General features: G+C 62.5%; 413 protein-coding genes, 8 tRNA genes, 3 rRNA genes and 5 pseudogenes (2 of these 429 cut by a window edge). 204 read left to right on the plus strand and 225 right to left on the minus strand.

The features are described 5' to 3' along the window. The 5 genes and pseudogenes from LJX93_RS19780 to LJX93_RS19800 form a co-directional block, all read right to left on the minus strand. Positions 1-1,898, minus strand: the 5' portion of a protein-coding gene (locus LJX93_RS19780) for a non-ribosomal peptide synthase/polyketide synthase (RefSeq protein WP_227696303.1). 15,751 nt of this gene lie to the left of the window's left edge; 1,898 of the gene's 17,649 nt are visible here — the first part of the coding sequence; it begins with the start codon at positions 1,896-1,898; its stop codon lies beyond the left edge, outside the window. Positions 1,899-1,920: 22 nt separating this feature from the next. Beyond that, a pseudogene (locus LJX93_RS19785) lies at positions 1,921-5,157 on the minus strand (amino acid adenylation domain-containing protein); the annotation flags it as partial. Positions 5,158-5,533: 376 nt separating this feature from the next. Then, complete coding sequence (locus LJX93_RS19790; protein WP_227696304.1) at positions 5,534-13,387, minus strand: non-ribosomal peptide synthetase; 7,854 nt, start codon at positions 13,385-13,387, stop codon at positions 5,534-5,536. Between the two features lies 1 nt (position 13,388). Beyond that, positions 13,389-19,865: a non-ribosomal peptide synthetase gene (locus tag LJX93_RS19795; RefSeq protein ID WP_227696305.1), complete on the minus strand. Its 6,477-nt coding sequence runs from the start codon at positions 19,863-19,865 to the stop codon at positions 13,389-13,391. A gap of 396 nt (positions 19,866-20,261) precedes the next feature. Then, a complete protein-coding gene (locus LJX93_RS19800; protein WP_033699720.1) occupies positions 20,262-21,245 on the minus strand; it encodes a TauD/TfdA family dioxygenase in 984 nt (327 codons plus the stop codon). Between the two features lie 181 nt (positions 21,246-21,426). Here LJX93_RS19800 and azu point away from each other — a divergent pair, with 181 nt between their 5' ends. Next, positions 21,427-21,879 carry an azurin gene (gene azu / locus LJX93_RS19805; protein WP_095063769.1) on the plus strand — a complete coding sequence of 151 codons (453 nt, stop codon included), beginning with the start codon at positions 21,427-21,429 and terminating at the stop codon, positions 21,877-21,879. Positions 21,880-21,925: 46 nt separating this feature from the next. Beyond that, entirely contained in the window at positions 21,926-23,578 is a 1,653-nt protein-coding gene (locus tag LJX93_RS19810; RefSeq protein ID WP_227696306.1) for a cyclic peptide export ABC transporter, read from the plus strand. A 359-nt stretch (positions 23,579-23,937) separates the two neighbouring features. Here LJX93_RS19810 and LJX93_RS19815 read toward each other — a convergent pair whose 3' ends face one another. Both LJX93_RS19815 and cysK read right to left on the minus strand, forming a co-directional pair. Further along, positions 23,938-24,873 (minus strand): aspartyl/asparaginyl beta-hydroxylase domain-containing protein, encoded by a 936-nt coding sequence (locus LJX93_RS19815; RefSeq protein ID WP_047583953.1) that lies wholly within the window; start codon positions 24,871-24,873, stop codon positions 23,938-23,940. A gap of 172 nt (positions 24,874-25,045) precedes the next feature. Beyond that, on the minus strand, positions 25,046-26,020 hold the full coding sequence (gene cysK / locus LJX93_RS19820; RefSeq protein WP_033699727.1) for a cysteine synthase A: 975 nt from the start codon (positions 26,018-26,020) through the stop codon (positions 25,046-25,048). A 133-nt stretch (positions 26,021-26,153) separates the two neighbouring features. Here cysK and LJX93_RS19825 point away from each other — a divergent pair, with 133 nt between their 5' ends. The 3 genes from LJX93_RS19825 (at position 26,154) to LJX93_RS19835 (ending at position 29,460) form a co-directional block, all read left to right on the plus strand. Beyond that, the gene (locus LJX93_RS19825) at positions 26,154-27,227 is read left to right on the plus strand and encodes a DUF748 domain-containing protein (RefSeq protein ID WP_227696307.1); all 1,074 of its coding nucleotides are present in this window, start codon (positions 26,154-26,156) and stop codon (positions 27,225-27,227) included. Positions 27,228-27,423: 196 nt separating this feature from the next. Then, complete coding sequence (locus LJX93_RS19830; RefSeq protein ID WP_227696308.1) at positions 27,424-28,269, plus strand: AAA family ATPase; 846 nt, start codon at positions 27,424-27,426, stop codon at positions 28,267-28,269. A 12-nt stretch (positions 28,270-28,281) separates the two neighbouring features. After that, positions 28,282-29,460: a vWA domain-containing protein gene (locus tag LJX93_RS19835; protein WP_227696309.1), complete on the plus strand. Its 1,179-nt coding sequence runs from the start codon at positions 28,282-28,284 to the stop codon at positions 29,458-29,460. Positions 29,461-29,505: 45 nt separating this feature from the next. Here the strand turns inward: LJX93_RS19835 and LJX93_RS19840 are convergent, their stop codons facing one another. The 5 genes from LJX93_RS19840 to LJX93_RS19860 all read right to left on the minus strand — a co-directional run bounded on the left by LJX93_RS19840 (position 29,506) and on the right by LJX93_RS19860 (position 34,112). Continuing rightward, a complete protein-coding gene (locus LJX93_RS19840) occupies positions 29,506-30,285 on the minus strand; it encodes an RHS repeat-associated core domain-containing protein (RefSeq protein WP_227696310.1) in 780 nt (259 codons plus the stop codon). A 145-nt stretch (positions 30,286-30,430) separates the two neighbouring features. After that, positions 30,431-31,348: a biotin-dependent carboxyltransferase family protein gene (locus LJX93_RS19845; RefSeq protein ID WP_227696311.1), complete on the minus strand. Its 918-nt coding sequence runs from the start codon at positions 31,346-31,348 to the stop codon at positions 30,431-30,433. After that, positions 31,345-32,040, minus strand: coding sequence for a 5-oxoprolinase subunit PxpB (pxpB, locus tag LJX93_RS19850; RefSeq protein WP_033699738.1), 696 nt, complete (start codon positions 32,038-32,040; stop codon positions 31,345-31,347). Before pxpB ends, LJX93_RS19845 begins: the two co-directional genes overlap by 4 nt. Continuing rightward, positions 32,037-32,816 (minus strand): 5-oxoprolinase subunit PxpA, encoded by a 780-nt coding sequence (locus LJX93_RS19855; protein ID WP_033699740.1) that lies wholly within the window; start codon positions 32,814-32,816, stop codon positions 32,037-32,039. Before LJX93_RS19855 ends, pxpB begins: the two co-directional genes overlap by 4 nt. Before the next feature lie 9 nt (positions 32,817-32,825). Further along, the gene (locus tag LJX93_RS19860) at positions 32,826-34,112 is read right to left on the minus strand and encodes an MFS transporter (RefSeq protein ID WP_033699742.1); all 1,287 of its coding nucleotides are present in this window, start codon (positions 34,110-34,112) and stop codon (positions 32,826-32,828) included. A gap of 131 nt (positions 34,113-34,243) precedes the next feature. Here LJX93_RS19860 and LJX93_RS19865 point away from each other — a divergent pair, with 131 nt between their 5' ends. Further along, positions 34,244-35,161: a LysR family transcriptional regulator gene (locus tag LJX93_RS19865; RefSeq protein WP_033699744.1), complete on the plus strand. Its 918-nt coding sequence runs from the start codon at positions 34,244-34,246 to the stop codon at positions 35,159-35,161. 64 nt (positions 35,162-35,225) lie between these two features. On the opposite strand, the gene LJX93_RS19870 is transcribed toward LJX93_RS19865, so the two are convergent. The 3 genes from LJX93_RS19870 to LJX93_RS19880 are packed head-to-tail and all read right to left on the minus strand — an operon-like array spanning position 35,226 to position 37,039. Further along, positions 35,226-35,747 carry a DUF2937 family protein gene (locus LJX93_RS19870; RefSeq protein WP_033699746.1) on the minus strand — a complete coding sequence of 174 codons (522 nt, stop codon included), beginning with the start codon at positions 35,745-35,747 and terminating at the stop codon, positions 35,226-35,228. Positions 35,748-35,756: 9 nt separating this feature from the next. Then, the gene (locus LJX93_RS19875; RefSeq protein WP_033699748.1) at positions 35,757-36,530 is read right to left on the minus strand and encodes a class II glutamine amidotransferase; all 774 of its coding nucleotides are present in this window, start codon (positions 36,528-36,530) and stop codon (positions 35,757-35,759) included. Positions 36,531-36,544: 14 nt separating this feature from the next. Beyond that, positions 36,545-37,039, minus strand: coding sequence for a hypothetical protein (locus tag LJX93_RS19880; RefSeq protein WP_033699750.1), 495 nt, complete (start codon positions 37,037-37,039; stop codon positions 36,545-36,547). A 111-nt stretch (positions 37,040-37,150) separates the two neighbouring features. On the opposite strand from LJX93_RS19880, the gene LJX93_RS19885 reads away from it, so the two are divergent. Further along, complete coding sequence (locus LJX93_RS19885; RefSeq protein ID WP_047583949.1) at positions 37,151-39,193, plus strand: S9 family peptidase; 2,043 nt, start codon at positions 37,151-37,153, stop codon at positions 39,191-39,193. Positions 39,194-39,231: 38 nt separating this feature from the next. Here the strand turns inward: LJX93_RS19885 and LJX93_RS19890 are convergent, their stop codons facing one another. Further along, entirely contained in the window at positions 39,232-39,510 is a 279-nt protein-coding gene (locus LJX93_RS19890) for a hypothetical protein (RefSeq protein WP_033699755.1), read from the minus strand. Between the two features lie 132 nt (positions 39,511-39,642). Between LJX93_RS19890 and LJX93_RS19895 the strand changes: the two genes are divergently transcribed. After that, the gene (locus tag LJX93_RS19895; protein WP_027594605.1) at positions 39,643-40,014 is read left to right on the plus strand and encodes a YajD family HNH nuclease; all 372 of its coding nucleotides are present in this window, start codon (positions 39,643-39,645) and stop codon (positions 40,012-40,014) included. Positions 40,015-40,085: 71 nt separating this feature from the next. Then, on the plus strand, positions 40,086-40,556 hold the full coding sequence (locus LJX93_RS19900) for an RNA methyltransferase (RefSeq protein WP_033699757.1): 471 nt from the start codon (positions 40,086-40,088) through the stop codon (positions 40,554-40,556). A gap of 110 nt (positions 40,557-40,666) precedes the next feature. Here LJX93_RS19900 and LJX93_RS19905 read toward each other — a convergent pair whose 3' ends face one another. The 5 genes from LJX93_RS19905 to LJX93_RS19925 form a co-directional block, all read right to left on the minus strand. Continuing rightward, positions 40,667-42,157 (minus strand): aldehyde dehydrogenase, encoded by a 1,491-nt coding sequence (locus LJX93_RS19905; RefSeq protein WP_227696312.1) that lies wholly within the window; start codon positions 42,155-42,157, stop codon positions 40,667-40,669. A gap of 2 nt (positions 42,158-42,159) precedes the next feature. Next, positions 42,160-43,062 (minus strand): dihydrodipicolinate synthase family protein, encoded by a 903-nt coding sequence (locus tag LJX93_RS19910; RefSeq protein ID WP_227696313.1) that lies wholly within the window; start codon positions 43,060-43,062, stop codon positions 42,160-42,162. Positions 43,063-43,136: 74 nt separating this feature from the next. Then, a complete protein-coding gene (locus LJX93_RS19915) occupies positions 43,137-44,465 on the minus strand; it encodes an MFS transporter (protein ID WP_033699764.1) in 1,329 nt (442 codons plus the stop codon). Positions 44,466-44,649: 184 nt separating this feature from the next. Beyond that, the gene (locus LJX93_RS19920) at positions 44,650-45,969 is read right to left on the minus strand and encodes an NAD(P)/FAD-dependent oxidoreductase (protein ID WP_033699766.1); all 1,320 of its coding nucleotides are present in this window, start codon (positions 45,967-45,969) and stop codon (positions 44,650-44,652) included. Between the two features lie 61 nt (positions 45,970-46,030). After that, positions 46,031-46,759, minus strand: a complete 729-nt coding sequence (locus LJX93_RS19925) for a GntR family transcriptional regulator (protein ID WP_033699768.1) — start codon at positions 46,757-46,759, stop codon at positions 46,031-46,033. Between the two features lie 339 nt (positions 46,760-47,098). On the opposite strand from LJX93_RS19925, the gene LJX93_RS19930 reads away from it, so the two are divergent. Continuing rightward, positions 47,099-47,440 (plus strand): DUF2892 domain-containing protein, encoded by a 342-nt coding sequence (locus LJX93_RS19930; protein WP_033699769.1) that lies wholly within the window; start codon positions 47,099-47,101, stop codon positions 47,438-47,440. Between the two features lie 50 nt (positions 47,441-47,490). Here the strand turns inward: LJX93_RS19930 and LJX93_RS19935 are convergent, their stop codons facing one another. Both LJX93_RS19935 and LJX93_RS19940 read right to left on the minus strand, forming a co-directional pair. Further along, complete coding sequence (locus tag LJX93_RS19935) at positions 47,491-48,705, minus strand: hypothetical protein (protein WP_047583230.1); 1,215 nt, start codon at positions 48,703-48,705, stop codon at positions 47,491-47,493. Between the two features lie 41 nt (positions 48,706-48,746). After that, entirely contained in the window at positions 48,747-49,196 is a 450-nt protein-coding gene (locus tag LJX93_RS19940) for a YcgN family cysteine cluster protein (RefSeq protein WP_033700206.1), read from the minus strand. Between the two features lie 145 nt (positions 49,197-49,341). Here LJX93_RS19940 and LJX93_RS19945 point away from each other — a divergent pair, with 145 nt between their 5' ends. After that, positions 49,342-49,935, plus strand: a complete 594-nt coding sequence (locus LJX93_RS19945; protein WP_033699771.1) for a nitroreductase family protein — start codon at positions 49,342-49,344, stop codon at positions 49,933-49,935. A gap of 125 nt (positions 49,936-50,060) precedes the next feature. Here the strand turns inward: LJX93_RS19945 and LJX93_RS19950 are convergent, their stop codons facing one another. From LJX93_RS19950 to LJX93_RS19965, 4 genes are all read right to left on the minus strand, one after another. After that, positions 50,061-50,993: a D-2-hydroxyacid dehydrogenase gene (locus LJX93_RS19950; RefSeq protein WP_033699772.1), complete on the minus strand. Its 933-nt coding sequence runs from the start codon at positions 50,991-50,993 to the stop codon at positions 50,061-50,063. Between the two features lie 79 nt (positions 50,994-51,072). Beyond that, positions 51,073-51,366, minus strand: a complete 294-nt coding sequence (locus LJX93_RS19955; protein WP_033699773.1) for a YcgL domain-containing protein — start codon at positions 51,364-51,366, stop codon at positions 51,073-51,075. Further along, positions 51,363-52,496 carry a ribonuclease D gene (gene rnd / locus LJX93_RS19960; protein WP_033699775.1) on the minus strand — a complete coding sequence of 378 codons (1,134 nt, stop codon included), beginning with the start codon at positions 52,494-52,496 and terminating at the stop codon, positions 51,363-51,365. Before rnd ends, LJX93_RS19955 begins: the two co-directional genes overlap by 4 nt. Positions 52,497-52,604: 108 nt before the next feature. Continuing rightward, entirely contained in the window at positions 52,605-54,242 is a 1,638-nt protein-coding gene (locus LJX93_RS19965) for a phosphoethanolamine transferase (protein WP_047583232.1), read from the minus strand. A gap of 298 nt (positions 54,243-54,540) precedes the next feature. Between LJX93_RS19965 and LJX93_RS19970 the strand changes: the two genes are divergently transcribed. Next, on the plus strand, positions 54,541-54,777 hold the full coding sequence (locus tag LJX93_RS19970) for a YdcH family protein (protein WP_033699777.1): 237 nt from the start codon (positions 54,541-54,543) through the stop codon (positions 54,775-54,777). A 68-nt stretch (positions 54,778-54,845) separates the two neighbouring features. On the opposite strand, the gene LJX93_RS19975 is transcribed toward LJX93_RS19970, so the two are convergent. Further along, positions 54,846-56,030 carry a trans-sulfuration enzyme family protein gene (locus LJX93_RS19975; protein ID WP_033699778.1) on the minus strand — a complete coding sequence of 395 codons (1,185 nt, stop codon included), beginning with the start codon at positions 56,028-56,030 and terminating at the stop codon, positions 54,846-54,848. 128 nt (positions 56,031-56,158) lie between these two features. Between LJX93_RS19975 and LJX93_RS19980 the strand changes: the two genes are divergently transcribed. Continuing rightward, positions 56,159-56,620 carry an Lrp/AsnC family transcriptional regulator gene (locus LJX93_RS19980; protein ID WP_033699780.1) on the plus strand — a complete coding sequence of 154 codons (462 nt, stop codon included), beginning with the start codon at positions 56,159-56,161 and terminating at the stop codon, positions 56,618-56,620. 31 nt (positions 56,621-56,651) lie between these two features. Here LJX93_RS19980 and LJX93_RS19985 read toward each other — a convergent pair whose 3' ends face one another. After that, positions 56,652-58,982, minus strand: coding sequence for an FdhF/YdeP family oxidoreductase (locus LJX93_RS19985; protein ID WP_047583234.1), 2,331 nt, complete (start codon positions 58,980-58,982; stop codon positions 56,652-56,654). Between the two features lie 221 nt (positions 58,983-59,203). On the opposite strand from LJX93_RS19985, the gene moaA reads away from it, so the two are divergent. After that, on the plus strand, positions 59,204-60,208 hold the full coding sequence (moaA, locus tag LJX93_RS19990; RefSeq protein ID WP_186658379.1) for a GTP 3',8-cyclase MoaA: 1,005 nt from the start codon (positions 59,204-59,206) through the stop codon (positions 60,206-60,208). Between the two features lie 20 nt (positions 60,209-60,228). After that, the gene (locus LJX93_RS19995) at positions 60,229-61,128 is read left to right on the plus strand and encodes a bestrophin family protein (protein WP_033699784.1); all 900 of its coding nucleotides are present in this window, start codon (positions 60,229-60,231) and stop codon (positions 61,126-61,128) included. Between the two features lie 25 nt (positions 61,129-61,153). Here the strand turns inward: LJX93_RS19995 and moaB are convergent, their stop codons facing one another. Continuing rightward, positions 61,154-61,693 (minus strand): molybdenum cofactor biosynthesis protein B, encoded by a 540-nt coding sequence (moaB, locus tag LJX93_RS20000; protein WP_186658373.1) that lies wholly within the window; start codon positions 61,691-61,693, stop codon positions 61,154-61,156. Positions 61,694-61,833: 140 nt separating this feature from the next. Between moaB and LJX93_RS20005 the strand changes: the two genes are divergently transcribed. Beyond that, on the plus strand, positions 61,834-62,721 hold the full coding sequence (locus tag LJX93_RS20005) for a LysR family transcriptional regulator (RefSeq protein ID WP_033699786.1): 888 nt from the start codon (positions 61,834-61,836) through the stop codon (positions 62,719-62,721). On the opposite strand, the gene LJX93_RS20010 is transcribed toward LJX93_RS20005, so the two are convergent. Further along, the gene (locus tag LJX93_RS20010; RefSeq protein WP_033699787.1) at positions 62,709-63,491 is read right to left on the minus strand and encodes an AraC family transcriptional regulator; all 783 of its coding nucleotides are present in this window, start codon (positions 63,489-63,491) and stop codon (positions 62,709-62,711) included. The genes LJX93_RS20005 and LJX93_RS20010 overlap by 13 nt on opposite strands. Positions 63,492-63,810: 319 nt before the next feature. Between LJX93_RS20010 and LJX93_RS20015 the strand changes: the two genes are divergently transcribed. The 5 genes from LJX93_RS20015 to LJX93_RS20035 all read left to right on the plus strand — a co-directional run bounded on the left by LJX93_RS20015 (position 63,811) and on the right by LJX93_RS20035 (position 70,441). Continuing rightward, positions 63,811-65,427: an APC family permease gene (locus tag LJX93_RS20015; RefSeq protein WP_047583235.1), complete on the plus strand. Its 1,617-nt coding sequence runs from the start codon at positions 63,811-63,813 to the stop codon at positions 65,425-65,427. 28 nt (positions 65,428-65,455) lie between these two features. Next, a complete protein-coding gene (locus LJX93_RS20020; RefSeq protein ID WP_227696314.1) occupies positions 65,456-66,382 on the plus strand; it encodes a 4-hydroxyproline epimerase in 927 nt (308 codons plus the stop codon). A 55-nt stretch (positions 66,383-66,437) separates the two neighbouring features. Further along, a complete protein-coding gene (locus LJX93_RS20025) occupies positions 66,438-67,385 on the plus strand; it encodes a dihydrodipicolinate synthase family protein (protein WP_033699792.1) in 948 nt (315 codons plus the stop codon). Positions 67,386-67,603: 218 nt separating this feature from the next. Further along, positions 67,604-69,181, plus strand: coding sequence for an aldehyde dehydrogenase (NADP(+)) (locus LJX93_RS20030; RefSeq protein WP_227696315.1), 1,578 nt, complete (start codon positions 67,604-67,606; stop codon positions 69,179-69,181). 3 nt (positions 69,182-69,184) lie between these two features. Beyond that, the gene (locus LJX93_RS20035) at positions 69,185-70,441 is read left to right on the plus strand and encodes an NAD(P)/FAD-dependent oxidoreductase (protein ID WP_227696316.1); all 1,257 of its coding nucleotides are present in this window, start codon (positions 69,185-69,187) and stop codon (positions 70,439-70,441) included. A gap of 130 nt (positions 70,442-70,571) precedes the next feature. Here the strand turns inward: LJX93_RS20035 and xenA are convergent, their stop codons facing one another. Continuing rightward, positions 70,572-71,663 carry a xenobiotic reductase XenA gene (xenA, locus tag LJX93_RS20040; protein WP_033699795.1) on the minus strand — a complete coding sequence of 364 codons (1,092 nt, stop codon included), beginning with the start codon at positions 71,661-71,663 and terminating at the stop codon, positions 70,572-70,574. Positions 71,664-71,713: 50 nt separating this feature from the next. On the opposite strand from xenA, the gene LJX93_RS20045 reads away from it, so the two are divergent. Then, positions 71,714-72,049, plus strand: coding sequence for an ArsR/SmtB family transcription factor (locus LJX93_RS20045; RefSeq protein WP_033699797.1), 336 nt, complete (start codon positions 71,714-71,716; stop codon positions 72,047-72,049). A gap of 426 nt (positions 72,050-72,475) precedes the next feature. Here LJX93_RS20045 and mqo read toward each other — a convergent pair whose 3' ends face one another. Both mqo and LJX93_RS20055 read right to left on the minus strand, forming a co-directional pair. Further along, positions 72,476-74,113 (minus strand): malate dehydrogenase (quinone), encoded by a 1,638-nt coding sequence (gene mqo, locus LJX93_RS20050; RefSeq protein WP_033699799.1) that lies wholly within the window; start codon positions 74,111-74,113, stop codon positions 72,476-72,478. Between the two features lie 316 nt (positions 74,114-74,429). Further along, positions 74,430-74,621, minus strand: a complete 192-nt coding sequence (locus LJX93_RS20055; RefSeq protein ID WP_027594641.1) for a DUF4223 family protein — start codon at positions 74,619-74,621, stop codon at positions 74,430-74,432. A 204-nt stretch (positions 74,622-74,825) separates the two neighbouring features. Here LJX93_RS20055 and LJX93_RS20060 point away from each other — a divergent pair, with 204 nt between their 5' ends. The 3 genes from LJX93_RS20060 to LJX93_RS20070 all read left to right on the plus strand — a co-directional run bounded on the left by LJX93_RS20060 (position 74,826) and on the right by LJX93_RS20070 (position 76,539). Then, positions 74,826-75,443 carry a LysE family transporter gene (locus tag LJX93_RS20060; protein WP_227696317.1) on the plus strand — a complete coding sequence of 206 codons (618 nt, stop codon included), beginning with the start codon at positions 74,826-74,828 and terminating at the stop codon, positions 75,441-75,443. Positions 75,444-75,907: 464 nt separating this feature from the next. Next, positions 75,908-76,171: a hypothetical protein gene (locus LJX93_RS20065; RefSeq protein WP_033699806.1), complete on the plus strand. Its 264-nt coding sequence runs from the start codon at positions 75,908-75,910 to the stop codon at positions 76,169-76,171. Between the two features lie 95 nt (positions 76,172-76,266). Then, the gene (locus LJX93_RS20070; RefSeq protein ID WP_033699807.1) at positions 76,267-76,539 is read left to right on the plus strand and encodes a DUF3077 domain-containing protein; all 273 of its coding nucleotides are present in this window, start codon (positions 76,267-76,269) and stop codon (positions 76,537-76,539) included. A gap of 224 nt (positions 76,540-76,763) precedes the next feature. Here LJX93_RS20070 and LJX93_RS20080 read toward each other — a convergent pair whose 3' ends face one another. Then, positions 76,764-80,393 carry an ATP-binding protein gene (locus LJX93_RS20080; protein ID WP_227696318.1) on the minus strand — a complete coding sequence of 1,210 codons (3,630 nt, stop codon included), beginning with the start codon at positions 80,391-80,393 and terminating at the stop codon, positions 76,764-76,766. 95 nt (positions 80,394-80,488) lie between these two features. Beyond that, positions 80,489-81,673 carry an EAL domain-containing protein gene (locus tag LJX93_RS20085; protein WP_227696319.1) on the minus strand — a complete coding sequence of 395 codons (1,185 nt, stop codon included), beginning with the start codon at positions 81,671-81,673 and terminating at the stop codon, positions 80,489-80,491. A gap of 199 nt (positions 81,674-81,872) precedes the next feature. Between LJX93_RS20085 and LJX93_RS20090 the strand changes: the two genes are divergently transcribed. The 9 genes from LJX93_RS20090 (at position 81,873) to LJX93_RS20130 (ending at position 89,296) form a co-directional block, all read left to right on the plus strand. Continuing rightward, positions 81,873-82,499 carry a response regulator transcription factor gene (locus LJX93_RS20090; RefSeq protein WP_227696320.1) on the plus strand — a complete coding sequence of 209 codons (627 nt, stop codon included), beginning with the start codon at positions 81,873-81,875 and terminating at the stop codon, positions 82,497-82,499. Positions 82,500-82,672: 173 nt separating this feature from the next. Further along, positions 82,673-83,215, plus strand: coding sequence for a fimbrial protein (locus LJX93_RS20095; protein WP_227696321.1), 543 nt, complete (start codon positions 82,673-82,675; stop codon positions 83,213-83,215). Between the two features lie 70 nt (positions 83,216-83,285). Next, positions 83,286-83,840, plus strand: coding sequence for a fimbrial protein (locus LJX93_RS20100; protein ID WP_227696322.1), 555 nt, complete (start codon positions 83,286-83,288; stop codon positions 83,838-83,840). A 42-nt stretch (positions 83,841-83,882) separates the two neighbouring features. Beyond that, entirely contained in the window at positions 83,883-86,372 is a 2,490-nt protein-coding gene (locus LJX93_RS20105; RefSeq protein WP_227696323.1) for an outer membrane usher protein, read from the plus strand. A gap of 22 nt (positions 86,373-86,394) precedes the next feature. Beyond that, positions 86,395-87,153 carry a fimbria/pilus periplasmic chaperone gene (locus LJX93_RS20110; RefSeq protein WP_227696324.1) on the plus strand — a complete coding sequence of 253 codons (759 nt, stop codon included), beginning with the start codon at positions 86,395-86,397 and terminating at the stop codon, positions 87,151-87,153. Between the two features lie 32 nt (positions 87,154-87,185). Next, positions 87,186-87,764, plus strand: coding sequence for a fimbrial protein (locus LJX93_RS20115; protein WP_227696325.1), 579 nt, complete (start codon positions 87,186-87,188; stop codon positions 87,762-87,764). Further along, positions 87,757-88,257, plus strand: a complete 501-nt coding sequence (locus LJX93_RS20120) for a fimbrial protein (protein WP_227696326.1) — start codon at positions 87,757-87,759, stop codon at positions 88,255-88,257. The genes LJX93_RS20115 and LJX93_RS20120 overlap by 8 nt, the downstream gene beginning before the upstream one ends. After that, complete coding sequence (locus tag LJX93_RS20125; RefSeq protein WP_227696327.1) at positions 88,254-88,757, plus strand: fimbrial protein; 504 nt, start codon at positions 88,254-88,256, stop codon at positions 88,755-88,757. Before LJX93_RS20120 ends, LJX93_RS20125 begins: the two co-directional genes overlap by 4 nt. Before the next feature lie 8 nt (positions 88,758-88,765). Further along, positions 88,766-89,296, plus strand: coding sequence for a fimbrial protein (locus tag LJX93_RS20130; protein WP_227696328.1), 531 nt, complete (start codon positions 88,766-88,768; stop codon positions 89,294-89,296). Positions 89,297-90,579: 1,283 nt separating this feature from the next. Here LJX93_RS20130 and LJX93_RS20135 read toward each other — a convergent pair. From LJX93_RS20135 to LJX93_RS27380, 43 genes are all read right to left on the minus strand, one after another. Continuing rightward, positions 90,580-91,374 (minus strand): DNA adenine methylase, encoded by a 795-nt coding sequence (locus LJX93_RS20135; RefSeq protein WP_227696329.1) that lies wholly within the window; start codon positions 91,372-91,374, stop codon positions 90,580-90,582. Between the two features lie 165 nt (positions 91,375-91,539). Continuing rightward, positions 91,540-92,064, minus strand: coding sequence for a DUF2514 domain-containing protein (locus LJX93_RS20140; protein ID WP_227696330.1), 525 nt, complete (start codon positions 92,062-92,064; stop codon positions 91,540-91,542). Continuing rightward, positions 92,061-92,507: a structural protein P5 gene (locus LJX93_RS20145; protein ID WP_227696331.1), complete on the minus strand. Its 447-nt coding sequence runs from the start codon at positions 92,505-92,507 to the stop codon at positions 92,061-92,063. The genes LJX93_RS20140 and LJX93_RS20145 overlap by 4 nt, the downstream gene beginning before the upstream one ends. Before the next feature lie 58 nt (positions 92,508-92,565). Further along, positions 92,566-95,286 (minus strand): hypothetical protein, encoded by a 2,721-nt coding sequence (locus tag LJX93_RS20150; protein WP_227696332.1) that lies wholly within the window; start codon positions 95,284-95,286, stop codon positions 92,566-92,568. A gap of 43 nt (positions 95,287-95,329) precedes the next feature. Further along, entirely contained in the window at positions 95,330-95,812 is a 483-nt protein-coding gene (locus LJX93_RS20155) for a hypothetical protein (protein ID WP_227696333.1), read from the minus strand. An 18-nt stretch (positions 95,813-95,830) separates the two neighbouring features. Then, positions 95,831-98,893 carry a host specificity factor TipJ family phage tail protein gene (locus LJX93_RS20160; protein WP_227696334.1) on the minus strand — a complete coding sequence of 1,021 codons (3,063 nt, stop codon included), beginning with the start codon at positions 98,891-98,893 and terminating at the stop codon, positions 95,831-95,833. Beyond that, the gene (locus LJX93_RS20165) at positions 98,829-99,269 is read right to left on the minus strand and encodes a hypothetical protein (protein WP_227696335.1); all 441 of its coding nucleotides are present in this window, start codon (positions 99,267-99,269) and stop codon (positions 98,829-98,831) included. Before LJX93_RS20165 ends, LJX93_RS20160 begins: the two co-directional genes overlap by 65 nt. Continuing rightward, positions 99,266-99,745, minus strand: a complete 480-nt coding sequence (locus tag LJX93_RS20170; protein WP_227696336.1) for a DUF1833 family protein — start codon at positions 99,743-99,745, stop codon at positions 99,266-99,268. Before LJX93_RS20170 ends, LJX93_RS20165 begins: the two co-directional genes overlap by 4 nt. Positions 99,746-99,754: 9 nt before the next feature. Beyond that, complete coding sequence (locus tag LJX93_RS20175; protein WP_227696337.1) at positions 99,755-102,190, minus strand: phage tail tape measure protein; 2,436 nt, start codon at positions 102,188-102,190, stop codon at positions 99,755-99,757. Between the two features lie 54 nt (positions 102,191-102,244). Further along, positions 102,245-102,595 carry a superinfection immunity protein gene (locus LJX93_RS20180; RefSeq protein ID WP_227696338.1) on the minus strand — a complete coding sequence of 117 codons (351 nt, stop codon included), beginning with the start codon at positions 102,593-102,595 and terminating at the stop codon, positions 102,245-102,247. Positions 102,596-102,678: 83 nt separating this feature from the next. Next, on the minus strand, positions 102,679-102,822 hold the full coding sequence (locus tag LJX93_RS20185) for a hypothetical protein (protein WP_227696339.1): 144 nt from the start codon (positions 102,820-102,822) through the stop codon (positions 102,679-102,681). A gap of 80 nt (positions 102,823-102,902) precedes the next feature. Beyond that, the gene (locus LJX93_RS20190) at positions 102,903-103,373 is read right to left on the minus strand and encodes a phage tail assembly chaperone family protein, TAC (protein WP_227696340.1); all 471 of its coding nucleotides are present in this window, start codon (positions 103,371-103,373) and stop codon (positions 102,903-102,905) included. 8 nt (positions 103,374-103,381) lie between these two features. Then, entirely contained in the window at positions 103,382-104,116 is a 735-nt protein-coding gene (locus LJX93_RS27525; RefSeq protein ID WP_414004129.1) for a phage tail tube protein, read from the minus strand. Positions 104,117-104,181: 65 nt separating this feature from the next. Continuing rightward, on the minus strand, positions 104,182-104,550 hold the full coding sequence (locus tag LJX93_RS20205) for a DUF3168 domain-containing protein (RefSeq protein WP_227696341.1): 369 nt from the start codon (positions 104,548-104,550) through the stop codon (positions 104,182-104,184). After that, complete coding sequence (locus LJX93_RS20210; protein WP_227696342.1) at positions 104,547-105,065, minus strand: HK97-gp10 family putative phage morphogenesis protein; 519 nt, start codon at positions 105,063-105,065, stop codon at positions 104,547-104,549. Before LJX93_RS20210 ends, LJX93_RS20205 begins: the two co-directional genes overlap by 4 nt. Positions 105,066-105,095: 30 nt before the next feature. Continuing rightward, complete coding sequence (locus LJX93_RS20215; protein WP_227696343.1) at positions 105,096-105,434, minus strand: phage head closure protein; 339 nt, start codon at positions 105,432-105,434, stop codon at positions 105,096-105,098. Continuing rightward, positions 105,431-106,003, minus strand: coding sequence for a head-tail connector protein (locus LJX93_RS20220; RefSeq protein WP_227696344.1), 573 nt, complete (start codon positions 106,001-106,003; stop codon positions 105,431-105,433). Before LJX93_RS20220 ends, LJX93_RS20215 begins: the two co-directional genes overlap by 4 nt. A gap of 4 nt (positions 106,004-106,007) precedes the next feature. After that, on the minus strand, positions 106,008-106,241 hold the full coding sequence (locus tag LJX93_RS20225) for a hypothetical protein (protein WP_227696345.1): 234 nt from the start codon (positions 106,239-106,241) through the stop codon (positions 106,008-106,010). A gap of 51 nt (positions 106,242-106,292) precedes the next feature. Continuing rightward, positions 106,293-107,519, minus strand: a complete 1,227-nt coding sequence (locus LJX93_RS20230) for a phage major capsid protein (RefSeq protein ID WP_227696346.1) — start codon at positions 107,517-107,519, stop codon at positions 106,293-106,295. Positions 107,520-107,583: 64 nt separating this feature from the next. Beyond that, complete coding sequence (locus LJX93_RS20235; protein WP_227696347.1) at positions 107,584-108,288, minus strand: head maturation protease, ClpP-related; 705 nt, start codon at positions 108,286-108,288, stop codon at positions 107,584-107,586. Further along, entirely contained in the window at positions 108,260-109,558 is a 1,299-nt protein-coding gene (locus tag LJX93_RS20240; protein ID WP_227696348.1) for a phage portal protein, read from the minus strand. The genes LJX93_RS20235 and LJX93_RS20240 overlap by 29 nt, the downstream gene beginning before the upstream one ends. Beyond that, positions 109,558-111,300 (minus strand): terminase large subunit, encoded by a 1,743-nt coding sequence (locus tag LJX93_RS20245; protein WP_227696349.1) that lies wholly within the window; start codon positions 111,298-111,300, stop codon positions 109,558-109,560. Before LJX93_RS20245 ends, LJX93_RS20240 begins: the two co-directional genes overlap by 1 nt. Further along, positions 111,293-111,709, minus strand: a complete 417-nt coding sequence (locus LJX93_RS20250) for a hypothetical protein (RefSeq protein WP_186703024.1) — start codon at positions 111,707-111,709, stop codon at positions 111,293-111,295. The genes LJX93_RS20245 and LJX93_RS20250 overlap by 8 nt, the downstream gene beginning before the upstream one ends. Positions 111,710-111,881: 172 nt before the next feature. Continuing rightward, positions 111,882-112,211, minus strand: a complete 330-nt coding sequence (locus LJX93_RS20255; protein ID WP_227696350.1) for an HNH endonuclease signature motif containing protein — start codon at positions 112,209-112,211, stop codon at positions 111,882-111,884. Then, positions 112,202-112,546, minus strand: coding sequence for a hypothetical protein (locus tag LJX93_RS27375; protein WP_320442641.1), 345 nt, complete (start codon positions 112,544-112,546; stop codon positions 112,202-112,204). The genes LJX93_RS20255 and LJX93_RS27375 overlap by 10 nt, the downstream gene beginning before the upstream one ends. Further along, positions 112,543-112,836 carry a hypothetical protein gene (locus tag LJX93_RS20265; protein ID WP_227696351.1) on the minus strand — a complete coding sequence of 98 codons (294 nt, stop codon included), beginning with the start codon at positions 112,834-112,836 and terminating at the stop codon, positions 112,543-112,545. Before LJX93_RS20265 ends, LJX93_RS27375 begins: the two co-directional genes overlap by 4 nt. A 65-nt stretch (positions 112,837-112,901) precedes the next feature. Then, positions 112,902-113,228, minus strand: a complete 327-nt coding sequence (locus LJX93_RS20270) for a hypothetical protein (RefSeq protein WP_227696352.1) — start codon at positions 113,226-113,228, stop codon at positions 112,902-112,904. A gap of 60 nt (positions 113,229-113,288) precedes the next feature. Then, positions 113,289-113,501, minus strand: a complete 213-nt coding sequence (locus tag LJX93_RS20275) for a hypothetical protein (protein ID WP_227696353.1) — start codon at positions 113,499-113,501, stop codon at positions 113,289-113,291. 48 nt (positions 113,502-113,549) lie between these two features. After that, positions 113,550-113,867, minus strand: coding sequence for a hypothetical protein (locus LJX93_RS20280; protein ID WP_227696354.1), 318 nt, complete (start codon positions 113,865-113,867; stop codon positions 113,550-113,552). Continuing rightward, complete coding sequence (locus LJX93_RS20285; RefSeq protein WP_227696355.1) at positions 113,867-114,238, minus strand: chemotaxis protein; 372 nt, start codon at positions 114,236-114,238, stop codon at positions 113,867-113,869. The genes LJX93_RS20280 and LJX93_RS20285 overlap by 1 nt, the downstream gene beginning before the upstream one ends. 417 nt (positions 114,239-114,655) lie before the next feature. Continuing rightward, complete coding sequence (locus LJX93_RS20290) at positions 114,656-114,949, minus strand: DUF2513 domain-containing protein (protein ID WP_227696356.1); 294 nt, start codon at positions 114,947-114,949, stop codon at positions 114,656-114,658. A 159-nt stretch (positions 114,950-115,108) separates the two neighbouring features. Beyond that, the gene (locus LJX93_RS20295; RefSeq protein ID WP_227696357.1) at positions 115,109-115,654 is read right to left on the minus strand and encodes a hypothetical protein; all 546 of its coding nucleotides are present in this window, start codon (positions 115,652-115,654) and stop codon (positions 115,109-115,111) included. Next, the gene (locus LJX93_RS20300) at positions 115,651-115,947 is read right to left on the minus strand and encodes a hypothetical protein (protein ID WP_227696358.1); all 297 of its coding nucleotides are present in this window, start codon (positions 115,945-115,947) and stop codon (positions 115,651-115,653) included. Before LJX93_RS20300 ends, LJX93_RS20295 begins: the two co-directional genes overlap by 4 nt. After that, positions 115,940-117,274 carry a tyrosine-type recombinase/integrase gene (locus tag LJX93_RS20305; RefSeq protein ID WP_227696359.1) on the minus strand — a complete coding sequence of 445 codons (1,335 nt, stop codon included), beginning with the start codon at positions 117,272-117,274 and terminating at the stop codon, positions 115,940-115,942. Before LJX93_RS20305 ends, LJX93_RS20300 begins: the two co-directional genes overlap by 8 nt. After that, positions 117,261-118,652 carry a replicative DNA helicase gene (locus LJX93_RS20310; RefSeq protein WP_227696360.1) on the minus strand — a complete coding sequence of 464 codons (1,392 nt, stop codon included), beginning with the start codon at positions 118,650-118,652 and terminating at the stop codon, positions 117,261-117,263. The genes LJX93_RS20305 and LJX93_RS20310 overlap by 14 nt, the downstream gene beginning before the upstream one ends. After that, positions 118,649-119,449 carry an ATP-binding protein gene (locus LJX93_RS20315; RefSeq protein WP_227696361.1) on the minus strand — a complete coding sequence of 267 codons (801 nt, stop codon included), beginning with the start codon at positions 119,447-119,449 and terminating at the stop codon, positions 118,649-118,651. The genes LJX93_RS20310 and LJX93_RS20315 overlap by 4 nt, the downstream gene beginning before the upstream one ends. Further along, positions 119,430-120,227 (minus strand): helix-turn-helix domain-containing protein, encoded by a 798-nt coding sequence (locus LJX93_RS20320; protein WP_227696362.1) that lies wholly within the window; start codon positions 120,225-120,227, stop codon positions 119,430-119,432. The genes LJX93_RS20315 and LJX93_RS20320 overlap by 20 nt, the downstream gene beginning before the upstream one ends. 4 nt (positions 120,228-120,231) lie before the next feature. Next, positions 120,232-120,462, minus strand: a complete 231-nt coding sequence (locus tag LJX93_RS20325; protein WP_227696363.1) for a hypothetical protein — start codon at positions 120,460-120,462, stop codon at positions 120,232-120,234. Continuing rightward, positions 120,459-121,055 carry a hypothetical protein gene (locus LJX93_RS20330; protein WP_227696364.1) on the minus strand — a complete coding sequence of 199 codons (597 nt, stop codon included), beginning with the start codon at positions 121,053-121,055 and terminating at the stop codon, positions 120,459-120,461. Before LJX93_RS20330 ends, LJX93_RS20325 begins: the two co-directional genes overlap by 4 nt. Continuing rightward, entirely contained in the window at positions 121,052-121,348 is a 297-nt protein-coding gene (locus LJX93_RS20335) for a hypothetical protein (protein ID WP_227696365.1), read from the minus strand. The genes LJX93_RS20330 and LJX93_RS20335 overlap by 4 nt, the downstream gene beginning before the upstream one ends. Continuing rightward, positions 121,342-121,635 carry a hypothetical protein gene (locus LJX93_RS20340; RefSeq protein WP_227696366.1) on the minus strand — a complete coding sequence of 98 codons (294 nt, stop codon included), beginning with the start codon at positions 121,633-121,635 and terminating at the stop codon, positions 121,342-121,344. Before LJX93_RS20340 ends, LJX93_RS20335 begins: the two co-directional genes overlap by 7 nt. Further along, complete coding sequence (locus tag LJX93_RS20345; RefSeq protein WP_227696367.1) at positions 121,632-121,967, minus strand: hypothetical protein; 336 nt, start codon at positions 121,965-121,967, stop codon at positions 121,632-121,634. The genes LJX93_RS20340 and LJX93_RS20345 overlap by 4 nt, the downstream gene beginning before the upstream one ends. Positions 121,968-122,103: 136 nt before the next feature. Then, positions 122,104-122,409, minus strand: a complete 306-nt coding sequence (locus LJX93_RS27380; RefSeq protein WP_320442642.1) for a transcriptional regulator — start codon at positions 122,407-122,409, stop codon at positions 122,104-122,106. 86 nt (positions 122,410-122,495) lie between these two features. Between LJX93_RS27380 and LJX93_RS20355 the strand changes: the two genes are divergently transcribed. From LJX93_RS20355 to LJX93_RS20405, 11 genes are all read left to right on the plus strand, one after another. Next, a complete protein-coding gene (locus tag LJX93_RS20355; protein WP_227696368.1) occupies positions 122,496-123,281 on the plus strand; it encodes an XRE family transcriptional regulator in 786 nt (261 codons plus the stop codon). 155 nt (positions 123,282-123,436) lie between these two features. Beyond that, a complete protein-coding gene (locus LJX93_RS20360) occupies positions 123,437-123,817 on the plus strand; it encodes a response regulator transcription factor (RefSeq protein ID WP_227696369.1) in 381 nt (126 codons plus the stop codon). Between the two features lie 112 nt (positions 123,818-123,929). Then, positions 123,930-124,367 (plus strand): tellurite resistance TerB family protein, encoded by a 438-nt coding sequence (locus LJX93_RS20365; protein WP_016489238.1) that lies wholly within the window; start codon positions 123,930-123,932, stop codon positions 124,365-124,367. Further along, on the plus strand, positions 124,364-124,567 hold the full coding sequence (locus LJX93_RS20370; RefSeq protein ID WP_227696370.1) for a hypothetical protein: 204 nt from the start codon (positions 124,364-124,366) through the stop codon (positions 124,565-124,567). Before LJX93_RS20365 ends, LJX93_RS20370 begins: the two co-directional genes overlap by 4 nt. A 45-nt stretch (positions 124,568-124,612) precedes the next feature. Continuing rightward, entirely contained in the window at positions 124,613-124,804 is a 192-nt protein-coding gene (gene csrA / locus LJX93_RS20375) for a carbon storage regulator CsrA (protein ID WP_227696371.1), read from the plus strand. Continuing rightward, positions 124,794-125,030, plus strand: a complete 237-nt coding sequence (locus tag LJX93_RS20380) for an Arc family DNA-binding protein (protein ID WP_227696372.1) — start codon at positions 124,794-124,796, stop codon at positions 125,028-125,030. The genes csrA and LJX93_RS20380 overlap by 11 nt, the downstream gene beginning before the upstream one ends. Then, positions 125,027-125,170, plus strand: coding sequence for a hypothetical protein (locus LJX93_RS20385; protein WP_227696373.1), 144 nt, complete (start codon positions 125,027-125,029; stop codon positions 125,168-125,170). Before LJX93_RS20380 ends, LJX93_RS20385 begins: the two co-directional genes overlap by 4 nt. Next, positions 125,167-125,952 (plus strand): hypothetical protein, encoded by a 786-nt coding sequence (locus LJX93_RS20390; RefSeq protein ID WP_227696374.1) that lies wholly within the window; start codon positions 125,167-125,169, stop codon positions 125,950-125,952. Before LJX93_RS20385 ends, LJX93_RS20390 begins: the two co-directional genes overlap by 4 nt. A gap of 2 nt (positions 125,953-125,954) precedes the next feature. Then, positions 125,955-126,308, plus strand: coding sequence for a hypothetical protein (locus LJX93_RS20395; RefSeq protein ID WP_227696375.1), 354 nt, complete (start codon positions 125,955-125,957; stop codon positions 126,306-126,308). Next, positions 126,305-126,922 (plus strand): hypothetical protein, encoded by a 618-nt coding sequence (locus tag LJX93_RS20400; protein ID WP_227696376.1) that lies wholly within the window; start codon positions 126,305-126,307, stop codon positions 126,920-126,922. The genes LJX93_RS20395 and LJX93_RS20400 overlap by 4 nt, the downstream gene beginning before the upstream one ends. Next, positions 126,919-127,170 carry a helix-turn-helix transcriptional regulator gene (locus LJX93_RS20405; RefSeq protein ID WP_227696377.1) on the plus strand — a complete coding sequence of 84 codons (252 nt, stop codon included), beginning with the start codon at positions 126,919-126,921 and terminating at the stop codon, positions 127,168-127,170. The genes LJX93_RS20400 and LJX93_RS20405 overlap by 4 nt, the downstream gene beginning before the upstream one ends. Before the next feature lie 19 nt (positions 127,171-127,189). On the opposite strand, the gene LJX93_RS20410 is transcribed toward LJX93_RS20405, so the two are convergent. From LJX93_RS20410 to dapA, 7 genes are all read right to left on the minus strand, one after another. Next, entirely contained in the window at positions 127,190-127,417 is a 228-nt protein-coding gene (locus tag LJX93_RS20410) for a hypothetical protein (protein ID WP_227696378.1), read from the minus strand. A 38-nt stretch (positions 127,418-127,455) separates the two neighbouring features. Continuing rightward, entirely contained in the window at positions 127,456-128,433 is a 978-nt protein-coding gene (locus LJX93_RS20415) for an integrase (protein ID WP_054913478.1), read from the minus strand. 110 nt (positions 128,434-128,543) lie between these two features. Then, positions 128,544-128,633 (minus strand) — tRNA-Ser (locus LJX93_RS20420). Between the two features lie 91 nt (positions 128,634-128,724). Beyond that, the gene (purC, locus tag LJX93_RS20425) at positions 128,725-129,435 is read right to left on the minus strand and encodes a phosphoribosylaminoimidazolesuccinocarboxamide synthase (protein WP_012315794.1); all 711 of its coding nucleotides are present in this window, start codon (positions 129,433-129,435) and stop codon (positions 128,725-128,727) included. 29 nt (positions 129,436-129,464) lie between these two features. Beyond that, positions 129,465-130,223 carry an MBL fold metallo-hydrolase gene (locus tag LJX93_RS20430; RefSeq protein ID WP_033699821.1) on the minus strand — a complete coding sequence of 253 codons (759 nt, stop codon included), beginning with the start codon at positions 130,221-130,223 and terminating at the stop codon, positions 129,465-129,467. Then, positions 130,224-131,342, minus strand: coding sequence for an outer membrane protein assembly factor BamC (gene bamC, locus LJX93_RS20435; protein ID WP_047583250.1), 1,119 nt, complete (start codon positions 131,340-131,342; stop codon positions 130,224-130,226). It abuts the gene before it with no gap. 17 nt (positions 131,343-131,359) lie between these two features. Next, positions 131,360-132,238, minus strand: a complete 879-nt coding sequence (gene dapA / locus LJX93_RS20440; RefSeq protein ID WP_033699825.1) for a 4-hydroxy-tetrahydrodipicolinate synthase — start codon at positions 132,236-132,238, stop codon at positions 131,360-131,362. 259 nt (positions 132,239-132,497) lie between these two features. Here dapA and LJX93_RS20445 point away from each other — a divergent pair, with 259 nt between their 5' ends. Then, on the plus strand, positions 132,498-133,058 hold the full coding sequence (locus LJX93_RS20445; protein WP_033699827.1) for a glycine cleavage system protein R: 561 nt from the start codon (positions 132,498-132,500) through the stop codon (positions 133,056-133,058). 10 nt (positions 133,059-133,068) lie between these two features. Next, positions 133,069-133,542, plus strand: a complete 474-nt coding sequence (locus LJX93_RS20450) for a peroxiredoxin (protein WP_156311203.1) — start codon at positions 133,069-133,071, stop codon at positions 133,540-133,542. A gap of 30 nt (positions 133,543-133,572) precedes the next feature. Here the strand turns inward: LJX93_RS20450 and LJX93_RS20455 are convergent, their stop codons facing one another. Next, positions 133,573-134,643 carry an AI-2E family transporter gene (locus tag LJX93_RS20455; protein WP_033699830.1) on the minus strand — a complete coding sequence of 357 codons (1,071 nt, stop codon included), beginning with the start codon at positions 134,641-134,643 and terminating at the stop codon, positions 133,573-133,575. A 20-nt stretch (positions 134,644-134,663) separates the two neighbouring features. Further along, on the minus strand, positions 134,664-134,903 hold the full coding sequence (locus LJX93_RS20460; protein WP_027594652.1) for a sulfurtransferase TusA family protein: 240 nt from the start codon (positions 134,901-134,903) through the stop codon (positions 134,664-134,666). A gap of 120 nt (positions 134,904-135,023) precedes the next feature. On the opposite strand from LJX93_RS20460, the gene LJX93_RS20465 reads away from it, so the two are divergent. After that, on the plus strand, positions 135,024-136,460 hold the full coding sequence (locus LJX93_RS20465) for a M48 family metalloprotease (protein WP_033699831.1): 1,437 nt from the start codon (positions 135,024-135,026) through the stop codon (positions 136,458-136,460). Between the two features lie 127 nt (positions 136,461-136,587). On the opposite strand, the gene nadA is transcribed toward LJX93_RS20465, so the two are convergent. Together nadA and LJX93_RS20475 are read right to left on the minus strand one after the other, a co-directional pair. Beyond that, positions 136,588-137,646, minus strand: a complete 1,059-nt coding sequence (nadA, locus tag LJX93_RS20470) for a quinolinate synthase NadA (protein WP_186658350.1) — start codon at positions 137,644-137,646, stop codon at positions 136,588-136,590. Positions 137,647-137,876: 230 nt separating this feature from the next. Next, entirely contained in the window at positions 137,877-139,385 is a 1,509-nt protein-coding gene (locus tag LJX93_RS20475; protein ID WP_227696380.1) for a YdgA family protein, read from the minus strand. A 472-nt stretch (positions 139,386-139,857) separates the two neighbouring features. Between LJX93_RS20475 and LJX93_RS20480 the strand changes: the two genes are divergently transcribed. From LJX93_RS20480 to LJX93_RS20490, 4 genes and pseudogenes are all read left to right on the plus strand, one after another. Then, positions 139,858-141,210: an APC family permease gene (locus LJX93_RS20480; RefSeq protein WP_033699834.1), complete on the plus strand. Its 1,353-nt coding sequence runs from the start codon at positions 139,858-139,860 to the stop codon at positions 141,208-141,210. 285 nt (positions 141,211-141,495) lie between these two features. After that, positions 141,496-142,437, plus strand: a pseudogene (locus LJX93_RS27530) (chemotaxis protein); the annotation flags it as partial. A 393-nt stretch (positions 142,438-142,830) separates the two neighbouring features. Next, a pseudogene (locus LJX93_RS27535) lies at positions 142,831-143,343 on the plus strand (methyl-accepting chemotaxis protein); the annotation flags it as partial. A 139-nt stretch (positions 143,344-143,482) separates the two neighbouring features. Beyond that, a complete protein-coding gene (locus LJX93_RS20490; RefSeq protein WP_033699836.1) occupies positions 143,483-144,442 on the plus strand; it encodes a cation diffusion facilitator family transporter in 960 nt (319 codons plus the stop codon). A gap of 117 nt (positions 144,443-144,559) precedes the next feature. Here LJX93_RS20490 and LJX93_RS20495 read toward each other — a convergent pair. The 18 genes from LJX93_RS20495 to LJX93_RS20580 form a co-directional block, all read right to left on the minus strand. Then, a tRNA-Lys gene (locus tag LJX93_RS20495) sits at positions 144,560-144,635 on the minus strand. Positions 144,636-144,695: 60 nt separating this feature from the next. After that, positions 144,696-145,370, minus strand: coding sequence for a 7-cyano-7-deazaguanine synthase QueC (gene queC / locus LJX93_RS20500; RefSeq protein ID WP_033699837.1), 675 nt, complete (start codon positions 145,368-145,370; stop codon positions 144,696-144,698). A 17-nt stretch (positions 145,371-145,387) separates the two neighbouring features. Then, complete coding sequence (gene queE / locus LJX93_RS20505) at positions 145,388-146,035, minus strand: 7-carboxy-7-deazaguanine synthase QueE (protein ID WP_033700214.1); 648 nt, start codon at positions 146,033-146,035, stop codon at positions 145,388-145,390. A 159-nt stretch (positions 146,036-146,194) separates the two neighbouring features. Continuing rightward, positions 146,195-147,010 carry a tol-pal system protein YbgF gene (gene ybgF, locus LJX93_RS20510; protein ID WP_033699838.1) on the minus strand — a complete coding sequence of 272 codons (816 nt, stop codon included), beginning with the start codon at positions 147,008-147,010 and terminating at the stop codon, positions 146,195-146,197. Positions 147,011-147,016: 6 nt separating this feature from the next. Beyond that, the gene (pal, locus tag LJX93_RS20515; RefSeq protein WP_008090230.1) at positions 147,017-147,514 is read right to left on the minus strand and encodes a peptidoglycan-associated lipoprotein Pal; all 498 of its coding nucleotides are present in this window, start codon (positions 147,512-147,514) and stop codon (positions 147,017-147,019) included. A gap of 54 nt (positions 147,515-147,568) precedes the next feature. After that, on the minus strand, positions 147,569-148,840 hold the full coding sequence (gene tolB / locus LJX93_RS20520) for a Tol-Pal system beta propeller repeat protein TolB (RefSeq protein WP_033699839.1): 1,272 nt from the start codon (positions 148,838-148,840) through the stop codon (positions 147,569-147,571). A 26-nt stretch (positions 148,841-148,866) separates the two neighbouring features. Further along, on the minus strand, positions 148,867-149,985 hold the full coding sequence (gene tolA, locus LJX93_RS20525) for a cell envelope integrity protein TolA (protein ID WP_033699841.1): 1,119 nt from the start codon (positions 149,983-149,985) through the stop codon (positions 148,867-148,869). Further along, complete coding sequence (gene tolR, locus LJX93_RS20530; protein ID WP_012273765.1) at positions 149,985-150,437, minus strand: protein TolR; 453 nt, start codon at positions 150,435-150,437, stop codon at positions 149,985-149,987. Before tolR ends, tolA begins: the two co-directional genes overlap by 1 nt. A 14-nt stretch (positions 150,438-150,451) precedes the next feature. Next, positions 150,452-151,147, minus strand: coding sequence for a protein TolQ (gene tolQ, locus LJX93_RS20535; RefSeq protein ID WP_008090219.1), 696 nt, complete (start codon positions 151,145-151,147; stop codon positions 150,452-150,454). 2 nt (positions 151,148-151,149) lie between these two features. Beyond that, positions 151,150-151,602: a tol-pal system-associated acyl-CoA thioesterase gene (gene ybgC / locus LJX93_RS20540; RefSeq protein ID WP_033699843.1), complete on the minus strand. Its 453-nt coding sequence runs from the start codon at positions 151,600-151,602 to the stop codon at positions 151,150-151,152. A gap of 125 nt (positions 151,603-151,727) precedes the next feature. Continuing rightward, entirely contained in the window at positions 151,728-152,774 is a 1,047-nt protein-coding gene (ruvB, locus tag LJX93_RS20545) for a Holliday junction branch migration DNA helicase RuvB (protein ID WP_033699844.1), read from the minus strand. Continuing rightward, complete coding sequence (gene ruvA / locus LJX93_RS20550; RefSeq protein ID WP_033699845.1) at positions 152,771-153,388, minus strand: Holliday junction branch migration protein RuvA; 618 nt, start codon at positions 153,386-153,388, stop codon at positions 152,771-152,773. The genes ruvB and ruvA overlap by 4 nt, the downstream gene beginning before the upstream one ends. Before the next feature lie 109 nt (positions 153,389-153,497). Further along, positions 153,498-154,022, minus strand: coding sequence for a crossover junction endodeoxyribonuclease RuvC (ruvC, locus tag LJX93_RS20555; RefSeq protein WP_033699846.1), 525 nt, complete (start codon positions 154,020-154,022; stop codon positions 153,498-153,500). A 187-nt stretch (positions 154,023-154,209) separates the two neighbouring features. Further along, positions 154,210-154,956 carry a YebC/PmpR family DNA-binding transcriptional regulator gene (locus LJX93_RS20560; protein WP_033699847.1) on the minus strand — a complete coding sequence of 249 codons (747 nt, stop codon included), beginning with the start codon at positions 154,954-154,956 and terminating at the stop codon, positions 154,210-154,212. A gap of 114 nt (positions 154,957-155,070) precedes the next feature. Beyond that, complete coding sequence (gene aspS / locus LJX93_RS20565) at positions 155,071-156,846, minus strand: aspartate--tRNA ligase (RefSeq protein ID WP_033699848.1); 1,776 nt, start codon at positions 156,844-156,846, stop codon at positions 155,071-155,073. Between the two features lie 93 nt (positions 156,847-156,939). Beyond that, a complete protein-coding gene (locus tag LJX93_RS20570) occupies positions 156,940-157,161 on the minus strand; it encodes an FmdB family zinc ribbon protein (RefSeq protein WP_033699849.1) in 222 nt (73 codons plus the stop codon). A 92-nt stretch (positions 157,162-157,253) separates the two neighbouring features. After that, positions 157,254-157,583, minus strand: coding sequence for a ribbon-helix-helix domain-containing protein (locus LJX93_RS20575; RefSeq protein ID WP_033700215.1), 330 nt, complete (start codon positions 157,581-157,583; stop codon positions 157,254-157,256). A gap of 178 nt (positions 157,584-157,761) precedes the next feature. Continuing rightward, positions 157,762-158,235: a Dps family protein gene (locus LJX93_RS20580; RefSeq protein ID WP_033699851.1), complete on the minus strand. Its 474-nt coding sequence runs from the start codon at positions 158,233-158,235 to the stop codon at positions 157,762-157,764. Between the two features lie 278 nt (positions 158,236-158,513). Between LJX93_RS20580 and LJX93_RS27385 the strand changes: the two genes are divergently transcribed. Next, complete coding sequence (locus LJX93_RS27385; protein WP_033699853.1) at positions 158,514-159,107, plus strand: cold-shock protein; 594 nt, start codon at positions 158,514-158,516, stop codon at positions 159,105-159,107. 38 nt (positions 159,108-159,145) lie between these two features. Here the strand turns inward: LJX93_RS27385 and LJX93_RS20590 are convergent, their stop codons facing one another. Together LJX93_RS20590 and LJX93_RS20595 are read right to left on the minus strand one after the other, a co-directional pair. Continuing rightward, a complete protein-coding gene (locus LJX93_RS20590) occupies positions 159,146-159,352 on the minus strand; it encodes a SlyX family protein (protein ID WP_033699854.1) in 207 nt (68 codons plus the stop codon). 1 nt (position 159,353) lies between these two features. Next, positions 159,354-159,773 (minus strand): HIT family protein, encoded by a 420-nt coding sequence (locus LJX93_RS20595; RefSeq protein WP_033699855.1) that lies wholly within the window; start codon positions 159,771-159,773, stop codon positions 159,354-159,356. Positions 159,774-160,537: 764 nt separating this feature from the next. Between LJX93_RS20595 and LJX93_RS20600 the strand changes: the two genes are divergently transcribed. From LJX93_RS20600 to LJX93_RS20610, 3 genes are all read left to right on the plus strand, one after another. Further along, the gene (locus tag LJX93_RS20600; RefSeq protein ID WP_033699857.1) at positions 160,538-161,821 is read left to right on the plus strand and encodes an OprD family porin; all 1,284 of its coding nucleotides are present in this window, start codon (positions 160,538-160,540) and stop codon (positions 161,819-161,821) included. 160 nt (positions 161,822-161,981) lie between these two features. After that, complete coding sequence (locus LJX93_RS20605) at positions 161,982-163,697, plus strand: proline--tRNA ligase (RefSeq protein ID WP_033699858.1); 1,716 nt, start codon at positions 161,982-161,984, stop codon at positions 163,695-163,697. Positions 163,698-163,717: 20 nt separating this feature from the next. Next, positions 163,718-164,671, plus strand: a complete 954-nt coding sequence (locus LJX93_RS20610; RefSeq protein ID WP_033699859.1) for a lipoprotein — start codon at positions 163,718-163,720, stop codon at positions 164,669-164,671. A 30-nt stretch (positions 164,672-164,701) separates the two neighbouring features. Here the strand turns inward: LJX93_RS20610 and dinB are convergent, their stop codons facing one another. Beyond that, positions 164,702-165,760, minus strand: a complete 1,059-nt coding sequence (gene dinB, locus LJX93_RS20615) for a DNA polymerase IV (protein ID WP_162181149.1) — start codon at positions 165,758-165,760, stop codon at positions 164,702-164,704. A gap of 220 nt (positions 165,761-165,980) precedes the next feature. Here dinB and LJX93_RS20620 point away from each other — a divergent pair. The 5 genes from LJX93_RS20620 (at position 165,981) to LJX93_RS20640 (ending at position 170,677) form a co-directional block, all read left to right on the plus strand. After that, a tRNA-Met gene (locus tag LJX93_RS20620) sits at positions 165,981-166,057 on the plus strand. A 134-nt stretch (positions 166,058-166,191) separates the two neighbouring features. Next, a tRNA-Met gene (locus tag LJX93_RS20625) sits at positions 166,192-166,268 on the plus strand. Between the two features lie 134 nt (positions 166,269-166,402). Then, positions 166,403-166,479: transfer RNA gene (locus tag LJX93_RS20630), tRNA-Met, on the plus strand. 263 nt (positions 166,480-166,742) lie between these two features. Continuing rightward, entirely contained in the window at positions 166,743-169,385 is a 2,643-nt protein-coding gene (mprF, locus tag LJX93_RS20635; protein ID WP_227696382.1) for a bifunctional lysylphosphatidylglycerol flippase/synthetase MprF, read from the plus strand. After that, the gene (locus LJX93_RS20640; protein ID WP_033699864.1) at positions 169,385-170,677 is read left to right on the plus strand and encodes a virulence factor family protein; all 1,293 of its coding nucleotides are present in this window, start codon (positions 169,385-169,387) and stop codon (positions 170,675-170,677) included. The genes mprF and LJX93_RS20640 overlap by 1 nt, the downstream gene beginning before the upstream one ends. Positions 170,678-170,713: 36 nt before the next feature. Here LJX93_RS20640 and LJX93_RS20645 read toward each other — a convergent pair whose 3' ends face one another. Further along, positions 170,714-172,624 carry a potassium transporter Kup gene (locus LJX93_RS20645; protein WP_033699865.1) on the minus strand — a complete coding sequence of 637 codons (1,911 nt, stop codon included), beginning with the start codon at positions 172,622-172,624 and terminating at the stop codon, positions 170,714-170,716. Between the two features lie 236 nt (positions 172,625-172,860). Here LJX93_RS20645 and rimO point away from each other — a divergent pair, with 236 nt between their 5' ends. The 5 genes from rimO (at position 172,861) to tsaA (ending at position 176,797) form a co-directional block, all read left to right on the plus strand. Beyond that, on the plus strand, positions 172,861-174,192 hold the full coding sequence (gene rimO / locus LJX93_RS20650; protein ID WP_156311211.1) for a 30S ribosomal protein S12 methylthiotransferase RimO: 1,332 nt from the start codon (positions 172,861-172,863) through the stop codon (positions 174,190-174,192). Between the two features lie 110 nt (positions 174,193-174,302). Continuing rightward, positions 174,303-174,761: a GNAT family N-acetyltransferase gene (locus tag LJX93_RS20655; RefSeq protein ID WP_033699869.1), complete on the plus strand. Its 459-nt coding sequence runs from the start codon at positions 174,303-174,305 to the stop codon at positions 174,759-174,761. Between the two features lie 112 nt (positions 174,762-174,873). Further along, complete coding sequence (locus LJX93_RS20660) at positions 174,874-175,584, plus strand: rRNA pseudouridine synthase (protein WP_033699870.1); 711 nt, start codon at positions 174,874-174,876, stop codon at positions 175,582-175,584. Between the two features lie 49 nt (positions 175,585-175,633). Then, positions 175,634-176,095 (plus strand): DUF1456 family protein, encoded by a 462-nt coding sequence (locus tag LJX93_RS20665; RefSeq protein WP_033699871.1) that lies wholly within the window; start codon positions 175,634-175,636, stop codon positions 176,093-176,095. Between the two features lie 6 nt (positions 176,096-176,101). Next, entirely contained in the window at positions 176,102-176,797 is a 696-nt protein-coding gene (gene tsaA / locus LJX93_RS20670; RefSeq protein WP_047583258.1) for a tRNA (N6-threonylcarbamoyladenosine(37)-N6)-methyltransferase TrmO, read from the plus strand. Positions 176,798-176,854: 57 nt separating this feature from the next. On the opposite strand, the gene LJX93_RS20675 is transcribed toward tsaA, so the two are convergent. The 4 genes from LJX93_RS20675 to LJX93_RS20690 form a co-directional block, all read right to left on the minus strand. Further along, the gene (locus LJX93_RS20675; protein WP_033699874.1) at positions 176,855-178,177 is read right to left on the minus strand and encodes a dicarboxylate/amino acid:cation symporter; all 1,323 of its coding nucleotides are present in this window, start codon (positions 178,175-178,177) and stop codon (positions 176,855-176,857) included. A gap of 324 nt (positions 178,178-178,501) precedes the next feature. Continuing rightward, entirely contained in the window at positions 178,502-179,848 is a 1,347-nt protein-coding gene (locus tag LJX93_RS20680) for an ATP-binding protein (protein WP_033699876.1), read from the minus strand. Next, entirely contained in the window at positions 179,845-180,522 is a 678-nt protein-coding gene (locus LJX93_RS20685) for a response regulator (RefSeq protein ID WP_033699878.1), read from the minus strand. The genes LJX93_RS20680 and LJX93_RS20685 overlap by 4 nt, the downstream gene beginning before the upstream one ends. A gap of 80 nt (positions 180,523-180,602) precedes the next feature. Continuing rightward, a complete protein-coding gene (locus LJX93_RS20690; RefSeq protein ID WP_033699880.1) occupies positions 180,603-181,208 on the minus strand; it encodes an outer membrane protein in 606 nt (201 codons plus the stop codon). Positions 181,209-181,339: 131 nt separating this feature from the next. Here LJX93_RS20690 and LJX93_RS20695 point away from each other — a divergent pair, with 131 nt between their 5' ends. Beyond that, positions 181,340-182,131, plus strand: a complete 792-nt coding sequence (locus tag LJX93_RS20695) for a dienelactone hydrolase family protein (RefSeq protein WP_227696383.1) — start codon at positions 181,340-181,342, stop codon at positions 182,129-182,131. Positions 182,132-182,205: 74 nt separating this feature from the next. Then, positions 182,206-182,907 (plus strand): 4'-phosphopantetheinyl transferase family protein, encoded by a 702-nt coding sequence (locus LJX93_RS20700; RefSeq protein ID WP_033699882.1) that lies wholly within the window; start codon positions 182,206-182,208, stop codon positions 182,905-182,907. A 3-nt stretch (positions 182,908-182,910) separates the two neighbouring features. Here LJX93_RS20700 and LJX93_RS20705 read toward each other — a convergent pair whose 3' ends face one another. Together LJX93_RS20705 and LJX93_RS20710 are read right to left on the minus strand one after the other, a co-directional pair. Continuing rightward, entirely contained in the window at positions 182,911-184,518 is a 1,608-nt protein-coding gene (locus LJX93_RS20705; protein ID WP_033699883.1) for an ATP-binding protein, read from the minus strand. Continuing rightward, the gene (locus LJX93_RS20710; RefSeq protein ID WP_033699884.1) at positions 184,515-185,213 is read right to left on the minus strand and encodes a response regulator transcription factor; all 699 of its coding nucleotides are present in this window, start codon (positions 185,211-185,213) and stop codon (positions 184,515-184,517) included. The genes LJX93_RS20705 and LJX93_RS20710 overlap by 4 nt, the downstream gene beginning before the upstream one ends. Before the next feature lie 624 nt (positions 185,214-185,837). Here LJX93_RS20710 and LJX93_RS20715 point away from each other — a divergent pair. Next, entirely contained in the window at positions 185,838-188,717 is a 2,880-nt protein-coding gene (locus tag LJX93_RS20715) for a ribonucleoside-diphosphate reductase subunit alpha (RefSeq protein WP_033699885.1), read from the plus strand. Positions 188,718-189,303: 586 nt separating this feature from the next. Next, positions 189,304-190,554, plus strand: a complete 1,251-nt coding sequence (locus LJX93_RS20720) for a ribonucleotide-diphosphate reductase subunit beta (RefSeq protein WP_033699886.1) — start codon at positions 189,304-189,306, stop codon at positions 190,552-190,554. Positions 190,555-190,760: 206 nt separating this feature from the next. On the opposite strand, the gene LJX93_RS20725 is transcribed toward LJX93_RS20720, so the two are convergent. Continuing rightward, positions 190,761-191,222 carry a GNAT family N-acetyltransferase gene (locus LJX93_RS20725; RefSeq protein WP_033699887.1) on the minus strand — a complete coding sequence of 154 codons (462 nt, stop codon included), beginning with the start codon at positions 191,220-191,222 and terminating at the stop codon, positions 190,761-190,763. 101 nt (positions 191,223-191,323) lie between these two features. Between LJX93_RS20725 and LJX93_RS20730 the strand changes: the two genes are divergently transcribed. From LJX93_RS20730 to LJX93_RS20770, 9 genes are all read left to right on the plus strand, one after another. Next, positions 191,324-192,802, plus strand: coding sequence for a PLP-dependent aminotransferase family protein (locus LJX93_RS20730; RefSeq protein WP_227696384.1), 1,479 nt, complete (start codon positions 191,324-191,326; stop codon positions 192,800-192,802). A 461-nt stretch (positions 192,803-193,263) separates the two neighbouring features. Continuing rightward, positions 193,264-194,502, plus strand: coding sequence for an OprD family porin (locus LJX93_RS20735; protein ID WP_227696385.1), 1,239 nt, complete (start codon positions 193,264-193,266; stop codon positions 194,500-194,502). A 239-nt stretch (positions 194,503-194,741) separates the two neighbouring features. Further along, the gene (locus tag LJX93_RS20740) at positions 194,742-195,548 is read left to right on the plus strand and encodes an NAD-dependent epimerase/dehydratase family protein (RefSeq protein WP_033699892.1); all 807 of its coding nucleotides are present in this window, start codon (positions 194,742-194,744) and stop codon (positions 195,546-195,548) included. 25 nt (positions 195,549-195,573) lie between these two features. After that, on the plus strand, positions 195,574-196,452 hold the full coding sequence (locus tag LJX93_RS20745) for a glucurono-1,5-lactonase (protein WP_033699893.1): 879 nt from the start codon (positions 195,574-195,576) through the stop codon (positions 196,450-196,452). Positions 196,453-196,517: 65 nt separating this feature from the next. Next, positions 196,518-197,489 (plus strand): TRAP transporter substrate-binding protein, encoded by a 972-nt coding sequence (locus tag LJX93_RS20750; RefSeq protein ID WP_033699894.1) that lies wholly within the window; start codon positions 196,518-196,520, stop codon positions 197,487-197,489. A gap of 66 nt (positions 197,490-197,555) precedes the next feature. Then, positions 197,556-198,083: a TRAP transporter small permease gene (locus LJX93_RS20755; RefSeq protein WP_033699895.1), complete on the plus strand. Its 528-nt coding sequence runs from the start codon at positions 197,556-197,558 to the stop codon at positions 198,081-198,083. Continuing rightward, positions 198,084-199,364 (plus strand): TRAP transporter large permease, encoded by a 1,281-nt coding sequence (locus tag LJX93_RS20760; RefSeq protein WP_033699896.1) that lies wholly within the window; start codon positions 198,084-198,086, stop codon positions 199,362-199,364. Positions 199,365-199,415: 51 nt separating this feature from the next. After that, complete coding sequence (locus LJX93_RS20765) at positions 199,416-200,339, plus strand: EamA family transporter (protein WP_033699898.1); 924 nt, start codon at positions 199,416-199,418, stop codon at positions 200,337-200,339. 25 nt (positions 200,340-200,364) lie between these two features. Next, positions 200,365-201,234, plus strand: coding sequence for an aldose 1-epimerase (locus LJX93_RS20770; protein ID WP_033699900.1), 870 nt, complete (start codon positions 200,365-200,367; stop codon positions 201,232-201,234). A gap of 48 nt (positions 201,235-201,282) precedes the next feature. Here the strand turns inward: LJX93_RS20770 and LJX93_RS20775 are convergent, their stop codons facing one another. The 11 genes from LJX93_RS20775 to LJX93_RS20825 form a co-directional block, all read right to left on the minus strand. Then, entirely contained in the window at positions 201,283-202,578 is a 1,296-nt protein-coding gene (locus tag LJX93_RS20775; RefSeq protein WP_033699902.1) for an MFS transporter, read from the minus strand. 192 nt (positions 202,579-202,770) lie between these two features. After that, positions 202,771-203,667 carry a LysR family transcriptional regulator gene (locus tag LJX93_RS20780; RefSeq protein WP_033699904.1) on the minus strand — a complete coding sequence of 299 codons (897 nt, stop codon included), beginning with the start codon at positions 203,665-203,667 and terminating at the stop codon, positions 202,771-202,773. Between the two features lie 81 nt (positions 203,668-203,748). Continuing rightward, on the minus strand, positions 203,749-205,779 hold the full coding sequence (locus tag LJX93_RS20785; protein ID WP_033699906.1) for a pyridoxamine 5'-phosphate oxidase family protein: 2,031 nt from the start codon (positions 205,777-205,779) through the stop codon (positions 203,749-203,751). 27 nt (positions 205,780-205,806) lie between these two features. Then, on the minus strand, positions 205,807-206,436 hold the full coding sequence (locus tag LJX93_RS20790) for a glutathione S-transferase family protein (protein WP_227696386.1): 630 nt from the start codon (positions 206,434-206,436) through the stop codon (positions 205,807-205,809). 161 nt (positions 206,437-206,597) lie between these two features. After that, positions 206,598-207,140, minus strand: coding sequence for a UPF0149 family protein (locus tag LJX93_RS20795; RefSeq protein ID WP_227696387.1), 543 nt, complete (start codon positions 207,138-207,140; stop codon positions 206,598-206,600). 178 nt (positions 207,141-207,318) lie between these two features. After that, positions 207,319-208,962 carry an acetolactate synthase large subunit gene (locus LJX93_RS20800; protein ID WP_033699916.1) on the minus strand — a complete coding sequence of 548 codons (1,644 nt, stop codon included), beginning with the start codon at positions 208,960-208,962 and terminating at the stop codon, positions 207,319-207,321. A 289-nt stretch (positions 208,963-209,251) separates the two neighbouring features. Then, positions 209,252-209,367: ribosomal RNA gene (gene rrf, locus LJX93_RS20805) — 5S ribosomal RNA — on the minus strand. A gap of 133 nt (positions 209,368-209,500) precedes the next feature. Then, a 23S ribosomal RNA gene (locus tag LJX93_RS20810) occupies positions 209,501-212,393 on the minus strand. Positions 212,394-212,637: 244 nt separating this feature from the next. Continuing rightward, positions 212,638-212,713 (minus strand) — tRNA-Ala (locus tag LJX93_RS20815). Positions 212,714-212,739: 26 nt separating this feature from the next. After that, positions 212,740-212,816: transfer RNA gene (locus LJX93_RS20820), tRNA-Ile, on the minus strand. A gap of 86 nt (positions 212,817-212,902) precedes the next feature. Continuing rightward, positions 212,903-214,439: ribosomal RNA gene (locus LJX93_RS20825) — 16S ribosomal RNA — on the minus strand. The 16S, 23S and 5S rRNA genes sit together here with 2 tRNA genes alongside, the layout of an rRNA operon. 456 nt (positions 214,440-214,895) lie before the next feature. On the opposite strand from LJX93_RS20825, the gene LJX93_RS20830 reads away from it, so the two are divergent. Then, positions 214,896-215,792: a formate/nitrite transporter family protein gene (locus LJX93_RS20830; RefSeq protein WP_047583684.1), complete on the plus strand. Its 897-nt coding sequence runs from the start codon at positions 214,896-214,898 to the stop codon at positions 215,790-215,792. 3 nt (positions 215,793-215,795) lie between these two features. On the opposite strand, the gene LJX93_RS20835 is transcribed toward LJX93_RS20830, so the two are convergent. Continuing rightward, the gene (locus tag LJX93_RS20835; protein ID WP_095064246.1) at positions 215,796-216,890 is read right to left on the minus strand and encodes an MBL fold metallo-hydrolase; all 1,095 of its coding nucleotides are present in this window, start codon (positions 216,888-216,890) and stop codon (positions 215,796-215,798) included. 130 nt (positions 216,891-217,020) lie between these two features. Between LJX93_RS20835 and LJX93_RS20840 the strand changes: the two genes are divergently transcribed. Next, positions 217,021-218,094 carry a diguanylate cyclase gene (locus tag LJX93_RS20840; protein ID WP_033702611.1) on the plus strand — a complete coding sequence of 358 codons (1,074 nt, stop codon included), beginning with the start codon at positions 217,021-217,023 and terminating at the stop codon, positions 218,092-218,094. Positions 218,095-218,150: 56 nt separating this feature from the next. Further along, positions 218,151-220,739, plus strand: a complete 2,589-nt coding sequence (locus LJX93_RS20845; RefSeq protein WP_227696388.1) for an EAL domain-containing protein — start codon at positions 218,151-218,153, stop codon at positions 220,737-220,739. A gap of 45 nt (positions 220,740-220,784) precedes the next feature. Here the strand turns inward: LJX93_RS20845 and LJX93_RS20850 are convergent, their stop codons facing one another. Continuing rightward, the gene (locus tag LJX93_RS20850; RefSeq protein WP_227696389.1) at positions 220,785-221,105 is read right to left on the minus strand and encodes a DUF2025 family protein; all 321 of its coding nucleotides are present in this window, start codon (positions 221,103-221,105) and stop codon (positions 220,785-220,787) included. Between the two features lie 183 nt (positions 221,106-221,288). Between LJX93_RS20850 and LJX93_RS20855 the strand changes: the two genes are divergently transcribed. After that, positions 221,289-222,503: a GAF domain-containing sensor histidine kinase gene (locus LJX93_RS20855; protein WP_033702614.1), complete on the plus strand. Its 1,215-nt coding sequence runs from the start codon at positions 221,289-221,291 to the stop codon at positions 222,501-222,503. A 34-nt stretch (positions 222,504-222,537) separates the two neighbouring features. On the opposite strand, the gene LJX93_RS20860 is transcribed toward LJX93_RS20855, so the two are convergent. From LJX93_RS20860 to LJX93_RS20885, 7 genes are all read right to left on the minus strand, one after another. After that, on the minus strand, positions 222,538-223,407 hold the full coding sequence (locus LJX93_RS20860) for an HlyD family secretion protein (RefSeq protein WP_047583682.1): 870 nt from the start codon (positions 223,405-223,407) through the stop codon (positions 222,538-222,540). 35 nt (positions 223,408-223,442) lie between these two features. Further along, positions 223,443-223,649, minus strand: a complete 207-nt coding sequence (locus tag LJX93_RS20865) for a DUF1656 domain-containing protein (RefSeq protein WP_047583681.1) — start codon at positions 223,647-223,649, stop codon at positions 223,443-223,445. After that, a complete protein-coding gene (locus LJX93_RS20870; RefSeq protein WP_227696390.1) occupies positions 223,636-225,624 on the minus strand; it encodes an FUSC family protein in 1,989 nt (662 codons plus the stop codon). Before LJX93_RS20870 ends, LJX93_RS20865 begins: the two co-directional genes overlap by 14 nt. A 179-nt stretch (positions 225,625-225,803) precedes the next feature. Further along, positions 225,804-225,920: a cytochrome c oxidase subunit CcoM gene (gene ccoM / locus LJX93_RS27390; RefSeq protein WP_003254862.1), complete on the minus strand. Its 117-nt coding sequence runs from the start codon at positions 225,918-225,920 to the stop codon at positions 225,804-225,806. A gap of 135 nt (positions 225,921-226,055) precedes the next feature. Next, on the minus strand, positions 226,056-226,217 hold the full coding sequence (locus tag LJX93_RS20875; RefSeq protein ID WP_077068735.1) for a hypothetical protein: 162 nt from the start codon (positions 226,215-226,217) through the stop codon (positions 226,056-226,058). Between the two features lie 66 nt (positions 226,218-226,283). After that, entirely contained in the window at positions 226,284-226,613 is a 330-nt protein-coding gene (locus LJX93_RS20880) for a hypothetical protein (RefSeq protein ID WP_033702619.1), read from the minus strand. Between the two features lie 61 nt (positions 226,614-226,674). After that, complete coding sequence (locus tag LJX93_RS20885) at positions 226,675-227,370, minus strand: M949_RS01915 family surface polysaccharide biosynthesis protein (protein WP_033702620.1); 696 nt, start codon at positions 227,368-227,370, stop codon at positions 226,675-226,677. Between the two features lie 151 nt (positions 227,371-227,521). Between LJX93_RS20885 and rapA the strand changes: the two genes are divergently transcribed. Beyond that, on the plus strand, positions 227,522-230,368 hold the full coding sequence (gene rapA / locus LJX93_RS20890; RefSeq protein ID WP_033702621.1) for an RNA polymerase-associated protein RapA: 2,847 nt from the start codon (positions 227,522-227,524) through the stop codon (positions 230,366-230,368). A gap of 224 nt (positions 230,369-230,592) precedes the next feature. After that, on the plus strand, positions 230,593-232,857 hold the full coding sequence (locus LJX93_RS20895) for a putative bifunctional diguanylate cyclase/phosphodiesterase (protein WP_047583679.1): 2,265 nt from the start codon (positions 230,593-230,595) through the stop codon (positions 232,855-232,857). Here LJX93_RS20895 and LJX93_RS20900 read toward each other — a convergent pair. Both LJX93_RS20900 and LJX93_RS20905 read right to left on the minus strand, forming a co-directional pair. Next, positions 232,757-233,644 (minus strand): NAD(P)-dependent oxidoreductase, encoded by an 888-nt coding sequence (locus LJX93_RS20900; RefSeq protein ID WP_227696391.1) that lies wholly within the window; start codon positions 233,642-233,644, stop codon positions 232,757-232,759. The genes LJX93_RS20895 and LJX93_RS20900 overlap by 101 nt on opposite strands. Positions 233,645-233,813: 169 nt before the next feature. Next, a complete protein-coding gene (locus LJX93_RS20905) occupies positions 233,814-234,119 on the minus strand; it encodes a DUF2288 domain-containing protein (RefSeq protein WP_033702624.1) in 306 nt (101 codons plus the stop codon). A gap of 360 nt (positions 234,120-234,479) precedes the next feature. On the opposite strand from LJX93_RS20905, the gene LJX93_RS20910 reads away from it, so the two are divergent. The 8 genes from LJX93_RS20910 to nhaA all read left to right on the plus strand — a co-directional run bounded on the left by LJX93_RS20910 (position 234,480) and on the right by nhaA (position 243,371). Further along, on the plus strand, positions 234,480-235,595 hold the full coding sequence (locus tag LJX93_RS20910; RefSeq protein WP_033702626.1) for a branched-chain amino acid ABC transporter substrate-binding protein: 1,116 nt from the start codon (positions 234,480-234,482) through the stop codon (positions 235,593-235,595). 185 nt (positions 235,596-235,780) lie between these two features. Next, positions 235,781-236,704, plus strand: coding sequence for a high-affinity branched-chain amino acid ABC transporter permease LivH (gene livH, locus LJX93_RS20915; protein ID WP_008097482.1), 924 nt, complete (start codon positions 235,781-235,783; stop codon positions 236,702-236,704). After that, entirely contained in the window at positions 236,701-237,957 is a 1,257-nt protein-coding gene (locus tag LJX93_RS20920; RefSeq protein WP_033702627.1) for a high-affinity branched-chain amino acid ABC transporter permease LivM, read from the plus strand. The genes livH and LJX93_RS20920 overlap by 4 nt, the downstream gene beginning before the upstream one ends. Continuing rightward, on the plus strand, positions 237,954-238,721 hold the full coding sequence (livG, locus tag LJX93_RS20925) for a high-affinity branched-chain amino acid ABC transporter ATP-binding protein LivG (protein WP_033702628.1): 768 nt from the start codon (positions 237,954-237,956) through the stop codon (positions 238,719-238,721). Before LJX93_RS20920 ends, livG begins: the two co-directional genes overlap by 4 nt. Next, the gene (locus LJX93_RS20930) at positions 238,722-239,423 is read left to right on the plus strand and encodes an ABC transporter ATP-binding protein (RefSeq protein WP_033702629.1); all 702 of its coding nucleotides are present in this window, start codon (positions 238,722-238,724) and stop codon (positions 239,421-239,423) included. A 136-nt stretch (positions 239,424-239,559) separates the two neighbouring features. Beyond that, on the plus strand, positions 239,560-240,234 hold the full coding sequence (locus tag LJX93_RS20935; protein ID WP_033702630.1) for a COG3650 family protein: 675 nt from the start codon (positions 239,560-239,562) through the stop codon (positions 240,232-240,234). A 103-nt stretch (positions 240,235-240,337) separates the two neighbouring features. Further along, entirely contained in the window at positions 240,338-241,945 is a 1,608-nt protein-coding gene (locus LJX93_RS20940; RefSeq protein WP_033702631.1) for an NAD(P)/FAD-dependent oxidoreductase, read from the plus strand. Positions 241,946-242,195: 250 nt separating this feature from the next. Then, a complete protein-coding gene (gene nhaA, locus LJX93_RS20945; RefSeq protein WP_033702632.1) occupies positions 242,196-243,371 on the plus strand; it encodes a Na+/H+ antiporter NhaA in 1,176 nt (391 codons plus the stop codon). Between the two features lie 80 nt (positions 243,372-243,451). Here nhaA and LJX93_RS20950 read toward each other — a convergent pair whose 3' ends face one another. Continuing rightward, complete coding sequence (locus LJX93_RS20950; RefSeq protein ID WP_033702633.1) at positions 243,452-243,916, minus strand: glycine zipper 2TM domain-containing protein; 465 nt, start codon at positions 243,914-243,916, stop codon at positions 243,452-243,454. A 150-nt stretch (positions 243,917-244,066) separates the two neighbouring features. Here LJX93_RS20950 and LJX93_RS20955 point away from each other — a divergent pair, with 150 nt between their 5' ends. Continuing rightward, the gene (locus tag LJX93_RS20955) at positions 244,067-244,300 is read left to right on the plus strand and encodes a hypothetical protein (protein WP_033702634.1); all 234 of its coding nucleotides are present in this window, start codon (positions 244,067-244,069) and stop codon (positions 244,298-244,300) included. A 38-nt stretch (positions 244,301-244,338) separates the two neighbouring features. Here LJX93_RS20955 and pdxH read toward each other — a convergent pair whose 3' ends face one another. From pdxH to dinG, 5 genes are all read right to left on the minus strand, one after another. Then, positions 244,339-244,986 (minus strand): pyridoxamine 5'-phosphate oxidase, encoded by a 648-nt coding sequence (gene pdxH, locus LJX93_RS20960; protein WP_033702635.1) that lies wholly within the window; start codon positions 244,984-244,986, stop codon positions 244,339-244,341. A 19-nt stretch (positions 244,987-245,005) separates the two neighbouring features. Next, positions 245,006-245,995: an OmpA family protein gene (locus LJX93_RS20965; RefSeq protein ID WP_047583677.1), complete on the minus strand. Its 990-nt coding sequence runs from the start codon at positions 245,993-245,995 to the stop codon at positions 245,006-245,008. A gap of 98 nt (positions 245,996-246,093) precedes the next feature. Further along, positions 246,094-247,239 (minus strand): EstA family serine hydrolase, encoded by a 1,146-nt coding sequence (locus tag LJX93_RS20970; protein WP_033702637.1) that lies wholly within the window; start codon positions 247,237-247,239, stop codon positions 246,094-246,096. Positions 247,240-247,359: 120 nt separating this feature from the next. Then, entirely contained in the window at positions 247,360-249,597 is a 2,238-nt protein-coding gene (locus LJX93_RS20975) for a beta-galactosidase (protein ID WP_033702638.1), read from the minus strand. Positions 249,598-249,678: 81 nt separating this feature from the next. Further along, positions 249,679-251,823: an ATP-dependent DNA helicase DinG gene (gene dinG, locus LJX93_RS20980; protein WP_033702639.1), complete on the minus strand. Its 2,145-nt coding sequence runs from the start codon at positions 251,821-251,823 to the stop codon at positions 249,679-249,681. A 98-nt stretch (positions 251,824-251,921) separates the two neighbouring features. On the opposite strand from dinG, the gene LJX93_RS20985 reads away from it, so the two are divergent. Then, positions 251,922-252,386, plus strand: a complete 465-nt coding sequence (locus tag LJX93_RS20985) for a CopD family protein (protein ID WP_033702640.1) — start codon at positions 251,922-251,924, stop codon at positions 252,384-252,386. 36 nt (positions 252,387-252,422) lie between these two features. Here LJX93_RS20985 and LJX93_RS20990 read toward each other — a convergent pair whose 3' ends face one another. The 3 genes from LJX93_RS20990 to LJX93_RS21000 all read right to left on the minus strand — a co-directional run bounded on the left by LJX93_RS20990 (position 252,423) and on the right by LJX93_RS21000 (position 254,299). After that, on the minus strand, positions 252,423-253,181 hold the full coding sequence (locus tag LJX93_RS20990; RefSeq protein ID WP_033702641.1) for a hypothetical protein: 759 nt from the start codon (positions 253,179-253,181) through the stop codon (positions 252,423-252,425). Continuing rightward, positions 253,174-253,449, minus strand: a complete 276-nt coding sequence (locus tag LJX93_RS20995; RefSeq protein ID WP_033702642.1) for a DUF1145 domain-containing protein — start codon at positions 253,447-253,449, stop codon at positions 253,174-253,176. The genes LJX93_RS20990 and LJX93_RS20995 overlap by 8 nt, the downstream gene beginning before the upstream one ends. Positions 253,450-253,606: 157 nt before the next feature. After that, positions 253,607-254,299, minus strand: a complete 693-nt coding sequence (locus tag LJX93_RS21000) for an OmpA family protein (RefSeq protein ID WP_227696392.1) — start codon at positions 254,297-254,299, stop codon at positions 253,607-253,609. A gap of 160 nt (positions 254,300-254,459) precedes the next feature. Here LJX93_RS21000 and LJX93_RS21005 point away from each other — a divergent pair, with 160 nt between their 5' ends. The 11 genes from LJX93_RS21005 to pdeM all read left to right on the plus strand — a co-directional run bounded on the left by LJX93_RS21005 (position 254,460) and on the right by pdeM (position 266,363). Next, positions 254,460-254,954 carry a DUF6231 family protein gene (locus LJX93_RS21005; protein WP_033702644.1) on the plus strand — a complete coding sequence of 165 codons (495 nt, stop codon included), beginning with the start codon at positions 254,460-254,462 and terminating at the stop codon, positions 254,952-254,954. Between the two features lie 2 nt (positions 254,955-254,956). After that, on the plus strand, positions 254,957-255,433 hold the full coding sequence (locus LJX93_RS21010; protein ID WP_033702645.1) for a YchJ family protein: 477 nt from the start codon (positions 254,957-254,959) through the stop codon (positions 255,431-255,433). 2 nt (positions 255,434-255,435) lie between these two features. Next, complete coding sequence (locus LJX93_RS21015; protein WP_156311291.1) at positions 255,436-255,912, plus strand: LEA type 2 family protein; 477 nt, start codon at positions 255,436-255,438, stop codon at positions 255,910-255,912. 7 nt (positions 255,913-255,919) lie between these two features. Further along, positions 255,920-256,123, plus strand: a complete 204-nt coding sequence (locus LJX93_RS21020) for an SEC-C metal-binding domain-containing protein (protein ID WP_033702646.1) — start codon at positions 255,920-255,922, stop codon at positions 256,121-256,123. A 210-nt stretch (positions 256,124-256,333) separates the two neighbouring features. Next, positions 256,334-258,775, plus strand: a complete 2,442-nt coding sequence (locus LJX93_RS21025) for a penicillin acylase family protein (RefSeq protein WP_033702647.1) — start codon at positions 256,334-256,336, stop codon at positions 258,773-258,775. A gap of 104 nt (positions 258,776-258,879) precedes the next feature. Further along, complete coding sequence (locus LJX93_RS21030) at positions 258,880-259,221, plus strand: hypothetical protein (RefSeq protein WP_033702648.1); 342 nt, start codon at positions 258,880-258,882, stop codon at positions 259,219-259,221. A 99-nt stretch (positions 259,222-259,320) separates the two neighbouring features. Beyond that, positions 259,321-260,337, plus strand: a complete 1,017-nt coding sequence (locus tag LJX93_RS21035) for a ligase-associated DNA damage response exonuclease (protein WP_156311283.1) — start codon at positions 259,321-259,323, stop codon at positions 260,335-260,337. Further along, on the plus strand, positions 260,334-261,992 hold the full coding sequence (locus tag LJX93_RS21040; protein WP_227696393.1) for an ATP-dependent DNA ligase: 1,659 nt from the start codon (positions 260,334-260,336) through the stop codon (positions 261,990-261,992). Before LJX93_RS21035 ends, LJX93_RS21040 begins: the two co-directional genes overlap by 4 nt. An 83-nt stretch (positions 261,993-262,075) precedes the next feature. Then, positions 262,076-263,191 (plus strand): succinylglutamate desuccinylase/aspartoacylase family protein, encoded by a 1,116-nt coding sequence (locus LJX93_RS21045; RefSeq protein ID WP_033702651.1) that lies wholly within the window; start codon positions 262,076-262,078, stop codon positions 263,189-263,191. Between the two features lie 68 nt (positions 263,192-263,259). Further along, positions 263,260-265,713, plus strand: a complete 2,454-nt coding sequence (locus tag LJX93_RS21050) for a ligase-associated DNA damage response DEXH box helicase (RefSeq protein ID WP_227696394.1) — start codon at positions 263,260-263,262, stop codon at positions 265,711-265,713. Next, positions 265,710-266,363, plus strand: coding sequence for a ligase-associated DNA damage response endonuclease PdeM (gene pdeM, locus LJX93_RS21055; RefSeq protein ID WP_033702653.1), 654 nt, complete (start codon positions 265,710-265,712; stop codon positions 266,361-266,363). The genes LJX93_RS21050 and pdeM overlap by 4 nt, the downstream gene beginning before the upstream one ends. Positions 266,364-266,373: 10 nt before the next feature. Here pdeM and LJX93_RS21060 read toward each other — a convergent pair whose 3' ends face one another. Together LJX93_RS21060 and dcd are read right to left on the minus strand one after the other, a co-directional pair. Continuing rightward, positions 266,374-266,598, minus strand: a complete 225-nt coding sequence (locus LJX93_RS21060) for a hypothetical protein (protein ID WP_033702655.1) — start codon at positions 266,596-266,598, stop codon at positions 266,374-266,376. Between the two features lie 94 nt (positions 266,599-266,692). Then, complete coding sequence (gene dcd / locus LJX93_RS21065; protein WP_012313046.1) at positions 266,693-267,259, minus strand: dCTP deaminase; 567 nt, start codon at positions 267,257-267,259, stop codon at positions 266,693-266,695. A gap of 337 nt (positions 267,260-267,596) precedes the next feature. Between dcd and LJX93_RS21070 the strand changes: the two genes are divergently transcribed. Further along, positions 267,597-267,806 carry a cold-shock protein gene (locus LJX93_RS21070; protein ID WP_012273869.1) on the plus strand — a complete coding sequence of 70 codons (210 nt, stop codon included), beginning with the start codon at positions 267,597-267,599 and terminating at the stop codon, positions 267,804-267,806. A 132-nt stretch (positions 267,807-267,938) separates the two neighbouring features. Here the strand turns inward: LJX93_RS21070 and apbC are convergent, their stop codons facing one another. Continuing rightward, positions 267,939-269,033: an iron-sulfur cluster carrier protein ApbC gene (apbC, locus tag LJX93_RS21075; protein ID WP_033702656.1), complete on the minus strand. Its 1,095-nt coding sequence runs from the start codon at positions 269,031-269,033 to the stop codon at positions 267,939-267,941. 158 nt (positions 269,034-269,191) lie between these two features. On the opposite strand from apbC, the gene metG reads away from it, so the two are divergent. The 7 genes from metG to LJX93_RS21110 all read left to right on the plus strand — a co-directional run bounded on the left by metG (position 269,192) and on the right by LJX93_RS21110 (position 274,878). Then, positions 269,192-271,237: a methionine--tRNA ligase gene (gene metG / locus LJX93_RS21080; protein WP_033702657.1), complete on the plus strand. Its 2,046-nt coding sequence runs from the start codon at positions 269,192-269,194 to the stop codon at positions 271,235-271,237. A gap of 87 nt (positions 271,238-271,324) precedes the next feature. Continuing rightward, positions 271,325-271,873, plus strand: a complete 549-nt coding sequence (locus tag LJX93_RS21085) for an Rnf-Nqr domain containing protein (RefSeq protein WP_033702989.1) — start codon at positions 271,325-271,327, stop codon at positions 271,871-271,873. Continuing rightward, complete coding sequence (locus LJX93_RS21090) at positions 271,870-272,838, plus strand: RnfABCDGE type electron transport complex subunit D (RefSeq protein WP_227696395.1); 969 nt, start codon at positions 271,870-271,872, stop codon at positions 272,836-272,838. Before LJX93_RS21085 ends, LJX93_RS21090 begins: the two co-directional genes overlap by 4 nt. 8 nt (positions 272,839-272,846) lie before the next feature. After that, a complete protein-coding gene (locus tag LJX93_RS21095; protein WP_413787251.1) occupies positions 272,847-273,437 on the plus strand; it encodes an RnfABCDGE type electron transport complex subunit G in 591 nt (196 codons plus the stop codon). After that, the gene (locus LJX93_RS21100) at positions 273,430-273,954 is read left to right on the plus strand and encodes an Rnf-Nqr domain containing protein (RefSeq protein WP_033702660.1); all 525 of its coding nucleotides are present in this window, start codon (positions 273,430-273,432) and stop codon (positions 273,952-273,954) included. The genes LJX93_RS21095 and LJX93_RS21100 overlap by 8 nt, the downstream gene beginning before the upstream one ends. Before the next feature lie 4 nt (positions 273,955-273,958). Continuing rightward, on the plus strand, positions 273,959-274,597 hold the full coding sequence (gene nth / locus LJX93_RS21105) for an endonuclease III (protein ID WP_033702661.1): 639 nt from the start codon (positions 273,959-273,961) through the stop codon (positions 274,595-274,597). Between the two features lie 104 nt (positions 274,598-274,701). Continuing rightward, complete coding sequence (locus tag LJX93_RS21110; protein WP_033702662.1) at positions 274,702-274,878, plus strand: PA3496 family putative envelope integrity protein; 177 nt, start codon at positions 274,702-274,704, stop codon at positions 274,876-274,878. Positions 274,879-274,923: 45 nt separating this feature from the next. Here the strand turns inward: LJX93_RS21110 and LJX93_RS21115 are convergent, their stop codons facing one another. After that, a complete protein-coding gene (locus tag LJX93_RS21115) occupies positions 274,924-275,550 on the minus strand; it encodes a response regulator transcription factor (RefSeq protein ID WP_033702663.1) in 627 nt (208 codons plus the stop codon). Positions 275,551-275,919: 369 nt separating this feature from the next. Here LJX93_RS21115 and LJX93_RS21120 point away from each other — a divergent pair, with 369 nt between their 5' ends. Further along, positions 275,920-276,363 (plus strand): hypothetical protein, encoded by a 444-nt coding sequence (locus LJX93_RS21120; RefSeq protein ID WP_033702664.1) that lies wholly within the window; start codon positions 275,920-275,922, stop codon positions 276,361-276,363. Between the two features lie 70 nt (positions 276,364-276,433). On the opposite strand, the gene LJX93_RS21125 is transcribed toward LJX93_RS21120, so the two are convergent. Both LJX93_RS21125 and LJX93_RS21130 read right to left on the minus strand, forming a co-directional pair. Beyond that, positions 276,434-277,651, minus strand: coding sequence for an argininosuccinate synthase (locus LJX93_RS21125; protein WP_033702665.1), 1,218 nt, complete (start codon positions 277,649-277,651; stop codon positions 276,434-276,436). 169 nt (positions 277,652-277,820) lie between these two features. Then, entirely contained in the window at positions 277,821-278,786 is a 966-nt protein-coding gene (locus LJX93_RS21130; protein WP_033702666.1) for a flagellar protein MotY, read from the minus strand. Positions 278,787-278,916: 130 nt separating this feature from the next. On the opposite strand from LJX93_RS21130, the gene pyrC reads away from it, so the two are divergent. Together pyrC and rnt are read left to right on the plus strand one after the other, a co-directional pair. Beyond that, entirely contained in the window at positions 278,917-279,963 is a 1,047-nt protein-coding gene (gene pyrC, locus LJX93_RS21135; RefSeq protein WP_033702667.1) for a dihydroorotase, read from the plus strand. A 59-nt stretch (positions 279,964-280,022) separates the two neighbouring features. Beyond that, positions 280,023-280,634 (plus strand): ribonuclease T, encoded by a 612-nt coding sequence (gene rnt, locus LJX93_RS21140; protein WP_371097688.1) that lies wholly within the window; start codon positions 280,023-280,025, stop codon positions 280,632-280,634. A 149-nt stretch (positions 280,635-280,783) separates the two neighbouring features. Here the strand turns inward: rnt and LJX93_RS21145 are convergent, their stop codons facing one another. Continuing rightward, positions 280,784-281,386, minus strand: a complete 603-nt coding sequence (locus LJX93_RS21145; protein ID WP_033702669.1) for a peroxiredoxin — start codon at positions 281,384-281,386, stop codon at positions 280,784-280,786. Positions 281,387-281,599: 213 nt separating this feature from the next. On the opposite strand from LJX93_RS21145, the gene LJX93_RS21150 reads away from it, so the two are divergent. Beyond that, positions 281,600-281,818, plus strand: coding sequence for a bacterioferritin-associated ferredoxin (locus tag LJX93_RS21150; protein ID WP_095064234.1), 219 nt, complete (start codon positions 281,600-281,602; stop codon positions 281,816-281,818). Between the two features lie 201 nt (positions 281,819-282,019). Next, on the plus strand, positions 282,020-282,493 hold the full coding sequence (gene bfr, locus LJX93_RS21155; RefSeq protein WP_027594191.1) for a bacterioferritin: 474 nt from the start codon (positions 282,020-282,022) through the stop codon (positions 282,491-282,493). A gap of 57 nt (positions 282,494-282,550) precedes the next feature. On the opposite strand, the gene grxD is transcribed toward bfr, so the two are convergent. Both grxD and LJX93_RS21165 read right to left on the minus strand, forming a co-directional pair. Beyond that, on the minus strand, positions 282,551-282,886 hold the full coding sequence (gene grxD, locus LJX93_RS21160) for a Grx4 family monothiol glutaredoxin (RefSeq protein ID WP_033702671.1): 336 nt from the start codon (positions 282,884-282,886) through the stop codon (positions 282,551-282,553). Positions 282,887-282,977: 91 nt separating this feature from the next. Next, complete coding sequence (locus LJX93_RS21165) at positions 282,978-285,086, minus strand: molybdopterin oxidoreductase family protein (RefSeq protein ID WP_227696397.1); 2,109 nt, start codon at positions 285,084-285,086, stop codon at positions 282,978-282,980. Positions 285,087-285,450: 364 nt separating this feature from the next. On the opposite strand from LJX93_RS21165, the gene argF reads away from it, so the two are divergent. Together argF and LJX93_RS21175 are read left to right on the plus strand one after the other, a co-directional pair. Further along, positions 285,451-286,371 (plus strand): ornithine carbamoyltransferase, encoded by a 921-nt coding sequence (gene argF, locus LJX93_RS21170; RefSeq protein ID WP_033702673.1) that lies wholly within the window; start codon positions 285,451-285,453, stop codon positions 286,369-286,371. Then, entirely contained in the window at positions 286,368-287,477 is a 1,110-nt protein-coding gene (locus LJX93_RS21175; protein ID WP_033702674.1) for an ABC transporter ATP-binding protein, read from the plus strand. Before argF ends, LJX93_RS21175 begins: the two co-directional genes overlap by 4 nt. A gap of 41 nt (positions 287,478-287,518) precedes the next feature. On the opposite strand, the gene ybaK is transcribed toward LJX93_RS21175, so the two are convergent. Further along, the gene (gene ybaK, locus LJX93_RS21180) at positions 287,519-287,989 is read right to left on the minus strand and encodes a Cys-tRNA(Pro) deacylase (RefSeq protein ID WP_033702675.1); all 471 of its coding nucleotides are present in this window, start codon (positions 287,987-287,989) and stop codon (positions 287,519-287,521) included. A 302-nt stretch (positions 287,990-288,291) separates the two neighbouring features. Between ybaK and LJX93_RS21185 the strand changes: the two genes are divergently transcribed. The 4 genes from LJX93_RS21185 to glpD all read left to right on the plus strand — a co-directional run bounded on the left by LJX93_RS21185 (position 288,292) and on the right by glpD (position 293,629). After that, complete coding sequence (locus tag LJX93_RS21185) at positions 288,292-289,143, plus strand: MIP/aquaporin family protein (RefSeq protein WP_033702676.1); 852 nt, start codon at positions 288,292-288,294, stop codon at positions 289,141-289,143. A 51-nt stretch (positions 289,144-289,194) separates the two neighbouring features. Beyond that, positions 289,195-290,694, plus strand: coding sequence for a glycerol kinase GlpK (gene glpK, locus LJX93_RS21190; protein WP_033702677.1), 1,500 nt, complete (start codon positions 289,195-289,197; stop codon positions 290,692-290,694). Between the two features lie 129 nt (positions 290,695-290,823). Continuing rightward, on the plus strand, positions 290,824-291,579 hold the full coding sequence (gene glpR / locus LJX93_RS21195; protein WP_033702678.1) for a DNA-binding transcriptional repressor GlpR: 756 nt from the start codon (positions 290,824-290,826) through the stop codon (positions 291,577-291,579). A gap of 520 nt (positions 291,580-292,099) precedes the next feature. Beyond that, positions 292,100-293,629, plus strand: coding sequence for a glycerol-3-phosphate dehydrogenase (gene glpD / locus LJX93_RS21200; RefSeq protein WP_047583643.1), 1,530 nt, complete (start codon positions 292,100-292,102; stop codon positions 293,627-293,629). 35 nt (positions 293,630-293,664) lie between these two features. Here glpD and LJX93_RS21205 read toward each other — a convergent pair whose 3' ends face one another. After that, entirely contained in the window at positions 293,665-297,792 is a 4,128-nt protein-coding gene (locus LJX93_RS21205) for an NEL-type E3 ubiquitin ligase domain-containing protein (RefSeq protein WP_227696398.1), read from the minus strand. A gap of 319 nt (positions 297,793-298,111) precedes the next feature. On the opposite strand from LJX93_RS21205, the gene LJX93_RS21210 reads away from it, so the two are divergent. From LJX93_RS21210 to LJX93_RS21235, 6 genes are all read left to right on the plus strand, one after another. Further along, a complete protein-coding gene (locus LJX93_RS21210; protein ID WP_033702990.1) occupies positions 298,112-299,029 on the plus strand; it encodes a glutamate/aspartate ABC transporter substrate-binding protein in 918 nt (305 codons plus the stop codon). A 142-nt stretch (positions 299,030-299,171) separates the two neighbouring features. Then, positions 299,172-299,918 (plus strand): amino acid ABC transporter permease, encoded by a 747-nt coding sequence (locus tag LJX93_RS21215; protein WP_033702681.1) that lies wholly within the window; start codon positions 299,172-299,174, stop codon positions 299,916-299,918. Further along, complete coding sequence (locus LJX93_RS21220; protein WP_033702682.1) at positions 299,919-300,590, plus strand: amino acid ABC transporter permease; 672 nt, start codon at positions 299,919-299,921, stop codon at positions 300,588-300,590. Further along, on the plus strand, positions 300,587-301,321 hold the full coding sequence (locus LJX93_RS21225; protein WP_047583640.1) for an amino acid ABC transporter ATP-binding protein: 735 nt from the start codon (positions 300,587-300,589) through the stop codon (positions 301,319-301,321). The genes LJX93_RS21220 and LJX93_RS21225 overlap by 4 nt, the downstream gene beginning before the upstream one ends. A gap of 67 nt (positions 301,322-301,388) precedes the next feature. Beyond that, complete coding sequence (locus tag LJX93_RS21230) at positions 301,389-303,293, plus strand: sensor histidine kinase (protein ID WP_156310215.1); 1,905 nt, start codon at positions 301,389-301,391, stop codon at positions 303,291-303,293. Between the two features lie 47 nt (positions 303,294-303,340). Next, positions 303,341-304,618: a sigma-54-dependent transcriptional regulator gene (locus LJX93_RS21235; protein ID WP_236643922.1), complete on the plus strand. Its 1,278-nt coding sequence runs from the start codon at positions 303,341-303,343 to the stop codon at positions 304,616-304,618. Between the two features lie 37 nt (positions 304,619-304,655). Here the strand turns inward: LJX93_RS21235 and LJX93_RS21240 are convergent, their stop codons facing one another. After that, entirely contained in the window at positions 304,656-305,651 is a 996-nt protein-coding gene (locus LJX93_RS21240; RefSeq protein WP_033702686.1) for an alpha/beta fold hydrolase, read from the minus strand. A gap of 207 nt (positions 305,652-305,858) precedes the next feature. Between LJX93_RS21240 and metR the strand changes: the two genes are divergently transcribed. After that, positions 305,859-306,776 carry a transcriptional regulator MetR gene (gene metR / locus LJX93_RS21245; RefSeq protein ID WP_033702687.1) on the plus strand — a complete coding sequence of 306 codons (918 nt, stop codon included), beginning with the start codon at positions 305,859-305,861 and terminating at the stop codon, positions 306,774-306,776. Here metR and LJX93_RS21250 read toward each other — a convergent pair. Further along, on the minus strand, positions 306,760-307,173 hold the full coding sequence (locus tag LJX93_RS21250; RefSeq protein WP_033702688.1) for an NUDIX hydrolase: 414 nt from the start codon (positions 307,171-307,173) through the stop codon (positions 306,760-306,762). The two genes, metR and LJX93_RS21250, sit on opposite strands and share 17 nt — an antisense overlap. 129 nt (positions 307,174-307,302) lie before the next feature. Between LJX93_RS21250 and LJX93_RS21255 the strand changes: the two genes are divergently transcribed. Continuing rightward, complete coding sequence (locus LJX93_RS21255; protein WP_227696399.1) at positions 307,303-311,586, plus strand: DEAD/DEAH box helicase; 4,284 nt, start codon at positions 307,303-307,305, stop codon at positions 311,584-311,586. Between the two features lie 126 nt (positions 311,587-311,712). Continuing rightward, on the plus strand, positions 311,713-313,323 hold the full coding sequence (locus tag LJX93_RS21260; protein WP_033702690.1) for an FMN-binding glutamate synthase family protein: 1,611 nt from the start codon (positions 311,713-311,715) through the stop codon (positions 313,321-313,323). A 13-nt stretch (positions 313,324-313,336) separates the two neighbouring features. On the opposite strand, the gene LJX93_RS21265 is transcribed toward LJX93_RS21260, so the two are convergent. The 4 genes from LJX93_RS21265 to LJX93_RS21280 form a co-directional block, all read right to left on the minus strand. Continuing rightward, positions 313,337-314,848 carry a glycosyltransferase family 39 protein gene (locus tag LJX93_RS21265; RefSeq protein WP_052040687.1) on the minus strand — a complete coding sequence of 504 codons (1,512 nt, stop codon included), beginning with the start codon at positions 314,846-314,848 and terminating at the stop codon, positions 313,337-313,339. After that, entirely contained in the window at positions 314,848-315,810 is a 963-nt protein-coding gene (locus LJX93_RS21270) for a glycosyltransferase family 2 protein (RefSeq protein WP_033702691.1), read from the minus strand. Before LJX93_RS21270 ends, LJX93_RS21265 begins: the two co-directional genes overlap by 1 nt. Further along, on the minus strand, positions 315,795-316,178 hold the full coding sequence (locus LJX93_RS21275) for a GtrA family protein (RefSeq protein WP_033702993.1): 384 nt from the start codon (positions 316,176-316,178) through the stop codon (positions 315,795-315,797). The genes LJX93_RS21270 and LJX93_RS21275 overlap by 16 nt, the downstream gene beginning before the upstream one ends. Positions 316,179-316,323: 145 nt before the next feature. Continuing rightward, entirely contained in the window at positions 316,324-317,742 is a 1,419-nt protein-coding gene (locus tag LJX93_RS21280; protein WP_033702692.1) for an amino acid permease, read from the minus strand. A 424-nt stretch (positions 317,743-318,166) separates the two neighbouring features. Between LJX93_RS21280 and LJX93_RS21285 the strand changes: the two genes are divergently transcribed. The 3 genes from LJX93_RS21285 to LJX93_RS21295 all read left to right on the plus strand — a co-directional run bounded on the left by LJX93_RS21285 (position 318,167) and on the right by LJX93_RS21295 (position 322,692). Further along, positions 318,167-321,304, plus strand: coding sequence for a biosynthetic peptidoglycan transglycosylase (locus tag LJX93_RS21285; RefSeq protein WP_033702693.1), 3,138 nt, complete (start codon positions 318,167-318,169; stop codon positions 321,302-321,304). A gap of 87 nt (positions 321,305-321,391) precedes the next feature. Next, a complete protein-coding gene (locus tag LJX93_RS21290; protein ID WP_095064248.1) occupies positions 321,392-321,934 on the plus strand; it encodes a PadR family transcriptional regulator in 543 nt (180 codons plus the stop codon). Then, positions 321,931-322,692, plus strand: a complete 762-nt coding sequence (locus tag LJX93_RS21295; RefSeq protein ID WP_227696400.1) for a siderophore-interacting protein — start codon at positions 321,931-321,933, stop codon at positions 322,690-322,692. The genes LJX93_RS21290 and LJX93_RS21295 overlap by 4 nt, the downstream gene beginning before the upstream one ends. A 46-nt stretch (positions 322,693-322,738) precedes the next feature. Here the strand turns inward: LJX93_RS21295 and LJX93_RS21300 are convergent, their stop codons facing one another. Continuing rightward, the gene (locus tag LJX93_RS21300) at positions 322,739-323,389 is read right to left on the minus strand and encodes a Pr6Pr family membrane protein (RefSeq protein ID WP_033702695.1); all 651 of its coding nucleotides are present in this window, start codon (positions 323,387-323,389) and stop codon (positions 322,739-322,741) included. Position 323,390: 1 nt separating this feature from the next. Next, the gene (locus LJX93_RS21305; protein WP_033702696.1) at positions 323,391-323,612 is read right to left on the minus strand and encodes a VF530 family DNA-binding protein; all 222 of its coding nucleotides are present in this window, start codon (positions 323,610-323,612) and stop codon (positions 323,391-323,393) included. A 165-nt stretch (positions 323,613-323,777) separates the two neighbouring features. Here LJX93_RS21305 and LJX93_RS21310 point away from each other — a divergent pair, with 165 nt between their 5' ends. The 5 genes from LJX93_RS21310 to LJX93_RS21330 all read left to right on the plus strand — a co-directional run bounded on the left by LJX93_RS21310 (position 323,778) and on the right by LJX93_RS21330 (position 332,946). After that, the gene (locus LJX93_RS21310; RefSeq protein ID WP_227696401.1) at positions 323,778-325,829 is read left to right on the plus strand and encodes a TonB-dependent receptor; all 2,052 of its coding nucleotides are present in this window, start codon (positions 323,778-323,780) and stop codon (positions 325,827-325,829) included. A 265-nt stretch (positions 325,830-326,094) separates the two neighbouring features. Next, complete coding sequence (locus LJX93_RS21315; protein ID WP_047583634.1) at positions 326,095-327,429, plus strand: carbohydrate porin; 1,335 nt, start codon at positions 326,095-326,097, stop codon at positions 327,427-327,429. Positions 327,430-327,460: 31 nt separating this feature from the next. Beyond that, on the plus strand, positions 327,461-329,872 hold the full coding sequence (locus tag LJX93_RS21320) for a glucose/quinate/shikimate family membrane-bound PQQ-dependent dehydrogenase (protein ID WP_033702699.1): 2,412 nt from the start codon (positions 327,461-327,463) through the stop codon (positions 329,870-329,872). Between the two features lie 147 nt (positions 329,873-330,019). Beyond that, on the plus strand, positions 330,020-332,440 hold the full coding sequence (lon, locus tag LJX93_RS21325) for an endopeptidase La (protein WP_095064223.1): 2,421 nt from the start codon (positions 330,020-330,022) through the stop codon (positions 332,438-332,440). Between the two features lie 113 nt (positions 332,441-332,553). Continuing rightward, positions 332,554-332,946, plus strand: a complete 393-nt coding sequence (locus LJX93_RS21330; protein ID WP_033702701.1) for a protease inhibitor I42 family protein — start codon at positions 332,554-332,556, stop codon at positions 332,944-332,946. Between the two features lie 5 nt (positions 332,947-332,951). Here the strand turns inward: LJX93_RS21330 and LJX93_RS21335 are convergent, their stop codons facing one another. Both LJX93_RS21335 and LJX93_RS21340 read right to left on the minus strand, forming a co-directional pair. Next, positions 332,952-333,893, minus strand: a complete 942-nt coding sequence (locus tag LJX93_RS21335) for an alpha-xenorhabdolysin family binary toxin subunit B (RefSeq protein WP_033702702.1) — start codon at positions 333,891-333,893, stop codon at positions 332,952-332,954. Position 333,894: 1 nt separating this feature from the next. Next, a complete protein-coding gene (locus tag LJX93_RS21340; RefSeq protein WP_050506157.1) occupies positions 333,895-335,091 on the minus strand; it encodes an alpha-xenorhabdolysin family binary toxin subunit A in 1,197 nt (398 codons plus the stop codon). Between the two features lie 190 nt (positions 335,092-335,281). Between LJX93_RS21340 and cmoA the strand changes: the two genes are divergently transcribed. Beyond that, entirely contained in the window at positions 335,282-336,025 is a 744-nt protein-coding gene (gene cmoA, locus LJX93_RS21345; RefSeq protein ID WP_033702703.1) for a carboxy-S-adenosyl-L-methionine synthase CmoA, read from the plus strand. After that, the gene (gene cmoB / locus LJX93_RS21350; RefSeq protein ID WP_033702704.1) at positions 336,022-336,978 is read left to right on the plus strand and encodes a tRNA 5-methoxyuridine(34)/uridine 5-oxyacetic acid(34) synthase CmoB; all 957 of its coding nucleotides are present in this window, start codon (positions 336,022-336,024) and stop codon (positions 336,976-336,978) included. The genes cmoA and cmoB overlap by 4 nt, the downstream gene beginning before the upstream one ends. Positions 336,979-337,045: 67 nt before the next feature. Here cmoB and LJX93_RS21355 read toward each other — a convergent pair whose 3' ends face one another. Next, positions 337,046-337,249 carry a hypothetical protein gene (locus LJX93_RS21355; RefSeq protein WP_033702705.1) on the minus strand — a complete coding sequence of 68 codons (204 nt, stop codon included), beginning with the start codon at positions 337,247-337,249 and terminating at the stop codon, positions 337,046-337,048. A 250-nt stretch (positions 337,250-337,499) separates the two neighbouring features. On the opposite strand from LJX93_RS21355, the gene LJX93_RS21360 reads away from it, so the two are divergent. Both LJX93_RS21360 and LJX93_RS21365 read left to right on the plus strand, forming a co-directional pair. After that, positions 337,500-338,174, plus strand: a complete 675-nt coding sequence (locus LJX93_RS21360) for a heavy metal response regulator transcription factor (RefSeq protein WP_033702706.1) — start codon at positions 337,500-337,502, stop codon at positions 338,172-338,174. Beyond that, positions 338,171-339,550: a heavy metal sensor histidine kinase gene (locus LJX93_RS21365; RefSeq protein ID WP_227696402.1), complete on the plus strand. Its 1,380-nt coding sequence runs from the start codon at positions 338,171-338,173 to the stop codon at positions 339,548-339,550. The genes LJX93_RS21360 and LJX93_RS21365 overlap by 4 nt, the downstream gene beginning before the upstream one ends. Positions 339,551-339,635: 85 nt before the next feature. Here LJX93_RS21365 and pdxJ read toward each other — a convergent pair whose 3' ends face one another. From pdxJ to rpoE, 10 genes are all read right to left on the minus strand, one after another. Next, on the minus strand, positions 339,636-340,358 hold the full coding sequence (pdxJ, locus tag LJX93_RS21370; RefSeq protein WP_156310258.1) for a pyridoxine 5'-phosphate synthase: 723 nt from the start codon (positions 340,356-340,358) through the stop codon (positions 339,636-339,638). A 61-nt stretch (positions 340,359-340,419) separates the two neighbouring features. Beyond that, entirely contained in the window at positions 340,420-341,103 is a 684-nt protein-coding gene (gene recO / locus LJX93_RS21375) for a DNA repair protein RecO (RefSeq protein ID WP_033702709.1), read from the minus strand. A gap of 53 nt (positions 341,104-341,156) precedes the next feature. After that, positions 341,157-342,059: a GTPase Era gene (gene era, locus LJX93_RS21380; protein ID WP_095064220.1), complete on the minus strand. Its 903-nt coding sequence runs from the start codon at positions 342,057-342,059 to the stop codon at positions 341,157-341,159. Further along, on the minus strand, positions 342,052-342,741 hold the full coding sequence (gene rnc, locus LJX93_RS21385) for a ribonuclease III (RefSeq protein ID WP_033702710.1): 690 nt from the start codon (positions 342,739-342,741) through the stop codon (positions 342,052-342,054). Before rnc ends, era begins: the two co-directional genes overlap by 8 nt. A 161-nt stretch (positions 342,742-342,902) precedes the next feature. Beyond that, positions 342,903-343,757 (minus strand): signal peptidase I, encoded by an 855-nt coding sequence (gene lepB, locus LJX93_RS21390; RefSeq protein WP_033702711.1) that lies wholly within the window; start codon positions 343,755-343,757, stop codon positions 342,903-342,905. A gap of 5 nt (positions 343,758-343,762) precedes the next feature. After that, positions 343,763-345,562, minus strand: coding sequence for a translation elongation factor 4 (gene lepA / locus LJX93_RS21395; RefSeq protein ID WP_033702712.1), 1,800 nt, complete (start codon positions 345,560-345,562; stop codon positions 343,763-343,765). Positions 345,563-345,835: 273 nt separating this feature from the next. Further along, complete coding sequence (locus LJX93_RS21400; RefSeq protein WP_371856416.1) at positions 345,836-347,236, minus strand: DegQ family serine endoprotease; 1,401 nt, start codon at positions 347,234-347,236, stop codon at positions 345,836-345,838. 208 nt (positions 347,237-347,444) lie between these two features. Further along, positions 347,445-348,410 (minus strand): MucB/RseB C-terminal domain-containing protein, encoded by a 966-nt coding sequence (locus tag LJX93_RS21405; RefSeq protein WP_156310219.1) that lies wholly within the window; start codon positions 348,408-348,410, stop codon positions 347,445-347,447. Positions 348,411-348,418: 8 nt separating this feature from the next. Continuing rightward, positions 348,419-349,015, minus strand: a complete 597-nt coding sequence (locus LJX93_RS21410) for a sigma-E factor negative regulatory protein (RefSeq protein WP_047583623.1) — start codon at positions 349,013-349,015, stop codon at positions 348,419-348,421. A 31-nt stretch (positions 349,016-349,046) separates the two neighbouring features. Beyond that, positions 349,047-349,628, minus strand: a complete 582-nt coding sequence (gene rpoE, locus LJX93_RS21415; protein ID WP_003252049.1) for an RNA polymerase sigma factor RpoE — start codon at positions 349,626-349,628, stop codon at positions 349,047-349,049. A 435-nt stretch (positions 349,629-350,063) separates the two neighbouring features. Between rpoE and nadB the strand changes: the two genes are divergently transcribed. Further along, a complete protein-coding gene (gene nadB, locus LJX93_RS21420) occupies positions 350,064-351,668 on the plus strand; it encodes an L-aspartate oxidase (protein WP_227696403.1) in 1,605 nt (534 codons plus the stop codon). Between the two features lie 56 nt (positions 351,669-351,724). Here nadB and LJX93_RS21425 read toward each other — a convergent pair whose 3' ends face one another. Next, positions 351,725-352,183, minus strand: a complete 459-nt coding sequence (locus LJX93_RS21425) for a protein YgfX (RefSeq protein ID WP_047583622.1) — start codon at positions 352,181-352,183, stop codon at positions 351,725-351,727. Continuing rightward, positions 352,167-352,421 carry a succinate dehydrogenase assembly factor 2 gene (locus LJX93_RS21430; RefSeq protein WP_027594141.1) on the minus strand — a complete coding sequence of 85 codons (255 nt, stop codon included), beginning with the start codon at positions 352,419-352,421 and terminating at the stop codon, positions 352,167-352,169. The genes LJX93_RS21425 and LJX93_RS21430 overlap by 17 nt, the downstream gene beginning before the upstream one ends. A 134-nt stretch (positions 352,422-352,555) precedes the next feature. Between LJX93_RS21430 and LJX93_RS21435 the strand changes: the two genes are divergently transcribed. Both LJX93_RS21435 and LJX93_RS21440 read left to right on the plus strand, forming a co-directional pair. Further along, complete coding sequence (locus tag LJX93_RS21435; protein WP_033702718.1) at positions 352,556-353,497, plus strand: YgfZ/GcvT domain-containing protein; 942 nt, start codon at positions 352,556-352,558, stop codon at positions 353,495-353,497. 55 nt (positions 353,498-353,552) lie between these two features. Next, positions 353,553-354,359, plus strand: coding sequence for an HDOD domain-containing protein (locus tag LJX93_RS21440; protein ID WP_047583620.1), 807 nt, complete (start codon positions 353,553-353,555; stop codon positions 354,357-354,359). Positions 354,360-354,397: 38 nt separating this feature from the next. Here the strand turns inward: LJX93_RS21440 and LJX93_RS21445 are convergent, their stop codons facing one another. Both LJX93_RS21445 and LJX93_RS21450 read right to left on the minus strand, forming a co-directional pair. After that, positions 354,398-355,777, minus strand: coding sequence for a sensor histidine kinase (locus tag LJX93_RS21445; protein WP_033702720.1), 1,380 nt, complete (start codon positions 355,775-355,777; stop codon positions 354,398-354,400). Beyond that, the gene (locus LJX93_RS21450; RefSeq protein WP_027594137.1) at positions 355,770-356,441 is read right to left on the minus strand and encodes a response regulator; all 672 of its coding nucleotides are present in this window, start codon (positions 356,439-356,441) and stop codon (positions 355,770-355,772) included. Before LJX93_RS21450 ends, LJX93_RS21445 begins: the two co-directional genes overlap by 8 nt. Positions 356,442-356,640: 199 nt before the next feature. Here LJX93_RS21450 and LJX93_RS21455 point away from each other — a divergent pair, with 199 nt between their 5' ends. The 5 genes from LJX93_RS21455 to LJX93_RS21475 all read left to right on the plus strand — a co-directional run bounded on the left by LJX93_RS21455 (position 356,641) and on the right by LJX93_RS21475 (position 362,077). Continuing rightward, positions 356,641-357,930 (plus strand): OprD family porin, encoded by a 1,290-nt coding sequence (locus tag LJX93_RS21455; RefSeq protein WP_047583619.1) that lies wholly within the window; start codon positions 356,641-356,643, stop codon positions 357,928-357,930. A 32-nt stretch (positions 357,931-357,962) separates the two neighbouring features. Beyond that, positions 357,963-358,943 (plus strand): Bug family tripartite tricarboxylate transporter substrate binding protein, encoded by a 981-nt coding sequence (locus tag LJX93_RS21460; protein ID WP_033702722.1) that lies wholly within the window; start codon positions 357,963-357,965, stop codon positions 358,941-358,943. Between the two features lie 133 nt (positions 358,944-359,076). After that, complete coding sequence (locus LJX93_RS21465; protein ID WP_033702723.1) at positions 359,077-359,535, plus strand: tripartite tricarboxylate transporter TctB family protein; 459 nt, start codon at positions 359,077-359,079, stop codon at positions 359,533-359,535. Positions 359,536-359,538: 3 nt separating this feature from the next. Beyond that, positions 359,539-361,053, plus strand: a complete 1,515-nt coding sequence (locus LJX93_RS21470) for a tripartite tricarboxylate transporter permease (protein WP_047583618.1) — start codon at positions 359,539-359,541, stop codon at positions 361,051-361,053. After that, positions 361,046-362,077 (plus strand): AbrB family transcriptional regulator, encoded by a 1,032-nt coding sequence (locus tag LJX93_RS21475; RefSeq protein ID WP_033702725.1) that lies wholly within the window; start codon positions 361,046-361,048, stop codon positions 362,075-362,077. Before LJX93_RS21470 ends, LJX93_RS21475 begins: the two co-directional genes overlap by 8 nt. Positions 362,078-362,114: 37 nt before the next feature. Here the strand turns inward: LJX93_RS21475 and ung are convergent, their stop codons facing one another. After that, complete coding sequence (gene ung / locus LJX93_RS21480) at positions 362,115-362,807, minus strand: uracil-DNA glycosylase (protein WP_033702726.1); 693 nt, start codon at positions 362,805-362,807, stop codon at positions 362,115-362,117. Between the two features lie 126 nt (positions 362,808-362,933). On the opposite strand from ung, the gene LJX93_RS21485 reads away from it, so the two are divergent. Continuing rightward, positions 362,934-364,049: an enoyl-CoA hydratase/isomerase family protein gene (locus tag LJX93_RS21485; protein WP_227696404.1), complete on the plus strand. Its 1,116-nt coding sequence runs from the start codon at positions 362,934-362,936 to the stop codon at positions 364,047-364,049. Between the two features lie 39 nt (positions 364,050-364,088). Here LJX93_RS21485 and LJX93_RS21490 read toward each other — a convergent pair whose 3' ends face one another. Then, positions 364,089-364,529 (minus strand): hypothetical protein, encoded by a 441-nt coding sequence (locus LJX93_RS21490; protein WP_033702728.1) that lies wholly within the window; start codon positions 364,527-364,529, stop codon positions 364,089-364,091. Positions 364,530-364,741: 212 nt separating this feature from the next. On the opposite strand from LJX93_RS21490, the gene LJX93_RS21495 reads away from it, so the two are divergent. The 7 genes from LJX93_RS21495 (at position 364,742) to LJX93_RS21525 (ending at position 371,666) form a co-directional block, all read left to right on the plus strand. Continuing rightward, complete coding sequence (locus LJX93_RS21495; RefSeq protein WP_033702729.1) at positions 364,742-366,232, plus strand: sensor domain-containing diguanylate cyclase; 1,491 nt, start codon at positions 364,742-364,744, stop codon at positions 366,230-366,232. After that, positions 366,225-366,446, plus strand: coding sequence for a cysteine-rich CWC family protein (locus LJX93_RS21500; protein WP_033702730.1), 222 nt, complete (start codon positions 366,225-366,227; stop codon positions 366,444-366,446). The genes LJX93_RS21495 and LJX93_RS21500 overlap by 8 nt, the downstream gene beginning before the upstream one ends. A gap of 32 nt (positions 366,447-366,478) precedes the next feature. After that, entirely contained in the window at positions 366,479-367,171 is a 693-nt protein-coding gene (locus tag LJX93_RS21505; RefSeq protein ID WP_033702731.1) for a pseudouridine synthase, read from the plus strand. Between the two features lie 335 nt (positions 367,172-367,506). Then, positions 367,507-368,391, plus strand: a complete 885-nt coding sequence (locus LJX93_RS21510; protein ID WP_033702732.1) for an alpha/beta fold hydrolase — start codon at positions 367,507-367,509, stop codon at positions 368,389-368,391. Positions 368,392-368,502: 111 nt separating this feature from the next. After that, positions 368,503-368,576, plus strand: a tRNA-Gly gene (locus tag LJX93_RS21515). 233 nt (positions 368,577-368,809) lie between these two features. Continuing rightward, a complete protein-coding gene (locus LJX93_RS21520; protein WP_227696405.1) occupies positions 368,810-370,507 on the plus strand; it encodes a SulP family inorganic anion transporter in 1,698 nt (565 codons plus the stop codon). 148 nt (positions 370,508-370,655) lie between these two features. Beyond that, positions 370,656-371,666: a DUF4917 family protein gene (locus tag LJX93_RS21525; RefSeq protein ID WP_227696406.1), complete on the plus strand. Its 1,011-nt coding sequence runs from the start codon at positions 370,656-370,658 to the stop codon at positions 371,664-371,666. A 20-nt stretch (positions 371,667-371,686) separates the two neighbouring features. On the opposite strand, the gene LJX93_RS21530 is transcribed toward LJX93_RS21525, so the two are convergent. The 4 genes from LJX93_RS21530 to LJX93_RS21545 form a co-directional block, all read right to left on the minus strand. After that, entirely contained in the window at positions 371,687-372,196 is a 510-nt protein-coding gene (locus tag LJX93_RS21530; RefSeq protein WP_047583615.1) for a helix-turn-helix transcriptional regulator, read from the minus strand. A 2-nt stretch (positions 372,197-372,198) separates the two neighbouring features. Beyond that, positions 372,199-372,477, minus strand: a complete 279-nt coding sequence (locus tag LJX93_RS21535; RefSeq protein ID WP_047583614.1) for a hypothetical protein — start codon at positions 372,475-372,477, stop codon at positions 372,199-372,201. Between the two features lie 200 nt (positions 372,478-372,677). Further along, positions 372,678-373,892 carry a class I SAM-dependent methyltransferase gene (locus tag LJX93_RS21540; protein WP_047583613.1) on the minus strand — a complete coding sequence of 405 codons (1,215 nt, stop codon included), beginning with the start codon at positions 373,890-373,892 and terminating at the stop codon, positions 372,678-372,680. Between the two features lie 99 nt (positions 373,893-373,991). Beyond that, positions 373,992-374,609 carry a TPM domain-containing protein gene (locus tag LJX93_RS21545; RefSeq protein ID WP_033702995.1) on the minus strand — a complete coding sequence of 206 codons (618 nt, stop codon included), beginning with the start codon at positions 374,607-374,609 and terminating at the stop codon, positions 373,992-373,994. A 186-nt stretch (positions 374,610-374,795) separates the two neighbouring features. Between LJX93_RS21545 and bglX the strand changes: the two genes are divergently transcribed. The 7 genes from bglX to LJX93_RS21580 all read left to right on the plus strand — a co-directional run bounded on the left by bglX (position 374,796) and on the right by LJX93_RS21580 (position 384,454). Continuing rightward, positions 374,796-377,087: a beta-glucosidase BglX gene (bglX, locus tag LJX93_RS21550; RefSeq protein ID WP_047583611.1), complete on the plus strand. Its 2,292-nt coding sequence runs from the start codon at positions 374,796-374,798 to the stop codon at positions 377,085-377,087. An 83-nt stretch (positions 377,088-377,170) separates the two neighbouring features. Next, complete coding sequence (locus LJX93_RS21555; protein ID WP_047583610.1) at positions 377,171-378,928, plus strand: sensor histidine kinase; 1,758 nt, start codon at positions 377,171-377,173, stop codon at positions 378,926-378,928. Beyond that, positions 378,922-380,253 (plus strand): sigma-54-dependent transcriptional regulator, encoded by a 1,332-nt coding sequence (locus LJX93_RS21560; protein ID WP_047583609.1) that lies wholly within the window; start codon positions 378,922-378,924, stop codon positions 380,251-380,253. The genes LJX93_RS21555 and LJX93_RS21560 overlap by 7 nt, the downstream gene beginning before the upstream one ends. Before the next feature lie 252 nt (positions 380,254-380,505). Next, the gene (locus LJX93_RS21565) at positions 380,506-381,825 is read left to right on the plus strand and encodes an MFS transporter (protein WP_033702996.1); all 1,320 of its coding nucleotides are present in this window, start codon (positions 380,506-380,508) and stop codon (positions 381,823-381,825) included. Between the two features lie 155 nt (positions 381,826-381,980). Continuing rightward, positions 381,981-383,120: a Fic family protein gene (locus LJX93_RS21570; RefSeq protein WP_033702739.1), complete on the plus strand. Its 1,140-nt coding sequence runs from the start codon at positions 381,981-381,983 to the stop codon at positions 383,118-383,120. 277 nt (positions 383,121-383,397) lie between these two features. After that, positions 383,398-383,724, plus strand: a complete 327-nt coding sequence (locus tag LJX93_RS21575) for a hypothetical protein (protein ID WP_047583608.1) — start codon at positions 383,398-383,400, stop codon at positions 383,722-383,724. Positions 383,725-383,842: 118 nt separating this feature from the next. Continuing rightward, positions 383,843-384,454, plus strand: coding sequence for a flavin reductase family protein (locus LJX93_RS21580; protein ID WP_156310238.1), 612 nt, complete (start codon positions 383,843-383,845; stop codon positions 384,452-384,454). On the opposite strand, the gene LJX93_RS21585 is transcribed toward LJX93_RS21580, so the two are convergent. Continuing rightward, on the minus strand, positions 384,455-384,721 hold the full coding sequence (locus LJX93_RS21585; protein ID WP_033702742.1) for a hypothetical protein: 267 nt from the start codon (positions 384,719-384,721) through the stop codon (positions 384,455-384,457). A 22-nt stretch (positions 384,722-384,743) separates the two neighbouring features. Beyond that, positions 384,744-385,037: a putative quinol monooxygenase gene (locus LJX93_RS21590; protein ID WP_033702743.1), complete on the minus strand. Its 294-nt coding sequence runs from the start codon at positions 385,035-385,037 to the stop codon at positions 384,744-384,746. 200 nt (positions 385,038-385,237) lie between these two features. On the opposite strand from LJX93_RS21590, the gene LJX93_RS21595 reads away from it, so the two are divergent. After that, on the plus strand, positions 385,238-386,158 hold the full coding sequence (locus LJX93_RS21595; RefSeq protein WP_033702744.1) for an AraC family transcriptional regulator: 921 nt from the start codon (positions 385,238-385,240) through the stop codon (positions 386,156-386,158). A 50-nt stretch (positions 386,159-386,208) separates the two neighbouring features. Here LJX93_RS21595 and LJX93_RS21600 read toward each other — a convergent pair whose 3' ends face one another. Beyond that, complete coding sequence (locus LJX93_RS21600; protein ID WP_033702745.1) at positions 386,209-387,846, minus strand: 5-guanidino-2-oxopentanoate decarboxylase; 1,638 nt, start codon at positions 387,844-387,846, stop codon at positions 386,209-386,211. A 114-nt stretch (positions 387,847-387,960) separates the two neighbouring features. Between LJX93_RS21600 and LJX93_RS21605 the strand changes: the two genes are divergently transcribed. Then, positions 387,961-388,845 (plus strand): LysR substrate-binding domain-containing protein, encoded by an 885-nt coding sequence (locus tag LJX93_RS21605; protein ID WP_033702746.1) that lies wholly within the window; start codon positions 387,961-387,963, stop codon positions 388,843-388,845. 128 nt (positions 388,846-388,973) lie between these two features. Here LJX93_RS21605 and LJX93_RS21610 read toward each other — a convergent pair whose 3' ends face one another. Both LJX93_RS21610 and LJX93_RS21615 read right to left on the minus strand, forming a co-directional pair. Continuing rightward, positions 388,974-389,588, minus strand: coding sequence for an NAD(P)-dependent oxidoreductase (locus LJX93_RS21610; RefSeq protein WP_033702747.1), 615 nt, complete (start codon positions 389,586-389,588; stop codon positions 388,974-388,976). Between the two features lie 27 nt (positions 389,589-389,615). After that, positions 389,616-390,491 carry an MBL fold metallo-hydrolase gene (locus tag LJX93_RS21615; protein WP_227696407.1) on the minus strand — a complete coding sequence of 292 codons (876 nt, stop codon included), beginning with the start codon at positions 390,489-390,491 and terminating at the stop codon, positions 389,616-389,618. A 103-nt stretch (positions 390,492-390,594) separates the two neighbouring features. Here LJX93_RS21615 and LJX93_RS21620 point away from each other — a divergent pair, with 103 nt between their 5' ends. Then, positions 390,595-391,503 (plus strand): LysR family transcriptional regulator, encoded by a 909-nt coding sequence (locus tag LJX93_RS21620; protein ID WP_033702749.1) that lies wholly within the window; start codon positions 390,595-390,597, stop codon positions 391,501-391,503. Positions 391,504-391,571: 68 nt separating this feature from the next. After that, positions 391,572-391,745 carry a hypothetical protein gene (locus tag LJX93_RS21625; protein ID WP_167334470.1) on the plus strand — a complete coding sequence of 58 codons (174 nt, stop codon included), beginning with the start codon at positions 391,572-391,574 and terminating at the stop codon, positions 391,743-391,745. 19 nt (positions 391,746-391,764) lie between these two features. Here the strand turns inward: LJX93_RS21625 and LJX93_RS21630 are convergent, their stop codons facing one another. Then, positions 391,765-392,634, minus strand: coding sequence for an isocitrate lyase/PEP mutase family protein (locus LJX93_RS21630; protein WP_033702750.1), 870 nt, complete (start codon positions 392,632-392,634; stop codon positions 391,765-391,767). Between the two features lie 347 nt (positions 392,635-392,981). On the opposite strand from LJX93_RS21630, the gene LJX93_RS21635 reads away from it, so the two are divergent. Then, positions 392,982-394,433: an MDR family MFS transporter gene (locus LJX93_RS21635; RefSeq protein WP_033702751.1), complete on the plus strand. Its 1,452-nt coding sequence runs from the start codon at positions 392,982-392,984 to the stop codon at positions 394,431-394,433. 83 nt (positions 394,434-394,516) lie between these two features. Here the strand turns inward: LJX93_RS21635 and ttgR are convergent, their stop codons facing one another. Continuing rightward, the gene (gene ttgR / locus LJX93_RS21640; protein ID WP_033702752.1) at positions 394,517-395,149 is read right to left on the minus strand and encodes an efflux transport transcriptional regulator TtgR; all 633 of its coding nucleotides are present in this window, start codon (positions 395,147-395,149) and stop codon (positions 394,517-394,519) included. A 255-nt stretch (positions 395,150-395,404) separates the two neighbouring features. Here ttgR and ttgA point away from each other — a divergent pair, with 255 nt between their 5' ends. The 6 genes from ttgA (at position 395,405) to LJX93_RS21670 (ending at position 404,327) form a co-directional block, all read left to right on the plus strand. Continuing rightward, positions 395,405-396,559: a toluene efflux RND transporter periplasmic adaptor subunit TtgA gene (gene ttgA, locus LJX93_RS21645; RefSeq protein WP_033702753.1), complete on the plus strand. Its 1,155-nt coding sequence runs from the start codon at positions 395,405-395,407 to the stop codon at positions 396,557-396,559. A 3-nt stretch (positions 396,560-396,562) separates the two neighbouring features. Next, positions 396,563-399,715 carry a multidrug efflux RND transporter permease subunit TtgB gene (gene ttgB, locus LJX93_RS21650; RefSeq protein ID WP_033702754.1) on the plus strand — a complete coding sequence of 1,051 codons (3,153 nt, stop codon included), beginning with the start codon at positions 396,563-396,565 and terminating at the stop codon, positions 399,713-399,715. After that, positions 399,712-401,166, plus strand: a complete 1,455-nt coding sequence (locus LJX93_RS21655) for an AdeC/AdeK/OprM family multidrug efflux complex outer membrane factor (protein ID WP_033702755.1) — start codon at positions 399,712-399,714, stop codon at positions 401,164-401,166. The genes ttgB and LJX93_RS21655 overlap by 4 nt, the downstream gene beginning before the upstream one ends. Positions 401,167-401,422: 256 nt before the next feature. Then, entirely contained in the window at positions 401,423-402,676 is a 1,254-nt protein-coding gene (locus tag LJX93_RS21660; protein WP_033702756.1) for an OprD family porin, read from the plus strand. A 139-nt stretch (positions 402,677-402,815) separates the two neighbouring features. Next, a complete protein-coding gene (locus tag LJX93_RS21665; RefSeq protein WP_227696408.1) occupies positions 402,816-403,739 on the plus strand; it encodes a LysR family transcriptional regulator in 924 nt (307 codons plus the stop codon). Between the two features lie 75 nt (positions 403,740-403,814). Beyond that, a complete protein-coding gene (locus LJX93_RS21670; RefSeq protein ID WP_227696409.1) occupies positions 403,815-404,327 on the plus strand; it encodes a DUF962 domain-containing protein in 513 nt (170 codons plus the stop codon). A 125-nt stretch (positions 404,328-404,452) separates the two neighbouring features. Here the strand turns inward: LJX93_RS21670 and pcaC are convergent, their stop codons facing one another. The 7 genes from pcaC to pcaR all read right to left on the minus strand — a co-directional run bounded on the left by pcaC (position 404,453) and on the right by pcaR (position 412,429). Continuing rightward, complete coding sequence (gene pcaC / locus LJX93_RS21675; RefSeq protein ID WP_047583944.1) at positions 404,453-404,845, minus strand: 4-carboxymuconolactone decarboxylase; 393 nt, start codon at positions 404,843-404,845, stop codon at positions 404,453-404,455. Positions 404,846-404,849: 4 nt separating this feature from the next. Next, complete coding sequence (gene pcaD, locus LJX93_RS21680) at positions 404,850-405,647, minus strand: 3-oxoadipate enol-lactonase (protein ID WP_227696410.1); 798 nt, start codon at positions 405,645-405,647, stop codon at positions 404,850-404,852. Between the two features lie 11 nt (positions 405,648-405,658). Continuing rightward, positions 405,659-407,023 carry a 3-carboxy-cis,cis-muconate cycloisomerase gene (locus LJX93_RS21685; RefSeq protein ID WP_033702761.1) on the minus strand — a complete coding sequence of 455 codons (1,365 nt, stop codon included), beginning with the start codon at positions 407,021-407,023 and terminating at the stop codon, positions 405,659-405,661. Between the two features lie 9 nt (positions 407,024-407,032). Then, complete coding sequence (locus LJX93_RS21690; RefSeq protein WP_033702762.1) at positions 407,033-408,322, minus strand: MFS family transporter; 1,290 nt, start codon at positions 408,320-408,322, stop codon at positions 407,033-407,035. Positions 408,323-408,540: 218 nt separating this feature from the next. Continuing rightward, the gene (gene pcaF, locus LJX93_RS21695; protein ID WP_177326516.1) at positions 408,541-409,746 is read right to left on the minus strand and encodes a 3-oxoadipyl-CoA thiolase; all 1,206 of its coding nucleotides are present in this window, start codon (positions 409,744-409,746) and stop codon (positions 408,541-408,543) included. Positions 409,747-409,881: 135 nt separating this feature from the next. Then, entirely contained in the window at positions 409,882-411,228 is a 1,347-nt protein-coding gene (locus LJX93_RS21700) for an MFS transporter (protein ID WP_033702764.1), read from the minus strand. Between the two features lie 325 nt (positions 411,229-411,553). After that, positions 411,554-412,429, minus strand: coding sequence for a pca regulon transcriptional regulator PcaR (gene pcaR / locus LJX93_RS21705; protein WP_050506164.1), 876 nt, complete (start codon positions 412,427-412,429; stop codon positions 411,554-411,556). Positions 412,430-412,962: 533 nt separating this feature from the next. Between pcaR and LJX93_RS21710 the strand changes: the two genes are divergently transcribed. Continuing rightward, positions 412,963-413,163 (plus strand): hypothetical protein, encoded by a 201-nt coding sequence (locus LJX93_RS21710; RefSeq protein ID WP_033702765.1) that lies wholly within the window; start codon positions 412,963-412,965, stop codon positions 413,161-413,163. A 314-nt stretch (positions 413,164-413,477) separates the two neighbouring features. Beyond that, positions 413,478-414,950 (plus strand): inorganic phosphate transporter, encoded by a 1,473-nt coding sequence (locus LJX93_RS21715; RefSeq protein ID WP_033702766.1) that lies wholly within the window; start codon positions 413,478-413,480, stop codon positions 414,948-414,950. Between the two features lie 52 nt (positions 414,951-415,002). On the opposite strand, the gene LJX93_RS21720 is transcribed toward LJX93_RS21715, so the two are convergent. Then, entirely contained in the window at positions 415,003-416,478 is a 1,476-nt protein-coding gene (locus LJX93_RS21720; protein WP_033702767.1) for a helicase HerA-like domain-containing protein, read from the minus strand. Between the two features lie 311 nt (positions 416,479-416,789). On the opposite strand from LJX93_RS21720, the pseudogene LJX93_RS27540 reads away from it, so the two are divergent. From LJX93_RS27540 to LJX93_RS21740, 5 genes and pseudogenes are all read left to right on the plus strand, one after another. Next, positions 416,790-417,614, plus strand: a pseudogene (locus LJX93_RS27540) (cache domain-containing protein); the annotation flags it as partial. A gap of 309 nt (positions 417,615-417,923) precedes the next feature. Next, positions 417,924-418,520: pseudogene (locus tag LJX93_RS27545) on the plus strand (methyl-accepting chemotaxis protein); the annotation flags it as partial. Between the two features lie 167 nt (positions 418,521-418,687). Next, positions 418,688-419,809, plus strand: a complete 1,122-nt coding sequence (locus LJX93_RS21730; RefSeq protein WP_033702769.1) for a glycosyltransferase family 4 protein — start codon at positions 418,688-418,690, stop codon at positions 419,807-419,809. Beyond that, a complete protein-coding gene (locus LJX93_RS21735) occupies positions 419,802-420,566 on the plus strand; it encodes a DUF2334 domain-containing protein (RefSeq protein WP_033702770.1) in 765 nt (254 codons plus the stop codon). The genes LJX93_RS21730 and LJX93_RS21735 overlap by 8 nt, the downstream gene beginning before the upstream one ends. Further along, entirely contained in the window at positions 420,563-421,555 is a 993-nt protein-coding gene (locus LJX93_RS21740; RefSeq protein WP_033702771.1) for a lysylphosphatidylglycerol synthase transmembrane domain-containing protein, read from the plus strand. The genes LJX93_RS21735 and LJX93_RS21740 overlap by 4 nt, the downstream gene beginning before the upstream one ends. On the opposite strand, the gene LJX93_RS21745 is transcribed toward LJX93_RS21740, so the two are convergent. Both LJX93_RS21745 and purU read right to left on the minus strand, forming a co-directional pair. Next, positions 421,461-421,694 carry a hypothetical protein gene (locus tag LJX93_RS21745; protein WP_077068743.1) on the minus strand — a complete coding sequence of 78 codons (234 nt, stop codon included), beginning with the start codon at positions 421,692-421,694 and terminating at the stop codon, positions 421,461-421,463. The two genes, LJX93_RS21740 and LJX93_RS21745, sit on opposite strands and share 95 nt — an antisense overlap. A 50-nt stretch (positions 421,695-421,744) precedes the next feature. Beyond that, positions 421,745-422,596 carry a formyltetrahydrofolate deformylase gene (purU, locus tag LJX93_RS21750; RefSeq protein ID WP_033702772.1) on the minus strand — a complete coding sequence of 284 codons (852 nt, stop codon included), beginning with the start codon at positions 422,594-422,596 and terminating at the stop codon, positions 421,745-421,747. A 284-nt stretch (positions 422,597-422,880) separates the two neighbouring features. Here purU and mvaT point away from each other — a divergent pair, with 284 nt between their 5' ends. After that, on the plus strand, positions 422,881-423,258 hold the full coding sequence (gene mvaT / locus LJX93_RS21755; RefSeq protein WP_033702773.1) for a histone-like nucleoid-structuring protein MvaT: 378 nt from the start codon (positions 422,881-422,883) through the stop codon (positions 423,256-423,258). Positions 423,259-423,328: 70 nt separating this feature from the next. On the opposite strand, the gene sbcB is transcribed toward mvaT, so the two are convergent. The 3 genes from sbcB to LJX93_RS21770 form a co-directional block, all read right to left on the minus strand. Continuing rightward, positions 423,329-424,765, minus strand: coding sequence for an exodeoxyribonuclease I (sbcB, locus tag LJX93_RS21760; protein WP_162525070.1), 1,437 nt, complete (start codon positions 424,763-424,765; stop codon positions 423,329-423,331). Positions 424,766-424,832: 67 nt separating this feature from the next. After that, on the minus strand, positions 424,833-425,192 hold the full coding sequence (locus LJX93_RS21765) for a PilZ domain-containing protein (RefSeq protein WP_033702999.1): 360 nt from the start codon (positions 425,190-425,192) through the stop codon (positions 424,833-424,835). A 123-nt stretch (positions 425,193-425,315) separates the two neighbouring features. Beyond that, complete coding sequence (locus tag LJX93_RS21770; protein ID WP_033702775.1) at positions 425,316-425,702, minus strand: hypothetical protein; 387 nt, start codon at positions 425,700-425,702, stop codon at positions 425,316-425,318. Positions 425,703-425,882: 180 nt separating this feature from the next. Between LJX93_RS21770 and pyk the strand changes: the two genes are divergently transcribed. After that, positions 425,883-427,337 carry a pyruvate kinase gene (pyk, locus tag LJX93_RS21775; protein ID WP_033702776.1) on the plus strand — a complete coding sequence of 485 codons (1,455 nt, stop codon included), beginning with the start codon at positions 425,883-425,885 and terminating at the stop codon, positions 427,335-427,337. A gap of 143 nt (positions 427,338-427,480) precedes the next feature. Here the strand turns inward: pyk and LJX93_RS21780 are convergent, their stop codons facing one another. Next, on the minus strand, positions 427,481-428,401 hold the full coding sequence (locus LJX93_RS21780; protein WP_227696411.1) for an iron-sulfur-binding ferredoxin reductase: 921 nt from the start codon (positions 428,399-428,401) through the stop codon (positions 427,481-427,483). Positions 428,402-428,650: 249 nt separating this feature from the next. On the opposite strand from LJX93_RS21780, the gene LJX93_RS21785 reads away from it, so the two are divergent. Then, positions 428,651-430,174, plus strand: coding sequence for a fumarate hydratase (locus LJX93_RS21785; RefSeq protein ID WP_033702778.1), 1,524 nt, complete (start codon positions 428,651-428,653; stop codon positions 430,172-430,174). Between the two features lie 51 nt (positions 430,175-430,225). Here LJX93_RS21785 and LJX93_RS21790 read toward each other — a convergent pair whose 3' ends face one another. Together LJX93_RS21790 and LJX93_RS21795 are read right to left on the minus strand one after the other, a co-directional pair. Next, positions 430,226-431,098, minus strand: a complete 873-nt coding sequence (locus LJX93_RS21790; protein WP_047582711.1) for a carbon-nitrogen hydrolase family protein — start codon at positions 431,096-431,098, stop codon at positions 430,226-430,228. After that, positions 431,095-431,685 (minus strand): GNAT family N-acetyltransferase, encoded by a 591-nt coding sequence (locus LJX93_RS21795; protein WP_033702780.1) that lies wholly within the window; start codon positions 431,683-431,685, stop codon positions 431,095-431,097. The genes LJX93_RS21790 and LJX93_RS21795 overlap by 4 nt, the downstream gene beginning before the upstream one ends. 115 nt (positions 431,686-431,800) lie before the next feature. On the opposite strand from LJX93_RS21795, the gene LJX93_RS21800 reads away from it, so the two are divergent. Beyond that, entirely contained in the window at positions 431,801-432,199 is a 399-nt protein-coding gene (locus tag LJX93_RS21800) for a nuclear transport factor 2 family protein (RefSeq protein ID WP_033702781.1), read from the plus strand. Between the two features lie 35 nt (positions 432,200-432,234). On the opposite strand, the gene LJX93_RS21805 is transcribed toward LJX93_RS21800, so the two are convergent. From LJX93_RS21805 to LJX93_RS21830, 6 genes are all read right to left on the minus strand, one after another. Further along, the gene (locus LJX93_RS21805; RefSeq protein ID WP_033702782.1) at positions 432,235-432,813 is read right to left on the minus strand and encodes a DJ-1/PfpI family protein; all 579 of its coding nucleotides are present in this window, start codon (positions 432,811-432,813) and stop codon (positions 432,235-432,237) included. Positions 432,814-432,864: 51 nt separating this feature from the next. Then, entirely contained in the window at positions 432,865-434,022 is a 1,158-nt protein-coding gene (locus LJX93_RS21810) for a phospholipase D-like domain-containing protein (protein ID WP_033702783.1), read from the minus strand. A 1-nt stretch (position 434,023) separates the two neighbouring features. Beyond that, entirely contained in the window at positions 434,024-434,605 is a 582-nt protein-coding gene (locus tag LJX93_RS21815; RefSeq protein WP_033702784.1) for a YceI family protein, read from the minus strand. Between the two features lie 43 nt (positions 434,606-434,648). Beyond that, entirely contained in the window at positions 434,649-434,957 is a 309-nt protein-coding gene (locus LJX93_RS21820; RefSeq protein WP_227696412.1) for an amidase, read from the minus strand. After that, positions 434,954-436,018 (minus strand): serine hydrolase domain-containing protein, encoded by a 1,065-nt coding sequence (locus LJX93_RS21825; protein WP_033703001.1) that lies wholly within the window; start codon positions 436,016-436,018, stop codon positions 434,954-434,956. Before LJX93_RS21825 ends, LJX93_RS21820 begins: the two co-directional genes overlap by 4 nt. 81 nt (positions 436,019-436,099) lie before the next feature. Then, positions 436,100-436,987: an acyl-CoA dehydrogenase gene (locus LJX93_RS21830; RefSeq protein WP_186659641.1), complete on the minus strand. Its 888-nt coding sequence runs from the start codon at positions 436,985-436,987 to the stop codon at positions 436,100-436,102. A gap of 150 nt (positions 436,988-437,137) precedes the next feature. Here LJX93_RS21830 and olsB point away from each other — a divergent pair, with 150 nt between their 5' ends. Both olsB and LJX93_RS21840 read left to right on the plus strand, forming a co-directional pair. Continuing rightward, positions 437,138-437,893: an L-ornithine N(alpha)-acyltransferase gene (gene olsB, locus LJX93_RS21835; protein WP_033702787.1), complete on the plus strand. Its 756-nt coding sequence runs from the start codon at positions 437,138-437,140 to the stop codon at positions 437,891-437,893. After that, on the plus strand, positions 437,893-438,681 hold the full coding sequence (locus tag LJX93_RS21840) for a lysophospholipid acyltransferase family protein (RefSeq protein ID WP_227696413.1): 789 nt from the start codon (positions 437,893-437,895) through the stop codon (positions 438,679-438,681). Before olsB ends, LJX93_RS21840 begins: the two co-directional genes overlap by 1 nt. A gap of 51 nt (positions 438,682-438,732) precedes the next feature. On the opposite strand, the gene LJX93_RS21845 is transcribed toward LJX93_RS21840, so the two are convergent. Then, positions 438,733-439,317 (minus strand): ACP phosphodiesterase, encoded by a 585-nt coding sequence (locus LJX93_RS21845; RefSeq protein ID WP_033702789.1) that lies wholly within the window; start codon positions 439,315-439,317, stop codon positions 438,733-438,735. A gap of 152 nt (positions 439,318-439,469) precedes the next feature. Between LJX93_RS21845 and LJX93_RS21850 the strand changes: the two genes are divergently transcribed. Next, positions 439,470-439,772 (plus strand): ArsR/SmtB family transcription factor, encoded by a 303-nt coding sequence (locus LJX93_RS21850; RefSeq protein ID WP_033702790.1) that lies wholly within the window; start codon positions 439,470-439,472, stop codon positions 439,770-439,772. 12 nt (positions 439,773-439,784) lie between these two features. Continuing rightward, the gene (locus LJX93_RS21855) at positions 439,785-440,834 is read left to right on the plus strand and encodes an alkene reductase (protein ID WP_033702791.1); all 1,050 of its coding nucleotides are present in this window, start codon (positions 439,785-439,787) and stop codon (positions 440,832-440,834) included. Positions 440,835-440,874: 40 nt separating this feature from the next. Here the strand turns inward: LJX93_RS21855 and LJX93_RS21860 are convergent, their stop codons facing one another. The 3 genes from LJX93_RS21860 to LJX93_RS21870 form a co-directional block, all read right to left on the minus strand. Then, the gene (locus LJX93_RS21860; protein ID WP_033702792.1) at positions 440,875-441,747 is read right to left on the minus strand and encodes a hypothetical protein; all 873 of its coding nucleotides are present in this window, start codon (positions 441,745-441,747) and stop codon (positions 440,875-440,877) included. Between the two features lie 79 nt (positions 441,748-441,826). Further along, entirely contained in the window at positions 441,827-442,831 is a 1,005-nt protein-coding gene (locus LJX93_RS21865; RefSeq protein ID WP_033702793.1) for an NAD-dependent epimerase/dehydratase family protein, read from the minus strand. Between the two features lie 49 nt (positions 442,832-442,880). Then, the gene (locus tag LJX93_RS21870; RefSeq protein ID WP_033702794.1) at positions 442,881-443,771 is read right to left on the minus strand and encodes a LysR family transcriptional regulator ArgP; all 891 of its coding nucleotides are present in this window, start codon (positions 443,769-443,771) and stop codon (positions 442,881-442,883) included. Positions 443,772-443,895: 124 nt separating this feature from the next. Here LJX93_RS21870 and LJX93_RS21875 point away from each other — a divergent pair, with 124 nt between their 5' ends. From LJX93_RS21875 to LJX93_RS21915, 9 genes are all read left to right on the plus strand, one after another. Beyond that, positions 443,896-444,495: a LysE/ArgO family amino acid transporter gene (locus LJX93_RS21875; protein ID WP_047582705.1), complete on the plus strand. Its 600-nt coding sequence runs from the start codon at positions 443,896-443,898 to the stop codon at positions 444,493-444,495. Positions 444,496-444,968: 473 nt separating this feature from the next. Beyond that, positions 444,969-445,565 (plus strand): superoxide dismutase, encoded by a 597-nt coding sequence (locus tag LJX93_RS21880; RefSeq protein WP_033702796.1) that lies wholly within the window; start codon positions 444,969-444,971, stop codon positions 445,563-445,565. Between the two features lie 266 nt (positions 445,566-445,831). Further along, the gene (locus LJX93_RS21885) at positions 445,832-447,883 is read left to right on the plus strand and encodes a putative bifunctional diguanylate cyclase/phosphodiesterase (protein ID WP_033702797.1); all 2,052 of its coding nucleotides are present in this window, start codon (positions 445,832-445,834) and stop codon (positions 447,881-447,883) included. Between the two features lie 148 nt (positions 447,884-448,031). Continuing rightward, on the plus strand, positions 448,032-449,366 hold the full coding sequence (locus LJX93_RS21890; RefSeq protein ID WP_227696414.1) for an imelysin family protein: 1,335 nt from the start codon (positions 448,032-448,034) through the stop codon (positions 449,364-449,366). Positions 449,367-449,528: 162 nt separating this feature from the next. Next, positions 449,529-450,956 (plus strand): di-heme oxidoredictase family protein, encoded by a 1,428-nt coding sequence (locus LJX93_RS21895; RefSeq protein WP_033702799.1) that lies wholly within the window; start codon positions 449,529-449,531, stop codon positions 450,954-450,956. 18 nt (positions 450,957-450,974) lie between these two features. Continuing rightward, positions 450,975-452,039: an imelysin family protein gene (locus tag LJX93_RS21900; RefSeq protein WP_033702800.1), complete on the plus strand. Its 1,065-nt coding sequence runs from the start codon at positions 450,975-450,977 to the stop codon at positions 452,037-452,039. A 2-nt stretch (positions 452,040-452,041) separates the two neighbouring features. Next, a complete protein-coding gene (locus tag LJX93_RS21905; protein WP_033702801.1) occupies positions 452,042-453,139 on the plus strand; it encodes a DUF1513 domain-containing protein in 1,098 nt (365 codons plus the stop codon). 283 nt (positions 453,140-453,422) lie between these two features. Continuing rightward, positions 453,423-454,571 (plus strand): efflux RND transporter periplasmic adaptor subunit, encoded by a 1,149-nt coding sequence (locus LJX93_RS21910; protein WP_227696415.1) that lies wholly within the window; start codon positions 453,423-453,425, stop codon positions 454,569-454,571. Between the two features lie 12 nt (positions 454,572-454,583). Further along, positions 454,584-456,259 carry the 5' portion of a multidrug efflux RND transporter permease subunit gene (locus tag LJX93_RS21915; RefSeq protein ID WP_047582693.1) on the plus strand. Its footprint extends 1,369 nt past the window's final position, so 1,676 of the gene's 3,045 nt are visible here — the first part of the coding sequence; it begins with the start codon at positions 454,584-454,586; the stop codon falls past the right edge of the window.

The raw sequence follows: 456,259 nt of genomic DNA on the forward strand, positions 1-456,259 counted from the left end.
GTTACCGGGTAGCCCTCCAGCGACAACTGATCGAGCAACAAGGTCCGGGCATGAAACGCTTCAGGCATGCGCGCAAGCAGGTGCGACTGGGACAGCAGCAAGATCGACTGGCTGTCCTCAAGCATGTACTCGATACGGTCCTGCGGGTACTCAGGGTCGAGCGGCAGATAGGCGCCACCCGCCTTCAGGATCGCCAGCAGGCCAACCACCATTTCGGGGCTGCGCTCCATGGCGATGCCCACCAGCACATCCGGCCCCACCCCCTGCTCGCGAAGTCTGTGTGCCAACTGGTTGGCCCGTTGATTCAACGTCGTATAGCTCAGCACCTGCTCGCCGAACAGCAATGCCGGCGCATCGGGTGACACCTTGACCTGGGCCTCGAACAACTGGTGCAGGCTGCGTTCGGCAGGGTAATCGGCTTGGGTACTGTTCCAGTCTTTGATGACCAACTGCTGTTCGTGCGGGCTCAGCATTGCCAAGCCAGCAACAGGCTGGTGCGGCTGCCCTGCGATGCTGACGAGCAAGTTCAACCAGTGCCCTGCCATGCGCTCGACGGTGGCCGTATCGAACAGATCGGTCGCATACGTCAACGCCGCGCTGATACCGGCTTCGTGCTCGAACGTGTCCAGTGCCAGGTCGAACTTGGCCACGTGGCTGTCCGAGGCGATCTCTTCCATCACCAGGCCAGGCAGGTTGCGCCCTGCGCCCTTTTTGGTCTCGGTCTGGTGGTTGTACATCACCTGGAACAATGGGCTGTGGCTGAGGCTGCGCTCTGGCTGCAAGGCCTCGACCAGTTGTTCGAACGGCAAGTCCTGGTGCGCCTGTGCGCCCAATGCACGTTTCCTGACCTGCTCCAGCAGCTCGGTAAAGGTGGTGCTCAGTTCGAATTCGGCACGCAGTACCTGGGTATTGACGAAGAAGCCCGCCAGGCGCTCCGTCTCGGCACGGTTGCGGTTGGCGATCGGCACACCCACGCGGATATCCGCCTGCCCGGAGTAACGGTGCAACAGCGTTTGAAAGCTGGCGAGCAACAGCATGAAGGGTGTCACGCCCTGCTGCTGTGCCAATTGCTTGAGCGAACCGACCAGTTCCCCGCCCAACGGGATTTCCAGCCGTGCGCCTTGCTGGGTGTAGACCGCCGGGCGCGGGCGATCAGTCGGCAGCTCCAGCACCGGCTGCTGGTCCCCCAACTGCTCTTTCCAGTAGGCCAGTTGCCGGTCCTGTTCACCGGCCTGCATCCAGGCCCGCTGCCAGATGGCATAGTCGGCGTACTGGATCGCCAGCGTCGGCAACAGCACGTCGCGGCCTTGGCTGTAGCCCTCATAGAGCCTGACCAGGTCATCCACCATCACCGGCAAGGACCATCCGTCCGCCACGATGTGGTGCAACGTCAGTGTGAGCACGTGCTCTTGCGCACCCAACTGCAGCAGCCTCGCCCGCATCAGCGGCCCATGCTCCAGATCGAAGGGTTGCTGGGCCTCATCTTCCAGGCTGGCACAAACACCGCTCGGCGCTGTGGCCTCGACAGCCTCCACAACCAGCTCGAACGGCATGTGCGGATGAATGACCTGTACGGTCTGCTCACCCTCCAACCGGAAGGTAGTGCGCAACGTTTCGTGGCGGGCGATCAACGACTCGAAGCTGCGCTGCAAAGCGGCGATATCCAGCGCACCGGTGAACTTCAAGGCAGCGGGAATGTTGTAGGCAGAACTTTGCGGCTCAAGCTGCCACAGAAACCACTGCCGCTGCTGAGCGAAGGAAAGCGGAACTTGGTCGAAATCACCACGGCTTTGTGGGATCGGCAACTGCGCAAGGCTCATGCCTTTCGATGCGAGCTTTTCAAGAAACAGCTTGCGCTGCGGCAGGGGCAGGCCAATGAAGCGTTTTACCAGTTCCATGTTTCTGTTATCCGTTTGCATCTCAAACTGCCTCAAGCTCGCTCATGAAGTCCTGGAGGTCGTCCAGGTCCGCATCGGTATTGGTATTCAAGCCACTGATCATGGCTGCGTATGCCTGCAGGTTTTCCGCCTGGAACAGCAAGGCGAGCGGCAGGTTGATGCCCAGCTCAACCTGCAGGCGAGCCATCACCTGGGTCGCCAGCAAGGAGTGGCCACCCAACTCAAAGAAGTTGTCGTAAAGGCCCACGTTGTCCAGCTTCAGCACATCGGCCCAGATCGCCGCAATCCGCTGCTCCAATGCACTTTGCGGCGCAGTGAACTGGCCCTGCAGCAGGCTGGCATCCGGTTGCGGCAGCGCCTTGCGATCCAACTTGCCGTTGCCGGTCAGCGGCAAGCTGGCCAGGAACAGCACATGAGCCGGCACCATGTAGTCCGGCAGGCTTGCCTTGAGCGCTTCGCGCAGGGAACCCCGCAGAAGAACCTGGCTTTCGAGGCTGTCCAGGACCGAGCTGTCACCCGGCACCACATACCCCACCAACTGCTTGCCCTGCGGGCCATCCTGAGCCAGCACCACGCCCTGACGCACAGCGCCCTGCTCCTGCAGGCGTGCTTCGATCTCACCCAGCTCGATACGGAAACCACGAATCTTCACCTGGTGATCAATTCGCCCCAGGTAGTCGATTACGCCATCACCGCCATAGCGGGCCAAATCGCCCGAGCGGTACAGGCGACCGCCCTGGCTATCGAAAGGGTTCGGCACGAAACGCTCAGCCGTCAACGCCGGACGACCGTGATAGCCACGCGCAAGGCCATCCTGGCCAATCATCAGTTCACCGTGGCTGCCTGGCACGATCGTGTTCAAGGTGCCGTCGAGCAAGTAGCAACTCAGGTCTGGAATGACCTCGCCAATGGGGCTGCTGCCAACATTCTTGAGATCATCCAGGCTGATCGGCCGGTAGGTCACATGCACCGTCGTCTCGGTGATGCCATACATGTTGATCAGGCGTGGCTGACGGTCGCCGAATACGTCGAGCCATGGCTTGAGGCTGCTCAGATCCAGCGCCTCACCGCCAAACACCACATACCGCAATGCCAGCTGGCTGCCGCCTCGCGCGGCTTCGCAGGCAAGCGGAATCAGTTGCTGGAATGCCGATGGCGTCTGGTTCAGCACCGTTACCTGCTCGCTGAGCAACAACGCATGGAAATCCTGCGAAGAACGCGCCACGTCTCGCGGCACGATGACCGCCTTGCCGCCATACAGCAGCGCGCCGTACAGCTCCCACACGGAAAAATCGAACGCGTAGGAGTGGAACACCGTCCACACGTCACTGGCGTCGAAGCGGAACCACTCCTGGGTGGCCGCGAACAAACGCACCACGTTATGGTGCGTCAACAGTGCACCTTTGGGCTTGCCAGTGGACCCGGAGGTGTAGATCACGTATGCCAGGTTCTGCGGCGATACCACGCAAGCCAGGTTGGCTTCGCTGTAGTCGGCCAGTGCCGTTTCGTCCAGATTCAGGCTTTGGATGCCTGCCGGAATGGGCAAGGCGTCACGCAAGTGGCTTTGGGTCAGCAACAAGCCGATGCCACTGTCCTCGAACAGGTAAGCGAGGCGATCCTGGGGGGACTCCGGGTCCAGCGGCACATAGGCGCCGCCCGCCTTGAGGATGCCGAGCAGGCCCACGACCATGTCCAGACTGCGCTCTACGGCAAGCCCCACCAGCACGTCGGGCCCCACGCCCAGTTCGCGCAGCTTGTGCGCCAGGCGGTTGGCGCGGCGGTTCAATTCGCCGTAGCTCAGTGTCTGAGCGCCAAAACTCACGGCGGGTGAACCAGGCGATAACTCGACCTGGGCTTCGATCAACTGATGGAGCGTGTGCTCGCTGGGGAATTTAGTCGGGTTGCGGTTCCAGTCCTGAACGATCCGAGCCTGCTCATGCTCTGCCAACAGAGGCAGGTCGGTAATGCGCTGCTCTGGTTCGCGGACGATTCCCTGCAGTAGATTCAGCCAATGATTGGCCATGTGCTCGACGGTCTTGGCCTCGAACAGGTCGGTGGCATAGGTCAGCGCAGCACTGATGCCTTGCTCATGCTCGAAGGTATCCAGGGTCAGGTCGAACTTGGCCGTGTGGCTGTCCCAGGCCAGCTCTTCCATTTCCAGGCCTGGCAAACTGCGGCGCTCGCCTTTGGCCTGGGTCTGGTGGTTGTACATCACTTGGAACAGAGGGCTGTGGCTGAGGTTGCGTTCGGTCTGCAGGGCCTCCACCAGCTGTTCGAACGGCAGGTCCTGATGCGCCTGAGCGCCTAGCGCACGCTGCTTGACCTGTTGCAGCAGCTGATTGAAGGTCATCTGCAGGTCGAATTCGGCGCGCAGCACCTGGGTGTTGACGAAGAAGCCGATCAGCCGCTCGGTCTCGACCCGGTTACGGTTGGCGACCGGCACACCGACGCGGATGTCGGACTGCCCGCTGTAGCGGTGCAGCAATGCCTGGAAGCTGGCCAGCAACACCATGAAGGGCGTGGCGCCCTGTTGCTGGGCCAATTGCTTCAGCGCGCCAGCCAACGTGTTGTCGATGGCCACGGTAATTCGGGCGCCCTGATAGCTGCTTATCGCTGGCCGCGGCCGATCGGCAGGCAACGCCAGCACGGGTTGCTCGTCACCGAGTTGCGCCGTCCAGTAGGCCAGCTGTCGCGCCTGCTCGCCGGCCTCCATCCAGTTACGCTGCCAGGTGGCGTAGTCGGCGTACTGCACCGGCAGCACAGGCAGGTCCACCTTCTGCCCTTGGCTGTAGCCGTGGTAGAGCTGCACCAGCTCATTGATCATCACGGGCATCGACCAACCGTCGGACACGATGTGGTGCAGGGTCAGCACCAGCACATGTTCGTCCTGTGCCAGGCCCAGCAACTTCACCCGCAGCAGCGGGCCGGTTTGCAGGTCGAAAGGCAGATGAGCTTCGTGCTCGACATGACCACGCACGCTGGCGTCATCGGTCTGCTCCAACTGCTCGAACATCAACTTGAAGGGACTGTGCGGATGGACCACCTGCACGGCCTGCTCCGCTTCCAGGCGGAACGTGGTGCGCAGGGTCTCATGACGGGCGATCAAAGCCTCGAAGCTACGCTGCAGGGCACCCGTGTCCAAATGCCCTTTGAAGCGCAGGACGGACGAGAGGTTGTACGCGGTACCCACCTCGCCCAGCTGTGACAGAATCCATAGCCGCTGCTGGGCATAGGAAAGCAGTACCGGCGCTTCTGGATCCCTCGGGAAGATCGGCGTGACCCCATACAGGTTGACGCCTTGTTTCTTGAGCAAGGCTGCCAACGCCTTACGTTTTTGGGTGGACAACGATACGACTGTATCGAGCAGCTCTTGCACAGGGAATCTCCTAAGAAATCAGCTCTTCAATTTCCTCCGTAGTTAGACGATTGAGCACTGCCAAGGATTTAGGCCCCCCTCGTGCACGATTCCCGTAGGAGCGGCCTTGCGTCGCGAAAGGGCTGCGTAGCGGACCCTGGGTCTCAGCTTCGCCGCCTAAATTGCTGGGGCCACTACGCAGCCCTTTCGCGACGCAAGGCCGCTCCTACACCGTTTGCGCCATGGGTGAGAGACGCGTTTAGTCTGCCGCGCGCAAAGACTAGGAAATCAGCTCATCGAGCTCCTCCGTGCTCAAGCTTTCGAGTAATGCCAGCGACTTGGCCAATTGGTCCTGGGTGGTGTCGACGACTGGCGCCTTACCTTCGAGCTGACGACTGAAGTCGGCCAGTACAGGGAACTCGAAGAGTTCTTTCAGTTCGGCCGAAACACCAGCTTGCTCCTGTATGCGAACGATCACCGAGGTGGCCAGCAGGGAGTGACCGCCCAGCGCGAAGAAATTGTCGGTCAACCCGACCCTCTCCAGCTTCAGCACATCCGCCCAGATCGCCGCGATCTGCTGTTCCAGCTCGCTCTGCGGCGCTACGTACTCGCCTTGCAGTTGGCTGGCATCCGGCTGCGGCAGGGCCTTGCGGTCCAGCTTGCCGTTCGGTGTTACCGGCAGCTTGCCGAGCAGCAGCAGGTGCGCAGGCACCATGTAATCCGGCAGGCCGACCTTCAGCGCCTCCCGCAGGCTGTCGCGCAGTGCGCCCTCGTCTTGCGTGCTGTCGGCAGGTACCACATAACCCACCAACTGCTTGCCGCTCAGGCCATCCAGGGCCAGTACCACCGCCTCCTGCACACTCGGCAGCTCCAGCAGGCGCGCTTCGATTTCACCCAGTTCGATACGCAAACCGCGGATCTTCACCTGGTGGTCAATACGCCCGGCGTAATCGATCACGCCGTCGGCGTCGTAACGTGCCAGGTCACCGGTGCGGTACAGACGCCCGCCGTTGTCGCTGAACGGGTCTGGCACGAAGCGTTCGGCAGTCAGCGCTGGGCGCTGGTGGTAACCACGGGCCAGGCCTACGCCCCCCAGGTACAGCTCGCCGGCACTGCCGCGTACCGCAGGTTGCAGGCTGCCTTCGAGGATGTGGGCCTTGAGGTTGTCGATCGGCTGGCCGATCGGCACGCTGATGCTTTCGTCCGGCTGGCAGGTCCAGTGGGTGACGTCGATGGCGGCTTCGGTCGGGCCGTACAGGTTGTACAGGCCGGCCGCTGGCAGGCGCTGCAGGGTCTGGCGGGCCAGCTCGGCGGGCAGCGCTTCACCGCTGCACACCACGCGTTTGAGGCTGACGCAGCTTTCCACTGCTTCGTGGGTCATGAACGCCTGCAGCATCGACGGCACGAAGTGCAAAGTGCTGATGGCGTACTGGTTGATGGTGTCGACCAGCAGTTGCGGGTCGCGGTGGGCACCTGGCTGGGCCATGACCAGACGGGCGCCGGTCATCAGCGGCCAGAAGAATTCCCACACCGACACGTCGAAGCTGAACGGGGTCTTCTGCAGCACGCTGTCGCTGGTATCCAGGCCGTAGGCTTTCTGCATCCACCACAGGCGGTTGACCAACGCCTGATGGCTGTTGCCGGCGCCTTTCGGGCGGCCGGTGGAGCCGGAGGTGTAGATCACGTAAGCGAGGTTCAGCGGCGCCACGTCGATGTTCGGGTTGGTGTCGCTGTAAGCACCGAGCTGCTCGGTGTCCAGGTCCAGGCTGCGCAGGCCGGCCGGGATCGGCAAGGCATCGCGCAGGTGCGACTGGGTCAGCAGCAAGGCGATGCCACTGTCGGCGAACATGTAGCTCAGGCGGTCTTGCGGGTATTCCGGGTCCAGCGGCACGTAGGCGCCACCGGCTTTGACGATGCCCAGCAGGCCGATGACCATCTCCAGGCTGCGCTCCATGGCGATGCCCACCAGCACGTCCGGGCCAACGCCCAGTTCACGCAGCTTGTGCGCCAGCTGGTTGGCTTGGCCATTGAGCTCGGCATAGCTCAGGGACTGCTCGCCAAACACCAGTGCCGGGGCGTGCGGGGTGGCAAACACCTGGGCTTCGATCAGCGAATGGATGCTGCGCTGATCCGGGTACGCCGCTTGGGTGTCGTTCCAGCGCTCGACCATCAGTTGCTCTTCTTGCAGGCCCAGCATCGGCAGCTCGCCGACCACTGCCTGCGCATTGGCAACCAGCGCCTGCAGTACGTTGGCGAAGCAACCCGCCAGTCGGCCAATGGCCTCGTCGCTCCACAGCGCACGGTCGTGGCTGTAGTGCATCGACAGGGTCGCGCCCAGTTCCACCACCAGGGTCAGCGGGTAGTTGGTCTGCTCCTGCACGGCCACGTCGCCAAAGCGCAACCCGCCAGGCGCGCCTTGCTGCAAGGCCTCGGACACCGGGTAGTTCTCGAACACCAGGATGCTGTCGAACAGCGCATCACCGCCCTGCCCTGCCCAGCGCTGCACGTCATACAGCGGGGTGTGCTCGAACTCGCGCACGGCCAGGTTGCTGGCCTGCACCTGGCCAATCCATTCGGCCACGGTCTGTTCGGCACGGGGTGCGCCGATCACCGGCAGGGTGTTGATGAACAGGCCGATCTGCTCTTCGACCCCAGCCAGGTCTGCCGGGCGACCCGCTACCGTGGCGCCGAAGCACACGCTGGCCTGGCCAGTGCAGCGCTGCAACAGCAGCAGCCAGGCCGATTGCACCAGGGTATTGACGGTGACCCGGTTGGCGCGGGCAAAGGCTTCGATGCGCGCCGTCTGCTCCGCATCGAAGGCCAGGCGATGATCACCGTAGCCGGTGCCTGCAACCCCCGCGCTACCGGCAATGGCCTGGGCCAGCCGGGTCGGCTCGTCGAGCCCGGCCAGCTGGGCCTTCCAGAAGCTTTCGGCAACCGCTGTGTCCTGGCCTTGCAGCCAGGCGATATAGTCGCGGTAATGCGTGGCTTGGGCCTGTGGCGCCAGCCCCGCGTAACGTTGCAGCACTTCGCCCAGCAAACGCGAGGTGCTCCAGCCATCCATCAGGATATGGTGGTTGGTGTAAATCAGGTGGTGGCGCGCCTCGCCCGTGCGCACCAAGGCCAGCCGCAGCAGCGGCGCCTCGGCCAGTTCGAAGCCGCGCTGGCGCTCGCCCTCGGCCAAGGCCTGCAAGGCGGCTTCCAGCGCCGGCTGGCCACGCCAGTCATGCTCGCTGCACGGCAACGCTACCGACTTGCGCACCACTTGCACGGCCTGCTCCAGCTCGCCCTGCAGCACGAACCCGCTGCGCAGGATGTCATGGGCATCGAGTGCGGCCTGCCAAGCCTGCTTGAAGCGCTGCACATCCAGCCCTTCGACATCGACCCGCAACTGGTTGATGTAGTTGCCGGCCTGCTGGTCGTAGAGGGTGTGGAACAGCATGCCCTGCTGCATCGGCGACAGCGGGTAGACATCGGCGATCTGCCCCGGGGCCAGCGGCAAGCTGTCTAGCTGGGCCTGGGTGAGTGCCGCCAGCGGGAAGTCCGACGGCGTCACGCCCTGGTGCTGAGGCTGGCAGCAATGCTCGACCAGCTCGGCCAACGCTTGCTCGTAGGCCTGGGCCAGGTGCTGGATGGTTTCCGGGCGGTAGACGTCTTCGCTGTAGGTCCACTCCAGGAACAGCTCGCCGCCGTACACCTGGCCGGTGATGCTCAGCCAGTTGCCCAACTGCGCACCGGCGCATTGGGTGCGGCCGGCGCTTTCGCCGCTAGGGCTGAACGATGCCGCGTCGGCGGCGGTGAAACTGCCGTCGAACTGGCCCAGGTAGTTGAAGGTGACGCGTGCCTGCGCGGCGCCGCTGAGCCGCTCGCGGGTCTGGGCATCGCCCAGGTAGCGCAGCAGGCCATAGCCGATGCCTTTGTCCGGCACGGCGCGCAGTTGCTCCTTGATCGCCTTGATCGACTCGCCAACGGCCTGGCCAGGGGCCAGACGTACCGGGAACAGGCTGGTGAACCAGCCGACCGTGCGGCTGAGGTCAAGGTCGTCGAACAGGTCTTCGCGGCCATGGCCTTCCAGTTGCACCAGCACCTCATCCTGCGCGCTCCACTGGCACAGCGTGCGCGCCAGCGCGGTCAGCAGCAGGTCGTTGATCTGCGTGCGATAGGCAGCGGGGGCCTGCTTCAGCAACTGCGCGGTACGCGCGGCATCCAGGCGCGACGCAGCAGTGCGGGCGTGCTGGTTGCCCAGGCTGCCCTGCGGGTTGTCACGCGGCAGTTCTGCCGGGCTGCCTTGCAGCACCTGCAGCCAGTAGTCGCCCTGTGCCTGCAGCGCCGAGCTGCTGGCATGCGCAACCAGCCGCTCGGCCCAGGTTTTCACCGAGCAGGTCTTGGCTGGCAGGCTTACCGGCTGACCTTTCAGGCGTTGCTGATAAGCCTCTTGCAGGTCCTCGAGCAGCACCCGCCAGGACACGCCGTCCACCACCAGGTGGTGAATGACCAACAGCAAGCGCTGCTGGCCATCGGCGAGGTCGAACAGTTCGGCACGCAGCAGCGGGCCTTGCTCAAGGTTCAAGCTGGCCTGCACCTCGGTGCCAGCGGCGTCCAGTTCGCCCAGCGCTGCGAGGCTGCGCTGGCGCACCAGCGGCGCACTGTCCAGGGCCTGGAAGCGGGCCTGCCACTGGCCGTTCTGGCGGCTGAAGCGCAGGCGCAAGGCATCGTGCTGCTCCAGCACCGCACGCAGGGCCGACTCCAGGTGTTCCACCTGCACGCGCTGGGCCGGTTTCAACAGCATCGACTGGTTCCAGTGCCCTGGCTGGGCGATGTCCATCTCGAAGAAGCGCGCCTGCGCGGGCAGCAGCACCACTTCACCGCTGACAGCGGTGTCCACCGGGGCAGCGGCTGCCGGTTGCTTGGCTTCGATGCGCTTGGCGACCTGGGCCAGTTGGCCGACGGTCTGCTGTTCGAACAGCTGCTTGGGGGTGATCTTGATGCCCTGGCGCTTGGCCCGGGCGATGATCTGCAGGCTGAGGATCGAATCGCCGCCCAGCTCGAAGAAGTTGTCGCTGCTGCCCACGCGTTCCAGCTTGAGCACGTCGGCCCATACCGCGGCCAGCTTCTCCTCGATGTCGCCTTCAGGCGCCACGTAACCACGGCTTACCGCGCCCGGCGCCGGCAAGGCGCGCTTGTCGAGCTTGCCGTTGGCGGTCAGCGGCAGACGCTCGAGCAACAGCACCTGCGCAGGCACCATGTAGTCGGGCAAGCGGGCCTGCAGTTGCGCCTGCAACTGCGGCACGGTCACGCCCGCTTCGGCCACCACGTAGGCCACCAGTTGCAGGCGCTCGGCATCGCCTTCCAGCGGCAATGCCAGGACCACGGCGTCGCTGACATCGGGCAGCCCGGCGAGCACGCGACCGATTTCACCCGGTTCGACGCGATAGCCACGGATTTTCACCTGGTCATCGGCACGCCCGATAAATTCCACCAGGCCTTCAGCGCTCAACCGCGCCCGGTCGCCGGTGCGGTACAGGCGGGCGCCATCGGCCGCCGGCACGAAGCGTTCGGCCGTCAGCGCGGGCTGGCCCAGGTAACCCTGGGCAACGCCCTGGCCACCCAGGTAGAGCTCGCCGACCACCTGCGGCGCCAGCGGGTTGAGGTAGCCATCGAGCACTTCGGCGCAGGCATTGCCCAGCGGGCGACCGACCGGCACCGTGCGGCAGTTGGCCAGGCGCTGGTCGGGTTCGAAGGTGAGCACGCCGACCGTGGTCTCGGTCGGGCCGTAGTGGTTGATGACGCGGCATTCGGGGCGCAATGCGCGGATTTTTTCCAGCAGGCTCCAAGGGCATGCTTCACCGCCCAGAATCAGTGCTTCAGCAGGCAGCACATCGGCGGCGCAGGCAGCCTGCAGCAGGCCCTGCAGGTGGCTTGGCACCAGCTTCACCACGCCCACCTGATGCTGCGCCATGTAGCTGGCGAAACCATCCGGGTCGAAGGCCAGCTCCTGCGGTAGCAAATGCAGCAAGCGGCCCGAGGCCAGGGCGCCGAACAGTACGGTGTGGCCGAGGTCGGCGGCGGTGGTGGACACCATGGCCATGCTCGCCCCGACCGGCAGTTGCAGGCGTTCGAGCACAGCCTGGATATAGCTGGCCAATGCCCCGTGGCTGACCACCACGCCCTTGGGCTGGCCGGTCGAACCCGAGGTGTAGATCAGATAAGCCGGCTGCTCTGGGCTGACCGCGACCGCCACCGGGCTGTCGCTGCAGGCCGCCCACGTCGGGGGCTCGCAGGCAACCGCCTGCAAGCCGTCGAGGCCAGCGAAGCGGGTATCGCCAGGCTCATGCAACAGCACGGCGGCGCCGCTGTCGACGATCAACTGCTGCAGGCGCTCTTGCGGCTGCTGGGTATCCAGCGGCAGGTAGGCGGCGCCGGTCTTGAGCACCGCCAGCATGGCCGTGACCCAATCGATGGAGCGTGGCAGGCACAGGGCAACGATGCTGCCGGCACCGACGCCACGCTGGCGCAGGTAGTCGGCTACGCGGTTGGACGCAGCGTCCAGCCCGCCCTGGGTCATGAAGCGCTCACCAGCGCGCACGCCGCCCTGGGCCTGCCCTTGCGCCATCGCCTGGTGCCACAGGGCGAGGAAGTCGCGGTGCGGGTAGGTTTCTGCTGCGGTCGGCTGCTGCGCCGCTACCTCCAGGTGGTCGACGATCGGCTGCTGTTGGGCATGGCTCAGCACGTCCAGCACGCGCCGCAGCGAATCGGCGAGGCGCTGGATGGTGGCGGGTTCGAACAGGTCGGTGGCGTAGGTGAAGTACCCCTCGATGCCATCGGGTTTATCCGAGAAGTCGAACGCCAGGTCGAAGCGCGCATCGCCACCTTCACGGGCGAAGCCTTCCACCTCCAGCGTGCCCAGGCGCTTGCGCGACGCGTCGCCCGCCGCCACGTGCTGGTTGATCTTGAACTGGAACAGCGGGTTGTGGGCCAGGTTGCGCTCTGGCAGCAAGGCATCGACCAGGTGCTCGAACGGCAGCTCCTGGTGCGACTGAGCGCCGCCGATCACGTCCTTGACCTGCTCTAGCAGCTCGGCGAAGGTCGCGCGTTCGTCTACCTGCACGCGCAGCACCTGGGTGTTGATGAAGAAGCCGATCAGGCCTTCCAGCTCCTTGCGGTTACGCCCCGCATTCGGCGCGCCGATGCGGATGTCCGACTGCCCGCTGTAGCGCGACAGCACCACCGCCATGGCCGCCAGCATCAGCACGAACAGCGTGTGCCCGCCCTTGCGCGCCTGGCTGCGCAGCGCTTCGGCCTGCTCGGCGCCAATCTGCAGTTTGAGCACTGCGCCGCGGTAGCTCGGCGTGGCGGGCCGTTCGAAGTCCAGCGGCAGGCTCAGCAGCGGCTGCTCGTCACCCAGTTGCGCCTGCCAATACGCCAGCTGGCGCTGGGCCTCACCGGCCTCGAGCCAGGCGCGCTGCCAGATCGCATAGTCGGCGTACTGGATCGGCAGGGCCGGCAATTGCGCCTCGCGGCCTTCAGCCAGGGCGGTGTACAGCTGGATGAACTCCTGCACCAGCAAGTCGCTCGACCAACCGTCGGAGATGATGTGGTGCATGCTCAGGGCCAATACGTGGTGCTCGGCGCTCAGGCGCAGCAGGGTGACCCGCATCAGCGGCCCGGTCAGCAGGTCGAACGGTTGCTTGAGCGCGGCATCGACGGCTTCGCTCAAGGCGGCTTCATCGTCGCCCGCCTGGAACTCGACCACGTCCAGCACCAGCGGGCAGGCGTCGAGAATCTCCTGGTGGAACTCGCCTTCATCCGATACGAAGCGCGTACGCAGCGACTCGTGACGGCTGACCAGCGCATCCAGCGCCTGCTGCAGCACCGTTAGCTCCAGAGCGCCCTTGAGGCGCACGGCCATCGGCACGTTGTAGGCCGGGCTGTCGGGTTCCAACTGCCAGAGAAACAGCAGGCGCTGCTGGGCAAACGACAAGGGAATGCGCGCCAGGCCCTGGCGTGCAGGCACGATGGGCAGCAGGCGGAAGCTCTGCCCGGTGGCCTGCATTTTCGCCAGGATCTGCTGACGCTGCTCCACAGGCAGGCTGACGAAGCGTTGGGCAATGCGTTGTGCGGGGGTGAGTTGCATGTCAGGCCTCGGTGAATTCGTTCATCATTTTTTCGATATCGCTCAGGCCGTCGTCGCTCAGCGACAGGCCTTGTTCATCCAGTGCCTGGGCGAACGCGCGCAGCTCGGGGTGGGCGAAGATCAGCCGCAGCGGTATGTCCAGGCCCAGTTCCACGTTGATGCGCGATACCGCTTGCGCCGCCAGCAGGGAGTGGCCGCCGAGTTCGAAGAAGTTGTCGTTCAGGCCGACCTGGCCGAGGTTGAGCAACTGCGCCCAGATCTGCGCCAGTTGCTGTTGCAGTTCGGTCTGCGGCGCTTCGTAGTCGTGCTGTGGCTGGCTGGGGTCGGGCAATGGCAGCGCCTTGCGGTCGAGCTTGCCGCTGGGGGTCAGCGGCATGCTCGGCAGGGTCACCAGGTAGGACGGGATCATGTAGTCCGGCAGGCTGGCCTTGAGGTACTGCTTGAGGGCCTGGCGCAGATCGCCGCTGGCGCCTTGAGCAGGTACCGCGTAGGCGCACAGCTGCTTGCCGCTGGGCAGGTCGATGGCCAGTACCGTCGCCTCGCGAACGTCCGGGTGTGCGCGCAGGTACTGCTCGATCTCGCCCAGTTCAATGCGAAAGCCACGCACCTTCACCTGGTGGTCAGCCCGCCCGCGATAGGCCAGTTGCCCATGTGGGTCGTAGTAGCCCAGGTCGCCGGTACGATACAGGCGGCCACCGCCCACGCTGTCGAACGGGTCGGGGATGAAGCGCTCGGCCGTCAGCGACGGGCGCTGGTGGTAACCCCGCGCCAGGCACCCTGCCCCGCCAATGAACAGCTCGCCAGAGACGCCCACTGGGGTCGGCGCCAGGCCATCGTCCAGCGCGTGCAGGGTACGGCCCGGCAGCGCTCGGCCAATCGGTACACCGCCCTGGCTGATCTGCGCGGGTGTCATCTGCGAGCAGTCGAAGGTGGTGGCCACCACGGTCGCTTCGGTCGGCCCGTAGGTGTTCAGCAGACGCACCGCCGGCGGCCCATCGGCCAGCCAGGCGCGCAGGGCGTCTTCCGGCACCGCTTCACCGCCAACGTGGATCTGTTTCAGCCGGCCATAGGCCTCTGGCCCGCGACGCTCCAGGGCCAGCAGGCGCCAGTAGGCGGCGGGCAAGTCGGCCACGGTCACACCGTGGCGGTTGATTTCGTCCAGCAGGGTGGCGGTGTCCCACAGCCGCAGGTCGCGCAGCACCACGCAAGCGCCTTGCGCCAGCGGCGGGAAGAACTGCTCGATAAAGCCGTCGAAGCTGAAGGTGGCGAACTGCAGCACGCGATCACTCGGGCTCAGGCGTGAGTAGCCGGCGGCCACCTGGCAGAACACCGACAGCGCATGGTGGTCGATGGCCACGCCCTTGGGCACGCCGGTGGAACCCGAGGTGTAGATGACGTAGGCCAGGTTGTGCAGCGCCACCAGGTTAGGCAGCGGCTCGGCCGGCCAGGCGTGCAGCCACTGGGTGCCGGGTTCGAGCACCAGGCAAGGCAGCTGCGGGTCCAATTGCAAACGCGCCAACGACGGCGCATCGGCCAGCAGCAGGCCGATGCCGCTGTCTTCGACCATATACGCCAGGCGCTCTTGCGGGTAGTCCGGGTCCAGCGGCACATAGGCACCGCCGGCCTTGTGGATGGCGATCAGCGCCAGCGCCATGCCCAGGCCACGCTCGACGGCCACACCCACCAGGCAGTCAGGGCCTACGCCCATTGCACGCAGGCGGTGGGCCAACTGGTTGCTGCAGCGGTCCAGCTCGGCATAGCTCAGTTGCTGATCATCGAAGATCAGCGCCACGGCGTCTGGCTGCGCACGCGCCTGGCGCTCCAGCAACTGGTGGGCGCACAGGCCGCTGCTGGCTGCTGGCGCTGGGTTCCAGCCATGGGTCAGCTGGCGACGCTCATCGTCGCCCAGGAAGTCCAGCTCGGCGATGCAGCGCTGTGGCTCGGCGCAGATGGCTTCGAGCAGCGCTTGCCAATGCCCGGCCATGCGCTCGATGCGCGGCGCATCGAACAGGTCGGTGGAGTAGTTGAACGAGGCGGTCACACCGTCGGAGCGCTCCAGGGTATTGAGCGAGATGTCGTACTGCGCGCCCGGCTCCAGCAAGTCCACTTCGCGGACCTTGAGGCCCTGCAGGGCATCGCTGGACACCTGCTCGCCCAGGTCGCGCAAATGGTTGTAGAGCACCTGGAAGAACGGGTTCACGCCCTGGTCGCGCTCTGGGTACAGGGCCTCGGCAACCTCCAGGAACGGCACGTCCTTGTTGGCCTGCGCCTGCAGGGTGGTTTCCTTGATCGCCGCCAGCAACTGCAGGAACGGCAGGCTGCCATCGACGCCGACCCGCGCCACCACCACGTTGATGAAGAAGCCGATCAGCCCTTCGAGCTCCAGGCGGTTGCGGTTGGTCACTGGGACACCGATATTGATCGTGTCCTTGCGGCTGTAGCGCGACAGCACGATGGCGTAGGCCGCCAGAAACACATGGAACAGCGTGGCATTGGACGCCACCGCCAGGGCCCTCAGGCGCTCGGTGAGGGCCAACGGCAGGCGCAGGTCGAAGCGGCTGCCCTGGTAACTTTTGGCCGGCGGGCGAATACGGTCGGCGGGCAGTTCGAGCACTTCGAAATCGTCCTCCAGGCGCGCCTTCCAATAGTCGATCTGTGCCTGCATCTGCCCCTCGGCCAGCCATTTGCGCTGCCAGGCGGCGAAGTCGGCGTACTGCACCGGCAGCGGCTCGATGGCCCTTGCCTGGCCGCTGGCAGCCTCGTTGTAGGCAGCAGCGAACTCGCGTACCAGCAGGCTCATCGACCAACCGTCAGAGACGATGTGGTGCAAGGTCAGCGACAGCAGGTGCTCGTGCGCATGCACCTTGAACAGGCGCGCACGCAGCAGCGGGCCGTGCTCCAGGTCGAACGTGGTAAAGGCTTCGGCTTCGAGCTTGCGCATCTGCGCGGCCTCGTCTTGGCCGCTGAGGTCTTCGAAGCCGATCGGTACCGAAGCGGCGGGCAGAATGCGCTGCCACGGCAAGCCGTTGGCTTCGACGAACACCGTGCGCAGTGATTCGTGGCGTGCCACCAGTGCATCCAGCGCGGCCTGCACGGCTGCGCGGTCGAGGGCGCCTTGCATGCGCACGGCCATCGGTGTGTTGTAGGCCAGGCTTTGCGGGTTGAGTTTCCAGAACAGCCACTGGCGGTTTTGCGAGCGGGACACCGGCAGCGGCTGCTGGCGGTCGAGGATCTCGATCTCCAGCCCCGCGCCCTGCTCGCCCTCGGCCACGGCCTGGGCAAAGGCCTGCAGGTCGAGCGTGTCGAACAGCGTGCGCAGCGGGATGTCCAGGCCCAGGTGCTTGCGCACCCGCGACACGGCCTGGGTGGCCAGCAGCGAATGCCCACCCAGGGCAAAGAAGTTGTCGCCCAGGCCCACCTGCGGCACCTGCAGCACCTCGGCCCAGATCTGCGCCAGCTGCACCTGCAACGGGGTTACCGGTGCCTGGTAGGCCACCTGGGTGGCGACCGGCGCGGGCAGCGCCTTGATGTCGACCTTGCCGTTGACCGTCACCGGCAGGCGCTCCAGTACCATCAGGTGGGTGGGTACCATGTGCTCGGGCAGCAGCCCTTTGAGCGTGGCGCGAATCGCCTCCTGCCAGGCCTGGCTGTCTGCCGGCATCTGGCTGGGCACCAGCCAGGCCGCCAGTTGCAGCTCCGGCGCCTGGCCCTGGACCCGCACCAGGGCATTGGCGACGCCCTCCAGCCCACGCAGCTGGTTCTCGATTTCGGCCAGCTCCACGCGGTAGCCACGGATTTTCACCTGGCCGTCCATGCGCCCGGCGAACTGCAGCTCGCCCGTAGCGCTCTGCCGTACCCAGTCGCCGCTGCGGTACAAGCGCTCGCCATTACCGTTCGGGTCGGGCACAAAACGCTCAGCAGTCAACGCCGGGCGGGCGAGGTAGCCACGGGCAAGGCCTGCCCCGCCGATGTACAGCTCGCCTTTGGCCTTGGCCGGCAAGGGCTGCAGGCAGCAGTCGAGCACGCTGACGCGTGCATTGGCCAGCGGTTGGCCGAGCGAAGCCTGGTTGTCCAGTTCGGCCACCAGCACGCCGACCGTGGTCTCGGTCGGGCCGTAGTGGTTGAACACCTTGAGTGCTGGGGCCAGCGCGCGGATCTTGCCGAGCAGGCCCGGGCTGATGGCTTCGCCGCCCAGTACCAGGCACTGCCCCGGCAGTGCCGAGCGGCCGGCGACCAGCATGGCCTCCAGGTGCGAGGGCACGATTTTCAGTGCATCCACCTGGTGCTGCGCCAGGTAGGCCGCGAAGCCTTCGGCATCCAGTACCTGATCGCGCAGCAGCAGGTGCAAGGTCTGGCCGCCACACAGGGCGCCGAATAGCATGGTGTGGCCGAGGTCCGCAGCCGGGGTCGAGACCTGCGCCATGCTGTGGATCTGGCTCATCGGCAGGCGCGCGGCGATGCCCTCGACATAGTTGCCCAACGCGCCATGGCTGATTGCTACGCCCTTGGGCTGGCCGGTGGTGCCGGAGGTGTAGATCACGTAGGCGAGGTTGGCCGCTGCAACGGCACGCCGTGGGGCGCTTTCACGAGCGGCCTGGGTGTGTTCCCAGGCCAGCCGATGGACGCCACCTGGCAGCGCTGCCTGCCAATTGCCGGGCGCCAGCACCAGGCGGGTGCCGCTGTCGGCGAGCATGTAGGCCAGGCGTTCGGCCGGTTGCTCGGGCTCCAGTGGCAGGTAGGCGCCGCCCGCCTTGAGCACGCCGAGGATGCTGGCGAGCATGCCGACACTGCGGTCGGCCAGCACGCCGACCAGAGTGTCCGGCTGCACGCCAGCTTCGACCAGCCTGTCGGCGATGGCCTCGGCACGGGCATCAAGCCCGGCAAAGCTGGCCGCCTCGCCTGCTGCCATCACGGCGGTGCGCTCGGGGTGGCGCTGGGTAGCCTCGGCAAAGCGCTGGTGGACCAACAACGGCTCGGCGGCCTGCCCATGCGCATTCAGGGTGGCGGCCAGGCCTGGCAACGGCAACTCGCCCACCGCACCGGGGGCCTCGTCGGCCAGCGCCTGCACCAGCGCCAGCCATTGTTCGCCAAGGGCCTCGACAGTGGCCGCATCGAACACATCGAGGGCATAGGTGAAGGCAGCATGCAGCTGGCCGGCCCGCTCGTGGGTATCCAGTGCCAGGTCGAAACGGGCGCTGTGCTTTTGCAGGGTGATCGGTGCCAGGCTCAGCCCGGAGCGGGTCTTGATGGCTTCGACATCCGCCACCTGGGCCTGGTGGTTGAACAGCACCCGGAACAGCGGGCTCTCGGTGCTGCGCGGCAGCTCCAGGGCCTCGACCAGTTGTTCGAACGGCAGGTCCTGGTGGCTTTGCGCGCCCACGGCGGTTTCGCGTACGCGCTGCAGCAGGCCGGCGATATCCAGCAGTGGGTCGATTTCGGTGTGCAGCACCTGGGTATTGATGAAGCAGCCGATCAGGCCCTGGCTTTCGGCACGGTTGCGGTTGGCAATGGGCACCCCGACGCGGACGGCGCTCTGCCCGCCATAGCGCTGCAGCAGCAGCTTGAAGGCTGCCAGCAGGACCATGAACAGGGTGACGTTGTGCCGACGCGCCAGGCCGCGCAGGCGTTCAGCGACATCGGCGGCAATCGGGAATTCGTGACGCGCGCCGCGGTAGTTCGGCCGACCGCTGCGGGCGCGGTCCAGTGGCAGCTCCAGCGGCGAGTGATCGTCGCCCAGGCGCGCCTGCCAGTACGCCAACTGGCGGTCCTGCTCGCCAGCCTCAAGCCAGCTGCGCTGCCACAGGGCGTAGTCGCGGTACTGGATCGGCAAGGGTTCGAGTGTGGCTTCGGTGCCGGCCACGGCGGCATCGTAGAGGTGCAGGAACTCGTCGATCAGCACGTTCATCGACCAGCCATCGGCGACGATATGGTGCAGGGTCAGCAGCAGCACATGGTCCTGTTCTGCCAGTTGCAGCAGACGCACGCGCAGCAGCGGGCCGGCGGCCAGGTCGAAGGGGGCCAGGGCCTCTTCTTCGGCGATGGATTCGAGGGCGTGTTGGCGGGCCTCTTCGGCCAGCTCGCTCAAGCCGTCCTGGCGCAACTGCAGCGGGGCGGCGGCTGCATCGACTTGCTGACGCACATCATCGCCGTCGGCGACGAAGCGGGTGCGCAGGGTTTCGTGGCGGGCCACCAGGGCATCGAAGGCGTGCTGCAGGGCCACCCGGCTCAGCGGGCCATGCAGGCGCACGGCCATGGGCAGATTGTAGGCTGCGCCTTGGGGGTCGAGCTGCCAGAGGAACCACATGCGCCGCTGCGCGTAGGACAGCTGGTCACGCTCGTCGACCTCGACACCTGGCGCGATCGGCAGCACGGAGAAGTCCATGCCCTCGCCCTGCAGCGCCTTGAGGAACAGGCGGCGCTTGTCGGGGCTGAGTTCGATGAAGCGGCGAGCGAGTTTGAGCGTCTGTTCAGCATTCATGTCGAGCGATGTCCTGGCAGTCGAGCGGTAACTGTCAGACGAAGGCATGGGGGGCTGATTTAGGGGCGCAGGAATTTGGGGGGGGCGGTGGGTGCATGCCTTGAGGTTTGCAGCGCCTGGGAGATCGAGCGCCGCCCGCGCGGCGCTTCGCGGGGCAAGCCCGCTCCCACATCTGTTTCGGGCCAGTGAGTCCTGTTATATAGGCGCGCGACCCCTTGTCTGTACGACGCTATATCGAGGCGGGCGCCAAGGGGCCGCGCGCCAATGCTTCAGGAATAATTGGCCCGAAACAAATGTGGGAGCGGGCTTGCCCCGCGAAGCGCCGCGCGGGCGGCGCTCGATCTCCAGGGCGCTGCAAACCTCAAGGCATGCACCCCTGCCCCCGAAAAAAACCAATCAACGCAAAACCTGCGAATACCCCTCCGCCATCGCCACCACCACCTTGCGCTTCCCGGTAAACGGCGACCGCGCATGGGCCGCAAGCATGTTGTCGAGCATCAGCACGTCATTCTCCAGCCAAGGAAAACTGACCGTGCACTCATCCAGCACCCCACGCACTTCATCGAGCAGCGAATCCTCAATGGTCGAACCATCGCCGTAATACACATTCCGCGGCAGGTCCTCCTCCTCGACAATGTCCATCAGCGACTCACGCACCTCCGGCTGCAAGTTCGAGACATGGAACAGGTGCGCCTGGTTGAACCAAACGTCCTCCCCCGTCACCGGATGGCGCGCCACCACCTGGCAGCGCTGCCGGGTGCGCAGTTCGCCATCTTCCTTCCAGATGCATTCAATGGCATGCGCCCGGCAGTACGCCTCGACCTGGCGTGGGTCTTCGGTGTTGAACACCTGCGACCACTCCACATCCAGCCCATTACCGTAGTTGCGCACATACATCAGCCCCTTCTCGACCAGCCGCTCGCGAATACGCGCCGGCATCCGCCGGTAGACCTCGCGGCTGTCGGCAATCGGCGTCTCGCCCCCGGTCTCGGCAGGGATCACGCTGTAAAACCAGATCTTCATCGGCCACTCGAGGGTATAGGCCTGTTCGTTGTGCAAGGGGATGCTCTGGTGCGCCGGGTATTCGGTCGAGGTGTACACCCCTTTGGTCACGTTGCTGCGCGGCGTGGAGCCGAACTCGTAGTTGAGCAGCGGGTGGCCGAAGGCGGCAGCGAACTGGCGGAAAGCCTCGGCCCCACCCACCTGGAAGCCCCTGAACAGGATGCCGCCCGCATGCAGCAGGTGGCGTTCCACCAGCGGCTTCAGTTCTTCGAATGCGTCGAGCAGGTCGATGCCGGGCTCTGGCGCGCGCACCAGCAGCGGCAGGTCGCCGCGGGCGGCGTCCAGGGGTTCGATCGCAAAGCTCAGCAATTCACTCATGTACCGTCACCTCAAGCCAGGGCCGCCATGGCGGCGAAATCGGATGCTGCGCCATCAGGGCGCCTGACTAGATGAACGAGCGTGCCCGGCAGAAATTCACCCGCCCCCACTCACAAGGTAAAGCGAGCGCGCGCCGGTTCGTCTGAACGATGTGCACCCTTTTATCGTCCAGGAACCTTACATGACACGCCAGCTTCTGCTCCTCGCCCTGCTTGCCGCGGCCCCTGCCGTGGCCTGGTCGGCCGTGGACTGCGCCGTAGAGATCCACGGCACCGACCAGATGACCTTCGACAAGGCCGAAATCACCGTACCCAAGGCCTGCACGTCGTTCACCGTCACCCTCGCCCACCCCGGCCAGATGCCCAAGAACGTCATGGGCCACAACTGGGTACTGAGCACCCAGGCAGACATGCAAGGCGTGCTGGACGATGGCCTGAAGGCCGGTGAGGCACAGGATTACGTGATGCCAGGCGACACCCGGGTGCTTGCCCACACCCGCCTGATCGGCGGCGGTGAAACAGACAGCGTCACCCTCGACACCCGGTCGTTGAAGGCAAGGACCGCCTACAGCTTCTACTGCTCGTTCCCGTTCCACAGCACCTTGATGAAGGGCACCCTGGCCCTCGGGAGCTGACCCCGCTGCGCCGCCCACCCCCACTCCATCACCGAGATCGCGCTTCATGAAAACGTCTTCCCCCGGGGCCATCCGCGAATTGCTGGGCCTGCTGAAACCCTACCGCCCGGCGGTCATCGTCTCGGTGCTGCTGGGCATGGTCGGCGGCTTGGCCGTGACCGCGCTGCTGGCCACCGTCAACCAGGGCCTGCATGCCGCCGACGGCATGAGCCAGGGTGTGATCCTGGCCTTCGCCGGCCTGTGCGTGCTGGCACTGGTGAGCAGCGTGGCCGCCGACAGCGGCACCAACTACGTCGGCCAGAAGGTCATTGCCCGGCTGCGCAAAGACCTGGGCGCCAAGGTGCTGTCTGCGCCCATCGAGCAGATCGAGCGCTACCGCACCCACCGCCTGATCCCGGTGCTGACCCGCGACGTCGACACCATCAGCGACTTCGCCTTCGCCTTCGCGCCGCTGGCGATCTCACTCACCACCGTGATCGGCTGCATGGCCTACCTGGCCTGGCTGTCGTGGCCGATCTTCCTCATCACCCTGGTGGCGATCGGCATTGGCAGCGCGATTCAGTATGTCGCCCGGCAAAAAGGCGTGGCCGGCTTCAACGCCGCCCGCGACGCCGAGGACAACCTGCAGAAGCACTACTCGGCGATCGCCGAAGGCGCCAAGGAGCTGCGCATCGACCGCCGCCGCCGCCACGCCATGCTGACCCGCAATATTCAGGGCACGGCGGACTTCATCGCCAACACCCACATCCGCTCCATCAACATTTTCGTGGCAGCCAAGAGCCTGGGTTCGATGCTGTTCTTCGTGGTCATCGGCTTGACCCTGGCCCTGCAATCGCTGTGGCCGAGCAACGACCCAGCGGTGATGAGCGGCTTCGTGCTGGTGCTGCTGTACATGAAAGGCCCGCTGGAGACGCTGATCGGCAACCTGCCGATTCTCGGCCGCGCCCAGGTGGCGTTCCGCCGCATCGCCGACCTGTCCGAGCGCTTCTCCTCGCCCGAACCGCACCTGCTGCTGGACCAGCCGGTCAAACGCAGCGCCCCGGGCAGCGCCCACCTGGAGCTGCACAATGTCGAATACGCCTACCCACCGGTGGACGGCAAAGAGCCGTTTCGCGTGGGGCCGGTGAACCTGAGCATCGAGCCGGGCGAGATCCTGTTCATCGTCGGTGAGAACGGCTGCGGCAAGACCTCGCTGATCAAGCTGCTGCTGGGCCTGTATACCCCGCAGCGCGGCGAAGTGCGCCTGAACGGCGTGGCAGTCGGGCCGGAAGGGCTGGACGATTATCGCCAGCTGTTCACCACCGTGTTCGCCGATTACTACCTGTTCGAAGACCTGCCCGAGCACGAGCACAGCCTGCCGAGTGATGCCACGCGCTACCTGGAGCGGCTGGAGATTGCGCACAAGGTCAGCGTGCGCGATGGCGCGTTTACCACCACCGACCTCTCGACCGGGCAGCGCAAGCGCCTGGCCCTGGTCAATGCATGGCTGGATGGCCGGCCGGTGCTGGTGTTCGACGAGTGGGCGGCCGACCAGGACCCGACCTTCCGCCGGGTGTTCTATACCGAGCTGCTGCCGGACCTGAAGCGGCTGGGCAAGACCATCATCGTGATTTCGCATGATGACCGGTACTTCGATACGGCGGACAAGGTGGTGCACCTTAGCCGCGGGCAGGTGGTTGAGGCGCTGGAGCCGGCGTGAGATAGCGTTATGAGGGCTTGAGGGGCGGTCAGGGTAATGACCGCCCTTTTTTGTGCGCGCTGAGAATGCATGGGCGCAGCAAGGGACTTGTCTTGGTATTTATAGCGCCCGGGAGATCGAGCGCCGCGCGGGCGGCGCTCGATATAGGCACCCCTGCAAAACTAAAGACAGGCACATAGTTGCCTTCACCCTAGCGCCCGACGAACACATCGCAGCCATCCGCCCACAACATTTCGCGAAAGGCCCGTCAGTCCGCCAACTGGTCAACCCTCTATATCCGCACTGATGGTGCATTACAAGGGCTGGCTGAACACGCCCCGCAAGCGCAAGCCCCGCCTGGCGCTGCAGGCGAGTAGAAGTCAGAACAACCAGCGATACAACAGATACGCCACCACCACCGCCAACACCGGCCGCAGAATGCGGTAAGCCTTCGGATTGGCGCGCTTGAACTGCTTCACATGGCCGCTGATCTTGTTGCTGAAGCGCTTGCTCCAGGCATACGCCTGGTTGATCCCGCCAACGCGCTCGTCGTCGGTGTTCTGCGGCGCAGTGGCGCGGCCGAGGAAGGCGCTGACCTGGCGGTTGATGCGGGTCATCAGCGGGCTGCTCAGCGGGCGCTCGATGTCGCAGAACAGGATCACGCGGGTGACGTCGGTTTCGTTCTTGACCCAGTGCACGTAGGTTTCGTCGAACATCACATCCTCACCGTCACGCCAGGCGTATTCCTCACCGTCGACGTAGATGCGGCAAGCATCGGAGTTAGGTGTGGCCAAGCCCAGGTGATAGCGCAAGGAGCCGGCGAACGGATCGCGGTGCGGGTTCAGGTGGCTGCCGCCTGGCAGCAGGGCGAACATTGCGCCCTTGACGTTGGGGATGCTGCTGACCAGCTCGACGGTGCGCGGGCACAGGGCTTCGGCCGATGGCAGCGGTTTGTCGTACCACTTCAGGTAGAAGCGCTTCCAGCCCTTCTTGAAGAACGAGCCGAAGCCTGCGTCGTTGTCTTTTTCAGCCGCGCGGATATAGCCCTCGTCGAACAGGCGCATGGCCTCTTCGCGGATGTCCTGCCAGTTGTCCTTCAGCACATCCAGCTCGGGGAAGCGTTGGCGGTCCAGGTAGGGCTTGGACGGCACGCCGGAGAACAGGTACATCAGGGCGTTATACGGGGCGAACAGCGCCGAATGGTTGACGAACTGGCGCAGCACCGGCAGGCGCGCCTTGCCGCGCAGGTGCACGAAAAGCACGCTGCCGAAAAACACCAGCAGGACACCCGCCTTGGCTGCAAAGGAAAAGGTCATGCAACACTCCTTGGAAAGGAAACAGGCCTGCGCTGCCTGCTCCCAAAAAAATCATCCGGCCATCATAAACCCATCCCGCCCCGGTACAAACAACCTGGGCGGGATCTGAGTCATGAAGATTTTGCAATAAACCGGATCACCGAGTGTTGCGCCTGGTCAGCGGACGGGGCGTTTACTGCTGGTTTTCCTGCTCGCTGAACAGGTCGCTGAACAGCATGCTCGACAGGTAACGCTCGCCCGAGTCGGGCAAAATTACGACGATGGTCTTACCCTGCATCTCCGGTTTTTCAGCCAGGCGCACCGCTGCCGCCATTGCTGCGCCACAGGAAATACCGCACAGAATGCCCTCCTCCTGCATCAGGCGGATGGCCATGGCCTTGGACTCTTCGTCGGTCACCGTCTCGACCTGGTCGACGATGGAGAGGTCGAGGTTTTTCGGCACGAAGCCTGCGCCAATGCCCTGGATCTTGTGCGGGCTGGGCTTGAGTTCTTCACCGGCCAGGGTCTGGCTGATCAGCGGCGAGGCCAGCGGCTCCACCGCCACCGACAAAATCGACTTGCCTTGGGTGTGCTTGATGTAGCGCGACACGCCAGTGATGGTACCGCCCGTACCCACACCCGCCACCAGCACATCGACTGCGCCGTCGGTGTCGTTCCAGATCTCGGGGCCGGTGGTTTTTTCATGGATCGCCGGGTTGGCCGGGTTTTCGAACTGGCCTGGCAGGAAGTACTGGGCCGGGTCGGAGGCGACGATTTCGTTGGCCTTCTCGATCGCGCCCTTCATGCCCTTGGCCGGCTCGGTCAGCACCAGCTCGGCGCCCAGCGCCTTGAGCACCTTGCGCCGCTCCAAGCTCATTGAGGCCGGCATGGTCAGGATCAGCTTGTAGCCTCGGGCGGCGGCGACGAATGCCAGGCCAATGCCGGTGTTGCCCGAGGTGGGCTCGACGATGGTCATGCCGGGCTTGAGCTTGCCGCTGCTCTCGGCGTCCCAGACCATGTTCGCGCCGATCCGGCATTTGACCGAGTAGCCTGGGTTGCGCCCTTCGATCTTGGCCAGGATGGTCACCCCACGCGGGGCGATGCGGTTGATCTGTACCAGCGGCGTGTTGCCGATGGAGTGGGCGTTGTCTGCGTAGATACGGCTCATGGCAGGGGTCCTTGAACGTGAAGAAGCAGGGAAAGACTTCAAGGGTAAGCCTGCCCCGTTGGCCCGTAAAGCCTGTTCGAACTCCCGAGCGGCGCCTGCGGTCAACCACACATCCTGCCTTGGAGAGCCGACAATGAAAGGTCGCTATCGCTGGCCGCTGGTCGGCCTGGCCAGCCTGGTCGTGCTGCTGGTCGCCCTGCACCTGGCCCTGCCCTACCTGGTGCGCGACTACCTCAACGACAAACTGGCCGACATGGGCGACTACCGCGGCCAGGTCGTTGACGTGGACCTGGCCTGGTGGCGCGGCGCGTACCAGATCAACGGCCTGAAAATCGTCAAGACCACCGGCAAGGTCCCGGTGCCGCTGCTCGACGCGCCGTTGATCGACCTCTCGGTCAGCTGGCATGCACTGTGGTACGACCGCGCCGTGGTGGCCGAGGTGACCTTCGTGCGGCCCGAGCTGAACTTCGTCGATGGCGGCAGCAAGCAGTCTTCGCAGACTGGCCAGGGCACCGACTGGCGCCAGCAGCTGGAAAAACTGCTGCCCATCACCCTCAACGAAGTACGCATTCAAGATGGCGTGCTGACCTTTCGCAACTTCACCTCCAAGCCGCCGGTCGACCTCAAGGCCACCCAGCTCGACGCGCGCATTCGCAACCTGACCAACGTGCGCAATGAGAAAGGCCGGCGCGACGCCAGTTTCGACGCCCATGCCCTGTTATTTGGCGATGCCAAGGTCGAGAGCCGCGCCACGTTCGACCCCTTCAGCGACTTCGACGACTTCGAGTTCCGCCTGCGTGCCACCGGCATACAGCTGCGCCAACTCAATGACTTCGCCAGTGCCTATGGCAAGTTCGATTTCAATGCCGGGCACGGCGACCTGGTGATCGAAGCGCAGGCCGAGAACGGGCGGCTCAATGGCTATATCAAGCCGCTGCTGCGCGATGTCGATGTGTTCAACTGGCAGCAGGATGTGCAGGACAAAGACAAGGGCTTCTTCCGCTCGGTGTGGGAGGCGTTGGTGGGGGCGACTGAAACCGTGCTGAAGAACCAGCCGAAAAACCAGTTCGCCACCCGCGTAGAGCTTAGTGGCAGCGTGCACAAGCAGGATGTCAGCGCTTTCGAGGCTGTCTTGCAGATACTGCGTAACGGCTTTGTCCAGGCATTCAATGCGCGCTATGAGCAGCCTGCGCCCAAGCCTGACTGAAAGCGCGTGACGGGGCATTCAGGGACTGAATACCCGGTCTGCGTTTGCAGGCGTCTGGGGCCGGGGTATAGTCGCTGACAAACGATAAACATGTGTTGCCTGGGCCGGCCCTTTCGCGGGGCAAGCCCGCTCCCACAGGGGTTATGCAGTCTCTGTGCGTAGAGAACGGCCCAGGCACCCCGCAGAGGACACTCCCATGAAGTTCGAAGGCACCCGCGACTACGTCGCCACAGACGACCTGAAACTGGCGGTAAACGCGGCCATCACCCTCGAACGCCCGCTGCTGGTCAAAGGCGAACCGGGCACCGGCAAGACCATGCTCGCCGAGCAGCTCGCCGCCTCCTTCGGCGCCCGCCTGATCACCTGGCACATCAAATCCACCACCAAGGCCCACCAGGGCCTCTACGAATACGATGCGGTCAGCCGCCTGCGCGATTCGCAGCTGGGTACCGAGAAAGTCCACGATGTACGCAACTACCTGAAAAAGGGCAAGCTCTGGGAGGCTTTCGAGGCTGATGAGCGGGTGATTCTGCTGATCGACGAAATCGACAAGGCCGACATCGAGTTCCCCAACGACCTGTTGCAAGAGCTCGACAAGATGGAGTTCTACGTCTACGAAACAGACGAGACCATCAAGGCCAAGCAACGCCCGATCATCATCATCACCTCGAACAACGAAAAAGAACTGCCGGACGCCTTCCTGCGCCGCTGCTTCTTCCACTACATCGCCTTCCCCGACCGCACTACGCTGCAACAGATCGTCGACGTGCACTACCCGAACATCAAGCAATCGCTGGTCAGCGAGGCGCTGGACGTGTTCTTCGACGTGCGCAAGGTGCCGGGCCTGAAGAAAAAGCCCTCCACCTCCGAGCTGGTCGACTGGCTCAAGCTGCTGATGGCCGACAACATCGGCGAAGCGGTACTGCGCGAGCGTGACCCAACCAAAGCCATCCCGCCGCTGGCAGGCGCCCTGGTAAAGAACGAGCAGGACGTGCAGCTGCTCGAGCGCCTGGCCTTCATGAGCCGGCGCGGCAACCGCTGACAGGAGCCGGTCATGCTGCTCAACCTGTTCAACGAAATGCGTGCGGCCAAGGTGCCGGTGTCGGTACGCGAACTGCTCGACCTGCTGAACGCCCTGCAGCAACGCGTGGTGTTCGCCGACATGGACGAGTTCTACTACCTGGCGCGGGCCATCCTGGTGAAGGACGAGCGCCATTTCGACAAGTTCGACCGGGCCTTTTCCGCCTACTTCAAGGGCCTGGAAAACCTCGACCGCCACCTCGAAGCGCTGATCCCCGAAGACTGGCTACGCAAGGAATTCGAGCGCTCGCTGACGGATGAGGAGCGTGCGCAGATCCAGTCCCTGGGCGGGCTGGACAAGCTGATCGAGGAATTCAAGAAGCGCCTTGAAGAGCAAAAGGAACGCCACGCCGGCGGCAACAAGTGGATCGGCACCGGCGGCACCAGCCCGTTCGGTTCGGGCGGTTTCAACCCCGAAGGCATCCGCGTGGGCGAAGCCGGCCAGCGCCAGGGCAAGGCGGTCAAAGTGTGGGACCGGCGCGAGTACAAGAACCTCGACGACCAGGTCGAGCTGGGCACGCGCAACATCAAGCTGGCCCTGCGCCGGCTGCGCAAGTTCGCCCGTGAAGGCGCGGCCGAAGAGCTGGATATCGACGGCACCATCGACCACACCGCCCGCGACGCCGGGCTGCTGAACATCCAGATGCGCCCGGAGCGGCGCAACACCGTGAAGCTGCTGTTGCTGTTCGACATCGGCGGCTCGATGGATGCCCACGTCAAAGTCTGCGAAGAGCTGTTTTCTGCCTGCAAGACCGAGTTCAAGCACCTGGAGTATTACTACTTCCATAACTTCGTGTATGAGTCGGTGTGGAAGAACAACCTGCGGCGTACGTCGGAGCGCTTCTCCACCTTCGACCTGCTGCACAAGTACGGCGATGACTACAAAGTGGTGTTCGTCGGCGACGCGGCCATGGCGCCCTACGAGATCACCCAGCCCGGTGGCAGCGTCGAGCACTGGAACGAAGAAGCCGGGTATGTGTGGATGCAGCGCTTCATGGAGAAATTCAAGAAGATCATCTGGATCAATCCCTACCCGAAACAGGCGTGGGACTACACCGCGTCCACGCATTTGGTGCGGGATTTGATCGAGGACAAGATGTATCCGCTGACCTTGCAGGGGTTGGAGGATGGGATGCGGTATCTGTCGAAATAGAAAAAACCCACCCCTGCGGTGGGTTTTCGCAGCCCCGTGCACCTATTAGGCTCGACGCAAATACTGTAGGTTTTTATTAAGCAACTTGTTAGTCTCACCTGCCAGCCTTCCATAGGCCATCTGCAAAGCAACCAGGGATATCCGCGCCCTCTCACTTGTGCCTGGCTCTTGAGACTTCCAAGCAGCCTGAAGATAATGATTCAGTCTCTCAACATCGGACGGCAAGATACCTTCAGGTATTGGCTGACTAAGCATTGTACCGCTCGCAATAAATTCTGCTGTTTCCAACAAAGAAATAGTTTCTCTGACCAACTTTAAACGTGCCTTACTACGCTCGAATAAATTATCCGGAAGGGCCTTCAAGTAGGCAATCTTCCTAAGACGCTTGGACTTTGGATCCTCCAGTTCTAACAGGCGTTCAAACTCAGAAAAATTAACGGCTGCCTGACGTTTCTCTTCTTGCAAGCGTTGACTTGACCAAAACTTCGTTTGTTCCTGTCGCTGCGCGTTTGAAAGTCTACCGAAAAATACTTCACCAAACACTTTAGCGAAACGGGGCATACGACCGGTGGGATCATCACCGTTTATGGGGTCGCCCAGACAGTATCCATAGGCGTTGCGACCACCTTGGGCAAAGGGGCTGAGGGCATCCGGCGACAAAAAGCGCATCAATAGAGGGCTGAAATTTCTATGGCCATTGCCCAGTGGATAACACCCGATCATGAAATCATACCGCTGACCATTGAAACTCACCCACGGTGCATGCTGCTTGCTGAAACCATAAGCCGTGTAAATCACAGGTCTCGCATCGTTTGCTAGTTTCATCGCCCCCCCATGCGCTTCACACACTGACCGAGGATTGAATTATCCCCCTCGTCATAAGGTTAAGTTCAACCCTATGAATCGCTACGCCCCAGTATTGAGTTAGTGCCAGCACTGGGCAACTGGTAAAAATGCCAGTCAGCCCATCTCATTGCCAGCGTTTGCCCCACGCCTGATGCTCTTGCCACGCCATTTCCTGAACCACTGCCCTAAGCCGCACAGCCGCCCCCGGCATACACTGCGCCAGTTGCGCCAACGCCAACGGCGTCAACGCCCCCAACCGCGGGTACCCACCAATGGTCTGCCTGTCATTGAGCAGCACAATCGGCTGCCCATCTGGCGGCACCTGCACCGCCCCGAGCGGGATCCCTTCGGAGATCATCGCCGCACCCTGATAGACCAGCTGTGGCCCAAGCAATCGGATACCCATGCGGTCTGCTCGGCTGTCTAAAGTCCAATCACTGTTGAAGGCTTCAAACAGGCTCATACCGCTGAAGTCACCAATCTGCGCGCCCATCACCAGGTCGAGCACAGGCTTTGCCGAATACACGGGTCGCAACGCTTCGGGCACTTCACGCAGGGCCGGTGCTGAACCCGCAAACGCGAGCACCTGCCCTTTGCCCAGCGCTTCCCCGTGCCCATCAATGCCGCCCAGCGCTTCACGGACAACCGTGGCGCAACTGCCCAGCACAGCCTCTGCCTCGAACCCGCCCGGGGCTGCAAGATAGGCCCGCACGCCCTGCTTGGGCTGCTTCAGGGTCAGGCGCTGACCTTTGGCCAGGGCAAAACTGCGCCACGGTGCCAGGGGCTGTTCATCGACCCGCGCATCCAGATCGGCGCCAGCCAAGGCCAGTACGCAATCCTGCTCAGCCACCACGCTGAATCCGCCCAGCGCTACCTCGATCACCGGCGCCCCCAGCGGATTGCCCAGCAGCCAGTTGGCCCAGTGCATCGCCACCCAGTCCAGCGCCCCACCTTGGGTCACGCCCAGGTGACGCACGCCAAAGCGCCCGGCATCCTGCAACTGGCACAGCGCGGTGCTGGCTTCGATCTTCAACTGCGTCATGCCTGTGCCTCCAGCGGGCTGTCATCTCCGCCCAACGCCATGAACTCGGCGTGGGATACAGCCACGAAGCGCACCCGGTCGCCCGGTTGCAACAGGCTGTAGCCCTCGCGCTCACGGTCGAACAGGCGCACCGGGGTGCGCCCGATCAGGTTCCAGCCGCCTGGCGATACCGCCGGGTAAGCGGCGGTCTGGCGCTCGGCAATGCCCACGCTGCCAGCCGCCACGCGCTTGCGAGGGGTGCTCAGGCGCGGCGTGGCCAGGCGTTCGTCCACCAGCCCCATGAAGCCGAAGCCCGGCGCAAAGCCCAGGGCGAAAACCGGGTACTCGCGCCCGGTGTGCAAGCGAACCACTTCGGCCTCGGTCAGCCCGCTTCGGCTGGCCAAGGCAGGCAGCTCGGGGCCGACACTGGCGTGGTACCACACCGCAATCTCATGGCGCCGACCACTGTTGCCTGCATCAGGCTGCAAGCCCTCCAGCGCCTGGGCGATCAACGCCCTCGCCGTGCTCGGCGCACTGTCGTACTGCACCATCAAGGTGGTGTAGGACGGCACCAGCTCAATCAACCGCTCGCCGAAGGCTGCATGCAAGCGCTGGCAGGCCGCGAGGATCCACGGCATGTTGGCTTCGTCGATGGTGTCGAACAGGCGCACCATCAGGCTGTCGATGGCGACCACTTCAATGCGCAGCTTCATGCCCGCTCCAGCGCATCGAGGGCTTGGCGGATCTGCCGCACCGCCGCCACTGAACTGTCGTTGTCGCCGTGCACGCACAGGGTGCTGGCCTGCAGGTGCAGCGCACTGCCATCGTCCGCCACCAGCGCTTCGCCACGGGCCAGGCGCAGCGCCTGCTCGACCACCAGCGCCGGGTCGTGATGCACGGCGCCAGGCAGGCGCCGCGACACCAGGTGGCCGCTGGCGGTGTAAGCCCGGTCGGCAAAGGCCTCAAACCACAGCGGCACGCCAATTTCGTCGCCCAGGGCCTGGGCTGCACGGTTATCGGCGGTGGCCATGAGCATCAGCGGCAGGCTGCTGTCGTAGGCCGCCACGGCTTCGAGCACCGCGCGCAACTTGAGCGGGTCGGCCATCATGTCGTTGTACAGCGCACCATGGGGTTTGACGTAGGCCACTCGGCCGCCGAGCACCTTGCAGATGCCGTCCAGCGCACCGATCTGGTAGTGCAACAGGTCGCGGATTTCGTCCTGGCTGCAGGCCATGGCGCGGCGGCCGAAGCCAACCAGGTCCGGGTAGGCCGGATGCGCGCCGATGGTCACCCCATGCGCCAGGGCCATTTCCACGGTGCGGCGCATGATGCCGGGGTCACCGGCATGGTAGCCGCAGGCGATGTTGGCGCAATCGATATACGGCATCACCTCGGCGTCCAGGCCCATGCGCCAACTGCCGAAACTTTCGCCCATGTCGCAATTGAGAAGCAGGCGTTCCACCACACGGACTCCCTTGTCGATGTTCATAGGCCTACCTTACCGTGACTGGAGTTGTTTGCCGCGTGTTTCCGGCAGGCTGAGCGCCGCCAGAATGACCACGCCATACGACACCGCAGAGAACACGCCAATACCCAGCCCCAGCGGCACCTTCTCGCCGAGCATGCCGATCAGCAACGGGAACAGCGCAGCGATGACCTTGCCGATGTTGTAGCAAAACCCCTGCCCCGAGCCGCGGATGCGCGTGGGGAACAATTCGGTCAGGAAGGCCCCCATGCCGCTGAAAATGCCCGAGGCAAAGAAACCCAGCGGGAAGCCCAGCCACAGCATCACGCCATCGCTGACCGGCATCTGCGTGTACAGCAGCACGATGACGAACGAGCCCACGGCGAACAGGATGAAGTTTTTCTTGCGCCCCAGCAGGTCAGACAAATAAGCGCTGACCACATAGCCGATGTAAGACCCCACGATCACCATCGCCAGGTAGCCACCAGTGCCCAGCACGCTCAGGCCACGTTCGCTCTTGAGAAAGGTCGGCAGCCACGAGGTGATCGCGTAGTAGCCGCCCAGCGCACCGGTGGTCAGCAAAGAAGCGCGTACGGTGGTCCAGAGCATGCCAGGGGCGAAAATCTCGTAGAAGTGCGACGGCGCCTCGGCCTTTGCAGCGGCCTTGGCCTCGCGGTACACCTCAGGGTCCTTGACCAGACGGCGCACGAAGATCACGAACACGGCCGGCACGATACCCAGCAGGAACAACGCACGCCAGGCCTGCTCGGGTGGCAGGTAGGAGAACAGCAAGGCATAGAGGATCGCCGTCAGGCCCCAGCCGAGCGCCCAGCCCGACTGCACCATGCCCACGGCCTTGCCGCGGTGCTCGGCGCGGATCACTTCACCGATCAGTACCGCACCCGCCGTCCATTCGCCGCCAAAGCCAAAGCCCATCAGGGTACGGGCGATCAACAGTTGCTCGTAGCTTTGCGCAAAGCCGCAAAGGAAGGTGAAGAACGCGAACCACAGCACCGTCAGTTGCAGAGTGCGAACACGGCCGATGCGGTCGGAGAGGATGCCGGCGACCCAGCCACCGACAGCCGAGGCGATCAGGGTGCTGGTGTGGATCAGCCCGGCCTCGGCGGTGCTGATGCCCCAAATCAGGATCAGCGTGGGGATGACGAAGCTGAGCATCTGCGTGTCCATGCCGTCCAGGCCATAGCCGATCTTGCAGCTCCAGAAAGTACGCCGTTGCTGTTTGTCGATGTCGCGATACCAGGCGAAGGGCCCGGTCGAAGGAGGTGTAGCGACCTGCTGCTGCACGCCGGTGGGGTTCATGCTTGCCTCGGCTTGTTGGTATTGTTTTATGGGGCGACCAGATGCGTCGCGGCCTGGGCATCATTGTTCAGAGGCCGCGCGGCTTGCGTCCAACGAGAAAAACCCCCGGTCTGGAACAAGAAAAACTGATCATGAACCTTCGCTTCCTCGAAACCTTCGTCTGGGTCGCCCGGCTCAAGAGCTTCCGTCTGACGGCAGAAAAGCTGTTCACCACCCAGGCCTCGGTCTCCAGCCGCATCGCCGCGCTGGAGGCTGACCTGGGCGTCAAGCTGCTGCTGCGCGATTCACGCGGCGTCAGCCTGACCCCAGAGGGCAGCAAGGTGCTGGAGTACGCCGAGCGTATGCTCGACACCGCCAAGGCCATGAAGCAGTCGTTGGACAGCGACCGGGCCAAGGTCGGGCGCATCCGCATCGGCGTGATGGACACGGTGATCCACACCTGGATGAGCGCGCTGGTGGCCGCGTTGACCGAACGCTACCCGCAGGTTGAGATCGAGCTGGTGGCCGATACCGCGCTGAACCTGCGCGAGCAGCTGCAAAAAGGCTTTCTCGATGTGATCCTGCAGACCGACCTGTTGCGCGAACAGTCGATCCGCAGCCTGGACCTGGCGCGCTACCCGATGGGTTGGATCGTCGCTGCAGGCTCGCTCCAGCAGCGCGATTATGCCTCGCTGGCCGAGCTTGGCCGCGAGCGCATCGTGACCTTTTCGAAGAACTCGCGGCCGCATCAGGAGGTACTCAGCCTGCTGCAGGGCGCAGGGGTGCAAACACCGCGCTTGAATTGCGTGAACTCGGTGGCGGCGATTACCCGGCTACTGCGTGACGGCTTCGCGATCGGTGCGCTGCCACCGGCGCTGGTGGATGCGGAGCTGGGCCTTGGTGAGTTGGTGCTGCTGGAGGGCTTGCAACCACCCCCGAGCCTGGAACTGGTGGTAGCCTGGCAGACCGGCGTGGCATTGGTGGATGAGGTGGTAGGGGTTTGCCGGCAGGTGCTGGAACAGTATGCGCGGGATGTGGGGGCTCAGAGAATTGTGCTGGTTGCACAGTAGGTGCTTGCCATTGGATATGCTGTGTCCATGAGGCCCCAAGCAACCGCTAGAGCCCGGTGCAACCTCAGCGCCAGCTTTCCTTCACCACCCTGCGCCGCCCGCCCATGATTACCCAGCCAATGGCAAGCAACAGGCTCTCGACCATGAAGGCCAGCACAAACCCGGCACCAATGCCCCAGCCAATCGCTTCCGGCACCAGCAGTATCTGGTAGCTGTAGCCCTTCAGCGTTTCTTCACGCATTTGCGGGTCTGGCTGCACCAGCACATGCCAGGTGCGGCTGGCCCACGAACCCTGCAACGCCTGCCATTCGTTTTCCAGCAGTTCATTGCGGATCATCAGGCTTTCGATGCTGTTGGCATCACTGTTGAACACCGGGTCGTCACTGCTGCGGTAATGCCGCAGCAATGCCTGCAGGTCGCCATTGAAGAAGCGTTCGGCAGTCTGCTTGAAGCCATCAAGCGCCTGGCGCGACTCGAACAGGTGCGCCTCGACCCGCTGGCTGTAGTCGTTGATCAGCCCCGGAACCTGGATACCGGCCAGCAGGCCGAACGTGAACAGCAACAACCGCAGGTAACTTCTGAACATGCAGCGTCCTTAGCTCTGGCCTTGCGCAACGCACTCTCCGTGCCGCCACAGTGCCCATTGACCCGGCGCGTAACGCTGCCAGGTCTCGTTCTCGGTCAGGGCCTCGGTGGCAATCACCGTGACCACGTCATTGGGGGTCGTTTCGGTGTGAAAATCGACGATCAGGTCGACATCCTTCAACCTTGCAGCGCCAAAGGGTGCGCGACGGGTGATGTGCACCAGCTTGGTCGAGCAGAAGCAGAACAGCCAGTCGCCATCGCTGAGCATGCAGTTGAACACGCCCTTGCCACGGTAGCCGGCACAGGCTTCGACCAGCACCGGCAGCAGCTGTTCCACGGCGACCGGCTCTGGGAACGCCGCACGAATGCGGTTGAGCAGGTCGCAGAAGGCCGCTTCGCTGTCGGTGTCACCCACAGGCCGGTAGAAGGTGGCTTCACCCTTGAACTCGCCCAATTGGCCGTTATGCGCAAAGCACCAGTTGCGGCCCCACATTTCGCGCACGAACGGGTGGGTGTTGGACAGGCAAACCCTGCCGACATTGGCCTGGCGGATATGGCCGATGACCACTTCGCTCTTGATCGGGTAACGCTGCACCAGGTTGGCCACTTCCGACTCGCTGCTCGCCGCCGGGTCCTGGAACAGGCGCAGGCCGCGCCCCTCATAGAAGCCGATGCCCCAGCCATCACGGTGCGGGCCGGTGCGGCCACCGCGCTGCATCAGGCCGGTGAAACTGAAAACGATGTCGGTGGGGACGTTGGCACTCATGCCCAGCAATTCGCACATGCGCGTGTCTCCGGTTACAGACGAGGCTCGACCCGGCCGCCGCCAGCAGGTGCGGCAGGGGGATCGTTGCGGTAACGGTCGCGGCGTTCGGCCGACAAGGGGGCCTGGGCCGTGACGTCGGCATCCTCGACGGCCTGGCGCTTGGCCGCTGCCTCGGCTTGCTCGCGACGCTCACGGGCGCGCTTTTCCAGCGGCCAGCGCAACAGCACGAAGAGCAGGTAGAGGGCAAAGGCGATCATGCCGTACATGGCAAAGTCGGAAACCGCGCGCCAGGCGTTGTTGCCCACCTTGAAGGCAACGTCCAGGGCGGTGATGGCAATCGCCGGGGCAAAGCTGTCCTTGACCGGGTCGACGACGGTCGGGGTCAGCAGCAGCACCGCCAGGATCACCCGCAGCGGTTCGCGCAGCCAGCGCCACATCCATCCGGTGAGCTTGAAGCCCACCAGCAGGCAGCCCAGGGCGGCAAGGGCGTACAGGCCCCAGGCGAGGGTATAGTCGTTCTCGGTCATGGTGTTCGTGCAAGCCAGGCAAAGAGTTGCCTATGATAAACACTTTTCAGGGCGCAGGCGCCCCTCCGCTGTTCGGAGGCCCGCGCCGACCTCCCAGCCAAGAGAATGCAGATGCCCACCCAGCCCCAGCCCCCCATTGCCCGCGCAGACCAGTCCAGTGACCCGTATGCCTGGCTGCAGCAGCGTGACACCCCCGAGGTGCTCGACTACCTGCAGGCCGAAAACAGCTACCAGGAGGCCTGCCTGGCCCATCAGGCGCCATTGCGCGAACAACTGTTCGAGGAAATCAAGGGCCGCATCCTCGAGACCGACCTGTCACTGCCCTCGCCCTGGGGCCCGTACCTGTACTACACCCGCACCACCGCCGGCGACGAGTACCCACGCCATTACCGCTGCCCGCGCCCGGCCGACGACTCCAACACGGTGGATGAAAGCCGCGAGCAACTGCTGCTCGACCCTAACGCCCTGGCCAACGGCGGCTTCCTGTCGCTGGGTGCCTTCAACGTCAGCCCCGACCATCGCCTGCTGGCCTACAGCCTCGACACCAGCGGCGATGAGGTCTACACCCTGTACGTCAAGGACCTGGGCAACGACCGTGTCACCGCCCTGCCCTTCGAGGACTGCGACGGTAGCCTGACCTGGGCCAATGACAGCCGGACGCTGTTTTTCGCCGAACTCGATGACACCCACCGCCCCTGGCGCCTGCGCCGCCACACCTTGGGCGGCAGCGACGCGCCGACCGTGTTCGAAGAGCCGGACGGCCGCTTCTTCCTGCATTGCTACCGCACAAGCTCCGAACGCCAGCTGGTGCTGTTGCTCAACAGCAAGACCACCAGCGAGGCCTGGGTACTCGATGCCCAAACCCCGCAGTTGCCGTTCACCTGCCTGGCGCCGCGGGTGGAGGGCCATGAGTACTTCCTCGACCACGGCCAGCTCGATGGCCAGTGGCAGTGGTTCGTGCGCAGCAACCAGGACGGCATCAACTTCGCCCTTTACCACGCCCCGGCCGACCAGGTCCCGACCCGTGATCGCTGGCAACTGCTGGTGCCGCACAACGACAAGGTCATGCTCGAGGGCCTGAGCCTCAACGCGGGGGCGCTGACCCTGAGCCTGCGCGAAGGTGGCCTGCCGATCATCGAAGTGCGCCCGCAGGGCCTGCCTGCCTATCGCGTCGAATTGCCGGATGCGGCCTACAGCCTTTACGTGCAAGACAGCCTGGAATTCGCCAGCAGCCGCGTGCGCCTGCGTTACGAAGCGCTCAACCGCCCGGCCCAGGTGCGCCAGCTGGAGCTGGCCAGCGGTGCGCAGGTGGTGCTCAAGCAAACCCCGGTGCTGGGCGTGTTCGATGCCGACGACTATGTCAGCCAGCGCCTGTGGGCCACCGCCCAGGACGGCACCCAGGTACCGATCAGCCTGGTGCGTCGCCGCGAAGACCTGGGCAAGACCGTGCCGCTGTACCTGTATGGATACGGCGCCTATGGCGAAAGCCTCGACCCGTGGTTCTCGCATGCGCGCCTGAGCCTGCTGCAGCGCGGCGTGGCCTTCGCCATTGCCCATGTGCGCGGTGGCGGCGAACTGGGTGAGGCCTGGTACCGGGCCGGCAAACAGGAACACAAGCAGAACAGCTTCACCGACTTCATCGCCTGTGCCGAGCACCTGATCGCCGAAGGCGTGACCTCGCCCGAGCGCCTGGCGATCAGTGGTGGTAGCGCCGGCGGGCTGCTGATGGGGGCGGTGCTCAACCTGCGCCCTGAGCTGTTCCGCTGCGCGATCGCCGAAGTGCCCTTCGTCGACGTGCTCAACACCATGCTCGACCCCGACCTGCCGCTGACCGTCACCGAGTACGACGAATGGGGCAACCCGCAGGAGCCTGAGGTGTATGAGCGCATCAAGGCCTACGCCCCGTACGAGAACGTCAAGGCCCAGGCCTACCCGGCCATGCTGGTGGTGGCTGGCTACAACGACAGCCGCGTGCAGTACTGGGAGGCGGCCAAGTGGGTGGCCCGCCTGCGCACACGCAAGACCGATGACAACCTGCTGCTGCTCAAGACCGAAATGGGCGCCGGGCATGGCGGCATGAGTGGGCGGTACCAGGGGCTCAAGGATGTGGCGCTGGAGTATGCGTTTGTGTTTGGTGAACTGGGCGTGAACTGACCCATGCTGGGGGCGCTCTGCGCCCCTTTCACAAACCCTCAGTCCTCCTCCACCGGCACCTTGGCCGGCTCTGGCCGCAACCCCGGCAAAGGCTGGTCTTTAGGGGGCCCCGGCACCGGCATCGGTGGCAACAGCGGCGCGCCAGGCTGGCTGTCGTATGCCTTGGGCGGCGTACTTGGGGTGATCTGCGGGTAAGGCGTGGGCGTAGGCGTGCCAGGCGCACCGGGCACGGGTGTATTGAGCCTGGGTGGCGTGCTGGCCGCTTCGGCCATGGGCAAGCCAGCCAGCAACAACGCGGCGAGGATCGCATGCAACATCAGCAACCTCCTGTCTGGAACCTTTCTACAGGCTACGCCTAAATGACAGCTTTCGCCTGTCCGCCTGGCCTGCAAGCGCGCTAGACTCAGTGGCATAACCGTCATTTGCCTGATCAGAACAAAGGAAACACCATGAGCTCGGCCTCTACTTCCGCCGCCACCGCGCGCCTCGACCGCATCCTCGCCGATGCCAAGCGCGACAAAGAAATGGGCTACCGCGACAAGGCCCTGAAGATGTACCCGCATGTGTGTGGCCGCTGCGCCCGCGAGTTCGCCGGCAAGCGCCTGAGCGAGCTGACGGTGCACCACCGTGACCACAACCACGACAACAACCCGCAGGACGGTTCGAACTGGGAGTTGCTGTGCCTGTACTGCCACGACAACGAACACTCGCGCTATACCGACCAGCAGTATTTCAGCGAAGGCTCGACCAGCACCCCGAGCATCGCCAAGGCCACCCACAACCCGTTTGCCGGGCTGGCGGGTCTGCTGAAGAAAGACTGAACATCGATTCGCCCCCCGCGGCTACCGGCGAGCCCGTATAATCGCGCTTTTTACGCGAAGGGCCCCGGTACGTGGCAAACAAACGATACAGCTGCATCGGCCTGTTCAACCCCAAGTCGGCAGAAAACGTCGGCTCGGTGATGCGCGCAGCAGGTTGCTACGGCGTCAACTCGGTGTTCTACACCGGCAAGCGCTATGAACGCGCCCGCGACTTCGTCACCGACACCAAGCGTGTGCACTACGACATCCCCCTGATTGGCATCGACGACCTGCAGCGCATCATCCCGCTGGGTTGCACGCCTGTGGCAGTGGAACTGGTCGAAGGCGCACGGCCGCTGCCCGAATACACCCACCCGGATCGCGCCATCTACATCTTCGGGCCGGAAGACGGCAGCCTCGATGCCAGCGTGCGGGCGTGGTGTGAAGAAACCATCTACATCCCGACCGAAGGTTGCATGAACCTGGCGGCGACGGTGAATGTGGTGCTGTATGACCGGTTGGCCAAAGGCCTGAATACCCGTTCCGGGCCCAAGTTCAAATAAAAAGCCACTTCTGATGGTGCTCATGCCGGCCCCGCGAAGAGGCCGGCACAGACAAACCAGAAGCGGCCAGGTGCTGAGCTCCGTCAGAACAGCACCGTCCTGCAGTCAGCTCACGCAGCGTTGATCCAGATGGTCTTCAACTCCGTGTACTGGTCATGGGCCCAGATGGACTTGTCACGCCCACCAAAGCCGGACTCTTTGTAGCCACCGAACGGCGTCGACGCATCGCCCTCGCCAAAGCAGTTCACCGTCACCACCCCCGCGCGGATTTCCCGTGACAGGCGCAAGGCATTGCGCAGGCTGCCGGTGTAGGCCGAAGCGGCCAGGCCGTAGACGGTGTCGTTGGCCAGCTCGATCGCTTCCTCAATGGTCTCGAACGACGTTACGCTCAACACTGGGCCGAAAACTTCCTCGACGAACAACCGATTGTCAGGCGTAACCCCGTCAACGATGGTCGGCTGCACGAACACGCCCTGCTCGGTCTCACCGCCCTGCACCACGTTGAGCTTCTGCTCGGCGGCATATTCCAGGTAAGACTTCACCTTCTCGAAGTGCGATTTGCTGACCATCGCGCCCAGGCGGTTTTCCGGGTCGAGCGGGTCGCCCAGCTTCCAGTCCTTCAAGTGCTTGCCAATCAGGGTCAGCAGCTCGTCCTTGACGTCCTTGTGCACGATCAGGCGCGAAGAGGCCGAGCAATTCTCGCCCATGTTCCAGAACGCACCGGCGGTGATGAACTGGGCCACTTCGTCCAGGTCTTCGCAGTCATTCATGACCACGGCCGGGTTCTTGCCCCCCAGCTCCAGGACAATGCGCTTGAGGTTGGACTCGGCGGCGTATTTCAGGAACAGGCGGCCGGTGTCGGTGGAGCCGGTGAAGCTGACCATCGGGATGTCCATGTGGCGGCCGATGGCTTCGCCCACTTCACGGCCACCGCCAGGCACCAGGTTGAACACACCCGCCGGTACGCCAGCCTGGTGGGCCAGTTCGGCCACGCGCAGGGCGCTGAGGGTGGTTTCCTTGGCGGGCTTGACCACGATCGAGCACCCGGCGGCCAGCGACGGGGCGATCTTCCAGGCCAGCATCAGCAGCGGGAAGTTCCAGGGCAGCACCAGGCCGACCACACCGATGGCTTCACGCACCACCATGGTCACGGCAGCGTTGCCGGTCGGCGCGGTGCTGTCGTAGATCTTGTCGATCAGCTCGGCGTGCCAGCGGATGGTGTGGATGGTTTCCGGCACGTCGACGTTCTGGCATTCACTGACCGGCTTGCCGCTGTCCAACGCTTCCAGTACCGCCAGCTCATGGCTGTGGTCTTCCAGCAACTGGGCGAACTTCAGCAGGATGTGCTTGCGCTCACCCGGTTGCAGCTTGGACCACGAACCGTCTTCGAACACGCGCTTGGCTGCTGCCACGGCAAGGTCGACATCCTGCACGTCGCAAGCGGCGACTTCGGCCAGTTGCTTGCCGGTGGCCGGGTTGGTGGTGACGAAGGTGCGGCCCGAGACAGCATCGCGGAATTCACCGTCGATGAACGCCTGGGTACGCAGTTGCAGGTCGGCGGCGATGGCCGCGTACTGTGCCTTGCTCAGTAATTCAGCCATTTTCAGGCACCTCCGGTGATCTGGGCGATGTTGCGCTTGAGTTCAGTGACCACGCGCTCGAGTGCCTGCTTCTCGGCAGCGTCCAGCTCGGACAGCGGCTTGCGCACGCCACCGGTGCTCAGGCCGTTCAGGGCCACGCCGTACTTGATCGACTGGACGAACTTGCCACCTTCCAGGAAGTCCATCAGCGGCATCATGGCGCTCATGATGCGGCGGCCTTTGTCGAAGTCTTTCTCGACCACGCAGGCCTCGAACAGGGCCACGTGCTCCCGCGGGATGAAGTTGGAGCCGGCGCACACCCAGCTTTGGGCGCCCCAGGCGAAGAACTCCAGGGCCTGGTCGTCCCAGCCGCACGACAGCTGGATATTCGGGCGCTGGATGGCCAGGCGGTGCAGTTGGGCCATGTCGCCAGAGCTTTCCTTGATGGCGACGATGTTTTTCACATCGGCGACCGCATCGAAGAACGCTTCGCCCATGCTCACGCTCATGCGGCCTGGGTAGTTGTAGAGCATGATCGGCAGACCGGCGACAGCGTCGACCGCTTTGACGTGCAGGGCGATTTCCTGCTGGGTCGGCAGCGCGTACGGCGGGGTGCCCACCAGCAGCGCATCGGCTTTGATTTCCTTGGCGTGCTTGGCGAACGCCACCGAGTCTTCGGTGCGGATCGCGCCGGTGCCGATGATCAGCGGCAGGCGGCCGTTGAGCACGTCCTTGGCCTGGGCGGCCAGTTCGATACGCTCTTGCGCGGTGTGGGCGTAGTACTCGCCGGTGGAGCCACCGATGATCACGCCGTGGATTTTCGATTCGACCAGGTAATCGAGCACTTCGGCGAACGCCGCCTTGTCGATCGAACCGTCCGCAGCCAGCGGAGTGATTGCCGGGGTGTAGATGCCTTCGAATTTCACGGTAGGTTCTCCAGTGCGTTGATCAGTGTTGTAGAGGCCGCAGCGGTGCGACGCTGCGGCCGGTGGTCATGGGTTCAGGTCAGCGAAGCTGCTTGCTGCAGGTTCAGCGAACGGGTTTCCGGTGCTAGGGCGACGGAGAAGGCCAGGCCGACAAAGGTGACGGCGGCAGCGGCATACATGGTTGCGCCGATGCCATAGTTGTCGAGGGCGATGGGGACCAGCCAGGTGCCGACCGCAGCACCGACCCGCGACATGGAGGTGCCCACGCCAACGGCGCCAGCGCGGATTTCGGTAGGGAACAGCTCGTTGGGGTAGACCAGCTGCAGTACTTGGGCACCGCCAATGAACAATGCATAGGCCCCGAACAGCACCAGGATGAGCATCTCGTTGCCGTTGCTGAACGCCGCCAGGCCCAGCAGGGCCAGCCCCGACCAGAAGAAGCTGTGCAGCAGCGTAGTGCGCCGGCCAATGGTGTTCAGCAAGCGGGTGCCGACGATGCAACCGACCACGAACAGGCAGGTGATGGCGACCGAACCGATCGATGCCCAGTCACCCTTCAGGTTCAGTGCACCCAGCACTTTCGGGGCGAAGGCGTACACGGCGAACACCGGGATCACCGAGCAGGTCCAGAACATGGTGACGAACAGCATGCGTTTGCCGTAGCCGGAGTGCAGCAGGCTGAAGAACGACAGCTTGCGGGCCTTGGGCTCTTCCGGCAGGTTGCGCAGCGAGAAGCCCTCGCCATAGACGCGCTTGATCACCTGCTCGGCCTCGGACGAACGGCCTTTGCTGATCAACCAGCGCGGCGACTCCGGGGTGCCCAGGCGCATGACGAACAGCAGCGCGCCGATCACCGCTGCACTGGCCAGCACCAGGCGCCAGGCATCCTCGCCTCCGTTGCGCAGCAGCGCTTCACCGACCACGTAGGCGGTAGCGGCACCGGCGAACCACAGCACGGTCAAGGTAGCCAGGCGCGGGCCGCGGTTCTTCTTCGGCAAGAACTCCACCAGCAGCGAAGTGGCCACCGGGTACTCGATGCCCACTGCGATACCGATGGCAAACCGCAGCAGGAACAACGCCAGCGCCGACTCCACCCAGAATTGCGCAAGCGAGGCCAGGATGAACAGGGTCGGGCCTACGAAGAACACCCGCTTGCGGCCAAAGCGGTCAGTCAACCAACCGCCGAAGAAGCCGCCGAAGAAAATGCCGATCAGCGCCGAGGCGGCGATCATGCCCTGCCAGAAGCTGTTCAGGCCAAGGCCTGCAGACATTTGCACCATGGCCACGCCAATGATGCTCAACACATAGCCATCGACGAACGATCCGCCACCCGAGCGCAGGGTCAGCAACTGGTGGAAGCGGTTGATCGGTACTTCTTCAATCGAAATATTCGGACTTGTCATTATTGTTCCTACCACTTCATCTGCATGCACATATTCAAGGCGAGCGCGGCCGCGAAACTGAAAACACGGTTCAGCCCCGGGTGACCGGACAGCGCATCTCGATCATCAAATTCGGGCAAAGCGCGCCCGTGCCGGCTAACTCACACCCGGCGTTAAATGTTCAATGGCCTAACTCAGATAAGGATCAGCTTTCTTTGCCAGCGCGCAGTTGCCCCCACATCAAGTTTGCGTTCAAGCCCAGGGATACCAAGGGCTGCGGTGGATTTGCGCAAGGCCCGGGGGCATTGAGCAGAAACGCGATAAGTTCGTTTTTGTCGCCGGCCAGCCAGTCGGCCAGCAATGCGCCGGTGACGGTGCCACGGGTAACGCCCAAGCCATTGCAGCACAGGGCGCCTACCACATTGGGCGCCAACTGGCCGAAGAACCCCATGTGATTGCGCGACAACGCCAGGGCACCGCCCCAGGTGTATTCGAAGTTCACCTCGGGCAGCATCGGGAAGCGCCGGGCAAACGACTCGCGGTGGCGCTGGACAAAGCGTTCCAGGTACTTGCGGTTGCTGCGCCCGTCCGGGTTGTAGCTGAAACTGTTGCGGATCAGCAGGCGATTGTCGACGGTGCGCCGCATCGTGGTGCCGAACGGGTCGGCCGGGATCACGCCCCAGTAGGGTTTGCCCCCCAGGCGTGCCTGTTCCTCATCGGTCAACGGGCGGGTGATGCTGCCATAGGTGAAGACAGGCAGCATGCGGCCCTTGAGAAAGCCGAAACTCATGCCGAAGGCGTTGGTGGTGAGCACCAGCTTGTCGGCCGTGATCGAGCCGTTGGCATGACGCAGTACCACCTTCGCACCATATTCGACGTCGGTAATCGGGGTGTTTTCGTACAACGAGACGTTGCTCGGCAGGCTGTCGGCCAGGCCTTTGACCAGCGCCGAGGGCTGCAGCAAGGCAGTGCCGGGGGTAAACAGGCCCTTGCGGTAGAAGTTGGTGCCGATATGCTCCGGCATGTCGCGGCCTTCAATCACTTCATACGGCTGGCCCAGTTTGTCCAGGCCACGGCGATAAGCATCCAGCACCGCGATGCCGCGATCTTCGACGGCCGCCTGGTATTTGCCGCAGTGACGGAACTGGCAGTCGATGTCGTAGCGTTCGATCAGCGCTTTGAGATAGGACTGGCCGCCCAGGTTGAGCTTGAGCACCGTCTTGGCGATATCGATGTCGCCGATGTAATCCTCGGCACCAATGTCATGGGGCAAGTCGATGGCAAAACCGGCGTTGCGCCCGGAGGTGCCGAAACCGACTTCCTGGGCCTCGACCAACACGATTTCGTCGTCCGGGAAGTTCGTTGCCAGCTGGCGTGCAGCGGCCAGGCCGGTGAAACCAGCACCGACCACCACCCAACGCGCCTGGCTGTGGCCACTGTGGGCCGGCCGGGGCTTACGGGGCTTGCTCAGGTGATACCAACCACAGGTGGCATCATCGGCAGGTAACGAACTTATTCTTGTCATGTCACTAACCTGGATCTTGCTGTTGACGAGCGGTCGGCGCCAGCGGCGAGACCTGGGAATCTCATAGCTGAATGGGTACATCCAGCCCTTGCGGCGCTGCGTATTCGGCCATGCGCCGGCGCGACAGCTCGAAGTGCTCACGCACCAGTTGCCCGGCGCGCGCGGGGTCGCGGTGTTCGATGGCGTGGATCATCTGGTCATGCTGATCGCAGGCGACTTCAAGGTCCTGCTGCATGTCATCGGTGGTCGGGTGGCGATAGAAAATCTTGCCCAGGCGGGCATGGTCGATAAGCAGGCGGCGCAGGCTCGGCATCAGGTAGTCGTTGTGCGCCATCTTGCCGATTTCCAGGTGGAAGGCATCGTTGTAGACCACCCGGTTTTCCACATCACGCGCTTCGATGGCCTGGCGAAAAAGCACCTGGATAGCCTTGAGCGCCTCGATTTCCGCTGTGCTGGCGTTGGTGGCGGCCAACTGAGTGGTGGCGATATAGATGAGCGGCGCGGCGACGAAGAAGCTGTGCAGCGAATCATGGTTCATCGCGGCAACCCGTGGCGCACGGTTGGCTTCCAGCTCGATATAGCCTTCAGCGGCAATCTGGCGCAGCAGTTCACGCACCGGTGGGCGCGACAGGCCGAACTCGTCACACAGCGCCAGCTCGTCCACCACAGCCCCTGGGGCCAGTTCCATGCTGAGGATCCGGCGGCGCAGCGCTTCGGCGAGGACGGCCTTGCGGTCCTGCGGCGCTTCAGCGCCTGCGGGCGCACTGATGGCTTGAACGGTGGCTTTCATGGCGGCCTTCTTTGTTGTCATGGCGCTGTGTCTACTATTTGTATAACGACTATAGGGCACTGTTAGACAATGTGTCTACAGCATTTTCGATGAGCGATTGAATCTCTCAAAGCCCCTGATTCAAAGGGCTTGAGGGGTTACCTGGGGTGAGATTAAACACCGTTGGCGCTGCGTTTCCAAACCGGACAAAATGTTATCCAGACCGGACACATTGCGGATTATTTGCGACCACCCCCTTCCACTTTGCAGCCACTCATCCCGCATGCCGTTGAGCAACACGAATGAACGGCTGCAATCAGCCTGCGGTCAGCTACTTACACTTCACACGGAGGGCTTGCCATGCTCGATATCCATACCGCTGCGGCGTCGCCGGAGCACAATGTTCAGGGCCTGGAAAGGGTCGGTTCGCTGGCTGGGGGGGCGCTGATGTTCAGCAAGGGGCTGCGCCATGGCGGCCTGGTCGGCCTGCTGCAGATGGTAGTGGGCGGCCTGGCGGTGGCGCGTGGGGTCAGCGGGCACTGCTCGACCAAGGCCTGGTGGCAACGGCACCGTCAGGAATACAACCGGTTGCGCTCGGACATCGAACGCAGCGCGGAACAGTTGCAGGCATTGAAGGCGAGCGCCAAGGCAGCTACGCGCGGGGTGACGGTGACAGGGAAGGATCCGTTGACCGGCCTTTGATGTTACTTGGCCTGTGCCAGCCGGTTCGCGGGCACAGGCTACAGAGGCCTTTAGCGCAACGCCTTGCTCTGCAACACCTCGGACCGGCGCCCCAGCACGCTCTCGCTGATCTGCACGAACTCTTCGGTGCTTACGCTCGGCAAACGCATCAGCGCCCGCGCCACATCATCCAGCGAACGCTTGGCCTGGGTGTGGATGCGGATCTCCTTGTCCAGTGCCTGCAACAGCATCACCCCCCGGGCAACCTGAGCCGGGCTGGCCTGCTCGCCCTTGAGCTGCGTGACCTTGGCGCCTTGCTTGCTCAAGCGCGCCTGCCAGGCCTGGTAGCGGTCATCGCTTACCCCACCCGCTCTGCGTAGCAATTCGCTGGCGTAGTAGTCGGTCAGGCTCTCGACAAGCCAGTCATTGCCATCACGCCCCTGGATCTGTGCAAACAGTTGCACCAGTTCGCGCAACAACGGGCTGCTGCCATTCTCGCTGATCATCGGCCGGGCACTGTGCAGATACAGCGACCCCTGCGCCGCCATCGCGCCACGCCACATGCCGTCACGGGCACCGACCAGCAGCAACTTCGGCGGGTTACGGGGGAACACCGCCTGCAACTGCGGCCAGACAAAGGTCAGCAAGGTCAGGCTGTCCATGCGCCGCATGCCCTGCCCGACCGGCGCGGCAACGGTGACTTCGGTTTCGCCCAGACGTGCACGGCGGCTGCCCAGGTCACCGGCTAGCATCCAGCCGGTGGGGCGGTCGAACAGGCGTGAAACGTTGTCGATGCGAAACTTGTCCTTGCCGACACGTGGCCAGGACGTTTCGATGCTCTTCCAGCCTTCGGGCAGGTCGAACCACAGGCGCGCCACCAGCTCGGTACCGTCCTGCTGGTCGAGGTGCGCAGGCGGCACCAACTGGTCACCGAGGAACAACGCCCAATGGGGCGTGATACGCGACGAGTAGGCGCCGCTGCGCAGCTGCTGGTCCAGCTGCACGCGGTAGCTGAGGCTGGTCTTGCCCGGCGCCGGGTGCCACACCCCGCGCGCGCCCTGGTCTGCCACCTGCCATTGGCCGTCGGCCTGAAAGCCGCTGTAGGTGCCGCCCTTGCCCAGGTCGAAATCCAGGCTGCGCACACTGCTGCCCTCAGCCAGGGTCAGGCGCACTTCAGCCTGGCCATTGGCGGGCAACAGACGCACGTGATAATCCAGGTCGACTTTCTTCGCCCAGGCCGGCGAACAGGCCACCAGGCTTAACAGCAGCAACAGCGGGCAACGCATACAGAAACTCCTTGTTTCCCAGAGGCGACGGGGCGCGCCGGTCAGCTGGCGCGAAAAATCAGATGGTCTTCCCAATCGTCCTCGTCGACATCATGCTCACTGAGCATACGCCCTGACTGGGAAATGCGCTGTTCATGGACCTGCTGGCGATCGCCGCAGATCAGGTGGTGCCAGTCCGGCAAGTCCTTGCCTTCGCTGACCAGGCGGTAACCGCAGGTGCTTGGCAGCCACTTGAACTGGTCGGCCTTGCCCGGGGTGAGCTGGATGCAGTCGGGCACCTGGGCAAAGCGGTTGGGGTAATCGCTGCACTGGCAGGTGTTCAGGTCCAGCAGTTTGCAGGCGATGCGCGTGTAATAGATGCTGTTGTCGTCCTCGTCCTCAAGCTTTTGCAGGCAGCACAAACCGCAACCGTCGCAGAGCGATTCCCACTCTTGCGGGTTGAGTTGTTCGAGGGTCTTGCGCCGCCAGAACGGCGCGCTGTCAGCGATCATCACACGGGTTTCCTGCATTCATCTTCAATGGGCGGCGCGCGGCGGCGCCAGTCTAGAGCCTGGCCTTCGGCAAAGCCAGACCGCTTGTCAGTGACGACGGGACGCAGTAGCGTGCGGTTTTCCCCATCCTCTTGCAGGAGCAGCCATGAGCGCCACACCCCGTATTGCCGATTACGCGATCAACGAGCAGTTCATCAACCGCTGGTCGCCGCGCGCCTTCACGGCCGAGCCGATCAGCGAAGAGACCCTGCTGAGCTTCCTCGAAGCCGCGCGCTGGGCGCCGTCGGCGTACAACTCGCAGCCTTGGCGCTTCCTCTATGCCCGTCGCGATACGCCGAACTGGGAGCGCTACCTGAACCTGCTGGTGCCCTTCAACCGCAGCTGGGCGCAACAGGCTTCGGCGCTGGTGCTGATCATTTCCAAGACCACTTTCGCAGCGCCTGGCGCCGCGGAAGAGAGCCCGGCCCTGTGGCACACCTTCGATACCGGTTCCGCCTGGGGGCACCTGGCCCTGCAGGCCAGCATCAGTGGCTGGCACACCCACGGCATGGCCGGTTTCGACAAGGCACTGGCGCGTACCGAACTCAAAGTGCCTGAAGGTTACGAGCTGCATGCCATGATCGCGATCGGCAAGCTGGGCGACAAGGCGACCCTGGCCGAGGCACTGCAGGCGCGTGAGGTGCCAAGCCCACGCCGGCCGCTGAGCGAGCTGGCGGCTGAGGGTGATTTCAGCCTGTAAGCGCTTTATTGGCTGTACTGGCCTCTTCGCGGGGCAAGCCCGCTCCCACAGGCACTGAGCAAGTTGCAGAACTGCTCAGTACCTGCGGGCTTGCCCCGCGAAGAGGCCAGTAAAGCCACTGCACATCAGTAACCCCGGGTGAAATCCACTTCCCCGCGCAAGCCCTGCTCCGCCTCATATGCCCGCACATTCTCGACAAACAGCCGCACCATCGCCGCCGGCGAGGTGGGCGCCGAGCTGTGCCCGGTCAGCAGCAAGCCCAAGGCGGTCCAGAACGGGTGACGCTGGGGCAGCGGCTCCTGGCGGCACACATCGATTACCGCGCCCGCCAGGTGGCCTTGCTTCAGTGCTTCGACCAGGTCGCCATCGACCACCGCCACCCCGCGCCCGGCATTGATGAACAACGCACTGGGCTTGAAACGCTGGAACAGCGCCGCATCGTACAGATCATGGGTAGCCGGCGTGTCCGGCAGCAGGTTGATCACGTAATCGGCCCGCTCGACCCTGCTCGGCAGGTCCGCCAGCGCGGCCACTTCGGCGAACGGCGCCTGCTCACGGGCGCTGCTGGCAATACCGTACAGGGTTACCCCAAACGGCTGGAGAAACTCGGCTACCCGCTGGCCAATATCGCCGGTGCCGACGATCAACACCTGGCGCCCCTCCAGCGTGCCGCCCGGGCGGTCGTCCCAGCGCCGCTCCACCTGGCTCAGCAGGCGCGGCAGCACTTCGCGTTCATGGCCAAGCATGTAGGTGAGCATGTATTCCGCCATCACCTGACCAAAAATGCCCACCGCACGCGTCAAGCGATAATCCCGTGGCAAGCCGTCGGCCAGCAGCGGGGTAATGCCCGCCCAGGTCGACTGCATCCAGGCCGGCTTGTGGCCCTGGCGTAGCAGGCTCGCCAGCAAGTCAGGCTGACCCAGCCACACTGGGCACTGCGACGCCTGCAGCGCCAGTTCGGCAGAGTCGCTGCTGGTCAGGATTTCCAGGTCAGGGGCCGCCTGGCCCAACAACTGGGCGTAATGGGCATGATCCTGTTCGGCAATCAGAACGCGCATTCGTGAAAACAACCTTGGCAGACAACCAAAGCGGCCCGACGCGCGGGCCACTTGGCGAAAGAGGGGAACCAGGCCTGGGTCAGACCGGATCGTTACGGCGCAGCAGCTCTTCGGGCAGGTGCTCGATGTACTCGTCTTCGACCGGCGGCATCTGCAGGTGATAGCCCTGGTTGTCGAGGTTTTCCAGCACCTTGGCGATGTCCTCGCGCGCCAGCTTGCGCTCGGGGGTCAGCACCAGGTCGAAAGCATGCACGGGGGCGCCGAAGAACGGCAGCAGGGCCTCGGGCACGCGCTCCAGGCCTTCGGCCTTGAGCACATACAGGTACATTTCGTTCTTGCGGGGGCTCTTGTAGATCGAGCAGATACGTTTCATCGGGTTTCTCCGGCACCTGCCAGGTTGTCCAGCAGGGCCTGGCCCATACGCTCACGGCGCCAGCCGCGCAGCGAATCGGGCAGTTGATAGGGGCCGTTGGGGTAGCCGCTCTTGAGCAGGGCTTCCAGGGTTTTCTTGCGCAGCATCAGCTCGGGGGCTATGCCCAGGCGCTCGCCTTCGGCCTGGCCGATCGCGCGCAGCTGCTTGAGGATACCGGCAGCCTCGATCGGCAAGGGCTCGGGCAGGACCTGCGGCCACTGCTCGGCAGGCAGGCTGGCAGCCCGCTTGATCAGCTGAACGAGGAACTCACCGTCCTGACGGATGGTACGCGGGTGCATCTCGTCGATCTTGGCCAGCGCCGACAGGTTGGACGGCTGGGACTTGGCCATCGGCCACAGCGAGTGCTCCTTGAGGATGCGATTGCGCGGCACGTCGCGGTGGCGTGCCTCGCGCTCGCGCCAGGCACACAGCTCGCGCAACACCGCCAACTGCTGGGGCGCAAGCTTCCAGGCCAGCTTGACGTCGCGGTACAAGCTCTCGGGTTCGACCTCGCGGCGCAGTTGGGCAACCAGCTCGGCGCCGTCCTCCAGCACCCAGGCGTACTTGTCGTCGGACAGGCGCGGGCGCAGGGCGGTGAACAGCTCGGCCAGGTGCACGGCATCCTCGGCGGCGTAGCTGATCTGGGTTTCGGAAAGCGGGCGCTGCAACCAGTCGGAGCGGGTTTCACCCTTGGGCAGCTCGAGCCCCAGCACTTCCTGGACCAGGCGCGAATAACCCATGGAGAAGCCCAGGTTCAGGTAGCCGGCGGCCAACTGCGTGTCAAACAGCGGCTGTGGCAGCTTGCCGGTCAGGCGCAGCAACACTTCGAGGTCTTCGCTGCAGGCGTGCAGCACCTTGACCACGCCGCTGTCTTCCAGCAACTCGGCCAGGGGCTGCCAGTCCTTGATCAGCAGCGGATCGATCAGAAAGGCGCGTTGGCCGTCGCCGATCTGGATAAGCCCCGCCTTGGGGTAGAAGGTGTCTACCCGCATGAATTCGGTGTCGAGCGCTACGAAGGGCAGTTCGCGCCAGCTTCGGCAGAGTTCGGCCAGGGTCTGGTCGTCACGGATCCAGTGTATTTCGATGGCCACGAGGCTCTCCCACTAACATTGGCGCGCAGTATATACGGCGCGGGCACTGCGGGTGAAACCTGCGCCATCCTTGGAATAGATAAACGGTGGTATGCAGGCCATTGGCAGTCAACGCTTGGCTGCCAGCCAAGGCCGGCAGCTGGCGAACATGTCCAGCGACTGCTGGTAGACCTCGGTGCGCACCTGCAACAGGCCAAGCATCGAGTGGAACAGGTTGTCCTGGGACAGCGGTGCGTCGCTGAGCTTGGCCAGGCAGTCGGTGTCCAGGCCAAAATCTTCGCGGTAGCTGTCCGAAAACCAGGTCAGCAACGGCACGTGTTTCTGTTGCTCAGGCGCCAGCATGTAGGGGGTGCCATGCAGGAACAGGTTGTATTCGCCCAGCGATTCGCCATGGTCGGACAGGTAGATCATGGCGGTATCGACCTTGTCCTGCTTGCTGCGCAGGGTATCGATCAACATGGCCAGGACCTTGTCGGTGTAGGCCAGGGTGTTGTCGTAGCCGTTGACGATCTCCTGCTGGCTGCACTGGTTAAGGGCATTGCTGTGGCACACCGGCGTGAACCGCTCGGTTTGCGCCGGGTAACGCTTGAAGTACTCGGGGCCATGGCTGCCCATCTGGTGCAGCACCAGCACGGTATCCTTGTCAAGGTTGTCGAGCAGCTCGGCCAAACCCTGCAACAGAATCTCATCATGGCATTCACCATTGGCACACAGGGCCGGGTCGGTGAGGTTGCTGACATCGATGAACTGCACCCGATCACAGGTACCCTTGCAGCCCGACTGGTTGTCGCGCCACTGCACGGCCAGGCCTGCGCGCTGGAGGATGTCGAGCAGCCCTTCACGGTTCTTGGCGACGCGCGCGTCGTACTCCTTACGGCCCATGCCCGAGAACATGCACGGCACCGACACCGCCGTCTCGGTACCGCACGAATGCACGTCGGAAAACGCCAGCAGGCCCTGCTCCTTGGCAAGGTTTGGCGTGGTGTCGCGGGCATAGCCGAGCACACCAAAGTTTTCTGCACGCGCGCTCTCACCCACCACCAGCACGGTCAACGACTTACGGGCGTGCTGCTGCCAGGCTGCATCGCGCCGGGCATCTTCACCGTAAGGCTGGAATGGCCGGGCGGCCGTGCCCACACGTTCACTGACATAACCAATGGAGGCGCCGACGATATTGCTCGGCGTCAGCATCAGGCGCAGTTCGTGGTGATTGCGAAACAGCGAAGACAACCCCTGATAGTTGACCAGCGCCACCGACCCCAAGGCCACCACGCAGGCGCCGCTTACCACCAGCTTGCCCAGCAGTTCGCGGTGCCAGGCGCGGTAGGCGATCGGCGCCTTCCACAAAAGCACCGAAGGCAAAATACCCAACCCCAGGATATACAAGGCACACTTCAGCGAGAGCAAGTCGCGCACTTCCGTGACATTGGTTTCGGCGATATTACGGAACATACCGGCATCAATAAGTACACCGTACTGATTCATGAAGTAAGCGACACCTGCACCACTCATGAACAAGAGGATCAGCACCGGTTTCAACACAAACCGGAAGGCAAACAAGGTCAAGATCAAATTAAACGCGAACAGCATCAGCACAGCAAACGCCAGGCTCAGCCAAAGCCCCGGCAGCCCTGGCGGAACCACCTGTTCCAGGTGTTGCCAGAGAAAGACATTGAAGCCGATCAGCAGGTACAGGCTGGCCAGCAGCGTGACCCATTCAGTCCGCAGGGATTTGACGTTGAGCATCAGGGTTCGCAATCAAGAGTGAGTATCAGCCCGTGGGCCTGTGCGGCACCGGGGGAACGTTGGCTGAACTCTAGAAAGGGCACCATCAATGTTTCGTGAAAAAGACGCCAACAAAACAGTGAGCGGGCATCTTTATCACATTAAATGAAGTTCATTCAGCCGCCATTCAGCCAGGCAGGCGAAGCTTGGCGTACGGCTCACAGGGGGATGCGACAGCCTACCCCAGCCCCCCCTCGGCGCAAAGGCGACTATCCTCAAAAGTCAGGACCATTCGCCAACCCCCAAGAGAGGTGAAGAAATGCCCGTTCCGCACGATCTGCTCGCTGACCTGAACATCACTGCCGACGACTTCCAGATGCGCATTGACAAGGACCATGACCTGCACAAACTGCACAAGGAGTACAACGCCAAGGACAAGGAAGTGCTGGCCGCCGAGGGCAACGCCAGCACCGATGACACCGTCACCCGTTTGCGCAAGGAGCGGCTGTTGATCAAGGACAAGATCGAACGCATTGTTCATCCGCCCAAAGCCTGACCCACACAACCTGAATTTGAATGCGCCGGCCTGTTCGCAGGGCAAACCCGCGAACAGGCCGGCAACCCTCACACCGCTGCCGACGCCCGCAGCGCGCAGTCCAGGTCCTCGATCAGGTCGCGGTAGTCTTCGATCCCCACCGACAACCGCAGCAGGTTCTCACCGATCCCCATCTCGCCTTTCTGCTCCGGGCTCAGCGAGTTGTGCGACATGCTCCAGGAGTGGTTGATCATGCTTTCCACCCCGCCCAGCGAGTCGGCCAGCACAAAGATCTGCAAGGCCTCTACCAGGCGATTGAGCGCGGCCCGGTCGCCGCCCTTGACCTTCATTGCCACCACGGCCCCGCCCGCGCGCATCTGGCGCTTGCACAGGTCATGCTGCGGGTGGCTTTCAAGCCCCGGGTAATAGACCTGTTCGATCTGCGGGTGGCTTTCGAGAAAACGCGCCACCTGCAGGGCATTGGCGCACTGGCGCTCCATGCGCACATCCAGGGTCTTCAGGCCGCGCAGCGCCAGGTAGCAGTCGAACGGCCCCTGGATGGCCCCGACCGCCATGCTGATCTTGCGCAAACGCGCCAGCAGTGCGTCATTGGCCGCTACCACCACACCGCCGGTGAGGTCGGAGTGGCCGCCGATGTATTTGCTTGCCGAGTGCATCACCAGGTCCACGCCCAAGGTGATCGGCCGCTGGTTCCAGGGCGAGCAGAAGGTGTTGTCGATGCAGGTGAGGATACCGCGCGCACGCGCCAGGTCGCAGACCGCCTTGATATCGACCAGGTGCAGCAGCGGGTTGGTCGGTGATTCTATCCAGATCAGCTGGGTTTGCGGGCGTATCGCCGCAGCCACGGCCTGCAGGTCGTTGAGGTCGACGTAGGTGGTGGTCAGCCCCGACGTATGGCTGCGGTAGTCCTCCAGGATACGGAAGGTGCCGCCATAGACACCGTTCATCACCACCACGTGGGCATCCTTGGGCAACAGTTCGAGCACCGTCGCGGTGGCGTTCACGCCAGAGGCACAAGCCACCGCGCCAACGCCTTCTTCCAGCGCCGCCACACAGCTCTCGTAGGCATGCCGGGTCGGGTTGCCGACACGGCTGTAGGCATACTCGGGGTTATCGTCGAGGCTGCGCTTGATGTAGGAACTGGCGGTATAGATGGGCGGGAAGATCGCGTTGTCGGCAACGCTATGCTGTTCGCCGGCGTGGATGGTGCGGGTGGCGAAATTACGCGGCTTGTCGGACATGATCCGGTCCATTGACTGAATAGAGCCTGCAACTATCGCACAACCGCCGCGCTCGGCAAGGGCGCGCAGCAAGGGGGATTAATTTCCTGCATTCTGGCGTAATCTGGAGAAGAATTTTCTACAGCCAGCCTTCTATCGATATGGACAGTTTCGACCAGCACATCCTCACCCTGCTCCAACGCGACGCGTCGGTTTCCCTCAAGGACCTGGCCGAGGCGGTCAACCTGTCGACCACGCCCTGCTGGAAGCGGGTCAAGCGCCTGGAAGAAGACGGCTACATCGTCGGCCGTGTCGCGTTGCTCGACCCCACGCGCCTGGGGCTGGGCCTGACCGTGTTCGTCCAGCTCAAGACCCAGCGCCACGACAGCGCCTGGCTGGAGCAATTCGCCGCCACCGTGACCAGTTTCGAAGAGGTGATGGAGTTCTACCGCATGTCCGGGGACTGGGACTACATGCTGCGGGTGGTGGTGGGTGATATCGCCGCCTATGACCGGTTCTACAAGAAGCTGATCACTCGCACGGATGGGCTTTCCAACATCACCTCGAGTTTTGCCATGGAGCAGATGAAGTACACCACGGCGTACCCCGTGCACCGCCCCTGACGGGATGCTGGAGGCCCTTCCAGGCCACCGATCAATCCGCCGCCAACACCGCCTCGATCCGGTTCCCGGCCTTGGCCTTCTCTAGCTTGATGGCCACAAACTTCGACGTCGGCGTATACGTCCCCTCGCCATAACTCTCCAGCGGCACCAACGGATTGGTCTCCGGGTAATAGGCCGCCGCCTGCCCCTCGGGCACGTCATACGCCACCAGGCGGAACCCCGACACCCGCCGCTCGCGACCATCCTCCCACAGCGACACCAGGTCAACATGCTCGCCGGGCTCAAAGCCCAGGCGGCGAATGTCGGCCTCATTGACGAAGACCACCTCGCGCAGGCCGAACACCCCGCGGTAGCGGTCGTCCAGGCCATACAGCGTGGTGTTGTACTGGTCGTGCGAACGCAAGGTCTGCAGGATCAGGTCCGGTTTGTCGCCACGGGCCAGCACCTGGGCATTGACCAGTTGCTCCGGCAACTGGCTGGCACTGAAACGCGCCTTGCCGGTCGCGGTGCGCCAGTTGCGATCCGCCGCATTGTTGCCCAGGTGGAACCCACCCGGGTGCTGCAGGCGCGCATTGAAGTCGGCAAAACCCGGGATCACGTCAGCGATCATGCTGCGGATGCGGCCGTAGTCGGCAATGGCGTATTCCCAGTCGATCGGCTTCTTGCCCAAGGTCGCCTGGGCCATGCCGGCAACGATCGCCGGCTCCGAACGCAGGTGCGGCGAACGTGGGCGCAGCTGGCCGTGGGAGATGTGCACCATGCTGAAGGTGTCCTCCACGGTGACACCCTGCGGCCCGCTGGCCTGCAGGTCGATTTCGGTACGGCCCAGGCACGGCAGAATCAGCGCATCGCGGCCGGTGACCAGGTGCGAGCGGTTGAGCTTGGTGGAAATCTGCACGGTCAGTGCGCAATTGCGCAGGGCCGCATGAGTGCGCGGGGTGTCCGGCGTGGCCTGGGCGAAGTTGCCGCCCAGGGCGATGAAGACCTTGGCCTGCCCTTCTTCCATGGCTTTGATCGCCAGCACCGCGTTATGCCCGTGGGCACGTGGCACACGGAACTGGAAGCGTTCTTCCAGGGCGTCGAGCAAGCCGGCCTTGGGCTTCTCGTCGATGCCCATGGTGCGGTCGCCTTGCACGTTGCTATGGCCACGCACCGGCGACAGGCCGGCACCCGGTTTGCCCACGTTGCCGCGCAGCAGCTGCAGGTTGACGATTTCCTGCACGGTGGCCACCGAATGGCGGTGCTGGGTGATGCCCATGGCCCAGCACATGATGACCCGTTCGGCCTTGCGGTACATGCGCGCGGCCAACTCGATCTCGGCCTGGGTCAGCCCCGACTGCTCGACGATATGCGCCCAGGCGGTGGCATCCACCGCCGCCAGGTAGGCATCGACGCCACTGGTGTGCTCGGCGATGAAGGCATGGTCGAACACGGCCGGCTCACCCTTGGCCTGGGCCTCGCGCTCCCACTGCAGCAGGTACTTGGCGATGCCGCGCATGGCCGCCATGTCGCCGCCCAGGGCCGGGCGGAAGTAAGCGGTGTTGGTCGGCTCGGAGCCGTTGCTGAGCATCTCGAATGGGTGCTGCGGGTGCTGGAACCGTTCCAGGCCACGCTCTTTCAGCGGGTTGAAGCAGACCACCTGGGCGCCCCGCTTGACCGCCTCGCGCAGCGGTTCGAGCATGCGCGGGTGGTTGGTGCCGGGGTTCTGGCCGATGACGAAGATGGCGTCGGCCAGCTCCAGGTCATGGAACACCACCGTGCCCTTGCCCACGCCGAGGGTTTCCGACATGCCCACCCCGCTGGCCTCGTGGCACATGTTCGAGCAGTCGGGGAAGTTGTTGGTGCCGTAGGCGCGGACGAACAGTTGGTACAGGAACGCCGCTTCGTTGCTGGCCCGCCCCGAGGTGTAGAACTCGGCCTGATCGGGCGAGTCCAGTGCCTGCAGGTGCTGGGCGATCAGGGCGAAGGCGTCTTCCCAGGAGGTTTCGACGTAGTGGTCGGTGGCCGCGTCGTAGCGCATCGGGTGGGTCAGCCGGCCTTGGAATTCGAGCCAGTAGTCGGTCTGCTCGGCCAGCGCGCTGACGCTGTATTTGGCGAAGAATGCCGGGTCTACCGAGCGGCCGGTAGCCTCCCAGTTGACCGCCTTGGCGCCGTTCTCGCAGAACTTGACCATGTCGTTTTCCGGCGACTCGCCCCAGGCGCAGCCTGGGCAGTCGAAGCCGCCGTTCTGGTTGGTCTTGAGCATGGCCCGCAGGTTCTTGAAGGCGTTTTCGCTGCCCAGCCAGCTTTTGGTCACGCTCTTGAGCGCACCCCAGCCGGCGGCGGCGCCTTTGTAGTCCCTGATGTGTTCGTCCTGGCTCATGCGGTGAATCCTCACGCTCGGTGTTTTTTCCAGACTATTGAGCGTGGGGTGGGAGCGTCCAATCGAAAGATCTTACGGCGTGATAAGCCGTTTCGATCATGGGGGGGGCTGGCCCAGCAGCCGTGATAGAGCATATTGATCATTCGGTCGGGGAAAGCAATTTGACGGGGGTGCACCCAGGTTATAGCTTGGAGATGAGTCCAACCCATTCGAGCACAATCGTGGAACAGAACAGCCGGGCCCTGATCGACGGCTTCAACCGGAAAATCGACTACCTGCGTATGTCGGTCACCGACCGCTGCGACTTCCGCTGCGTCTACTGCATGGCCGAAGACATGCAGTTTCTGCCACGCCAGCAGATCCTCAGCCTCGAAGAACTGTTCCAGGTGGCCGAGCGCTTCGTCGCCCTGGGCACCCGCAAAATCCGCCTGACCGGGGGCGAGCCGCTGGTACGCCAGGGCATCGTCGAGCTGTGTGGGCGCATCGCCGCCCTGCCCGGCCTGCGCGAACTGTGCCTGACCAGCAACGGCTCGCAGCTCGGGCGCCTGGCCCAGCCGCTGTTCGACGCCGGCGTATCGCGCCTGAACATCAGCCTCGACAGCCTGCACGCCGGGCGCTTCAAGCAGCTGACCCGCACCGGCGACCTCAACCAGGTCATCGCCGGCATCGACGCCGCACGCAAGGCAGGCTTTGAAAAGACCAAACTCAACTGCGTGGTGCTCAAAGGCCGCAACGATGACGAGCTGGTCGACCTGGTGCGCTTTGCCATCGACCGCGAGCTGGACATCACCTTCATCGAAGAAATGCCCCTGGGTGAAATCAGCGAACACCAGCGCGGTGAGTCGTTCTACTCCAGCGACCAGGTGCGTGACCGCCTGGCCGAGCAGTTCACCCTGATCGAGTCCACCGAGTCGTCCCAAGGCCCGGCCCGTTACTGGCGCCTGGCCGAAGCGGCACACACCCGGGTGGGCTTCATTTCGCCGCACAGCCACAACTTCTGCGCCACCTGCAACCGCGTGCGCCTGACCGTCGAAGGCCGCCTGCTGCTGTGCCTGGGCAACGAGCATTCGGTGGACCTGAAACAGGTCCTGCGTGCCCACCCTGGCGATGCCGCGCGGCTGGAAAAAGCCATCCGCGACTCGCTGCACCTCAAGCCCTACCGCCATCACTTCGAAGTGGGCGGTGAGGTGCAGATTCTGCGCTTCATGAACATGACCGGCGGCTGATTGGCTGCCTCTGGATTTCCATGATCGTCCACCCCCGCCCCGATGTGCTGCGCGTGCTGTTCACCCTCAAGGGTTCGATCGTCAAGCGCATTGCCCTGCGCTGCCTGATGGTCACCGTGCTGGCCGCGCTGATCGTGCTGGTCGAGCGGCATTTCCCGGCGTTCTTCTACCCGGTCAGCGCCACGCCGTTCACCTTGCTCGGCCTGTCGCTGTCGATTTTCATGAGTTTTCGCAACAACGCCTGCTACGACCGCTGGTGGGAGGGCCGCAAGGCCTGGGGCAAGCTGATCATCGAGACCCGTTCATTCGTGCGCGAGAGTGTGGTGATCGCCGACCCGGCGCTGCGTGCCGAGCTGCTGCGCAACCTGTGCGGCTTTGCCCATGCGCTCAATGCCCGGCTGCGCAACGAGGATGACCTGGCCGCTGCCCGACCTTGGCTGGCCAGCCCGGCTGCAATCAGCCCGCATAACGTGTGCAACAGCATCCTGAGCGAGATTGGCGGGCACTGTTCGCGGCTGGCCGAGCAACAACAGATCAGCGATTGGCGCTACAGCGTGCTGGAGCAGCGCCTGGTGGGCCTGTCGGAAGTACAGGCCACCTGCGAACGCATCAAGGGCACGCCGCTGCCGTTCCCCTACACCCTGTTGCTGCATCGCACCATCTACATCTTCTGCCTGCTGCTGCCGTTCGCCTTGGCCGAACCGCTGGGCTGGCTGGCGCCCTTGTTCACCACCATCGTCGGGTATACGTTTTTCGGGCTGGATGCGATTGGCAATGAGCTGGAAGACCCGTTCGGGCGGGATGAAAACGACCTGCCCACCGATGCGCTGGTGCGTACCGTGGAGCGCGATGTGCTGGCGGGGTTGGGGGTAACGCCACTGCCACCGGCTTTGGAGCCGGTGGGGTATGTATTGAGCTGAGGGTTTTCTGCTTTCTGGCTGGCCGTTACCCTCGGCTGGCACAAGCCTCGACGGGCTTCAGGTGCGGCACGAAATTGCACGGCCGGTGCCGCGCATCCAGCTGCTCCGCCAGGATCCCTTCCCATGCCGTGCGGCACGCGCCGGTGGAGCCCGGCAGGCAGCACACCAGGGTACCGTTGGCCAATCCGGCCAGAGCGCGGCTCTGAACGGTCGAGGTGCCGATATCGAGAATCGACAACGCCCGGAACAGTTCGCCAAAGCCATCAATACGTTTGTCCAGCAGGCATTCAACCGCTTCCGGCGTACTGTCACGCCCGGTAAAGCCGGTGCCGCCGGTGATCAGCACCACCTGCACCTGCTCGTCGGCAATCCAGGTAGCGACCTGGGCGCGGATCTTGTACAGGTCGTCCTTGAGCAACGCCCGTGCCACCAGGCGGTGGCCGATCTCCACCGAGCGGCTGGCCAGCAGCTCGCCGGAGGTGTCGTTGTCGTAGGTGCGGGTGTCGCTGACGGTCAGCACGGCGATATTGAGCGGTACGAAGACCGCGTCGGGTTTGACGCTCACGTGGGCTACTCCTGAAAGGGCATTGTCACCACGCTAGAGGCATGGCCTGGGGGCGTCCAATCGATATGGCGTACCGGGTGATCAATGACATCTATCGCTGACTTGGTTAAGGTCAGCACAACCAGACGCCAGGCACTCCCATGGACATCAAGCAACTCAAGTTCCTCATCGCGCTCGACCAGACCCGCCACTTCGGCCAGGCCGCAGCGCTGTGCCACATCACCCAGCCGACGCTGTCGATGCGCCTGCGCAACCTGGAAGACGAACTGGACCTGGTGCTGGTCAAGCGCGGACAGCGCTTCGAAGGGTTTACCGAGGCCGGCGAACGCATCCTGGCCTGGGCTCGCACCCTACTGGCCGCCCACGACGGCCTGCAGGCCGAAGCCGCCAGTTGCCGTGGCCAGGTGGTCGGTAGCCTGCGCCTGGGCACGGTGCCGCTGGCCAGCTTCAACCCGATGCAATTGCTGCTGCCACTGCGCGAAAAATACCCCGAGCTGCAGTTTCAGCTCAGCTCGCACAGCACCGAACAGATCATGGATGGCCTGAGCCGCAACCAGCTCGACCTGGGCATCTGCTACCTGGACCAGGTCAACGCCAGTTTCTTCGAAGTGATCGAGCTGGGCACCACCACCATGGGCCTGCTGCACGACACCCGGCACTTCCAGTTCGAGGCCGACAGCCTGCGCTGGGAGGAGCTCGGCGAGATCCCCCTGGGCCTGCTGAGCAAAGGCATGCACTACCGTCAGTCGCTGGACCTGAGTTTTCGCAGCCGCAGCCTGGAGCCCAACGCCGTGCTGGAAAGCGACTCAAGCTTCCAGCTGATCCAGGCCATCAACACCGGCGTGTGCTGCGCGATCATGCCACTCGATTGCGGGCTGGAAGACTTGAGCGACCACATGCGCATACTGCCCATCGTCGATGCCAGCATCCACAGCCCGGTGGGCCTGCTGCTGCGCCGCAGCGAGCCACGTTCGGCAATTGCCGAGCAGTGCTTTGACGAGGCCCGTGCCCTGTTTCAAGCCCCCTGAGCCGCCGTCGCCTGGCGGTACTGGCGCGGGGTGAAGCCGGTCAGTTGCTTGAACTGCCGGCTGAAGGCGCTGTGGTCGGTGTAGCCGCAGCGCATCGCCACGTCGGTGATCGGCAGGTCCGAATGCAGCAAGCGATGGGCATGCTCCAGGCGCGCTTTGTGGATCATCTGCCGCGGCGTGAGGTGGAACACCCGCTTGCAATAGCGCTCCAGTTGCGCCACGGAAATACCCGCGATGCGGGTCAGTTCACCCATGCTGATCGGCTGGTGAAAGTGCTGGCGAATATGCTCATCCACGGCGGCCAGGCGCTGGTAAGCGGGATGGGTGTCGGCGGCTGACTGCAGGTCGACCGAGATGCCCACCAAGCCGATGATGGCGCCTTGCGGGTTATACAGCGGCCGCTTGTGGGTCAGGCACCAACCGGGCTCGCGGCTGCCGTACAGGTGCAGTTCGAGCTGGTCTTGCAGCACCAGGCCATCTTTGAGTACGCGGCGGTCCTGCTCGGTGTAGCCGGGGCCCAGTTGCGCCGGGAAGACTTCGGCGCTGGTCTTGCCCAGCAACGGCTGCAGGCGCTTGAGGCCACAGCGCTGGACCAAGGTGTCGTTGGCCAGCACGTAGCGGGCGTCGGGGTCCTTGATGAAGATCGCGGCGTTGGGGATGGCGTCGAGGATCGGCAGCAGCAGGGAGACCCCGGCGAGCAGCGCCTCCAGGGTGGCGGGGCGGTGCGGGTCGAAGCACTGATACAAGGTTGCCAGGGGGTGATCTGTCATCTCGCTTCTCGGGGGCGACGCTATTGACCACCTGTGGGAGCGGGCTTGCCCCGCGAAGGCGCCAGAAGCGTCACTGCTCCTCGCCAGCCCACAGCCGGTATGGCTTCCAGCCTATCCGCCCGCCCCCGCCAGCCGCCAGCTTTTTCTGCAACTGTGCCGATTTCGTCATCCCCCTTGCAGAAAACCATCAAGAACCGACGCCCCGATCGGTCCACTCTATGCCCCACGCAAGCCGCCCAAGACCTACAAGAGCGCGGCCCAAAAGCCGCATCTCGTGACATCAGACCTGCCTATCCAAAACCTACAAAAAGGCGCACCCATGTCAGGTAAATTCAAAAAACAGCTGTCATTGCTGGACCTCACCTTCATCGGCCTAGGCGCCATCTTTGGCTCCGGCTGGCTGTTCGCTGCCAGCCACGTCTCGGCCATCGCCGGCCCCGCCGGTATCCTCTCCTGGTTCCTCGGCGGTTTCGCCGTGCTGTTGCTGGGCATCGTCTACTGCGAGCTCGGCGCCGCCCTGCCCCGCGCCGGTGGCGTGGTGCGTTACCCGGTGTACTCCCACGGCCCGCTGCTCGGCTACCTGATGGGCTTCATCACCCTGATCGCTTTCTCCAGCCTGATCGCCATCGAAGTGGTCGCTTCGCGCCAATACGCCGCTGCCTGGTTCCCCGAACTGACCAAGGCCGGCTCCAGTGACCCGAGCGTGCTCGGCTGGTTGGTGCAGTTCGCGCTGCTGGGGCTGTTCTTCGTGCTCAATTACCGCAGTGTGAAGACCTTTGCCAAAGCCAACAACCTGGTCAGCGTGTTCAAGTTCATCGTGCCTTTGCTGGTGATCGGCGTGCTGTTCACCTTCTTCAAGCCGGCAAACTTCGAAGTCCAGGGTTTTGCGCCCTACGGCCTGTCCGGTGTGGAAATGGCCGTGTCGGCCGGCGGCATCATCTTCGCCTACCTGGGGCTGACGCCGATCATCTCGGTGGCCAGTGAAGTGAAGAACCCGCAGCGCACCATCCCGATTGCGCTGATTCTTTCGGTGCTGCTGTCCACTGCGATCTACGCCTTGCTGCAACTGGCGTTTCTCGGCAGCGTGCCGACCGAAATGCTGGCCAACGGCTGGGCCGGGGTGACCAAGGAACTCGCCCTGCCCTACCGTGACATCGCCCTGGCCCTGGGCGTGGGCTGGCTGGCCTACCTGGTGGTGGCCGACGCGGTGATCTCGCCCAGCGGCTGCGGCAACATCTACATGAATGCCACCCCGCGGGTGATCTATGGCTGGGCGCAGACCGGCACCTTCTTCAAGTTCTTCACGCGCATCGACGAGCAGTCCGGCATCCCCCGCCCGGCCCTGTGGCTGACCTTCGCCCTGTCGGTGTTCTGGACCCTGCCGTTCCCCTCCTGGGAAGCGCTGATCAACGTGGTGTCGGCGGCACTGGTGCTGAGCTATGCCGTGGCCCCGGTCACCGTCGCCGCGCTACGCCGCAACGCCCCTGACATGCCGCGCCCGTTCCGGGTCAAGGGCATGAGCGTACTCGGCCCGCTGTCGTTCATCATCGCCGCGCTGATCGTCTACTGGTCTGGCTGGAACACCGTGTCGTGGCTGCTGGCCCTGCAAATCGTGATGTTCGTGCTGTACCTGCTGTGCGCCCGCTTCGTGCCCACCCAGCACCTGTCCCTTGGCCAGCAAGTGCGCTCGTCGGCCTGGCTGATCGGCTTCTATGCCGTGACCATCCTGCTCTCCTGGCTGGGCAGCTTCGGTGGCCTGGGCGTGATTGGCCATCCACTCGACACCGTGGCCGTCGCGGCCTGCGCCCTGGGCATCTACTACTGGGGCGCCGCCACCGGCGTGCCGGCCCATCTGGTGCGCCTGGATGGCGAAGATGAAAGCGAAGCCAGCGCCGACACCCACCTGGGCCACCGCCCTGCCGCCGTCGCCTCCTGAGCTCGGCCTCTACCCAAGGGACATGCCCATGAAACACATTCACGTCATCGACTCGCATACCGGCGGCGAACCGACCCGCCTGGTGATGAAAGGCTTCCCGCAGCTCAATGGCCACACCATGGCCGAACAGCGCGACGAACTGCGCGAGCTGCACGACCCCTGGCGCCGCGCCTGCCTGCTGGAGCCACGCGGCAACGATGTACTGGTGGGCGCGCTGTACTGCCCACCGGTGTCGGAGGGCGCCACCTGCGGGGTGATCTTCTTCAACAACGCCGGCTACCTGAACATGTGCGGCCACGGCACCATCGGCCTGATCGCCTCGCTGCAGCACCTGGGGCTCATCGCACCGGGCGTGCACAAGATCGACACGCCGGTCGGCCAGGTCAGCGCCACCCTGCATGAAGACGGCGCGGTCACCGTAGGCAACGTGCCGGCCTACCGCTATCGCCAGCAGGTGCCGGTCGAGGTACCGGGCCATGGTGTGGTGCACGGCGATATCGCCTGGGGCGGCAACTGGTTCTTCCTGGTGTCCGAGCACGGCCAGCGCATTGCGATGGACAACGTCGAGGCGCTCACCGATTACACCTGGGCAATGCTCAAAGCCCTGGAGGCCCAGGGCATCACCGGCGAGAACGGCCAGCCGATCGACCATGTCGAGCTGTTTGCCGATGACCCCGACGCCGACAGCCGCAACTTCGTCATGTGCCCCGGCAAGGCCTACGACCGCTCCCCCTGCGGCACCGGCACCAGCGCCAAGCTGGCCTGCCTGGCCGCCGACGGCAAGCTCGACGAGGGCCAGACCTGGGTCCAGGCGAGCATCACCGGCAGCCAGTTCCAGGGCCGCTACGAACGCGAAGGCGAGCGTATTCGCCCGTTCATCACCGGCCGCGCCTACATGACCGCCGACAGCACCTTGCTGATCGACGAAAAGGACCCTTTCGCCTGGGGCATCTGACCCGCCCAGGCCTTTTATTCGCACCCCCTACTGAATACTGCAAGGAGTGACACCCATGAGCGACAACATCTTCACCGGCTGCATGCCTGCCCTGATGACCCCTTGCACCGCCGAGCGCAAACCAGACTTCGACGCCCTGGTGCGCAAAGGCCGCGAGCTGATCGAAGCCGGCATGAGCGCCGTGGTGTACTGCGGCTCGATGGGCGACTGGCCGCTGCTGACCGAGGCCGAGCGCCAGGAAGGCGTGGCGCGCCTGGTGGCGGCCGGCATCCCGACCATCGTCGGCACCGGCGCGGTGAACACCCGCGAAGCCGTCGCCCACGCCGCCCATGCCGCCGAAGTCGGCGCCGCCGGCCTGATGGTAATCCCGCGGGTGTTGTCCCGCGGCGCCTCGCTGATCGCCCAGAAGCACCACTTCTCGGCCATTCTGGCGGCTGCGCCGAAGCTGCCGGCGGTGATCTACAACAGCCCGTACTACGGCTTCGCCACCCGCGCCGACCTGTTCTTCGAACTGCGCCGCGAATACCCGAACCTGATCGGCTTCAAGGAATTCGGCGGCGGTGCCGACCTGCGCTACGCCGCCGAACACATCACCTCCAAGGACGACGACGTGACCCTGATGGTCGGCGTCGACACCCAGGTGGTGCATGGCTTCGTCAACTGCAACGCCACCGGCGCCATCACCGGTATCGGCAACGCCCTGCCGCGTGAGGTGCTGCAACTGGTGGGCCTGAGCAAACAGGCCGCCAAGGGCGACGCCAAGGCCCGGCGCCTGGCCCGCGAACTGGAAGCGGCGCTGGCAGTGCTGTCGTCGTTCGATGAAGGCTGCGACCTGGTGCTGTACTACAAGCACCTGATGGTGCTGAACGGCGACCGCGAATACAGCCTGCACTTCAACGAGACCGACGCCCTTACCGACGCCCAGCGCAACTACGCCGAACAGCAGTACGCGTTGTTCCGCCAGTGGTACGCCAACTGGTCGGCCGAGCAGAACGTCGCCTGATAACTCTGGGAGCAACTGTCTTGCTCAAGCGTGACCCCTGTGGGAGCGGGCTTGCCCCGCGAACACGGGCTATGCCCGTGCCATCCTCCGCGGTGCCTGCTTCGCGGGGCAAGCCCGCTCCCACAATGAATGCCCTTGTTCTCTGTGCGAAGGCGCAGCCCGAAAGGGTTGGGCGCTTTCCCGCAGGGTAAGCCGAATCTGACTCCAAAGGAGGCTCCATGACCCTGACTGGCAACCTGCTGATCGGCCAGCGCGCCGTGACCGGCAGCCGCGAAGCGATCCGCGCCATCGACCCGGCCACCGACCAAGCCCTTGAGCCCGCCTATGCCGGCGGCACCGGCGAGCACGTGGCCCAAGCTTGCGCACTGGCCTGGGCAGCGTTCGATGAATACCGCGAAACCTCGCTGGAACAGCGGGCCCACTTCCTCGAAACCATCGCCGAACAGATCGAGGCCCTGGGTGATGCGCTGATCGACCGCGCCGTCGCCGAAACCGGGCTGCCCAAGGCGCGCATCCAGGGCGAACGCGGCCGCACCTGCACGCAACTGCGCACCTTCGCCCGCGTGGTACGTGCCGGCGAGTGGCTGGACGTGCGCGTCGACAACGCCCTGCCCGAGCGCCAGCCCTTGCCGCGCCCCGACCTGCGCCAACGCCAGGTGGCCCTGGGCCCGGTGGCGGTGTTTGGTGCCAGCAACTTCCCCCTGGCCTTCTCGGTGGCCGGCGGCGACACCGCTTCGGCACTGGCCGCTGGCTGCCCGGTAGTGGTCAAGGCCCACGGCGCCCACCCAGGCACCAGCGAGCTGGTCGGCCAGGCACTGGCACAGGCCGTGAAACGCTGCGGCCTGCCCGAAGGCGTGTTCTCGCTGTTGTACGGCGCGGGCCGTGAAGTGGGCATCGCGCTGGTCAGCGACCCGCGCATCAAGGCGGTCGGCTTTACCGGCTCGCGCAGCGGTGGCATCGCCCTGTGCCAGGCCGCCCAGGCACGCCCGGAGCCCATCCCGGTGTACGCCGAGATGAGTTCGATCAACCCGGTGTTCCTGTTTGATGCCGCCCTGCACAACCGTGGCGAGGCGCTGGCGCAAGGCTTCGTCGCTTCGCTGACCCAGGGTGCCGGGCAGTTCTGCACCAACCCTGGCCTGGTGATAGCGCGCCAAGGGCCGGCGCTGCAACGCTTTGTCGCCGCCGCCAGCGCACAGGTGCAACGCGCGGGGGCACAGACCATGCTCACCCCCGGTATTTTCAGCGCCTATGCAACGGGCGTCGGCGCCTTGGCCGAAAACAGCAAGGCCGAGGTCGCGGCCAGCGGCCAGCCGCCGCAGGGCCCTAACCAGTGCCAGGCCCACTTGTTCGTGACCCAGGCCAGCGCGTTTCTGGCCGACCCGGCGCTGCAGGCCGAAGTCTTTGGCGCCGCCTCGTTGGTGGTGGCATGCGATAGCGACGCGCAGATCCGCCAGGTCGCCGAGCACCTGGAAGGCCAACTGACCGCCACCCTGCAGCTGGACGAGGCCGACCTCGACAGCGCCCGCGCGCTGCTGCCAACCCTGGAACGCAAAGCCGGGCGCATTCTGGTCAACGGCTGGCCTACCGGGGTCGAGGTGTGCGATGCGATGGTCCACGGCGGGCCGTTCCCTGCCACCTCCGATGCCCGCACCACCTCGGTGGGAACGGCGGCGATCCTGCGCTTCCTGCGCCCGGTGTGCTACCAGGACTTCCCTGACGGCCTGCTGCCAGAGGCCTTGCGCCACGGCAACCCGCTGCAACTGCGCCGGCTGCTCGACGGCAAGCGGGAAGGCTAGGCCATGGTCGAGCCACTCAACGCTGCCGACACCGATATCGCCGTGGTCGGCGCCGGCATCGTCGGCGTCGCCTGCGCCCTGCAACTGGCCCGCCAGGGCCGCCGGGTGCTGCTGATCGACCGCGAGCAACCCGGCCATGGCGCCTCCTACGGCAATGCCGGGCACCTGGCCACCGAGCAGGTATTCCCGATCGCCGACCTGTCGATCCTCAAGCGCCTGCCGAGCATGCTGATGGACCCGATGGGCCCGCTGCGCCTGGACTGGAAGTACCTGCCCAAGGCCATGCCCTGGTTCACCCGCCTGCTGCTCAACCTGCGGCCGGCGCCGTTCCAGCGCAGCGTAGCCGGTATCCGTGCATTGAACGAAGGCAGCCTGGCGGCGTGGCAGCAGTTGCTCGGCTCCATTGGGCGCAGCGACCTGTTCAAGGATGAGGGGTCGTTGCTGGTGTTCGAACGCAGCGAGTCGCGCCAAGCACTCGTGGCCTTGCAGGCGCGCATGCAACAGCAGGCCGTGCCGGTCGACTGGTGGTCGGCCGATGCGGTGCAGGCAGCGGCGCCCCAGTTGAGCCCAGCGCTTTTAGGTGGGCTGTTTTTCCCCGCTACCGGGCATTTTATCGACCCGTACCGCGTGGTCTGCGAACTGTTCGAAGCGGCCAGGGCCAGTGGGGTGCGCTTCGTCCGGGCGCAGGTCGAAGGTGGGCAGCTGCACGGCGGCGGGGTCAGCCTGGTCAGCGACCAGGGCACGTTCAACGCCCGCCAGGTGCTGATCAGTTGCGGCGCGCACTCGGCAACACTTACCGCAGCCCTCACCGGCAAGCGGGTGCCGCTGGATACCGAGCGCGGCTACCACCTGATGTTGCCTGGCGAGCAGCAACGGCTGCCGTTCGCCGTGACCTCACTGGAGCGCAAGTTCATCATGACGCCGATGGCCGACGGCTTGCGCCTGGCCGGCACGGTGGAATTCGCAGGGCTGGATGCGCCGCCGAGCATGCAGCGGGCATGGCAGCTGCATCGGCTGAGCCAGGGTTTGTTCAAGCAGGACCTGGATGCCGAGGGCGCGACGCCGTGGATGGGCTTCAGGCCATCGTTGCCGGACTCATTGCCGGTGATCGACCGGGTGTGTGATGGGCGGGTGTTGCTGGCATTCGGGCATCAGCACCTGGGGCTGACCCAGGCGGCCGTGACGGCCGAATGGGTGGGGCGGCTTGCCGACCAGGAAAAAGGGCCGCAGATGGAGGCCTATCGGTTGGATCGGTTTTGATCAGGGCCGGCCTCTTCGCGGGGCAAGCCCGCTCCCACAGGTAACTGCCAACCTCAAGGCCAGCGGAGTAGCTGTGGGAGCGGGCTTGCCCCGCGAAGAGGCCGGCCCAGGCTACTGAATAATCAGCAACTCAGCGATAACGCTCAAGCCAGTGCGCATAAGGCGCCGGCAAGGTCCACGAGGCTTTATCCACGCCCAGCTCCTTGGCCGCAAAGTACGCCCAATGCGGATCAGCCAGGTGCGCACGCCCTACCGACACCAGGTCGAGCTGATTGGCTTTCAGCGCGCCTTCGGCCAGCTGCGGCGTACCAAAGCCCCACGCCGACGTCACCGGCAGGCCCGCCTCGCGGCGTACACGCTCTGCAATCGGCCCCATGAACGCCGGGCCCCACGGGATGTTGGCGTCAGGGATGGTGAAGCCGACGCTGACACTCAGCAGGTCCAGGCCACCGGCTTTGAACATGCGGGCCAACTCGATGGATTCTTCCAGGGTCTGCTCATCGCGACCGTCATATTCCAGCACGCCGAAACGCGCGGTCAGCGGCAGGTTTTCTGGCCACACCTCACGTACCGCGGCCAGGGTTTCCAGCAGGAAGCGGCTGCGGTTCTCGAAGCTGCCACCGTAGGCGTCGGTGCGCTGGTTGGTGTGTTCGGAGAAGAAGCTCTGGCCCAGGTAACCGTGGGCAAAGTGCAGTTCGATCCATTCAAAACCCGCATCCCGCGCACGGCGTGCAGCGTCGACGAAGTCTTGCTTGACCCGGGCGATGTCGCCCAGGGTCATTTCGCGCGGCACTTTCGGCAGGTGAGCACCGAAGGCAATGGCCGACGGGGCGATGGTGTCCCAGCCACGGGCGTCGTCGGCGGCGATGTGGTCGTCACCTTCCCAGGGGCGGTTGGCGCTGGCCTTGCGCCCGGCGTGGGCGATCTGGATGCCGGGCACCGAGCCTGCGGCCTTGATCGCCTGCACCACCGGCACGAAGGCTTGGGCGTGGGCGTCGCTCCAGATACCGGCACAACCGGGGGTGATGCGCCCTTCCGGCGCCACAGCGGTGGCTTCGACCACCAGCAGGCCGGCACCACCTCGGGCCAGGCTGGCCAGGTGCACGTGGTGCCAGTCGTTGATCATGCCGTCCTCGGCCATGTACTGGCACATCGGCGGAATGGCGATGCGGTTGCGCAGGGTGACGTCCTTGAGGGTGTAGGGTTCGAACAATGCGGACATGGAGAAGCTCCCGGGTTATCTGAATACGATAGTTCGATCATAATCGAACTATGGCAATAATTGAAAGGCCCGTTATCATGTCGACCATGCGAGCCTACAAACATCCCAACCCTGAAGACCTGATTCTCGAGCGCCTGCTTTACGCCCTGAGCGACCCCGTGCGCCTGGAGATTGTGCGCCACCTGGCGGGCGTGGCGGAGGCCAGCTGCGGCGAGCTTGACGGCGGGCGGCCGAAGTCGAGCATGTCCCACCATTTTCGCGTCTTGCGCGATGCGGGACTGGTGCACACGCGCAACGTCGGCACTACCCACATGAATTCGCTGCGCAGCGAAATGCTCGACGAACGGTTCCCTGGGTTGCTGGAGTGTGTTTTGCGTCAGCGGTGATGCCGTGTGCTCGCCATAGCAGTTTCAGCGGCTATGAAATCGAGCGCCGCCCGCGCGGCGCTTCGCGGGGCAAGCCCGCTCCCACATCTGTTTCGGGCCAGTGAGGCCTGTGGCATTGGCGCGCGCCCCCTTGTTTGTACGACGCGATATCGAGGCGGGCGCCAAGGGGCTGCGCGCCAATGCCTCAGGAATAACTGGCCCGAAACAGATGTGGGAGCGGCGGTGCGGCGATCCGACTTGCCCCGCGAAGCGCCGCGCGGGCGGCGCTCGATATACGCCCCTCCACCCATCCCATGACAGGCCCCTAGCCGCCCTCACCCGATCTCCCGATGAACAAATCGCAGCCATTCTTCCCCAACATGGCGTGAAGAACCCAAAAAAAAGCCACGAGGTCACCCCCGTGGCTTTCGATTACAACAATGGGGCTTACAGCGCCATGTCGTTCTCAGGCTTGCTTTCTACCGGCTCGCTCGGCGCGTTGCCGAAATCAACGCTGGCGTCGATCACCGGCGGCTTCTCCAGCTGCAGCACTTCAGCGGTGTAGTTCCACTCTTTCTGCGTGGCCGCAGCCGAATCATTCAGCTTGGTACCGTAGCTTGGCACGATCTCTTTGATCTTGGCCTGCCACTCTGGCGTCGCCACTTTCTCTTTGAACACGGTCTCAAGCACATTGAGCATGATCGGGGCCGCGGTCGAAGCACCTGGCGAGGCGCCCAGCAGGCCGGCGATGGTGCGGTCTTGGGAAGCCACCACTTCGGTGCCCAGCTTCAGCACGCCACCCTTCTCGGCATCACGCTTGATGATCTGCACGCGCTGACCGGCCTGCCACAGGCGCCAGTCTTCTTTCTTGGCGTTAGGGAAGTAGGTGCGCAGCGCTTCGAAGCGGTCGTCGTCAGACAGCATCAGCTGGCCAGCGAGGTACTCGACCAGCGGGTACTGTTCGATACCGACCTTGGTCATCGGCCACACGTTGTGCAGCGTGGTGCTGCCCAGCAGGTCGAGGTACGAGCCGTTTTTCAGGAACTTGGTCGAGAACGTGGCGAATGGCCCGAACAGGATCACGCGCTTGCCGTCCAGCACGCGGGTATCCAGGTGCGGTACCGACATGGGCGGCGCGCCGGTCGAGGCAATGCCGTAGGCCTTGGCCATGTGCTGCATGGCAACGGTCGGGTTCTCGGTCACCAGGAACGAACCACCCACCGGGAAGCCGGCGTACTCCTTGGCCTCCGGGATACCCGACTTCTGCAGCAGCTTCAGCGCGCCGCCGCCGGCACCGATGAACAGGAACTTGGCGTCGGTGGCCGACTCGGTACCGTCCTTCAGGTTCTTGTACTCGACGTGCCAGGAGCCGTCCTTGTTACGGGTGATGTCCTGCACTTCGCTGGACAGCTTCAGGTCGAACTTGTCCTGGGTCTTCAGGTGGCCAACGAACTGGCGGGTGATCTCGCCGAAGTTGACGTCGGTGCCGATCGGTGTCCAGGTCACGGCCAGCTTCTGGTTAGGGTCGCGCCCTTCCATCATCAGCGGGACCCACTTGGCGATCTGCGCGTGGTCCTCGGAGTACTGCATCGGGCGGAACAACGGGCTGGCCTGCAGCGCGTCGTAACGCTTCTTGAGGAACTTGATGTTGTCATCGCCCCAGACGAAGCTCATGTGCGGGGTGCTGTTGATGAACGAATGCGGGTTCTTCAACACACCCTGGCGGACCTGCCACGACCAGAACTGGCGGGAGATCTGGAAGGCTTCGTTGATTTCGATGGCCTTGGTGATGTTGACGTTGCCGTCTTTGTCTTCCGGGGTGTAGTTCAGCTCGGCCAGCGCGGAGTGGCCGGTACCGGCGTTGTTCCAGCCGTTGGAGCTTTCTTCGGCGACGCCGTCCAGGCGCTCGACCATTTCCATCGACCAGCTCGGCTCCAGCTCGTGCAGCCAGACAGCCAGGGTGGAACTCATGATGCCGCCGCCGACCAGCAGCACGTCGACTTTCTTGGTTTCTGCCGCGTGCGCTTGCATGACGCTCGCCGCGACAGCCAGACCCAGCAAGGTCTTGCCAGCTTTCTTGAACATTGATTGATTCCAATGGTTAGCACGTAAGGAAGGCCTAGGCGGGGCCTTGTATTTCTCTGTCCTTCAGCGCGCGCTTGTTATTGGTCATTGGAGTCAGCAGCCAAGAGAAACAGTGAACGCTCAGCCGTTGGTCGAATTGACCGGCCACCGCTGAAACGTTTTTCCGATTGTAACCCAATTGCCAGCACAAACAAATTGAGGGGGTTTGCGTCAAGGCGGCAGGTTGTCCCAGGGGGAAAACAAAAGACCCCGGCCACTTGCATGGCCGGGGTCTTTGGATCACGTCGCAAGCGGCGCGATCAGGGTATCGCCAAGATTACTGCGGCTGAGGCAGTTTATCGATTGGGCCGCAGCCACCGATGACCTTGGAGATGGAAACCGAAGGGTGGAACAGGTAGTCGTACGAGCAGTTTTTCTGCTGGTTGTAGACTTGACCAGTGCAGCCGGACAGCAGGGCAACGCCCGAAACGACAGCAACAGCAACGGTGGCTTTCAACAGCTTTTTCATACAAAGTCCTTTAAATGAATCGTCGGCCATCGTGCTGATGGCGCCCGGATCATACAGAACCAAGGCATTGGATCCAAGTCGTGCGGGCCGCGATGTAACAATACGTCGCGTTATCGCAGCATTAACCGACCGTTGAAAAGCGGGCCGCCTCGGAAGATAGTCTGTCGTTCTGCCTCACACCTGCACGCTTACAGGAGTTTCCCCATGCTCGGTGTTACCGACTACGGCGCGTTCGTCATCGCCTTCATCATCGTCCTGGCCATCCCCGGCCCGGGCAACTTTGCCTTGATCACGGCGACCGGCAAAGGCGGCATCAAGGCTGGCATGGCGGCGACCTGCGGGGTGATCCTGGGTGACCAGGTGCTGTTGTGGCTGGCCGTGGCCGGCGTTGCCACCCTGCTGGCCGCCTACCCTGCCGCGTTCCATGTGGTGCAGTGGGCGGGCGCTGCGTACCTGGCCTACCTGGGGCTGCGCATGCTGCTGAGCAAACCCGGCGGCGCCCCGCGTGCAAGCCGCATGGACAACGGCCACTACTTGCGCCAGACCATGATGATCACCTTGCTCAACCCCAAGGCGATCATGTTCTACATGGCGTTTTTCCCGCTGTTCGTCGACCCGGTGAAGCACCAGGGGCTGGTGACCTTTGGCTTCCTGGCGGCGACCGTGGCGGTGGTGACGTTGCTGTATGGGCTGATTGCGGTGGTGTTGACCCACAAGCTGGCTGAACGCATGCGCGCGAATCCGCGGATTACCAACCTGTTCGAGCGGTTGGCGGGGGTGTGCCTGGTCGGGTTCGGGATCAAGCTGGCGGCGATGCGCTGAGGGTTTTCCTACAAGGCTTGCGCGGCCCTGTAGGAGCTGGCTTGCCCTGCGATGGGCCGCAAAGCGGCCCCAGGATCTATCCAGCAAACCATAACCAACAGGTCAGCCCAGTCTTCATTCCCTGAACGATAAAAGACGGCAACTTAGCCTTCCGCCCTACAGCTAACCTTCAGTTTTTTCCCCTATCTTGTAGTCCATTTCCCAAACATACTCCCAACCCGCTCAAACTGTTGCTAGTGCTTGGGTCGCGCTCTAGTCTCGCCGTGTCGTTGCCACTGTAGCGACCGGCTTTGACAGGCCGTCCCGACTTAAGAACTCACTTGCAGCGCTTAATGGCAGCTGTACATGGGGCACACTCGTGTGCGCCGGGTTCCTTGGGTCACCGGTCTGTCAACCCATGTATAGCTGCCTCCATTCGTTTGACAGCGTTAGCAGGCAGCTCCACCTGACTCAAGGAGCTGTATATGCGCAAGATAGTCCCCGATCCGCCCTACTCCCTCGATGCCTCGCAAATCCTGCAGGACACCCTGATCCAATCCACAGAGTACGTCCTCTGCGCCCTGTCCGTAGCCCGTCAGTCCGTGCAACTCAAACCCACCTCGCCCAGCTCGATCGTGATGCAAGCCGTCATCCACGAGATGGAAGCCGTACAAAGCCTGGTGGAGTCCGCCTTGATGCAACTGCAGATGCAGCCGCATGCTCCGGCAGAGCCGCGCACCCTGCACTGAAACCATTGAAGTGATGCATCGCCTGGGCGTGCCTGTTCGCGGGTAAAACCGCGAACAGGCACGCCCAGGAACTGAACATTCCAGGGAGTTCAATGATGACTACAGACACCCCCAAGCCGCCCACTACAGCCGGCAAAACCACGTTCTACCAAGGCGAAAACCAAACCCACCCACTCTTTCGCATCGAGCCCGGCATCTGCTGCCAAAGCGCCCGCGAACAGGCTTCCGAATTGATGGGCTACGTACGCGACATGACCTTGGCTGGATTGATGGATGGTGATCAAAAGCTGATCTGGGCCTCGCATTACCTGAGCGCGATGGCCAAGGCGCTGCTAGATGATGCTGAGCTGGGGATGATGAAACATTAAGGCAACGCTATGCGAGTCTCGATCTGATTTTGAGCAACACCAAACCGTTCGAGGCCTCGCGCTTTCTCGACAATACCGAAATATTCGCAGCGTTCTTGACGGAGGGTCTGTGGACACTGAGACGTATACAGGCTGGGCAGCGTAGAGCAATTGCCATCGCAAGCACTATCAACAGAGACGCCTGATCACGGCCTCACCAAAAGGCTAAGGTTGTCGCCTGAGCGCTATCTGTAACTCATAAGCGCCTGCTCCAGGGCTGTAATAGCAGCCTGTACCTCTACCACGACATCGCTGATCTGGCTCTGATACATCTCCGGTGTACGGCACAAAACCTCCAGTTGACGACAACACTCAACCAGTTGCTCAGCTTTTACCACCCTTGCAGCGCCCTTGATTCGGTGCGCCAGCTCCGCCAGCTTTTCGAATTGGTCTTCCTGCATGAAGATACCAAGAGCTTTACAATCCTTGCGGTTGTTATTGATCAGCTCGTCAAGAATCTGTCTAAACTTCTCAGGCTCGCTGCTGATCAACATTTCCAAGGGCCCAAGGTCGACCACGCTCGTTGAAACAGGCCTCGCCTCTAATCGTTCCGTAGACTGCAAGTCGATCGCAGGACTTTCGTTCTTAGAGCACTGCAACAAGCGAGCGTCCAATTCATCCAAAGCAATCGGCTTAATTAGACAGTCATTCATACCGACTTTAAGACAATGCTCTATCTCTTCCGATTGCGCATCAGCGGTCAGACCCAGGATTATGGAAGCCTCCAACCCTTGAGCCTCCTCTACCTGCCGTATCGCCTGAGTAAGTTCGGCACCGCTCATGACCGGCATGTGGCAATCGGTAATGACAATATCGAAAGCGTGCTCACACCAGCGTTCAAAAGCCGACCGGCCGTTTTCCGCCTCGCTGACATCATGACCCAGAAAGTTCAGCTGCTGACGCAGTACCTGTCGATTGACTTCATGATCATCGACGATCAATACTTGCAAACGATAGCGTGGCTGTTGAATTAACGGCAGTGCAGTTATTGGCGTAAAATTAACAGGTTCAAGTATCTGCAGGCCTAGCTCGACTTCGACGCGCGTCCCTCTACCGACGGCGCTGCTCAGGTTCACTCGGCCGCCCATCATTTCGCAAAGCGAGCGACTGATCACTAGCCCCAGCCCAGTGCCTTCGCTTTGATGTGAGTTTCGTTGAGCCTGAACAAAAGGACGGAACAATCGTTGTTGATCTTCAGAACTGATACCCACGCCAGTGTCTTCGACACTGAGCTTGATAGTTAGCACGCTTGCTTCGCTCAACACACCACTGATGCTGATTTTGACTGTTCCCGCTTCGGTGAATTTGATTGCGTTGCTAACCAGATTGGAAAGAACCTGTTTGAAACGTAGAGCGTCGATCAGTACGTCACAGTTGATGCTAGAATCGATATCGAGCAAAAGCTCTAGGCGCTTTTGACGCGCCAGCCCTTCAAACACCCGCGCCACTGACTCAATCAAAACACGTAAGTTCGCACGTTTAAGCGACAGGCTAAGGCGTCCAGACTCGATGCGGGCGATGTCAAGGATATCGCCGATCAATTCCAGCAGGCTTTTTGCCGATGTATGAGCGATCTCAATGCTGGCGCGGTCGATTGGCTCGCTGTCGGCGCGCTTGAGTGCAAGCTCGAGGATGCCGATCACGGCATTCATCGGTGTGCGGATTTCGTGACTCATGGTGGCCAGGAAGCTGGTCTTGGCGCGGCTAGCGTCGTCCGAATGGGCCTTCGCTTCGCGTAACTGCGCCACCAACTGGCGGTGCTCGGTAATATCCAGCCAGCCACAGATGACCCCCTTTGTCACCCCTTTGGAATCCTGAAACGGTTGCACCCAGTGGTTGATCCACGCTTCCTTGCCCTGGAGCCGCACGGCATGTACCGACTCGATTGTCTGCCCGTCGCGCATGGCCTGAGAGTAATTACGATAGAACTCCGGGAGGCTTTCGAAATTCTCCTTCGGTAACTGCCGGACCGTTTTATGCAACACCTCATCAGCGCTCAAGCCAACGCTTTTGAGATAGCTGCGGTTGCACGACAGCATTCGTCCCTTGGTGTCACGGACATAAAGCGGTGGCGGCATGCAGTCAGTCAGGGTCTCGATAAATTGCAACTGATCGTTGAGCATGCGCTCGGCCTTGAGCCGGGCTTTGATCTGCCTACGCAGGTAAAACACCCACACCAGTGACAACAACAGCAACAGCGCGGCAGCGGCGACAATTTCAGTGATCAGCCGCTCATAATCTACCCAGGTCTGACCGCTCATACCCGGTGGCGAACGCCAGCGGTTGGAAATCGCATTAAGCTCGTCCGGTGCAATGCTCTGCAAGACCGTATCGATGATCGACTGCAGCTCTACGTCACTACGACGCATGGCGAAATTGACCGTCGCCGGCCCAACATCCAGTATCTGGTTGATGGCCAGTTTGTCTCGAAATAAACGCTCGATGTAATAGCGAGCAGCGGGTAAGGACACCATGGCGGCATCCGCATCGCCTTCGTAGAGCAGATTCATCGAATCCAGCGAGCCACCCGCCTCAACCACCCTGGCTTCGGGGTAACGCTCGCGCAGTTTTTCGATGGCCACATGACCTGTTGGTACCGCCACACGCTTGTCGATCAGATTGCCCAGCTTGCCTTGCTGGTCAATGTTGCTGAGCAATACAAAGGGACTGTTGAGCAGTGGCCGGGAAAAGCGCAGGTATTCCTCGCGCTCGGAGCTTGCCGTCATCAGTGCCAGATCAGCCTTGCCCTGCTGCACCGCGTCGATAATCTGGGGGAAGCCACCACTGCGGGAAACCACTTCAAAATGCAGGCCGGTACTTAGCGTGATCACTTCAAGAACATCGGCGATGCCGCCTGAAAACACCCCGCTAGCATCGAAATAGGCGCCCGGGGCCAGGTCATCATTGATCACCAGGCGTACCACCGGATGCCGCTGTATCCAGCGTGTTTGCTCTACGGTGAGGCTAATGGGGTCTTCACTGGGGATGAAGCTGTTGCCCACCCATCGCTTGGCCAAATTGCGCAACTGATCTTCGCCGATGGATGTGAGGGCGACATTGAGAAGCCGTTGCATACGCGTGTTGTCGACCTTCAGCGCATAACTGTAGTCGCCTCCGCGAACATCCGAGAAACGCTCAAAACGGACAAAGTTGTAGAACGAACGATTGATTAGGTAATAGGCGCTGTACAGGTCGTCCAAGTAAACATCCGCCTGCCCAAAGGCGGCAGCGGCAATCGCTTTTTCATGGTCGGCGTACACCCTGAAAACGGCCCGCGGGTAGCGGTGTTTGAGCTCGGCGCTATGCTCGTGGGTGATCGCAACACGCAAGCCGGCAAGATCAGGGGGTGAATGCCGGGGTTCGGCACTGCGTTTGAACACCGCCAGCCGGTCCCTGGCGTAGGGAATGCTCAGCAGCAGGTCGGGGCGAGGCTCTGTACTGCCGTGAATACTGATGACATCGACACTACCGGCCTGTAATGCCTTGCGCGCGTCCTGCTCATTGGCAAAGGGAACGACCTTCACCTGCAAGCCCAAGAGTTGAGCGACCAGAGCGGTTGCATCGGCGCTGATGCCTTCGTACAGGTTATCTTGGGCATAGACTGAAAACGGCGCGCACTCGGTTGCATACACACCCACCTTGAGCTCAGCCTTGTGCCGCAGCCAATGCCAGTCTTCAGTCGTGATCGCCATATCGTGACGATCGATACGCAGCTGGCTGGACAGCACCTGCGGGGCCAAAGGCAGGGTGGCAGCCAGCAGCGGAACGCTGCTCAACAGTAGGCCGATGGACAGGCAGAAAGAACGTAAATGCATGCGAGATAGAAACCGAAGGAGCCTGGGGATCGCCGCCAGTGGCGGCGCAATAATAGTTCAAAGTGGTTGCCGTCGCTCGTTCATGAGGACCTGCCTCACAACCTGCGCTGCATGCAGAAGTCGATGAAGTGGCTTTCCGGCATCGGCCGGGCGAACAAAAACCCTTGGGCAAGGGTGGCGCCCAACTCAATCAGGTGAGCCTGTTGCTCGACGGTCTCTACACCTTCGATAACCAGCGAGATGCCTAACGCCCGGGCCAGCGCCACCGAGCAACTGATAATCGCAGCGCTCTTGGGCTGGTTTTGCATCTTGCGCACGAACGCCCGGTCAAGCTTGATTTCACTAAATGGCAGTTCACTTAGTCTATCCAATGAAGAATAACCGGCGCCAAAATCATCCATGGCCAGGCCACAACCGAGCATACGCAGCCGCACCAAGTTTTCCAGACTTCTGGCAGGTGCACTGATGAGACCAGACTCGGTGATTTCGAACGTCACGCTGGCCGCTGGCACCTGTGACCGCTTGATCAGCAGGGTGATGCGCTCAGTCAACGCGGCGCACGCCAGCTGCGCCGGGTGCAAGTTGAACGCCAGGTCGATCCCCTGGCGCTGCGCTGCCAGCCTTTGCTGAAGAGACAGGCCCTGTTCGAACAGCTGCCAGAACAAGCGGTTGATCAGGTTGTGCGCTTCCATCACCGGTAAAAAATGTGCGGGTGGCAGCACCCCCCATTGAGGGTGCGTCCAGCGTGCAAGCACTTCTGCGCCAACCAGTTGCTGCCCCTGCAGGGTAAATTTGGGTTGGTAATAGGCCTCGAACTCTCCGTTGTCCAAGCCTTGCTGCACATCGTTCAACGTGGGGAGCTCTGCCGGCGACAACACTTTAGGCGCGGCGCTGCAGTGTTCCCTATAGCGTTTGACCACCTGGCTGAAACCTTCCAGGTTGAAAGGCTTACCCAAGTCGCCCAAGAAAGTCAGGCCCAGACAGTGGATCATCGCGACCGTGGCCTGACGCAGCGCCGGGTCCAGTTCGCTGCATAGCACCACAGCCCCAATTTTGCCGCTGCTACTGGCTTGGCGAAGAAACGCCAAGCCGTCCATGCCAGCCATTTTCAAGTCACAGATAATAATGTCTATCGCGTCGCAGGCTGACAGCACAGCAACGGCCTCGTGGCCGTCCGCCGCTTGCAGAATGGGCCCCGGCAACACTTTTTCCAGTGCAGTCACGGTGACAAGGCGCTGGAAGGGTTCATCCTCCAGCACCAGAACAGTCAAGTCTTGCATCGCAGGTCTACACGCACGCAATTGAAGGAGCCACAGTCTGCAAGGCTCGCATCTGACACCTCCATGGGAAATTTCCTCTCATCCATCGGAAATTTCCGAAGCAAGTACAGCTCTGTCCTACGCAGCTAATGGTGATAACCTGCTAGTGGCTTATCGATACCGTTCCGTAACAAGCGCGTTCTCAAGGTAGATTCACACTATGCATAGCGTTCTGATAGTTGACGATCATCCAGTCATTCGACTTGCAGTCCGGGTGCTGCTGGAAAAGCACGGCATGCGCGTGGTGGGCGAAGCGGACAATGGCCTGGATGCGGTTCAGCTGGTACGCGAGCTCAACCCGCAGGTGGTCATTCTCGATATTGGTATTCCCAAACTGGATGGGTTTACCGTTATCACCAAGATTAAAACGCTAAACGTGCGTAGCAAGGTGCTTATCCTGACTTCGCAACCTGCCGATTCGGTATGCCGTCGCTGTATCCAGTTAGGTGCACGCGGTTTCGTCAACAAGGAAGAGGACCTGGGCAGCCTGATTACAGCAATCAAGTCAGTGGATGCCGGCTATTCCTTCTTTCCCTCTCTGACGTTTGACAGTGTCAATCCTTCCGAGCAACTGACGGAGCAGGAGCAGATTCAATCACTGACTGACCGGGAAGTGACCGTATTGCAATACCTGGCCCAAGGGTATTCCAACAAACAAATTGGCGAAATGCTCTTTCTTAGCAATAAAACCGTAAGCACCTACAAAACACGACTGCTACAAAAGCTGGGTGCGACGTCACTGGTTGACCTGGCGGAGTTTGCCAAACGCAACGCATTGACGCCGTGATTGCTGTAATGCTCCTGTAGGAAATTTCCTATGCCTCCGTAGGCAATTTCCTACTCACTTCTTCCCTTCCGCCCCCTAGGCTTACCCCAGCTCAACGGTACACAGATACCCGAGCGGAGAGAGTGTTCGATTGAGTCCCTTCAAGCACTTCACTATCAATCTAGGAGTATGAAATGAAAGTTAGTTCGTTGGCTGGCGCAATTATGGCAGTTGCACTGGCAGCCACTTCGGCTGTCAGCTTTGCCCAAGATCAGGGGCACGGTGTCATTACCTTCAAAGGCGCTATTATTGATGCCCCGTGCTCCATCGCTCAAGAGTCTCAGTACCAGACTGTAGACATGGATCAGATCGCCAGCGTCGCCTTGAAAAACGGTGGCAAATCTAGCCCGACTACCTTCAAGATCGAATTGCGCGGCTGTGAATTGGATGCCCTTAAGTCCGCAACTGCAACCTTCACTGGCTCGCCTGCGTCCAACCCCGACCTGCTGGCGCTTAAAGGGCAAGCCCAAGGCGCAAGCCTGGCCATTGCCGACCACACAGGCGCGCTGATCAAACTCGGCAGTGCTTCACCTGCGCAGACTCTATCCAACGGCAACACCTACCTGCAGTTCAATGCCTATCTGCAGGGCGATAAAGCCGTCGGCCAAGGGGCTGCGCCTGAGATCGTACCGGGTGACTTTGAGACTTTCGCCAACTTTACCCTCGCTTATCAGTAACGTCATTCGTCACTGAGGTGCCCCGCAGTACGCAATACCCGCGTACTGCGGGGAGATGGGGGAGTTTTAAATGAATCACACTACCGCACTGTGGTTAATCCCACTGGCGCTACTGTTCGTGCTGAGCGAACCCGCCAGTGCCACTGAGCCACTTCCTGGTGGCTCATTTAAGGGGCGGGTGCAGATTGCTGGGAGCATCGTCGATAGCGCCTGCAGCATTCGTGTTGGAGGTGACAGCCAGACAATCGCGTTCAAGCCCTTGGCACTAAATGGATTGCTAAGCGGTGACACCACTTCCCAACAATCCTTGACCATCTATATCAGCGACTGCATTACACCGGAAAAACATAACAAGAAAACCGATCCATTTCAGCGTTTCACGCTTACATTCGAAGGCCAACCTTATGGTAAAAACTTCGGCATCCAAGGCGGCGCGAAAGGCATCGCACTACAAATCAAAGATAACCAAGGGAAATTAGTTTCACCTGGCATGTTACTTGAGCATGGCGCACTTTCCATCGACAGCCTGATGCTCAATTACTCCATGACGCTCATCGGTAGCGGACATACACTGGAAGCGGGCGATTATCACGCCACGATCAAGCTGAGTATTCAGCATTTCTGAACTGCAAAAATCTAGTTCAGTTTCGCTCAAGGATTTAGTCACGTGAATTACCGTAAGGTACTGGCTACCACGACGTTTTGTTGTGTCGCGACGTGGGCAGGTGCAGCCGAGGAATTCCAATTCAATACCGATGTACTGGACCTCAAGGACCGCGAAAACCTTGACCTTGGGGTGTTTGCTTCGGCCAACTTTATCATGCCCGGCCATTACAGCCTGATGGTGCACGTGAACGGCGATACGTTGACGGAGTTTGCTGTCGACTATCTCTTGGCCGAAGATGATACGAAAAGCAGTGTCGCCTGTCTTTCGCCGACTTTGGTCAATGAATTGGGTTTGAAAGAACACGTCAATAAGTCGCTGATCTGGTGGCATGACGGCGCCTGCCTGGACCTAACCAGCGTTCCCGGTATGCAGGCACGTGGCAACCTGGGCACTTCCGCGCTGTACGTGAGCATCCCGCAGGACCAACTGGAATACACTTCTGCGAACTGGGACCCGCCTTCCCGCTGGGACGAAGGAATTTCCGGGGTGCTGTTCGATTACAACTTCAACGCCCAAACCACAGCGTACAAGCGCGGTAAAGGTCGGAGCGACAACCTCAGCGGCAACGGTACCGCTGGGATAAACTTGGGCGCTTGGCGCCTGCGCGGCGACTGGCAGACCCAGATGCAACGCAGTGACGACCAATCGTCGCAAAACCAGTTCGCCTGGAGCCGTTTCTATGCGCTACGCGCAGTGCCATCGCTGCGCTCGAACCTGCTCGTCGGTGAAGACTACTTGGACTCTAACCTATTCGGCAGTTTCCGCTACACCGGCGTTAACCTGAGCAGCAATGACAACATGCTTCCCCCTAACCTCAGAGGTTATGCCCCGGAAGTCAGCGGTGTGGCCCGCACCAACGCACGTGTGGTGATTCGCCAACAAGGTCGGGTGCTTTATGACACCCAGGTGCCGCAAGGAGCGTTTCGGATCCAGGATCTTAACGATGCGGTCTCTGGCAAGCTTGACGTACGTGTGGAGGAGCAGGATGGCAGCGTTCAGGAGTTCCAGATGGATACTGCCAGTATCCCGTACCTTACTCGTCCAGGCACGGTGCGCTATAAACTGGCAACTGGCAAGCCCTCCGACTGGGAACACCAAGTCGATGGCCCGGCGTTCGCCACCGGGGAATTTTCCTGGGGTGTGAGTAACGGCTGGTCGCTGTATGGCGGCGGCCTCGGTGCCAAGGATTACGGGTCCCTAGCCGTGGGCGTGGGCCGTGACCTGATGGCGTTCGGTGCGCTGTCATTGGACGTCACACAATCGCGGGCCACAGTGCCAGAACACGACACCTTGAGCGGCAAGTCGTATCGTGCCAGCTATTCCAAGCGCTTCGATGAGTACGATAGCCAGGTTACCTTTGCCGGTTACCGGTTCTCCGAGGAGAGCTACCTGAGCATGAACGAGTTCATTGAAATCCAGCGCGGCAGCCAGCCGTTGAACCAGAGCAAGGAGCTTTACACTGCGACACTAAGCAAACAGTTTCGCGACTCCGCGCTCAGCGTGTACTTCAACTACAACCACCAAACTTACTGGAACAGCCAGGCGAGCGACCGCTACAGCCTGTCGTTGTCTAGCTATTTTGATGTCGGTGGTTTGAAGAACCTCAGCCTGTCGCTAACAGCGTACCAAAACAAAGGTAACGGCACCTCCGATGACGGCGCCTACCTGACGGTCAGTATCCCCTGGGACAGCACCGGTTCGTTCAGCTACAGCTCGTCGGTCAACCGCGGCGAAACGAGCCATAGCCTGAGTTACTACGACCGTATCAATGAGCGTAACCACTACATGCTCAGCGCCGGCGAGTCCTCCAGCGGGGACATCGCCAGCGGCTTCCTGTCCCATGACGGAGATCAGGCCCAGTTAGTGGCCAGCGCCAGCTACCAAGCTGGTGAGTACACCTCGGCTGGGCTGTCAGTGCAAGGCGGCGCCACGCTGACCGGCCAAGGCGCAGCGTTGCACCGCAGCAATGTCATGGGAGGTACTCGGCTGCTGGTGGATACCCAAGGCGTGGCCGACGTACCGGTGCGCGGCAATGGCGGAGTGACCCGAACCAATCGTTTCGGCAAGGCGATAGTGACAGATGTCAACAGCTATTACCGCAACCAGGCAAGCATCGTGCTGGATGATCTGGCTGACGATGTTGAAGCCACCCAGTCCATTACCCAGGCGACGCTGACCGAAGGCGCAATTGGCTACCGTCGTTTCGATGTAATCGCCGGCCACAAAGCCATGGTCGTCATTCATATGGCCGACCATCGCGCCCCTCCGTTTGGCGCCAGCGCACAAAACAGCCGTGGCCAGGAAACCGGCATTGTCGGCGAGGAAGGATCGACGTATCTGAGTGGGATGAAGCCGGGCGAAACCATGTCGCTGCACTGGGACGGCAGTGCACGGTGTCATTTCACCCTGCCCGACCAGGTCGTTTCATCTGAAAGACAACTAGAGCTGCTGTGCCAGCCCGCTAATGACGCGGACAACCCCGCCGCTTAATCCATTTGCAACAGGTACCTATATGAACAACAGCTTCAAAAGCAACACCCTGACCCTGCTTGCCCTGATCGGGACCTGTGCGGCACAGACCAGCCTGGCCGCCGTATCGCTGGACCGTACCCGGGTTATTTTTACTGGCAGTGAAAAATCGATCAGCCTCAGCGTAAGTAACCAGAACCCGCAGTTACCCTACCTTGCCCAAGCCTGGATCGAGAACGAACAGGCCGAGAAAGTCACCAGCCCTATGGTCGTGGTCCCACCGATCCAGCGCCTGGAGGCCGGCGCGAACAGTCAGGTGAAGATTCAAGGCCTACCTGAACTGAGCCAGCTCCCACAGGATCGCGAATCGCTGTTCTATTTCAACCTGCGTGAAATTCCGCCGCGCAGTGATAAACCCAACACCTTGCAAATTGCCCTGCAAACGCGGGTGAAGCTGTTCTATCGACCCGCCGCGATCGCCCCCCGGGCAGGCATCAACGAAGCCCCCTGGCAGGAAAAGCTGACTCTTACGCGCCAAGACGACCGCTATTTGGTGAACAATCCTACGCCCTATTACGTCACGCTAATCGATGCCACGCCCAAGCTCGACACCGCTAGTCCAAGTGACTTCAAGCCCGTGATGATCAAACCCAGAGGTCAACTCGACCTGGGCGTGAGCAGCAAGGTGCTAGGCGACAAGCCGGTGCTGACCTACGTCAATGACTACGGTGGCCGCCCGCAACTGCAGTTCAGCTGTGCCGCAGGCACATGCACCGCTAGCCCCGTTGCCACCAAGCGCTGATACCCGACGACCTACTCTAGTAAGGGCACATCATGAAGCCTGGACTCCGAATCTGTCTTGCTGCCTTGCTCTGCAGTGCCAGTGTCTCGACCTTGTCTTTTGCCGCCGGCAGTACTGCCCAGACGGCCGAATTCCAGGTCACCGGCACCCTGCTTGAAAGCGCCTGTTATCTCGACCCTAGCTCAGCCTATCAGACCGTGTCCCTTGGCGATCTGAGCACCGCCCGTCTGTCGCTCCCTGGCGATCAAGGTACGCCTGTGGCCCTGCACTTCAAATTGCAAGGTTGTATACGCAGCAAAGGCGGCCGCGAGGATGAACAGCAAGGCTCTCTGGTCTGGAGCGCTATAGAGCCTGTGGCCGCACTAGCCTTTACGGCGGTCGCTGATGCCGATACGCCCGAGTTGATCAGAGTGACCGGGGCTGAGGGTTTTGGCCTGCGCCTGCTCGACATCCAAGGTCACGACGTACGCCTCGGCCGCACCGCACCGGGATGGTTCGTCTCGCCAGGAGACAGTCAGCTGACCTATTACATTCGCCCTGAGCGCACTGCGGCCGCTTTGCGCCCGGGCGCTTTCCGCGCCAGCGTCAATGTGAACTTGGCGTATGACTGAGAGCAATTTAATGACTGTCGTATGTACCGTACTGCTGGCTATGCTGCTTGGCTGTGCGTCGATGAGTCACGCTTCACAGTGGCAGGTGGTGACGATCGAGGGTGTCGTCTATGCAGCGGCTCCCTGCGTTATCAATAGAGACGCGCCCATCAGTGGCGCCTTTGGCAGTGTGCAGACCGCCGGAATCGATGGCAATTACAAGACCATCACTCTGGATTACGAACTCGATTGCAGCCGTTCGTCAAGCAATGAGTTGCGCATTCAGGTACGCGGCGACCCCGCGTTCGATCCCACGCTGCTAAAGGTGCGCGAGCATGACAATCTCGGCATAAGCATCAAGAAGGACGGTACCCGTCTGGCGGTCAATACCTGGGCTGACTTCGACACCCGCAAACAACCGGTACTGCAAGCGGTGCTTATAAAACGCGAAAATAGCGAACTAAAAGCCGGCGCGTTCAACGCCAGCGCAACCTTGGTGGTGGACTATCGATGAACACTCTATATCGCATGCTGGCGATACTGTCAGTCGGGACCCTGCCCCTGCGATGCATGAGCGCGGACAACCTTCAGTTCAGCGGCACCCTAGTAGCGCCGCCCGGCTGCACCGTCAGCGACAAAGGTGGGCGTATTGAGGTTCGCTTCGAGCGTAATATCGCCGTCAACCGCATTAATGGCGAGCTTTACCGGCAAGTGATTCCTTATCAGATCGAATGCCCGGGTGCAACCAACGCCGGTATAACATGGCACATGCGCCTGACCCTCAAGGGTGCTGACGCCGGTTTCGAACCTAGCGCGCTCAAAACTTCAGTAAACGATCTGGGCATCAAGGTACTGCTTGGCGGTACCCCGCTAATTCCCAATCAGCCCCGAGATATTGATGTCAACGCATCGACACCGCCATTGCTAGAAGCCGTACCGGTAAAGCTTGCTGGTGCGGCCCTGCCCAGCACCGACTTTACCGCTTCGGCGCTACTGATGGCCGAACTCTACTAGGAGGTACTATGGGCAAGTGGGTTATGACTCTGAGCGCCTTGATCGCCAGCCTATGGTTGCCGACAGCACAGTCAGCAGAGGACAACCTGTATTTCTCCGGCACCCTGGTGAATGAGCCTTGCGTTCTGGATGAGAGAGATGAGTTGATCAAACTGGACTTCGAAAGTGTCATCGACAAGGACCTGTACCTCAATGGCAGAACCAAGGGCCGCCCCATTGAGCTGCGCTTGAAAAACTGCGACCTGGATATTGGCAAACGCATGGTCAACATCACGTTCAGCGGTAATGAAAGCAGCGAACCACCTGGGCTACTGATTCTGCAAAGCGCACATGTGCAAGGCCTGATGGTAGGGCTGGAGACGACGGTAGGAACGCCCCTGCCGTTGAACAAGACCCACGCCATGGGCGAATTGAGCGGTGGCTATCACGCCCTCAACTTCAATGCTTACCTGCAAGTGGCACCCCAGGTGCTAGCCAACCGCACCCTAGGGTTGGGCGAATTTGAAGCGTCGCTAACCTTTGCCCTGAGTTACGAGTAATCACCATGAAAAATCCGTACACGACAAAGCTACACCGCGCTTTGGCATCGGTACTATTGTGCGGCATTACAGCACAAGCACAAGCCTTCAATATTATCTCAACGGACAGTCGCTATGAGGCGAGCGGCGTACGCTATTACTTCACAGTAAACAATTGGACAACTAACGACAATAGTCGTAGCCCTTGCATTCAGCCCTCTCCAGGATCGACTACTTGCGTCGTTGAGGTGACGGCGAACCAGTCGCCGTTCACGACCTCCTCTGTTGGAACAAGCTTATCTTGGGATGTACCACTTCGGTCCGGATACTCAACTATGGGCCAATTATTAGTGGACCTTCAAAGCAAAGGATTTAGAATCCCCCTAAACGGGTCAGTTCTAGTACCTTACAATTCTGTTACCGATGATCTCTGCATCACTTTTACCTATGCAGCAATTGGCCCTAGCATAGGAGGCGCAGTTAGCCGTTTTGGGCCATGCACCCCTGTCATGGCTCCGACACTACAATGCCAGCTCACGGGCGACACAACTATCAACCATAAAAATCTGTCAGACAATGAGGTTAACGGGGCAAAGGCGTCGACACAGCTCAATCTGCAATGCCAGGGCCCATCTAGCGTAACTGTTAGCACATCAAGAACGGACTACTCAGGCGTAAAACTCAGAAGCGATGGCAGTCTTTATTCAAAGATCACCATTAATGGCATGGACGCTTATAGAGGCATCGACGTACAGGTTAGCAAAGGTCAAATTGCCAAACTTAATATTACCTCGACACTTAGTACTCGTGGGACCGTCGCCCCTGGTGAATTCTCTGGCTCCACGGTTATAAGTATCTCACCGCCATAATTGAAATTAAAATAGGTTGCTAAAACCACTCTCCCCTTCGCCGAAGACGATGGTGAAGAATCCTGCTTACACAAATCATGTCCTCGGCACCAGGCTTTGCCCGATGCACACCTTGATCCACGCAACATACTGGGAAGAGAACGACGTCATACCCAGACCGGAAATAAAGTAGTAGATCAGCAATACAATGTAGAAACGAAAAAGCCCCGCAGATGTTAATCTGCGGGGCTTCATCTTGTATGGCGGAGAGATAGGGATTTGAACCCTAGGTACTGTTGCCAGTACAACGGATTTCGAATCCGTTTTCGACCTCATATTTTTTTGAGATGATTTTGTGAAACTCAATAAAATCAATAACTTCAACAGAGCATGACACAACAGCACTCCACACCATTGGGGGGATTGATTCCCCCAAAATTCCCCCAGGCCTGCCTATCAGAACAACTGGCCAAGTTGTGACGGCTCCCAATTCATGATTACCAGCTCACCGGTCACATCGGCCTGGCCATGCCTCTGGTTCGCGGTGGTATACCGGATATCCAACCGCTCGAAGTGGAACCCGTCAAAAGCCGCTCGAATGTCGGGATGGTCGTTGATGCTCACCATCACCTTGCCTTTGCATGTGCGCATGAACTCAGCCATCCGCTCATAGTGCTCGAACGGGAAATCGACCCCGTAGCCGGCGGTCTGCCAGTAAGGCGGGTCCATGTAGAAGAAGGTGTGCGCTCGATCATAGCGCTGCGCGCAGTCGAGCCATGTCAAGTTCTCGACGTAGGTGCCGGCCAACCGCTGCCAGGCGGCGGACAGGTTCTCCTCGATGCGCAGCAGGTTGATGGCAGGTCCGGTGGTGGCGGTACCGAACGTTTGCCCAGTGACTTTGCCGCCGAAGGCGTGCTGTTGCAGGTAGAAGAACCGGGCCGCGCGCTGGATATCGGTCAACGTCTCCGGTCTCGCCATCTTTTGCCACTCGAAGATCTGCCGGGACGACAGCGCCCATTTGAACTGCCGAACAAATTCCTCCAGGTGGTTCTGCACCACCCTGTACAGGTTGACCAGATCGCCGTTGAGATCATTCAAGACCTCCACCTGGGCGGGTTGCGGCCGCATGAAGTACAGGGCGGCGCCACCGGCGAATACCTCGACGTAGCACTCATGGGCGGGGAAAAGTGGGATCAAGCGGTCGGCCAGGCGGCGCTTGCCGCCCATCCAAGGAATGATTGGGTTAGTCAATTTGCAAACCTTTACTGTATGGATGAACAGGTGCTAGGCTCGCCGTGCTTTGTGCACAGAGCGGGAGCCTTGGCTGGGCTTGCAGGTATGGTCTGCGGGTTCGGCGGTCAGCAGGGATGTTGACGCATCCCCGGTGGCCGCTCTCTTTGCATGAAGCCTTCGAATTTATTCCCGGGTGCTTACTGACGCCCGCCTTGCGATCAGGGCGTCGTGCTCCCGGGAGCACTGCTCACCGGCGATCCTGGCTCGGTCATAAGCCTGCGCCAGCTCTCGATTCGTAGCGACAGACCGGTCGAGCAGGTCGGAAAGCACCATGGCGGCGCGGGTGGCTGCCTGGCCTCGGGCGATAGCGGCGGTATCCGGGCCGGGGCAACTGACGGAGGCAGCGAGTTGGCTGGCGTCACTGCGCAGCCGCCGGCCAGCAGCATCGGCGCCAACAGCGCCAGCATCAGCAATCGTTCTTTCTTCATGCCCTTTAACCCTCGCCTCTTGCTGCGCGTCAGCGCTCCGGTGTTCTTCCTGGCGCGCCGATCGTTCGCCGATTACCTCGGCCAATCGGTCGCCGCTGTCCCGCTGCGCTGATATCTGACCGCCCTTCGCCCGTTCTACCGAAATGCCGTGTTGGTAGGCGCCCCAATGGGACGCGAGAAGCACAAGCACAGTGACAGCCGTAGCAGGCCAAGCACTCATGACAAAGCCCGCCGGATACCCTCATCAATGATCATCGACGGGTACGGGTTGCCGCCGTTCTCGTGGATGATGATGCCGAGCACCATCCCGCGCAGCGTGGCCGGGTCTCTGATGTCGATCGGGTCAGTCGCGCGTACGCCCAGGCGCTTGGCCACGGCAGCGGCGTAAGCCTGGGTGTTGTTCTCGTTACTCGGCGCCCAGCGGTTGATGGTTTCGAGCACGGTATCGATCCCCTTCCCGCCTACCCCCGGCATGCCGTCTTTACCTCGGTAGTTGATCAGCAGCTTGCCCAGGGCGCGGATGCCATTTTCGGGATGGTCGAACCGAGCGAAGCGCGGCTTGGATACACCCTCTTCCAGGCCGAGCTGGCCCTGCCAGGCGTTGCGAGGGTTGTAATCGATGTTGCCGGGGTTCTTGTTGCGGACTCCGCGTGGTGTGGTCATGTGTTTCTCCAGGCACAAAAAAACCTGCACTTGGCAGGCGTCGATGTAAATGCAGGCTCTACGGTTTAAGGACCTTGCTTGCCGATACGGCGAACGCTCGGCGGATCCGCCACTCGTCCATGTAGCGCAGGGTGGCCACCATGCCTTCCGGCAGGCTTACCGGCCCCCACGAGTAGCCTCCGCGCCACTGGTAGCTCTTGCCGGCTTCAAGCCGCATGGCCTTGGCCGGGTCACGCACGCGCTCCCTGTTGATGGCCGTGGTGTACTGCTTGGTCGAAGCCCCGCCGCCGCCGATGATCTTCCCGTAGTTCTCGAAAATCTGCGCTTCGGCTGCCACGCCATACTTCCGGTCAATCCAGGCGGCCAGCTGGCCGTTCGCGCTGGTCGTGAGCACCGCCCACGCGTCGGGGTAGTCGGTTGGGGATCCTGAGTTGATCGTTCCGTCGAACGGGATCGGTGTCGGGAACTGGCCGCCCAAATAGAACAGCGTGTCGTTGACGCCGCTTGTCACGATCTGGCAGGCGTAGTCGGTGTAGATGTCCACGTCCTCAAGCGCCATGATCTCGGCGTGAACCCCGGCCACCCCGGGCATGAAATCAACCTGGAAGGCCTGCAGCAGAGGGTACCGCCCCAGGCTAACGGTGTTGCCAGCCATCAGCTTGTTGATGATCCGGCAAGTGATCCTACTGGCCGTACCGCTTGCTCCGGGCACAAGGGGGACGCCGTCGGCCTCGATCACGTAAGCGACAGACGCGGCCGTCATCTTGCCATCCACCAGGTGGTTACCACCGGTGAATTCGAGACTGGGCCAACCGTCTCCGTCGTTCACTGCGTCGAAGATAATGGGCGGCAACCAGTCGGTGGCGAACGAACTGATCACCCCGCCGTTCAGGATTACTTGGGCAAAGTTGGCCAGGCTATTGGCGCCGTTCAGGCCGAAGACGAAGCCTCGAGTGCCAATACCATCCGGCCAGCTCATGGTAAGGCGACCCGTCGAGTCGACGGTGTAGGACACGCGCGAGGGTGTGCCGCCGCTTGATACCGGGAACTCGTAGCAGGCCGGGTCGATCACCTGCGAATAACCGTTCTGGAATGCGGCGTTCATTCCGTACTGGGTGCCGTATGCCTGCAGCTTGGAGGCGTCCAGCACCACCTCAATGCGTACATCGGTCTTGGTGTTGATCAGCACCTTCTGGATACCCAGAGTGCGGTCGATTGTCGGCTGCGGGTCGGCCAGGGCCGAAATGGTGGTGCCATTGGTAATGACCGAGGCGTCATAGTCGACGATGTCGACTTCCTCCACGATCCAGCCATCAGCAGCCGGTACCACGGCGGCGTTGCCGTTTTGGAAATAGCGCAGGCCGTAGTACTTGCCACGCTTGGCGTTGATAACCCGCGCGTTGAGTATCACGTTGGTCTGCAGCGTGCTCGGCGTCGACACCGAGCCGCCACGACTGGTGCTGCGGAAAGGCACGATCTGCCCAGCGTTGATGCTGATCGAGTTGGTCGATTCGCTTTTCGCCGGGATGTAGCGGCTCGGGTCGATGATGTAGCTGTAGCCCGGGTTTATCGAGCTGACGGCACCGATGAAGGTGCCATAGGGCGGCAGTTGCGCCGTGTCCAGGGTGATCAGGATTCGCAGGTCGAGCGCCACCGTACTGGCCAGCACCACGGTCTGGATGCCGTCCCGAGTGATGGCCGGGGTGCCAGCGTCTCCCACTCCAATGACTTGGGTGGCGACATTGGCGGACGTCTCGTAGTTGGCTTGGTCGATTTCCTCGATGATCCAGCCGTCAGGCTTGGCCGAGGGTAAAGCGGTGCTGCCGTTCACGAAGTAGGCCAGGCGATAGTACTTGCCTGGCCGCGCGCCGATGATGCAAATGTTCAGGATCGCGTTGCTGAATGCGGTCGGTTCGGCGCTGGTGATGCCGTTGCGGGTCATCTTGCGCAGCGGGTAAACCTTGCCGCGGTTGATGGTCAGCGAGTTTCCCAGACCCGCGACACGCAGGTAGCAGGCAGGATCGATGATCCACGAAAAAGCCGCACTCCCGGCGTTCTGCGCGTTGATCGGCGTCCCGGCCGCCGGCAAAGCAGCAGCGTCAATGGTGATGATGAAGCGAAGGAGTGGCGCACCAGGCGGCACGATGACGAACGTTTGCACACCACCCGTCCGCACGATGGATGCCGGCGCGTCGGTGTGGTTGTTGATGATGGTGGCCGTGCCTGCCGATGCGTAGGTGGCCGCATCGAACTGCTCGATCACGATACCCTGATCCGCATTCGAACCGATGGTCGCGTCATTCTGGAAGTAGGCGATTCGGAAGTATCTGCCCTCGATCTCCGCCTCATCGCCGATCACCTTCACGTCGAGGATAAGGTTGTTGAGCACCGCGCTGGCTGCGGAGGTGGTACCGCCCCGGTTCATCTGCCGGAGCGGGAAGGCTTTGCCGCGGTTGATGGTTAAGGCATTCGCCAAGAACGACAGGATCGAGTTGATTTCAACAGCCACACCAGCGTCGTTACGGTAACGCGTCTCGGCCTTGTCACCCGTGGACGGCACCGTGAAGAACCGGTTGTCAGTCCCGGTGCCGTTGGTCTTGGTCAGGCCTTCGGCAACAGTTGGGTAGGTGCCAATGCTGGCCAGGAACTCGGCATAGATCTTTTTGAGGGTCGGTTTCTGGATGCCATCAATGGTGACGAAATCAGCATCAGATACGAACAGCGCGTTGGCAGTGGTCACCAGCTGATGGAACAGCTGATTGTCGGTAGCTGCGCTCATATAAACTCCAGGCGAAAAAAAACCCGCATGAGCGGGCTTGTATTCAGGTGATCTGGGCGCCAGGCCAAGATTTTGTGTACCAGCGAATAAGCTCGGCGCTAATCGCGGCGTTCATCTGCGGAAGGGGCATACCGAGCAGCAGCTCCATGAACGTCGCTTCGTCCGGCACCGGCAGATCGAACAGCTCCAGTTCAGCCGTGTAGCGCCAGAGCCTGCCGCTCACCAATGCCGGACCGGTGTAGATATCCACGAACTGCGCTTTGGTCATCTTGAGCCCCATCGGGCTCTTGATGGGGCAGAGGAACCAGTCCACCGCATTGATGCCCCAGCGGTACCAGCCTTCGAACAACTGGGCTTGTTTGTCTGTCAGCAACCAGGTCACGCTGACCCTGGTGGGAGTGCTCCGGTAGATCCGGCGCCGGAGCGATCTACCCGTGATCATCTGCGTGCTGGATACAGGACTCACCGGGGCAAATGCGTATCCCTCTTGCAGCGGAAGAGGCAGCCCATCGGGAATTGGCAACATGGGGATTCCTATACGCCCCTAATCCGGGGCCATGGCGTTGTCATAGGTGTAAACCCGCTCGTCGTATGGCATGCCCTTCATCGCAACATTGCCACCCGATGGGTCAGAACTGGTTACCAAAACGGGGTAAGCCCACTTCGACCAAGGGCCGAACAGCAGGTGTGGCGGCTCAAGATCCCAGCTAACGTCTGGCTCAAAGTCCAGCTCGGCAACCCGCACGCGCACATCGTCAATCTGGGTGGCCGGGTAAGGGCCCGAAAGCGTCCCGTCCTGCCGGCGCACACCGATGCGGTGGTCGCCGCCCGCAGACCAGTCCAAAGGCTCCGATGACTCAAGCACCACGCCTAGGTCGTCGCGGGCAAAGTCCACAAGCAGCGAGCTCTGGCATCGCCCAGGCGAATCGGAGGCCACCGCGCAGAAGCTCAGGTAACCCGAGTTTCGCCCCGACAATTCGGTTGACCACTCATAGGTATCCAACCTGAACTTCTGGTGACCACGTCGGCGCATGCCGAAGCGGTACGCGCGATCGCGGTCACCGCAGCCTGGGAGCCTCACGATCTCGACCTTAATGCCTTCATCCCCGGGCCATCGGCACGGGACTGTCTCCCATGCCCAGGTCTTGGTTGAGTAGTACTCAACATCCACGCCGTCGTAGTCGTTGATCGACGCCAGCGGCCCCTGGATGGACAGGGCCTTGGTCATGTTCTGCGGCGAGTAGGTCTGGGTTTTCAGCCCATACTCACGATCGAACGCTGCCCGTGGCACATCCTGCACCGGCCTGATCTTGCTATTGACCACCACCAACTCGGCCCAGCCGCACGCCAGAGCGTTGTTCAGGGCGTCCTTCAAGGTCATCGACTCGTCGATGGTCTCGTCGTAGAACTGCCCGGCTGCGTTCCAGATGGTGTCCAGGCGATCGAACTCCTCCAGATCGATGTCGCTGTCCTTGTAGCCGACTGCCTTGAGCCGGCTGAGGCACCAGGGCGCAATCCCGCGAGTTGCCACGGCGGCCTGCCAGGCCCCAGCGGATCTGACCGGCAACACCCGGGTGGCCTCGACGCTGATGTCGCTCTCCGACTGCGCTGATATCCGGTCACCGCCACGGATACGCACCGCCATGGTGGTCATGCCCGGATAGGTTGCGGGGCGTGTCTGCCGTAGCCCGTACAGCGAGTACCAACTCGAATCGTCGTTGGCCTCATCGTTGGCACGGCCCGGCAGCGCTACCCAGCGCTTCTTGATCCGGGCCTCGGCCCGCATCGGATACGGCAGGTTAACTCGGTGCGTGAAGCCCAGGGCATCGCGCGTGTCACCGACATGGCCGCCCTCAACCACTGTCCACTCACCGGCGATATCCATGTCACGGTATTCGAACGTGTGGAAGGACTGGGTCTGGTAGATCTGCCCTTCCCGCCCAAGGCCGAACAGCCCATTGGCGTAGAAGACGGAGTACTCGATCGCCGTGACCTTCTGGCCTTCGGGCTGGCAAGCGTAGGGTCCACGGTAGCCGCCCTCCAGATTGGAGGCGTCCAGGGTAATAACGGCGTTGACCGTGTTCAGCAAATCGAAGCCTGGCCAATCATCATCTACCGCCCCTGACGCCGTGAGGCGTTCCAGCGTCATGAGCGCGGTGTTGTAGGACGTGATCCGGTAGCGCATGCCCAGCGGGCCAATGGCGGCCATGCCGGAGCCAGCGGCAAGGCTATTCACCGGCGCGCCACCGTCGAAGTTCAGCGTCATCTGGGCCGGCTGCTCGGGTGTGCCGCTGGTAGTGGCCGTGCCGGTAACGCCCACCGGAGCCGAGCCCAAGATGGTAGCGGCACCCGTGGCGGTGACAGCCTGGCCGGCAAACGGCGTCACTTCGACGAAGCGAACCCGCCCGCTGCTCTGCTGCGCCTGGAGGGGCGTGCCGGTCAGCTTGGTGTTCAACGCTGACACCAGGCCCGCCAGATCGGTGGTGGCGGTGTTCAGGGTGATCGGGTAAGTCGACGAGCCGCGCGCCAGCGTAAAGCTCAGCGGGGTGACGTTGAAGTCATACCGGGTTGGTGCAGCCGAGCCGGTCAGGGTCGATGCCGTACCTGGGTTGGCGGGCACGGCAGGGCTGAATGGCGTGTAGCTATGCACGACATAGTCGCCCGCGTTCACGCCCTGCACCTCAATGGGCATGCCCACATAAGGGTTCAGCATCCCCAGCGGCCCTTGAACGATATCCCGGTCGGCGCCGCCATCGATTACGGTGTACTGGTAGTAGGGCAGAACCCTGATCACCAGTCCGCTCTCCCAGTCCGCTGGCAGCTGGCCGGCGCCGGCGGGCACCGATACCGACTCGCCATTGAACTGGTAGGCGGAGGCCGTGGCCGAGCGGGCAATAGTGGTGGCCACCGTGAGCTCGAGGCCCGCGTTGCCGCTGGAGCTGGCCCCTACTTCGGTCACGTTGTACCAGAGCATGGAGGCCGGATCGCCCAGCACACTCTCCCCCGGGCCGTAAACCGCCACTTGGGCGTCAGCGCCAAGTGAGATCAACGGCGTATCGCCAACCTTCATCCTGCTCAGCGGCGCATCCACCTGCCCCTTGGAGATGTACAGGAACATCTCCACCCACTGCTCGCGCGGCGACACAAAGTAGCGGCGCGGCTCAGCCAGGTAGGACGGATAGACACGCTGCCAGCCGGCCACCTCACGAATCCGGTCGCCGAGCTTGACCTTGTTGCCCTTGGCACTGGCCTCGTTGATCGGGTCGCCGGAGGTGGTGTTCACTGTCGGCATGCCGGGCATTTTCGGCTGCATCCACTTGATGACAGCCTTGGCGCCCTTGAACAGCGCGTAGGTGATGGTGAACGGGTCTGTACCCTTGGGCTCGAAGTAGATCTCGACCTGGTCGGACGGCTTGAACTTAACCTTGTGCCACAGGTGATGCTCGATCACCTCATCATTCAGCACCACGCTGATTGGCGGGCTTTCCCGGCGATCGTAGGACGGGGCCATGGATTTCAGCCACGCCTCGATGGTCATGCGGCTACTTGTGGTCCAGGTGCCGATCGGCGCGGCATTGCTCATCTTGTTGGGATAGAACGCGATCACGGTAGAAAACCACCCTTGGGTAAGCGTCTCGGAAATCTTGAATGGTGCTGAGCCGTGGGCCGCCTGGGTTGGTGTCCAGCACCTTCAGGCGGCCTTCGACCTCGACCACTACCCCGACATGCAGGCAAAGCGCGCCGCGAAACACGGCGGCAATGGCGCCTGGCTGCGGCATGCATTCGTCCATCCCTTGGCGGAGGTCGTGATAGGCCGCCGTGTTCTCCCTCACCTTGTCCTTCCCTACCGCGCCGAGGCTGGGCAGCAAGGGGAGCCCGAATACTTGGTGGCGGACATGGATGCACAACCCCCAGCAATCGAACGCAAGGGGGCCCCGTGCACCTTCTCGGTAGGGCGCGGAAAGGAATTTGTTCAAGGTCATAGGAACATGATGCCGGGGGCGATATTGGTGGTCAGAACGTCACGGTTGAAGATCGTGTTCAGCAGGTCGAAGAACCCGCAGGTGAAGCGTGCCGCATTGTTCGAGTACTCACGGCTGAGCACGGTCATGTAGAAAACGTTGGACGGGTATGTCAGGTCGCTCAGCAAATACTCGCGGTAGATGATGTCGATCCGCTTGCCGGCCTGTTTGTATCCCTCAACAACCTGCTGGACCTCGCCCTTCGTGTTGTCGAGGGCAATGTCCAAGCTCTGGTAGGCGCTGTTGTCGTTCTTCGGCAGCGCCTCCTCCATGGCTAGCGCCGTAAAGGTCAGGGTGCGGCCGTCCTCGGTGGTGCAAGTGGTGTCGTCATATCCCTGGCAAAACAGGAGCGATACCGCTTCGCCCTCCGCCCTCGCCTCCACGGTCTTGATCAGGAGATCACCGCCCGAGGCAAAGGCCCTCTCGATTGGATTCATTGAGCCTCCTCAGCTGCCCACGGTCTTGAGCCCGTACTTCGAAGCGTTGGCGTCATGGATGCGCCCGTCCTGGCTGACATTCGCGACATAGATGTCGATGACATCCTCGGCCGTGAGCTGCTGCCGATTGACTTGGCCCGCCTTGGAGGCGTCCTCATGAATGTTCACGGTCAAACCACGACTCGACTGACCCTGGCCTTGCTGGATTGAATTGAGGGTTCTATCCAGCTTGGCGCTGGTCTTCTCGGTGGTTACACGCTCACCCTTTTTGAGGTTCCAGGTGCCGTCGGCCGGAACGTAGTCGATACCATCGTGCGCTTGGCCATCCAGCGCGGAGCCCACGGCGGTCATGAGGACACCAGCAGCGCCGGCAGCTGCGATTGCCGCTCCTGGCGCAATCGCTGGCCCCACGAACGGAACGCCGATCATCGCGGTGAACGCACTCAGCGCCGCCATGGCCACCTGCGCGGCAGCGTAGGACAGCAACGCATGACCGATGGACTGCATGAAGGTGGCCGCGAAGCCCTTGACGTTCATCTTCCCGGTCTCGGCCCACTCGGTGACCATGTCGGTTAGCGAGCTGAATGCACTCGCTCCGACGCTCTGCATGTTGCTGTAGAGGTCCATTGCGGCGTCGGCCTGGCTCGCGAAGCCGCTGATGAAGCCAGCACCGGCGTTCTGCTGGAGCTTGTCGATGTCCTGGTAGTACTTCTCCTGCATGGCCCGGCGCTCTTCGAGCGCGTCGTTGAGAATTTTCGTCTCGCGCTCATACGCCGAATCCGATACATCCCCGGCCTCGTGCCGCTGCCGGAGGTCCTCGAGCTGATCCTGGTAGTCCTGCTCGATCGCCAGCAGTTCGAGGGCCCGCTCCTTCACCTTGTCGGTGTCGTAGGCGTTGAGCAGGGGGGCGTCCAGGGCGCGCTGGTCAATTGTCAGCTGCCGGTTGACGCTGGCACCGAAAGCCGCGACGGCCTTGTCATCCTCCTTGGCCTGCTTCAGCTTTTTCAGCTGGTCCAGTTCGGCGGCCAGGCCCTTCAGGCGCTCCTGCTGCTTTTCGCTCAAGCCCTGCAGGTTGCCGGCCTCGAGCTCAAACTGGAGCTTGGCGACCTCGGTGGCTTCCTTGCGCTTGTCGGTCTCGGTGTTGATCAGGGCGATCTGCCGCTTGTATCCCTCTTCAGCGGTGTCGAACTGGCCTTGGAGCTTCTTCGCGGCGGCCTCAGCGGCTTTTGCCGCCTCGATCTGCGCCGGAGTCTGCGGATTGAATGTGCCCGGCGGTGTAATGGTACCGAGTTCACCAGCAGCCTTTTTTGCATCGATTACATATTGACGAATGGCATCACCAGCCCAAGGCCTTTCAAACTCATCCATCATATCTATGACGATAGAGTTAGCCGTGTTCATGTTATCCACAGCGTCACTGGTGAACTTCGCCGCATCCTGCTTGAAGTTTTTTGACATGTCACCGAAGGTGATTGCACCAAGAATCTTGCTACCTGCTGCACCGATTTGCTGCATATAGCTAACAGTCGTGGCAAAGCCAGCAGCGATGATCCCTGCAACAACCTTAAATGTTCTTCCAAGCCCATCAGCCAAGGTTGCTGTGACCGCAACAGCTTCAACAAGGTCGGCCGCTAGATCTTTAACCTTCTTTTGAAGCCCACCGGCTTGAGTGGTTGTATCGGTCAGGTCTTTGGAGAACTGAGCCAACACTGGCATTAGCTCAGCCGCCAGGGCGGTTTGTACCGAGCCAAGATAAGTACCGAGAACGGTTAGCTCCGTACTAAATTGCTTTGCCGCCAGAATGGTTTTTTCATCCATGATGGCGCCCGCAGCCTCAGCAGCATCGCCATACTTCCTGAAACCCTCGGCATTATTTCGCAGCAGCGGCAATAGAGCAGTGGCGTCGCTGGCAATCGCTTCAAGATAGAAGGTCATGTCCGATTGACTGACCTTTGCTTTTTCCAGGCTTGATACATAGAGACCGAGAGCCTGATTACCGCTTAAATTCTTGAACTGCTCAGCTGTAACACCGACCTTTGGAGCAATCTGCTCGAAAAAATCAGCCATACCCCCGCCGCCAGTGTTTAAGAAATCACCGACCTTGTCATTAACGTCCTTGAGAATATCGGCGAGTTTGTCTTGCTCAATACCTACGGTCTTCGCGCCTACCGACATTTTCTGGAAGTCAGTTGTGCTGACGTTAGCGACTGCCGCCAAGTTAGCAATCTCAGACGCCGAGTTGACAGCTGAAACCGTCATTGCCGTCAATGCTGTGACACCAGCAGCAATGCCAGTGCCTATGGCAGTCCCAACTGCCTTAGCGCTTTTCTCAACTTCTTTTCGCCATTTAGCGGAACTGCGCTCCGCCTTATCCATGCCGGCTACAAATCCGCCAACCTGCGCAATAACGTCCAGAGTCAAAGTGCCTAATGATCTTGAGGCCATCTTTTTCTCCGAGCAAAAAAAAAGCCCGCTTAGCGGGCTAGTTGTCAGTTATGTTCAGCGGTTGAGGACTTTGGCTTTCTCTGCCTCAAACTCTTCAGCGGTAAGGTGTCCGCGCTCTCTCAGCGCAGCCAGCTTTTCAAGCTCAAGGTATGCACCATCTTTCCCGGCGCCCGATGTAGGCAATGTGCCAGAGAGTGTTGATGATTTCTTTTTGATTGCAGATGCAGACCAAATCAGAGCAGCAATCCATCCGATGACCGTCCACCCGAGAAAGAGGTTCAGCAGAAATATTGATGCCTTGTTGTGATGACCCCGCAGCCAAGCGACGATGAGCGGTAGAAAGTACAGCGCAATCACCATACCTTTCATAACGCCGCTCTGCATTGAGCTTGCGTCTACGACCATAGCCTGAAACTCCCTGTATCACTTGAAAATTGATAACTGCTTAAGCGGGGCAATTTATCATCATTGATAGTCAGGCTGCACGTTTACGCCCAGGTGGCCATGGCGTCCTCAAGGGAGATTGGCCCCTCTTCATCCTCATGCAGGGCGAAGTCCTTCCAGCTGTAGGGAGTCGGCACCTTCTGCGTGTCACGGTGCAGGTTGGCCATCAACGCCGCCAGCAGGGCCATCGCGCGCTCCACTCGCATACCAGGATGCAACGAGCCACGACGCCTCCTGAACTTCACCCACGACCGAAACTCGCGCAGGCTCAGGGTTTCCTTCGCGTGCGCGATCGTGGAGCCACCGACGCCTGAGAGGACGAGTTCGTGCCAGATTTCGTCGCGCTCAGTGAGCTCTTCGTCTTTCCCAGGTCGTTGACCTCCTGGATTGCGAGCAACAGCGCTACCGAGAGCGCACCATCAAGCGCGCCCAGGCGGGCGGTGCTTTCTGGGTCCTTCTCCAGTTCTGCCGGATCAAGCGGGCCATGGGTGATGTCCAGGGGGCTGCTGAACACCGGGTTGCCATGCTCATCGCAGATCGATGCCGCGATCTTGCCGGCAATTGTGTCGTGCTTGCCATTGAACGACAGCACATCGTTCACGGCCGTCTGGTAGCCCAAGGGCCGCACATACACGGTGTAGGTGAGCTTCTTGCCGTCTTGTAGCCAACTGATTTCCTTTTCCACTGGGCGCCCGGTGAACGACCCTGCGCTGGTGAGCGCGTCGAGTGTCAGTTTCATGCTTTACCTCAGGCGTTGGTGGTCTTGCGAATCCAGGCGGAGCCGCCGGAGCGCTGAATGGTTGCAGCCGTAGTGACCGCAGCGTTGGCCGCAAAGTCGAACGGGAAGTCGGACACATAGCCGTCGAACAGGAACCAGGTGCGAGTCGAAGGCAGCACGAAGTCTTCCGCGTCACCCAGGATTGCCGAAGCGGTTGCGCCTGTGCCCGCGCCACCGGTCAGGGTGATGGTTGGCTTGCTGGTGTAGCCGGTGCCGGCGTTGGTGATGTTGAACCCAACCACCTTGCCGTCTTCGATGATGGCGGTGGCTGCAGCACCGGTGCCGCCGCCACCTGAGAACGCAACGGTCGGAGCCGAGGTGTAGCCGGTACCGCCATTGGTCAGCTCGATCGCCGCCAGCGCGCCGGCAACGCCGACCGTTGGCTTGATGTCCTTGCCGTCAGACCAGCCAACCACCCAGCGGATGCTCTCGATGGTGTCGTCTTCCGAGATCTGGTGCAGCCGTACATGGGAGGCGTTGCGCGGGTCGACGTTCAGGGTCAAGGAAGCCTGGCCGGGAGTGCGCAGGCCGCGCAGGTACTTGCGGACGGTGTCGCTGAGGCAGGTAACCTCAACCTGGTCAGCCGGGTTACCACCAGGGTTGAACGCCGTTGCGCACTCGATTTCGATGACCTCGAACTCGGACGGGTTACCAACTTTGGGCACCAGGGCATAGATCTGGGTGCCTTGAGCGAGAATCGCCATGGGTTTCTCCAATTGCGGGCAAAAGAAAACCCGCACTGGGCGGGCTATTGGGATTGGTTGCAGCTCTACCGGTGGACCATCCAGTCCACGTCGAAGCTGGCACGGTAGTTCTTGGTTTCGGGGTCGCGCCCCTCATCACCCCAGCGGGTGATATAGGCGTCCAGCTCAACCGCATCGCGGATGGCGTCCCTGACCGCTCGGGCGGAGTCGCCCGTGGTTGCGTAAACGTCGACCTGCAAGGTGACGCTGTCCAGATCTGGGCGGCCAGCCAAGTAGTTTTCAGGGCTGCCGCTGATGACCTGCCAGACAGCGTATGGCTTGGCCACGCCCTGCTCCGCCTCCCCGAACGAGTAGAGGCGCATGTCGGTTCCGGCGCCGAGCAGCGCTGTTACAGCGGAGCTCTGCAAGCAGGCCTTCACAATGGGTGGTGTCATGAGGATGCCGTCTTCTTCGCCGCGCGCTTTATCGCACGGTCAATTGACTTGTCGTATTCACTGACAAAGGTGTTAGTCACTTCCGCGATGCTCTCGGTCAGTGCCGGACGCATGAACGGAGTAGCGCGAATCCGCTCGGTACCGAACTCCAGCAGCCGCCAGTACCACACGATACTGCTGAGCTCATAGCTCTTGCCGACCCGCCCTGCCCGCCTGTTATCAGCGGTGTTGGCGTACTGCCTGGCTCCACCCTCAACGCCGATCCGGAACATCAGATCACCCGTTCGGCGGAACCGTTTGTTGGACCACCGGACGGTGATGTGCTCCCAAATCTTGTTCGGGGTTTTGGCGTCATCCAGCTTCTTCGCCTGCTCGATAGCAGCTTTTTCTACGACCTGAGCAGCCTTTCGCAAAGCGGCCCGACCGCCTTTTCGGCGGATATCATCCTTGATCGATGACAGCTTTCCGGCCAGCTGATCGGCGCCGGTAATCTTGAAATCAACACCGTCACGCATGTGTTTCCCCCTGGCGCGGCCCGCGCGCCGTCACTCATCCTTGACGCCTTTGGAGACAAGAATGGTCAGGTACTCCAGACCAGACTTGGTGTCCTCAAGCGGCGGACCCTCGATGCTGTACACCTCGCCTCGGTAGAGGATTCGCATGGTCGACAGAACACCTGGCCGGTACCTGATCAGCATGCGGCCAGTGGCTTCCGACTGAGCGGCCTGCGCGGCGATCAAGTCCCGGGCAGACAACGGTGAGACCTCTGCGTAGACCTTGGCGAACTTCTGCCAAGTTGGCTCGCCAAACTCCAGGGTCACCGGGTCCCTGAGCTTCACCTTGTGCTCAATGGTGATGAGGTGGTTCAGGCGACCGAGTCTCATGGCACACCCGGAACACAATAGGGCGCGAGCAGCGAGTCAACGCTCATCGGCAACTCAGTGGCGATAGTGCCAGTGACCACCTGCTCCCGGTTCTGGTCCAGGTGGCCGACCAGCAGCAGGATCGCCGAAACGATATCCTCCGGCACGGTTGCATAGCCGGCCGTGAAGTCGATCTTCACCGACATGGCCTGCTTGCGTGTGGCTGGCCAGCTTTCGCCCTGTGCAAGGGAAACCCGGCCAAGGATCTCGAACGGGTTGACGATGTAGCTCAGGGCGTCAAGGGTTTGAACAGATCCGAGCGAATCGGTGTAGTTGACGGCCTCAACGCTCTGCAGGGGTGGCCGAGGGATCAGCACCGCACCGCAAGGGAAACCATCCAGGTGCAGCCGCCAGCGCTGTTGGCAAAGCGCTCGCTGGGTGATCCGCTCCGCCCAGGCGGTTGCCGCACGCACGATACGCGCCACCTCGTCGTCCTGCTCGGTATCGTCAAGGGCAATGCGCAAGTGCTTCTTGGCCACCTCAAGCGATACGGGCTGAGCCGTGGGCGCCTCCAGCAATTGCAGCCCCATGGGATCAGCCCTCTTCCGCCGACTCTTGTGCATCGGCCGGCGAGTGCTCGACCAGTTCGTAACCCGCAGCCTTGCAGGCGGCCAACGCATCCTTGCCAGGGTCGACAGCGTCCATGCCCTTCAACTGATCCACTTGCTCGGCGGAGAACCCCACCAGCTGGCCAGGCTTGTACTCACGGCCCTCAAGCGGGAAACCGCACAGCACGCGCACCTGCACCAAATCTTTCTTTGCAGCCATGATTCATTCCCTCCGGGATGGGTGACGGCGGGCCGGAGCCCGCCAGGCACATTAGGTCGCCGAGTGCTGGTAGTGCTTCACGGCCTCGGTGTCGGTCAGGTTGCCGCCGCTGCGCATGAAGGCCAGGAAGCCGACCTGCCCCTTCGAAGCGAAGGCACTGTCGTCGAAGCGCATCAGGTTGACCTGCATGGCATCGCGGATCATGTACTTGGCCAAGTCGCCGTAGATGATCGACTTGGCGTTTGCCGCCGGTGCCGGCATGTCGTTGTTCAGGGCCACTTCCTTGCCCAGCAGCAGATCCGGGGCGCCGGCGGTGATGCCTGCCTCGTAGCCTGGGGTCCAGATCGGACGACCCGCAGTGTCCTTCAGCTTGCGCAGCAGCTTGCGGACGGTCTGGGCGAACATGAACTTACAGCTGCCGGCCAGCTGGTAGGCCTCGTCCACCGATTCCAGCAGGTCAACCAGGTCGTCGTAACCCACGGTCAGGGTCTGGCCGGTGGTGCCGATCTTGCCGGAAGAGGATGCGGTCACGATGCCGCGCGGCTGGCCAGTGCCGGTGCCGGTGGTGAAGTGGCGGTTGGTGATGCGGCCCACACGCTCGATGATCCGCTTGCGGATGAACGCTTCGATGTCAATCGAACTGTCCTGCAGCAGCTCAATCGGCACCGCGATGATCTTGGAGCTGTACTTGAACACGTTCAGGCTGACAGTACCGAACGATGGGTCGAGAGCGGTGGCCTGGGCGTTCTCGGCCAGGATCTCACCTTCTTCAGCGGTCCCGTTCGAAGACGGGAAGCTCAGCGGATTGCCCTGGGCGGTGTTCAGGATCTCGGCCACCGCGCGCATGCCGCCGAACGCCTTCAGGGATTCGATCAGGCTGGACGCCACTGCGGATGGGACGGTGTAGCCGCCCTCGGAGCCGGTGGTGGTGCTCATGGTGTTGAAGAACTTGGCGGCCTGCTCGTTGGTGAAGCCGCGCTCACCGCGCCGGGTCCAGGTGTCGAAGATGCCGATATCCGAGAGCAGGTCTTCGGTGTCGCGCTTGCCGGGCTTTTTATCGCCCTTGTCGCCACGGTTGTTAAAGTGCTGCTCGGCGGCGAGGTCCAGCACCTTCTGCTCGCGCTCGATCCGGGCATCAAGATCGGAGATCTCACCGGTGAGCTGGTCGTACTTGGTCTGGTGCTCGGACTCCCATTTCTTGTCTTTGGTGTCGTCCAGCAGCTTGCGGGCTTCGATGGCCAAGCCATTACGGCGCTCGCGCATTGCTTGAATGGTCATAACTTTTCTCCAGGTGCAAAAAAGCCCGCACTGGGCGGGCTGGATTTACGCGACGGCGCGAGGCCTACGGCGCGATTTTTTCCAACAGCGAAAGGCGGCGCTCCAGGGCTTCGCGGTTCACCGTGGGTTCGGGGCGCTCAGTGAGCGCTTTGGGGGCGTTGCCGTAGGCGGCAAGGTTCCAGTGGTTCTGGGTGGCGGACTTGCCTTCGGCCAGACGATCGACGAAGCCAGCGGCGAGTGCTTCGGCAGAAGTCATCCAGGTGGTGGCGGCCATCATGGCCAAGATCTCCTCGGACGACTTTCCGGTCTTGCGCTCGTAATCCGCGCTGATGCTCGCGTCGACCTTGTCCAGCAGGTCGGCCTGGTCACGGAAGTCCTTGGCATTGCCCATCTGGATGGTCCAGGCGTTATGGATCATGAAGAAACTACCATCAGCGGCCTCGACCTCGTCAGCCGCAATCGCCACATAGGTAGCTGCGGACACGGCTTGGCCATCGATATGCGCAATGACTTTTGCCGGGTGCGATTTGATGGCCTGGGCCATGGCGCGCGCGTCGAACACATCGCCACCAGGGCTGTTGATCCGCAGGTGGATGGTGTCAACGTCGAGCGCGGCCAGCTGTGGTACGAAGTCCTTGGCCGCAACGCCCCCGTACCAGTCCTCACCGATGATGTCGTAGAGGTAGATGGTTGCCTCGCGGCCCTCGTTAACGATCCGAAACTCGCGCTTCGCCGCCTGGTTATTCTTGAACAGTTGGATCAGGTTCATCTGGCTGAGCCTCTGGGGGTTTGGCCGGCTTCTGGCTGGCAGTCGAGAAGTAGAGTTTGTTGCCGCCCGGTACAGGCGGCAGGTTCTTGATGGCCCGCACTTCGTCAACCGTCATCCAGCCTTGGGCGCCAGGCCCGCCCAGCGCCTTACCGAGCACATCAGATTCAGTTTTGCTGTCACCGGCCAGCAGGCCCTCCCGGTTGAACTCCGTGAAGAAGCGGGTCGAACGTGGCCACAACTTGCGGTTCAGCTCCTGCTCGATGCGGCGCAGGTGCGGGCCCAGGGTGTAACGGACAAAGCCGATCGACATCTGCTCGATGCCGGTGCCCCAGCTGGTGGACGCGGATGTTTCGCCGATCATGTGCGGTGGCGCGCCAAATGCTCGAGCAATCTCGACCACCTGAAACTTGCGGGTTTCCAGTAGCTGGGCGTCCTCGGCGGTGAGGCTGACCGGCTTGATGTCGCCCCCGTTCACCAGCAGCATCGGCTTATGATGGTTGGTGCGGCCCGTGTACTTCTCGGTGAACTGCTGACGCAGGTAGTCCTGCTGCTCAGCTGATGGCGAAGTTCCGGTCGGGTAGGTGATCACCACACTCGGGCTGGCACCATTGCTGAAGAACTCGCCGGCATACTCGTCGGCGGCCAGGGCAGCACCCACGGCCTGGCGGGCGGCATAGCGAATCACCGACTCGCCCTTGGTGCCGTCGAAGCCGAAGCCAGGGAAGTGCAGCACGTCTTCAGCCTCCAGACCGAAGTACTTGCCGTCATCATTCCCGTAGTAGTGCAGCGTGTCGCCAACCCGCACGATCGATACACACTCCCGGGGAAGCGGCATGAGCCGCACAGGCTCGCCGGAGCGATCACGGACGATCTGGGCGAGGCCATCGCCACGCAAAAGCATGGACGACAGCATCCACTCCCAGAACGAACAGGCCGTCAGCGTTGGATAGGGCGATTCGTTCAGCAGCCACCACAGGTCGTGATTCGCCCGAGCCCGGCCGCCGTTCTCGGTGCGCTCATAGATCGGCAACGGCAGCAAAGCTACCGCACCGGCGATCAGTCGGCAGCAGGCATACACGGCAGCGCTGCGCTTGGCGGTTTCGGTGGTGACCACCACACCAGATGACGACGGCACAGCGCCAAAGAAGTCCGCCCACTGGGAGCGATCCATCTCGTTCCAGGTCATTTCCTTGTTCTTGAGCTGCCCGAACTCTTCCTGCAGCGCTGCCAGCTCCTGCTCCAGCTTCTTGGTTTTTCCAAAGTTGAACATCACAGCACCACGCATAGGTCAGTAATGGGCTGCTCTTGCCCAGCCTTCGAGACGCCGACTGCCATGAGCAGGGCGGTCATGTCGTCGATCTTGTCCGCCGAACGCTTCTTGTCCGGGGCCATGTTCATGTTGTCGTCACGCCGGGCGATGAGGTTGGAGGCGCACCAGTTCAGCAGCATGTCGCCGCCGTGCATCAACTTGCCGGAGATATACGCGAGCTCCAGGGTCTGCATCGCCGGGTGGTACGACTTAGGCCCCTGAATGAACTCAACCATCGGGAGCTCAGCCGCAACCAGGCGGTTCACCAGGTCGGCGGCATTCCACCGGTCATACGCGATGGCCTTGACGTTGAAGCGCTCGCAAACCGCCTTCACATCGGCCTCGATCACCGCGTAATCGGTAACGTCGCCCTCGGTCTGCTTGAGCAGACCCGATTCAACCCAGGCCGCATAGGGGACCGTTCCGCGCTCGGTGCGGAAGGCCACCGCGCTCTCCGGCGCCCATCGCCACCCGTAGGTGTACAGAACGCCATCTACATCCCACACAAGTCGGAATGACGTGAGGTCGCGGGTGGAGGCAAGGTCCAGCCCGCCCCAGCATGGGTACTGCGCGAGCCAGTCCAGGTCGATCTCGCCACCGCACTGCTGCCATCTGTTCAGGTCGATCCAGCCCTCAGCAGTCGAGGCCGGCCGGTTCAACCGCTTGATGCGAAACTCGGCCATCTTCGAAGGCATCTGCTTCGCCTCGATGGCTTCCTTCTGGATAGCCGCCATCAGGTGCGGGTTCACGTCCATCAGCGGGTTGGCCTTGATCCAGGCCTTTTCGTCGAAGTCTTCGTCGGCCTTGATGCCGAGACTCTTGTCCTCGTCATCCACCGCATAGAACACCACCAGGTAGTGATCAGCGGTGGTGCCGAACAGCCCGCCCAGCAGCTTCTTGGCGAACATCCGTATTTCCGCCCACGGCCCGGGGTTGGTGTAGCCCTCGGTGGTCGTGAACAGCCACAGCGGGTTACCCCGGGCACCAGCTGCTGACTGGAGAACGTTCAGCAGGTCGGCGGTCTTGTGGGCATGGATTTCGTCCAGGCCGACGTGTGATGGGTTCAGACCATCCTGGGTCGATGCCTTGGCGTGGATCGGCTTGAAGCTGGCACCGGTCTGAACGCGGCTGATGGACTTGGCCCAGACTTCAAGACCGAAGTACTCCCGTAGGTCCGCGTTCTTCTCGGTCATCCGCTTGGCGGCGTTGAAGATGATCGACGCCTGCGGGAAGGTGGTGGCCGCGCTGATGATCTGGGCGCCCTCTTCGGGCTCACAGCATTCGCAGTACAGCAGGATCGCCGAGGACAGCGTGCTCTTGGCGTTCTTCCGGGCTACTGCGAACAGAGCCGAGGTGAACCGGCGCGGGTGAAACTTCCCGTCGTCGCCCCACCCTTCGGTGAACACCCACTGCCGTTTGCGGAAGCCGAACAGCTGGACCACAAAGAAGATGTGCGACGGGTGCATCACGATGGTGGGTTTTTCCCACTTACCTTCAACGTGATGCAGCTTCTCGATGAAGTCGCACGGGTCGTTCGCATGCCAGGGGTCGAAAATGAACGGGCAGTCCTTCTTCTTGGCGCGCTTGAGGTCATCCAGAAAGCGCTGGGCCGCCTGACGGATCAGCTTGCCGTGGCGCTTCCGCTTCTTGTCGGCCACAGCCCCCTTCGCGTAGTCGGTAGCGATCTTGACGAAGTCACGCATTCTTCCGCCCATTACCCGCGAAGGCGTTGCCCTTCTTCTGCTCCCCGCCCGACGAAACCTTACGGCGGCTTGCCGGTGTCATGCCGAACTCGGAGAACAGCGCCTTCAGCGCCGTGGTCTCTGCCGCCGTGGCCTCCATGTCGGCCTTGGCCTTCTTGCGGAAGCACTGCCAGGCAAAGCACAGCTGCTCCAGCGAATACAGGTCGACCACCTGCAAAACCTTGGCGGCAACCAGCTGCCGGCCCAGGCTTTCCCACATCTCGGCACCGTCTCGATTCAGGTGCTGAGGTGCGTCAGGAAAGTCGTCAATCAGGTCGAACTCTGGCGCGTCCTTTTCCTCGCGATCCGGGCGAGTGGTACCGGCCAGAACCTTGAGGTTGGGCGCCGTTGGCTTCCGTCCTCGGGTCATTTGTCAACCTTCAATTTCAAAAAGCTAATTTTGACGGCGCGAAAAAAGAGTTTCGGGCGCGGTCTAGAAGAAAAAGGCCCCAGGCTTTTCCCCTCCCCCTGCCCAAGCAGCGAGAAATATTCTCATTTCTACGTTTTTGGCTGATTTCTCAGGCCTGCGCGCGTGGTTTCGATCAGCTGCGCCGGGCGTTGCCGAAGCCGCCGTCCTCTGCTGCCGTCTTGCGCGAGTGGTGCATCCGGCACAGGCCTTGCCAGTTCGCCCTGGACCAGAACAGGTCCTTGTCGCCTTTGTGAGGGGTGATGTGGTCGAGCTCAGTGGCTGGCTCAACCCTTCCCTCTCGTTGGCAGTGCACGCAGAGCGGATGCTTGCGCAGGTAGCCGGCGCGGGCCTGCTGCCACCTATATCCGTAGCCGCGCTCCGTGCTGCTCCCTCGCTGCTCTGGCGGCTGGTGCCTGGCCGTGGTCGCTCCGGGTGGCTTGTGCGTACCAGGCCTCAGCGGCATGGCGTGCCATCCAGGTAGGTGTCTGGCTCAGCATCAGGGTCAACATCATCCCCGTCAGCCAGCGCTTCGATCAGTGCCAGGTTCTGGGTTGCGATCTGCTCCAGCAGTGCGGTCTGTTTGCGCTGTTCGGCCAGTAGGTCGCTGACGCTTGGTTGCAACTGGGCGGTGATGCCCGCCTCAAGCACGATCAGCTCACACTTGATTCGATCAGCTGTCCCTGCCAGGTGCTGAGTCAGTCGCTCGCGCACCTCCGTCTTGATCGGGAACGGAACGCTGACCACCAACAGGTCGCCCTTCTTCGGGCTCAGCTTCTGGATATGCTCTTGATCGATCATCGCTCCACCTTTGCGTATTGGCGGCATTCGTCCTTGAGGCTGGAGATATCCACCTCAATAACCTGAGCCTCTGCTGACACGCTTGGGATCTCCCGTGGCAGTACCGTAATCACTGCGTGCCAAACACCATTCTCGGCTGACGCCTTGAGCTCAACACTCAACACTCCACCCAGTTCGCTGCCGTCACTCAGCAGGACCTTGGTACCCATCACTTGGTGCGGACTGCTGTGGTTGCTCTTTGGTGCTGGCACCACCGTCGCCACCATCAAGGATTTGCTTTGCTCGCTCATAGGCCACCTTTGTAGTTAATCCACTCACGTCGGCGTGCATCACCTGCACAACATCAGCCTGAGCCTCAAGTGCTGGGAGGCTCGTCATCACTTACGCCCTGCTCGCCGGCCAAAGCCTTGATCAGGGCAAGGTTCTGAATGGAGATCTGTTCGAGCAGCAAGGACTGCCTACGCTGCTCGGCAAGTAGCTCACTCAGGCTCGGATACATGTGCGCGATTGCGCCGCCTTCTTGAGCCAGCAGTTGGAGCACCATCTGTTCCGCCCGAACTTGCAGTTGAGCCTGGACTGTCGCCATCTGCTCCAGGCTCAACTGCTGAGGAATGCTGACTACCACTAGGCTCTCCTGCCCCTGAGCCAACGGCTGTTCGGAAGAGTTCGCTTGCTCGCTCATATGCGACCTTTGTCCATTTGTTGATCCATTCGCGCCGGCCGGCGCATCCACTACACGCCATCACGCGCCGCGCCGGGTAAGGCCGTAGCACTCCAGGGCGCCTGCGATCTTCTCGCCCTGCGCCTGGCTGATGGTTTTGACCACCTCCACGCAAGCGGCGGTATTAGGTTCCATGCCAATGGTGATAGAGGCGACCTTCGACGGGTCCAGCCCTAGGACCTGGCAGACCGTCTGGCCAAGTTCCTGGCCAAGGACAAGAGGTTTCTTTTTCATGATCCTTCCTCGCGCCACGAAACAGCGCATATCGATTTTGTGGCGCGGCTATGGGGTAACCCGGTTGAGGGCCTCATCCGCCTTGTCGATGGCCTGGGTCGCGGTGGCCGCTGCCTTGCTTGCCTTGTCAGCGGCTGTGCCAGTCTTGCGGGTCAGCTCATCCAGGCGGATGTCACGCTGCCTGGATGCTTCGTCATAGGCCTGGCGGATCTGGGCGACCTGCTCCATATAGGACTTGGCCAACGCCCATTGGCTGAGCTGGAAGCCGAAGAATCCACCGCCGATAACCAGCAGCAGGGCAATTGCCCACACCTCAACTCGGCGCCACCAGCGGCGAGCGATGAATTCCATTGCGCATCTGTCCATCAGGTCAATCCTCCCAGCTTCGTGCGCAAGCGGGCGATCTCCTCGCTCTGGAGGGTCACCCGCTCAGTGAGCTGGCCTACCTGACTGGTCAGCGCTTCGATCTTTCCTTCCATACGGCCAACGGTTGCTGCCAGGTCGTTGCGCTCTTTGGCGAACTGATCAGCGCGGGCCTCGGCAAGCTTGCGGGCCTCACGCTCAGAGTCGAGCAGTTCGTTCAGGCGGCGGACGGTGCCGATATCGGCATTGTCCATGGCGCGGTCGGTTGCGTCCTTGGACAGGAACTTGCGCAGCCAGAGGAAGCCCCCCAGCAATACGGTGCCCGTTCCGCCCAGCCAGGTGGCTGTGCCTGGGCCGAGGTCGGTCGGGTCCATCAATGCTCCAGAAACAAAAAAGGCCCGCCGGAATGGCGAGGCCTTGAGTGGGTGCGGAGGGCCGGCGCATACCCGGCTTGTTGGTCTGGATCGCTGGGTCACGTACCCCAGACTCTCATCGCGTAACCGATCAGGGAGCGCACGGCTTTGATCGACGCCACTACCGACTTAGCCCAGCTGCCTGGGCGCGTCATCCGCATTGTGTGAGGGTCTTCCCCCTCCGCCCGTTGATGCCGCCTGAATCAGCAATACCAGGGAGCAAGCTCATCAACTGCCGGTGTTTTTCCGTAGCGCGGCACTATCCGGCTAATCCGCGTCCAGGCCCTCCCGTAGGCCACCCTGGCTGTGGTGACATCAGAAACGAAAAAGCCCCGCACGATGGCGAGGCTTTGAATTAGTTGAAGCGAGTCTGTTCGCTTAACGCATGGAGTCGAGCAAGTCGTGCCCCTTCCAAGTCAGCTGGAAGTTGATCTCATCAGACTGGTCACAGTACGGCTCAGTCTCTGTCTTCACTACGAAGCCGCCAGTCTCCAGAATGTTCAGCTGATAGACGATCTGCTCGTTGAGGTCTTCTTCTGCTTCACCGCTATTCCACACGCCACGATTGGCGCCGACCTCCTGCATGATCTCCAGCAGCGTTGGTCCGCAATCGTTGACCGTGAATTCAATGAAACCCAGCACTTCATGCACCAGCTTTAAGTCGCGCTTCATGGTTAGCCTCAAGTCCTACCTTGGATGATGGCCGAGTCTAACCGGGGCGGCGCGCAATAAAAAACCCCGACGCAATGGCCGGGGTTTCTATGCTCGCGTGCGTCACCTTTTTACGCACCGAACCGCAGGTTATGAAGTTACGCGGTCACTCGGCCACTGTCAAGCGGCTGATTTCAGCAGAAGCCCGTGCTCTTCAAGCAACCCCTCGACAACCGCATGCGCCTCACTCACCCGATCATCAAGCCAGCGCATAGTCACTGTTCTCCAGCGCCGAAGCGTGCGGTCTGGAGTGCCGTCGGCATCCCAGGTATGCAGCACATAGAACGACGCAGGCAGCCCGCGACGGCGCTCTGGCACCATCCAGGCCATAACGCACTTCATCTTGAACAGGTGGTGCGCCGGGCTCACCACGCGCGGGGTCAGGTATCTGGCAGCCTCCTGCACCTCGGCCTCATTGATTGAGTACTTCCCAGCCAGCGCATGCCACTGCGCATCTGGAAGCATTCGTTTCAGCATGGATCGGGTCATGGCGTCCTGGGTGGTCCGCTCCTCTGGGGAAAGTCCGTCATCGACCCGCTCAGTCAGCAACTCGTCATCGACGGTGGCTTTGTAGCGGTTCTGCCAGGCCGGCTTGGCCGTGCCGTCGTGAATCTCGATCGACATGACACGGCTGATGCAGTGTCCAGCGTCCTTGTACACAGTCATGCAGCCCTCCGGATGCGGCGAGGTGGTGGGTTGTCGTCCAGGCCCAGCAGGTTGCGCAGCAGCTTGTCGGCGGCCGCATTCTTGGTGTTGCCCTCGGCAACCCAGCGCTTGCAGTACTCCCCGAACTCGATATCAACCCGGGTGGCGTGCCAGCTGGCGACCATATCCAGCAGCGCGGCCATGGCGTGCGGGCCAGCCTTCTCTTCTGCCAGGTGCTGGCCGGCGATCTTCAGGAATTTGCGCTCATGCTCCTGAAGGCTTTTGCGCGGCAGTGCCGCAGTTAACTTACTCATGCCCGTCTCCCGGCTTGGAATCTTGATCGTGCATCCTCCCTTGGGATGGATGCTGTGAGGCGCTGCAACCAGCGCCGTTAGTGGCGTCATCGGCTACAGGCCCGGTTTTCTGTCCCGGCAATGTCTCGGTGTGAATGGCGGCGAATCCCTGCCCGTCGAGGTGCTGGTGCCAGGCCTCCAGCGCCTGACGCTTCAGCCCTTCGGCCGTGGTGTGGATGTAGGTGGCGTCGAGGTCCTTCATGGCGTGGTTCAGCAGCAGCTCGCCCACCATGTAATCCACGCCGAGGTCGGTCCATGCCGTGCGCGCCACCTTGCGCAGGTCGTGGCTCGACCACTCGCCCTTGGCCAGGTCGGTGAACAAGGTATTGGCCTTGCTCGGGCTCAGCGGAGCACCGTGGCTGCCCGGGAACAGCAGCAGGCCGGTGTAACCCTGGGCGGCCTGCAGGCGCTGGTACCGGCGCAGCAGTGCGCAGGCCTGCATGGTCAGCGGTAGCGTGTGCTCGGCCTTGGTCTTCGTGTCACCCGCCGGAATGAACCAGCGCCCCGCTTCAAGGTTGACGTTGCGCCAGCGCGCCAGCCGGGTCTCGCCCAGCCGAGAACCGTGGCACAGCATCATCAGGGCCAGCATGCAGCCCGCTGGCTCCACCTCGAAGCGCTCGGCCACCACCACCAGCAGGCCCGGCACATCATCCCCACGCAGTCGCGCCGGTCGCGGCCTGATCCGGGTCCGCACGAAGTCGGTGAACTTCAGCGAGGCCATGGGGTTGGCAGGCAGCATGTCCAGACGCAGAGCCTGGCGGAACGCTACCGAAAGCACGCCGTAGACCGAACGCACGAAGGACAGGGCATAGCGTTCCTGCAGCGGCCACATCAGGCGCTGGTCGATCGCCTGCTTGTTGGTCTCGGCCAACAGCAGATCACCCAGGCGGGGCACCAGGTGACGGTCCAGCGCCGACTTGGCACTGGCCTTGCGCTTGGCGGACAGGCCTCGATCACGGTTCATCCGGTCGCGGTACCACGCCAGCACGTCGCCCACCGCGGCCCAGCTGGTGGTCGTCGACTTGGCATCTGCGTCGGCAGCACGGCGCGCCAGGATCGCCGGAAGCGTGGCCAGCATGGTCTTGGTGTTGATCCCAGGGTAATCGCCAGCCTTACCCCAGCGTCCGCGAACCACGACGTGCCAGGCGCCACGGGTGCGGTCGACGGTCGAGAACCGGAACCGTAGCTCCCGGTGCCGGGTATCGCGCAGCTGGAAGACTTGGCCAGCAGCGTGCCGACGGATCTCTGCATCGCTGAGGGTAACGGTTAGGGTTTTAGAACCGCTCATTGCCCGCCCCCTTGTAGCGCTGGGCGTAGCTGCCACGCCCAGCCTCGACCTCATCATCACTGGGCAGCGATCCAGCGTAGGTGGCGAACCGACCATACTGCCCTTCCTGCTGAACGATGCAGCTGCCAACCCGCGCATGGCGACACTTGGTCATCAGGATCTCTGTGAGGCCGTTCTGGCCCTCCTCCGTATCCATGTCGCGGTGCACCATCAGGATGCAGCTGGCGTCGGCCTCGATCTCACCGGAGTCGCGCAGGTCGCTGGATTGGGGCTTCTTGCCGGGGCGCTTGGTCGAGTCGCGGTTTAGCTGGGCAAGCTCAATGACCGGGATGGCCATTTCCTTGGCCAGCTGCAGTAGGGCCTTGCTGATCTTGCCCACCTCTTCGGTACGAGAGCGGCCACCACGCTCGCTGCGCACCAGGGTCAAGTAGTCGACCACAATTCCAGCCAGTCCGTGCTCGCGCTGGCACTGCCGAGCCGTGGCGCGAATGGTGGACGGCGTCTGCACCGGGTCGTCACAGACGAATAGCGGGGCTTCCAGGGCCAATCCTACGGCGCCGCTCATCCTGGCCCAGTCGTCTTCGCGCATCTGGGCTGGGTTATCCAGCTTCTGCAGAGCCACCCCTCCCAGGGAGGCGATAGCGCGCAGCCCCAGTTCTTCGCCAGGCATTTCGATGGAGAACACCAGCCACGGCTTCCGCTCCTTGACGGCGTTGTGCTGGGCGATCTGCAGGGCCAAGGTGGTCTTGCCACTGCCCGGCAGGCCGGCGATTACGGTCACCTTCTTCGGGCGAAGCCCCTGGGCCAGCTCGTCCAACTTTTCGAGCCCCGTGGATGGCCACTTCAGCGCCACGCCTCGGTGCTTTTCGTCTACCAGGTCGGCGGCATCTCCCATCCATTGGTCCAAACGCTTGTAACTCTTTGCCTCCCCATCCAGGTTGCGCAGGTCTGCCATGGCCTGCTGGGCTGCAGCAATTACTTCGCCGGTAGGCGCTCCGGCCTGTACCATTTCCTGCGCGCCGCCCGCCACGTCCAGAATGCGGCGAATCACGCCCCACTCCTTGACGTGCTTGGCGTAGGCCTTCCAGTTGGCCAGCGAAGGCACCTTGCTGGCCAGCTCAGCGGCATAGGCCATGACGTTGTCGCCACCTGGGAGCAGGCGCTGCACCGCGCCCAAGGTCACCGGATCGATGGGCATGGCTTGCTCGCGGCACTCGAGCATGGCCTCGAACAGTGCCGCATTGTCGGCATGATAGAAGTCGGCTGAGGTCATCTGGCCGAGCATGTCCTCGACCAGGCCTAAGTCCTGCTGCAGCGAAGCGTGAATGACTGCGCCAAGCACGCCGTGCTCAGCCTCATCGCTGTAGAGGGCCCTCATGCCGCAGTCCTCTTCGATTCCCAAGTGAACCCGACTTTCTGCCCGCCGTTCTGACGCAAGCGGTCAAGGGCGCGATCGCCGATGAAGGGCGTGAGGCCGTCAGCGCTCAAGTTGCTGATCACCACAGTCGGCAGCACGGCCTGATACCGGCGGTCGATGATGCTGTGCAGCAGGCCCAGCTCGTACTCGCTGCCCTTCTGCGCACCGATCTCATCAATCACCAGCAGATCCAAGCCGCCAAGATGGACTGCCACGTCACGATCGGTGTAACCCGATCCGGGTGCCATGGAGGCGCGGGCAATGCTCACAATGTCCCCGGCCGGGATGATCAGCGAACGGCATTGATCGGCCACCACCGTGCGGACGATAGCGCTGGCCAGGTGAGTCTTACCGCAGCCGACGTTGCCGGTCAGCAGTAGGGAGCGGCCCGCCCGGAAGTTGGCCGGGAACTGCTCCGCATAGGCCCGGCACTTGGCCAGGGCCCTGTGCTGGGGCTCCGTCTCGGCGCGGTAGCTGTCGAAGGTGGCGCCAGCAAAGCGCGGGGTGATCCCGGCAGCGATCAGCGCTTCGCTGGCTTTCTCGACCTTGTGCTGGGCATTGGCCAGGGCGCGTTCTGCCGAGTCGCGGGGGCTGGTATGCAGGGCCTCCCAAGCGCAGCGCTTGCAGCCACGCGCCAGCATCGAGCCGTCCAGCTGCTCGACCTCACTCATATCGACGCGGCCATGCACCGGGCACTCGCCGGAGAAGATGCGCTTGGCCGGGGTACGGTGGAACAGATCAGAAATTCGAGCGGCCATCGTGGCTCTCCTGGTACATGTCATCGGTGTGCTGAGGGAGGTTGTTGAATGCGCCAGGCCGACTTGGCCGTGCGCCAGCGTTTGCCGTCGCCTCTGGGTAAACATCGGTCCAGCAGCTGACGGTGGACTTGTCGAGGACCGCATCAGCGTTCTGGTGGCCCTCCAGCTTCTTTGCGATCAGCTCACAAGCACGCTCTGTCAGCGGTGCACGCTTCGCTTTGCGCATCTCGCAAAAATCGGCCCAGGCTCGGTCTGAACAGTTCTCCGGTTTAGCCGTCAGCGGGTCGAAGCTCTGCTGTGTCTTCCGCTTACCTTTACCGCCAGCTGCGGCGTCATCGCCTTCTTTACGGTTATGGGTGGTTAATTGGTGGTTAAGTGATGGTTCGGGTGCATGCTGTGCACCCCGTTCTGTCGTGGCGTGCACCCCGTTATGTTCTGGCGTGCACCCCGGTACGTCTTGGCGTGCACCGGGTGCATGCTGTGCACCCCGATCCATCGCAATGTCGTAGCACACCGGAATGCGATCGCGCTGGGTGATGTAGGCAGCGGGAATCGCTTGGTTACCCCGGCGGATCGCTCCCTTCTGCTCCAGGTCTCGAAGCCGATACTGGACAGTGCGAGGACTCAGGCCGGTATCGACTGCAAGGCGAGCCACCGAAGGGAACGCGGCGCGCCCATCCTGATCGGCATAGTTGGCCAGGCACAGCAGGACGTGGCGGGCATGCGGTTCGCCAACCTCCTGCTGCTCTAGGGCCCAGGTCATTGCTTGAACGCTCATGGATTCAAATCTCCAGCTCGGCGGTCACCCGCTGGACAAACTGGTCGTAGCTCTCGGCCATCTGGAAACCCTGAAGCTCCAGCGCCTCGCGATAAGCCTTCGCGCTTCCGTACAGCACCCAACGCTCGCGCTCTGGTAGGCCTCGGAAGGCGGCATAGCTTGGCCAAGGGCCGGTGATGATCGACGCGCCCGCGCGCTGCGGGAGAACCTGGGCATGGTTTGGGGTCGTGGTCATTGGAGGGTCTCCGATGAGGGACCGGTGATGGCCGGAAGAGAAGCACTCACATCCTGTGCAGCACTGCCAGCAAGCCGGGAAATCAGTTGGCTGTATGCGTTCAAGGCGTCAACCGAGTGGGCTCTCGCCAGGTCCAGCTCAACCAGCTGAGGGCAATTCCCGTTGATGAGCTCACCGACACGCCTGATGTAGTTGAATCCAGCCTGCGCCAGCTCCAGATCGGCCAGGCCGGCAAAAGCAGACGCGGGCAACGGCTTGAGCTCAGGCGGGCGGATAGGGATTGGCAGCGAACTGATCACTTCTCCCGCCAACAGCGCCTGGCGCTGCTTCTCCAGGTGATCAGCAGAAACAGTCTGCACGGCATGGCCAGTCCGCCTACGGAAGAGCACCGCCAGCGCCATGCATGCCTCAATGAGGCTGACGTGCGTTTCGTCGCGCTCATGGATCTTGACGCCTTCCTCCACCACCTCGATGGCGTTGGCGACGGTCTCGAAGCACGTCATCAGCAGGGCAGCATCGGCGAACTTCTCGAAGAAGGCTTCGTCGATCACCTCAGCTGCGGGGGCGGCGGGGAAATTGATAACGTTGCTCATGCAGCACCTCCCACATCTTTTGCATCATGGAAGGCAGCCGCGGCGCGGTGTGGGTACAGGAAGTTGCGCGTGTCGAAGACGACTCGCTCCATGAGGCGCTCCAGCTCGCACACTACCGGGTTATCGAAGCCACCTAGCCCTGGGACAACTTTTGACCAGTACAGAGTTTTGATGGCTCGGAACGCCTCGCGGGCCTCATTGAACTTGGCGATGTCCTCTGCGGATAGAGTCACGTCCGGCACCATCACCCCAACAGCCGGCACTGGCATCAGTTCAGTTCGAACGGTCAGCATGCGGCACCTCCTGCGCCACGATTCTGCGGGGTCGGTTTTTGTGGCGCGGCGTGATCGCTGGCGATCTTCCTGAAGTCCTCAATGGCGCTATCAACGCCGGTGAAGCCAGTGTCATCAAGAAACTTGGCTAGGCCTGCGAGTGCTTCGACATTGCGACCGCCCTCATGTAAATGACTCAGGCGGATGGCGCTGGCTAAGCCAGCAAGCCAGACAAGATGGTCTCGAGCTGCGAGCAATTGAAACTCGGCTTCGGCGGCCACGTCCGCAACGGTTGGCGAAGTGGTCATTGATCACCTCCGCGCCCAGCTGCAGTGGCCACGCTCTTCTCAACCGACCAAACAAGTGCGCTGACGGTCTCCCCCAGGAAACTCAGCGCCGCCATGCCATCGCAGTACGCCATCTCGCCCATGTTCAGGCTGTCGTGCATGTGCTGGCAGATCTGGCTCAGCCCGGAAGAAAGGGTGCGGGCCGCACGCAGGGCGTCTTCGGCATTCATCCCGGCGTCAACGCTGAGCAACTGGTCAGCTACCGGGCTGATAGGGGCATTTAGGAAACCAACTTTGGTGGTGAGGATTGCTTGCGCAGCAGTAGTGGTGGTGTTATTTTTCGGTTGTGGCATAACCTCGTCTCCTACAGACGATGCGATTTGAACCACTCGTCCTACCGAGTGGCATGAGAAACCCGCTTCCTACAGCGGGTTTTTTGTTGCCCGGTGAAAAGTCAGCCAGACAGCAAAAACTTGGCGTCGAAGCCGTTCATGAATGAGCCTGCGAATTACTGGATGGGTATACAGAGCCAACAGGCCCAGGTGCGTCAGCGGCAAATTTGCCGGATGATTCACCTACCTTGTGGCGAGCTTCGACTTGAGCAATCAGAGGGCACAGGGACGCGGCGCTAATGGCGCCACCGGTGGCAAGCTCGGCAAGAAATGCCTTTTCAGCGCTGATCTTCACGGACCCAGAAAGCCAGTACGAAACAGTGGCCTGGGAAACGCCCAGGGCCTTCGCGGTCAACGATTGGGTGCCGAAATGCTGTATCAGCTTGCTGATAGAACGAGCCATCGAACGGGCCTCTAATAAGTCAATTTATATGCTGCACAGAAGAAGACTTCTTTGCAAGCAGATAAGTATCTTTATAGGATCAGCGGATGAATCTTTCTGAACGTATCAAGCAAGCTAGGCAGCATGCCGGCCTCACCCAAAAGGATCTCGCCGAAAAGGTGGGCATAGCGCAAACCGCCATCAGCCAACTCGAATCTGGCAAGACCCAGCGTTCGACCTACCTGTTCCAAATAGCGGACGCATGCGGGGTGTCGGCGGTGTGGCTGGCAGCCGGCGCCGGCGGAATGCTCCATGCGCCAGGTCAGGGTGGCGGTGTGGCCGAGGAGGAATTCAGGATTGGCTACCACCAAGCCCTGGCCGAGGCAGAGCAGCCGGATGAAGAAAGACCCTTTGGCCCAGGTGTATCGCCCATCAGCGTATGGGATGACGACACGCCACTGGATGACGATGAGGTAGAAGTACCTTTTTTGAGAGAGGTTGAACTCTCCGCAGGGAGCGGGCGCACTGTGATCGAGAGAAGCACCTCCACCAAGCTGAGATTCGGTAAGCGCTCTCTGCGCGCACACAATGTCCAGTTTGACCAAGCTGTTTGCGTTATCGTCTCTGGTAACTCCATGGAGCCGGTACTCCCGAACGGCAGCACGGTTGGAGTGAACATGGGGCAGAAACAGATTGTCGACGGCAAAATGTACGCCCTGAAACACGATGGCCAGCTTCGGGTGAAGGTCCTGTACAGAATTCCTGGAGGTGGCATCCGGCTGCGCAGCTTCAACCAGAGCGAACACCCAGACGAGAGCTATACCCCAGAGGAGATGAGCGAAAACTCAATTGAGGTGCTTGGCAGAGTCTTCTGGGGCGCGTCCTTTTTCTAGTCGATAATCCTTCCCAAAGCCCGGTGAATCCGGGCTTTTTTGTGCCCGCCGATCGGGGAAATCACTCTGCTGATAAAAAATATAAGCTGAATGCTTGCGCAGCCTTATCAATCTGCTTATATTTTGGCTCATCTACTTACACAAGGAGGTGGCAAATGAACGGCGTGATCAACTTCAGGAGCATGGAAGGCAACATCGGCATCCTCGCTGCGCAAGAGCTGAAAGCAGCCCTAGCCATTTGCTGCGGCCTAGGCAACAAGGAAATCGCGCAAGAGCTGTCTTGCTCGCCGGCGACCGTGAAGAAGTCGGTCGAGAGAATTTTCTACAAACTGGGCATCAGTAGCCGGTCTGCAGTGCCGACCGAACTGTTCTGTCGCGGAATCGCCAGGAGACTTGCCATGATCATGTGCGCCGTCCTAGTTACGAACGCGGTAATGGATGACCAGGAATTTACCCGTGTACGCCGAGGCGGAGGACAAGGGCGCAAAGTCGAGTTACGAGTAGCAGCACGACGCGCTGACAGCTCTCTCAGCTGAATAGAGCCATCCGCCTGACCTGATCCAACCCTGACTTTTGCGAAAGCCAACAAACGCGGCAGGCCACCGGCTTGCCTGAAGAAAAGCTCCACCAACCCAAGAGGAAAGACCCATGTTCGGTATTGGAAAGAAACTGTTCGGCGCCAAGCGCGCAGTCAAGAAGCTGGAAAACCGTGACCTGATGCAAGCCATCGTCGGTGGTTGCCTGCTGGTGGCGGCGGCTGACGGCGAGATCAGCAAGAACGAGGCGGCTCAGATCGACATTCAGATCCGGGCAAACAAGAACTTGGAGCACTTCGGCCAAGAGATCACTGCCACCGTGAACCTCTTCACTGAACAACTGCAGGCCGGCTTCCGCCTGGGGCGCATGAACATCATGCGCGAGATCGCGGACATCAAGAACAACCCTCTCGATGCCGAGGAGGTGTTCGTGAACATGATCACTGTTGCCGAGGGCGACGGAAACATCAGCCCCGAAGAACTCAAGGTCCTGGCCGAGGTTGGTGTGCAACTGGGCTTGCGCCCCAAAGACTTCGGTATCGAGGCTTGAAGCGCAAGCACATAGGCCTGGGCGCGGTGGTAGGGCTTGCCCTGTGCGCGCTCGCAATCGCCGCGGCTGTGAACTGGGGGTCTTGCCAATGGTACGGCTACCAGACCGAGCGGCAGACCAAGTTCGCCCCCTATGTCGGCTGCATGGTGAAGACCCACGCCGGCTGGGTGCCCCGTAACGAGCTGCGCACTGCGCAGTGATATGGAGGGGCGGCGGTGCCGCCCTCACCCTCACAGGAGTTAATCATGCTCATCCTAACTCGCCGCGTAGGCGAAACCATCCGCATCAACGACGACATCACCGTCACCGTCCTTGGCGTCAACGGCATGCAGGTTCGCCTGGGTATTGAAGCGCCGTCGGACGTTGAAGTGCACCGCCAGGAAATCTACGAGCGCATCCAGGCGCAGAAAGAGCAGGAGGTGCGTCATGGCCTTTGAATACGGCTCCCGCGACGCGGACAAATTCGTTGTACGCCTGCCAGATGGTATGCGCGACCAGGTAGCGATGGCGGCCAACGCTGACGACCGAAGCATGAACAGCCTGATCGTGAAGGCCATCCGCGAGTATCTGGACCTGCAGCAACGCCAGCATGTGCTGCTCGGGGCTCTGGTGCTGGCGAACCAGATGCAGGGCCAGCAAGACATTCAGGTGCAGCAGCCATGAGTCAGGCCGGCCTGCTGCTGAAGCTGTGGGAAGCCCTACAGCAACGTGAAACCACCTTTGGCCAGGTGCTGGACCTGTCTTCCGCTTGCGGTTTGGACGGGCGCCGGGTTCTTGCCGATCACTTCCGGGGGATAGCATGATCAATTTGACTGACAACCTGGCGCATCGCGCCCTCTTCACCCTGCCCCCGATCCGGCCGAGTTCGGAGACGGCACCAGCAGTTCAGGTGCTGCCTGAACAGAAGGTCGTCACTGGCAATAAGGAAGTGGATGCCGTCTTGTGGCTGCGGGAGGTGATCAAAACCGGCCAGGCAGGACCGATCGCCACAGCCCTGGACGCTGCCAAGCAGATCAAGACGCCGCTCAAAGAGATCGAGCAGCGGTATGTGGACTATGTGAAGCGCAACAGCGGGGGAAACCCCTTCGCAGTAATGTTCTCGTTCGGCTTTGCTGACCTTGAAGGGCTGGCCAAAGGCTCGCTGGAGAAAGCCGCCCTTGCATCAGAGGCGCAGGCTCGCTTCGAAGGCGGGACGATCTTTGAAGACACACCTGCCGAGCAGTTTTGCGAGAAGGCCCTGAAGCGCTGCAAGGGCTTCAAGAGCTACTTCGAAAACGACAAGGCACAGGTGGCCAAGCGCTTCCGCAAGCACGCCAACCTGATGCCGGGCACCCTCGATGATTGCCTGCATGAGATTGCGTACTGGGGACGACTGTATGTCCTGCGCCATGCTGCCGGCGAATGGGGTGATGGGATGCATGAGGCCATAGCGCGCGAATGGTTTGTCCAAGGACTGTTGGCCGAGATCAAGCCTCGCAACCAAGACGAGGCCCTGCGCGTTCTGGATTACGCCGCACAAGCCGAGAGTATCGATCATGACGATATGGTGGCCATTGCTCGAAACCTCATCGCGGCGGGAGCTTAGTCATGAGCAAGCGGGATGTCAGCCAGGCAGCGAAGGAGATCATCGAATCGATGGGGCTCAAGCGGGGTCGCGGTCGGGTCAACTCGGTCGTATCGAGATCGGCCGCAAAGATTCATGCGGCCCAAGGCGCTGATCAGCAAAGCAAGGGCTCAGCCCTGGCAGCGCCCCCGGTCGGCCCCATAAACCGCTTCATGTACTTGGAGGCGAGGAAGTGGGCGATTGAGCTGGTCGCCTCTCTAAGAGGCTCGCCGGTCGAGGTGGTAGTTGAACGATTGACTGGTGCAACGGCAGGACGGCCAGGCAGCTATGTAGCCGGCATACAGTCCGTTATCACCGAACTGCAGGGGGCATCATGAAGGCGGTAGACAAAGAGAAGCTTAAGACGCTGGCTGAAGCGCAGGAATGCAAGGATTGGGGGATCTTCTTTGCTGGAATCTCCCTGGTTTCTGGGCGAAAGATGTTCAGCCTCAATGGGCCATCTGGGGTTAGCTGCCATGAAAACTGGGGTTTCACCCTTGAGTCGGCTCAGTACATCGCGGCAGCCGATCCTGCTGCCGTACTTGCCCTAATCGCGGAGATCGAGCGCGGCGGAAAGATTTTTGATCAGTCCATGCGAGCGCTTGATCGAGTTAACGCTATGTGGCATCGCCGCTGGCTATCCCATACGGGCGAGCCGTACCCGATTCCAGCGCTTAGCCGAGACGAGGAATTCGAGGAGCTCAAGGCAGAGAACCAGGCGCTGCGCAAGGCTATTTCCGGAAAGGTGCTTTGCGACTTGGAGCTGTTCGAGAGCCTGCGTGACAGCGCAGCAGCGGAGGCTGACCAGCACCAGCAGTTTCTGAGCGGTTACCGGCCATATCGTCAACAACTGCTAGATCAGATCGTGGAGCGCTGCGACCAGCTGATAGCTGACGTGACAGTTCCGCGTGACAACCAAAACCTGACGTGTCAGGTCGGGAGCGAGCAATGAGCGAAGAGGCTGAAGTGCTGACGGTCGAGGGGCTGGCCAAGCTGCTGGGCCGAACCGAGGCGTCGATCAGGGAGGGGATTCGCCGTGGGGTGCCGTGGCTGCCCAAGAGCTTCAAGATGGGCAATCGGCACTGCTGGCTGAAAGAGGACGTGCGCAAGTTCCTGCGCGAGTTCAGGGATGGGGAGCACACAAGGCCGAAGCCGGGGCGGAAACGGAGAGAGCCACCATCCTTGAGGACCGTGGCTTGACCATGGGCCTGAGTACTATTCAGGCGCCGCTCTTAGTGAAGCCATCTTTTATCCAGAAGGCCACCCTGCACACAATGAAGGGGCTTAGATAAAAGCCAACAAAAATGACTGCGGAAAACGCAAGACGATCAACGGGCAACGCCAACCAATCACGCAGCGTATTACCCGACGTGATAAGCATAGCCACGACAAAAACCACTCCAACTACCACGCACAATCTGCGAACACCTTCAGGCAAGCGCGACATTTTCACTCCTTTGATGGGACTTGTTTGATAAGCATGAACTAGCCGAGCTTTTCGGCGAGGTCCTGCGGGCTGAGGTGGGTATAGCGTTTGAGCATCGCCAGGGTCTTGTGGCCCGTGATACTCGCAACCTCCATCATGGTGAAGCCGCGCTCGAAGAAACGGCTTGTCGCCTCATGGCGAAGGTCGTGAAGGCGTAGACCTTCAATCCCAGCGGCCACGCAGGCCCTGGGGAAATAGTTGCTGATCGTGTTGAGGGCCAGGTTGAAGTACCGGCCGCCACCGATCGGCGTGGGCAGCCCCTCCAGCAGGGCTATCGCCCGGGAGGACAGCGGCACCGCGCGCCTCTCGCCGTTCTTGGTGTCTTCCAAGTAGGCCACTTTGCCGCGCACCTGGTCGCGGCGCAGCATCAGCAGCTCAGACCGGCGCATCGCAGTCTCCACCGCCAGCTCAATGAACACCGGCAACTGGGCGTTCATCTGGCCGGCCGCCTTGTACAGCGCGGCGAGCTCCGCCGGCGTTGGGCGACGATCCCTCTCCTTGCTGCCCTTGGGCATCCGGATCGCCCGGCACGGGTTGGCCAGCCCTTCAATGCCCCACTCCTTGGTGGCCACCGTATAAAGGTGGCTGATCACGGCCAGGTTGAGGCGGACTGTTGCGGTCGATTTTCCTTCCTTGAGCTCAGCATCGCGGTACGCGGCCATGTCGCTCGAGCGGATCGCAGCGAGGCCCTTGCTGGCCAACTTGTGCTCTTTCCACTTCTTGATGCGAACCTGCTCCTGCTTGGCGCCCTTCTTGGTGGAAGTGACCTCCGACAGGTAGCGGTCCAAGGCCTCAGCGAGCGTGGTGCTCTCGGCCTCGCGCATGTCGACGAAACGCGCACGCGACATATCACCTTCGATCTCGGCCGCCCATCGCTGGGCTTCTGCCTTGGTGTCAAAGGTGGCTGAAAGGGTTGGATATCCTTTGCGGCGGATCTGGGCGCGCCAGGCGTCCCCGCGCTTCTCGTAGTAGGCCATGGGGGAAATGATAGCGAACGCTTGGGGGAAATACACGCTCCCCCATTCCCCCAAAATTCCCCCAAATGAAAAAGACCCCGAGGGCTATACAGCGCTCGGGGCCTTTAATATGGCGGAGAGATAGGGATTTGAACCCTAGGTACTGTTGCCAGTACAACGGATTTCGAATCCGTCCCGTTCGACCACTCCGGCATCTCTCCAATGCCGCGCATCATACCAGCGAATTCTGAAAACGCAAACCTTTATTTTCAAAAAATCGCGTGGTATCAGGCGCTTGCGTGAACAGGCCGCTTACAGCGGCACGCCCAGGCGCTTGGCAACTTCCTCATAGGCTTCGATCACGTCGCCCAGGCCCTGGCGGAAGCGGTCCTTGTCCATCTTCTTGCGGGTTTCTTTGTCCCACAGGCGGCAGCCGTCGGGGCTGAATTCGTCGCCCAGGACGATCTGGCCGTGGAACACGCCGAACTCCAGCTTGAAGTCGACCAGCAACAGGCCTGCGTCATCGAACAGCTTGTTCAGCACTTCGTTGACTTTCAGCGACAGCTTTTTCATCTCTGCCAGCTGCTCGGCGGTGCCCCAGCCGAACGCGACAACGTGGGATTCGTTAATGAAGGGGTCGCCCTTCTCGTCGTTCTTCAGGAACAGTTCGAAGGTGGACGGCTCCAGCTTGATGCCCTCCTCCACGCCCAGACGCTTGACCAGGCTGCCCGCCGCGTAGTTACGCACCACGCACTCGACCGGGATCATGTCGAGCTTCTTCACCAGGCACTCGTTGTCGCCCAGCAGCTTGTCGAACTGGGTCGGCACGCCGGCTTCTTCGAGCTTTTGCATGATGAAGGCGTTGAACTTGTTGTTCACCATGCCTTTGCGGTCGAGCTGTTCGATACGCTTGCCGTCGAACGCCGAGGTGTCGTTGCGGAACAGCAGGATCAAGCGGTCGGCGTCGTCGGTCTTGTAAACCGATTTGGCCTTGCCGCGGTAAAGTTCTTCGCGTTTTTCCATGATGGGCTCCGCTTGCTTGAGTAGTTGGGCTAGGCGATTTCGCGCCAGTCGAGCCCGTGTTCCTGATTCGCCACCTGAAGCCAGTCTGGGTCGCACCCAAGGGTGTCGACGAAGCACTGGCGGGCCAGTTGTGGCAGGTTGTTCTTGCTGCTGAGGTGGGCCAGCACCAGGTGTTGCAGGTTGCTCCAGCCCAACTCGTCCACCAGGCGCGCGGCCTGGTGATTGTTCAAATGCCCTTGCATGCCACCTACCCGCTGCTTCAGGAACGACGGGTAGTGACCGCGTGCCAGCATGTCGCGGCAGTGATTGGCTTCGATCAACAGGGCATCCAGGCCCTGGTAGCGCTCCAGCAACAAGGCATCGTACGAGCCCAGGTCGGTGAGCATGCCGAAACGCCGCCGGCCGTCGCTGAGCACGTATTGCAACGGCTCGTAGGCGTCGTGCTCGACGCGCGCTGCCGTCACCTCCAGGCCACCGATGCGCAGGCTGTCGCCACAAGCGAGAAAACCGGCCACCTCCACCGGCTTGCGCAGGCCGCGCAACGTCCCTTGGCTGAGGTAGACCGGTACATTGTAGCGCCGCGACAGCAACCCCACCCCATGCACGTGGTCGGCATGTTCGTGGGTAACCAGCACCGCGCTCAGCTGTGCCGCCGAGACCCCGAGCAGCGCCAGGCGCCGCTCGGTCTCACGCAGGGAGAACCCGCAATCGACCAGGATGAACGTGTCACCACTGGCGATCAGCGTGCCGTTTCCCTGGCTGCCGCTTCCGAGTACCGCGAAGCGCACTTAACCCAGGTGGTCCTGAATGGCGCTCAGCACACGGCGGGCGACATCGGCCGGAGCCACGGTGTTGATGTTTTTCTCGACGGTGACCTGCACGCTTTCGCCGACCTTGCTCAGGCGTACCTGGTAGCGCTCGGCTCGGGCTTCACGCTCTTCTTTGGTCGGTGCACTGCCGAACATACGGCTGAAGAAGCCCGGCTCGTTCTGCTTGTCGTCAGGTTTTTCGGACAGGTTGATGTAGTACAGGCCCAGGCTGCGGTTGATGTCTTCGACACGCCACTCGCCACCTTGCTCCAGGGCACGGCCCACGCTGGACCAGGCGCGATCCAGGTCGGCGCCCAGGTACAGTACCGGGTTGCCGCTGCCGTCTTCGCTCAGGCTGACGCGGCTTGGCGCATCGAAATCGCGCGCGGCCAGCAGCGAGACAGACCCGCCCTTCTCGGCGCTGCGGTTCATGCTGGCGAGCATTTCGTCAACCAGCAGGGCATCGGCGCCGGTGTTGCTGGAGGTGGACGGGAAACCAGGCTCGGCGGTGCTGCCAGCCGGGCGCTCGACGCTGACGATGTACACCTCGGAGGTGTTGCGCTGCACGCCGGGCTCCATGCGTACACGCACGCGCACTTCGCTGTCGCCGCTGCTGGCGGTGCTCGCCAGGCGCTGGCCGAGCGAGGCCGAGAGTTCATCGAAACGCTGCCAACTGGTATTGAATTCGCCGGTTTGCGGACGCTCTTCGGCAATGCGGAAGCCATTGTCTTCAAAGAACTGACGGGCTGCAGGCCAGACTTCGGCTGGCGAGCGCTGGGCCAGCACCCAACGGCTGTTGCCGCTGCGTTGCAAGCTGAAGTCGCTGACTTCGGCACCGGCCGTCAGCGGTTGCGGACGCGGTACTTCGAACTCGCCGGTGGCGCTGTCATCGGCAACGTTACGCGGAATAGGCAACAGCGGGTCGAGGCGCTTGACGTTGCTGGCGTCCGGCGGCAGTTGCATCGGCGCGGTCGGGTGCGCCTGCAGGTAATCGCTGCCGCGGTCGCGGAAATAACCCTCGTCGCCCCACAGCCAGCCGCAACCGCTGGTGCTGGAAATGATCAGGGCAAGGGCGGAAAGACCAGCCAGTCGCTTCATGCGGTGTACTTCCTCGATTAAACCAGTACGCCGGACTGGCGCAAGGCAGTACGGACTTTTTCGTGACAGCCTTCGCTCAACCAGGTCAGCGGCAGGCGAATGCCTTTGTGCATCAGGCCCATTTCGACGAGCGCCCATTTCACCGGAATCGGGTTGGCTTCGCAGAACAGGTCTTTGTGCAGCGGCATGAGTGTTTCGTTGATTGCGCGGGCCTTCTCGGCATTGCCCTCAAGGGCGGCCTCGCACAGGTCGGCCATTTCGCGCGGGGCGACGTTGGCCGTCACGGAGATGTTGCCCTTGCCGCCCAGCAGGATCAGCTCGACAGCCGTCGGGTCGTCGCCGGACATGACGATGAAGTCTTTGCTGACGCCATCGAGGATGGCCTTGGCACGGGCCAGGTCGCCGGTGGCTTCCTTGATGCCGATGATGTTCGGCACGGTCGACAGGCGGATCACGGTCTCGGCCTGCATGTCGCAGGAGGTGCGGCCGGGTACGTTGTAGAGGATCTGCGGGATGTCGACGGCTTCGGCGATGTGCTTGAAGTGCTGGTACAAGCCTTCCTGGGTCGGCTTGTTGTAGTACGGCACGACCAGCAGGCAGGCGTCGGCGCCGGCGTTTTTGGCGTTCTGGGTCAGGTGCACGGCTTCCGAGGTGGAGTTGGCGCCAGTGCCCGCGATGACCGGGATGCGGCCAGCGACACGCTTGACCACGAATTCGATGACCTCGATGTGCTCTTCGACGGTCAGGGTGGCCGACTCGCCGGTAGTACCGACGGCGACGATGGCGTGAGTGCCGTTTTCCAGGTGGAAGTCTACAAGTTTGCCGAGGCTGTCCCAGTCAAGACGCCCTTGTGCATCCATGGGAGTGACCAATGCCACCATACTGCCCGCAATCATGTAACTGCTCCTGCCGGAAAAAGAGAGCGGTAATGGTACTGGGGGCATCGGCCTTGCACAAGCGAAGCAGGCGGGCGGAGCATTCCCCTCGGCGGCTTAATTCGCTACCCTTGATCCTTTGATCGGTGCAGCGCGGCCCGCCGGGCCGTCGACCTTGCTCCCCGCCGGCGTCCACGACCTCGCATGCGAGCCCCGGGCACTGCCGACTGGAGGCTTTTGCCTGTCCTGCACCGACCGCTCATCGCTTTAGGAATGCTGCATGTCCACCCCCACCGTCCGCGAACAATTCCTTGTCATCAGTGCCCTGGGCCCAAACCCCATGGAACTGGCCAACGTCCTCAGCCGCGCTGCCGTCGAGAACCGCTGCGCGGTAGTCACCTCGCGCCTGAGCCGCCATGGCGAGACCAGCGCCCTGGTGCTGCAGGTCGGTGGTAGCTGGGACGCCCTGGCGCGTCTTGAAGCCTCCCTGCCTGGCCTGGGCAAAAAGCACGGCCTGACCCTCGATGTGGTGCGCAGCGCCGACCAGGAGGTACGCCCGCAGGCGCTGCCTTACGTGGCTTATGTCAGCGCGGCCTACCGCCCCGACATCATCAACGAGCTGTGCCAGTTCTTCCTCGACCACCGTGTCGAGCTCGAAGCCATGACCTGCGACACCTACCTGGCGCCACAGACCGGCAGCAGCATGCTCAACGCCCAGTTCACCGTGATTTTGCCGGCCGGCACCCAGATCAGCTGGCTGCGTGACCAGTTCCTGGACTTTGCCGATGCCTTGAACCTGGATGCGCTGATCGAGCCTTGGCGCCCACAGAACCCCATGTAAGGAAGCCCCCATGGCCGTAGCACTCGACCAACCCGTTGCCGATTTCCAGGCCCAGGCCACCAGCGGCCAGGCGGTCAGCCTTGCCGAGCTCAAGGGCCGCCAGGTGGTGGTGTACTTCTACCCCAAGGACAGCACCCCGGGCTGCACTACCCAGGGCCAAGGCTTCCGTGATCAGCATGAAGCCTTTGCCGCCGCCAATACCGTGGTGTTCGGCGTATCGCGCGATGGCCTCAAGTCGCATGAGAACTTCAAGGCCAAGCAAGGCTTCCCGTTCGAGCTGATCAGCGACAAGGACGAGGCCCTGTGCCAGCTGTTCGACGTGATCAAGCTGAAGAAGCTGTATGGCAAGGAGTACATGGGCGTGGACCGCAGCACCTTCCTGATCGACAAGGATGGTGTGCTGCGCCAGGAATGGCGTGGGGTGAAGGTGCCCGGGCATGTGGATGCGGTCTTGGCGGCGGCTCAGGCGTTGAACAAGGCTTGAGGTTGCCGGGGCCGCTGTGCGGCCCAACAATCACAACAGCGGCGCCACTGTTGGCTCTTGCCGCGGCCAGGCATCCAGCACTGCCTTGAACAGCGTTGCCAGCGGGATCGCAAAGAAGATCCCCCAGAAGCCCCACAACCCGCCAAACAGCAGCACCGCGCAGATGATCGCCACCGGGTGCAGGCTCACCGCCTCGGAGAACAGCAACGGCACCAGCACGTTGCCATCCAGCGCCTGAATGATCGCGTACACCGTCATCAGGTAGATGAACTGATCGCCCCAGCCCCACTGGAACAGTGCAATCAACGTCACCGGCACGGTCACCACCACGGCGCCCACATAGGGCACCACCACCGACAAGCCCACCAGCAACGCCAGCAAGGCCGCATAGTTCAGCCCCAGGCTGATGAACGCGATATAGGTGGCAACCCCGCAGATCAGAATCTCGATGCCCTTGCCGCGAATGTAGTTGGCGATCTGCCGGTTCATCTCGTTGCCCACGCGGTTGAGCAAGGTGCGCTCACGGGGCAGATAACCCACCACCCAACGCCCGATCACCTCGCGGTCCTTGAGGAAGAAGAACACCAGGATCGGCACCAGCACCAGGTAGATCATCGCGTTGACCAGCAGCGGCAGGCTCGACAACGAAAAGGTCAGTGCCCACTGGCCGAACTTGCCGATTTCACCGCGCACCGACTCGATGGCATGCAATACCTGCTCATCCGACACCAGGTGCGGGTAGCGCTCGGGCAGCAGCAGCAACAGCGACTGCCATTTGCCGAGCATGCCGGGCAGCTCGTTGAACAGGGTGATCAGCTGATGCCAGAGCAACGGCACCAGCACCAGCAGGATGACCGCCAGTGCCCCCATGAACAACGCAAACACCACGGCCACCGCCAGCCGGGTGGGCACCCGCAGGCGCTCCAGGGCGTTGACCAGGCCTTGCAGCAGAAACGCCAGCACCATCCCCGCCAGCACCGGCGCCAACATGCCGCCCAGGGTCAGTACCGCGGTAAACGCCAGAACCAGCAGGACCGCCAGCACCACCGCCTCCTCATCGGAGAAATAGCGCTGCATCCAGTCGCGAAGCACTTTGAACATTGACGATCCTTGGTTGAGACTCAGGCCTTGCGCAGCCAGTAGGTGTAGGTGCCGGCCTCGGCCGTTTCATGCAGCAGCGTATGACCGGCCAGCTTGGCAAAAGTGCGGAAGTCGCGCTGCGAGCCAGCATCGGTAGCAATCACCTTGAGCACCGCGCCACTGGCCAGGCGGTTGAGTTCCATCTTTGCCTTCAGCAGTGGCAGCGGGCAGTTCAGCCCGCTGGCGTCGAGTTCGGCGTCGCAGGTCAGGGTGTCACTCATCGGGGTTCTCCACGTGCGGGGCAGACGTCTTTGGTAACAGGCCCGCTAGGATACCGCCACTGGTCGCCAACGTGTGAGCGGGCTACAGTAGAGGCCTTTGACCCGACGCGAGCTTCGTGCATGAATCTACTGCGCCCTACCCTGTTGACGCTGGCCTGCCTGATGGCCCTTCCCGGCCATGCTGACGACCTGCCATCACTGGGTGATGCCAGCTCTGCGATCGTCTCGCCGCAACAGGAGCACCAGCTCGGCCGCGCCTGGCTGAGCCTATTGCGTGGCCAGGTCAACCAGTTGAACGACCCGCAGCTCAAGGACTACGTCGAAACCAGCGTGTACCGCCTGGCGGAAACCAGCCAGTTGCAGGACCGGCGCCTGGAGTTCATCCTGATCGACAGCCGCGAGCTCAACGCCTTCGCCGCCCCTGGCGGCATCGTCGGGGTCAACGGCGGGCTGTTCCTCAATGCCCAGACCGAGGGCGAATACGCCTCGGTACTGGCTCACGAACTGGCGCACTTGTCGCAGCGCCACTTCGCCCGTGGCGTCGAAGCCCAGCAACGCATGCAACTGCCGATGATGGCCGCCCTGCTGGCAGGCATCGTGCTGGCCGCGGGTGGTGGCGGCGACGCCGGTATCGGCGTGATCGCAGGCACCCAGGCCGCCGCTATTCAGGAGCAGCGGCGCTTCTCGCGGCAAAATGAACAGGAAGCCGACCGCATCGGCATCCAGAACCTGGAAAAAGCCGGTTACGATCCGCGCAACATGCCCAGCATGTTCGAGCGCCTGGCGCGCCAGTACCGCTACGATGCCAAGCCGCCAGAATTTCTGCTGACTCACCCGGTGACCGAGTCGCGGGTTGCCGACACGCGCAACCGCGCCGAGCAGGCGCCCAAGGGCGGCATCGAGGACACCCAGCGCTACCAGTTGATCCGCGCCCGCGTGGCACTCACCTACGAAGGCACCCCGGGCCTTGCCGCCAAGCGCTTCCGCGCCCAGCTTGACGAAGACCCGAAGCTTGACGCCGCGCGCTATGGCCTGGCCTTGGCGCAGATCAAGGGTGGCCAGCTGAACGAGGCCCGCGAGCTGCTCAAGCCGCTGCTGGCCAAGGCCCCCAACGACATTACCTACAACCTGGCGCAGATCGACCTGGACATCACCAACAACCGCCTGGCCGATGCACAGCAGCGCGCCGAACGGATGCAGGGGCTGTACCCAGGCAATTACCCGCTGAAACAGGTGCGCGCCGACCTGCTGGTCAAGCAGAACAAGCCGGCCGAGGCAGAAAAGGTACTTAACGACCTGCTCAAGAGCCGGCCGGATGACCCGGATGTGTGGTACGAGGTTGCCGAAGTGCGGGGGTTGTCGGGCAATACCATCGGCTTGCACCGGGCACGGGCCGAGTACTTCACCTTGGTGGGGGATTTCGACCAGGCCATCCAGCAGCTGGATTACGCCAAACGCCGTGCGGGCAGCAACTTCCCGCTGGCGTCGCAGATCGATCAGCGCCAGCGCGAGATCATGGAGCAGCAGCGGATGGTCAAGGACATGATGGGCCGCTAGGGCACATCTGGACCGCCCTATTCGCGGGGCAAGCCCGCCCCCACAAGTACCCCGCTGCCCTTGAGGTTAGCGGGGTTGTGGGAGCGGGCTTGCCCCGCGAATGGGCCGCAAAGCGGCCCCAGCAATATCAGGCGTTACCCGACAACTTCAAGCGCGCCGCCTGAGTAAAATCGAGCATCCTGTTCAGCGGCTTGATCGCCTTGGGCACCAGCGCCGGGTCAACGAAAATCTCGTTGCTGCCCGTGCGCAGGCAATCCAGCACCCGCTCCAGGGTATTCATCGCCATCCACGGGCAGTGCGCGCAACTGCGGCAGGCTGCACCGTTACCGGCCGTCGGCGCCTCGACAAATTCCTTGTCCGGGCACAGCTGCTGCATCTTGTAGAAGATGCCGCGGTCGGTGGCGACGATGAAGGTCTTGTTCGGCAGGGTCTGGGCGGCCTTGATCAACTGGCTGGTCGAACCTACCGCGTCGGCCAGGTCGATCACCGCTTCGGGCGATTCAGGGTGAACCAGAATGGCTGCGTCCGGGTAAAGCGCCTTCATGTCGGCAAGCTGGCGCGACTTGAATTCTTCGTGAACGATGCACGCGCCGTCCCACAGCAGCATGTCGGCGCCGGTCTGCTTCTGAATGTAGCGCCCCAGGTGCTGGTCCGGGCCCCAGATGATGGTCTCGCCGTTGTCCATCAGGCTTTCGACGATCTCCAGCGCGCAGCTGGAGGTTACCACCCAGTCGGCACGCGCCTTCACGGCCGCCGAGGTATTGGCATAGACCACCACGGTACGTTCCGGGTGTTGGTCGCAGAATGCCGAAAACTCTTCAACCGGGCACCCCAGGTCGAGGGAGCAGGTGGCCTCGAGGGTCGGCATCAGCACGCGTTTTTCGGGGGTAAGAATTTTTGCCGTTTCGCCCATGAAGCGCACACCGGCAACGATCACGGTCTCGGCGGGGTGGTTCTTGCCGAAACGGGCCATTTCCAACGAGTCGGATACGCAACCGCCGGTCTCTTCGGCCAGCGCCTGGATCACCGGATCGCAGTAGTAATGGGCGACCAGCACGGCGTTCTGCGCCTTGAGCTCGGCAGCGATGGCCGCACGGTATTCGGCCTCCTGCTCGGCTGTCAGCGGGTTGGGCTGTTTGGCGTCGAGGTGGGCCTGAACCAACAGGCGTTCGGAAATCTGGGTCATGATCGCTGGACCTGCAGGCGCGTGTGCGCATCAAATCGAGTGTATCACCCGGCCCTGGCAGATCGGCTAGGGGCGCCGGACGGCGCGCAGGCCATCACGGCCCTCTGCGGGCGCGGATTATTATCGGACGCCGAAGGCTACAGACAATCGAGGCAATTCAAAAGGGTTTTATGCAGCCTGTACAGCCCTGTAACCGGGTTGCCGGCGACAGGGCTGTACCGCTCAGCCAATCAACCTTGCGGCTGCAAGGCTGCAAGACGCGAGGACATCAGCATAGCGAACGCTTCCACGGTCATTTTCTGGCCATTGAAGTCGACCATGCCATCGGCGTAGTGCAGGCTGCTCACCACATCATTGCCCTGTACCGTGGCCATGCCGCTTTGCAGCGCCATCATGCCGACCATTTCACCCGCCTGGCTGGACTGCATGGCGATCGCCTGGGCATCGGTCTGCCCTTCCAGCAATGCCTGCAAGGTTGCCAGGTCGCCAATCATCGGCTTGGACAGCGACAGCTTGCTCTTCACCTCGCTGATCAGTTGCTTGCTCAACTGGTCAGGCGGCAAGTCGAAGGAGGTCGGGCTGGCGAAGTCCATGGCCAGGTTGAAGCGGCTTTCGCCATTGGCCGTCTTGAACGAGAAGTTTTCCACGGCCAGCTTGGGCTTGGACGCCAACAGCTGTTGCAGGTCGCCCTGGAACTTGGCCTTCTCAGCCTCGTCCATCTGGATCTGTGGCACCGGCTGGCCGGCTGCGGCCGCTGCCTCGAACTCCGGCACGTGCGCCTGGTACCAGTGCGACAGCGCTTGCAGCGCCGGCGCGTTGAGCGACTTGATGCTCACGGCCAACTGAGCATTACCGACCGCGCGGCCGTCCCAGGTGATGTCCGCCAGCGTGTAAGCCACGCGCCCACCCACGGTGTCCGGGCCGTCGAGGGTTTGCACGGCATTCTGCTCGAAGCCTTTGATCAACAGCACCTGCTGCTTGGGCCCCAAGGTGACCTTGGTTTCAGCCAGCGACAGGTCGACGTTGCCGACATAGATCGCATCATGCTTGGTGGCCGCCAGGTCACCGCCGACCTTCAAGCCTTTCAGCTCGAACGTGGCAGGCGGCTGATCGTCGCGGACCACCTTCATCTCGAAGCGCTCGGCACTGCCCTGGAACTGGGTCGCCTTGCCTTCGCGGTCGCCGCTGACGTGCAGCTGCATGCCCGAGAAGTCGAGGCTGTTGCCATCGGTTTCGGTGACCTTGGCCGGGGCCAGCAATACCGTGCTGTCGACGCTGCCGCCGTAACCCAGGCTGGTCTGCGCGCTGACCGGCGACTGCTCGCCCGCTGCGGCGAACCAGGGGGCGGTGAATGCGTCTTTGACCAGCGTGCTGTTGCTGACAGCCAGCACTGGCATCAGCTTCAGCGCCTTGACCCGCGACCAAGGGAACGGGCCATGCTCGACCTGGTCGGTCATGCCCACCTCGAAATTGACCGCCTCGCCGTCGCCAAGGTTGATGTCCTTGGCGGTGAGCCGGTATTGGGCGGTACTGCTGAAGAAGTGCCGCTCCAGCGAGACCAGTTCGACGGTCATGCTGCCGCCGACGCCTACCAGGGCTTTCTTCAGTTCAGCGTTGCTGCGGTTGACGGAATATTCCAGCTCCGCAGGCAGGCGCTCGCCGGTGTACCAGGCGCCAGCGGTGGTTGCGACGGCAATGGCAAGGGCCAGGCCGGAAAGGATGCCTACTGATTTCTTCATGAATAAAACCGATTGCTGTCCATAAGGGCTTGCACGCGGCCAGGTGCCACGCAGGGCCTGAAGAATATCACTGCAGCCAGAGGCACGTGGCGGCCGAAGCAGAGAAATCCCGCTTTTAGGAAGCGCCTGAAAGGCGCAGGAAGCGCTGCGGGCTTGTTCAATTTTACGGACATCTAAATCGAGCAAAAGCGCACAAAAGCGCGTAAAAACCGAACATAACCTAGTTCAAATCGATAAATATTTCAGTTTTGTAACATCTTGTCATGTTTAACTTGACACCAACCTACCCATCGTTTTTTATTTTAACCACTTGCACCGCGCCCACCTCACAAAGAACAACCGGCGTCTCGCACGCGCCTCCCTCTGCTCCGAACAATAAAGGTGAACAACATGGAGCCCACCCGCTCGCACTTGCCGCATGCGCCACTCACTGTGCCCGCCGTTCACGCCCAGCCGCAGGAGCCATGCCAGCATGCAGCCTGACCAGAGCGCTACCGGCAGCGGCCAATTCCACAAATCCCTGCGCCTCTGGCACGTGGTAATCATCGGCCTGGCCTACCTGACACCGATGACCGTGTTCGACACGTTCGGGATTGTTTCCGGCATCACCGCCGGGCATGTGCCCAGCGCCTACATCCTGGCGTTGGCCGGCATTCTGTTCACCGCCGTGAGCTATGGCACTCTGGTACGACGCTTCCCGCAATCGGGGTCGGCTTACACCTACACCCAGCGCGCCATCAACCCGCACGTTGGCTTCCTGGTGGGCTGGTCATCGCTGCTGGACTACCTGCTCCTGCCCATGGTCAATGCGCTGCTGGCCAAGCTCTACCTGTCGGCCATGTTCCCCGAAGTGCCGGCGTGGGTGTGGGTGGTCGGGTTTGTCAGCCTGATCAGCCTGATCAATATGCGCAGCATCAACCTGGTGGCGCACTTCAACCTGCTGTTCGTGGCGGTGCAGGTGGCAATCATCGGCGTGTTCATCTACCTCTGCGTGCGCGGCCTGCACCATGGCGAAGGGATGGGTACCACCTGGAGCCTGCTGCCCTTCGCCGACAACCAGACCCAGCTCAGCGCCCTGGCCGCTGGCGCGACCATTCTGTGCTTCTCGTTCCTGGGCTTCGACGCAGTCACCTGCCTGTCGGAAGAAACCCGCGATCCGGGCAAGACCATCCCACGGGCGATCTTCCTCACCGCGCTGATCGGCGGGATGGTGTTCATCCTGGTGTCGTACTTCATCCAGGCCTACTTCCCGACCATGGCGCGCTTCCATGACCAGGAAGCTGCCTTGCCGGAAATCGCCCTGTACGTGGGCGGCAAGCTGTTCCAGTCGGTGTTCATCGCCTGCACCGTGATCAATACCATCGCCTCGGGCCTGGCCTCGCAGACCAGCGTCTCACGCTTGCTGTACGTGATGGGCCGCGACAACGTGATCCCGGCCAGCATCTTTGCCCGCCTGCATTCGCGCTACAAGACGCCGGTCATGAACATCGCGGTGGTGGGGCTGATTTCGCTGTCGGCCATCTTCTTCGACCTGGTCACGGCCACGTCAATCATCAACTTCGGCGCCCTGGTGGCCTTCAGCTTCGTCAACCTGTCGGTGATCAACCACTGCTACCTGCGCGAAGGCAATCGCCAGGGGCTGGCCAACAAGCTCAAGTACTTGGTGCTGCCGACCATCGGCTTCTGCATCATCGTTTCGCTGTGGCTGGACTTGAACGCGCACTCGCTGATGTTTGGCGGCATCTGGGCATTGTTCGGCTTGTGCTACCTGGCCTGGCTGACCAAGGCCTTCAGGGTTGCCCCACCGAACTGCATCGCTGAATGACCCACGCTGCCGACAACGCCCGCGCCTGATAGCGGGCGTTGCGCTTGATCGAAAAGGAAAGCCCCTATGCCGCTGCGCCGCCTCTCCATCCAGTGGAAGATCACCCTGCTTGCCGGCTTGTGCCTGCTGGCCATCGTCGCCCTGCTGGTCGCCACCTCGCTGACCCAGGCCCGGCGCAGCGCGGCACTGGTCAACCAGGCCAACACCAAAATGCTCGACCAGAGCGCGCACCTGCGCCTGCAAGCGCACGCCCAGACCCAGGCATTGCGCATCCAGCGCTATTTCATGGACGCTTATCTGTATGGCAATGGCTTGCGCCGCTTGGTGCAGGTATTGAAGGCCCGCGGCGGCAGCGACCTGCGCGGCGACCTGACCCGCGAAGCGCGTGCCAGCCTGGCCGGCAACCCGGATGTGATCGGCCTTTACCTGGTGTTCCAGCCCAATGCTCTGGACCACCAGGACAGCCAGTACATCGGCCAGGATGCCCTGGGCAGCAACGACAGCGGGCGGTTCTCGCTGTACTGGTCGCAACCACGCCCTGGCACCCTCGAAGCAGAAGCCATGCCGGAATCGATGCTGGCCGACACCCGCACCAGCACCAGCGGCAGCCCGCAGAACCGCTGGCTGACCTGCCCGCAAGAGACGGCCCAGACCTGCATGCTCGAACCGTACCTCGACGAGGTCAATGGCCGCCAGGTGCTGATGACCAGCATCGCCCTGCCCCTGCTGGAAAACGGCAAGGTCATCGGCGTGATCGGCCTGGACATTGGCCTGGACAACCTCCAGCAGCTGAGCCTGGACGGCCGTCAGGAGCTGTTCGATGGCCAGGGCCAGGTCAGCATCGTCAGCCCGGCCGGCCTGCTGGCAGGCCACAGCCGCGACAGCTCTCAGCTCGGCAAGGCGCTGAGCACGAGCGTGGCGAGCGGCCTGCTGCGGGTTGCCCACCCCTTCGCGCCGATCCCCGATGCAGCCCCCTGGCAGGTACTGCTTGAAGTGCCACAAAGCGTCCTGCGAGCGCCAGCGGTCGCCCTCAACCAACGGCTGGACGCGAACAACCAGCGCGCCAACCTCACCAGCCTGATGATCGGCCTCGGCGCTGCCGTGCTGGGCCTGCTGCTGGTCTGGCTGACCGCACGCGGGGTAACCCGGCCGATCCTTGCCGTAGCAGCGCGCCTGGAGGACATCGCCAGCGGTGAAGGGGACCTGACCCGCCGTCTGGACTACGCCCGCGAGGACGAACTGGGCCGGCTGACTGGCTGGTTCAACCGCTTCCTCGACAAACTCCAACCCGTAATTGCCCAGGTCAAGGGCTCGCTGCAGGAAGCCCGCGGCACCGCCGACCAGTCCGCTGCCATCGCCAGCCAAACCAGCAACGGCATGCAGCAACAGCACCGGGAAATCGAGCAGGTGGCCACCGCCGCCAACGAAATGAGCGCTACCGCACTGGATGTCGCCCACAATGCCGCCCAGGCAGCTCAGGCGGCTCGTGGCGCCGACCAGGCGAGCCGCGAGGGCCTGCAACTGATCGCCAGTACCCGCCAGGCCATCGACCGCCTGGCCGCCGACATGACCACCGCGATGGACGAAGCACGCGCCTTGGAAAGCCGCAGCGAGCAAATTGGCTCGGTGCTGGATGTGATCCGCGCCATTGCCGAGCAGACCAACCTGCTGGCGCTCAATGCCGCCATCGAAGCCGCCCGGGCTGGCGAAGCCGGACGCGGTTTTGCCGTGGTCGCCGATGAAGTGCGCAGCCTGGCCCAACGCACCCAGGTATCGGTCGAGGAAATCCGCCAGGTCATCGAAGGCTTGCAGCAAGGCACCGAGGATGTGGTGGGCGCCATGCATGAAGGCCAACGCCAGGCCCAAGCCAGCGCAACGCGCATGGAGCAGGCACTGCCGGCCCTGCAGCGAATCGGCGAGGCGGTGGCGGTGATCAGCGACATGAACCTGCAGATCGCCTCGGCAGCGGAAGAGCAAAGTGCGGTGGCCGAGGAAGTGAACCGCAACGTGGCCGGCATCCGCGATGTGACAGAATCGCTGTCTGGCCAGGCCGAGGAGTCGGCGCGGATCAGCCAGGCACTGAACCGGCTGGCCAACCAGCAGCAAGCCTTGATGGAGCAGTTTCGCGTCTAGTCTGTACTGGCCGCTTCGCGGGGCAAGCCCGCCCCCACAGGATTATCACCAGCCTTGAGAGCGGTGCCGCACCTGTGGAGCGGGCTTGCCCCGCGAAGAGGCCGGTACAGGCAACCCACCTTTTGAAAGAGCTTTACCCATGGAAGCAGCACACAAACCCCCATTCTTCGACATCACCAGCGAACAAGGCCTGCTACGCACCTCGATCGCCGTCACCCTGTTCATCGCCACCATCGGCATCGCCTTCGGCCTGGCCTCCGGCTCGTTCTCGATCATCTTCGACGGCGTCTATTCACTGGTCGACGCCAGCATGAGCGGGCTGTCGCTGGTGGTGGTCAAGCTGATCACCTCGCACACCACCACCGCGCACATGTCACGCAAACTGCGCGAGCGCTTCACCATGGGCTTCTGGCACCTGGAGCCGATGGTGCTGGCGCTCAATGGCATCCTACTCAGCGGCGTGGCCATCTATGCGCTGATCAACGCCGTCAGCAGCGTGCTGCAAGGCGGGCGCCACCTGGAATTCGGCATTGCCATGGTCTACGCGGTACTCACCGTGATTGCCTGCGTGACCATCGCGGTGATCGAAGCTCGGGCCAACCGCAAGCTGTGTTCGGACTTCGTGCGCATGGACGTCAAGGGCTGGGTGATGTCGGCCAGCATTACCGCCGCGTTGCTGATCGCCTTCTGCTTTGGTTATGCCGTGCAAGGCACGCAGTGGGAGTGGATGTCACCGTACATCGACCCGGCGGTACTGGCACTGGTCTGCCTGGTGATCATTCCGTTGCCGTTGTCGGTGGTACGCCAGGCATTTTCGGAGATTTTCCTGGTGACACCGGGCGACCTCAAACTGCATGTCGACGAGGTAGCCAAGGCATTCGTCGCGCGCCACGGCCTGCAGTCGTACCGCGCTTATGTGGCCAAGGTGGGGCGCTCGCGGGAGATCGAGCTGTACTTCATCGTGCCGACCGGCATGGGCGCGAAAACCATCGATGAGTGGGATGCACTGCGCAACGAGATCGGTGATGCCGTGGGCGGCGAAGGGCCGGACCGCTGGCTGACCGTGGTGTTTACCGGCGACCCGGAGTGGGCCGAGTAACGGGGCCGCTTTGCAGCCCATCGCCGGCTCGCCGGCGATGGGCCAAGGCAAGCAACACGAGCCAGAAACGACAAAGCCCGCGACCGTTGCCGGTAGCGGGCTTTGACTTACTGCGTATGGTGGGTCGTGTAGGATTCGAACCTACGACCAATTGGTTAAAAGCCAACTGCTCTACCAACTGAGCTAACGACCCGTTGGATGGCGCGTATAATACTGATTTCTAACGGGAAATCAACACCCTACGGCAAAAAAATCAAAAATAACGCGTCGGGTCGCTCACACCGGCAGCTTTGAAGCCATCGGCACGCAGGCGGCAGCTGTCGCACTTGCCGCAGGCACGGCCCTGCTCATCGGCCTGGTAGCAGGACACCGTCAAGCTGTAGTCCACACCGCGGGCGATGCCCTCCTGAACGATCTGTGCCTTGCTCAGGTTCTGCAACGGCGCCTGGATACGGAAGCCCTGCCCTTCGACGCCCGCCTTGGTCGCCAGGTTGGCCATGCGCTCGAAGGCTTCAACGAATTCGGGGCGGCAGTCCGGGTAACCGGAGTAGTCCACGGCATTGACGCCAATGAAGATGTCACGCGCTTCGAGCACTTCCGCCCAACCCAGGGCCAGGGACAGAAACACAGTGTTGCGCGCTGGCACGTAGGTGACTGGAATCCCCTCACCGGGGGTTTCCGGTACATCGATGCTGCTGTCGGTCAGGGCCGAGCCACCGATACCGTCCAGGCTCAGGCCGATGACCTTGTGCTCGACCACCCCGAGGTCGCGAGCCACGCGGGCAGCGGCATCGAGTTCTGCACGATGACGCTGGCCGTAGTCGAAACTCATGGTGTAACAGCTGTAGCCCTCGGCCTTGGCCATGGCAACAACGGTGGCCGAGTCGAGGCCGCCAGACAGCAGGATTACCGCGCGTTTTTCAGTCATGTACTGCTACTCCTCAATCAACGTCCGGGTTCGTCGTTCCACAGCAGCTTGTGCAGCTGCAGCTGGAAGCGTACGGGCAGGTTGTCGGCAATGATCCAGTCGGCCAGGTCACTCGCGCGCACCTGGTGATGGCTAGGCGAGAACAATACCTCGCCGGCACGCTCGGCAAGGTTGTACTGGATCAGCTTGGACACCGCCCAGTCATAGTCCTCGCGCGAGCAGATCACGAACTTGACCTGGTCGTTGCGGGTCAAGTGCTCGATGTTCTCATAGCGATTACGGTGCGACTCCTCGGAGCCTGGCGTCTTCAGGTCGACCACACGGCTGACGCGGGTGTCGGTACCCGAAATATCCAGCGCGCCGCTGGTCTCCAGCGAAACCTCGTAGCCGGCATCGCACAGTTGCTGAAGCAACGGCAAGGCATTGGGCTGGGCCAACGGCTCGCCGCCCGTTACGCAGACGTAACGCGGCTTGAAACCGGCCACCTGTTCCATGATCGAATCGAGTGTGCGCAGGGTGCCGCCGCTGAACGCGTAGGCACTGTCGCAGTACTGACAGCGCAGGGGGCAACCGGTCAGGCGCACGAAAACCGTGGGCAGCCCAGCCGTTCGTGTTTCACCCTGCAAAGAGTAAAAAACTTCGGTGATGCGTAGTGTGTCTTGCATGATCGCCACGGGCGTGACAGCTAAACAGGCTGTCCGCCTCCGTCAGGCACTGTCGCGGACTCGACATGGCGTTATCCGCTGCAGCGTGTTTAAGAAAAAGGGCAGTGATTCTAACGAAAAAACCCGCGACTGGCGCGGGTTTCTTGCGAAGGGTGCTGCTTAGAGCTTTTGCAGGTCACGCTGCGCCAGTTGCGCGGCGGATGTGCCAGGGTACTGGGTAATGACCTGTTGCAGAATGCCTTTGACCTTGTCGGTGTGGCCCATGCGGCGCTCGACGTCGGCCAGCTTGTACAGCGAATCAGGCACCTTGCTGTGCTTGGGGTACTTCTGGCTCACCTGCGCGAACGCCTGGCTGGCGCCTGGCAGGTCACCCTTGGCCAGGTTCACCTCACCCAGCCAATACTGGGCATTGCCGGCGTACTGGCTGTTGGGGTACTTGCGCAGGAAGGCGTTGAACGCCTGGCTGGCCTTGTCGAAGTCCTTCTGCTTGATCAGGTCGAAAGCAGCATCGTAATAGAGCTTCTCTTTCGCCGGATCACCGGGCTCGCCACTGGCGGCCGGTTGTTGCGCAGCGGCGCCAGCGGCACCTGCTGCTGCACCGGCGGCGGCATTGGATGCGCCCCCGGTAGAGGAATTGTCAGGGGTCGCGGCAGGCGCGGCACCACTGTTGATGCGACGGTCCAGGTCCTGGTATCGCTCCAGGTTTTCCTGCTTCATGCGCGACACATCGTTTTGCAGCTCTTCGATGATGCCTTGCTGGCGGGAAAGCTGGTCCTGCATCTGTTGCAGCTGCATGAACAGCTGGCCCTGTGCCGAGGCAGGGGTTGAAGCCCCTGCCCCGGCATAGGCGCCGCTCGTGCCATAACCCGCAGGCGGATAACTGCCTGCGTTGTCATCTACTACAGGGACCTCAGCCCAGGCCGCGAGCGGCAGGCTGAGTGCGAGGACGGTTACTACACGGCGGCACATTCGCATGGGAACTTACTTACGCAGTTCTACGCGACGGTTCTGAGCCCAGGATTGCTCGTCGTTGCCGGTAGCAACAGGACGCTCTTCACCGTAGGAGACCAGTTCCAGCTGAGCAGGGGAAACGCCCTGCAGAACCAGGTAACGCTGAACGGCCTTGGCACGACGCTCACCCAGAGCCATGTTGTACTCGCGGGTGCCGCGCTCGTCGGTGTTGCCTTCCAGAACAACGCGGTTGCCGTTGGACTTCAGGTCCTTGGCGTGAACGTCCAGAGCGCGCATGGCTTCTGGCTTCAGGTCCGAGCTGTCGTATTCGAAGTAGAAGGTGGTGATTGCGCGCAGGGCGGCTTCTTCGCTCAGGGAGCCGTCGACAGCGCCAGTGTTGGCACCGTAGCCAGCGTTCGGGTCAACAGCGCCTTCACCAGCGTTGTCACCGCCTTTCGAGGAGCAACCTACAGCTACAGCCATGGCCAGAGCCAGCGCAGCGAATTTACCAAACTTCAGCATTTCCATCGTGAAACTCCTAATGAAACCCCAGTGTGTTAAGCAAAACGTATTACGCCGCAATCAGTTCAGGTAAGGGGACCAGGACGGTTCTCTGACTTCGCCTTGAGCGGTAGGAAGTGGGAGCCTCACGCGGCCATTAAGCGACACGAGCATCAAGACTCCCCGGCCCTGCTGGCGGGTGGCGTAGATTAGCATGGTGCCGTTTGGCGCAACAGTGGGAGACTCATCAAGACTTGTTTCTGAGAGAATCTTTACACTTCCGCGCTGCAAGTCCTGTGCCGCCACTTTGAAGTTGGTGAAGCCCTGCTGACGGTGGATCATCACCAGCGTCTTTTCGTCCGCCGAAAGTTTCGGGTTGGCGTTGTAGTTACCAACGAAAGTTACGCGCTCGGCGCTACCACCACTAACCGACTGTTTGTAGATCTGCGGCTTGCCGCCACGGTCGGAGGTGAAGTACAGGGTGTTGCCATCCTTGCCCCAGAACGGCTCGGTATTGATACCGGGGCCGGCAGTGACACGGCTGATCTGACGCGAAGCCACGTTCATCACGTAGATATCCGGGTTGCCATCTTTCGACAGCACGAACGCCAGGCGCGAACCGTCAGGCGACCAGGCCGGTGCACCGTTGAGGCCTTCGAAGTTGGTGACCTGCTCACGGCGGCCGGTGTCGATGTGCTGCACGAAGATGCGCGGGCGCTTCTGCTCGAACGACACATAGGCAATACGCTTGCCATCCGGTGCAAAGCGTGGCGACAGGATCGGCTCACGCGATTGCAGCAGGGTCACTGCCCGGGCACCGTCGTAGTCCGAGCGCTGCAGGGTGTAACGGGTGTTGTTGGTGGAGAAACGCTCGGCCGTCACGTACAGCATGCGGGTAGAGAACGCACCCTTGATGCCGGTGAGCTTTTCGAACGACTGGTCGGCGATGTAGTGCGACATGTCGCGCAGTTGGTCGACGCTGCCCGCCACGCTGCCGGTCAGCACTTGCTGCTCGGTGGCGACGTTGAACAGGGCGTACTGCACCTGCAGGCGGCCGCCGGACGGCACGATGCTGCCGACCATCACGTACTGCGCACCCAACGCCTTCCAGTCGCGGAAGATGACTTCGCTGGCCTGGGAAGGCTGGCTGATCATGTTCTGCCGCGGGATCGGCGAGTAGTAGCCGGAGTTGCGCAGGTCGTTGCCAATGATGTCAGCCATGTCTTCGGGCAGCACGCTGCCGCCCTGCAGACCGAACGGCACTACCGCGATGGGCGTGGCCCGGTCGCTGCCGCTGGTGACCAGGATGTTCTTTTCCTCTGCTACGGCCATGCCTGCCACGCAGCACAGCATGACCAGCAGTCCTCGAAGGAGTTTAATCACAACGCTAGATCCTCAGGAGTAAATGTCATCTTGAACGAACGATACCTGTTGAAATCGCTCGGCTTCATACCCTGCATTTCGGTCAGACGACCGATGTTCTTCATCGCTGCCACCGCCGAACTGTCAAACGGGCCGTCGCCACTGGAGCGCAACACGCTGACGTTGGTGATGGTGCCATCTGGCAGCATGTTGATCTGCAGGACTACCGTCATGCCCTTGCGCGCGGAAGGCGGACGTGCCCAGCCCTCGGCTGCGCGCATGCGGATCAGGTCGTCGAAATCGCCGGCCACCTGGTCACCTTGCTCGTCAGCCAGCGCCTGCTGCCGCTCGGTGGTATCGGACAACAGCTCGGCCAGGGCCTGGGCTTTCTTGTCTTCTGCCGACTTGCGGGCCGCTTCCTGTGCCTTTTTCTTCTGGGCGTCTGCCGCGGCCTTTTTCTTGGCCTCTTCAGCTGCCTTCTTCTTCGCGTCCTCGGCCGCCGCTTTCTTCTTGGCGTCCTCGGCTGCTTTCTTCTTGGCCTCTTCGGCTGCCTTTTTCTTGGCATCCTCGGTGGCTTGTTTTTTCGCTTCCTCGGCGGCCTCTTTCTTGGCGTCCTCGGCGGCTTTCTTCTTGGCCTCTTCCTCAGCCTTCTTCTTGGCGATGTCGGCCTGCTGTTTCTCGGCGGCTTTCTTCGCCTCATCGGCCTTCTTGGCTTCGGCGGCTTTCTTGGCCTCGGTGGCCTCTTTCGCCTCGGCGGCCTTGGCGGCGTCCTCGGCCTTCTTGGCTTCGGCGGCCTCGCGAGCCTCCTCGGCCTTTTGAGCGGCGTCGGCTTTCTTTTGTTCCGCGGCCTTCACGGCCTCTTGCTCGACCTTCTTCTGCTCCAGCTGCTCGACTTCGGTCTGGCGCGAGGCGGTTTTCTTCGCTTCCCCGGCAATCTTCTGATTGGTCTGGGTAGTCGCCTGGCTCTTGGACTTGAGCTGATACAGAGTAGCCTGGACGATCGGCTTGGAAGGCGGCAGTTCAGGCGTCATGGCAAAACTGACGAACAGCATAGCGAACACCAGCACATGCAGGCCGATGGCCCAGACACTGGGCCAGAAGTAGCTTTCCGAGGCGGATGGCTCTCGCTGTTGCATCAGGGCGCCTCGGTAATCAGGCCAACGTTACCGACACCGGCCTTCTGCAACCCGCCCATGGCACCCATGACCGCGCCGTAGTCGACAGCCTTGTCGCCACGAATGAAGACCTGGGTCTGCTTGCCCTGGTCACGACCGGCAGCAATGATCTTGGTCACTGCGTTGGTCATGTCGGGCAAGGTCATGGCCTTGTCCATCTGTTTATCGGTATCGACTTCGCTGCCGAGGTTCCAGTAGTAGGTCTTGTCGGCCTTGATGGAGATGGTGAGAATCTGGACGTTGTTGTCTTGCGGCAAGGCTTCACTGGAAACCTTGGGCAGGTCGACCTTCACGCCCTGGTTGAGCATGGGGGCCGTCACCATGAAGATGACCAGCAGCACCAGCATCACGTCGATGTAGGGCACCACGTTCATCTCGGCGACCGGCTTGCGTTTGTGGCGAACTCGGGCCATGGGCTTCTACCTGATTACTCTTCGCTGGTGTGCACTTTGCGGTGCAGGATCGCCTGGAACTCGTCGGCGAAGGTGTAGTAACGGCCGATCAGCACTTCGCTGCGTGCGGCGAAACGGTTGTAGGCGATAACCGCAGGGATTGCCGCGAACAGGCCGATTGCGGTGGCGATCAGGGCTTCGGCGATACCTGGGGCAACCGTGGCCAAAGTGGCCTGCTGGGCGCTGGCCAGGCCGCGGAAGGAGTTCATGATGCCCCACACGGTACCGAACAAGCCGATGTACGGGCTGGTCGAACCGACAGTGGCGAGGAACGGCAGGCTCTGCTCGAGCTTTTCTTCCTCACGCGAGATGGCCACGCGCATGGCCCGGCCAACGCCTTCCATGACCGCGTCCGGGTCTACGCCAGGCTGCTGGCGCAGGCGCGAAAACTCCTTGAAACCTGCGCGGAAGACTTGCTCCACGCCCGAGTCCGGGTCCGGGTTACTGCCTGCCTGACGGTACAGCTTGGACAGGTCGATACCCGACCAGAAGCGCTCCTCGAAGGCATCCAGCGCACGACGACCGGCGCGCAGCATGGTGCTGCGCTGAAAGATCATGATCCATGAGGTGACCGAGGCGGCCACCAGGATCAGCATTACCAGCTGTACCACCACGCTGGCATTGCTGACCAGACTCCACATGGAGGTATGGTCGACGACGTTAGCTTCCACGCTTATTCTCCTGCATTCGATTGAGTACCCGAGCCGTCCGCCATAAAGGCGTCGCGCAGCTTGGGGGGTATGGCTCGGGGTTTGAAAGTGTCGGCGCGCACGGCGGCCACCAGGAACTGCCCCTCGCAGAGCAGCGTTTCATCCTTTTCCCGCCAGACCTGCTGCACGAAGCGCAGGCTGGCACGATTGAGTTCAAGTACTTGCGCGGTGACCCGTAGCTCATCGTCCAGCCGCGCCGGCGCGTGATAGCGCGCCTCGCTGGAATGGACCACGAACAACAGGTTTTCACCGGCCAGCTGCGACTGGGAAAAGCCCAGGTGCCGCAACCGCTCGGTACGCGCGCGCTCCATGAATTTCAGGTAGTTGACGTAATACACCACGCCGCCCGCATCGGTGTCTTCGTAATAGACGCGACAACGGTGGGCGAACGGTTCGAGCTGATTTTGCGCGCGCATACTCTAGTGCTTACTCCTCAGCTTGCCAATCCGCTGCGGCAACTGTTTTTTCTTCATTAATGTCTTATTGCCAGCGCGCCTGTGGCATGCCAGCGGTAGGACCACAAAAAGCCGGTTTTGATCTGTCATTCATCGCCTGGCTCGGAAAAATCACTACCCTCCCCCAGGCGCCCGGGAACATTCAGGCCAAAGTGCAGGTAGGCATGCCGGGTGACCACACGGCCGCGCGGCGTGCGCATGATGTAACCCTGCTGGATCAGGTAGGGCTCGAGCACGTCCTCGATGGTGTGACGCTCTTCGCTGATGGCTGCCGCAAGGTTGTCTACCCCCACCGGGCCACCGTCGAATTTCTCGATCATGGTCAACAGCAGGCGGCGGTCGGAGTGGTCGAAACCACGCTCGTCGACGTCAAGCAGGTTCAGCGCAAGGTCTGCCACGGCCTTGGTGATCTGGCCCTTGCCGCGCACCTCGGCGTAGTCGCGCACACGGCGCAGCAAGCGGTTGGCGATACGTGGCGTGCCACGGGCACGCCGGGCGATCTCGAAGGCGCCCTGGTCTTCGATGACCAGGCCCAGGATACCGGCGGAACGGCTGACAATGGTCGCCAGGTCCTTGTCGCTGTAGAACTCCAGGCGCTGAACAATGCCGAAACGGTCCCGCAAGGGGTTGGTCAGCATGCCGGCACGGGTGGTGGCCCCCACCAGGGTGAAGGGCGGCAGGTCGAGCTTGATCGAACGTGCGGCGGGCCCCTCGCCGATCATGATGTCGAGCTGGAAGTCTTCCATTGCCGGGTAGAGCACCTCTTCGACGACCGGTGAAAGCCGGTGAATTTCGTCGATGAACAGCACGTCATGGGGCTCAAGGTTGGTCAGCATCGCCGCCAGGTCGCCCGGGCGCTCGAGAATTGGCCCCGAGGTACTCTTGACCGACACGCCCATTTCCTGGGCGATGATGTTGGCCAGGGTGGTCTTGCCCAGCCCTGGCGGGCCGAAGATCAAGGTATGGTCAAGCGACTCGCTGCGGCCACGCGCGGCCTGGATGAACAGCGCCATCTGCTCGCGCACCACGGGCTGCCCGATGTAGTCATCCAGGCGCAAGGGGCGGATCGCGCGGTCCTGGACCTCTTCGCGGTCACGCCCACTGGCGGCGATCAGACGGTCGGCTTCGATCACTTGGTAATCATCCCTTTGAGGCTGCGGCGGATCAGCTCTTCACTGCTCAGGCCGGCCTTGTCCTTGATGGCGGACACTGCCTTGCTGGCTTCCTGGGGTTTGTAGCCCAGGGAAACCAATGCACTGACCGCATCGGCCTCGGCCGAGGAGTCGCCGCTGGCCGGTACCGGCCCGTCGGACACCAGGGTGAACATGGCCGGCGAGGTCTCCCAGGCCTTGAAGCGGTCCTTGAGTTCGACCAGCAGGCGTTCGGCGGTCTTCTTGCCAACACCCGGCACGCGCACCAGGGCCGAGGTGTCCTGGGCCTGCACGCAGCGCACCAACTCGTCGGCTTCCAGGCCCGACATCAATGCCAGCGCCAGCTTCGGCCCGACGCCATTGAGGCGAATGAGTTCGCGGAACAGTTCGCGCTCGCGCTTTTCGTGGAAGCCATAGAGCAAGTGGGCGTCTTCACGTACCACCAGGTGGGTGTGCACGGTCACCGTTTCGCCAACCTTGGGCAGGCGATACAGGGTGGTCATGGGCACTTCCAGCTCGTAGCCCACGCCATTGACGTCGATAATCAGGTGCGGCGGTTGTTTTTCCGCCAGGGTGCCGCGCAAACGTCCAATCACGTTCCGATCCTTCCTCTCGGGGAGCCGGTCAAAGACCGCTCAACCCTATCAGCAAATGCGCCGGGTGAGCTTGCCACCCGAACAAAATGTGTATCAGCGCATGAAGCGCTTACAGACGCAAGCGCCCACCGCGTCGGCGTGCCGTGGCCAAGCCATGTGGCACCAGGCTGGAGCGGGTATGGGCATGGCACAGGGCGATGGCGAGGGCGTCGGAGGCGTCGATCTGCGGCTTTTGCGTCAGCTTGAGCAGGTGCATGACCATCATCATCACTTGCTCCTTGTTGGCACCGCCCGTGCCCGCGACGGCCTGCTTGACCTGGGTGGCGCTGTATTCGGCGATTTCCAGCCCCGCCTCGGCCGCCGCCACGATCGCCGCACCGCGGGCCTGGCCGAGCTTGAGCGCCGAGTCGGGGTTGCGGGCCATGAACACCCGTTCGATGCCCATGGTTACCGGTTCGTGCAGCCTGATGACCTCGCCGACACCGCGAAAGACGATCTGCAGACGTTCATGCAACTCGCCACTGCCCGTGCGGATACAACCCGACGCCACATACTCGCAACCACGGGCCGTTTGGCGAACCACGCCGTAACCGGTGATCCGCGAGCCGGGGTCGATACCAAGAATCAGAGTCATAACGCCTGTCGTATTTAGGGATGCATTTTTGCAAACTGCACCGGCCCTTTCGCGGGGCAAGCCCGCCCCCACAGGTACCCCGCTGGCCTTAAGGATGGCAGGGACCTGTGGGAGCGGGCTCGCCCCGCGAAAGGGCCGGTACAGACGCTGAAAAACTCACATGCCGGGCTTGATCCGCCAGCACACCTTAGCCGAGTTTTTCCATGATCTCGTCAGAAATCTGCGCATTGGAATAGACGTTCTGCACGTCGTCCAGGTCCTCGAGCATGTCGATCAGCTTGAGCACCTTTTCTGCGCCTTCCAGGTCGAGATCGGCGCTGGTGGTCGGCTGCATGACGATTTCGGCGTCATTGGCATTGAAGCCGGCCTCTTCCAGGGCATTACGCACAGCGTAGAAGCTGTTGAAGGACGTGAAGACGTCGAACGAGCCATCGTCATTGCTCACCACGTCGTCGGCATCGGCCTCCATCGCGGCTTCCATCAAGGCGTCTTCATCCACCCCCGGCGCGAAGCTGATCTGGCCCTTGCGCTCGAACAGGTAGGCCACCGAGCCATCGGTACCGAGGTTGCCACCACACTTGGTGAAGGCATGACGCACGGCCGCGGCAGTACGGTTGCGGTTGTCGGTCATGGCCTCGACCATGATCGCCACGCCACCTGGGCCGTAACCCTCGTAGCTGAGCTCTTCGACGTTGTCGCTTTCGTTGGTGCCAGCACCACGGGCAACAGCGCGGTCGATGATATCGCGGCTCATGTTGGCGCCAAGGGCCTTGTCCAGCGCCAGACGCAGGCGCGGGTTGGACGCCGGGTCACCGCCGCCCTGCTTGGCTGCAACGGTCAGCTCACGGATCCACTTGGTAAAGACCTTGCCTCTCTTGGCATCCTGGCGCTCTTTGCGGTGCTTGATGTTCGCCCACTTGGAATGACCAGCCATAACGACTCCAAATTCTTTGAAACACAAACAATTGCGCCCCTGACGGGGCGCAACGACAAAAAAACCTGCGCCGTAACGCAAAGGCGCATCCATGTGGATGCGCCTGGGGCCCGCTTACTCGACCTTGGTCTGTTCGCGCAGGCGGATGTGCAGCTCGCGCAAGGCCTTGGCGTCGACCATGCCTGGGGCCTGGGTCATGACGCAGGCAGCGCTCTGGGTTTTCGGGAAGGCGATCACTTCACGGATCGACTGGGCGCCGGTCATCAGCATGACCAGGCGATCCAGGCCGAAGGCCAGGCCACCGTGAGGCGGGGCGCCGAACTTCAGGGCGTCGAGCAGGAAGCCGAACTTCTCTTCCTGTTCTGCCGCTTCGATACCCAGCAGACGGAACACCGCCTGTTGCATCTCTTTGCGGTGGATACGGATCGAGCCGCCACCCAGTTCGGTGCCGTTCAGCACCATGTCGTAAGCACGCGACAGCGCGGTGGCCGGGTTGGCCTCCAGCTCTTGCGGGGAGCACTTCGGTGCAGTGAACGGGTGGTGCAGCGCAGTGAAGCTGCCGTCGTCGTTCTCTTCGAACATCGGGAAGTCGACAACCCACATCGGCGCCCATTCGCAGGTGTGCAGGTTGAAGTCGTTACCCACCTTGATCCGCAGCGCGCCCAGGGCTTCGCTGACGATCTTGGCCTTGTCGGCGCCGAAGAACACGATGTCGCCGTCGACTGCGCCCACGCGATCAAGGATCACGTTGAGGTTGGCCTCAGGGATGTTCTTGACGATCGGCGACTGCAGGCCTTCGACGCCTTTGGCGCGCTCGTTGACCTTGATGTACGCCAGGCCCTTGGCACCGTAGATGCCGACGAACTTGGTGTACTCGTCGATCTTGCTGCGCGGCATGCTGGCGCCGCCTGGCAGACGCAGGGCGGTAACGCGGCACTTAGGATCGTTGGCCGGGCCTGCGAAGACCTTGAACTCGACGTCCTTGAGCTGATCGGCAACGTCGACCAGTTCCAGCGGGTTCCGCAGGTCTGGCTTGTCGGAACCGTAACGGCGCATGGCTTCTTCGAAGGTCATGTGCGGGAATTCACCGAACTCCAGGTCCAGCACTTCCTTGAACAGCTTGCGGATCATGCTCTCGGTGAGGCCCATGATCTCGGCTTCATCGAGGAAGCTGGTCTCGATGTCGATCTGGGTGAATTCCGGCTGGCGGTCAGCACGCAGGTCTTCGTCACGGAAGCATTTGGCGATCTGGTAGTAACGGTCGAAACCGGCAACCATCAGCAACTGTTTGAACAGCTGGGGCGACTGCGGCAGGGCAAAGAAGCTGCCAGCGTGGGTGCGGCTCGGCACCAGGTAGTCACGCGCGCCTTCTGGGGTGGCGCGGGTGAGGATCGGCGTCTCGACGTCAAGGAAGCCGTTCTCGTCAAGGAAGCGACGGATGCTGCTGGTGATGCGCGAACGCAGACGCAGCTTGTCGGCCATTTCCGGACGACGCAGGTCGATGAAGCGGTAGCGCAGGCGGGTTTCCTCGCCGACGTCGGAGTATTCGTTGAGCGGGAACGGCGGCGTTTCGGCCTCGTTGAGCACCTGCAGTTCGTAGCCCAGCACTTCGATGCCACCGGAGGCCATGTTCGGGTTGACCGCGCCTTCCGGACGGCGGCGTACCTTGCCGGTGATCTGCACGACGTACTCGCTGCGCACACGGTCGGCGGCAGCGAAGGTTTCGGCGCGATCAGGGTCGAATACGACCTGGGCCATGCCCTCGCGGTCACGGATGTCGAGGAAGATCACCCCGCCGTGGTCGCGGCGACGATGGACCCAGCCGCAAAGGGTGACTTCCTGGCCGTCCAGGCTCTCGTTCAGTTGGCCGCAATAATGGCTGCGCATCATGATGGTGGTTTCGCTTCTCGTGATTCGTGTATTCGGTGGAGGCCTTGGCCGCCCAGAGGGCTAATACTGCAAGACCCGGTCACAGCATTCAACTCAGTCGGCCTTGTCGCCGCCTGCCAGATTCTTTTTTGCCCCGGTCTTGAAGTCGGTTTCGTACCAACCGGTGCCGCTCAGGCGAAAGCCTGGGACAGACAGCAGCTTCTTCAGTGCCGGCGCCTGACAGGCCGGGCAATCGGTCAGCGGCGCGGCGCTGATCTTCTGCAGCGCTTCCATGCGGTGCTCGCAGGACGCACATTGATAGTCATAAAGGGGCATGGGTGTCTCTCGTCAACCATAACGCTGGCTGCCGGGGCAGCAAAAAGCGGGATTATATATGGTTAGCAAGCACTGCGCAGCCCGCCTGGCGATCAGCGTGCACTCGGCGGGTCGAGCAGCCAGGCGACGCAGATCACGCGGATCAGGCCGCTGAAGTTGCGTACCCCACCCTGGCGCAGATGTACCTCGCGGTCCACATACGACAGCACCGCACTGACCGAACAGCGGTTGGCCTCGGCGATACGCTCCAGAATGCCCCAGTAGACTGCTTCCAGCCGCAGGCAGGTTGAAAACCCATTGAGCCGGACCGAGCGTGACACCGGCCTGATCTGCAGCATGTCGAAATCGGCCTTGAAGGGGTCGACGCATTGCTTGCCTGGCCACCCCCCCTGACCAGCGCCCCGCTTGTCCACCTGCCACATACTCGCCATCGGGCCACTCCATCCATCGCCTGTCATTGCCCTGCACCCAGGGCTACGGCAGCCATGAAGCGCCAGCCTGCGCATCCGCAGCAGCGGCAAAACCTTCCCGCAGAAATGCAGAAAGCCCGGTTGCCGTGACGGCAACCGGGCTTTTCAGGCATTTCTGACGCTACGGCGGCTATTTACCGTCAAGCAACACGCGCAGCATCCAGGCAGTCTTTTCGTGTACCTGCATGCGCTGGGTCAGCAAGTCGGCGGTCGGCTCATCGCTGACCTTATCCACCACCGGGAAGATGCTGCGCGCCGTGCGCACGACCGCTTCCTGGCCTTGCACCAACTGACGGATCATCTCATCCGCCACCGGCACGCCCTCCTCCTCCTTGATCGAAGAATGCCGCGCATAAAATGCATAGGACCCCGGTGCCGGGAAGCCCAGGGCACGAATCCGCTCGGCGATCGAGTCGACCGCCAGGGCCAGCTCGTTGTATTGCTCTTCGAACATCAGGTGCAGGGTGCGAAACGAAGGGCCGGTGACGTTCCAATGAAAGTTATGGGTTTTCAGATACAGCACATAGGTATCCGACAACAGGCGCGACAGCCCGTCGACGATGGACTTGCGATCCTCTTCACTGATACCGATATCGATTGCCATGAAGTTCCCCTTTCCATAAGGCTTGATGATCAAGCGGGCCCTTGACACTGTATCAACACTTGGCAAAAGCCGCCTGTGACATGGCGCAACACATCGGCTGCGCAGACCTGCGGTTTGAGTAGCCTGCGCCTTTGCTGTTAAATAGGCAGGGTGCCACCCGTGCGGATTGTCATTGCCGGGTGCATAGGCTGGCCCATCACGTGTTCGCGCTTTACACCTCATGCGCACCGTGTCGCCAGCTCTTCCTGTGATCAGCTTGTCAACTGTGAGCCAACCCCATGTTCAAGATCGTCCACCTGGTGACGGGCGTAGCGGCTTTGCTGCTATCGCTCATGCCCAGCCTGAAAACCGATGCAACACCCTTCCTGCAGCAACCCGATGCGGTCTACCTGGCACTGCTCGGCCTGCTTAACCTGGTATTGGCCCCGGTCGTGCCGCTGTACTACCGAGGTGCACGGCAACAGCTGCAACACCTGGCTTGCGCCTTGCTGGTGGTCGCCGTGGTACTGCAGACACTGACCCTGCTGGCTCGCCCCGAGATGGGCAACCTGGCTGCACTGGTCTGCGCGGTGCTGGCCGTGGCCCTGCACCTGGCCGCAGGTTTCGCCCGTGCCCCCCGCAAGGCCCGCAACAGCCAGAGCGCCCCACTGGAGGCCGGCAACCGCGATACGGGCACCGTGAAGTGGTTCAATACCTCCAAAGGCTTTGGCTTTATTTCCCGCGATTCGGGCGATGACATCTTCGTGCACTTTCGCGCTATTCGCGGCGAAGGCCACCGTATTCTGGTGGAAGGCCAGCGCGTCGAGTTTTCGGTCATGCACCGTGACAAAGGCCTGCAGGCCGAAGATGTGGTGGCAGTAACCCGGCGCTGACCTTGCCAGCCCTGGTGCAATGCCAGGGCTGCCTGAACTCAATAATGAGGGGGCGGCGCCTCTTCTCCCTCGCTGCCGTACTGCCCTACCATTTCTTCGTAACGCTTGAGCAGTTCGGCCATCTGCAGTTGCAAGCGGTCGATCACACGCCCCTGCTCGACCACCACATCATTCAACGCCTGGAGCGTGTCGTCCTGGAACGCCTGGCGGGTTTCAAGCTCGATAATTCGCGATTCAGGTGTCATATCAGGCCTCCTGGTAATCGTTGTCGAGCAGCGTGCGAAGGCGTTGACGAATGGCGTCGACCTGCCCAGGCGCATACTCGCCCGCAGGCACCCTGCCCCACACCGGCGCAGGCCAGGCCACATCGCCATGGCGGCGAACGATGACATGCATGTGCAACTGGCTGACCACATTGCCCAGCGTGGCAACGTTCATCTTGTCAGCCTTGAACTCACCCTTGAGCGCCTGCGCCAGGTCCGTGGTTTCCTTGAACAGCTGGGCCTGGTCTTCCTGACTCAAGTCGAACACTTCGCTCACGCCGGCGCGCCTGGGCACCAGGATGAACCAGGGGTAATTGGCATCTTTGCTGAGCAGCAGACGGCACAACGGGAAGTCTCCAAGCACCAGGCAATCCTGCTGCAAACGCGTATCCATCTCAAACACTGCAAAACCTCCAACAAACAAAAACGGGCCCGCCCTACACGGGGCATCGGGCAAGGATACCTTGCTTCGCAGGCGCCGGCATGCAAGCGCTGCCCTGCGCTGCACACTTTAAGTTCATCCATGCCCGCCGCCTGCACAACGGCGGTAACACAGCGCTACTTTTCGCACCAAAATGAGGCCGCAAACGAGCACACCACTACGCTTTTACCCACTCGAATGACACTGCATTAACAGTGGCCGGTAACACATTGACTTTTATGACAGCTTTTGGGTTTGAAACGCCTAACTTATCTGGCACACCATCAGACAAGCCTCAGCCCGTGTTTCCGGTACTTTCCGACCTTCGGCACCCCCATTTGTGAAAATTTCATGAACCGGGGTTAATTTTGTGCACGCTTGTTGCATTCCCTCCACACCAAGTCGGCACGACATCTGCATCAAGGGATGTACGCGACAAATAACAACAGCCGCTTTGGATACACCAGGGAGTTTCCCTAGCCGGAATCTGTAGTTACAGATTCGTTACGGTGACAGGAACGGCGCTGGCGTTGTACGGCCCGGGAATCCGGGACGTGATTTGCGACATGGAATTACCTACAAGCGACATGGCTATAAAGTTCCCGAAAGGTTCTATATGCCCATATCGCCAACAACAGTCAGCGTGCTATACATTTCCGCCGACATAACAAGAAAGAGCTGCCCCATATAACTAAAAGACTTGGGCGCAGCGGTACTCTTCCTAAAAACCAAAGGAGCAAATCACGATGCGCGTGATGAAGTGGAGCATGATCGCCCTGGCCGTTTCGGCAGGGACCTCGCAATTGGCCTTCGCCTCTGCACAAGACGAGTCCAAGGGTTTCATCGAAGACAGCCAGCTGAACGTCAAAACTCGCATGCTGTACTTCAGCCGTGACTTCCGCAACAACCCAGCCGGCACCCAGAGCCGCGTGGAAGAAACCGGCCTTGGCTTCCTCGGCACTTACGAATCGGGCTTCACCCAGGGCACCGTAGGCTTCGGCGTCGACGCCATCGGCATGCTCGGTCTGAAGCTGGACAGCGGCCGTGGCCGTGCCGGCACCGGCCTGTTCCCACAAGGCTCCGACGGTCGCTCGCAAGATGATTACTCCGAAGGCGGTGGCGCTGTAAAAATGCGCATCTCCAATACCGTGCTGAAGTTCGGCGACCAGTTCACCGCCATGCCTGTATTCGCCACCGACGACAGCCGACTGCTGCCGGAAGTTGCCGAAGGCGGCCTGATCACCAGCAACGAGATCAGCGGCCTGACCCTGAACGCCGGTCACTTCACCGCGATGAATGCCCAGGCTCAGACCTACCACGACAGCCTGAATCTGAGCGAAGCCAACATCTTCGGTGGCACCTACGCCTTTACCGACAGCCTCAGCACCAGCATCTACTACTCGCGCGTCGAAGATCACTTCCGCAAGTGGTACGGCAACGTGAACTGGGCGCTGCCGATCAGCGACAAGCAAGGCCTGGTGTTCGACTTCAACATCTATGACACCAAGTCCATCGGCGACAACCGCACTGGCGCGTTCGTCACCAAGTCCGACGGCAGCAACGAACTCGACAACATCGCAGCCAGCCTGTCCGGCGCCTACAACATCGGCGCCCACACCTTTACCCTGGCCTACCAGAAGGTCAGCGGTGACGGCGACTACGCCTACGGCGTAGACGGCGGCGGTACCGTGTTCCTGGCCAACTCCATCGCCCGTTCCGACTTCAACGCCGAAGACGAGAAGTCCTGGCAGGCACGCTACGACCTGAACTTCGCCGAGTTCGGCGTACCAGGCCTGACCTTCATGACCCGTTATGCTCGCGGTAGCGGTGCAACCACCCGCACCACCGACAACGGCAAGGAATGGGAACGCGACATCGACGTCAAGTACGTGATGCAGAGCGGCCCAGCGAAGGACCTGAGCTTCCGTGTCCGTCAGGCCACTTACCGTTCCAGCGACGGTGTGTACTACGGTTCGAGCTCGATCGACGAACTGCGTCTGATCGTCGAGTACCCGCTGAGCATCCTGTAAGCCTCGCTTATAGTGCCCCGCACCTGAAAAAGCCCGGCACGATTGCCGGGCTTTTTCTTGGCTGACATTTGCCACGCCCTGGGGCATCCTGTACGCCTTCGTTTCGCCCCCGTACAATGCGGGGTCATTTCAACGTCTTAGGCAATCGACACGGCCCACCATGCGCACCAGTCAATATTTGCTCGCCACCCAGAAAGAAACCCCTGCCGACGCAGTGGTCATCAGCCACCAGCTCATGCTGCGCGCCGGCATGATCCGCAAACTGGCCTCGGGCCTGTACACCTGGCTGCCGATGGGCTTGCGAGTAATGCGCAAGGTCGAAGCCGTGGTCCGCGAAGAAATGAACGCCGCCGGCGCCCTGGAAGTGCTGATGCCAAGCATCCAGCCCGCCGAACTGTGGCAGGAATCCGGCCGCTGGGAGCAGTATGGCCCCGAGCTGCTGCGCCTCAAAGACCGCCACAACCGTGATTTCTGCGTTGGCCCGACCCACGAAGAAGTCATCACCGACCTGGCCCGTAACGAGCTGTCCAGCTATAAACAGCTGCCGCTCAACATGTACCAGATCCAGACCAAATTCCGTGACGAGATCCGCCCGCGCTTCGGCCTGATGCGCGGCCGCGAGTTCATCATGAAGGACGCCTACTCCTTCCATGCCGACCAGGCTTCCCTTCAGGAAACCTACGACCGCATGCACCAGGCGTACACCAACATCTTTACCCGCCTGGGCCTGGACTTCCGCCCGGTGCAGGCCGATACCGGCTCCATCGGTGGCAGCTATTCGCACGAATTCCACGTGTTAGCCGAGTCCGGCGAAGACGATGTGATCTTCAGCGACAGCTCCGACTACGCCGCCAACATCGAGAAGGCCGAGGCCATCCCGCGTGAAACCGTGCGCCCTGCCCCTGCCGAGGAGCTGCGCCTGGTCGACACCCCGGACGCCAAGACCATCGCGCAACTGGTCGAGCAGTTCGGCCTGCCGATCGAGAAAACCGTCAAGACCTTGATCGTGCGCGGCGCCGAAGAAGGCAAGCTGATCGCCCTGATCGTCCGTGGTGACCACGAGCTCAACGAAATCAAGGCCACCAAACTGGAACAGGTCGCCGACCCGCTGGTCATGGCCACCGAAGCCGAACTGCACGACGCCATTGGCGCCGGCGCAGGTTCGCTCGGCCCGCTGAACCTGCCGCTGGAATGCATCATCGACCGTTCGGTTGCCCTGATGAGCGACTTCGGCATTGGCGCCAACATCGACGACAAGCACTACTTCGGCGTCAACTGGGAACGCGACCTGCCGGTACCGCAAGTCGCCGACCTGCGCAATGTCGTCGAAGGCGACCCGAGCCCGGACGGCCAGGGCACCCTGGTGATCAAGCGCGGCATCGAAGTCGGGCACATCTTCCAGCTCGGCACCAAGTACAGCGAGGCGCTCAAGTGCCAGGTACTGGGCGAGAACGGCAAGCCGGTGGTGCTGTCGATGGGTTGCTACGGCATCGGCGTTTCCCGCGTGGTCGCCGCCGCGATCGAGCAGAGCTACGACGACAAAGGCATCATCTGGAACGATGCCCTGGCGCCATTCCAGATCGCCCTGGTGCCGCTGCGCTACGAAACCGACGTGGTTCGCGAGGCTACCGACAAGCTGTATGCCGAGCTGACCGCCGCCGGTTTTGAAGTGTTGCTGGACGACCGCGACAAGAAGACCAGCCCAGGCATCAAGTTTGCCGACATGGAGCTGATCGGCATCCCGCACCGCATCGTCGTCAGCGACCGCGGGCTGGCCGAAGGCAACCTGGAATACAAGCACCGCACCGAACAGGATGCTCAAGCGCTGCCACTCAATGAAGTGCTGTCGTTCCTGCAGGCCCGCGTTCGCCGCTGATAATCAATGCACGAGTGATCATGTCCAAGCGAAGTACCTTTACCCTGGGGGGCGCCGCACTTAGCGGCGCCCTGCTCATCAGCGGCTGCGCCAACCAGATGTCCCAGCGCAGCGAGCATGAGGAGCGCGTCGAGCGCAAGTTGCTCGAACACAGTCTGCAGATCGATGTCGGCGAGCCGAAGGTGATGGAGCTGCCGCAACGACGTGTGCGCGTGCATGAGCAGAAGCGCTTCGAAGTCACCGAATTCGAAGTCACCCGTCGCTACGACCGCTACACGCCCTACCAGCCCTGGCGGGAGGTCTACGAGATCCCGCTGGGCGCGGTGGCTGTGGTGGCCGGCGTGGGCGCCAACGTGGTCAATGTGTTCGCCTTGGGCAACCTGCCCGAAAGCGTGACCCACGACTGGCTCAGCTATGGCGTGGCGGGGCTCAACCCGTTCATGAACGTGCAGTCCAACGGTCGCGCCCAGCAGAACCTTGCCGGGATCAGCGAAGTGCAGAAGGACCAGCGCGAAGAATCCACCAGCCTGCCCTGGAGCGAGCGCCTGGTCGAGGTCAAGGCCGGCAAGATGACCCACGAGCTGACCACCGACAGAAACGGCGTACTGCGCCTGAACCTGCTCGACAGCCCGTTCTCCGAGCAGAACCTCAACCACATTGGTACCCTGCACTTGCAGGTGGTGGATGAGGACAACGCGGTGCGCGGTGACGCCAGCCTGCTGGTCAGCGCCACCCTGCGCAACAAGCTGCTCGAAGCCCACGAACTGATCTTCGACGACCTGGAAGACGATGATGTCGGCCAGTGGGTACACCGGGTCAAACGCCTGTCCGAACTGGGCCTGGAAGAGGAAGCCAGCGAAATGGAGCAGAGCCTGATCGAGCTGACGCGCAACGATCCGGAACTGCAGCAGGAATTTCTGCAGTCGCTGACCAAGGCAACCGGGCGATTGGTCGCCGACCCTGGCGTGCAGTGAAGTGATTCAGGGGCCGCTTTGCGGCCCCTTTCATTTAGGCGGGAACAATTCCAACTGTTCATGCGCCCCGCGCAAGTCCTTCAACCTCACCCCTACCCCCAGCAAGCGCACCGGCTTGCCACCCCGGGCAAACGCCTGCCGCAGTAACTGCCGATAACTTTCCAGGTCCCTGCCAGCCCCTGCCTGTTCCATCGTTGTCTGGCTGAAGTCATGGAACTTGACCTTGACGAAAGGCTTGTCTGGCCGGTAACTGCTGTCCATGCGGGCAATGCGTTCATTAAGGCTGTCGAGCAACGCAGGAAGACGCTCCAGGCAACTGGCCAGGTCTGGCAGGTCGGTGTCGTAGGTGTTTTCCACACTGACCGACTGCCTGCGGCTGTCGTTGTGCACGGCGCGGTCATCAATACCCCGCGCCAGCCCCCACAACCGCTCACCAAAGCTGCCGAACTCGCGCACCAGCGCCAAGCGCGACCAGTCACGCAGGTCCAGGCAGGTATCGATACCCAGCCGCGCCAGTTTGTCCGCCGTGACCTTGCCAACGCCGTGCAACCTGGCCACCGGCAAGGCCGCGACAAAGGCTTCGACTTCACCCGGGGTTATGACGAACAGCCCGTTGGGCTTGCGCCAGTCACTGGCGATCTTGGCCAGGAACTTGTTGGGTGCAACACCCGCCGACACGGTGATATGCAAGGTACGGGCAACGCGCCGGCGGATATCTTCGGCGATACGCGTGGCGCTGCCGGCATGCCACTGGCTATCGCTCACATCCAGGTAGGCTTCATCCAGCGACAGTGGCTCGATCAGCTCGGTGTAGTCACGGAAAATGGCGTGAATCTCACGGGATGCCTCGCGATAGGCTTCAAAGCGTGGCTTGACGATCAACAAGTCAGGGCAAAGCTTGAGCGCATGGCGCGATGACATGGCCGAGCGCACACCATAGGCCCGCGCTTCATAATTACAGGTGGCGATCACCCCGCGGTGGTCGGCCGACCCGCCTACGGCCATGGGCCGACCGGCCAGGCGCGGGTCATCACGCATTTCGATTGCGGCGTAGAAACAATCGCAGTCGACATGGATGATCTTGCGCAAGGACATGGATGACCGTCAGTACTGTAGATTCATACAGATAATATCGCATGCCTCCTACGCTGCAACAAATTGCACGCCGCTTGCCTCGACAATCGGCCTGAAACCCCCGCCGCGCCTGAGCCGCGCGCTTTGAGCGAGTGCTAAGGGTTTGAACGAAAAAGGTTTTTTTGGAAAAACGCTTGACATAGTTGCGTAAATCCGTAGAATTCGATCTCACAGGCGCGGGATGGAGCAGCCTGGTAGCTCGTCGGGCTCATAACCCGAAGGTCGTCGGTTCAAATCCGGCTCCCGCAACCAGATTCGAGAAAAGGCCACTGTTAACGCAGTGGCCTTTTTCTTTGCCCGTAGAAAAGCCATTGGCAAAAACTGGCGAGAAATCAATTAGTAGCGCTTGACACTGATTAGATAAACTGTAGAATGCGCCCCACAGACGCGGGATGGAGCAGTCTGGTAGCTCGTCGGGCTCATAACCCGAAGGTCGTCGGTTCAAATCCGGCTCCCGCAACCAGCTTTAAGAAAAGGCCACTGTTAACGCAGTGGCCTTTTTCTTTGCATCGAAAATGATGCCGAAGAAAAAAGATCGATAAATCAACAATTAACGCTTTACACAGCTTCAACAAGCTGTAGAATGCGCACCTCTGACGCGGGATGGAGCAGTCTGGTAGCTCGTCGGGCTCATAACCCGAAGGTCGTCGGTTCAAATCCGGCTCCCGCAACCATATTCGTCAGAACAAACCCCGCCTGTGTAACAGCAGCGCGGGGTTTGTTGTTTTACGCCCCCTGCATTTCGTCGCCTGGAAATGCCTTGCCATCAGCCTACCCCCCAGGCTTGAGATGTCGCCCTTTGGATGAACTATCTTTAACCCTGCCAGGCAGCTGAAAGCGCCTGTGCCCGGAGTAACATTGGATACGTTTTCCTAAGGGACTTTCACTTGGCCGCACCTCGCCCTCACCTCGCGCTGCCTGCTCGGGGTATTGATTCATGACCTCCCATAACCCCGAACCTCCGGTGCCCCTTGCTTCGGTGCTACCCACGGCCGCGCAGCGCCTGCCCCTGATCGAGCGAATGAGCCGCTATCGTCAACCCATCGGCCTGGCGGTGACGCTGATACTGTTCGCCATGGCGCTGGTTGCCTGCCGCCACCTGCTGAGCGAGCTGGACATCTACGCCTTGCACGATGCCATGCTCAGCGTGCCGACGCAGTCGCTGCTGGGGGCCTTGCTGGCCACGGCTGTCGGGTTTGTGATTCTGCTTGGGTACGAGTGGTCGGCCAGCCGCTATGCCGGGGTAAAACTGCCAGCAGGCAGTTTGATACTGGGCGGCTTCAGCGCCTTCGCCATTGGTAACGCCATCGGCCTGTCGATGCTGTCTGGTGGTTCGGTGCGCTACCGCCTGTATGCCCGCCAAGGCCTGGGGGCTGGCGAAGTCGCGCGGATGACCGTGTTTGCCAGCCTGTCCCTGGGGTGTGCGCTGCCACCGCTGGCTGCTCTGGCGACCTTGAGCGACCTGCCAGCAGCCTCGTCCGCACTGGGCCTTTCGCCGGGGCTGCTGGCCGGCATCGCCGCAGCCGTGCTGGTGCTGGCTGCCGTGCTGGTGCTCGGGCTTTACCGCAAGCGCCTGGCCGAACAGCCCTTGGCCGACAACCTACTGGTACAGCTGGGCCGTCGCACCCTGCGCCTGCCGAGCGCTCGCCTCGCCTCGCTGCAATTGCTGATCACCGCCCTGGATGTGGCCGCCGCCGCCACCGTACTGTATCTCCTGCTGCCAGAAGCCCCGCCATTTGGCGCTTTCATCCTGGTGTACCTGCTGGCCCTGGCCGCAGGCGTGCTCAGCCATGTGCCAGGGGGCGTCGGGGTGTTCGAGGCGATCTTGCTGGCAGCCTTTGCCGACCAGTTGGGCGCCGCCCCACTGGCTGCGGCCCTGCTGCTCTATCGCCTGATCTATGTGGTGTTGCCGCTGCTGCTGGCGTGTGTGCTGCTGCTGGCCAACGAAGCCCGGCGTCTGCTGTTCGCGCAACAGGCCATCAAGGTGGCCTCCGGCCTGGCGGCGCCGGTGCTGTCAATTCTGGTGTTTCTGTCCGGGGTGGTGCTGCTGTTCTCGGGGGCCACGCCCGAGATCGACACGCGCCTGGAACACATGGGCTTTCTGGTCCCCCACCGCCTGATCGATGCTTCGCACTTCGGCGCCAGCCTGATCGGCGTGCTGTGCCTGCTGCTGGCCCAAGGCTTGCGCCGGCGCCTGTCCGCAGCCTGGCTGCTGACCACCACCTTGCTGCTGGTCGGCGCATTGTTGTCATTGCTCAAGGGCTTCGACTGGGAAGAAGCCTGCCTGTTGACGTTCACCGCCGCGCTGCTGGCCCTGTTCCGCCGTTCGTTCTACCGCCCCAGCCGCCTGCTGGAACTGCCCTTCTCTCCGGTGTTTCTGGTGGCCAGCGCGTGCGTGGTCGGGGCCTCGGTATGGCTGCTGCTGTTCGCCTACCAGGATGTGCCCTACAGCCACCAGCTGTGGTGGCAGTTCACCCTGGACGCCGATGCACCGCGGGGCCTGCGCGCCGCCATGGGCAGCGCCGTGCTGCTGGTGGCTGTCGCCCTGACCTGGCTGCTGCGCACCGCACCGCCGGTCATCCACCTGCCTGACGACGCAGAACTGCAACGCGCCAACCGCATCCTGCTGGCATCCGACCAGCCCGATGGCGGCCTGGCCCTGACCGGCGACAAGGCTTTGCTGTTCCACCCGCGCGACAACGCCTTCCTTATGTACGCCCGTCGCGGTCGCAGCCTGGTGGCCTTGTATGACCCGATCGGCCCGGCCCAGGAGCGCGCTGAGATGATCTGGCAGTTCCGCGACCTGTGCGACCTGCACCACGCCAGGCCGGTGTTTTATCAGGTCCGCGCGGAGAACCTGCCGTTCTACATGGACATTGGCCTGACCGCGCTCAAACTTGGCGAGGAGGCCCGGGTCGACCTGCGCCGCTTCGACCTCGAAGCCAAGGGCAAGGAGATGAAAGACCTGCGCTACACCTGGAACCGCGGTGGCCGTGACGGCCTCAGCCTGGAAATCCACGAACCCGGTCACGCGCCACTGATAGCGCTCAAGGAAATCTCCGATGCCTGGCTGGGTGGCAAGAACGTGCGCGAGAAAGGCTTCTCGCTCGGGCGCTTCAGCCCCGAGTACCTGCAGCACTTTCGCATCGCCCTGATTCGCTTCCAAGGCCGGCCGGTGGCCTTTGCCAACCTGTTGGAAACCCACGGTCGCGAGCTGGCCAGCCTCGACCTGATGCGGGCCCACCCTGAAGCTCCGAAGCTGACCATGGAGTTCATGATGATAGGGCTCATCCTGCACTACAAAAGCCACGACTATGCCCGCTTCAGCCTGGGCATGGTCCCGCTGTCCGGGCTGCAGCCACGGCGCGGCGCGCCCTTGACCCAGCGCCTGGGTTCAATGGTGTTCCGCCGTGGCGAACAGCTCTACAACTTCCAGGGGCTTCGACGCTTCAAGGACAAATTCCAACCGGACTGGGAACCCCGTTACATGGCCGTGCCTGCGGGGCTCGACCCGCTGGTGGCACTGGCCGACACTGCCGCCCTCATCGCTGGCGGCCTGACTGGATTGGTGAAACGCTGATGATCCGACGCTATTGGCTGTACCTGGCGATTCCCCTGCTGCTGGCCGCCCTGGGCGGTGCCGTGGCCTTCTGGCTATGGACGCGCCCTGCGCCTGAGGCGCACCTCGAACAGCTGTCACTCAACAACCTCAGCATCACCCGCGTGACCCCGGGCGTGCACGCCAAGGCCCGGGTCGCCATCGGCGTCCCTCAGGACCAGGCTCTGACCGACAAGCAGTTGCTGGACCTGAGCCAGGCTGGGGAAGCGCAACTGGTGCAGGTTATCCTGCCACCCAACGACTGCACCCAGCAGCAACAAGCGCTGGACCTGGCGGCGACCCAGCTGTCCGAAAAACCGACCCTGGTAGCCGGTATCGGCCCAGGCGCGGCGCAGGCCTGGCGCTGGCTGGCGGCACAGACCGACGACAAGGCGCGGGCCATTTCCGTGGACTTCAGCCTGGAGCAACCCGGCTGCCAGGCCGCGCTACCCAAAGCGGCGGCCCATGGCCACTGGAACGTCGCCTGGAACGACAACCCGGATGACGCCAGCGCAGCCTTCGTACGCGACCAGGCCAACGCCGAAACCAGCATCAGCGATTACGACATCCATTTGCCGCAGGTGCTCAAGTCACAGCTGACCCAAGCCCTGGTCGGCCACGACGGCAACGCCCTGGCCATTCCAGTAGTCGAGGTGCCGGCAGGGCAAACCACCGACACCGTCACCCTGTTCCTCTCCGGGGATGGCGGCTGGCGCGACCTGGACCGCGACGTGGCCGGAGAAATGGCCAAGCTGGGCTACCCGGTGGTCGGCATCGACACGCTGCGTTATTACTGGCAACACAAGACCCCCGAGCAGAGCGCCGCAGACCTGTCGGAACTGATGCAGCACTATCGCCAGAAATGGGGCACCAAGCGCTTTGTATTGACCGGCTACTCGTTTGGCGCCGACGTGCTGCCAGCGATCTACAACCGCTTGCCGGCCGAGGACCAGCAGCGTATCGACGCGGTGATGCTACTGGCCTTCGCCCGTAGCGGCAGCTTCGAGATCGAGGTGGAAGGCTGGCTGGGCAAGGAAGGCCAGGAGGCGCCAACCGGGCCGGAAATGGCCCGGCTGCCGGCGTCCAAAGTGGTGTGTGTGTATGGCGTGGAAGAGACCGACGAGAGCGGTTGCACCGAGAAGACGGCGGTGGGCGAGCGCCTGAAGCTGCCGGGCGGGCACCACTTCGACGAGAACTACCCGGCCCTGGCCAAGCGCCTGATCGGTGAGATCGAGACGCGCCAGGGCAAGTCGAGCGTGGCCGAGCAGAATTGAGCCACGCCCAACCCACTACGCAGATCAGGCACCCATTCAGATCTCGACCTGGGTGCCCAACTCGATCACCCGGTTCAACGGCAGATTGAAGAACCGCAGGTTACCGTTGGCGTTCTTGAGCAAGAACGCAAACAGGTTGCCACGCCAGCGCGACATACCCTCCAGCCGCGAAGCAATCACCGTTTCGCGGCTGAGGAAGTAGGTGGTGCGCATCGGGCTGAAGTCCAGATCCTCCAGATGGCACAACTTCAGGGCCGCCGGCACGTCCGGCTCGTCCATGAAGCCAAAATGCAACAGCACACGGAAGAACCCGTCGCCATAGGCTTCCACCTCGAAACGCTCCTGCTCCGGCACCCGTGGCCGGTCCTCGCTGACCACCGTCAGCAGCACCACCTGGCTGTGCAGCACCTGGTTGTGCAACATGTTGTGCAGCAGCGCATGGGGCACGGCGTCCGGCCGTGCAGTCAGGAACACAGCAGTACCTTCAACCCGGTGCGGCGGCTGTATGCGGATGCTGCTGATGAACACCGGCAGCGGCAGCGCCCCTTCATCGATGCGCTCGACGAGGATCTGCTTGCCGCGCTTCCAGGTACTCATCAGCAGATACAGCACACCACCTGCCAGTACCGGGAACGCCCCGCCCTGCACGATCTTGGGCACGTTGGCGGCGAAGAACAGCCCGTCGACGAAGAGAAAGCCCAGCAGAATCGGCACTGCCAGCACCGGCGGCCACTTCCATAGCAGCAACATCACCACCGACACCAGAATCGTGGTCATCAACATGGTGCCGGTGACCGCCACACCGTAGGCCGCCGCCAGGGCACCGGAAGATTCGAAACCGATGACCAGCAACACCACACCAACCATCAGCGTCCAGTTCACCGCACCGATGTAGATCTGCCCCTGCTCATCGCTGGACGTGTGCTGGATGTGCATGCGCGGAATGTAGCCCAGCTGGATGGCCTGGCGGGTCAGGGAGAACGCCCCGGAAATCACGGCTTGCGAAGCGATCACCGTGGCCATGGTCGCCAGCCCCACCAGCGGCAACAGCGCCCAGGACGGTGCCAGCAGGTAGAAGGGGTTGCGCGCCGCCTCCGGGTTCTGCAGCAGTATTGCGCCCTGGCCGAAATAGTTGAGCACCAGCGCCGGCAACACCAAGGCAAACCACGCGCGAGCGATGGGTTTACGGCCGAAGTGGCCCATGTCGGCGTACAGCGCCTCGGCACCGGTCAGCGCCAGCACCACGGCGCCGAGAATGGCCACGCCCATGCCGGGGTGGACGATGAAGAAGTTCACCGCCCAGCCTGGGTTGAACGCCCTGAGCACTTCCGGGCTCTGCGAGATGCCATGCACCCCCAATGCCCCGAGCACCACGAACCAGGCCACCATGATCGGGCCAAACAGCTTGCCGATCTTCTCGGTGCCATGCTTCTGCACCAGAAACAGCGCCACCAGCACCACCAGCGAAATAGGTACCACCCAGTGATCGATGCCGTCGAAGGCCAGGCCCATGCCCTCGACAGCCGACAGCACCGACACGGCCGGGGTGATCATGCTGTCGCCATAGAACAGCGAAGCGCCGATCAACCCGCAGATGACCATCAAGCTACGCAGCCGCGGGTGGGCCGCAGTCGCCCGCCGCGCCAGCGCGGTTAGCGCCATGGTGCCGCCCTCGCCCTGGTTGTCGGCGCGCAGGATGAACATCACGTATTTGAACGAGACCACCCACAGCAGCGACCAGAGGATCAGCGACAGGATCCCCAGCACGCCATCATGGTTGACCGGCACGCCATAGCCACCGGTAAAGACTTCTTTGAGCGTATACAACGGGCTGGTGCCGATATCGCCATAGACCACCCCGACTGCCGCCACGAGCAGGCCCAGCGACCGTGTCGCGCCCTGCTTCCCCGCGTGCCCGCCTTCGGCATGACTGCTTGCCTGAACCATCGACCACTCCCGCAGACGGCCCTCTCGGCCGATAGAATTCACCCCCACGCCAGGGCATGGCAGATGCCCGGACGCAACGGCGCGAAGCATAGCGCAGCGTTCGTCGCATTTCTGCTAGTCAAGTGACCTTGCGCTCGCTAGAATTGCGCACTTTTTGATCAGAGGCGCCAATAAGCGCCCGTCAAGATCGCCCCCGTTTCCGGCCGGGCGACCTGCATTCAATACCGAGGTTAGTCATGTCCACCACTACCGCCACCCCCAAGGTAGGTTTCGTAAGCCTGGGTTGCCCAAAAGCCCTGGTCGATTCCGAGCGCATTCTGACTCAGCTGCGCATGGAAGGTTATGAAGTCGTGCCTACCTACGAGGACGCCGACGTGGTGGTGGTCAACACCTGCGGCTTCATCGACAGCGCCAAGGCCGAGTCGCTTGAAGTGATCGGTGAAGCCATCAAGGAAAACGGCAAAGTCATCGTCACCGGCTGCATGGGTGTCGAGGAAGGCAGCATCCGCGATGTGCACCCAAGCGTGTTGTCGGTGACCGGCCCCCAGCAGTACGAGCAAGTGGTCAACGCCGTGCATCAGGTAGTGCCGCCGCGCCAGGACCACAACCCGCTGATCGACCTGGTGCCGCCGCAGGGCGTCAAGCTGACCCCGCGCCACTATGCCTACCTGAAGATTTCCGAAGGCTGCAACCACAGCTGCAGCTTCTGCATCATCCCGTCGATGCGCGGCAAGCTGGTCAGCCGCCCGGTTGGCGAAGTGCTGAGCGAGGCCGAGCGCCTGGTCAAGGCCGGCGTCAAGGAGATCCTGGTGATTTCCCAGGACACCAGCGCCTACGGGGTCGACGTCAAGTACAAGACCGACTTCTGGAACGGCCGCCCGGTCAAGACCCGTATGCTCGAGCTGTGCGAAGCGCTGAGCAGCCTGGGCGCCTGGGTGCGCCTGCACTATGTATACCCGTACCCGAACGTCGACGACGTGATCCCGCTGATGGCCGCCGGCAAGATCCTGCCGTACCTGGACATCCCGTTCCAGCACGCCAGCCCCAAGGTGCTCAAGGCGATGAAGCGCCCGGCCTTCGAAGACCGTACCCTGGCGCGCATCAAGAACTGGCGCGAACAGTGCCCTGAGCTGGTGATCCGCTCGACCTTCATCGTCGGCTTCCCCGGCGAAACCGAAGAAGACTTCCAGTACCTGCTCGACTGGCTGACCGAAGCCCAGCTCGACCGCGTCGGCTGCTTCCAGTACTCGCCTGTCGAAGGTGCCCCGGCCAATGACCTGGGCCTTGATGAAGTACCGGATGAGGTCAAGCAGGACCGTTGGGACCGCTTCATGGCCCATCAGCAGGCCATCAGCAGCGCCCGCCTGCAACTGCGCATCGGCAAGGAGATCGAAGTGCTGATCGACGAAGTCGAAGAGCAAGGTTCGGTGGGCCGTAGCTTCTTCGACGCGCCGGAAATCGACGGCAGCGTGTTCATCGATGGCGACCACGGCTTCAAGCCAGGCGACAAAGTGCGTTGCCGGGTGGTGGATGCCGACGAATACGACATGTGGGCTGAGCCTGTCTGATCAGCGTATAGGTCTGAAATTCCCGGGGCTGCGTTGCAGCCCCAACATCCGCCAGGCCCCCTCTGGTTTTTACATCTATGTTTTCCTCAATCCCCTTGAGGAATACACGGATGCGCCAGGTATCGACGCTACAAACCCCTCATCTTAGCGACTACCCCGAGCTGACCCAGGTCTGGGAGGACTCGGTGCGCGCGACCCATGACTTCCTGCCTGATGCCTATATCGTCCTGCTTCGCGAGCATGTACTGCGCCATTACCTGGACGCAGTGATGCTGATCTGCAGCAAGGACAGCCAGCAACGCATACAGGGCTTTGCCGGCGTGTCCAACAGGCAGGTCGACATGCTGTTCGTCGCGCCCGCCTGCCGTGGCATGGGCATTGGCAAGCGGCTGCTGCGCTACGCCATCGACGAACTCAATGCCGAACGCCTGGATGTCAACGAGCAGAACCCGCAGGCGCTGGGGTTCTATCTGCACGAAGGCTTCGAGGTGGTCGGCCGCTCGCAAACCGATGGGCTGGGGCAGCCCTACCCCTTGCTGCACCTGCGGCTGATCCGCACAGGGGCCTGAGCCGCCTGCCGTGTTGTCTCGCCTAAACGGCGTAAATGACACAGATTCCCAGCCCCTCGACCGCTCAGGCAGGTACAATGGCGGCCTTTCCCTGCCTTTGCGAATCACCGTCATGTCTGAGCCCGTCCGCCTGTCCAAACGCCTTATCGAGCAGTTCGGCTGCTCCCGCCGCGAAGCCGAGCTGTATATCGAAGGCGGCTGGGTCACGGTCGATGGCGTGGTGGTCGAGCAGCCGCAGTTCAAGGTCGACGGCCAGCAGGTCGCGCTGCTACCTGGCGCGCGTGCCGACAGCCTTGAGCCCGTCACCCTGCTGCTCAACCAGCCTGCTGGCCTGGACACCGAGTCGGCGCGTATCAGCATGACCATGGACAGCCTCAGCGAGGCGCACCGTGAAGGCGTACGGCCATTGCATGGGCATTTCACCAAGTTGTCCTGCATTGCCCCGCTGGAGCGCGGCGCCAGCGGCCTGCAGGTGTTCACCCAGGATTGGCGGGTTGCCCGCAAGATCGACGCAGACCTGCGGCGCCTGGAGCAGGAATACATCATCGAAGTAAGCGGCGAAGCCACGCCACAGGCGCTGGAGCGCCTGGCCCGCGGCATCATGCGCAACGACCGTGAACTGCCCAAGGCCAAAGCCAGCTGGCAGAACGAAACCCACCTGCGCCTGGCCTTGAAAAACCCGCAACCGGGGCAGATCTCCGAGCTGTGCGCCAGCCTGCGCCTGCAGATCATCAGCATGCGCCGCATTCGGCTGGGCGGTGTGTCCATGGGCAAGCTGCCACTGGCACAGTGGCGTTACATGGCCGCCAGCGAACGTTTCTAAGCAATACCGCCGCGCCAGATGGCACGGCTCAGAACAGGATTCGAGTCAAATGAACCACAACGATGTACTGCGCAGCCTGCGCTACATGCTCAAGTTCAATGATGCCAAGATGGTGGGCATCATCAAGCTGTCTGGCCTGGAGGTCAGCGCCGAGGCCTTGGCCAGCTACGTCAAGAAAGAAGAAGAGCCCGGCTTCGTGCGCTGCCCTGACCCGGTCATGGCGCACTTTCTGGATGGCCTGGTGATTCACCGTCGCGGCAAGGACGACAGCCGCCCGGCCCAGCCGGTGGAGCTGCCGGTGACCAACAACACCATCCTGAAAAAACTGCGGGTAGCGTTCGAACTCAAGGAAGAAGACCTGCATGTCATCCTCAATTCGGTCAAGTTCCCGGTCTCCAAACCCGAACTCAGCGCCTTGTTCCGCAAAGTCGGCCATGACAACTACCGCCCGTGCGGCGACCAGTTGCTGCGCAACTTCCTCAAGGGCCTGACCCTGCGCGTGCGCGGCTGAGTGGCCATGCAGCATACGGTTTCACCGGTCGGCATCGTCCGCTCGTGCTTCAAGGAAAAGTTCGCCATCCCGCGCCAGCCGCAGTTGGCACCGGCGGCGCGTGGTGTGCTGGAGTTGCTGCCGCCGTTCGACCAGGGTGATGCAGTGGCGGGGCTGGAACAGGTCAGCCATGTGTGGCTGCTGTTTCTGTTTCACCAGGCCCTGGAAGACAAACCACGCCTGAAAGTGCGGCCACCCCGCCTCGGCGGCAACAAGAGCATGGGGGTGTTCGCCACCCGCGCCACCCACAGGCCCAACGGTATCGGCCAGTCGGTGGTACGCCTGGAGGGCGTTGAGCCTGGGCGCCTGCTGCTGTCCGGGATCGACTTGCTCGATGGCACCCCAGTGCTGGATATCAAGCCCTACGTACCGTACGCCGACAGTGTTGCCGGCGCCAGCAACCTGATGGCCAGCGAAGCGCCTGACGCAATCGCCGTGCAGTGGCACGACAATGCCCTGCCCCAGGCCCGCGCGCATGCACTGCGCCTGGGTGAGCCGCTGGTGGAACTGATCGAGCAGTGCCTGGGGCAAGACCCGCGGCCGGCGTATCAGGTGCCACCTGCGGAGCGGGTGTACGGGGTGAAGTTCTGGGATGTGCAGGTGCGCTGGCATTATCCGCAGCCCACGCTGATCCGGGTGCTGGAAGTGGTCCAGGACTGTTGATCGACCCACCACGAAAAAGGCGACCCGAAGGTCGCCTTTTTCATTTCAGTTGCGCGATCAGCGAGCCGGGCCTTCGGCCACGCCGAGGTCGTCGGTCGGGCGGGTATCTTCCAGCGGGGCGCCACCGGAAGCCAGTTCCGAGGCCAGCTTGTCGTTGTCCATTTCGTTGACCCACTTGGCCACGACCACGGTAGCGACAGCGTTGCCAACCAGGTTGGTCAGGGCGCGGGCTTCGGACATGAAGCGGTCGATGCCGAGGATCAGCGCCAGGCCGGCAACCGGCAGGTGGCCAACAGCAGACAACGTAGCGGCCAGTACGATGAAGCCCGAACCGGTTACGCCAGCAGCGCCTTTGGAGGCCACCAGCAGCACCAGCAGCAGGGTGATCTGGTGGGTGATGTCCATGGTGGTGTCAGTCGCCTGGGCGATGAACACAGCGGCCATGGTCAGGTAGATCGAAGTACCGTCGAGGTTGAACGAGTAACCGGTCGGGATAACCAGGCCAACCACGGATTTCTTGGCACCCAGGCGCTCCATCTTGGCCAGCATGCGGGGCAAGGCGGACTCGGAGGAGGACGTGCCCAGCACGATCATCAGCTCTTCACGGATGTAGCGGATCAGCTTGATGACGCTGAAGCCGTGGGCGCGGCAGATACCACCGAGCACCACCAGGACGAACAGCAGGCAGGTCACGTAGAAGCAGGCCATCAGGTAGCCCAGCTGCACCAGCGAACCCACGCCGTACTGGCCGATGGTGAAGGCCATGGCACCGAAGGCACCGATCGGGGCCAGCTTCATGATCATGTTGATGATGTTGAACATGACATGGGCGAAGCGGTCGATCAGGTCCAGCACCGGCTTGCCGTAGCTGCCCAGGCGATGCAGGGCGAAGCCGAAGATCACCGAGAACATCAGCACTTGCAGGATGTCGCCGTTGGCGAAGGCACCGACCACGGTGTTGGGGATGATATTGAGCAGGAAGCCAACGGTGGTCTGCTGCGCGCCGGCGGCGGCGTAAGCGGCCACGCTGCTGGCGTTCAGGGTGGTGACGTCGATGTGCATGCCAGCGCCCGGCTTGACCACGTTGACGACGACGAGGCCGATGATCAGGGCGATGGTGGAGACGATTTCAAAGTACAGGAGCGCGTAGCCGCCGGTCTTGCCTACCGACTTCATGCTCTGCATGCCAGCGATGCCACTGACCACGGTGCAGAAGATGATGGGGGCGATGACCATCTTGATCAGTTTGACGAACCCGTCACCCAGCGGTTTGAGGGCGACACCGGTTTCAGGATAGAAGTGGCCGAGCAGGATGCCGATGGTGATGGCGACCAACACCTGGATATACAGGGATTTGTACAGCGGCTGACGTGTCGTCATGGCTAATTTCCTCAAGTGTGCCGGTTTTCACCCTTCCCAGGGTGAGGGCACCTGAATCGCTAACCCTCCTGCACTTGGAGGGATTTGTCGTTGTGTTCGAGTTGCCTTTGCAGGCCTCTGCCAGGATCAATAGCAAGGGCAATGCCAAAATGCCCATGAAGGGTGCAAAGGCACTGTTTGCTAGGGGTCACTGCCCAACGACAGGGCGAAAATGCTGAGGAAGGCTGGCGGATATCCGCCCGGTGGCGGAATTTGTACAGGGGATGATGGCGGGAATCCGCCCGCTATGGGTTCCCCCGCAAAAGGGCTGCCCCTGGCCGCACATCAATCCAGCCTGAAGGTGACCCGGAACGCCGCGCCGCCCAGTGGCGAATCCCCCAGGCTCAAGCTGGCGTCATAGCTGTCGACGATATCCTTGACCACCGCCAGGCCGATGCCCTGCCCCGGGTGTTGGCTGTCCAGCCGCTCGCCGCGCTCAAGAATGCGCTCGCGCTGATCGGCCGGCACCCCGGGCCCATCGTCCTCGATGCACAGGGTCAGTTGGCCTGGCGCTTGTTCCAGGCTCACCCGCACCTGGCCCAAGCTCAACCGGTAGGCGTTCTCCAGCAGGTTGCCGAGCAGTTCCAATAAGGCGCCCTGCTCCATCGGCACCTGCGCGGCCTCGGGTATTTCCAGCAGCACGCTGACGCGCTTGTCCCGATAGACCTTGTCCAGCGTGCTGCACAAGCTGTCGAGCAACGGCTTGAGGTGCACGCTGTGGCGCACCAGGCCGCTCTTGCGCAAACTGGCGCGCTGCAGTTGATAGTCGATCTGCTGGCTCATGCGCTCGATCTGGCTTTGCAGCACCCGCGCCTGCTCGCGCTCACCACTGCGCTGGCGCAGGCTCTCGCCCACCCCCTGCAACACCGCCAGCGGTGTCTTGAGGCTATGCGCCAGGTCATCCAGGGAATCTCGGTAGCGCTGGCGTTGTTCACGCTCGCTGTGCAGCAGGCGGTTCAACGAACCGGTCAGGCGCAGCAGTTCACGCGGGTGCTCGCGGCTCAACCCGTCCCGCGCGCCAGCCTCGACCTCGTCCAGCTCCCGGCTCAGCCGCCGCAGCGAACGCAGGCCCCAGGTCAGGCCGGCCCACAGCAGTACCAGCAGCGCCAGCAGCGCTGCGCCAAAGCCCAGGTAGAGCTTTTCACGCAGGCCATCGAGGGTGTGCTGGTACTCGCGCACCGGTTGCAGCGCAACGATGCTGTAGGCCGCACTCTGGCCGCCGAGCAGTTTTATTTCGACGTCATAGACGAAGAACTCTTCGCCATCGCCTTGGTGGATGCGGGCGAACTCGTTGCCACGCCCGTCGTAGCGCGGCCGGTAGTTGACGTTCTGGTCTGCGGTGGCCCGCGACTGCCACACCAGGTGGCCTTCACGGTCGAAGATATAGCCAAGCAGGCCGGTGTACGGCAGGTTGTAGCGCTCGTCCGGCAACAGTGTCGGCATCTGCAACTGGCCGTGTTCGATGCGTGCTGCGGAGATCAACGTGGTCACGTCCGAGGCCAGGCGTTGCTCGATGGATTCCTGCAGGGCAAGGCTGAAGGCCTTCTGCAAGGCAGGCAGCAGCGCCAGCATGAACAGCAGCGCCAGCACTGCGGCCGCCAGCATCAGGCGCACCCGCAGGGAACGGATCATCGGCAGCGCTCGGTGAACAGGTAACCCAGGCCACGTACCGTATCGATGGGCTTGAAGCCTCGTTCGCCCTCGAGCTTGCGACGCAGGCGCCCGACCAGCACTTCGATGACATTGGGGTCACGCTCCTCATCGCCCGGGTACAGCTGCTCCATCAGGCGGTCCTTGGCCACCACCTGCTGGTGATGGCGCATGAGGTATTCGAGGATGCGGTATTCGTAGGCGGTCAGGGCCAGGGGCTGATCGTCCAGCGTCGCCTGCTTGCGGTTGAGGTCGAGTACCAGTGGCCCGGCGGCGATGGTCGACTGGGTGAAACCGCTGGAGCGGCGCAGCAGGGCGTTGAGGCGCGCTTCGAGCTCTTCGAACTGAAAGGGCTTGACCAGGTAGTCGTCGGCACCGGCGGCCAGGCCTTCGACCTTGTCCTGCCAGTTGCCACGGGCGGTGAGGATGAGAATGGGGAAGGTCTTGTCCTGGCTGCGCAGGCGACCAATGAGTTCGAGGCCGCTCATGCCCGGCAGCCCCAGGTCGATCACGGCCAGGTCAAAGTGGTACTGCTCGGCCTGGTACAGCGCTTCTTCGGCATCGGCCACCGCCTCGACCACATGGCCGCTTTCGCCCAGGCGCGTGTAGAGGTGATGGCGAAGCAGGGCTTCGTCCTCGACCACCAGCAGTTTCATGTGCAGCTCCTTTTTTATGGCCTGTACTGCCCTGTACGCGGGTTTACCCGCGCACAGGGCAGTACAGGATAACAACTACCTCAGAACTTGTAGTTGGCCGACAGATACGTCTGTGCACTGCTGGTCAGGCGCAGGGTGCCGTCCTTGGGCCCACCGCTTTGGCCGACTTCGGTCGCGGCATTGGTGCGCAGGTAACGGTAGCCCAGTTCCACCGACGCCTTGTCGGTAATCTCCTGGATCACACCGGCCTGCAGGCCGACCGCGTAGCCGTAGTCGGTATCACGGCTGGCACCTGGCGAATCCTGGGTCAGCTTGGTCATGCCCAGGCTGCCACCGCCGAACAGCTTGGTGGTGTCGCCCACCGGCAGGAACAGGTCATAGCTGCCCAGCAGGTTTTCCTGGCGCAGCTTGAGGCCGCTGTGGTCGCCCGAGACGTTGTCGTAGGTCATGTAGTAGCGACCCTGGTCATTGATTTTGCCCAGACGCACACCCCAGGTGTCGTCCTTGCCGATGATGCCGTCGGCGTTCAGGTTGTCGGTGTTGCGCTGCAGCAGGCCGGACTTGCGGACTTTGTCGCTGGTCTGGCCGTAGGTCAGGCTGGCGAAATTGTCATCGGCGGCCTGGACGGTGGTGATGCCAGCGGCGCAAACGGCCATGGCAGCGAGCAGGGTGTTGAAGGATTTCATGGCTTCGTACTCCAGTTGGATGCGCTGTTTCGGTCTGGAAGCTAGAGTAAGGAGGGCACCCTGAACCGTGACTGAACCCTGGCTGAACCGCGGCTGAACGAACCGTTTGCGATGAACAAGGAGTAGTGAACATGCGTGCCCTGCTGGCCTTGACCCTGATGTGCAGCGCCGCCCTTGCCCAGGCGCAAGTGGTGACCCGCGATATCCCCTACCAGGACGACGAAGGCAAGCGCTTTGTCGGCTACTACGCCTATGACGATGCGCTGGACGACAAGCGCCCGGGCATCGTCGTGGTGCATGAATGGTGGGGCCTGAACGACTATGCCAAGCGCCGCGCCCGCGACCTGGCGGCCCTGGGCTATAAAGCGCTGGCCATCGACATGTACGGCGATGGCAAGCACACCGAGCATCCGCAGGATGCCCAGGCATTCATGGCCGAGGCAATGAAAGACCCGGCAGCGGCGGCCGCGCGCTTCGACGCAGGCCTTGAGTTGCTGAAAAAGCAGCCCAACGTGAACAAGCACCAATTTGGCGCCGTGGGTTACTGCTTTGGCGGCAAGGTGGTGCTCGATGCGGCGCGCCGGGGTGAGAAGCTGGACGGCGTGGTGAGTTTCCATGGGGCATTGGCCACACAGACCCCGGCCAAGCCCGGCGTGGTCAGGGCCGACATACTGGTCGAGCACGGCGCGGCAGACAGCATGGTGACCGAGGAGCAGGTTGCAGCGTTCAAGGCGGAAATGGACGCGGCCAAGGTCAATTACCAGTTCGTCAGTATTCCTGAGGCCAAGCATGGGTTTACCAACCCGGATGCCGACCGCTTGAGCCATGGCGAGCATGGCGGGCCAGACATTGGTTACAACAAAGCGGCTGATGAAAGCTCGTGGAAGGATATGCAGGCGTTCTTCAAGAAGGCGTTCCAGTAATGATCGCTGGGGGCGCAAGCGCCCCCGACGCGCCCACCTCCCCTACAGCCGCTACGGCTGGCACAATACCCCCCATGAACACACTCCCCACCTGCTGCGCCCCGCTTCAGCACCACTGGCCCCTGCCCCGCCCGCTGCCAGGTGCGGTGCTGGTCAGTTGCGCCTTCGACCCCGCCCGCCTGGCTGCCGACGACTTCCAGCGTGCCGGCATCGTCCCCAGCGCCAGCCTGCAACGCTCGGTGGCCAAGCGCCAGGCCGAGTACCTGGCCGGCCGTGTCTGCGCCCGTGCCGCGCTGCAACGCCTGGACGGCCGCAACTACGTGCCAGCCAGCCATGAAGACCGCTCGCCCATCTGGCCCGCCGGCATTCACGGCTCGATCACCCACGGCCAAGGCTGGGCCGCCGCCGTGGTCGCCGGCCAGGGCAGTTGCCGCGGCCTGGGCCTGGACCAGGAAGCGCTGCTGGACGACGAACGCGCCGAGCGCCTGCTGGCCGAAATCCTCACGCCCGCCGAAATAGAGCGCCTGGACCGCCGCCAGCTCGGCCTGGCAGTGACCCTGACCTTCTCGCTCAAGGAAAGCCTGTTCAAGACCCTCTACCCGCTGACCCGCCAGCGTTTCTATTTCGAGCACGCCGAGGTGCTGGAATGGTCGGCCGAGGGCCTGGCCCGCCTGCGCCTGCTCACCGACCTATCGGCCGAGTGGCAGCAGGGCACCGAGCTGCAAGGCCAGTTCTGCCTTCAGGACGGCCACCTGCTCAGCCTGATCAGCGTCTGAGCCCTACAGCGGCGCCTGTGCCCGCGGCCAGCTCAGGCTGAAGCAGGCACCGCCGAGGGTTTCGCTGCGCCCTACCGTGGCCCGGCCTGCGTGCCAGTAGATGATACGCCGAACGATCGACAGGCCCAGGCCATGCCCGCCCGACGCACGGGTGCGGCTGTCGTCGAGCCGGGTGAAGGGCGTGAAGATGCGGTCCCAGAACCCTTCCGGGATACCCGGGCCGTCGTCTTCCACGTCGACCCGGCAGCGTTGCTGACCCAACTGGTAGCTCAGGCGCACCTCGGCCTCGGCATGGCGCATGGCGTTGCTCACCAGGTTCTGCAGGGCCCGGTGCAGGTAGCGCGGCTCGGCTTCGACCCAGGCGCCTTCGCTCTCACCCCCTTGGCATGCGCCGCGCACCACCTTGATTTCAGCGCGCAGCGGCGCCAGCTCCTCGATCACCCGGTCCAGCAACGCATCCAGGTCGACCCGCTGGAACTTCAGGGCCGGTGCGCCTTGCTCAAGCCGTGCGTAAGTCAGCATTTCGTCGACCAGTTTGTCCAGGTCCTGGATGTCGCCATCCATGCCAGCCAAGTGTTTGGCACGGGCCTGCTCAGTGCTCGCGGTCTCTATCATCTCCAGGCCAAAACGCAGCCGCGCCACCGGCGTGCGCAGCTCGTGGGACACCGCCCGCACCAGCTCGCGCTGCATGGTCAGCGAGCGCTGCAAATGTTCGGCCATGCCGTTGAATGCCGCAGCCAGGCGCCCGACCGAATCGGCATCGCCAGCCGGTACCCGCGTGTCGAGGCTGCCCTGGGCAATACGCGTGGCGGCGACCTCCAACCCCGACACACGCCGCTCCAGCTGACGCACCAGCAGGTACACCACCAGCCCGATCAGGCACAGCCCAAGGAAGGCGATCAAGATCAGCAGCTGCGGCGGATAGGGGTTCAACTGATGCAACGGGCCGATTTCCAGCACCCAGGGCGAGCCCGACAGCCCGGCGAATACCCGGATCGAATCGCCATCCTTGCCCAGGGCCATGACCGTGTCGCCCTCCTCGACCCGGCGCCGCTGGTCGTCATCCAGGCCAACCCGCTCCAGGCGCTGCAAGGCAATGTCAAAACCAAAGCCCTTGCTCTGCTTGAGTTGCGCCAGGCGTTGCTGCTGCTCGGTAACCGGGTAACGCACCAGTTCGTCGGCCAACAGATAAAGGGTGGCCCGCGCCAGTTGCTCGCTGACCTGCTTCACCTGGGCCACCAGCAGCACCTCCTCGCGGCCGACCTTGCGCAGCACCTGGGCGGCGTGCGGGCCGGTCTTCTCGACCACCACCAGGCCACGGTACAGGCGGGCACGCTGGCCGCCATCGAGGGTACGCGCCGACATCGGCTGCAGCGCCAGCGGCACCCCGAGCAGGCGCTCCCACATCAGCAGCGAACGCTTGCGTTCGGTTTCGTTCTGCCCGGCCAGGTTGTCAGCCATCAGGCTGAAGGTACCCTGGGCCAGGCCCTCGCGGTGCTGGGCGGCGCGCACTTCGTTGACCAGGTGCAGGCTGAGCACGCCGAGCAGCGCCACCAGCACCAGCACGGCGAGCATGCCGCCATAGATGCGCAGAAAGATCGAGTTGTTCATGGCGCCTCGCCGACGAACAGGTAGCCCTTGCTGCGCAGGGTCTTGATCAGGCGTGGGTGGATCGGGTCGTCACCGATCTTGGGGCGGATCTTGGAGATGCGCACATCGATGGAGCGGTCCTGGCCGTCGTAGCCGACACCGCGCAGGGCGGTGAACAGTTGCTCGCGCGACAGCACCCGGCCGGCGTTGCTGGCCAGCAACCAGAGCAGGTCGAATTCGGCGCCGGTCAGGTCTATCAGCTGCTCGCCCAGCCGGGCTTCGCGCAGGCGGTTGTCGATGCGCAGCGCACCAAAGGCCAGGGCCTGGCGCTTGCTTTCCGGCGCCTCGCTGCGCCGCAGCAGGGCCTGGATACGGGCCAGCAGCAAGCGCGGGCGCACAGGTTTGCAGACATAGTCGTCGGCGCCCAGGTCCAGCCCCTGCACCTGGTCGAGCTCGTCGCTGCGGGCGGTGAGCATGAGGATCGCGCCCGCGTACTGGCTGCGTACCCGGCGGCAGATGCTCAGGCCGTCTTCACCGGGCAGCATGAGGTCGAGCACCACCAGGTCGGGCTGGCTGTCGACGATTCGCCGCACGGCGCGGCCACCATCGCCCTCGACGGCCACATCGAAGCCGTTGGCCTGGAGGTATTCGGCCGTGAGCTCGGCCAGGCGCTGGTCGTCTTCAACGATGAGGATGCGCGGTGCGGGTTGGTCCATGGCCTGTGCCTTTGCAATTGTTGTTGTTCTGTGGCCGATACTACGTGCCGCCCCGGGTACTGCCAACCGGCCAGCGGTGCCGCACAAGCCACTGGACTGAACCGTTTTTTGTGGTAGGGTTCGCGCCCTCAAAATTCTGCCTTGGGGCAGCGAGCGAAAGAAAAATACTGCAAACCACTTGGCACAAGGCCTACAGGCCATACCCACAAAGTACGCACAACTTATCCACAGGCGCTCGCCTTGCAAAGACCCCAATACCGCATTATCTTGTATCCCGATCGCAGCGAACCACTAGATGTTGGGGTTCGTGCAAAATCACACACAAAAGTCAACCCGGCAAATTATTCCATTTTACGGTTGAACTTCAGGTGATCTGACCAGCCATACCGCTCCAGCGGAGTACTGAACTGCAACAGCTTTTGGGCTCAGCCCAAAGCCTTTGACTTCGGCCAGGGAGCGGCAAGCTATTGCCCCTTATTCCTGAGTCTGTCCCGAAGTCGGTACGCCCGAGCGGGCGGATGCGCGCGCATGACGCATCCCCCGCCAGGTGATCGAGCAAGTGGACGGAACGGTGGGCGCTCAAAAGGCGCCTGTACAATATAGAAACTGTGGAGACACCCACCCATGCAAACCGACACAACTCGCGAGAACCCGCAGGCCCAGGTGCCGCAGGCCGCCGATGCCAACCAGGATCTGGCTGCCACCGCGCCCGGCCAACTGCGCGTGATCAAGCGTAACGGCACTGTCGTCCCCTACACCGACGACAAGATCACCGTGGCCATCACCAAGGCGTTCCTCGCAGTTGAAGGCGGCACCGCCGCCGCTTCGTCGCGCATCCACGACACCGTCGCGCGCCTGACCGAGCAGGTCACCGCCACGTTCAAGCGTCGCATGCCATCGGGTGGCACCATCCACATCGAAGAAATCCAGGACCAGGTCGAACTGGCCCTGATGCGTGCCGGTGAGCAGAAAGTCGCCCGCGACTACGTGATCTACCGCGACCAGCGCGCGAAAGAGCGCGCCACCCGCGCCAACACCGACGCTGTGGTCGAGCCGCACCCAAGCATCCGCATCACCCTGGCCGACGGCAGCATGGCGCCGCTCGACATGGCGCGCCTGAACACCATCATCAGCGAAGCCTGCGAAGGCCTGGCCGAAGTCGATGGCGACCTGATCCAGCGCGAAACCCTGAAGAACCTGTACGACGGCGTGGCCATCAAGGACGTCAACACCGCCCTGGTGATGACCGCCCGTACCCTGGTCGAGCGTGAGCCGAACTACTCGTTCGTCACCGCCCGCCTGCTGATGGACACCCTGCGTGCCGAAGGCCTGGGCTTCCTCAGCGTTGCCGACAGCGCCACCCACCACGAGATGGCCGAGCTGTACGCCAAGGCCCTGCCCGCCTACATCGCCAAAGGTATCGAGTTCGAACTGCTGAACCCGGCCCTGGCCGACTTCGACCTGGAAAAACTGGGCAAGGCGATCAACCACGAGCGCGACCAGCAATTCACCTACCTGGGCCTGCAGACCCTGTACGACCGCTACTTCATCCACAAGGATGGCGTGCGCTTCGAGCTGCCACAGGTGTTCTTCATGCGCGTGGCCATGGGCCTGGCGCTGGAAGAGAAAGAAAAAGAAGCCCGTGCGATCGAGTTCTACAACCTGTTGTCGTCCTTCGACTACATGGCCTCGACCCCGACCCTGTTCAACGCCGGTACCCTGCGCCCGCAGCTGTCCAGCTGCTACCTGACCACCGTGCCGGACGACCTGTCGGGCATCTACCACGCGATCCACGACAACGCCATGCTGTCGAAATTCGCCGGTGGCCTGGGCAACGACTGGACCCCTGTGCGTGCACTGGGCTCCTACATCAAGGGCACCAACGGTAAATCCCAGGGCGTCGTACCCTTCCTGAAAGTGGTCAACGACACCGCCGTTGCGGTCAACCAGGGCGGCAAGCGCAAGGGCGCTGTCTGTGCCTACCTGGAAACCTGGCACCTGGACATCGAAGAATTCATCGAGCTGCGCAAGAACACCGGTGATGACCGTCGTCGTACCCACGACATGAACACCGCCAACTGGATCCCTGACCTGTTCATGAAGCGCGTCTTCGATGACGGCAAGTGGACCCTGTTCTCGCCGTCGGAAGTGCCAGACCTGCACGACCTGACCGGCAAGGCCTTCGAAGAGCGCTACGAGTACTACGAAGCCCTGACCGAGTACAACAAGATCAAGGTGTTCAAGACCATCCAGGCCAAAGACCTGTGGCGCAAGATGCTGTCGATGCTGTTCGAGACCGGCCACCCATGGCTGACCTTCAAGGACCCGTGCAACCTGCGTTCGCCGCAGCAGCACGTGGGCGTGGTCCACAGCTCGAACCTGTGCACCGAGATCACCCTGAACACCAACAAGGACGAGATCGCGGTCTGCAACCTGGGCTCGATCAACCTGCCGAACCACATTGTCGATGGCAAGCTGGACACCGCCAAGCTGCAACGCACCGTGAACACCGCCGTGCGCATGCTCGACAACGTGATCGACATCAACTACTACTCGGTGCCGCAAGCGCGTAACTCGAACCTCAAGCACCGCCCGGTCGGCCTGGGCATCATGGGCTTCCAGGACGCACTGTACCTGCAGCACATCGCCTACGGCTCCGACGCTGCCGTCGAGTTCGCCGACAAGTCGATGGAAGCGGTCAGCTACTATGCGATCCAGGCTTCCTGCGACCTGGCCGACGAGCGTGGCGCCTACGAGACCTTCCAAGGTTCGCTGTGGTCCAAGGGCATCCTGCCGCTGGATTCGCAACAGATCCTGATCGAAGCCCGTGGCCAGAAGTACATCGATGTCGACCTGAACGAGACCCTGGACTGGGCACCGGTGCGTGCTCGCGTACAAAAAGGTATTCGTAACTCGAACATCATGGCCATCGCGCCGACCGCGACCATCGCCAACATTACCGGCGTATCGCAGTCCATCGAGCCGACCTACCAGAACCTGTACGTGAAATCGAACCTGTCGGGCGAATTCACCGTGATCAACCCGTACCTGGTCCGCGACCTGAAGGCCCGCGGCCTGTGGGACTCGGTCATGATCAACGACCTGAAGTACTACGACGGTTCGGTGCAGCAGATCGAGCGTATTCCACAAGAGCTCAAAGACCTGTACGCCACTGCGTTCGAAGTCGAGACCAAGTGGATCGTCGATGCCGCCTCGCGTCGCCAGAAGTGGATCGACCAGGCTCAGTCGCTGAACCTGTACATTGCCGGCGCTTCGGGCAAGAAGCTGGACGTGACCTACCGCATGGCCTGGTACCGTGGTCTGAAAACTACCTACTACCTCCGTGCCCTGGCCGCGACCAGCACCGAGAAGTCGACCATCAACACCGGCAAGCTCAACGCCGTTTCCAGCGGCGGCGACAGCGCCCCGGTCCAGGCTGCCGGCCCGGCACCAGTGCCGAAAGCTTGCGCCATCGACGAGCCTGACTGCGAAGCCTGCCAGTAAGGCCTGATGCCGCAAAAGGGGTGCCCACGGGTGCCCCTTTGCGGCATTTTTGTATCTGCGCAGTGGCCGGCTGAACGCGGTTCTGTAGGAGCGGCCTTGTGTCGCGAAAGGGCTGCGCAGCGGCCCCAGGATTTTAGCGTCGCCGCGGGTATCCATGGGGCCGCTACGCAGCCCTTTCGCGACACAAGGCCGCTCCTACAAGAATCGCGCCAGACACAACATAATGTGCTGCTAAAATTAAAACACACCACATGTAGTGCCATGCGCTTTTTGCCGCTACACTTCCACCCCGTAGATGCCGACACAAGCCTCGTGAACGGACGCACCTAAAACCGGTCGAAAAAGTTACCCCCGACCGCCAGACACGCGCCCCGATCGAAGACGAATTCCGGTATACTGCGCCCCCTCTGAAAAGGGCACCCATTCAAGTCCCTGGCCCCTCCCCGAGGCCTGGCCAGGCACACGTCAGATGTAACGAGAGTCAGCCTCTCGAGCTGTCCATTCGCCGTAACGGCCTTGCGTCAGGCATCACATTCTTAAAATCCAACCGGTTGCCTCAGGGCAACCCTCAAGCAGGAGCCAAACCATGCTGAGCTGGGACGAATTCGACAACGAAGACGGCGAAGTAGCCGCCAAAGGCAACACCCCTGCGCAGGCCAACGCCGCCGCCACCCTCGACAAGCTCGACAGCGCCGGCGGTGCCGCCGCCCTGGAAGCCCGTGCTGCTACCGCTTCTGACTCCGAAGCCGTAAAACGCGCCAAGGCCGCCCTCGACGCCCTCGACGTTGCTGAAGGCCTGGCCGAGCTGGAAGGCTCCGCTGCCCGCGTTGCGGTCGACGAAAAGCGCATGATCAACTGCCGCGCCGACCTCAACCAGCTGGTACCGTTCAAGTACGACTGGGCCTGGCAGAAGTACCTCGACGGCTGCGCCAACCACTGGATGCCGCAAGAGGTCAACATGACCGCCGACATCGCCCTGTGGAAGAGCCAGGACGGCCTGACCGAAGACGAGCGCCGCATCGTCATGCGCAACCTGGGCTTCTTCTCCACCGCCGACTCCCTGGTTGCCAACAACCTGGCCCTGGCCGTGTACCGCCTGATCACAAACCCGGAGTGCCGCCAGTACATCCTGCGCCAGGCCTTCGAAGAGGCGATCCACACCCACGCCTACCAGTACTGCATCGAGTCGCTGGGCATGGATGAAGGCGAGATCTTCAACATGTACCACGAGATCCCGTCGGTCGCGAAAAAAGCCGCCTGGGGCCTGAAGTACACCCGCGCCATCTCCGACCCGGAATTCAACACCGGCACCCCGGAAACCGACAAAGAGCTGCTGCGCAACCTGATCGCCTACTACTGCGTACTCGAAGGCATCTTCTTCTACTGCGGCTTCACCCAGATCCTGTCGATGGGCCGCCGCAACAAGATGACCGGCGTTGCCGAGCAGTTCCAGTACATCCTGCGTGACGAGTCGATGCACCTGAACTTCGGTATCGACGTGATCAACCAGATCAAGATCGAGAACCCGCACCTGTGGGATGCCTCGATGAAGGAAGAAGCGACCCAGATGATCCTGCAAGGGACCCAACTGGAGATCGAATACGCCCGCGATACCATGCCGCGTGGCGTACTGGGCATGAACGCCGCGATGATGGAGGACTACCTCAAGTTCATCGCCAACCGCCGCCTGACCCAGATTGGCCTGAAGGAAGAGTACCCAGGCACCACCAACCCGTTCCCATGGATGAGCGAGATCATGGACTTGAAGAAGGAGAAGAACTTCTTTGAGACGCGTGTGATCGAGTATCAGACTGGCGGGGCTTTGAGCTGGGATTGATTGTCCGGGCTGAGAAACAAGAAGGCTGCCAATTGGCAGCCTTTTTTTTGGGCTGTACGTTAGTGATCAATCAATCCCGTGCCTTGGTAACAGTACTGTGTGCTGCCGCCTTGGCGGGTAAATCATGTCTTCGGTTTGTACCCAGGGCATGCCCACTCCCACAGGATATGCGCCGGGCTGAACAAACCAGGTGGGTCAGCTCGCATTCAAGCCAGCGCCATCCGGTATTCGATCACCCCGGGCTTCTCAGCGATCCAGTCGTACAGCCGCTGTGCGGTCTGGTTGGTTTCCTGGGTATGCCAGTAGAGCCGGTCACAGCCCTTCTCCTGCGCCTGGCCCTGCACAAACTCGATCAACTGCTTGCCCACCTTCTTGCCCCGTGTGCTCGGGCAAACGAACAGGTCTTCCAGGTAGCAGAAGTCGTTACGCCCCCAGGTCGAGCGATGGAACACATAATGGACGAAGCCGAGCACCCGCTCACCGTCCGTGGCCACGGCGCAGTGCACGGGCTCGGCCGGGTCGAAGAAACGGGCCCAGGTCAGTTCGGTCGTGGCCTTGCTCAGCTCTACTTTGTAGAACGCCTGATACTGCTCCCAATACGCGCTCCATTGCTGCAAATCGCTCTGCTTCAACTCGCGAACCGAAACCAATGTTTGTGCAACTGTCATGGTGAACCCCTCTCAATGTGGGAATGGTCGGAAAACAGGTGCATTTATAGCGATAGAATGGCCTGAATAGCCCCGCCACTTTTCGCAAGTGAAGCAGACCAATGTTCAAACATGCACAGTTGCAATCGGTGAAAGCCTGGATGAGTGACCCCGCCCATGGGGCGTTGTCGCTGCACGTACGGATCCAGAGGGCGATTCGCCAATTGATCCTTGAGGGCGCATTGCCGGTCGGCAAGTCGCTGCCGGCTTCACGCCCGCTGGCGCTTTCCCTGGGCGTCTCGCGGGATACCGTCGAGGCGGCATACAGCCAGTTGCATGCAGAGGGCTTCATCGAGCGCCGGGTGGGCAGCGGAAGCTTCGTGTCACAACGCGCGCGGCACCTGCCGCGGCGCAAGCGCCAACGCGAGGTGCTCTGCGATGAGCCAGCTCACCTGAGCCGCAGAGCAATGGCCGTGCTGCACAGCGGGGGCGTAAACAACTTCCAGGGGCCGCGCCCGTTCGCACCGGGGGTTGCCGAGACCCGGCAGTTTCCCCTGGCAACCTGGGAGAAGCTGGAGCGCCAGGTTTACAAGGAATATGGCACCCAGGCGCTGGAGCACAGTGCGCCACAAGGCATGCCTGCGCTGCGCAGCGCGATCGCTGACTACCTCAACCTCGAACGGGGGGCTCAGGCGACTGCCGATCGGGTGCTGATCCTCACCAGCTCGCAGCAGGCACTTGGCCTGTGCGCCCAAGTGCTCATGGATGCCGGCGATCAGGTGCTGGTCGAAGACCCGCTCTACCAAGGCACCCGCAAAGCCATCGCCGCCGCAGGCCTCGTAGGCGTGCCCGTGCCGGTGGATGAAAACGGCATGCGGGTAGAGGACATGGCGCGGCTGGGCGTCAATGCCAGGGCGGTTTTTCTTACGCCCTCCCACCAATACCCCACCGGCGCGACCTTGTCGCTGGACAGGCGCCTGCAGGCGATCGAATGGGCCCGGCAGCAGCGTGCCTGGATCATCGAAGACGACTACGACAGCGAGTTCCACTACGAAGGCCGGCCGACTGCCTGCGTGCAGGGCCTGGACGCGCATGACCGCACGCTCTACATCGGTACCTTCACCAAGTCGCTGTTTGCCGGCCTGCGTATCGGCTACCTGCTGTTGCCCCCCTCGCTCGTCGCCCCGATGACCAGCGCACGCACGCTGCAGGACGGGCATAACGCGTCCATTGCGCAACTGACCTTGGCAAGGTTCATGGAGGGCGGGCATTACACGGCTCATGTGCGGGCCATGCGGGCGCTGTATGCCGAGAGACGGGACGTGCTGGCTGAGCTCGTGCACAAGCATCTGGGGGCGTTTCTGGCGCCGTGCATCCCGGCCGGCGGGCTGCAGATGCCCTGCCATTTCGTGCAGGGTTTGCCTGAAGAGGCGGTGGTCGAGGCGGCGCGCGTGGTAGGGATTGATCTGCTGGGGCTCGGCAGTTTGTATGCGACGCCGCGCAATGATACCGGCCTGTTGATGGGGTTCGCGGCGCAGACGCCAGCCGAGATGCGGGTAGCGGTGGAGGCGCTGGCGAAGGTGTTTGCGCGGGTGAAATAGGGGCTGGCTGCCGCCGCCTTCGGGTGCCGTTTTGGGTTCACGGGTGCATGTCTTGAGTGTTACAGCGCCTGTGAGATCGAGCGCCGCCCGCGCGCGGCGCTCGATCTCACAGGCGCTGCAACACTCAAGGCATACACCCGCCAGCCTATTCGCGATCCCCGTCGAGAACCTGCACCAAAACCAAGGTCATAGTACCTCCACAAAACCATCGCACCACAAAGCGTTGACATCCCCCTCCCCACTTGCTAAAAATCGCCCAAGTTGTACGACAACGCATAACAAAAACAACAATCAGTGGAAGATCCCATGTCGACACACCTCGCGCACTACCCTCGCCGCTCGCCTGTCCCGTTTTCACCCCCTAGGCCCTGACCGGTCCGTTACCCACCCGCCCTCGCCGCAGGCCGCTTGCGCGTGCCCGGTGGACGGGCTGCCACACCCCTTTGTGGAGCACAACAATAATGAAAATCTGCCAAACCCTCCCCTTTGCCCTGCTGGGCGCCGGCATGCTCGGGAGCCTGCCGGGCACCAGCGTGGCGGCGGGCTTCATCGAAGATTCCAAGGCCACGCTCGGCCTGCGCAACTTCTACATCAACCGCAACTTCACCAACCCCAGCAACCCGCAAAGCAAGGCCGAGGAATGGACGCAGAGCTTCATCCTCGATGCCCGCTCGGGGTTCACCGAGGGGCCGGTGGGGTTCGGTGTGGATGTGCTGGGGCTGTGGTCGGTCAAGCTCGATGGCGGTGGCGGCACCTACGGCACCGCGCTGCTGCCGCGCCACGACGATGGGCGGCCGGCCGATGATTACGGGCGGCTGGCGGTGGCAGGCAAGGCGCGGATCTCGAAGACCGAGCTGAAGATCGGGGAATGGATGCCGGTGCTGCCGATTCTGCGTTCCGACGATGGCCGTTCGCTGCCGCAGACGTTCCGCGGGGGGCAGGTCACCTCCAACGAGATCGCCGGGCTGACGCTGTATGGCGGGCAGTTCCGTGGCAACAGCCCGCGCAACGACGCGAGCATGGAGGACATGAGCTACGGCGGTGGGCTGTCGGACCGCTTCAACTTCGTCGGCGGCGAATACAAGTTCAACCAGGACCGCACGCTGGTCGGGCTGTGGAATGCAGTGCTCAAGGACGTCTACCAGCAGCAGTACCTGCAACTGAGCCACAGCCAGCCAGTGGGTGACTGGACCCTGGGTGCCAACCTGGGCTACTTCCATGGCGATGAAGACGGCTCCGAACGTGCCGGGCAGCTGGACAACAAGACCTATTCGGGGATGTTCTCGGCCAAGTACGGCGGCAACACCTTCTGGGTCGGCCTGCAGAAGGTCGATGGCGATACCTGGATGCGGGTCAACGGCACCAGCGGCGGGACGCTGGCCAACGACAGCTACAACTCAAGCTTCGATAACGCCAATGAGCGGTCGTGGCAGGTGCGGCACGACTTCAACTTCGTCACCGTCGGGGTGCCTGGGCTGACATTGATGAACCGCTACATCAGCGGGCAGGATGTGCACACAGGGGCGGTTACCGATGGCAAGGAATGGGTGCGCGAGACGGAGCTGGCCTATGTGATCCAGAGCGGGGCGTTCAAGGACTTGAGTGTGAAGTGGCGTAACTCGAGTATTCGCCGGGATTACAGCAACAACGAGTTCGATGAGAACCGGTTGATCTTCAACTACCCCCTGTCGCTGTTGTAACCCAGGCTTCCCTGTAGGAGCGGCCTTGCGTCGCGAAAGGCCCGCAAAGCGGGCCCAGCAATGGCGGGGCCGGTAGAGTCCTGGGGCCGCTGCGCAGCCCTTTCGCGACGCAAGGCCGCTCCTACAGTTGACCACCTGACCAGGCGAAGCCGCACACGCCTCATTGACAACAGCCAACGCCACTGCCAATAATCAACGAAGTCATACGACAACCTACAACAACTAACAATGAGCCGGCCATGACCACTACCCCCCTCAATCGCCTGCTGCTCACCGGAGCCGCAGGCGGCCTGGGCAAGGTCCTTCGCGAACGCCTGCAAGGCTACGCCGAGGTCCTGCGCCTTTCCGATATCAGCCCGATGGCGCCCGCTGCGGGCCCGCATGAAGAAGTCGTGACCTGCGACCTCGCCGACAAAGCCGCTGTGCATGCACTGGTCGAAGGCGTAGACGCCATCATCCACTTCGGCGGCGTGTCCACCGAGCATTCCTTCGAAGACATCCTCGGCCCCAACATCTGCGGCGTGTTCCACGTCTACGAGGCGGCGCGCAAGCATGGGGTCAAGCGCATCATCTTCGCCAGCTCCAACCACACCATCGGCTTCTACCGCCAGGACGAGCGCATCGACGCCCACGCCCCGCGCCGCCCCGACAGTTACTACGGGCTGTCCAAGTGCTATGGCGAGGATGTCGCCAGCTTCTACTTCGACCGCTATGGCATCGAGACCGTGAGCATTCGCATCGGCTCCTCGTTCCCGCAACCGCAGAACCCGCGCATGTTGTGCACCTGGCTCAGCTACGACGACCTGGTGCAACTGATCGAGCGCGGGCTGTTCACGCCAGACGTCGGCCACACCGTCGTCTATGGCGCCTCCGACAACCGCACCGTGTGGTGGGACAACCGCCATGCCGCGCACCTGGGCTATGAGCCCAAAGACACCTCCGAGGTGTTCCGCGAAGCGGTTGAAGCGCAACCGGCGCCTGCCGCCGATGACCCGAGCATGGTCTATCAGGGCGGCGCCTTCGCCGTGGCCGGACCGTTCAACTGACCCCAGCGCGCCAGGAGGCACGGCCATGAATTGCGAACTGATCGTCGACGCCCGTAACGGTACCGGCGAGAGCCCTGTGTGGCACCCCACCGAACAAGCCCTGTACTGGGTCGATATCCCCGCCCGCCAGCTGCATCGCTGGCAGCCTGACGGTGCCCACCACACCTGGCAAGGTGACGAAATGCTGGCCTGCATCGCACGCACCGAACAGGGCTGGGTTGCAGGGATGGAGAGCGGCATCTTCGCCCTCGAAACCCAGGCCGATGGCAGCCTCGACAGCCGTTTGCTCAGTCGCGTCGAACATGCCATGGGCGGCATGCGCTTCAACGATGGCCGCTGCGACCGCCAAGGCCGCTTCTGGGCTGGCACCATGCTGATGGACATGCCGCAAGGCGCTCCGGTCGGGGCGCTGTACCGGCATGACGGCGAAGGGCAGTTGCACCTGCAGCAGGACGGCATGATCGTGCCCAATGGCCTGGCCTTCAGCCCCGACGGCACGCGCATGTACCTCTCGGACTCGCACCCCAACGTGCAGAAGATCTGGGTATTCGACTACGACATCGACAGCGGCACGCCCCACAACAAACGCCTGTTCGTCGACATGCAGGCCTTCCCCGGCCGCCCCGACGGCGCCGCCATCGATCAGGATGGCTGCTACTGGATCTGCGGCAACGACGCCGGCCAGATCCACCGCTTCACCCCCGATGGCCGCCTCGACCGCTCACTGAACGTACCGGTGAAGAAACCCGCGATGTGCGCCTTTGGCGGCGCCAACCTGGACACCCTGTTCGTCACCTCGATCCGCCCTGCGGGCATCGACCTCTCCGACCAGCCGCTGGCCGGTGGGGTATTTGCCTTCGAACTCGGCGTCAAAGGCCTGGAGGAGCCCGCCTACCGAGGCTGAACAACCGCTCTGCCAACAACGCTCGCACAAACGAAACCGGATAATAAAAACCACGGAGTTTCAACATGACCTTCAAACGCAAGCTGCTCCTTGCCGTACTCCCCTTCGCCTTCAGCCTGTCGATGCCGGCCTCCGCGCTGGACATCAAGTTCGCCGAAATCCACCCGGCCGGCTACCCGACCGTGGTCGCCGAACAGAACATGGGCAAGAAGCTCGAAGCCGCCAGCAATGGCGAAATCACCTTCAAGATGTTCGCCGGTGGGGTACTCGGCTCCGAGAAGGAAGTGATCGAGCAGGCGCAGATCGGTGCCGTGCAGATGACCCGGGTCAGCCTGGGTATCGTCGGCCCGGTGGTGCCGGATGTGAATGTGTTCAACATGCCGTTCGTGTTCCGCGACCATGAGCACATGCGCAAGATCATCGACGGCGACATCGGCCAGGAGATCCTCGACAAGATCACCAACTCCGAATTCAACCTGGTGGCACTGGCCTGGATGGATGGCGGCTCGCGCAGCATCTACACGAAAAAACCGGTACGCAGCCTGGAAGACCTCAAGGGCATGAAGATCCGCGTGCAGGGCAACCCGTTGTTCATCGACATGATGAACGCCATGGGCGGCAACGGCATCGCCATGGACACCGGCGAGATCTTCAGCGCCCTGCAGACGGGCGTGATCGACGGCGCCGAAAACAACCCGCCGACCCTGCTCGAACACAACCACTTCCAGAGCGCCAAGTACTACACCCTCACCGGCCACCTGATCCTGCCGGAGCCGGTGGTGATGTCCAAGACCACCTGGAACAAGCTCACCGCCGAGCAGCAAACACTGGTGAAGAAGGTCGCACGTGAGGCGCAGATGGAAGAACGTGCGCTGTGGGACGCCAAGTCCTCCGCCAGCGAAGAGAAGCTCAAGGCTGCAGGCGTCGAGTTCATCACGGTCGACAAGAAACCGTTCTTCGAGGCCACTGCATCGGTGCGCGAGAAGTACGGCGCGCCGTACGCCGACCTGATGAAGCGTATCGACGCCGTCCAGTAATACCGGCCCCTTCCAAGACGACCTCGGCAGTGCGGCGGCCGCCGCCCTGCCGCTTTGGTGATGCCTATGAAATCGCTTTTCCTGAGCGTGAACGACACGCTGTACCGCAGCTGCATCTGGATCGCGGGCCTGTCGATCCTGACCATGACGCTGATCATTCCGTGGGGCATCTTCGCCCGCTACGTGCTGGGCACCGGCTCCAGCTGGCCAGAGCCGGTCTCGATCCTGCTGATGGTGGTGTTCACATTCGTCGGTGCCGCGGCCAGCTACCGCGCCGGGGCGCATATGGCGGTGGGGATGATCACCGACCGTTTGCCACCCCTGCAGCGCCAGCTGGTCGCGCTGCTGGTGCAACTGCTGATGATCGTGGTGTGCGTGTTCATGACCTACTACGGCACCAAGCTGTGCATCACCACCTGGAACCAGTCGCTGGCCTCGCTGCCCGGTGTGCGGGTGGGCATGACGTACGCGCCGATCCCCGTCGGTGGCGTGCTGACGTTGATGTTCGTGCTGGAAAAACTCCTGCTGGGCGATCAGAGCAACCGCAAGGCGGTGCGCTTCGACCAGGTAGAAGAAAGCGAAGGAGCGGCATAAATGGATGCGTTCATTCTGTTGGGCAGTTTCATCGCGCTGATCCTGATCGGCATGCCGGTGGCCTATGCGCTGGGCCTGTCGGCACTGATCGGCGCCTGGTGGATCGACATCCCGCTGCAGGCGATGATGATCCAGGTCGCCAGTGGGGTTAACAAGTTTTCGCTGCTGGCGATTCCGTTCTTCGTGCTTGCAGGCGCGATCATGGCCGAAGGCGGTATGTCACGCCGGCTGGTGGCGTTCGCCGGGGTGCTGGTGGGCTTCGTGCGCGGCGGGCTGTCGCTGGTCAACATCATGGCCTCGACGTTCTTTGGCGCAATCTCTGGCTCTTCCGTGGCCGACACCGCGTCGGTAGGTTCGGTGCTGATCCCGGAAATGGAGCGCAAGGGCTACCCGCGCGAGTTCTCCACCGCAGTGACCGTCAGTGGCTCGGTGCAGGCGCTGCTGACCCCGCCCAGCCACAACTCGGTGCTGTACTCGCTGGCCGCCGGCGGCACGGTGTCGATCGCCTCGCTGTTCATGGCCGGGGTCATGCCCGGGCTGTTGCTGAGCGCAGTGATGATGGGGCTGTGCCTGATCTTCGCGAGGAAACGCAACTACCCCAAAGGCGAAGTGATCCCGCTGCGCCAGGCATTGAAGATCGCCGGTGAGGCGCTGTGGGGGTTGATGGCGATGGTCATCATCCTCGGCGGTATTCTGTCGGGCGTATTCACCGCGACCGAGTCGGCAGCCGTGGCGGTGGTCTGGTCGTTCTTCGTGACCATGTTCATCTACCGCGACTACAAGTGGCGTGACCTGCCCAAGCTGATGCACCGCACGGTACGCACCATCTCGATCGTGATGATCCTGATCGGCTTTGCCGCAAGCTTTGGCTACGTGATGACGCTGATGCAGATTCCCTCGAAGATCACCACAGCGTTCCTGACCCTGTCGGACAACCGCTATGTGATCCTCATGTGCATCAACTTCATGCTGTTGCTGCTGGGCACGGTGATGGACATGGCGCCGCTGATCCTGATCCTCACCCCGATCCTGCTGCCGGTTATTACCGGCATCGGCGTGGACCCGGTGCACTTCGGCATGATCATGCTGGTGAACCTGGGCATTGGGCTGATCACACCACCGGTAGGTGCGGTGCTGTTCGTGGGGTCGGCCATCGGCAAGGTGAGCATCGAGGCCACGGTGAAGGCGCTGCTGCCGTTCTACCTGGCGCTGTTCATGGTGTTGATGGCCGTGACCTACATCCCGGCCATCTCGCTGTGGCTGCCGAGCGTCGTGCTGTAAATGCCAATGGGGCTGCGCTGCAGCCCCGTTCTCTGCAAATGGATCCTGCACATGGCTGTTCCCTCTTCTGTCGCAACCCTCTTTCCGCGCAAGCTGGCAATTGCACTGCTGGCGCTGCTGGCGTGCGCGTTCGCCGCCAACCACATCGCCGCGCGCATCGCGTTCGATGACGGCACCGGCGTGCTGCTGGCGATCCTCTGCCGCTCAGGCATTACCTTCCTGGTCCTGGCTGGCCTGCTGTTGTGGCAGCGCCAGGCACTCGGCATGCCGGCGGGCACACGGCGCTGGCAATTGCTGCTCGGCCTGCTGATTGCCACGCAGAGCCTGTGCCTGTATTCGGCGGTGGCGCGCATTCCGGTGGCACTGGCGCTGCTGGTGGGCAATACCTTCCCGATGTTGCTGGCACTGCTTAGCTGGGCGCTGGGCGGTGCGCGCCCGACCGGCCGTACCGTGCTGTTCATGGGCCTGATCCTTTGTGGCCTGGTGCTGGCGCTGGATGTGCCGGCACGGCTGGCCGACAGTGGCGATGCCAACCCGCACTGGGCCCTGGGTGTCAGCCTGGCATTCTGCGCTGCATGTGTCTTCGCCTGCGCCTTGTGGATCACCGATCACAAACTGGCAGCCGTGCGCGGCCCGGTACGCAGCCTGCTGACCTTGCTGATCGTGTTCTCCAGCATGCTGGTCGCCGGCGTCAGCGGGGTGATGCCTTCGGGGTTGTCACTGCCCGTCAGCGCCAGCGGCTGGGCGGCCTTGGCCAGCCTAGTGGTGCTGTATGGCGTGGCCTTTACCCTGCTGTTCGTCTGTGTGCCACGGCTGAACATGGCGCAGAACGCGCCGGTGATGAATATCGAGCCGATCGCCACCTTGCTGCTGGGCTGGGCGTTGCTCGATCAACGCCTGAGCACCCTGCAGTTGATCGGCGGGGCCGTGGTGGTGTGCGGCATCGTGCTGCTGACCTACCGCCGGGCGAGCTGACCACACACTTTCGAAGGAGCCACTGATGGCTGTGACCGAACTGCACCTGCAAGACCACCTGACCCGATTGAGCCTAACGCCCGACCTGGGCGCCAGCCTGATCAACTGGCAGGTGAAAGCGACCGGGCAGGCGCTACTGCGCCACTCCGACCCCGCCGCGCTGGCCAGCGGTACGCCGCGGCAGCTGGCCTGCTACCCGTTGGCGCCGTGGTCCAACCGGATTGCCGAAGGGGGCTTCGCACGGCCCGAGGGCTGGCTGGCCTTGCCGCCCAACACCGCCCACGACCCTTACCCGATTCATGGCAGCGCCTGGCAGCAGGCCTGGCATGTGGACCACCACAGCGAGCGCCGCGCCCGGCTGTCTCTCGACAGTACGCTGCCATTTGCCTACCGGGCGACGCTGGATGTACACCTGCATGAGGGTTGCCTGAACCTTGACTTGCATGTTACCCACCTGGACGAAGCTGCCACCTGGTACGGACTGGGGCTGCACCCTTACTTCCCCCGCTACCCCGACACCCGGCTACGGGCAGCGGCGCAGCATGTGTGGCTGGCGGAAGAAGGCCGGCTGCCGTCACACCTTGCAGAGGTGCCTGCAGACTGGTGCTTCGAGGCGCCGGGCGCGTTGCCAGCGACGGGTGTCGATCATGCGTTTGGGGGTTGGCCTGGCAGTTGCGTGATCGAACAGCCCAGCGCGGGCTATTCGCTGGCCTGCACGGCCAGTGGCTGCGAGCACTTCTTGTTGTTCTGCCCACCAGGCAAGGCGTTCTTCTGCTTTGAACCGGTCAGCCACCCGATCAATGCGCACCACCTGCCAGGGCGACCAGGCTTGCGACTGCTACAACAGGGTGAAGAAATGAGCCTGGGCTTCAAGATGCAATACCAGGCCTTGTAACCGCTTTGCCTGCAGTGGGGCTGCTGCGCAGCCCCACCATCACACGCCTTACGCCAGAGCCCCAGCCGCGACCGCAGCAGGCCTGTCATCCGACGCCCCCCGCACCTCCCGCGCGACCTTCCACACCAGCACCGCCGCCACGATATCGAACGCCGCCAGCACCACGAACAGCGGGCTATAGCCAATCTGCGTCACCAGGATGCCGAACACCAAGGTGAACACTGCCGCGCCCAGGTAGCCGCACATCCCGCCCATGCCCGTGGCGGTCGCCACCTGGTCCTTGCTGAACGAGTCCGAGGTGATCGAGTACAGCGCACCCGACAGCGTCTGATGCGCGAAGCCACCAATACACAGCAGCAGGATCGCGGTGTACGGGCTTTCCACCAAGCCGATGCACGCTGGGCCGATCATGCAACTGGCACCGAATACCAGCACCATCTTGCGCGAGGTGAACAACGACACCTTGAAGTAACGGTGGAACATCGGGCTCAGGTAACCCCCGAGCACGCAACCAATGTCTGCGGCAAGGAACGGCAGCCAGGCGAACATCGCCACTTCCTTGATGTTCATGTGCCGCTCGGTCATCAGGTACAGCGGGATCCAGGCATTGAAGGTCTGCCAGGCCGGTTCCGAGAGAATTCGCGCCGAGGCGATGGCGTAGAAGTTGCGGGTCTTGAAGATACGCTTCCAGGCGCCCTTCTCACGTTTCTCTTCCTTGAAGTGTGCTTCCTGGCCGGCAAGGATGTAGTCGCGCTCGTCACTGCTCAGGCGCTTCTGATCACGCGGGTGCTTGTAGAACAGCATCCACAGCAAAGTCCAGACGATGCCGGACGCCCCGACGATGACGAAGGCCAGCTGCCAGCCACTGTGCAGTATCGCCCACACCACCAAGGGCGGCGCCAGCAATGCACCGAGCGAGGAGCCGATGTTGAACCAGCCGATGGCGACCGAACGCTCCTTGGCCGGGAACCATTCGGTGGTGGCCTTGACGCCAGCGGGCAGGCCCGCCGCCTCGGTCATGCCCAACAGCCCACGCATGAACGCCATGCTCTGCCAGCCCGTGGCCAAGGCAGCGCCGGCACAGGCCACCGACCAGGCCATGGCGAACACGGCAAAACCCAGCTTGGTACCGATGAAGTCGATGAACCAGCCAGCGATCGGCTGCATGAGGGCGTAGCACACCTGCCAGGCAGCAACGATCTTGGCGTATTGCTCGGTGGTGATGGAGAGGTCGGTCATCAGGGTGGGGGCAGCCACCGAGAGGGTATTGCGGGCGAGGTAGTTGACGACGAGCCCAGCCGTGACAAGGCTGACCATCCACCAACGGATGCCTTTCATCTTCATGGTTCACCTGAATATTATTTTTAGAGGTGCGGGTGATTGGCTCAAGGCCGGCAGCGGCTAATTGAGACAATTTGTTTCAGGCGAAAGATTGCCATGTCATAGGTCGTCGTACAACATAAATTATCACTGCATGAGCTGATCAAGCTGCCAGCCACAAATAATTTCGGCAGAGAAAAGGCTAGTTGTACGACCTCAATCCAATCCTTGAGCCCGCAGTTCATGGGCCAGCATGTCGATGAATGCCCTCACCTTGGCCGATCCGTATTTGCTCTCACGGTGCAACACATGAATCGGCCAGGGCGCCTCCTCGTACTCGGCAAGAATCACCTGCAATTGCCCACTCGCCACCTCGTCCGCCACCTGGTAAGACAACAACCGTGCAATCCCCAACCCACCGCTGGCTGCGGCAATCGCCCCGTCATTGCTGGTCACCGTCAGCCGGGGCTTCATGCGCACCAAGGTCGGTTCATCGGTGACGCCGAAGCGCCAACCCGCCCGGGGTGAAAGGTTGGTGGTGCCGATTACCGCATGGTCCGGCAAATCCGAGGGGTGCTGCGGTACGCCGTGGCGCGCCAGGTAGTCGGGCGAGGCGCAGAGCATGCGCCGCACCCTACCCACCCGCAGTGCCTTCAGCCCCGAGTCTGGTAGCGGGCCGATGCGCACGGCCACGTCCATGCCCTCCTCGACCATGTTGACGATGCGGTCGAGAAAGTAGGCAGATACATCCACTTCGGGGTACTGCTGCAAGTACCGTACGATGCACGGCATGACGAACTTCTTGCCGAACAGGATCGGCGCGGTGACGGCCAGATCGCCCTTGGGCGTGGCGTTGATGCCAGCGGCCGCCTCGTTGGCTTCGAGGATGCTGGCAAGTATGTGGCGGGTGTCTTCCAGGTAGCGGCCTCCCGCCTCGGTCAGACGCACGCTGCGCGTGGTGCGCAGCAGCAGCTTGACACCCAGCTGCTCTTCCAGTGCACTGACGGCACGCGTCACCGCCGCAGGCGAGATGTCCAGCCGGCGGGCGGCGGCGGCGAAGCTTTCCAGCTCGCCGACCGCGACGAATACCTTCATCAGGTGGATGTGGTCCATGCCGGCTCCTGGGCCTAGGGGTGGGGGGATTATCGGTTATCAGTAGGTTTTGTGCTGCTGCAAGAGCCCTTGCAGACCGCATCAAAGTTCCAGCACCAGGGCCTGCCCGCCCTCCCCCACGTTGGCCGGCACTGCACAGCAGATCAGCACCGTGCCCTCATCAGGCATTTCTGCTGGCGGGTTCGGGTAATGCACCTGGCCACTCACTACCCGGGTCTTGCAGGTGCCGCATGAACCGCCCCGGCAACTGAAGTCCGGCGACAGTCCGCGCGCCTCGGCAAGCTCCAGCAAGGTCCCGCTGCCCGGTGCCCAGCGCGCCTCCTTGGCCGAGCTGGCAAAGTACACCGGCACGGGTTCGCTCGCAGCCGGCGGCTGTTGCAGCACAGGCTGGTCGTCATCGGTGTGCCGCCTGAGCGTCGAGGGCCCGAAGGCTTCGGCATGGATGCGAGCGTCGGGAACGTTCACGGTGCGCAACCCTTCGTACAGGTCCTGGGTAAAACGGGCGGGGCCGCACAGGTAGAAGTCATAGTCATCCAGCGTCAGCGTGGCCTTCACCTGCTCGATGCCCAACCGGCCAGCATGTTCGTAATCGCGGCCCAGCACAGCCTCTGCTTCAGGCTGGCTGAGGCAGCGGTACAGGCCCAACAGCGCGCCAGCCTGCCGCTGCAGGCTGGCCAGCTCCTGCTGGAACGGTAAATCCGCCAGGCTGCGGGCACCGTGAAACAGGTGAATACGTCGGGCCTGGCGCTTGGCCAATTGCTCGCGCAACATGGCGATGAGTGGGGTGATGCCCACGCCCGCGCCGATCAGTACGATCGGCCGTTCGCTTTGCTCATCCAGGGTAAAACTGCCCATGGGCAGCCGCACGTCAAGCAGATCCCCCACGGCGATGCGTTCATGCAGATAGCGCGAGGCCGGGCCCTGGGCCTTGACGCTGATGCGCAGGTAGCCGTCCGACGGCGCGCTGGAGACGCTGTAAGTACGCACCAGCGGGGCGTCACTGCCCAGCGCGATACGCACAGGGATATGCTGCCCCGGCGCAAACTGCACGGGTGCATCTGCCGCCAGGTAGAAGGAGCGTATATCCCGGCTCTCCTGCTCCAGGCGCACCACGCGCCACGCCAGCCACTGGCGCTGGCGCTCGCGCTGCTGCAGGCGCGTGTCGGCCTCTGCCCAGGTACCGGTCATCAGGCTGGTCGGCGCGTATTCCTGGAACGCCCAGCGCAACGACACCGCTTTCGGGCGCCACACCACCCGCTCGACCTCCAGGGTCCACAGCCGCTCAGCCCCCTCGAAGGCGGTGATGGCAGGGCTGTCCAGTATCACCTCGGCACGCCCGGACAACTGCAGTACATTGCCCGTGGCAAAGTCGATGAACAGCAAGCCAGCCAAGGGGTTGACCAGCAAGTTGCCCAGCGTGTTGAAGTGCAGGTTGCCGGCGTAGTCGGGAATGCTCAGGCGGTTGCCTTGGACCTTGACGAACCCTGGCCGGCCGCCGCGGTGGGACACGTCCACCGAACGCTGGCCGTCTTCGTGGTCGACGTAGCTTGCGACGAAAAAGGTATCGGCCATCTCGATCATGGCAACGGCGCGGGCATTGAGTGCTGTCGCATCGAAGCGACCTTGTGCGGGCTCATCGATACGGGTGTAGTCGCGCCGTTGAATGTACTGCGGGCAGTTGCCGAACGACTGCTCCACGGTTACTTGCAGCTGGCCGTTGGTTGCCTGGCTGATCATGCCGTTGATGCGGTTGCGCCGGCGGGTATGCAGTTCGATGCCCAGCAGCCCGATCGCCTGCCCGCCCGCCAGGCCTTGTGTGGCAGGGTCATCTGCGTTCAGGTACGCATCGATCGTCAGCTGCCGCGGGTGGGGCGAGCTGACGAAGCCTTCCGGGCCTTCGAGCAGCGTCGCCCACGGTTTGCCATAGGCATCCACGCTGCCCGCCACCATGAACGGCAGTTGCTGATAGAACGCGCGATGCTGATCGGGCATGTGGTCGCGGATTACCTTCTGCCCGAACACCTCCATGCGCTCCGACACACCGACCTTTTCCTGCAGGGTCTTCTCACCGCTGTGCCAAGGTGACGAGCGATGGCCTGGGAGCTGATGCATGGTGGCATTCCTCGGAAGGGTTGGGGCTTAAACGGTGGCTTGCAGGCCCGCCACAGTGCGCGGCATCGGCACGAAACCTGGCAACGCCTCGACCCGAGCCAGCCAGCTGCGCACGTTGGCGTAAGGCTCCAGCGAGACATTGCCTTCCGGTGCGTGGGCGATATAGGAATAGTTGGCGACGTCGGCGATGGTGGGCGTGCTGCCAGCCAGGAAGGGGGACTTGGCCAGTTCGGCGTCAATCACCTTGAGCAGGGTATGGGCACGACCGATGACTTCATCGGTGTTGAACGAAGCACCGAACACCGTGACCAGGCGAGCGGCGGCCGGGCCGAACGCCAAGGGCCCTGCTGCAACCGATAACCAGCGTTGCACGCTGGCTGCGGCTGCGGGGTCCTCGGGCAACCAGGTGCCGTTGTCGTACTGCTTGGCCAGGTACACGAGGATGGCATTCGAGTCGGCGACGACCGTGCCGTTGTCATCGATGACGGGGACTTGGCCGAACGGGTTGAGGGCAAGGAACTCGGGCTGCTTGTGTGCACCCTTGGCCAGGTCGACGAAGACCAGCTCGGTGGGCAGGTTCAGCAGCGAGAGCATCAGCTCAATGCGGTGGGCGTGGCCGGACTTGGGGAAGTTGTAGAGTTTGATTGGGTTCGACATGGGCTTGGCTCCTGGACAGCACCGGAATGGGCTGATACAGGCCATGTTGAACTGATTCGACAGGCAGCAGAATTAGCGCGGGAGGGAAACGATAATTTCGCACAGCGAAACAATAAGGGTAGAAGCGACATCAGGCCGCTTCTACAGGGGATGCGGTCGCTTCAATGACGCTGACGATGGAAGCGGTACAACGCGCGTGCCGCGTCGATTACATGGGGGACACAGGCTTGAATGTCGTCCTCGCTCATTTGGTCGAGCAACTCGAAATTGTCTTCCAGGCCGTGCAGCGAGATCGCTTTGAGCAGGGGATCCTGCTCCGCAGGCAACTCGCTCCAGGCAGCGACCTGAGTGCCGCGCATGTAACCGAAGCACCACTCCTCCATGATGATCACCCCGTCTTCACCTTCTTCGAATACCGGCTCGAAGTGATCGACGTTGTCAGCGAGCTCTTCCGCCACCTGGCTGGCATAACGCAACATCAGCGCCGTGTAGGCCTCTTCATGCGCAGGCTTCTTGAAGTTTGGCACCTTGCCACCTGCAACGGCAGGTAACCATTGCTCGGGGTGGACAGTGACCGGCGAGCTGGCAAGGGCGGTGAAAAAGCCATTGAGCTCGGCCAGGTTGATCACCGAATAATCGTTGCCGTAAGTGATCAGCAGGTCTTCAAGGCGGTGGAGTTCTTTTTCGCTGAGCGCGCGGAGCATGTGGGGATCCTAGGGTGAAGATTTGGCCTGCACCCTAGCACATGAGGAAATGGATCGAAGTATTTGTTGCCTGCCGCAAAGCATTCGCGGGCAAGCCCGCGCTCACATGGAATACACCGCCCTTGGGCAAGTTGTAATCCTGTGAGCGTGAGCTTGCCCGCGAACAGGCGGTCAAGCTTTATACCGCCAGCGCGCGCTCACGCAGCTCGCTGTTGAGGATGCGGTCGTTCTCGCTGTAGTCGACCGGGCAGTCGATCACGTGCACACCTGGGGTCTTGATGCAGTGCTCGAGCAGCGGCAGCAAGCCTTCGGCGCTATCCACGCGGTGGCCATTGGCACCGTAGGCTTCGGCGTATTTCACGAAGTCCGGGTTGCCGTAGTCCAGGCCGAAATCGGTGAAACCCATGTTCGCCTGCTTCCAGCGGATCATGCCGTAGCCGTCGTCACGCAGAATCACCACGGTAACGTGCATGCCCAGACGGACTGCAGTTTCCAGCTCCTGGCTGTTCATCATGAAGCCGCCGTCGCCACACACCGAGATCACTGGGCGGTCCGGGTACACGAGGTGCGCCGCCATGGCCGACGGCAGGCCAGCGCCCATGGTCGCCAGGGCGTTGTCGAGCAGCACGGTGTTGGGCTTGTGCGCCTTGTAGTTGCGGGCGAACCAGATCTTGTAGATGCCGTTGTCCAAGGCCACGATGCCTTCGGAAGGCAGCACGCGACGGATGTCGGCCACCAGACGCTGCGGGTAGATCGGGAAGCGGTCGTCGTCGCCGCCTTCGGCGATTTGGGCTTCGTTGGCTTCACGGATGGCCATCAGGCGGGTGAAGTCCCAGTGCGAGGTGTCGCCCAGGCCTTCGGCGATCTGCCAGACGGCGTTGGCGATGTCGCCGATCACTTCGACCTGTGGGAAGTACACGGCATCGACTTCGGCGGAGCGGAAGCTGATGTGAATGACTTCAGTGCCGCCACGGACCATGAAGAACGGCGGCTTTTCGATCACATCGTGGCCGATGTTGATGATCAGGTCGGCGGCTTCGATCGCACGGTGCACGAAGTCACCGGACGACAGCGCAGCGTTACCCAGGAAGCGCGGGCTGCGCTCGTCGACCACGCCCTTGCCCAGCTGAGTGGTGACGAATGGGATACCGGTCTTGTCGATCAATTGCTTGAGGACCTTGGCGGTCATCTTGCGGTTGGCACCGGCGCCGATCACCAGGATCGGGCTGCGCGCGGTGCGCAGTTTCTCGATGGCGGCTTCGATGGCCACATGTTCGGCCAGCGGACGACGGTGCAGGCTGCGGGGGATCGGCATGGCATCGGTTTGCTCGGCAGCGATGTCTTCCGGCAGCTCCAGGTGCACGGCACCGGGCTTTTCCTCTTCGGCCAGGCGGAACGCTTCACGCATGCGCGAAGGGATGTTGTCGGCCGAGGCGAACTGGTGGGTGTACTTGGTGATGGGGTCCATCATGCCGCACACGTCGATGATCTGGAAGCGGCCCTGTTTGGACTTCTTGATCGGCTTCTGGCCGGTAATCATCATCATCGGCATGCCGCCGAGGTAGGCGTAGGCACTGGCGGTAACCAGGTTGGTCGCGCCGGGGCCGAGGGTCGACAGGCTGACGCCGGTCTTGCCGGTCAGGCGGCCATAGGTAGCGGCCATGAAGCCCGCGGATTGCTCGTGACGGGTCAGTACCAGCTTGATCTTCGACTTGCGCAGGGATTCCAGCAGGTCGAGGTTCTCCTCACCGGGAATGCCGAACACATACTCGACACCTTCGTTTTCCAGGCATTGCACAACGACATCGGCGGCCTTGGCCATCTTGCTCTCTACCTCAAGTGATAGGACGGTGAAAGTCCATAAATGCGCAGCACGGCACGCTGGCATCGCTCTATCCGGGCGCGAGGTTGCCCCGAACCTAAGTCTTGACGCAGGCTAGGCAGGGCAAAGTCACGTGTACGAACAGGATTAATTGTCGCACCCTTGAGCGCAGTTGAAGAGGTACAGGACGGACAAAACATCTTTGCCGGGAGACAGGGCTATAGCTATAAAAACGCCGGAAAGACAAAACCCCTACCTGCTTGCGCAGATAGGGGTTTTGCGAAATGAATCTTGACGATGACCTACTCTCACATGGGGAGACCCCACACTACCATCGGCGATGCATCGTTTCACTACTGAGTTCGGGATGGGATCAGGTGGTTCCAATGCTCTATGGTCGTCAAGAAATTCTGTTGCCAGAACGTCCAGATGGACAGCCTAGCGAATTCGGATATGTGATGTTGTGATGTACATTCGAACTTTCGGTTCGTGTGTCTTCACCACCGCAATCTGCATGAGCAAATTGCTTGGGTGTTATATGGTCAAGCCTCACGGGCAATTAGTATTGGTTAGCTCAACGCCTCACAGCGCTTACACACCCAACCTATCAACGTCGTAGTCTTCGACGGCCCTTTAGGGGATTCTAGATCCCAGTGAGATCTCATCTTGAGGCAAGTTTCCCGCTTAGATGCTTTCAGCGGTTATCTCTTCCGAACATAGCTACCCGGCAATGCCACTGGCGTGACAACCGGAACACCAGAGGTTCGTCCACTCCGGTCCTCTCGTACTAGGAGCAGCCCCTCTCAAATCTCAAACGTCCACGGCAGATAGGGACCGAACTGTCTCACGACGTTCTAAACCCAGCTCGCGTACCACTTTAAATGGCGAACAGCCATACCCTTGGGACCGGCTTCAGCCCCAGGATGTGATGAGCCGACATCGAGGTGCCAAACACCGCCGTCGATATGAACTCTTGGGCGGTATCAGCCTGTTATCCCCGGAGTACCTTTTATCCGTTGAGCGATGGCCCTTCCATACAGAACCACCGGATCACTAAGACCTACTTTCGTACCTGCTCGACGTGTTTGTCTCGCAGTCAAGCGCGCTTTTGCCTTTATACTCTACGACCGATTTCCGACCGGTCTGAGCGCACCTTCGTACTCCTCCGTTACTCTTTGGGAGGAGACCGCCCCAGTCAAACTACCCACCATACACTGTCCTCGATCCGGATAACGGACCTGAGTTAGAACCTCAAAGTTGCCAGGGTGGTATTTCAAGGATGGCTCCATGAGAACTGGCGTCCCCACTTCAAAGCCTCCCACCTATCCTACACAAGCAAATTCAAAGTCCAGTGCAAAGCTATAGTAAAGGTTCACGGGGTCTTTCCGTCTAGCCGCGGATACACTGCATCTTCACAGCGATTTCAATTTCACTGAGTCTCGGGTGGAGACAGCGCCGCCATCGTTACGCCATTCGTGCAGGTCGGAACTTACCCGACAAGGAATTTCGCTACCTTAGGACCGTTATAGTTACGGCCGCCGTTTACCGGGGCTTCGATCAAGAGCTTCGCTTGCGCTAACCCCATCAATTAACCTTCCGGCACCGGGCAGGCGTCACACCCTATACGTCCACTTTCGTGTTTGCAGAGTGCTGTGTTTTTAATAAACAGTCGCAGCGGCCTGGTATCTTCGACCGGCATGGGCTTACGGAGCAAGTCCTTAACCCTCGCCGGCGCACCTTCTCCCGAAGTTACGGTGCCATTTTGCCTAGTTCCTTCACCCGAGTTCTCTCAAGCGCCTTGGTATTCTCTACCTAACCACCTGTGTCGGTTTGGGGTACGGTTCCCAGTTATCTGAAGCTTAGGAGCTTTTCTTGGAAGCATGGCATCAACCACTTCGTCGCCTAAAGGCAACTCGTCATCAGCTCTCGGCCTTGAAATCCCGGATTTGCCTAAGATTTCAGCCTACCACCTTAAACTTGGACAACCAACGCCAAGCTGGCCTAGCCTTCTCCGTCCCTCCATCGCAATAACTGCAAGTACAGGAATATTAACCTGTTTTCCATCGACTACGCTTTTCAGCCTCGCCTTAGGGACCGACTAACCCTGCGTCGATTAACGTTGCGCAGGAAACCTTGGTCTTTCGGCGTGGGAGTTTTTCACTCCCATTGTCGTTACTCATGTCAGCATTCGCACTTCTGATACCTCCAGCAAGCTTCTCAACTCACCTTCACAGGCTTACAGAACGCTCCTCTACCGCATCATCATAAGATGATACCCGTAGCTTCGGTGCATGGTTTGAGCCCCGTTACATCTTCCGCGCAGGCCGACTCGACTAGTGAGCTATTACGCTTTCTTTAAAGGGTGGCTGCTTCTAAGCCAACCTCCTAGCTGTCTAAGCCTTCCCACATCGTTTCCCACTTAACCATGACTTTGGGACCTTAGCTGACGGTCTGGGTTGTTTCCCTTTTCACGACGGACGTTAGCACCCGCCGTGTGTCTCCCATGCTCGGCACTTGTAGGTATTCGGAGTTTGCATCGGTTTGGTAAGTCGGGATGACCCCCTAGCCGAAACAGTGCTCTACCCCCTACAGTGATACATGAGGCGCTACCTAAATAGCTTTCGAGGAGAACCAGCTATCTCCGAGCTTGATTAGCCTTTCACTCCGATCCACAGGTCATCCGCTAACTTTTCAACGGTAGTCGGTTCGGTCCTCCAGTCAGTGTTACCTAACCTTCAACCTGCCCATGGATAGATCGCCCGGTTTCGGGTCTATACCCAGCGACTAAACGCCCTATTAAGACTCGCTTTCGCTACGCCTCCCCTATTCGGTTAAGCTCGCCACTGAATATAAGTCGCTGACCCATTATACAAAAGGTACGCAGTCACCTAACAAAGTAGGCTCCCACTGCTTGTACGCATACGGTTTCAGGATCTATTTCACTCCCCTCTCCGGGGTTCTTTTCGCCTTTCCCTCACGGTACTAGTTCACTATCGGTCAGTCAGTAGTATTTAGCCTTGGAGGATGGTCCCCCCATATTCAGACAAAGTTTCTCGTGCTCCGTCCTACTCGATTTCATTGATAAGAGATTTTCGTGTACGGGGCTATCACCCACTATGGCCGCACTTTCCAGAGCGTTCCACTAATCTCAAACCAACTTAAGGGCTGGTCCCCGTTCGCTCGCCACTACTAAGGGAATCTCGGTTGATTTCTTTTCCTCAGGGTACTTAGATGTTTCAGTTCCCCTGGTTCGCCTCTTGCACCTATGTATTCAGTACAAGATACTCAGCTTATGCTGAGTGGGTTCCCCCATTCAGAGATCTCTGGATCACAGTCTGTTTGCCGACTCCCCAAAGCTTATCGCAGGCTACCACGTCTTTCATCGCCTCTGACTGCCAAGGCATCCACCGTATGCGCTTCTTCACTTGACCATATAACCCCAAGCAATCTGGTTATACTGTGAAGACGACATTCGCCGAAAATTCGCATGCTGCTCAGTTAAGAGCACATCACAAATTTTACCTTAGCCTGATCCACTACCAGTGAAAGTAGTGTTCAGTCTATTTCTATCACATATCCGAATTTTTAAAGAACGATCTGACAAAAGCCAGAAATCAACATTCATTTGCGAATGTTCATTTCTAAGTTCTGCGCAGTGCTGCGAAACTTGAAGAGTGGTGGAGCCAAGCGGGATCGAACCGCTGACCTCCTGCGTGCAAGGCAGGCGCTCTCCCAGCTGAGCTATGGCCCCGTATTTTGTAGGCCGCACCAAGTAATTGGTAGGTCTGGGCAGATTTGAACTGCCGACCTCACCCTTATCAGGGGTGCGCTCTAACCAACTGAGCTACAGACCTATAACAGGGTCGCGTTACAGCATCGTCTTTATACAAAGAATCAAGCAATTCGTGTGGGAGCTCATCAGCAGGCTGATGTCGTCGATTAAGGAGGTGATCCAGCCGCAGGTTCCCCTACGGCTACCTTGTTACGACTTCACCCCAGTCATGAATCACACCGTGGTAACCGTCCTCCCGAAGGTTAGACTAGCTACTTCTGGTGCAACCCACTCCCATGGTGTGACGGGCGGTGTGTACAAGGCCCGGGAACGTATTCACCGCGACATTCTGATTCGCGATTACTAGCGATTCCGACTTCACGCAGTCGAGTTGCAGACTGCGATCCGGACTACGATCGGTTTTGTGAGATTAGCTCCACCTCGCGGCTTGGCAACCCTCTGTACCGACCATTGTAGCACGTGTGTAGCCCAGGCCGTAAGGGCCATGATGACTTGACGTCATCCCCACCTTCCTCCGGTTTGTCACCGGCAGTCTCCTTAGAGTGCCCACCATAACGTGCTGGTAACTAAGGACAAGGGTTGCGCTCGTTACGGGACTTAACCCAACATCTCACGACACGAGCTGACGACAGCCATGCAGCACCTGTGTCAGAGTTCCCGAAGGCACCAATCCATCTCTGGAAAGTTCTCTGCATGTCAAGGCCTGGTAAGGTTCTTCGCGTTGCTTCGAATTAAACCACATGCTCCACCGCTTGTGCGGGCCCCCGTCAATTCATTTGAGTTTTAACCTTGCGGCCGTACTCCCCAGGCGGTCAACTTAATGCGTTAGCTGCGCCACTAAAATCTCAAGGATTCCAACGGCTAGTTGACATCGTTTACGGCGTGGACTACCAGGGTATCTAATCCTGTTTGCTCCCCACGCTTTCGCACCTCAGTGTCAGTATCAGTCCAGGTGGTCGCCTTCGCCACTGGTGTTCCTTCCTATATCTACGCATTTCACCGCTACACAGGAAATTCCACCACCCTCTACTGTACTCTAGCTTGCCAGTTTTGGATGCAGTTCCCAGGTTGAGCCCGGGGCTTTCACATTCAACTTAACAAACCACCTACGCGCGCTTTACGCCCAGTAATTCCGATTAACGCTTGCACCCTCTGTATTACCGCGGCTGCTGGCACAGAGTTAGCCGGTGCTTATTCTGTCGGTAACGTCAAAACAGCAAGGTATTCGCTTACTGCCCTTCCTCCCAACTTAAAGTGCTTTACAATCCGAAGACCTTCTTCACACACGCGGCATGGCTGGATCAGGCTTTCGCCCATTGTCCAATATTCCCCACTGCTGCCTCCCGTAGGAGTCTGGACCGTGTCTCAGTTCCAGTGTGACTGATCATCCTCTCAGACCAGTTACGGATCGTCGCCTTGGTGAGCCATTACCCCACCAACTAGCTAATCCGACCTAGGCTCATCTGATAGCGCAAGGCCCGAAGGTCCCCTGCTTTCTCCCGTAGGACGTATGCGGTATTAGCGTTCCTTTCGAAACGTTGTCCCCCACTATCAGGCAGATTCCTAGGCATTACTCACCCGTCCGCCGCTGAATCGAAGAGCAAGCTCTTCTCATCCGCTCGACTTGCATGTGTTAGGCCTGCCGCCAGCGTTCAATCTGAGCCATGATCAAACTCTTCAGTTCAATACTGCTTGGGTTTTTAAGAAACCCTAAACTTGGCTCAGCAATCTCAAATGACTATGTGATTTCTCGCATGGTCACTTGTGATGCTGATAATCTTTGTGACTATCAGACCGTACTCACAAGCACCCACACGAATTGCTTGATTCAATTTGTTAAAGAGCGGTTGGTTAAGAGCTTTTTGTCTCAACCGAGGCGCGCATTCTACGCTTTCCTCATTTGCTGTCAAGCGTTTATTTTGAAGTTTTTAACTGCTGCTTTCTTTCGAAAGCCTTTAACTTCAACATCTTACCGCTTGCCCCGAAGCGTTCATCGCTGCGAGGAGGCGAATAATACGCGCTTTGAAATCAGAGTCAACACCTTGAGCTGAAAAAACTTTCCAATCGCGGTTTACCCCCGCCCGCAACTAATTAAGGCGCAACCGATCTGTAGATAAACACCCCACGGAGCGTGGCAATCATGAGCGATGCGCAAAGCGAGAAAACGCCTGGCCTGTCGGCGGATGAAGAGCAGGAAGTAAGCCATAACCAGCCGCCACGGGCAGCGGTGCTGCACGAGATCATTCGCGCCCAGGGCGACCAGGAACTGGAACGCACCCTCGCAGCACTGTGGTGGTCGGCGTTGGCTGCAGGGTTGTCCATGGGGCTTTCGCTCATGGCCATGGGGTTGTTCTATGCCCGCCTGCCGGAAGGCGACAGCGCCCAGGTAATCGCAAGCATCGGCTACAGTGCTGGCTTCCTTGCGGTAATCCTCGCCCGCCAGCAACTGTTCACCGAGAACACGCTGACCGCGGTGCTGCCGGTGATGACCACGCCCACGCTGGCCAACCTCGGCCGCCTGCTGCGCCTATGGAGCGTAGTACTGCTCGGCAACCTGGCGGGCACCTTGCTGGTGGCCTGGGTCATGCTGGAGCTGCCGATCTTCGACAGCAAGACCGACGTGGCCTTCCTCGAGGTCGGCCGCAAGGTAATGAAGAACGACATCAGCCAGATGTTCGCCAAAGGCATCGTCTCGGGCTGGATGATCGCAACCATGGTCTGGATGATTCCGTCGATGGAGCACGCCAAGATCTGGATCATCCTGATGATCACGTACTTCATGGCCTTGGGTGACTTCACCCATATCGTCGTCGGCTCGGTCGAGGTGTCCTACCTGGTCTGGGCCGGTGAAGAGACCTGGCGCAGCTTCTTGATGGAGTTCGCCCTGCCGACCTTGGCCGGCAACATCATTGGTGGCAGCTTCATCTTTGCGCTGATCAGCCATGCGCAAGTACGCAGTGACAGCGGCAAGCCGCCTTCGCGGCTGCTGGACGACCAGGCGCCGCCCTCCCCGCGTCGGCAAGCCCCTGGTAAATGACCCTTAGCGCACCGCCACTGCACGCTCGGCCGTCCGCCTGTGCTCTTGCGCAGGCCTTGGTTGCCACCAATTCTGCCCGGCATGGGGCGAGTCCAGGCTGACCCGCTCGCCCATTTGCGGCGTGCTTAGCCGCACCTGCGCTTGCGCACTCAGCGCCAGAATGCGCTCGAACGGCTCCTGCCAGCCATGGATGGACAAGTCGAACGTGCCGTTGTGAATCGGCAGCAACCAGCGCCCGCGCAGGTCCAGGTGTGCCTGCAGGCTCTGTTCTGGCTGCATGTGCACGTTCGGCCAGGCGACGTTATAGGCCCCGGTTTCGATCAGGGTCAGGTCGAAAGGCCCGAAGCGTTCGCCAACTTGCCTGAAGCCATCGAAGTACCCGGTATCACCGCTGAAGAACACCCTCAGCTGTTCATCAATGATCACCCACGAGGCCCACAAGGTCTGATTGCTGTCGAACAGACCACGCCCAGAAAAATGCTGCGCCGGGGTCGCGACGAAACGCACGCCGTCAACCTCGGTCTCCTGCCACCAATCCAGCTGACGTACCTTGTCAGGCGCAACGCCCCATTCGATCAACCGGTCACCCACGCCAAGCGGGGCCAGGAAAAACCCGGTACGCGGAGCAAGCCGACGAATCGCCTGCTCGTCCAGGTGGTCGAAGTGATCATGGGACAGAATTACCGCCGCCAACGGCGGCAACTCGTCCAGCCCAAGTGGTGGGGCATGAAAACGTTGCGGCCCTGCCCACTGCACCGGGGAGGCGCGCTCGGCAAATACCGGGTCGGTGATGAAGAAGCGACCCCGCAGCTTGAGCAATACCGTGGAATGGCCCAAGCGCCAGAGGCTGTGATCAGGTGCGTCGAGCACCTGCTGCCGGGTCATGGGCTGCACGGCGATGGGGTTGGCGGGGCGGGTTTCGGGGGGTTTGCGCAAGAACAGGTACTTGAGGCCAATGCGCAGCTTCTTCATCACGCCGTCCTGCGGCAGGCGTGCCTGGTTGTGGAACCGTCCGTCCCAGTGTGGCGCCGGCTCACCGGCAGCGTTAGCGGTGGGGACCATGAGCAGCAGCACTCCGAGCAACAGGAAAGCCTTCATATTACCCCACAGTGATCGCATCAACCGTGAATTGGCTTGTAAGGTCATTTTTCATAGATGAAACACTGTTCAACAATATTCACGCGAGTTATGCGATAAACGGCGCCTTGGCAGAAGAATGATAACCATGATGGACAAACGCAGCGGCAAGGGACTTTCTTTCGTCAAGCGCATCTACCTGCCGCGCATCATCGGTATGGGCATCGGTCTGTTCAGTGTAATGGCAGCGGTGGCGCCGCTATCCCCGCCCATGTGGGCGTGGCTGCTGTTACTGTTCAATGGACTTTTCTGGCCACATGCCGCCTACCTCTGGGCAATCCGCTCGGCAACGCCTTACCAGGCAGAGCAACGCAACTTGCTGCTGGACTCGCTGATGGGGGGCTTCTGGACTGCCACCATGCAGTTCAACCCACTGCCCAGCGTCACCGTTCTGTCGATGATGACCATGAACAACGTCGCCGCAGGTGGCAAGCGCCTGCTCGTACGCGGTGTGCTGGCACAGCTCGCCGGTATGCTCCTGGCCACGCTGGTGTTCGGCCCCGGGCTACAACTCAATGCCACACCACTGCAGGTTTACGCGTGCCTGCCAATGTTAACGCTCTACCCCTTGGCCCTTGGCTGGGTCTGCTACCAACTGGCAATCAAGCTGGCCGAGCACAAACGCCGCCTCAGTGCGCTGAGCCTTACCGACAGCCTGACCGGCTTGCTCAACCACGGGGCCTGGAAAGACCTGCTACAGGTCAGGTTCCAGACCTGCCAGCAACAACAGCAGCATGCGGTGATCGCCCTCATCGACATCGACCACTTCAAGACCATCAACGACACCTTTGGCCACGTGGTCGGCGATTGCGTGCTTAGGCAGATGAGCGAAGAGCTCAAACGCAACCTGCGTGACGTCGACCAGGCCGGACGCTATGGCGGCGACGAATTCTGCGTGATCCTGCCAGACACCCACGAGGCGCAGGCCTGCCAGGCCATGGAGCGCTTGCGCGAGCGGGTGGCGAACTATCGCAATCCGCAGCTGCCGCATTTGCGCATCAGCCTCAGCATTGGCTTGTCCGCGTTTCATGCAGACCTTGAATCGCCCGAGCACTGGCTCGAACAGGCTGACAAGGCCTTGTACACCGCCAAGCACGCTGGTCGTGACCAGGTCAATTTCGCGCAAAGCGAGGCCGCCGGGCTCAGGCTGGCCTATCCTGACTGAACCTCCTTCCTGATTGCCCTGCGGGAGGCTGCTGTTCTTGAAGGAGTCGCTCGCGCATGGCCAGGAACGCCGACCTTCCACCCACCCTTGCCACCCCACATTTCCAAGTCCGCCGCTTGATTGCAGGCTTTTGCGCGGTTTTCGCCTTGGCCTGCCTGGTCACCTTGGGCGCTTTGCTCAATATTGCTGCCACCCTCGATCGCCAAGAGCAGCAACGCAGCGCCTTCCATGCCACCCAGGCCCTCGAACAACGGCTGCTCGCCTCACGCCAGTTTCTGTCCAGCTATGCCGTGTGGGATGCGGCCTTCGAGCACCTGGCCGGCAAGGCCGACTGGCAATGGGCCTATGAGGAGAAGAACGTCGGCGAATCGCTGTACAGCGCCAATGGCTATGAAGGTATATTCGTGGTGGACGACCAGCGCACCACCTACGCCCTGTTCAAAGGCAAGCCCAGCGAGTCGCAAGCCAGTACCTATATAGAAGCGCCCCTGCAACCGATCATCAGCCAAGCGCGGGCGGCTGCCAGCGCTCGCGAACAAATTACCCGGTTCGTGCTGTTCAACGGCTGGCCTGCAGTGCTCAGCGCGGCCGCCGTACGCCCCGACAAAGACGTGTCGGCCAGCGAAGTGAGCCAGGCGCCCGTCATGCTGTTCGTCGACCAGTTGACCGAGGACAAGCTCGCACGCCTGGGCACCGGTGCGGGCCTGGCGGGTATGCATATCGAGAAACACGGCACAGGTGAGCATGGCCATCAGCGCATCGAGCTGGGCGATACCGGCTACCACCTGGCCTGGACCAGCCCGCTGCCGGGGCAGCAATTGCTGTGGGCGATGTTGCCTGCGCTGCTCTGCGCCCTGTTGATACTGGGCCTGGTGATGCTCTACCTGTTCCGCCATGCCCTGCGCAGCTCCCGCGCCATCGACCTCAGCCTCAAGCGCCTGCAACAGAGCAACCAGGCCCTGGAGGCCAGCGAGCAGCGTTTTCGCGCCGTGGCCGAAGCCGCTTCCGACTGGATCTGGGAAACCGACCGGCAACAACGCCTGACCTATCTTTCCCAACGTTTCGTCAGCGTCACCGGCTACCCGGTTGACGACTGGCTGGGCCAGCCGGTCAACCAGCTGCTGGCCTGCGATACCACGCCGCTGTCGCCTTGGCTCGACGCATTGGCCGCCGCCGACCCCCAGCAGTTGGCAAACTTGCGCTGCACCTACCGTGACCACAACGGGCAGAACCGCTACTGCCGCATCTCGGCGCGAGCGATCTGGTACGACGGCAAGCCTACCGGCTTTCGCGGTACCGCCAGCGACATCACGGACGAGGTCGACGCCCATGCGCGCATCCAGCACCTCTCGCTGCACGACCCGCTGACCGGGCTGGCCAACCGCAACAAACTCGCCCGGCATCTCGAACAGGTATTGCTGCGCGGCAGCGACTCGCCGCCACTCACTTTACTGCTGCTGGACCTGGACAACTTCAAGCCGATCAACGATTCCCTCGGCCACGCCGCCGGTGACGCCGTGCTGCAAGAGGTGGCGACACGCCTGCGCGACACCACCCGCGATGTCGACCTGGTCGCACGCCTGGGGGGTGACGAGTTCATCCTGGTTCTGACTGGCATGGAGAACCGCAGCGAGGTCGATCGCTTCTGCGCACGCCTGATCAGCCTGTTGCAGCAACCTATCGTGTTTGACAACCAGCCTCTGCACATTGGCGCCAGCATCGGCGTCGCGCAAAGCCGCACCCTGGGCTTCGATGCCGGCGAGCTGATCCGCTGCGCCGATATCGCGCTGTACCAGGCCAAGGCAGATGGCAAGAGCACCTGGCGCTATTTCGCCGCCGAAATGAACCAGCAGATCCAGTACCGCCGCCAACTGGAAAACGATTTGCGCCGTGCCCTGCAGAACCAGGAGTTCGAGCTGCACTACCAACCGCGTTATCGCCTGGGCGACCTGCGCATCGTCGCGGTCGAAGCCCTGCTGCGCTGGCAGCACCCGCACGAAGGGCTGCTGGGGCCAGACACCTTCATCCCGCTGGCCGAGCAGAGCGACATCATTGTTGCGCTGGGCCGTTGGGTACTGCGCGAAGCCTGCCGCACGGCCCACGACTGGCCGGCAGACCTGTTGATTTCGGTGAACCTGTCGCCCGCCCAGTTCTTGCGCAGCGATGTGGTGGCCGATGTGCGCGACATCCTGCTGGAAACCGCGCTACCCGCCCAGCGCCTGGAGCTGGAGATCACCGAGAACGTGATGCTCAACGACATCGAAGGCGCACTCAGCACCATGCTGTCACTCAAGGAGCTTGGCGTGCGCCTGAACATGGACGACTTTGGCACCGGTTACTCGTCGCTGGGCTATCTGCGCACCTACCCGTTCGACAGCATAAAGATCGACAAACGCTTCATCGCCGGCCTGAACAACACCAGTGGCAATGATCGCGCTGTGGTCCAGGCGATCATCAACCTGGGCGAAGCCATGGGGCTGACGGTGACCGCCGAGGGCGTGGAGAGTGAACAACAGCTCAGGACGCTGGAGAAGGACCGCTGCCATGAAGTGCAGGGTTACTTCCTGAGCCGACCTTTGACGAAAGAAAGCCTTGAGGCGCTGCTGCGACAGGCCCCCGAAGGCTCGGCACACCATCTGTTGTAGGAACAACCTATTCGCGGTGCAAGGATGTTCCTGCACAGGGGGCCATCAGCGTTTACTGCGTTCGGCCACGATCTCCGGCAAATCGCTGCGCCGCAAGTAGGTCCGCAAGGGCTCGCCGATGTTCAGGCGGTCGTCCACATGCTGCTCCAGCAACAGTGCCAGGCGCGACCGGCACAAGGCCATGCGCGGCCCTTGCTCGGGTCGCCAGACGAATTCGTTACAGGGGGTGATACTGTCGTCGGCCACGTCCATGCCGAACGCGTCCTCGGAAAAACGCACGATATGAACGCCGCGCTTGCCATGAAAGCCGACGAAACCGTTGAGCTGCTCTGCGGCGTTGCAGATGTCCTGGGAAGTGATGGCCATGACGTAACCTCGCAATGAAAGGAAGTGACGCACGCCGGGCTGCAAACGGTCGCCTCTGCCGGGCGACTCGCAAAGGCCAGCCTAACGCAAGTGGTAGAGCATTCGCCAAGGTTTTTCATCATCCTGCCAAAGGCCCGCTAGAATGGTCCTGAACCCCCTTCGTCGCCAACACTGGGACTGTTAATGACCGACGCCATCCATGCCGACATTGCCACGATCGGCCGCATCAATGCTGTGCCCGCCATCCTCCAGGTGATCTGCGAAACAACGGGCATGCGCTTCGCCGCCGTGGCCCGGGTAACCGATAGCAACTGGACGGCATGTGCTGTGCTCGACACCCTGGGTTTTGGCCTGACCGCGGGCGGTGAGCTCGATGTCGCCACCACGCTGTGCCACGAAATCCGCAGCACGCACCAGACCATCGTGATCGACAAGGCCAGCGAAGACGAGCAGTACTGCCGGCACCACACGCCTCAGCTCTATCGCTTCGAAAGCTACATTTCAGTGCCGGTGTTCCGGACCGATGGCCGCTTCTTCGGCACCATCTGCGCCCTCGACCCTTTACCCGCAGCGCTTAAAGGCAGTGCCATCCAGCCGATGATGGAATCCTTCGCCCGGCTGCTGGCCATCCAGATCGAAAGCGAGGAAGGCGCCCAGCGCACCGAACAGGCCCTGCGCAAGGAGCGGGCCATGGCCGAAGTGCGCGAACAGTTCATTGCCGTGCTCGGCCATGACCTGCGCAACCCGCTGTTCGCCATCACCGCCGGTGCCGAGCTGCTCACCCAGCGCCTGCAGGACGACCAGCAGCGCACTATCGCCCAGCACATCCTCACTTGCGGCCGGCGTGCCTCGCAGCTGGTGCGCGATGTGCTGGACTTTGCCCGCGGCCGCCTCGGTGCCGGCATCCCCTTGAACCTGCAGGCTTGCCCTGACCTTGCCGAAGGCCTGCGGCATGTCGCCTCGGAACTGCAACAGGTGCATCCGCAGCGGCGGATCGTGCTGGACATCGGCGACATCGGCGGGCTGTACTGTGATCGCGAACGGGTCACCCAACTGCTCTCGAACCTGATCGCCAATGCCCTGACCCACGGCGACCCGCAAGGGCCGGTAGCGGTCAAGGCGGCCCTCCAGGCCGGTGAGTTCGTGCTGAGCGTGCACAACCACGGCGCCCCCATCGCCGTGCAGACCCTGGCGCAATTGTTCCAACCCTTCTCCCGCCCGTTGTCACAGGTACCGCAGCAAGGGCTTGGGCTCGGGCTGTACATCGCCAACCAGATCGCGCTGGCACATGGTGGGCGCATGGAGGTGCTCTCCAACGAACACAACGGTACCTTGTTCAGCTTCCGTCTGCCGCTGGGTCAACCTGGGGCGCCAGCAGCACCGCCAGCCAGTACATGAAGGCCTGCACCCGCCGTGGCACGTGCCAGGGCGATCACTGTTGAACGCGGTCTTCATGCACTTGCACGCTGGCGGTCATGCCAGCACTGAGGTTCACCCCTTGCGGGATCTGGTCGAGGCGGATCCGTACCGGTATCCGCTGCGCCAACCGCACCCAGTTGAAGGTCGGCTCGACTTCCGGCAGCAGCTGGCTGTCGGGGTTGCTGTTGCGGTCGGTGATACCGCGGCTGATGCTCTGCACATGCCCTTGCATCGCCTCGCCCGCCCCCATCAGCCACACCTTCACTCGGTCACCCACACGGATGCGCGGTAGCTTGGTTTCTTCGAAGTAAGCCTGGATATAGAAAGTCGAGTCATCCACCAGGGCCATGACCGACTCACCGGTGTTCACGTAGTTGCCCTGGGCCAAGCGCAGGTTGGTGATGTGCCCGCTGCGTGGCGCGCGCACTTCACTGCGCGCCAGGTTGATTTTGGCCACCTGCAATTGCGCTTGGGCCTCATGCAGTTCGCCACGGGCGATGGCGGCATTGATCTGGGCGTTTTCCCGCAGCTCGGCACTGATCGCCTCCGGCCCCAAGGCAGTACGGCGCGCCGCTTCGCGCTCGCGCAGGCGCAGTTGCTGCGCGCGGGTCTCGGTCACGGCGCTGGCCTGGTCGAATGCTGCCTGAAAGCGCTCGCTGTCGATGCTCATGAGCAGATCACCCGCGTTCACCTGCTGGTTGTCATGCACCTTCAGCTCGCGCACCCAGCCGGACACGTCCGGCGCGATCACCACCACGTCGGCGCGCACACGCGCATCGCGGGTCCAGGGGGTGAGCATGTAGTACTGCCACAGCTGGTAGCCTGCCAACAGGGCCAGGGCCACCACACACAGTGTCACCAAGGTACGTACGACGGTACGCATCGAATCACTCCTTACTTGAACCCTGACAAAAACCCTTATGCAGCGCCCAGCACGCGCACTACCAGGTACAACACGCACACAAACAATGCCGCGTCGAACAGTGCTTCATGCCAGATCCAGCGGCCCAACGGCGTGGCCTGTACCAACAAGCGCAGCAGCCCGGTGCACACCAGCGCCAGCAGCACATAAACCAGAAACGGGCTCAACAGCACGCCGCCCAGCGCCCATTCACGCAACCCCATGCACGTCCTCCTGCCAGCGGCACCACTTGCCCCAGCTCTTCTGCAACTGCAGTACCGCGCCTTCGGCCAGGCGCAGCGGATCGCTCGCAGGCAGCCGGCGCAACGCTTCGATGAATTGCGCGCTGGCGTTGTCCAGACGCTGCCCGCGCCCGGGTGCAGGTCCTTTGGCCAGCACGGCCTCTACCTGTTGCAGGTACTCGCGTTCGGCCCGGCCCAACGGCGCTTGGGCGACCGCCAGGCACATGCGCAGGTGCACCAGTTCGTCGCCGATGTCCAGGCCATGCAGGCCATCGTCCCAGCGCTTGCGCTCGCTTTCAGGCAACTCGCTGGCATGCCGCGCCAGCTGCATGAGGCGGTCGGCCATACGCCCGCCAAACCAGCTGTCGGCGCCACGCAGGTCGCGCCGGGTCAGGCGCACCAGGTCGTGCTGGGTCGCTGCCCGCAGACGCCGGCCAAGCCACGCCGGGTGGCGAAACACCAGCAAACGGAACGCCATGACCGCCGCAGACACACCCACCAGCATGGCCAACGCACTGTTGAGCATGCTGGCCACGCCAAATTGCATGGCATTGAGCGGCGACACCAGAACAATGAAGTGCAGGCAATAGGAGGTGGCGGTAGCGCCGGTACGCGGGTGGGCCATGCCCAGCGCGCCCAGAAACAGCGGCACGCCCATGCCCAGGCAGAGCATGGCGAAGCTGCTCCATTGGGGCAGCAAAATTTGCCCGACCAAGAATGCCGCCGGGATCGCCAAAAAGATGCCACGCAAGAAACTGAGGCCGATCTGGGCGCCGTTTTCGCGGCTGGCGAACAGGCTGCAGACCACACAGGTCAATACCAGCCCACCCGGCGCCGATGGCCAGGCTGTTGCCAGCCAGAAACCACTCATCACCAGAAACGCCAACGCGCTGCGTGAACCGAACAACAGGGCCAGCGACCAATCGCGGTGCGCGGCCAGGCCCTGGGGCACATCCTTGGGCGCCCTGCCCGCTTCGACGTCGTCCAGCGCCTGGGTCGCGGCCATGGCGTAATCCAGCAACAGCGCCATGCGTGCCAGGCAGTAATGTTCTGCAGAGCTGATCTGCTCGTCATGGGCGGCATCCCAGATGCGCTGACGCAACAGCAACAGGCTCGGTTGATCGGGGTTGCCCAACTGCGCGCGCAACGCTTCCAACCAGGGCGCCAGGTGCCGAGTTTCGCACTCATCAAGCTGGCGCCACTGCCGGCGCACCGAGCGGGAGATACGCAGCAGTACCATCAACTTCTGGCTCAGGCCACGGATGGCGCGGGCGCGCTGGCGCCCGCGGTTGCCTTCGAACCAGGCATGTTCGCGCTGGCTGTCGATGGCAACGATACGCCCCAGGCTTTCCAGCAACCCTTTGCGCGCGTCATCTTCGCCGCCGAGCATGGCGCTGGCTGCCTGCAGGCCATTGTGCCAAGCCTGCCGGGCCTGCCCGCTCAATTGCTGTTCCACGCGCATGGGCCAGATGAGGGCGCTGGTGGCAGTGGCGCAAAAAATCCCCAGGCAGATCTCGGTGCAGCGGGCCACAGCCTGATCGAACACCTGCAACGGGTGGTCGATCGCCGGCAAGGCGATGATCGCTGCGGTGTAGCCGGCCAGCACGAAGGCGTAAGCCCAGGCACTGCGCAGCTGGGTCGAAGCCGCCGTGCACAGGGCCAGCCACAGCGCCAGGGTGATCAAAAACAGGCCTGGCGTCTGGGCGAACAGGCCGATGAACAGCACCGACATGAAGGTGCCGACCAAGGTGCCGGCCAGACGTGCAAGGCCCTTTTGCACCACCATGCCCGACAGCGGCTGGGCCACGATAAAGGCGGTCATCAGTGCCCATGAAGGCTGCTCCAGCCCCCAACGCATCGCCAGCCATAGCGCCAGGCCACCGCCAAGCACGGTCTTGATGGCGAACTTCAGGGCGAGGCTGCTGGGTGCGAACAGGGCCTGGAGAGTGATGGGCACGAGGCGGACCTTGCGGGATGTTCAGGTAAACGATAGACAATGTAGAGAAGGATAATGCGCAAACGATTAATTAGCTAGCTAATCATCTTTAAGGGCTGTGCTGCGTGGCATTTTCCAGGCAAAAAAAATGGGCGACCGAAGTCGCCCTAAATGCCTTGCGTGCTCGTGAACCCAGAAGGTCAGCGCGGCTTGCGCTTGTTCGAGTCCTTCCAGATGAAAATGCCCAGACCGGCAAAGAACGCGACCATCAACCCGACCGTTACCACACCTGCGATAACCACGTTGTCGAAGAACATGTCGGCCTCCCTCTTCGTTTGCCGTTGTCCGATGGATGCAAGGTAACGAATGTGGGGGCACAGAAAATTGATCGGGGTCAATGGTGCCCGAGACCGGGCACGCGAGGCGGGCGCAGGTTTGACCTGCGTCAAGTTTCAGCGCTTCTTGGGCTTGCCCTTGGGTTTCTTTTTCTTGGCTGCGCTCAAGGGCATGGCCTGCTCGAAGGCCTGGCGCACTTCGTTGAGGCGCTTTTCCTTGAGGTCGTGGACGCGCTTGGCACGTTCGGCATCGAAATCGATGAGGTTGTCTTGGCTCATGGGTGGCTCGACGATCAACTGAGGCTTGCATGATGAAGCCAGGCGCGGACGCTGACCAGCCCCGCGTCAGACTTCGATGTCGACCAGCAGCCCCTGACGCGGGCGCTCGCCCATCAGCGGTGCCACCGGTACGGTATTGTCGGCGTTGACCTCATCGCCGGGTAGCGCGCTGTAGCGCTCGCCGTCGTTTTTTTGCCGACGCTGCTGTTGCCGTCTTTGTTCATCACGCAGCAGCAAGGCCTGCTCTTGCGGGTCGCGCTGCTGCTTGAGGTCGATCGCGCTTTCACCGGACGAAGGCTGCGTGGGAACCACCGGCTTGATGTCGGGGGTTGGCTTGACCGGGTCCTGTTGCGAGGTTACCGGTGCTGCACTGAGCGGAATGATCGGCGGCAACATGGAAAGTCTCCTATTACCCCTGTATCGGCGGCTGGTCACCTACCTTGAATACAGACAACGCTTACTCGGTTTCGTCGTCAGGGTCGTCGTCACTCGGCGGGCTGGCCTCACTCCAGGGCCGCTTGTAGACCTGTTGCCAGACCGCGTCCATGTGGTCGCGCAGTACCTGCGGCGCGGCCTTGAGCGAGGCGCTGTCCTCGCGTTCTCCGCCTATCGGGTCTTCGCCGGCGGGCGTGATCAGCGACTCCCCGGTAATGGTGTAACTGGCCTGCCCTTCGCGCATCTCGATGGCGATATCGTGCGGGTCGATCCCCCCGCCGCAGAAGGCATGGCTAGCTACCGTCAGTTCGGCGACCCCGTCCTTGTTCAGGTCACTGACATCGCTGACATCGGTATAGAAGTCGACATCCAGGTCCAAGCCTGGGCAGGTGGTTTCCTGTTCGACCTGCCAGCGTGCCTTGAACGCATCGCGTTCTGCCGTGCGCCCATACAGCGTGGCCTTGAGCACCACCTTGTCGACTTCCTGCTGGTTTTCGGCGTCGGTGGCCTGGCCATCGGTGCGGCTGAGCACCAACAGGCCTTCACCCTCGCGGTCACGAAAATGCACGCTCTTGATCGGCGTCTGCACGCCCAGCGCCTCAAGCTGCTCGGGCGCAATGGCCGGCAAGGTCTCGAAGTTTTTTTGCTCGCACGCAGCCAGCAGCACGAGGCTGCCCACGGCCAGGGAAGCGTTCAACCAGCGGTGCTTGGCGGACATGTCGGTGCGCAGCCCTCGTCGGCAAGACGGTGTTGGTCGATGAAACGGCTAGACTGTTGGTCTTTGGCACCGATCGGTGCACTTCAACACTTTGGTCTGACCGGCCGATCCGTTAACATAGCCGGCTTTTCATCGCGGGAGTTCAGGCAGTATGGCGCAGCAGTATCAACCGGGGCAACGCTGGATCAGCGACAGCGAAGCAGAGCTCGGCCTGGGTACCATCCTGGCGCAGGATGGCCGCCTGTTGACCGTGCTCTACCCGGCCACTGGCGACACCCGCCAGTATTCCCTGCGCAATGCGCCGCTGACCCGCGTGCGCTTCTCGCCAGGTGACCTGATCACCCACTTCGACGGCTGGAAGCTGACCGTGCGCGAGGTCGACGATGTCGACGGCCTGCTGGTCTACCATGGCCTGGACGCGCAAAACCAGCCGCGCACCCTGCCAGAAACCCAGCTGTCGAACTTCATTCAGTTCCGCCTGGCCAGCGACCGCCTGTTCGCCGGCCAGATCGACCCGCTGTCGTGGTTCAGCCTGCGTTACAACACCCTGCATCACACCAGCAAACAGATGCAATCGTCGCTCTGGGGCCTGGGTGGCTGCCGCGCGCAACCGATCGCTCACCAGTTGCACATCGCCCGCGAAGTCGCAGACCGCAGCGCGCCACGGGTTCTGCTGGCGGACGAAGTCGGCCTGGGCAAGACCATCGAGGCCGGCCTGGTCATCCATCGCCAGCTGCTGACCGGGCGCGCCAGCCGCGTACTGATCCTGGTCCCGGAAAACCTCCAGCACCAATGGCTGGTGGAAATGCGCCGGCGCTTCAACCTGCAGGTGGCGCTGTTCGACGCCGAACGCTTCATCGAGAGCGACGCCAGCAACCCGTTCGAAGACGCCCAACTCGCGTTGGTCGCCCTGGAATGGCTGGTCGACGACGAGAAGGCCCAGGATGCGCTGTTTGCTGCGGGCTGGGACCTGATGGTGGTCGATGAAGCCCATCACCTGGTCTGGCATGAAGACCAGGTCAGCGCGGAGTACGGCTTGGTCGAGCAACTGGCACAGGTCATCCCTGGCGTGTTGCTGCTCACCGCCACCCCCGAACAACTTGGCCAGGACAGCCACTTCGCCCGGCTGCGTCTGCTCGACCCCAACCGCTTCCATGACCTGGCGGCCTTCCGCGCCGAGAGCGAGCACTATCGCCCGGTGGCCGAAGCCGTGCAGGAGCTGCTGGATGAAGGCCGTCTTTCGCCCAAGGCCCACGCCACCATCCATGGCTTCCTCGGCGCCGAAGGCGAAGCCTTGCTGGCGGCGGTCAACGATGGTGATACCCAGGCCAGCGCGCGCCTGATCCGCGAGTTGCTCGACCGCCACGGCACTGGCCGCGTGCTGTTCCGTAACACCCGTGCTGCGGTCCAGGGTTTCCCCGAGCGCCAGCTGCATGCCTACCCGGTGGCCATGCCCGAGCAGTACCGCGACCTGCCGCCTGGCGAAAAGGCCGAGCTGTACCCGGAAGTCGCCTTCCAGGCACACGGCGACACCACTGACGACGAACGCTGGTGGCGTTTCGACCCTCGGGTCGACTGGCTGATCGATACCCTCAAGATGCTCAAGCGCACCAAGGTGCTGGTCATCTGCGCCCATGCCGAAACCGCCATGGACCTGGAAGACGCCCTGCGCGTGCGCTCCGGCATCCCCGCTTCGGTCTTCCATGAAGGCATGAGCATTCTGGAGCGTGACCGCGCCGCCGCCTATTTCGCGGACGAGGAATTCGGCGCCCAGGTGCTGATCTGTTCCGAGATCGGCAGCGAAGGCCGCAACTTCCAGTTCTCTCATCACCTGGTGATGTTCGACCTGCCGGCCCACCCTGACCTACTCGAACAGCGTATCGGCCGTCTCGACCGAATCGGCCAGAAGCACACCATCCAGCTGCACGTGCCCTACCTGCAGGACAGCCCGCAACAGCGCCTGTTCCAGTGGTACCACGAAGCGCTCAACGCCTTCCTCAACACCTGCCCGACCGGCAATGCCCTGCAGCATCAGTTCGGCCCGCGCCTGCTGCCGCTTCTTGAAAGCGGTGACAGCAAAGCCTGGGATGCCCTGATGGCCGATGCCCGCAACGAGCGCGAGCGCCTGGAGGCCGAGCTGCACAGCGGCCGCGACCGGCTGCTGGAGCTCAACTCGGGCGGGGCCGGCGAAGGCCAGGCACTGGTGGAGGCGATTCTCGAACAGGACGACCAGTTCGCCCTGCCGATCTACATGGAGACCCTGTTCGACGCGTTCGGCATCGACAGCGAAGACCATTCGGAAAACGCCCTGATCCTCAAGCCGAGTGAGAAGATGCTCGACGCCAGTTTCCCGCTGGGTGACGACGAAGGCGTGACCATCACCTACGACCGTACCCAGGCATTGTCCCGCGAAGACATGCAGTTCCTGACCTGGGAACACCCGATGGTTCAAGGTGGCATGGACCTGGTGCTGTCCGGCTCGATGGGCAACACCGCCGTCGCGCTGATCAAGAACAAGGCCCTCAAGCCTGGCACCGTGCTGCTCGAACTGCTGTTCGTCAGCGAGGTGGTGGCGCCACGCAGCCTGCAACTTGGTCGCTACCTGCCCCCGGCAGCCCTGCGATGCCTGCTCGACACCAATGGCAACGACCTGGCGTCGCGCGTGGCCTTCGAAACGCTCAACGACCAGCTCGAAAGCGTTCCGCGCGCCAGCGCCAACAAGTTCATCCAGGCCCAGCGGGATGTACTGGCCCAGCGCATCAGTGGCGGTGAGGCCAAGATCATGCCGACCCACGTCGAGCGTGTGGCCGAAGCCCAGCGCCGCCTGGCTGCCGAAGCGGACGAAGAACTGGCCCGCCTGACCGCGCTCAAGGCGGTCAACCCGAGCGTACGCGACAGCGAAATCGACGCCTTGCGCAAGCAGCGTGAAGAAGGCCTGGCGATGCTGGACAAAGCTGCCTTGCGCTTGGAAGCCATTCGCGTGCTGGTGGCTGGCTGACTATACGAGCGACAAGTTGGGCTGCTTGGCAGCCCATCGCAACACAAGGCTGCTCCTGCAACGGGAGCGGCTATATGCCTTGCTGCGATTGGCCTCATAACCAAATCATAGAAATCAAATTGCCATTATTCAGGAAGGGCTAACTACCTCTTCCTATACTGCCTCTGGACAGTCTGCCAAGGGTTGTACCGCAGACGAGTGAAAACTCGACCAAGAGGCACGCAATGGAATGGCTGGGTCTGCAACTGTTCGCCGATCTTCCGGCAACCGGACGAATCGTCATCGATTGTCGCCATGAACCCTTCCTGGTACTGCTCGCCTATACCGTGGCCTGCGCGGGGTGCTTTGCGACCCTGGACATGGCCGAGCGCCAGTCCCATAGCGAACAGGCCACGGCGCAACGCCAATGGCGCATGCTCGGCGCCTGCTGCCTCGCTGGCGGTATCTGGGCCATGCACTTCATCAGCATGCTGGCCTTTCAGGCCCCGCTCGAAGTTCACTACGATGTGTCGCTGACCGTGCTGTCGCTGCTCATTGCCCTGATCGTCGCCTGGGTGGGCATGAACAGCATCAACCGTAGGCACATGCGCCCGTATCATTATCTGAAGCGTGCAGTACTCATCGCAGCCGGCATCATCTTCATGCATTTTGTCGGCATGGCCGCCCTCGAGACCGGCGCTCAACAGTACTACCAGACCGGGCTGCTACTGACCTCCATGGCCATCGCCCTGCTCACCAGCCTCGCAGCGCTGCTGCTGGCGCGGCGCTTTCGCAACGGTAGCGGCACCTTGCACCAGGCCCTGAAGTACGGCGCTAGCCTGCTGATGGCCGGCGGCATCGTCGCGACCCACTTCACGGCCATGTCGGCCATGACCTTGGTCATCCCCGCCGACACTGCGCTGCGTCTGCCGTCAGCCGACAACAGCCTGCAACTGGGGCTGACCATTGCATTCATCACGCTGCTGATCAGTGGTGCCAGCATCAGTGCGGCCTTGGCCGACAAGAAGCTGCAAAGCAAGGAGCACGACCTGCGCCGGGTCAGCATGTTGCTCAACCAACTGGACCAGGCGCGAGCCTCGCTGCAACAGGCCGCGCACTACGACGCCCTGACCAATCTGATCAACCGCCGCGGCTTCAATCAAGTGTTCGCCGAGCGCCTCGCCGAACAGAACGCCGATGACAACCGCCTGGCGGTGATGTTTCTCGACATCGACCATTTCAAACGCATCAATGACAGCCTTGGCCATGCCGCCGGCGACGAACTGCTCAAAGTGATCGCCAACCACATCAAGGCAGCCACCCGCAGCCAAGACCTGGTGGCGCGCTTTGGTGGCGACGAGTTCTGCGTGGTCACCAGCCTCAACAACCGTGATGAAGCACGCCACCTGGCGCAGCGGATCATGCAGCGAATGAAGGACCCCATCGACCTGGGGGGCCGGCGCATGGTCATGACCACCAGTATCGGTATCAGCATTTTCCCCGACGATGGCAACACCGCCGAAGAGTTGCTCAAGCACGCCGACCTTGCCCTGTATCAGTCCAAGGGCAACGGGCGCAACAGCCTGACCTTCTTCAACGACAGCCTTAAAACCCGGGCCACGCTTGCCCTGCAGCTGGAAGAGGAACTGCGCATCGCGCTGCTGGAAGAACGCGGGCTGTGCGTGCATTACCAGCCGATCTTCGACCTGCACAATGGCCAGGTGGCCAAGCTCGAAGCCCTGGTGCGCTGGCAGCACCCACAACACGGCCTGCTCGGGCCCGACCGTTTCATCGGCATCGCCGAAGCCAATGGTTTGATCATCGACCTCGACCTGTGGGTGCTGCGCCACGCCTGTGCCGACCTGGCGCAACTGCACCGCCACGGTTATGGCGACCTCAAGGTCACGGTGAACTGCTCGGCAGTCACGCTCAGTCACGATGAACTGGCCAGCGAGGTGGAGAAAGCGTTGTTTCACTCAGCCCTGGCGCCCCGCCACCTGGAGCTGGAAATCACCGAAAACGCATTGATGGGGGACATCCAGCGCACTGTCAGCCTGCTCAAGCGCGTGTGCGCCCAGGGCGTGGCCCTGTCGATCGATGACTTCGGTACCGGTTACTCGTCGCTGGCCTACCTCAAACGCTTGCCGCTGGACATCCTGAAGATCGACAGAACCTTCCTGCAGGATGTGCCAGGCAGCCAGAAAGACCGCGAGATCGTCCAGGCCATCATCGTCATGGCCCACACCCTGCACCTGCAGGTGGTCAGCGAGGGCGTCGAAACCGTCGAACAGCTGGAATTCCTCGAAACCCACGGCTGCGACTACCTGCAGGGCTACTTGCTCAGCCGCCCGGTGCCGCTGGGCGAATTGCGGCCGATCCTGGAGCGGCTGCAACGGCGCAATGGCCTGCTCAGCCCTTACTGCGATACAGCGCTACCAGGGTCGCCGGATCTTTTTGCAGATAGCCCTGGCTACCGTGCAGGCGCATCAATTGCGCGGCGAGGCCACTGAGCGGTGTCGCCGAGCCCTGCTCGCGAGAGAATTTGACTGCGCTGTCGAGGTCTTTGAGTAACGTCCGCACATGCCACTTGATCGGCTCGAAGCGGCTCTCGGCCATTTGCGGGGCAAGGATCTGCAGCGGTTTCGAATCGGCAAAGCCGCCCGCCAAGGCCTCGGCGATCAGTGTCGCGTCCACGCCTGACTGCTCGGCCAATGCCACCACTTCGGCGATCACCAGGGCATTGCAGGCCACGATCATCTGGTTGCAGGCCTTGGTCACCTGGCCGGCGCCAACGGCGCCCATGTGCGTCACTCGCTGGCCAAGGGCCTGCAGTACGGGGAGTGCACGCTGCAGGTCGGCGGCCTCGCCACCGACCATGATGGCCAAGGTGCCGGCCTCGGCGCCCGGCGTGCCACCGGACACCGGGGCATCCAGCCAAGCCATGCCAGACAAGGCCGCGAGCGCAGCGGCCATCTCCCGGGTGGCGGTCGGTTCGAGGCTCGAAAAATCGATCAGTAACTGGCCACTGCGCCCACCCTGCGCGATGCCTTGCTCACCGAACACCACTTCGCGCACCACCGCCGTATCGGCCAGGCACAGCAGCACCATGTCGCTGTCGCGGCACAACTCGGCCGGGGTTGCCGCCAGTCGCGCGCCAACTGCTACCAGCTCGGCGCATTTGTCGGGGCTGCGGTTCCACACCGTCAGCGGGTAACCGGCAGCCAGCAGGCGCCGACACATGGGCAAGCCCATCAGGCCGATTCCGGCGAAGCCTAGCGAAGGTAGTTGTGAGCTCATGAACGACTCCTGGCACATTTTGTTATTTTCAAGGCGCGCAGCGGCCCCATTACGCATCCCGTAAACTGTTACCGCCACGCCGAATTGTTACTTACCTCCACCCATCTGATCGTCCCCAAGCACCAGATTGAGGCGGCTGCGCATTTTTACGCACCAAAAACGATCACGCTCACTCAGCGCGCTTCACCTGAATCACGATAAACGGTGAAACCACCACCGCCCAGATCTCTGGATCGCGGTTTTGCAGGTCCAGCGCCTGCTCGGCAGTCACCGGGCCAACAGCGCCATCACTACGCCACTTGGCGAAGATCTCGCCGCGATTCTCGGCCATCGCTTCGGCAACGGCGATCAGGTCCAGGCTGGGGTCGACCCAAATCAGGTCACCCTTTGCCCAGAAGCGCTCCAGCGCTTTCCACTCGATGATTGCCGTCTCGCCAATCAATTTGGCATAGAGGGTGCTTGTTTGATCAGTCATGGGTTGCTACCCGCAAAAATCGGCCAATAAAAAAGGCCGCTATTTTTGCAGAAAAACCCGGTTTCAAATACGTAATTTGGTCGATCGGCCCCGAACTTGTGGGGTTGGGCCGCAGGTACAGGCAAATTGATGGCGCTTTTCTGTATCTTTGTGTCGATCAAGCGACAACCCAGGAACCAGGTACTTTTTGACCGCTTTTCAAGCGCTCGAACAGCGCTCTACACTGTACCGGTACAGTTCCGGGACATGTTCCGGGGGAAGGTGGGCATGCAGTATGGCGTGGCCATACCGCAAATCCCGCCCGGTCTGTAGCCCTGGCCGCCAGGACTATAAGAATTACAACAGAATGAGTGGAGCACTATGATCAAGATTTCCAAGCTGTTCGCCGCAATGGTTCTGGCAGGGGTAGCCAGCCATTCGTTTGCCGCCGATACCATCAAGATCGGGATCGCGGGGCCTAAGACCGGCCCTGTCACCCAGTACGGCGACATGCAGTTCATCGGCGCCAAGCAAGCTATCAAAGACATCAACGCCAAGGGCGGCGTCGATGGCAAGATGCTCGAAGCCAAGGAATACGACGACGCCTGCGACCCTAAACAGGCCGTGGCAATCGCCAACAAAGTGGTCAATGACGGCGTCAAGTTCGTCATCGGCCACCTGTGCTCCAGCTCTACCCAGCCTGCGTCCGACATCTACGAAGACGAAGGCGTGATCATGATCACCCCCGCTGCTACCAGCCCGGAAATCACCGCCCGTGGCTACAAAATGATCTTCCGTACCATCGGTCTGGACAGCGCCCAGGGTCCGGCCGCCGGCAACTACATCGCAGACCACGTCAAGCCGAAGGTTGTTGCAGTCCTGCACGACAAGCAGCAGTACGGTGAAGGCATCGCCACCGCCGTCAAGCAGACACTGGAAGGCAAAGGCACCAAGGTTGCCGTGTTCGAAGGCCTGAACGCCGGTGACAAGGACTTCTCCTCGATCATCCAGAAGCTCAAACAGAACAACGTCGACTTCGTGTACTACGGCGGCTACCACCCAGAGCTGGGCCTGATCCTGCGCCAGGCTCAGGAGAAAGGCCTGAAAGCCAAATTCATGGGCCCAGAAGGTGTCGGCAACGACTCCATCTCGCAGATCGCCCAGGGCGCCTCCGAAGGGCTGCTGGTCACCCTGCCGAAGTCGTTCGACGCCGATCCAGAGAACAAGGCCATCGTCGATGCCATCAAGGCTGACGGCAAAGACCCGAGCGGCCCGTTCGTGTTCCCGGCCTACTCAGCTGTCCAACTGATTGCCGAAGGCATCAAAGCGGCCAAGTCCGAAGACGCCGACAAAGTGGCAGAAGCCATCCACGCCGGTACTTTCAAGACCCCAACCGGCGACCTGTCATATGACGCCAAGGGCGACCTGAAAGACTTCAAATTCGTTGTTTACGAATGGCACTTCGGCAAACCGAAGACCGAAGTCTCCCCTCAGTAACTGCGTGACTAAATAGCTGACCGTAAAAGCCCACTGTGCGAGCAGTGGGCTTTGTTTTACGAGGTTCATGGCCGTGATTCCCGCGATCCGGGAGCCGGCCACCTGAAAATCTTAAAACCGTCACTCGCGGTTTCCTGGCCTACCCCCGCCAGCGAAATGCAAATCAGGTTTTTAGGAGCGCTGTAATGCCTGAGATCTACCATTTCTTCCAACAACTGGTTAATGGATTGACCATCGGCAGCACCTATGCCTTGATCGCCATCGGCTACACGATGGTGTACGGCATCATTGGCATGATCAACTTCGCCCACGGCGAGGTGTACATGATCGGTTCCTACGTGGCCTTCATCGCCCTGGCGGGCCTGGCCATGATGGGTATCCATTCGCTGCCGATCCTGATGACCGTCGCCTTCGTCGCGACGATCTTCGTCACCAGTGCCTATGGCTACAGCATCGAACGGGTTGCCTACCGCCCCCTGCGCAACAGCAACCGTCTGATCCCGCTGATTTCCGCCATCGGCATGTCGATTTTCCTGCAGAACACGGTCTTGCTCTCGCAGGACTCCAAGGACAAATCCATCCCCAACCTGATCCCCGGGAGCTTCTCCTTCGGGCCGGGCGGCGCTGAAGAGGTACTGATCAGCTACATGCAGATCCTGGTGTTCGTCGTCACCCTGGTGGCCATGACCCTGCTCACCCTGTTCATCTCCCGTTCCCGTCTGGGCCGCGCCTGCCGCGCCTGCGCCGAGGACATCAAGATGGCCAACCTGCTGGGCATCAACACCAACAACATCATCGCCCTCACCTTCGTCATCGGTGCCGCACTGGCAGCGGTAGCGGCCGTGCTGCTGAGCATGCAGTACGGGGTGATCAACCCCAACGCCGGCTTCCTGGTGGGCCTCAAAGCCTTCACCGCAGCGGTGCTGGGTGGCATCGGCAGCATTCCGGGCGCCATGCTCGGTGGGCTGGTGCTGGGTGTGGCCGAGGCCTTCGGCGCCGATATCTTCGGCGACCAGTACAAGGACGTAGTGGCATTCGGTCTCTTGGTGCTTGTCCTGCTGTTCCGGCCGACCGGCATCCTGGGCCGCCCGGAGGTTGAAAAAGTATGAACAAAAATCTCAAACAGGCGTTCTTCAGCGCCTTGCTGGTATGGGCCGTGGCCTTCCCGGTACTGGGCCTCAAACTGAGCATCGACGGCATCAGCCTGGTGGTGCACAGCCAGGGCTCGTTCACCATCAGCATCATCGCCGTGTGCTCGGTGCTGATGTTCCTGCGCGTGCTGTTCGACAAGCAGTGGAGCTCGGTCATGAGCCGCCGCTCGGATCGCAAGCTGATCTCGCCGGCCGTGAGCAACTACCTGACCCTGCCCAAGACTCAGCGCTGGATCATCATCGGGCTGATCCTGGTCGCGCTGGTGTGGCCGTTCTTCGGCTCGCGCGGTGCGGTCGACATTGCCACGCTGATCCTGATCTACGTGTTGCTGGGCCTGGGCCTGAACATCGTGGTCGGCCTGGCAGGCCTGCTCGACCTGGGTTATGTGGGCTTCTATGCCGTGGGCGCGTATAGCTACGCAATGCTCTCGCACTACCTGGGCTGGAGCTTCTGGGTCTGCCTGCCGATCGCCGGCCTGATGGCCGCCACCTTCGGCTTCCTGCTCGGCTTCCCGGTGCTGCGCCTGCGCGGTGACTACCTGGCGATCGTGACCCTCGGCTTCGGCGAGATCATCCGCCTGTTCCTGCGTAACCTCACCGACTGGACCGGCGGCCCCAACGGCATCAGCAACATCCCCAAGCCCGAGCTCTTCGGCCTGACCTTCGAACGCCGTGCGGCCGAGGGGATGCAGACCTTCCATGAGTTCTTCGGGTTGGCGTACAACTCGATCAACAAGGTCATCTTCCTCTACCTGGTGGCCCTGCTGCTGGCCCTGCTGGCGCTGTTCGTCATCAACCGCCTGCTGCGCATGCCGATCGGCCGTGCCTGGGAAGCCTTGCGTGAAGACGAGATCGCCTGCCGCGCACTGGGCCTGAACCCCACTGTGATCAAGCTCTCGGCATTCACCCTGGGTGCCTGCTTCGCCGGTTTCGCCGGCAGCTTCTTCGCTGCCCGGCAAGGCCTGGTGACACCGGAGTCGTTCACCTTCATCGAGTCGGCGATCATCCTCGCCATCGTCGTGCTCGGTGGCATGGGTTCACAACTGGGCGTAATTCTCGCGGCCATCGTGATGATCCTGCTGCCCGAGCTGATGCGTGAGTTCAGCGAATACCGGATGCTGATGTTCGGTGCGCTGATGGTGTTGATGATGATCTGGCGTCCGCAAGGCCTGCTGCCTATGCAACGTCCACACATGGAGCTGCGTCGATGAGCCGCGAAATTCTGCAAGTCAGCGGCCTGAGCATGCGCTTCGGCGGCTTGTTGGCGGTCAATGGCGTGGCCCTGACCGTCAAGGAAAAACAGGTGGTGGCGCTGATCGGCCCGAACGGCGCAGGCAAGACCACAGTGTTCAACTGCCTCACCGGGTTCTACAAACCCAGCGGTGGCACCATCCTGCTCGATGGCCAGCCGATCCAGGGCCTGGCCGGCCACCAGATCGCCCGCAAGGGCGTGGTGCGTACCTTCCAGAACGTGCGCCTGTTCAAGGAAATGACCGCGCTGGAGAACCTGCTGATCGCCCAGCACCGGCACTTGAACACCAACTTCTTCGCCGGCCTGTTCAAGACCCCGAGCTTCCGCCGCAGCGAGAAGGAGGCCATGGAGCGCGCGCAGTACTGGCTGGAGAAGGTCAACCTGACCGAGTTTGCCAACCGTACCGCCGGCACCCTCGCCTACGGCCAGCAACGCCGCCTGGAAATCGCCCGCTGCATGATGACCCAGCCACGGATCATCATGCTCGACGAACCAGCAGCGGGCCTTAACCCGAAAGAGACCGAAGACCTCAAGGCACTGATCGCCTATCTGCGCGAGTCACACAACGTCACCGTGCTGCTGATCGAGCACGACATGAAGCTGGTGATGAGCATTTCCGACCATATCGTGGTGATCAACCAGGGCACCCCCCTGGCAGATGGCACGCCGGAGCAGATTCGCGACAATCCTGAAGTGATCAAGGCTTACCTGGGGGAAGCGTAAATGCTGAAGTTCGAGAACGTTTCCACCTTCTACGGCAAGATCCAGGCGCTACACAGCGTCAACGTGGAGATCAACCAGGGCGAGATCGTCACCTTGATCGGTGCCAACGGCGCGGGCAAATCGACACTGCTGATGACCTTGTGCGGCTCGCCGCAGGCCCATAGCGGCAGCATCAAGTACCTGGGTGAAGAGCTGGTCGGCCAGACCTCTTCGCACATCATGCGCAAGAGTATCGCCGTGGTCCCGGAAGGGCGCCGTGTGTTCGCCCGCCTCACGGTGGAAGAAAACCTCGCCATGGGCGGTTTCTTCACCGACAAGGGCGACTACCAGGAGCAGCTGGACAAAGTCCTGCAGCTGTTCCCGCGCCTGAAGGAGCGTTATATCCAGCGTGGCGGCACCATGTCCGGTGGCGAGCAGCAGATGCTCGCCATTGGCCGGGCGCTGATGAGCAAACCCAAGCTGCTGCTGCTCGACGAGCCATCGCTGGGCCTGGCACCAATCATCATCCAGCAGATCTTCGACATCATCGAACAGTTGCGCCGTGACGGCGTGACCGTGTTCCTGGTGGAACAGAACGCCAACCAGGCGCTGAAGATCGCCGACCGTGCCTATGTCCTGGAAAACGGGCGGGTGGTGATGCAAGGAACGGGTGAGTCACTGCTGAGTGACCCCAAGGTGCGTGACGCGTACCTGGGAGGTTGATGAACAAAGGGCCTTCGGGCCCTTTGTTCTGCCTGTTGGGTTCATGTGGCCTGAGCCGGATACCGACAATGCTTGTGATCCCCGTGCACCCTGCGTAACGTGGCCAGCTTTCAGGAACATCGCCGGAGCCCGCCCCATGCGCCTCACCCCTACCCTGCTGCTCACCGCCCTGCTGCCCCTGTTCGCCGGTTGCCAACTGATGGCTGACACCCCAAGCGACCCGAACATCGGCACCACGCGCATGCAGGGCGAACTGAGCGCCGCCGGTGGCCAGTTGCTGTTCAAGCCCTGCAATGAAAGCCGCCGTTTCGTGATCAACGACGTCGCTGGCACGGGGGTCCTGCAGGAAGCCGCCAACCTCGCCAAGGATGCCGGCGACAAGCTATTCGCCGATGTGCGCGGGCGCCTTACCGGCAGCAAGCAGGCCACCAACGACGGCCAGCTCGAAGTGCGCCGGCTGTACCGCCTGGAGCCCTCGACCCGCGCCTGCGAAGACCCCAACTTCAAGCAACTGACCCTGCGCGCCAACGGCCACGAACCCGACTGGGACATCAAGGCCAGCGGCAAGGGCATGGTCGTCAGCCGGGTTGGTCAAGCGCCGCTGCCCCTGCCGTTTCTGGAAGAGGAAGTGCCAGGTGGTGGCCTGACCCTGACCAGCGAGGCCAACGGCCAGCACGTGGAGCTTTGGGTCGCACCGCAACGCTGCGTGGACGTCGCCACCGGGGCGGTGCGCCACCTGCGCGCCGAGCTGCGCATCGACGGCAAGACCCTGCAAGGCTGCGGTTACTACGGCGGTGCGCGCGACAACTGATCACCGGGCGCTTTTATCCTGCCAGTCGGGGCGGCGAACAGCTTATACTTGGCGGTTTGTGTAAAGCCGCCGGCCGCCCATGGCCGGGATACTGGACCCTGCCATGCTACGAATCACCGAACTGAAGCTGCCCCTGGACCATCCCGACGAAGCCCTGCGCGAAGCCATCGTCCAGCGCCTGGGCATCAACGATGAGCAATTGCTCAGCTTCAACCTGTTCAAGCGCAGCTACGACGCACGCAAGAAAAACAGCGAACTGCTGTTCATCTACACCATCGACCTCGAAGCCAGCAACGAGGCCGAGCTGCTTCGCAAGTTCGAAGACGATCGCAACATCGGCGTAGCCCCCGACGTCACCTACAAGTACGTGGGCCACGCCCCCGCCGAGCTCGCACAGCGCCCGATCGTGGTCGGCTTTGGCCCTTGCGGCATCTTTGCCGGATTGCTGCTGGCGCAGATGGGCTTCAAGCCGATCATCCTCGAACGCGGCAAGGAAGTACGCCAGCGCACCAAGGACACCTGGGGCCTGTGGCGCAAGAGCGTGCTCAACCCCGAATCCAACGTGCAGTTCGGCGAAGGCGGCGCCGGGACCTTCTCCGACGGCAAACTGTACAGCCAGATCAAGGACCCGCTGCACCACGGCCGCAAGGTGCTGGAAGAGTTCGTCAAGGCCGGCGCGCCGGATGAGATCCTCTACATCAACAAACCGCACATCGGCACCTTCCGCCTGACCGGCATGGTCGAGCAGATGCGCCAGGACATCATCGCCCTGGGCGGTGAAGTGCGTTTCGAGCAGAAGGTCACCGACCTGCTGACCGATAACGGCCAGCTGACCGGCGTGGTGCTGGCAAGCGGCGAGCAGCTGCAGTCACGCCATGTGGTTCTGGCCCTGGGGCACAGTGCCCGCGACACCTTCCGCATGCTGCATGCCAAGGGCGTATTCATGGAGGCCAAGCCGTTCTCGGTCGGTTTCCGTATCGAACACCCGCAAACGCTGATCGACAAGGCCCGTCTGGGCAAGTATGCCGGCCACCCGAAACTGGGCGCTGCCGACTACAAACTGGTGTATCACGCCAAGAACGGCCGTTCGGTCTACAGTTTCTGCATGTGCCCAGGCGGCACCGTGGTCGCCGCCACCAGCGAGCCTGGCCGCGTCGTGACCAACGGCATGAGCCAGTATTCGCGTAACGAACGCAATGCCAACTCCGGCATCGTCGTCGGCATCGACCCCGAGCGCGACTACCCGGGCGGCCCGCTGGCCGGCATCGAGCTGCAGGAACGCCTGGAGGCGCACGCCTATGTCCTGGGTGGCAGCAACTACCAGGCCCCGGCGCAGTTGGTCGGTGACTTCGTAGCCGGCAGGCCGTCCACTGCCCTGGGCAGTGTCGAGCCTTCGTACAAGCCAGGCGTGACCCTGGGTGACCTGGCGCCCAGCTTGCCGGATTTCGCCATCGAGGCGATCCGCGAAGCGTTGCCGGCATTCGATCGGCAGATCAAGGGCTACAACCTGCATGACGCGGTGTTGACCGGTATCGAGACGCGTACCTCTTCGCCGCTGCGCATTACCCGTGGCGAGGACTACCAGAGCCTGAACATGAGGGGGTTGTTCCCGGCGGGTGAAGGCGCAGGCTACGCGGGCGGTATCCTGTCGGCAGGCGTCGATGGCATTCGCATTGCCGAGGCGGTAGCGCGGGACATGCTCGGGCTGTAAGGCAGCAAGTTTCATGCGCCCCCTGCGCGGGCAAGTCTGCGCAGGGGGGCATGACCATCGCCAGAAAAGTCTGCGCGAATAATCAGATTTCCCCTACCTCACCGTTCCTCAGCTGCGTCTAGTCTTCCCACAGCCAAGGCGGCAATACCATATAACAAAAACGAATATAGTTTTTGTTTTAAAGCATATCGCCACAAGCTAGGGTGTACGCCCGTTCCGTAATCAACCTCTCATGGAGAGCCCATAGCCCGTGCGTAGCCTCTTCACCCGATTCTTTCAGCTCGAAGCCGCCAGCGGCCTGCTGCTGATCGCTGCGGCCATCCTTGCTCTGGTCATCAACAACTCACCTTTGTCCTACCTGTACAACGGCCTGCTGGACGTCCCGGTCGCCGTCAAGGTTGGCGCGCTGGAGATAGCCAAGCCTTTGTTGCTGTGGATCAACGACGGCCTCATGGCGTTGTTCTTCCTGCTCATCGGCCTGGAGGTCAAGCGCGAGGTGGTCGACGGCCAGCTGTCGAAGCCCTCGCAGGTAATCCTGCCCGCTACCGCCGCAGTGGGTGGCATGGTGGTACCGGCACTGGTCTACTGGTTCATCAACCGCGACAACCCCGCAGCCGTCGCCGGCTGGGCCATCCCCACCGCCACCGATATCGCCTTTGCCCTTGGCGTGCTGGCATTGCTGGGCAAGCGTGTCCCGGCGTCGCTCAAGCTGTTCTTGATGACCCTCGCGATCATCGATGACCTGGGTGCAATCATTGTCATTGCCCTGTTCTACTCGGGCACCTTGTCCAGCGTGTCACTTATGCTGGCAGCGGCCTGCCTGGTTGCGCTGATAGCCATGAACCGGCTTGGCGTAGTCAAGCTCGGGCCTTACCTGATCATCGGCCTGGTGCTTTGGGTATGCGTGCTCAAGAGCGGTGTCCACGCCACATTGGCGGGTGTCGCCCTGGCGCTGTGCATTCCACTGCGCACACGCAACGCGGAAAGCTCGCCGCTGCTGTCGCTGGAACACGCCCTGCACCCTTGGGTGGCCTATGCCATTCTGCCACTGTTCGCGTTCGCCAACGCCGGTGTCTCGTTGGCCGGCATGACGTTAGAAAGCTTCACCCACCCGGTACCGCTGGGTATCGCTGTCGGCTTGCTGGCGGGCAAGACCGTGGGGGTGTTCGGCCTGACCTGGCTTGCGATCAAGCTTCGCCTGGCGGCGTTGCCTACGGGTGCAAGCTGGGGGCAGTTGCTGGGGGTGGCGATACTCTGCGGCATCGGCTTCACCATGAGCCTGTTCGTAGGTTCCCTGGCCTTCGTGCCAGGCAGCAGTGACTATGCGGGCATGGACCGTATGGGCATTCTCACCGGCTCGTTCATCGCTGCGGTCGTCGGCTATGCCGTTACCGCAATGGCCAGCCGCGCCCCCCGCACGCACTAAAGTAGAAGCGGCATGAAAAAACCCCGACTGGCGTGGCCAGATCGGGGTTTTGCGTTTTTGCGCTACAGCCGGTGCAAGGCTCAGTGCGAGACGCGGCTGGTACCGTCGACGGTCATGATGCGAACACGTTCGCCAACCCGGAAAATCTCGTTTTCCTGAACGGCCTGCACATAGGCACGCATGCTGCCATCGTCTTCACGCACGGTGATTTCCACACCCTGGGTACGGGTGATGCCTTCTTCGGCGGCAGAACCTGCCAGGCCACCGGCAACCGCACCAATCACTGCCGCGACGATGCTGCCACGGCCACCGCCGACTGCACTGCCGGCAACGCCGCCGACAATCGCACCCGCGCCACCGCCGATCGGGGTCTTGGTGCCTTCGATCTTGACCGGACGCAAGGATTCGATGGTCCCCATGCGTACGGTCTGCACGCGACGGGCCTCATCACGGGAGTAGCTATCGCCGGTCAGGCTCGAGGCACAGCCCCCCAGCAACAGCGACATGGTGGTGAAGGTCGCCACCAGCAAAGCGGATTTACGCATGGGTAAAGTCTCCATAAGTCATCGGTGTTCATTAGACGCTGCACATTGACGGCTGTCACGGCACAGACGTAATAAAATTGTTTTCATTCAGCCTGGGTACAGCCTACCTGGACTGTATCGTGGGCCTTTCAAGTGAGACCAAGGATAGCCATGGATTACTTCATCGTCGTGGTCACGACTGTCGCAGGGCTGTACTTCCATGGGTGGCTGTATGTGCGGATGCGCCGCTGGATGGACCGCGACCTGGCGCTGTCGCTGGCCGGGGAGGATGTGCGCAAACGTGAGTACATGCTGCGACGGCTGGAGCAGGCGCGGGTGCAGAAGGTCAGGCGCAAGGCGCTGGCGGAGTGGTTGGCGCGTGAGGCGGCGGCTTATCAGGGGTAGCGTTGCAATCTTGGGGCTGCTGCGCAGCCCCAAGGATTTCAAGGCGCCAACCGCTCCCGCAGCCATTGCCCATCGACCAGGCGATAGTTCATCCGGTCATGCAAGCGGCTGGTACGCCCCTGCCAGAACTCGACCCGCTCAGGCAACAGGCGATACCCGCCCCAATGCTCCGGGCAGTGCGGCTGAGTGTCGGAGAACCGTGCTTCGGTCGCCTTCACCAACGCTTCCAACGTTTCACGGCCACTGATGACCTGGCTCTGAGGCGAGGCCCAGGCCCCCAGGCGGCTGCCCAGAGGGCGCACCTGGTAGTAGTCGTCCGACTCCTTGGCCGTGACCTTTTCAACCCGCCCTTCGATGCGCACCTGGCGCTCCAACGCTGGCCAGAAGAACGTCATGGCGGCGAAAGGGTTAGCCTGCAACTGCTGGCCCTTGGCGCTTTCGTAGTTGGTAAAGAAGGTAAAGCCACGCTCATCGAGCCCCTTGAGCAGCAGTACGCGGCAATGGGGGCGACCCTCGCCATCGACCGTGGCAAGGGTCAAGGCGTTGGCTTCGACCGGGGGTTGCTCGGTTTTCACCGCATCGGCGAACCACTGGTGGAACAAAGCGAACGGCTCACCCGGGGCCTGGGCTTCAGCCAGGCCATCACGGGTGTAGTCGCGGCGCATATCGGCCAGGGATTGGGTCATGGCTGCGTTTCCTTGACGATCAGTTGGTCTTCGCAGGGCTGTTGGCGGCTACTTTTTTGTCAACGGTCGCCTTCTTGGCGGCGGGCTTGACCGGTGCGGCCTTCTTCTTGGCAGCAGTCTTGGCAGGTGCCTTGGCCTTGGCGACAGGCTTTTTCGCGGCAGGTTTGGCAGCGGCCTTGGCGGCGGGCTTGCTGGTGGCAGCCTTGGCGGCAGGCGCCTTGGCATCCTGAACAGCAACCATCGAAGCTGGGGTAGGTGCCGGCGTGGCCTGTTGGTACTTGGCCAACAGCGCCACCATGGTGTTCTGCGGCGTCAGCAGCATTTCCACACGGCGGTTCAGGGCACGGCCTTCGGCGCTGTCGTTGGCGGCACGCGGCATGACCGAACCCATACCCTTGAGGATCAGGCGATCACGTTGCAGGCCACTGAGGCGGAAGATCGCCGACACCGAAGCGGCGCGCTCCAGGCTGAGCTTCTGGTTGACAGCCGCAGCACCGCTGCTGTCGGCATGGCCCAATACCAGCACCGCGGTCTTGGCATCGCCCTCGACGGTCTTGGCTACGCGGGTGATCGGCCCCAGGGTCATCGGCAGCAGCATGTTCGGGCGGTCAGGGTTGTACGAACTGTCCACCGGGATGGTCACCGCCAGGACATTGTCACGGCGCTCCAGCTCCAGTTTGCTGTCCTTGATGGCTTCACGCAGCTTGGGCTCGTATTCGTCCAGCCAGGCTTGGGTAGCCTTCTGGTCGATCTTCGGCACGACCGGCCCTTTGGCCTGCTTGTCGTCACCGCCGAATGGCCACCACCAGCGGCTGGCGCTTTCCGACTTGGCATCGGCCTTGGCCACTTTTTCGGTGACGGCTTCCTTCACTTCCTGCTCGGCAACCTGGTCCGAACCGAAAGGCCACCAGCTGGAGCCACTGCCCTTCGCGGCGTCCGGGGAGTGACTGGCGCAGCCGGTAACGGCGGTCAGGCACAGGGCGAGTGCTAAGGTTTTATGTGAAGACATCAGCGATACACCATGAAATAGAAAGAAATTTTGCCTACGCATTCAGGCGTTGGCATTGAGGATAGTCAAAGGGGTTGGCCAATACCCGCATTACCCGATCAAAGGCAACTGGCAAGCACGCGTACCAGTTTCTGCGCTCTTGGGTCCATCAGCACATAGGGGCCCAGGGTATTGACCACAAAGCCAAAGGCCACATCGTGCTCCGGGTCGGCGAAACCTACCGAGCCGCCCGCGCCAGGGTGCCCGAAGGCGCGGGCACCGAGGCCAAAGGTGGCATTGGCCACCTCGGGCTGGTCGAGCATGCAGCCCAGGCCGAAACGGGTCTGGGTCAGCAGCGTGCGGTCCTGGCCGATACTGTGCTCGCGCGTCAGTTCGTCGAGCAGCTCGGATTCAAGCAGGCTGCCATCGAGCAGGCCGGCATAGAACCCGGCCAGGCTACGGGCATTGCCGTGGCCGTTTGCCGCCGGCTGCTGCATGCGCCGCCACTCGGGCTTGTTGGTGCTGGTGAGAATCGCCGGCGGGTTGGTAAAGGCGCGGGTGGACAGCGCCTCAGGCTCGCGCATGGTCACCTGCAGCAAGCGCTGGGCAGCGGCATCGCCGGGGTTGCCCTTGCCGCGCGCAATATGCGCCACGCGATGGAATTCTTCGTCGGCCAGGCCGACATGAAAGTCCAGCCCCAGCGGCCGCGCCGTACGGGCCACGATTGAGTCGCCTGGGCCACGACCATCAGCGCGGCGGATCAGCTCACCGATCAGCCAGCCGTACGTGATGGCGGCATAACCGTGTTCGACCCCAGGCGTCCACCAAGGGGTTTCGGCGGCCAAGGCATCGACCATCGCCTGCCAGTCATACAATGCCTCGGCAGGCAGCAGTTCACGGATGGCCGGCAGGCCCGCACGATGGCTGAGTAACTGGCGCAGGGTGATGGACTGCTTGTCGGCCTGGGCGAATTCGGGCCAGTAACGGGCCACCGGAGCGTCCAGTGCCAGCTTGCCCTCGCCCACCAACTGCAAGGCGGTGACCGCAGTGAAGGTTTTGGTGCAGGAGAACAGGTTGGCGATAGTGTCGCTGTGCCAGGCCTGCTGCCCGTCCTTGTCGGCGGTGCCCGCCCACAGGTCGATAACGGTCTCGCCGCCCACCTGGATGCACAGCGCCGCACCACGCTCCTGGGGATCATCGAACAACTCGGCGAAGGCTTCACGCACCGCCTCGAACTTCAGCTCATAGTGACCCTGGATCTGCACCCGCTGTTCTCCGTACGACCGTCTGAAAATGGCGTGCATTGTTTCAGTAGTTGGCGGTTTTGCAAACTGGCTTAGGCTCGATGGTCGCCAGCAAAGGGGCCGCTTGACGGCCCCGATGGCTCAGGGGAGCGGCTTGGCCAGTTGCGTGCGCAACTGACCAATGGCCTGCTGGTTGCTTTTGCGTACGGCCTCGACGAACCCCGGATACGGCACATCGGTGATCGCCACCAGCCCCAGGTGGCCGTTTTCGCCATCGAGCAACCGCCCACTGGCCGGTTGGTCCAGGTATTGGAACCAGTGCGCGCCGACGATCATCGGCTGCGCCAACGCGGCCTTGAGGAAGTTGCCATAGGCCGGCCCTCGGTCCTCTTCACGCGCCACCTCCAGCGGCCCCGGCCAGAATGGCCCGCGGTCGCGGGAACCGAACTGGAACTCGGACACCAGCACCGGCTTGTCCAGCTCGGCCAGGCGAGCGAAGTCGTAACCGTCCTCGGGTTTGAGGGTATAGAAGTTGAAGCTCAGCACATCGCAGAACTCGGCGCAGGCCTTGACCGCCTCCGGTGTACTGAGCGCAAAACGGCCGCCAAGCAACAGGTGGTTGGGCGCATGCCACTTCAGCGAGTCGGCGATGGTCTTGAAGTAGGTCTCGGCGAACACCTGCTGGAAGTGCTGGTAGTCCCGCTCGATCTCCGGGTGCTCGGGGTTGGGCAAAGGCGCCTCGAACCCTGGGTCTTCCATCAGCTCCCAGGCGGACAGTTCGATCCCCCAGGCCTTGGACAGCCCCTCCTGGTTGCGGTACTTGTCACGCAGCTGCTTGAGGAAGGCGCGCTTGGCGGGCACATCGGTGGTCAGGCGCAAGGTGCCATAGGCCAGCCCGTAGCGCGCCTTGGGGTCATTGCCCGGTGCGGCCCAGGCCAGTTCGTTGTCGGCGAAGTAGCCGATCAGCCAGGGGTCATCGCGGTGGTCCCGGGCAGCGATGGCGACGGCACGTTCTGTAGCCATGGCAAAGCGAGGGTCGAAGGGGTCGGGCATGCTGCCCCACCAGTCCATGCCGGTGCTGATGCTGGCATAGTCACCAACGATTGACAGCGGCAAGGTATAGGGCATGCGCTTGGCCTGGCCCAGGCCAGGGTCGCTCCAGTTACCCAGGGTATTGAAACCCCAGGCTTGCAGGCGGTCGAGCGCGTGCGCCTGCCAGCGCGTGGCATCCAGCACCTGCGGTGGGCAATCGGCTGCTGGCTGGCCCTCGACGCTGGGAAGGCAAGGCTTGCCATAGGTGCGCTGGATATTGGCGGCATAAAAGTCGAACCAGCGCCCCTGCTTGAAGTTACGCCCTTGCGAAGAGGCATTGCCGTCGTCGTTGTTACCCTTGCCATAGAACGCCGCCAGCGGATCGCCCTCGGCCGGCAGCGCCTTGAACATGCCGTCCCGGCCTTCGACGTAGGTGCGCCCGCCATCAGCGGCCACGGCATTGACGCCCAGCGAGTAGAACGGGTTGCCCTCTGGCGTGACCAGGTACCAGCGGCCATCACGCTTCTCGGTACGGAAAAAACCCTTGGCCTCGAACGCCGGCCCGCCCAGCAACCCGCCATAGCTGTCCAGTTGCTGCTTGCCGTGCTCTGCCAACCAGCCCTTGAGTTGCTGCTGCTCACGGCCTTCGGCAGCCCTGAGCTGTTCGTCGCTGGCAATCTTCTCTGGCCATTGGCCGCGTGTGGACTGGCCGTAAGCGTCGATCAATTCATGGTAGGCGGCCTGGTAGGCCTGGTCGTCATCCTGAATACCCACTTTCTCGATCAGCAGGTTCTGCGCCACCTTGGGGTTGGGGATCGTCAGGCTGACAGACGCCACTTGTTTGAGGTCGACCGCACCCGCGCTGCTGGTCAGCAGCAGGCGTTGGCCTGCGTACGCCCATGGCATCGGCGGCCCGGCGCGCATGCCCTGGCTCAACGGCGAGCTGGCCTTGAGCGGTACCATCACCGTCTGGGCGGGGCCTGCGGGCAGGTCGATGCGGCTGGTCAGGGTGCGGCCATCACTGCCCAACACGGTAACGTCCACGGTCAGCGCCCAGTCCATTGCGCTTTGCAGGCGCAAGGTCAGGAACTGCCCGGCTGACCAGTCCCACACACCGCTCTGCGGGCTCAGGCGCAAGGTCGGGCGCTCGGCCGGGTTGAACACCACGCGCCGCAACACCTCACCCCCGGCCGTCTGCTCTGCGTTGTACTGCGGCATGCCGGCATCCTCGGTCACCACATTGACCACCGAGGCCGGGCGCACGAAGCTGAACAGCGTCTGCTGCCCGGCCAATAATGGCGAGCTGAACAACAGGGCGAATACGACAGGCAGGGTACGGCGGACCATAAGGCTGGGGCTCTCCTTCAGGGCCCTCATGAGCCCAAGACTGAGTGATGGACAACAAGCCGGTGCAGAGTGCTCCGGCGGTCAGGAAATCTCCCGCCGGAACGGCGGTAGCGCATTGAGAATAGCCTTGCCGTAGCGCTGGGTGACCAGACGTCGATCGAGCAAGGTGATGACACCGCGATCCTGCTCGGTACGCAGCAGCCGGCCGCAGGCCTGAATCAGGCGCAAAGAGGCGTCGGGCACGGCAATTTCCATGAACGGGTTGCCACCACGGGCCTCGATCCACTCCGCCAGGGCCGCTTCGACCGGGTCGTCAGGCACCGCGAAGGGAATCTTGGCGATCACCACGTGCTCGCAATAAGCGCCGGGAAGGTCGACCCCCTCGGCAAAGCTGGCCAGGCCGAACAACACGCTGTGCTGGCCATCATCGACCCGCGCCTTGTGCTTGTTCAGGGTTTCCTGCTTGGAGAGGTTGCCCTGGATCAGCACCAGCTTGCGCCAGTCGCGGTCCAGGCCGTCGAACACATCCTGCATCTGCTTGCGCGACGAGAACAGCACCAGCGCGCCACGTGCATCATCGAGCATGTTGGGCAGTTCACGGATGATCGCCGCGGTGTGCGCCGTCGCATCACGCGGATCGGCGCCCAGGTCGGGCACCCGCAGCACGCCGGCATCGCCATGCACGAATGGGCTGGGCACCACGCAGGTAACAGCATCGCGAGGCAGGCCAGAGCGCATGCGGTAACGGTCGAACTTGCCCAGTGCGGTGAGCGTGGCGGAGGTTACCAGCGCACCGTGGGCGACGCTCCACAGGCTGCGACGGAGCATTTCGGCCGCCAGAATGGGGCTGGCGTTGACTTCGATGTCGAACAGCGCACCGCTCTCGGCCAGGGTCAGCCAGCGCGCCATGGGCGGGCTGTCCTCGGGGTCTTCGGCGGTGAATGCCGTCCACAGTTCCCAGTTGCCCTGGGCACGGGTCACCAGGCTGCCAAACAGCGGGTACCATTCCTCGGCCTGATGGCTGGCGATACCGATATTGACTTCACCATCCATGCCTTCCTTCAACAAGTCGGCCAGGCGGGTGAACAGATCGTTGAGGCGGGCAAAGCCCTTCTTCAACTCGATGCCCACCTCGCGGATCTGCTCCGGCACCACACCGCCTTCGAAGCGATAGCGCGGGCGCTCACGGCCCTCGGTGTCTTCACTGGGGCGGAAGTCCGCGACTTGCTCGCACAGGGTGAACATGAACTGCTGCTGGGTACGGATCTCGCGGGCCAGCTCCGGCACCTGTTCGATCAGTTTGCCCAGGTCCCCCGGCAGCGGGTGCTGGGCCAGCAGCTTGGTCAGGTTCTTGGCGGTCTGCTCCAGCCAGTCGGCGGTGGAGCGCAGGCGCGAGTAATGGGCGAAATGGCCGATGGCCTTGTCCGGCAGGTGGTGGCCTTCGTCGAACACGTACAGGGTGTCGCGGGGGTCGGGCAGCACCGCGCCGCCACCCAGGGCCAGGTCAGCCAGGACCATGTCATGGTTGGTCACGATCACGTCGACCTTGCCCATGCCTTCGCGCGCCTTGTAGAACACGCACTGCTGGAAGTTCGGGCAGTGGCGGCCCGTGCACTGGCTATGGTCGGTGGTCAGGCGTGACCAGTCCTGGTCTTCCAGGGCTTCGGACCAGCTGTCACGGTCGCCATCCCAGCGGTTGCCCGCCAGCTTCTCGATCATGCTGTTGAACAGCTTCTGGCTGCGCTCGTCGACCTCGATGTGAAAGCCTTCTTCCTCGAACAACTGGGCGGTGGCCGACTGCGCGTGGCCTTCCTGCAGCAGCACGTCGAGCTTGGACAGGCACAGGTAACGGCCGCGCCCCTTGGCCAAAGCGAAGCTGAAGTTCAGCCCGCTGTTGCGCATCAGGTCGGGCAGGTCCTTGAAGACGATCTGCTCCTGCAGGGCGACAGTGGCGGTGGCGATGACCAGGCGTTTGCCGGCCGCCTTGGCAGCCGGGATCGCGGCCAGCGCATAGGCGACCGTCTTGCCGGTACCGGTGCCGGCCTCCACCGCGACCACGGCAGGCTCGCCGGCGCGGCGGCCTTCATCGTCGCAGGCGATGTCGCCGAGTACCTTGGCCACTTCGGCGATCATCAGGCGCTGGCCGTAACGCGGCTTGAGGCTCTTGGCTTCGAGAAAACGCGAGTAGGCGCCTTGGATAGTGGCTTTGAGTTCGTTGCTGATCATGGTCTGCAGGCGCCCGAAGGGCTGGATATATTTTCAGTGTTTCGCATGGGGCGGCTATCATACCCCGCTATTGCCCTTTATGCCGCATGGAGATCCGGATGCTTGCCTTTGCCCTGCCCTACACACTGCATGTCCTGGCCGCCTTGGTCTGGGTCGGCGGCATGTTCTTCGCCTGGCTGGTGCTGCGCCCGGCAACGGTTGCAGCCCTCGACGGGCCTGCTCGCCTGCGGTTGTGGGTGGAAGTTTTCCGACGCTTCTTCGGCTGGGTCTGGGTGGCAGTGGCGATCTTGGCGATAAGTGGTATCGGCATGTTGCACATGCGCTTCACGGGCCTGGAGACCGCGCCCAAGTACGTGCAGGTGATGATCGGTGGGGGTATCGCCATGTTCGCCCTGTTCATGCGCATCCAGGCGTTACTGTTGCCGGAGTTGAAAACGGCCGTGCAAGCAGAGGACTGGCCAGCGGGGGCTGCGGTGCTGGGAAGGATTCGACGCATGGTCGGGATCAACCTGCTGCTGGGCATCGCCGTGGTGGCAGTGGCCAGTTCGCGATTGATGCTGTAGGCGACGCGCCCCCTTGGGCCACGCCGCCCTTTAACGTCAAAGGCGTTGCAGGATCAACTCACCTGAAGCGCCGGCCAGGCCTGGCTGGCCCGGTTGCCCTGGCCGGCCGCTGGCGCCGGCATTGGTGCGATACACCAGGCACCCTTTGCTCGCCCCGCCCTTGCCGGCCTTGCCAGCGGCACCGGCCTGGCCTGGCGCACCGCCATCCAGGCGCGCCACGATGCGCTCCTGGGCAAAACCTTGCGGCAGACTCAGGCGAATTCGCCCACCCGCCGCGCCATCGTGCCCATTGCCCCCGTCATCGCCATTGGCGCCGCGGCTGGCCTGGCCCCAGGTACAGCCTCCAGGCTGGCCGTTGGCGCCGTCGAGCCCGGCATAACCGGGCGCACCCGCGCCACCTCGTGCGTCGATCGACAACAGCCCGGCATCGACCTCCTCCAGCTTCAGGTCCAGGCTTCGACCGGAACGGGCCGCACGCTGGTAGGTGCCCGACGCACCCGGGGCACTGATCTCGCTACCCTCGCCCATTTGGGCGTTGCGCACCTCGATGCGCAACGGGTGGTCAGAAGGGGCAATGGCGATACGCGCATCACGCCCCAATTGCAGATGATCGATGGTCAACTCGGTCAGCGTGGCAGGCAGCAGCAACGTCGCCGAATCGGCCACGCGCAAATGCTCCAAGTGCACGCTGGCCGACTTGTCGGGCAGGCGCAGCATGGAATTGGACGCCACTTCAAGGGTTTCGGCCTGGGCCAGGGGAGCAGCCAACATGGCCAGCAACATCAGATTACGCATTGCGCGGCGCCTCCTGCGCACGAGGAATGGACATGACATGGAAAATACCCGTCAGCAGGATCTGCAGACGGTCGAACCACCGGTGGCTACGGCCACGCAGGCTGGCGTTGAAGAACAGCACCTCGAGCACATGCAGGCTCAGCAGGACAATGCCTGCCGTATTGATCAGAAGATTGAATGGCAGTGGTTGTGGCAGCAGCAGATTGAACAGCACCACACCCCAGAAGACAACCGTCAGGACCTTGCCCAGGCCCAGGATGAATTTCATGCCCCGCCCTCTGCATTTATTGTTCTGTCTAAACGGCCCGTTCGAGCGGGCCGTGCGGCCAACAGTACCTGCACTGGCTGCCTGTGTCATTGGCCACACCCGGCTTGCCGGTTTGAAAGCGCGCCCGCGCCACTGCCCAAGGCGCGGGCGCGGGCCGTCAGCGCTGGATCTTGATCTCCGTGCGACGGTTCATGGCGCGCCCATCGGCGGTGGCATTGTCTGCCACAGGTTGGGTTTCACCCGCACCGACCACCGAGACGAAGCTGCTGCGGGGTACGCCGCTTTCGACCAGGTAATCGGTCACCGAATGAGCACGGCGCTCGGACAGTTTTTGGTTGTAGCTGTCTGACCCGACACTGTCGGTATGGCCACTGACACTCAGCCGCGCACTGGGTGCTTCCTGCTTGAGGCGGGTGGAGATGGTATTGAGGCGCTCTTTATCGGCTGCAGTCAGGCGTGCAGAGTCGAACTCGAAGTGCACGTCGCGGATGACGATGACTTCTTCCTTCTGCACCACCACTTCCTCGACCACCGCGACCGGCTCCGGTGGGCAGCCATTGGCATCGACCTGCACGCCGCGCAGGGTGCCTGGGCATTTGTCTCGGCTGTCCGGCACGCCGTCACCATCCTCGTCGCCATCGCCATGGGCCCAGCAATAGCCCGCCGCCAGGCCACCGCCCAGCAACGCGCCCCAGCCAGCCCAGCTGGAACTCTCGATGGCGCCCAAGGCGGCGCCGCCTACACCCCCGACGGCAGCACACTTCGGCCAGTCGGTCTTTTGCAAACCTGCACAACCAGTCAACACACTGGTGAGCAGTACCAGGGGTATCGCTGTGCGTACTATGCTCATTTTCGTCGCATCTCCTAGGGGGAATCGGCATAAGGCCGATCTCTGGCAGTAAAGACCGCACATTCCATCCCTGCCAGCAATAAGCCACGACGCAGTCACATGACGCTTTGCCCACGCGCTGCGGCCCGCTAGTCTTGGACGACTTGAACGAGGATTGGCAATGACCGACGGTTTTTCCCAGCGCACCCCCCAGCAGGCCCTGGCAGCCCTGCTCGATCGTTTCACCCCCCAACGCCTGTTGCTGGTAGGCACACGCTTCCCCGCGCTGGACGCCTTTGCCCAGGCTCACCCGCAGGTGGTGATCGCAACGACCGCGCCTGGGCCGCTGCCGGTTGACCTGGCAAACCAGCGCTTCGACTTGGCGGTACTGGTGGACTGCCTGGAACACCTGCCCAAACGCACGGGCCTGGAACTGCTCGGTGGCATTCGCAACCTCAATGCCAGCCGGGTTGCCGTGCTGGCCGACCTCTCGGCTTGCGGCTGGCAAGACACCGATTTCTTCGCCCTGGCCTTGTCGGCCAGCGAAAAATTCCGTCGTGAAGGGCAGGTACTGAGCCTGTTCACCTATGATCTACATGACTACAAGCAAGTCCCGGACTGGCTCAATGCGCGGTTCTGGGCCAACCCTGAAAATTTTGGAAAGTACTGGTGGTGATGATGAGTGTCTCGGTCTGCCCTTGTGGCAGTGGCAACCTGCTGGACGCCTGCTGCGGGCACTACCATGCCGGAACCCCGGCCCCCGATGCCCAGACGCTGATGCGCTCGCGCTACAGCGCTTACGTGCTGGGCCTGATCGATTACCTGGTGCACACCACCCTGCCGGCCCAGCAGGCGGAACTGGACCGTGCCGCGATGGCCAGTTGGAGCGCACAGAGCACCTGGCTGGGGCTGGAAGTGGAAAACGCCGAGGTGCTGGGTGGCCAGCCTGAGCACGGCTTTGTCACCTTCACCGCTCGCTGGCACGATCAGGAGGGCGATCACCAACACCGCGAGCGTTCGGCGTTCGTCCAGCATGATGGGCGCTGGTACTTCATCGACCCCACGGTCGGGCTCAAGGCCGGGCGCAACGACCCTTGCCCCTGCGCCAGCGGTCAGAAATTCAAGAAATGCTGCGCAAGCTACGTGGCCAGCTGAACATGATCGCCCAGGCCCGCGTACTCGTGCTTGGCGCCTTGTTGGCCCTGCTGGCCGGCTGCGCCAGCTGGGGCGGCGACGACTGGCGCGAACCCGAGGTACATCTGGTCAAGGTCGAGACGGTCAAGGCCAAGTTGCTGCAGCAGGAATTCGTGCTGCACCTGCGTGTCGACAACCCGAACGACAGCCGGCTGTTCATCCGTAGCCTGGCGTATTCGATACGGCTCAACGACCTGCTGCTGGTGCAGGATGAGACCAGTGTCTGGCGCAGCGTTGGCGGCCATGCTCGGCGCACGTTCAAGATCACCGCGCGGACCAACTTGTGGCAGCACCTCAAGCCACTGGCCAAGCTGCTTAAAAGCGAACAACCGCTGCACTACACCCTGCTGGGGGAACTGGCCACGGGGCTACTCATCCATCGGGACCTGCACTTGTCGCGCAGTGGTGAGATAATCCCCGGTGATTTCTTACCGGAGTAACCCTGCAATGACCCAGCAACCCCATGTTCATGGCCCTGACTGCAACCACGATCATGATCACCCGCACGATCACGACCATGGCCATGTGCACGGCCCGCACTGCAACCACGGCCATCAGGAGCCGGTGCGTAACGCCCTGAAGGACGTTGGCCGCAACGATCCTTGCCCCTGCGGCAGCGAGAAGAAATTCAAGAAGTGCCACGGCGCTTGATGCGACCGCTGTGCTGATGATATCGAGCGCCTCGTACATGCCTTGAGCATGAGGGCGCTCGATCTCGACAGCACCTCAATACCCAAGCCAAGCACCTCGAATCTCCCCTACCATTCGTAAATAAACCGCCCCAGCACCTTGCACCGCGCCTGCGCGCTCACTACCTTAGCGCCTTCCAAACCCCCGCCACGCCTTGCAGGAGCCCTTGTCATGGCCGCCCCCGCCTTTCCTCCCTTCCGCCTGCGGTTCACGACCGCTGCCACGCTGCTCGGCACGCTCGGACTCGCCGGTTGCCAGATGGGCGGCTATCAGGGCAGCGTGCCACCGACCACCGGCGTGCAACCCCTCAAGGGCCTGGCGCAAAACGTCTCGGTACGGCGCAATGCCATGGGCGCTCCGCTGATCGAGAGCGGCAACTTCCATGACGCCCTGTTCAGCCTGGGGTATGTACATGCCGGCGATCGCATCGAGCAGATGGTCGCCATGCGCCTGCTCGCCCAGGGCCGCCTTGCCGAACTGGCCGGCAGCGAAGCACTGGACATCGACCGCCTGATGCGGGCCGCCAACCTCAAGCAAAGCGCCGCCCAGCAATACGCCGACGCGTCGCCACGGCTCAAGCGCTTCTTCGAGGTCTACGCCCGCGGGGTCAACGCCTACCTGTTCCGCTACCGCGACAAACTGCCCGCCGGCCTGGCCAACAGCGGCCATCGCCCCGAGTACTGGAAGCCGGAAGACTCGGCGCTGATCTTCAGCCTGTACGCCTTCAGCCAGTCGGTGAACCTGCAAGAGGAACTCAGTGCCCTGACCTTGGCGCAGAAGGTCGGCAGCGACAAGCTGGCCTGGCTGCTGCCCGGCGCTCCGGACGAGCCCTTGGCCGACGCCGAAGTGGACAAGCTCAAGGGCCTGAACCTGGCCCGCCAGCTCCCCGGTTTGCCGGCTCTGGCGGCGGCCAGCCAGAAACTCGCCGACCTCGACCTGCTAGGCAGCCCCGGCTCGGCCAACCTGGCCTTGGCAGCCCAGCGCAGCCGCAGCGGCAAGAGCCTGCTGGCCAGCGACAGCCAAGCGGCCTGGGCCTTGAGCCCGGTGCAGATCCACACCAGCAAGTACCAGGTCGCCGGCCTGTCACTGCCAGGCCTGCCGATCGTGCTGGCCGGCTTCAACGGCAAAGTCGCCTGGAGCAGCAGTGCCGTGATGGCCGACAACCAGGACCTGTACCTGGAACAACTGCGCCGCCAAGGCAACCAGCTTAGCTACCTGGTCGATGGCAAGTGGCAGCCGGCCCGGGCGCGCAGCGAAACCTTCTTCGTGCGCGGCCAACGCCCTCTGCGCGAGGTGATGTACGACACACGCCACGGCACCCTGCTCGCCCAGCCGGGTAACGCAAACCTGGGCCTGGCCCTGGCCCTGCCGCAATTGAAGGGCGACCGTAGCCTCGACGCGCTGTTCGACCTGACGCGTGCCAAAACGGTCGAACGCGCCTTCGACAGCACCCGTGAAGTCGCTGCAGCGGCGCTCAATTTCGTCTTCGCCGAGCCTAATCACATCGGCTGGCAGGTCAGTGGGCGCTACCCCAACCGCCGCGAAGGCCAGGGCCTGCTACCCTCGCCCGGTTGGGACGGGCGTTACGACTGGGACGGTTACGCAGACCCGATGCTGCACCCTTACGACCAGGACCCGCCCGCCGGCTGGATCGGCCACGCCAACCAGCGCAGCCTGCCGCGCGGCTACGGCATGCAGTTGTCCAACACCTGGTACTACCCCGAACGCGCCGAGCGCCTGGCCCAGTTGGCCGCTAACGGCCGCCACGACAGCCGCAGCCTGATGGCCCTGCAGAACGACCAAGTCACCCTGCTGGCCGACAAGCTCAAGCAGATGTTCGACGCCCCGGGCATGGCCCAGCCGCTCAAGCAGGCGATCGACGCACTGTCGCCCGCTGAGCGCGACAAAGCCCGCGACGCCCTGGCCCGGCTCAAGGCGTTCGATGGCCGCCTGAGCCCGGTGTCGGCGGATGCCGCACTGTACGAATTGTTCCTCCAGGCGTTCGCCCGCGAAACGTTCCTCGACGACCTCGGGCCGGTGTCCAGCCCTGCCTGGCAGGCGTTCGTCAGCAATGCCCGTTTGTCCTACTCGGCCCAGGCCGACCACCTGCTGGGCCGCGAGGACAGCCCGTTCTGGGATGACCGCAGCACACCGCTCAAGGAAGACAAGCCGGCAATCCTCGCCCGCAGCCTGGCCGCTGCGGTGGATGCAGGCACTGCGCAACTCGGCGCCGACCGCCGCGCGTGGCAATGGGGCAAACTGCACCAGTACCGCTGGCCAGCACCGGCCTATCACGGCCTGGGGGACACCCTCAGCCGCTCACCGCTGGCTGCCGGTGGCGATTTCAGTACCCTGGCACTGACACCCTACGCCTGGGGCAATGACTTCGACACGCGCCTGCCGGCCTCGGCACGCATGGTCGTCGACTTCGGCCAGGCCGAACCCTTGCAGGTACTGACTAGCAGCGGCCAGTCCGGCAACCCGGCCAGCCAGCACTACGGCGATGGGCTGGACGCCTGGTTCAAGGGCCGCTTCATGAGCCTGCCGCTGCAACCGCAGAACTTTGCGCGGGCCTATGGCAACCCGCGGCTGACCTTGGTGCCTGGCCGCTAGAGGCCAGTTTCCCTCTGATCAACAGCGCGTCGGGCTCTTAGCATCCTCGGCACCGCACTGGGTAGTTCCTATCGAGTGCGGCCATTTCTCATAAGGATGCCACCATGACTACTGAAACACTGAACATAGAAATTTCCTGGCCAGAAACGCTTGACGTCCCGGCTGGCGCTACCGTGAACGCCCAAATCTGGGTCGGCACCGAGGCAGCCAGCTACCGGTTGATCTGCGATGAAGATGTCGCTGCCCCGGCCACCACTTCGCCAGCCACCATCGCGTTCACCTACAATACCGAAGACCTGCTGCCCGTAGATGCCGAAACCGTGTGGGACCACTTCCACACCTCCCCCTACCTCATGCACGATGGCAAGCGCCTCAACATTGCGCGCGTTGCAAAAATCAGCATCTCCGAAGCTCAGTTGTCCGGTTGGAAGATAGCGATTTCCTGATGCCCCAGGCAGCCCTGCTCCAGGGCTGCCCGTTCAATTTCGAACTTCCCGATACCTGCCACGCTCTGACTTAGCAAGCCCTTTGCCAGCCGCCGTGCCATGGACCTCGTAATCGCCCGCCCCGAAGGCCTGTACTGCCCGCCCGGTGATTTCTACATCGACCCCTGGCGGCCGGTGGACCGTGCCATCATCACCCATGGCCACGGTGATCACGCGCGTACCGGTAATCGCCACTACCTCACTGCCGCCTCTGGCGAAGGTATCTTGCGCAGTCGCCTGGGCCAGTCTATCGACCTGCAGACCCTGGCCTACGGCGAGCGCATCCGCCACCACGGGGTTACCCTGAGCCTGCACCCGGCCGGTCACGTACTGGGTTCGGCGCAAGTGCGCCTGGAACACCAGGGCCAAGTCTGGGTCGCTTCGGGCGACTACAAAGTCGAACCCGACGGCACCTGCGCAGCCTTCGAGCCCGTGGCGTGCCACACCTTCATCACCGAGTCGACCTTCGGCCTGCCGATCTATCGCTGGCCCAGCCAGGCCGAGGTCTTTGCCGGCATCAATGCCTGGTGGCGGGCCAACCGCGATCAGGGCAAAGCCAGCGTGCTCTTCTGCTACGCCTTCGGCAAGGCGCAGCGCATCCTTCATGGGCTGGACGCGAGTATCGGGCCAATTCTGGTGCACGGTGCGGTCGAGCCGCTGAACCGGGTGTACCGAGAGGCAGGCGTGTACTTGCCAGAAACTCGCTATGCCGGCGATATCCCACGCAACGACCCGTTGCTGCGCCAGGCCTTGGTCCTGGCCCCACCGTCAGCCGGCGGCAGCAGCTGGATGCGCCGCTTCGGCGACTACAGCGATGCCTTCGCCAGCGGCTGGATGCTGTTGCGCGGTACACGCCGCCGACGTGGCGTCGACCGCGGCTTCGTGCTGTCGGACCATGCTGACTGGCCAGGGCTGCTGTGGGCCATCGGCCAGACCGGTGCACAGCGGGTGATGGTCACCCATGGTTCGGTCAACGTGCTGGTGCGCTATCTCAACGAACAGGGCCTGGATGCCCGTGCCTTCGCCACCGAATACGGCGATGAAGACGAGTCGACACCCGCCGGTGCCGAGGCATGAAGGCCTTTGCCGCGCTGTACCTGCGCCTGGACGCGACCACCTCCAGCAACGCCAAGCTCGAAGCGTTGCGCGATTACTTTGCCCAGGCCCCTGCCGACGATGCGGCCTGGGCCGTTTACTTCCTGGCCGGTGGCCGCCCCCGGCAACTGGTGCCCACCCGTGTGCTGCGTGAGCTGGCCACTGCCCTGGCAGCACTGCCCGACTGGCTGTTCGAAGAAAGTTACCAAGCCGTGGGCGACCTTGCCGAGACCATTTCGTTGCTGCTGCCTCAGAACAGCCAGGGCAGCGACGATGGCTTGGCCTACTGGGTCGAGGCTCACCTGCTGCCCCTTCGCGGGTTGCCGGCCGAAGAGGTCCGCCAGCGCCTGCCACCGCTCTGGGCGCAGCTCGACCGGCCCAGCCTGATGCTGTGCCTGAAGCTGATCACCGGCAGCTTTCGCGTTGGTGTGTCCAAGCTGCTGGTCACCCGCGCCCTGGCTCAGCTGGCAGGCCTCGACGCCAAGCGCGTGGCCCAACGCCTGGTCGGCTACACCGACATCGGCCACCGCCCCAGCGCCGCCGATTACCACCGTTTGGTGGCCGCCGAGTCGGCCGATGAGCACAGCCAGCGCGGCGGCCAGCCGTATCCATTCTTCCTGGCGCATGCGTTGCAAGCGCCAACCGAGCAGTTCGATGCGCTGCTCGGGCCACCGAGCGATTGGCAGGTCGAATGGAAATGGGACGGCATCCGCGCCCAGGTGGTCAAGCGTGACGGCCAGCTGTGGGTCTGGTCACGCGGCGAAGAACTGGTCACCGATCGCTTCCCCGAGCTGCACAGCTTGGCGCAAACCTTGCCGGATGGCGTTGTGCTCGATGGCGAGATTCTGGTCTGGAAGCCTGGCGCCACCCGCGGTGCGCTGGCCGTGCAGCCCTTCGCCCTGCTGCAACAGCGCCTGGGCCGCAAGACCTTGGGCAAGAAGCTGTTGGCCGATGCCCCCGTGGTGCTGCAGGCCTACGACCTGCTGGAATGGCAGGGCGAGGATTGGCGCAACCGCGCGCAGCACGCGCGTCGTCGGCAACTGGAGCGCCTGGTGGCAGAATACCCACTGGCGCCGGTGCTGCTCTCGCCGTTACTCGAAGGGCTGAGCTGGGCCGACCTCGCCGAGCAGCGTGAGCAGTCGCGTAGCCTGGGCGTGGAAGGCCTGATGCTCAAGCAGCGTGAGGCCCTGTATGGCGTAGGCCGCACCAAGGACATGGGCACCTGGTGGAAATGGAAGATCGACCCGTTCAGCGTCGATGCCGTATTGATTTACGCCCAACGCGGCCATGGCCGCCGCGCCAGCCTCTATAGCGACTACACGTTTGCCGTGTGGAACGCGCCCCCGGGCAGCCCCGAGCGGGCCTTGGTTCCCTTCGCCAAGGCCTATTCCGGGCTGAGCGATGAAGAGATGCGCAAGGTCGACGCGATCATCCGCAAGACCACCGTTGAAACGTTCGGCCCGGTGCGCAGCGTGACCCCAACCCTGGTCTTCGAACTGGGCTTCGAGGGCATTGCCCTGTCCAGCCGCCACAAAAGCGGCATCGCCGTGCGCTTTCCGCGCATGCTGCGCTGGCGCCTGGACAAACCGGTGGAAGAAGCCGACGACCTGGCCACATTGCAGGCATTGCTGATCTGAAGAGGCACAGAGTGGCAAACTATGCTTCTATCTTTGTGCCGACCCGTGTCGCAGACCGTTTTCGCCACGTAGCCAGGACCCCCATGCACCATTCGACCCACGACCTGCTTGCCCCCGTACCGGGCATCTCACGCCAACTGCACAGCTTCCACTTTGGCCCACGCGGTGGCGGCAAGGTGTACATCCAGGCCTCGCTGCATGCCGACGAACTGCCCGGCATGCTGGTGGCGTGGCACCTCAAGCGGCGGCTGGCCGAGTTGGAGCAGCAGGGCCGTCTGCAACGGGAAATCATCCTGGTGCCGGTGGCTAACCCGGTAGGCCTGGAACAGGTACTGCTGGACGCACCGCTGGGGCGCTTCGAACTGCAAAGCGGCGAGAACTTCAATCGCAATTTCGTCGACTTGTCGGACAGCATCGGTGATCAGATCGAACAGCACCTGACCCAGGACCCGGCCCACAACATTGCCCTGATCCGTGAATACCTGCGCCGCGGGCTGGACGCATACCCCACCCGCACGCCCCTCCAGGCCCAGCGCCTGATCCTGCAGCGCCTGGCCTGTGACGCCGACCTGATACTGGACCTGCACTGCGACTTCGAAGCCGTCGAGCACCTGTACACCACACCCGAAGCCTGGCCACAGATCGAGCCACTGGCCCGTTATTTGGGGGCCCAGGCCAGCTTGCTGGCCACCGACTCCGGCGGGCAATCGTTCGATGAATGTTTCAGCCTGGTCTGGTGGCAGTTGCAGCAACGCTTCGGCAAGCGTTTCCCGATCCCGCTGGGCTGCTGTGCGGTGACCGTCGAGTTGCGTGGGCAGGCGGATGTTAGCCACGAACTGGCCGGCAAGGACTGCCAGGCGATACTCGACTTCCTGACCCATGCCGGCGTCATCGAAGGGGCCCACGCGCCCCTTCCACCGCTGCCCCGCCCGGCCACGCCGTTAGCCGCCGTGGAACCGATATCTGCACCGCTGGGCGGCTTGCTGGTGTACCACGCCCGCCCAGGCCAGCACCTGCAAGCCGACCAGTTGATCGCCGAAGTCATCGACCCGCTCAACGACCGGGTAACCGCCGTGCGCAACAGCCAACCCGGCCTGCTGTACGCCCGCAGCGTGCGGCGCATGGCGACGGCGGGCATGGTCATCGCCCATGTGGCCGGCGAGCACGTGTGCCGCAGCGGCTACCTACTGGGTAACTGATCCGGTAAAACCAATCGGCCGGGCAAGCGGTCAGTAGAAGCACAACCTTCGAAGGATCGCCTGCCCCCATGCCCGCCTCCACCGACCTCGCCAATGCCTGGTTCGCCCAGCGCGGCTGGAAGCCGTTCGCCTTCCAGCGGCGTGTCTGGGCAGCCGTCGAGCGCGGTGAATCCGGGCTGTTGCACGCCAGTACCGGCGCCGGTAAAACCTACGCGGTCTGGCTGGCAGCGCTTCGCGCGTTCGCCACCAGCCCCTCTGGCCGCCAACCGGCCCCCTTGCAGGTGCTTTGGGTCACGCCCATGCGCGCCTTGGCCGCCGATACCGCGCGCGCCTTGCAAGCACCGCTCGATGAACTGGGGCTGAACTGGAGCGTGGGAGTCCGCAGTGGCGATACCCGCAGCGCAGAGCGTGCGCGGCAGGCAAGACGCCTGCCCAGCGTATTGATCACCACACCCGAAAGCCTGACCTTGCTGCTGACCCGGGCGCAGGCCCGCGAGGACTTCGCTGGCCTGCGCCTGGTGGTGGTGGACGAGTGGCATGAGCTGCTCGGCAACAAGCGTGGCGTGCAATTGCAGCTGGCCTTGGCGCGCCTGCGCCACTGGCACCCGCAGTTGCTGACCTGGGGGCTTTCGGCGACCCTCGGCAACCTGCAACACGCGCTTGAAGTGCTGTTGCCTCACGAAGGGTTGCTGGTGCAAGGCCGACAGGACAAACACCTGCAAGTCGACACCCTGCTGCCGCCAGAGATCGAGCGTTTCCCCTGGGCAGGGCACATGGGCCTGAAGATGCTCGACCAGGTCAGCACGCAAATCGACAATAGCGCCAGCAGCCTGGTCTTCACCAATACCCGCGCCCAGGCCGAACTCTGGTACCAGGCATTGCTCGATGCACGCCCAGACTGGGCCGGCCTGATCGCCCTGCACCATGCCTCACTGGCCCGCGATACCCGCGACTGGGTCGAACGCAACCTGAAGCAAGGCACGCTGAAAGCGGTCATCTGCACCTCCAGCCTGGACCTGGGCGTGGACTTCTTGCCTGTGGAGCGGGTGTTGCAGATCGGCTCGGCCAAAGGTATCGCCCGCCTGATGCAGCGTGCCGGGCGCTCCGGGCATGCACCCGGGCGCCCCTCGCGGGTGACCCTGGTGCCCACCCACAGCCTGGAGCTGGTGGAGGCGGCGGCGGCCCGAAAGGCGCTGCTTGCCGGGCAGATCGAGACCAGAAGTTCGCCACGCCTGTGCATGGATGTACTGGTGCAACACCTGGTCAGCATGGCCCTGGGCAGCGGCTTTCGGCCCGATCAGTTGCTTGACGAAGTGCGCAGCACCTGGGCCTTTCGCACGTTGCGCGACAGCCAGTGGCAGTGGGCGCTGGACTTCGTCTGCCACGGCGGCAACTCGCTCAGCGCCTACCCGGACTACCAGCGTGTCGAGGCCCAGGCCGACGGCGTCTGGCGGGTTGCCAGCGAGCGCCTGGCACGCCGGCACCGCATGGGCATCGGCACCATCGTCAGCGACGCCAGCCTGCAGCTCAAGTACTGGAGCAAGGGCGGTGGCGGCAAGTCGCTGGGCAGTGTCGAAGAGGCCTTCATCGCCCGCCTGCGTCCGGGTGACAGCCTGGTCTTCGCCGGCCGGGTGCTGGAGTTGGTGCGGGTCGAAAACATGACCGCCTACGTACGTCGCAGCACCTCGCGCAAAGCCGCCGTGGCACGCTGGAATGGCGGGCGCATGCCACTGTCCAGCGAACTGGCCGATGCCCTGGTCGAACAGCTCGATGCCGCCGCCCACCAACATTACGACGGCCCGGAAATGCGCGCCGTACGCCCCCTGCTGGAGCTGCAGGCGCGCTGGTCGGCCCTGCCAACCACCGGCACGCTGCTGGCAGAAACCCTGAAATCACGCCAGGGCTGGCACCTGTTTCTCTATCCGTTCGCCGGGCGCATGGCCAACCTGGGGCTGGCCAACCTGATTGCCTGGCGGGTCAGCCGGGTACAGCCACTGTCTGTGTCCATCGCCGTCAGTGACTATGGCTTCGAACTGCTCAGCCCGAGCGCCGTGGACTGGGCGGCGCACTTGCCCACTGCGCTATCGCCCGAGCAGCTGCTGGAGGACGTATTGGCCAGCCTCAACGCGGGCGAGATGGCGCTGCGGCGCTTTCGCGAGATCGCCCAGATCGCCGGGCTGGTGTTTGGCGGCTACCCGGCAGCGCAAAAGAGCACCCGGCAGATCCAGGCGTCGAGCGGGCTTTTCTACGAGGTGTTTCGCAAGCACGATGCCGACAATCTGCTGCTCGGCCAGGCCCGGGACGAAGTGCTGCGCGAAGAACTGGAGATCGATCGGCTGCAGCGCCAGTTGCTGAAGATGGGCCAACTGCGGCTGGACCTGCATGAGTTGCGCCGCCCCGGCCCATTGGCCTTTGCCTTGCTGGTGGAAGGCATGCGCGAAACCTTGAGCACTGAAAAGCTGGCTGACCGCATTGCGCGAATGGTGGCAGACCTGGAGAACGCAGCGAGTGGCACGCGATGAATGATTACCTGACCATCGAACACTGCGAAGAAACGCTTTGGCTGTTGCCGGACAAAGCCCTGTACTGGCCTGCCCGCCGCGCCCTGCTGGTAGCCGATGTGCATATCGGCAAGGCCGCCAGCTATCGCGCCCTTCATCAACCCGTGCCGCGCGGTACTACCGAAGCCACCTTGGCACGCCTGAATACCCTGCTGGCCAACCATGACTGCCAATTACTGGTCGTGCTCGGCGATTTCCTGCATGCCCGCACCGGCCGCGCACCTGCGACGCTGGCCAGGCTGCAGGCGTGGCGCCAACGGCATGCCGAGCTACGGATCGTGCTGGTGCGTGGCAACCATGATCGCCACGCGGGCGACCCACCGGCTGAACTGGGTATCGAAGTGGTGGAAGAGCCGTGGGTGTTGGCACCTTTTGCCTTGCAGCACGAGCCTCTCGCCCACCCCCAGTACCCGGTGCTGGCGGGGCATGTTCACCCTGTGTTCGTCTTGCAGGGGCGAGCCAGGCAGCGACTGCGCCTGCCTTGCTTTCTGATCGATGACAAAGTCAGCCTGCTACCCGCCTTCGGTGAGTTCACCGGTGGCTGGCGCGTCCACCCCGATAGCACCAGCCGAGTGTTTCTGACCGGCGCTGAACGGGTATGGGCGCTATAGCAGCAGCGGCTTAGGCGACCGGCGCGGGAGGCGGCTCATCGGGCAAGGTCGGTTCACCTGGCTCCATGGGCGTTTCACCGGGTTGCGATGGTTGCGGGGTATCGGGACCTGGCTGGTGAGGCACGCCCCCCGCCTGCATCGGCAGCGGATGCGCCAGCAATGACCACGGCAACAACCCGACCTGATTGGGCTGCAAGCCAGCCAGCTTGGCACTGATTGCGGGATGGAGTTTCATTGGCGGCTCCTGACGGGCGCCGATACGCGTCATGCACATCGGCAGTTACCCGTTGGAGTACCAAACACACGGGGAATTCCCCGCGCTCGTCGGCTCAGGTGCGTGGCAAGGTGACGCCGCGCTGGCCCTGGTACTTGCCGCCGCGGTCCTTGTACGACACCTCGCACTCTTCGTCGGATTCGAGGAAGAGCATCTGCGCCACACCTTCGTTGGCATAAATTTTTGCCGGCAGGGTGGTGGTGTTGGAGAACTCAAGGGTCACGTGGCCTTCCCATTCCGGTTCGAGCGGGGTGACGTTGACGATGATGCCGCAGCGCGCGTAAGTGCTTTTGCCCAGGCAGATGGTCAGCACGTTGCGTGGAATGCGGAAGTACTCCACAGTGCGGGCCAGGGCGAAGGAGTTTGGCGGGATGATGCAGACGTCGCTCTTGACGTCGACGAAGCTGCCGGCGTCGAAGTTTTTCGGGTCGACGGTGGCCGAATTGATGTTGGTGAACACCTTGAATTCGTCGGCGCAGCGCACGTCGTAGCCGTAGCTGGAGACGCCGAAGGAGATGACCCGGCTGTCGTGCTCGCCGCGCACCTGGCGCTCGACGAACGGTTCGATCATGCCGTGTTCCTGCGCCATGCGGCGAATCCACTTGTCCGATTTGATGCTCATGGCGGGTGTCCTGAAGAGTTGCTAGGTGAAAATCGTGAGGCGCATCTTACCGGTCCCGGCGCTCGCTTCAAAGTTCCATCCTGCATTCTGGCTATAATCCCCGCCGGGCGGGGCCTACAGCCGCCGCCGATCTGAATTTCAGTAAAGCGGCTTCTGGCCATTGGCAGGTTGCAGAAAGTGGGGTAAGGTGACGCCACTGTGCTGCACGTGACACCGAGAATCTCTAGTTTGATGCACGATCTGATCGGCCCATCTCTGAATTTTCTGCTCTCTTTGCACTCAGTCCCGGGCAGGGTTTTTCCTGACCGTAATCAACTTTGTCCAAGGAGACAGAAACATGTCCAATCGCCAAAACGGTACCGTTAAGTGGTTCAACGATGAGAAAGGCTACGGCTTCATCACCCCTCAGTCGGGTGACGACCTCTTCGTACACTTCAAAGCCATCCAAGCTGACGGCTTCAAGACCCTGAAAGAAGGCCAGGCTGTTACCTTCGTCGCTACCCGCGGCCAGAAAGGTATGCAGGCTGAAGAAGTTCAGATCGCCTAAGTCGATCTAAGCTTACAAGCTTTCAAAAAACCCGCCTTCTGGCGGGTTTTTTTATGCCTTCTGCAATGGCATGCCCTGTAGAAGCGGCCTTGCCGGGCCGCTCCTGCAGAGACCGCTGCAGCGGCGAGGATATCAATCCTCGCTGATGGTAATGCTCGGCATCGCCGGCGCCGCCGCTTCCTGCAGGACGATGCGCGCGCCCACCTGGCGGGCCAACTCCTGATAGACCATGGCGATCTGGCTTTCCGGCTCGGCAATCGCCGTCGGCTTGCCGCTGTCGGCCTGCTCACGGATCAGCATCGACAGCGGCAGCGAGGCCAGCAGGTCGACGCCGTATTGGGCCGCCAGCTTTTCACCGCCACCTTCGCCGAACAGGTGCTCGGCATGGCCACAGTTCGAACAGATGTGCACGGCCATGTTCTCCACCACACCCAGCACCGGGATGTTGACCTTGCGGAACATTTCCACGCCCTTCTTGGCGTCCAGCAGGGCCAAGTCTTGCGGGGTGGTGACGATCACCGAGCCGGCCACCGGTACTTTCTGCGCCAGGGTCAGCTGAATGTCACCGGTGCCCGGCGGCATGTCGATCACCAGGTAATCGAGGTCATCCCAGGCGGTCTGGGTCACCAGTTGCAGCAGCGCACCGGACACCATCGGGCCACGCCATACCATCGGCGTGTTGTCGTCGGTGAGAAACGCCATGGACATGACTTCCACACCATGCGCCTTGATCGGCACAAACCACTTCTGCTCGCGAATCTGTGGCCGGGTGCCTTCAGCGATGCCGAACATCACGCCCTGGCTTGGGCCATAGATATCCGCGTCGAGAATACCTACCCGGGCGCCTTCACGGGCCAGGGCCAGGGCCAGGTTGGCAGCAGTGGTCGACTTGCCGACGCCACCCTTGCCCGAAGCCACGGCGATGATGTTCTTGACGTTGGCCATGGCCGGCACCTGGGCCTGGGCCTTGTGCGCGGCGACCACGCAGTCGATCGACACCTGGGCACTGGTGACGCCGTCAAGGTTGCCGATTGCTGTCTGCAATACCTGGGCCCAGCCGTTCTTGAACAACCCTGCGGCATACCCCAGTTGCAACTGCACACTGACCTGACCGCCCTGGATATCGACGGCGCGCACACAGCCGGCGCTGACCGGATCCTGGTTCAGATAGGGGTCGGTGTACTGGCGAAGCACGCCTTCGACGGCGGCACGGGTGACGGCACTCATGGAGACTCCCATTGGCAAACTGAATGTAAAACAGGCGCCTATCCTAACCCGTCAATCGTCAGCAGGTGCGACTGTGGGGTGAAATATCTTCGCCAGCCCTTTATAGTGGCCGATCACCCTCATTTTTACCCCGTAGCCAGATAAGTAGCCGAGCCACCATGTCCGAGCCACGTCAGATTCTCGTCACCAGCGCCTTGCCCTATGCCAATGGATCAATCCATCTTGGCCATATGCTCGAGTACATCCAGACAGACATGTGGGTCCGCTTCCAGAAGCTACGCGGCAACCAGTGCATCTACGTCTGCGCCGACGACGCCCACGGCTCGGCCATCATGCTGCGCGCCGAAAAGGAAGGCATCACGCCCGAACAGCTGATCGCCAACGTCCAGGCCGAGCACAGCGGCGACTTCGCCGATTTCCTGGTGGACTTCGACAACTTCCACTCGACCCACAGCGAAGAGAACCGCGAGCTGTCCGGCCTGATCTACACGCGCCTGCGTGAGGCCGGGCACATTGCCACCCGTTCGGTGACCCAGTATTTCGACCCTGAAAAGGGCATGTTCCTGGCCGACCGCTTCATCAAGGGCACCTGCCCCAAATGCGCGGCCGAAGACCAGTACGGCGACAACTGCGAAAAGTGCGGCGCCACCTACGCCCCCACCGAGCTGAAGAACCCCAAGTCGGCCATCTCCGGTGCCACCCCGGTGCTGCGTGATTCCCAGCACTTCTTCTTCAAGCTGCCCGACTTCCAGGCGATGCTGCAGCAGTGGACCCGCAGCGGCACCTTGCAGGAGGCCGTCGCCAACAAGCTCGCCGAATGGCTGGACTCGGGCCTGCAGGAGTGGGACATCTCCCGCGATGCGCCGTACTTCGGCTTCGAGATCCCGGGCGAGCCGGGCAAATACTTCTACGTCTGGCTGGATGCGCCAATCGGCTACATGGCCAGCTTCAAGAACCTCTGCGCGCGCCGCCCGGAGCTGGACTTCGATGCGTTCTGGAAAGAAGACTCCACTGCCGAGCTGTACCACTTCATCGGCAAGGACATCGTCAACTTCCACGCATTGTTCTGGCCAGCCATGCTCGAAGGCGCGGGTTTCCGCAAGCCAACCGCAGTCAACGTGCACGGCTACCTGACCGTCAACGGCGCCAAGATGTCCAAGTCGCGCGGCACCTTCATCAAGGCGCGCACCTACCTGGACCACCTGCAACCGGAATACCTGCGCTACTACTACGCGGCCAAACTGGGCCGTGGCGTAGATGACCTGGACCTGAACCTGGAAGACTTCGTGCAGAAGGTCAACTCCGACCTGGTCGGCAAGGTGGTCAATATCGCCAGCCGTTGCGCAGGCTTCATTCACAAAGGCAACGAAGGTGTGATGGTGGCCGGCGATGCCGCACCTGAGCTGACCGAGGCCTTCCTGGCCGCCGCACCGTCCATTGCCGAGGCCTACGAGAGCCGCGACTTCGCCCGTGCGATGCGCGAAATCATGGCCCTGGCCGACCGCGCCAACGCCTGGATCGCCGAAAAGGCCCCTTGGTCGCTGGCCAAGCAGGAAGGCAAGCAGGACGAGGTGCAAGCCATCTGCGCTCAGGGCGTAAACCTGTTCCGCCAGTTGGTGATCTTCCTCAAACCGGTACTGCCGTTACTGGCTGCCGACGCCGAGGCCTTCCTCAATGTCGCGCCGCTGACCTGGAACGACCACCAGTCGCGCCTGGAAAACCACCGCCTGAACGCTTTCAAGGCACTGATGAGCCGCATCGAACCGGCCAAGGTCGAAGCCATGGTCGCCGCGAGCAAGGAAGACTTGCTGGCTGCTGCCGGCCAGGCCCAGGCCCCGGCCGGCAATGGCGAGCTGACCAAGGAGCCGCTGTCGGCGGAAATCGAGTTCGACACCTTTGCCGCCGTCGACTTGCGCGTGGCCCTGATCGTCAAGGCCGAGGCCGTCGCAGGTGCCGACAAGTTGCTGCAACTGACACTGGACATCGGTGACGAACGCCGCAACGTGTTCTCCGGTATCAAGTCGGCCTACCCCGACCCCTCCAAGCTGGAAGGCCGCCTGACCATGATGGTAGCCAACCTCAAGCCTCGCAAGATGCGCTTTGGCGTGTCCGAAGGCATGGTCATGGCTGCCGGCCCTGGCGGTGAAGAGATCTACCTGCTCAGCCCCGACAGCGGCGCCAAACCAGGCCAGCGCATCAAGTAAGCCCCCTGCCCCGGCCTCAGTGCCGGGGCAGTTCCATCCCCCGCTGAATGCCGGACAATCGCTGTGATTCCCGGCTATCGTCAGTTCATGAGTGACTACATTCTGGTTCTGGTCAGCGCCACGCTGGTCAATCATCTGTGCTTGGCGCAACAGCCGACTTCCCGGCTGCGCTTGCATGTGCTCGGGCTGGCCTGCGCCTTGGCCATCGTGCTGGGGCTGATTGGCGCCCACCTGCTGAGGTGGCTGGTGCTCGACCCTTGGCAACTTCACGAACTGAGCCTGTTCCTGTTGCTGCCCTGGCTGGCGCTTCTGGCCTTCGGCATCCCCTGGGCACTGGCAAGGCTGCGCCCTGCTTGGCCGGTGGCTGACCTGCCCACACTGCTGCTGTGCAACGCCAGCGTGCTGGGCCTGGCGCTGCAAGGGGCAGGTGACGGCAATGCCTGGTCGGCAACACTGACCAAAGGCCTGCTGGCAGGCGCAGGCTTGTGGCTTGCTCTGGTTCTTTTCGCCGACTTGCGCCAGCGCAGCGCGCAGGCCGACATCCCAGTCGCCCTGCGCGGCCTGCCCATAGAGCTGCTTGGCGCCGGAGTGATGGCCATGGCGTTTTCCGGCTTCAACGGACTCTTTGCGCAATGAAGCCCGACCCCCGCCTGCGCACGAGCATGGCCCTGGTGCTACTGGCCTGCCTCCCCGGTTTGCTGACACTACTGTGGCAGCAGGGCTGGGGGCTGCTGTGCAACCTGCTGCTATGCGCCAGTGCAGCGCTGCTCTGTGAAACACTGATATTGAAGCTGCGTGGCGAGCCCGTCAGCCTGGCACTGACCGACGGCAGTGCACTGGTGACCGCCGTGCTACTGACGGCGGCGTTGCCCACCCTGGCCCCTTGGTGGCTGCCCATGATCGCCGCTGGCACGGCTATCGGCATCGGTAAACAGGCCTTTGGCGGGGTCGGCCGCAACCTGTTCAACCCGGCCATGCTGGGCTATGCCTTCGTGTTGCTGAGCTTTCCCTCACAGATGAACCATTGGCCAGGTCAGCCGGCTGGCTTGTTCGAGACCCTGCAGCAGGTATTTGGCGGCGCCGAGCACATCGATGCCTGGGCCCAGCCGACCCTACTCGATGGCCTGCGCCATAACCGCAGCCTGACCGTTGATGAATTGTTCGCCACCCACCCGGGCTTCGGCAATATCGGCGGGCGCGGCGCGGAATGGGCCAACCTGGCGTTTTTGCTGGGTGGGCTGTTTCTCTTGCAGCGCAAGGTGTTCAGCTGGCATGCGCCAGCAGGTTTGCTGGCGGGGTTGTCGCTGTTCAGCCTGCTGGCCTGGAACGGCTCAGGCTCGGACTCCAATGGCTCCCCCTTGCTGCACCTGTTTTCTGGCTCGACCATGCTCGCCGCTTTTTTCATCGCCACCGAGCCTGTCTCCGGCCCCAGGAGCGATTGGGCCAAGCTGGTGTTCGGCTTTGCTGTGGGCCTGTTGATCTACCTGATCCGCACCTGGGGCAGTTACCCCGACGGCACGGCGTTCGCCATTCTGCTGATGAACCTTGCAGTCCCCAGCCTTGAACGGCTTGCCTCGCGCCGCCAGCAGGCTGCCCGGTGAGCCCCCATATGCGCACGGCAGGGTTGCTGCTGGTGACTGCGGTACTGGCATTGTCGACCACGCTGATCTGGCGCGAGTGGACCCTCCCCGCCGTCAGCCAAGCCGAAAAGCAGCTGCAGAGCCGTCAGAGGCTCGCCGTCCTGCCGGAGGGCAGTTACGACAACCTGCCGTTGGATACCCCACTGCCAAGGCCTGCCTCGCATCGCCCGCACAGTCGCATCGTGGCGGCCTACCGGGCTACGCTGGCGGGTAAGCCTGCGGCCATCGTCCTGGTGACCCAGGCCCAAGGCTATGCCGGGCCAGTGGTGCTAAGCATCGCCATCGCCCCTGATGGGCGACTGATCGGTAGCCAGGTGGTCGAACAGCAGGAAAGCCCCGGGCTCGGTGGTCGCCTTGCCGACCCGCAAGTGAACTGGCTGAAGCAATTTGCCAATCGCCGCCTGAGTGATCACTGGGCATTGAAGCGTGACCAGGGCGATTTCGACCAACTCGCAGGCGCAACAGTGACCTCGCGGGCAGTTATCGAGGCATTGCAAGATGCCCTGGTCTATTTCGATGAACATCGCCACGACCTCCTTGGGGACCCTGCCGATGAATAAGGGCTACTTGCTGGCCGCCAGCCTTGCCCCTCTTCTGGGAGCCACGCAAACGTTGCTCTTGGCCGCAGCCCTAGGTGCGTGCGCGGTGATGATGATCGGCCTGCATCAAGTAGTGCTGGTGCCGTTGCGCAACCGCCTGAAAGGCGCCGCACACATGCTGGCAAGCCTGCTGTTATTGGCGGCCCTGGCCAGTTGCCTGCAATTGGCCCTGTGGGCCTGGCTGCTGCCGGTAGCACTGCTGCTGGGCCCGTACCCTGCGCTACTGTGCCTGCCGTGCCTGGTAGCAGACTATCTGCTGCCACATGAAGGGCGTTGGCGCTCACTGTTGTTGAATCTGGCTGGCCTGCTGGCCGCCTGCCTGCTGCTCGGCGCCTGCCGCCAATGGCTGGCCGAAGGGCTGGGCCTGCACCTTGCCAGCCTCGCCCCTGGCGCGCTGCTACTGCTCGGACTGCTGTTGGCCTTGTACAATCACCTGCGTCCGGGCACCGCCCACCCACGTCGTCAAGGAAAGCGCTGATTCCATGAATGCCGCAAAACGCCTGGAGATCTTTCGCAGGCTGCACGAAGACAACCCCGACCCGAAAACGGAACTGGCCTATACCACACCGTTCGAACTGCTCGTCGCCGTCACGCTTTCAGCGCAATCCACTGACGTAGGCGTGAACAAGGCCACCGCTCGCCTGTTCCCCGTGGCCAATACGCCGGAAGCGATCTACGCCCTGGGCGTCGAAGGGCTGAGCGCATACATCAAGACCATCGGGCTCTATAACAGCAAAGCCAAGAACGTGATCGAGGCCTGCCGACTGCTGATCGAGCGCCATGACAGCCAGGTGCCAGAAACCCGGGAAGCCCTTGAAGCGCTGCCTGGCGTTGGGCGCAAGACTGCCAACGTGGTACTCAACACGGCGTTCCGGCAGCCAACCATGGCGGTGGACACGCACATTTTCAGGGTCAGTAATCGCACCGGCATTGCACCCGGCAAAACGGTGCTTGAGGTCGAGAAGAAGCTGGTCAAGTTTGTACCCAAGGACTACCTGCTCGATGCCCACCACTGGCTCATCCTGCATGGGCGCTACGTATGCCAGGCACGCAAGCCCAGGTGCGGGAGCTGTCGGATCGAAGACCTCTGCGAATACAAGCAGAAGACGTCTGACGATTGAGCCGATAGCGAAAAACCACCCGGCACGATTGAAAAAATCTTTTTTACCAGCGTCAGCTTTCTGGTTATAAGGACGGCCAATGGCCCCTTGGCTTGGAGCGACTCATGAGTGCCGATAAAGACGACCTGTCAATCGAAGATGATTTTGTTGCCGTGGATGATGAAGCGGAGCCGCAGGTAGAAACTGCAAAGACCAACCTGAGCAAACGCCGCACGATCGACAACCTGCTGGAAGAGCGGCGCCTGCAGAAACAACTGGCCGATTTCGACTACGATCTGTAGCTTTTTTTGCAAAGCCTCCCTCAGGGAGGCTTTGCATGCTGGCGGTCAGTTAAGCCCGTGGCGCTGAGCCAGTTCGATCAGGTCTACCAACGACCTGGCGTTCAGCTTGAGCAGCAAGCGTGACTTGTAAGTGCTGACGGTCTTGTTGCTGAGGAACATGCTGTCGGCAATTTCCTTGTTGGATCGCCCGCGCGACAGCTGCTGTAAAACGGTCATTTCCCGGGCCGAGAGGCGGTTGACCATATCCGTCTCGCTGCCACCACTGCCCCTGCCCCGTGACGCATGCAAGGCCTGGTTGGGGAAGTAGCTGTAGCCTGACAGCACGGCCTTGATGGCGCTTAGCAGCTCGGTCAACTCCTGTTGTTTGCACACATACCCCGCCGCCCCCGCCTGCATGCAACGCATCGAGAAGTTACCAGGCACCTGCGAGGTCAGCACCAACACTTTGCTGCCTGGGCTGAAGGCTGCCATGCGGGCGATGACTTCAAGGCCATCGAGTTTTGGAATACCGATATCGAGCACCACGATATCCGGTAGGTGTTCACGCGTCAGTTGCAAGGCGGCCACGCCGTTATCGGTTTCCGCAACGACGTCGTACCCGTGCCGCTCCATCAGCATGCGCACGGCCAGGCGTATAACCGGATGATCATCCACGATAAGGACTTTATTCATGCGATATCCATTCATTATTGATTTTTGCTGTGGCACGCCACGATAACCGACAGAACGCTTCAGGGTGCAACGATTTGCCAGTGAAACTCATGAATAGAGAAAACTTACAACACTTGCAGAAATTTCCTACAAAAGCATGTGCAGAGCCAACCGTGAAACTTAATGATCCGCAATTAAAACCTATCATCGCTCCAATCGACATGACCAGCTGAAAACGAACCTTCGCGTGCAGATTATTCCACTTCACAGGCGCTGAAAAAACCAGGCTTAACAGGTATTCAAAGACAATTCTCAACCGGGAAACAATCCAATCTTTAGTTGAGCGCCCGCGTAGAGTAATGATGAACAAAACCGCAGGAGACAGCCCTCATGCCCGAAGCACAACCTGTCGCCCCGCTGACGATCATTGCCATCTTCGCGGGGATTATCGAAGCATCCGCCCTTGCGACACTGCCGTTCCTCAGCGAATCCAGCCAGAGCCTCTATACATGGTTCCTGGTGGGCTTTCCGTTTTTCCTTACAGCGCTGTTCTTTTTGACGTTAAACTTCAATTACAAGTCGTTTTATAATCCTGTATCAAGCAAAACAACCAGCGACAGCCCCACCGCGACGGTCACGGAAGTACCCGAGCCTATTACCGTTATCTTCTCCGGCCCAGATGCCCAGCCCATGCTGGAACAGCAAGTCCGCCTTGCCCTCGCGCAATCGCCTGAACCCGCGCACCGCTGGCGCTTCTGTAATCTCGAGAAAAACCAATGCGCAAGGCTGTCGGTCTGCACCCTCGAGCAAGATGCCGCCAATCTCAGGGGATGACGACCCGCTGGATGTCGACGCAAAAAAAAACCCCGGCCTGAGCCGGGGTTCGTGCGATGCGTGCCAGTACTCAGAGCAACGAACGGCCCTTGTTGGCGGCAATGCGCATACGCAGCGCATTGAGCTTGATGAAGCCGGCAGCGTCCGCCTGGTTGTAGGCGCCGCCATCTTCCTCGAAGGTCGCAATGTTGGCATCGAACAGCGAGTCGTCCGACTTGCGGCCAACCACGGTGACATTGCCTTTGTACAGCTTCAGGCGTACCACGCCATTCACGTTGACCTGCGACGCGTCGATCATCTGCTGCAGCATCACACGCTCCGGGCTCCACCAGTAACCGGTGTAGATCAGGCTGGCATACTTCGGCATCAGCTCATCTTTCAAGTGAGCGACTTCACGGTCCAGGGTGATCGACTCGATCGCACGGTGGGCGCGCAGCATGATGGTGCCGCCAGGGGTTTCGTAGCAGCCACGAGACTTCATGCCGACGTAACGGTTCTCGACGATGTCCAGACGGCCGATGCCGTTGGCACCACCGATGCGGTTCAGGTCGGCCAGAACGGTGGCCGGGGACTTCTCGACACCATCGATGGCGACGATGTCACCGTTGAGGTAAGTCAGCTCGATATAAGTAGCCTGGTCCGGGGCGTTCTCCGGAGAGACGCTCCAGCGCCACATGTCTTCCTCGTGCTCGGTCCAGGTATCTTCCAGGACACCGCCTTCGTAGGAGATGTGCAGCAGGTTGGCGTCCATCGAGTACGGCGACTTCTTCTTGCCGTGACGCTCGATCGGGATGCCATGCTTCTCGGCGTAGTCCATCAGCTTCTCGCGGGACAGCAGGTCCCACTCACGCCAAGGGGCGATGACCTTGACGCCCGGCTTGAGCGCATAGGCACCCAGCTCGAAACGAACCTGGTCATTGCCTTTACCGGTTGCACCATGGGAAATGGCGTCAGCACCGGTTTCGTTGGCGATTTCGATCAGGCGCTTGGCGATCAGCGGACGGGCGATGGAGGTACCCAGCAGGTACTCGCCTTCGTAGACGGTGTTGGCGCGGAACATCGGGAACACGAAGTCACGCACGAATTCTTCGCGCAGGTCGTCGATGTAGATCTCTTTCACACCCATTGCCTGTGCCTTGGCACGGGCCGGCTCGACCTCTTCGCCCTGACCCAGGTCAGCGGTGAAGGTCACCACTTCGCAGTTGTAGGTATCCTGCAGCCACTTGAGAATCACCGAAGTATCAAGGCCGCCGGAATACGCCAGTACGACCTTATTTACGTCCGCCATGCCATCACTCCACGGGGTTGTACGGAAAGGGGTCGATTCTAACGGCGTTATGGAAAAATTTACAGTGGGGCGACAGCTTCTGACGACAAAGCGACAGTAATTGTCGATGGCGCGACGTCTGTCGGGCGCTATGGGACGGCTGCGAGGGGGCGCGCCGCCCATCTCACTTTCAGGGCACTTTCGCACCCGGTGCGGGGGACGCCGGCGCGGCAATAGGCGGACTGGCAGCAGCAGGCAGCTGTACAGGTTTTTCCACCGGCTTCTCGACGGGTGTCTCAGCGACTGCAACCCGATCCAGTTCGATATTCACCCGTCGATTGCGCGCCCGGTTGGCAGCACTGTTGTTCTTCGCCAGCGGATACCGCTCGCCGTGGAAGCGCACGGTGATCTGCGCCTCCGGCACGCCATGGGCTTTGAAATAGTCCGCCACCGTCATCGCCCTGCGCCGGGATAAATCACGGTTGGTCAGGCGGTTGCCGCTGTTGTCGGAATGGCCGTTGAGCTCGATGTGATTAACCGTCGGGTCGGCCTTGATATAGTCAAGAACCACATCCAGCCGTGCCTTGGCCGAATCGTCAAGTTCGATGCCACCGCCAGGGAAACCCACCTGAGTCTGGCGAACCTGGTCATAGTTCATCGCCAGCAACTTGCTGGCACACACCTGGTAGTCGCCATAGGCCTTGGCGAAACTGACCGGCAACACCCGCACTTCCATGGCCCGGCCCGCTTCGCCGGTGTAGTTGCGTACCACCGTGCTGCGCCCATCGAGCAGACCATTGATCAGGCGGCTGGCCTGACCCTGGGACGAGCTGAACAGCACGCCCGTGCGCGCCATGCGCACGGTGCCCAGGTTGATGTCACCGCGCCCAGGCTGCCAGGGCGCCGCCGCCGCCAGCAGTGTGGCAGGCCCGGCCCCCAGCACATTGCTGTGCGAGCGCAGTTGGAACACCGGCTGCTCACCTGCCCGGCGCACGAATTCGCCACTGCCAAAACCGTCGATCGGCTGGATCAGACGGCACTCGAACTGGTCGCCCTCGACTTGCCAGGCAATGTTCTCCATGCGCGTCTGGAAAGTCAGTGCACCGGCCGGCAGGCTGGCGAACAGGGTGAACATGGCTAGGTAACGCTGGCGCACGGGCGGCTCCACAAATTCTGACGGCTTACCTGCAGGGTATCGGACGCCGTCCGAAAAACTTGATAGCCGTGCTCGGGCCAGGGTTTTCCGGTAGCATTGGGCCTTGAGTTCGACCCGCCTGGAATCCCCAATGTCCGATCGCCTGACCCTCCTGCGTCCCGACGACTGGCACATCCATCTGCGCGATGGTGCCGTCCTGCCCCATACCGTTGGTGATGTGGCGCGTACCTTCGCCCGTGCCATCATCATGCCCAACCTCGTACCGCCGGTGCGCAATGCCGTCGAAGCCGGTGCCTACCGTGAGCGCATCCTCAATGCGCGTCCGGCCGGCAGCCGCTTCGAACCGCTGATGGTGCTTTACCTCACCGACCGCACCAGCCCCGAGGACATCCGCGCGGCCAAGGCCAGCGGTATCGTGTATGCCGCCAAGCTGTACCCGGCCGGCGCCACGACAAACTCCGATTCAGGCGTGACCAGCATCGACAACATCTTCCCCGCCATCGAAGCGCTGGCCGAAGTCGGCATGCCACTGTTGGTGCACGGTGAAGTGACGCGTAGCGAGATCGATGTCTTCGATCGCGAAAAGCGCTTCATCGACGAACACATGCGTCGCGTGGTCGAACGCTTCCCGACGCTCAAGGTGGTGTTCGAGCACATCACCACCAGCGATGCCGCGCAGTTCGTCAGCGAAGCGCCGGCCAACGTCGGCGCGACCATTACCGCCCAGCACCTGTTGTACAACCGCAACCACATGCTGGTGGGCGGCATCCGCCCGCACTTCTACTGCCTGCCGATCCTCAAGCGCAACACCCACCAGGTGGCGCTGCTGGACGCGGCCACCAGTGGCAACCCGAAATTCTTCCTCGGCACTGACTCGGCCCCTCACGCCCGTCACGCCAAGGAAGCCGCCTGCGGTTGCGCCGGTTGCTACACCGCTTATGCGGCCATCGAGATGTACGCCGAAGCGTTCGAGCAGCGCAATGCGCTGGACAAGCTGGAAGGCTTTGCCAGCCTGCACGGCCCGGCATTCTATGGCCTGCCGGCGAACACCGACACCATCACCCTGGTCCGTGAAGAGTGGACCGCACCAGAAAGCCTGCCGTTCGGCGAGCAGACGGTGATACCGCTGCGCGCTGGCGAGAAGCTGCGCTGGCGCCTGCTGGAGGAAAACGCGTGAGCGAAGACCTCTACGAAGACGATCAGGACAGCCAGGCCGGGGGTGGCTCGCGCCACCCGATGGCAGAGCGCTTCCGTGGCTACTTGCCGGTGGTGGTGGATGTCGAGACCGGCGGCTTCAATAGTGCCACCGACGCCCTGCTGGAAATCGCCGCCGTCACCATCGGCATGGACGAGAAGGGCTTCCTGTTCCCCGAACACACCTACTTCCACCGGGTTGAGCCGTTCGAAGGGGCCAATATCGAGGCGGCCGCGCTGGAGTTCACCGGCATCAAGCTGGACCACCCGCTGCGCATGGCAGTGAGTGAAGAAAGCGCGTTGACCGATATCTTCCGAGGCGTGCGCAAGGCGCTCAAGGCCAACGGCTGCAAGCGGGCCATCCTGGTCGGCCACAACAGCAGCTTCGACTTGGGCTTCCTTAACGCTGCGGTCAACCGCAACGACCTCAAGCGCAACCCCTTCCACCCGTTTTCCAGCTTCGATACCGCCACCCTCGCCGGCCTGGCGTATGGCCAGACCGTGCTGGCGCGGGCCTGCCAGAGCGCCGACATCGACTTTGATGGGCGTGAAGCGCATTCGGCGCGTTACGACACCGAGAAGACGGCCGAGCTGTTCTGCGGCATCGTCAACCGCTGGAAAGAAATGGGCGGCTGGCGCGATTTCAACGACTAAGCAGCCACAAGCTTCAAGCAGCAAGAAAGGGCAGACAGCACACGCTCGGTTTTTCTTGAAGCTTGCAGCTTGCAGCTTGCAGCTTGCAGCTAGAAACTTGAAACAAAAAAAACCGGCCACGAAGGCCGGTTTTTTTATGCGCGCGGCAATTACAGCTTGCCAGCGTTCTCGCTCAGGTAAGCAGCAACGCCTTCTGGCGAAGCGTTCATGCCTTTGTCGCCTTTTTTCCAGTTGGCAGGGCAGACTTCGCCGTGCTCTTCGTGGAACTGCAGGGCATCGACCAGACGCAGCAGCTCGTCCATGTTACGGCCCAGTGGCAGGTCGTTGACGATCTGCGAACGGACCACACCGTTGGTGTCGATCAGGAAGGCGCCACGGAAGGCCACGCCGCCTTCGGACTCAACGTCGTAGGCCTTGCAGATTTCATGGGTGATGTCGGCAGCCAAGGTGTACTTGACCTGGCCGATACCGCCGTTGTTGACCGGGGTGTTACGCCAGGCGTTGTGGGTGAAGTGCGAGTCGATCGAAACGCCGATCACTTCCACGTTGCGGGCCTGGAAGTCAGGGATGCGGTTGTCCAGGGCAATCAGCTCGGACGGGCAGACGAAGGTGAAGTCCAGCGGGTAGAAGAACACCAGGCCGTACTTGCCCTTGATGGCCGAGGCCAGGTTGAAGCTGTCGACGATTTCGCCGTTGCCCAGCACAGCCGGAACGGTGAAATCGGGGGCTTGTTTACCAACGAGTACGCTCATTGTTATCTCCTGATGAGGGTGAAAAACCGTTTGCCGGGCCAGACGGGCTTGCCCGACATCCAACAAAGGCCGACCATCATACACGGCTTCTCATGACAGACCGAATCCAACCACCGGTCGCTCAAGCACGGCCCTCTCAGAAAGTCTTTTGACAAGCATTCTCATTACGATTAAGCTCCAACCCATCGACTCAACCAGCGATGGTCCGACTTTATGTATGTGTGTCTTTGTGTCGGCGTGACCGACGGACAGATCCGCGATGCGATCTTTGAAGGATGCTGCAGCTACAAGGAAGTTCGAGCCGCGACCAATGTCGCCAGCCAATGTGGCAAATGCGCCTGCCTTGCCAAGCAAGTGGTCCGCGAGACCCTGACCGAGCTTCAGGTCAGCCAGGCCGCCCTGCCCTATCCGGTAGAATTTACCGCTGCCTGAAACCACTCATTTTGAAGAACCGGACCTTGTGTCCGGTTTTTTTATGCCCGAAATTCAATAACTTAGCACTCCAACGCGCTTCACAAACATTCTTATTCCTATTCATTTTCACTTATTATTCAATAACTTAGGTTTGACAGCCCTAAGTATCGGGCTCAAACTTCCCTGTATTGGCACACTTCTACAGGGCAGGAACCCGTCATGAAAGGCGACGTAAGCGTCATCCAGCATCTCAACAAGATCCTCGGAAACGAGCTGGTCGCGATCAACCAGTACTTCCTGCACGCACGCATGTACGAAGATTGGGGCCTGAACAAACTCGGCAAGCACGAGTACAAAGAATCCATCGATGAGATGAAGCACGCTGACAAACTGATCAAGCGTATTCTCTTCCTCGAAGGCATCCCCAACGTGCAGGACCTGGGCAAGCTGCTGATCGGCGAGCACACCAAAGAAATGCTCGAGTGCGACCTGAAGATCGAGCAGAAAGGCCTGATCGACCTGAAAGCCGCCATCGCTCACTGCGAAACCGTCGGCGACTTCGGCTCGCGTGAAATGCTCGAAGACATCCTCGAGTCCGAGGAAGAGCACATCGACTGGCTGGAAACCCAGCTGAGCCTGATCGACAAGATCAGCATCGAGAACTACCTGCAATCGCAGATGGGCGAAGAGTAAAATCGCCGCCCATAAAAAAACCCGCCATGAGCGGGTTTTTTTATGTCTGCGCGAAGATCAGGCTTCAGCAGCCTTTGCCTTGGCAGCAGCGTCCTTGATCAGGGCCTGCAGCTCACCCTTCTCGAACATTTCGAGCATGATGTCGCTACCGCCGACCAGCTCGCCCGCTACCCACAGCTGCGGGAAGGTTGGCCAGTTGGCGTACTTGGGCAGGTTGGCACGGATTTCCGGGTTCTGCAGGATGTCGACGTAGGCGAACTTCTCGCCACAACCCATCACAGCTTGCGATGCCTTGGCCGAGAACCCGCACTGCGGGGCATTCGGCGAGCCTTTCATGTAAAGCAGAATGGTGTTGTTGGCAATCTGCTCTTTGATCGTTTCGATGATATCCATGGAACACCTCGTCTGAACTTTCCGACTCGATGGTCGGCACGGTGACGCATTGTATCGGAAAGCCGAGCGCTGTGCGCGGCCTTGCCATTGCTCAGGCGGCCTCCACGTGCACAGGCACGCCATTGAGGGCGGCATTGCCCGACACCTGATCGCGCAAGCGCTCATCGGTCAGGTCGTTGGCACTGACCCCGGGCTGCCCGTGGGCTATCCGCAATTGCACGCCCTGGCGCCCATGGCCATAGCCGTGCGGCAGGCTGACCACGCCTGGCATCATGTCCGTGCACGCCTGCACCTCGACTTCGAGGGTGCCGGTACGTGAGCGTATGCACACGCGCTGGCCATCGTGCAACTGCCGCTGCTGCAAATCCTCAGGGTGCATCAACAGCTGATGACGCGGCTTGCCTTTGACCAGCCGGTGGAAGTTGTGCATCCACGAGTTGTTGCTGCGCACGTGGCGGCGGCCGATCAGCAACAGCGCGCCAGCAGCCATTGGCGCCTGCCGCGCAAGCCTGGCCAAGTCATCCAGCAACACCTGCGGTGCCGCCTCGATGGCCTGGCTGGCAGTGTTCAGGCGGGCCTGCAGATTGGCGCCTAGCGGGCCCAGGTCGAGCCCGTGGGGGTGCCGATCGAGTGCTTCCAGCGAGAGCTTCCAGGCCGAGCCGTCGCCGTAGCGCCCTTTGCGCAAGGCCCAATCGATCATCTGCGCCGGCGCCAGGGTTGGCTTGAGTTCAAGGGCGGCCCGTTCGGCCAAGGCCTTGGCCAGGCCGACAAAGATCTCCCAGTCATGCAGCGCGCCTTCGGGCTTGGCCAGGATCGCGCGGTTGAAACGGGTCACATTGCGCACCGCCAGCAGGTTGAAGGTGCTGTCGTAGTGATCGTTCTCAAGTGCCGACGTGGACGGCAGGATCAGGTCGGCATGGCGCGTGCTTTCATTGATGTACAGGTCGATGCTGAGCATGAACTCGAGCCCCGCCAGCGCCCCGTCCATTTGCCGACCGTTGGGCGTGGACAGCACAGGGTTGCCCGCCACCGTCACCAAGGCCCGCACCTGCCCGTCACCGGGCGTGAGGATTTCTTCGGCCAAGGCGGCGACCGGCAGCTCGCCAGCGTACTCCGGCAGCCCCGAAACCCGGCTTTGCCAGGCATTGAAGTGCCCGCCCGAGGTACTCGCCACCAGGTCCACCGCAGGCTCGGTACACAAGGCGCCACCCACCCGATCCAGGTTGCCGGTTACCAGGTTGATCAATTGCACCAGCCAATGGCACAGGGTGCCGAAGGCCTGGGTCGAGACGCCCATGCGGCCATAGCAGACCGCCTTGTCGGCTGCCGCAAAATCACGCGCCAGCTGACGGATATCGGCGGCAGCGATGCCGCACAACGGGCTCATGGCGTCGGCGGTGAACAGGGCGAGTGCACTGCGCACCTGATCCAGGCCATTGATCGGCAAGTGTGATCCACGGGTCAGGCCTTCGTCGAACAAGGTATTGAGCAGGCCACTGAGCAATGCAGCATCGCCGCCGGGAAGAATGAACAGGTGCCGGTCGGCCATGGCCGCTGTTTCGCTGCGCCGTGGGTCCACCACCACCAACTGCCCGCCCCGCATACGCAGCGCCTTCAGGCGCTTTTCCACATCAGGCACGGTCATGATGCTGCCATTGGACGCCAGCGGGTTGCCTCCCAGAATCAGCATGAAGTCGGTGTGGTCGATGTCCGGTATCGGCAACAACAGACCGTGGCCGTACATCAGGTGGCTGGTCAGGTGCTGGGGCAACTGGTCCACCGAGGTGGCTGAAAACCGATTGCGGGTCTTCAACAAACCGAGGAAATAGTTGCTGTGGGTCATCAGCCCATAGTTGTGCACGCTCGGGTTGCCTTGATACACCGCCACCGCGTTGCGACCATGCGCCTGCTGGATGCTCCAGAGCTTGTCGGCCGCCAGGGCGAAAGCCTCGTCCCAGCTGACCGCCTGCCAGCGCTCGCCAATCCGACGGTGGGGCTGACGCAGGCGGTCGGGATCGTTCTGGATATCTTGCAGGGCCACTGCCTTGGGGCAGATGTGGCCGCGGCTGAACGGGTCGTCCGGGTCGCCTTTGATCGAGGTGATCAGCGCCTGCCCGTCGTCTTCATGGCTGACTTCTATGTTCAGCCCGCAGATCGCTTCGCACAGGTGACAGGCACGGTGATGCAGGGTCTTGGTCATGGCCGCCTCTGCCTGATGATGGGTCTGATGGCGACTATGCGCCCAGCCGAACGCCCTCGCCAGCGCGCTTCGTGCCATGAATTGCCCGACATCAGGCAAACGATTCGCGACACGCATTTGCCAAATCGCGGGCAAGCCGTGTACAACCTCTGTAGCAAATAAAAAACAGCGCACGCTCAATGGGTAACGACACCCTTTGCAACAGAGCCGCTGTTTCCCCTCTTGGTTTCAGGCGACATTTAATTATAGTATTGCGCCTTTCCCTATTTCGTCCGCCCCGTGCGGCTTACGCCGCAGGTCACTCCCGTTGTCAAAAAAAACCATACGGTCGACCTGCATACCGTTGCAGATAAGGTAGTCAATCATGAGCGCTAGGCACTTTCTCTCCCTGCTGGACTTCACCACCGACGAATTGCTCGGGGTGATCCGCCGCGGCATCGAGCTGAAGGACCTGCGCAAGCGAAGCGTGCTGTTCGAGCCCCTCAAAAGCCGTGTGCTGGGGATGATCTTCGAAAAGTCCTCGACCCGTACCCGCGTGTCGTTCGAGGCCGGCATGATCCAGCTGGGCGGCCAGGCCATCTTCCTGTCGCCTCGCGATACCCAGCTGGGCCGTGGCGAACCGATCGGTGACAGCGCTATCGTCCTGTCGAGCATGCTCGACGTGGTGATGATCCGTACCCACGCCCACAGCACCCTCACCGAGTTCGCGGCGAAGTCGAGCGTGCCGGTGATCAATGCCCTGTCCGACGAGTCGCACCCGTGCCAGCTGCTGGCCGACATGCAGACGTTCCTCGAACACCGCGGCTCGATCCAAGGCAAGACCGTGGCGTGGATCGGTGATGGCTTCAACATGTGCAACTCCTATATCGAAGCCGCCCGTCAGTTCGATTTCCAGCTGCGCATCGCCTGCCCGGAAGGTTACGAGCCGGATCCACGCTTCATGGCATTAGGCGGTGATCGCGTGCAAATCATCCGCGACCCCAAGGAAGCCGTGCGTGGCGCGCACCTGGTGACCACCGATGTCTGGACTTCCATGGGCCAGGAGGAGGAAACTGCACGGCGCCTGGCGCACTTCGCGCCTTACCAGGTCACCCGCGAACTGCTCGACCTGGCGGCACCCGACGCCCTGTTCATGCACTGCCTGCCGGCCCACCGTGGCGAGGAAATCAGCCATGACCTGCTCGACGACCCTCGTTCGGTCGCCTGGGACCAGGCTGAAAACCGCCTGCATGCACAGAAGGCCCTTCTCGAATTCCTTGTAGAACCGGCTTACCACCACGCATGAGTCAACCCCTACTGCTCAACCTGCGCAACCTCGCCTGCGGCTATGGCGACCAGCGCATCGTCCAGAACCTCAACCTGCACCTGAACGCAGGCGACATTGGTTGCCTGCTGGGTTCATCCGGTTGCGGCAAGACCACCACCCTGCGCGCCATCGCCGGTTTCGAACCTATCCATGAAGGCGAGATCCAGCTGGCGGGCGAGGTCATCTCCCGGCCAGGCTTCACCCTGGCCCCAGAAAAGCGCCGCATCGGCATGGTGTTCCAGGACTACGCCCTGTTCCCGCACCTGACCGTGGCCCAGAACATCGCCTTCGGCATTGCCAAGCACCCGCGCCAGGCGCAGGTCGTCGAAGAGATGCTCGAGCTGGTCAAGCTCGGTGGGCTGGGCGGCCGCTATCCGCATGAGCTGTCCGGTGGGCAACAGCAACGGGTCGCGCTGGCCCGCGCGCTGGCCCCGGAGCCTCAGTTGCTGCTGCTCGACGAGCCGTTCTCCAACCTCGACGTGGAACTGCGCCGGCGCTTGAGCCATGAAGTGCGCGACATCCTCAAGAGCCGTGGCACCAGCGCCATTCTGGTGACCCATGACCAGGAAGAGGCGTTTGCCGTCAGCGATCACGTGGGCGTGTTCAAGGAAGGTCGCCTGGAGCAGTGGGACACCCCTTACAACCTCTACCACGAGCCGCAGACGCCGTTCGTGGCCAGCTTCATTGGTCAGGGCTATTTCATCCGTGGCCAGATGAGCAGCCATGAGGCGGTCAATACCGAACTCGGTGAGCTGCGCGGCAACCGTGCGTACATCATGGCGCCGGGGAGTTCGGTAGATGTGCTGCTGCGCCCTGACGACATCGTGCATGCGCCAGACAGCCCGCTGCGGGCGAGCATCGTAGGCAAGAGCTTCCTGGGTGCGTCGACGCTGTATCGCCTGCAACTGGTTACCGGTAGCCAGCTGGAGGCGATCTTCCCCAGCCATGTCGATCATCAGGTCGGTGAGGAAGTCGGGATTGCCGTGGCCGCCGATCACCTGGTGCTGTTCCCGGTGCCGGGCAGTGTCGCGGCGCAGTTGCCGCGGCAGGAGAACGGCGTTCGTCGGTACAGTTCGGCGACCTGATTCACGATTGCCGGGGCTGCTGCGCAGCGGCCCCAGCCATTTCAGCCCCGGCCGATACCGGCAAACGTGCCCTGAGTATGTTCAGCCAGCACCGCAGCCGCCAACTCCACCTCCAGCCCGCGCCGCCCGGCGCTGACATGGATAGTTGCAAAGTGTTGCGCCGACTCGTCGATAAAAGTGCGCAGGCGCTTCTTCTGGCCCAACGGGCTGATACCGCCCACCAAGTATCCCGTGGCGCGCTGAGCCGCCGCCGGGTCGGCCATCTCGCACTTCTTCACACCGGCCGCATGGGCCAGTGCCTTGAGGTCCAGGGTGCCCACCACCGGTACCACGGCCACCAGCAATTCGCCTTTCTCACTGCTCGCCAACAAGGTCTTGAACACCTGCTGCGGCTCTAGCCCGAGCTTTTCCGCTGCCTCCAACCCATACGACGCCGACTTCGGATCGTGCTCATAACTGTGCACGCGATGTTCAGCGCGGGCTTTTTTCAACACGTCTAGGGCGGGGGTCATGCGCAGCTCCGGTCGAGTACAAGTCGGCGGCTACTTTAGGACATATCCCACATCACAGCCAATACACAGCTTACGCGCCTCTCTAGCGTGCGGTTTCGCGCGCCCTAACAACGTCCAGATCGTGACTGACCGTTCACTTTCGACCTTTGACATAAGCGTTTCTTGTCTATATTTTTTCGTTTCTGAATAAATGGTGCACTTTTAAGGTGCATTTCCAACTTCTGCCTGGGGTCAATGGGGATCGACACCGGGCTTTGCTGTCGAGCGCCACGCGCCTCACAACAAAAAAAACGAGGTCATACATGACGACTGCTCTACGCGAACCCACTCTGTCCAGCCAGTGCCTGGCCGAGTTCCTCGGCACTGCGCTGCTGATCTTCTTCGGCACCGGCTGCGTGGCCGCGCTCAAAGTCGCGGGTGCCAGCTTCGGCCTGTGGGAAATCAGCATCATCTGGGGCGTCGGCGTCAGCATGGCTATCTACTTCACTGCGGGCGTTTCAGGTGCGCACCTGAACCCGGCCGTGAGCATCGCCCTCACCCTGTTCGCCGGTTTCGACAAGCGCAAGCTGCCGTTCTACATGCTCGCCCAGGTCTGTGGCGCCTTCTGCGGCGCAGCGCTGGTCTACACCTTGTACAGCAATCTGTTCTTCGATTTCGAACAAGCCCATGCCATGTTGCGAGGCAGTACCGAAAGCCTCGAACTGGCCTCGGTGTTCTCTACCTATCCGCACCCCTCACTTTCGACCGGCCAGGCATTCCTGGTGGAAGTAGTCATCACGGCCATCCTCATGGCCGTGATCATGGCCCTGACCGACGACAACAATGGCCTGCCACGTGGCGCCGTCGCGCCGCTGCTGATCGGCCTGCTGATTGCCGTGATCGGCAGCGCCATGGGGCCGCTGACCGGCTTCGCGATGAACCCAGCCCGCGATTTCGGACCAAAACTGATGACCTTCCTGGCCGGTTGGGGCGAAATCGCCTTCACTGGCGGACGAGATATTCCCTATTTCCTGGTTCCGGTGTTCGCACCGATCCTCGGCGCATGCCTGGGCGCCGCCGCGTATCGCGGCCTGATCGCCCGCAACCTGCCGGTGGCGCCCACCGCGAACCCTGAGACAAACGACAATCGCCAGGGCGATACTCAAGTCAACTGATGCGGCCTCACGCCCAAGCCCTGACTTCCTCATTTTGCAAGGCCAACGACCATGACAGACACCCTGGATAAGCACTACATCATCGCCCTGGACCAGGGCACCACCAGCTCGCGTGCGATCATTTTCGACCGCGACGCCAATGTGGTCGGCACCTCCCAGCGCGAATTCGTCCAGCACTACCCGCAGGCTGGCTGGGTCGAACACGACCCGATGGAGATCTTCGCCACCCAGAGCGCCACCATGGTCGAAGCCCTGGCTCAGGCCGGCATAAGCCACGCCCAGGTCGCTGCACTCGGCATCACCAACCAGCGCGAAACCACGGTGGTGTGGGACAAGGAAACCGGCCGCCCGGTTTACAACGCCATTGTCTGGCAGTGCCGCCGCAGCACCGAAATCTGCGCGCAGCTCAAGCGTGATGGCCACGAAGACTACATCCGCGAGACCACGGGCCTGGTCACCGACCCCTACTTCTCCGGCACCAAACTGAAGTGGATCCTCGACAATGTCGAAGGTGCCCGTGAACGCGCCGAACGCGGCGAACTGCTGTTCGGCACCATCGATACCTGGCTGATCTGGAAGTTCTCGGGCGGCAAGGTGCATGTCACCGACTACACCAACGCCTCCCGTACGCTGATGTTCAACATCCACAGCCTGGAATGGGACGACAAGCTGCTGGAAATTCTTGGCATTCCACGCCAGATGCTGCCCCAGGTACGCCCCTCTTCCGAAGTCTACGGCCACACCAAGAGCGGCATCGCCATCGCCGGTATCGCCGGCGACCAGCAGTCCGCGCTGTTCGGCCAGATGTGCGTTGAGCCCGGTCAGGCCAAGAACACCTACGGCACCGGCTGCTTCCTGCTGATGAACACCGGCGACAAGGCCGTCACGTCGTCCCACGGCTTGCTCACCACCATCGCCTGCGGCCCCCGCGGCGAAGTGGCCTACGCACTGGAAGGCGCCGTGTTCAACGGTGGCTCCACCGTGCAGTGGCTGCGCGACGAACTGAAGATCGTCAACGATGCCCTCGACACCGAGTACTTCGCCAGCAAGGTCAAGGACAGCAACGGTGTGTACTTGGTGCCCGCCTTCACCGGCCTGGGCGCCCCCTACTGGGACCCCTATGCCCGTGGTGCCCTGTTCGGCCTGACGCGTGGGGTGAAGGTCGACCATATCATCCGTGCTGCATTGGAATCGATCGCCTACCAGACCCGTGACGTGCTTGACGCCATGCAACAGGATTGCGGCCAACGCCTGTCCGAACTGCGCGTCGACGGCGGCGCGGTAGCCAACAACTTCCTTATGCAGTTCCAGGCCGACATCCTCGGCACTTGCGTGGAGCGCCCGAAAATGCGTGAAACCACAGCCCTTGGCGCCGCCTACCTGGCGGGCCTTGCCTGTGGCTTCTGGAGCAGCCTGGACGAGTTGCGCGACAAAGCGATCATCGAGCGCGAGTTCAGCCCACAACTGGATGAGACGCAAAAAGAGAAGCTGTACGCCGGGTGGAAGAAGGCGGTCGATCGTACCCGCGACTGGGAAGACCACGCGGTTTGAATCGGCGTTGAAGCGTGCGGCGTCATCGCGGGCTTGCCTGCGATGACGCCGACACCAACGTCCGCTGGCCGTCATCCCCTTCCTACGGCATCATTGCAGAATTTGTCCGGCTGCCCAAAAGGACCGCCCATGAATCTGCCCCCCCGCCAACAACAAATCCTCGAGCTGGTACGCGAACGCGGCTACGTCAGCATCGAAGAAATGGCACAGCTGTTCGTCGTCACCCCGCAAACCATCCGGCGCGACATCAACCAGCTCGCCGAGCTCAACCTGCTGCGCCGCTACCACGGTGGCGCCGCCTACGATTCGAGCATCGAAAACACCGCCTACGCCATGCGTGCCGACCAGATGCGCGATGAAAAGCAGCGTATCGCCGATGCCGTTGCCCAGCAGATTCCCGACCATGCCTCGCTGTTCATCAACATCGGTACCACCACCGAATCGATTGCCCGTGCGTTGCTGAACCATAGCCACCTGAAGGTGATTACCAACAACCTGCACGTGGCCTCGATTCTGGCTGCCAAGGACGATTTCGAAGTGTTGGTGGCCGGTGGCACGGTGCGGCGTGATGGTGGGGTGGTGGGCCAGGCCAGTGTCGATTTCATCAGCCAGTTCAAGGTCGACTTCGCCCTGGTCGGGATCAGCGGCATCGATGAGGATGGCAGCCTGCTCGACTTCGACTACCAGGAAGTTCGGGTTTCCCAGGCAATCATTGCCAATGCCCGGCAGGTTATTCTGGCTGCCGACTCCAGCAAGTTCGGGCGCAATGCCATGGTTCGCCTGGGGTCGATCAACCTGGTCGATTGCCTGGTGACCGACCAGACGCCCACGGCGGCCCTGAACCAGTTGCTCAATCAGTACAAGATTCGCCTTGAGGTGGTTTGAGCCCTGGGACTTCGAAGGCCTGGGTGGGAATAGAGTGAGGGCTGAAAGTCACCTGCCTTGAGTTTTGCAGGGGCGTCAAAATCGAGCGCCGCCCGCGCGGCGCTTCGCGGCACAAGGCCGCTCCCACATTTGTTTTCGGCCAATTATTCCTGAGGTATTGGCGCGACCCCTTTGGAGCCCGCCTCGATATCGCGTCGTACAAATAAGGGGGCGCGCGCAAATGCCACAGGCCTCACTGGCCCGAAACAAATGTGGGAGCGGCCTTGCGCCGCGAAGCGCCGCGCGGGCGGCGCTCGATCTCACAGGCGCCAAAGATGTTGTGACAAGCACTTGCAACCCCACACCCTTCCAGAACACCCCGCCAACACCCCCGCGATTTTCGAATTTGTTCATTTCCTTCTCATTCAATCAGTTTTTTCTATAACCCACGACTGGATACTGCCTTTCCATTGCGCTAATATTTTCGGAAACGAACATCAATGTTCATATTCGATGTGAACAGCCCCAGGAGGCCTTGCCCGTGTCCCAGCCCGTTTCGTCCCAGCCCCCCCTCGCCGACTGCTATGACCTCGCCGTGATCGGCGGTGGCATCAATGGCGTGGGCATCGCTGCCGACGCCGCCGGGCGTGGCCTCAAGGTCTTCCTCTGCGAAAAGGACGACCTGGCCCAGCACACCTCCTCCGCCAGCAGCAAGCTGATCCATGGCGGCCTTCGTTACCTGGAGCACTACGAGTTCCGGCTGGTCCGCGAAGCACTGGCCGAGCGTGAAGTGCTGCTGGCCAAGGCACCGCATATCGTCAAGCCCATGCGCTTCGTGTTGCCACACCGCCCGCACTTGCGCCCGGCCTGGATGATCCGTGCCGGCCTGTTCCTCTACGATCACCTGGGCAAGCGCAAGCGCCTGGGCGCCTCGCGCAGCTTGCGCTTCGGCCCGGGCTACCCGCTCAAACCGGCGATCACCCGTGGCTTCGAATACGCCGACTGCGCCGTTGACGACGCACGCCTGGTGGTGCTCAACGCCATGGCCGCACGCGAAAACGGTGCACACATCCATACCCGTACCCGTTGCCTGCGCGCCGAACGCGTCGACGGCCTGTGGCACGTGGAGTTGCAGCAAGCCGATGGCAGCGTGCACAGCATTCGCGCCCGGGCATTGGTCAACGCCGCCGGCCCTTGGGTCGCCAGCTTCATCAAGGATGACCTCAAGCTCGATGCGCCGTACGGCATTCGCCTGATCCAGGGCAGCCACCTGATCGTGCCGCGCCTGTACGAAGGGGATCACGCCTACATCCTGCAGAACGAAGACCAACGTATCGTCTTCTGCATCCCCTATCTGGACCGTTTCACCTTGATCGGCACCACCGACCGCGAGTACAGCGGCGACCCGGCCAAGGTGGCGATCACCGAGCAGGAAACCGACTATCTGCTGAAGGTGGTCAACGCGCACTTCAATCATCAACTGAGCCGCAGCGATATCCTGCACACCTACTCCGGCGTGCGCCCGCTGTGCAACGACGAATCGGATAACCCGTCCGCCGTCACCCGTGATTACACCCTCGCGCTTTCCGCCGCTCAAGGCGAGGCGCCTTTGCTGTCGGTGTTTGGCGGCAAACTGACCACGTACCGCAAGCTGGCCGAGTCGGCCATGGCAGAACTCAAGCCGTTTTTCAGCCAGATGAGCCAGAGCTGGACAGCCCACTCTGCCCTGCCCGGTGGTGAAGGCATGAGCACGCCTCAGGCCCTGGTTGACGACCTGCTCACGCAGCACCAATGGCTCGCGCCGGATATCGCCAAGCGCTGGGCAGTGACCTACGGCAGCCGCACCTGGCAGTTGCTGGAAGGTGTGAACGGCCCGGACGATCTGGGCCAGGCGATTGGTGGTGGCCTGTTCACCCGGGAAGTCGATTACCTGCGCGAAACCGAATGGGCTGTCAGCACTCAGGATATCCTCTGGCGCAGAACCAAACTGGGCCTGTTCACCAGCGACAGCGAACAGCGCGCACTGGCTGATTACCTTGCTCAGGGCGACGCACGCAGCAACGCCGCCTGAACCCTGCGCGGCGACCGCCTGACGGTCGCCCGCACTCAGAACTCCCGACCGTACGCCTCCTTTGCCAACTGCAGGTAAAGGGCACGCTCTTCGCCATTTAGCGTTTCCATCAATGCCGCAGCGCGCTCAAGGTACTGCTGCTCGCCCGAGTCGCCAGCCTGAAGCTCATAAGCCTCCAGCTGTTCATGAAACGGTGCGGCCAAGGCTTCGAAGCGCTCAGGGTAGCGATTGCGCACATAGCCTTGCCAGAACTCTCGTTGCGCCAGTGACTGGCTCAGCACGTCGGTATTTTCACCGGCCAGCACACTAGCACCCGCACGCATGATCCGCGTACGGGTCACACCGCTGTGCTCAAGGTAATTCATATGCCGCGGTTGGGCCGGTAGATCGAGCCTGTCAGCCAGGTGAACCCGGTAGGCAAGGTAAACTTCGATGTCATCCACCGCGGCAAAAGGGTCCTGGCGCATTTCCTGGATATGCCGAGCGGCAATACTGTCCACTTCGTCCAGGCGATAAAGCGAGCGCCCGAGCCTCAGCAAGGTCGCCTCGGCCCGCGCGCCCCCCTCACCGGCCGCGTGCAAGGCAATATGGGTTCTGACTTCCAGTTGGCTGAGGATCAGTAACAGCCGGTCCTCACAGGTCCTGCGTCCTTGCGTCTGCCAGAACACCGCTTCACGCACGTCTGTGTTGTCCGCGCAAAGCTCGAGTATCCGCCACACCCTGGCGCGGTAGTAGCGCGGGTGATCGAGGAAGTCATCAGAACTTGCGAAATCTGCCAGAAAACGAAACAGATCTACCGACTGTGTCTCCTGAGACAAACTCGTCCAGATCTGCGTGCGCCGGGTGCGTACGGCTTCGTCGGTACCCTCCATCCATCGATCCAGCAGCGTACTGTCGGCGATGGCGTGTTGATAAGAGCTACGCCGGTGGAGGGTCGCAACCGTGTGACTGTGGGCAATCAGCTCCTCGCCTGCTTCGTCCAGAGGGTTGTCATGCAGTGCCAACCGTTGCAGTCGATCGCTCAAGCTGCGCAACTGCCCGTTCAACTGACGAATCTGATTCTCGCGAACATCCACCAACCCCCTCCAAGGCATCTGGCCGTCATCTGGCAATTCTTGCAGCCCGGTTCCGCGCAGCGACACTTCGCGCAAGTTACGCAACCCTGAAAGGTCTGGCGCCTGGCCCAAGGGGTTATAGTTCAGATCAAGTTGCTGGAGCATCGCAAGGCTTGCCAGCCTTTGACTGCCCGCCCCATCGACGGTAATCCAGTTACCCGACAGTCGCAGCGTACGCAGCTCGGTTAAACGTTCCAGGCCAAGTGGCAAGGTGCTCAACTGATTGTCCCGCAGGTCCAGTTCGCGCAGGTGGGTGAACCTGCCCAGGAAATCCTCATCGACCTGCTCAAGGCTCATGTTGCGTAACGTCAAGCGTCGCACATGGCCAAACTCGATGCCTGCCGGCAAGGCCGGCAAGCTGCCCACCTGTTCGCCATCGATATGCAGGACAAAGTCATCACCGGCAAGGCCGACCGTCTTGCGCCGCCAGGCACGACGAATCTGGTTGGCCACGCGTCGCCGCCTGAGCCCATCCATGAAGCTCACCCGCTGCCGCTGCCAGGCGTCAAGTGCACCGCGCAGGCTTTCCAGCCGCTGCTGAAGGCTGCTGAGATGGTCCCAAAGGCCGACCCTGCGTTGCATCAGGTCGAGCAGGTAAGCGTCCAATTGAGCATCGGTCAGGGTAGGGAAAATTTCATGTAAGCCGCGCCGGATCGCCTGACGGCTGCTCTCGCCGCCGCCACTCAGTGCATAGCCAATTCGGCCGTCTGCTATGCGCTGCGGCGGTCGATAGCGTTCAGCGATAGGCGGCAAGCCCATCATTTTTGCGGTTTTTTCGCGATCGACGCTGGCTTGTCGGGAGAGCCTTTGGCCGAGTTCAGGCGCCATCAACTCGGGGCCGCCAAGCGCCACTTTCTGATCGTCCTCCAGGGTGTGCAGCAAACACGGCAACAAGCCCGTAGCTGACCCTGCTGGGGTGGCATCACTCAAGTAATAACCCTGCTCGGTCTGGATGATGCGTCTGACTTGCGACGCGTCGTTAGCGCCCTTCGACGCCAGCAAGCGACCGCCCGCTTCCCCAAGGCGCAGTTCAATGCGCACCGACGGCGGCCAAGGCGCCAGTTCATTGATCAGCTCAAAGGCCAAGCGCTGGGTATCGAAATTGATCTCACCTTCATGCTCGAACCCCATCAGTGCGCGGTCCAGCCGACTTTCCCGCAAGAACCAGCGTGCACGCTCGGCCATTGCCAATGGCACACGACCACTGGCCAGCAGCGCCTTGATTTGCTCACCGTTTGCCAGCTCGAGAATTTCTTCGGCGCAACGCACGGACAAGCCCGGAAATACCCTCATCAGTATTGCGCCAGCAGCAGAGGGTACAGCCTGGCGAATAGCCAGTTCGCGCTCGAAAGCGGCGCCACGCAGGTGCGGCTCAAGTACATGGCACTCGTGGCGTGCATGGGCATCAAGCAGCCGCGCTGGGGCTGGCGCCTCTTGCAGGTGCAGATGGCGCAACTGGTTGTGTTCGAGCCCGGTTACCCGAAGCAGCGTTTGGGCAGTCTGGTCAGAGGCTTGCGCGAAGTCCCCGCCAAATCTGCGCATCAGCGGGCCGCCGCCATCGAGGTGATGGGCCGAGAGCGGCCGGTCCGCCAACCTGCAGCGGCCCTCGCCTTCGTGCAGGGGCGTGAGCGCATCGACAAACGGCACCCGTTCCAGCACCCGGCCCACACCCACTACCCCAACGCCCACCGCGGCACCGACAGCAAGGTTCTCTGCCACGCCAAACAGGTGATCCAGTGCCCCTTGGCGGTCCCCTATCCGCCAATCGGCATAGCTTTTGTAGACTTCGCTGACCACGTCCACCGCAGCCACGGCAAACATCACCTCCCCCAATACCGGAATGAACAGCGCAGCCAGGTTGAGCACATCGAGCCCCGCACTCTTGAGCGCTTCCAGCCGCTGATGGCGCTCGATGGCGGTTTCATCGGCGGTGGGCACTGCCAGGATTCTTGCATCATCAAGCATCTTGTCGACCTGCAAGCCACGCAGATAGGCGAACAAAGGCGTATCGATGGCGAAATTGCGCCCATCCAGAACAGCTGGCGCTTGCACGCTACTGGCTTCGATCAGGCGCTCCAGGGTGGCCGTGAAGCTGGGCCGGTCACGTTCACTGATGAAGCGTCTGAAAAAGGATCGGTAATGAGGCGCACGCAACCGTTTGGCCAATGACTGATACAAGGTCTCCCAGGAGGCGTGCCTGGTCACCGGCCGATACGGATCCCGCGGTATCCAACTGATGATCCCCACCAGCGGCCCTTCAGCACGCTCGCGTAGCTCCAGGGTGACAAGCCCATGGACACGCTTGCCCAGCAGATATAACTGGCGGGGCGTTACAACACCCGGGGTCGCCGGCACGATGGGGTTGCTTGCGAACACCGGCAACAAGCGCAAGTAGTCGACTTCGTCCAGCTCGGACTTGATCCTTGCAATACGCACTGCAACGTCCAGCTGGGCGCGCAGGTTTTCTTCGAACATGCGCTCTACAGCGACACGGGCAAAACCCTCGGGTGCCGGGGGCCTGCTTTTGGGAAAAAGTTGCGAGCGGAGCATTTTCTGATACTGGCCGCCAATGTCCAGTTCCCTGCAACAGCGGGCAAACGCTTCGAACTTCAGCGAAAGCTTCTCCCCACGGCCGTCCTGCAGGTAGGCACGTCGATGGAGTGACGGCAAGGTCTCGTCCTCGTGAAAATTATGCAACGCAGCCGTCAGCAACGGTTGCACGCTGTGGAGTGTCCTCCACGGTGTATGCAGGCGTGGTGCTGCGCTGGGCAGGGGCACATCGTCCTCGATGTAGACCTGCATGCTTCGCACATCGACATCGTCCAGGCCCTTGGCGCGCAATGCCTTTTCGAGCAGGGGCGTGGCAAAAGCCTCCAGGCTGGGAATGCCTGCCAACCTGTTTTTGACATTTTCCGCAGCGGCCTGCTGTTGGCGCAGCGCCCTGTGCAAGGTCAGAAGAAGATCGACATTGGCAGTTCTCAGCCAATCGGCAAGCTGGCGGGCAATGAAGGCATCGACGGAATCGGAGGGGATCGGAATGACGGACACGGCATGCGCTCCTGATGATGAGGCAGCCAGCTCAACATTTGCGTTTCATGCCGGTGTGTTACTTAAAGCTGATGCCCCCGTTCGGATTGCCGAACGAAAAAAACCCACGCATTCGGCGTTCCGACTATGGGTTAATCCAGAAAAACCTTGAGATAGGGCTGATGCCCAGGCTTTTCGGGGGGTTATGATCATTCACAGAGTTTGGCACGAGTCATGCTCTACACTTGGAAGCCGAATGCACCGCTTCATGCTGTATTCGTTGAACGAAAGAGTCCGCCAACGGCTCCATAAAAAAAACAAACACGTCGAGGAAAATTTGATGCGTATCGTTCGTCAATTGCTGGGCGCCGCCATCGCGGCTGCAGTCATCGCTTCGCCTGTCATGGCCGAGGAGCTGACCGGCACCCTGAAGAAGATCAAGGACTCGGGCACCATCACACTGGGGCACCGTGACTCATCCATTCCATTTTCCTACCTGGCAGGCAGCACCACGCCCGTCGGCTACTCCCACGACATCCAGCTCGCTGTGGTCGAAGCGCTGAAGAAGCAGCTGGGCACCGACATCAAGGTCAAGTACAACCTCGTCACCTCCCAGACCCGTATTCCTCTGGTGCAGAACGGCACCGTCGACCTGGAATGCGGCTCCACCACCAACAACGTCGAGCGCCAGCAGCAGGTCGGTTTCTCGGTCGGCATCTTTGAAGTCGGTACCCGTCTGCTGACCAAGGTCAAGGACGGTCAGCCATCCTATAAAGACTTCCCGGACCTGGCCGGCAAGAACGTGGTGACCACCGCCGGTACCACCTCCGAGCGCATCCTCAAGGCGATGAACGCCGACAAGCAGATGAAGATGAACGTGATTTCCGCCAAGGACCACGGTGAAGCCTTCAACATGCTCGAAAGCGGCCGCGCCGTGGCCTTCATGATGGACGACGCCCTGCTGGCCGGTGAAATGGCCAAGGCGCGTAAACCTGCAGATTGGGTCATCACCGGTACTCCACAGTCGTACGAAATCTACGGCTGCATGGTGCGCAAGGAAGACGCTGCGTTCAAGAAAGCGGTCGACGACGCCATCGTGGGCTACTTCAAATCGGGTGAAGTCAACAAGAGCTACGACAAGTGGTTCATGCAACCGATCCCGCCAAAAGGCCTGAACCTGCAGTTCCAGATGAGCGACGAACTGAAGAAACTGATCGCCGAGCCGACCGACAAGGCCGCGGACGAGAAGAAGTCCTGATCCTCAGATAGTGGCCTGGTGCGCAAGCGCACGAATCTATTCTGCAGGCCACTCATTAGTGTCTAACCTTTCATCCGAGGGCGCCGAGCGCCCCCGGATGCTCGAAGGTGCCCGTGAAACAACCGTCTGAGGGGAAATCCCGATGAATTACAACTGGGACTGGGGCGTGTTCTTCAAGTCCACCGGCGTGGGCAGCGAAACCTATCTGGACTGGTACATCACCGGCCTGGGCTGGACCATCGCCATCGCCATCACCGCCTGGATCATCGCACTGCTGCTGGGGTCGGTACTCGGCGTCATGCGTACCGTGCCTAACCGCCTTGTATCGGGCATCGCCACCGCCTACGTGGAGCTGTTCCGTAACGTACCGCTGCTGGTGCAATTGTTCATCTGGTACTTCCTGGTACCGGACCTGCTGCCCGAGGGCCTGCAGGAATGGTTCAAGCAGGACCTCAACCCGACCACCTCGGCGCTGATCAGCGTGGTTGTCTGCCTGGGCCTGTTCACCGCCGCACGAGTCTGCGAACAGGTGCGGACCGGTATCCAGGCGCTGCCCCGCGGCCAAGAGGCCGCCGCCCGTGCCATGGGTTTCAGCCTGCCGCAGATCTACACCAACGTGCTGCTGCCGCAAGCGTACCGGATCATCATTCCGCCGCTCACCTCCGAGTTTCTCAACGTGTTCAAGAACTCCTCGGTGGCCTCGCTGATCGGCCTGATGGAGCTGCTGGCACAGACCAAACAGACGGCGGAATTTTCCGCCAACCTGTTCGAGGCATTCACCCTGGCCACGCTGATCTACTTCACCCTGAACATGGGCCTGATGCTACTCATGCGCCTGGTCGAGAAGAAAGTTGCCGTGCCTGGCCTGATTTCCGTGGGGGGCAAGTAAATGGACATGGATTTCAGCGAAATCATCCCGGCCCTGCCTGCCCTGTGGGGCGGCATGGTCATGACCCTGCAATTGATGGTCATGGGCGTGGTCGGCGGCATCGCGCTCGGCACCCTGCTGGCATTGATGCGCCTGTCGTCGAGCAAGCTGCTGTCGCGTGTGGCGGGTGCCTACGTCAACTACTTCCGCTCGATCCCGCTGCTGCTGGTGATCACCTGGTTCTACCTGGCGGTGCCGTTCGTGCTGCGCTGGATCACCGGCGAAGATACCCCCGTCGGTGCGTTCACCTCCTGCGTCGTCGCGTTCATGATGTTCGAGGCGGCGTACTTCTGCGAAATCGTCCGCGCCGGCGTGCAGTCGATTTCCAAAGGGCAGATGGGTGCCGCTCAAGCACTGGGCATGAATTACGCCCAGACCATGCGCCTGATCATCCTGCCCCAGGCCTTCCGCAAGATGACCCCGCTGCTGCTGCAGCAGAGCATCATCCTGTTCCAGGACACCTCGCTGGTGTATACCGTGGGCCTGGTCGACTTCCTCAACTCGGCACGCTCCAACGGCGACATCATCGGGCGCTCCCATGAGTTCCTGATCTTCGCCGGGGTTGTCTACTTCATCATCAGCTTCTCCGCTTCGTGGCTGGTCAAGCGCCTGCAAAAAAGGATCACCGTATGATTTCCATCAAGAACGTCAACAAGTGGTACGGCGACTTCCAGGTACTGACCGACTGCAGCACCGACGTCAAGAAAGGTGAAGTGGTGGTAGTGTGCGGCCCGTCGGGCTCGGGCAAGTCCACCCTGATCAAGTGCGTCAACGCCCTGGAACCGTTCCAGAAAGGCGACGTGGTGGTCGATGGCACCTCGATTGCCGACCCGAAGACCAACCTACCCAAGCTGCGTTCGCGGGTCGGCATGGTGTTCCAGCACTTCGAGCTGTTCCCGCACCTGACCATCACCGAGAACCTGACCATCGCCCAGCGCAAGGTACTTGGCCGCAGCGAGGCGGAAGCCACCAAGAAGGGCCTGGCCCTGCTCGAACGCGTCGGCCTCAGCGCCCATGCCAAGAAGCACCCCGGCCAGCTCTCCGGCGGCCAGCAGCAGCGTGTGGCGATCGCCCGCGCCCTGGCGATGGACCCGATCGTCATGCTGTTCGACGAACCGACCTCGGCACTGGACCCGGAAATGGTCAGCGAGGTGCTGGATGTGATGGTGCAACTGGCCCACGAAGGCATGACCATGATGTGCGTGACCCACGAGATGGGCTTTGCCCGCAAGGTCGCCAATCGGGTCATCTTCATGGACAAGGGCAGCATCATCGAAGACTGCACCAAAGAGGAGTTCTTCGGTGACCAGAGCGCCCGCGACCAACGCACCCAGCACTTCCTGAGCAAGATCCTGCAACACTAAGTCGGCCTCCAGCTCCGCTGCTCGCCCCCTCCGGGCAGCGGATGCTGGTCGTGACAAGGCCACTGTGATGAAATGCGACCCTTCGCTACTGCTCCCTGCCAAGCCTGCCGTGAATTCCCGCCTGATCCGCCAATTGCTGTTGCCGCCTTTGATCATCCTGCTGATGGTCGGCTTGGGGCTGGCCGGTTACCTGGTCAGCGAGAGCAACGGCATCCGCACCTTGAGCGAAAACGGTGAACGTCAGCTGGAGCTGCACGCGCGTACGGTCGAAAGCGAGATCAGCAAGTACACCTACCTGCCCAGCCTGCTGGAGCTTGAAGACAGCGTCTCGCACCTGCTCACCGACCCTGACGGCGGCTCCCGCCAGGCCGTCAACGAATACCTCGAAGGTTTGAATCGGCGCAGCCGCAGCCGGGCGATCTTCGTCCTCGACACCAATGGCCGGGTGCAGGCCACCAGCAACTGGCGCGATGCCGATTCGTTCCTCGGTGAAGACCTGTCGTTCCGGGCCTATTTCCAGACGGCCGTGCGCGGCGAACCCGGGCGCTTCTACGGCATCGGCAGCACCACCGGCGAGGCTGGCTACTACCTGGCCCACGGGCTGGAAGAACACGGCAAGATCATTGGCGTGGCGGTGATCAAGGTGCGCCTGGACACCCTTGAGGAGCGCTGGCAACGGGCCCGCCTGGAGGCTTTCGTCAGTGACGAAAACGGCATCATCATCCTCTCCAGCGACCCGGCCCGGCGCCTGAAATCGGTGCGCCCGCTGACCCCGCAAATCAAGGAGCGACTGGCGCGCAGCCTGCAGTATTACTGGTGGCCGTTGAACGAGCTGCAACCACTGGCGCGGGAAACCCTGGCCGATGGCGTCGAGAAGCTGACCTTCCCGGCCAACAGCGAAACGGTTCAGGGCAAGGCCCATGAAGTGGCCTACCTGGCACAAACCCGGCGCCTGGTGGATACCCCGTGGCACTTCACACTGCTGACCCCGCTGCAGGACTTGCGCCGTGAATCCATGGTGCAGGGCATCCTGGTTGGGGTGGCATTCGCCCTGCTGGCGATTCTGGGTATCGCCTGGAATGAGCGGCGCAAGGTCATCGCCACCCGCCTGGCCGCCCGCGAGGCACTGCAGGAAGCCAACAGCCAGCTCGAACGGCGTATCACCGAGCGCACCGCCGACCTGCGCGCCAGCAATGAACGGCTCAAGGGGCAGATCCGCGAGCGCCGGCATGCCGAGCAAACCCTGCGCCACGCCCAGGACGAGCTGGTCCAGGCAGGCAAGCTGGCCGCCATCGGGCAGATGTCCACCAGCATCGCCCACGAACTCAACCAGCCCTTGGCCGCGTTGCGCACCTTGTCGGGCAACACCGTGCGCTTCCTCGAACGCGGCGCACTGGAAACGGCCAGCACCAACCTGCGCACCATGAACGACCTGATCGATCGCATGGGCCGTATCACCGCCAGCCTGCGTTCGTTCGCCCGTCGTGGCGACGACAGTGGCCAGGCGTCGCTGGCCAAGGCAGTGGACGCCTCATTGCAGGTGCTGGCCAACCGTATCAGTGGCTGCCACTTGCAGTTGCACCATCAGTTCGAAGACCAGCAACTGGCCATTGACCAGACCCGCCTGGAGCAGATCCTGGTCAACCTGATCGGCAATGCCCTCGACGCCATGGCCACCCAGCCCTTGCCAGAGCTGTGGCTGGAAGGCGAGCTGCAGGGCGACAAATATCGCCTGCGCGTGCGCGACAATGGCCATGGCATCGACGCCGAGGCGCGCAAGCACCTGTTCGAACCCTTCTTCACCACCAAACCCGGCGAACATGGCCTGGGCCTGGGCCTGACCTTGTCGGCGAGCCTTGCCGCCGCCGCCAAGGGCAGCCTGAACGTCGAGCACCCCGCCAGTGGCGGCACGGCCTTTGTCCTGGCCCTGCCTCTGGTATCCCCCCCTAGCGAACCGGCGGAGCACCCATGAACCAAGCGCCTCTTACCGTCCTGATCGTCGAAGACGACCCGCATGTGCTGCTCGGCTGCCAGCAGGCGCTGGCGCTGGAAGACATCGCCTGTGAAGGGGTCGGCAGCGCCGAACAGGCCCTGGAACGCATCAGCGACGACTTCGCCGGCATCGTCGTCAGCGATATCCGCTTGCCGGGCATCGACGGCCTCGAACTGCTCAACCGCCTCAAAGCCCGCGACCGCAGCCTGCCCGTGGTGCTGATCACCGGCCATGGCGACATCGACATGGCGGTCGGCGCCATGCGCAATGGCGCCTATGACTTCATGGAGAAACCCTTCTCGCCTGAGCGCCTGGTCGATGTGGTGCGCCGCGCCCTCGAACATCGCGGCCTTTCCCGCGAAGTGGTGGCCCTGCGCCGCCAATTGGCCGAACAGAGCAGCCTGGAGGGTCGCATCATTGGCCGCTCGGCCGCCATGGAGCAACTGCGCGAGTTGATCGCCAATGTGGCCGACACCTCGGCCAACGTGCTGATCGAAGGCGAGACCGGCACCGGCAAGGAACTGGTCGCCCGCTGCCTGCACGACTTCAGCCGCCGCCAGGGCCAGCCTTTCGTGGCCCTGAACTGCGGGGGCCTGCCCGAGAACCTGTTCGAAAGCGAGATCTTCGGCCACGAAGCCAACGCCTTCACCGGTGCGGGCAAACGCCGAATCGGCAAGATCGAACACGCCAACGGCGGCACGCTGTTCCTCGACGAAGTCGAAAGCATGCCGATCAACCTGCAGATCAAACTGCTGCGGGTGTTGCAGGAGCGCACCCTGGAACGGCTGGGCTCGAACCAGAGCATTGCGGTGGATTGCCGGGTGATTGCCGCGACCAAGGCCGACCTCGATGCCATGGGCCAGAACGGGCAGTTTCGCAGCGACCTGTACTACCGGCTGAACGTGGTGACGCTGGAACTACCGCCACTGCGCGAACGCCGCGAAGACATCCTGCAACTGTTCGAACACTTCCTGCAGCAATCGGCCCTGCGCTTCGACCGCGAAACGCCGACCTTGGACAGCCAGACCCTGTCGCGGCTGATGGCCCATGACTGGCCCGGCAACGTGCGCGAACTGCGCAACGTGGCCGAGCGTTATGCCTTGGGCCTGCCGGCGTTCAAGAAAGGCCCGAGTGGTGGCGCCAGCCAGGGCCTGGGCTTTTCCGAGGCCGTGGAGGCCTTCGAACGCAACCTGCTCAGCGATGCCCTGCAGCGCACCGGCGGCAACCTCAGCCAGGCCAGCCAGGAACTGGGCATGGCCAAGACCACGCTGTTCGACAAAGTGAAAAAGTACGGGCTGGGCTGAAAGATCGGCATCGCCCTCTTCGCGGACAAAACCGCTCTCAAAGGCCTGCGATATGCGTCGCGTCCTGCCGGTGTGACTGCAGGTAAGGCAGCACCGCCCCCAGCAACGGCGCCTTGAACGGCTCCTGGAAGCGGTGCGCCAACCCCGGTATCAAGCGCAACTGGCTGCCCTGGATATGCGCTGCCAGGTGCACCCCATGCATCACCGGCAACAAGGGGTCGGCCGTGCCGTGCACCACAAGGGTCGGCACGCGCAACTGATTGAGCAGCGCTACCCGGCTCGGTTCGGCAAGGATCGCCATGATCTGGCGCTTGGCGCCCTCAGGGTTGAACGCCCGGTCATAGGCCACGGCCGCCTGCTGCATCAGCACCGCACGGTCATCGTGCACCTCGGGGCTGCCCAGTGCTGCCAGCAAATCAGCCTGCTGTTCGATGGCCACCTCGCGGTTCGGCGCACTGCGCCGGGCCAGCAACTGCACCAGGGCCGGATCTGGCGCGGGCAACCCTGCGGCCCCCGAGCTGGACATCACCAGCGTCAAGCTGCGCACCCGCTCCGGCGCCATCGCCGCCAGGTGCTGCGCGATCATCCCCCCCATGCTGACACCCAGCACATGGAATTGGTCTATGCCCAGTGAGTCCATCAGGCGCAGCCCATCCCCGGCCATGTCGGTCAACGTATACGGCGCGGCGACTGGCAAACCCAGCTTGTAGCGCAGCAGCTCGACAGTCAGATTGGCCGAAGGGGGCAGTTGGTTCCAGCGTGACAGGCCGACATCGCGGTTGTCATAGCGAATGACCCGAAAACCCTGGCGGCACAAGGCTTCGACCACGTCGTCCGGCCAGTGGATCAGTTGCCCGCCCAGGCCCATGACCAGCAGCAGTGCCGGGTCTCGAGGCGCACCCACGCTCTGGTAGACCAGGCTCAGGTTACCCAGCTCCGCCCGCTGAGCCGCCACGTGAACGTCGCAGCGCTGCTCGGCGAAGCTAGCCGGCACGCTGACAAGAAAGAACAAAAACAGCAGAAAAGCCCGCATGAAAGAAACACCAGAATGCAGATCCCCAGTAGAACGCGAGTCTGATGAAAATCATTCAAGCGCGCTGCCACAGTTCAATGACAATTTCGTGAACCTCGCCAGGCGGTCAGCGTGGCAACACACGTAAACCCTGATGACAGCCAGGCCAACTTGAGCCAGACTCAACGACTACCCCGTTGCCTCCCGTATTCCCAATGGAAAGTCGTTGTGCTTGAAATTCGCCACCTGAAAACCCTTCATGCCCTGCGCGAGTCCGACAGCCTGGTGGAGGCCGCCGAGCGCCTGCACCTGACGCAGTCAGCCCTGTCGCACCAGTTCAAGGAGCTCGAAGAGCGCCTTGGCCTGCCGCTGTTCGTGCGCAAGACCAAGCCGATCCGCTTTACCAGCGCCGGGCTGCGCCTGCTGCAACTGGCCGATGCCACCTTGCCGCTGCTGCGCGGCGCCGAACGTGACATCGCCCGCCTGGCCGGCGGCACCGCCGGGCGCCTGCACATGGCCATCGAATGCCATAGCTGCTTCCAATGGCTGATGCCGACCATCGACCAGTTCCGCGATGCCTGGCCGGAAGTGGAGCTGGACCTGGCCTCAGGGTTCGCCTTCGCCCCGCTGCCAGCCCTGGCCCGGGGTGACCTGGACCTGGTGGTCACCTCCGACCCGCTGGACCTGGCCGGTATCACCTACGTACCACTGTTCACCTACGAAGCCATGATTGCCGTCGCCAACCAGCATCCGCTGGCCAGCAAGCCTTACATCGTGCCGCAGGACCTGCTCGACCAGACCTTGATCACCTACCCGGTGGAACGCGACCGCCTGGACATCTTCACCCGCTTCCTGGAGCCGGCCGACATCGAACCGGCCGCCGTGCGTACCTCCGAGCTGACCGTGATGATGATGCAACTGGTTGCCAGCGGCCGTGGGGTGTGCGGCATGCCGCACTGGGCGCTGCACGAGTACAGCTCGCGCGGCTATGTGAAGGGCAAGCGCCTGGGCGAAAAGGGCCTGTTCGCCACGCTTTATGCGGCCGTGCGCACCGACATGCTCGACGCACCGTACATGCGCGACTTCCTGTTGACCGCCAAGGACACCTCGTTCGCCACCCTCGACGGGGTCAGCGCGGTACGCTGACCGCTTTGCGGTAGAGCGGCAGGATCAAGTCGCGGGTCAATGGCGCCAGCTCAAGAGTGGGCGCCTGGTCGGCGGCCAGCCAGACCACTTCTTCGATTTCCGCCGCTGGCACCACGGCCTCGGCGCTGTCGACCCGAAACAGCTCGGCCTGTACCTCATGACCTGGCTCGTTGGCCGCCGGGGCGCTGAAGCGGCCCAGGAGGATGGCCTGTGCAGGGTCGATGCGCAGGCCCAATTCCTCGTGCAGTTCGCGCACCAGTGCGGCCACCGCTGTCTCCCCTGCATCGATCTTGCCCCCAGGCTGCATGAAGGCCCGGGTGCCGCGTTTGCGGACCAGCAGGGTGCGGCCCTGGGGGTCGATCAGCAGGGCGGCGGCAATGCGGATGGTCTTGGTCATGGGATGGGCTCACAGGCAAAGCCAGAGAGCATCCCATGGGGCTCATGGCCAGACAAGCACAGGTAGCCTCCCCCATGCACAGACGAACGGCCCCTTGCCAACCCGCCGCCGACCCTCCATAACCAACACATGAACCTGCCCGCCCAACAGCACCCGGTGCTCGCACTGTTCCACCCCGCCGTCGGCACCTGGTTCCGTCGCCATTTCGCCACGGTCACCGACGCCCAGGCCCGTGCCTGGCCATTGATTCACGCCGGTCAGTCGATGCTGCTGGCCGCGCCGACCGGTTCGGGCAAGACCTTGAGCGCCTTCCTCGCGGTGCTCGATGAGCTGTTCCGCCAAGGCCTTGAACACGGCGGCGAACTGCCCGCACAGACGCAGGTGGTCTACGTCTCGCCGCTCAAGGCCCTGTCCAACGATATTCGCCTGAACCTGCAGGCCCCGCTCGAAGGCATCAGCCAGGCGCTCGAAGACCAGGGCCTTGAAGCGCCCCGTATCACCACCGCCGTGCGCACTGGCGACACACCGCAGAAAGAACGTGCAGCCATGCGCAAGCTCGCCCCGCACATCCTGGTGACCACGCCGGAGTCACTCTATGTGCTGATGGGCTCGGCCTCGGGCCGTGCCGGCCTTGCCAATGTGCACACGGTGATCGTCGATGAGATTCACGCCCTGGCCGGCAACAAACGCGGCGCCCATCTGGCGCTGACCCTTGAGCGCCTGCAAGCCCTCGCCGAACGGCCCTTGCGGCGCATCGGCCTGTCCGCCACCCAGCGGCCGGTGGCGCGCGTGGCGCAGTTTCTGGTGGGTCATCAGCGCCCCTGTGCGATCGTCGATATCGGCCACGCACGCACGCGCGACCTGGCCCTGGAAGTACCACCCGTGCCCCTGGGTGCGGTGATGGCCACCGACGTGTGGAACCTGGTCTACGACCGCCTGGCAACCCTGGCCCGCGAACACCGCACGACGTTGGTATTCGTCAACACCCGGCGCCTGGCCGAACGCCTGACCCGCCACCTCAGCGACCGCCTGGGCAAAGAAGCCGTGGCCGCGCACCACGGTAGCCTGGCCAAGGAGCTGCGCCTGGACGCCGAACAGCGCCTGAAGCAGGGCCAGTTGCAGGTGTTGGTGGCCACGGCTTCGCTGGAGCTGGGCATCGATATCGGCGATGTCGACCTGGTCTGCCAGATCGCCTCGCCAGGTTCGATCGCGGCCTTTTTGCAACGTGTCGGCCGCTCGGGCCACCAGGTCGAGGGCATTCCCAAAGGCCGGCTGTTCCCGACCTCGCGGGACGACCTGATCGAATGCACGGCCCTGCTCGACTGTGTGCGCCGAGGCGAGCTCGACCAACTGCACATCGCCAAGGCCCCCCTGGATGTATTGGCCCAGCAAATCGTCGCCGAAGCCAGCAACCAGCCGTGGCAGGAGCAGGCGCTGTTCGACTGCCTGCGCCAGGCAACGCCCTACGCCGAACTCGACGTGCAGCACTACCAGGCGCTGCTGAGCATGCTTGCCGAGGGCTACAACGGCCGCCAAGGCATCCGTAGCGCCTACCTGCACCGCGACGCGGTGAGCGGCACCTTGCGCGGCCGTCGCGGCAGCCAGCTGACGGCCTTGACCAGTGGCGGCACCATCCCCGAGACCGCCGACTACGCCGTGCTGCTCGAACCCCAGGCGCTGAGCATCGGCAGCGTCAACGAAGACTTCGCGGTAGAAAGCATTGCCGGCGATATTTTCCAGTTGGGCAATGCCTCGTACCGGATCCTGCGGGTCGAACCTGGCCGCGTGCGGGTCGAGGACGCCCATGGCCTGCCGCCGACCATTCCGTTCTGGCTGGGTGAAGCACCAGGGCGCAGCGATGAGCTGTCAGCGGCGGTCGCCCGCTTGCAGGCACGCATCGACGAGCGGCTGGGGTTGCCGGGTGCAGATAGCGCGGCGGTGGTGCAATGGCTGCAGCGCAGCTTCGAACTGGGCGAAGACAGCGCCAGCCAGTTGCTCGATTACCTGGGGCGCACGCGGGAAGTACTGGGCGCCCTGCCCTCGCAACAGACGCTGATCATGGAGCGCTTCTTCGATGAGTCCGGCGGCACCCAACTGATCATCCACTCGCCCTATGGCAGCCGTATCAACCGCGCCTGGGGCCTGGCCCTGCGCAAGCGCTTCTGCCGCACGTTCAATTTCGAGCTGCAAGCGGCGGCCAGCGAAGATGCCATCGTGCTGTCGTTGTCCACCAGCCACAGTTTCGCCCTGGACGAGGTGTGGCGCTACCTGACCAGCCGCAATGCCGAACAGGTCCTCATCCAGGCCCTGCTCGACGCGCCGCTGTTCGGTGTGCGCTGGCGCTGGAACGCTGCCGTGGCCATGGCCTTGCCGCGCTTCGTCGGTGGGCGCAAGGTGGCGCCGCAGATCCAGCGGATGAAAAGCGAAGACCTGATTGCGTCGGTGTTCCCCGACCAGATCGCCTGCCTGGAAAACATCGTCGGCGAACGGCAGATCCCCGATCATCCGCTGGTCGAGCAGACCCTCGACGACTGCCTGCACGAGGCCATGGACAGCGAAGGCTGGCTGGCCCTGCTGCGGCGTATGGAGAGCGGCGAGGTGCGAATGATCAGCCGCGACCTGCCGGCACCGTCACCGCTGGCCTCGGCTATCCTCAACGCCAGGCCCTACGCGTTTCTGGACGATGCACCGCTGGAAGAACGCCGAACCCAGGCGGTACTCAACCGACGCTGGAGCGACGTGCGCAGTGGCGATGATCTGGGCGCGCTGGACGCCGACGCCATCCGCGCCGTGGAAGACGAGGCCTGGCCGCAACCGGTCAACGCCGATGAGATGCACGAGGCGTTGATGAGCCTGGGCGCCATCACCCAGCATGAAGCCCAGGCCAACGCCAGTTGGGCCCTGTTGCTTCGGCAACTGGCCAAGGCAGGCCGAGCCTTGCACCTGCCCGATCAACAGCTCTGGCTGCCCCGTGAGCGCCTGAACCTGCTGCAGGCGCTGTATCCAGGTGCAGCCACAGAGCCGGCCTTGAACCTGCTGCCCGGCTTTGATCAGGCCATCGACCCCGACACTGCGCTGAGCGAGCTGCTGCGCGCCCGCCTGGGAGGTTACGGCCCGCAGACCTTGGCGCAGATCGCCACCCCCCTGGGCAAACCCCTGCCGGACATCGAGCAGGCCCTGGCTCGCCTGGAAAGCGAAGGCTATGTGCTGCGCGGCCATTTCAGCCCAGGTGCACACGACCTGCAGTGGTGCGAGCGCCACTTGCTGGCGCGCATCCACCGCTACACGGTCAAACGCCTGCGCCGGGAGATAGAACCGGTCAGCCTGCAGGACTTCATGCGCTTTCTGTTCGATTGGCAGCACCTGGCCGCAGACGAACGCCTGCGCGGGCCGCAGGCGGTGGCCGAGGTACTGGGCCAACTGCAGGGGTTTCCGAGTGCTGCGGGTGCCTGGGAAGCCGAGCTGTTGCCTGCGCGGATCAAGGACTACAGCCCGCACTGGCTCGACGACGCGTGCCGCAGCGGGCAGTTCGCCTGGAGCCGCCTGGCAGCGACGCAGTCGAGCAGCACATTGGCCAGCACCCCGCTGGTGTTGTTGCCCCGGGACCAGCTCAATACCTGGCGCAGCCTCGCGCCAGCCCCTTCCCCCGAGGCGCTAGGCCCGCGCGCGCAACGTGTGCATGAAGCGCTGAAAACGGAAGGTGCGCTGTTCTTCGATGAACTGGCCAAAGAGGCGCACCTGTTGCCCAGTGAGCTGGAAACGGCACTGCAGGAGCTGGTGGGCTCAGGCCTGGCCGGCGCCGACAGCTTCACCGGCCTGCGCAGCCTGATCACACCAGCGGCTAAACGCACGCCATGCCACAGCCGCCGCGGCCATGCGCCGTTTTCGAACAGCATGGCCCACGCCGGGCGCTGGGCGTTGTTGCGGCGCGGTACCGCCAGCCTGAACGAAGACCAGCGCCTGGAACACATTGCCCGCACCCTGCTGCGTCGCTACGGGGTGATCTGCTGGCGCCTGCTGGAACGCGAGAGCGATGTGCTGCCCCCGTGGCGAGCGTTGCTGCGCTGTTATCACCGGCTGGAAGCCCGCGGCGAAATTCGTGGCGGGCGGTTTATCGCCGGGTTGGCCGGCGAGCAGTTCGCCTTGCCGGAGGCGGTAGGCCTGTTGCGGCAAGTGCGACGGCGTGAGCCGGAGGGCGCCCTGGTGATGGTCAGTGCCAGCGACCCGCTGAACCTGGTGGGCTCGCTACTGCCGGGGGCCAAGGTACCCGCCGTGAGCGGCAATCGCTTGCTGTACCGCGATGGGGTACCCGTAGCGATGCGGGTTGCCGGGCGATACCAATTCCTCATCGACGCGTCGTTGGAAGAACAGCAAGCCTGGCGCCACCGGCTGTTACTCAAGCAGCACGACTGAGCACCCAGCCCGTTGTGCGAATGATTTTCGATACCCCGATTTTCATTTTCACTACCGCCCAACCGGGCTATGGTCGGGGTTTGCCCCAGGCCCCTGAGCCTGACCGCGCCATCGCAAGGACCCCGTATGAGCCTGTCACTTCTCAGCCGCTACGCCTTCTTCGCCGCCTGTGTACTGTTCACCCTGGCGAGCCTGCCCTTCACCCACCACGAGTGGTTGTGGCCCTTCACCCTGACCACTGCCGTACTCAGCCTGATCGGCGTGTTCGACCTGCTGCAAAAGCGCCACGCAGTACGCCGCAACTACCCGATCCTCGGCAACATCCGCTACCTGGTCGAGGGCATTCGCCCGGAAATCCGCCAGTACCTGCTCGAAGCCGACAGCGACGCCCTGCCCTTCTCCCGCGCTCAGCGCTCGCTGGTGTATGCCCGGGCCAAGAACGAAGCCTCGGACAAACCCTTCGGCACCCTGATCGACGTCTACCAGTCCGGCTTCGAATTCATCGGCCACTCCATGCGCCCAGCACCGCTGACCGACCCTGCGGGTTTTCGCATCGTCGTCGGCGGGCCGCAGTGCAGCCAGCCGTATTCGGCGTCGATCTTCAACATTTCGGCGATGAGTTTCGGTTCACTCAGCGCCAACGCCATCCGCGCCCTGAACGAAGGCGCCAAGCTGGGCAACTTCGCCCACGACACCGGCGAAGGCAGCATCAGCCCCTACCACCGCGAACACGGTGGCGACCTGGTGTGGGAGCTGGGCAGCGGCTACTTTGGCTGCCGTACCGCAGACGGGCGGTTCGACCCGGAACGCTTCGCCGCCCAGGCACGTACCCCCCAGGTACGGATGATCGAAATCAAGATGAGCCAAGGCGCCAAGCCCGGCCACGGCGGCATCCTGCCCAAGCACAAGGTGACCCAGGAAATTGCCGAAACCCGCGGCATCCTCATGGGCGAGGACTGCATTTCGCCGTCGCGCCACAGCGCCTTCTCGACGCCGATTGAAATGATGCAGTTCATTGCCCAGTTGCGCGAGCTGTCCGGCGGCAAGCCGGTGGGCTTCAAGTTCTGCCTGGGCCACCCATGGGAGTTCATGGGCATCGCCAAGGCCATGCTGGAAACTGGCATCCTCCCCGATTTCATCGTCGTCGACGGCAAGGAAGGGGGCACTGGCGCGGCGCCAGTGGAGTTCACCGACCATATCGGCGTGCCGCTGCGCGAAGGCTTGCTGTTCGTGCATAACACCTTGGTCGGCCTGAACCTGCGCGACAAGATCAAGCTCGGTGCCAGTGGCAAGATCGTCAGTGCTTTCGACATCGCCAGCGTATTGGCCATCGGCGCCGACTGGGCCAACGCAGCGCGTGGTTTCATGTTCGCGATTGGTTGCATCCAGTCGCAGAGCTGCCATACCAACAAGTGCCCGACCGGTGTGGCCACTCAGGACCCGTTGCGCCAGCGCGCACTGGTGGTGCCGGACAAGGCCCAGCGGGTATTGAACTTCCACCACAACACCCTGCGCGCCCTGGCCGAAATGCTCGCTGCGGCCGGCCTGGAACACCCGGCACAGCTGGAAGCCAAGCACTTGGTGCGACGGGTATCGGCCACCGAGATCAAGCTGTTCTCGCAGATGCATGTGTTCCTCAAACCAGGGGAGTTGCTGACCGGTGAGGTGGATGGGCAGTTCTATTCGCGGATGTGGCAGATGGCGCGGGCCGACAGTTTCGAGCCACAAGCGGCCTGAGGCGGCTCACGGTTCAGCGATTGGCTTGTTCAGGCACTGCAAACAACAATGCCTTGAACGAGCCCTCGACGATTTCATCAACTTTCACCCACCCGTCGACGGGCATACGCGGCGTGTAAGCAGACGAAGGTTCAGTCACCAGCCAGAGGCGTTTGAAGTGGTTCGCCAGTCTCTGTGGCGTTGTTACGTAAAGCTCATCTGAGCGTTGATAAAACAACGTCAAGGTACCGTAGGTGGTTGCCGCCTTACCGGTCGCATCAGGTTCAATCTGGGTATAGAGAAATGCCGGGCGTCCCGTGGCATTGTAGTACTCGATCGAGAGGTAGTGCCTTTTGCGATCGCCTAACAAAGCATCCCCTGAGCGCCAGTACTTATTAACATGTGCCATCACCGTACCCAGATCACCACCCGGCTTCGCCTGGTAATTGTAGGCATAGGCCAGCCCTGCAAGTTCGATGAACAGACAGCCAGCAACCGATGCCAGTAACGTTCGCCTCGGCCACGTATCAGCGGCGACCGCTACCAGCAACGGCAGCCCCATGAGGGAGAAAAGCAGATAACGGTTGATGAATAACGGCATGGCATAGGAGATCAGCCAGACGACAAGGATGGGAACAAAGCAATAACTCAATAGCAATACATTCGGCTGCCCACGCGTCGAGACATGGCGCAATACCCGTAGCGAAGCAAACACAAGAAAAATGGACAGCAACACAGACAAGACGTCTGCATAGGCAGCCTCCTCACATTGGGTAAATGCATTCCAGAACGATCGCGGCATGCTCAAGAGGGAAGCCGGATAGTGAACAATCCAGGCCACCAACTCACGGTGATGCAGTTGACGATACAAGATGGGCAGCCAAGGCAGATAGGCCACGACGATTCCCACATGCCCCACCCACCAGGCACGAGCCAATACAAGACGCTTGCCATGTGAATCCGTAGTCACTGACAGGTAGAGCCAATTGGCCAATGCGCACAAGGCTGCAAAGTAGTGGGTGTACAACGCGGCGACCATGAGTAGGCTGTAGGCAACCAGGTAGAGGTTTTTTTGCCTGGATACCCACTGCCAAAGCATGTAGATCGCCGACAACAGCAGCAGACTCAGCAACGCGTACATTCGGGCTTCCTGGCTAAAACGTATGGCCATGGGAAAGAATGCCAACAAGAGGCCAGCAATCATTGCGGCACGCCAAGACGCCAGGTGCCTTGTCAGCAACATACCCATGCCTACCGAAGCGACGCCCGCGCCAACGCTCAAACTACGAACCGCCAGCGCATCACTGCCAAACCACTGCATCCAGTAATGCAGAACCAAGTAATACAGGGGCGGATGGACGTCCCGGGCGGTATGAAACAGTATCTGCTCAGGCGACAGGCGGCTGAGTAAGACACTGAATGCCTCATCCAGCCAGATAGTGCGCGTCGTTACCTGATGAAAGCGCAAGGCAGCACTCATCAGCAAAATTGCCACGACCACGCAAGCTTTTGCACGGGTCTCTTGCCAGCGTAGCGAAACGGCCATTATCTCTCCTTGATCAACGCCCGCCCTGATTGCGCCGGGTCACACCCGACCTTGCCCCTGACGACATAACGAGGGCGATGCTTGGATTCCATGTAGATACGGCCAATGTATTCACCCAAGACTCCGATCCCGATCAACTGCACGCCACCGAGAAATAAGATGGCCGTCATCAGCGAGGGATAGCCTGGGACAGGGTTGCCAAAGATCAGCTTGTCAGCGACCAGCACCGCTGCGTAAACCAACGCTGTGAAGGCGATAGTCCCGCCCACATAGGTCCACAGCCGCAACGGTACAGTGCTGAACGAGGTGATGCCGTCCAATGCCAGATTCCATAACTTCCAGGCGTTGAAACGGCTACCGCCCTGAGCCCGTGCAGCGCGCTCATATTCAACCACCGTGGTGCTAAACCCCGCCCAGGACAGCATGCCTTTCATGAACAGCTGTTGTTCAGGCATCGACTTGATCACGTCCACGACTTTGCGGTCGAGCAGCCGGAAGTCACCGACATTCTCTTCAATGTGTATCTGCGATATCCGCTTGAGCAAAAAGTAGAAGCCTCCGGCCGTTAATCGCTTCAAGTAGCAGTCACTGGAACGGTCCCGGCGCTTGGCAAGCACCACTTCAAAACCGGCTCGCCACTGCTCGATCAACAGGGGTATGACCTCTACCGGATCCTGCAGGTCGACATCGATAGGGATAACTGCATCGCCACGGGCCATTTCCAGCCCAGCGAGGAGTGCCGCTTCCTTGCCAAAGTTACGTGAGAGGTCGACCAGCATGACATCCGGGTCACCCGCAATCAGCTGACGAACCTGCTGTTCACTGCCGTCCTGGCTGCCATCATTGACGAAGATCACCTCGACCCTTGCCGGTTCCCCGTGCAGCGCACGGCGAACCGCGTCATAGAATGGGCGAATTGCCAGTTCTTCATCGAATATCGGGACGATCAGCGAAATAACCATTTGCGCTGCTCCGTGAAGATCCACCGCGACAACAGGAAACCCAGCAGCAGACTCATGGCTGAGTACAACGCGACAGTGACAACCGGCCGCCACTGCTGATTGTCAGCGATAGCCCCCAGCGTCAGGCTGAGGCTGCCCATACCCGCCACGAACACCAGATACCGCAAGAGCGAAATACGCACCTTGAAGGTATATCGGGAGTTGGCCAGAAAAGAGAACGACAACGCTGTGAAGAAGGCAGTGAGGTTACTGATCGCCTGGTCAGTACCGGCAAACAGTTGCATCGCAGTGAACACTGCCACGTGGATGGCGGTATTGAAGATACCGACGATCACGTACTTGAAAAACGCGGGTGCTCTGCATCGCATGGTACAGATGCCCTTCCTGGCCTGGCCTGAACGCCACGTTAGGCAATAAACCTAGGGCGTTCTACTGACAAAAATGCCAGTTGACGAGCAATGACCCAGAAGGGCTGTAGCTGAAAGGGCCGCCCGAAGGCGGCCCCCGGCCTCGTCAGGACGCTGGGCTGACGATGCCCTGCGGCTGTTTCGGCGCCAGGCGGAAGGTGTAGTACAAGGCGGTCAGCAACACCAGGAACGCCGGGCCGATGTACAGCGCCACGCGGGTGTCTTCGAAGTACGCCATCAGCCCTACCACCAGCACCAGGAAGGCCAGTGCCAGGTAGGAGCTCAGTGGCCACAGCCACATGCGGTATTTCAGCGCCTTGCGCTCGGCAGTGGTGAGCCCGGCGCGGAACTTCAGCTGCGCCAGCAGGATCATCACCCAAGTCCAGATCGCGCCGAAGGTGGCGATCGACGTCACCCAGACAAAGACCTTTTCCGGCACCAGGTAGTTGGCCAGTACGCCCAGCAGCAGCGCGCCGATCGACAGCAGCAGCGCATTGCGCGGCACGCCGTTTTTCGAGGTGCGGGCAAAGGTGGCCGGGGCCTGGCCATTCTGCGCCAGGCTGTAGAGCATGCGACCGGTGCTGAAGATACCGCCGTTGCACGACGACAGTGCTGCAGTGATGACCACGAAGTTGATGATGCCGGCAGCGGTCTTGATACCAAGGCGTTCGAAGGTCATGACGAACGGGCTGCCCTGGCTGCCGATCTCGTTCCACGGGTAGATCGACAGGATCACGAACAACGCCCCTACGTAGAACAGCAGGATGCGCCAGAACACCGAACCGATAGCCTGCGGAATGGTTTTTTGCGGGTTGCGTGCTTCGCCGGCGGTCAGGCCGATCATTTCCACGCCCAGGTAGGCGAACATCACCATCTGCAGCGACATCAGCACGCCGGTCACGCCGTTGGGCATGAAACCGCCATTGCTCCACAGGTTGGAGATACCCATGGCCACGCCGTCGTTGCCCAAGCCGAAGGCAATGATGCCGATACCGCCCAGGACCATGGCAATGATGGTGACGATCTTGATCAGGGCAAACCAGAACTCGAACTCACCGAACGCCTTGACCGCCACCAGGTTGACCGCGCCCATGCTGCCCAGCGCTGCCAAGGCCCAGATCCAGCGGGGGACGTCGGGGAACCAGATGCCCATGTAGATGGCTACGGCGGTGATTTCCGCCACGCAGGTCACCAGCCACAGGAACCAATAGTTCCAGCCGGTGAGAAAGCCCGCCAACGGGCCGAGGTAATCCTGGGCATAGCGGCTGAACGAGCCGGCAACGGGGTTGTGCACGGCCATCTCGCCGAGGGCACGCATGATCACCAGGATGGCCAGGCCACCAATGATGTAGGACAGCATGATGGCTGGGCCGGCCATTTCGATGGCTTTGGCCGAACCGAGGAAAAGACCGACACCGATACAGGCGCCCAGCGCCATCAGACGGATGTGCCGTTCGCCAAGTTCACGCTTCAGAGGGCCGCCCTGAGCGGTCTCGGCGTGGGCAGGGTGGTTGCCGACGGGCATAGCAATACAACCTCATTTTGTTATTGGATTTGACCTTCGTGCAGCACCGGCCGCGCCGATAGGCGGGACGTAGACTTGCCGGGCTGGCCTCGTGGGCCGGCCCGTGTGCCGGCGTAGAGCGTCCGGCAGGGCGAAGGGGGCGAGCAGTATAGGAAGCTCCCTGTAGGGATTTTCACTGTATAAACGGGGAAATTCGGCGAGAAATCTCGCCCCTGTGGGCGCGGCCTTGAGTCGCGACAAGGGCTGCGAAGCCGCCGTAAAAATCCTGTAGCCACCTTAACAACATCGCCTCACCCCGAAACCCACACCAAAGCCGCATATCCCTACGCCACTTTTCTCGCCCTCTTACAAATTTTTCACCTAACCCGGTCAACGTCTAAGCTTCAGACAAGCAAGACGAAAATACCTGGCCGGATTGAAGACTATGGGCGCACTGTGGCAATCGGAACCAACCAGAACGGAAGCACCCGCAACCCCTCCGGCCGAGATGCCACCTGTAAAGTCCCCACGTCAGCGTCGGCTCTGGTGGCGGCTGATCATCCTCATCCTGCTGGTGGCCATCATCGCCCTCGGCTTTGCCGCCTATGACGAATTCCGCACCTCCAACCTGCAATCGCGGGAATTCAGCAAACTGGCCACCACCCTGACCTATTCGCTGCAGCCAGGGCCCAGCGATGCCATCGTCTACCCCGGTGAAGGCCCCTTCGACAAACGCCTGGGCTACAGCGCGCTAGGCGAATTCCTGCCGCGGTTGCTCAAGCGCGACTACCTGATCAGCGAACAGGTGAAATTCTCGCCAGCGTTGATGGACTACGTCGATCACGGCCTGTTCGCCCCCTATATCGAGAAGATCCAGGCCGGCCTGTCGATCACCGACTGCCGTGGCGACACGCTCTACCAGTACAACTACCCGCAACACCTGTACCCGGACTTTGCGGCGATCCCGCCGGTGATCGTCAACAGCCTGTTGTTCATCGAAAACCGCGACCTGCTCGACAGCAAGGACCCGCGCAACAACCCTGCGGTCGACTGGCCGCGCTTCGCCAAGGCGGCCTACAGCCAAGTGGCCAAGTACTTTGCCCTGCCCGGCCAGTCGGCTGGCGGCAGTACCCTGGCGACGCAGCTTGAGAAGTACCGCCACTCACCGGACGGCCTGACCGTTTCTGGCGCCGAGAAGATTCGCCAGATGATTTCTGCCAGCGTGCGTGCCTATCAAGGCGGCCCGGACACCACCGAGGCGCGCCAGCGCATCGTGCGCGACTACCTCAACAGCGTGCCGCTTTCGGCTGTGCCGGGCCACGGCGAAGTGCATGGCATGGCTGAGGGCCTGCGGGTGTGGTACGGCGCCGATTTCGACCAGGTCAACCAGGCCCTGACCTCGACCGCCCAGGACCCTGAAAGCCTGGCCGCGCGTGGCCTGGCCCTGCGCCAGGTGCTGTCGTTGATGATCGCCCAGCGCCGCCCCTCGCATTACCTGTCCAAAGGCCGGGTCGAACTGGCCGAACTCACCGACTCGCATGTTCGCGTACTCGCCGCCAACCAAGTCATCGACCAGCCGCTGGCCGACGCGGCGCTGGCCAGCAAGGCGGTGTATCGCGACTGGGTGGCGCAACCGACCATCGTTCCGATCATCACCAACAAAGGCATCAGCCTGGCCCGTAATCGCCTGGCGGCCATGCTCAACCGCCCGCTGTACGACCTCGACCGCCTCGACCTGTCGGCCACCAGCACCTTGCAGGCCGACCTGCAGATGCAAGTAAGCCAGTACCTGAAAAACCTCTCCGACCCCGAGTTTGCGGCACAGATCGGGCTGATCGGCGAGCGCCTGCTGACCGCCAAGACCACCGACCAGGTGCGCTACAGCTTCACGCTGTTCGAGCGCACCGAAGACGGCTCGCGGGTGCGGGTGCAGACGGACAGCACCGACCAGCCCTTCGACATCAACGAAGGCAGCAAGCTGGAGTTGGGTTCTACCGCCAAGCTGCGGGTGCTCACCACCTACCTTGAGATCATTGCGGAGTTGCACGACAAGTACGCCGGCAAACCTGCTGCCGAGCTGAAAAAGGTCGAGGTGGCCGAACTGGACCGCCTCACCCAGTGGTCGCTGGAATGGCTGATGCAAAACAGCAAAAACCAGAACCTCGATGCGATGCTCGACGCCGCCCTGGAACGCAAGTATTCGGCCAATACCGGCGAAGCCTTCTTCACCGGGGGGGGCATGCACGTGTTCAACAACTTCCGCAAGGAAGACAACGGCCGCAACCCGACCCTGAAGATTGCCCTGCGCGAGTCGATCAACCTGCCGTTCATCCGGCTGATGCGCGACGTGGTGCGTTATGTGACCTACCAGCAGCCGTTCAACCGGGTACCGCTGCTCAAGGACGACGCCGACCCACGCCGCCAGGAATACCTGGCCCGCTTTGCCGACAAGGAAGGCACCAACTACCTGATGCGGTTCTGGAAGAAGTACCAGCGCAAGACCTCGCAGCAGCGCCTGGACACCTTCCTCGACAGCATGCGCGTGACCCCACAGCGCCTGGCGGCAGTGCACCGTTACCTGTTCCCCGAAGCCGGCCAGGAAACCTTCAATGCGTTTGTGCGCGCCCACAGCAAGGACGACAAGATCGCCCTGGGCAAGCTGACCGACGGTCGCCTGTCGGAGATGTACGACGCCTACGGCCCAGGCAAGTACGACTTGCCCGACCAGGGTTACATCGCCAAGGTCCACCCCCTCGACCTGTGGCTGCTCGGCTACCTGCTCAAACACCCAAGCTCGACGCTGACCGAAATGGTCAATGCCAGCCGCTTCGAACGCCAGGAGGTGTACGGCTGGTTGTTCAAGAGCCGTCACCAGGGCGCCCGCGACAGCCGCATCCGCACCATGGTCGAGATCGAAGCGTTCCTCGACATCCACCAACGCTGGAAGCGCGTGGGCTATCCGTTCGACCATCTGGTGCCGTCACTGGCCACCGCCATCGGCAGCTCGGGCGACCGCCCGGCCGCCCTCTCCGAGCTGGTCGGCATCATCCAGAACGACGGCGTGCGCCTGCCCACGTTGCGCATCGATACCCTGCACTTCGCCGATAACACGCCCTACGAGACCAAGCTGGTGAGTGACCCGGACCGCGGCCAACGGATCTTGCCGGTGGAGGTTGCTCGTGCGCTCAAAGGGGCCATGTCGCAAGTGGTAGACGCGGGTACCGCGCGGCGTATTTCCGGCAGTTTCAAGCTGCAAGACGGCACGCCGCTGGTGATGGGCGGCAAGACCGGGACCGGCGACAACCGCATCGAAAGCTTCGGCGCTGGCGGCCGCTTGATCGGCTCGCGTTCGCTGAACCGCACTGCCACGTTCGTGTTCTTCCTGGGCGATAACCACTTCGGCACATTGACCGCATTCGTACCGGGGCGCACGGCGGAAGCCTTCAAATTTACCTCGGCATTGCCGGTGCAGGTGCTCAAGGGCATGGCACCGATCCTCATGCCATACCTGCAACCGGGCAACCCGAATGAGTGCAAAGCGCCCCAGGTAGCCATGCATGGGAATAACCCATCAACTATTTAGTTGATAATCATCTGCATCTAGGGCTTGTCTTTAGATATATCTTGAGTAATATCTTAAGATATATCGCACAAGACGGAGCCCATGATCATGCGCGAACATTCACCCCACGACCCTTTCGAGCGACGCCCCGGCCGCGGCGAACGCGGCCCACGCGTATTCGCCCCCGGCGACCTCAAGCTGCTGATGCTGGCCTTGCTGGCTGAGCAACCTGGCCACGGTTACGACCTGATCCGCCAGATCGAGAACCAGTTCGACGGCAGCTACAGTCCAAGCCCCGGCGTCATCTACCCGACCCTCAACTTCCTTGAGGAAGCCGAGCTGATCAGCGGCCAGCCCCAGGGCAGCAAACGCCTCTATGTCATCACCGATGCCGGCCGCAACGCCCTGGCCGAACAAGCTGTGGCCCTTGACGGCGTGCGCATGCGCATCGAAGTCAGCAAGCGCGCCCTGCGCGGCCACGACCGCCCACCCGAGATCCACGAGGCGGTCGGCAACCTGCGCCATGCCCTGCACATGCACAGCGGGCGCTGGACACCCGAAGAAATCGAGCGCGTCCGCGACCTGCTCAACACCACTGCCAAGGCCATCGCCTCCGGGCCGGCCAACCCTGTTTCGGAGAACACCCCATGAGTGACACCATTCACCGCGTCAACCACGAGATACGCCAACGCCGCCTCGAGGTGCTGCGCGTCACCGACCTGACCCCGCGCATGCGCCGTATCACCCTGGGGGGTGCGGAACTGGAAGGCTTTACCAGCGTCGGCACTGACGACCATGTGAAGCTGCTGTTTGCCGAAACGCCGGAGCAACAGCAAGCGATCGAAGCGCGCAATCTGGGTCGTGAAGGTGGCGCACGCCCCACCATGCGTGAATACACCCCACGGCGTATCGACCTGGTCGGCCATGAGCTGGACCTTGACTTCGTCCTGCACGGTGATGGCCCTGCCTCCACCTGGGCCGCCCAGGCTACACCGGGCCAGTACCTGAACATCGCCGGCCCACGGGCCTCGATGGTGGTACCGGACATCTTCGACAGCTACTTGCTGATCGGTGACGAAACCGCGATTCCTGCAATCGGGCGGCGCCTGGAAGAACTGCCTGCGGACCGCCAGGTGCTGGCGGTGATCCAGATCGAAGACGAACAGGAGCGCCAGCCGCTGCCGAGCAAGGCACAAGTGGACGTGATCTGGGTACGGCGCCAGGAAGAAGACCTGCTGGCGCTGCTGAAGAACCTGACCTTGCCGCAAGGCAGGCTGTACGGTTGGGTAGCGCTGGAAAAAGCCCTGACCCGCCAGGCCAAGGCCTTGCTGCTGGAGAAAGGCGTGCAGGAAGATGCGCTGAAAGCGGCTGCCTACTGGCGCGCCGACGGTACTGCGGACGACGCGTGATGGGCCCGGGTACAAACAACCTGACAGTCACCAGAACCCCGCTAAATCAATGATTTAGCGGTTGTTCCATGACAGAGCGGCCGCGCCACCGGTCCAGGCCAAGCAGCACCAGGCCAATCGCCCAGAACCCCGCCAACACCCCCAGCGCATTGAGCATCACCCGCCCATACCCGAGGCTCGCCACGTCGATGAACGGGTAGGCATACACGCCAATCTCACTCCCCCGCCACAGTGCATAGGCAAAATACAGCGCCGGGTACAGCGCCCAGGCCGCCAGGTGCCACAGCCGCAACCTGCCCTTGGGCACGGCAAACCACCAGTACACCACGAACAGCGCGGGCATCACATCGTGCAGCAACTCGTCCGCCAGCCACTGCCAGCCCTCGGGCTGCCACAGGTGGCGCAACAGCACGCTGTAGGCCAGCGCCACCAGCACGATACTGGCCGCTACAGCAGAACTCACCGACGGCAGTAGAAAGAAGCGCCTGGCGCGACCCTCCCGGCCGAATGCCGCATAACTCAGCACCGTCGCCACCAGGGTGTTGGTCAACACGGTGAAGTAGCCGAACACGTTGACCAGGCCGCCAATCAGGCTGGCCTGCTCCTGCCAGCGCGCCAGCAATACCAGGTAGACCTGCACGGCCAGGCCGAACCAGCCGAGCACGGCGGCCAGGCACAGCCACGGGTGGCGCCGCATCTCAGGCGTTGCGCTGCAGCTTCACGTACAGCTGCTCGACCTTCTCCCGCGCCCAAGGGGTCTTGCGCAGAAAAGTCAGGCTCGACTTGATGGTCGGGTTGCTCTTGAAGCAGCGCACGTCGACGCGCTCGGCAAGGCCCTGCCATTGGTAGTGAGCCACCAGCTCGGTGAGGATCTGCTCCAGGGTCTTGCCGTGCAGCGCGTTGTGTTGGGCCATGCTCATGCCAGTGCTCCAGCGTGGGAAAGGTGCGCACCTTACACGAGTGTAGTGGCCGGGCAACCTCAAGCCGCTTGAAAAACCGCTGGCCAGAGGCAAAACCCTTGTGATGAAATAGCAATGTTATACAGTTACATTACAACCGCCTCTGCCAAGGAACGCCCCATCCCCATGCTGTACATCCCGCTCCGCCTCTCCCCCCTCGCCGTCGCGCTCTGGCTGGCCTCATCCCCCAGCCAGGCCGTTGAACTCGAACCCCAGGTGATCACCGCCAACCCGTTGGGCAACCGCCAGCTGGCCGCCCCAAGTACAGTGCTCGAAGGCGACGACCTGCTGCTGCAGCAACAAGGCAGCCTCGGTGAAACCCTGAACAAACAGCCCGGTGTCGCCTCTACCTGGTTCGGTCCAGGCGCCAGCCGCCCGGTGATCCGCGGCCTGGACGGCGACCGCATTCGCATTCTGCGCAACGGCGTCGGCGCCCTGGATGCGTCGTCGCTGTCCTACGACCACGCCGTGCCGCTCGACCCGGTGACCGTGGAGCGCGTCGAAATCGTCCGCGGCCCCGCCGCCCTGCTGTATGGCGGCAATGCGATCGGCGGGGTGGTCAATACGTTCGACAACCGCATCCCCGATGCCCCCATCGAAGGCATCCACGGCGCTGGCGAGCTGCGTTATGGCGGTGCCGACACCACCCGCAGCAGCGCCGGCAAACTGGAGGCCGGCAACGGCGCCTTCGCCCTGCACCTGGACGCCAACAGCCGCCAGTTCAACGACCTGCGCATCCCCGGCTACGCCCGCAGCTCTAAAGTACGGGATGCCGACGAGCCGGGCAGCAAGCACCGCCTGCAGAACAGCGACGGGCGCCAGGATGGCGGAGCGATCGGCGGCGCCTACCACTGGGATCACGGTTATGCCGGCTTGTCATACAGCCGCTATGACAGCAACTACGGCTCGGTGGCCGAGCCTGGCGTACGCCTGGACATGCAACAGGATCACTACGGGTTCGCCTCCGAACTGCGTGACCTGGACGGCCCGTTCAGCTCGGTCAAGGTCGATGCCGGTTATACCGACTACGAACACCGCGAGATCGAACAAGGCGAGGTGCACACCACCTTCAAGAACAAGGGTTACGAGGCGCGCATCGAGGCACGCCATCAGCCGCTCGGGCCCGTTGAAGGGGTGATCGGCGCCCAGGTCAGCCGCAACGAGTTCTCGGCACTCGGCGAGGAGGCTTTTGTGCCGCAGACCGATACCGACAGCCTGGCGCTGTTCATGCTCGAACAATGGCAGGCCACCGAGCGCCTGAACCTGAGCCTGGGCGCGCGTCTGGAACACACCCGGGTCGACCCAGATGCCAAGGGCAACGAAGCCTTTTCCGCCGCTGACAGCGCCAGCAGTTTCAATGCTTTCAGCCTGTCATCGGGGGCGGTGTATCAACTCGACCCCATATGGTCGTTGGCCGCCAACCTGGCCTACACCGAGCGCGCCCCCACCTTCTATGAGTTGTATGCCAACGGTGCGCATGTGGCCACGGGGGCCTTTGAGGTGGGCGATGCCAGCCTGAATAAGGAAAAGGCCATTTCCGCCGACCTGGCCCTGCGCTTCGACAATGGCACCCACAAGGGCAGTGTCGGCGTGTTCTACAGCCACTTTCGCAATTACATTGGCCTGATCGGCACGGGCAACCTGCGTGAAGGCCATGACCACGACCATGGCGAAGATGACCATGATCACAATCATGACCACGACCACGGCGGCTTCCCGGAATACCAGTATCAGGGCGTACGCGCGCGCTTCTATGGCATCGAAGCGCAAGACCGCTGGCAACTGGTGCAGAACCGTTACGGCAGCTTCGCGCTGGAACTGTCCGGCGACTACACCCGGGCCAAGAACCTCGACAGTGGCGAGCCACTGCCGCGTATCGCACCGCTGCGGTTGAACAGCGGGCTGGTCTGGGAGCTGGATCGTTGGCAGGCGCGGGTCGATGTGCAGCACGCCTCGTCGCACCATCGCAAGCCGGGCAATGAGACAAGCACCGATGGCTACACCACGCTGGGCGCCAGCGTGGGCTACCGCTTCGACATCGGGCAAAGCCAGTGGTTGGCGTTTGTGCGGGGTGAAAACCTGACGGACCAGACGGTACGTTATGCCAGTTCGATTCTGCGGGACATCGCGCCAGCGCCTGGGCGCAGTGTGCAAGTCGGGTTGCGTACGTCGTTTTGAAGTCCCCGGGGGGGCGCTGTGCGCCCCTTCGCGGGTCAACCGGTCCCACAGGGTGTGGCAGACGTCAGTACCGCCTGGGACACTGTTACAAGTTCAACAACAATCAACTGCGACAATTTGTCTTTTTTTCTTACAACTTCCCCTATATCCTCCCCGCCGCAAGCTGAATCGCTTCATCGAATCCACCTTGTGGCCATTTCCATTGACGGGCTCGCCCTTCGATGCCCTTGCCGTTTGTTCAATAATCAAAAGATAGCGCTATCTCATGTTTCTGTTGCCCAAAAACTGTTTCATCGGCCTCGCCTTGACCACACTTGCCGCCCCCACCAGCGCCAGCGAGATGTTCGCCAGCGATTCCCCCTGGATGCTGGGCGACTGGGGCGGTACCCGCAGTGAATTGCAGGCAAAAGGTTACGACTTCACCCTCGGCTACACCGGCGAGATGGGCAGCAACCTGCACGGTGGTTACGACCACGATCGCACCGCGCGCTACAGCGACCAGTTCACCTTCGGCAGCCACCTGGACCTGCAGAAAATTTTCGGCTGGAACGACACCGAGTTCCAACTGACCCTCACCGAGCGCCACGGCGACAACATCAGCAACGACCGTATCAACGACCCACGCGTCGGCGGCTTCACTTCCGCCCAGGAAGTCTGGGGCCGTGGTGAAACCTGGCGGCTCACGCAGCTGTGGGTGAAACAGAAGTATTTCGACGGCGCGCTGGACGTCAAATTCGGCCGCTTCGGTGAAGGTGAAGACTTCAACAGCTTCCCCTGCGACTTCCAGAACCTGGCCTTCTGCGGCTCACAGGTGGGCAACTGGGTCGGCGGCATCTGGTACAACTGGCCGGTCAGCCAGTGGGCCCTGCGCGTGCGCTACAACCTGGCCGACACCCTGTATGCCCAGGTCGGCGTGTACGAGCAGAACCCCTCCAACCTGGAATCGGGCAACGGTTTCAAGCTCAGCGGCAGCGGCACCCAGGGCGCGATCATGCCGATCGAACTGGTGTGGAGCCCACGGGTCAATGGCCTGAAAGGGGAATATCGCGCCGGCTACTACTACAGTAATGCCAAGGCACAGGATGTGCTCGACGACAGCAACGGCCAGCCGGCCGCCCTCAGTGGCGCCGCCTACCGCAGCCGTTCGAGCAAGCACGGCATGTGGCTCGGCGCCCAGCAGCAGGTCACCTCGCTGGCGTCCGATCAGTCGCGCGGCCTGAGTCTGTTCGCCAACGCCACTTTGCACGACAAGAAGACCAATGCCATCGACAACTATGTTCAGGCAGGACTGGTATACAAAGGGCCTTTCGATGCCCGCGCCAAGGACGACATCGGCTTCGCCCTTGCCCGCGTGCACGTCAACCCGGCCTATCGCAAGAACGCCCGCCTGGCCAACCAGGCCGCCGGCCTCGACGACTACGACAACCCTGGTTTCCTGCCTGTGCAGGACACCGAGTACAGCGCCGAGCTGTACTACGGCATTCACCTGGCCGACTGGCTCACGGTGCGCCCCAACCTGCAGTACATCCGCCATCCGGGCGGGGTGTCGCAGGTGGACGGCGCCCTGATCGGCGGCCTGAAAATCCAGAGCAGTTTCTGAACCCACTTTTTGACCTAACGGAGAACCTACGATGAGCACTGAAGGTGCCAAGAATGGAACCCGCTGGCTACCGCGCCTTCTGGGCGTGCTGCTGCTGCTGATGGGCCTGGCCCTGCTGGCTGGCGGTATCAAGCTGAGCCAGCTGGGCGGATCGCTGTACTACCTGATCGCAGGCATCGGCTTTGCCTTGTCCGGCATCCTGCTGCTAGCCCAGCGCCGCATCGCCCTTGGGCTGTATGGCCTGGTGCTGCTCGGCAGCACGGCCTGGGCATTGCTGGAAGTGGGCCTTGACTGGTGGCAATTGGTACCGCGCCTGGCCATCTGGTTCGCCATCGGCGTGGTTCTGCTGCTGCCATGGGCGCGTCGCCCGCTGATTGGCCCGGCAGCCAAGGCCAACACCGCGCTGCTCGGCGTTGCAGTGCTGGCCTCTGGCGCCTGTGCCCTGGGTAGCCAGTTCACCCACCCCGGTGAAGTGTTCGGCGAAATCGGCCGCGAGAGCAGCGAGATGGCCAGTGCCGCGCCCGCCATGCCCGACGGCGAATGGCAGGCCTACGGCCGCACCGAGCATGGCGACCGCTACTCGCCACTGCGCCAGATCACCCCGCAGAACGCCTACCGCCTGGAAGAAGCCTGGCGCATCCGTACCGGCGACCTGCCGACCGACAACGACCCGGTGGAGCTGACCAACCAGAACACCCCGTTGAAGGTCAACGGCATGCTCTACGCCTGCACCGCGCACAGCAAGCTGCTGGCCCTGGACCCGGACACCGGCGCGGAGATCTGGCGCTACGACCCTCAGGTCAAGAGCCCGGTCGGCACCTTCAAGGGCTTCGCCCACATGACCTGCCGTGGCGTTTCGTACTATGACGAGAACAACTACGTCAGCCGTGACGGCAGCCCGGCACCGAAAATCACCGACGCCGGCCAGGCCGTCGCCCAGGCCTGCCCGCGCCGCCTGTACCTGCCCACCGCCGACGCCCGCCTGATCGCCATCAACGCCGACAACGGCAAGGTCTGCGAAGGCTTCGCCAACCAAGGCGTGATCGACCTGACCACCGGTATCGGCCCGTTCACCGCTGGCGGCTACTACTCCACTTCGCCTGCGGCGATTACTCGTGATCTGGTGATCATCGGCGGCCATGTTACCGACAACGAGTCGACCAACGAGCCGTCCGGCGTCATCCGCGCCTATGATGTGCACGACGGCCACCTGGTGTGGAACTGGGACAGCAACAACCCGGACGACACCAAGCCACTGGCACCCGGCAAAACCTACAGCCGCAACTCGGCCAACATGTGGTCGATCGCCAGCGTCGATGAAAACCTGGGCATGATCTACCTGCCGCTGGGCAACCAGACCCCAGACCAGTGGGGCGCCGACCGCACCCCGGGCGCCGAAAAGTACAGCGCCGGCGTGGTCGCCCTCGACCTGGCCACCGGCAAGGCCCGCTGGAACTACCAGTTCACCCACCACGACTTGTGGGACATGGACGTCGGCAGCCAGCCGACCCTGGTCCACCTCAAGACCGCCGACGGCGTGAAACCGGCGATCATCGTGCCGACCAAACAGGGCAGCCTGTATGTGCTGGACCGCCGCGACGGCACACCGATCGTGCCGATCCGCGAAATCCCGACGCCACAAGGCGCGGTGAAAGGCGACCACACCTCGCCAACCCAGGCCCGCTCCGACCTCAACCTGCTCGGCCCTGAGCTGACCGAACAGGCCATGTGGGGTGCCACGCCGTTCGACCAGATGCTGTGCCGCATCCAGTTCCGCGAACTGCGTTACGAAGGCCAGTACACCCCGCCGTCCGAGCAGGGGTCGCTGATCTATCCGGGCAACGTCGGCGTGTTCAACTGGGGCAGCGTGTCGGTCGACCCTGTGCGCCAGTTGCTGTTCACCTCGCCCAACTACATGGCGTTCGTGTCGAAGATGGTGCCACGCGAGCAAGTGGCCGCCGGCAGCAAGCGCGAGAGCGAAACCAGCGGCGTGCAGCCGAACACCGGCGCACCGTATGCCGTGACCATGCACCCGTTCATGTCGCCGCTGGGCGTACCGTGCCAGGCACCGGCCTGGGGCTATGTCGCGGCCATCGACCTGTTCACCAACAAGGTCGTGTGGAAGCACAAGAACGGCACCACCCGTGACAGCACCCCGGTGCCGATCGGCCTGCCGGTGGGTGTACCGAGCATGGGTGGTTCGATCGTCACCGCTGGCGGCGTCGGCTTCCTCAGCGGCACCCTGGACCAGTACCTGCGTGCCTACGACACCAACAACGGCAAGGAACTGTGGAAAGCCCGCCTGCCGGCCGGTGGCCAGGCCACGCCGATGACTTACAGCGGCAAAGACGGCAAGCAGTATGTGCTGGTGACCGCTGGTGGCCACGGCTCGCTGGGCACCAAGATGGGTGATTACATCATCGCTTACAAACTCGCCGACTAAGCTTCTAGCGGCAAGCTACAAGCCACAAGAGAAAGCGGGGCCTGCATGGCCCCGTTTTTTTTTGGAGCTTGCAGCTTCTAACGTGAAGCTTGAAACCCATCCCCCCGCGCCCCATCTAAGCACCATAGTCATTCACGCAGGTGCACCATGAACGACCAGCAGGATTTCCCGGAACACCCCGACGAACACAGCGAAGTCGAGCATACCGACACCCAGGCCGTACCCGGCCACGCCCTCGCACTGCCTGGCCAACAGCTGCCGGACAAGGTCTACGTGATCCCGATCCACAACCGCCCGTTCTTCCCCGCCCAAGTGTTGCCGGTGATCGTCAACGAAGAGCCCTGGGCCGAGACCCTCGACCTAGTGGCCAAGACGCCGGACCACTGCCTGGCGCTGTTCTTCATGGACACGCCGCCCGAAGACCACCGCCATTTCGACACCTCGGCGCTGCCGGAGTACGGCACCTTGGTCAAGGTGCATCATGCCAGCCGTGAAAACGGCAAACTGCAGTTCGTCGCCCAGGGCCTGACCCGCGTACGCATCCGCACCTGGCTCAAGCACCATCGCCCGCCCTACCTGGTCGAGGTGGAATACCCTCGCCAACCCGCCGAGCCTACCGATGAGGTCAAGGCCTACGGCATGGCGCTGATCAATGCGATCAAAGAGCTGCTGCCGCTGAACCCGCTTTATAGCGAAGAGCTGAAGAACTACCTCAACCGCTTCAGCCCCAACGACCCTTCGCCGCTGACCGACTTTGCCGCGGCCCTGACCTCGGCCACCGGCACCCAGCTGCAGGAAGTACTCGACTGCGTACCCATGCTCAAGCGCATGGAAAAGGTACTGCCGATGCTGCGCAAAGAGGTCGAGGTGGCGCGCCTGCAGAACGAGATCTCGGCCGAGGTCAATCGCCAGATCGGCGAACACCAGCGCGAGTTCTTCCTCAAGGAGCAGCTCAAGGTCATCCAGCAAGAGCTGGGCCTGACCAAAGACGACCGCAGCGCCGACCTCGAACAGTTCGAGCAACGCCTGGAAGGCAAGACCTTGCCCGCGCAAGCCCAGAAGCGCATTGACGAAGAGATGGGCAAGCTGTCGATCCTAGAGACCGGCTCGCCAGAATACGCCGTGACCCGCAACTACCTCGACTGGGCCACCGCCCTGCCGTGGGGCGTTTACGGCAAGGACAAGCTCGACCTCAAGCACGCCCGCAAGGTGCTCGACCAACACCACGCAGGCCTTGACGACATCAAGGAACGCATTCTCGAATTCCTCGCCGTGGGTGCCTGGAAAGGCGAGATCAGCGGCTCGATCGTGCTGCTGGTGGGCCCGCCCGGTGTGGGCAAGACCAGCATCGGCAAGTCCATCGCCGAATCGCTCGGCCGGCCGTTCTACCGCTTCAGTGTCGGTGGCATGCGCGACGAAGCGGAAATCAAGGGCCACCGCCGCACCTACATCGGCGCCCAACCGGGCAAGCTGGTGCAGGCACTGAAAGATGTAGAAGTGATGAACCCGGTCATCATGCTCGACGAGATCGACAAGATGGGCCAGAGCTACCAGGGCGACCCGGCTTCGGCGCTGCTCGAAACCCTCGACCCCGAGCAGAACGTCGACTTCCTCGACCACTACCTCGACCTGCGCCTGGACCTGTCCAAGGTGCTGTTCGTCTGCACCGCCAACACCCTCGACTCGATCCCCGGGCCCTTGCTCGACCGCATGGAAGTAATCCGCCTCTCCGGCTACATCACCGAAGAAAAACTGGCCATCGCCAAGCGCCACCTGTGGCCCAAGCAGCTGGACAAGGCCGGCGTGGCCAAGACCAGCCTGAGCATCAGCGACAGTGCCCTGCGCACCGTGATCGAGGGTTATGCCCGCGAGGCCGGCGTGCGGCAGCTGGAAAAACAACTGGGCAAACTGGTGCGCAAGGCCGTGGTCAAGTTGCTGGAAAACCCCGATGCCAAACTCAAGATTGGCAGCAAGGACCTGGAGGCCGCGCTCGGCATGCCGGTGTTCCGCAGCGAACAGGTACTGGCCGGCAAGGGCGTGATCACCGGCCTGGCCTGGACCAGCATGGGCGGCGCCACGCTGCCGATCGAAGCCACCCGCATTCACACCCTCAACCGCGGTTTCAAATTGACCGGCAAACTGGGTGATGTGATGAAGGAGTCCGCCGAAATCGCCTACAGCTACGTCAGCTCCAACCTCAAGCAGTTTGGTGGCGACCCAGGCTATTTCAACGAAGCCTTCATCCACCTGCACGTGCCCGAGGGCGCCACGCCCAAGGATGGCCCGAGCGCCGGGGTTACCATGGCCAGCGCCTTGTTGTCGTTGGCACGCGACCAAGCGCCGAAAAAAGGCGTAGCGATGACCGGTGAACTGACCCTCACTGGCCAGGTGCTGCCGATTGGCGGTGTGCGTGAGAAGGTGATTGCCGCCAAGCGACAGAAGATCTTCGAGCTGATCCTGCCTGAGGCCAACCGCGGCGACTTCGAGGAACTGCCCGACTACCTGCGCGAAGGCTTGACGGTGCATTTCGCCAAGCGCTTTGCCGACGTGGCGAAAGTGCTGTTTTGATTCTGTGCAGGCCTCTTCGCGGCGCGAACCGCGAAGCGGCCTATACCGGTAGGTAGCACAAATCTGCATGTGGTTCGGTTATCCTCAGGCCATCGCCAGCCTTCGGAGCCAACATGGCCGCCCCACGTCTGCTCGTTCCCCTGAGCCTCGCCCTGCTGACTGCCTGCGCCCAGCAGCCCAGGCAATCCGTCCAACTCGACGCTGAAAGCGAATGCCCCAAGCGGCTGCAGGTCGGTCAGGCGCTGACCCTGACCCTGCCCAGCAACCCCACCACCGGATACCGCTGGTTGGTGCAGAACCCCGCCTCGAATGTACTGCGTAGCCTCGGCCCCGAGGTTTACAGCGCCCCCGAGGATGCCGGTATCGTTGGCAGCGCGGGCATTTCCTCCTGGCGCTTCGAAGCCCGCGCTGCTGGGGAAGGGCATTTGGTGTTGGTCTATCAGCAGCCGTGGGCCCCTGAAGTGCGGCCCGTGCAAACCTTCGATTGTGCAATCACCGTTCAGTGACCGGCCTACGCTCGCTCGAAGGCCTTTTGTACCGCTTGCAGGTAGTGGTACAGGTCCTCCAGCGCAATCAGCGCCTTGTCGCTGTCCATGCCTGCCGCGAGCAAGCTTGAGCAGTATTGCCAGTACTCCTCGACCTTGCGCACCAATTGCAACCACTGATCCTTGATCGCACCGACACCGGCCAATGCCCGGGTCGCCCCCAGTTCGCGCAGGGTTTTGTCTTTACGCATTTGCGCGTCAGCGCGTAGCTGCCTGGCTTCCTGAAGTTTCTCGTAGAGCCGCTTGCGTACCTGGGTCAACTCATGGAACGTCTGTGCGCCCTCGAGCGCGTCCAGATGGGATTGCAACTTACGAGATAGAAACTTCAACAGCTTCGGGTCGACACTCGGATCCTTGAACAGCGCAGAAGCGGCATCAATGTCCTCTTCACTGGGGATCAGGCCCTTGAAGGCTTTGGTGACAGTAGGAGTATTGAACGCCTCGATGGCTTCGACGATGTCCGCGTGCTGGGTCTCCAACGCCTGTACTCGCAATTCGTCGGGCATGCCCCGCTCGAGCTCGGCAACTGACTTCTCCAGGCGTAGCACTTGCTGGTCAATTGCTGACAATGAAAACAGTTCAAGGCGCAAGGTTCTCTGTGCCAGCCCGCTGCACAGGGCTGCCTGCTTCTCGGAAACTTCAGCGATCTTGCTCGTTGCAACCGCCTTGCCGGAGGAGTGAGCGAATACTTTATTGCCCAGTAGCACCGTACCACTGAGCACGGCATCCCGAAGTGATCGATCGGTATCGAGCATGACAACCTTCAACTGCCGGCAAAGATCCTGGACACCCGGCAGCACTTCCTCCTGCCACTCATCGCACAGCTCGAACGCCTTGTATCTCAGTTGATTCAGCTCAACGAAATCCGGCACTGCACTGCCCACGGCAATGGCTGTTTGATTTGACATTTCATTTATCCTCCTTTGAGATTTTGTTAAACAGCTCCGTCAACACGCGACAAATATTACCAATACTTTCCCAAGGCCTGATGACATCTGCAAAGTCCTGCACGAACTCCTCCAGGTCAGCGCTCGTCGACAAGTTTTTTGACTCTTCCAGCGAAGACGTCGCGAATTTGTTCAAGTAAAGCCAAATATCCGCCAAGCGCTGGGTCGCACTTATTAGATCGGTCGTTCTGAACATCAGGTCCCTGATCGTACTATTGACGCGCTCAAAACTCTTGATGATCGGCGCTACACTGGACAAACGCTCAGCCAGATCATCCCGTTGCTTAATCAAAATATTTTTTCTCTTTCTCGTGTCTTCCGCCCGGGAACCGAATATTCCTCCCGTAATAATCAGGCCAAACGGCCCCGCTAACAAACCGGTAAAGGCGTATCCGACTTCGGTACTGTACTGCTTTCCTAACCGTTCGATTTCCCTATCCAACTCGTCGCGTGTGGCAACCATCGCATTGATATTGGAGTTACTGAGCTTGTCGTCAATGTTCTTGATGACACGTACCAGCTGCGGTTTGATTTCGAGTTCGATTTCCTTATGGAACCAGCTCGCCCGTGCATCAACATCCCCAATACGCTGCTGGGTCTGTCTGATCTCATCGATTAGCGCCCCCAAGCGCCTCTCTATGACCGCCAGGACTTGGTTACGCTCCTCGGCAGTGAGTTCGGAGGTGTATATATTGCTGCCTTGCGCTTCTTTTTCACTGGCAATGCGCTTGAAAGCGGGTGTTTTCTCGATACTTGTGATCAAGGCGGCGCCACGGCTTATCATGGAGTCGGCGAACATCTCGATTTCCGGCCCCAGCTCTTTGACCTGCCGTTCAAGTTTGTCCCATTCGTCCACGTGCCGATGCAACAACGTGTTCAGATTAAAAATTCTTTTGACCTCGATACCCAATGCCTCATAGTCGACTTCTTCGCTGATATCTTCCTCACGCCGGGATAACGTGCGCACGGTACGCGCATAGCGTTTAATGACTTGCAGGTTTTCAGATGTCAGCAGGCCGGCCCCCTGAGAATGACTCCCCACCTTTCCCGCCAGAAACGTAAAGTATTGCTCCGGCAAAATGGTCGCCTGGCTTTTTGCGTCCAATTCATCAATGGGTTTACCTCCGGCGGTTTGGGTTTCATTCGATAATGTTTCCATGACAACATCCCGCTTAAGTTAATTTTATCTGCACCTCAAAGTTACGCCAAAGACCGAGTACGCTTGAATGGTTGGATATCCACACCGGCGGTATGAATTAGCGAGCAGGCCTTGTAGGACAGACAGCCGTGGTCAGCACCTTGGCTTTTGGCTAAAATGCGATACCGTTTGCCTTTGCCTTGAGCCCGCTGTGAATCGATCCCCCGACCGCCTCTTCGCCCACCCCCTGGAGCAGGTACCCGATTTCGCCTTCAACGAAGACGTGGTGCGCGTATTCCCAGACATGATCAAGCGTTCGGTGCCGGGCTACCCGACCATCGTCGAGAACCTCGGCGTGCTGGCCGCACGCTTCGCTCAGCCGAACAGCACGCTGTATGACCTGGGTGCTTCGCTGGGCGCCGTCACTCAGTCACTGCGCCGTCATGTGCGCAATGATGGTTGCCGGGTAATCGCCGTCGACAACTCTGCGGCCATGGTCGAACGCTGCCGCCAGTACCTCACGGCCCAGGACTCGATGTTCCAGGAGTTGCTGCCAGTGAACGTGCTGGAAGCCGACATCCTCGCCCTGCCCTTCGAGCCGGCCTCGGTGGTGGCGATGAACTTCACCCTGCAGTTCATCGCCCCCGATCAGCGCCTCGAACTGCTTGGCCGTATTCGGCAGGCGCTGTTGCCGGGTGGCGCGTTGATCCTCTCGGAAAAGCTGCACTTCGCCGACGACGACGAACAGACCCTGCTCAATGAACTGCACCTGGACTTCAAACGGGCCAACGGCTACAGCGAACTGGAAATTGCCCAGAAGCGCAGCGCCATCGAAAACGTGATGAAGCCAGACACCCTGGAGACCCACAAGGCGCGCCTGCGCGCTGCCGGGTTCTCGAAAGTGGTGCCGTGGTTCCAATGCCTTAATTTCGCCTCGCTGATAGCCCTGCCATGATCGATCTATCCCCCCTTGTCCGCCGCCTGGCGGGTACGCCCCTGGCTTCCTGGTCGCAAGGCCTGCAAGCACAGCTGGAAGCCAAACTGGAAAAAGGCCACGGCGACCTCGACCGCTGGCGCGGCGCGCTCGACGCCCTGCCCGCCGTGCAACCGAGCGAAATCGACCTGGTCAACGGGCTGCGCCTGGACTGCGACTGCGACGATGCCACCCGCGCGCGGATGCGTGAGGCGCTGATGGGCCTGTCGCCCTGGCGCAAAGGGCCGTTCGATCTGTTCGGCGTGCATGTGGACACCGAATGGCGTTCGGACTGGAAATGGTCGCGGGTCAGCCCGCACCTGGACCTCAAGGGCAAGCGCGTACTCGATGTCGGTTGCGGCAATGGTTATTACCAGTGGCGCATGCTCGGCGCCGGTGCCGACATGGTGGTTGGGGTCGACCCCAACTGGCTGTTCTTCTGCCAGTTCCAGGCGGTGCAGCAGTATTTGCCCGATCTGCCAGCCTGGCATTTACCGTTCGCCCTGGAAGAGCTACCCGCCAATCTGGAAGGTTTCGACACCGTGTTTTCCATGGGCGTTTTCTACCACCGCCGCTCCCCTATCGAGCACTTGCTGGCGCTCAAGGACTGCCTGGTCAAAGGGGGTGAACTGGTGCTGGAGACGCTGGTGGTCGAAGGCGATGAGCAACAGGTTCTGGTCCCAGAAGACCGCTACGCGCAGATGCGCAACGTCTGGTACCTGCCCTCGGTGCCGGCCCTGGAGCGCTGGTTGCGCCGTGCCGGGTTCAGTGATGTGCGCTGCGTTGACGTCAGCGTCACCAGCATCGACGAACAGCGCAGTACCGATTGGATGCGCTACCAGTCGCTGAGCGACTTCCTCGACCCGAACGACCACAGCCGCACCATCGAAGGCCTGCCAGCGCCGCGCCGGGCGACACTGGTAGCGCGCAAATAAAAAAGGCGCCCAACGGGCGCCCGAACAACCCTGCGACGAGGAGCGATGGCGCCGCAGGTGGGTAAAGTCAGTCCTTGGCCACCTCGCGGGCCTTCTGCTGCGCTGTGCGCTCCCGTTCCACCACGGCCTGTTGCTTATCACCGTGCAGGCGCTGCTGGTCCTGACGGAAGGCTTCCCAGAACTGCCGGGACCGCTCGGCGCCACCTTCGGCATAGGCGCTGACGCTGCCAAAGGCCAGGGTTGCCAGCAGCAGGTATTTGATCAGGTTCATCGTGCTTGCCTCGTGATAACCGTTCAGATGGGGCCATCCTAGCGAGGCGTAGCTAACGCCAAGGTGAGGCGGGCATTACAGTCCTGCAATGTGGCCGGGTGCCCCCCTGCCAGGCAGCGGCATGACGCGCGGATTACAAATCCGTTATCCAGGCAAATCTTCCCCTCTCATGCCGTAACATCCTGCCCCTTGACCCTGATGTCACTACAGGGTCGAGAATCGCCCCCTTTTCACCTCTGCGAGCCCCCTTATGCGCCTACTGATCATCGAGGACGAGCTGCGTACCGCCGATTACCTGCTGCAAGGCCTGCGCGAGAACGGCTACGTGGTCGACTGCGCCCATACCGGCACCGACGGCCTGCACCTGGCCCGCCAGCAGGCCTATGACCTGGTCATCCTCGACGTCAATTTGCCCGAGCTCGATGGCTGGACAGTACTGCAGCGACTGCGCGCCGAATCCGCCACGCGCATCATGATGCTGACCGCCCACGGCCGACTGGCCGACCGGGTCAAAGGGCTGGACCTGGGCGCCGACGACTACTTGCTCAAGCCGTTCGAGTTTCCCGAGCTGCTGGCGCGAATCCGTAGCCTGCTGCGCCGCAACGACCAGCAACTGCAGCCCAGCACCCTGCGCGTGGCCGACCTGGAGCTGGACCCTGGCCGCCATCGTGCTTACCGCGCAGGGCAACGCATCGACCTGACCGCCAAGGAGTTCGCCTTGCTGCACCTGCTGATGCGCCAGACCGGCGAGGTGCTGTCACGCACGCAAATCATCTCGTTGGTGTGGGACATGAACTTCGACTGTGACACCAATGTGGTCGAGGTCTCGATCCGCCGCCTGCGGGCGAAGATCGACGACCCCTTCGATGACAAGCTGATCCACACCTTGCGCGGCGTCGGCTATGTACTCGAGGCACGGTTTTGAACAACGCCAGCCTGTCGCTGCGCCTGGGCTTGGGCGTCACGCTGATGGGGGCGGTGCTGGTGCTGCTGTTGGCCTGCCTGGCCGTAGTTGCCCTGGACCACGAACTGGACAGCCGCGCGCGCAAGGACCTGGCGCGCAAGATGCTGCAGGTCGAGCACAACCTGCGGGTCGACCTGCGCAGCGAAGACCTGGGCAGCCGCGCCCACCCTCTGCTTGACCTGGTGATGGGGCACGACAACCTCAGCCTCAGCGTGCTGGCCCTCGAAGGCCGCCACCCGCATCTGCTCAGCCTGGGGCCGGCGCTGGAGTCGCGCGTGGGCGAACTGCAGACCGGTGCGCGGCTGGCGTTCCACGAATGGCGCGACAGCCAGGGCAAGCAGTTGCTGACTGCGACACGCCAGATGCGCTTGCGCGACGACACCCCGGTACGGGTGATGATGTCGCTCGACCGAGCCGACGACAACGCACTGCTTCAGGCTTACCTGCGTTCTACCGTGCTGGTCTTGCCTTTACTGCTGATATTGATCGGCGCTGCGGCATGGTGGCTGGTGCAGCGCGGGCTGGCCCCCCTGCAGCACTTCCGGCGCATTGCCGGGCAGGTATCGGCCCAGGACCTGCAACACCGCTTGCCCGCTACCGGCCTGCCGCAGGAGTTGGCAGCGTTGGCCACAAGCATCAACGTGATGCTCGACCGCCTCGACCAGGGCGTGAGCCAGCTGTCGCAATTTTCCGACGACTTGGCCCATGAGCTGCGCACGCCCTTGAGCAACCTGATGGGCAAGGCTCAAGTTACCCTGAGCCGTGAGCGCGACAATGCCAATTACCGGGAAGTGCTGGAAGACAGTATCGAAGAGCTGACCCGCCTCAACCGCATCATCAACGACATGCTGTTTCTCGCCCAGGTCAGCCAGCCGCAGGCCCAGGTGGCGCTAAAGCCCCTGGCACTGGCCGATGAGACGGCACAGGTGGTCGAGCTGTTCGCCATAAGCGCCGAGCTCAAGGATATCGAACTGCGCATTCGCGGTTGGGGCACGGCATCGGGTGATCGGTTGATGTTCCAGCGTGCCTTGTCGAACCTGTTGAGCAATGCCCTTCGGCATGCGCCGCCAGGCAAACCCATAGACCTGGGTATCGAGCGCCAGGGTGGCGATGTCAGGGTATGGGTTGAGAACCAGGGGGTGGGCATTGCCGCAGAGCATCAGCCGCAGTTGTTCGAGCGTTTTTACCGCGTGGGCGCTGGGCGCTCACGGCTGGAGGGTGGCACTGGCCTGGGGCTGGCAATTGTGAAATCGATCATGCAATTGCATGGGGGGCGGATTGAGGTCATGAGCAGCCCGGCAGGGCCGACCCGGTTTAGTCTGATATTTCCGGGTTAGCGATGGCTCTGGCAATGTCGCCGCGTGCAGGAGCGGCCTTGCGTCACGAAAGGGACGCAAGACCGCGCGTACAAAGGCCCTATGATCAGCGCGACGCCGCCACGATCAACGCCTTCATCTCCGCCACCGCCGCCTTGAAGCCGACGAACAGCGCATGGGCCACCAACGCATGGCCGATGTTCAGCTCATTGATGCCCTTGATCGCCGCAACCGCCTCGACGTTGTGATAATGCAGGCCGTGGCCGGCATTGACGATCAGCCCCTGGGCCACGCCAAAGGCCACACCGTCAGCGATCCGCTTGAGCTCTTCGGCCACTTCGGTCGGCGTCTGGGCATCGGCGTAACGACCAGTATGCAGTTCGATGGCCGGGGCGCCCACGCGGCGCGAAGCTTCGATCTGGCGCTCGTCGGCGTCGATGAACAGCGACACTTCGGCACCGGTGCGCGCCAGGCGCTCGACGGCAGCCTTGATCCGCGCCTCCTGCCCCGCCACGTCCAGGCCGCCTTCGGTGGTCAGCTCCTGACGGGTCTCGGGCACCAGGCAGATGTGTGCCGGGCGAATCTTCTCGGCGAATGCCATCATCTCTTCGGTAACGCCCATCTCGAAGTTCATGCGCGTCTGCAGCACATCCTTGAGCACCACCACGTCGCGTTCCTGAATGTGCCGGCGGTCTTCGCGCAGGTGCACGGTGATGCCGTCGGCACCCGCCTCTTCGGCGTCCAGGGCAGCCTTGACCGGGTCAGGGTAACGCGTGCCCCGGGCCTGGCGCAGCGTCGCCACGTGGTCGATGTTTACGCCGAGAAGCATGCGGTTGCTGTGAGTCACGAAAGGCTCTCCTGAAGATTTAGCCACACAGCATACGACGGGATCAGCGCTTGCGAAACAGTTCCCGACTGACCAGGGGTTTAGGGCCCAGGTGAACAGCCAGTGCCTGGCGCATCAGCCGTTTGGCAGCAAGCAAGGCACCTGGGGCTTCCCAGTCTGCTTCAGCCAGGGCCAGCAGCTCGGTACCCTGGAACAGGCCTGGCTGCACTAACTCGACCCGCTCAAGCCCGGCATCCACGCGCAAACGATAACGGCCAGCGGCATCGATCGGCGTCCCGTTGACGTCATGCTGCAACGAAAACGCATAGCCGAGTTCGTCCAGCAGGCGCCATTCGAAGGAACGCAGCAGCGGCTCCAGTGGGCGCCCGGCGGCCAAGGCCTGCAAGGTCAGGGTGTAGTGTTCGAACAGCGCCGGGTGTGGGGCTTCGGCCGGGAGCAAACGCATGAGTAGCTCGTTGAGGTACAGCCCGCTGAACAGTGCATCGCCATGCAGCCAGGCGGCGATACCGAGGGCATCCAGGCGGCCGACATTCTTCAGCTCACCGCGCCCGCGCAGCTCCACCTCCAGCGGCACGAACGGCCGTACCAGGCTGCCCCCTTTGCCCCGCGCCCGACGCAGCACGGCCCGCACTCGACCTTGCGGCGTGAGGAAGTCCACCAGTGCGCTGGTTTCCTTGTAGGCACGACTGTGCAGCACATAGGCCGGCTGGCCGACTGGTTGTTCCATGGGGAGTGGCCCGAAAGCAGAGCGGCCCGGAGAGATCCGGGCCGCTGGAGGGGTTACAGGTCGCCGTAGCCCAGCGAGCGCAGGGCGCGCTCATCGTCGGACCAGCCGCCCTTGACCTTGACCCAGAGGTTGAGCATGACCTTGGCGTCGAACAGCACTTCCATATCTTTGCGCGCATCGGAACCAATGCGTTTGATACGCTCGCCCTTGTCACCGATGATGATCTTCTTCTGGCCATCACGTTCGACCAGGATCAGCGCATGGATGTGCAACACATGCCCCTGCTGCTTGAACTCTTCGATCTCTACGGTGATCTGGTACGGCAGCTCCGCACCCAACTGACGCATGATCTTCTCGCGCACCAGCTCGGCCGCCAGGAAACGGCTGCTGCGGTCGGTAATCTGGTCTTCCGGGAAGAAATGCTCGTTCTCTGGCAGGTGCTTGGCGATCAGCCCTTCCAGTGCCTCGAGGTTATGCCCCTGCTGGGCGGAGATCGGCACCACTTCCGCGTTCGGCAGTTGCTCCTGGAGCCATTGCAGGTGCGGGATCAGATCGGCTTTTTCTTCCAGACGATCGGTCTTGTTGACCGCCAGGATGACCGGGCCACTGACGTACTGCACGCGCTCGAGCACCAACTGGTCCTCGTCGGTCCAGCGGGTGCGGTCGACCACGAAGATCACCACATCGACGTCTTTCAAGGCAGCCGAAGCGTTACGGTTCATGTAACGGTTCAGGGCCTTGTCGTTGGCCTTGTGCATACCCGGCGTATCGACGTAGATCGCCTGCACATCACCTTCGGTCTTGATGCCGAGCATGTTGTGGCGGGTGGTCTGCGGCTTGCGCGAGGTGATCGCCAGCTTCTGGCCGAGGATGTGGTTGAGCAAGGTCGACTTGCCCACGTTGGGGCGGCCGACAATGGCCACGTAGCCGCAGCGGGTCGGATTGCTATCAGTCATTGCCATTCTCCACGCCCAAGGCGATCAGTGCAGCCGCGGCGGCGACTTGCTCGGCGATACGCCGGCTTACACCCTGACCACGGCTCTTGTTGTTCAGCAGAACCACTTCGCATTCGACGAAGAAGGTGCGGCAGTGCGGTTCGCCTTGGATGTCCACCACCTCGTAACGCGGCAGCTCACAGCTGCGCGACTGCAGAAACTCTTGCAGGCGGGTCTTGGGGTCCTTGTTGGTGTCGACCAGGGTCAGGCTTTCGAACTCATCGGCCAGCCAGGCCAGCACACGCTCGCGAGCGGTCTGCATGTCCGCGTCCAGGTAGATGGCGCCAATCAGCGCCTCCAGGGCATCGGCCAGGATCGATTCACGGCGGAAACCGCCGCTTTTAAGCTCACCAGAACCCAGACGCAGGTATTCACCCAAGTCAAAACCCCGGGCCAGACGGGCCAGGGTTTCACCCTTGACCAGGCGGGCACGCAAGCGCGACAGCTGGCCTTCGCGGGCCTGCGGAAAGCGCTCGAACAGCGCCTCGCCCGCCACGAAGTTGAGAATGGCGTCGCCAAGAAACTCCAGGCGCTCGTTATTGCGCCCGGCGTAGCTGCGATGGGTCAGGGCCAGAAGCATCTGGTCCTGATCCTTGAAAGTGTATCCGAGCTTTCGCTCCAGAGTGGCAAGGGAAGCAGTCATGCGGCCACCCGTTGGTTGTTCAACGCGTTGTTCAAATCAACATCCTGAAAGACTGTTTGGCTGTGGTCCGCCGCTGCACGCGACGCATCTCTCGATCCCTGAGAACACAGCCTATGTCAGAAATGCATTCGGCGCTGTCTGCTGGACAGCGCCGAAGGGTATCAATGGATCAGGCCGACCCGCGACAGGTTAGGCAGGTGGCTGAGCTTGGGCTCTGGCCAGCTCATCCAGACCGCGAAGGCCTTGCCGACAATGTTCCGGTCCGGAACCATGCCGTGCAGTTCCTTGGGAATGTTCGGATCATCCCAGTAGCGGCTATCGTTGGAGTTGTCGCGGTTGTCGCCCATCATGAAGTAGTGGCCGGCCGGTACGGTCCATTGCTGGTCCGGCGGCATGCGATAACGGCTCATCTCCTTGCGGATCAGGTGCTCGGCCTCGCCCAGCTTCTCCTTGTACAGCTCGGCGCTGCCCAAGGTGCCTGGCTCGGTGCCCACCAGTTGCTCGGCAATCGGCTGACCATTGACGTACAACCGCTTGTCATTGGTGTAGCGGATCTGGTCGCCCGGCAGGCCGACCACACGCTTGATGTAGTTGACGTTCGGGTCGCTCGGGTAGCGGAACACCATCACATCACCGCGTTGCGGGTCACCCACCTCGATGACCTTCTTGTCGATCACCGGCAGGCGAATGCCATAGGAGAACTTGTTCACCAGGATGAAGTCGCCCACTTCCAGGGTCGGTTTCATCGACCCCGAAGGGATCTGGAACGGCTCGACCAGAAACGAGCGCAGCACCAGCACGATGAACAGCACCGGGAAGAACGACTTGCCGTACTCGACCAGCAGCGGCTCCTTGTTCAGGCGCTCGACCACCGCCATCTCGGGCTGGCTGACGCTACCCTGATAGTTGGCGATTGCCGTTCGCCGGCGCGGGGCCAGGAACAGCAGGTCGATCAAGCCCAACAGGCCGCAGACGGCTACGGCGATGACTAGCAACAGCGGGAAATTTAGCGACATAGGACCTAGCTATCCAACCTGAGCACGGCGAGGAAGGCTTCTTGTGGAATTTCCACGTTACCAACCTGCTTCATGCGTTTCTTACCGGCCTTCTGCTTCTCCAGCAGTTTCTTCTTACGGCTGACGTCACCACCGTAGCACTTGGCCAGTACGTTCTTTCTGAGCGCCTTGACGGTTGTCCGCGCGATGATCTGGCCGCCAATGGCTGCCTGGATCGCCACATCGAACATCTGCCGAGGGATCAGTTCCTTCATCTTCTCGGTCAACGCACGGCCTTTGTAGGCCGCGTTGTCGCGGTGCACGATCAGGGCCAGGGCATCGACCTTGTCGCCGTTGATCAGTACATCCAGCTTGACCAGGTTGGCCGACTGGTAGCGATCGAAATGATAGTCCAGCGAAGCGTATCCGCGACTGGTCGACTTGAGGCGGTCGAAGAAGTCCAGCACCACCTCGTTCATCGGCATGTCGTAACGCACCTGCACCTGGCTGCCAAGGAACTGCATGTCGCGCTGTACGCCACGCTTCTCGATGCACAGGGTGATGACGTTGCCCAGGTGCTCCTGCGGCACCAGGATGGTCGCGGTGACGATCGGCTCGCGGAAGTCGGTGACAGCCGAGACGTCCGGCAGCTTCGACGGGTTGTCGACGATGATGGTTTCGCCGGTCTTGAGTTCGAGCTCGTAGATCACGCTAGGAGCGGTGGTGATCAGGTCCAGGTCGTACTCGCGCTCCAGGCGCTCCTGGATGATCTCCATGTGCAGCATGCCCAGGAAGCCGCAGCGGAAACCGAAGCCCAGGGCGTCGGAGCTTTCCGGCATGTACTGCAACGACGAATCGTTGAGGGTCAGCTTTTGCAGGGCGTCACGGAAGTCTTCGAAATCCTCGGAGCTGACCGGGAACAGGCCGGCATAGACCTGTGGCTGGATCTTCTTGAAGCCTGCGAGCACTTCGACTTCCGGGGTCGAGGACAGGGTCAGGGTGTCACCGACCGGTGCACCGTGAATGTCTTTGATGCTGGCGATGATGAAGCCCACTTCACCGGCCTTGAGGTCGGCGGTCTGGGTGTGTTTCGGGGTAAAGACGCCGACGCTGTCGACCAGGTGCACCTTGCCGGTGGACTTGACCAGGATCTTGTCGCCCTTCTTGACCCGGCCCTGGCGCACGCGCACAAGCGAGACCACGCCCAGGTAGTTGTCGAACCAGGAGTCGATGATCAGCGCCTGCAGCGGCGCGTCGATCTCGCCAACAGGCGCGGGGATGGTGTGCACCAGGCGCTCGAGCACCTCGTCGACGCCCATGCCGCTCTTGGCACTGCAGGCCACGGCGTCGGTAGCGTCGATGCCGATGATCTTCTCGATCTCGTCCTTGACGCGGTCCGGGTCAGCCTGGGGCAGGTCCATCTTGTTCAACACCGGCATGACCTCGAGGCCTTGCTCGATGGCGGTGTAGCAGTTGGCCACGGACTGGGCTTCGACGCCCTGGCCGGCGTCCACCACCAGCAGCGCGCCTTCACAGGCGGCCAGCGAGCGCGAGACTTCATAGGTGAAGTCGACGTGGCCGGGGGTGTCGATGAAGTTCAGCTGGTAGGTCTTGCCGTCTTGCGCCTTGTAGTGAAGCGTGACGCTGTGGGCCTTGATGGTGATCCCGCGTTCGCGCTCCAGGTCCATGGAGTCAAGGACTTGAGCTTCCATTTCGCGCGCAGACAGGCCACCGCACATCTGAATGAAACGGTCGGCCAGCGTCGACTTGCCATGGTCGATGTGGGCGATGATGGAGAAATTGCGGATATGACTCAAATCACTCACGGGTCAACACTCGAAAAGGCTGCGAGCCGGGACGCCCGCCGAAAAATAGCCGGGAATTGTACCTCAAGCAGCAGGGATATGGGAGATTCCTGATCGGCTGTCTGTATGGGCCCTGTCGCCGGCAAGCCGGCACCCATAGCGACAGCAACACGCCTGAAACCGGCGTAGTACCGGTGAAGGCCGGCTTGCCGGCGGTAGGTACAGCACATGACCGATGTCTATTTTCATGAAAAAGGGCAGCCATGGCTGCCCTTTTCCTACCCGATGACCAGCTTATTCAGCCAGCTTGAAGGTAATGAAGCTTGCACGCCCCTGACGCAGCACGCGCATGGACACCGAACGGTTCTTCGGCAGGTCCTTGGCAATCTCGGTGAATTCCTTGGCCGAGCCGATTGCCTGGTTGTTCAGGTGGCTGATGACGTCACCCGGGCGCAGGCCGATCAACGCTGCCGGGCCATCCTGAACTTCCTTGATCACCACGCCGCCCTTGAGTTCCAGAGCTTTCTTCTGCTCGGCGCTCAGATCGGCAACGGAAACACCCAGACGGTTGCTGCTGCGCTCGGCACTGCCTTCAGCGCCTGTACCGATGTCGGCGTCATCGTCCGGCAGTGCGCCGACGCTGACGTCCAGGTTCTGACGCTTGCCGTTACGGATAATCTCGAGCTTGGCCTTGTCACCATCCTTGAGGCTGCCGACCAGGTGCGGCAGGTCGGCCGACATGACGATCGGCTGGCCGTTCATGCTCAGAATCACATCACCCACCTGCAGGCCACCCTTGGCTGCCGGGCCGTCTTCCAGCACCTGGGCTACCAGGGCACCGGCCGGCTTGTCGAGGCCAAAGGATTCAGCCAGGTCCTTGTTGACCTCCTGAATGACCACGCCCAGCCAGCCACGGCTGACCTTGCCGTCTTTTTTCAGCTGGTTGGACACGTCGATGGCCACATCGATCGGGATAGCAAACGACAGGCCCATGAAACCGCCAGAGCGGGTGAAGATCTGCGAGTTGATACCCACGACCTCGCCATTCATGTTGAACAGCGGGCCACCGGAGTTACCCGGGTTGATGGCCACGTCAGTCTGGATGAACGGCACATAGGTATCGTTTGGCAACGTACGCCCCTTGGCGCTGACGATGCCTTTGGTCACCGAGTGGTCGAAGCCAAACGGCGAACCGATGGCCAGTACCCACTCGCCTACCTTGAGCTTCTCGGAGTCACCCAGCTTGACGGTCGGCAGGTTCTTGCCTTCGACCTTGAGCAGCGCCACGTCGGTGCGCGGGTCGGTGCCGACCAGCTTGGCCTGCAGTTCGCTGCGGTCCGACAGGCGGACGATGATCTCGTCGGCATCGGCCACCACATGGTTGTTGGTCAGTACGTAGCCATCGCTGGAAATGATGAAGCCCGAGCCCAGCGACTGCGCTTCGCGCTGGCGATCACCACGCGGCGAGCGGGGTTGCTGCGGCATGTTGCGCTCGAAGAACTCACGAAACATCGGCGGCAAGCCTTCGAGGTCCGGCATCTGCCCTGCGGCGATGCGGCGGTCCGGCAGCTTCTGCTTGGTACTGATATTGACCACGGCCGGCGAGGCTTGCTCGACCAGCGTGGTGAAGTCCGGCAGGGCTTCCTCGGCCTGGGCGGTGAGCACCTGGCCGAGCATCAGCACGGCGGCGAACATCGATAGGTAGGGTTTCAAGCGTGTTATTGACATACGGCTCCCGTCACAACGAGCGTGGTTAGCGTAAGGCCCCTGCACAAGCAGGAAAGGCCAGGCTCCAAGAAGCCTGACCTATAGAAAATTTACCGAAAGAATGCAAATGACAATGCTTAAATTTCATTTCAGAGGCAGGTCTCTCACGCCGTAACCCGCCTGAAAAAGCACGCCATCATTGCCGCGCCTGGGCATCCTGAGCCCGCATCGACAGCGCAATGCGCTCTGCGGTACCCAAGGGTATTTCACCGACCACGGTGACCAGGACCTTGCCTTTTGGGGTATTGAGACGGCGCGATACCGCTACGGTCGGGCCCAACTGAACGCGCGTGTCGATGCCTGAGTTGTCGTTGACCGGTTCGACGAATACCGATACGCGAGCCAGGCCATCGTCATACATCAAGCTGGTGACCGAGCTGTTGCGAGCCGCGTCGCGGCGTACCGAGCTGTTGACCAACTCGAAACCCGGCGGCAGCCAGTCCGAACGCCAGCCAGAGACCGCTTCTTGCGTCGTAGTGGCGCGATGCTCCACCGGCTTGCAGGCGGCACTGGCGCGCAAGTCTTCGTCGGTAGGCAGGTCATCGGTATCCAGGCGGGTCATCTGGAAGCGCTCGAGCAACTGCCCTTTGTCGTTGAGCATCAACGAGCGCAGCGGCAAACCGGTACGGCGGTCCAGATGCAATTCGAAAGCGTAACGGTGCTGGTCGCGCGGGGTGAGCGTAACGATCACCGCATCGCGCCCGGCGACACGAGACTTGCCCGCCAAACTCAGGTCGTACCAGCCCATCAACTTGAGTGGATCGAGCACACGCGGCGCGGCATCGGGCGGCGTCTTCACGCCGCTGACCAAGGCACCACTGACGCACGCCACCTTGCCGTCCACGCGCACGATTTCCTGGGCGGTGCCGTCGAGCTGCAGAAGCCGCTCGCTGACCTTGCCGTCCTGAACCTTGTGCCAGATATCGTGGGAAGAAAAGCTGCCGTTGCGTTCGTAGATGAAAGAGCCTTGGTAGCTCTGCTTTTGCTCGGCCTGTGCCAGCTTGTTCAGCCACTCACTCGCCTCGGGCGAAGAGTTGGCCGCCAACGCTGGCACCGTCATGCAACTGCCTATCAGCAGCGACAAGAGAGGTAGCGCGCGCATGATCCTCCTTACTTAACGGGGTTATCCAGGCTGGCGGCGCGGGCATAAGGCAGAGCCGTTTCATTGCCCTTGAGCGCAGATTCCTGGGCATGCTGGCGCAGGTAGCCTGGCAGACGCTGATCCCAGCCAGCCTGGTTCTGGAGCACACCGTTGGCCATCGGCCCGGTCGGTTGCTCACTGCTTTCACTATAGCCTGCCAATACAGCCGGGCCCTGAGCTTGTGGCACGCTCAGCCCCTGCTGTGCAGGTTGCTGGGAAGCCAGCTCGGCACCGGTGATCTCATCCTGGTTGTACATGCGTACACCCGCCAGCACTGCGATCGTCACCGAGGCAGCAACTGCCAAGCGGCCGATGCTGCGCAATGGGCCTTTCTTGACCTTGGCCGGTACCGCTTCGTCGGCCAATGCTGCAGACACCGCCGAGGCGATATCGAGGTTTGGCAGCAGCAGTTCCTTGTGCATCGCTGCGCGGGCTACCTGGTAACGCGACCAGGTGGCACGGGTTTCGGCATCGTCGACGGCACTCAGTACCCGACGTAATTCCAGTTCGTCCGCTTCGTTATCCATTACCGCGGACAGCGATTCCTGCAACGCTTCACGACTCATGGCGGTTCCTCTCTTGGCTGTAGCCGCTGTCTCAGGTTTCCTGCAACAACGGCTGCAGGGCTTTATCTATGGCCTCCCGAGCGCGGAAGATTCGAGAGCGCACGGTACCCACCGGACATTGCATGACACTGGCAATGTCTTCGTAACTCAGTCCGTCGAACTCACGCAGGGTCAAGGCCGTGCGCAGGTCTTCGGGCAGCTGCTGGATGGTGCGATGGACAGTGCCTTCGATTTCATCCCGCAACAACGAGCGCTCTGGGGACTCGAGATCCTTGAGACCATGATCGCCGTCGTAAAACTCCGCATCCTCGGAGCTGACATCGCTGTCTGGTGGCCGTCTTCCACGGGACACCAGATAGTTCTTCGCCGTGTTGATGGCGATGCGGTACAGCCAGGTATAAAACGCACTGTCTCCGCGGAAATTGCCAAGCGCACGGTAGGCCTTGATAAAGGCTTCCTGCGCTACATCCTGGGCCTCGTGGGTATCGTGAACGAACCGCACGATCAACCCGAGAATCTTGTGCTGATACTTCAGCACCAACAGATCGAACGCTCGCCTGTCTCCACGCTGTACGCGCTCGACAAGCTGCTGATCCTCTTCCTGGGTTAGCATGAACACTCCTCAGTGAACTCGAAGGAGCGTTGCAACAGCCATCGTTCAGGCTTGCAAACATAGACTCGGGCTTTGCGCAAAAGTTCTCCCCTCCAAGCAAGTTTCCTGCAGCCCTTGGTCGGCTCGCACGGAAGACGCGGCGCGGACACGGCCGGCAACGTCGATAATCAGGTTTCGAATACGCAGGTGTCAGCCCGAATAGAGCTGCCGCCCTGCGTCGCCGCGGCAATATGTGGCGTGCGGGCAGCCTTCATAGGATTTCCGGCCATGTCGGAAAGTTCCCACAAAGGTTACCGCAAGCTGGCAAGTGGCATGGAAATTGGCCACCCGGGGCTGCTATAAAGGCAACCCGGCCTGGTTTAACGATAGTTTCACAATGCCATCGGCGCGTGACTATTGTGCCGCGCCCCTTCCGTAGATTACTAGTGTCCCGACATGAGCCAACAATTCCAACATGATGTCCTGGTGATCGGCAGCGGTGCCGCCGGTCTCAGCCTGGCACTGAACCTTCCCAGCCACCTGCGCGTCGCCGTGCTCAGCAAGGGCGACCTGTCAAATGGCTCGACGTTCTGGGCCCAAGGTGGCGTCGCCGCGGTGCTGGACGACACCGACACCGTCCAGTCGCATGTCGAGGATACCCTCAATGCCGGCGGCGGTCTGTGCCATGAAGACGCTGTGCGCTTCACCGTCGAGCACAGCCGCGAAGCCATCCAATGGCTGATCGAGCAAGGCGTGCCCTTTACCCGGGACGAGCAGCACGGCGTCGACGATGGGGGCTTCGAGTTCCACCTGACCCGCGAAGGCGGCCACAGTCATCGGCGCATCATCCACGCCGCCGATGCCACCGGCGCCGCGATCTTCACCACCCTGCTGGCCCAGGCCCGAAAACGCCCGAATATCGAGTTGCTGGAGCAGCGCGTGGCGGTCGACCTGATTACCGAGCGCCGCCTGGGCCTGCCCGGCGAGCGCTGCCTGGGTGCGTATGTGCTTAACCGCAACAGCGGCGAAGTGGACACCTTTGGTGCGCGCTTCACCGTGCTGGCCACCGGTGGCGCGGCCAAGGTCTACCTGTATACCAGCAACCCGGACGGCGCCTGCGGCGACGGTATCGCCATGGCCTGGCGGGCCGGCTGCCGGGTGGCCAACCTTGAATTCAACCAGTTCCATCCGACCTGCCTGTACCACCCCCAGGCCAAGAGTTTTTTGGTCACCGAAGCCCTGCGCGGCGAAGGCGCCCTGTTGCGCCTGCCCAACGGCGAGCGGTTCATGCCGCGTTTCGACCCACGCGAAGAACTGGCCCCCCGCGACATCGTGGCCCGCGCCATCGACCACGAGATGAAGCGCCTGGGCGTGGACTGCGTGTACCTGGACATCACCCACAAGCCGGCCGAGTTCATCAAGGGCCACTTCCCCACCGTGTACGAGCGCTGCCTGACGTTCGGCATCGACATCACCCGCCAGCCGATCCCTGTGGTACCGGCGGCCCACTATACGTGCGGCGGGGTGGTGGTCGACGACCGCGGCCATACCGACGTGCCGGGGCTGTATGCCATCGGCGAGACCAGCTTCACCGGTTTGCATGGCGCCAACCGGATGGCCAGCAATTCGCTGCTCGAGTGCTTCGTCTACGGCCGCGCGGCTGCCGCAGACATCCAGGCGCACCTGGACCAGATCGAAATGCCCAAAGCCCTGCCCGGCTGGGATGCAAGCCAGGTCACCGACTCGGACGAGGACGTGATCATCGCGCACAACTGGGACGAGCTGCGCCGCTTCATGTGGGACTATGTCGGCATCGTGCGCACCAGCAAACGCCTGCAGCGTGCCGAACACCGCGTCCGCCTGCTGCTTGATGAAATCGACGAGTTCTACAGCAACTACAAGGTCAGCCGCGACCTGATCGAGTTGCGCAACCTGGCCCAGGTGGCGGAGCTGATGATTCGTTCGGCGATGCAGCGCAAGGAAAGCCGTGGTTTGCATTACACGCTGGATTATCCAGGGATGCTGGACGAGGGGAAGGACACCATCCTCAGCCCGTTCTGAAAACCATGCCGGCCTTTTCGCGGGTAACCCTGCGAAAAGGCCTGCGTCGTTTCGATCTATACCTGGCTTGCCTGCCCCCACCTGCGCCGGCTGAATTTCAGCCGTACCCGCAACCGCCGGTGCTCATCAGCCCCCAGCGCATCCGGCGGTATGCATTGACTTTCCCCCAACCAGCCCCCCTCCCGCACAAAGCGCAGCACCACCAGCCCCGGCACCGCCACGCTATCGCGGCACAAGCGCACCGGCTGCCAGCCTCGGGCACGGCTCAGTACCTGCCAGCCACGCGCATCACGGCGCACGCCCACAACGGCATGATCATGCGTCAACAGAATACGTCGGGGGATGGCCCAACTGGCGTGGGCAATGCAGGCGGCAGCAACAGCAAGGGACAGCCACCAGGGCAACGCACTCACCCACACGGTAAGCAGCGCCAGCACCTGGCAACTCAGGTAGGCCGTCAGCAGCAGGCGCGAGCCCTGCCAACGGCTCTGGAAAAACTCACTTGGGCTGGACACGGTCCAGGATGATGCGGACCATGCGCTGCAACTCCGGGTCTTCAGACTCGGTGCGCTCCATGAACCAGCCGAACATGTCCTGATCCTCGCAGCTCAACAGGCGCACATAGAGCTCACGGTCGGCTTCGTTGAGGGTGGCGTAGACTTCCTGGGTGAAAGGCACCAGCAGTACGTCCAGTTCCAGCATGCCGCGACGGCTGTGCCAGAAAAGCCGGTTGAGTTCAGTTTGTTCGACCATGGGGCCCTCCTCGAATGGCCCGCCAGTATACAGCCAGGCGAGCGAAGCGGCACAGGGCGTTGGTCTAGTCACCTACCTATTTTGTTACTGGCGTTCTATGATGGCCGCCAGTCTTTAAGCCACCGCGATGACCCATGGCCGATTCCGCTTTCTTCAGCCCTCTGTCCCACGAGGGCATCCTCGCCGTCCGCGGCTCCGACGCAGGCAAGTTCCTGCAGGGCCAGCTGACCTGCAACATCAACTACCTCAGCCAGGAACATGCCAGCCTCGGCGCCCGCTGCATGGTCAAGGGGCGCATGCAGTCGAGTTTTCGCATCGTGCCGGAAGGCAACGGCTACCTGCTGGCCATGGCCAGCGAACTGCTCGACGCGCAGTTGGCCGACCTGAAGAAGTATGCCGTGTTCTCCAAAGCCACCCTCAGCGACGAAAGCGCCGCCTGGGCACGCTTTGGCCTGCAGGGCGGCGATGCAGCGCTGCTGGCACTGGGTGTGACGCCACCCACCGAGGCGGGCGCAACCGTGCGCCACGCGGGCCTGATCGCCATTGCCGTGTCGGCGGGCCGGGTTGAACTGTGGGCACCGGCCGAGCAATCCAGCGCAGTGTCCGCAACACTTGCCGCCAGCTTGCCCGAAGGCAGCCTCAATGATTGGCTGCTGGGCCAGGTTCGCGCCGGCATCGGCCAGGTCATGGGCCCTACCCGTGAACTGTTCATCCCGCAGATGATCAACCTGCAGGCCGTCGACGGTGTCAGCTTCAAGAAGGGCTGCTACACCGGCCAGGAAATCGTCGCCCGCATGCAGTACCTGGGCAAGCTCAAGCGCCGTCAGTACCGCCTGGCGCTCGACCAGCAGGCCATCCCCGCGCCCGGTGCCGAGATCTTCTCGCCAACCCATGGCTCGTCGGTCGGTGAAGTGGTGATTGCTGCCAGCACCGGTGTAGGTTGTGAGTTGCTCGCGGTGCTCAGCGCCGATGCGGTGAACGATGACAACCTGCACCTGGGCAGCCTGGAAGGGCCACGCCTGCACGTGCTGAGCCTGCCCTACGAACTGGACCGCGACCGGGAAATCCAGCGCTGACCAGCCTGCCCCGTCCGCGTGACGGGGCCGCACCACCACTGCGGTAGAGAAGTCCATGAACAAGCTGGCCGAGATGGTTCAAGCACAACTGCTTGAGGCCATCGAAAAGGATGACCTGGTCCTGCCCACCCTCCCCGAGGTTGCCTTGAGCATCCGCGAGGCGGCCGAGGACAGCGAGATCAGTGTGTCGGCCTTGAGCAAGGTGATCGGCCGCGACGCAGCCCTCTCGGCGCGGCTGATCAAAGTGGTCAACAGCCCACTGCTGCGTGCCGCGGTAGAGGTCACCGACCTGCACACTGCAATCACCCGCCTGGGCATCAACTACAGCTGCAACCTGGCCATCGGCCTGGTGATCGAGCAGATCTTCCATGCCCGCTCGCCAGCCGTTGAGCAAAAACTGCGCGATATCTGGGCAAACAGCCTGGAAGTTGCAGGTATCAGCTATGAAATAAGCCGCCGCTACACCCACCTGAAACCAGACCAGGCCACCCTCGGCGGGCTGGTCAACCAGATCGGTGCGCTGCCGGTACTGATTTACGCCGAGGAACACAACGAGCTGCTCTCCGACCCGGTCTGCCTGCATTACGTGATCGAGCAGATCCAGCCGGCGCTGGGCGACAAGATCCTCAAGGCATGGGAGTTTCCCGAGCAGTTGGTCAACCTGCCAAGCCAGGTTCAGGACCTTGACCGGCAGACCGACAAGGTCGATTACATCGACGTCGTGCAGATCGCCCGTTGCATCAGCCAGCGGGGGCGCAGCCGGCCGTTGGCGGCACTGCCGGCGTACCGCCACCTGGGGCTGCCGTTCGGCACCGAGCTTGAGGTGGAAGAGTTGCTTGAGGCGCGGAGCCTGTTGCGCTGATGGCGCCGGGGCCTCCTTGAGGCCCAGCGGTTGCAGACTCAATCGGCGATAAAGCTCACGCGCACCCGCAAGCCGCCCTTTTGCCCATCGTGCAGGCTGATCTGCGCCAAGTGCGCGCGGCAGATCTCGCCGACAATGGCCAGCCCAAGCCCACTGCCCTGGGCACTGCGGCGGTAGAAGCGCTCGAACACCCGTTCGCGCTCCTCCTCGGGAATACCCGGGCCATCATCCTCGACTTCCAGCACCGCCGGCGCCACCACCCGCAAGATCACGTTGCCACCGGCCGGGGTATGCGCCAGGGCGTTATCCACCAGGTTGCTCAACAGCTCGTTGAGCAAGGTCGGCTCGCCCTTGAGCCAGACCGGCGCCTCGGCCTCCAGGGCCAGCGCCACCCCGCGTTTGTGGGCCAGCGGCGCCATGGCCATGCCCAGTTCGCGGGCCAGTTGGCTAAGGTCCAGGCGCTGCGCGCCACCTTCGGCAATCGCCCTGGCACCATTCTCGACCCGCGCCAGAGACAACAACTGGTTGGCCAGGTGCGTCAGGCGGTCGGTGCCCTGGGCTGCGGACTCCAGGGTCTGGCGCCACTGCTCGGGCTCGGACGCGCGCAAGCCCAACTCGACCCGTGCCTTGAGCGCCGCCAGGGGGGTACGCAATTCGTGGGCGGCGTCGGCGATGAACTGCGCCTGACGTTCGAACTGGCCGCGCAAGCGCTCGGTGAAATGGTTCAAGGCACGCACCAGCGGGCCAAGTTCGCGCTGCACCTGGACCACAGGCAAGGCCCGCAGGTCGTCGGGCTGACGCTCTTCCACGGCGGTGCGCAGGCGCTCCAGCGGGCGTAGCGCCGCACTGATGGCAAACCACACCATCACCAAGGCGCCCAGCGCCAGCATGCCCAGGCGCAGCAGGGTGTCAGCCATCAACCCCCGCGCCATGCGCACGCGCGCCTCCTCGGTCTCGGCCACGCGAATTTCCGCCATGCCGTTCATGTTCGGCTCGCTGACCGGCTTGAGCAGGCTGACCACACGCACGTCTTGGCCGAGGTAGGTCGCATTGTAGAAACGCGCCAGCGCCGGGTAGTCATCCGTGCGCGGCGTGCCCGGCGGCGGTGCTGGCAAATTCTCGTAGCCGGAAATCAACCGCTGCTTGATGTCCAGTACCTGGTAGTAGATGCGCCCGGCACTGTCGTACGCGAACGTGTCCAGGGCCACGTAGGGCACATCCGCGCTCAACGAGCCATCGCGTTGCGACAAGCCTGCGGCGATGGTCCGCGCCGAGGCCAGCAAGGTCCGGTCGTACGCCGTGTCGGCGGCTTCGCGGCCGTTCCAGTAGGCGCTCAGGCCGCTGGCCAGCATCAGCACCACCAGCAGCAGTGCCAGGTTGCCCAGCAGCCGCCCACGCAGGCTGCCGTTGTCACGCATCGCGATGCTCGAGCAGGTAGCCCAGGCCACGGAAGGTCACGATGGCCACCGGGTGGCCGTCGAGTTTCTTGCGCAGGCGGTGGATATAGATTTCGATGGCATCGGGGCTGGCCTCCTCGTCCAGGCCAAACACCTGGGCGGCCAGTTGCTCCTTGCTCATGACCCGGCCTGGGCGTGCGATCAGCGCTTCAAGCACGCTCTGCTCACGTGAGGTCAGGGTCAGGTTGTCTTCGCCGAGGCTGAAGCGCCGGGTGTCCAGGTCGTACACCAACGGCCCGCAGCGCTGCTGGCGCTCGCCACCGAGCACGCTACGGCGCAGCAAGGCCTTGACCCGTGCTTCCAGCTCGGTCAGTTCGAAGGGCTTGGCGAGGTAATCGTCAGCGCCCAGGTTCAGCCCGTGAACCCGGTCCTTGACGTCACTGCGCGCGGTCAGCATCAGCACCGGCAGGGTCTTGCCGCGCCCGCGCAGGCGCGCCAGCACCTCGAAGCCATCCATGCGCGGCAAGCCGACATCGAGCACGGCAACCGCATATTCCTCACTGGCCAGGGCCAGGTCGGCAGCCACGCCGTCATGCAGTACATCCACGGTCAAGCCGTGGCTTTTCAAGGCCTGGGCCACGCTTTCGGCCAGTTGCAGGTGGTCTTCGACCAACAGCACACGCATCGGTTTCTCCCTGCTCGGGTGGGGCGGTGGCGCGGAGTGTACCGCTGTAGACCCGCCTGTGAAGCCCCTTGTAACAAACCTTTCTCGTTGAAAGGTTAGCGAAAGGTTGGCGACCTAGCATCGCACTACGGTCGCCCCGCGCGCCGAAAAAAGCACCAGCAAGGTGCAACCAATAAGAACAATAAACGGAGCCATCTCGATGCTGTCATCGCAGCCGCAGGCGTTCGCGCCTACCCGTTCCTTTGCCGCACGCCCCTCCGCCATCGCCAGCGCCGTTGCCCTTGCCGGTGTCGCACCGCTGAGCCAGGCGGCCTTCTTCGAAGACAGCACGGCGACCTTCGAAACCCGCAACATGTACTTCAACCGCGACTTTCGCGACGGCACCAGCGCGCAGCAATCCAAGCGCGACGAATGGGCCCAGGGCTTCATCCTCAACTTCGAGTCCGGCTACACCGATGGCACCGTGGGCTTTGGCCTGGATGCGCTGGGCATGCTCGGCATCAAGCTCGACTCCAGCCCCGACCGCACCGACACCGGCCTGCTGCCGACCCATGACGACGGCAAGGCTGCCGACGAGTACTCCAAGCTCGGCCTGACCGGCAAGATCAAGGTGTCCAAGACCGAACTGAAAGTCGGCACGCTGATCCCGGAACTGCCGACCCTGCAGCCCAACGACGGGCGCATTCTGCCGCAAACCTTCGAAGGCGGCCTGCTCACCTCGAAAGAGATCAGCCACCTGACCTTCACCGGTGGGCGCCTGGAAAAGGCCAAGGACCGCAACGACACCAACTGGGAAGACCTCGCGCTCAACAACAAGAACGGCCGCTTCGGTGGCACCTTCTCGGCCGACAACCTGGACCTTGCAGGCCTTGATTACCAGTTCACCGATCGCATCACCGGCAGCTACCACTTCGCCCAGCTCGACGACATCTACCGCCAGCACTTCCTGGGCATGGTCGCCACCCAGCCGTGGGGCCCAGGCACCTTCGGCGCCGACCTGCGCCTGGCGGTGAGTGATGACCAAGGCCAGGCCAAGGCCGGCAATATCGACAACACCACCGTCAACGGCATGCTCAGCTACGCCCTGGGCGGGCACAAGGTCAGCGCCGCCTACCAGCACCTGTCCGGTGACAGCGCCTTCCCCTACATCGACGGCGCCGACCCGTACCTGGTCAACTTCGTGCAGATCAACGATTTCGCCGGGGCCGACGAGCATTCCTGGCAGATGCGCTACGACTACAACTTCGCCGCCCTGGGCATCCCCGGCCTGACCTTCATGACCCGTTACATCAGCGGCGACAACGTCAGCCGCGCCGATGGCAGCGAGGGCAAGGAGTGGGAGCGCAACACCGAGTTCAAGTACGTGGTACAAAGCGGCCCGTTGAAAAACGTCGCCGTGCGTTTGCGCAATGCCACCTTCCGCTCGAATTTTGCCCGCGACGCCGACGAAGTGCGGCTGCTGGTGAGCTACAGCGTGGCCCTGTGGTAACCCAATAACAACAACGCTCACGGAGATTGACGATGACCTTTTCACTGCGCCGCCTCGTCCTCGCTACCGGCTGCCTGCTGCTGGCCGGCAATGCCCTCGCCGCCGAACCGAAACGCCCCGAATGCATCGCCCCCGCCTCGCCGGGTGGTGGCTTCGACCTGACCTGCAAGCTGGTGCAAAGCGCGCTGGTGCAGGAGAAAATCCTCAGCAAGCCCATGCGCGTCACCTACATGCCCGGCGGTGTCGGGGCTGTGGCCTACAACGCCGTGGTGGCCCAGCGCCCAGGTGATGCCGGCACCCTGGTGGCCTGGTCGAGCGGCTCGCTGTTGAACCTGGCCCAGGGCAAGTTCGGCCGCTTCGACGAGAGCGCGGTGAAATGGCTGGCAGCGGTCGGCACCAGCTACGGGGCCATCGCCGTGAAAAGCGATTCGCCCTACAAGACCCTCGACGACCTGGTCGCCGCGCTGAAAAAAGACCCGGGCAAGGTGGTGATCGGCTCTGGCGGCACCGTCGGCAGCCAGGACTGGATGCAGACCGCACTGATCGCCAAGGCCGCCGGTATCAACCCGCGTGACCTGCGCTACGTGGCCCTGGAAGGCGGCGGCGAAATTGCCACCGCGCTGCTGGGCGGGCATATCCAGGTGGGCTCCACCGACATCTCCGACTCCATGCCGCACATCCAGAGCGGCAACATGCGCATCCTCGCGGTGTTCTCCGAGAACCGCCTGGACGAGCCGGAGATGAAAGACATCCCCACCGCCAAGGAGCAGGGCTACGACATCGTCTGGCCGGTAGTACGCGGCTTCTACCTCGGGCCGAAGGTGAGCGACGAAGACTACGCCTGGTGGAAAGCCTCGTTCGACAAGATGCTGGCCTCCGAAGACTTCGCCACGTTGCGTGACCAGCGCGAGCTGTTCCCGTTCGCCATGACCGGTGAAGAGCTGGACGGCTATGTGAAGAAGCAGGTGGCTGACTACAAGGCACTGGCCAAGGAATTCGGCCTGATCCAGTAAGGCCTAACGACCTGTCACCGCCCTTGTGGGAGCGGGCTTGCCCCGCGATGCATGGCACCGGCTTTGCCGGTGTTCGCGGGCAAGCCCGCTCCCACAAAGGCCGCGCTGTTCACAATAAAAACGAGGATTCCCGATGATCCTGCAACGTCTCTTCGCCCTGGCCTTGCTGGCCGTCTGCGCCGCCCTGGCCGTGATGGCCTGGCCGTACCAGGCTGCGTTTTCCTACGAGCCGGTTGGCCCGCGCGCCTACCCGCTGTTGATGCTCGGCCTGATGGGCCTGGGCCTGCTGTACCTGGTGATCCGCCCCACGCCGATCGTGCGCAAGGACGACGAACCCGAACTGGACCGCGAAACCCTGATCAAGATCGCCGCCTGTGTCGGCCTGCTGGTCGTCTTCGCTGCCACCTTCGAAGCCCTGGGCTTCATCCTCAGCGCGATCCTGGTCGGCCTGCCGATGGCCCGGCTGTACGGCGGGCGCTGGTTGCACAGCGCCATCGTAGTGGTCGGCATGAGCCTGTTCCTCTACTGGCTGTTCGACCGCGTCATGGACGTGCCCCTGCCCCTTGGCCTGCTGAGCGTACTGGAGAACTGACACATGGATACCTTGAGCTATCTGGGCCAGGGCTTTGGCGTCGCCCTGAGCCCGTACAACCTGGTCACCGCCCTCTGTGGCACCCTGATCGGCACCGTGGTCGGACTGTTGCCGGGCCTGGGCCCGATCAACGGCGTGGCGCTGCTGATCCCCATCGCTTTTGCCCTGGGCCTGCCCCCTGAGTCGGCACTGATCCTGCTGGCCGCGGTTTACCTGGGCTGTGAATACGGCGGGCGCATCAGCTCGATCCTGCTGAACATCCCGGGCGAAGCTTCGACCGTGATGACCACCCTCGACGGCTACCCGATGGCCCGTCAGGGCCTGGCCGGCGTGGCGCTGTCGCTGTCTGCCTGGAGTTCGTTCATCGGCGCCTTCATCGCCACCTGCGGCATGGTGCTGTTCGCCCCGCTGTTGGCGAAATGGGCCATCGCCTTCGGCCCGGCCGAGTACTTCGTGCTGATGGTGTTCGCCATCGTCGCCCTGGGCGGCATGGCCGGCGACAAGCCATTGAAAACCTTCATCGCCGCACTGATCGGCCTGTTCCTGTCGGCAGTCGGCATCGATGCCAACAGCGGCGTGTACCGCTTCACCGGTGACAGCGTGCACCTGGCAGACGGCATCCAGTTCGTGGTGCTGGTGCTGGGGCTGTTCTCGGTCAGCGAAATCCTCCTGCTGCTGGAAAAGACCCACCATGGCCACCAGGCAGTCAAGGCCACCGGGCGCATGCTGTTCAACTTCAAGGAAGCCGCCTCGGTGTTCGTGGTCAACATCCGCTGCGGCCTGCTCGGCTTCATCATGGGCGTGCTGCCGGGCGCTGGCGCCACCCTGGCCAGTGCCGTGGCCTACATGACCGAGAAGCGTATCGCCGGCGAAAGCGGCACGTTCGGCAAGGGCGATGCCCGCGGCCTGGCCGCCCCGGAAACCGCCATCGGTGCGTCCTGCTGCGGCGCCCTGGTACCGATGCTGACCCTGGGTGTGCCAGGCTCAGGTACCACGGCAGTGATGATCGGTGCACTGACCCTGTACAACATCACCCCCGGCCCACTGCTGTTCGAGCAGCAGCCCGACATCGTCTGGGGCCTGATCGCCTCGTTGTTCATCGCCAACATCATGCTGGTGATCCTCAACATCCCGATGATCCGCATCTTCACCCGCATCCTTGCGGTACCGAACTGGGCGCTGGTGCCGGTCATCGCGATCATCACCGCGATCGGCGTGTACGCCGTGCATGCCACCACCTTCGACCTGTTCCTGATGGTCGGCATCGGCATCATGGGCTATATCCTGCGTAAGCTGGACTTCCCGCTGTCGCCGATCCTGCTCGGTTTCATCCTCGGCGGGCTGATGGAACAGAACCTGCGACGTGCGCTGTCGATCTCCAACGGTGAGCTGGGCATCCTCTGGTCGAGCCCGATCAGCCTGGGTGTCTGGGTATTGGTGGGCTGCATGCTCTGCCTGCCGCTGCTGCGTATCTGGCGCAAGCGCAGCCAGCAACGCCGGGCCATGGCTGATGCCTGATCGGTCGTTGCCGCTGTACTGGGCTACCGGGCTGGTCGGCCTTGCTGGCGGGTATCTCGCCAGCCGGGTCGGCTGGCCTTTGCCCTGGATGGTCGGCTCGTTGCTGGCGATCATCCTGGTGCGCTGCCTGACGCCCTGGCAACTTTCGGAAATCCCCCATGGCCGCAAATGCGGGCAATGGATCATCGGCATCGGCATCGGCCTGCACTTCACCCCGGCGGTTATCGAGCAGGTGGCCAGCCACTTTGCGCTGATCTTCTTTGGCGCGCTGTTCACTACCCTGTCCAGCGTCATCAGCGTGTGGTTGCTGCGCCGCACCGGCGAGGACCGCGCGACCGCCTTCTTCGCCAGCATGCCGGGTGGGTCGGGGGAGATGGTCAACCTGGGGGCGCGCAACGGCGCAGTGCTCAGCCAGGTCGCCGCAGCGCAGAGCTTGCGGGTGCTGGCAGTGGTGCTGTGCGTGCCCGCGCTGTTCAAGTTGCTGCTGGGTGACGGGGTGGCGCTGAACCACGCGGGCAGCGTCAGCTGGGGCTGGCTGGCGTTGATCGCACCGCTGGGCATTGCCGTGGCGCTGCTCTGGCAACGCCTGCGCCAGCCCAACCCCTGGCTGTTCGGCCCCTTGCTGGTGGCGGCCACGGTAAGCCTTGCCGGCAACCTGCAGATCGCCCTGCCCGAGGGTGCCAGCCAAGTCGGCCAGTGGTTGATCGGCAGCGGGCTGGCATGTCACTTCAACCGTGCGTTCTTCCGCCGGGCACCGTCGTTCCTGGGGCGTACCCTGGTGGCCACGGCCTTGTGCATGCTGATCGCCGCCAGTGCCGCCTGGGCATTGAGCGTGATGACCGCACTGGACCTGCGCTCGTTGACGCTGGGGATGATGCCGGGCGGGATTGCCGAGATGAGCCTGACAGCCGAAACCCTGCAGTTGTCGGTGCCGCTGGTGACGGCGTTGCAGGTGATGCGCTTGCTGTTCGTGCTGTTTCTGGCAGAGCCGTTGTTCCGGCTCTGGAATGCTGGGCAAAGCTGAAATACGCATCAACCCGCGAGGGAGGTGATGCGGTCTGTCACAGCGGCGGCAAGGCCCAGTTGATCGGTGCCAACCCGCGCTGTTCAAGGAAGCCATTGGCCCGGCTGAAATGCCCGCAGCCGAGAAACCCACGGTACGCCGACAACGGCGACGGATGCACCGACTTGAGCACCAGGTGCTTGGTGCCGTCGATCAGCTTCTGCTTGCCCTGGGCATGCGCGCCCCACAGCAGGAACACCACGTTCGGGCACTGCTCGCTGACCACCTGTATGACGCGGTCGGTAAAGAACTCCCAGCCTTTCTTGGCATGCGAAGCCGCATTGGCACGCTCCACGGTCATGGTCGTGTTGAGCAGCAGCACGCCCTGCTCGGCCCAGCTCTGCAAATAGCCGTGGCTGGCGATCGGGATGTTCAGGTCGCGTTGCAGCTCCTTGTAGATATTAACCAGCGACGGCGGCGTGGCAATGCCGGGCTGCACCGAGAAGCACAGGCCATGGGCCTGCCCGGGGCCGTGATAAGGGTCCTGGCCGAGGATCACCACCTTGACCTGCGGCAGCGGCGTCGAATTGAGCGCATTGAAGATCAGCGGGCCCGGTGGGTAGATTTCCTTGCCGGCTGCGTGCTCCTGACGCAGGAATTCACGCAGCTGATGCATGTAGGGCTGGTCGAATTCGTCGCGCAATGCGGCTTTCCAGCTGGGTTCGAGTTTGATGCGATCGTCGTCAGTCATGGGGCCATCCGTAAACAATGGCGCGACACTAGGTAAGCCACTCCCGCTTGTCAAACGATCCGACCGACGACCGGCATGATCGCCCAGGCAGGCCATACTTGAGCCATGACCTGCGAGAGGTAGTCCATGTCCATTCATTGCGAGGTACTCACCGGTGCCGATGGCGCCGGCATCGGCATCGCCACCCTGGATGCACCCAAAGCGCTGAATGCGCTGAACCTGCGGATGATCGAAGTGCTCGGCGAACAACTGCACGCCTGGGCCCGCGACCCCGAAATCGTCTGCGTGCTGTTGCGCGGCAACGGCGCCAGGGCGTTCTGCGCGGGGGGCGATGTGCGTGCGCTGGCCCAGGCCTGCCGGGCACACCCGGGCAGCGTGCCGCCGTTGGCCGCCGCCTTCTTCGCCGCAGAATACCGCCTCGATTTCGCCCTGCACACGTACCCCAAACCCTTGCTGTGCTGGGGGCATGGGCATGTGCTGGGCGGGGGCATGGGCTTGTTGCAAGGCGCCAGCGTGCGCATCGTCACCCCCAGTAGCCGCCTGGCCATGCCAGAGATCAGCATTGGTTTGTACCCCGACGTCGGCGCCAGTTGGTTCCTGGCCCGCCTGCCAGGCAAGCTCGGGTTGTTTCTGGGGCTCACCGGCGCCCCGATCAACGCCCATGATGCCCTCGACCTGGGCCTGGCCGACCGGTTCCTGGGTGAGTACCAGCAAGAGGCGTTGATCGAAGAGTTGCTGCAACTGAACTGGCAGGAACAGACCGCCCTGCAATTGAACAGCCTGCTCAAGGCCGAACAGCACCGCGCCTGCGCCGAGCTGCCCGAAGCGCAGTGGCTGCCCCGCCGCGACGAGATCGATCGGTTGCTCGACGTTGCCGACCCAGCCGCCGCGTGGCGGGCACTGGAGGGCCTGAAATACCATGATGACCCGCTGCTGGCCGAAGCCGGCAAACGGCTGCACGAAGGCTGCCCGCTGACGGCGCACCTGGTCTGGGAACAGATTCGCCGGGCGCGGCACCTGTCGCTGGCGCAGGTCTTCCAGATGGAATACAGCATGAGCCTGAACTGCTGCCGACACCCGGACTTCAGCGAAGGGGTGCGCGCACGCCTGCTGGACAAAGACAATCAGCCGCGCTGGCACTGGCCGGATGTAGCCCAGGTACCGGCGGCGGTGGTCGAGGCGCACTTTGCCAAGGTCTGGGAAGGGCGCCACCCGTTGGCGGATCTCGCTGATCAGGTATGACCGGGTCGTGGAAAGGGGCGCAAAGCGCCCCCCATTGCATCACCGCTGCCAGTTGCGGCCCTGCCCCCGGCCGCCCTCCGGCCTGCGGTCACGATCCCCACGCCCATTGGAGTGCCAGCGATCGTTCTGGTAACGCTGGCTGCCATCGCGATAGTCGTGACGATCGCGGTCGCGCCCATAGTCATAGCGCTGGCGATTGCCATAGTCATACCGCGGGTTACCGTGCCACTGGTTCATCCCTGGCTGGGGGTGTGGCCTGTATTGCGGCACCGGCGCCGGGCGGTAGTAGCGCGGTGCTGGCTGGTAGTAGTAGCGCGGTTGCGGCGCCACATAGTAGCGGTCGTGGCGGTAATACCCCGGCGACACGTAGCGGTCGCTGGTGTAGTAATCGGAACGGTAGTAGCCCCCGCCACCGTAGTAAGGGGCGCAGGCGGACGTCATCAGACCCAGCAGGGCGATCAACAGAATTCGATAGGACATGGCGGCCTCCTGGACCGCTGGAGTGCCCGCACAGCGGCGCTGGCGAGCATCGATGCGTAAGGCGTTCATCGATACTGAATAAGACCGCCAGACCCGGGTGCAGTGCCATTTTTGCAATAATTTGAAACAGCTCGGATAACCCTGAAAAACTTGCAGTCATTTGCCGGCCATCTCACTAGAATGAGCGCCTTGGCACACATCACGGGAAGATCATGCCTGTACGTTCCGCTCTGTTTTCGCAGCGCTCGCTGATCATTACCCTGCTGATGTTGCTGGCCAGCGGCTTCCTCGCCACCTCACTGCTCAGCTACTTCGCCTCGCGCAGCGCCATCCGCGATGGCATCGTCAATACCGAACTGCCACTGACCTCCGACACGGTCTATTCGGAAATCCAGAAAGACCTGATCCGCCCCGTGCTGATCGCCTCGATGATGGCCCAGGACACCTTCCTGCGGGACTGGGTGCTGTCCGGTGAGCAGGACACCCAGCGCATCACCCGCTACCTGGGCGAGATCATGGGCAAGCAGGACACCTTCACCTCGTTTTTCGTCTCTGAACGCAGCCTCACCTACTATCAGGCCAAGGGTGTGCTCAAGCAGATCAAGCCAGGCAGCTGGCGCGATGCCTGGTACTTCCGCCTGCGCGACCTCAAGGCACCCTACGAGATCAACGTCGACCTGGACATGGCCAACCAGGACAGCCTGACGGTATTCATCAACTACCAGGTGCTGGATTACCAACAGCGCTTTATCGGCGCCGCCGGCGTAGGCCTGAGCGTGTCGTCGGTGGTCAAGCTGATCGACCAGTACCAGCGGCGCTACCAGCGCTCGGTGCTGTTCACCGACGCCAAGGGCAAGGTCCTGCTGACCGGCTCCGACGGTGGCCCGCATGGCCTGCGGGTCGGCCAGCCGCTGAGCGACAACCCCGAACTGAGCGACCTGCTGGCCCAGCAACCGATACCCGGTGAAGGCAGCCACGAATACCGCGACAGCGACAACCACAGCCACTTCCTGAATGTGCGCCACCTTCCCGAGCTGGACTGGTATCTGCTGGTGGACAAGCGCGAGACCGGTGCTCTGGACCGCATCCGCCACTCGCTGTACCTGAACCTGGCGATCTGCGCGATGATCACCCTGGTGGTGCTGGCGCTGGTGCATGCCATGGTCAAGCGCCACCAGGCCAGCACCGAGGCGCTGGCCACCCTCGACAGCCTTACCGGCCTGCCCAACCGGCGCAGCTTCGACCTGCTGGCCGCCCAGGCCTTGCATGAAGCCCAGCGTGACAGCGGCCCACTGGTGGCGCTGTTGATCGACCTTGACCACTTCAAGGCCCTCAACGACACCCACGGCCACCTGGCAGGCGACGAAGTGCTGCGCCAGTTCGCCAATGTGCTGCAGGGCAGCCTGCGCCAGTCGGATATACTGTGCCGGTGGGGCGGTGAGGAGTTCATCGTGCTGCTGCGTGAAGCACAAGGCCGGCAAGCCATCGAAGTGGCGGAGAAAATCCGTCGCCGCACCGAGCAACTGACCTTCAGCTATGACGACCAACCCTTGCGCCTGACCACCAGCATCGGCCTTAGCAGCCTGCAGCCGGGTGATACCTTGCATGCCCTGCTGACCCGCGCCGACCGCGCGCTCTATCGTGCCAAGCAGGCCGGCCGCAACCGCGTCTGCAGTGAAGCCCCCGGACCCAGCCATGAATGACAGCCAGCACTGCCCCGCCTGCGGCGCCCTCAACCAGTGCAGCCTCGCCGACCCCCGCAGCGCCACCCAGGCCTGTTGGTGCTACAGCGTGACCATCGACCCCGCCGTGCTCCAGGCCCTGCCCGCCGAATTAAGGGACAAGGCCTGCCTGTGCCCACGCTGTGCAGCAGTCGAAACGCAACTGCAGGCAGCAGCGCCCGGCACAAAGCGCTAGACTGCGCGCCCGCTTCTTCTGCCCTGTTCGCCATGCGCCTTGACCGTTTCCTTGCCAACCTGCCCTGTTACAACCGCCAGCAAGTTCGCCTGCTGCTGGTGCAGCGCCGTGTGCGGGTCGATGGCATCGTCGCGGCCGACCCGTTGACCCCGGTGCGTGAGTTCAGCCGCGTCGAAGTGGATGAGCAACTGCTGCAGGCCGGGCGGCCGGCGCGCTACCTGATGCTCAACAAGCCAGCCGGGTACGTCAGTGCCACGCTCGACCCGCAGCACCGCACGGTGCTTGAGCTACTGCCCGCCGAGATGCGCGAGGACCTGCACATTGCCGGGCGCCTGGACTTCAACACCACCGGCCTGCTGATCCTGACCAACGACGGCCAATGGTCACGGCGCCTGACCCAGCCAACCACCAAGCTGCCCAAGCATTACCTGGTCGAGACCGAGGACGACATTGGCCCGCACTATGCCGCCACGTTCCAGCAAGGCCTGTACTTTGCATTCGAAAACCTCACCACCCTGCCCGCCCAGCTCGACATCCTCGGCCCGCGCCGGGCCCGGCTGGCGATCGTCGAGGGGCGGTACCATCAGGTCAAACGCATGTTCGGCCATTTCGACAACAAGGTGGTGGGGTTGCACCGTGAGAGCATGGGCGCGATTCGCCTGGACCCAGGGTTGGCGCCAGGCGCCTACAGGGCGTTGACCGACGAGGAAGTTGCCGGCGTCTAGGCCTCTGCCTGGTCCAATACGACCGCCCAGCGGTTCAGGTCACATTTTTACCCGAACGGCACTTGCAGGATTCCCAGGCCACTGCTTGAATCCAAATCGTCAGTCTGCATGTGACTCGTGAGTCACGCCCGCAGCCGAAGACACTTTTTGCCGGCCACCCAAGGCCTAGATGCCTTGGGGCACGGCAAATTGCCCGCCAAAAACAATACCGTCGACACGTGTGCCAAGGATCGACACTGGGCCCCCCGTTACTCTTCAAGGCAAATGCCTACCTGTCATAAAGAACGTGCACCCTAGGTGACGCGAATACCCTTTTTGCGCCAGGAGTCGATGACATGAGGCCAGAAATTGCTGTACTTGATATCCAAGGTCAGTATCGGGTTTACACGGAGTTCCATCGCGCGGATGCAGCCGAGAAGACGATCATTTTGATCAACGGCTCGCTGGCCACTACGGCCTCGTTCGCCCAGACGGTGCGTAACCTGCACCCGCAATTCAACGTCGTGCTGTTCGACCAGCCGTACGCCGGCAAGTCCAAGCCGCACAACCGCCAGGAGCGGCTGATTACCAAGGAGGCCGAGGCGCATATCCTTCTTGAGCTGATCGAGCACTTCCAGGCCGACCACGTGATGTCGTTCTCGTGGGGCGGTGCAAGCACGCTGCTGGCGCTGGCGCACCAGCCGCGGCGGGTGAAGAAGGCCGTGGTGAGTTCGTTCTCGCCGGTGATCAATGAACCGATGCGCGACTACCTGGACCGTGGCTGCCAGTACTTGGCCGCCTGTGATCGCTACCAGGTCGGCAACCTGGTCAACGACACCATCGGCAAGCACCTGCCGTCACTGTTCAAGCGCTTCAACTACCGCCACGTCAGCAGCCTGGACAGCCACGAGTACGCGCAGATGCACTTTCACATCAACGAGGTGCTGCAACATGACCTGGAACGGGCATTGAGCAGGGCGCGCAACATCGACATCCCGGTGCTGTTCATCAACGGCGAACGTGACGAATACACCACGGCCGAAGATGCCCGTGAGTTTGGCCGCCATGTAGGCAAGAGCCACTTCAGTGTCATCCGCGATGCCGGGCACTTCCTCGACATGGAGACCAAGGCAGCCTGCGAAGACACCCGCAGCGTACTGCTCGGCTTCCTCAAGCCAACCGAGCGTGAGCCACGTCAACGCTACCAGCACGTACAGGGGCAGCATGCACTGGCCATCTGAGCGCATCGGCGTCCTGTAGTGATTACCCGCAGGCTATGGGCCGCCGACAAGCTTTTTTATAACTTGGGCTTCTAATTCGTGAAGGGTTCTGGTAAAAAGTCGAACGCAGACGCGGGTATAGTTTAGTGGCAAAACGAAAGCTTCCCAAGCTTTAGTTGAGGGTTCGATTCCCTCTACCCGCTCCACCACGCATTCCCGCATGACGTTCCAGCAACGTCATCGCTGTTTAAAGGAGCCTTGGCTCCTTTTTTCGTTTCTGGTCCCCGCCTTTCCATCTCCAAGCCCTTTCCTTGACCTGGCCCATGGCCACTTTGTTGCCGATCCGCTTGAATGCGCGACCGACGAATCCGCTTGCAAGCGAAACGGCTTGAAGCGCATATGCTTCAGGGATTCGTGAAACATTCAGAAAGGACCCCGCATGTTTCTGTCCCGCTGGCTACCTGGCCTCGCCAACCTGCTGCACTACCGCCGCGCGTGGTTCCACGCTGACCTGCAGGCCGGGTTGTCGGTTGCCGCCATCCAGATCCCCATCGCCATCGCCTACGCCCAGATCGTCGGCCTGCCACCGCAATATGGCCTGTATGCGTGCGTACTGCCCATGATGGTGTACGCCCTGATCGGCAGTTCGCGCCAGCTGATGGTCGGCCCGGACGCCGCCACTTGCGCAATGATCGCCGGCGCCGTGGCGCCCCTGGCACTGGGCGACCCACAGCGCATCGCCGAACTGTCGGTGATCGTCACCGTGCTGGTTGGCTTGATGCTGATCGCGGCGGGGCTGGCCCGAGCGGGCTTCATCGCCAGTTTCTTCTCGCGGCCGATCCTGATCGGCTACCTCAACGGCATCGGGCTGAGCCTGATCGCCGGGCAGTTGTCCAAGGTGGTGGGGTTCAAGATCGAGGGCGATGGGTTCATCCTCAGCCTGGTCAACTTCCTGCAGCGCCTGGGCGAGATTCACCTGCCTACCCTGGCCATCGGCCTGTGCGCGCTGGCCCTGCTGATCTGGTTGCCACAGCGCTACCCACGGCTGCCTGCGGCGCTGGTGGCCGTGGCACTGTTCACCGTACTGGTCGGCCTGTTCGGCCTGGACCGCTTGGGTGTCGCTATCCTCGGCCCGGTACCGGCCGGCATGCCGCAACTGGCCTGGCCGCAAAGCAACCTGGCAGAAATGAAGAGCCTGTTGCGCGATGCCTTGGGTATCGCCACCGTCAGTTTCTGCAGCGCGATGCTCACCGCCCGCAGCTTTGCTGCGCGCCATGGCTATGCCATCAATGCCAACCATGAGTTCGTGGCGCTGGGCGTAAGCAACCTGGCTGCGGGGATGTCCCAAGGGTTTGCCATCAGTGGCGCCGATTCACGCACCGCAGTCAACGACATGGTCGGCGGCAAGAGCCAACTGGTGGGGATCATCGCCGCGCTGGTGATCGCCCTGATTTTGCTGTTTTTCACCGCCCCCATGGCCTGGATCCCCCAGGCGGCGCTGGGCGCCGTGCTGCTGATGGCAGGCTGGGGGCTGATCGACATCAAGTCGCTGAAGACCATAAGGCGCCTGAGCCGCTTCGAGTTCTGGCTGTGCCTGCTGACCACGGTTGGCGTACTGGGCCTGGGCGTGCTGCCGGGTATCGTATTTGCCGTGACCCTGGCGATCCTGCGCTTGCTGTACAGCATCTACCAACCCACCGACGCGGTGCTGGGCTGGCTGCCAGGCACCGAGGGCCAGGTCGACATCCGCAAGTTCAAGGACGCCCGCACCGTGCCGGGCCTGGTGGTGTACCGCTTCGACGACGCGATCCTGTTCTTCAACGCCGACTACTTCAAGATGCGCCTGCTGGAAGCCGTGCAGAGCCAGGCCCAACCCAAGGCCGTGCTGTTCGATGCCGAAGCGGTGACCAGCATCGACGTCAGCGGCATCGCCGCACTGCGCGAGGTGCGCGACACCCTGGCCGCCCAAGGCATCTTCTTCGCCATCGCCCGCGCCCGTGGCACCTTCCTGCGCATGCTGGTGCGCTCAGGGATGGCCCGGGAGATGGAGGACAAACTGCTGTTCGGCTCGGTACGGGCCGGGATCCGCGCTTACCGGGTATGGCGCAATAGGAGCCGTGCGCCAGCGGCTGAATAAAGGAAGGAGGTCATTGAACGCCGCGGCGTTAATATGAATCAATATCATTATCATGCAAGCCTTCTGGCCATCGCCAGCCTCAATCACCAGGGGCTTGCCTGGCATGTTAAAGTCGCCCCCGTTTCCCGCGCCGCCCAACGGACCCCGCATGCCCGCACCTGACACTCACCTCGCCACCTGGCCAGCACTCGACCAACGCCACCCTTGCGACGCCCTGCTGCTGGGCAACGGCGCCAGCCGCGCACTGTGGAAGCCGTTTGGCTATTTCTCGCTGTTCGAGGAAGCGCAACGTGCGGGCCGTAAGAAGGGTTTGGCGATCAGTGACCAGGCCCTGTTCAAGTCGCTTTCCACGGAACTGTTCGAGCCGGTGCTCAGCGCGCTGAACACCACCGTACGGGCCAATGCCGCCCTGGCCATCAACTCCACCGCGCCGCTGAACCGCTATTACTCGATCAAGGAAGCGCTGATCCATGCTGTGCGCACGCTGCACCTGCCCTGGCCGCTGATGCCGGCCACCACGCTGGCCACGCTGAACCAGGCCCTGCGCGGCTATCGCAACATCTACACCAGCAACTACGACCTGATCCTGCCATGGGCCGTGCAGCACGCCCCGCAAGGTTTTGCCGAGCTGTTCGATGAGCAGGGTTTTTTCGACGTACGCCGCACCCGCAGCGAAGGCACCCGCGTACTGCACCTGCATGGCGGCCTGCACCTGCTGAAGCTGCCGGATGGCACTACCCGCCAGCGCAGCGCCGAAAGCGCCGAACTGCTCGATGGCTTTGCCGTGAACATTCCGGGTGAAGTGCCGTTGTTCGTCAACGAAGACCGCAGCGACGAGAAGCTTCGCGCTATTCGTCACTCGGACTACCTGAACTGGTGCCTGGGGCAACTCGCGCAGGAAAGCCAGGGGCTGTGCCTGTTCGGGCAGCATCTGGACAACAGTGACCAGCACTTGGTCGAGGCTGTTCGCCAAGCTCGCCCCCGCCATTTGTCGATTGCCATCCGGCCGTTGGGGGAGGCTTCAGTGATCAATCAGAAGCAGCACTACATTGATCGGTTCGGGGATCTGCCGGCGACTGCGCTGCACTTTTTCGATGCGAGCACGCATCCGTTGGGGTTGGCGGAACTGGCGATCGAGGTGCCGACTGCTCGCCGTTGAGGCGAGCAGGGCTTATCGGTTCAATAGGCCAGCTTCGGTGAATCACCGAAGACGCGCTGGTATGCGCTTGATACATTGACCGTCATCGCGACGCGAGCCAGTTCAAGGGTCTCCTGGCCGATAGCGTAGCTGCCGCGGGCTTGCAACCAAACCAGAATTTCAGCCAGATGCCAAAGCGAAGCACTTCCCTCGTGAATGGGCGCAGGGAAGCTATGAGCGTGTGAGAGCATCAGTTTGCGCATGTTCTGGCGCGAAACACCCACGATTTCAGCCACATCAGTAAGCCCGACGAGGTCTGGCGTCGCTTCGATCAGGCGTGCCTCAGGCACTGCTTCGCGAACATCCTTGAGCGCACTCTCGATGGCCTCCCGGGCCGATGGAGACTCGCGGACAAAAGCCAGCGCCAAGCGACCGGGCTGGCCTACGCCAACCAATGCGTCCTCACAGCCTGCCTGGGCCAGGCGCTCCAGAAGCGCATCGGCATCTTCGTCTTCGTTCAGTTGATACTTGAGGGTGAATTCATATTCCATCGCTACCGTTCCTCAGCCACATTTGCTGCGCCTTTCGCCATCCTGTTGCCAGAGCAGTTATCCACGACACGCCGGAGCTGGCGTGCGAAATTTCCAGGATTCTTGGGGGTACTCCAGACGCTAGTGATGCAAAACTCTGCACAACGGCAATCGGTGTCGTTGAAGGGGCAATACATCTTCCCCCAGCAATGCCCCCCACCCACCACGACTCGCCACCCCTGTAACTCAGCGTGCTTCAAGGCCTGCTCGACCTCCTTCTTGGCATGACTGGGGCGTGTCATCAGCTTTTCTCCAGTGTGGGCTTGCAATAACAAAGTTGTCAAATGACAACCAAGCCATCTGACGCATGCACGCCACACTACAGCTATCCTCGCGCCAAACTCGGCCGCTAGGTGGTCTTGAGAATTCTCCTACGCGTATTCAGGAACAATGCACCTTCGGCCCGGCTGGTATGAATGGGGGCTGGTGCCAGTTGCCGCGCTCAGATCAACCCATCCCCGCGCAACAGTGTCTCCAGGCAATGCTCCTGCACCCCATAAAACGCCTTGAGCTGCGCAATCTTCTCCAGCAGCGCCCCGTTATCCACCGCCTGCCTGCGCTTCACCGCCAGAATCATCTTGTTCTTGTTGGTGTGCTCCAGCGAGATGAACTCGAACACCTTGGTCTCATAACCACAGGCTTCCAGGTACAGCGCGCGCAGGCTGTCGGTGAGCATCTCGGCCTGCTGCCCCAGGTGCAGGCCGTACTGCAGCATCGGCTGCAGCAACCCCGGGCTGTGCAACTGCGGGCGGATCTGTTTGTGACAGCACGGCGAACACATGATGATCGCGGCGTTGCAACGGATGCCGGTGTGGATGGCGTAGTCGGTGGCGATGTCGCAGGCGTGCAAGGCGATCATCACCTCGATCGCTTCGGGCACCACGCTGCGCACATCACCGCACTGGAACTCAAGGCCAGGGTGCTCAAGCCGCGCAGCGGCGGCGTTGCACAGGTCGACCATTTCCTGGCGCAGCTCGACACCCGTCACCTGGGCTTCGCGGCCCAGGGTATTGCGCAGGTAGTCGTGCATGGCAAAGGTCAGGTAGCCCTTGCCCGAGCCGAAGTCGGCCACCCGCAGGGCCTGTTCGGCTGGCACCGGCGCGCTGGCCAGGGCGTGCTCGAACACCTCGATGAACTTGTTGATCTGCTTCCACTTGCGCGACATCGACGGGATCAACGCCCCTTGTGCATCGGTCACACCCAGGTCACGCAGGAAGGGCCGCGACAATTCCAGGTAGCGCTTCTTCTCGCGGTCATGGGCACTGCTCGCTGCCGCTTCACGCGGGGCCTGGGCGCCGTGGCGCTGGAGCATGGGCTTGCCCTTCTTGCTGAACGTCAACTGCACTTCGCCGTCGGCATCGAACAGGTGGGCATTGCGAAAACTCTCAGGCAGCAATTCAGCCACCAGCACTTCGGCCTGCTCCAGCGGCAGGTTGCGGGTGATGTCCCGGGTCTGGTGGCGATACACCAGCGACAGGCAGGGCTGGCCCTTGACCTGCAACGGTTTGGCGATGATCCGCTGCAAGGTCGAGTCGGCACCGACGTGGCGCGCCAGCACCAGTTTGACCAAGGTATTGCCGTGCAGGGCGGTGCTCAACAGCGCGAGGAACTGGGCACGCGCATCTGGCGCGGTTGAAGCAGAAGAACTGGCGGACATGAAAAACGGTGCCTCGGGTAGCAGGGGGCGCGTTGCGCAATACCCCGTATTCTACAGGTGTGGCGGCGAGCTTGCCGCCCCCTCACTCGCCAGCCGCGTTCAGTCCAGAATGACCAGGCGATTAGGCAGCTCGTTGCGCGTATGGGTGGGGGGTACATGCTGGCTGAGTGCCTCGCCACAGGCCTCGATGCATTCGACAAACCCCTGCACGGTCCGACCCTGGCGGACCTGTTCGGCAAAACGGCCGACGATGGCCGCGCGGGCGCTGGCATCGAGGTAACGCTCGACCCCTTGGTCGACCAGGATCTCCACATGCCGCTCCGCCTCGCTGACGAAAATCAGCACCCCCGTGGCAGCCGTGGTGCGCTGCAGGTTCTGCTCGCGAAACTGCTGACGGGCCAGGCTCGACGCACGCCAGCGGCGCAAGGCACGGGGGATCAACCAGCCGGCCAGGCGCGGGTTGCGCAACAGCAGGCACAAACCGATGAACACCAGCACATTGGCCACCAGCAGGCCACGCATACCGGGCCAGCCAAGCACTAACTGCAGCAGGCCAGGCACGGCCAAGGCCAGCACGGCAGCCCAGAACAGCGGCAGGTAGGCGTAATCGTCGGCACGCCTGGCCAGCACCGTGACCAGTTCGGCATCGGTGCGCCGTTCGGCGCGGGCAATGGCTTCGGCGATCTGGCGTTGATCGTATTCGTTGAAAGGGGTCATGCCAGCGGTCTCTCGATCGTTCTTATTGTTGTTGTCCAGGCACGCAGGGCGCCATCGGCAGCCGATATATTCAGGCATAATCCGCCGCTGGCAGCATTGCCCCCGAACTGTACAACAATAGTCGCCTGATAACTTCGGCCGCGCGCGTATCACTGTGGATACGGTAGAGGCCCCACAACGGAATCCATGATGAAACTGTCTTTGCTGGGCCTGGCCATGGGCCTTGCCAGTCAGGCGGCCCTCGCCGCCCAAACCGCCCCGCCCCTGCAAGACAAGCAGGCGTTCATCAATCACCTGATCAGCCAGATGACCGAGGCCGAGAAGATCGGCCAGTTGCGCCTGATCAGCATCGGCCCGGAGATGCCGCACGAGAAGATCCGCGAGGAAATCGCCGCAGGGCGTATCGGCGGTACCTTCAACTCGCGCACCGCGCCCGAGAACCGGCCGATGCAGGACGCGGCCATGCGCAGCCGTCTGAAGATTCCGATGTTCTTCGCCTACGACACCGTGCACGGCGAACGCACCATTTTCCCGATCGGCCTGGGCATGGCCGCCACCTGGGACATGGACGCCATTGCCAAGGTCGGCCGCACCGCAGCCATCGAAGCCGCGGCCGACGCCCTGGACATGACCTTCGCCCCGATGGTCGATATCGCCCGCGACCCGCGCTGGGGCCGCACCAGTGAAGGTTTCGGTGAAGACACCTACCTGACCTCCAGAATCGGCCAGGTGATGGTCCGCTCGTTCCAGGGCAGCAGCCCGGCCAACCCCGACAGCATCATGGCCATCGTCAAGCACTTCGCCCTGTACGGCGCGGTGGAAGGCGGCCGCGACTACAACACGGTCGATATGAGCCTGCCGAAAATGTACAACGACTACCTGCCGCCCTACCGCGCCGCGCTCGACGCAGGTGCGGGCGGAGTGATGGTGGCGCTCAACTCGATCAATGGCGTGCCAGCCACCTCCAATACCTGGTTGATGAACGACCTGCTGCGCAAGGAGTGGGGCTTCAAGGGCGTGACCATCAGCGACCACGGCGCCATCCAGGAGCTGATTCGCCACGGCGTCGCCCGCGACGGCCGAGAAGCCGCGAAGCTTGCGATCAAGGCCGGCATCGACATGAGCATGAACGACACCCTGTACGGCGAAGAGCTGCCAGGGCTGCTGAAGGCCGGCGAAGTGACCCAGGGCGAGCTGGACCAGGCGGTGCGCGAAGTGCTGGGCGCCAAGTACGACATGGGCCTGTTCAAAGACCCGTACGTGCGAATCGGCAAGGCCGAAACCGACCTCAAGGACTACTACGGCAACGACCGCCTGCACCGCGACGCCGCGCGTGACGTGGCCCGCCGCAGCCTGGTCCTGCTGGAAAACCGCAACCAGACCCTGCCCCTGAAGAAGGCCGGCACGATCGCCCTGGTCGGCCCGCTGGCCGATGCACCGATCGACATGATGGGCAGCTGGGCCGCCGACGGCAAACCGGTGCATTCGGTGACCGTGCGCGAAGGCCTGCGCCGCGCCATGGATGGCAAGGCCAAGCTGGTCTACGCCAAAGGCTCCAACATCACCGGCGACAAGGCGATCTTCGACTATCTGAACTTCCTCAACTTCGATGCCCCGGAAATCGTCGATGACCTGCGCCCAGCCGCCGTGCTGATCGATGAAGCAGTCAAGGCGGCCCAGCAGGCCGACGTGGTAGTGGCAGTGGTCGGCGAGTCGCGCGGCATGTCCCACGAGTCGTCGAGCCGCACCACCCTGGAGATCCCGGCCAGCCAGCGCGAGCTGATCAAGGCCCTGAAAGCCACCGGCAAACCGCTGGTACTGGTGCTGATGAATGGCCGGCCGCTGTCGATCGCCTGGGAGCGTGAGCAGGCCGACGCCCTGCTCGAAACCTGGTTCAGCGGCACCGAGGGCGGCAATGCCATCGCCGACGTGCTGTTCGGCGATTACAACCCGTCCGGCAAACTGGCCATCACCTTCCCGCGTTCGGTCGGGCAGATTCCGATGTACTACAACCACACACGCATTGGCCGGCCGTTCACCCCCGGCAAGCCTGGCAACTACACCTCGCAGTACTTCGAAGAGCCCAACGGCCCGTTGTATCCGTTTGGTTATGGTTTGAGCTACAGCAGCTTCGAACTGTCGGGCCTGACCCTGTCGGCCAAGGACCTCAAGCGTGGCGATACGCTGGAGGCCAAGGTCACGGTGAAGAACACCGGCAAACGCGACGGCGAAACCGTGGTGCAGCTGTATCTGCAGGACGTTTCGGCGTCCATGAGCCGCCCGGTCAAGGAGCTGAAGAACTTCCAGAAACTGCCGCTCAAGGCCGGCGAGTCACGGACATTGACCTTCCGCATCAGCGAAGAAGACCTGAAGTTCTACAATAGCCAACTGCAGCGGGTTGCCGAACCTGGCGAGTTCAACGTTCAGGTAGGGTTGGATTCCGAGTCGGTGCAACAGCAAAGTTTCGAGTTGCTGTGACACGCCTGTGAACAGTACCGGCCCTTCGCGGGTTTACCCGCGAACAGGCCGGCCCTGCTATCCCTTTCATGCGGATCTGCCCCATGGCTTTTTCCTTTCGCGCCCTGCGTCTGGGGCTGATCATCCTGTTCATATTGCTCGGCACCGCCCTCAGCGCGGGCTGGGCAATGCACCAGGCCAAGCGCCAGGCCATGGAGGACGACGCCCAGCGCGCCAGCCAGCAGCTCGGCCTCTATGCCAACGCACTGCACACCCTGATCGAACGCTACCGCGCCCTGCCGGCGGTGCTGGCGCTCGACCCGGAGCTGATCGAAGCGTTGCGCGGCCCGGTCAGCGAGCCGGTACAGGACGCCCTGAACCGTAAGCTCGAACGCATCAACGGTGCCGCCAACTCGTCCACCCTCGAACTGCTCGACCACACCGGGTTGGCCATCGCGGCCAGCAACTGGCGACTGCCGAGCAGCTACGTCGGCTCCAACTACGGCTTTCGCCCCTACTTCAAGCAGACCCGCAGCCAGGGCAGCGGGCGTTTCTACGCCGTCGGTGTGACCAGCGGCGTGCCAGGCTATTTCCTCGCCAGCGCGGTAACCGACGAGCAAGGCCGCTTCCTCGGTGCCATGGTAGTCAAGCTCGAGTTCCCCGAGCTGGAACGCGAATGGCGCCAAGGCAGCGATATTCTGTTGGTCAGTGATGCCCGCGGTATCACCTTCATTGCCAACCAGGACGGTTGGCGCTACCGCGAGCTGCAGCCGCTCAGCGGCGCTGACCGTGCCGAACTGGCCGAGACTCGGCAATACGACAAACAGCCTCTGGTGCCGTTGCAGCACCAGGTGCTGACCCAGTTTGCCGACAACAGCCACCTGAGCCGCGTGCATGGCCCGCAGGGGGTCGCCGAATACCTGTGGGAAAGCCTGCCGTTGCACGGTGAGGACTGGACCTTGCACCTGCTGCGCAAACCGCAGGTCGCGGCCGACGGCCGCAATGCCGCCCTGGGGGCCGCCGCCGTGTGGCTGAGCCTGGTCTTCGCGGCGCTGTTCGTCAGCCAGCGGCTGCGCCTGGCACGCTTGCGCCAGCGCAGCCGCGAAGCCCTCAAACGCCAGGTCGAGGAGCGCACCCGTGAGCTGCGAACCGCACAGGAAGGCCTGGTGCAATCGGCCAAGCTGGCTGCACTGGGGCAGATGTCAGCCGCCATGGCCCACGAGATCAATCAGCCCCTGACCACCCAACGCATGCAACTGGAGACCCTGCGCCTGCTGCTCGACCATGGCCGCTACGACGAGGCCCGCCAAGCCCTGGAGCCGCTGGAGCAGATGCTCACGCGCATGGCCGCGCTCACCAGCCACCTGAAAACCTTTGCCCGCAACAGCCCGGTCGGGCTGCGCGAGCGGCTGGACCTGGCCTCTGTAGTCGACCAGGCACTGCACCTGCTGGACACGCGCATCCGCACCGAAGGCGTCGAGGTAGCGCTGTACCTGGCGCGCCCCGCCTGGGTCCGCGGTGATGCGATCCGCCTGGAGCAAGTGCTGATCAACCTGCTGCGCAATGCCCTCGACGCCATGGCCGACAAACGCTACAAGCGCCTGGAGGTCCGCATCGAGCTGGATAACGACCAGTGGCGCCTGAGCGTGCTCGATTCTGGGGGCGGTATTGATGATGAGCACCTGGCCAAGGTCTTCGACCCGTTTTTCACCACCAAGCCGGTGGGTGAAGGGCTAGGCCTGGGCCTGGCCATTTCCTATGGCATCGTGCATGAGGCGGGCGGCCAGCTGCAGGCCGAAAACCTGCCTGGCGGCGCACGCCTGAGCCTTACCCTGCCCCGCGACCTGGAGCCTGTATGTTGAATTCAGTGATCGTTGTCGACGATGAAGCCAGTATCCGTACCGCCGTCGAGCAATGGCTGAGCCTGTCCGGCTTCAGCGTGCAACTGTTCGCCCACGCCGAAGCGTGCCTGGCGCAACTGCCAGAGCACTTTGCCGGGGTGATCATCAGCGATGTGCGCATGCCGGGCATCGATGGCCTGCAGTTGCTCGAACGCCTGCAAACGGCTGACCCCGACCTGCCGGTGATCCTGCTGACCGGCCACGGTGACGTACCGATGGCGGTGGAGGCCATGCGCAACGGTGCCTACGACTTCCTCGAAAAGCCCTTCACCCCGCAACACCTGCTGGGCAGCCTGCGCCGAGCCCTGGAAAAACGCCAGCTGGTGCTGGAAAACCGCCGGCTGCACGAACAGGCAGACTTCAAGTCGCGCCTCGAAGGCACCCTGCTAGGCATGTCCCAAGGCCTGCAGCAACTGCGTCGGCAGGTACTGGACCTGGCCGGCTTGCCGGTCAATGTGCTGATCCGCGGCGAAACGGGCAGTGGCAAGGAGCGCGTGGCCCGCTGCCTGCACGATTTCGGCCCGCGGGCGGCTAAGCCCTTCGTTGCCCTCAACTGCGCGGCAATCCCCGAATCGCTGTTCGAGGCCGAGCTGTTCGGCCATGAGAGCGGTGCCTTCACGGGCGCCCAGGGCAAACGGATCGGCAAGTTGGAATATGCCAATGGTGGCACGGTGTTCCTCGATGAGATCGAGAGCATGCCCCTGGCCCAGCAGGCAAAACTGTTGCGCGTGATCCAGGAACAGAAGCTCGAACGGCTGGGCGCCAACCAGAGCATCAGCGTCGACTTGCGCATCATCGCCGCGACCAAACCCGACCTGCTGGAAGAAGCCCGTGCCGGGCGCTTTCGTGAAGACCTCGCCTACCGCCTGAACGTCGCCGAGCTGCGGCTGGCGCCGTTGCGTGAGCGGCGTGAAGACATCCCGTTGCTGTTCGAGCACTTTGCCCGTGCTGCCGCTGAGAAGCTGGGCCGAACAGCGCCGGTGCTCAGCGCCAGCCAGCTGGCGCAGCTGCTGTGCCATGACTGGCCGGGCAATGTGCGCGAGTTGGCCAACGCGGCAGAGCGGCACGCGCTGGGGCTGGGTTCGCCGAACAGTGAAGTGGTGCCGGCCGGGCAGTCGCTGGGCGAGCAGATGGAAGCGTTCGAAGCGCAGTGTTTGCGGGCGGCGTTGCGCCAGAGCAAGGGCGAGATCAAGGGGGTGATGGAGGCTTTGCAACTGCCGCGGCGGACGTTGAACGAGAAGATGCAGCGGCATGGGCTGGTGCGGGAGGATTATATCGAGCGGTAGGCGGTTTTCCGCTTATCTGATGAGCGGGGTAAGCGGATATTTGCTTATGGCGGCTCGTTTGGGGCTGCGCTGCAGCCCTTCGCGACGCAAGGCCGCTCCTGCACGGGCGCCTTGCCAGGCCTTGGTAGGCGGGCTGGGTGCCATGCGTGCCCGCAAATGAATCACTTCGCACCCATTTGGCACACCTTCTGCAATCACCGTGGCAAGCAGCGCTCCGGCGCGCTCCACAAAAACAACGAGAAGGTATCCCTGATGGATAACGCCACCTCCCTGCCCACCGGGGCGGCCATTGCGCCGACCGCAGAAAAAACCACCGCCAGCCGCCTGAAGTCGATCTTCAGCGGGTCCATCGGCAACATGGTCGAATGGTACGACTGGTACGTCTACGCCGCATTCTCGCTGTACTTCGCCAAAGCGTTCTTCCCTGCCGGCGACACCACTGCACAACTGCTCAACACCGCCGCGATCTTCGCCGTGGGCTTCCTCATGCGCCCGATCGGTGGCTGGCTGATGGGCCTGTACGCCGACCGCAAAGGCCGCAAGGCCGCACTGATGGCCTCGGTGCTGCTGATGTGCGCAGGCTCCCTGGTCATTGCCCTGACCCCTGGCTATGAAACCATCGGCGTCGCCGCCCCAATTCTGCTGGTGCTTGCGCGCTTGCTGCAGGGCCTGTCGGTGGGCGGTGAGTACGGCACCTCGGCCACCTACCTCAGCGAGATGGCCAGCAAGGAACGCCGTGGCTTCTTCTCCAGCTTCCAGTACGTGACCCTGATCTCTGGCCAGCTCATCGCCCTGGCGGTGCTGATCATCCTGCAGCAGACGCTGACTACCGAGCAGCTGTATGCCTGGGGCTGGCGTGTGCCCTTCGTGATCGGCGCGCTGTGCGCGGTGGTTGCGCTGTACCTGCGTCGCGGCATGGAAGAGACCACCTCCTTCACCAAGAAGGAGAAGGCCAAGGAAAGCCTGATGCGCACCCTGATGCGTCATCCCAAAGAGCTGATGACCGTGGTCGGCCTGACCATGGGCGGCACTCTGGCCTTCTACACCTACACCACTTACATGCAGAAGTACCTGGTCAACACGGTGGGCATGAGCATCACCGACTCGACCACCATCTCGGCCGCCACGCTGTTCCTGTTCATGTGCCTGCAACCGCTGGTCGGCGGCTTGTCCGACAAGATCGGCCGACGCCCGATCCTGATCGCCTTCGGTGTGCTCGGCACCCTGTTCACCGTGCCGATCCTCAGCACCCTGCACACCGTGCAAAGCTGGTGGGGCGCGTTCTTCCTGATCATGGCTGCGCTGATCATCGTCAGCGGCTACACCTCGATCAACGCAGTGGTCAAAGCCGAGTTGTTCCCGACCGAGATCCGCGCCCTGGGCGTTGGCCTGCCGTACGCCCTGACCGTATCGATCTTCGGCGGCACCGCCGAATACGTGGCCCTGTGGTTCAAGAGCAACGGCATGGAAACCGGCTTCTACTGGTACGTCACCGGCTGCATCGCCTGCTCGCTGCTGGTGTATGCCACCATGAAAGACACCAAGCAGCATTCGCGGATCACCACTGACTGATTCAGGTCCGCGGGTCTTGAACAGGGGCGCTCCTTCATGGGGGCGCCCCTTTTTTGCGGTGGGTCACCGTACGTGAGCCGAATAGCGCTATTATTCGGCTCACATAATGAGCCGAATAGACAGCTCATTCGGCTCACGGGTGGAGTGAAACGATCATGAACAGCCCAATGTGGATCTGGCAGCAACCCGACTGGCCCCATTTCCAATGGCAAAGCGAGCCAATCGGGGCCTTGCTACGCGGTTGCGTCGACAGGCAAGGACGCTTACTGGGCAAGATCGGCTCCATCGACGCGCTCAGTGAGTGCCAGAACATCCTGGATACCCTCCTGCAGAACATTGTCACTTCGTCGGCGATCGAGGGTGAACAGTTGAACGTGGGTTCCGTGCGCTCCTCGCTCGCACGACGCTTGGGCATCCATGAACAAGGCCCGACCACTGTCCGCAGCGAAGGGCTCGCGCAACTGATGCTGGATGCGACGCAAGGGTACGACCAGCCGCTGACCTTGCAGCGTCTGTTCACCTGGCATCACTGGTTGTTCCCTGCGGTGGAAGAAAGCCTGAGCAAAGCGATACGGGTGGGCCAGCTGCGTGCCGAGGCACCGATGCAGGTGATTTCAGGACGCCTCGACAAGCCCACGGTACATTTCCAGGCACCGCCCCGTGATAGCCTGGAAGGACAGGTCGATGCTTTTCTCGACTGGTTTGCCAGCAGCCGCCAAGCAACCAACCTGGACCCGCTGTTACGTGCAGGCATCGCGCATTTCTGGTTCGTCACGCTGCACCCTTTCGACGATGGCAATGGCCGCCTGACCCGGGCCATCACCGACTTGGCGCTGGCTCAGGCAGAGCGGCAGGCGATTCGTTTCTATGCCATGTCTGCAAGCATCCTCGAAGACCGGACTGGCTATTACCAGATATTGGAGAGCAGTCAGAAAGGCGACCTTGATATCACCCGCTGGCTGACCTGGTTTCTCGAAACCCTGCTACGCAGTCTCGAACAGGCTTTGCTGAATATCGACCGGATACTCAGCAAAGCCAGGTTCTGGCAAACACACCGCGCGGACGGCCTGTTGCCCGAACAGGTCAAGGTACTTAACAGGCTGCTCGATGGAGGCCCACGCGGCTTCGAAGACGGTATCAATGCCGCGCAGTACCAGGCCGTGGCGAAAGTCTCCAAGGCCACCGCAACCCGTCACCTCACCGACCTGCTCGACAAGGCTTGCCTGACCCGCCTGCCAGGTGGAGGGCGCAGCACACGTTATCGCATCAATACTCAGGACATCCCAAGCGCCTGACGGGGTTCACGCCGCTGGTAATAGGTGGCCATAAAGACTGATTTTCGATCTTAACGCCCCATTAATTTCACGCCGTCATTCTGCAAGGGCTGACGAAGCGATGATCCGCGCCCAGACAATACACCTCAGGCCCACCGCCTGATTCACCGTCAGCACGGGCTAACCAATCGATTAAAACGATATTTAGACGCTATTTTTTGCGCTTTTTAATCAATTTTATAAGCGTAGGATTAAACCCATAGAAACAACAACCCCTCGCCACCCTGGAGCAACGACCATGAAAAACAAACTGATCCTCACCCTGGCCCTTTCGGTTTTCGCTGCTGGCGCCTTCGCCGAAGACGGCTTCGATCGTACCAATGCCCATACCTTCGCAGCGGTGCAAACCCAAGCCGCCACTTACGCCGAAGACGGTTTTGACCGCACCGGCGGCCAACGCTTCACCGAAGACGGCTTCGACCGCACCGGCGGCCAACGCTTCGCCGAGGACGGCTACGACCGCACTGGCGCCCAACGCTTCGCTGAAGATGGCTTCGACCGCACCGGCGGCCAGCGCTTCGCCGAAGACGGCTTCGATCGCACCAACGCTCACCGCATCAGCTGACCCCTGATGCGCGTACCCAGCCCGGCTTCGGCCGGGCTTGATCATTTTCAGGCGGGCACAGGCTTGGCACACTAGAGGCCTTCGTCCCCAAGAGGTAGGGCAAGCAAGCCCAGCACCGATGTATTACTACGAACCTGCCAAAGGCCACGGCCTGCCCCACGACCCCTTCAACGCCATCGTCGGCCCCCGCCCCATTGGCTGGATCTCGTCCCACGACCGCGAAGGCCGCCTGAACCTGGCGCCCTACAGTTTTTTCAACGCCTTCAACTACATCCCGCCGATCATCGGTTTCTGCAGTGTCGGGCGCAAAGACAGCCTGAACAACATCGAGCAGACCGGCGAGTTTGTCTGGAACCTGGCGACCCGGCCTTTGGCCGAGGCGATGAACCAGAGCTGTGCGGCGGTAGCGTCAGACATCGATGAGTTCGCGTTGAGCGGCCTGACGCCAGCACCGTCGCGTGTGGTGCAGGTGCCCCGCGTAGGCGAAACGCCGGTGGCGTTCGAGTGCAAGGTCAGCCAGATCGTCCAGCTGCAGCGGGCGGACCAGGCGCTGGTGCCCAGCTGGCTGATCCTGGGTGAAGTGGTGGCGGTGCACATTGCCGAGCACCTGCTCAAGGACGGCATCTACGATACCGCTGCCGCCGAGCCGATCTTGCGTGGTGGCGGCCCGGCGGATTACTTCGAACTGGGCAACCTGTTCAAGATGGCCAGGCCGCAGGCGGGCAACTGATCACCAGATCAGCTCGCCCTCATCACTGACGCCCTGCAGGCGTTCGAGTTCGGCGCAGGCGGCCTCGTCGGCCGCCATGGCGCCCTTGAACACCTGGCCGTCCAGTACCTTGTGAAAGCGCGGGGCGCCGCCCATGCCAAGCGCTTTCACCGCAATGGCCGCGTTGTAGCCACCCCCTTCCACCGGGACCATCGCCGAAACCGCTTCGAACTGCGGGAATTCTCTACGTGCCATGCTGCGCTCCGCGCCATTGATCGAGGGCGGCATTCTAACCTGCACACACCAGCGATCAATCGAAGGTATGCAAATCCAGGCTGCTGACCACCTGAGCCTGCACCAGCTCACCGAACACCTCCAGGGTCGGTGACGCGAAGTAGCCGCTCATCGCCTGCTGGTCGCGCCAGCTGCCGCTGAGCAGCCAAAGGTCGGCGTCGGCCTGCGAGCGCTGGACCGTGAAGCTAAGGCAACCCGGTGTACGCAAAGAAGGCTCGAGCAGATCGCGCAGGCGCGCGCCCAGCTCTGCCGAACGTCCGCTGCTGGCACGAATGAAAGCCAAGTGGGTGACCGGTTGTCGTTGGGTCATTGCACGATCTCCTTGAAGCAGGCGGACGAAAAACCAGGCTGCCAAGGTTAGAGGCTGGCGCGCGCGACGCGTTAGGCTATTACTGCACGGCGATTGCCTGATCCTGCAGCACGGCAGGATCAGGCAATCGCCGTGCAGCTTTCGACTAGCGCCCGCCATTGCCCAAACCTATGCTGCGTCAGTCAGTAGAGGAAACCATCATGACCACCGCCACGCCCATCGAGCCGTCCCTGGAAGTGCAACGCCAGGAGCTGGCCGAGCTGATCCGCCGCCATGCCGGCGAGCCCCAAGGCACGGTGTCGGCCATCGACGACCTGTATCTGGTGCGCTACACGGAAAACATCCGCGCCATGCCTACCTTGGCGTTGCCGGCGTTGTGCATCCTGGCACAGGGCAGCAAAAGCCTGTTCCTCGGTGACGAGCAGTACGCCTATGACCCGCTGCACTACATGGTGGTGTCGGTGACCTTGCCGATCAGCGCGGCCAAACTCGATGCCAGCCCCGAAAACCCCAGCCTGGGCTTGCGACTGGATCTTGACCCAGCCGAAATCAGCCAACTGATCGCCGAAAGTGGGCCGATGTTGGTGCCCAACCTGCCGTCCGGCCGTGGGCTGTATGTGGAGAGGACCGACGCACAGTTGCTTGACGCGCTGCTGCGGCTGATCCGCCTGCTGGATTCGCCACGGGACATTGCCATGCTGGCGCCGCTGTTCCGCCGAGAAATTCTCTACCGCCTGCTGCGTGGCCCGCAGGGCTATCGGCTGTATGAGATCGCCTTGGCCAACAGCCAGACCCACCGAGTCTGCCAGGCCATTACCTGGCTCAACCAGAACTTCCAGCAGCCGTTGCGCATCGAGGACCTGGCCCGGGAGGTCAACCTCAGCACCTCGACCTTGCACCATCGGTTCAAGGCCGTGACGTCCATGAGCCCACTGCAGTACCAAAAGCAATTGCGCCTGCAAGAGGCACGGCGGTTGATGCTCAATGACGGGCTTGAAGCCGCAGTGGCGGGCTATCGGGTCGGGTATGAAAGCCCGTCGCAGTTCAGCCGCGAATACAGCAGGCTGTACGGCGCGCCGCCGATTCGCGATGTGGCACGGTTGCGGGCCCCGGCCGGGTAAGTTGTGCACGGCCTGTACCGGCGAAGGGGTCGGTACAGGCCGGCAGCTTTTTACGCGACCACCGCCGCCTGCCACTGATTCTGGTCAACCTGAATCAAGGTCGGCCCCTTGCGCTCCACCGCACGCCCCAACGCCGCCTGCAACTGCGCGACATCAACCACATGCTCCGCTTCGGCGCCCAAGGCCCGTGCCACGCCGATGAAGTCTGGGGTATGGATATCCACGCCGACCGGTTCGATGTCGCGATTGACCATGTACTTCTTGATTTCCTCGTACCCTTGGTTGTTCCACAACAGCACGATCAGCGGTACCTGGGCCTCCACCGCACTGGCCAGCTCCGGCAGGGTGAACTGCAAGCCACCATCGCCGATCAGGCAAACCGACGGCGCACGCTCGGCGATTTGCGCGGCGCTGCCCAGCCAGGCGCCCATCGCCGCTGGCAATGCATAGCCCAGTGTGCCGTAACCGGTCGAGGCATTGAACCAACGGCGCGGCTGGTCCATGTCCAGCGTGAGGTTGCCGGAGTACACCGGCTGGGTCGAATCGCCGACCAGAATGGCGTTGGGCAGGCGCTCGAGGATACTGCTCAGCAGGCGGGTCTGGCTCAGGGTCGGCTGGTCCCAGCCGCTCGCCAGGGCCTGGCGCAGCTGCTGCACGCGCGGCTGCCCCCAGCCACCGTCACGCGCTGGCAGCGGCTGCCCCTGCAAGGCCGCGCACAGCGCCTCGGCAGCCAGTTCGGCATCGGCGACCAACGCCAGCTCGGGCAGGTAGTTGCGCACTGTCTGGTCCGGGTCGATGTCGATCCGCAGCAGACTGCCCGGGATCTCGAAGCCGCCCTTGAAGGTCACGTCATAGTCGGTTTCGGCAAGTTCGGTACCGATGGCCAGCACCACGTCCGCCTCGGCCACCAGCGCCCGCGTGGCCGGCAGCGACTGGGTGGAGCCGATTTGCAACGGGTGATCGGACGCCAGCAACCCCTTGGCATTGATCGTCAATGCTACCGGTGCCTGCAGCAGCTCTGCCAGGCGGGCCAAGGGGGCGCCAGCGCTCAACGCACCACCACCCGCCAGAATCAGCGGGCGCTTGGCCTTGGCCAGGCGCTCGGCCATCAACGCTACGGCCTGGGGGGCGGCACCTGCGCGGCTGCTGCGCACCGGGCGGCCTGGCAGCAAGTGATCGGCTGGCTCGACCAGCACGTCCAGTGGGATCTCGATATGCACAGGGCGCGGGCGGGCGCCCTCGAACACGGCAAAGGCGCGGGCCAGTACCTGTGGCAGGTCGTTGGCGCTCATCAGGGTCTGCGAGAAGGCTGCCACGCCCGACACCAATGCAGCCTGGTTCGGCAACTCGTGCAGCTTGCCGCGGCCGCCGCCCAGTTGATCGCGCGATTGCACGCTGGAAATCACCAGCATCGGGATCGAATCGGCATAGGCTTGGCCCATGGCGGTGGTGATGTTGGTCATCCCAGGGCCGGTGATGATGAAGCACACCCCTGGTTTGCCCCGGGTCCGGGCATATCCGTCGGCCATGAACCCGGCGCCTTGCTCGTGGCGCGGGGTGATATGACGAATGGAAGAAGCCGCCAGGCCGCGATAGAGCTCGACGGTATGCACGCCTGGAATGCCGAAGACATGGTCCACACCATAGCCTTCAAGGAGTTTGACCAGTACTTCGCCGCAGGTTGCCATGTGTTTTTACCTTGAGTCTTGTTGGAATCTGCCCGTATTGGACCCAAGCCAACGCTATCGCCACAATGCAAAAAAACACATACTAGCCATGTCTCCACGTCATGGCTTAATGCAATGAAACGGCTACCGCCCCTGCCCGCCCTGTACACCTTCCTGGTCACAGCCCAGCACTGCAACTTCACCCGTGCGGGGCAGCAGTTGCACATCACTCAAGGCGCCGTCAGCCGGCAGATCGGCGCACTAGAAGCGCACCTCGGTTACGCCCTGTTCCAGCGCCAGGCCCGCGGCCTGAGCCTGACGCGTGAAGGCCAGGACTGGTTGCCGCGGGTGCAGCAGGTGTTTGCGCTGGTCGAACAAGGCGTGCGTGAAGTGGGTGGGCATCGCGCCACCTTGCAGCTCAAGGCGCCGACCTGCGTCATGCGTTGGCTGCTGCCACGCCTGATGGAATGGCAGGCGCTGCGCCCCGACGTACCGGTAGAGCTGACCACCACGGTGCAGCATGGCGTGGACTTCCGCCGCGAAGGCTTCGATGCGGCGGTGGTGTACGGCAGCCTGCCGAACCATGGCCTGCAGGTTCGCAAATTGTTCGACGAGCAGCTGACACCTGTCTGCGCGCCTTCACTGCTGGAAGGCGCCTTGCCGCTGGCGCAGATCGACGACCTGATGCGCCACATGCTCCTGCACCCCTCGCGTGACGAGCACGACTGGCGGCTATGGCTGCAGGCAGCTGGCGCGACGTTTGCTGCTCAAGGGCCGAAACAGCACTTCGAGACCTTGGACATGGCAATGGCCATGGCATCGCAGGGCACCGGGGTGGCCATTGGCGATTGGTCGCTGATCGGCGATGACCTGCACGGCGGACGGCTGTGCATGCCTTTTGGCTTGAAGGTGACGACCGGCAAAGGCTATTACCTGGTCAGCCAGGCCAAGCACCTGCCCGCCGGCCTGGTCGAGCTGATGGACTGGCTGCAGGCGCGCGCCAACCGCGATCCCTTGTAGGAGCGGCCTTGCGTCGCGAAAGGGTCGCGGAGCGCCCCTGGGTTTTTGGGCGCCTGTAAGAACGTAGGGGGCCGCTCCGCGACCCTTTCGCGACGCAAGGCCGCTCCTACACGAGGCCGTGCTGTGGCTCAGTACCCGACGGTAAACCGCGCCCGCGAATGCGCCGGCTTTTCCAGCTCATCGAGCATGGCAATCGCATAGTCGGCAAAGGTGATCCAGCTCTTGCCGTCGGCACCGATCAGCAGATGATCCTTGCCCAGCGTGTAGTGCCCGCTCCGCTCGCCCTCGACAAACTCCGCCGACGGCGACAGGAACGTCCAGTCCAGATTCTGCTCCTGGCGCAGCACCTCGAGAAAACGCACGCCGGCACTCGCCTCGGCTTTGTAGGCCTCGGGGAAGTCCGGGCTGTCGATCACCCTGTGCCCGGAAGGCAGCAGCAGGCTGCCGGCCCCGCCCACCACCAGCAGGCGCCTGACCCCGGCGCGCTTGACCGGCTCGATGATCGCGTGCGCGTCGATAGTTGCAAAGTGCGCAGCGCTCAACACCGCGTCCACACCGGCGACAGCCGCTTGTAGCGCCGCACTGTCCTTGACGTCCAGCGCCTTGACCGTCACCCCATCACGCCCCTGCAGCCGCGACGGGTCGCGGGCAATGGCCACGACACTGTGGCCACGGCGCAGGGCTTCTTCCAGCAACTGGCTGCCGGCTCGGCCGGTGGCACCAATGATTGCGATCTTGCTCATGGGAAACACTCCATCAATTGAACGGAATTACCACTTCATCTCGCCCTTGGCGACCTTGGCACCGAGCTCCAGCGAGCTCTCGTCAGCCAGGCCCGGGTAGCGTTTTTTCATCGCCGCGATCAACGTAGCGGCATCTTTCGCCTTGGCGGCTTCGGCATCGAACGCCTCAACATAATTGGCCGTGAAGCGCACAGCGGCGAGCGAACGGCTGCTCTGGCCCAGGTAATGCCCAGGCACAACGGTGCGCGGCGCCAGCTGCTTGATGTGCTTGAGCGTGCCCAGCCAGTCGGCATGCGACTGGGCCGACTGGGTATCGGCCATCCACACGTGGATATGCTCCGCAACCACCACGCCGCCGACGACTGCCTTGATCGACGGAATCCAGACAAAACTGCGATCAGGCTGCGGCCCGTCCAGGCCGACCACCTCGAGCGTCTGGCCTTCCAGGGTCAGGCGATCGCCCGCCAGGACCTGTGGCACGACCAGCCGCGCCGGTTTGTCCGCGCCCATTTGCGGGCCCCAGTAGGCCAGCTTTGCGTCCATGGTCTGGCGAATGTGCGCAACCGTGGGCGCCGAGGCGACCACCTTGGCGGCGGGGAACGCCTGGGTCAGCGTGTCGAGGCCGAAGTAGTAGTCCGGGTCGCCATGGCTGATGTAGATGGTGGTCAGCCGCTTGCCGCCGGCACGCAACCGCTCGACCACCTGTTCAGCCTGCGCCTTGCCGAACTGGGCGTCGACCAGGATGGCATCGTGGGCGCCGCTGACAATCACCGAACTGACTGGGAAAATGGCCTCGTGCCCAGGGTTGTAGACCTCCAGCTGCAGCGGCTCGGCAGCCAGGGCCGGGCCGGTCAACGCAACACAGGCCAATAACAGGCCACGCAAGGGAGTGAATAGCGACATCGCAACGGTCCGTCTGTAGAAGAATGGTCAACAGCTTAGTTGCCAAATCCATGACAAAAAATGCGATGCTCGAACATAGTTTGTTTCTAAAATCGGGCAAATCATGGACCGTCTCAACGCCATGCGCGTTTTTGTCACTGTTGTCGACCTGGGCAGCCAGTCTGCGGCAGCGGATCACCTGCAGCTGTCGCGGCCAGTGGTTTCACGCTACCTGGCAGAACTCGAGGAGTGGGTCGGAGCGCGGCTGATGCAGCGCACCACGCGCAAGCTGAGCCTGACCGCCGCTGGCCAGGAGACACTGCCCCGCTGCCGCCAACTGCTGGAACTTGCCGGCGACCTGCAGGTTGCCGTACGCCAACCGGACGACGCGCCCCGCGGCGCGCTGCGCATCAGCGTCAGTACGTCATTCGGCCAAGCGCAACTGGTGGATGCCGTGGCCGCGTATGTTCGGCGCTATCCCGGGGTGAAGGTTGAACTGCAGATGCTCGATCGCACGGTCAACTTGGTGGATGAGCGCATCGACCTGGCCATCCGCACCAGCAACGACCTGGACCCGAACCTGATCGCCCGGCGCCTGACCGTGTGCCGCTCGGTGGTGTGCGCGGCACCGGGCTACCTGCGCGAACATGGGACGCCGCAGCGGGTTGAGGAACTGAGCGGGCACAATTGCCTGACCCATGCCTACTTCGGCCACAGCCTCTGGCATTTCGAGGTGCAGGGCCACGCCATTGCCGTCCCGGTCGAGGGCAACATCAGTGCCAATGAGGCCATGACGTTGCAAAAGGCGGCACTGGCCGGTGCGGGCATTGCCATGCTGCCAACCTACCAGGCTGCCGCTGCGCTGCGCTCGGGCGCACTGGTGCGCCTGCTGCCCGAGGCACGGCCGCGCGAGCTCAACCTGAATGCGGTGTATACCTCGCGCAAGCACATGCCGGCGACCTTGCGCAGCATGCTGGACTTTCTCGCACAGCGGTTCCGGGACGAGCCGGAATGGGACAAGCACCTGATGTAAGCCCATGGCGCCGCGAATTGGCCTACGCTTACCGGTATCACCTGGCGCGGTAACAGGAGGTGAGCACCATGGGCATCAAGACAAGAAGGTTCGCAGTGGTGATGGCGCTGTTTGCCGTTGCCGGGCTTTACGGCTCAGCCTGCTGGCGGGTCGAACTGCTCCGCGACCAACCCAGCTCGGCAGCCAATTGTCAGCACGCGCACTGCGTGCCGCAAAGCGCAACCTTGAGCGCCGTCCGTTGAGCTGACGGCGCCCTGCCGGTCACTCCTCGACGCTCATGTATTCCTTGGCCCAGCGGATGTAATCCTCGGGCTGGGTGTAGGTGTGCGAGAGTTCGGTGGCGTTGAGGTTCTCGGACCTGTTCTGCTGGCCGCGCTGCAGGCGCAGGCAGTCGTAGGTGGCCTTGATGGCAGCAAAGTACGCCGCATGGCCATCGACCACGATGCGCACGCCCAGGCGTGCCAGGCGTTCGTCATCACGCAGGTTGGGGTTGGCGTAGGTCACCAGCATCAACGGCACGGTCAGGTGCTCGGCAATCTGCTCGAGCTGCTCGAAATCCTTCACCCCCACCATGCAGATCCCGTCGGCACCGGCTTTCTGATAGCTCTGGGTGCGCACGATGATTTCTTCGGTGCTCAGCACGCCGGCGTTGGTGCGGGCGATGATCGACAGCGACGAATCGACCCGTGCTTCAAGCGCCGCGCGAATCTTGCCGACGCCTTCATCGACTGGAATCAAATCGGTGGACTTGCGCCCGAACTGGGCCGGCAGCAGCGTATCTTCGATGGTCAGTGCCGCAACGCCGGCACGCTCCAGTTCGATGACCGTGCGCATGACATTCAGCGCGTTGCCGTAGCCGTGGTCGGCATCGGCCAGCACCGGCAGTTGCGCCACACGGCCAATGCGTGTGGCCTGTTCGACGAACTCGCTGAGCGTGATCAAGGCAAAATCCGGTGCGGCCAGCACCTGCAGCGAAGCCACCGAACCACCAAGAATACCGACTTCGAAACCCAGGTCAGCGGCAATGCGCGCCGACATCGGGTCGAACACGGACGCTGTGTGGTAACAGGAACCTGAAGCGAGCAGCTCGCGGAAGGCAAAACGCAAATCTTGGTGGGAAGCCCTGGGCATGATCACTCCGCAATAACGTGAAATTGAACGGTTGCTACCAACCCCTGAATCGGGTCTACCTGACCTGTTCCAACCGTCGCCAACCGGGCGGTCATGCTCGACATGCAGGCAGAGGAATAAAAGGTATGGGATACAGCGACACGAAAACCCTGCGGCAATTAGCTGCACCAAGCTGGTGCAGGCCACGGATCACAGCCCCTGCGGTCCAGCCACGATATCACGCGGCCATGCCTCACTGGATGAATGCGCCAATGCCGATCTTGCATAGGGGATGCAGATAGTACATAGGAAGCTACCTAAGTCAGGTTACACTTCATCGGCCTCATTGCCATGCCTAAGGTAATTTCGTGACTGCCGCCCTGCCCCCGACCGTCTTGCGCAACGTGCTCACCGCTCTGATGCTGGCCATCTTCCTCGGCGCGTTGGACCAGACCATTGTCGCCGTCTCGCTGCCGGCCATTTCCGCACAATTCAACGATGTCGGCCTGCTGGCCTGGGTGATCTCCGGGTACATGGTAGCGATGACGGTGGCGGTGCCGATCTACGGCAAACTGGGTGACCTGTATGGCCGGCGGCGGATGATCCTTACCGGCATCACGCTGTTCACCCTGGCGTCGATTGCCTGCGCCCTCGCCCAGGACATGCAGCAACTGGTGCTGGCCCGTGTGCTGCAAGGGGTCGGTGCTGGGGGCATGGTGTCGGTCAGCCAGGCGATCATCGGCGACTTCGTGCCACCGCGCGAACGTGGCCGTTACCAGGGCTATTTCAGCAGCATGTACGCAGTGGCCAGCGTCGCCGGGCCGGTGCTCGGCGGCTGGCTGACCGAGTACCTGTCCTGGCGCTGGGTGTTCTGGATCAACCTGCCACTGGGAATGGTCGCGTTGTGGGCGATCCATCGGGCACTGCGCGACATGCCGGTCAAGCGCCGCGAGGCCCAGGTCGATTACCTCGGCGCCGTGTTGCTGATTGTTGGCCTGGGTAGCCTGCTGCTGGGCATTACCCTGGTCGGCCAGGGCCACGCCTGGGCAGCGCCATCCGTACTGGCGCTGTTCGCCTGCGCGGTGCTTGGCCTGGCGCTTTTCATTGGCCATGAACGGCGCTGCCCGGAGCCGCTGCTGCCCCTCGACCTGTTCGGCAACCGCGTCGCCGTGCTGTGCTGGGGGGTGATATTTTTCGCCAGTTTCCAGTCGATTTCCCTGACCATGCTCATGCCCTTGCGCTACCAGGGCATCACCGGTGCAGGTGCCGACAGCGCGGCATTGCACCTGCTGCCACTGGCCATGGGCCTGCCGATGGGGGCCTTCACCGGCGGCCGCATGACCAGCCTCACCGGGCGCTACAAACCGCAGATACTCACCGGCGCGCTGCTGATGCCGGTGGCCATCTTCGCCATGGCCATGACACCGCCGCAGTCGTCGCTGCTCAGCGCCGTGTTCATGTTGCTGACCGGCATTGCCTGCGGGCTGCAGTTTCCGACGTCGCTGGTGGGCACGCAAAGCGCGGTGGCCAGCAAGGACATTGGCGTGGCCACCAGCACCACCAACCTGTTCCGCTCGCTTGGGGGGGCCATGGGGGTGGCGTGCATGTCCAGCCTGCTGCTGGCGTTGCTGCACCAGGGTGGGTTCGAGCTGCTGGGCAACCCCTTGCTGGGCAGCCTGAAGGCAGGCGAGGCCGACCCACTGACCCAGGCAAGGTTACTGGAGACGTTCAAGCATTTGTTGATGGGCAGTGGTGTGGTTGCACTGCTGGGGTTGGTGGCGGCGCTGGCGTTGCCGGACCGGCAATTGCGCGGGCACTAATAAAGCAGGGCCGCAAGCGACCCCGCCTTTAATGCCCCGTTAATACAATGGGGCAACACTCCCTCACAATCCTTAACAAAGTGTCATTTGCGCAGCGCTGGGCTCAAGCGCAGCATATCCAGCCCGGTGTCGACCCATTTTTCGACATCACGCAGCAGGTCGAAACTGTCCGGCAGCAATAACCAGCGCCCGATCAGGCCATCGACATAGGCAAACATGGCCACCGCCGCGCGCTCGACATCCAGCTCGACAGGCAACTGGCCCCGGCGCGCGGCATTGGCAAGCGCCAGGGCAATGCCCTTGTGGCAATCCAGCACCGTGCTCTGGCGCTGCTGGCGAATTTCACACATGTCATCGGTGAACTCGCACTTGTGATGCAGAATTTCATTGATACGCCGGGTTCGGGCATCGAGCACCAGCTCGTTGAACACTTGCAGCAGCAGCTTGCGCATGCAACCCAGCGGGTCCAGTTCGTCCTCGCTTTCACTCGCGCGTGCAAGGTGGTCATGGGCTTCATGCAGGCTGTCGAGCAACGCCTGCACCAGTTCGGCCTTGTTGTTGAAGTGCCAGTAGATCGCACCTCGGGTGACGCCCGCCAGTTCGGCGATGTCGGCCAAGGTGGTTCGCGCAACCCCGCGCTTGTAGAAGGCCTTCTCCGCCGCCTCGATGATCTGGGCGCGGGTTTCCTGGGCTTCTTCTTTGGTTCTACGGACCATGGCAGTACAACCTCATCTGGGCCCGAGCGCACGGCGCGCTCGGGGAAACCGCCGGGGTCGCCTCTGCAGGGCGTCTCCCGAATGGGCTAATCAAGAGCTGCGGCAGTCACCAAGTACTGCGCAGCGGTATTTACAAACAACCATGAATGTAAGTATATTCCTTAGCAAGCTATTTATCCACCGGATAGCATTTTTCTGAATCAGACTCTTCCATTACTCTTGAGCGTCTCCTGCTCCAGCGCCCCGAGGATCCTCATGCAATTCAAGCCAGCCGTTACCGCTCTGGTTTCCGCCGTCGCCCTGGCAACTCTGCTCAGTGGCTGCAAGAAAGAAGAAGCAGCGCCTGCCGCGCAGGCTCCTCAGGTCGGCGTCGTGACCATTCAGCCGCAAGCCTTCACCCTGACCTCGGAATTGCCGGGGCGCACCAGTGCCTACCGGGTTGCCGAAGTGCGACCACAGGTCAATGGCATCATTCTCAAGCGCCTCTTCAAGGAAGGCAGCGACGTCAAGGAAGGCCAGCAGCTGTATCAGATCGACCCTGCCGTCTACGAGGCCAACCTGGCCAATGCCCAGGCCAACCTGCAGGCCACCCGCTCGCTGGCCGAGCGCTACAAGCAGCTGATCGATGAACAGGCTGTGTCCAAGCAGGAATACGACGACGCCAATGCCAAACGATTGCAGGCAGAGGCTGCACTCAAGAGTGCCCAGATCGACCTGCGCTACACCAAAGTCCTGGCACCGATCAGCGGCCGTATCGGCCGTTCCGCGTTTACCGAAGGCGCGCTGGTGAGCAATGGTCAGACCAACGCCATGGCCACCATCCAGCAACTCGACCCGGTCTACGTCGACGTCACCCAGTCCACCGCCGAGCTGCTCAAGCTGCGCCGTGACCTGGAAAGCGGCCAGTTGCAAAAGGCCGGCGAAAACGCCGCCTCGGTGCAACTGGTGCTCGAAGACGGCAGCCTGTTCAAGCAGCAAGGCCGCCTGGAGTTCTCCGAAGTCTCGGTCGACGAGACCACAGGCTCGGTGACCCTGCGTGCGATCTTCCCGAACCCAGACCACACCCTGCTGCCAGGCATGTTCGTGCATGCCCGCCTGCGCGCCGGGGTCAACGCCAACGCCATCCTGGCCCCACAGCAGGGCGTGACCCGCGACCTCAAGGGCGCGCCGACCGCACTGGTAGTCAACCAGGAAAACAAGGTCGAACTGCGCCAGCTCAAGGCCAGCCGTACCCTGGGCAGTGACTGGCTGATCGAGGAAGGCCTGAACCCGGGCGATCGCCTGATCACCGAAGGGCTGCAATACGTGCGTCCGGGCGTCGAGGTCAAGGTCAGCGAAGCCACCAACGTCAACAAGCCGGCCAGCCCTGATCAGGCCAACGCGGCGAAAGCAGACGCCAAAGCGGAGTAAACCATGTCGAAGTTCTTTATCGATCGCCCGATCTTCGCCTGGGTGATCGCCTTGGTGATCATGCTGGTCGGGGCCCTGTCGATCCTGAAGTTGCCGATCAACCAGTACCCAAGCATCGCGCCACCGGCCATCGCCATCGCCGTGACCTACCCGGGCGCCTCGGCGCAGACGGTGCAGGACACCGTGGTGCAGGTCATCGAGCAGCAGCTCAACGGTATCGACAACCTGCGTTATGTGTCTTCGGAAAGTAACTCCGACGGCAGCATGACCATCACCGCTACCTTCGAGCAAGGCACCAACGCCGACACCGCGCAGGTTCAGGTTCAGAACAAGCTGAACCTGGCCACCCCGCTGTTGCCGCAGGAAGTGCAGCAACAGGGTATCCGTGTCACCAAGGCAGTGAAAAACTTCCTGTTGGTGATCGGCCTGGTGTCCGAAGATGGCAGCATGACCAAGGACGACTTGGCCAACTACATCGTCTCGAACATGCAGGACCCGGTTTCGCGGACCGCCGGCGTGGGTGACTTCCAGGTGTTCGGTGCCCAGTACGCCATGCGTATCTGGCTCGATCCGGCCAAGCTGAACAAGTTCCAGCTGACCCCGGTCGACGTGAAGACTGCGGTCGCTGCGCAGAACGTGCAGGTATCGTCCGGCCAGCTCGGCGGCTTGCCTGCCCTGCCGGGTACCCAGCTGAACGCCACCATCATCGGCAAGACCCGTCTGCAGACCGCCGAGCAGTTCGAAAAGATCCTGCTCAAGGTCAACAACGACGGTTCCCAGGTACGCCTGGGTGATGTCGCCGAGGTTGGCCTGGGCGGCGAGAACTACGCGGTCAGTGCCCAGTTCAACGGCAAACCGGCTTCGGGCCTGGCGGTCAAGCTGGCCACCGGCGCCAACGCCCTGGACACTGCCAAGGCGCTGCGCCAGACCATCAGCGACCTCGAGCCGTTCTTCCCGCCGGGCGTGAAGGCCGTGTTCCCGTACGACACCACGCCAGTGGTCACCGAATCGATCAGTGGGGTGATCCACACCCTGATCGAAGCCGTGGTCCTGGTGTTCCTGGTGATGTACCTGTTCCTGCAGAACTTCCGCGCTACCATCATCACCACCATGACCGTACCGGTGGTGTTGCTGGGTACCTTCGGCATCCTTGCCGCTGCGGGCTTCAGCATCAACACCCTGACCATGTTCGCCATGGTCCTGGCCATCGGCTTGCTGGTGGACGACGCCATCGTCGTGGTGGAGAACGTCGAGCGGGTGATGTCCGAGGAGGGCTTGCCACCCAAGGAAGCCACCAAGCGTTCCATGGAGCAGATCCAGGGTGCCCTGGTGGGTATCGCCCTGGTGCTGTCGGCGGTACTGCTGCCCATGGCCTTCTTCGGCGGTTCCACTGGGGTGATCTACCGCCAGTTCTCCATCACCATCGTCTCGGCCATGGGCCTGTCGGTGCTGGTGGCGCTGGTCTTTACCCCGGCACTGTGCGCAACCATGCTCAAGCCGCTGAAGAAGGGCGAGCACCACACAGCCAAAGGTGGTTTCTTCGGCTGGTTCAACCGCAACTTCGACCGCAGCGTAAACGGCTACGAGCGCAGCGTGGGCACCATCCTGCGCAACAAGGTGCCCTTCCTGCTGGGCTATGCACTGATCGTGGTTGGCATGATCTGGCTGTTCACCCGCATCCCGACGGCGTTCCTGCCTGAAGAAGACCAAGGCGTGTTGTTTGCCCAGGTGCAGACCCCGGCAGGCTCCAGTGCTGAACGCACCCAGGTGGTGGTCGACCAGATGCGTGAATACCTGCTCAAGGACGAAGCCGATACCGTTTCGTCGGTGTTCACCGTCAACGGCTTCAACTTTGCCGGCCGCGGCCAAAGCTCGGGCATGGCGTTCATCATGCTCAAGCCGTGGGGCGAGCGCTCCCAGGAGAACAGTGTGTTCGCCCTGGCCCAGCGTGCGCAGCAGCACTTCTTCACCTTCCGCGATGCGATGGTGTTCGCATTCGCCCCGCCTGCGGTACTCGAACTGGGTAACGCCACCGGCTTCGACGTGTTCCTCCAGGACCGCGGCGGCGTCGGCCATGCAAAACTCATGGAAGCACGCAACCAGTTCCTGGCCAAGGCTGCACAGAGCAAGATACTCAGTGCCGTGCGCCCTAACGGCCTGAACGATGAACCGCAGTACCAGCTGACCATTGATGACGAACGTGCCAGCGCCCTGGGCGTGACCATCGCCGACATCAACAACACCCTGTCGATTGCCTTGGGTGCCAGCTACGTCAACGACTTCATCGACCGTGGCCGGGTCAAGAAGGTGTACATCCAGGGTGAACCCAATGCCCGGATGAGCCCGGAAGACCTGCAGAAGTGGTACGTACGCAACGGTAAGGGCGAGATGGTGCCGTTCTCTTCCTTCGCCAAGGGCGAATGGACCTACGGCTCGCCGAAGCTGTCCCGTTACAACGGCGTCGAGGCGATGGAAATCCTTGGTGCGCCAGCGCCGGGCTACAGTACCGGTGAGGCCATGGCTGAAGTGGAACGCATCGCTGGCGAGCTGCCGGACGGTATCGGCTTCTCCTGGACGGGCATGTCCTACGAGGAAAAACTCTCCGGCTCGCAGATGCCGGCACTGTTCGCCCTCTCGATTCTGTTCGTGTTCCTGTGCCTGGCAGCGTTGTACGAAAGCTGGTCGATCCCGATCGCGGTCGTGCTGGTGGTACCGCTGGGTATCATCGGTGCCCTGATCGCCGCCAGCCTGCGCGGTTTGTCCAACGACGTGTACTTCCTGGTCGGCCTGTTGACCACCATCGGCCTGGCGGCGAAGAACGCGATCCTGATCGTCGAGTTCGCCAAAGAGCTGCACGAGCAGGGCCGCAGCCTGTACGACGCTGCGATCGAGGCGTGCCGCATGCGTCTGCGCCCGATCATCATGACCTCGCTGGCGTTCATCCTCGGCGTGGTACCGTTGACCATCGCCAGCGGCGCAGGCGCCGGCAGCCAGCATGCGATCGGCACCGGCGTGATCGGCGGCATGATCAGTGCGACCGTGCTGGCAATCTTCTGGGTACCGCTATTCTTCGTCGCAGTGTCGTCGATGTTTGGCAGCAAAGAGCCGAAAAAAGACGACACCCCTGAAACTCCACGTTATGAGGCTGGGCAATGACCAAGTCTTTGTTGTCCCTGGCGGTAACCGCTTTCATTCTTGGCGGTTGCTCGCTGATCCCTGATTACCAGACCCCGGAAGCGCCGGTGGCAGCGCAGTGGCCGCAAGGCCCTGCGTATTCGCCGACCCAATCGGCAGACGTTGCTGCCGCCGAACAGGGCTGGCGCCAGTTCTTCCACGACCCGGCGCTGCAGCAGCTGATTCAGACCTCGCTGGTGAACAACCGCGACCTGCGTGTCGCGGCGCTGAACATCGACGCCTACCGCGCGCAGTACCGCATCCAGCGGGCCGACCTGTTCCCGGCGGTTTCGGCCACTGGCAGCGGCAGCCGCCAGCGGGTACCGGCAGACATGTCGCAGACCGGCCAAGCCGGTATCACCAGCCAGTACTCGGCCACTCTCGGCGTCAGTGCCTATGAGCTGGACCTTTTCGGCCGTGTGCGCAGCCTTAGCGAGCAAGCGCTGGAAACCTACCTGTCCAGTGAACAGGCACGGCGCTCCACGCAGATCGCCCTGGTGGCCAGCGTGGCCAACGCCTACTACACCTGGCAGGCGGATCAGGCGTTGTTCAAGCTGACCGAAGACACCCTGAAGACCTACCAGGAAAGCTACAACCTGACCCGTCGCAGCAATGAAGTCGGTGTCGCCTCGGCGCTCGACCTCAGCCAGGCACGCACCGCCGTGGAAGGCGCGCGGGTCAAGTACTCGCAGTACCAGCGCCTGGTTGCCCAGGACCTCAACAGCCTGACTGTGCTGCTGGGTACCGGCGTACCGGCCAACCTGCCCCAGCCGCTGGAGCTGAACGCCGACCAGCTGGCCGAAGTACCGGCCGGCCTGCCGTCGGACATCCTTCAGCGTCGCCCGGACATCCAGGAAGCCGAGCACCTGCTCAAGGCCGCCAACGCCAACATCGGCGCGGCCCGTGCAGCGTTCTTCCCGAGCATCAGCCTGACCGCCAACGCCGGCACCTTGAGTACCGACATGGACGGCCTGTTCAAAGGCGGTTCGGGCACCTGGTTGTTCCAGCCGCAGATCAACCTGCCGATCTTCAACGCCGGCAGCCTGAAGGCCAGCCTGGACTACTCGAAGATCCAGAAGGACATCAACGTCGCCAAGTACGAGAAGACCATCCAGACCGCCTTCCAGGAAGTCTCCGATGGCCTGGCGGCGCGCAAGACCTTCGAAGAGCAGTTGCAGGCCCAGCGTGACCTGGTGCAGGCCAACCAGGACTACTACCGCCTGGCCGAGCGTCGCTACCGTATCGGTATCGACAGCAACCTGACCTTCCTCGACGCCCAACGTAACCTGTTCAGCGCCCAGCAGGCACTGATCGGTGATCGCCTGTCGCAGCTGACCAGCGAGGTCAACCTGTACAAGGCGCTCGGCGGCGGCTGGTACGAGCAGACCGGGCAGGCCAATCAGCAGGCTTCGGTGGCAACACCGAAAGGCTGAATGCCCTGGTAGCAACATCAAGCCCACCCTCGCGGTGGGCTTTTTGTTGTCGCTTGCCTGCGCAGGCAAACAATTAACCACCTGGAACATTCCGTTCGATTATCGCCCCATACCGTCTGCGACGAATTGCCTCGCCCCTTCCCTTCCCCGCACCATCCGCTCACGCAACGTTGCCCACGTTCATCAAAGACCCGCACCTGCAGGCCGCATCCTGCAGCGCAACGGCTCGCCCATAAAAACAAGAGATCCACGACAGATGAGCACTTCGCATACCGCACGCCAGCTGCTGCCCGGCCTGTTGGCCATGTCCTGCACCCTCCCCGCGTTTGCTGCGGACGGCGGCTTCATGGAAGACGCCAAGGCCACCCTCAACCTGCGCAACTTCTACATCAACCGCAACTTCGTCGACCCAGCCCACCCCCAGAGCAAGGCCGAGGAATGGACCCAGAGCTTCATCCTCGATGCCCGCTCCGGCTTCACCCAGGGCACCGTGGGTTTCGGCGTGGATGTGTTGGGCATGTACTCGGTCAAGCTCGATGGCGGCAGAGGCACCACCAACACCCACCTGTTGCCGGTGCACGATGACGGCCGTCCCGCAGACGATTTCGGCCGCCTGGGCGTGGCCCTGAAAGCCAAGCTCTCGCAGACCGAACTGAAGGTCGGCGAATGGATGCCAGTGCTGCCGATCCTGCGTTCGGACGATGGCCGCTCGCTGCCACAGACCTTCCGCGGCGGCCAGCTCACCTCCAAGGAAATCGACGGCCTGACCCTGTACGCCGGCCAGTTCCGCGGCAACAGCCCACGCAACGACGCCAGCATGGAAGACATGTCGCTCAATGGCCGTGCAGCCTTCACCTCGGACCGCTTCAACTTCGGCGGCGGTGAATACACCTTCAACGACAAGCGCACGATGATTGGGCTGTGGGATGCCCAACTCAAGGACATCTACCGCCAGCAGTACCTCAACCTGGTACACAGCCAGCCACTGGGCGACTGGACCCTGGGCGCCAACCTCGGCTACTTCATCGGCAAGGAAGACGGCGCCGAGCGCGCTGGGGAACTGGATAACCGCACCGCCTCGGCACTGCTTTCGGCACGCTACCAAGGCCATACCTTCTACGTCGGCCTGCAAAAGGTCAGTGGCGATGACGCCTGGCTGCGGGTCAACGGCACCAGCGGCGGCACCTTGGCCAACGACAGCTACAACGCCAGCTTCGACAATGCCAAGGAGCGTTCCTGGCAGGTGCGCCATGACTTCAACTTCGCCACCGTCGGGGTACCGGGGCTGACCTTGATGAACCGCTATATCAAGGGTGACAACGTGACGGCGGGTGGCGTCGACGATGGCAAGGAATGGGCACGGGAGACCGAACTGGCCTACGTGGTGCAGTCGGGGTCGTTCAAGGACCTGTCGGTGAAATGGCGCAACTCCACCATGCGCCGGGATTTCAGCACCAATGCGTTCGATGAGAACCGACTGATTGTGAGTTACCCGTTGAATCTGCTGTGATCTGGCCACCCTCGTCGCAGTCAAACCCGTGACGAGGGTTTAAATAACAAAAAAGAATAACTAACGAAATAAACCATCTTTGACGACATATGCGGTAACCGCTTAAATCGACGTCTGTTCCCCGCCCTAGAGCCTCACCATGGACCTTCGTCAACTGCGCTATTTCATTGCACTCAACGAGTACCGCAGTTTCGTCCGCGCCGCCGAGGCCATGGGCATCACCCAGCCTGCCTTCAGCCGCGCCATCCAGGGCCTGGAACAAACCTTCGGCTGCCCCTTGGTCGACCGTGCCAGCAAAGCGCTGCCGCCCACCCCTGAAGGCTTGGTGGTACTGCAGCACGCCCGCCGCCTGGTACAAGGTGCCGCGCAACTGAGCAACGAAGTGCTGCAGATGACCAAGCTCGATGCCGGAGAGTTGCACTTTGGCAGCGGCCCGGCACTGGCCGTGCGCCTGGTCCCCGAAGCCTTGCGCCACTTCATCGACATCCACCCTGGGATCCGCACCGCGTTGCTGGTGGACAATGCCGAACGCCTTGGCCAGGCACTGCGCCGTGAGCAGATCGAGTTTTTCGTTGACGACATCCGCCCCTTCGAGGCCGACCCCAACTTCCATACCGAGCCACTGTCGCCACGGCCCGGCCTGTTTTTCTGCCGCCCCGGCCACCCCTTGCTGGCCAAGGACAGCCTGTCGACCAACGACCTGTTCACCTACCCGCTGGCCAGCGCCCTGCTTGCACCTGGCGTGCGCAAGCGCCTGGCCAACCTGAGCGGGCGCAGCGACTTCACCCCACACCTGCAGACCGAGCACCTGGCGGTGTTGCGCAGCGTGGTGCAGGCCAGTGATGCAATCGGCACCGCCAGCGAGGAAGCCGTTGCCGAAGACCTGGCCGCCGGGCGCCTGGTGCGCCTGCACTGGCGCAACCTGCCGCCGGCACTGGAAGTGCTCAGCGTGCGCTGTGGCGTGGTCAGCCGCAGCGGCTATCGCTTGTCGCCGGCGGCGCGGGCCATGATCGAGACGCTGGTGGGGCTGGATGCGCCCCTGCGCAGTGCCGCCATTCGCTGAAATGATGAAGATGGTGCGTGCGGGCTATCCTGAGCTATATGGGGGCCTGTACCGGCAAACCAGGGAGGCACAACAATGAAAAACCTCGTCGAACACCTGAGCCAATACGCCAACTACCACCGCGACCCACGCAACATCGCTACTCATTTCGTCGGCATCCCACTGATCGTGCTAGCCGTGACCATCCTGCTGTCGCGCCCAGGCTGGGACGTTGCCGGTATCTGGCTATCCCCTGCCCTGCTCGCGGCGGCGGTTTCGGTGTGGTTCTACCTGCGCCTGGACCTGCGCTTCGGGCTGGTCATGGGGCTGCTGCTGGGTCTGTGCCTGTGGCTTGGCCAGGTACTGGCGGTACAAAGCACCGGGCTGTGGCTCGGTGCGGGGCTGGGGGCGTTCGTGGTGGGCTGGATCATCCAGTTCGTCGGCCACTATTACGAAGGCCGCAAGCCGGCGTTCGTCGACGATATCAGCGGGCTGATCATCGGGCCCCTGTTCATGGTGGCGGAAGCGGCATTCATGCTGGGGTTGTGCCCAGCGCTCAAGCAAGCCGTAGAGGCCAATGCCGGCCCAGTGGCCCTGCGGTCGTCGTAGGAGCGGCCTTGCGTCGCGAAAGGGCTGCGCAGCGGCCCCTCGATTTCAGCGTCGCCGCACATATCCGGGGCCGCTGCGCGCCCCTTTCGCGACGCAAGGCCGCTCCTACCAAGAGCCCGTGAGGCTTAAGAGCGCGACTCGACGCCCAGCTCATCCCACACCGATTCCGCCAGGTGGAAGGTGGCGTTGGCCGCCGGGATGCCGCAGTAGATCGCGCTCTGCATCAGCACTTCCTTGATCTCGTCACGGGTCACGCCGTTGTTGGCAGCGGCCCGCAGGTGCAGCTTGAGCTCGTCGTTGCGGTTCATGCCGATCAGCATGGCGATGGTGATCAGGCTGCGGGTGTGACGCGGCAGGCCGGGGCGAGTCCAGATATCACCCCAGGCATGGCGGGTGATCATCTCCTGGAACTCGCCATTGAAGTCGTTGAGCTTCTCCAGGCTGCGGTCCACGTGCGCATCGCCAAGCACCGCGCGGCGCACCTGCATGCCTGCGTCGTAGCGTTGTTTCTCATCCATGGCGTTATCCTCCGTGAGCCAGCAGGAAGTCGAGCACTCGGCGGCTGAAGCGCTCGCCAATCTCGACGTTGGACAGGTGCGCAGCCGGGAAGTCGACATAGTCGGCGCCCTGGATGGCAGCCTGCATGAAGCGGCCATGCTCAGGGGTGGTCACCACGTCTTCGGTACCGGCAACGATCAAGGTCGGCACCTGGATACGCTGCACGTGCTCGCGGTAGTCGGCGTCGCGCACCGCAGCGCAGTTGGCTGCATAGCCCTCAGGCGTGGTCTGCGCCAGCATCTGGCAGATACGCTGGGCCTGCTCGGGCTGCGTCTGGGCGAAGCCTGGGGTAAACCAGCGCGCAATGGAGGCATCGCGCAGGGCAACCATGGCCTGCTGGCCGCCCTTGAGCACGGTGTCGATGCGCGGGTTCCAGACCTCGTCACTGCCGATCTTGGCCGCGGTGTTGCACAGGGTAAGGCTGTGCAGGCGCTCGCCTGCGTTGATCCCCAGCCACTGGCCGATCAGGCCGCCCATCGACAGCCCGACGAAGTGCGCTTTCTGGATGTCCAGGCCATCGAGCAGGGCAAGCACATCGCGGCCCAATTGCTCGATGCTGTAAGGGCCTGCGGTGACCAGCGAGGCGCCATGGCCGCGGGTGTCATAACGCAACACGCGCAAGTGCTCGCTCCACAGCGGAATCTGCGTGTCCCACATACCCAGATCGGTACCCAAGGAATTGGACAACACCAGCACCGGAGCATCCGCCGGGCCATCGATTTGATAGTTCAGTACGCCATCGGCCAGTTGCAAATGCGCCACAGCAGTCTCCTTCAGGCAGTGAAACGTTGATGTTCAGCCACGGCGCGCGCCACCCAGACGCGGGCCTGGCCGAGGTAATGGGCAGGGTCGAGCAAACGATCGAGTTCTTCCGCCGACAGTTCGGCGCTGACGTGCGGCTCGTCACCAAGCACCGCGCGCAGGTGGCGCTGCTCGGCGACGGCACGCTGGCAGCACTGCTCGAGCAGATGGTGGGCGCGGTCACGGCCCAGGCGCTGGGCCAGGACGATGCTGACGGCTTCGGCCAGCACCAGGCCCTGGGTCAGGTCGAGGTTGCGGCGCATGCGCTCGGCGTCCACCTGCATGCCTTCGGCGATCACCTGGGCCTGGCGCAGGGCGCCGGACACCAGGCAGCAGATATCCGGCAGGGTTTCCCATTCGGCATGCCACAGGCCGAGGCTGCGTTCATGTTCTTGAGGCATGGCGGCAAACAGCGTCGACACCAGGCCAGGCACACGGGTGGCGGCACCGATCAGCACGGCGGCGCCCACCGGGTTGCGCTTGTGCGGCATGGTTGACGAGCCACCTTTGCCCGGCGCGGAAGGCTCGAACACCTCGCCCGTCTCGGTCTGCATCAGCAGGCTGATATCGCGGCCGAATTTGCCCAGGCTGCCGGCGATCAGGCCCAATACCGAGGCAAATTCCACCAGGCGGTCGCGCTGGGTGTGCCAAGGCTGCTCAGGCAAGTGCAGCTTGAGCTGCTCGGCCAAGCCCTCGGCTACCGGCATGGCCTTGCTGCCCAATGCCGCCAGGCTGCCCGAAGCACCGCCAAACTGCAGGCACAGCAGGCGCGGGCGCAGCTCCTGCAGGCGTTGGCGATGGCGGGTCAGCGCGCCCAGCACACTGGCCAGCTTCATGCCCAGGGTGACCGGCGTGGCGTGCTGCAGCCAGGTGCGCCCCACCAGGGGCGTATCGGCATGCTGCAAGGCCTGGCGCGACAAGGTCTCGGCCAGTTGGCCAAGGTCCGCTTCGATGAGATCGAGGGCATCGCGCAGTTGCAGTACCAGCCCGGTGTCCATGGCGTCCTGGCTGGTGGCGCCCAGGTGCACATAGCGCTCGGCCTCGGGTACGCCGCTGGCGATCACCTTGCCCAGCGCCTTCACCAGTGGGATGGCCGAGTTGCCAGCGCTGGCGATGGCATCAGCCAGGGCGCGGGTGTCGTAACGCTCGGCCTTGCAGGCGGCCTCGATGGCCGCCACCGCGCTGTGCGGCACCAGCCCGGCGGCCGCTTCGGCGCGGGCCAGGGCAGCCTCGAAATCGAGCATGCCCTGCAGGCGGCCGCGGTCGGAGAAGATCTCGCGCATGGCCGGCGCGGTGAAGTAGGCATCGAACAGCTGGTTGTCCGCACGGTACGTCATTGCAGGTCCTTAATCGTCATGGTGCAGGTACGCGGCCTGCTTCGGCAGGCGCAGGCTGAACAGGAAGGCTATCGCCATCATGCCCGTCACGTACCAGTAAAAGGTGTTTTCCATGCCCAGCGTCTTCAGGCCCAGCGCCACGTATTCGGCAGAACCCCCGAACATCGCGTTGGCCACTGCATAGGCCAGGCCGACACCCAGCGCGCGCACCTGCGGCGGGAACATCTCCGCTTTTACCAGGCCGCTGATCGAGGTGTAGAAACTGACGATACACAAGGCCAGGCTGATCAGCACGAAGGCCAGGAACGGGCTGGTCACGGTCTTCAGCGCCATCAGCAGGGGCACGGTGAACAGCGTGCCCAAGGCGCCGAACAGCAGCATGGAATTACGCCGGCCAATCCGGTCGGACAACATGCCGAAGAACGGCTGCAGGATCATGAACAGGAACAGCGCGCCGGTCATCACGTAGCTGGCGTTCTTGGCGTTCATGCCGGCCGTATTGACCAGGTACTTCTGCATGTAGGTGGTGAAGGTGTAGAAAATCAGCGACCCGCCCGCGGTGTAACCCAGCACGGTGATGAACGCTGCGGTGTGGTTGCGGAACAGCCCGCTGATCGAACCGGCATCTTTGTCATTGCGGGTTTCGGCATTGCTGGTTTCGTGCAGCGAGCGGCGCAGCATCAGCGAGATCAGTGCGGCCACGGCGCCGACCACGAACGGAATGCGCCAGCCCCAGGCACGCAACTCGTCCTCTGTCAGCAGTTGCTGCAGGATCACCACCACCAGCACGGCCAGCAACTGGCCGCCGATCAAGGTCACGTACTGGAACGAGGCGAAGAAGCCGCGCTGGCCGCGCAGCGCCACTTCGCTCATGTAAGTGGCGGTGGTGCCGTACTCGCCACCCACCGAAAGGCCCTGGATCAGGCGGGCGAGCAACAGCAGCGCGGGTGCCCAGGTACCAATGCTGGCGTAGGTGGGCAGGCAGGCGATCATCAAGGACCCGGCGCACATCATCAGCACCGAGATCATCAGCGAGTTCTTGCGGCCATGGCGGTCGGCCAGGCGGCCGAAGATCCAGCCACCGATGGGGCGCATCAGGAAGCCCGCGGCAAACACGCCGGCGGTGTTGAGCAACTGTACGGTGGGGTCGTCGGAGGGGAAGAAGGCCGGGGCGAAGTAGATCGCGCAGAAGGCGTAGACGTAGAAGTCGAACCATTCCACCAGGTTGCCCGAAGAGGCACCGACGATAGCGAAGATGCGCTTGCTGCGCTCTTCGCCGGTGTAATAGGTTGAGGTCATGGTGGTTTTACTCCTGGAGGGTCCTAGGTAAGTCTAGACATACCTAGTAACACACTCGTTCCGCTCGCAGGCTGGCAATTGGCCTTGTGTCTTACAGTACCGGCCTCTTCGCGGGGCAAATCGAATCGCTGCACCGCCGCTCCCACAGAGAATGCGTGGTCCGCCGTGGGGGCAGCGGTGCGGCGATCCGACTTGCCCCACGAAGAGGCCGGTAGTGGTCAAACTCGTTCGATAGCCAGCGCCAAACCTTGGCCCACGCCCACGCACATGGTGGCCAGGCCTTTACGTCCGCCACTCTTCTCCAACTGATGCAGCGCCGTCAGCACCAAACGCGCACCGCTCATGCCCAGCGGGTGGCCTAGGGCAATCGCGCCGCCATTAGGGTTCACCTGCGGCGCATCGTCCGCCACACCCAGCTCGCGCAGCACCGCCAGGCCCTGGCTGGCAAACGCCTCGTTGAGCTCGATCACATCGAAATCAGCCACCGCCACGCCCAGGCGCTCGGTCAGCTTGCGCACCGCCGGTACCGGGCCGATGCCCATCACCCGTGGCGCCACACCGGCGCTGGCCATGCCCAGTACCCGGGCGCGTGGGGTCAGGCCATGTTTTTTTACCGCCTCGGCCGAGGCCAGAATCAACGCCGCCGCGCCATCGTTGACGCCCGACGCGTTGCCAGCGGTGACCGTCTTGTCCGGGCCATTGACCGGTTTGAGCTTGGTCAAGGCTTCAAGGGTTGTTTCCGGGCGCAGGTGCTCGTCGCGCTCGACCACGGTCTCGCCCTTCTTGTGGGCAATGCGCACCGGCACGATCTCTTCGGCAAAGAACCCAGCTGCCTGGGCCGCTGCGGCCTTCTGCTGGCTGCGCACGGCAAAGGCATCCTGGTCAGCGCGGGAGACCTGGTAATCGTCGGCAACGTTGTCGGCAGTTTCCGGCATCGAGTCCACGCCATACTGGCTTTTCATCAACGGGTTGATGAAGCGCCAGCCAATGGTGGTGTCCTCAAGCTTCATGTTGCGCGAGTAACCGCTCTCGGCCTTGCCCATGACAAAAGGCGCACGCGACATCGACTCGACACCACCGGCGATGGCCAGCTCCATTTCGCCACTGGCGATGGCGCGGAACGCCGTGCCGATGGCATCCATGCCCGATGCGCACAGGCGGTTGAGGGTCACGCCTGGGATGCTCTCGGGCAGGCCTGCCAACAGCAGCGCCATGCGCGCCACGTTGCGGTTATCTTCGCCAGCCTGGTTGGCGCAACCGAAGAACACTTCGTCGACTTGGTCCCACTGCACCGACGGGTTGCGCTCGATCAGCGCCTTCAGCGGCACAGCCGCCAGGTCATCGGCGCGCACGCCGGCCAGGGCGCCGCCGAAGCGCCCGATCGGGGTGCGGATGGCATCACAGATAAATACGTCACGCATGATTTTGGAGACTCCTGGTCAGGGTGCATCAGTGAGTTCAGATTAAGGAGGCTGGCAGGTCGGTGACAATCCGATAATCGACTATCCGTGCGATTATCGAACTATTTGTCACCCTGACCCTCCACTTTCCAGCGCTGCTCAGGTCGCGTCCGCGTGGCTGACCATCCCTTTCACAATCACCCCCACCGTTGCCAATGCAGCCGGCACCAGCAATGCCGTCAGCACCTGCTCGAAGTTCCAGCCCAGGCCCAGCAGCGTCGCCCCACTCCAGGCGCCGAGAATTGCGCCAAAGCGGCCGATGCCCAGCATCCACGAGACGCCCGTGGCACGCCCTTGGGTTGGGTAAAAGCGTGCTGCCAACGACGGCATCGCCGACTGGGCGCCGTTGACGCACATGCCTGCGATCAGCACCAAGGTGGCGAGCAAGGTGATGTTGCCCAGGCTCTGCCCAACGGCGTAGGCGAATACCCCGGCCAGCAGGTAGAAAATGCCGATGACCTTGTGCGGGTTGAAGCGGTCCATGGCCCAGCCCACGCCCACCGCACTCAGCACGCCACCGAACTGGAACAACGCGCCGATGAAGGCCGCCTCTTCCATGCTGGCACCACTGTCACGCATCAGCGTCGGCAGCCAGCTGGTCAGCAGGTAGACAATCACCAAGCCCATGAAATAGGTCAGCCACAACAGCATGGTGCCCAGCCCGTAGGTACCGGAGAAGATCACCGCAAACACGCTGCGCGCAGCCACCGCCTTCTGCTCCGGCACGCTGAAGCTGGCCGCCTGGGCCACCACCTGCGGCGCAATCGGCGCGAGGGTCTTGCGCACCTTGTCCGTGCCGCGGTTACGCACCACCAGGAACCGCGCCGACTCCGGCAGCCAGACCATCAGCACCACCGCCAGCAGCAGCGGCAGCACGCCACCGATCACCAGCAGGCTGTGCCAACCGTAGGCCGGGATCATCTTCGCGGAAATGAAGCCACCACCAGCCATGCCCAGGTTGAAACCACAGAACATGCTGGTCACCAGCAGCGACTTGAGGCGCTCAGGGGTGTACTCGGAAAGCAGCGTGGTGGCATTGGGCATACCCGCGCCCAGCCCGAGCCCGGTCAAGAAGCGCAGGATCAGCAACTGATCGACATTGGTCGCGTAGGCCGAGGCCAGGCTGAAGCCGCCGAACACCAGCACCGCGCCAACCAGCACGCCCTTGCGCCCGAAACGGTCGGCCAGCGGCCCAGATCCCAAGGCACCGAACACCATGCCGATCAACGCGGCACTCATGACCGGGCCGAGGCTGGCGCGGTCGATACCCCACTCCTGCGACAGGGCCGGGGCGATGAAGCCCATGGCGGCCGTATCCAGGCCATCGAGGAAGACAATCAGAAAGCACAGCAACACCACCCGCCATTGATAGCGGGACAGCGGCTGATCGTTGATGAACGACTGAACGTCGAGGCAACTGCCGACGTTGGTGTGTGGTTGGTTCATTGTTGTTATCCAGAATTAGGGCACAGCCATGCCGCTGCACTCAGGGCGCAAGTACAGGGTTGGGTAATAGGATGATGGTGGCCTGCTTCAGCCTGGATACAACAGTACTGCGTGCGGGTGCGGCCGCAGCAGCGATGGGACAGCAGTCATGGTGTGTGCCTCTCGAGTTTTTCTTGTTCGGTCGGCACAGCCGACCGTTGCGAGAGACATTAATCAGCAGACGGGGCGGACGCAATTCGCTGGGAGCGACATTGTGCGTTTATCGAACAGGAAACGGCGGGCGTGTTCGATAATGGGGCATGCAGGGGGTTGCCCCCTGCGCGCGTCAACCAAACAACTGGTGGCAAAGATCCCGACTGGCCGCCAACAGGATCGGCAAGAAGCGCTGTTCCAGCTCGCTACGCGTTACCCGCCCGACATGGGTACTGACATTCAATGCTGCCAGCACCTGCCCCGACGCGTCATAGATCGGCACGGCAATGGAGCGTAGCCCTTGTTCCAGCTCCTGGTCCACTACGCACCAGCCCTGGGCACGCACTTGCTGGATGCAGGCAAACAACGATTCGGCATCATTCAAAGTGCGGCTGGTGCGCGCCTTGAGATCAGCCCGGTCCAGGTACTCGCGCAGGCTGGTGTCATCCATCGCCGCCAGCAGGATACGCCCCATCGACGTGCAATACGCCGGTAATCGCCCGCCTACCGACAGGTCGACCGAGATCAGCCGCTCCACGGTTGCCGAGCGGGCTATATAAAGGATGTCGTCGCCTTCAAGAGTGGCCATGTTGGCCGCCTCGTGCAGTTGGTCACTGATGCGGTCCAGGTACGGCTGGGCGGAAATCGCCAAGGGCGTCGACGAAAGGTACGCATGGCCCAATGTCAGCACCTTGGGCAACAGCGAATAGGTGCGCCCGTCGGTCGTCGCATACCCCAGCTTGATCAGCGTGTGCAGGCAGCGGCGTACCGCCGCACGAGGAATCTCGGTGCGGTGGCTGATCTGGGCGATGGTCAGGTGGCGCTTGCGCTCCTGGAACGCCTGAATCACCGCCAGCCCCCGGGCGAGCGAGGTCATGAAGTCCGGGTCGCCGGTAAACGCCTGAATACGCTTGGCCGGCGATGCCACGATCGGCGGCGCCAGCGCGGGGGCGGCAGGGCGTGCCGACTCTGGGTTGGCAGATTCGTTGGCCGGTGTTTCGTCGCTCATCGCTCACCTCAAAAAAATCGCTGGTTCGTGCGATTATCGAACGAACGGCCGATAATCGCAATTGACCGCTGACACTTTTGCTTATACCTTTCTCCTGCCACTTGTGGCTTCTTTGGAGAGACTGGTCAGGTACCCACCGTAGAAGTCCCAGGCAACGGCCTCGCCCTGTGCGAGGCCGTTTTTACTTCCCCTCCTCGCGTGTGCGTGGCAACGAACTTTTGCCCTTGCCGCCCTTCAAAGTTATACGCACGTCGTAAGACATTGCCGAATGAAACCGACAACTTCGACCGGCATTGTCAGGCCCGCATAAATACCCCTGTTCGAAGAAGGGTCGGTTGCTATAATCAATTTGGTTGAATGCCCGATGCTGGGGTAATGGAACACACCGCTGTAATCAGCACTTCGCTTCAACCCATGTGTGTGCAGGCCCTGTATGGCATCCCCGCAGCTTTCCATGTGCCGTCTTTGTATGCACAGGGGTACGCTGTACAGCAAACAACAACAGTCTTAACTCAACTTACTCAGGTACTACTGTGACGAAAGATGAACTGCGCGCAGAGCTCGAGCGCCAGGCTGAACGTTACAAGGATGTTTACGGTGGTGAAGTCACCACGTACGCCGCTCAACCGGACCCGGAGCGCAAACCGTGGCGCAAGCGTGCCAGCGTGCGCGACCAGGCGTTCAACCAGGAACTGGAAAAAATGGAAAAGGACCTGCGCAGCGACAAGCCCTGAGCGCCAGGTTCACGCCATCCGCGTCGTCGCCCGGCAAGCCCGGGCGCGGTCGATCTTTACCCAGAGGTCGTAGATGAAATGGAATTACACAAATTTCATACGACCGTTTGAATGAATGCCACGTCGCACGTTTTCCAGATATTTGCCGATTTTAGTGATATTTCTCGTTTTTTATCGGACAGTTCTTTGCCAGATAGCGCGGTATTGCGCTTGCTGGTCGCACCTGGATACCTGCCATCGGTCTGTCGCAGGTGCATCGATTGCCAAGGTTTTCTGGCATAATCGCGCCCCCCTATGACCGCCAGACAACCTTCATGATCGATTTATTCAGCGGACTGGATGCCTGGGTGTTGGTGAGCCTGCTGCTCGCCTTGACCTTCGTACTCGCCTTCGAGTTCATCAATGGCTTTCATGACACCGCCAACGCGGTAGCTACCGTCATCTATACCAAAGCCATGCCGCCGCACCTCGCCGTGTTCTTCTCCGGCGTGTTCAACTTCCTTGGCGTTCTGCTCGGTGGTGTCGGGGTGGCCTATGCCATCGTTCACCTGTTGCCGGTAGAGCTGCTGATCAATGTGAACACCGGACACGGCCTGGCCATGGTCTTCTCGCTGCTGGCTGCGGCCATCACCTGGAACCTGGGCACCTGGTACTTCGGTATCCCTGCGTCCAGCTCGCACACCCTGATCGGCTCGATCCTCGGTGTTGGCCTGGCCAATGCCCTGATCAACGACATCCCGCTGGGCGATGGCGTCAACTGGCAGAAGGCGATCGACATCGCCATGTCGCTGGTGGTCTCGCCAATGGCCGGCTTTGCCGTCGCGGCGCTGGTGCTGCTCGGCCTGAAATGGTGGCGCCCGCTGTCGAAGATGCACAAGACGCCCGAACAGCGTCGCAAGCTCGACGACAAGAAGCACCCTCCCTTCTGGAACCGCCTGGTACTGGTGATTTCGGCCATGGGCGTGAGCTTCGTGCACGGCTCCAACGATGGTCAGAAAGGTATCGGCCTGATCATGCTGGTGCTGATCGGTATCGTACCGGCCAAGTTCGTACTCGACCTGAACAGCACCACTTATCAGATCGAGCGCACCCGCGACGCCACCTTGCACATGAGCCAGTTCTACGAGCGCAACGCCGCCACCCTGGGTGAGTTCCTGGCACTGGGCAAGGCCAAGTCGACCGACCTGCCAGAGCAGTTCAGCTGCAACCCGCAGCAGACCGAGCCGACCATCGCGGCCCTGCAGGCTTCGCTCAAGGGTGTGACCGACTACCACACCCTGGAAGCCGACAAGCGCGTTGAAGTGCGCCGCTACCTGCTCTGCCTGGATGACACAGCGAAAAAGGTCGGCAAGCTGCCAGGCCTGGATGCCCGTGAAAAGGCCGACCTGGAGAAGCTGCGCAAAGACCTCACCGCCACCACTGAATATGCACCGTTCTGGGTGATCGTGGCCGTTGCCCTGGCTCTGGGCCTGGGCACCATGGTCGGCTGGAAGCGCGTGGTACTGACGGTTGGCGAGAAAATCGGCAAGCAGGGCATGACCTATGCCCAAGGCATGTCGGCGCAGATCACCGCAGCCTGCGCCATCGGCATGGCCAACGTGTTCAGCCTGCCGGTATCGACCACCCATGTGTTGTCATCCGGCGTCGCCGGCACCATGGTCGCCAACAAGAGCGGCCTGCAAGGCGGCACCGTGAAGACCATCCTGCTGGCCTGGGTACTGACCCTGCCAGCCTCGATGGGCTTGGCAGCTGGCCTGTTCTGGCTGGCGTCCAAGGCGATCGGCTGAGCGGTACCGCTGTAGAAAAAGGCGCCTTCGGGCGCCTTTTTCATGCGCCTCACTAGCGCTTCTTGCCACCCAGCAACGACCCCATCAACCCGCGCACCAACTGCCGCCCCAACTGATTGGCCGCTTGGCGCACCGCAGACTTGATCGCCTGCCCTGCCGCACTCTGCAAGAAGTCACCGGCCTTGTCGGCAAAGCTCTCCTCATCGGCCTTAGGCACGGGTGCAGGCTCCACAGGCTCGCCTTTGCGCTGGGTGAGCATTTCGTAGGCCGACTCACGGTCAACCGGCTTGTCATAGCGCCCAACCAGCGGCGACGAAGCAATCAATGCACTGCGCTCAGCGGCACTCAGTGGCCCAATGCGCGATTGCGGCGGTGCGATCAGCACCCGCTGCACCATCGCGGGCGTGCCCTTATCCTCCAGCGTACCCACCAAGGCCTCACCGATACCCAGCTCGGTCAGCACCGCCAGGCTGTCGAACGCGGGGTTGGGGCGAAAGCCATCGGCCACGGCCCGCAGCGACTTCTGCTCTTTGGCGGTGAATGCACGCAACCCATGCTGGATACGCAGGCCCAACTGGGCCAGCACCGCATCGGGCAGGTCGCCCGGCGACTGAGTGACGAAGTAGACGCCCACGCCCTTGGAGCGAATCAGCCTGACCACCTGCTCCAGGCGGTCCTGCAACGCCTTGGGCGTGCCATTGAACAACAAGTGCGCTTCATCGAAGAACAGCGCCAATACCGGCTTGTCGGCATCGCCGCGCTCGGGCAACTGTTCGAACAACTCCGCCAACAGCCACAGCAGGAAGGTGGCATACACCTTCGGTGCCTCATGCACCAGCCGGCTGGCATCGAGCAAGTGGATACGCCCACGGCCGTCGCTGCCAGGGCGCAACAAGTCTTCGAGCTGCAACGCAGGCTCACCGAACAGCGCCTCGGCGCCTTGCTGTTCCAGGGTCGCCAGGCGACGCAGCAAGGCCTGGGTGGACGCGCTGGTCATCAACGCGCTGTCTTCACCCAGCATCTGCGGGTTGTCCTTCAGGTGCGCAAGCAGCGCCTTGAGGTCCTTGAGGTCGAGCAACAGCAAGCCTTCTCGGTCCGCCACCTTGAACGCTGCATACAAGGCCGCCTGCTGGCTGTCGGTCAGCTCAAGCAGGTTGCCCAGCAGCAGCGGCCCCATTTCGCTGAGGGTGGTGCGCAACGGGTGGCCGGACTCCCCGGCGATATCCCACAAGCTCACCGGGTAAGCCTGCGGTGCATGCCCCAACCACGGCATGCCGGCAATGCGCTCGGCCACTTTGCCCTGCGGCGCGCCCGCCGCGCCCAGGCCACACAGGTCGCCTTTGACGTCGGCCGCGAACACCGCCACGCCGGCATCACTGAACACTTCGGCAAGGTGCTGCAAGGTGACGGTCTTGCCGGTGCCGGTGGCCCCAGCGACCAGGCCGTGGCGGTTGGCGAGGCGCATGGCTTGATGGACAGGCTGGCCATCAAGGCCCGCTCCTACAACAATTTGCGAAGGATCTGACATCTTCTTTCATCCTCTTCTCAAGCTTTGCCGCGTATCGGCCGATACCTCGGGGTGATATTCGCCTAGAACACAGTAACAACCCAACTAGGACTTCCCGGGATGTTGCACTGTCTTGCAGATGTATTCGTGCGAACGCCCGATAAAACCTTAGCGGAACCGATTACACCATGAACAAAAGCCTTCGTTTCAGCCACAAGATTCTCGTGGCCGCGTCACTGATCGTGATGCTTGCCTTCAGCCTCTTCACCCTCTACAACGATTATCTCCAGCGCAATGCGATCAGGGAGGACCTGGAGAACTATCTGGCTGAAATGGGCGAGTCCACTTCGACCAATATTCGCAACCTGTTCGAAGGCCGTATCAAGCTGGTAGAGAACCTGGCACAGAACATTGCCCAGGCCCCCAATGACGCCGAAACCCTGATGGGGCAAAATGCCCTGATCACCAGCTTCCTCACGGTGTACCTGGGCAAGGTCGACGGTGGTTTCAGCGTGCGCCCGGACGCGAAGATGCCCGACGGCTACGACCCACGTACTCGCCCCTGGTACAAGGACGGCATGAACGCCTCCGGTGCAACCCTGACCGAGCCGTACATCGACATGACCACCAACAAGATGGTCATTGGCATCCTCAGCAAAGTCTCCAACAGCGTGGGCGTGGTCGGTGGCGACCTGGCCCTCGATGGCCTGGTCGAGATCATCAACTCGCTGAACTTCGGCGGCATGGGCTACGCGTTCCTGGTCAACGACCAAGGCAAGATCCTGGTTCACCCGGACAAGGACCTGGTGATGAAATCGCTGTCGGACCTGTTCCCGCAGCACACACCGACGCTGTCCGGTGAGCTGACAGAAGTCCAGGCCCAGGGCCAGACCCGCCTGCTGACCTTCACCCCGATCAAAGGCCTGCCGTCGGCCAACTGGTACATCGGCCTGTCGGTGGACAAGGACAAAGCCTTCTCCATGCTCAGCACCTTCCGCACCTCGGCGGTGATCGCCACGCTGGTTGCGGTGGTCATCATCATCGGCCTGCTCGGCCTGCTGATTCGCGTGCTGATGCAACCGCTGCTGACCATGACCCGCGCCATGGAAGACATCGCCGAAGGCGAAGGTGACCTGACCAAACGCCTGCGCATCCACAACCACGACGAGTTCGGCATCCTGGGCACCGCTTTCAACCGCTTTGTTGAGCGCATCCACGGCTCGATCCGCGAAGTGTCGTCGGCCACCGAACAGGTCAATGAAGTGGCCCTGCGCGTGATCAGCGCCTCGAACTCGTCGATGACCAACTCCGACGAGCAATCCAACCGCACCAACAGCGTCGCCGCCGCCATCAACGAACTGGGCGCCGCCGCCCAGGAAATCGCCGGTAACGCCGCCCAGGCTTCGCAACATGCCAGCTCCGCCCGCTTGCTGGCCGAAGAAGGCCAGCAAGTGGTGGAACGCAACATTGCGGCGATGAACCGGCTGTCCGACCTGATCGTCACCTCCAGTGCACACATCGAGACGCTCAACAGCAAGACCGTCAACATCGGCCAGATTCTCGAAGTCATCACCAGCATCTCCCAGCAGACCAACCTGCTGGCCTTGAACGCGGCGATCGAAGCCGCCCGCGCCGGTGAAGCCGGGCGTGGCTTTGCCGTGGTCGCCGACGAAGTGCGCAACCTCGCGCACCGCACCCAGGAGTCGGCGCAGCAGGTGCAGACCATGATCGAAGAGTTGCAGGTTGGTGCCCGCGAGTCGGTCGACACCATGGGCCAGAGCCAGCGCCATAGCCAGGACAGCGTGCAGATCGCCAACCAGGCCGGCGAACGCCTGGACAGCGTGACCGTGCGCATCGGCGAGATCGACGGCATGAACCAGTCGGTGGCCACCGCCACCGAAGAACAGACCGCCGTGGTCGAGGCGATCAACATGGACATCAACGAGATCAACATGCTCAACCAGGAGGGCGTGGAGAACCTGCAGGCCACCCTGCGCGCCTGTTCGGACCTGGAGCAACAGGCTTCGCGCCTGAAACACCTGGTTGGCAGCTTCCGCATCTGACCCGCCTGCTTCGCGAGTGAACCCGCTCCCACTGCAACCTGATGGGAGCAGGTTCACCCCCAGCCAACCTCGATCGAACAAACTATCCTTCTGAAAGGTCAACCTTTAGGCGTGTCATCGCCGGCCCATTACGGCCGGATGACAGACCCGAAGACGATCCCGGAGGGATGCTGATCGTGCACATCGCCGACATCACCATGTTCTACGCCCCCGCCAGCGGCGGCGTGCGTACCTATCTTGATGCCAAACACCGCCGCCTCGATGCCCTGCAAGGCGTGCGCCACAGCCTGTTGATCCCCGGCGCCAGCGCGCAACACGCCGATGGCATCTACCAGGTGCCCGCGCCGCCCCTGCCCTTCGGCAACGGCTACCGCTTCCCGGTGCGTCTGGCGCCCTGGTGCAATGTGCTGCGTAACCTCAAACCCGACCTGATCGAAGTCGGCGACCCTTACCTGACCGCCTGGGCTGCCCTGGAGGCACGCCGCCAGCTCGACGTACCGGTGATCGGTTTCTACCACTCCGACTTGCCGCTGCTGGTCAGCAACCGCATGGGCAACTGGTTCACGCCCAATGTCGAGGCCTATGTCAGCAAGCTGTACGGCAACTTCGACCGGGTGCTGGCGCCCAGCCAGGTGATGGCCGACAAACTGCGCCGCCTGGGCATCCGTGACGTGCACGTGCAACGCCTGGGTGTGGACCTGGCCACCTTCAACCCCGAGCACCGCGACCCGCACCTGCGCGCCGAACTGGGGATTGCCGACACCAGCCGCCTGTTGATCTACGCCGGCCGTGGCTCGCGGGAGAAGAACCTGCCGGTGCTGCTCGACTGCATGCAGCGCCTTGGCCGCCCTTATCACCTGCTGCTGGTCGGCTCCAACATGCCGGTCAATGTGCCGGATAACGTCAGTGTGATCGACCACTTCTGCCCACCGCAAGAGGTCGCCAGGCTGATGGCCAGTGCCGACCTGCTGGTGCATGCCGGCGACCAGGAAACCTTCGGCCTGGTCATTCTCGAAGCCATGGCCAGCGCCACGCCGGTGGTGGCGGTGCGCGCCGGCGCCTTTGGCGAAATCGTCAACGAACAGTGCGGGCGGCTGTGCCAGGCCAACGACGGCACAGCCATGGCGCAGGCCGTGCGCCAGGTGTTCGAAGAGGGCGTGCGCACGCTCGGCAGCCAGGCCCGCCGCCATGTCGAGCAGCATTATTCATGGGACAACGTGGTGGCCGGCTTGCTGCAGCATTACCAGGCGGTGCTCGGCCACCAACCGCTGGTGCGCGCCCATGGCTGAAAACGCCAGCGCCCCCCGCAGCCTAATGCTGGTGCTGCACGACATCGCCCCCGAGACCTGGCCCGACTACCAACCCTTCGTCCAGGCCATCGATGAGATGGGCGGTGTGCCCATGACTTGGCTGGTGGTGCCGGACTTTCACCACCGCAACCCCCTGCACCGCTCGCCAACCTTCTGCCGCCTGCTCGAACGGCGCCTGGCGCTGGGTGACGAGCTGGCGCTGCATGGTTTCTACCATGCCGACGACGGCACGCCACCGCGCAGCCCCGGCGCGTTCTTCATGCGCCGCATCTATACCCACGAGGGCGAGTTCTATGGGCTTGATCAGCAGCAGGCCCTGCAGCGCCTGGAGCAAGGGCTGGCAGTTTTCGACCGGCAAGGCTGGCCGGTTGCCGGCTTCGTCGCCCCGGCCTGGCTGATGAGCGAAGGCACGCGCCAGGCATTGCGCCAGCTGCCGCTGCGCTATACCAGCACACCGCAGCACCTGTACCGCCTGCCGGACTTCACCGCCATCGAAGCCCCCGGGCTGGTCTGGAGCGCCCGCAGTGCTTGGCGTCGAGGGCTATCGAAGATGCTTTGCGACTGGCAATGCCGGCGTTGGCGTGAAGCCGGCACCGTGCGCCTGGGCCTGCACCCGGTGGACATGCGCCACAAGGCGTCGCGCGAATACTGGCTACGCACCTTGCGCGCACTGTTGGCACAGGGCCGTGTGCCGTTGACCAAGTCCGCCTGGCTGGACGGCCAGGCCAGCGCATGAACCGCCTGGGCTGGCTGGGCCTGGCACTGCTGGGCGCCGTGCTGGTGCCGATAGTGCTGGGCGGTAGCGAATTGCTGCCCAGGCTTCAACGCTTCGACCCCGGCCTGTTGCTGACGCTGCTGGGCATGATCCTGCTGTGCTGGGTGATAAATGCCCTGCGCCTGCGCCTGCTGCTCGGCCAGCAAGGTGCTCAGCTCAAGTACCTGCGCAGCCTCGGCGTGGTCATGGCCACCGAGTTCGCCATCTGCACCACCCCGGGCGGCAGCGGCGGCCCGCTGACCCTGATGGCCCTGCTGGCGCGGGACCGCATCGGCCCGGCGCGCAGCGGCGCGGTGTTCGCCATGGACCAGCTGAACGACCTGCTGTTCTTCTTCTGCGCGATGCTGGCGATTGCCGGCTATGCGTTGTTTCACAGCCTGGGGCACAGCCAGCAAAGCATGTTGCTGGGCAGCGCGCTGCTGCTGTGCTCGGCGTTGGTCGTGGTGCTGGGGCTGCTGCGCTACCGGCGCGCCATGATGCGCTTCAATGGGCGCCTGTTGCGCCGCCTGGGCATGTCCGAATGCCGTAAACGCCGCTGGGCGCGCAAGCTGCTGCACTTCATCGACGCCCTGGCCCAGACCTGGCGCCTGCCCAAACGCACCCTGGCGCTGGTGTTCACGCTGACCTGCGTGCATTGGGGCCTGCGCTACAGCGTGCTGTACCTGGTGCTCAAGGGTTTGGGCGTGGAACTGTCGTGGATCCCCAGCTTTCTGGTACAGATGCTCTCGCTCAGTGCTGGCCAGTTCAGCCTGCTGCCAGGCGGCGCGGGGGCTGCCGAGCTGACCTCGGCAAGCCTGCTGACGCCCTTGGTGGGCAGTTCGACAGCGGCTGCGGCGATCGTGATCTGGCGTGCGGTCACTTACTACTTTTATCTGCTGGCGGGGGGGCCGGTGTTTGTCTGCCTGCTGGCGCGTCCGTTGCTGGAACGCTGGCGGCGTCAGGCGGGTTGAGCTGGCGCCAGAGCTCGGCAGCACCGGGGAAGTCGGTGCCGTCGGCGTCGCTCAGGGCCTCGGGGTCATAGCGGGCCAGGCAGCCCTCGCCGAGGGTTGGCGGGGGTGAGGCGGTGGCTTTGTCGCGGGGGTCGGCCATGGCGTTTCACTCAGGGATTGCCGGGGCTGCTACGCAGCCCCGTGTCGCTGTCAGTCGAACACCACCGTCTTGTTGCCATGCACCAGCACGCGGTCTTCCAAGTGATAACGCAGGCCGCGGGCCAGCACCATCTTCTCGACATCACGGCCGAAGCGCACCATGTCTTCGATGCTGTCGGCATGGCTGACACGGACCACGTCCTGTTCGATGATCGGGCCGGCATCCAGCTCTTCGGTCACGTAGTGGCAAGTTGCACCGATCAGCTTCACGCCGCGCAGGGCCGCTTGATGGTAGGGCTTGGCACCGACGAACGACGGCAGGAAGCTGTGGTGGATGTTGATCACTTTTTCAGCGTAGTCCTGGCACAGCTGCGGTGGCAGGATTTGCATGTAGCGGGCCAGCACCACCACATCGGCAGCGTGCTCCTGAACCAGGCGCGACACTTCGGCGAAAGCTGGCGCCTTGTCCTTGGGGTCGACCGGCACATGGAAGAACGGAATGCCGTGCCACTCGACCATGCTGCGCAGGTCATTGTGGTTGGACACCACGCACGGGATATCGCAATCCAGCTCGTCGGTGTGCCAGCGGTGCAGCAGATCGGCCAGGCAATGGGATTCGCGGCTGGCCATCAGCACCACGCGCTTTTTCTGCGCCGAGTCGGTCACCCGCCAGGTCATGGAGAACTCTTCGGCGATCGGCGCAAACGCCTCGCGGAATGCCTCGATACCGAATGGCAGGGATTCGGCACGGATTTCATGACGCATGAAGAACCAACCACTCTGTTCATCGGAGTGGTGGCTGGCTTCGTTGATCCAGCCATTGTACAAGGCCAGGAAATTACTGACTTTCGCCACGATGCCAACACGGTCGGGGCAGGCGATCACCAGACGATAGGTGCGCATGAATGAGACTCCAGAACTTCGCAAAGGCGCTCATTCTAGCGGCCCGCCAGAAAAAACGCAGTATGGATTGCACGGCGCGTCTTGTGCGCACCTGCCCACACACACGGCACGCCGCCGCGCATCGCCATGACAAAATGCAGGGGCTTATGTAAATTTTTGTTCACGTGGAGAAATGTTGTCACAGCTTAATTAACAGTTAATTGCCCAATTCCATGTTTACTTGCGAGTATGGCCTGTCTATTATTGGCCCACACATTTCTGAACACGTATTAAAGGAACACTCCATGTCCCTGATTAACGAGTACCGCGCCACCGAAGAAGCCATCAAGGAACTTCAGGCCCGCCTGGCCAACCTGTCCCAGGATGACAAGCTGAAGCAAGAGCTGGAGTTCGAAGGCAAACTGCGCACGCTGATGGGCGAGTACTCCAAGTCGCTGCGTGATGTGATTGCCCTGCTCGACCCAGAGTCGAAACTGAGCAAGGCGCCACGTGGCGCGGTCAAGGTCACCGCCACTAAGCGTGCGCGCAAGGTCAAACAATACAAGAACCCGCACAATGGTGAAGTGATCGAAACCAAAGGCGGCAACCACAAGACCCTGAAAGAATGGAAAGCCAAGTGGGGTGGTGACGTGGTTGAAAGCTGGGCGACCCTGCTGGACTGATAGTCCGCACGCTCACATTGCTTGACGCAACAAAAACGCCGGCTCGATGCCGGCGTTTTTGTTTGTCCACTCAGCGCGCAATTGCAAATTGTGTCTTCAGTTTACTGGCGTGTTCCTGCCAGGCGTCCAATACCCGGCGGCCCGCCTCGTCGGCGCTTTCCCAGGCACGCTGGCGCGCCTGCTCGAAATCACCCAGGGTATTCGGCGCGCCCCACTGGGGGTCGCTCAGACGTTGCTGACAGAATGCATACCAGCGCTGGCGCTCTTCGCTATTCAAGGTGTCAGGGAAGTTGCGTGCCCGATAACGGAACAACAGTTCAGGCATGCGCGGGTCATCGAACATCCAGTGCCCCTGGCCCAACTGCGCAGGTTCCAGCGTGCGAACTTGCTCGCACAAACGGCGGTCGCGGTCCCCTAGAAAACCGTCATACAACTGTTGTTCAGGGTCTTCACTCGGGGCGAAATCATCATTGCCATAAATGTGCGCCAGCTTGTCTTGCCAGTCCGCCTGTTGATTGGCCAATTGCTCGCCGCGCCATTGTAACAACGTCAAGTCCACACCCAGGCGCTGTTGATCGGCCGGGCGCAATACCGAGAGCGGTGCCAGCACCGGGCAACGGTTGATTTGCACCAATTTAAGCGGAACGGGTAATTCACCTTCTGCCAGATCTTCATGCCGGGTATACAAGCGCTGGCGAAGAACTTCGGCACTTTCCCGTATTAACGGTAGGGTTTCCTGATGCAGGTCGCAGACAATCAGGGCATTGCGATTGCGCGGGTGCCACGCCAACGGCAGGACCACCCCCAGGTAATTACGTGCCGCCGAAAATCGCCCAGAGATATGGACCAGTGGCTGCAACAAACGAATCTGCTCCATCACTTTATGTTTGCTGCGCAACTGAAACAGCCACTCATACAACTTCGGTTGTTTTTGCCGAATCAAGCGCGCCAGGGCAATGGTGGCCCGCACGTCGGAAAGTGCTTCGTGGGCATGGCCATGGTCGATGCCATTGGCTTTGCTGAGCAGTTCCAGGCGCAGGCTGGTGCGGCCATCCTGCTGCGGCCACTCGATGCCTTCAGGGCGCAGTGCATAGGCCGTGCGCACGATGTCGATCAGGTCCCAGCGGCTGTTGCCGCCCTGCCATTCACGGGCGTAAGGGTCAAAAAAGTTGCGGTACAGGCTGTAACGCGTCACCTCATCGTCGAAACGCAAGGTGTTGTAGCCGGCACCACAGGTGCCAGGGCGCGCCAGTTGCTCGTGCACGCGGGTCATGAACTCGGCTTCGCACAGCCCCTGGGCTTGCAGTTGCTGCGGGGTGATACCGGTTACCAGGCAGGCGGCCGGGTGCGGCAGGATGTCGTCGGAGGGGTTGCAAAAGAGGCTGATCGGTTCTTCGATCTCGTTGAGGTCGAAATCGGTGCGTACACCGGCCACCTGCAGTGGCCGGTCGCAGCGCGGGTTGATGCCAGTGGTTTCGTAGTCGTGCCAGAAAATGCTGGAGCTCACGGGGTCGTCCTGTATCAAGGTCGACCCGATTCTAGCGCGATTCTCGCGCGCCAAGGCTCAGGGGGAGTCAGGCGGATGCGTTGGCGGGGCGGAAACTGAAATAGTCGCGCAACGAGCGGACGAATTCATCGTACTCGCGGGGCGCCTGCAGCAACATGAAGCCGGAATCGTAGTTGCCGGGCGTCTGGTCTTCGCGGCACCACAGGCAACTGGCGGTGAGGTTGATGAACTGATACCCGCCACCGGCCAGCGGCAAGCGCAGTTGCAGTTCGTAGTCTGGCCCGACCAGTACCGGCAGTTGGCTGATCAGCATCAGCCCATCTTCGGAGGCATTACCCAGCTGGCCGATCGCCTGATCGGTAAAACGGTTGAAGACCTTGAGAACGCAGGGCAACTGATGGCGTTCGATATGCCGCTTGTTGAACATGATCACAAGTGCAGTCCGTACCCGGTGCCAGGAATGCGAGGTACTGGCGGTTGTTGTAACAACTGAGTTACAGATTAGCGCAGCGCGCACGGTAAATCCCGTGAAATAAATCACACCTTGGCATTAACGCCAAGGGGTGACCTTCACCGGGTTGGCCACGGCCGCTTCGGCACCGCGGTAATGGCCAAGCTGCTCCAGTGTTTGCAGGCGAGCCTGGGCACGGTACGCGTATTCGTTGCCGGGGTACTGCTGGATCAGGTACTCGTAGGTCTGCGCTGCATCCACGAACAGCTTCTGGCGCTCCAGGCACTGGCCGCGCAGCAGCGACACCTCCGGGTGGACGAACGGTCGTGCGCGGCTGGTGCGGTCAACCTGCGACAGCTCCAGCATGACCCGCTGGCAATCGCCGCGGTCATAGGCACGGTAGGCGTTGTTCAAGTGGTGGTCCATGGACCAGCGGGTGCAGCCGACGGCGCTGGCCGCCAAGGCTAAAACGATCAGGGCTCGCATGGGGGGTCTCCTTTGATGCCAGTGTATCGGCCTTTGCCGATAAATCTTCACACCCTTTTGCAAGGATGGCCTGACCGTTCAAACGCCACCCTGCCTCGCTCGCAGGTAGTGCAACGGAACAATGACTACAGCGCGATTCAGGAGTAGCCTTTCGCTGCGCTTCACTATAGGAGTCTGTGCATGACCATCCGCCGTACCAAAATCGTCGCCACCCTTGGCCCCGCCAGCAACTCGCCGGAAGTGATCGAACAACTGATCCTTGCCGGCCTGGACGTGGCACGTCTGAACTTCTCCCACGGCACCCCGGACGAGCACAAAGCGCGCGCCCGCCTGATCCGTGACATCGCCGCCAAGAACGGCCGCCATGTCGCTTTGCTGGGCGACCTGCAAGGTCCGAAGATCCGCATCGCCAAGTTCAGCAACAAGCGCATTGAATTGAAGATCGGTGACACGTTCACCTTCTCCACCGCCCACCCGCTGACCGAAGGCAACCAGGACATCGTCGGTATCGACTACCCCGACCTGGTCAAGGACTGCGGCGTTGGTGACGAACTGCTGCTCGACGATGGCCGTGTGGTCATGCGCGTCGAGACCGCTACCGCTGATGCACTGCACTGCGTGGTGATCATCGGTGGCCCGCTGTCGGACCACAAAGGCATCAACCGCAAAGGTGGCGGCCTGACCGCGCCGGCCCTGACCGAAAAAGACAAGGCCGACATCAAGCTGGCCGCGGAAATGGACCTGGACTACCTGGCCGTATCGTTCCCGCGTGACGCCAGCGACATGGAATATGCCCGCAAGCTGCGTGACGAGTCCGGCGGCAGCGCCTGGCTGGTGGCCAAGATCGAGCGTGCCGAAGCCGTTGCCGACGACGAGACCCTCGACAAGCTGATCGCCGCCTCCGACGCAGTGATGGTTGCCCGTGGCGACCTGGGTGTGGAAATCGGCGACGCCGAGCTGATCGGCATCCAGAAAAAGATCATCCAGCACGCCCGCCGCAACAACAAGGCGGTGATCGTGGCGACCCAGATGATGGAGTCGATGATCCAGAACCCGATGCCGACCCGCGCTGAAGTGTCCGACGTGGCCAACGCCGTGCTCGACAACACCGATGCGGTGATGCTGTCGGCCGAAAGTGCTGCCGGTTCCTACCCGATCGAAGCCGTACAGGCCATGGCGCGGATTTGCCAAGGTGCCGAAAAGCACCCGACCAACCAGAAATCCAGCCACCGCCTGCACACCACCTTCGAGCGTTGCGACGAAAGCATCGCCCTGGCGGCCATGTACACCGCCAACCACTTCCCGGGCGTCAAGGCGATCATCGCCCTCACCGAAAGTGGCTACACCCCGCTGATCATGTCGCGCCTGCGTTCGCACGTGCCAATCTTCGCCCTGTCGCCGCACCGCGCTACCCAGGCTCGCGCCTCGATGTTCCGTGGTGTCTACCCGATCGCCTTCGACCCGGCTTCGCTGCCGGCCGACAAGGTGAGCCAAGCGGCGGTCGACGAACTGCTCAAGCGTGGCCTGGTGCAACAGGGTGACTGGGTGATCCTGACCAAGGGCGACAGCTACCACACCATCGGTGGCACCAACGGCATGAAGATCCTGCATGTCGGTGATCCGCTGGTCGGCTGATAGCCTTTCCAGGGGGGCCGCTCTGCGGCCCCTTCGCGGGGCAAGCCCGCTCCCACAGTTACCCTTCTGAACTCAGGCGCAGTCAGGTCCCTGTGGGAGCGGGCTTGCCCCGCGAAAGGGTCGGCATAGGCGCGCAACATTCCTCAGGCATGCTCGACAAACACATCGGCAAACACCTGGTTCCTCGGCACCCCCGCAATAAACAGCCGCCGCGCAAACCGCTCGACACTCCCCGGCGAGCCACACAGCAGCGCGATGGTCTGCCGTGATGACGGCCGCAACGCCGCCAGCGCTTCATCCAACTGCTCCGCCAGCACCTGCTCGACACGCACCCCGTCCATTGCCAGCAACGGCTCAGCCAGATAATGCCCGGCGTGCTCACGCGCCACATGCAGCACCCTGATCTCACCCCGATGCCCCTGGCGCAGCGCCTCGCGCAAGATGCCCCACAATGGCGCAAGCCCCGTCCCGGCCGCCAGCAACCACAGCGCACGGTCCTGCCAGTCCGGGTCATAATGCAACGCCCCGCCCCTCAGCTCGCCCAGACGCAGTTCATCGCCAACCCGCAAGGCCCGGGCCTGGTCACAGAAAGCCCCTGGCCGCTGGCAATCGACATGAAACTCCAGCAAGGCGTCTTCACCCGGCAGGCTTGCCAAGGAATACGGTCGCGCGACCGCACCGTTCCACAGCACCAGATGCTGGCCGGCCTGATACCGCAGCGCCCGCTCAGGCCGCAGGCGCAAGCGCAACACATCGCCAAACCAGTCCAGTTCACACACCGTTGCGGGCACCCCTTCGAGCTGCGGGTCGTACACCGCCACGCGCAGGTCGTCCACCACCCGGCACTGGCAGGCCAGGCGCCAGCCCTGTGCGTGCTTGTCCAGCGCCAACGCCTCGGGCAGCGCATCCACCGGTTGCCCATCCAGGCAATGCACCAGGCAGGCGTGGCAACTGCCCGCACGGCAGCTGTAGGGCACATTCAAGCCTGCCTCGTTCAAGGCATCGAGCAGGTTACTGCCGGTGGGCACCGTCCAGCGGCTCTCGCCCACACAGAGTTCAGGCATGGTCATTACTTCCTTGGTCTACATCGCCACTCTAAGGCAAGCCGCTATCGGCAGCAAAAAGGATGCCCGCCGCACTGCCGACCATGGTCCAGACCACGCGCAGGTGTTTCGCACGGTGAGGCGCGCTATACTGCCGCGCCTTTTTACGTCGGCCTGACCTGCCGACGCCTTGCCAGGCGTTTCGACACACAGGTGTGCAGTGTCGGAAAGCCTTTACGAATGTTCCCGTCTTTAAGAGGAGCGCGCTGCATGACCGTGATCAAGCAAGACGACCTGATTCAGAGCGTCGCCGACGCCCTGCAATTCATTTCGTACTACCACCCCGTCGATTTCATCCAGGCGATGCACGAGGCCTACCTGCGTGAAGAGTCGCCTGCCGCGCGCGACTCCATCGCCCAGATCCTGATCAACTCGCGCATGTGCGCCACCGGCCACCGCCCGATCTGCCAGGACACCGGTATCGTCACCGTGTTCGTGCGTGTGGGCATGGACGTGCGCTGGGACGGCGCCACCCTGAGCGTCGACGACATGATCAACGAAGGTGTGCGTCGCGCCTACAACCTGCCTGAGAACGTCCTGCGCGCCTCGATCCTGGCCGACCCGGCCGGTGCCCGCAAGAACACCAAGGACAACACCCCGGCCGTCATCCACTACTCGATCGTCCCTGGCGACAAGGTCGAAGTCGATGTCGCAGCCAAAGGCGGCGGCTCGGAAAACAAGTCGAAGATGGCCATGCTCAACCCGTCCGACTCGATCGTCGACTGGGTGCTGAAGACCGTCCCGACCATGGGCGCCGGCTGGTGCCCACCTGGCATGCTCGGCATCGGCATCGGCGGCACCGCCGAAAAAGCTGCGGTCATGGCCAAGGAAGTGTTGATGGAGTCCATCGACATTCATGAACTCAAAGCCCGTGGCCCGCAGAACCGCATCGAAGAGATCCGCCTGGAGCTGTTCGACAAGGTCAACCAGCTGGGCATCGGCGCCCAGGGCCTGGGCGGCCTGACCACCGTGCTCGACGTCAAGATCATGGACTACCCGACCCACGCCGCCTCCCTGCCGGTGTGCATGATCCCGAACTGCGCCGCCACCCGTCACGCGCACTTCGTGCTCGACGGCAGCGGCCCGGCCGAGCTGGAAGCGCCATCGCTGGACGCCTACCCGGAAATCGTCTGGGAAGCCGGCCCAAGCGCCCGTCGCGTCGACCTCGACTCGATCACCCCGGAAGAAGTCGCCAGCTGGAAGCCAGGCGAGACCATCCTGCTCAACGGCAAGATGCTCACCGGCCGCGACGCCGCGCACAAGCGCATGGTCGAGATGCTCAACCGTGGCGAAGAACTGCCGGTCGACCTGAAAGGCCGCTTCATCTACTACGTCGGCCCGGTCGACCCGGTCGGTGACGAAGTGGTAGGCCCAGCCGGCCCGACCACTGCTACCCGCATGGACAAGTTCACCCGCCAGATCCTCGAGCAGACTGGCCTGCTGGGCATGATCGGCAAGTCCGAGCGTGGCCCGACCGCTATCGAAGCGATCAAGGACAACAAGGCCGTGTACCTGATGGCCGTCGGCGGCGCCGCCTACCTGGTGGCTCAGGCGATCCGCAAGTCCAAGGTCCTGGCGTTCGCCGAGCTGGGCATGGAAGCGATCTACGAGTTCGAAGTGAAGGACATGCCGGTCACTGTCGCGGTGGACAGCAACGGTGAGTCGGTGCACATCACCGGCCCCGCGCTGTGGCAGAGCAAGATTGCCGAAAGCCTGGCGGTTGAAGTGAAGTGATTCACCCTCCGGCCTGATCGAAAACGCCCGGCATCTGCCGGGCGTTTTCATTTACAGGCTGCGCTCGAACTGCTCTGGCCAGTCGCGCCGGGTAAACACCTGCCCCTGCTCCCTTACCCGCCGCACCGCCGCCAGGTCCACGTCACAGATCAGCCACTGGCTGCCGGCCGGGTCAAGCTCGGTACTCAGGGCCACCACTCCGTCCTTCGGCATGCCATGGTCCGGCGGCACAAACAACCCGGCCCGCCCAATGTTCTCATCCAGCGCCTGCGACCACGCGGCCAACCCCACCGTGGGGCTCTGCAACACGGCAATCTGGTTCTCCAGGGCCCGCGCCTGGGCACCAATGCGCACCCGGTGGTAACCGGCTTCGGTATCGGTGCAGCTCGGTGCCAGAATCAGGTCGGCGCCCCCTTCTGCCAGGCGCCGTGCCAGCATCGGGAATTCGTTGTCGTAGCAGATCAGAATGCCCAGCCGCCCCAGCTGGGTATCGAACACCTTCAGGCCATCGCCCGGGGCAATGTCCCATTGTTCCCGCTCGAAGCGCGTCATCATCAGCTTGTCCTGATGCCCCAGTTCACCCTCGGGGCCAAACAGCCAGGCACGGTTGCGATAGCGGCCATCGCTGTCCTGCACCGGCAGGCTGCCGGGCTGCAGGTAGACGCCCCAGCGGCGAGCAATGCGCTCGCACAGCGCTTTCCAAGGTTCGATCAAGGGCTGGATACCGGCGATAGAAGCCTTCAAATCACCCCGCTGCTGCACAGGTAACAGCCCGCTGAGTACCAGGCCCGCGTATTCCGGCAACAGCAGCAGCTGAGCGCCGGCCTCGGCCGCTTCGGCGCACAGACCCTGCAGATGATCGACGTAGGCATCCCAGGTCTTGTGCAGCTCGATGGCATACTGGCAGGCCGCGAGGCGGGTCATATCGGCAGTTCCTTGAGCCAGAACGACATGATCTTTTCCGACGATTCCTGTTCATCCAGGTCGCGCCAGGCATAGTGGGTGCGCAACGAGGGGTCGTGCAGGAACCCACGATTGCGCCAGAACCCCTGCAAGGGCTTGTAGTGCGCCGGGCGCAGCGGGTGCACGCCCGGCCGTTCCACGGCACAGAAGGCGCAATAATCGAACTCGGCGAGTTTGTGGGCGTAGGACTCGCGCTCGATGAAAAAACGCACCCCCAGCCCTTGGCCACGGTACTCCGGCAGCACCACCGACTCACCGAAGTAGTACACGCTGGCAGGGTCACGCCCCTGGGCCAGGAACGGCTGCTGGAACTCGGCGGCAACGTCCACCAGCGGCAGGCTGGTGGCGGCACCCACCACCCGGCCGGCGTCCAGCGCCAGTACCACCAGGCTGCGCCCGGAGCGGGCATAGGTAGATAAGTAGTCGGCCTCGTACTCCGGCGTACCGTCGTACAGGTAGGGAAACTCGCGGAACACGGTCAAGCGCAGGCGAGCGAGGTCATCGATGTAAGGCGCGATAGCGGCGCCGTGCAACAGGCGGATTTCCATGCTTGGCGGTCGTTTTGTCGATGTGGATGACGCGCTCGGCTAAGCCGGGCTTGAGGGGAAACCCTATCATCCAAGCCAACGCACCGCCTTTTCCCAACACGACAGGAATTGTTCCATGACCGCTACCGAACTGGTAAATGCCTACTACGCCGCCTTCAATGCCGGTGACATGCCCGGCTTTCTCGCACTGCTGAACGAAGATGTGATCCACGACATCAACCAGGGCGAGCGGCAGATGGGCAAGGCCAGGTTTGCCGCGTTCATGGACAAGATGAACCGCTGCTACCGCGAGCGCCTGGCCGATATCGTGGTCATGCAGAATGCCGACGGCAGCCGCGCAGCCGCGGAGTTCACCGTGCATGGCGAGTACATCGCCGATGACGAAGGCCTGCCCGCGGCCAACGGGCAGACCTATGTGCTGTCGGCGGGGGCGTTCTTCTATATCCACTGCGGCAAGATTGCCCGGGTGACCAACTATTACAACCTCAATGACTGGGTCGAGCAGGTCGGCTGAGTCTGCTTACGCTTTTGTAGGAGCGGCCGTGTAGATCAGGCGATACGTGTACCCAGCACCTTGAGGAAAGCCGCCAGCCAGGCCGGGTGCGCAGGCCATGCCGGCGCGGTCACCAGGTTGCCTTCCACATGCGCCTGGTCCACCGCGATATCAATGAACGTCCCGCCCGCCAAACGCACCTCCGGCGCACAGGCAGGGTAGGCACTGCATTCGCGCCCTTCCAGCACACCCGCCGCTGCCAGCAACTGCGCGCCATGGCACACCGCCGCAATCGGTTTGCCTGCCTGGTCGAACGCCTTGACCAGCTCCAGCACCCGCTCATCCAGGCGCAAGTATTCCGGGGCACGGCCACCGGGGATCAGCAAGGCGTCATAGCTTTCGGCACGCACCCGCACAAAGTCATAGTTCAGGGCAAAGTTGTGCCCCGGCTTTTCGCTGTACGTCTGCTCACCCTCGAAATCATGGATCGCGGTGCGCACGGTCTGGCCCGCAAGCTTCTCGGGGCAGACAGCGTGCACCGTATGACCAACCATGCTCAGGGCCTGGAACGGCACCATCGCTTCGTAATCCTCGACGTAGTCGCCAACCAGCATGAGAATTTTCTTCGCCGTCATCGCATCCACTCCTTCCATTGCTTGTGAACAGTCACTGCACGATAGTCGCTCTCAGTCACGCCGGTCGAGCAGGTTGACCACCAGACGGTCGAGCCAACCCCATACCCGCTGCTTCACCCGTCGCCACAGCGGCCTGGCGTTCCAGTGGTCGAGGTCGACCTCTTCGCTCAAGGCGAAGTCACGCTCGAAACTGGCCACCACGGCAGCGGTCAGCGGCGGGTCCAGGGCCTCGACATTGGCCTCGAGGTTGAAACGCAGGTTCCAGTGGTCGAAGTTGCACGAACCAACGCTCACCCAGTCGTCCACCACGGCCATCTTCAAGTGCAGAAAACACGGCTGGTACTCGAAAATCCTCACCCCGGCGCGCAGCAGGCGCGGGTAGTAACGATGCCCGGCATAGCGCACCGAGGGGTGATCGGTGCGCGGTCCGGTCAGCAGCAGGCGCACGTCCAGGCCCTTGCTGGCCGCGCGGCGCAACGAGCGGCGCACACTCCAGGTCGGCAAGAAATAAGGCGTCGCCAGCCACACCCGCTGCTTGCCGCTGTTGAGCGCGCGCACCAGCGAATGCAGGATGTCCTGATGCTGACGGGCGTCGGCATACGCTACCCGGCCCATGCCTTGCCCCTGCGCAGGCACCTTGGGCAGGCGCGGCAGGCCGAAACCTTCGGCTGGGCGCCAGGCGGTGCGCCGGTTGTTGGCGTGCCATTGGCGGTCGAACAACAACTGCCAGTCGCTGACCACCGGCCCCTGCATCTGCACCATTACCTCGTGCCATTCGCTGGTAGCGCTGGCCGGCGTCCAGAACTCGTCGGTGACACCCGTGCCCCCCACCACTGCCCAGCGCTCGTCCACCAGTAGCAGCTTGCGGTGATCGCGATACAGGTTGCGCAAGCCACGCTTCCAGCGCAGGCGGTTGTACCAGCGCAGGTACACGCCTGCTTCCAGCAGCCGCTGGCGCAGGGCACTGTTGAAGGCCAGCGAGCCATAGTCATCGAACAGGCAGCGCACCCGCACACCGCGCCGGGCGGCGTGTTCCAGCGCTGCGACGACCGCTTCGGCGCAGGCGCCAGCCTCGACCAGATACAGTTCGAGGTCGACCTGGAACTCGGCGCGCGTGATCGCCTCAAGCATGCGAGGGAAGAATTCGGGGCCGTCGATCAGCAGTTCGAACTGGTTGCCATCCCGCCAGGGGAAGACCGGCCCCGGCATGTCAGCGGGCGGTGAAGATCAGCACCGCATTGACCGGTACCGATGGGTTGATGGACTTGAGCCCGGCAAACTTGCGCAGGCTCTCCAGCCCCGGCATCAGGCCGAAATCCTCGGCGCGCAGTACCAGGGGCTCCAGGGTCACCACCTGGAAGCGCCGCTCGTCCAGCCGCGTGGCCAGCAGCAAGGCGTTGTAGCGGTGGGATTGGCCATGCAGGGTAACGGTCAGCGGCAGGCGCAGTTCGATTTGCGCACCGCTGGCCAGGTCGTTGATCGGGCGCAGGTCCAGTTGCGCCTTCACCGTCGCCTCGGCAAAACGCTCGACCTCGAACAGACCGTCGCGCATGCGTTCGTCGCGCAAGGGGATACCGCTGCTCACCGAGTCCATCTCGATGCGCAGGCCGGCCGCGCCCTTGCGGTCTACCGTGCCATGCAGCACCAGGAAGCGATGGACTTCGGCGGTATCACCGTTCTTGCCGGTAATGAACGACAGGCGCGATGACTCGCCATCGAGGTGCCAGTTGGCGTGGGCGGGCAGGCATAGAGCCAGCAACAAGGCGGGCAGCAGGCGGGGCAACTTGAACATGACAGATCTCGTGAAACAAGACCGCAACCTTACCCGCCCGCCATCATGGCAGCAAGCGGCAGCCCACGCGTGCGGCCTGCCATGCGGCCTGGTTACGCCGGTCCAGGCCCTCGGCCGTGACCAGGCGCTGCGCACTGTTTTCCGCCAGCAGGCCAAGGGGCAGCCATTGCTTCACGTACCCCCGGCAATACGCCGGGTCAAACCCCATGACGAAGCGGCATGAGCAGTACTCCTTGGCCGAGTAGGCCGAAAGAATGCCCGGGAAGTCCGCCAACGCCTGACGTGCCTGCCAACCGCTCCATCCCAACGACACGCCAAGCAGCGCCAACAGCACCAGCAGCACCCGCCTCATGCGCCCTCCCCGGCCAGCGCCGCCAGTACCCGTTCGAGCAGTTGGTCATGCTGGTAACTGTCGCCTCGGTCATCGGCATAGCGAACGATCACCAGCTTCTGCGTCGGCAACACGTACAGCGCCTGGCCCCAATGACCGAGCGCGGCGTAGGTGTCAGCCGGCGCATGCGGCCAGGGACGAGCCCCGCCTGGCGACGCGGTGTTGAGCCACCAGTGGCCGCCTGGGTTGGCCTCGCCGGGTACAGCCTCGGCCAGGGCAAACGGCGTGCGGTTGAACGCCACCCATGTCGCAGGCACCAGTTGGCGCTCGCGCCAGCGCCCGTCGCGCTGCATCAGCAGGCCGATGCGCGCCAGGTCACGGGCAGTGAGGTACAGGTACGAAGACCCGACATAGCTCCCCGCGCCATCGCGTTCCCACACCGCGCTGTTGATGCCCAGCGGCGTGAACAGCGCCTGCCACGGGTAGTCGGCATACTCCCCGGCATCGAGCATGCCGCGCAGGGCCGCTGCCAACAGGTTGCTATCGCCGCTGGAGTAGAGAAAGCGCTGCCCCGGTAGCTGCGCCGCAGGCCGCGCTGCGGTATAGGCCGCCATGTCCTCACGACCACGGGTGTAGAGCATGGCCACCACCGAGGAGTGCAATGGTGCGTATTCGTAGTCTTCCTGCCAGGCCAAGCCGCTGGCCCAGTGCAGCAGGTCTCCCAGGCGCACCTGTGGGTGTGCCTGCATCGGGGGGTAGAAGCGGGCTACCGGGTCCTGCAGCTGGAAACGCCCTTCGCCTTGGGCCACGCCCAGTAGCGTGGCCAGCACGCTCTTGCTCACCGACCAGGTGAGGTGCGCGGTGCTGGCGGTGGTGGGCGCGGCGTAGCGTTCATGCAGGATGCGGCCGTCGCGGATGATCAGCAGGGCGTCGGTGCGCAGGCTCCCGTCAGGGGGGAAGGCATAGGCGTCGACGGCTTGCCAGTCGATGGGGGTGGGGTCGGTTTGCCAGTCGGGGGCCGGCCAGTCTTCGGCCCAGGCTGGGGCCACTGCCAGGCTGAGGGTTGCCAGTAGGGCTTTCAGGGTATCGAGCACTTGGGCCTCGGCGCCATGGGGCCGCTTTGCGGCCCCAGCATTCAATGGTTCACCGAGTCTGCCTGCCCTTCATGACAATCCCGCAGCCGCCCAGGCCTTGGCCAAACGTTTCTCCCGCGCTGCCGCCGCCAACGCCAACACCCCCTGATCACGCTGCCAGAGCTGCGCCCACTGCGCGGGCCCCGCCAGCAACGCCTCATCGATGTCGGCGCGCAGCGCCTGAAACTGGCCAAACAACCCCGCCAGCAGCAAATGGCAACCGACACTGTCGGCACACTGGCGGCTACCCTCGGCACAGCCGGCCAGTACGCCCAGCAAACGCAGACGCAACGCCTGCGGCCACGCACATTCCTGGCCGACGCCATACAGCCAGGCCGTCAACGCGGCGAGCACGTACAGGTCCTCCAGCGAGCGGAACGGTTTGACGTAAGCATCCCAGCCATCGCCTGCCAGCAACTCGCAAGCCGCCTGCTCCAGGTGCAGGCGGCCATGGCCGACTTCGGGCATCAGCGGCAAGGTCGGCAACGCTTCCAGCGTCACGCCCGGCTCCCCCGGGTACACCACCGCCAGGTTCAGCCGCACTGCCTCGCCTGGCGCTTCGCTGCGCGCGGCCACCAGCAGCCACTCCGCCTCAAGGCCGGCGGTGACGAAATCCTTGCTGCCGCCAAGGCGCAAACCGTCGAGACGGGTGCGCATGTCTGCCGGCCGCACGCTGCGCCGTTCGGTCGCGCACAGTGCGCCGAGGCTGGGTGGCGCACTGGGCCAGAGCACCCGCAAGGCGGCCTGGTAGCCGACCAGAAACGCCAGGCCCGGCGTGGGCATGGCGCGCCCGCCAAGCACCGCCAGTTCGAACGGGGCTACCTGGCCAAGGCGCTCGAGCAGCGCGGCGTAGGTTTCACCCAGGGTGCCGGCCATAGGGAGGCGCAGCGGGTCGTTGAGTCGTTGTAGCCAAGCCATCGCAGGATGCTCCTTGCTGGGGCGTGTGGGAGGGTGTCACGCAAGCATCACCAAAGATTCACAGGGGTGACACCCCGTCTACCTAGGCTGACTTTGCACAACAAAGCCGACCGGCCGCAACCCTTCATGGCTGGCTTATGGAGACTCGTAATGACTCGGATCGCTCACGCTGGCGACACCAGCACTGCACGCCGTCTGCAAGCCGAACGCCTGGTCGGCGCCACGGCCCTGCAGGAAGCCCAGGCCCTGCGCTACAACGTGTTCAGTGCAGAATTCAAGGCCAAGCTCAAAGGTGCCGAACACGGCCTGGACATGGACGACTACGACCCGCACTGCCGCCATATCGGTGTGCGCGACCTGAGCACCGGCGAGCTGGTAGCCACCACCCGGTTGCTCGACCACCAGGCGGCCAGCAGCCTGGGCCGTTTCTACAGCGAAGAAGAGTTCAGCCTGCACGGCCTGGTGCAGTTGCAAGGGCCGATCCTGGAGCTGGGGCGCACCTGCGTGGCCGCCGACTACCGCAACGGCGGCACCATCGCCGTGCTCTGGGGCGAGCTCGCCGAAGTACTCAACGAAGGGCGCTACTGCTACCTGATGGGCTGCGCCAGCATCCCCATGCAGGACGGTGGCGTGCAGGCCCATGCGGTCATGCAGCGCCTGCGCGAGCGTTACCTGTGCACCGAGCACCTACGTGCCGAGCCGAAAAAACCTCTGCCAAGCCTGGCCCTGCCCAACAACGTCATCGCCGAAATGCCACCGCTGCTCAAGGCCTACATGCGCCTGGGTGCGAAGATCTGCGGCGAGCCGTGCTGGGACGAAGACTTCCAGGTTGCCGACGTGTTCATCCTGCTCAAGCGCGACGACCTCTGCCCGCGCTACGCCCGCCACTTCAAGGCGGCGGTCTGATGCCCCAGCTGCGGGTACTGGCCCGCCTGACACGGCTGCTTCTGGTCCTGCTGCTCGGCATGCTGATGGCCAGCGTGATCGCACTTGGCGAACGCCTGGGCCTCAAAGCCTCCATCGAGCGCCGGCAACGTTGGAGCTGCCTGTTCATGAAGCGCCTGGTGGCCGCCTTGCCGTTCAAGGTGCGGGTAATCGGCCAGCTGCCGCAGCGGCCGATGTTGTGGGTCAGCAACCACGTCTCCTGGGCCGACATCCCACTGCTCGGCATGCTGCAGCCGCTGTCTTTCCTGTCCAAGGCCGAAGTCCGTCACTGGCCGGTGGCCGGCTGGCTGGCAGAGAAAGCCGGCACGCTGTTCATCCGCCGCGGCGGTGGCGACAGCCAGCGTCTGCGCGAGCAGATCAGCACGCAACTGGGCGAAGCCCGGCCACTGTTGATCTTCCCGGAGGGTACTACCACCAACGGCCATGGCCTGCGAACGTTCCACGGCCGGCTACTGGCAGGCGCCATCGGCCAGGGCGTGGCCGTTCAACCCGTGGCGATCCAGTACTTGCGCGATGGCGTGATCGACCCGATTGCGCCTTTCATTGGCGATGATGACCTGGTGTCACACCTGCTGCGTCTGTTTGCCCAGCCGCGTGGCGAGGTGTGCATTCACCTGCTGCAACCGATTGCCAGCGCGCAGAAAGAGCGAGCGGTACTGGCCTTGCAGGCGCAGCAGGCCATTCATGGGGCGTTGTTCGGGGTTGAAGAGGCAGTGAGGGTGCCACAGCGGCAGGCGCGGGCTGCCTGATTGGCTTGGGCTGCCTGTACCCGCGAAGAGGCCGGGGCAGGCAATACATGACTAACTGCCCGACACCCGCCCCACCGCCGCAAACGCCTGCAACTGTGGATAGAACTCACGAAAGTCCGCCAGCAACGGCTCATACAAGCGCTCCAGCTCCGGCATCACCCCGCTCATCCCCGCCGGCCGCGACAGCCGCCGCGCAATGCCGTTGAACACCTGCTCCAGCGTCGCAAAATCGCCATACGCCCCCAGCCAGTCATCCGCCGCCATGAACGGCGCAATGCGCGCCAGGCGCCCCGGCAACTCAGGCTCAGCCAGCAGCACCCGATAAAAATTGCCGGTGAACTGCGCCAACGGCTGCTCGGCATAATCCGCCCAATGCTGCGCCAGGCAGTGGTCGAAAAACACATCGAGGACAATGCCGGCAAAGCGCCGTCGCTGTGCGGGGAAACGTGCCAACGCTGCCAGTACCACGGGATGGCGGTCGGTATAACTGTCGATGTGCCGGTGCAGGCGGATCGCCGCTTCCAGTGCCGGCGGAAAGCGCCCCTCCAGCGTGCCCTTGACGAAATCGCCATACAGGCTGCCGAGCAATTGCTGCGGCGCAGGGCCGCCCAGGTGCAGGTGTGCGAGGTAGTTCATGGCGCAAGTCTAGCACCGCCCAGGCCTATATCGTCATCACACGATATAGCGATTGGTGCTCAGCTCAGAACGACTTCATATTTGTATATCGCGAAATACCGATTTAAATTTCGCCCTACCGCGATTTACCGCTTCACCACGAGCCCCACCCCATGCCCCTCGATCTGGACGAAATAATAAAAGCCCTGGCCCACCCGGTACGGCGACAAATCCTCGACTGGCTGAAGGACCCGGCAACGCAGTTTCCTGACCAGCACCACAGCACCGAACACGGCGTCTGTGCCGGGCAGATCGACCAACGCTGCGGCCTGTCGCAGTCGACCGTCTCTGCGCACCTGGCCATCTTGCAGCGCGCCGGCCTGATCAACAGCCAGAAGATCGGCCAATGGCACTTCTTCAAACGCAATGAGGAGACCGTTCAGGCCTTCCTCGCCCAGTTGAGCCGAGCGCTCTGAAAAGGAAACCGCATGACTACGCTCTTCGACCCGATCACGCTGGGCGACCTGCAACTGCCCAACCGCATCATCATGGCCCCGCTGACCCGCTGCCGCGCCGATGAAGGCCGGGTGCCAAACGCATTGATGGCCGAATACTACGTGCAGCGCGCCAGCGCCGGGCTGATCCTCAGCGAAGCGACTTCGGTCACGCCGATGGGGGTCGGCTACCCCGACACCCCAGGCATCTGGAACGATGAACAGGTGCGCGGCTGGAACAACGTCACCAAGGCCGTGCATGGCGCCGGCGGGCGCATATTCCTGCAACTGTGGCATGTCGGCCGCATTTCCCACCCCAGCTACCTGAACGGCGAGCTGCCCGTGGCACCCAGCGCAATCAAGCCCAAGGGCCATCTCAGCCTGGTGCGTCCGCTCACCGACTACCCCACACCGCGCGCACTGGAAACCGAAGAGATCGTCGACATTGTCGAGGCATACCGCAGCGGCGCCGAAAATGCCAAGGCCGCCGGTTTCGATGGTGTCGAGGTGCATGGCGCCAATGGCTACCTGCTCGACCAGTTCCTGCAAAGCAGCACCAACCAGCGCACCGACCGCTACGGTGGTTCGCTGGAAAACCGCGCACGTTTGCTGCTTGAGGTGACCGACGCCGCCATTGAAGTGTGGGGGGCAAACCGCGTGGGCGTGCACCTGGCGCCGCGTGCCGACTCACACGACATGGGCGACGCCGACCGGGCCGAGACCTTCACCTACGTCGCCCGTGAACTGGGCAAGCGCGGCATCGCCTTCATCTGCTCGCGGGAGAAAGACGCCGACGACAGCATCGGCCCACTGATCAAGCAAGCGTTCGGCGGCCCCTACATCGTCAACGAGCGTTTTGACAAGGCCAGTGCCAATGCCGCGTTGGCCAGCGGCAAAGCCGACGCCGTGGCGTTCGGCGTGCCATTCATCGCCAACCCAGACCTGCCGGCGCGCCTGGCGGCAGATGCCCCCTTGAACCCGGCACACCCGGAAACGTTCTACGGCAAGGGGCCGGTGGGGTACATCGATTACCCGCGCTTGTAAGCGGATCGGCCGCCGGGGCGCGTTGCCCCGGCGGTTAGGCTCAAGGCCGCGCGTTGATCTGCTGTTGCAGGTTCTGGACCTGGCTTTGCAACGTATTCAGGCTGCGGGTCATCTGCCCACGGAACGCATCGAACTCCTGCACCGAAGCACCGCTCGATGACGGCGCAGCAGCCGGGCGATTGTCGATCTGACTCTTCAACACCAGCATGTCCTGCTCCAGGTTCTGGATCGCCGCACTCGGGTTGCCCTGCTTCTTCAGCGCCGCCACATCGCTGCCCAGGCTCTTGAGCTGAGTATCCAGCTTGCCGCCATCCACCTGCGCCGCTTTCAAGGCGGCCACATCCGTGGTCAAGGTCTTGAACTGGGCATCCAGCTTGCCGCCATCGACCTGGCTGGACTTCAGCGCAGCCAGTTCGCCATTCACCAGCTTCAACTGCGCCTGCAACTGGGTCTGCAGCTCAGTCACGGCTTTTTGCTGTTCACGGGTATCGGCCAGCACCTGCTCCAGGCGCTTGCCCAGGTCACCGGTCTGCCCGGCCACCCCTTGCTGCAACTGACGGATCTGCAGTTTCAAGGCCTCGCTGCCGGTCGTGACCGTCGATTCGCTGGCCGCCACTTTGCCGCTGATGGCCTGCAGCCGCCCGGCCGCCTCTTCGCTGATGCGGGCAAAGCTTTCCTGGGTCGCGACCAGTTGCTGCTCCATCAGCGATATCTGCTGAAAGCTCCACCAGCCCAACCCCACCAAGGCGATGAACGACGCCCCCAGCAGCGCCCACAGAGGCGCGGTGCTGGCCCCACGCTCGGCTTTCTGGCGATTGCGCACCACGTGCGCTGGCATCAGTTCGTCATCGTCGGGGGTGCCGGCCCTCAGGGTAGGCACATCATCGTAATCGTCGTGAGCATGGTTACGCATGGATACATTCAACCGCAGTAGTCGCAAAGAGGCACGAGTATAAACTGCAAGCGCGGCACGTTGATGACCATCATCAGCCTCAGCCGAACTTCAGGCCTTCGGGCTGGTGCTTCCACCAGGCGCAGAACTCGTCCAGTGCCGTCCACAGGCTGACCTTGGGCTGGTAGTCCAGGTATTGCCGGGCGCGGCTGATGTCCAGGGTGAAATCACGGCTCATCACCTGCATGCCCAGGCGCGACAAGGTCGGCTGCGGGCGCCCCGGCCACAGCATGCAGGCCGCCTCGTTCAACGCGGCCAGGCTGTAGGCCAGGCCATAGGAGCGGTAACGGGTAACCTGCGGCAGTTGCATCTGGCGCATCACGTAATTGACCACATCCCACAGTGGCAATGGCTGCCCATTGCTGATGTTGTAGGCCTGGCCCAGCGCGCGGTCGTCGGCGAACAAGGCACTGAGCAATGCTTCGTTGAGGTTGTGCACGCTGGTGAAATCGACCTTGTTCAGGCCATTGCCGATGATTGCCACACGGCCCTTGCGCTGCATCTGCATCAGCCGCGGGAAGATGCTGGCATCGCCGGCACCGGTGACAAAGCGCGGGCGCAGCGCCAGCACCTCCAGGCCAAACTCCTGGGCACCGAACACCTTCTGCTCGGCCAGGTGCTTGGTCAGTGCGTAGTGATCATGAAAGCGCCGCGGCACCTGGTCTTCACGGATGTCCAGGCGCGAGCGGCCATTGAAGTAGATCGACGGCGACGACAGGTGCACCAGGCGCCGCACATGCTCCTTCAGGCAACCTTCGACCACGTTTTCGGTGACCACCACGTTGCCCTGGTGAAAGTCCTGGAAGCGCCCCCAGTTACCCACTGCACCCGCGCAATGCACCACCGCTTCGACGCCCTGGCACAGGCGCCGGGCCAGTTCGGCATCACCCAGGTCGCCAGGGATGAACTGCGCACCGCGCTTGACCAGGTGCTCGACACCTTCGGCACGTCGGCCGCTGACCCGCACGTCCAGGCCCTGCTCCAGGGCCAGGCGCGCAAAGCGCCCGCCGATGAAGCCGCTCGCGCCAGTGACCAGAATTCGCATGTAAGACTCCGCCTTGCCAGATTTCAGATGCAACTGACGCCAGCCGTGGCTACAACGGCACCAGCCATTGCCGTGCCGTGTGCCGCAGGTGATCGGTCAGTTGCGCGAGCAAGTGCCCGCCATTGCGCCAATGATGCCAGTACAGCGGCACATCGATGGGAGTATCGGCGCATATTTCCACCAATTGCCCACTGGACAGTTGTTCGCGTGCCTGCAACTCAGGCACCAGCCCCCAGCCAAGCCCGGCTTCGGTCATGCGCAGAAAACCTTCAGACGACGGGCACAGGTGATGCAGGAAACCGCCTTCGATACCCAGCGATGCCAGGTAGCGGTGTTGCAGAAAGTCGTCCGGGCCATACACGATCGCCGGCGTGCGGGCCAGGCGCCTGCCCTCGAAACCCTGCGGGAAGTGCCGCGCCATGAACACCGGGCTGGCCAGCGCGCGATAACGCATCGCGCCCAAAGGCAGGCTGCGCGCGCCAGCCACCGGCCGTTCGCTGCCACACAGGCAGGCCGCCACTTCGCCCGCCCGCATGCGTTTAAGGCCCACTTCCTGGTCTTCTACCACCAGGTCGGTGAGCAGGTTGTGCTCAGCGCAAAACGCGCCTACCGCGCCCGCCCACCAGGTGGCCAGGCTGTCGGCGTTCAGGGCAATGCGCAAACGCTCGGGCATGCCCTCCTCGTCCAGCGCCGGCACCTGGCGTTGCAAGTCGCGTTCGAGCAGGCGCACCTGCTGCACATGGTTGAGCAACTGGCGCCCGACCTCGGTCGGGCTAGGTGGCGTGGCACGCACCAGCACCGGCTGGCCGACCCGTGCTTCAAGCAGCTTGATGCGCTGGGAAATCGCCGATTGCGACAGCCCCAGCACCTGCGCCGCGCGCTCGAAGCCGCCTTGCTCGATCACCGCCGCAAGGGCGGCTAGCAGCTTGTAGTCGAACATCGATTTCCCTAATGCCGGATCAGCTTTATTTGTTTTTCTTATACAGCGGCTTTATCCACAATGGCCAGCATCTTCTTTCGTTGAACAACGCCCGTGTCCCGTGGCGTCAGTGGAGTATCCCGCCATGTGGCAAAGTTATTTGAACGGCATGCTGGTAGCCTTCGGCCTGATCATGGCCATTGGCGCGCAGAACGCCTTCGTCCTCGCCCAGAGCCTGCGCCGCGAGCATCACTTGCCAGTGGCCGCCCTGTGCATCGTCTGCGACGCCCTGCTGGTGGCTGCCGGGGTATTCGGCCTGGCCACGGTACTGGCGCACAACCCGACACTGCTGGCCATCGCTCGCTGGGGCGGCGCGCTGTTCCTCTTGTGGTATGGCGCCAAGGCCTTGCGCAGCGCCTGTTCCAAGCAGAGCCTGCAGCATCAGCAAGGCCAGGGCGTGCGTTCGCGCCGCGCGGTGCTGCTCAGTGCCCTGGCGGTGACCTTGCTCAACCCCCATGTGTACCTCGACACGGTGCTGTTGATCGGCTCGCTCGGTGCCCAGCAGACGGTGCCTGGGGCCTACGTGGCAGGGGCGGCCAGTGCGTCGTTGCTGTGGTTCTCGACCCTGGCGATCGGCGCCGCCTGGCTGGCACCGTGGCTGGCACGGCCAGCGACCTGGCGGATGCTCGACCTGATGGTGGCGGTGATGATGTTCGCGGTGGCGGCGCAGTTGATCTTTAGTTGAGTTTTGGGGAGCTTGTCACAGCAGGTTTGTCGCCTGTGAGATCGAGCGCCGCCCGCGCGGCGCATCGCGACGCAAGGCCGCAACATTTGTTTCGGGCCAATTATTCCTGAGGCATTGGCGCGCGGCCCCGTGGTGCCCGTCTCAATATCGCGTCGGACAAACAAGGCGGTCGCGCGCAAATGCCACAGGCCTCACTGGCCCGAAACAAATGTGAGCGAGCTGGCTCGCGATGTGCCGCGCGGGCGGCGCTCGTTCTCACAGGCGATGCGAGGGCTGCGGCGAACACCATTGGTCGGCAGCGCCCAACCGCTCTGGAACCTCTATTCCCTATGTTTGTTGCGTGGTTATGCGCCGGGCCCGGTGCTATGATCCAGCCCTTGCGTCGCAAAGAGTACAAACTCGCCGACGCTTATCGGGCCGCCCGTGATCGGCCTTGCGCAAACCGCAAATAGACCTGAATCAGGAGATCCACCATGGCTTTTGAATTGCCGCCGCTGCCGTACGCCCACGATGCCCTGCAGCCGCATATCTCCAAGGAAACCCTGGAGTATCACCACGACAAGCACCACAACACCTATGTCGTGAACCTGAACAACCTGGTCCCAGGCACCGAATTCGAAGGCAAGACCCTGGAAGAGATCGTCAAGACCTCTTCGGGTGGCATCTTCAACAACGCCGCTCAAGTCTGGAACCACACCTTCTACTGGAACTGCCTGGCCCCGAATGCCGGTGGTCAACCGACCGGTGCCCTGGCCGAAGCCATCAACACCGCCTTCGGTTCCTTCGACAAGTTCAAGGAAGAGTTCACCAAGACTTCGGTTGGCACCTTCGGTTCCGGCTGGGGCTGGCTGGTGAAGAAAGCTGACGGTTCCCTGGCCCTGGCCAGCACCATCGGCGCCGGCAACCCGCTGACCAACGGCGACACCCCGCTGCTGACCTGCGACGTCTGGGAACACGCCTACTACATCGACTACCGTAACGTACGTCCGAAGTACGTCGAGGCGTTCTGGAACCTGGTCAACTGGGCATTCGTTGCCGAACAGTTCGAAGGCAACACCTTCAAGGCCTGATGCTTATTCAGCCTTGAACGAAGAACCCGGCCCTGGTGCCGGGTTTTTTTATGCGCAGGTCATGGCCTCTTGCTCAGCCAGGATTGCGCGCTAACATCAAACCTCTGGAAAGTTGATACAGCGCACTCAAGTTGCAGGGCCAGGCGACCGATATACTGCCAAGGACAACCCCGCTCCTCGCGCTGTGTCCGTGGCACACCGGCCGATAGTGTATTGGTTTCATTGATGGCAAAATGATGCCATGCGCATGGATTAAGGAAACCCCATTGAAGCTGGAATTGCGGAACAGCTTGTCGGTCAAGTTGCTCAGGGTCGTGCTGCTGTCGGCGCTCGCAGTGGGCGTCGTGCTCAGTTGTGCGCAAATCGTCTATGACACCTACAAGACCCGCCAGGCTGTCAACAGCGATGCCCAGCGCATCCTCGACATGTTCCGCGACCCTTCGACCCAGGCGGTGTACAGCCTTGACCGGGAGATGGGCATGCAGGTCATGGAAGGCCTGTTCCAGGACGAATCGGTACGCATGGCATCCATCGGCCACCCCAACGAAACCATGCTGGCAGAAAAGTCCCGCCCGCTGCAGGACATGTCCATGCGCTGGCTGACCGACCTGATTCTCGGCCAGGAACGCACCTACACCACCCAACTGGTCGGCCGCGGCCCCTACAGCGAATACTACGGCGACCTGAGCATCACCCTCGACACCTCGTCCTATGGCGAAGACTTCCTGATCAATGCAGTGATCATCTTCATCTCCGGCGTGCTGCGTGCCCTGGCCATGGGCCTGGTGCTGTACCTGGTCTACCACTGGCTGTTGACCAAGCCGCTGTCGAAGATCATCGAGCACCTGACCCAGATCAACCCCGACCGCCCCAGCCAACACCAGATTCCCCTGCTCAAGGGCCACGAGAAAAACGAACTGGGGCTCTGGGTCAACACCGCCAACCAATTGCTGGCGTCCATCGAGCGCAACACCCACCTGCGCCATGAAGCCGAGAACAGCCTGCAACGCATGGCCCAGTACGACTTCCTCACCGGCCTGCCCAATCGCCAACAACTGCAGCAGCAACTGGACAAGATCCTCGTCGATGGCGGCCGCCTGCAGCATCGCGTGGCGGTGCTGTGCGTGGGCCTGGACGACTTCAAGGGCATCAACGAGCAGTTCAGCTACCAGGTCGGTGACCAGTTGCTGCTGGCCCTCGCCGACCGCCTGCGGGCCCACAGTGGCCGCCTGGGGGCGCTGGCGCGGCTGGGGGGCGACCAGTTCGCCCTGGTCCAGGCCAATATCGAGCAACCTTATGAAGCGGCCGAACTGGCCCAGAGCATCCTCGACGACCTGGAAGTGCCGTTCGACCTCGACCACCATCAGATCCGCCTGCGCGCCACCATCGGCATCACCCTGTTCCCTGAAGACGGCGACAGTACCGAGAAGTTGCTGCAGAAAGCCGAACAGACCATGACCCTGGCCAAAGCCCGCTCGCGCAACCGCTACCAGTTCTACATCGCCAGCGTCGACAGCGAGATGCGCCGCCGCCGCGAGCTGGAAAAAGACCTGCGCGAAGCGCTGCCGCGCAATCAGCTGTACCTGGTGTACCAGCCGCAGATCAGCTACCGCGACCACCGCGTGGTCGGCGTCGAGGCCCTGCTGCGCTGGCAGCACCCGGAGCTGGGCATGGTCCCGCCCGACCAGTTCATCCCGCTGGCCGAGCAGAACGGCAACATCATCACCATCGGCGAATGGGTGCTCGACCAGGCGTGCCGGCAGCTGCGCGAATGGCACGACCTGGGCTTCAGCGACCTGCGCATGGCGGTCAACCTGTCGACCGTGCAACTGCACCACAGCGAGCTGCCGCGGGTGGTCAACAACCTGCTGCAAGCCTATCGCCTGCCACCGCGCAGCCTGGAGCTGGAAGTCACCGAGACCGGCCTGATGGAAGACATCAGCACCGCCGCCCAGCACCTGCTCAGCCTGCGCCGCTCCGGGGCGCTGATCGCCATTGACGACTTCGGCACCGGCTACTCCTCGCTCAGCTACCTGAAGTCGTTGCCGCTGGACAAGATCAAGATCGACAAGAGCTTCGTCCAGGACCTGCTCGACGACGATGACGACGCCACCATCGTCCGTGCCATCATCCAGCTGGGCAAGAGCCTGGGCATGCAGGTCATCGCCGAAGGCGTGGAAACCGCCGAGCAGGAGACCTACATCATCGCCCAGGGTTGCCACGAGGGTCAGGGCTACCACTACAGCAAGCCCCTGTCGGCCCGCGAGCTGACCAACTTCCTCAAGCAGGCCCAACGCAACCAGGTCTCGATGTTCTAGCCGCTGGCGCCCCCGGTTACAGGCCGTGACCGGCATTTACATGAATTGCGCGTTCGCCCCTTTACAGCAAATGCAAATCTTTCGCATGATGTTGCGGTTTCGCGTGCCACGCCGCACGGTCCAACCACACGACGCAGGGAAACCAACAATGATTCGAATGCCTCTGGCCTCCGCCAGTCTGCTGGCCATCGCCATCGCTCTCGCCGGTTGCGGCGAAAAAGATGACAAGGCTGCCGCTCCGCAAGCCCAGGCACCTGCTGCCGCCAGCACCCCCGCTGCGGCGCCTGGGGCTGTCGATGAAGTGGCTGGCAAGGCGGTGGTCAAGCACTACGCCGAACTGGTCTACGCCGTGTACAGCGACTCGCTGAGCACCGCCAAGGCCCTGCAGACCGCTGTCGACGCGTTCCTTGCTCAGCCCAACGACGAAACCCTGAAGGCCGCCAAGGAAGCCTGGTTCGCCTCGCGTGTGCCGTACCTGCAGAGCGAGGCCTTCCGCTTCGGCAACACCATCATCGATGACTGGGAAGGCCAAGTTAACGCATGGCCGCTGGACGAAGGCCTGATCGACTACGTCGACAAGAGCTACGAGCACGCCCTGGGCAACCCGGCCGCCAGCGCCAACATCATCGCCAACACGGAGATCCAGGTCGGCGAAGAGAAGGTCGACGTCAAGGACATCACCCCAGAGAAGCTGGCCAGCCTGAACGAGCTGGGCGGCTCCGAAGCCAACGTCGCCACCGGCTACCACGCCATCGAATTCCTGCTCTGGGGCCAGGACCTGAACGGCACCGGCCCGGGCGCCGGCAACCGCCCAGCCTCCGACTACCTGGAAGGCAACGGCGCCACCGGCGGCCACAACGACCGCCGTCGTGCCTACCTGAAAGCGGTCACCGACCTGCTGGTCAAGGACCTCGAAGAGATGGTCGGCAACTGGGCACCGAACGTCGCCGACAACTACCGCGCCAAGCTGGAAGCCGAGTCGGTCAACGACGGCCTGCGCAAGATGCTGTTCGGCATGGGCAGCCTCTCGCTGGGCGAACTGGCGGGCGAGCGCATGAAGGTCTCGCTGGAAGCCAACTCGCCTGAAGACGAGCACGACTGCTTCAGCGACAACACCCACTACTCGCACTTCTACGACGCCAAGGGCATCCGCAACATCTACCTGGGCGAGTACACCCGCCCGGATGGCAGCAAGGTGACCGGCCCGAGCCTGTCGTCGCTGGTGGCCAAGGTTGACCCGGCCACCGACGCCACCCTGAAGGCCGACCTGGAAGCCACCGAAGCGAAGATCCAGGTGATCGTCGACCACGCCCTGAAGGGCGAGCACTACGACCAGCTGATCGCCGCCGACAATGCGGCCGGCAACCAGATCGTGCGTGATGCCATCGCCTCCCTGGTCAAGCAGACCGGTGCGATCGAGCAAGCCGCAGGCAAGCTGGGCATTACCAACCTGAACCCGGACACGGCCGATCACGAATTCTGATCCCTGCTGTAGCGGTTCTGAAGAAGGCGGCCCTCGGGTCGCCTTTTTTGTTTTGTCCTCCCTGACACTGATTTCATCCAGCAATTGCAAATTGCTCTTATTCAAACATCCCCACTTTGCTAAGCTTGCACGCCGGTTTTTCGCTCACGCCCAGGGTTCTAGATGTCCTCGTCGCTGTTCCGACTCTCTCCTCTGCTGCTGGCCTTTGCCCTCGGTGCCTGTGATGACGCCCCGCGTTTCACCCAGGCCGAGCCCGGCGAAGCGCTGTCGGGTGGCAAGGCGACGGTCCAGCGCAGTGATCGCAATGCCTACTCCCTGCCTTCGGCCAACCTCTCGCCCGAGCGGCGCCTGGACTTTGCCGTCGGCAACAGCTTCTTTCGCAACCCGTGGGTGATCGCCCCGTCCACCACCACCGCGCGCGATGGGCTCGGCCCGCTGTTCAACACCAATGCCTGCCAGAACTGCCACGTACGCGATGGCCGTGGCCACCCGCCAGCGCTCGATGACAGCAACGCGGTGTCGATGCTGGTGCGCCTGTCGATCCCCGACCAACCTTACCTGGCCAAGGTGATCGAACGCCTGGGCGTGGTCCCCGAGCCGGTGTACGGCACCCAGCTGCAGGACATGGCCATTCCCGGGGTGGCGCCGGAGGGCAAGGTGCGGGTGACCTACGCCAACCAGCCCGTCACCTTCAAGGACGGCCATCAGGTCGAGCTGCGCCGCCCAAGCCTGCAGATCACCCAGCTTGGCTACGGCGCGATGCACCCCGACACCCGTTTCTCGGCCCGCGTGGCGCCGCCGATGATCGGCCTTGGCCTGCTCGAAGCCATCCCCGAAGCCGATATCCTGGCCAACGAAGACCCGGACGACCGCAACCGCGACGGTATCCGTGGCCGTGCCAACCGGGTCTGGGACGACGCCCAGGGCAAAACCGTGGTTGGCCGCTTCGGCTGGAAAGCCGGGCAACCCAGCGTCAACCAGCAGAACGTCCATGCGTTTGCCGGCGACATGGGCCTGACCACCACCCTGCAACCCAAGGACGACTGCACCGCGGCGCAAGTCGACTGCCTGGCCGCCCCCAACGGCGATGGCATCGGCGGCGAAAAGGAAGTCAGCGACAACATCCTGCGCCTGGTGACCTTCTACACCCGCAACCTGGCAGTGCCTGCCCGTCGCGACGTGGCTTCGCCGCAGGTGCTGGCAGGCAAGAACCTGTTCTTCCAGGCCGGTTGCCAAGGCTGCCATACCCCGCAATTCACCACCGCCGCAAACGCTGCAGAGCCTGAGCTGGCCGGCCAGGTGATCCGCCCCTACAGTGACCTGCTGTTGCATGACATGGGGCCGGGCCTGGCCGATGAACGCACCGAATTCGCCGCCAATGGCCAGGACTGGCGCACCCCGCCACTGTGGGGCATAGGCCTGAGCGAAACGGTCAGTGGCCACAGCCAGTTCCTGCACGACGGCCGCGCCCGCAACCTGCTCGAAGCCGTGCTCTGGCACGGTGGCGAAGCGCAAGCGGCGCGCAACTTCGTACTCACCTTCAATGCCGAGCAGCGCGCCGCGTTGCTGGCTTTCCTGAATTCACTTTAAACGCGCAAGGAGCCGGGCATGTTCCGACCTAAACTGTTGTTCACCAGCCTCGCCGCACTCGCCCTCGGCGCCTGCTCGCCGCAGGACCCGCAAGCGGTGACCTCCGCCGCCATCGCCAAGCAGGTGATCCTGCCCACCTACAGCCGCTGGGTCGAAGCCGACCGCCAGCTGGCTGTCAGCGCCTTGGCCTATTGCGAAGGCAAGGCCAGCCTGGACACCGCCCGCGCCGACTTCCTTACGGCGCAAAAGGCCTGGGCCGAGCTGCAACCCTTGCTGGTCGGCCCACTGGCTGAAGGCAACCGTCCTTGGCAGGTGCAGTTCTGGCCCGACAAGAAGAACCTGGTCGGCCGCCAGGTCGAGCAACTGGTCAACGCCGACAAGCCCGTCGATGCCGCTACCCTGGGCAAGGCCAGCGTCGTGGTACGCGGCCTGTCGGCCTACGAGTACATCCTCTTCGACAGCAAGCCGGATGTTGCCACGCCTGAACAGAAGGCCCGCTACTGTCCATTGCTGGTGGCCATCGCCGACCACCAGAAGGCCCTGGCCGAAGAGATCCTCAAGGGCTGGAACAGCACCGACGGCATGCTCTCGCAGATGACCAAGTTCCCCAACCAGCGCTACGCCGACTCCCACGAGGCCATCGCCGATCTGCTGCGCGCACAGGTCACCGCCCTGGATACCCTGAAGAAAAAGCTCGGCGCCCCCATGGGCCGGCAGAGCAAGGGCATCGTCCAGCCGCTGCAGGCCGAAGCCTGGCGCAGCCATTCTTCGCTCAAAAGCCTGGAGGCCAGCCTGAAGGCTGCCCAGGCGGTCTGGGTCGGGGTCGACAACCAGGGCTTGCGCGGGCTGCTGGGCAGCGACCAGAAGGCCTTGGCGGGCAAGATCGACGAGGCTTACGCTACGTCCATCAAACTGCTGGCCAACAACCAGAAGACCCTCGGCGAGCTGCTGGCCGATGACGCCGGCAAGCAGACCCTCAACCAGATCTACGACAGCCTCAACGTCGTCCACCGCCTGCACGAAGGCGAGCTGGCCAAGGCGTTGAATATCCAGCTGGGCTTCAATGCCAACGACGGTGACTGATCATGCTGCGACGCCAGGCCCTCAAACTCGGTAGTGTATTGCTCAGCGCCCTGACCCTGGGCGGCTGGAGCCTGTTGCGCAACAAAGGCGGCGAACCTCTGCTGCTCTCGGCGCGTGACGACGGCGATGGCAAGCATTATGCCGTCGGGTTTCGCCTGGACGGCACCCAGGTGTTCAGCACACAGGTTGCCCAGCGTTGCCACGCCATCATCAACCACCCCGAGCTGCCCATCGCCCTGTTCGTCGCCCGTCGCCCGGGTACCGAAAGCTACCTGGTCGACCTGCGCGACGGGCGTCTGCTGCAAACCGTGACCTCGCAGCCCAACCGCCACTTCTATGGCCACGCGGTCATCCACAAGGATGGCGAGTGGCTGTACACCACCGAGAACGATACCCGCGACCCTGGGCGCGGCGTGCTCGGCGTCTACCGTTTCGAGGGCGAACGCCTGGTGCACAGTGGCGAGCTCTCGACCCACGGTATCGGCCCGCATGAAGTCGCCTGGCTACCAGACGGCGAGACACTGGTGGTGGCCAACGGCGGCATCCGCACCGAGGCCGAAAGCCGCGTGGAAATGAATCTCGACGCCATGCAACCGAGCCTGGTGCTGATGCAGCGCGACGGCACCCTGCTGAGCAAGGAAACCCTCGCCCAGCAGATGAACAGCGTGCGTCACCTGGCTATTGGCGACGACGGCACCATCGCCGCCTGCCAGCAGTTCATGGGCGACGCCGATGAGACGGCCGAGCTGCTGGCCATCAAGCGCCCGGGCGAGCCGTTCAAGGCCTTCCCGGTGCCGGAGCGGCAGTTGCAGGCCATGGCCCAGTACACCGCCAGCGTTGCCATTCACAGCGACTTGCGACTGGTGGCGCTGACGGCGCCGCGGGCCAACCGCTTGTTCGTCTGGGACCTGGACAGTGGCGCGGTGAAGCTGGATGCACCAATGCCCGATTGCGCTGGGGTGGGTGCGGTGAAAGATGGCTTTGTCGTGACCTCCGGGCAGGGGCGTTGCCGCTTTTACGATTGCCGCAAGGCCGAGCTGATCGGGCAACCGATGCAGCTGCCTTCCGGGTTCTGGGACAACCACCTGCACCTGGCCTGAGGTTCACCCGTGTAGGAGCGGCCTTGCCGGGGCGCCGGACCGGTCGGAAAGGGCTGCGCAGCGGCCCCAGCAATTTTTGCCTGTACGCTCAGATCCTGGGGCTGCTGCGCAGCCCTTTCCGACCGGTCCGGCGCCCCGGCAAGGCCGCTCCTACACAGAGGCGGTGCGAATACATCCCCCATCCTGCCAAAAACAGTCAATACTTGCCCCATCCACACGTGGGCAGGGTCGCCCGTTGTCGTGTCAAAACGAATAACAACCACGTATCCAAGGAACCGGACCTATGCTGCGCCGCCGCATGCTCATCATGTTGGCCGTCGTTCTGCTGATCGTGTTGGCCTTGGGGGGCTACAAGGCCTACTCGATCTACCAGCAGATCCAGGTGTTCACTGCCCCCAAACCGCCCATCACCGTGGCAGCGGCGCTGGCAGAAGAACGCCAGTGGCAAGAGCGCCTGCCCGCCGTCGGCAGCCTCAAGGCATTGCAAGGCGTCGAGCTGAGCCTTGAAGTCGAAGGCATCGTCAAAAGCCTGCACTTCGACTCCGGCCAGAAGGTCAAGGCCGGACAACTGCTGCTGCAACTCAACGACGACCAGGAAACCGCCCTGCTCGGCACCGCCCAGGCCGACCTGGGCCTGGCCAAGGTCGATTTCGGCCGGGGCAGCCAGCTGGTGGTCGACTCGGCCATTTCCCGTGGCGAGTACGATCGCCTCACCGCCCAGTACCGGCGTAATCAGGCAGTGGTCGATCAGCTCAAGGCCTCGAAGACCAAGAAAAGCATCAGTGCCCCCTTCAGCGGCACCATCGGCATCCGCCAGGTCGATGTCGGCGACTACCTGGCAGCCGGCACGGTGATCGCCACCCTGCAAGACCTGTCCAGCCTCTACGTCGACTTCAACGTGCCCGAACAGGCCCTGCCGCACCTGAGCCTGGGCCAGCAGGTACTGCTGCAGGTGGCGGCCTACCCCGGCCAGACCTTCCCCGCCAGCCTCAGCGCCATCAACCCCAAGGTCGAGGAAACCACCCGCAACCTGCTGGCCCGCGCCACCCTGGCCAACCCCGACGGCAAGCTGCTGCCGGGCATGTTTGCCAACTTGCTGATCCTGTTGCCCGACCCGCAGCCACGCGTGGTAGTACCAGAAAGCGCCATCACCTACACCCTGTATGGCAACTCGGTGTATGTCGCCACGCCCAAGCAAGGCGAGGACGGCACCCCAGAGAAAACCGACGATGGCCAACCCCGGCTCAGCGCCGAACAACGCACCGTGCAGACCGGCGAGCGCCGCGACGGCGTGGTGGTGGTCAGCAAGGGCCTGAAGGCTGGCGAGCAGGTGGTCACCGCCGGGCAGCTGAAACTGACCCCGGGCGCGGCGATCCGCATCGGCCAGGACAAGGCGCTCACGCCTGATCACGGCACCTCGCACAACGACTGACAGGAGGCAGGCATGGCGTTCACCGACCCGTTCATCCGCCGCCCGGTCCTGGCCAGCGTCGTCAGCCTGCTGATCTTGCTGCTGGGCTTTCAGGCCTGGAGCAAACTGCAGATCCGCCAGTACCCTCAGATGGAGAACGCCCTCATCACGGTGACCACCGCCTACCCGGGTGCCAACGCCGAAACCATCCAGGGCTATATCACCCAGCCCCTGCAGCAAAGCCTGGCCAGCGCCGAAGGCATCGACTACATGACCTCGGTGAGCCGGCAGAACTTCTCGATCATCTCTATCTATGCGCGCATCGGCGCCGACAGTGACCGTTTGTTCACCGAACTGCTGGCCAAGGCCAACGAGGTGCGCAACAAGCTGCCGCAAGACTCCGAAGACCCGGTGCTGAGCAAGGAGGCCGCCGATGCCTCGGCGCTGATGTACATCAGCTTCTACAGCAAGGAAATGAGCAACCCGCAGATCACCGACTACCTGTCACGCGTGATCCAGCCCAAGCTTGCCACCCTGCCGGGCATGGCCGAGGCCGAGATTCTCGGCAACCAGGTGTTCGCCATGCGCATCTGGATCGACCCGGTGAAGCTGGCCGGCTTCGGCCTCTCGGCAACCGACGTGACCAGCGCCGTGCGCCGCTACAACTTCCTCTCCGCTGCCGGCGAGGTGAAAGGCGAGTACGTGGTCACCAGCATCAATGCCAGCACCGAGCTCAAGTCTGCCGAGGCGTTCGCCGCCCTGCCGGTCAAGACCAGTGGCGACAGCCGGGTGTTGCTGGGTGATGTGGCACGGGTCGAGATGGGCGCAGAAAACTACGACACGGTCAGCTCGTTCGACGGCATCCCCTCGGTGTACATCGGCATCAAGGCCACACCGGCCGCCAACCCGCTGGAAGTGATCAAGGAAGTCCGGCGCATCATGCCGGAGCTTGAGAGCCAGCTGCCCTCGGCGCTGAAGGTGTCGATTGCCTACGATGCCACGCTGTTCATCCAGGCCTCCATCGACGAAGTGATCAAGACCCTCGGCGAGGCGGTGCTGATTGTCATCGTCGTGGTGTTCCTGTTCCTCGGTGCCCTGCGCTCGGTGCTGATCCCGGTGGTGACCATCCCGTTGTCGATGATCGGCGTGCTGTTCTTCATGCAGATGATGGGCTACTCGCTCAACCTGTTGACCCTGTTGGCGATGGTGCTGGCGATCGGCCTGGTGGTGGACGACGCCATCGTCGTGGTGGAAAACATCCACCGGCACATGGAAGAAGGCAAATCGCCGTTCGATGCGGCGCTCGAAGGTGCCCGGGAAATCGCCATGCCGGTGGTCTCGATGACCATCACCCTGGCGGCGGTGTATGCCCCTATCGGCTTTTTGACCGGGCTTACAGGAGCGCTGTTCAAGGAATTCGCGCTGACCCTGGCCGGTGCAGTGATCATCTCCGGCATCGTCGCGTTGACCCTTTCACCCATGATGTGCGCGCTGCTGCTGCGCCCGGAACAGAACGCCACAGGCCTTGCCCACCGCCTCGACCGGCTGTTCGAGCGCCTCAAGGTGCGCTACCAGCGCCTGCTGCACGCCACCCTGAACAGCCGGCCGGTGGTGCTGGTGTTCGCGGTGATCATCCTGTGCCTGATCCCGGTACTGCTCAAGTTCACCCAGAACGAGCTGGCGCCCAACGAGGACCAAGGGGTGATCTT

The organism is Pseudomonas sp. HN2-3 (assembly GCF_020691745.1).
Taxonomy (GTDB): Bacteria; Pseudomonadota; Gammaproteobacteria; order Pseudomonadales; family Pseudomonadaceae; genus Aquipseudomonas; species Aquipseudomonas capeferrum.

Bases quoted from the DNA above. Each gene is read 5' to 3' on its own strand.
- LJX93_RS21870 (WP_033702794.1), bottom strand. From the start codon at position 443,771: ATGTTCGACTACAAGCTGCTAGCCGCCCTTGCGGCGGTGATCGAGCAA.
- LJX93_RS20775 (WP_033699902.1), bottom strand. From the start codon at position 202,578: ATGAAGATGAAAGGCATCCGTTGGTGGATGGTCAGCCTTGTCACGGCT.
- LJX93_RS20220 (WP_227696344.1), bottom strand. From the start codon at position 106,003: ATGGGGCTGCAATTGCTGGAGGCGCCCACGGCTCAGCCCGTATCGCTT.
- LJX93_RS20910 (WP_033702626.1), top strand. From the start codon at position 234,480: ATGATCAAGATTTCCAAGCTGTTCGCCGCAATGGTTCTGGCAGGGGTA.
- LJX93_RS21555 (WP_047583610.1), top strand. From the start codon at position 377,171: ATGGCTTTTTCCTTTCGCGCCCTGCGTCTGGGGCTGATCATCCTGTTC.
- LJX93_RS20715 (WP_033699885.1), top strand. From the start codon at position 185,838: ATGCAAACCGACACAACTCGCGAGAACCCGCAGGCCCAGGTGCCGCAG.
- LJX93_RS20465 (WP_033699831.1), top strand. From the start codon at position 135,024: ATGAATCTACTGCGCCCTACCCTGTTGACGCTGGCCTGCCTGATGGCC.
- LJX93_RS20450 (WP_156311203.1), top strand. From the start codon at position 133,069: ATGGCCGTAGCACTCGACCAACCCGTTGCCGATTTCCAGGCCCAGGCC.
- LJX93_RS20690 (WP_033699880.1), bottom strand. From the start codon at position 181,208: ATGAAATCCTTCAACACCCTGCTCGCTGCCATGGCCGTTTGCGCCGCT.
- LJX93_RS20205 (WP_227696341.1), bottom strand. From the start codon at position 104,550: ATGACACCACCCATTGTGAAGGCCTGCTTGCAGAGCTCCGCTGTAACA.
- LJX93_RS20245 (WP_227696349.1), bottom strand. From the start codon at position 111,300: ATGCGTGACTTCGTCAAGATCGCTACCGACTACGCGAAGGGGGCTGTG.
- ybgF (WP_033699838.1), bottom strand. From the start codon at position 147,010: ATGCGAATGTGCCGCCGTGTAGTAACCGTCCTCGCACTCAGCCTGCCG.
- LJX93_RS21490 (WP_033702728.1), bottom strand. From the start codon at position 364,529: ATGTCCTATCGAATTCTGTTGATCGCCCTGCTGGGTCTGATGACGTCC.
- LJX93_RS21175 (WP_033702674.1), top strand. From the start codon at position 286,368: ATGAGTCAACCCCTACTGCTCAACCTGCGCAACCTCGCCTGCGGCTAT.
- LJX93_RS20015 (WP_047583235.1), top strand. From the start codon at position 63,811: ATGTCAGGTAAATTCAAAAAACAGCTGTCATTGCTGGACCTCACCTTC.
- LJX93_RS19980 (WP_033699780.1), top strand. From the start codon at position 56,159: ATGGACAGTTTCGACCAGCACATCCTCACCCTGCTCCAACGCGACGCG.
- LJX93_RS20965 (WP_047583677.1), bottom strand. From the start codon at position 245,995: ATGTCTTCACATAAAACCTTAGCACTCGCCCTGTGCCTGACCGCCGTT.
- LJX93_RS21820 (WP_227696412.1), bottom strand. From the start codon at position 434,957: ATGAGGCGGGTGCTGCTGGTGCTGTTGGCGCTGCTTGGCGTGTCGTTG.
- LJX93_RS19935 (WP_047583230.1), bottom strand. From the start codon at position 48,705: ATGCGTTGCCCGCTGTTGCTGCTGTTAAGCCTGGTGGCCTGTTCGCCG.
- LJX93_RS21485 (WP_227696404.1), top strand. From the start codon at position 362,934: ATGTCCATTCATTGCGAGGTACTCACCGGTGCCGATGGCGCCGGCATC.
- LJX93_RS21125 (WP_033702665.1), bottom strand. From the start codon at position 277,651: ATGGCGGACGTAAATAAGGTCGTACTGGCGTATTCCGGCGGCCTTGAT.
- LJX93_RS21530 (WP_047583615.1), bottom strand. From the start codon at position 372,196: ATGGAATATGAATTCACCCTCAAGTATCAACTGAACGAAGACGAAGAT.
- LJX93_RS21910 (WP_227696415.1), top strand. From the start codon at position 453,423: ATGCTGCGCCGCCGCATGCTCATCATGTTGGCCGTCGTTCTGCTGATC.
- LJX93_RS20995 (WP_033702642.1), bottom strand. From the start codon at position 253,449: ATGAAATTCATCCTGGGCCTGGGCAAGGTCCTGACGGTTGTCTTCTGG.
- LJX93_RS20415 (WP_054913478.1), bottom strand. From the start codon at position 128,433: ATGGCCTACTACGAGAAGCGCGGGGACGCCTGGCGCGCCCAGATCCGC.
- cysK (WP_033699727.1), bottom strand. From the start codon at position 26,020: ATGAGCCGTATCTACGCAGACAACGCCCACTCCATCGGCAACACGCCG.
- LJX93_RS20235 (WP_227696347.1), bottom strand. From the start codon at position 108,288: ATGAACCTGATCCAACTGTTCAAGAATAACCAGGCGGCGAAGCGCGAG.
- LJX93_RS20285 (WP_227696355.1), bottom strand. From the start codon at position 114,238: ATGGACCCGACCGACCTCGGCCCAGGCACAGCCACCTGGCTGGGCGGA.
- LJX93_RS20845 (WP_227696388.1), top strand. From the start codon at position 218,151: ATGGCCAGGAACGCCGACCTTCCACCCACCCTTGCCACCCCACATTTC.
- LJX93_RS20705 (WP_033699883.1), bottom strand. From the start codon at position 184,518: ATGAACAACTCGATCTTTCTGCGCATCTATGGCGGCATGCTCGCCGTG.
- LJX93_RS21120 (WP_033702664.1), top strand. From the start codon at position 275,920: ATGCCCGAAGCACAACCTGTCGCCCCGCTGACGATCATTGCCATCTTC.
- LJX93_RS20905 (WP_033702624.1), bottom strand. From the start codon at position 234,119: ATGACTGATCAAACAAGCACCCTCTATGCCAAATTGATTGGCGAGACG.
- LJX93_RS20605 (WP_033699858.1), top strand. From the start codon at position 161,982: ATGCGCACCAGTCAATATTTGCTCGCCACCCAGAAAGAAACCCCTGCC.
- LJX93_RS21535 (WP_047583614.1), bottom strand. From the start codon at position 372,477: ATGACACGCCCCAGTCATGCCAAGAAGGAGGTCGAGCAGGCCTTGAAG.
- LJX93_RS20390 (WP_227696374.1), top strand. From the start codon at position 125,167: ATGATCAATTTGACTGACAACCTGGCGCATCGCGCCCTCTTCACCCTG.
- LJX93_RS21660 (WP_033702756.1), top strand. From the start codon at position 401,423: ATGAGCACTTCGCATACCGCACGCCAGCTGCTGCCCGGCCTGTTGGCC.
- pcaC (WP_047583944.1), bottom strand. From the start codon at position 404,845: ATGGATGAGAAACAACGCTACGACGCAGGCATGCAGGTGCGCCGCGCG.
- LJX93_RS19795 (WP_227696305.1), bottom strand. From the start codon at position 19,865: ATGAATGCTGAACAGACGCTCAAACTCGCTCGCCGCTTCATCGAACTC.
- LJX93_RS20455 (WP_033699830.1), bottom strand. From the start codon at position 134,643: ATGTTCAAAGTGCTTCGCGACTGGATGCAGCGCTATTTCTCCGATGAG.
- LJX93_RS21165 (WP_227696397.1), bottom strand. From the start codon at position 285,086: ATGACCAAGACCCTGCATCACCGTGCCTGTCACCTGTGCGAAGCGATC.
- recO (WP_033702709.1), bottom strand. From the start codon at position 341,103: ATGGAACAACCAGTCGGCCAGCCGGCCTATGTGCTGCACAGTCGTGCC.
- LJX93_RS19955 (WP_033699773.1), bottom strand. From the start codon at position 51,366: ATGAAACGTATCTGCTCGATCTACAAGAGCCCCCGCAAGAACGAAATG.
- LJX93_RS20355 (WP_227696368.1), top strand. From the start codon at position 122,496: ATGAATCTTTCTGAACGTATCAAGCAAGCTAGGCAGCATGCCGGCCTC.
- LJX93_RS20030 (WP_227696315.1), top strand. From the start codon at position 67,604: ATGACCCTGACTGGCAACCTGCTGATCGGCCAGCGCGCCGTGACCGGC.
- LJX93_RS21430 (WP_027594141.1), bottom strand. From the start codon at position 352,421: ATGGTCGAACAAACTGAACTCAACCGGCTTTTCTGGCACAGCCGTCGC.
- LJX93_RS21215 (WP_033702681.1), top strand. From the start codon at position 299,172: ATGAATTACAACTGGGACTGGGGCGTGTTCTTCAAGTCCACCGGCGTG.
- LJX93_RS20730 (WP_227696384.1), top strand. From the start codon at position 191,324: ATGTTCAAACATGCACAGTTGCAATCGGTGAAAGCCTGGATGAGTGAC.
- LJX93_RS21465 (WP_033702723.1), top strand. From the start codon at position 359,077: ATGATCCTGCAACGTCTCTTCGCCCTGGCCTTGCTGGCCGTCTGCGCC.
- era (WP_095064220.1), bottom strand. From the start codon at position 342,059: ATGACTGATAGCAATCCGACCCGCTGCGGCTACGTGGCCATTGTCGGC.
- LJX93_RS21360 (WP_033702706.1), top strand. From the start codon at position 337,500: ATGCGCCTACTGATCATCGAGGACGAGCTGCGTACCGCCGATTACCTG.
- LJX93_RS20800 (WP_033699916.1), bottom strand. From the start codon at position 208,962: ATGGCCAAGGCCGCCGATGTCGTTGTGCAATGCCTGGAAAACGAAGGT.
- LJX93_RS21810 (WP_033702783.1), bottom strand. From the start codon at position 434,022: ATGCCGGGGCCGGTCTTCCCCTGGCGGGATGGCAACCAGTTCGAACTG.
- ybgC (WP_033699843.1), bottom strand. From the start codon at position 151,602: ATGCGCGCGCAAAATCAGCTCGAACCGTTCGCCCACCGTTGTCGCGTC.
- LJX93_RS20300 (WP_227696358.1), bottom strand. From the start codon at position 115,947: ATGAGTAAGTTAACTGCGGCACTGCCGCGCAAAAGCCTTCAGGAGCAT.
- LJX93_RS20660 (WP_033699870.1), top strand. From the start codon at position 174,874: ATGTCTGAGCCCGTCCGCCTGTCCAAACGCCTTATCGAGCAGTTCGGC.
- LJX93_RS21625 (WP_167334470.1), top strand. From the start codon at position 391,572: ATGGGCATCAAGACAAGAAGGTTCGCAGTGGTGATGGCGCTGTTTGCC.
- LJX93_RS20790 (WP_227696386.1), bottom strand. From the start codon at position 206,436: ATGTCGAACCCAATCAAACTCTACAACTTCCCCAAGTCCGGCCACGCC.
- LJX93_RS21715 (WP_033702766.1), top strand. From the start codon at position 413,478: ATGATCGATTTATTCAGCGGACTGGATGCCTGGGTGTTGGTGAGCCTG.
- ttgR (WP_033702752.1), bottom strand. From the start codon at position 395,149: ATGGTCCGTAGAACCAAAGAAGAAGCCCAGGAAACCCGCGCCCAGATC.
- LJX93_RS19855 (WP_033699740.1), bottom strand. From the start codon at position 32,816: ATGAACATCGACAAGGGAGTCCGTGTGGTGGAACGCCTGCTTCTCAAT.
- LJX93_RS20120 (WP_227696326.1), top strand. From the start codon at position 87,757: ATGACTGAGAGCAATTTAATGACTGTCGTATGTACCGTACTGCTGGCT.
- LJX93_RS20665 (WP_033699871.1), top strand. From the start codon at position 175,634: ATGAACCACAACGATGTACTGCGCAGCCTGCGCTACATGCTCAAGTTC.
- LJX93_RS21505 (WP_033702731.1), top strand. From the start codon at position 366,479: ATGCGCCTTGACCGTTTCCTTGCCAACCTGCCCTGTTACAACCGCCAG.
- LJX93_RS20405 (WP_227696377.1), top strand. From the start codon at position 126,919: ATGAGCGAAGAGGCTGAAGTGCTGACGGTCGAGGGGCTGGCCAAGCTG.
- pdxH (WP_033702635.1), bottom strand. From the start codon at position 244,986: ATGACCCAATCCCTGGCCGATATGCGCCGCGACTACACCCGTGATGGC.
- LJX93_RS21595 (WP_033702744.1), top strand. From the start codon at position 385,238: ATGACCACCGCCACGCCCATCGAGCCGTCCCTGGAAGTGCAACGCCAG.
- rpoE (WP_003252049.1), bottom strand. From the start codon at position 349,628: ATGCTAACCCAGGAAGAGGATCAGCAGCTTGTCGAGCGCGTACAGCGT.
- LJX93_RS21895 (WP_033702799.1), top strand. From the start codon at position 449,529: ATGTCCTCGTCGCTGTTCCGACTCTCTCCTCTGCTGCTGGCCTTTGCC.
- LJX93_RS20785 (WP_033699906.1), bottom strand. From the start codon at position 205,779: ATGCATCAGCTCCCAGGCCATCGCTCGTCACCTTGGCACAGCGGTGAG.
- dapA (WP_033699825.1), bottom strand. From the start codon at position 132,238: ATGATTGCGGGCAGTATGGTGGCATTGGTCACTCCCATGGATGCACAA.
- LJX93_RS21300 (WP_033702695.1), bottom strand. From the start codon at position 323,389: ATGCGGCGCCACCCGTGGCTGTGCCTGGCCGCCGTGCTCGGCTGGTTC.
- LJX93_RS21210 (WP_033702990.1), top strand. From the start codon at position 298,112: ATGCGTATCGTTCGTCAATTGCTGGGCGCCGCCATCGCGGCTGCAGTC.
- LJX93_RS20490 (WP_033699836.1), top strand. From the start codon at position 143,483: ATGGAAGCAGCACACAAACCCCCATTCTTCGACATCACCAGCGAACAA.
- LJX93_RS20765 (WP_033699898.1), top strand. From the start codon at position 199,416: ATGGCTGTTCCCTCTTCTGTCGCAACCCTCTTTCCGCGCAAGCTGGCA.
- LJX93_RS20680 (WP_033699876.1), bottom strand. From the start codon at position 179,848: ATGATCCGTTCCCTGCGGGTGCGCCTGATGCTGGCGGCCGCAGTGCTG.
- LJX93_RS21405 (WP_156310219.1), bottom strand. From the start codon at position 348,410: ATGCGCGCGCTACCTCTCTTGTCGCTGCTGATAGGCAGTTGCATGACG.
- LJX93_RS20025 (WP_033699792.1), top strand. From the start codon at position 66,438: ATGAGCGACAACATCTTCACCGGCTGCATGCCTGCCCTGATGACCCCT.
- LJX93_RS20400 (WP_227696376.1), top strand. From the start codon at position 126,305: ATGAAGGCGGTAGACAAAGAGAAGCTTAAGACGCTGGCTGAAGCGCAG.
- LJX93_RS27380 (WP_320442642.1), bottom strand. From the start codon at position 122,409: ATGGCTCGTTCTATCAGCAAGCTGATACAGCATTTCGGCACCCAATCG.
- LJX93_RS20335 (WP_227696365.1), bottom strand. From the start codon at position 121,348: ATGCTGACCGTTCGAACTGAACTGATGCCAGTGCCGGCTGTTGGGGTG.
- LJX93_RS20880 (WP_033702619.1), bottom strand. From the start codon at position 226,613: ATGTTGCCGCCGATCATTCCGCTCAGTGCAGCACCGGTAACCTCGCAA.
- LJX93_RS21690 (WP_033702762.1), bottom strand. From the start codon at position 408,322: ATGACCTCAACCTATTACACCGGCGAAGAGCGCAGCAAGCGCATCTTC.
- LJX93_RS27525 (WP_414004129.1), bottom strand. From the start codon at position 104,116: ATGGCGATTCTCGCTCAAGGCACCCAGATCTATGCCCTGGTGCCCAAA.
- LJX93_RS21045 (WP_033702651.1), top strand. From the start codon at position 262,076: ATGCACCATTCGACCCACGACCTGCTTGCCCCCGTACCGGGCATCTCA.
- LJX93_RS21565 (WP_033702996.1), top strand. From the start codon at position 380,506: ATGGATAACGCCACCTCCCTGCCCACCGGGGCGGCCATTGCGCCGACC.
- LJX93_RS20760 (WP_033699896.1), top strand. From the start codon at position 198,084: ATGGATGCGTTCATTCTGTTGGGCAGTTTCATCGCGCTGATCCTGATC.
- bfr (WP_027594191.1), top strand. From the start codon at position 282,020: ATGAAAGGCGACGTAAGCGTCATCCAGCATCTCAACAAGATCCTCGGA.
- glpR (WP_033702678.1), top strand. From the start codon at position 290,824: ATGAATCTGCCCCCCCGCCAACAACAAATCCTCGAGCTGGTACGCGAA.
- LJX93_RS19945 (WP_033699771.1), top strand. From the start codon at position 49,342: ATGAGCGCCACACCCCGTATTGCCGATTACGCGATCAACGAGCAGTTC.
- LJX93_RS19930 (WP_033699769.1), top strand. From the start codon at position 47,099: ATGCTCGATATCCATACCGCTGCGGCGTCGCCGGAGCACAATGTTCAG.
- LJX93_RS20210 (WP_227696342.1), bottom strand. From the start codon at position 105,065: ATGCGTGACGGTGTTGATTTCAAGATTACCGGCGCCGATCAGCTGGCC.
- dinG (WP_033702639.1), bottom strand. From the start codon at position 251,823: ATGATCAGCAACGAACTCAAAGCCACTATCCAAGGCGCCTACTCGCGT.
- LJX93_RS19890 (WP_033699755.1), bottom strand. From the start codon at position 39,510: ATGTTGCATGCGATCCTCGCCGCGTTGTTGCTGGCTGGCTTGCCCATG.
- LJX93_RS21670 (WP_227696409.1), top strand. From the start codon at position 403,815: ATGAAAAACCTCGTCGAACACCTGAGCCAATACGCCAACTACCACCGC.
- LJX93_RS19920 (WP_033699766.1), bottom strand. From the start codon at position 45,969: ATGACAAGAATAAGTTCGTTACCTGCCGATGATGCCACCTGTGGTTGG.
- argF (WP_033702673.1), top strand. From the start codon at position 285,451: ATGAGCGCTAGGCACTTTCTCTCCCTGCTGGACTTCACCACCGACGAA.
- rnt (WP_371097688.1), top strand. From the start codon at position 280,023: ATGGCAGAGCGCTTCCGTGGCTACTTGCCGGTGGTGGTGGATGTCGAG.
- LJX93_RS20250 (WP_186703024.1), bottom strand. From the start codon at position 111,709: ATGACCCGAGGACGGAAGCCAACGGCGCCCAACCTCAAGGTTCTGGCC.
- LJX93_RS19800 (WP_033699720.1), bottom strand. From the start codon at position 21,245: ATGAGTGAATTGCTGAGCTTTGCGATCGAACCCCTGGACGCCGCCCGC.
- LJX93_RS21035 (WP_156311283.1), top strand. From the start codon at position 259,321: ATGGACCTCGTAATCGCCCGCCCCGAAGGCCTGTACTGCCCGCCCGGT.
- LJX93_RS21765 (WP_033702999.1), bottom strand. From the start codon at position 425,192: ATGTTCAACAAGCGGCATATCGAACGCCATCAGTTGCCCTGCGTTCTC.
- LJX93_RS21435 (WP_033702718.1), top strand. From the start codon at position 352,556: ATGGCCGATTCCGCTTTCTTCAGCCCTCTGTCCCACGAGGGCATCCTC.
- LJX93_RS20130 (WP_227696328.1), top strand. From the start codon at position 88,766: ATGGGCAAGTGGGTTATGACTCTGAGCGCCTTGATCGCCAGCCTATGG.
- LJX93_RS20580 (WP_033699851.1), bottom strand. From the start codon at position 158,235: ATGGCAATCGATATCGGTATCAGTGAAGAGGATCGCAAGTCCATCGTC.
- LJX93_RS21745 (WP_077068743.1), bottom strand. From the start codon at position 421,694: ATGGCCGACCCCCGCGACAAAGCCACCGCCTCACCCCCGCCAACCCTC.
- LJX93_RS20645 (WP_033699865.1), bottom strand. From the start codon at position 172,624: ATGGTTCAGGCAAGCAGTCATGCCGAAGGCGGGCACGCGGGGAAGCAG.
- LJX93_RS21875 (WP_047582705.1), top strand. From the start codon at position 443,896: ATGTGGCAAAGTTATTTGAACGGCATGCTGGTAGCCTTCGGCCTGATC.
- LJX93_RS21110 (WP_033702662.1), top strand. From the start codon at position 274,702: ATGAGTGCCGATAAAGACGACCTGTCAATCGAAGATGATTTTGTTGCC.
- pcaR (WP_050506164.1), bottom strand. From the start codon at position 412,429: ATGAGCGACGAAACACCGGCCAACGAATCTGCCAACCCAGAGTCGGCA.
- LJX93_RS20225 (WP_227696345.1), bottom strand. From the start codon at position 106,241: ATGGCTGCAAAGAAAGATTTGGTGCAGGTGCGCGTGCTGTGCGGTTTC.
- LJX93_RS20600 (WP_033699857.1), top strand. From the start codon at position 160,538: ATGCGCGTGATGAAGTGGAGCATGATCGCCCTGGCCGTTTCGGCAGGG.
- LJX93_RS20240 (WP_227696348.1), bottom strand. From the start codon at position 109,558: ATGTTCAACTTTGGAAAAACCAAGAAGCTGGAGCAGGAGCTGGCAGCG.
- rimO (WP_156311211.1), top strand. From the start codon at position 172,861: ATGTCCACCACTACCGCCACCCCCAAGGTAGGTTTCGTAAGCCTGGGT.
- LJX93_RS20070 (WP_033699807.1), top strand. From the start codon at position 76,267: ATGACTACAGACACCCCCAAGCCGCCCACTACAGCCGGCAAAACCACG.
- LJX93_RS21265 (WP_052040687.1), bottom strand. From the start codon at position 314,848: ATGGCCGTTTCGCTACGCTGGCAAGAGACCCGTGCAAAAGCTTGCGTG.
- LJX93_RS21830 (WP_186659641.1), bottom strand. From the start codon at position 436,987: ATGGCTTGGCTACAACGACTCAACGACCCGCTGCGCCTCCCTATGGCC.
- LJX93_RS21025 (WP_033702647.1), top strand. From the start codon at position 256,334: ATGGCCGCCCCCGCCTTTCCTCCCTTCCGCCTGCGGTTCACGACCGCT.
- LJX93_RS20710 (WP_033699884.1), bottom strand. From the start codon at position 185,213: ATGGACCAACCCGCACCGCGCATCCTCATCGTTGAAGACGACCAGCGC.
- LJX93_RS20360 (WP_227696369.1), top strand. From the start codon at position 123,437: ATGAACGGCGTGATCAACTTCAGGAGCATGGAAGGCAACATCGGCATC.
- pxpB (WP_033699738.1), bottom strand. From the start codon at position 32,040: ATGAAGCTGCGCATTGAAGTGGTCGCCATCGACAGCCTGATGGTGCGC.
- LJX93_RS21335 (WP_033702702.1), bottom strand. From the start codon at position 333,893: ATGTCAAATCAAACAGCCATTGCCGTGGGCAGTGCAGTGCCGGATTTC.
- LJX93_RS21510 (WP_033702732.1), top strand. From the start codon at position 367,507: ATGAGGCCAGAAATTGCTGTACTTGATATCCAAGGTCAGTATCGGGTT.
- LJX93_RS21545 (WP_033702995.1), bottom strand. From the start codon at position 374,609: ATGACCCCTTTCAACGAATACGATCAACGCCAGATCGCCGAAGCCATT.
- dcd (WP_012313046.1), bottom strand. From the start codon at position 267,259: ATGAGCATCAAATCGGACAAGTGGATTCGCCGCATGGCGCAGGAACAC.
- glpK (WP_033702677.1), top strand. From the start codon at position 289,195: ATGACAGACACCCTGGATAAGCACTACATCATCGCCCTGGACCAGGGC.
- LJX93_RS19880 (WP_033699750.1), bottom strand. From the start codon at position 37,039: ATGACCGAGAACGACTATACCCTCGCCTGGGGCCTGTACGCCCTTGCC.
- LJX93_RS21605 (WP_033702746.1), top strand. From the start codon at position 387,961: ATGAAACGGCTACCGCCCCTGCCCGCCCTGTACACCTTCCTGGTCACA.
- LJX93_RS20835 (WP_095064246.1), bottom strand. From the start codon at position 216,890: ATGAAGGCTTTCCTGTTGCTCGGAGTGCTGCTGCTCATGGTCCCCACC.
- LJX93_RS21590 (WP_033702743.1), bottom strand. From the start codon at position 385,037: ATGACCCAACGACAACCGGTCACCCACTTGGCTTTCATTCGTGCCAGC.
- LJX93_RS21255 (WP_227696399.1), top strand. From the start codon at position 307,303: ATGAACCTGCCCGCCCAACAGCACCCGGTGCTCGCACTGTTCCACCCC.
- LJX93_RS20795 (WP_227696387.1), bottom strand. From the start codon at position 207,140: ATGCTCCGCGCGCTCAGCGAAAAAGAACTCCACCGCCTTGAAGACCTG.
- LJX93_RS20410 (WP_227696378.1), bottom strand. From the start codon at position 127,417: ATGTCGCGCTTGCCTGAAGGTGTTCGCAGATTGTGCGTGGTAGTTGGA.
- LJX93_RS21445 (WP_033702720.1), bottom strand. From the start codon at position 355,777: ATGCGTGACAACGGCAGCCTGCGTGGGCGGCTGCTGGGCAACCTGGCA.
- LJX93_RS20850 (WP_227696389.1), bottom strand. From the start codon at position 221,105: ATGGCCATCACTTCCCAGGACATCTGCAACGCCGCAGAGCAGCTCAAC.
- LJX93_RS19875 (WP_033699748.1), bottom strand. From the start codon at position 36,530: ATGTGCGAATTGCTGGGCATGAGTGCCAACGTCCCCACCGACATCGTT.
- LJX93_RS21095 (WP_413787251.1), top strand. From the start codon at position 272,847: ATGCGCACGGCAGGGTTGCTGCTGGTGACTGCGGTACTGGCATTGTCG.
- LJX93_RS20950 (WP_033702633.1), bottom strand. From the start codon at position 243,916: ATGCGTAAATCCGCTTTGCTGGTGGCGACCTTCACCACCATGTCGCTG.
- LJX93_RS20865 (WP_047583681.1), bottom strand. From the start codon at position 223,649: ATGGGGTTGCGTGAATGGGCGCTGGGCGGCGTGCTGTTGAGCCCGTTT.
- LJX93_RS21050 (WP_227696394.1), top strand. From the start codon at position 263,260: ATGCCCGCCTCCACCGACCTCGCCAATGCCTGGTTCGCCCAGCGCGGC.
- LJX93_RS21790 (WP_047582711.1), bottom strand. From the start codon at position 431,098: ATGACCCGCCTCGCGGCCTGCCAGTATGCCATCGAGCTGCACAAGACC.
- LJX93_RS19925 (WP_033699768.1), bottom strand. From the start codon at position 46,759: ATGAAAGCCACCGTTCAAGCCATCAGTGCGCCCGCAGGCGCTGAAGCG.
- LJX93_RS21000 (WP_227696392.1), bottom strand. From the start codon at position 254,299: ATGAGCATAGTACGCACAGCGATACCCCTGGTACTGCTCACCAGTGTG.
- LJX93_RS20005 (WP_033699786.1), top strand. From the start codon at position 61,834: ATGGACATCAAGCAACTCAAGTTCCTCATCGCGCTCGACCAGACCCGC.
- LJX93_RS19975 (WP_033699778.1), bottom strand. From the start codon at position 56,030: ATGGACCGGATCATGTCCGACAAGCCGCGTAATTTCGCCACCCGCACC.
- LJX93_RS20115 (WP_227696325.1), top strand. From the start codon at position 87,186: ATGAAGCCTGGACTCCGAATCTGTCTTGCTGCCTTGCTCTGCAGTGCC.
- LJX93_RS20920 (WP_033702627.1), top strand. From the start codon at position 236,701: ATGAACAAAAATCTCAAACAGGCGTTCTTCAGCGCCTTGCTGGTATGG.
- LJX93_RS20065 (WP_033699806.1), top strand. From the start codon at position 75,908: ATGCGCAAGATAGTCCCCGATCCGCCCTACTCCCTCGATGCCTCGCAA.
- LJX93_RS21305 (WP_033702696.1), bottom strand. From the start codon at position 323,612: ATGAGCATGGCCCAACACAACGCGCTGCACGGCAAGACCCTGGAGCAG.
- pyk (WP_033702776.1), top strand. From the start codon at position 425,883: ATGACCATCCGCCGTACCAAAATCGTCGCCACCCTTGGCCCCGCCAGC.
- LJX93_RS21520 (WP_227696405.1), top strand. From the start codon at position 368,810: ATGTTTCTGTCCCGCTGGCTACCTGGCCTCGCCAACCTGCTGCACTAC.
- LJX93_RS20900 (WP_227696391.1), bottom strand. From the start codon at position 233,644: ATGAGCTCACAACTACCTTCGCTAGGCTTCGCCGGAATCGGCCTGATG.
- livG (WP_033702628.1), top strand. From the start codon at position 237,954: ATGAGCCGCGAAATTCTGCAAGTCAGCGGCCTGAGCATGCGCTTCGGC.
- LJX93_RS21085 (WP_033702989.1), top strand. From the start codon at position 271,325: ATGAGTGACTACATTCTGGTTCTGGTCAGCGCCACGCTGGTCAATCAT.
- LJX93_RS21115 (WP_033702663.1), bottom strand. From the start codon at position 275,550: ATGAATAAAGTCCTTATCGTGGATGATCATCCGGTTATACGCCTGGCC.
- LJX93_RS21230 (WP_156310215.1), top strand. From the start codon at position 301,389: ATGAAATGCGACCCTTCGCTACTGCTCCCTGCCAAGCCTGCCGTGAAT.
- LJX93_RS19835 (WP_227696309.1), top strand. From the start codon at position 28,282: ATGCTGCTCAACCTGTTCAACGAAATGCGTGCGGCCAAGGTGCCGGTG.
- LJX93_RS20110 (WP_227696324.1), top strand. From the start codon at position 86,395: ATGAACAACAGCTTCAAAAGCAACACCCTGACCCTGCTTGCCCTGATC.
- LJX93_RS21150 (WP_095064234.1), top strand. From the start codon at position 281,600: ATGTATGTGTGTCTTTGTGTCGGCGTGACCGACGGACAGATCCGCGAT.
- LJX93_RS21665 (WP_227696408.1), top strand. From the start codon at position 402,816: ATGGACCTTCGTCAACTGCGCTATTTCATTGCACTCAACGAGTACCGC.
- LJX93_RS21295 (WP_227696400.1), top strand. From the start codon at position 321,931: ATGAGTGACACCATTCACCGCGTCAACCACGAGATACGCCAACGCCGC.
- LJX93_RS20840 (WP_033702611.1), top strand. From the start codon at position 217,021: ATGGACAAACGCAGCGGCAAGGGACTTTCTTTCGTCAAGCGCATCTAC.
- lon (WP_095064223.1), top strand. From the start codon at position 330,020: ATGAACGACCAGCAGGATTTCCCGGAACACCCCGACGAACACAGCGAA.
- LJX93_RS21600 (WP_033702745.1), bottom strand. From the start codon at position 387,846: ATGGCAACCTGCGGCGAAGTACTGGTCAAACTCCTTGAAGGCTATGGT.
- LJX93_RS21630 (WP_033702750.1), bottom strand. From the start codon at position 392,634: ATGCCCAGGGCTTCCCACCAAGATTTGCGTTTTGCCTTCCGCGAGCTG.
- LJX93_RS21795 (WP_033702780.1), bottom strand. From the start codon at position 431,685: ATGGAAATCCGCCTGTTGCACGGCGCCGCTATCGCGCCTTACATCGAT.
- LJX93_RS21100 (WP_033702660.1), top strand. From the start codon at position 273,430: ATGAATAAGGGCTACTTGCTGGCCGCCAGCCTTGCCCCTCTTCTGGGA.
- tolR (WP_012273765.1), bottom strand. From the start codon at position 150,437: ATGGCCCGAGTTCGCCACAAACGCAAGCCGGTCGCCGAGATGAACGTG.
- LJX93_RS21310 (WP_227696401.1), top strand. From the start codon at position 323,778: ATGCTGTACATCCCGCTCCGCCTCTCCCCCCTCGCCGTCGCGCTCTGG.
- LJX93_RS20755 (WP_033699895.1), top strand. From the start codon at position 197,556: ATGAAATCGCTTTTCCTGAGCGTGAACGACACGCTGTACCGCAGCTGC.
- LJX93_RS21865 (WP_033702793.1), bottom strand. From the start codon at position 442,831: ATGCGAATTCTGGTCACTGGCGCGAGCGGCTTCATCGGCGGGCGCTTT.
- LJX93_RS20190 (WP_227696340.1), bottom strand. From the start codon at position 103,373: ATGAAACTGACACTCGACGCGCTCACCAGCGCAGGGTCGTTCACCGGG.
- bamC (WP_047583250.1), bottom strand. From the start codon at position 131,342: ATGAAGCGACTGGCTGGTCTTTCCGCCCTTGCCCTGATCATTTCCAGC.
- LJX93_RS20255 (WP_227696350.1), bottom strand. From the start codon at position 112,211: ATGCCGCTGAGGCCTGGTACGCACAAGCCACCCGGAGCGACCACGGCC.
- LJX93_RS21860 (WP_033702792.1), bottom strand. From the start codon at position 441,747: ATGCGTAACCATGCTCACGACGATTACGATGATGTGCCTACCCTGAGG.
- cmoB (WP_033702704.1), top strand. From the start codon at position 336,022: ATGATCGATCTATCCCCCCTTGTCCGCCGCCTGGCGGGTACGCCCCTG.
- LJX93_RS27385 (WP_033699853.1), top strand. From the start codon at position 158,514: ATGTTCAAGATCGTCCACCTGGTGACGGGCGTAGCGGCTTTGCTGCTA.
- LJX93_RS20280 (WP_227696354.1), bottom strand. From the start codon at position 113,867: ATGGACAGATGCGCAATGGAATTCATCGCTCGCCGCTGGTGGCGCCGA.
- lepB (WP_033702711.1), bottom strand. From the start codon at position 343,757: ATGTCGCTAAATTTCCCGCTGTTGCTAGTCATCGCCGTAGCCGTCTGC.
- LJX93_RS19845 (WP_227696311.1), bottom strand. From the start codon at position 31,348: ATGACGCAGTTGAAGATCGAAGCCAGCACCGCGCTGTGCCAGTTGCAG.
- LJX93_RS20860 (WP_047583682.1), bottom strand. From the start codon at position 223,407: ATGCGTACCGTCGTACGTACCTTGGTGACACTGTGTGTGGTGGCCCTG.
- mqo (WP_033699799.1), bottom strand. From the start codon at position 74,113: ATGTTCAAGAAAGCTGGCAAGACCTTGCTGGGTCTGGCTGTCGCGGCG.
- LJX93_RS20140 (WP_227696330.1), bottom strand. From the start codon at position 92,064: ATGAGTGCTTGGCCTGCTACGGCTGTCACTGTGCTTGTGCTTCTCGCG.
- ccoM (WP_003254862.1), bottom strand. From the start codon at position 225,920: ATGTTCTTCGACAACGTGGTTATCGCAGGTGTGGTAACGGTCGGGTTG.
- mprF (WP_227696382.1), top strand. From the start codon at position 166,743: ATGACCTCCCATAACCCCGAACCTCCGGTGCCCCTTGCTTCGGTGCTA.
- LJX93_RS21570 (WP_033702739.1), top strand. From the start codon at position 381,981: ATGAACAGCCCAATGTGGATCTGGCAGCAACCCGACTGGCCCCATTTC.
- LJX93_RS20055 (WP_027594641.1), bottom strand. From the start codon at position 74,621: ATGAAAAAGCTGTTGAAAGCCACCGTTGCTGTTGCTGTCGTTTCGGGC.
- LJX93_RS20590 (WP_033699854.1), bottom strand. From the start codon at position 159,352: ATGACACCTGAATCGCGAATTATCGAGCTTGAAACCCGCCAGGCGTTC.
- purC (WP_012315794.1), bottom strand. From the start codon at position 129,435: ATGGAAAAACGCGAAGAACTTTACCGCGGCAAGGCCAAATCGGTTTAC.
- LJX93_RS21040 (WP_227696393.1), top strand. From the start codon at position 260,334: ATGAAGGCCTTTGCCGCGCTGTACCTGCGCCTGGACGCGACCACCTCC.
- LJX93_RS20475 (WP_227696380.1), bottom strand. From the start codon at position 139,385: ATGAAGAAATCAGTAGGCATCCTTTCCGGCCTGGCCCTTGCCATTGCC.
- purU (WP_033702772.1), bottom strand. From the start codon at position 422,596: ATGCGCACCTATCGTCTGGTGATCGCCTGCCCCGACCGTGTTGGCATC.
- LJX93_RS20330 (WP_227696364.1), bottom strand. From the start codon at position 121,055: ATGAGCAACGTTATCAATTTCCCCGCCGCCCCCGCAGCTGAGGTGATC.
- LJX93_RS21015 (WP_156311291.1), top strand. From the start codon at position 255,436: ATGATCGCCCAGGCCCGCGTACTCGTGCTTGGCGCCTTGTTGGCCCTG.
- LJX93_RS20100 (WP_227696322.1), top strand. From the start codon at position 83,286: ATGAATCACACTACCGCACTGTGGTTAATCCCACTGGCGCTACTGTTC.
- LJX93_RS20750 (WP_033699894.1), top strand. From the start codon at position 196,518: ATGACCTTCAAACGCAAGCTGCTCCTTGCCGTACTCCCCTTCGCCTTC.
- LJX93_RS21270 (WP_033702691.1), bottom strand. From the start codon at position 315,810: ATGGTTATTTCGCTGATCGTCCCGATATTCGATGAAGAACTGGCAATT.
- LJX93_RS21800 (WP_033702781.1), top strand. From the start codon at position 431,801: ATGACCGCTACCGAACTGGTAAATGCCTACTACGCCGCCTTCAATGCC.
- LJX93_RS21060 (WP_033702655.1), bottom strand. From the start codon at position 266,598: ATGAAACTCCATCCCGCAATCAGTGCCAAGCTGGCTGGCTTGCAGCCC.
- LJX93_RS20675 (WP_033699874.1), bottom strand. From the start codon at position 178,177: ATGACGACACGTCAGCCGCTGTACAAATCCCTGTATATCCAGGTGTTG.
- apbC (WP_033702656.1), bottom strand. From the start codon at position 269,033: ATGAGTGCCGTCACCCGTGCCGCCGTCGAAGGCGTGCTTCGCCAGTAC.
- LJX93_RS21240 (WP_033702686.1), bottom strand. From the start codon at position 305,651: ATGCGGGCTTTTCTGCTGTTTTTGTTCTTTCTTGTCAGCGTGCCGGCT.
- LJX93_RS19825 (WP_227696307.1), top strand. From the start codon at position 26,154: ATGAAAGGTCGCTATCGCTGGCCGCTGGTCGGCCTGGCCAGCCTGGTC.
- LJX93_RS21540 (WP_047583613.1), bottom strand. From the start codon at position 373,892: ATGTCCGCCAGTTCTTCTGCTTCAACCGCGCCAGATGCGCGTGCCCAG.
- LJX93_RS21340 (WP_050506157.1), bottom strand. From the start codon at position 335,091: ATGGAAACATTATCGAATGAAACCCAAACCGCCGGAGGTAAACCCATT.
- LJX93_RS19810 (WP_227696306.1), top strand. From the start codon at position 21,926: ATGAAAACGTCTTCCCCCGGGGCCATCCGCGAATTGCTGGGCCTGCTG.
- LJX93_RS21320 (WP_033702699.1), top strand. From the start codon at position 327,461: ATGAGCACTGAAGGTGCCAAGAATGGAACCCGCTGGCTACCGCGCCTT.
- LJX93_RS20175 (WP_227696337.1), bottom strand. From the start codon at position 102,190: ATGGCCTCAAGATCATTAGGCACTTTGACTCTGGACGTTATTGCGCAG.
- pal (WP_008090230.1), bottom strand. From the start codon at position 147,514: ATGGAAATGCTGAAGTTTGGTAAATTCGCTGCGCTGGCTCTGGCCATG.
- LJX93_RS21855 (WP_033702791.1), top strand. From the start codon at position 439,785: ATGACTACGCTCTTCGACCCGATCACGCTGGGCGACCTGCAACTGCCC.
- LJX93_RS20610 (WP_033699859.1), top strand. From the start codon at position 163,718: ATGTCCAAGCGAAGTACCTTTACCCTGGGGGGCGCCGCACTTAGCGGC.
- grxD (WP_033702671.1), bottom strand. From the start codon at position 282,886: ATGGATATCATCGAAACGATCAAAGAGCAGATTGCCAACAACACCATT.
- LJX93_RS21850 (WP_033702790.1), top strand. From the start codon at position 439,470: ATGCCCCTCGATCTGGACGAAATAATAAAAGCCCTGGCCCACCCGGTA.
- LJX93_RS21500 (WP_033702730.1), top strand. From the start codon at position 366,225: ATGAATGACAGCCAGCACTGCCCCGCCTGCGGCGCCCTCAACCAGTGC.
- livH (WP_008097482.1), top strand. From the start codon at position 235,781: ATGCCTGAGATCTACCATTTCTTCCAACAACTGGTTAATGGATTGACC.
- LJX93_RS20150 (WP_227696332.1), bottom strand. From the start codon at position 95,286: ATGAGCGCAGCTACCGACAATCAGCTGTTCCATCAGCTGGTGACCACT.
- LJX93_RS20290 (WP_227696356.1), bottom strand. From the start codon at position 114,949: ATGAAGCGCGACTTAAAGCTGGTGCATGAAGTGCTGGGTTTCATTGAA.
- LJX93_RS20095 (WP_227696321.1), top strand. From the start codon at position 82,673: ATGAAAGTTAGTTCGTTGGCTGGCGCAATTATGGCAGTTGCACTGGCA.
- LJX93_RS20035 (WP_227696316.1), top strand. From the start codon at position 69,185: ATGGTCGAGCCACTCAACGCTGCCGACACCGATATCGCCGTGGTCGGC.
- LJX93_RS21905 (WP_033702801.1), top strand. From the start codon at position 452,042: ATGCTGCGACGCCAGGCCCTCAAACTCGGTAGTGTATTGCTCAGCGCC.
- LJX93_RS21740 (WP_033702771.1), top strand. From the start codon at position 420,563: ATGAACCGCCTGGGCTGGCTGGGCCTGGCACTGCTGGGCGCCGTGCTG.
- LJX93_RS20340 (WP_227696366.1), bottom strand. From the start codon at position 121,635: ATGACCACTTCGCCAACCGTTGCGGACGTGGCCGCCGAAGCCGAGTTT.
- LJX93_RS21655 (WP_033702755.1), top strand. From the start codon at position 399,712: ATGACCAAGTCTTTGTTGTCCCTGGCGGTAACCGCTTTCATTCTTGGC.
- LJX93_RS21280 (WP_033702692.1), bottom strand. From the start codon at position 317,742: ATGCCCGTCGGCAACCACCCTGCCCACGCCGAGACCGCTCAGGGCGGC.
- xenA (WP_033699795.1), bottom strand. From the start codon at position 71,663: ATGTCCGCATTGTTCGAACCCTACACCCTCAAGGACGTCACCCTGCGC.
- LJX93_RS21450 (WP_027594137.1), bottom strand. From the start codon at position 356,441: ATGCGTGTGCTGTTGGTCGAAGACCACCTGCAACTGGCCGAAAGCGTG.
- LJX93_RS20060 (WP_227696317.1), top strand. From the start codon at position 74,826: ATGCTCGGTGTTACCGACTACGGCGCGTTCGTCATCGCCTTCATCATC.
- LJX93_RS20445 (WP_033699827.1), top strand. From the start codon at position 132,498: ATGTCCACCCCCACCGTCCGCGAACAATTCCTTGTCATCAGTGCCCTG.
- LJX93_RS21260 (WP_033702690.1), top strand. From the start codon at position 311,713: ATGAGCCTGTCACTTCTCAGCCGCTACGCCTTCTTCGCCGCCTGTGTA.
- queE (WP_033700214.1), bottom strand. From the start codon at position 146,035: ATGCAAGACACACTACGCATCACCGAAGTTTTTTACTCTTTGCAGGGT.
- LJX93_RS21730 (WP_033702769.1), top strand. From the start codon at position 418,688: ATGCTGATCGTGCACATCGCCGACATCACCATGTTCTACGCCCCCGCC.
- LJX93_RS20215 (WP_227696343.1), bottom strand. From the start codon at position 105,434: ATGAGACTCGGTCGCCTGAACCACCTCATCACCATTGAGCACAAGGTG.
- LJX93_RS20830 (WP_047583684.1), top strand. From the start codon at position 214,896: ATGAGCGATGCGCAAAGCGAGAAAACGCCTGGCCTGTCGGCGGATGAA.
- LJX93_RS21560 (WP_047583609.1), top strand. From the start codon at position 378,922: ATGTTGAATTCAGTGATCGTTGTCGACGATGAAGCCAGTATCCGTACC.
- LJX93_RS21880 (WP_033702796.1), top strand. From the start codon at position 444,969: ATGGCTTTTGAATTGCCGCCGCTGCCGTACGCCCACGATGCCCTGCAG.
- LJX93_RS21460 (WP_033702722.1), top strand. From the start codon at position 357,963: ATGACCTTTTCACTGCGCCGCCTCGTCCTCGCTACCGGCTGCCTGCTG.
- LJX93_RS27375 (WP_320442641.1), bottom strand. From the start codon at position 112,546: ATGATCGATCAAGAGCATATCCAGAAGCTGAGCCCGAAGAAGGGCGAC.
- LJX93_RS21225 (WP_047583640.1), top strand. From the start codon at position 300,587: ATGATTTCCATCAAGAACGTCAACAAGTGGTACGGCGACTTCCAGGTA.
- LJX93_RS19830 (WP_227696308.1), top strand. From the start codon at position 27,424: ATGAAGTTCGAAGGCACCCGCGACTACGTCGCCACAGACGACCTGAAA.
- LJX93_RS21355 (WP_033702705.1), bottom strand. From the start codon at position 337,249: ATGAACCTGATCAAATACCTGCTGCTGGCAACCCTGGCCTTTGGCAGC.
- LJX93_RS21615 (WP_227696407.1), bottom strand. From the start codon at position 390,491: ATGTCGCTATTCACTCCCTTGCGTGGCCTGTTATTGGCCTGTGTTGCG.
- LJX93_RS20895 (WP_047583679.1), top strand. From the start codon at position 230,593: ATGGAATGGCTGGGTCTGCAACTGTTCGCCGATCTTCCGGCAACCGGA.
- rnc (WP_033702710.1), bottom strand. From the start codon at position 342,741: ATGACTGCTTCCCTTGCCACTCTGGAGCGAAAGCTCGGATACACTTTC.
- LJX93_RS20180 (WP_227696338.1), bottom strand. From the start codon at position 102,595: ATGGTCGTAGACGCAAGCTCAATGCAGAGCGGCGTTATGAAAGGTATG.
- LJX93_RS20145 (WP_227696331.1), bottom strand. From the start codon at position 92,507: ATGACCACACCACGCGGAGTCCGCAACAAGAACCCCGGCAACATCGAT.
- LJX93_RS20975 (WP_033702638.1), bottom strand. From the start codon at position 249,597: ATGGTCCGCCGTACCCTGCCTGTCGTATTCGCCCTGTTGTTCAGCTCG.
- LJX93_RS21525 (WP_227696406.1), top strand. From the start codon at position 370,656: ATGCCCGCACCTGACACTCACCTCGCCACCTGGCCAGCACTCGACCAA.
- LJX93_RS20365 (WP_016489238.1), top strand. From the start codon at position 123,930: ATGTTCGGTATTGGAAAGAAACTGTTCGGCGCCAAGCGCGCAGTCAAG.
- pyrC (WP_033702667.1), top strand. From the start codon at position 278,917: ATGTCCGATCGCCTGACCCTCCTGCGTCCCGACGACTGGCACATCCAT.
- nadA (WP_186658350.1), bottom strand. From the start codon at position 137,646: ATGACCCAGATTTCCGAACGCCTGTTGGTTCAGGCCCACCTCGACGCC.
- LJX93_RS21250 (WP_033702688.1), bottom strand. From the start codon at position 307,173: ATGACCAAGACCATCCGCATTGCCGCCGCCCTGCTGATCGACCCCCAG.
- ttgB (WP_033702754.1), top strand. From the start codon at position 396,563: ATGTCGAAGTTCTTTATCGATCGCCCGATCTTCGCCTGGGTGATCGCC.
- LJX93_RS19940 (WP_033700206.1), bottom strand. From the start codon at position 49,196: ATGATCGCTGACAGCGCGCCGTTCTGGCGGCGCAAGACCCTCGAACAA.
- pdeM (WP_033702653.1), top strand. From the start codon at position 265,710: ATGAATGATTACCTGACCATCGAACACTGCGAAGAAACGCTTTGGCTG.
- metG (WP_033702657.1), top strand. From the start codon at position 269,192: ATGTCCGAGCCACGTCAGATTCTCGTCACCAGCGCCTTGCCCTATGCC.
- LJX93_RS19915 (WP_033699764.1), bottom strand. From the start codon at position 44,465: ATGACAAGTCCGAATATTTCGATTGAAGAAGTACCGATCAACCGCTTC.
- LJX93_RS20270 (WP_227696352.1), bottom strand. From the start codon at position 113,228: ATGAGCGAGCAAGCGAACTCTTCCGAACAGCCGTTGGCTCAGGGGCAG.
- nth (WP_033702661.1), top strand. From the start codon at position 273,959: ATGAATGCCGCAAAACGCCTGGAGATCTTTCGCAGGCTGCACGAAGAC.
- LJX93_RS20320 (WP_227696362.1), bottom strand. From the start codon at position 120,227: ATGAGCGTTCAAGCAATGACCTGGGCCCTAGAGCAGCAGGAGGTTGGC.
- LJX93_RS19995 (WP_033699784.1), top strand. From the start codon at position 60,229: ATGATCGTCCACCCCCGCCCCGATGTGCTGCGCGTGCTGTTCACCCTC.
- LJX93_RS20295 (WP_227696357.1), bottom strand. From the start codon at position 115,654: ATGACTGTGTACAAGGACGCTGGACACTGCATCAGCCGTGTCATGTCG.
- LJX93_RS19965 (WP_047583232.1), bottom strand. From the start codon at position 54,242: ATGCTCAACGTCAAATCCCTGCGGACTGAATGGGTCACGCTGCTGGCC.
- tolA (WP_033699841.1), bottom strand. From the start codon at position 149,985: ATGCAACAGCGAGAGCCATCCGCCTCGGAAAGCTACTTCTGGCCCAGT.
- LJX93_RS20745 (WP_033699893.1), top strand. From the start codon at position 195,574: ATGAATTGCGAACTGATCGTCGACGCCCGTAACGGTACCGGCGAGAGC.
- LJX93_RS19865 (WP_033699744.1), top strand. From the start codon at position 34,244: ATGAACCTTCGCTTCCTCGAAACCTTCGTCTGGGTCGCCCGGCTCAAG.
- LJX93_RS20930 (WP_033702629.1), top strand. From the start codon at position 238,722: ATGCTGAAGTTCGAGAACGTTTCCACCTTCTACGGCAAGATCCAGGCG.
- LJX93_RS20315 (WP_227696361.1), bottom strand. From the start codon at position 119,449: ATGGCCGCTCGAATTTCTGATCTGTTCCACCGTACCCCGGCCAAGCGC.
- LJX93_RS21020 (WP_033702646.1), top strand. From the start codon at position 255,920: ATGACCCAGCAACCCCATGTTCATGGCCCTGACTGCAACCACGATCAT.
- LJX93_RS20265 (WP_227696351.1), bottom strand. From the start codon at position 112,836: ATGAGCGAGCAAAGCAAATCCTTGATGGTGGCGACGGTGGTGCCAGCA.
- LJX93_RS20990 (WP_033702641.1), bottom strand. From the start codon at position 253,181: ATGCGTAATCTGATGTTGCTGGCCATGTTGGCTGCTCCCCTGGCCCAG.
- LJX93_RS20770 (WP_033699900.1), top strand. From the start codon at position 200,365: ATGGCTGTGACCGAACTGCACCTGCAAGACCACCTGACCCGATTGAGC.
- tsaA (WP_047583258.1), top strand. From the start codon at position 176,102: ATGCAGCATACGGTTTCACCGGTCGGCATCGTCCGCTCGTGCTTCAAG.
- LJX93_RS20170 (WP_227696336.1), bottom strand. From the start codon at position 99,745: ATGAATCCAATCGAGAGGGCCTTTGCCTCGGGCGGTGATCTCCTGATC.
- csrA (WP_227696371.1), top strand. From the start codon at position 124,613: ATGCTCATCCTAACTCGCCGCGTAGGCGAAACCATCCGCATCAACGAC.
- aspS (WP_033699848.1), bottom strand. From the start codon at position 156,846: ATGATGCGCAGCCATTATTGCGGCCAACTGAACGAGAGCCTGGACGGC.
- LJX93_RS21070 (WP_012273869.1), top strand. From the start codon at position 267,597: ATGTCCAATCGCCAAAACGGTACCGTTAAGTGGTTCAACGATGAGAAA.
- LJX93_RS21330 (WP_033702701.1), top strand. From the start codon at position 332,554: ATGGCCGCCCCACGTCTGCTCGTTCCCCTGAGCCTCGCCCTGCTGACT.
- LJX93_RS21685 (WP_033702761.1), bottom strand. From the start codon at position 407,023: ATGACGTACCGTGCGGACAACCAGCTGTTCGATGCCTACTTCACCGCG.
- LJX93_RS21185 (WP_033702676.1), top strand. From the start codon at position 288,292: ATGACGACTGCTCTACGCGAACCCACTCTGTCCAGCCAGTGCCTGGCC.
- LJX93_RS19815 (WP_047583953.1), bottom strand. From the start codon at position 24,873: ATGACCTTTTCCTTTGCAGCCAAGGCGGGTGTCCTGCTGGTGTTTTTC.
- LJX93_RS21805 (WP_033702782.1), bottom strand. From the start codon at position 432,813: ATGACGGCGAAGAAAATTCTCATGCTGGTTGGCGACTACGTCGAGGAT.
- LJX93_RS20955 (WP_033702634.1), top strand. From the start codon at position 244,067: ATGGATTACTTCATCGTCGTGGTCACGACTGTCGCAGGGCTGTACTTC.
- LJX93_RS20395 (WP_227696375.1), top strand. From the start codon at position 125,955: ATGAGCAAGCGGGATGTCAGCCAGGCAGCGAAGGAGATCATCGAATCG.
- LJX93_RS21315 (WP_047583634.1), top strand. From the start codon at position 326,095: ATGTTTCTGTTGCCCAAAAACTGTTTCATCGGCCTCGCCTTGACCACA.
- LJX93_RS21845 (WP_033702789.1), bottom strand. From the start codon at position 439,317: ATGAACTACCTCGCACACCTGCACCTGGGCGGCCCTGCGCCGCAGCAA.
- LJX93_RS20575 (WP_033700215.1), bottom strand. From the start codon at position 157,583: ATGTGGCAGGTGGACAAGCGGGGCGCTGGTCAGGGGGGGTGGCCAGGC.
- LJX93_RS19970 (WP_033699777.1), top strand. From the start codon at position 54,541: ATGCCCGTTCCGCACGATCTGCTCGCTGACCTGAACATCACTGCCGAC.
- azu (WP_095063769.1), top strand. From the start codon at position 21,427: ATGACACGCCAGCTTCTGCTCCTCGCCCTGCTTGCCGCGGCCCCTGCC.
- LJX93_RS21400 (WP_371856416.1), bottom strand. From the start codon at position 347,236: ATGTTCGCCGCCGTGCTGATGCTCGGCCAGGTGCTCACCGCCCAGGCC.
- olsB (WP_033702787.1), top strand. From the start codon at position 437,138: ATGACTCGGATCGCTCACGCTGGCGACACCAGCACTGCACGCCGTCTG.
- LJX93_RS21145 (WP_033702669.1), bottom strand. From the start codon at position 281,386: ATGAGCGTACTCGTTGGTAAACAAGCCCCCGATTTCACCGTTCCGGCT.
- LJX93_RS21495 (WP_033702729.1), top strand. From the start codon at position 364,742: ATGCCTGTACGTTCCGCTCTGTTTTCGCAGCGCTCGCTGATCATTACC.
- LJX93_RS20275 (WP_227696353.1), bottom strand. From the start codon at position 113,501: ATGAAAAAGAAACCTCTTGTCCTTGGCCAGGAACTTGGCCAGACGGTC.
- ruvC (WP_033699846.1), bottom strand. From the start codon at position 154,022: ATGACTCTGATTCTTGGTATCGACCCCGGCTCGCGGATCACCGGTTAC.
- pdxJ (WP_156310258.1), bottom strand. From the start codon at position 340,358: ATGCTTCTCGGCGTAAACATCGACCACGTGGCGACGCTGCGCCAGGCC.
- LJX93_RS20090 (WP_227696320.1), top strand. From the start codon at position 81,873: ATGCATAGCGTTCTGATAGTTGACGATCATCCAGTCATTCGACTTGCA.
- LJX93_RS21770 (WP_033702775.1), bottom strand. From the start codon at position 425,702: ATGCGAGCCCTGATCGTTTTAGCCTTGGCGGCCAGCGCCGTCGGCTGC.
- LJX93_RS21900 (WP_033702800.1), top strand. From the start codon at position 450,975: ATGTTCCGACCTAAACTGTTGTTCACCAGCCTCGCCGCACTCGCCCTC.
- LJX93_RS21580 (WP_156310238.1), top strand. From the start codon at position 383,843: ATGTATTACTACGAACCTGCCAAAGGCCACGGCCTGCCCCACGACCCC.
- LJX93_RS19905 (WP_227696312.1), bottom strand. From the start codon at position 42,157: ATGGCTGAATTACTGAGCAAGGCACAGTACGCGGCCATCGCCGCCGAC.
- tolB (WP_033699839.1), bottom strand. From the start codon at position 148,840: ATGCTGTGCTGCGTGGCAGGCATGGCCGTAGCAGAGGAAAAGAACATC.
- LJX93_RS20125 (WP_227696327.1), top strand. From the start codon at position 88,254: ATGAACACTCTATATCGCATGCTGGCGATACTGTCAGTCGGGACCCTG.
- LJX93_RS20885 (WP_033702620.1), bottom strand. From the start codon at position 227,370: ATGTCCGCCAAGCACCGCTGGTTGAACGCTTCCCTGGCCGTGGGCAGC.
- LJX93_RS20385 (WP_227696373.1), top strand. From the start codon at position 125,027: ATGAGTCAGGCCGGCCTGCTGCTGAAGCTGTGGGAAGCCCTACAGCAA.
- LJX93_RS20935 (WP_033702630.1), top strand. From the start codon at position 239,560: ATGCGCCTCACCCCTACCCTGCTGCTCACCGCCCTGCTGCCCCTGTTC.
- LJX93_RS19885 (WP_047583949.1), top strand. From the start codon at position 37,151: ATGCCCACCCAGCCCCAGCCCCCCATTGCCCGCGCAGACCAGTCCAGT.
- LJX93_RS20020 (WP_227696314.1), top strand. From the start codon at position 65,456: ATGAAACACATTCACGTCATCGACTCGCATACCGGCGGCGAACCGACC.
- LJX93_RS20380 (WP_227696372.1), top strand. From the start codon at position 124,794: ATGGCCTTTGAATACGGCTCCCGCGACGCGGACAAATTCGTTGTACGC.
- LJX93_RS20230 (WP_227696346.1), bottom strand. From the start codon at position 107,519: ATGACCATTCAAGCAATGCGCGAGCGCCGTAATGGCTTGGCCATCGAA.
- LJX93_RS20700 (WP_033699882.1), top strand. From the start codon at position 182,206: ATGAACACACTCCCCACCTGCTGCGCCCCGCTTCAGCACCACTGGCCC.
- LJX93_RS21785 (WP_033702778.1), top strand. From the start codon at position 428,651: ATGACCGTGATCAAGCAAGACGACCTGATTCAGAGCGTCGCCGACGCC.
- LJX93_RS21780 (WP_227696411.1), bottom strand. From the start codon at position 428,401: ATGCCTGAACTCTGTGTGGGCGAGAGCCGCTGGACGGTGCCCACCGGC.
- LJX93_RS21030 (WP_033702648.1), top strand. From the start codon at position 258,880: ATGACTACTGAAACACTGAACATAGAAATTTCCTGGCCAGAAACGCTT.
- LJX93_RS20735 (WP_227696385.1), top strand. From the start codon at position 193,264: ATGAAAATCTGCCAAACCCTCCCCTTTGCCCTGCTGGGCGCCGGCATG.
- LJX93_RS21290 (WP_095064248.1), top strand. From the start codon at position 321,392: ATGCGCGAACATTCACCCCACGACCCTTTCGAGCGACGCCCCGGCCGC.
- LJX93_RS21585 (WP_033702742.1), bottom strand. From the start codon at position 384,721: ATGCCGCCCTCGATCAATGGCGCGGAGCGCAGCATGGCACGTAGAGAA.
- ung (WP_033702726.1), bottom strand. From the start codon at position 362,807: ATGACTGACGACGATCGCATCAAACTCGAACCCAGCTGGAAAGCCGCA.
- LJX93_RS21440 (WP_047583620.1), top strand. From the start codon at position 353,553: ATGAACAAGCTGGCCGAGATGGTTCAAGCACAACTGCTTGAGGCCATC.
- LJX93_RS21470 (WP_047583618.1), top strand. From the start codon at position 359,539: ATGGATACCTTGAGCTATCTGGGCCAGGGCTTTGGCGTCGCCCTGAGC.
- LJX93_RS21475 (WP_033702725.1), top strand. From the start codon at position 361,046: ATGCCTGATCGGTCGTTGCCGCTGTACTGGGCTACCGGGCTGGTCGGC.
- LJX93_RS19790 (WP_227696304.1), bottom strand. From the start codon at position 13,387: ATGCAACTCACCCCCGCACAACGCATTGCCCAACGCTTCGTCAGCCTG.
- LJX93_RS20080 (WP_227696318.1), bottom strand. From the start codon at position 80,393: ATGCATTTACGTTCTTTCTGCCTGTCCATCGGCCTACTGTTGAGCAGC.
- LJX93_RS20325 (WP_227696363.1), bottom strand. From the start codon at position 120,462: ATGACCACGACCCCAAACCATGCCCAGGTTCTCCCGCAGCGCGCGGGC.
- LJX93_RS20560 (WP_033699847.1), bottom strand. From the start codon at position 154,956: ATGGCTGGTCATTCCAAGTGGGCGAACATCAAGCACCGCAAAGAGCGC.
- LJX93_RS20010 (WP_033699787.1), bottom strand. From the start codon at position 63,491: ATGACAGATCACCCCCTGGCAACCTTGTATCAGTGCTTCGACCCGCAC.
- LJX93_RS20725 (WP_033699887.1), bottom strand. From the start codon at position 191,222: ATGACAGTTGCACAAACATTGGTTTCGGTTCGCGAGTTGAAGCAGAGC.
- LJX93_RS21620 (WP_033702749.1), top strand. From the start codon at position 390,595: ATGGACCGTCTCAACGCCATGCGCGTTTTTGTCACTGTTGTCGACCTG.
- LJX93_RS20685 (WP_033699878.1), bottom strand. From the start codon at position 180,522: ATGAAACTGCTGGTGGTCGAGGACGAAGCCCTGCTTCGCCATCACCTC.
- LJX93_RS20480 (WP_033699834.1), top strand. From the start codon at position 139,858: ATGCAGCCTGACCAGAGCGCTACCGGCAGCGGCCAATTCCACAAATCC.
- LJX93_RS20045 (WP_033699797.1), top strand. From the start codon at position 71,714: ATGGCAATAATTGAAAGGCCCGTTATCATGTCGACCATGCGAGCCTAC.
- ybaK (WP_033702675.1), bottom strand. From the start codon at position 287,989: ATGACCCCCGCCCTAGACGTGTTGAAAAAAGCCCGCGCTGAACATCGC.
- LJX93_RS20875 (WP_077068735.1), bottom strand. From the start codon at position 226,217: ATGAGCCAAGACAACCTCATCGATTTCGATGCCGAACGTGCCAAGCGC.
- LJX93_RS20780 (WP_033699904.1), bottom strand. From the start codon at position 203,667: ATGGACCACATCCACCTGATGAAGGTATTCGTCGCGGTCGGCGAGCTG.
- LJX93_RS20185 (WP_227696339.1), bottom strand. From the start codon at position 102,822: ATGGCCCTGCTGGCGGCGTTGATGGCCAACCTGCACCGTGACACGCAG.
- LJX93_RS21455 (WP_047583619.1), top strand. From the start codon at position 356,641: ATGCTGTCATCGCAGCCGCAGGCGTTCGCGCCTACCCGTTCCTTTGCC.
- LJX93_RS20305 (WP_227696359.1), bottom strand. From the start codon at position 117,274: ATGAGCGGTTCTAAAACCCTAACCGTTACCCTCAGCGATGCAGAGATC.
- rapA (WP_033702621.1), top strand. From the start codon at position 227,522: ATGGCGCAGCAGTATCAACCGGGGCAACGCTGGATCAGCGACAGCGAA.
- LJX93_RS21220 (WP_033702682.1), top strand. From the start codon at position 299,919: ATGGACATGGATTTCAGCGAAATCATCCCGGCCCTGCCTGCCCTGTGG.
- LJX93_RS21700 (WP_033702764.1), bottom strand. From the start codon at position 411,228: ATGAACCAACCACACACCAACGTCGGCAGTTGCCTCGACGTTCAGTCG.
- LJX93_RS21090 (WP_227696395.1), top strand. From the start codon at position 271,870: ATGAAGCCCGACCCCCGCCTGCGCACGAGCATGGCCCTGGTGCTACTG.
- LJX93_RS20460 (WP_027594652.1), bottom strand. From the start codon at position 134,903: ATGAGTGACACCCTGACCTGCGACGCCGAACTCGACGCCAGCGGGCTG.
- ttgA (WP_033702753.1), top strand. From the start codon at position 395,405: ATGCAATTCAAGCCAGCCGTTACCGCTCTGGTTTCCGCCGTCGCCCTG.
- LJX93_RS20940 (WP_033702631.1), top strand. From the start codon at position 240,338: ATGCTACGAATCACCGAACTGAAGCTGCCCCTGGACCATCCCGACGAA.
- LJX93_RS21005 (WP_033702644.1), top strand. From the start codon at position 254,460: ATGACCGACGGTTTTTCCCAGCGCACCCCCCAGCAGGCCCTGGCAGCC.
- LJX93_RS21575 (WP_047583608.1), top strand. From the start codon at position 383,398: ATGAAAAACAAACTGATCCTCACCCTGGCCCTTTCGGTTTTCGCTGCT.
- LJX93_RS20855 (WP_033702614.1), top strand. From the start codon at position 221,289: ATGACCGACGCCATCCATGCCGACATTGCCACGATCGGCCGCATCAAT.
- LJX93_RS19870 (WP_033699746.1), bottom strand. From the start codon at position 35,747: ATGTTCAGAAGTTACCTGCGGTTGTTGCTGTTCACGTTCGGCCTGCTG.
- mvaT (WP_033702773.1), top strand. From the start codon at position 422,881: ATGTCCCTGATTAACGAGTACCGCGCCACCGAAGAAGCCATCAAGGAA.
- LJX93_RS20720 (WP_033699886.1), top strand. From the start codon at position 189,304: ATGCTGAGCTGGGACGAATTCGACAACGAAGACGGCGAAGTAGCCGCC.
- LJX93_RS20640 (WP_033699864.1), top strand. From the start codon at position 169,385: ATGATCCGACGCTATTGGCTGTACCTGGCGATTCCCCTGCTGCTGGCC.
- LJX93_RS21720 (WP_033702767.1), bottom strand. From the start codon at position 416,478: ATGTCAGATCCTTCGCAAATTGTTGTAGGAGCGGGCCTTGATGGCCAG.
- LJX93_RS20695 (WP_227696383.1), top strand. From the start codon at position 181,340: ATGCGTGCCCTGCTGGCCTTGACCCTGATGTGCAGCGCCGCCCTTGCC.
- LJX93_RS21815 (WP_033702784.1), bottom strand. From the start codon at position 434,605: ATGTTCAAGTTGCCCCGCCTGCTGCCCGCCTTGTTGCTGGCTCTATGC.
- LJX93_RS20345 (WP_227696367.1), bottom strand. From the start codon at position 121,967: ATGCCACAACCGAAAAATAACACCACCACTACTGCTGCGCAAGCAATC.
- LJX93_RS19860 (WP_033699742.1), bottom strand. From the start codon at position 34,112: ATGAACCCCACCGGCGTGCAGCAGCAGGTCGCTACACCTCCTTCGACC.
- LJX93_RS19950 (WP_033699772.1), bottom strand. From the start codon at position 50,993: ATGCGCGTTCTGATTGCCGAACAGGATCATGCCCATTACGCCCAGTTG.
- LJX93_RS20570 (WP_033699849.1), bottom strand. From the start codon at position 157,161: ATGCCCCTTTATGACTATCAATGTGCGTCCTGCGAGCACCGCATGGAA.
- nadB (WP_227696403.1), top strand. From the start codon at position 350,064: ATGAGCCAACAATTCCAACATGATGTCCTGGTGATCGGCAGCGGTGCC.
- queC (WP_033699837.1), bottom strand. From the start codon at position 145,370: ATGACTGAAAAACGCGCGGTAATCCTGCTGTCTGGCGGCCTCGACTCG.
- LJX93_RS21890 (WP_227696414.1), top strand. From the start codon at position 448,032: ATGATTCGAATGCCTCTGGCCTCCGCCAGTCTGCTGGCCATCGCCATC.
- LJX93_RS19895 (WP_027594605.1), top strand. From the start codon at position 39,643: ATGAGCTCGGCCTCTACTTCCGCCGCCACCGCGCGCCTCGACCGCATC.
- LJX93_RS20310 (WP_227696360.1), bottom strand. From the start codon at position 118,652: ATGAGGGCCCTCTACAGCGATGAGGCTGAGCACGGCGTGCTTGGCGCA.
- LJX93_RS21610 (WP_033702747.1), bottom strand. From the start codon at position 389,588: ATGAGCAAGATCGCAATCATTGGTGCCACCGGCCGAGCCGGCAGCCAG.
- LJX93_RS21410 (WP_047583623.1), bottom strand. From the start codon at position 349,015: ATGAGTCGTGAAGCGTTGCAGGAATCGCTGTCCGCGGTAATGGATAAC.
- LJX93_RS20985 (WP_033702640.1), top strand. From the start codon at position 251,922: ATGCTTGCCTTTGCCCTGCCCTACACACTGCATGTCCTGGCCGCCTTG.
- LJX93_RS20155 (WP_227696333.1), bottom strand. From the start codon at position 95,812: ATGTTGCCAATTCCCGATGGGCTGCCTCTTCCGCTGCAAGAGGGATAC.
- LJX93_RS21275 (WP_033702993.1), bottom strand. From the start codon at position 316,178: ATGCGATGCAGAGCACCCGCGTTTTTCAAGTACGTGATCGTCGGTATC.
- LJX93_RS20085 (WP_227696319.1), bottom strand. From the start codon at position 81,673: ATGCAAGACTTGACTGTTCTGGTGCTGGAGGATGAACCCTTCCAGCGC.
- LJX93_RS21010 (WP_033702645.1), top strand. From the start codon at position 254,957: ATGAGTGTCTCGGTCTGCCCTTGTGGCAGTGGCAACCTGCTGGACGCC.
- LJX93_RS21735 (WP_033702770.1), top strand. From the start codon at position 419,802: ATGGCTGAAAACGCCAGCGCCCCCCGCAGCCTAATGCTGGTGCTGCAC.
- LJX93_RS20165 (WP_227696335.1), bottom strand. From the start codon at position 99,269: ATGACCTTGAACAAATTCCTTTCCGCGCCCTACCGAGAAGGTGCACGG.
- LJX93_RS21840 (WP_227696413.1), top strand. From the start codon at position 437,893: ATGCCCCAGCTGCGGGTACTGGCCCGCCTGACACGGCTGCTTCTGGTC.
- LJX93_RS21285 (WP_033702693.1), top strand. From the start codon at position 318,167: ATGGGCGCACTGTGGCAATCGGAACCAACCAGAACGGAAGCACCCGCA.
- bglX (WP_047583611.1), top strand. From the start codon at position 374,796: ATGATGAAACTGTCTTTGCTGGGCCTGGCCATGGGCCTTGCCAGTCAG.
- LJX93_RS19840 (WP_227696310.1), bottom strand. From the start codon at position 30,285: ATGAAACTAGCAAACGATGCGAGACCTGTGATTTACACGGCTTATGGT.
- LJX93_RS19985 (WP_047583234.1), bottom strand. From the start codon at position 58,982: ATGAGCCAGGACGAACACATCAGGGACTACAAAGGCGCCGCCGCCGGC.
- LJX93_RS20740 (WP_033699892.1), top strand. From the start codon at position 194,742: ATGACCACTACCCCCCTCAATCGCCTGCTGCTCACCGGAGCCGCAGGC.
- LJX93_RS20655 (WP_033699869.1), top strand. From the start codon at position 174,303: ATGCGCCAGGTATCGACGCTACAAACCCCTCATCTTAGCGACTACCCC.